Origin of the sequence: Sporosarcina newyorkensis (genome assembly GCF_900167515.1) — a bacterium.
In the GTDB taxonomy this organism is placed as follows: domain Bacteria; phylum Bacillota; class Bacilli; order Bacillales_A; family Planococcaceae; genus Sporosarcina; species Sporosarcina newyorkensis.
On record NZ_FUYJ01000001.1, the window covers coordinates 403405 to 842639 of the forward strand.

General features: G+C 41.3%; 422 protein-coding genes, 2 tRNA genes, 1 other RNA gene, 7 pseudogenes, 2 riboswitches and 6 other annotated features (1 of these 440 running past the window's edge). Of the genes and pseudogenes, 75 read left to right on the forward strand and 357 right to left on the reverse strand.

All coding sequences use genetic code 11. The annotated features are described in order from the left end of the window. From B5D59_RS02180 to B5D59_RS02215, 6 genes are all read right to left on the reverse strand, one after another. A protein-coding gene (locus tag B5D59_RS02180) for a hypothetical protein (protein WP_078816681.1) crosses the window boundary here: on the reverse strand, positions 1-582 show its 5' portion. Its footprint begins 3 nt before the window's first position; only the first 582 of its 585 coding nucleotides appear in the window; the start codon lies at positions 580-582; its stop codon lies off the left edge, out of view. Between the two features lie 78 nt (positions 583-660). Then, positions 661-1299, reverse strand: coding sequence for a hypothetical protein (locus B5D59_RS02185; RefSeq protein ID WP_245799419.1), 639 nt, complete (start codon positions 1297-1299; stop codon positions 661-663). A gap of 800 nt (positions 1300-2099) precedes the next feature. Continuing rightward, positions 2100-2450: a hypothetical protein gene (locus B5D59_RS02200; protein ID WP_078816684.1), complete on the reverse strand. Its 351-nt coding sequence runs from the start codon at positions 2448-2450 to the stop codon at positions 2100-2102. A 186-nt stretch (positions 2451-2636) separates the two neighbouring features. Further along, positions 2637-3032, reverse strand: coding sequence for a hypothetical protein (locus tag B5D59_RS02205; protein ID WP_078816685.1), 396 nt, complete (start codon positions 3030-3032; stop codon positions 2637-2639). Positions 3033-3137: 105 nt separating this feature from the next. Continuing rightward, a complete protein-coding gene (locus B5D59_RS02210; RefSeq protein WP_245799420.1) occupies positions 3138-4052 on the reverse strand; it encodes a M23 family metallopeptidase in 915 nt (304 codons plus the stop codon). 693 nt (positions 4053-4745) lie between these two features. Next, the gene (locus B5D59_RS02215; protein ID WP_078816687.1) at positions 4746-6041 is read right to left on the reverse strand and encodes an NCS2 family permease; all 1296 of its coding nucleotides are present in this window, start codon (positions 6039-6041) and stop codon (positions 4746-4748) included. A 150-nt stretch (positions 6042-6191) separates the two neighbouring features. Then, a riboswitch (purine riboswitch) is annotated at positions 6192-6291 on the reverse strand. A gap of 1032 nt (positions 6292-7323) precedes the next feature. On the opposite strand from B5D59_RS02215, the gene murJ reads away from it, so the two are divergent. Further along, positions 7324-8607 carry a murein biosynthesis integral membrane protein MurJ gene (gene murJ, locus B5D59_RS02220; protein WP_078816688.1) on the forward strand — a complete coding sequence of 428 codons (1284 nt, stop codon included), beginning with the start codon at positions 7324-7326 and terminating at the stop codon, positions 8605-8607. A 284-nt stretch (positions 8608-8891) separates the two neighbouring features. Here the strand turns inward: murJ and B5D59_RS02230 are convergent, their stop codons facing one another. Then, on the reverse strand, positions 8892-9113 hold the full coding sequence (locus tag B5D59_RS02230) for a hypothetical protein (RefSeq protein ID WP_078816690.1): 222 nt from the start codon (positions 9111-9113) through the stop codon (positions 8892-8894). Positions 9114-9353: 240 nt separating this feature from the next. On the opposite strand from B5D59_RS02230, the gene B5D59_RS02235 reads away from it, so the two are divergent. Next, positions 9354-9617 carry a hypothetical protein gene (locus tag B5D59_RS02235; RefSeq protein ID WP_078816691.1) on the forward strand — a complete coding sequence of 88 codons (264 nt, stop codon included), beginning with the start codon at positions 9354-9356 and terminating at the stop codon, positions 9615-9617. 319 nt (positions 9618-9936) lie between these two features. Here B5D59_RS02235 and B5D59_RS02240 read toward each other — a convergent pair whose 3' ends face one another. The 4 genes from B5D59_RS02240 to B5D59_RS02255 all read right to left on the reverse strand — a co-directional run bounded on the left by B5D59_RS02240 (position 9937) and on the right by B5D59_RS02255 (position 13081). Further along, positions 9937-10731 carry a MerR family transcriptional regulator gene (locus B5D59_RS02240; RefSeq protein ID WP_078816692.1) on the reverse strand — a complete coding sequence of 265 codons (795 nt, stop codon included), beginning with the start codon at positions 10729-10731 and terminating at the stop codon, positions 9937-9939. Between the two features lie 244 nt (positions 10732-10975). Further along, positions 10976-11371 (reverse strand): VOC family protein, encoded by a 396-nt coding sequence (locus B5D59_RS02245; RefSeq protein WP_078816693.1) that lies wholly within the window; start codon positions 11369-11371, stop codon positions 10976-10978. A gap of 226 nt (positions 11372-11597) precedes the next feature. After that, a complete protein-coding gene (locus tag B5D59_RS02250; protein ID WP_078816694.1) occupies positions 11598-11813 on the reverse strand; it encodes a hypothetical protein in 216 nt (71 codons plus the stop codon). Positions 11814-11920: 107 nt separating this feature from the next. Next, entirely contained in the window at positions 11921-13081 is a 1161-nt protein-coding gene (locus B5D59_RS02255) for a VanZ family protein (protein ID WP_078816695.1), read from the reverse strand. Positions 13082-13857: 776 nt separating this feature from the next. Between B5D59_RS02255 and B5D59_RS02260 the strand changes: the two genes are divergently transcribed. Continuing rightward, on the forward strand, positions 13858-14283 hold the full coding sequence (locus B5D59_RS02260) for a hypothetical protein (RefSeq protein ID WP_139365927.1): 426 nt from the start codon (positions 13858-13860) through the stop codon (positions 14281-14283). Positions 14284-14710: 427 nt separating this feature from the next. Here the strand turns inward: B5D59_RS02260 and B5D59_RS02265 are convergent, their stop codons facing one another. From B5D59_RS02265 to B5D59_RS02310, 9 genes are all read right to left on the reverse strand, one after another. After that, on the reverse strand, positions 14711-15115 hold the full coding sequence (locus tag B5D59_RS02265) for a DUF5412 domain-containing protein (protein WP_425441322.1): 405 nt from the start codon (positions 15113-15115) through the stop codon (positions 14711-14713). A gap of 751 nt (positions 15116-15866) precedes the next feature. Further along, complete coding sequence (locus B5D59_RS02270; protein ID WP_078816697.1) at positions 15867-16790, reverse strand: hypothetical protein; 924 nt, start codon at positions 16788-16790, stop codon at positions 15867-15869. 758 nt (positions 16791-17548) lie between these two features. Beyond that, positions 17549-17659 (reverse strand): putative holin-like toxin, encoded by a 111-nt coding sequence (locus B5D59_RS18410; protein ID WP_245799421.1) that lies wholly within the window; start codon positions 17657-17659, stop codon positions 17549-17551. 469 nt (positions 17660-18128) lie between these two features. Beyond that, a complete protein-coding gene (locus B5D59_RS02285; RefSeq protein ID WP_009496547.1) occupies positions 18129-18320 on the reverse strand; it encodes a DUF6366 family protein in 192 nt (63 codons plus the stop codon). Between the two features lie 90 nt (positions 18321-18410). Further along, positions 18411-18758, reverse strand: coding sequence for a DUF4260 domain-containing protein (locus B5D59_RS02290; RefSeq protein ID WP_245799422.1), 348 nt, complete (start codon positions 18756-18758; stop codon positions 18411-18413). Positions 18759-18875: 117 nt separating this feature from the next. Continuing rightward, positions 18876-19310 (reverse strand): hypothetical protein, encoded by a 435-nt coding sequence (locus B5D59_RS02295; RefSeq protein WP_078816700.1) that lies wholly within the window; start codon positions 19308-19310, stop codon positions 18876-18878. 83 nt (positions 19311-19393) lie between these two features. After that, positions 19394-20443, reverse strand: a complete 1050-nt coding sequence (locus tag B5D59_RS02300; RefSeq protein ID WP_078816701.1) for an alpha/beta fold hydrolase — start codon at positions 20441-20443, stop codon at positions 19394-19396. A gap of 264 nt (positions 20444-20707) precedes the next feature. Next, positions 20708-21163: a hypothetical protein gene (locus B5D59_RS02305; RefSeq protein WP_245799423.1), complete on the reverse strand. Its 456-nt coding sequence runs from the start codon at positions 21161-21163 to the stop codon at positions 20708-20710. Positions 21164-21632: 469 nt separating this feature from the next. Further along, positions 21633-22094 carry a DUF6843 domain-containing protein gene (locus B5D59_RS02310; RefSeq protein ID WP_078816702.1) on the reverse strand — a complete coding sequence of 154 codons (462 nt, stop codon included), beginning with the start codon at positions 22092-22094 and terminating at the stop codon, positions 21633-21635. A 469-nt stretch (positions 22095-22563) separates the two neighbouring features. On the opposite strand from B5D59_RS02310, the gene B5D59_RS02315 reads away from it, so the two are divergent. After that, positions 22564-24465, forward strand: a complete 1902-nt coding sequence (locus B5D59_RS02315; RefSeq protein ID WP_078816703.1) for an endonuclease MutS2 — start codon at positions 22564-22566, stop codon at positions 24463-24465. 222 nt (positions 24466-24687) lie between these two features. Here the strand turns inward: B5D59_RS02315 and B5D59_RS02320 are convergent. The 9 genes and pseudogenes from B5D59_RS02320 to B5D59_RS02365 form a co-directional block, all read right to left on the reverse strand. Then, positions 24688-25684, reverse strand: a pseudogene (locus tag B5D59_RS02320) (zinc-dependent alcohol dehydrogenase family protein). A gap of 328 nt (positions 25685-26012) precedes the next feature. Continuing rightward, positions 26013-27062, reverse strand: coding sequence for an alpha/beta fold hydrolase (locus B5D59_RS02325; protein ID WP_078816704.1), 1050 nt, complete (start codon positions 27060-27062; stop codon positions 26013-26015). 93 nt (positions 27063-27155) lie between these two features. Continuing rightward, the gene (locus tag B5D59_RS02330; RefSeq protein ID WP_009496534.1) at positions 27156-27737 is read right to left on the reverse strand and encodes a nucleoside/nucleotide kinase family protein; all 582 of its coding nucleotides are present in this window, start codon (positions 27735-27737) and stop codon (positions 27156-27158) included. Between the two features lie 491 nt (positions 27738-28228). Beyond that, positions 28229-29029, reverse strand: coding sequence for an alpha/beta fold hydrolase (locus tag B5D59_RS02335; RefSeq protein WP_245799425.1), 801 nt, complete (start codon positions 29027-29029; stop codon positions 28229-28231). Between the two features lie 295 nt (positions 29030-29324). Continuing rightward, positions 29325-29738, reverse strand: a complete 414-nt coding sequence (locus tag B5D59_RS02340) for a carboxymuconolactone decarboxylase family protein (protein ID WP_078816706.1) — start codon at positions 29736-29738, stop codon at positions 29325-29327. A gap of 238 nt (positions 29739-29976) precedes the next feature. Further along, positions 29977-30414 carry a VOC family protein gene (locus tag B5D59_RS02345; RefSeq protein ID WP_078816707.1) on the reverse strand — a complete coding sequence of 146 codons (438 nt, stop codon included), beginning with the start codon at positions 30412-30414 and terminating at the stop codon, positions 29977-29979. 536 nt (positions 30415-30950) lie between these two features. Continuing rightward, positions 30951-33215 (reverse strand): S-layer homology domain-containing protein, encoded by a 2265-nt coding sequence (locus B5D59_RS02355; RefSeq protein WP_078816709.1) that lies wholly within the window; start codon positions 33213-33215, stop codon positions 30951-30953. A gap of 378 nt (positions 33216-33593) precedes the next feature. Beyond that, on the reverse strand, positions 33594-34568 hold the full coding sequence (locus B5D59_RS02360; RefSeq protein WP_078816710.1) for a proline dehydrogenase family protein: 975 nt from the start codon (positions 34566-34568) through the stop codon (positions 33594-33596). 88 nt (positions 34569-34656) lie between these two features. Next, the gene (locus B5D59_RS02365) at positions 34657-35274 is read right to left on the reverse strand and encodes a DUF3298 and DUF4163 domain-containing protein (RefSeq protein WP_009496524.1); all 618 of its coding nucleotides are present in this window, start codon (positions 35272-35274) and stop codon (positions 34657-34659) included. Positions 35275-35394: 120 nt separating this feature from the next. Here B5D59_RS02365 and B5D59_RS02370 point away from each other — a divergent pair, with 120 nt between their 5' ends. Next, positions 35395-35772, forward strand: coding sequence for a nucleotide excision repair endonuclease (locus B5D59_RS02370; RefSeq protein ID WP_009496523.1), 378 nt, complete (start codon positions 35395-35397; stop codon positions 35770-35772). A 34-nt stretch (positions 35773-35806) separates the two neighbouring features. On the opposite strand, the gene B5D59_RS02375 is transcribed toward B5D59_RS02370, so the two are convergent. The 5 genes from B5D59_RS02375 to B5D59_RS02395 all read right to left on the reverse strand — a co-directional run bounded on the left by B5D59_RS02375 (position 35807) and on the right by B5D59_RS02395 (position 40359). Continuing rightward, positions 35807-36157, reverse strand: a complete 351-nt coding sequence (locus tag B5D59_RS02375) for a YolD-like family protein (RefSeq protein ID WP_078816711.1) — start codon at positions 36155-36157, stop codon at positions 35807-35809. Positions 36158-36338: 181 nt separating this feature from the next. Continuing rightward, positions 36339-36623, reverse strand: coding sequence for a hypothetical protein (locus B5D59_RS02380; protein WP_078816712.1), 285 nt, complete (start codon positions 36621-36623; stop codon positions 36339-36341). A 300-nt stretch (positions 36624-36923) separates the two neighbouring features. Further along, positions 36924-37937 carry an LCP family protein gene (locus tag B5D59_RS02385; RefSeq protein ID WP_078816713.1) on the reverse strand — a complete coding sequence of 338 codons (1014 nt, stop codon included), beginning with the start codon at positions 37935-37937 and terminating at the stop codon, positions 36924-36926. Then, entirely contained in the window at positions 37927-38454 is a 528-nt protein-coding gene (locus B5D59_RS02390; protein ID WP_040758077.1) for a sigma-70 family RNA polymerase sigma factor, read from the reverse strand. Before B5D59_RS02390 ends, B5D59_RS02385 begins: the two co-directional genes overlap by 11 nt. 186 nt (positions 38455-38640) lie before the next feature. After that, the gene (locus B5D59_RS02395) at positions 38641-40359 is read right to left on the reverse strand and encodes a methyl-accepting chemotaxis protein (RefSeq protein ID WP_009496518.1); all 1719 of its coding nucleotides are present in this window, start codon (positions 40357-40359) and stop codon (positions 38641-38643) included. A 389-nt stretch (positions 40360-40748) separates the two neighbouring features. On the opposite strand from B5D59_RS02395, the gene B5D59_RS02405 reads away from it, so the two are divergent. Continuing rightward, positions 40749-41174 carry a MarR family winged helix-turn-helix transcriptional regulator gene (locus B5D59_RS02405; RefSeq protein WP_009496516.1) on the forward strand — a complete coding sequence of 142 codons (426 nt, stop codon included), beginning with the start codon at positions 40749-40751 and terminating at the stop codon, positions 41172-41174. A 69-nt stretch (positions 41175-41243) separates the two neighbouring features. On the opposite strand, the gene B5D59_RS02410 is transcribed toward B5D59_RS02405, so the two are convergent. Then, positions 41244-41996: an SDR family NAD(P)-dependent oxidoreductase gene (locus B5D59_RS02410; protein ID WP_078816715.1), complete on the reverse strand. Its 753-nt coding sequence runs from the start codon at positions 41994-41996 to the stop codon at positions 41244-41246. 321 nt (positions 41997-42317) lie between these two features. Here B5D59_RS02410 and B5D59_RS02415 point away from each other — a divergent pair, with 321 nt between their 5' ends. Further along, complete coding sequence (locus B5D59_RS02415; RefSeq protein ID WP_245799445.1) at positions 42318-42731, forward strand: DUF948 domain-containing protein; 414 nt, start codon at positions 42318-42320, stop codon at positions 42729-42731. Between the two features lie 5 nt (positions 42732-42736). Then, a complete protein-coding gene (locus B5D59_RS02420; protein WP_009496513.1) occupies positions 42737-43177 on the forward strand; it encodes a DUF948 domain-containing protein in 441 nt (146 codons plus the stop codon). Positions 43178-43282: 105 nt separating this feature from the next. Here B5D59_RS02420 and B5D59_RS02425 read toward each other — a convergent pair whose 3' ends face one another. From B5D59_RS02425 to yhfH, 8 genes are all read right to left on the reverse strand, one after another. Then, the gene (locus tag B5D59_RS02425; protein WP_078816716.1) at positions 43283-43789 is read right to left on the reverse strand and encodes a GNAT family N-acetyltransferase; all 507 of its coding nucleotides are present in this window, start codon (positions 43787-43789) and stop codon (positions 43283-43285) included. A gap of 155 nt (positions 43790-43944) precedes the next feature. Further along, positions 43945-44442 (reverse strand): P-loop nucleotide/nucleoside kinase family protein, encoded by a 498-nt coding sequence (locus B5D59_RS02430; RefSeq protein ID WP_078816717.1) that lies wholly within the window; start codon positions 44440-44442, stop codon positions 43945-43947. A gap of 117 nt (positions 44443-44559) precedes the next feature. Further along, the gene (locus tag B5D59_RS02435) at positions 44560-44991 is read right to left on the reverse strand and encodes a WapI family immunity protein (RefSeq protein ID WP_078816718.1); all 432 of its coding nucleotides are present in this window, start codon (positions 44989-44991) and stop codon (positions 44560-44562) included. A 327-nt stretch (positions 44992-45318) separates the two neighbouring features. Next, complete coding sequence (locus B5D59_RS02440) at positions 45319-45717, reverse strand: hypothetical protein (protein WP_078816719.1); 399 nt, start codon at positions 45715-45717, stop codon at positions 45319-45321. Between the two features lie 29 nt (positions 45718-45746). Next, positions 45747-45959 (reverse strand): helix-turn-helix transcriptional regulator, encoded by a 213-nt coding sequence (locus tag B5D59_RS02445; RefSeq protein ID WP_009496508.1) that lies wholly within the window; start codon positions 45957-45959, stop codon positions 45747-45749. Between the two features lie 264 nt (positions 45960-46223). Continuing rightward, complete coding sequence (locus B5D59_RS02450) at positions 46224-46721, reverse strand: DUF948 domain-containing protein (protein WP_078816720.1); 498 nt, start codon at positions 46719-46721, stop codon at positions 46224-46226. A 15-nt stretch (positions 46722-46736) separates the two neighbouring features. After that, positions 46737-47162 (reverse strand): DUF948 domain-containing protein, encoded by a 426-nt coding sequence (locus B5D59_RS02455; RefSeq protein WP_176132475.1) that lies wholly within the window; start codon positions 47160-47162, stop codon positions 46737-46739. A gap of 116 nt (positions 47163-47278) precedes the next feature. After that, positions 47279-47407, reverse strand: a complete 129-nt coding sequence (yhfH, locus tag B5D59_RS17980) for a protein YhfH (protein ID WP_139365929.1) — start codon at positions 47405-47407, stop codon at positions 47279-47281. A gap of 626 nt (positions 47408-48033) precedes the next feature. Here yhfH and ilvA point away from each other — a divergent pair. Both ilvA and B5D59_RS02465 read left to right on the forward strand, forming a co-directional pair. Next, positions 48034-49302: a threonine ammonia-lyase IlvA gene (gene ilvA, locus B5D59_RS02460; protein WP_009496504.1), complete on the forward strand. Its 1269-nt coding sequence runs from the start codon at positions 48034-48036 to the stop codon at positions 49300-49302. A 187-nt stretch (positions 49303-49489) separates the two neighbouring features. Continuing rightward, the gene (locus tag B5D59_RS02465; protein WP_078816722.1) at positions 49490-50032 is read left to right on the forward strand and encodes a GDYXXLXY domain-containing protein; all 543 of its coding nucleotides are present in this window, start codon (positions 49490-49492) and stop codon (positions 50030-50032) included. Between the two features lie 414 nt (positions 50033-50446). On the opposite strand, the gene B5D59_RS02470 is transcribed toward B5D59_RS02465, so the two are convergent. From B5D59_RS02470 to hisS, 20 genes are all read right to left on the reverse strand, one after another. Further along, entirely contained in the window at positions 50447-51088 is a 642-nt protein-coding gene (locus tag B5D59_RS02470) for an HD domain-containing protein (RefSeq protein ID WP_040758071.1), read from the reverse strand. Positions 51089-51493: 405 nt separating this feature from the next. Further along, complete coding sequence (locus B5D59_RS02475; RefSeq protein ID WP_078816723.1) at positions 51494-51952, reverse strand: hypothetical protein; 459 nt, start codon at positions 51950-51952, stop codon at positions 51494-51496. A 385-nt stretch (positions 51953-52337) separates the two neighbouring features. Beyond that, the gene (locus tag B5D59_RS02485; protein WP_078816725.1) at positions 52338-52601 is read right to left on the reverse strand and encodes a hypothetical protein; all 264 of its coding nucleotides are present in this window, start codon (positions 52599-52601) and stop codon (positions 52338-52340) included. 74 nt (positions 52602-52675) lie between these two features. Beyond that, a complete protein-coding gene (locus B5D59_RS18510; RefSeq protein WP_281250637.1) occupies positions 52676-52804 on the reverse strand; it encodes a hypothetical protein in 129 nt (42 codons plus the stop codon). Between the two features lie 87 nt (positions 52805-52891). Then, positions 52892-53131, reverse strand: coding sequence for a hypothetical protein (locus tag B5D59_RS18415; protein WP_245799426.1), 240 nt, complete (start codon positions 53129-53131; stop codon positions 52892-52894). A 256-nt stretch (positions 53132-53387) separates the two neighbouring features. Then, positions 53388-53996: a hypothetical protein gene (locus B5D59_RS02495; protein ID WP_078816726.1), complete on the reverse strand. Its 609-nt coding sequence runs from the start codon at positions 53994-53996 to the stop codon at positions 53388-53390. 278 nt (positions 53997-54274) lie between these two features. Then, the gene (locus B5D59_RS02500) at positions 54275-54925 is read right to left on the reverse strand and encodes a DUF3888 domain-containing protein (RefSeq protein WP_245799427.1); all 651 of its coding nucleotides are present in this window, start codon (positions 54923-54925) and stop codon (positions 54275-54277) included. A 4-nt stretch (positions 54926-54929) separates the two neighbouring features. Beyond that, positions 54930-55154, reverse strand: coding sequence for a hypothetical protein (locus B5D59_RS02505; RefSeq protein WP_078816728.1), 225 nt, complete (start codon positions 55152-55154; stop codon positions 54930-54932). 339 nt (positions 55155-55493) lie between these two features. Continuing rightward, positions 55494-55796 carry a hypothetical protein gene (locus B5D59_RS02510; RefSeq protein ID WP_078816729.1) on the reverse strand — a complete coding sequence of 101 codons (303 nt, stop codon included), beginning with the start codon at positions 55794-55796 and terminating at the stop codon, positions 55494-55496. Positions 55797-55943: 147 nt separating this feature from the next. Continuing rightward, positions 55944-56603 carry a hypothetical protein gene (locus B5D59_RS02515; RefSeq protein ID WP_245799428.1) on the reverse strand — a complete coding sequence of 220 codons (660 nt, stop codon included), beginning with the start codon at positions 56601-56603 and terminating at the stop codon, positions 55944-55946. A gap of 1141 nt (positions 56604-57744) precedes the next feature. Continuing rightward, positions 57745-57969, reverse strand: a complete 225-nt coding sequence (locus tag B5D59_RS02530) for a hypothetical protein (RefSeq protein WP_078816733.1) — start codon at positions 57967-57969, stop codon at positions 57745-57747. Positions 57970-58665: 696 nt separating this feature from the next. After that, entirely contained in the window at positions 58666-58965 is a 300-nt protein-coding gene (locus tag B5D59_RS02535) for a 3-isopropylmalate dehydrogenase (RefSeq protein ID WP_078816734.1), read from the reverse strand. Positions 58966-59164: 199 nt separating this feature from the next. After that, the gene (locus B5D59_RS02540) at positions 59165-59365 is read right to left on the reverse strand and encodes a hypothetical protein (RefSeq protein WP_078816735.1); all 201 of its coding nucleotides are present in this window, start codon (positions 59363-59365) and stop codon (positions 59165-59167) included. Between the two features lie 566 nt (positions 59366-59931). Beyond that, positions 59932-60228, reverse strand: coding sequence for a hypothetical protein (locus B5D59_RS02545; RefSeq protein WP_078816736.1), 297 nt, complete (start codon positions 60226-60228; stop codon positions 59932-59934). Between the two features lie 78 nt (positions 60229-60306). After that, the gene (locus B5D59_RS02550; RefSeq protein ID WP_078816737.1) at positions 60307-60978 is read right to left on the reverse strand and encodes a hypothetical protein; all 672 of its coding nucleotides are present in this window, start codon (positions 60976-60978) and stop codon (positions 60307-60309) included. 642 nt (positions 60979-61620) lie between these two features. After that, a complete protein-coding gene (locus tag B5D59_RS02555; protein ID WP_078816738.1) occupies positions 61621-63039 on the reverse strand; it encodes an NAD-dependent succinate-semialdehyde dehydrogenase in 1419 nt (472 codons plus the stop codon). A gap of 14 nt (positions 63040-63053) precedes the next feature. After that, positions 63054-63821: a tRNA threonylcarbamoyladenosine dehydratase gene (locus tag B5D59_RS02560; RefSeq protein ID WP_078816739.1), complete on the reverse strand. Its 768-nt coding sequence runs from the start codon at positions 63819-63821 to the stop codon at positions 63054-63056. Between the two features lie 131 nt (positions 63822-63952). After that, a non-coding RNA gene (gene ssrS / locus B5D59_RS02565) (6S RNA) lies at positions 63953-64133 on the reverse strand. A 76-nt stretch (positions 64134-64209) separates the two neighbouring features. Further along, the gene (aspS, locus tag B5D59_RS02570) at positions 64210-65979 is read right to left on the reverse strand and encodes an aspartate--tRNA ligase (protein ID WP_078816740.1); all 1770 of its coding nucleotides are present in this window, start codon (positions 65977-65979) and stop codon (positions 64210-64212) included. A 259-nt stretch (positions 65980-66238) separates the two neighbouring features. Continuing rightward, entirely contained in the window at positions 66239-67501 is a 1263-nt protein-coding gene (gene hisS / locus B5D59_RS02575; RefSeq protein WP_040759183.1) for a histidine--tRNA ligase, read from the reverse strand. Positions 67502-67579: 78 nt separating this feature from the next. Beyond that, positions 67580-67799 (reverse strand) — a binding site (T-box leader). Positions 67800-67915: 116 nt separating this feature from the next. On the opposite strand from hisS, the gene B5D59_RS02580 reads away from it, so the two are divergent. After that, on the forward strand, positions 67916-69460 hold the full coding sequence (locus B5D59_RS02580) for an N-acetylmuramoyl-L-alanine amidase family protein (protein ID WP_078816741.1): 1545 nt from the start codon (positions 67916-67918) through the stop codon (positions 69458-69460). A 229-nt stretch (positions 69461-69689) separates the two neighbouring features. On the opposite strand, the gene B5D59_RS02585 is transcribed toward B5D59_RS02580, so the two are convergent. The 17 genes and pseudogenes from B5D59_RS02585 to B5D59_RS02665 form a co-directional block, all read right to left on the reverse strand. Further along, positions 69690-69911 (reverse strand): helix-turn-helix domain-containing protein, encoded by a 222-nt coding sequence (locus B5D59_RS02585; RefSeq protein ID WP_009497437.1) that lies wholly within the window; start codon positions 69909-69911, stop codon positions 69690-69692. Positions 69912-69921: 10 nt separating this feature from the next. Next, a complete protein-coding gene (locus B5D59_RS02590) occupies positions 69922-70413 on the reverse strand; it encodes a DUF2975 domain-containing protein (RefSeq protein ID WP_078816742.1) in 492 nt (163 codons plus the stop codon). Between the two features lie 244 nt (positions 70414-70657). Next, on the reverse strand, positions 70658-71269 hold the full coding sequence (gene wrbA, locus B5D59_RS02595; RefSeq protein WP_040759591.1) for an NAD(P)H:quinone oxidoreductase: 612 nt from the start codon (positions 71267-71269) through the stop codon (positions 70658-70660). 261 nt (positions 71270-71530) lie between these two features. Further along, positions 71531-72508 (reverse strand): ring-cleaving dioxygenase, encoded by a 978-nt coding sequence (locus tag B5D59_RS02600; protein WP_139365930.1) that lies wholly within the window; start codon positions 72506-72508, stop codon positions 71531-71533. A 408-nt stretch (positions 72509-72916) separates the two neighbouring features. Beyond that, on the reverse strand, positions 72917-73483 hold the full coding sequence (locus B5D59_RS02605) for an NADPH-dependent FMN reductase (RefSeq protein ID WP_078816744.1): 567 nt from the start codon (positions 73481-73483) through the stop codon (positions 72917-72919). Positions 73484-73497: 14 nt separating this feature from the next. Next, positions 73498-74553: an LLM class flavin-dependent oxidoreductase gene (locus B5D59_RS02610; RefSeq protein ID WP_078816745.1), complete on the reverse strand. Its 1056-nt coding sequence runs from the start codon at positions 74551-74553 to the stop codon at positions 73498-73500. 2 nt (positions 74554-74555) lie between these two features. Beyond that, positions 74556-75500, reverse strand: coding sequence for a ring-cleaving dioxygenase (locus B5D59_RS02615; RefSeq protein ID WP_078816746.1), 945 nt, complete (start codon positions 75498-75500; stop codon positions 74556-74558). Positions 75501-75551: 51 nt separating this feature from the next. Next, positions 75552-75995: a MarR family winged helix-turn-helix transcriptional regulator gene (locus B5D59_RS02620; RefSeq protein ID WP_009497449.1), complete on the reverse strand. Its 444-nt coding sequence runs from the start codon at positions 75993-75995 to the stop codon at positions 75552-75554. A gap of 564 nt (positions 75996-76559) precedes the next feature. Next, positions 76560-77375, reverse strand: a complete 816-nt coding sequence (locus B5D59_RS02625) for a lipid II flippase Amj family protein (protein WP_078817013.1) — start codon at positions 77373-77375, stop codon at positions 76560-76562. Positions 77376-77419: 44 nt separating this feature from the next. Then, positions 77420-77689, reverse strand: a pseudogene (locus B5D59_RS02630) (DUF4260 domain-containing protein); the annotation flags it as partial. Positions 77690-78194: 505 nt separating this feature from the next. Further along, on the reverse strand, positions 78195-78641 hold the full coding sequence (dtd, locus tag B5D59_RS02635; RefSeq protein WP_078816748.1) for a D-aminoacyl-tRNA deacylase: 447 nt from the start codon (positions 78639-78641) through the stop codon (positions 78195-78197). Positions 78642-78658: 17 nt separating this feature from the next. Beyond that, entirely contained in the window at positions 78659-80857 is a 2199-nt protein-coding gene (locus B5D59_RS02640) for a RelA/SpoT family protein (protein WP_078816749.1), read from the reverse strand. Positions 80858-80994: 137 nt separating this feature from the next. Continuing rightward, positions 80995-81507: an adenine phosphoribosyltransferase gene (locus tag B5D59_RS02645; RefSeq protein ID WP_009497457.1), complete on the reverse strand. Its 513-nt coding sequence runs from the start codon at positions 81505-81507 to the stop codon at positions 80995-80997. Continuing rightward, a complete protein-coding gene (gene recJ / locus B5D59_RS02650) occupies positions 81498-83843 on the reverse strand; it encodes a single-stranded-DNA-specific exonuclease RecJ (RefSeq protein ID WP_078816750.1) in 2346 nt (781 codons plus the stop codon). The genes B5D59_RS02645 and recJ overlap by 10 nt, the downstream gene beginning before the upstream one ends. A gap of 107 nt (positions 83844-83950) precedes the next feature. Then, positions 83951-84328, reverse strand: coding sequence for a LapA family protein (locus B5D59_RS02655; protein ID WP_078816751.1), 378 nt, complete (start codon positions 84326-84328; stop codon positions 83951-83953). 71 nt (positions 84329-84399) lie between these two features. Next, positions 84400-86667: a protein translocase subunit SecDF gene (gene secDF, locus B5D59_RS02660; protein ID WP_078816752.1), complete on the reverse strand. Its 2268-nt coding sequence runs from the start codon at positions 86665-86667 to the stop codon at positions 84400-84402. A 130-nt stretch (positions 86668-86797) separates the two neighbouring features. Further along, entirely contained in the window at positions 86798-87109 is a 312-nt protein-coding gene (locus B5D59_RS02665; RefSeq protein ID WP_078816753.1) for a post-transcriptional regulator, read from the reverse strand. A 430-nt stretch (positions 87110-87539) separates the two neighbouring features. Here B5D59_RS02665 and B5D59_RS02670 point away from each other — a divergent pair, with 430 nt between their 5' ends. Next, positions 87540-89057, forward strand: coding sequence for a putative polysaccharide biosynthesis protein (locus tag B5D59_RS02670; protein ID WP_040759189.1), 1518 nt, complete (start codon positions 87540-87542; stop codon positions 89055-89057). A gap of 100 nt (positions 89058-89157) precedes the next feature. On the opposite strand, the gene B5D59_RS02675 is transcribed toward B5D59_RS02670, so the two are convergent. The 7 genes from B5D59_RS02675 to B5D59_RS02705 all read right to left on the reverse strand — a co-directional run bounded on the left by B5D59_RS02675 (position 89158) and on the right by B5D59_RS02705 (position 94751). Further along, the gene (locus B5D59_RS02675; protein WP_009497464.1) at positions 89158-89793 is read right to left on the reverse strand and encodes a DUF421 domain-containing protein; all 636 of its coding nucleotides are present in this window, start codon (positions 89791-89793) and stop codon (positions 89158-89160) included. Positions 89794-89902: 109 nt separating this feature from the next. Next, positions 89903-90172, reverse strand: a complete 270-nt coding sequence (gene yajC / locus B5D59_RS02680; RefSeq protein ID WP_009497465.1) for a preprotein translocase subunit YajC — start codon at positions 90170-90172, stop codon at positions 89903-89905. 46 nt (positions 90173-90218) lie between these two features. Next, complete coding sequence (gene tgt, locus B5D59_RS02685; protein WP_009497466.1) at positions 90219-91358, reverse strand: tRNA guanosine(34) transglycosylase Tgt; 1140 nt, start codon at positions 91356-91358, stop codon at positions 90219-90221. Then, a complete protein-coding gene (queA, locus tag B5D59_RS02690; protein ID WP_040759190.1) occupies positions 91359-92411 on the reverse strand; it encodes a tRNA preQ1(34) S-adenosylmethionine ribosyltransferase-isomerase QueA in 1053 nt (350 codons plus the stop codon). 18 nt (positions 92412-92429) lie between these two features. Beyond that, positions 92430-93428: a Holliday junction branch migration DNA helicase RuvB gene (gene ruvB / locus B5D59_RS02695; RefSeq protein ID WP_009497469.1), complete on the reverse strand. Its 999-nt coding sequence runs from the start codon at positions 93426-93428 to the stop codon at positions 92430-92432. 19 nt (positions 93429-93447) lie between these two features. After that, positions 93448-94053 (reverse strand): Holliday junction branch migration protein RuvA, encoded by a 606-nt coding sequence (gene ruvA, locus B5D59_RS02700; protein ID WP_009497470.1) that lies wholly within the window; start codon positions 94051-94053, stop codon positions 93448-93450. A 131-nt stretch (positions 94054-94184) separates the two neighbouring features. Further along, positions 94185-94751, reverse strand: coding sequence for an NADPH-dependent FMN reductase (locus tag B5D59_RS02705; protein WP_078816754.1), 567 nt, complete (start codon positions 94749-94751; stop codon positions 94185-94187). Between the two features lie 153 nt (positions 94752-94904). On the opposite strand from B5D59_RS02705, the gene B5D59_RS02710 reads away from it, so the two are divergent. Beyond that, positions 94905-95522, forward strand: a complete 618-nt coding sequence (locus tag B5D59_RS02710; protein WP_009497472.1) for a hypothetical protein — start codon at positions 94905-94907, stop codon at positions 95520-95522. Between the two features lie 45 nt (positions 95523-95567). Here the strand turns inward: B5D59_RS02710 and B5D59_RS02715 are convergent, their stop codons facing one another. From B5D59_RS02715 to B5D59_RS02880, 34 genes are all read right to left on the reverse strand, one after another. Further along, entirely contained in the window at positions 95568-96290 is a 723-nt protein-coding gene (locus tag B5D59_RS02715; protein ID WP_078816755.1) for a YebC/PmpR family DNA-binding transcriptional regulator, read from the reverse strand. 12 nt (positions 96291-96302) lie between these two features. After that, positions 96303-97172: a phosphotransferase gene (locus B5D59_RS02720; RefSeq protein WP_078816756.1), complete on the reverse strand. Its 870-nt coding sequence runs from the start codon at positions 97170-97172 to the stop codon at positions 96303-96305. Between the two features lie 6 nt (positions 97173-97178). Then, a complete protein-coding gene (locus tag B5D59_RS02725) occupies positions 97179-98381 on the reverse strand; it encodes a LysM peptidoglycan-binding domain-containing protein (protein ID WP_176132476.1) in 1203 nt (400 codons plus the stop codon). 788 nt (positions 98382-99169) lie between these two features. Next, positions 99170-100054: a prephenate dehydratase gene (gene pheA / locus B5D59_RS02730; protein ID WP_078816758.1), complete on the reverse strand. Its 885-nt coding sequence runs from the start codon at positions 100052-100054 to the stop codon at positions 99170-99172. 38 nt (positions 100055-100092) lie between these two features. Continuing rightward, a complete protein-coding gene (locus B5D59_RS02735) occupies positions 100093-100548 on the reverse strand; it encodes an ACT domain-containing protein (protein WP_009497478.1) in 456 nt (151 codons plus the stop codon). Between the two features lie 37 nt (positions 100549-100585). Then, entirely contained in the window at positions 100586-101875 is a 1290-nt protein-coding gene (obgE, locus tag B5D59_RS02740) for a GTPase ObgE (RefSeq protein WP_009497479.1), read from the reverse strand. Positions 101876-101878: 3 nt separating this feature from the next. Continuing rightward, positions 101879-102412 (reverse strand): Spo0B domain-containing protein, encoded by a 534-nt coding sequence (locus B5D59_RS02745; protein WP_078816759.1) that lies wholly within the window; start codon positions 102410-102412, stop codon positions 101879-101881. A 134-nt stretch (positions 102413-102546) separates the two neighbouring features. Then, positions 102547-102837 (reverse strand): 50S ribosomal protein L27, encoded by a 291-nt coding sequence (rpmA, locus tag B5D59_RS02750; RefSeq protein ID WP_009497481.1) that lies wholly within the window; start codon positions 102835-102837, stop codon positions 102547-102549. Between the two features lie 12 nt (positions 102838-102849). Then, entirely contained in the window at positions 102850-103176 is a 327-nt protein-coding gene (locus tag B5D59_RS02755; protein ID WP_078816760.1) for a ribosomal-processing cysteine protease Prp, read from the reverse strand. 6 nt (positions 103177-103182) lie between these two features. Next, on the reverse strand, positions 103183-103491 hold the full coding sequence (rplU, locus tag B5D59_RS02760) for a 50S ribosomal protein L21 (protein WP_009497483.1): 309 nt from the start codon (positions 103489-103491) through the stop codon (positions 103183-103185). 13 nt (positions 103492-103504) lie between these two features. After that, positions 103505-103580 (reverse strand) — a sequence feature (ribosomal protein L21 leader region). A gap of 292 nt (positions 103581-103872) precedes the next feature. After that, the gene (locus B5D59_RS02765; RefSeq protein ID WP_078816761.1) at positions 103873-104487 is read right to left on the reverse strand and encodes a M50 family metallopeptidase; all 615 of its coding nucleotides are present in this window, start codon (positions 104485-104487) and stop codon (positions 103873-103875) included. Further along, positions 104484-105026 (reverse strand): peptidoglycan DD-metalloendopeptidase family protein, encoded by a 543-nt coding sequence (locus tag B5D59_RS02770; protein WP_078816762.1) that lies wholly within the window; start codon positions 105024-105026, stop codon positions 104484-104486. Before B5D59_RS02770 ends, B5D59_RS02765 begins: the two co-directional genes overlap by 4 nt. 108 nt (positions 105027-105134) lie before the next feature. Beyond that, positions 105135-105935, reverse strand: a complete 801-nt coding sequence (minD, locus tag B5D59_RS02775; protein ID WP_040759193.1) for a septum site-determining protein MinD — start codon at positions 105933-105935, stop codon at positions 105135-105137. 1 nt (position 105936) lies between these two features. After that, positions 105937-106614, reverse strand: coding sequence for a septum site-determining protein MinC (minC, locus tag B5D59_RS02780; protein ID WP_078816763.1), 678 nt, complete (start codon positions 106612-106614; stop codon positions 105937-105939). 13 nt (positions 106615-106627) lie between these two features. Further along, positions 106628-107149: a rod shape-determining protein MreD gene (gene mreD / locus B5D59_RS02785; protein WP_078816764.1), complete on the reverse strand. Its 522-nt coding sequence runs from the start codon at positions 107147-107149 to the stop codon at positions 106628-106630. After that, the gene (gene mreC, locus B5D59_RS02790) at positions 107146-108039 is read right to left on the reverse strand and encodes a rod shape-determining protein MreC (protein ID WP_078816765.1); all 894 of its coding nucleotides are present in this window, start codon (positions 108037-108039) and stop codon (positions 107146-107148) included. The genes mreD and mreC overlap by 4 nt, the downstream gene beginning before the upstream one ends. An 18-nt stretch (positions 108040-108057) precedes the next feature. Beyond that, a complete protein-coding gene (locus B5D59_RS02795) occupies positions 108058-109074 on the reverse strand; it encodes a rod shape-determining protein (RefSeq protein WP_040759197.1) in 1017 nt (338 codons plus the stop codon). Between the two features lie 171 nt (positions 109075-109245). After that, the gene (radC, locus tag B5D59_RS02800) at positions 109246-109944 is read right to left on the reverse strand and encodes a RadC family protein (protein ID WP_009497491.1); all 699 of its coding nucleotides are present in this window, start codon (positions 109942-109944) and stop codon (positions 109246-109248) included. Between the two features lies 1 nt (position 109945). Next, positions 109946-110548, reverse strand: a complete 603-nt coding sequence (locus B5D59_RS02805) for a Maf family protein (protein ID WP_176132477.1) — start codon at positions 110546-110548, stop codon at positions 109946-109948. Positions 110549-110632: 84 nt separating this feature from the next. Next, on the reverse strand, positions 110633-111265 hold the full coding sequence (locus tag B5D59_RS02810; RefSeq protein ID WP_078816767.1) for a hypothetical protein: 633 nt from the start codon (positions 111263-111265) through the stop codon (positions 110633-110635). Positions 111266-111357: 92 nt separating this feature from the next. After that, positions 111358-112113: a prepilin peptidase gene (locus B5D59_RS02815; protein WP_078816768.1), complete on the reverse strand. Its 756-nt coding sequence runs from the start codon at positions 112111-112113 to the stop codon at positions 111358-111360. Positions 112114-112123: 10 nt separating this feature from the next. Continuing rightward, entirely contained in the window at positions 112124-112810 is a 687-nt protein-coding gene (locus tag B5D59_RS02820; protein ID WP_078816769.1) for a hypothetical protein, read from the reverse strand. Next, entirely contained in the window at positions 112803-113483 is a 681-nt protein-coding gene (locus B5D59_RS02825) for a PilN domain-containing protein (protein ID WP_078816770.1), read from the reverse strand. The genes B5D59_RS02820 and B5D59_RS02825 overlap by 8 nt, the downstream gene beginning before the upstream one ends. A 7-nt stretch (positions 113484-113490) precedes the next feature. Further along, positions 113491-114471, reverse strand: a complete 981-nt coding sequence (pilM, locus tag B5D59_RS02830) for a type IV pilus biogenesis protein PilM (protein ID WP_078816771.1) — start codon at positions 114469-114471, stop codon at positions 113491-113493. 153 nt (positions 114472-114624) lie between these two features. Then, entirely contained in the window at positions 114625-115056 is a 432-nt protein-coding gene (locus B5D59_RS02835) for a type II secretion system protein (protein WP_245799431.1), read from the reverse strand. A gap of 335 nt (positions 115057-115391) precedes the next feature. Next, complete coding sequence (locus tag B5D59_RS02840; protein ID WP_078816773.1) at positions 115392-115841, reverse strand: type II secretion system protein; 450 nt, start codon at positions 115839-115841, stop codon at positions 115392-115394. A gap of 116 nt (positions 115842-115957) precedes the next feature. Beyond that, entirely contained in the window at positions 115958-117169 is a 1212-nt protein-coding gene (locus tag B5D59_RS02845; protein ID WP_078816774.1) for a type II secretion system F family protein, read from the reverse strand. A 2-nt stretch (positions 117170-117171) separates the two neighbouring features. Further along, a complete protein-coding gene (locus B5D59_RS02850) occupies positions 117172-118209 on the reverse strand; it encodes a type IV pilus twitching motility protein PilT (protein WP_078816775.1) in 1038 nt (345 codons plus the stop codon). Positions 118210-118220: 11 nt separating this feature from the next. After that, positions 118221-119885 carry a GspE/PulE family protein gene (locus tag B5D59_RS02855; protein ID WP_078816776.1) on the reverse strand — a complete coding sequence of 555 codons (1665 nt, stop codon included), beginning with the start codon at positions 119883-119885 and terminating at the stop codon, positions 118221-118223. A 15-nt stretch (positions 119886-119900) separates the two neighbouring features. Next, on the reverse strand, positions 119901-121316 hold the full coding sequence (locus tag B5D59_RS02860; RefSeq protein ID WP_078816777.1) for a VanW family protein: 1416 nt from the start codon (positions 121314-121316) through the stop codon (positions 119901-119903). A 43-nt stretch (positions 121317-121359) separates the two neighbouring features. Then, positions 121360-123120, reverse strand: a complete 1761-nt coding sequence (locus tag B5D59_RS02865) for a hypothetical protein (RefSeq protein ID WP_078816778.1) — start codon at positions 123118-123120, stop codon at positions 121360-121362. A gap of 37 nt (positions 123121-123157) precedes the next feature. Then, complete coding sequence (locus tag B5D59_RS02870) at positions 123158-123607, reverse strand: PilW family protein (protein ID WP_078816779.1); 450 nt, start codon at positions 123605-123607, stop codon at positions 123158-123160. A gap of 13 nt (positions 123608-123620) precedes the next feature. Continuing rightward, on the reverse strand, positions 123621-124064 hold the full coding sequence (locus tag B5D59_RS02875; protein WP_078816780.1) for a type II secretion system protein: 444 nt from the start codon (positions 124062-124064) through the stop codon (positions 123621-123623). A 103-nt stretch (positions 124065-124167) separates the two neighbouring features. Further along, positions 124168-125379, reverse strand: coding sequence for a bifunctional folylpolyglutamate synthase/dihydrofolate synthase (locus B5D59_RS02880; RefSeq protein WP_176132478.1), 1212 nt, complete (start codon positions 125377-125379; stop codon positions 124168-124170). A gap of 61 nt (positions 125380-125440) precedes the next feature. On the opposite strand from B5D59_RS02880, the gene B5D59_RS02885 reads away from it, so the two are divergent. After that, positions 125441-126307 (forward strand): ATP-grasp domain-containing protein, encoded by an 867-nt coding sequence (locus tag B5D59_RS02885; protein WP_078816782.1) that lies wholly within the window; start codon positions 125441-125443, stop codon positions 126305-126307. Further along, complete coding sequence (locus B5D59_RS02890; RefSeq protein ID WP_078816783.1) at positions 126304-127089, forward strand: ATP-grasp domain-containing protein; 786 nt, start codon at positions 126304-126306, stop codon at positions 127087-127089. The genes B5D59_RS02885 and B5D59_RS02890 overlap by 4 nt, the downstream gene beginning before the upstream one ends. 220 nt (positions 127090-127309) lie before the next feature. Here the strand turns inward: B5D59_RS02890 and B5D59_RS02895 are convergent, their stop codons facing one another. The 27 genes from B5D59_RS02895 to B5D59_RS03025 form a co-directional block, all read right to left on the reverse strand. Beyond that, complete coding sequence (locus tag B5D59_RS02895) at positions 127310-129955, reverse strand: valine--tRNA ligase (RefSeq protein WP_078816784.1); 2646 nt, start codon at positions 129953-129955, stop codon at positions 127310-127312. 54 nt (positions 129956-130009) lie between these two features. Beyond that, positions 130010-130230 (reverse strand) — a binding site (T-box leader). A gap of 220 nt (positions 130231-130450) precedes the next feature. After that, positions 130451-131092, reverse strand: a complete 642-nt coding sequence (locus B5D59_RS02905) for a hypothetical protein (protein WP_078816786.1) — start codon at positions 131090-131092, stop codon at positions 130451-130453. Positions 131093-131376: 284 nt separating this feature from the next. Beyond that, entirely contained in the window at positions 131377-132669 is a 1293-nt protein-coding gene (gene hemL / locus B5D59_RS02910; protein ID WP_078816787.1) for a glutamate-1-semialdehyde 2,1-aminomutase, read from the reverse strand. Beyond that, a complete protein-coding gene (gene hemB / locus B5D59_RS02915; RefSeq protein ID WP_009497514.1) occupies positions 132670-133650 on the reverse strand; it encodes a porphobilinogen synthase in 981 nt (326 codons plus the stop codon). Next, positions 133647-134411: a uroporphyrinogen-III synthase gene (locus B5D59_RS02920; RefSeq protein WP_078816788.1), complete on the reverse strand. Its 765-nt coding sequence runs from the start codon at positions 134409-134411 to the stop codon at positions 133647-133649. The genes hemB and B5D59_RS02920 overlap by 4 nt, the downstream gene beginning before the upstream one ends. Beyond that, the gene (hemC, locus tag B5D59_RS02925; protein ID WP_078816789.1) at positions 134404-135333 is read right to left on the reverse strand and encodes a hydroxymethylbilane synthase; all 930 of its coding nucleotides are present in this window, start codon (positions 135331-135333) and stop codon (positions 134404-134406) included. Before hemC ends, B5D59_RS02920 begins: the two co-directional genes overlap by 8 nt. 15 nt (positions 135334-135348) lie before the next feature. Further along, a complete protein-coding gene (locus tag B5D59_RS02930) occupies positions 135349-136179 on the reverse strand; it encodes a cytochrome c biogenesis protein (protein WP_009497517.1) in 831 nt (276 codons plus the stop codon). 410 nt (positions 136180-136589) lie between these two features. Continuing rightward, positions 136590-137966: a glutamyl-tRNA reductase gene (gene hemA / locus B5D59_RS02935; RefSeq protein ID WP_078816790.1), complete on the reverse strand. Its 1377-nt coding sequence runs from the start codon at positions 137964-137966 to the stop codon at positions 136590-136592. 129 nt (positions 137967-138095) lie between these two features. Further along, positions 138096-138677, reverse strand: a complete 582-nt coding sequence (gene yihA, locus B5D59_RS02940; RefSeq protein ID WP_009497519.1) for a ribosome biogenesis GTP-binding protein YihA/YsxC — start codon at positions 138675-138677, stop codon at positions 138096-138098. After that, complete coding sequence (lon, locus tag B5D59_RS02945; RefSeq protein WP_078816791.1) at positions 138674-140995, reverse strand: endopeptidase La; 2322 nt, start codon at positions 140993-140995, stop codon at positions 138674-138676. The genes yihA and lon overlap by 4 nt, the downstream gene beginning before the upstream one ends. A 125-nt stretch (positions 140996-141120) precedes the next feature. After that, positions 141121-142389, reverse strand: coding sequence for an ATP-dependent protease ATP-binding subunit ClpX (clpX, locus tag B5D59_RS02950; protein WP_078816792.1), 1269 nt, complete (start codon positions 142387-142389; stop codon positions 141121-141123). A 192-nt stretch (positions 142390-142581) separates the two neighbouring features. Next, entirely contained in the window at positions 142582-143868 is a 1287-nt protein-coding gene (tig, locus tag B5D59_RS02955) for a trigger factor (protein ID WP_078816793.1), read from the reverse strand. Positions 143869-144125: 257 nt separating this feature from the next. Next, on the reverse strand, positions 144126-145094 hold the full coding sequence (locus tag B5D59_RS02960; protein WP_078816794.1) for a tetratricopeptide repeat protein: 969 nt from the start codon (positions 145092-145094) through the stop codon (positions 144126-144128). 159 nt (positions 145095-145253) lie between these two features. Beyond that, on the reverse strand, positions 145254-146090 hold the full coding sequence (locus B5D59_RS02965) for an SDR family oxidoreductase (protein WP_078816795.1): 837 nt from the start codon (positions 146088-146090) through the stop codon (positions 145254-145256). 2 nt (positions 146091-146092) lie between these two features. Beyond that, positions 146093-147163, reverse strand: coding sequence for a mannonate dehydratase (gene uxuA, locus B5D59_RS02970; RefSeq protein ID WP_078817014.1), 1071 nt, complete (start codon positions 147161-147163; stop codon positions 146093-146095). A 6-nt stretch (positions 147164-147169) separates the two neighbouring features. Then, positions 147170-147796 carry a bifunctional 2-keto-4-hydroxyglutarate aldolase/2-keto-3-deoxy-6-phosphogluconate aldolase gene (locus B5D59_RS02975; protein WP_078816796.1) on the reverse strand — a complete coding sequence of 209 codons (627 nt, stop codon included), beginning with the start codon at positions 147794-147796 and terminating at the stop codon, positions 147170-147172. A gap of 12 nt (positions 147797-147808) precedes the next feature. Beyond that, positions 147809-148828, reverse strand: coding sequence for a zinc-binding alcohol dehydrogenase family protein (locus B5D59_RS02980; protein WP_078817015.1), 1020 nt, complete (start codon positions 148826-148828; stop codon positions 147809-147811). Between the two features lie 15 nt (positions 148829-148843). Beyond that, positions 148844-150118, reverse strand: a complete 1275-nt coding sequence (locus B5D59_RS02985) for a TRAP transporter large permease (RefSeq protein WP_078816797.1) — start codon at positions 150116-150118, stop codon at positions 148844-148846. After that, the gene (locus B5D59_RS02990) at positions 150115-150597 is read right to left on the reverse strand and encodes a TRAP transporter small permease (RefSeq protein ID WP_078816798.1); all 483 of its coding nucleotides are present in this window, start codon (positions 150595-150597) and stop codon (positions 150115-150117) included. Before B5D59_RS02990 ends, B5D59_RS02985 begins: the two co-directional genes overlap by 4 nt. A 72-nt stretch (positions 150598-150669) precedes the next feature. After that, the gene (locus tag B5D59_RS02995; protein WP_078816799.1) at positions 150670-151674 is read right to left on the reverse strand and encodes a TRAP transporter substrate-binding protein; all 1005 of its coding nucleotides are present in this window, start codon (positions 151672-151674) and stop codon (positions 150670-150672) included. Positions 151675-151752: 78 nt separating this feature from the next. Beyond that, positions 151753-152709, reverse strand: coding sequence for a sugar kinase (locus B5D59_RS03000; protein ID WP_078816800.1), 957 nt, complete (start codon positions 152707-152709; stop codon positions 151753-151755). A gap of 18 nt (positions 152710-152727) precedes the next feature. Continuing rightward, positions 152728-153729: a LacI family DNA-binding transcriptional regulator gene (locus B5D59_RS03005; RefSeq protein WP_078816801.1), complete on the reverse strand. Its 1002-nt coding sequence runs from the start codon at positions 153727-153729 to the stop codon at positions 152728-152730. Positions 153730-153967: 238 nt separating this feature from the next. After that, positions 153968-154609: an SIMPL domain-containing protein gene (locus tag B5D59_RS03010; protein WP_176132479.1), complete on the reverse strand. Its 642-nt coding sequence runs from the start codon at positions 154607-154609 to the stop codon at positions 153968-153970. 135 nt (positions 154610-154744) lie between these two features. Beyond that, complete coding sequence (locus B5D59_RS03015) at positions 154745-156742, reverse strand: acetoacetate--CoA ligase (protein ID WP_078816803.1); 1998 nt, start codon at positions 156740-156742, stop codon at positions 154745-154747. 161 nt (positions 156743-156903) lie between these two features. Further along, complete coding sequence (locus B5D59_RS03020; protein ID WP_078816804.1) at positions 156904-157749, reverse strand: MBL fold metallo-hydrolase; 846 nt, start codon at positions 157747-157749, stop codon at positions 156904-156906. Between the two features lie 19 nt (positions 157750-157768). Then, on the reverse strand, positions 157769-157945 hold the full coding sequence (locus tag B5D59_RS18120; protein ID WP_009497528.1) for a hypothetical protein: 177 nt from the start codon (positions 157943-157945) through the stop codon (positions 157769-157771). Between the two features lie 21 nt (positions 157946-157966). Continuing rightward, positions 157967-159925: an aconitate hydratase gene (locus B5D59_RS03025; RefSeq protein WP_078816805.1), complete on the reverse strand. Its 1959-nt coding sequence runs from the start codon at positions 159923-159925 to the stop codon at positions 157967-157969. 214 nt (positions 159926-160139) lie between these two features. Between B5D59_RS03025 and B5D59_RS03030 the strand changes: the two genes are divergently transcribed. Further along, a complete protein-coding gene (locus B5D59_RS03030) occupies positions 160140-160379 on the forward strand; it encodes a hypothetical protein (protein WP_009497530.1) in 240 nt (79 codons plus the stop codon). A 100-nt stretch (positions 160380-160479) separates the two neighbouring features. Here the strand turns inward: B5D59_RS03030 and B5D59_RS03035 are convergent, their stop codons facing one another. Then, positions 160480-161208 (reverse strand): MOSC domain-containing protein, encoded by a 729-nt coding sequence (locus B5D59_RS03035; RefSeq protein WP_245799433.1) that lies wholly within the window; start codon positions 161206-161208, stop codon positions 160480-160482. A gap of 316 nt (positions 161209-161524) precedes the next feature. Further along, positions 161525-162160, reverse strand: a complete 636-nt coding sequence (locus tag B5D59_RS03040; RefSeq protein WP_009497532.1) for an HD domain-containing protein — start codon at positions 162158-162160, stop codon at positions 161525-161527. 238 nt (positions 162161-162398) lie between these two features. On the opposite strand from B5D59_RS03040, the gene B5D59_RS03045 reads away from it, so the two are divergent. The 3 genes from B5D59_RS03045 to B5D59_RS03055 are packed head-to-tail and all read left to right on the forward strand — an operon-like array spanning position 162399 to position 164668. Continuing rightward, positions 162399-163031, forward strand: a complete 633-nt coding sequence (locus B5D59_RS03045; RefSeq protein WP_078816807.1) for a DUF1232 domain-containing protein — start codon at positions 162399-162401, stop codon at positions 163029-163031. A 24-nt stretch (positions 163032-163055) separates the two neighbouring features. After that, positions 163056-164057 carry an LCP family protein gene (locus B5D59_RS03050; RefSeq protein ID WP_078816808.1) on the forward strand — a complete coding sequence of 334 codons (1002 nt, stop codon included), beginning with the start codon at positions 163056-163058 and terminating at the stop codon, positions 164055-164057. A gap of 35 nt (positions 164058-164092) precedes the next feature. After that, positions 164093-164668 carry a phosphatase PAP2 family protein gene (locus B5D59_RS03055; protein WP_078816809.1) on the forward strand — a complete coding sequence of 192 codons (576 nt, stop codon included), beginning with the start codon at positions 164093-164095 and terminating at the stop codon, positions 164666-164668. A gap of 341 nt (positions 164669-165009) precedes the next feature. On the opposite strand, the gene B5D59_RS18125 is transcribed toward B5D59_RS03055, so the two are convergent. The 13 genes and pseudogenes from B5D59_RS18125 to B5D59_RS03115 all read right to left on the reverse strand — a co-directional run. Then, positions 165010-165159, reverse strand: coding sequence for a hypothetical protein (locus tag B5D59_RS18125; protein ID WP_176132480.1), 150 nt, complete (start codon positions 165157-165159; stop codon positions 165010-165012). A gap of 72 nt (positions 165160-165231) precedes the next feature. After that, positions 165232-165305 (reverse strand) — tRNA-Arg (locus B5D59_RS03060). Positions 165306-165361: 56 nt separating this feature from the next. After that, positions 165362-165760, reverse strand: coding sequence for an SET domain-containing protein (locus B5D59_RS03065; RefSeq protein ID WP_040759608.1), 399 nt, complete (start codon positions 165758-165760; stop codon positions 165362-165364). A gap of 230 nt (positions 165761-165990) precedes the next feature. After that, positions 165991-167526, reverse strand: a complete 1536-nt coding sequence (locus B5D59_RS03070; protein WP_245799434.1) for a class I adenylate-forming enzyme family protein — start codon at positions 167524-167526, stop codon at positions 165991-165993. A gap of 29 nt (positions 167527-167555) precedes the next feature. Further along, the gene (locus tag B5D59_RS03075; protein WP_078816811.1) at positions 167556-168701 is read right to left on the reverse strand and encodes a CaiB/BaiF CoA transferase family protein; all 1146 of its coding nucleotides are present in this window, start codon (positions 168699-168701) and stop codon (positions 167556-167558) included. Between the two features lie 92 nt (positions 168702-168793). Then, on the reverse strand, positions 168794-169945 hold the full coding sequence (locus B5D59_RS03080; RefSeq protein WP_040759217.1) for a thiolase family protein: 1152 nt from the start codon (positions 169943-169945) through the stop codon (positions 168794-168796). 42 nt (positions 169946-169987) lie between these two features. After that, on the reverse strand, positions 169988-170416 hold the full coding sequence (locus B5D59_RS03085; protein ID WP_078816812.1) for a MaoC/PaaZ C-terminal domain-containing protein: 429 nt from the start codon (positions 170414-170416) through the stop codon (positions 169988-169990). Positions 170417-170452: 36 nt separating this feature from the next. Continuing rightward, on the reverse strand, positions 170453-171598 hold the full coding sequence (locus tag B5D59_RS03090; RefSeq protein ID WP_078816813.1) for an acyl-CoA dehydrogenase family protein: 1146 nt from the start codon (positions 171596-171598) through the stop codon (positions 170453-170455). A 28-nt stretch (positions 171599-171626) separates the two neighbouring features. After that, entirely contained in the window at positions 171627-172394 is a 768-nt protein-coding gene (locus B5D59_RS03095) for a 3-hydroxyacyl-CoA dehydrogenase (protein WP_009497543.1), read from the reverse strand. 27 nt (positions 172395-172421) lie between these two features. Beyond that, on the reverse strand, positions 172422-173012 hold the full coding sequence (locus tag B5D59_RS03100; RefSeq protein ID WP_009497544.1) for a TetR/AcrR family transcriptional regulator: 591 nt from the start codon (positions 173010-173012) through the stop codon (positions 172422-172424). Between the two features lie 374 nt (positions 173013-173386). Beyond that, positions 173387-175420: a catalase gene (locus B5D59_RS03105; protein WP_078816814.1), complete on the reverse strand. Its 2034-nt coding sequence runs from the start codon at positions 175418-175420 to the stop codon at positions 173387-173389. Positions 175421-175617: 197 nt separating this feature from the next. Continuing rightward, positions 175618-176187 (reverse strand): DUF4256 domain-containing protein, encoded by a 570-nt coding sequence (locus B5D59_RS03110; protein WP_078816815.1) that lies wholly within the window; start codon positions 176185-176187, stop codon positions 175618-175620. A gap of 452 nt (positions 176188-176639) precedes the next feature. Then, positions 176640-177176 (reverse strand): annotated as a pseudogene (locus B5D59_RS03115) (tRNA methyl transferase PRC-barrel domain-containing protein); the annotation flags it as partial. A gap of 133 nt (positions 177177-177309) precedes the next feature. Here B5D59_RS03115 and B5D59_RS03120 point away from each other — a divergent pair. Together B5D59_RS03120 and B5D59_RS03125 are read left to right on the forward strand one after the other, a co-directional pair. Continuing rightward, positions 177310-177762 carry a MarR family winged helix-turn-helix transcriptional regulator gene (locus B5D59_RS03120; protein ID WP_078816817.1) on the forward strand — a complete coding sequence of 151 codons (453 nt, stop codon included), beginning with the start codon at positions 177310-177312 and terminating at the stop codon, positions 177760-177762. A gap of 40 nt (positions 177763-177802) precedes the next feature. Next, the gene (locus B5D59_RS03125; RefSeq protein ID WP_078816818.1) at positions 177803-178984 is read left to right on the forward strand and encodes an MFS transporter; all 1182 of its coding nucleotides are present in this window, start codon (positions 177803-177805) and stop codon (positions 178982-178984) included. Positions 178985-179061: 77 nt separating this feature from the next. Here B5D59_RS03125 and B5D59_RS03130 read toward each other — a convergent pair whose 3' ends face one another. Further along, positions 179062-179502, reverse strand: a complete 441-nt coding sequence (locus tag B5D59_RS03130) for an Lrp/AsnC family transcriptional regulator (RefSeq protein ID WP_078816819.1) — start codon at positions 179500-179502, stop codon at positions 179062-179064. Positions 179503-179623: 121 nt separating this feature from the next. On the opposite strand from B5D59_RS03130, the gene B5D59_RS03135 reads away from it, so the two are divergent. Next, positions 179624-180175 (forward strand): cysteine hydrolase family protein, encoded by a 552-nt coding sequence (locus tag B5D59_RS03135; protein WP_078816820.1) that lies wholly within the window; start codon positions 179624-179626, stop codon positions 180173-180175. 849 nt (positions 180176-181024) lie between these two features. On the opposite strand, the gene B5D59_RS03140 is transcribed toward B5D59_RS03135, so the two are convergent. Genes B5D59_RS03140 through B5D59_RS03150 form a run of 3 tightly spaced genes read right to left on the reverse strand, consistent with a single transcriptional unit; the run spans position 181025 to position 183845 of the window. Beyond that, positions 181025-181816 carry a putative hydro-lyase gene (locus tag B5D59_RS03140; RefSeq protein WP_078816821.1) on the reverse strand — a complete coding sequence of 264 codons (792 nt, stop codon included), beginning with the start codon at positions 181814-181816 and terminating at the stop codon, positions 181025-181027. Positions 181817-181852: 36 nt separating this feature from the next. Next, positions 181853-183070: an NRAMP family divalent metal transporter gene (locus B5D59_RS03145; RefSeq protein WP_009497548.1), complete on the reverse strand. Its 1218-nt coding sequence runs from the start codon at positions 183068-183070 to the stop codon at positions 181853-181855. A 16-nt stretch (positions 183071-183086) separates the two neighbouring features. Beyond that, positions 183087-183845 (reverse strand): LamB/YcsF family protein, encoded by a 759-nt coding sequence (locus B5D59_RS03150; protein WP_078816822.1) that lies wholly within the window; start codon positions 183843-183845, stop codon positions 183087-183089. Positions 183846-184121: 276 nt separating this feature from the next. Here B5D59_RS03150 and pxpB point away from each other — a divergent pair, with 276 nt between their 5' ends. Further along, positions 184122-184856 (forward strand): 5-oxoprolinase subunit PxpB, encoded by a 735-nt coding sequence (pxpB, locus tag B5D59_RS03155; RefSeq protein ID WP_078816823.1) that lies wholly within the window; start codon positions 184122-184124, stop codon positions 184854-184856. Beyond that, complete coding sequence (locus B5D59_RS03160; protein ID WP_078816824.1) at positions 184853-185839, forward strand: 5-oxoprolinase subunit C family protein; 987 nt, start codon at positions 184853-184855, stop codon at positions 185837-185839. Before pxpB ends, B5D59_RS03160 begins: the two co-directional genes overlap by 4 nt. Positions 185840-185952: 113 nt before the next feature. On the opposite strand, the gene B5D59_RS03165 is transcribed toward B5D59_RS03160, so the two are convergent. The 7 genes from B5D59_RS03165 to B5D59_RS03195 all read right to left on the reverse strand — a co-directional run bounded on the left by B5D59_RS03165 (position 185953) and on the right by B5D59_RS03195 (position 193555). Next, positions 185953-186708: an IclR family transcriptional regulator gene (locus B5D59_RS03165; protein ID WP_078816825.1), complete on the reverse strand. Its 756-nt coding sequence runs from the start codon at positions 186706-186708 to the stop codon at positions 185953-185955. Positions 186709-186980: 272 nt separating this feature from the next. After that, positions 186981-187601: a sporulation-specific diadenylate cyclase CdaS gene (gene cdaS / locus B5D59_RS03170; protein ID WP_078816826.1), complete on the reverse strand. Its 621-nt coding sequence runs from the start codon at positions 187599-187601 to the stop codon at positions 186981-186983. A gap of 401 nt (positions 187602-188002) precedes the next feature. Further along, on the reverse strand, positions 188003-188407 hold the full coding sequence (locus B5D59_RS03175; RefSeq protein ID WP_078816827.1) for a RidA family protein: 405 nt from the start codon (positions 188405-188407) through the stop codon (positions 188003-188005). A gap of 102 nt (positions 188408-188509) precedes the next feature. Then, positions 188510-190000 (reverse strand): aldehyde dehydrogenase family protein, encoded by a 1491-nt coding sequence (locus B5D59_RS03180; protein WP_245799435.1) that lies wholly within the window; start codon positions 189998-190000, stop codon positions 188510-188512. Between the two features lie 82 nt (positions 190001-190082). Next, positions 190083-190892: a cyclase family protein gene (locus tag B5D59_RS03185; RefSeq protein ID WP_009497558.1), complete on the reverse strand. Its 810-nt coding sequence runs from the start codon at positions 190890-190892 to the stop codon at positions 190083-190085. A 122-nt stretch (positions 190893-191014) separates the two neighbouring features. After that, complete coding sequence (locus tag B5D59_RS03190) at positions 191015-192787, reverse strand: thiamine pyrophosphate-requiring protein (RefSeq protein ID WP_078816829.1); 1773 nt, start codon at positions 192785-192787, stop codon at positions 191015-191017. Between the two features lie 165 nt (positions 192788-192952). Beyond that, entirely contained in the window at positions 192953-193555 is a 603-nt protein-coding gene (locus tag B5D59_RS03195) for a Crp/Fnr family transcriptional regulator (protein WP_009497560.1), read from the reverse strand. 218 nt (positions 193556-193773) lie between these two features. Here B5D59_RS03195 and B5D59_RS03200 point away from each other — a divergent pair, with 218 nt between their 5' ends. Continuing rightward, the gene (locus B5D59_RS03200) at positions 193774-194418 is read left to right on the forward strand and encodes a Crp/Fnr family transcriptional regulator (RefSeq protein ID WP_078816830.1); all 645 of its coding nucleotides are present in this window, start codon (positions 193774-193776) and stop codon (positions 194416-194418) included. Positions 194419-194627: 209 nt separating this feature from the next. Here the strand turns inward: B5D59_RS03200 and B5D59_RS03205 are convergent, their stop codons facing one another. The 13 genes from B5D59_RS03205 to B5D59_RS03265 all read right to left on the reverse strand — a co-directional run bounded on the left by B5D59_RS03205 (position 194628) and on the right by B5D59_RS03265 (position 204649). Beyond that, positions 194628-195632, reverse strand: a complete 1005-nt coding sequence (locus B5D59_RS03205) for an MBL fold metallo-hydrolase (RefSeq protein WP_078816831.1) — start codon at positions 195630-195632, stop codon at positions 194628-194630. Positions 195633-195893: 261 nt separating this feature from the next. After that, positions 195894-196634: an SDR family NAD(P)-dependent oxidoreductase gene (locus tag B5D59_RS03210; protein ID WP_078816832.1), complete on the reverse strand. Its 741-nt coding sequence runs from the start codon at positions 196632-196634 to the stop codon at positions 195894-195896. 378 nt (positions 196635-197012) lie between these two features. After that, positions 197013-197086, reverse strand: a tRNA-Arg gene (locus B5D59_RS03215). A 68-nt stretch (positions 197087-197154) separates the two neighbouring features. Further along, the gene (locus tag B5D59_RS03220) at positions 197155-197646 is read right to left on the reverse strand and encodes a metallophosphoesterase (protein ID WP_078816833.1); all 492 of its coding nucleotides are present in this window, start codon (positions 197644-197646) and stop codon (positions 197155-197157) included. After that, on the reverse strand, positions 197643-198257 hold the full coding sequence (locus tag B5D59_RS03225; protein ID WP_078816834.1) for an XTP/dITP diphosphatase: 615 nt from the start codon (positions 198255-198257) through the stop codon (positions 197643-197645). Before B5D59_RS03225 ends, B5D59_RS03220 begins: the two co-directional genes overlap by 4 nt. Next, positions 198254-199012, reverse strand: a complete 759-nt coding sequence (rph, locus tag B5D59_RS03230) for a ribonuclease PH (protein WP_040759228.1) — start codon at positions 199010-199012, stop codon at positions 198254-198256. The genes B5D59_RS03225 and rph overlap by 4 nt, the downstream gene beginning before the upstream one ends. A 126-nt stretch (positions 199013-199138) precedes the next feature. After that, positions 199139-199927 (reverse strand): glutamate racemase, encoded by a 789-nt coding sequence (racE, locus tag B5D59_RS03235; protein WP_078816835.1) that lies wholly within the window; start codon positions 199925-199927, stop codon positions 199139-199141. 9 nt (positions 199928-199936) lie between these two features. After that, the gene (locus B5D59_RS03240) at positions 199937-200344 is read right to left on the reverse strand and encodes a MarR family winged helix-turn-helix transcriptional regulator (RefSeq protein WP_050804706.1); all 408 of its coding nucleotides are present in this window, start codon (positions 200342-200344) and stop codon (positions 199937-199939) included. A gap of 193 nt (positions 200345-200537) precedes the next feature. Continuing rightward, positions 200538-200750 (reverse strand): helix-turn-helix domain-containing protein, encoded by a 213-nt coding sequence (locus B5D59_RS03245; protein WP_040759620.1) that lies wholly within the window; start codon positions 200748-200750, stop codon positions 200538-200540. A gap of 75 nt (positions 200751-200825) precedes the next feature. Next, positions 200826-201275 (reverse strand): acyl-CoA thioesterase, encoded by a 450-nt coding sequence (locus tag B5D59_RS03250; RefSeq protein ID WP_078816837.1) that lies wholly within the window; start codon positions 201273-201275, stop codon positions 200826-200828. Between the two features lie 174 nt (positions 201276-201449). Further along, positions 201450-202244, reverse strand: a complete 795-nt coding sequence (gene sdhB / locus B5D59_RS03255; RefSeq protein ID WP_009497573.1) for a succinate dehydrogenase iron-sulfur subunit — start codon at positions 202242-202244, stop codon at positions 201450-201452. Beyond that, positions 202241-203995: a succinate dehydrogenase flavoprotein subunit gene (sdhA, locus tag B5D59_RS03260; RefSeq protein WP_009497574.1), complete on the reverse strand. Its 1755-nt coding sequence runs from the start codon at positions 203993-203995 to the stop codon at positions 202241-202243. Before sdhA ends, sdhB begins: the two co-directional genes overlap by 4 nt. A gap of 45 nt (positions 203996-204040) precedes the next feature. Continuing rightward, positions 204041-204649 (reverse strand): succinate dehydrogenase cytochrome b558 subunit, encoded by a 609-nt coding sequence (locus tag B5D59_RS03265; protein WP_009497575.1) that lies wholly within the window; start codon positions 204647-204649, stop codon positions 204041-204043. A 228-nt stretch (positions 204650-204877) separates the two neighbouring features. On the opposite strand from B5D59_RS03265, the gene B5D59_RS03270 reads away from it, so the two are divergent. Beyond that, a complete protein-coding gene (locus B5D59_RS03270) occupies positions 204878-205285 on the forward strand; it encodes a YslB family protein (protein ID WP_078816838.1) in 408 nt (135 codons plus the stop codon). Between the two features lie 38 nt (positions 205286-205323). Here B5D59_RS03270 and uvrC read toward each other — a convergent pair whose 3' ends face one another. The 12 genes from uvrC to zapA form a co-directional block, all read right to left on the reverse strand. Next, positions 205324-207099: an excinuclease ABC subunit UvrC gene (gene uvrC, locus B5D59_RS03275; RefSeq protein ID WP_009497577.1), complete on the reverse strand. Its 1776-nt coding sequence runs from the start codon at positions 207097-207099 to the stop codon at positions 205324-205326. A 54-nt stretch (positions 207100-207153) separates the two neighbouring features. Then, positions 207154-207468 carry a thioredoxin gene (gene trxA, locus B5D59_RS03280; protein ID WP_009497578.1) on the reverse strand — a complete coding sequence of 105 codons (315 nt, stop codon included), beginning with the start codon at positions 207466-207468 and terminating at the stop codon, positions 207154-207156. 90 nt (positions 207469-207558) lie between these two features. Then, complete coding sequence (locus B5D59_RS03285) at positions 207559-208533, reverse strand: electron transfer flavoprotein subunit alpha/FixB family protein (protein ID WP_078816840.1); 975 nt, start codon at positions 208531-208533, stop codon at positions 207559-207561. Positions 208534-208566: 33 nt separating this feature from the next. After that, entirely contained in the window at positions 208567-209340 is a 774-nt protein-coding gene (locus tag B5D59_RS03290; RefSeq protein ID WP_009497580.1) for an electron transfer flavoprotein subunit beta/FixA family protein, read from the reverse strand. 23 nt (positions 209341-209363) lie between these two features. Beyond that, complete coding sequence (locus tag B5D59_RS03295; RefSeq protein ID WP_078816841.1) at positions 209364-210137, reverse strand: enoyl-CoA hydratase; 774 nt, start codon at positions 210135-210137, stop codon at positions 209364-209366. 29 nt (positions 210138-210166) lie between these two features. Then, complete coding sequence (locus B5D59_RS03300; RefSeq protein ID WP_040759231.1) at positions 210167-210751, reverse strand: fatty acid metabolism transcriptional regulator FadR; 585 nt, start codon at positions 210749-210751, stop codon at positions 210167-210169. Positions 210752-210840: 89 nt separating this feature from the next. Beyond that, positions 210841-212544 (reverse strand): long-chain-fatty-acid--CoA ligase, encoded by a 1704-nt coding sequence (locus B5D59_RS03305; RefSeq protein ID WP_078816842.1) that lies wholly within the window; start codon positions 212542-212544, stop codon positions 210841-210843. A gap of 688 nt (positions 212545-213232) precedes the next feature. Beyond that, positions 213233-213646, reverse strand: a complete 414-nt coding sequence (locus B5D59_RS03310; protein WP_009497584.1) for a DUF350 domain-containing protein — start codon at positions 213644-213646, stop codon at positions 213233-213235. Positions 213647-213711: 65 nt separating this feature from the next. After that, positions 213712-216069, reverse strand: coding sequence for an endonuclease MutS2 (locus tag B5D59_RS03315; protein ID WP_078816843.1), 2358 nt, complete (start codon positions 216067-216069; stop codon positions 213712-213714). Between the two features lie 16 nt (positions 216070-216085). After that, entirely contained in the window at positions 216086-217792 is a 1707-nt protein-coding gene (gene polX / locus B5D59_RS03320) for a DNA polymerase/3'-5' exonuclease PolX (RefSeq protein ID WP_009497586.1), read from the reverse strand. 85 nt (positions 217793-217877) lie between these two features. Further along, complete coding sequence (locus tag B5D59_RS03325; RefSeq protein WP_009497587.1) at positions 217878-218417, reverse strand: CvpA family protein; 540 nt, start codon at positions 218415-218417, stop codon at positions 217878-217880. 10 nt (positions 218418-218427) lie between these two features. Continuing rightward, the gene (gene zapA, locus B5D59_RS03330; RefSeq protein ID WP_009497588.1) at positions 218428-218688 is read right to left on the reverse strand and encodes a cell division protein ZapA; all 261 of its coding nucleotides are present in this window, start codon (positions 218686-218688) and stop codon (positions 218428-218430) included. A 180-nt stretch (positions 218689-218868) separates the two neighbouring features. Here zapA and rnhC point away from each other — a divergent pair, with 180 nt between their 5' ends. Continuing rightward, complete coding sequence (gene rnhC, locus B5D59_RS03335) at positions 218869-219807, forward strand: ribonuclease HIII (RefSeq protein ID WP_078817016.1); 939 nt, start codon at positions 218869-218871, stop codon at positions 219805-219807. Between the two features lie 47 nt (positions 219808-219854). On the opposite strand, the gene pheT is transcribed toward rnhC, so the two are convergent. From pheT to B5D59_RS03350, 3 genes are all read right to left on the reverse strand, one after another. Next, on the reverse strand, positions 219855-222266 hold the full coding sequence (gene pheT / locus B5D59_RS03340; protein WP_078816844.1) for a phenylalanine--tRNA ligase subunit beta: 2412 nt from the start codon (positions 222264-222266) through the stop codon (positions 219855-219857). 12 nt (positions 222267-222278) lie between these two features. Continuing rightward, entirely contained in the window at positions 222279-223316 is a 1038-nt protein-coding gene (gene pheS, locus B5D59_RS03345; protein WP_040759233.1) for a phenylalanine--tRNA ligase subunit alpha, read from the reverse strand. Between the two features lie 288 nt (positions 223317-223604). Then, positions 223605-223842 (reverse strand) — a binding site (T-box leader). 52 nt (positions 223843-223894) lie between these two features. Next, on the reverse strand, positions 223895-224665 hold the full coding sequence (locus tag B5D59_RS03350) for a TrmH family RNA methyltransferase (protein WP_009497592.1): 771 nt from the start codon (positions 224663-224665) through the stop codon (positions 223895-223897). A gap of 79 nt (positions 224666-224744) precedes the next feature. On the opposite strand from B5D59_RS03350, the gene sspI reads away from it, so the two are divergent. Beyond that, positions 224745-224960 carry a small acid-soluble spore protein SspI gene (gene sspI / locus B5D59_RS03355; RefSeq protein WP_009497593.1) on the forward strand — a complete coding sequence of 72 codons (216 nt, stop codon included), beginning with the start codon at positions 224745-224747 and terminating at the stop codon, positions 224958-224960. 62 nt (positions 224961-225022) lie between these two features. Here sspI and B5D59_RS03360 read toward each other — a convergent pair whose 3' ends face one another. The 5 genes from B5D59_RS03360 to B5D59_RS03380 form a co-directional block, all read right to left on the reverse strand. Then, entirely contained in the window at positions 225023-226645 is a 1623-nt protein-coding gene (locus tag B5D59_RS03360; RefSeq protein ID WP_040759623.1) for a long-chain fatty acid--CoA ligase, read from the reverse strand. A gap of 243 nt (positions 226646-226888) precedes the next feature. Continuing rightward, positions 226889-227347 carry a small multi-drug export protein gene (locus tag B5D59_RS03365; RefSeq protein WP_009497595.1) on the reverse strand — a complete coding sequence of 153 codons (459 nt, stop codon included), beginning with the start codon at positions 227345-227347 and terminating at the stop codon, positions 226889-226891. Positions 227348-227467: 120 nt separating this feature from the next. Beyond that, complete coding sequence (gene argF / locus B5D59_RS03370; RefSeq protein ID WP_078816845.1) at positions 227468-228433, reverse strand: ornithine carbamoyltransferase; 966 nt, start codon at positions 228431-228433, stop codon at positions 227468-227470. A gap of 128 nt (positions 228434-228561) precedes the next feature. Then, positions 228562-229647 carry a M42 family metallopeptidase gene (locus tag B5D59_RS03375; protein WP_078816846.1) on the reverse strand — a complete coding sequence of 362 codons (1086 nt, stop codon included), beginning with the start codon at positions 229645-229647 and terminating at the stop codon, positions 228562-228564. Between the two features lie 54 nt (positions 229648-229701). After that, positions 229702-230688, reverse strand: a complete 987-nt coding sequence (locus tag B5D59_RS03380) for a diaminopimelate dehydrogenase (protein ID WP_009497599.1) — start codon at positions 230686-230688, stop codon at positions 229702-229704. Positions 230689-230946: 258 nt separating this feature from the next. Here B5D59_RS03380 and B5D59_RS03385 point away from each other — a divergent pair, with 258 nt between their 5' ends. The 3 genes from B5D59_RS03385 (at position 230947) to B5D59_RS03395 (ending at position 233480) form a co-directional block, all read left to right on the forward strand. Next, positions 230947-232116 (forward strand): MFS transporter, encoded by a 1170-nt coding sequence (locus B5D59_RS03385; RefSeq protein ID WP_009497600.1) that lies wholly within the window; start codon positions 230947-230949, stop codon positions 232114-232116. A 26-nt stretch (positions 232117-232142) separates the two neighbouring features. Then, a riboswitch (PreQ1 riboswitch) is annotated at positions 232143-232186 on the forward strand. 123 nt (positions 232187-232309) lie between these two features. After that, the gene (gene queF / locus B5D59_RS03390; protein WP_078816847.1) at positions 232310-232807 is read left to right on the forward strand and encodes a preQ(1) synthase; all 498 of its coding nucleotides are present in this window, start codon (positions 232310-232312) and stop codon (positions 232805-232807) included. 7 nt (positions 232808-232814) lie between these two features. Beyond that, the gene (locus tag B5D59_RS03395; protein ID WP_009497602.1) at positions 232815-233480 is read left to right on the forward strand and encodes a queuosine precursor transporter; all 666 of its coding nucleotides are present in this window, start codon (positions 232815-232817) and stop codon (positions 233478-233480) included. Between the two features lie 227 nt (positions 233481-233707). On the opposite strand, the gene recQ is transcribed toward B5D59_RS03395, so the two are convergent. The 5 genes and pseudogenes from recQ to pssA form a co-directional block, all read right to left on the reverse strand. Then, on the reverse strand, positions 233708-235480 hold the full coding sequence (recQ, locus tag B5D59_RS03400; protein ID WP_176132493.1) for a DNA helicase RecQ: 1773 nt from the start codon (positions 235478-235480) through the stop codon (positions 233708-233710). Positions 235481-235511: 31 nt separating this feature from the next. Beyond that, complete coding sequence (locus B5D59_RS03405) at positions 235512-235928, reverse strand: hemerythrin domain-containing protein (RefSeq protein WP_078816849.1); 417 nt, start codon at positions 235926-235928, stop codon at positions 235512-235514. Between the two features lie 181 nt (positions 235929-236109). Further along, positions 236110-236678: pseudogene (locus B5D59_RS03410) on the reverse strand (RNA-guided endonuclease InsQ/TnpB family protein); the annotation flags it as partial. Beyond that, positions 236591-236913: pseudogene (gene tnpA / locus B5D59_RS03415) on the reverse strand (IS200/IS605 family transposase); the annotation flags it as partial. The pseudogenes B5D59_RS03410 and tnpA, both read right to left, overlap by 88 nt. A gap of 200 nt (positions 236914-237113) precedes the next feature. Beyond that, positions 237114-237647 carry a CDP-diacylglycerol--serine O-phosphatidyltransferase gene (gene pssA, locus B5D59_RS03420; RefSeq protein WP_009497608.1) on the reverse strand — a complete coding sequence of 178 codons (534 nt, stop codon included), beginning with the start codon at positions 237645-237647 and terminating at the stop codon, positions 237114-237116. Between the two features lie 56 nt (positions 237648-237703). Here pssA and asd point away from each other — a divergent pair, with 56 nt between their 5' ends. Both asd and B5D59_RS03430 read left to right on the forward strand, forming a co-directional pair. Next, on the forward strand, positions 237704-238483 hold the full coding sequence (gene asd, locus B5D59_RS03425; RefSeq protein ID WP_009497609.1) for an archaetidylserine decarboxylase: 780 nt from the start codon (positions 237704-237706) through the stop codon (positions 238481-238483). Positions 238484-238500: 17 nt separating this feature from the next. Beyond that, positions 238501-238989, forward strand: a complete 489-nt coding sequence (locus B5D59_RS03430; protein ID WP_078816850.1) for a DedA family protein — start codon at positions 238501-238503, stop codon at positions 238987-238989. Between the two features lie 69 nt (positions 238990-239058). Here the strand turns inward: B5D59_RS03430 and B5D59_RS03435 are convergent, their stop codons facing one another. The 6 genes from B5D59_RS03435 to B5D59_RS03460 form a co-directional block, all read right to left on the reverse strand. Further along, positions 239059-241047 (reverse strand): methyl-accepting chemotaxis protein, encoded by a 1989-nt coding sequence (locus B5D59_RS03435; protein WP_078816851.1) that lies wholly within the window; start codon positions 241045-241047, stop codon positions 239059-239061. A gap of 234 nt (positions 241048-241281) precedes the next feature. After that, positions 241282-243009 carry a thiol reductant ABC exporter subunit CydC gene (cydC, locus tag B5D59_RS03440; protein WP_078816852.1) on the reverse strand — a complete coding sequence of 576 codons (1728 nt, stop codon included), beginning with the start codon at positions 243007-243009 and terminating at the stop codon, positions 241282-241284. Then, on the reverse strand, positions 243006-244727 hold the full coding sequence (cydD, locus tag B5D59_RS03445; protein WP_078816853.1) for a thiol reductant ABC exporter subunit CydD: 1722 nt from the start codon (positions 244725-244727) through the stop codon (positions 243006-243008). Before cydD ends, cydC begins: the two co-directional genes overlap by 4 nt. Then, complete coding sequence (gene cydB / locus B5D59_RS03450; protein ID WP_009497613.1) at positions 244727-245743, reverse strand: cytochrome d ubiquinol oxidase subunit II; 1017 nt, start codon at positions 245741-245743, stop codon at positions 244727-244729. Before cydB ends, cydD begins: the two co-directional genes overlap by 1 nt. Continuing rightward, positions 245730-247133, reverse strand: a complete 1404-nt coding sequence (locus B5D59_RS03455; RefSeq protein ID WP_078816854.1) for a cytochrome ubiquinol oxidase subunit I — start codon at positions 247131-247133, stop codon at positions 245730-245732. Before B5D59_RS03455 ends, cydB begins: the two co-directional genes overlap by 14 nt. Positions 247134-247633: 500 nt before the next feature. Further along, positions 247634-248110, reverse strand: coding sequence for a hypothetical protein (locus tag B5D59_RS03460; protein WP_078816855.1), 477 nt, complete (start codon positions 248108-248110; stop codon positions 247634-247636). 253 nt (positions 248111-248363) lie between these two features. Here B5D59_RS03460 and B5D59_RS03465 point away from each other — a divergent pair, with 253 nt between their 5' ends. After that, positions 248364-249863 carry a catalase gene (locus B5D59_RS03465; protein WP_171805924.1) on the forward strand — a complete coding sequence of 500 codons (1500 nt, stop codon included), beginning with the start codon at positions 248364-248366 and terminating at the stop codon, positions 249861-249863. A 56-nt stretch (positions 249864-249919) separates the two neighbouring features. On the opposite strand, the gene B5D59_RS03470 is transcribed toward B5D59_RS03465, so the two are convergent. Together B5D59_RS03470 and B5D59_RS18425 are read right to left on the reverse strand one after the other, a co-directional pair. Further along, on the reverse strand, positions 249920-250732 hold the full coding sequence (locus tag B5D59_RS03470; protein ID WP_040759238.1) for a DUF368 domain-containing protein: 813 nt from the start codon (positions 250730-250732) through the stop codon (positions 249920-249922). A gap of 193 nt (positions 250733-250925) precedes the next feature. Next, entirely contained in the window at positions 250926-252296 is a 1371-nt protein-coding gene (locus tag B5D59_RS18425) for a polysaccharide deacetylase family protein (RefSeq protein WP_009497619.1), read from the reverse strand. A 378-nt stretch (positions 252297-252674) separates the two neighbouring features. Between B5D59_RS18425 and trhO the strand changes: the two genes are divergently transcribed. Continuing rightward, positions 252675-253649, forward strand: a complete 975-nt coding sequence (gene trhO / locus B5D59_RS03480; RefSeq protein WP_040759240.1) for an oxygen-dependent tRNA uridine(34) hydroxylase TrhO — start codon at positions 252675-252677, stop codon at positions 253647-253649. A gap of 462 nt (positions 253650-254111) precedes the next feature. On the opposite strand, the gene B5D59_RS18655 is transcribed toward trhO, so the two are convergent. From B5D59_RS18655 to B5D59_RS03520, 8 genes are all read right to left on the reverse strand, one after another. Next, entirely contained in the window at positions 254112-255617 is a 1506-nt protein-coding gene (locus B5D59_RS18655; RefSeq protein ID WP_078816856.1) for a bifunctional NAD(P)/FAD-dependent oxidoreductase/class I SAM-dependent methyltransferase, read from the reverse strand. 34 nt (positions 255618-255651) lie between these two features. After that, a complete protein-coding gene (locus B5D59_RS03490; protein ID WP_040759242.1) occupies positions 255652-256053 on the reverse strand; it encodes an RrF2 family transcriptional regulator in 402 nt (133 codons plus the stop codon). 589 nt (positions 256054-256642) lie between these two features. After that, positions 256643-257434 (reverse strand): ABC transporter ATP-binding protein, encoded by a 792-nt coding sequence (locus B5D59_RS03495; RefSeq protein WP_139365942.1) that lies wholly within the window; start codon positions 257432-257434, stop codon positions 256643-256645. A 10-nt stretch (positions 257435-257444) separates the two neighbouring features. Further along, positions 257445-258203, reverse strand: a complete 759-nt coding sequence (locus B5D59_RS03500; RefSeq protein WP_176132482.1) for an alpha/beta hydrolase — start codon at positions 258201-258203, stop codon at positions 257445-257447. Positions 258204-258227: 24 nt separating this feature from the next. Continuing rightward, positions 258228-259259 carry a FecCD family ABC transporter permease gene (locus tag B5D59_RS03505; RefSeq protein WP_078816858.1) on the reverse strand — a complete coding sequence of 344 codons (1032 nt, stop codon included), beginning with the start codon at positions 259257-259259 and terminating at the stop codon, positions 258228-258230. Continuing rightward, complete coding sequence (locus tag B5D59_RS03510) at positions 259252-260259, reverse strand: FecCD family ABC transporter permease (RefSeq protein WP_040759245.1); 1008 nt, start codon at positions 260257-260259, stop codon at positions 259252-259254. The genes B5D59_RS03505 and B5D59_RS03510 overlap by 8 nt, the downstream gene beginning before the upstream one ends. Positions 260260-260285: 26 nt before the next feature. Further along, positions 260286-261263: an ABC transporter substrate-binding protein gene (locus B5D59_RS03515; protein WP_078816859.1), complete on the reverse strand. Its 978-nt coding sequence runs from the start codon at positions 261261-261263 to the stop codon at positions 260286-260288. A gap of 73 nt (positions 261264-261336) precedes the next feature. Continuing rightward, positions 261337-262149 (reverse strand): helix-turn-helix transcriptional regulator, encoded by an 813-nt coding sequence (locus B5D59_RS03520; RefSeq protein WP_078816860.1) that lies wholly within the window; start codon positions 262147-262149, stop codon positions 261337-261339. A 632-nt stretch (positions 262150-262781) separates the two neighbouring features. On the opposite strand from B5D59_RS03520, the gene B5D59_RS03525 reads away from it, so the two are divergent. Next, positions 262782-263810 (forward strand): NADP-dependent oxidoreductase, encoded by a 1029-nt coding sequence (locus B5D59_RS03525; protein WP_078816861.1) that lies wholly within the window; start codon positions 262782-262784, stop codon positions 263808-263810. 83 nt (positions 263811-263893) lie between these two features. Here the strand turns inward: B5D59_RS03525 and B5D59_RS03530 are convergent, their stop codons facing one another. From B5D59_RS03530 to B5D59_RS03545, 4 genes are all read right to left on the reverse strand, one after another. After that, positions 263894-264256 (reverse strand): DUF488 domain-containing protein, encoded by a 363-nt coding sequence (locus B5D59_RS03530; protein WP_040759249.1) that lies wholly within the window; start codon positions 264254-264256, stop codon positions 263894-263896. A 74-nt stretch (positions 264257-264330) separates the two neighbouring features. Beyond that, a complete protein-coding gene (locus tag B5D59_RS03535; RefSeq protein WP_078816862.1) occupies positions 264331-264825 on the reverse strand; it encodes an LURP-one-related/scramblase family protein in 495 nt (164 codons plus the stop codon). A gap of 143 nt (positions 264826-264968) precedes the next feature. Beyond that, positions 264969-265952: an NAD(P)/FAD-dependent oxidoreductase gene (locus tag B5D59_RS03540; protein ID WP_009497634.1), complete on the reverse strand. Its 984-nt coding sequence runs from the start codon at positions 265950-265952 to the stop codon at positions 264969-264971. 107 nt (positions 265953-266059) lie between these two features. Continuing rightward, positions 266060-266347 carry a DUF6509 family protein gene (locus B5D59_RS03545; RefSeq protein ID WP_009497635.1) on the reverse strand — a complete coding sequence of 96 codons (288 nt, stop codon included), beginning with the start codon at positions 266345-266347 and terminating at the stop codon, positions 266060-266062. Between the two features lie 209 nt (positions 266348-266556). Between B5D59_RS03545 and B5D59_RS03550 the strand changes: the two genes are divergently transcribed. Next, a complete protein-coding gene (locus B5D59_RS03550; protein ID WP_078816863.1) occupies positions 266557-268248 on the forward strand; it encodes a M3 family oligoendopeptidase in 1692 nt (563 codons plus the stop codon). Positions 268249-268292: 44 nt separating this feature from the next. Here the strand turns inward: B5D59_RS03550 and B5D59_RS03555 are convergent, their stop codons facing one another. From B5D59_RS03555 to B5D59_RS03575, 5 genes are all read right to left on the reverse strand, one after another. Then, entirely contained in the window at positions 268293-269771 is a 1479-nt protein-coding gene (locus B5D59_RS03555; protein WP_176132483.1) for a GGDEF domain-containing protein, read from the reverse strand. Positions 269772-269945: 174 nt separating this feature from the next. Beyond that, on the reverse strand, positions 269946-271634 hold the full coding sequence (locus B5D59_RS03560) for a formate--tetrahydrofolate ligase (RefSeq protein WP_078816865.1): 1689 nt from the start codon (positions 271632-271634) through the stop codon (positions 269946-269948). Positions 271635-271658: 24 nt separating this feature from the next. After that, a complete protein-coding gene (locus B5D59_RS03565) occupies positions 271659-272642 on the reverse strand; it encodes a zinc-binding dehydrogenase (protein ID WP_078816866.1) in 984 nt (327 codons plus the stop codon). 124 nt (positions 272643-272766) lie between these two features. Then, positions 272767-273255, reverse strand: coding sequence for a helix-turn-helix domain-containing protein (locus B5D59_RS03570; RefSeq protein ID WP_050804681.1), 489 nt, complete (start codon positions 273253-273255; stop codon positions 272767-272769). A gap of 144 nt (positions 273256-273399) precedes the next feature. Further along, positions 273400-273885: a dUTP diphosphatase gene (locus B5D59_RS03575; protein WP_040759253.1), complete on the reverse strand. Its 486-nt coding sequence runs from the start codon at positions 273883-273885 to the stop codon at positions 273400-273402. A gap of 94 nt (positions 273886-273979) precedes the next feature. Here B5D59_RS03575 and B5D59_RS03580 point away from each other — a divergent pair, with 94 nt between their 5' ends. Beyond that, positions 273980-274360, forward strand: coding sequence for a hypothetical protein (locus B5D59_RS03580; RefSeq protein ID WP_009497642.1), 381 nt, complete (start codon positions 273980-273982; stop codon positions 274358-274360). Positions 274361-274397: 37 nt separating this feature from the next. Here the strand turns inward: B5D59_RS03580 and B5D59_RS03585 are convergent, their stop codons facing one another. From B5D59_RS03585 to citZ, 20 genes are all read right to left on the reverse strand, one after another. Beyond that, a complete protein-coding gene (locus tag B5D59_RS03585) occupies positions 274398-274688 on the reverse strand; it encodes a DUF1294 domain-containing protein (protein ID WP_245799437.1) in 291 nt (96 codons plus the stop codon). A 76-nt stretch (positions 274689-274764) separates the two neighbouring features. Beyond that, entirely contained in the window at positions 274765-275124 is a 360-nt protein-coding gene (rplT, locus tag B5D59_RS03590) for a 50S ribosomal protein L20 (RefSeq protein WP_009497644.1), read from the reverse strand. Positions 275125-275192: 68 nt separating this feature from the next. After that, complete coding sequence (gene rpmI / locus B5D59_RS03595; protein ID WP_009497645.1) at positions 275193-275393, reverse strand: 50S ribosomal protein L35; 201 nt, start codon at positions 275391-275393, stop codon at positions 275193-275195. Between the two features lie 26 nt (positions 275394-275419). Then, positions 275420-275926 carry a translation initiation factor IF-3 gene (infC, locus tag B5D59_RS03600; protein WP_040759255.1) on the reverse strand — a complete coding sequence of 169 codons (507 nt, stop codon included), beginning with the start codon at positions 275924-275926 and terminating at the stop codon, positions 275420-275422. 1231 nt (positions 275927-277157) lie between these two features. Then, on the reverse strand, positions 277158-279092 hold the full coding sequence (gene thrS / locus B5D59_RS03605; RefSeq protein WP_078816867.1) for a threonine--tRNA ligase: 1935 nt from the start codon (positions 279090-279092) through the stop codon (positions 277158-277160). Positions 279093-279139: 47 nt separating this feature from the next. Next, positions 279140-279366: a binding site (T-box leader), on the reverse strand. Between the two features lie 187 nt (positions 279367-279553). Further along, a complete protein-coding gene (gene dnaI / locus B5D59_RS03615; RefSeq protein WP_009497648.1) occupies positions 279554-280495 on the reverse strand; it encodes a primosomal protein DnaI in 942 nt (313 codons plus the stop codon). Further along, positions 280496-281857: a replication initiation and membrane attachment family protein gene (locus B5D59_RS03620; RefSeq protein ID WP_078816868.1), complete on the reverse strand. Its 1362-nt coding sequence runs from the start codon at positions 281855-281857 to the stop codon at positions 280496-280498. It lies immediately after the preceding gene. 33 nt (positions 281858-281890) lie between these two features. Then, complete coding sequence (nrdR, locus tag B5D59_RS03625) at positions 281891-282358, reverse strand: transcriptional regulator NrdR (RefSeq protein WP_009497650.1); 468 nt, start codon at positions 282356-282358, stop codon at positions 281891-281893. Between the two features lie 117 nt (positions 282359-282475). Next, a complete protein-coding gene (locus tag B5D59_RS03630) occupies positions 282476-283498 on the reverse strand; it encodes a glyceraldehyde-3-phosphate dehydrogenase (RefSeq protein ID WP_078816869.1) in 1023 nt (340 codons plus the stop codon). Positions 283499-283686: 188 nt separating this feature from the next. Continuing rightward, positions 283687-284286, reverse strand: a complete 600-nt coding sequence (gene coaE / locus B5D59_RS03635; RefSeq protein ID WP_078816870.1) for a dephospho-CoA kinase — start codon at positions 284284-284286, stop codon at positions 283687-283689. Positions 284287-284298: 12 nt separating this feature from the next. Continuing rightward, positions 284299-285171, reverse strand: coding sequence for a bifunctional DNA-formamidopyrimidine glycosylase/DNA-(apurinic or apyrimidinic site) lyase (mutM, locus tag B5D59_RS03640; RefSeq protein WP_078816871.1), 873 nt, complete (start codon positions 285169-285171; stop codon positions 284299-284301). Positions 285172-285181: 10 nt separating this feature from the next. Continuing rightward, positions 285182-287806 carry a DNA polymerase I gene (polA, locus tag B5D59_RS03645; RefSeq protein ID WP_078816872.1) on the reverse strand — a complete coding sequence of 875 codons (2625 nt, stop codon included), beginning with the start codon at positions 287804-287806 and terminating at the stop codon, positions 285182-285184. 224 nt (positions 287807-288030) lie between these two features. Continuing rightward, the gene (gene hflC, locus B5D59_RS03650) at positions 288031-289053 is read right to left on the reverse strand and encodes a protease modulator HflC (protein ID WP_009497655.1); all 1023 of its coding nucleotides are present in this window, start codon (positions 289051-289053) and stop codon (positions 288031-288033) included. Further along, a complete protein-coding gene (gene hflK / locus B5D59_RS03655; RefSeq protein WP_078816873.1) occupies positions 289050-290027 on the reverse strand; it encodes an FtsH protease activity modulator HflK in 978 nt (325 codons plus the stop codon). Before hflK ends, hflC begins: the two co-directional genes overlap by 4 nt. An 80-nt stretch (positions 290028-290107) precedes the next feature. Then, complete coding sequence (gene pnpS, locus B5D59_RS03660) at positions 290108-291526, reverse strand: two-component system histidine kinase PnpS (protein ID WP_078816874.1); 1419 nt, start codon at positions 291524-291526, stop codon at positions 290108-290110. Then, positions 291527-292234, reverse strand: a complete 708-nt coding sequence (locus tag B5D59_RS03665) for a response regulator transcription factor (protein ID WP_078816875.1) — start codon at positions 292232-292234, stop codon at positions 291527-291529. Beyond that, positions 292224-292709: a MaoC/PaaZ C-terminal domain-containing protein gene (locus tag B5D59_RS03670; RefSeq protein WP_009497659.1), complete on the reverse strand. Its 486-nt coding sequence runs from the start codon at positions 292707-292709 to the stop codon at positions 292224-292226. Before B5D59_RS03670 ends, B5D59_RS03665 begins: the two co-directional genes overlap by 11 nt. A gap of 149 nt (positions 292710-292858) precedes the next feature. After that, positions 292859-293797: a malate dehydrogenase gene (gene mdh, locus B5D59_RS03675; protein WP_009497660.1), complete on the reverse strand. Its 939-nt coding sequence runs from the start codon at positions 293795-293797 to the stop codon at positions 292859-292861. A gap of 256 nt (positions 293798-294053) precedes the next feature. Further along, complete coding sequence (gene icd, locus B5D59_RS03680) at positions 294054-295322, reverse strand: NADP-dependent isocitrate dehydrogenase (RefSeq protein WP_078816876.1); 1269 nt, start codon at positions 295320-295322, stop codon at positions 294054-294056. A gap of 72 nt (positions 295323-295394) precedes the next feature. Further along, positions 295395-296510: a citrate synthase gene (citZ, locus tag B5D59_RS03685; protein ID WP_040759263.1), complete on the reverse strand. Its 1116-nt coding sequence runs from the start codon at positions 296508-296510 to the stop codon at positions 295395-295397. A 182-nt stretch (positions 296511-296692) separates the two neighbouring features. Here citZ and B5D59_RS03690 point away from each other — a divergent pair, with 182 nt between their 5' ends. After that, positions 296693-297658: an AI-2E family transporter gene (locus B5D59_RS03690; protein WP_078816877.1), complete on the forward strand. Its 966-nt coding sequence runs from the start codon at positions 296693-296695 to the stop codon at positions 297656-297658. Here B5D59_RS03690 and B5D59_RS03695 read toward each other — a convergent pair. The 8 genes from B5D59_RS03695 to B5D59_RS03730 form a co-directional block, all read right to left on the reverse strand. Then, a complete protein-coding gene (locus B5D59_RS03695) occupies positions 297651-298034 on the reverse strand; it encodes an FxsA family protein (RefSeq protein ID WP_078816878.1) in 384 nt (127 codons plus the stop codon). The genes B5D59_RS03690 and B5D59_RS03695 overlap by 8 nt on opposite strands. Before the next feature lie 55 nt (positions 298035-298089). Then, a complete protein-coding gene (gene pyk / locus B5D59_RS03700; RefSeq protein WP_009497665.1) occupies positions 298090-299850 on the reverse strand; it encodes a pyruvate kinase in 1761 nt (586 codons plus the stop codon). Between the two features lie 43 nt (positions 299851-299893). After that, positions 299894-300853: a 6-phosphofructokinase gene (gene pfkA / locus B5D59_RS03705; protein ID WP_009497666.1), complete on the reverse strand. Its 960-nt coding sequence runs from the start codon at positions 300851-300853 to the stop codon at positions 299894-299896. A gap of 65 nt (positions 300854-300918) precedes the next feature. Next, positions 300919-301872 (reverse strand): acetyl-CoA carboxylase carboxyl transferase subunit alpha, encoded by a 954-nt coding sequence (accA, locus tag B5D59_RS03710; protein ID WP_078816879.1) that lies wholly within the window; start codon positions 301870-301872, stop codon positions 300919-300921. Next, complete coding sequence (gene accD / locus B5D59_RS03715) at positions 301869-302741, reverse strand: acetyl-CoA carboxylase, carboxyltransferase subunit beta (protein WP_078816880.1); 873 nt, start codon at positions 302739-302741, stop codon at positions 301869-301871. The genes accA and accD overlap by 4 nt, the downstream gene beginning before the upstream one ends. Continuing rightward, complete coding sequence (locus B5D59_RS03720; RefSeq protein ID WP_040759265.1) at positions 302738-303400, reverse strand: FadR/GntR family transcriptional regulator; 663 nt, start codon at positions 303398-303400, stop codon at positions 302738-302740. The genes accD and B5D59_RS03720 overlap by 4 nt, the downstream gene beginning before the upstream one ends. Before the next feature lie 223 nt (positions 303401-303623). After that, positions 303624-306695: a DNA polymerase III subunit alpha gene (locus B5D59_RS03725; protein ID WP_078816881.1), complete on the reverse strand. Its 3072-nt coding sequence runs from the start codon at positions 306693-306695 to the stop codon at positions 303624-303626. A gap of 19 nt (positions 306696-306714) precedes the next feature. Then, positions 306715-307656 carry a DHH family phosphoesterase gene (locus tag B5D59_RS03730; RefSeq protein WP_040759267.1) on the reverse strand — a complete coding sequence of 314 codons (942 nt, stop codon included), beginning with the start codon at positions 307654-307656 and terminating at the stop codon, positions 306715-306717. Between the two features lie 117 nt (positions 307657-307773). Here B5D59_RS03730 and B5D59_RS03735 point away from each other — a divergent pair, with 117 nt between their 5' ends. Then, complete coding sequence (locus B5D59_RS03735; RefSeq protein ID WP_009497672.1) at positions 307774-308094, forward strand: YtpI family protein; 321 nt, start codon at positions 307774-307776, stop codon at positions 308092-308094. Between the two features lie 53 nt (positions 308095-308147). On the opposite strand, the gene B5D59_RS03740 is transcribed toward B5D59_RS03735, so the two are convergent. Both B5D59_RS03740 and B5D59_RS03745 read right to left on the reverse strand, forming a co-directional pair. Further along, complete coding sequence (locus B5D59_RS03740) at positions 308148-309455, reverse strand: DRTGG domain-containing protein (RefSeq protein WP_078816882.1); 1308 nt, start codon at positions 309453-309455, stop codon at positions 308148-308150. A 129-nt stretch (positions 309456-309584) separates the two neighbouring features. Continuing rightward, positions 309585-310262, reverse strand: a complete 678-nt coding sequence (locus B5D59_RS03745) for a metal-dependent hydrolase (RefSeq protein ID WP_009497675.1) — start codon at positions 310260-310262, stop codon at positions 309585-309587. A 107-nt stretch (positions 310263-310369) separates the two neighbouring features. On the opposite strand from B5D59_RS03745, the gene B5D59_RS03750 reads away from it, so the two are divergent. Beyond that, a complete protein-coding gene (locus B5D59_RS03750) occupies positions 310370-311461 on the forward strand; it encodes a M24 family metallopeptidase (RefSeq protein ID WP_078816883.1) in 1092 nt (363 codons plus the stop codon). Positions 311462-311855: 394 nt separating this feature from the next. Here B5D59_RS03750 and ald read toward each other — a convergent pair whose 3' ends face one another. Then, the gene (gene ald / locus B5D59_RS03755; RefSeq protein ID WP_078816884.1) at positions 311856-312977 is read right to left on the reverse strand and encodes an alanine dehydrogenase; all 1122 of its coding nucleotides are present in this window, start codon (positions 312975-312977) and stop codon (positions 311856-311858) included. Positions 312978-313215: 238 nt separating this feature from the next. On the opposite strand from ald, the gene B5D59_RS03760 reads away from it, so the two are divergent. Beyond that, complete coding sequence (locus tag B5D59_RS03760; protein WP_009497678.1) at positions 313216-313668, forward strand: universal stress protein; 453 nt, start codon at positions 313216-313218, stop codon at positions 313666-313668. Positions 313669-313713: 45 nt separating this feature from the next. Here the strand turns inward: B5D59_RS03760 and B5D59_RS03765 are convergent, their stop codons facing one another. The 5 genes from B5D59_RS03765 to sppA all read right to left on the reverse strand — a co-directional run bounded on the left by B5D59_RS03765 (position 313714) and on the right by sppA (position 318153). Next, on the reverse strand, positions 313714-314931 hold the full coding sequence (locus tag B5D59_RS03765) for an acetate kinase (protein ID WP_009497679.1): 1218 nt from the start codon (positions 314929-314931) through the stop codon (positions 313714-313716). A 151-nt stretch (positions 314932-315082) separates the two neighbouring features. Continuing rightward, positions 315083-316003, reverse strand: coding sequence for a class I SAM-dependent methyltransferase (locus B5D59_RS03770; RefSeq protein ID WP_078816885.1), 921 nt, complete (start codon positions 316001-316003; stop codon positions 315083-315085). Between the two features lie 48 nt (positions 316004-316051). Further along, on the reverse strand, positions 316052-316555 hold the full coding sequence (tpx, locus tag B5D59_RS03775; protein WP_078816886.1) for a thiol peroxidase: 504 nt from the start codon (positions 316553-316555) through the stop codon (positions 316052-316054). Between the two features lie 27 nt (positions 316556-316582). Beyond that, on the reverse strand, positions 316583-317134 hold the full coding sequence (locus B5D59_RS03780) for an RDD family protein (RefSeq protein ID WP_078816887.1): 552 nt from the start codon (positions 317132-317134) through the stop codon (positions 316583-316585). 14 nt (positions 317135-317148) lie between these two features. Next, on the reverse strand, positions 317149-318153 hold the full coding sequence (gene sppA / locus B5D59_RS03785; protein WP_078816888.1) for a signal peptide peptidase SppA: 1005 nt from the start codon (positions 318151-318153) through the stop codon (positions 317149-317151). 105 nt (positions 318154-318258) lie between these two features. Here sppA and B5D59_RS03790 point away from each other — a divergent pair, with 105 nt between their 5' ends. After that, positions 318259-319059: an NAD kinase gene (locus B5D59_RS03790; RefSeq protein ID WP_078816889.1), complete on the forward strand. Its 801-nt coding sequence runs from the start codon at positions 318259-318261 to the stop codon at positions 319057-319059. Between the two features lie 60 nt (positions 319060-319119). Here the strand turns inward: B5D59_RS03790 and mbcS are convergent, their stop codons facing one another. The 6 genes from mbcS to B5D59_RS03820 form a co-directional block, all read right to left on the reverse strand. Continuing rightward, on the reverse strand, positions 319120-320700 hold the full coding sequence (gene mbcS / locus B5D59_RS03795) for an acyl-CoA synthetase MbcS (protein ID WP_078816890.1): 1581 nt from the start codon (positions 320698-320700) through the stop codon (positions 319120-319122). A 195-nt stretch (positions 320701-320895) separates the two neighbouring features. Continuing rightward, positions 320896-321108: an alpha/beta-type small acid-soluble spore protein gene (locus B5D59_RS03800; RefSeq protein WP_078816891.1), complete on the reverse strand. Its 213-nt coding sequence runs from the start codon at positions 321106-321108 to the stop codon at positions 320896-320898. 79 nt (positions 321109-321187) lie between these two features. Further along, positions 321188-322390 carry a tRNA uracil 4-sulfurtransferase ThiI gene (gene thiI / locus B5D59_RS03805; protein WP_078816892.1) on the reverse strand — a complete coding sequence of 401 codons (1203 nt, stop codon included), beginning with the start codon at positions 322388-322390 and terminating at the stop codon, positions 321188-321190. Then, positions 322387-323520 (reverse strand): cysteine desulfurase family protein, encoded by a 1134-nt coding sequence (locus B5D59_RS03810; protein WP_078816893.1) that lies wholly within the window; start codon positions 323518-323520, stop codon positions 322387-322389. The genes thiI and B5D59_RS03810 overlap by 4 nt, the downstream gene beginning before the upstream one ends. Positions 323521-323596: 76 nt before the next feature. Then, positions 323597-325288: a septation ring formation regulator EzrA gene (gene ezrA, locus B5D59_RS03815; protein WP_078816894.1), complete on the reverse strand. Its 1692-nt coding sequence runs from the start codon at positions 325286-325288 to the stop codon at positions 323597-323599. Between the two features lie 204 nt (positions 325289-325492). Beyond that, entirely contained in the window at positions 325493-327430 is a 1938-nt protein-coding gene (locus B5D59_RS03820; protein ID WP_078816895.1) for a flagellar assembly protein A, read from the reverse strand. Positions 327431-327650: 220 nt separating this feature from the next. On the opposite strand from B5D59_RS03820, the gene B5D59_RS03825 reads away from it, so the two are divergent. Next, positions 327651-328448, forward strand: coding sequence for a S1C family serine protease (locus B5D59_RS03825; RefSeq protein WP_078816896.1), 798 nt, complete (start codon positions 327651-327653; stop codon positions 328446-328448). Positions 328449-328498: 50 nt separating this feature from the next. Here B5D59_RS03825 and B5D59_RS03830 read toward each other — a convergent pair whose 3' ends face one another. Further along, on the reverse strand, positions 328499-328816 hold the full coding sequence (locus B5D59_RS03830; RefSeq protein ID WP_245799438.1) for a YflT domain-containing protein: 318 nt from the start codon (positions 328814-328816) through the stop codon (positions 328499-328501). Between the two features lie 236 nt (positions 328817-329052). Between B5D59_RS03830 and B5D59_RS03835 the strand changes: the two genes are divergently transcribed. After that, on the forward strand, positions 329053-329430 hold the full coding sequence (locus B5D59_RS03835) for a carboxymuconolactone decarboxylase family protein (protein WP_078816898.1): 378 nt from the start codon (positions 329053-329055) through the stop codon (positions 329428-329430). A gap of 45 nt (positions 329431-329475) precedes the next feature. Here the strand turns inward: B5D59_RS03835 and B5D59_RS03840 are convergent, their stop codons facing one another. Continuing rightward, complete coding sequence (locus tag B5D59_RS03840; protein WP_078816899.1) at positions 329476-330624, reverse strand: baeRF3 domain-containing protein; 1149 nt, start codon at positions 330622-330624, stop codon at positions 329476-329478. Positions 330625-331175: 551 nt separating this feature from the next. Then, a complete protein-coding gene (gene megL / locus B5D59_RS03845) occupies positions 331176-332366 on the reverse strand; it encodes a methionine gamma-lyase (RefSeq protein ID WP_078816900.1) in 1191 nt (396 codons plus the stop codon). Positions 332367-332715: 349 nt separating this feature from the next. On the opposite strand from megL, the gene rpsD reads away from it, so the two are divergent. The 3 genes and pseudogenes from rpsD (at position 332716) to B5D59_RS18135 (ending at position 335561) form a co-directional block, all read left to right on the forward strand. Next, a complete protein-coding gene (rpsD, locus tag B5D59_RS03850; RefSeq protein ID WP_078816901.1) occupies positions 332716-333318 on the forward strand; it encodes a 30S ribosomal protein S4 in 603 nt (200 codons plus the stop codon). 341 nt (positions 333319-333659) lie between these two features. Beyond that, a pseudogene (locus B5D59_RS03855) lies at positions 333660-335012 on the forward strand (IS3 family transposase). A 381-nt stretch (positions 335013-335393) separates the two neighbouring features. Next, positions 335394-335561, forward strand: a complete 168-nt coding sequence (locus B5D59_RS18135) for a hypothetical protein (protein WP_176132484.1) — start codon at positions 335394-335396, stop codon at positions 335559-335561. Between the two features lie 22 nt (positions 335562-335583). Here the strand turns inward: B5D59_RS18135 and B5D59_RS03865 are convergent, their stop codons facing one another. The 8 genes from B5D59_RS03865 to B5D59_RS03900 form a co-directional block, all read right to left on the reverse strand. Further along, a complete protein-coding gene (locus B5D59_RS03865; protein WP_078816902.1) occupies positions 335584-335769 on the reverse strand; it encodes a hypothetical protein in 186 nt (61 codons plus the stop codon). A 379-nt stretch (positions 335770-336148) separates the two neighbouring features. Further along, complete coding sequence (locus B5D59_RS03870) at positions 336149-336679, reverse strand: polymorphic toxin type 50 domain-containing protein (protein WP_078816903.1); 531 nt, start codon at positions 336677-336679, stop codon at positions 336149-336151. A gap of 374 nt (positions 336680-337053) precedes the next feature. Then, the gene (locus B5D59_RS03875) at positions 337054-337509 is read right to left on the reverse strand and encodes a hypothetical protein (RefSeq protein ID WP_078816904.1); all 456 of its coding nucleotides are present in this window, start codon (positions 337507-337509) and stop codon (positions 337054-337056) included. A 33-nt stretch (positions 337510-337542) separates the two neighbouring features. Then, complete coding sequence (locus B5D59_RS18140) at positions 337543-337719, reverse strand: hypothetical protein (RefSeq protein ID WP_176132457.1); 177 nt, start codon at positions 337717-337719, stop codon at positions 337543-337545. 709 nt (positions 337720-338428) lie between these two features. Then, a complete protein-coding gene (locus B5D59_RS18370; RefSeq protein WP_217698581.1) occupies positions 338429-338926 on the reverse strand; it encodes an alpha/beta fold hydrolase in 498 nt (165 codons plus the stop codon). A gap of 261 nt (positions 338927-339187) precedes the next feature. Continuing rightward, a complete protein-coding gene (locus B5D59_RS03890; protein WP_078816906.1) occupies positions 339188-339406 on the reverse strand; it encodes a glycosyltransferase in 219 nt (72 codons plus the stop codon). Between the two features lie 79 nt (positions 339407-339485). After that, positions 339486-340184, reverse strand: coding sequence for a DUF421 domain-containing protein (locus B5D59_RS03895; protein WP_078816907.1), 699 nt, complete (start codon positions 340182-340184; stop codon positions 339486-339488). 358 nt (positions 340185-340542) lie between these two features. Then, positions 340543-340731, reverse strand: coding sequence for a DUF6877 family protein (locus tag B5D59_RS03900; RefSeq protein WP_078816908.1), 189 nt, complete (start codon positions 340729-340731; stop codon positions 340543-340545). Between the two features lie 520 nt (positions 340732-341251). Between B5D59_RS03900 and B5D59_RS03905 the strand changes: the two genes are divergently transcribed. Beyond that, positions 341252-341908 (forward strand): CatB-related O-acetyltransferase, encoded by a 657-nt coding sequence (locus B5D59_RS03905; protein ID WP_078816909.1) that lies wholly within the window; start codon positions 341252-341254, stop codon positions 341906-341908. Positions 341909-342219: 311 nt separating this feature from the next. Here B5D59_RS03905 and B5D59_RS03910 read toward each other — a convergent pair whose 3' ends face one another. The 3 genes from B5D59_RS03910 to B5D59_RS03920 form a co-directional block, all read right to left on the reverse strand. After that, entirely contained in the window at positions 342220-342504 is a 285-nt protein-coding gene (locus B5D59_RS03910) for a DNA cytosine methyltransferase (RefSeq protein ID WP_078816910.1), read from the reverse strand. A 73-nt stretch (positions 342505-342577) separates the two neighbouring features. Beyond that, the gene (locus B5D59_RS03915) at positions 342578-342961 is read right to left on the reverse strand and encodes a DNA cytosine methyltransferase (protein ID WP_078816911.1); all 384 of its coding nucleotides are present in this window, start codon (positions 342959-342961) and stop codon (positions 342578-342580) included. Between the two features lie 256 nt (positions 342962-343217). After that, on the reverse strand, positions 343218-343487 hold the full coding sequence (locus tag B5D59_RS03920) for an AbrB/MazE/SpoVT family DNA-binding domain-containing protein (RefSeq protein WP_078816912.1): 270 nt from the start codon (positions 343485-343487) through the stop codon (positions 343218-343220). Between the two features lie 600 nt (positions 343488-344087). Here B5D59_RS03920 and B5D59_RS03930 point away from each other — a divergent pair. Continuing rightward, entirely contained in the window at positions 344088-344303 is a 216-nt protein-coding gene (locus B5D59_RS03930) for an ImmA/IrrE family metallo-endopeptidase (RefSeq protein ID WP_078816913.1), read from the forward strand. Positions 344304-344563: 260 nt separating this feature from the next. Here the strand turns inward: B5D59_RS03930 and B5D59_RS18145 are convergent, their stop codons facing one another. Next, positions 344564-344707 (reverse strand): hypothetical protein, encoded by a 144-nt coding sequence (locus tag B5D59_RS18145; protein ID WP_176132486.1) that lies wholly within the window; start codon positions 344705-344707, stop codon positions 344564-344566. Positions 344708-345162: 455 nt separating this feature from the next. Here B5D59_RS18145 and B5D59_RS03935 point away from each other — a divergent pair, with 455 nt between their 5' ends. After that, complete coding sequence (locus B5D59_RS03935; RefSeq protein WP_078816914.1) at positions 345163-346266, forward strand: nitric oxide synthase oxygenase; 1104 nt, start codon at positions 345163-345165, stop codon at positions 346264-346266. Positions 346267-346699: 433 nt separating this feature from the next. Then, positions 346700-346864, forward strand: coding sequence for an aspartyl-phosphate phosphatase Spo0E family protein (locus B5D59_RS03940; protein WP_078816915.1), 165 nt, complete (start codon positions 346700-346702; stop codon positions 346862-346864). Between the two features lie 208 nt (positions 346865-347072). Here B5D59_RS03940 and B5D59_RS03945 read toward each other — a convergent pair whose 3' ends face one another. Further along, on the reverse strand, positions 347073-347315 hold the full coding sequence (locus B5D59_RS03945; protein WP_078816916.1) for a hypothetical protein: 243 nt from the start codon (positions 347313-347315) through the stop codon (positions 347073-347075). A gap of 553 nt (positions 347316-347868) precedes the next feature. Between B5D59_RS03945 and B5D59_RS03950 the strand changes: the two genes are divergently transcribed. Beyond that, on the forward strand, positions 347869-348573 hold the full coding sequence (locus tag B5D59_RS03950; RefSeq protein WP_217698582.1) for an excalibur calcium-binding domain-containing protein: 705 nt from the start codon (positions 347869-347871) through the stop codon (positions 348571-348573). A gap of 109 nt (positions 348574-348682) precedes the next feature. On the opposite strand, the gene tyrS is transcribed toward B5D59_RS03950, so the two are convergent. Then, positions 348683-349948 carry a tyrosine--tRNA ligase gene (gene tyrS, locus B5D59_RS03955; protein ID WP_009497698.1) on the reverse strand — a complete coding sequence of 422 codons (1266 nt, stop codon included), beginning with the start codon at positions 349946-349948 and terminating at the stop codon, positions 348683-348685. 371 nt (positions 349949-350319) lie between these two features. Here tyrS and B5D59_RS03960 point away from each other — a divergent pair, with 371 nt between their 5' ends. The 4 genes from B5D59_RS03960 to B5D59_RS03975 all read left to right on the forward strand — a co-directional run bounded on the left by B5D59_RS03960 (position 350320) and on the right by B5D59_RS03975 (position 355900). Continuing rightward, a complete protein-coding gene (locus B5D59_RS03960; protein WP_078816917.1) occupies positions 350320-353253 on the forward strand; it encodes a transglycosylase domain-containing protein in 2934 nt (977 codons plus the stop codon). Positions 353254-353453: 200 nt separating this feature from the next. Next, positions 353454-354086 carry a GNAT family N-acetyltransferase gene (locus B5D59_RS03965; protein WP_078816918.1) on the forward strand — a complete coding sequence of 211 codons (633 nt, stop codon included), beginning with the start codon at positions 353454-353456 and terminating at the stop codon, positions 354084-354086. Positions 354087-354101: 15 nt separating this feature from the next. After that, a complete protein-coding gene (locus B5D59_RS03970) occupies positions 354102-354746 on the forward strand; it encodes an acetoin utilization AcuB family protein (protein WP_078816919.1) in 645 nt (214 codons plus the stop codon). Next, positions 354743-355900: an acetoin utilization protein AcuC gene (locus B5D59_RS03975; RefSeq protein ID WP_078816920.1), complete on the forward strand. Its 1158-nt coding sequence runs from the start codon at positions 354743-354745 to the stop codon at positions 355898-355900. Before B5D59_RS03970 ends, B5D59_RS03975 begins: the two co-directional genes overlap by 4 nt. A gap of 482 nt (positions 355901-356382) precedes the next feature. Here B5D59_RS03975 and ccpA read toward each other — a convergent pair whose 3' ends face one another. Together ccpA and B5D59_RS03985 are read right to left on the reverse strand one after the other, a co-directional pair. Continuing rightward, positions 356383-357381: a catabolite control protein A gene (ccpA, locus tag B5D59_RS03980; RefSeq protein WP_078816921.1), complete on the reverse strand. Its 999-nt coding sequence runs from the start codon at positions 357379-357381 to the stop codon at positions 356383-356385. A gap of 253 nt (positions 357382-357634) precedes the next feature. Then, complete coding sequence (locus tag B5D59_RS03985; RefSeq protein ID WP_040759645.1) at positions 357635-358717, reverse strand: bifunctional 3-deoxy-7-phosphoheptulonate synthase/chorismate mutase; 1083 nt, start codon at positions 358715-358717, stop codon at positions 357635-357637. A gap of 165 nt (positions 358718-358882) precedes the next feature. Between B5D59_RS03985 and B5D59_RS03990 the strand changes: the two genes are divergently transcribed. Beyond that, complete coding sequence (locus B5D59_RS03990) at positions 358883-361033, forward strand: cell division protein FtsA (RefSeq protein WP_245799440.1); 2151 nt, start codon at positions 358883-358885, stop codon at positions 361031-361033. Between the two features lie 58 nt (positions 361034-361091). On the opposite strand, the gene B5D59_RS03995 is transcribed toward B5D59_RS03990, so the two are convergent. From B5D59_RS03995 to B5D59_RS04035, 9 genes are all read right to left on the reverse strand, one after another. Next, positions 361092-361751, reverse strand: coding sequence for a YtxH domain-containing protein (locus B5D59_RS03995; protein ID WP_078816922.1), 660 nt, complete (start codon positions 361749-361751; stop codon positions 361092-361094). Between the two features lie 55 nt (positions 361752-361806). Further along, positions 361807-362259: a DUF948 domain-containing protein gene (locus B5D59_RS04000; RefSeq protein WP_078816923.1), complete on the reverse strand. Its 453-nt coding sequence runs from the start codon at positions 362257-362259 to the stop codon at positions 361807-361809. Between the two features lie 356 nt (positions 362260-362615). Next, the gene (murC, locus tag B5D59_RS04005; RefSeq protein WP_078816924.1) at positions 362616-363929 is read right to left on the reverse strand and encodes a UDP-N-acetylmuramate--L-alanine ligase; all 1314 of its coding nucleotides are present in this window, start codon (positions 363927-363929) and stop codon (positions 362616-362618) included. Between the two features lie 132 nt (positions 363930-364061). Then, positions 364062-366737, reverse strand: a complete 2676-nt coding sequence (locus B5D59_RS04010) for a DNA translocase FtsK (protein ID WP_078816925.1) — start codon at positions 366735-366737, stop codon at positions 364062-364064. Positions 366738-366965: 228 nt separating this feature from the next. Further along, complete coding sequence (ytpR, locus tag B5D59_RS04015; RefSeq protein ID WP_078816926.1) at positions 366966-367571, reverse strand: YtpR family tRNA-binding protein; 606 nt, start codon at positions 367569-367571, stop codon at positions 366966-366968. Then, positions 367568-368383, reverse strand: a complete 816-nt coding sequence (locus tag B5D59_RS04020) for a DUF1444 domain-containing protein (RefSeq protein WP_078816927.1) — start codon at positions 368381-368383, stop codon at positions 367568-367570. The genes ytpR and B5D59_RS04020 overlap by 4 nt, the downstream gene beginning before the upstream one ends. A 41-nt stretch (positions 368384-368424) precedes the next feature. Further along, positions 368425-368943, reverse strand: coding sequence for a hypothetical protein (locus B5D59_RS04025; RefSeq protein ID WP_078816930.1), 519 nt, complete (start codon positions 368941-368943; stop codon positions 368425-368427). A 77-nt stretch (positions 368944-369020) separates the two neighbouring features. After that, on the reverse strand, positions 369021-369542 hold the full coding sequence (locus B5D59_RS04030; protein ID WP_078816931.1) for a DUF84 family protein: 522 nt from the start codon (positions 369540-369542) through the stop codon (positions 369021-369023). Positions 369543-369573: 31 nt separating this feature from the next. Then, on the reverse strand, positions 369574-370647 hold the full coding sequence (locus B5D59_RS04035) for a M42 family metallopeptidase (RefSeq protein ID WP_009497714.1): 1074 nt from the start codon (positions 370645-370647) through the stop codon (positions 369574-369576). Positions 370648-370850: 203 nt separating this feature from the next. Here B5D59_RS04035 and B5D59_RS04040 point away from each other — a divergent pair, with 203 nt between their 5' ends. After that, positions 370851-371165, forward strand: a complete 315-nt coding sequence (locus B5D59_RS04040; RefSeq protein ID WP_009497715.1) for a PepSY domain-containing protein — start codon at positions 370851-370853, stop codon at positions 371163-371165. Between the two features lie 202 nt (positions 371166-371367). On the opposite strand, the gene B5D59_RS04045 is transcribed toward B5D59_RS04040, so the two are convergent. The 4 genes from B5D59_RS04045 to dat all read right to left on the reverse strand — a co-directional run bounded on the left by B5D59_RS04045 (position 371368) and on the right by dat (position 374818). Next, on the reverse strand, positions 371368-372213 hold the full coding sequence (locus B5D59_RS04045) for a YtnP family quorum-quenching lactonase (RefSeq protein WP_078816933.1): 846 nt from the start codon (positions 372211-372213) through the stop codon (positions 371368-371370). A 77-nt stretch (positions 372214-372290) separates the two neighbouring features. After that, positions 372291-372947: a tRNA (guanosine(46)-N7)-methyltransferase TrmB gene (trmB, locus tag B5D59_RS04050; RefSeq protein WP_078816934.1), complete on the reverse strand. Its 657-nt coding sequence runs from the start codon at positions 372945-372947 to the stop codon at positions 372291-372293. 34 nt (positions 372948-372981) lie between these two features. Continuing rightward, entirely contained in the window at positions 372982-373947 is a 966-nt protein-coding gene (locus B5D59_RS04055) for an NERD domain-containing protein (protein WP_078816935.1), read from the reverse strand. Further along, on the reverse strand, positions 373931-374818 hold the full coding sequence (gene dat, locus B5D59_RS04060) for a D-amino-acid transaminase (protein WP_078816936.1): 888 nt from the start codon (positions 374816-374818) through the stop codon (positions 373931-373933). The genes B5D59_RS04055 and dat overlap by 17 nt, the downstream gene beginning before the upstream one ends. Before the next feature lie 315 nt (positions 374819-375133). Between dat and B5D59_RS04065 the strand changes: the two genes are divergently transcribed. Beyond that, entirely contained in the window at positions 375134-375355 is a 222-nt protein-coding gene (locus B5D59_RS04065) for a DeoR family transcriptional regulator (RefSeq protein ID WP_009497720.1), read from the forward strand. Positions 375356-375411: 56 nt separating this feature from the next. Here the strand turns inward: B5D59_RS04065 and B5D59_RS04070 are convergent, their stop codons facing one another. Continuing rightward, positions 375412-376143, reverse strand: a complete 732-nt coding sequence (locus B5D59_RS04070; RefSeq protein WP_078816937.1) for a pseudouridine synthase — start codon at positions 376141-376143, stop codon at positions 375412-375414. Positions 376144-376146: 3 nt separating this feature from the next. Next, positions 376147-377763 carry a putative polysaccharide biosynthesis protein gene (locus B5D59_RS04075; protein ID WP_009497722.1) on the reverse strand — a complete coding sequence of 539 codons (1617 nt, stop codon included), beginning with the start codon at positions 377761-377763 and terminating at the stop codon, positions 376147-376149. A gap of 127 nt (positions 377764-377890) precedes the next feature. Between B5D59_RS04075 and B5D59_RS04080 the strand changes: the two genes are divergently transcribed. After that, a complete protein-coding gene (locus B5D59_RS04080) occupies positions 377891-379144 on the forward strand; it encodes a BaiN/RdsA family NAD(P)/FAD-dependent oxidoreductase (RefSeq protein ID WP_078816938.1) in 1254 nt (417 codons plus the stop codon). 194 nt (positions 379145-379338) lie between these two features. Here the strand turns inward: B5D59_RS04080 and leuS are convergent, their stop codons facing one another. Then, on the reverse strand, positions 379339-381753 hold the full coding sequence (gene leuS / locus B5D59_RS04085) for a leucine--tRNA ligase (RefSeq protein WP_078816939.1): 2415 nt from the start codon (positions 381751-381753) through the stop codon (positions 379339-379341). A 45-nt stretch (positions 381754-381798) separates the two neighbouring features. Then, positions 381799-382016, reverse strand: a binding site (T-box leader). Between the two features lie 136 nt (positions 382017-382152). Between leuS and mnmL the strand changes: the two genes are divergently transcribed. Continuing rightward, complete coding sequence (gene mnmL, locus B5D59_RS04090) at positions 382153-383112, forward strand: tRNA modification radical SAM protein MnmL/YtqA (RefSeq protein WP_078816940.1); 960 nt, start codon at positions 382153-382155, stop codon at positions 383110-383112. Next, positions 383109-383711 (forward strand): tRNA 5-(aminomethyl)-2-thiouridylate-methyltransferase MnmM, encoded by a 603-nt coding sequence (mnmM, locus tag B5D59_RS04095; protein ID WP_078816941.1) that lies wholly within the window; start codon positions 383109-383111, stop codon positions 383709-383711. The genes mnmL and mnmM overlap by 4 nt, the downstream gene beginning before the upstream one ends. Before the next feature lie 57 nt (positions 383712-383768). On the opposite strand, the gene B5D59_RS04100 is transcribed toward mnmM, so the two are convergent. The 5 genes from B5D59_RS04100 to B5D59_RS04120 form a co-directional block, all read right to left on the reverse strand. Continuing rightward, complete coding sequence (locus tag B5D59_RS04100) at positions 383769-384494, reverse strand: SDR family NAD(P)-dependent oxidoreductase (protein WP_078816942.1); 726 nt, start codon at positions 384492-384494, stop codon at positions 383769-383771. A 283-nt stretch (positions 384495-384777) separates the two neighbouring features. Further along, positions 384778-385443: a 3'-5' exonuclease gene (locus B5D59_RS04105; protein WP_245799441.1), complete on the reverse strand. Its 666-nt coding sequence runs from the start codon at positions 385441-385443 to the stop codon at positions 384778-384780. Positions 385444-385513: 70 nt separating this feature from the next. Next, positions 385514-387442 carry a DUF294 nucleotidyltransferase-like domain-containing protein gene (locus B5D59_RS04110; RefSeq protein WP_078816944.1) on the reverse strand — a complete coding sequence of 643 codons (1929 nt, stop codon included), beginning with the start codon at positions 387440-387442 and terminating at the stop codon, positions 385514-385516. A gap of 136 nt (positions 387443-387578) precedes the next feature. After that, a complete protein-coding gene (locus tag B5D59_RS04115; protein WP_176132496.1) occupies positions 387579-389126 on the reverse strand; it encodes a solute symporter family protein in 1548 nt (515 codons plus the stop codon). A gap of 19 nt (positions 389127-389145) precedes the next feature. Next, positions 389146-389463 (reverse strand): DUF485 domain-containing protein, encoded by a 318-nt coding sequence (locus B5D59_RS04120; protein ID WP_009497736.1) that lies wholly within the window; start codon positions 389461-389463, stop codon positions 389146-389148. 462 nt (positions 389464-389925) lie between these two features. Between B5D59_RS04120 and B5D59_RS04125 the strand changes: the two genes are divergently transcribed. Continuing rightward, positions 389926-390594, forward strand: coding sequence for a GntR family transcriptional regulator (locus B5D59_RS04125; protein WP_009497737.1), 669 nt, complete (start codon positions 389926-389928; stop codon positions 390592-390594). Between the two features lie 82 nt (positions 390595-390676). Here the strand turns inward: B5D59_RS04125 and brnQ are convergent, their stop codons facing one another. The 10 genes from brnQ to B5D59_RS04175 form a co-directional block, all read right to left on the reverse strand. Continuing rightward, positions 390677-392020: a branched-chain amino acid transport system II carrier protein gene (gene brnQ / locus B5D59_RS04130; protein WP_078816946.1), complete on the reverse strand. Its 1344-nt coding sequence runs from the start codon at positions 392018-392020 to the stop codon at positions 390677-390679. A 236-nt stretch (positions 392021-392256) separates the two neighbouring features. Beyond that, a complete protein-coding gene (locus B5D59_RS04135; RefSeq protein ID WP_078816947.1) occupies positions 392257-395331 on the reverse strand; it encodes an AAA family ATPase in 3075 nt (1024 codons plus the stop codon). Beyond that, positions 395328-396482 carry an exonuclease SbcCD subunit D gene (locus B5D59_RS04140; protein ID WP_078816948.1) on the reverse strand — a complete coding sequence of 385 codons (1155 nt, stop codon included), beginning with the start codon at positions 396480-396482 and terminating at the stop codon, positions 395328-395330. The genes B5D59_RS04135 and B5D59_RS04140 overlap by 4 nt, the downstream gene beginning before the upstream one ends. A gap of 43 nt (positions 396483-396525) precedes the next feature. Further along, positions 396526-397242: an NAD-dependent deacylase gene (locus B5D59_RS04145; protein WP_078816949.1), complete on the reverse strand. Its 717-nt coding sequence runs from the start codon at positions 397240-397242 to the stop codon at positions 396526-396528. A gap of 132 nt (positions 397243-397374) precedes the next feature. Next, positions 397375-398379: an aliphatic sulfonate ABC transporter substrate-binding protein gene (locus B5D59_RS04150; RefSeq protein ID WP_078816950.1), complete on the reverse strand. Its 1005-nt coding sequence runs from the start codon at positions 398377-398379 to the stop codon at positions 397375-397377. A gap of 29 nt (positions 398380-398408) precedes the next feature. Beyond that, complete coding sequence (locus B5D59_RS04155; RefSeq protein WP_078816951.1) at positions 398409-399164, reverse strand: ABC transporter permease; 756 nt, start codon at positions 399162-399164, stop codon at positions 398409-398411. Further along, positions 399097-399939, reverse strand: a complete 843-nt coding sequence (locus tag B5D59_RS04160; protein WP_078816952.1) for an ABC transporter ATP-binding protein — start codon at positions 399937-399939, stop codon at positions 399097-399099. The genes B5D59_RS04155 and B5D59_RS04160 overlap by 68 nt, the downstream gene beginning before the upstream one ends. Positions 399940-400178: 239 nt before the next feature. Then, the gene (gene cysK / locus B5D59_RS04165) at positions 400179-401105 is read right to left on the reverse strand and encodes a cysteine synthase A (RefSeq protein ID WP_078816953.1); all 927 of its coding nucleotides are present in this window, start codon (positions 401103-401105) and stop codon (positions 400179-400181) included. 89 nt (positions 401106-401194) lie between these two features. Continuing rightward, the gene (locus tag B5D59_RS04170) at positions 401195-402409 is read right to left on the reverse strand and encodes an MFS transporter (protein ID WP_078816954.1); all 1215 of its coding nucleotides are present in this window, start codon (positions 402407-402409) and stop codon (positions 401195-401197) included. A 30-nt stretch (positions 402410-402439) separates the two neighbouring features. Next, positions 402440-402919 (reverse strand): PaaI family thioesterase, encoded by a 480-nt coding sequence (locus tag B5D59_RS04175; RefSeq protein ID WP_078816955.1) that lies wholly within the window; start codon positions 402917-402919, stop codon positions 402440-402442. Positions 402920-403086: 167 nt separating this feature from the next. Between B5D59_RS04175 and B5D59_RS04180 the strand changes: the two genes are divergently transcribed. After that, complete coding sequence (locus tag B5D59_RS04180) at positions 403087-403533, forward strand: hypothetical protein (RefSeq protein WP_078816956.1); 447 nt, start codon at positions 403087-403089, stop codon at positions 403531-403533. An 82-nt stretch (positions 403534-403615) separates the two neighbouring features. Beyond that, the gene (gene pepF / locus B5D59_RS04185; protein ID WP_078816957.1) at positions 403616-405424 is read left to right on the forward strand and encodes an oligoendopeptidase F; all 1809 of its coding nucleotides are present in this window, start codon (positions 403616-403618) and stop codon (positions 405422-405424) included. Positions 405425-405486: 62 nt separating this feature from the next. On the opposite strand, the gene B5D59_RS04190 is transcribed toward pepF, so the two are convergent. The 5 genes from B5D59_RS04190 to B5D59_RS04210 form a co-directional block, all read right to left on the reverse strand. Then, positions 405487-406503, reverse strand: a complete 1017-nt coding sequence (locus B5D59_RS04190; protein WP_176132487.1) for an LLM class flavin-dependent oxidoreductase — start codon at positions 406501-406503, stop codon at positions 405487-405489. 5 nt (positions 406504-406508) lie between these two features. Beyond that, positions 406509-406865, reverse strand: a complete 357-nt coding sequence (locus B5D59_RS04195; RefSeq protein ID WP_078816959.1) for a winged helix-turn-helix transcriptional regulator — start codon at positions 406863-406865, stop codon at positions 406509-406511. 186 nt (positions 406866-407051) lie between these two features. Then, complete coding sequence (thiD, locus tag B5D59_RS04200) at positions 407052-407882, reverse strand: bifunctional hydroxymethylpyrimidine kinase/phosphomethylpyrimidine kinase (protein ID WP_078816960.1); 831 nt, start codon at positions 407880-407882, stop codon at positions 407052-407054. 178 nt (positions 407883-408060) lie between these two features. Next, a complete protein-coding gene (locus tag B5D59_RS04205; RefSeq protein WP_078816961.1) occupies positions 408061-409755 on the reverse strand; it encodes a methyl-accepting chemotaxis protein in 1695 nt (564 codons plus the stop codon). Between the two features lie 234 nt (positions 409756-409989). Beyond that, on the reverse strand, positions 409990-411336 hold the full coding sequence (locus tag B5D59_RS04210; RefSeq protein ID WP_078816962.1) for a dihydrolipoyl dehydrogenase family protein: 1347 nt from the start codon (positions 411334-411336) through the stop codon (positions 409990-409992). Between the two features lie 210 nt (positions 411337-411546). Between B5D59_RS04210 and B5D59_RS04215 the strand changes: the two genes are divergently transcribed. After that, positions 411547-412533 (forward strand): polysaccharide deacetylase family protein, encoded by a 987-nt coding sequence (locus B5D59_RS04215; protein WP_078816963.1) that lies wholly within the window; start codon positions 411547-411549, stop codon positions 412531-412533. Positions 412534-412621: 88 nt separating this feature from the next. Then, a pseudogene (locus B5D59_RS04220) lies at positions 412622-413122 on the forward strand (cupin domain-containing protein); the annotation flags it as partial. 57 nt (positions 413123-413179) lie between these two features. Here B5D59_RS04220 and B5D59_RS04225 read toward each other — a convergent pair. From B5D59_RS04225 to qoxA, 10 genes are all read right to left on the reverse strand, one after another. Further along, positions 413180-414745, reverse strand: a complete 1566-nt coding sequence (locus B5D59_RS04225; protein WP_176132488.1) for a YndJ family protein — start codon at positions 414743-414745, stop codon at positions 413180-413182. Then, positions 414738-415346, reverse strand: a complete 609-nt coding sequence (locus B5D59_RS04230; protein ID WP_245799442.1) for a DUF4166 domain-containing protein — start codon at positions 415344-415346, stop codon at positions 414738-414740. The genes B5D59_RS04225 and B5D59_RS04230 overlap by 8 nt, the downstream gene beginning before the upstream one ends. Before the next feature lie 10 nt (positions 415347-415356). Further along, on the reverse strand, positions 415357-416256 hold the full coding sequence (locus B5D59_RS04235; RefSeq protein WP_078816966.1) for a DoxX-like family protein: 900 nt from the start codon (positions 416254-416256) through the stop codon (positions 415357-415359). 142 nt (positions 416257-416398) lie between these two features. Next, complete coding sequence (locus B5D59_RS04240; RefSeq protein ID WP_078816967.1) at positions 416399-417109, reverse strand: hypothetical protein; 711 nt, start codon at positions 417107-417109, stop codon at positions 416399-416401. Positions 417110-417344: 235 nt separating this feature from the next. Further along, on the reverse strand, positions 417345-417713 hold the full coding sequence (locus tag B5D59_RS04245) for a hypothetical protein (RefSeq protein WP_078816968.1): 369 nt from the start codon (positions 417711-417713) through the stop codon (positions 417345-417347). A gap of 80 nt (positions 417714-417793) precedes the next feature. After that, positions 417794-418609 carry a hypothetical protein gene (locus B5D59_RS04250; protein WP_078816969.1) on the reverse strand — a complete coding sequence of 272 codons (816 nt, stop codon included), beginning with the start codon at positions 418607-418609 and terminating at the stop codon, positions 417794-417796. Positions 418610-418708: 99 nt separating this feature from the next. Continuing rightward, positions 418709-418999: a cytochrome aa3 quinol oxidase subunit IV gene (gene qoxD / locus B5D59_RS04255; protein WP_009497765.1), complete on the reverse strand. Its 291-nt coding sequence runs from the start codon at positions 418997-418999 to the stop codon at positions 418709-418711. 1 nt (position 419000) lies between these two features. After that, entirely contained in the window at positions 419001-419597 is a 597-nt protein-coding gene (gene qoxC / locus B5D59_RS04260) for a cytochrome aa3 quinol oxidase subunit III (RefSeq protein ID WP_078816970.1), read from the reverse strand. Next, positions 419594-421540: a cytochrome aa3 quinol oxidase subunit I gene (qoxB, locus tag B5D59_RS04265; RefSeq protein WP_009497767.1), complete on the reverse strand. Its 1947-nt coding sequence runs from the start codon at positions 421538-421540 to the stop codon at positions 419594-419596. Before qoxB ends, qoxC begins: the two co-directional genes overlap by 4 nt. 33 nt (positions 421541-421573) lie before the next feature. Further along, positions 421574-422491: a cytochrome aa3 quinol oxidase subunit II gene (qoxA, locus tag B5D59_RS04270; protein WP_078816971.1), complete on the reverse strand. Its 918-nt coding sequence runs from the start codon at positions 422489-422491 to the stop codon at positions 421574-421576. Between the two features lie 544 nt (positions 422492-423035). On the opposite strand from qoxA, the gene B5D59_RS04275 reads away from it, so the two are divergent. Then, positions 423036-423425 carry a hypothetical protein gene (locus tag B5D59_RS04275; protein ID WP_078816972.1) on the forward strand — a complete coding sequence of 130 codons (390 nt, stop codon included), beginning with the start codon at positions 423036-423038 and terminating at the stop codon, positions 423423-423425. Positions 423426-423472: 47 nt separating this feature from the next. Here B5D59_RS04275 and B5D59_RS04280 read toward each other — a convergent pair whose 3' ends face one another. Beyond that, positions 423473-423694, reverse strand: a complete 222-nt coding sequence (locus tag B5D59_RS04280; RefSeq protein ID WP_078816973.1) for a small, acid-soluble spore protein tlp — start codon at positions 423692-423694, stop codon at positions 423473-423475. A 148-nt stretch (positions 423695-423842) separates the two neighbouring features. Next, positions 423843-424760: an SDR family oxidoreductase gene (locus B5D59_RS04285; RefSeq protein WP_078816974.1), complete on the reverse strand. Its 918-nt coding sequence runs from the start codon at positions 424758-424760 to the stop codon at positions 423843-423845. Between the two features lie 126 nt (positions 424761-424886). Here B5D59_RS04285 and B5D59_RS18150 point away from each other — a divergent pair, with 126 nt between their 5' ends. Then, a complete protein-coding gene (locus B5D59_RS18150; RefSeq protein ID WP_176132489.1) occupies positions 424887-425057 on the forward strand; it encodes a hypothetical protein in 171 nt (56 codons plus the stop codon). Between the two features lie 277 nt (positions 425058-425334). On the opposite strand, the gene B5D59_RS04290 is transcribed toward B5D59_RS18150, so the two are convergent. From B5D59_RS04290 to B5D59_RS04300, 3 genes are all read right to left on the reverse strand, one after another. Next, on the reverse strand, positions 425335-426216 hold the full coding sequence (locus B5D59_RS04290) for a helix-turn-helix transcriptional regulator (RefSeq protein ID WP_009497775.1): 882 nt from the start codon (positions 426214-426216) through the stop codon (positions 425335-425337). Positions 426217-426349: 133 nt separating this feature from the next. Then, entirely contained in the window at positions 426350-426676 is a 327-nt protein-coding gene (gene ytxJ, locus B5D59_RS04295) for a bacillithiol system redox-active protein YtxJ (protein ID WP_078816975.1), read from the reverse strand. A gap of 266 nt (positions 426677-426942) precedes the next feature. Further along, entirely contained in the window at positions 426943-427473 is a 531-nt protein-coding gene (locus B5D59_RS04300; protein WP_078816976.1) for a D-glycero-alpha-D-manno-heptose-1,7-bisphosphate 7-phosphatase, read from the reverse strand. Between the two features lie 190 nt (positions 427474-427663). Here B5D59_RS04300 and B5D59_RS04305 point away from each other — a divergent pair, with 190 nt between their 5' ends. Both B5D59_RS04305 and B5D59_RS04310 read left to right on the forward strand, forming a co-directional pair. Further along, positions 427664-428548 (forward strand): fructose bisphosphate aldolase, encoded by an 885-nt coding sequence (locus B5D59_RS04305; protein WP_078816977.1) that lies wholly within the window; start codon positions 427664-427666, stop codon positions 428546-428548. Between the two features lie 227 nt (positions 428549-428775). After that, positions 428776-430182 carry an MDR family MFS transporter gene (locus B5D59_RS04310; protein ID WP_078816978.1) on the forward strand — a complete coding sequence of 469 codons (1407 nt, stop codon included), beginning with the start codon at positions 428776-428778 and terminating at the stop codon, positions 430180-430182. Positions 430183-430239: 57 nt separating this feature from the next. Here B5D59_RS04310 and B5D59_RS04315 read toward each other — a convergent pair whose 3' ends face one another. Then, positions 430240-430686, reverse strand: a complete 447-nt coding sequence (locus B5D59_RS04315) for a GNAT family N-acetyltransferase (RefSeq protein ID WP_078816979.1) — start codon at positions 430684-430686, stop codon at positions 430240-430242. A 167-nt stretch (positions 430687-430853) separates the two neighbouring features. Between B5D59_RS04315 and B5D59_RS04320 the strand changes: the two genes are divergently transcribed. From B5D59_RS04320 to B5D59_RS04330, 3 genes are read left to right on the forward strand one after another with little or no spacing between them, the layout of a single operon-like run. Then, entirely contained in the window at positions 430854-431063 is a 210-nt protein-coding gene (locus B5D59_RS04320) for a helix-turn-helix transcriptional regulator (protein ID WP_078816980.1), read from the forward strand. Further along, positions 431060-431545 (forward strand): hypothetical protein, encoded by a 486-nt coding sequence (locus B5D59_RS04325; RefSeq protein ID WP_078816981.1) that lies wholly within the window; start codon positions 431060-431062, stop codon positions 431543-431545. The genes B5D59_RS04320 and B5D59_RS04325 overlap by 4 nt, the downstream gene beginning before the upstream one ends. Before the next feature lie 16 nt (positions 431546-431561). Beyond that, positions 431562-432395: a hypothetical protein gene (locus B5D59_RS04330; protein ID WP_078816982.1), complete on the forward strand. Its 834-nt coding sequence runs from the start codon at positions 431562-431564 to the stop codon at positions 432393-432395. Between the two features lie 46 nt (positions 432396-432441). Here the strand turns inward: B5D59_RS04330 and B5D59_RS04335 are convergent, their stop codons facing one another. The 7 genes from B5D59_RS04335 to B5D59_RS04365 all read right to left on the reverse strand — a co-directional run bounded on the left by B5D59_RS04335 (position 432442) and on the right by B5D59_RS04365 (position 438877). Further along, positions 432442-432999 (reverse strand): GNAT family N-acetyltransferase, encoded by a 558-nt coding sequence (locus B5D59_RS04335; RefSeq protein WP_078816983.1) that lies wholly within the window; start codon positions 432997-432999, stop codon positions 432442-432444. An 84-nt stretch (positions 433000-433083) separates the two neighbouring features. Next, positions 433084-433998 (reverse strand): tetratricopeptide repeat protein, encoded by a 915-nt coding sequence (locus B5D59_RS04340; RefSeq protein ID WP_078816984.1) that lies wholly within the window; start codon positions 433996-433998, stop codon positions 433084-433086. A 327-nt stretch (positions 433999-434325) separates the two neighbouring features. After that, a complete protein-coding gene (locus B5D59_RS04345; RefSeq protein ID WP_078816985.1) occupies positions 434326-435513 on the reverse strand; it encodes a M20 family metallopeptidase in 1188 nt (395 codons plus the stop codon). A gap of 15 nt (positions 435514-435528) precedes the next feature. Next, positions 435529-436170, reverse strand: a complete 642-nt coding sequence (locus B5D59_RS04350) for an ABC transporter permease (protein ID WP_078816986.1) — start codon at positions 436168-436170, stop codon at positions 435529-435531. A gap of 11 nt (positions 436171-436181) precedes the next feature. Then, positions 436182-437099 carry an ABC transporter substrate-binding protein gene (locus B5D59_RS04355; protein WP_078816987.1) on the reverse strand — a complete coding sequence of 306 codons (918 nt, stop codon included), beginning with the start codon at positions 437097-437099 and terminating at the stop codon, positions 436182-436184. Then, positions 437099-437755, reverse strand: a complete 657-nt coding sequence (locus B5D59_RS04360) for an ABC transporter permease (RefSeq protein WP_078816988.1) — start codon at positions 437753-437755, stop codon at positions 437099-437101. The genes B5D59_RS04355 and B5D59_RS04360 overlap by 1 nt, the downstream gene beginning before the upstream one ends. Continuing rightward, positions 437756-438877 (reverse strand): ABC transporter ATP-binding protein, encoded by a 1122-nt coding sequence (locus B5D59_RS04365; protein ID WP_078816989.1) that lies wholly within the window; start codon positions 438875-438877, stop codon positions 437756-437758. Positions 438878-439235 lie beyond the last annotated feature (358 nt).

The window sequence follows — 439235 nt, forward strand, 5'->3', positions numbered from 1 at the left end:
GTGAATCAAGAATCCAGGAGACCTTTGGCCAACAAATGACCAGGAAAGAGCCCAATTCTTCATTCGATTCCGCCCTAATGAGCTTAAAGTAAATAGTGATAAACAACTAATGATCAACAATATCGTCCCAATATGTTGAATCGGCTTCGTTGCTGAAAAGATGCCAGAAAATAATAGCAGTAAAACTAAAACAGGTGTACATAAGCCAAATACAATAGTAGGATATTTTAACTCCACTCTAAATTTCTCTTGTTCTCCTTTTTCCACTTTTAGGTAGGCGCCAAACAAAAATACAAATACCATACGTACACCTACATTGTCGACAAACATGCTAACTGTCATAAATGTTAAAAAGAGGATAACCGTGAGCGCAAGAAACTTGTTCAAACGAATCCTAAAATCTGAGAATTTAGGTTCAATTTTACACTTCGATCTACCGAACAACAACAGACTTTCTTTTGGAAAAATATAGACTAAAATTAAAATGCCATATACAGTGACAAGAAAAAATCCATAAAGAATAGTCTCTCCCAGAAGGATTCCCCCTAGTTTAGTAATGAACATACTATTTTTGAATTTCAACAAATGCTCCAATGATAAAAACAGACACTTTTTAATGCTAATAAAAGGTCGGAATTTGGAAAAAAATCATCTTGTTTTCTAGGTCTTAATTTTTCTGATTTTAATATCAGAGCAATGTATAAGTATTTTCGTTTGTGAAAATAAAAATATTTCATGTTGTAATTTTTTTTTACTCAACGGTAGAATTTCATCATAACCCCAATCATCAAGTCCTTTTCTTCCGCCGAAGACAATTTCATTGGGCTTATTACCGTAAACATTTCGTGTTATACCAAAATCCATCAAAAACTTACGGACGTTTAACCATTGTATTTCAAATATCCCCGCACCCTCTTCATATTGCTCAATGACCATTTTAATGGTGGTAGGGTCCTTTGTTTGACCGTTTTCCTGATTTACAGCCGTAATGGAAACGACCTTTCCATCATGGAATGAGTGTTTTTTCAAAAAATTTGAGGTCTCTTTATTAAATCTAGGTAAGATCTTTTTTAATTCCTCTACGTAGCCCAATAGATCCCAATGGTCATCATCTACAAAATATTTCATTCCAAATCTTCTCCCTAAATTATTCAATTTGCCAATCGAATTTCTTCTTAGAAAATGGTCCGATCTAAGTATCAACTGACTAGTAATAGAAAATAATAATTTTTTTGTGACTAGCAACATAATACCTGCTACTGTGCCCATGATTGGTAGCACTATATTGGTTATTTTCAACATAGCCCTCCTGGTACTAGACATTTTCACAATCCGGTTAAAATGTAGCATTTATTTGTTCAGCTCTCATGCCCATTTGACACAAACACTTTTATGACTTTTTTTCTGATAATACAAGAAATAAAATGTAAACTGCTAATCCAATGAGAAGCCCATAATAAAGTAAAGGTAAGATAAACAATAGTGCAAAACTATAGCTTAATAGTAAGGACACTACGCCTCCCAATATATAACTAAGTTTTTTAGGAAACAGAAACTTATTGCTTAATTTATAAAAAATAAAACCGCCAACTGAACTCACAAATGCTGATAACGTAAATAAATACAATTGAGTGAAGTACATAGGAATGCCACCGATCTTTTTCTGTTTTATTAATTGGCATGATAATGAAAGTTATACCTCTTTGTTTTTCGCTCTAAATCTACTGATATACGTGACGAAAAGTATAATTAAAAATAATAATGCCACAGCAGACATGAGAACTCCCACGCCGGGTAAAATCCCTTTTTCAAAAATGTTCGTGATATTTCGCGGGTTGAAAATAAGAGCATTTAAAGACAATATTATACAAAAGATAACGGTATAAAACGCAGTCTGTTTATAAATCTTCAACCTCACCAATCCTTTCCTTCCAACTATTGGTACGGAAAACATCAAGTGAAAGTTTCATAATTTAATTTGATATTGAAAACCGTACGCTACTTAATCCTATAAAAATGCCCTTAGCGGGAGTTGCTTTGATAAATATCATGTGCGAGCAGTTATGTGTTTTGCATGCAAAATATAAAAAATCATGCGTTTATAACACATGATCTTTTTTGACTTTTTGTGTTTTTCTTGTGAAATTATAAATACTTACTATGGCCCCTATAACAAACACAATAATCGAATGTAATCCAAGGACTACTGCTATAAATCCTCCGGCAAAAGCTACCCCTTCACCTGTGTCATCCGGTTCAAGCCCAACGATGTTATTATAACTAACCCCAACAGACACAAAGGAAAAGACGATTACCGGAACTAAAAGTGCCATACCAATTGCAGAAAGCCATAAAGGGAATCTCTTTTGTTTGTATAAATACACTGCTACATAATCACAGATTACAATAGACAGAAATAAAACAATCCAAACCAGAGCATCTCCGTTCATTTTAATTTCACTCCTTTAATTTAATGGAGACATAACTTGAATTTCTGTGAGCTAAGGGTTTCAGTTGGGTTATCCGTTTCACGGTTTGACGTGAAAAGTTACAATGCATTGTTCCAGCAATATCGCCTTTATTTATAGCATTAACGCTAATCCCTATGTCAGATTAGCGCCCGAGAAGGACTATAGTTATTTTTTAAAACTGTCTAGCAACGTGTACCCGAAAACGATTCCTGCTACTGTTACGAGTGTTTGGCCGCCGATTAATAGTAAATGTACAACAGGCAAGATTGCTAAGTAAGATAAAATATGCAGAACTACTATTAATAGAGCCGGCAATGCAACTGCAAGAAATTTAGTCCAATCGAACGTCCATCTTTTATTTTCCTTTATTTCAATAAACAGCTGCGGTAATCGTAATAGCATCCCTAGTACAATAGGAAAAATTGCAGAAAACAGGACAACCGGAAGGATATTAAAATCCGTGCTTGCTGTTTCTTTTAACCGGAACTCCCATTTCATTCCTAAGTAAATGATTAGACCAATCCCAATGGTCCAAGCAGAATAGTAAAAGAAACGTTTCATTAAAATCGCCTCCCTTTGCTTTTAGAAAAGCTTAATTGATGGATCTCGTCACTTTTGATTCGAGAATAATTTCCTTCCAATCAAACTATCAACCAAGGTTGCTGTTCACGACTTGAAATAAGAAGCAATTAGGCGAGGTATGAATAGTAAAATATCCGACAAGGAGAAGGCCATCTCGGCTTTATCCAATCTGTCCAGCTTCTGTTCTTTTACAGCAGCCGAAAAATTCACGAGATCTCCTTGGATGGGTTCTTTGCCGTCATGAAATTTCATGCGAATCGACTGCCCCGTTGAAATAGAAGCATTGTTCATTAATTGGAAATGGATATGTGGTTCCGAAGAATTCCCCGAGTTGCCGCACAGTCCAATCAATTCACCGGTTTTAACATTTGCACCTTCTTGTACAGTAATACTATGCCTTTTCAAGTGCGCGATTAGGCTATATTCATTTACTTCATGCTTAATAATCACATAATTACCTAAAAAGTCCTCTTCGTTCATCTCTCCCGGAATATTTTCACGTATGTTATTCTCCGTTTTAATGACCTTTCCATCATCGGGAGCATACACATTCTTTGAAAAGGCATGGAAGTTTTCATTTTTCAGTCGATTGTTGCTGAAAGTGTCTCCATTGTGAGTAATAACCAAATCATAGGCATATCTTTGATTTTCATATACATAATGATAGTTCAAGAATTCATTGGCACCTCCCCAAAAGACCGTCCATTCTTCTTTAACCGGCATCGTATAAGTTTGCTTCGAATAAATTGCATCAGTTTGAGGATATTTTTCATAAGGTTTCATTAGCAATCTGTGGATTTGGTTTTCCTCATCAAAATATACAGATATAGCTTTACGTTCAGCAGCATCCACCCAAATATAATGTGTGAGCGGGCCAAATTGAGAAGTGAATTTCACTGAATAACTTGTCACATTTTCATTAAAGCTAGTGATTAGTTCCTCAAATTGATCGGCTGTAGTCAGTCTTTGAAAGTCTTTTATACATTGTTTGTAAATCAACTCGCTGTCACCATTAAGAAATAAAAGACCAAAATTAGTAGGCGTTACACAATCAACACTAGATTTCTCAACCAATAAACCCATTTCCTTCCTGGCATTTTTTTCTTAGACGATCCAATCATTTTAATGAAGCGTTTACATTTCAGTTAGTGTACTTGTTTACGGAATATAGATCATTGAATAACCTTCAATGATTCCCCAATTACTCCTTGATCGCTTTCATATCTTTTATTGAAATTCTGAAAATCGTCTCTTCCTTTTTCAATCTTAATTTACTGATATACGTAACTAAAAGTATAACCAAGAATAGCAAAGCCACGTGTTTTTTAAAACTTTTATCCTAACTGACCCATTCCTACCTACTAGTGATACGGGAAACACCGAGTAAAGGTTTCCTAATCTTATCCGTTAGTTGAACTATCACCACATTGGCCGTTAACTTAATTGAATCAAACTGATGCAAACGACAAGAAATATCCCTGTAAAAACTATTGAAATAAAATTATTTAATAATCTTACTTACAATAGGATTTCTAAGTTATCTATGAGGTAAAAAAGCCATAGATTAGCTGAACTAACCTATGTCTTCTATGGTTGAAATCCATTAATTTCGTTGCCTAAAAAGAATGGAGGTCATTATGTTCCTTCAGGCGTCGCTCTCTATCTCCCCGCAACTGCATTCTCCTTGTACTCCTACACGATAAAAGCAAAGTATAAAAGGAATAACAGGCAGAGCACATACATCATTGGATGCACTTGTTTAGAACGCTTTTGTGCGACTAAACAAATTGGATACAGAACAAAACCTAACCCAATTCCGATGACCACACTGGAAGTTAGCGGCATCATAATAATTGTTAAAAATGACGGGATCACGATTTCTAACTTTGTCCAGTTGATTCTACGGATTTCCATGGCCATTAGTGCACCTACAATAATTAATGCAGCTGATGTCACTTCCACTGAAATAACGTGAACAAGTGGTGAGAAGAATAAAGCAACGACAAAACAAGCAGCAATCACGACAGAGGTAAAGCCGGTTTTTCCTCCGACAGCAATACCAGCTGAAGATTCAACGCTGGTCGCAGGTGTTGATGTACCTAAAACAGCGCCAATTACACCCGCAGCCGAATCGGCAAGCAAGCCTTTACCGATATTCGGAATCCTATTGTCTTTCATCATGCCTGCTTGACTCGTTAAGCCAATTAATGCACCCGCTGTATCAAAAAAGGCTACAATTAAGAACGTGAAAATAACTGTCAGGAGCTCTGGCGTGAAAATCTCATCTAAATGGCCAAACACAACACCAAATGTTGGTTCCATGCTCGGGATACTGCCAACCATCGATGCAGGCACTTCGATTAATCCGAAAATCATACCAACAATCGTTGTAATAACCATACCGTAGAAAATACCGCCATTAATGCCGCGTACTAACATAATAATCGTCAGAATAAGACCTAGAACAGCTAGTAGTGTCATCGGTGACGTTAAATCGCCAATCGACACAATTGTATCTGGATTACCGACCACAATGCCACCATTTTTTAACCCGACAAATGTGATAAAGAATCCAATACCCGAAGCGATCGCATATTTCAAATCGATTGGGATGATATTAATAATCTTCTCACGGATTTTAAATAAACTTAATAGCATAAAAATAATGCCGGCAACAAAAACCCCCGTTAAAGTGACTTGCCAATCAATGCCCATTCCAATACATACTGAGAAAGTAAAGAATGAGTTTAATCCCATACTCGGTGCAATGGCGATCGGGAAGTTCGCAAGTACCCCCATCAGCAGTGTGCCGATAATTGCAGTAAGCGCAGTTGCGGTGAATACAGCCCCGTGATCCATTCCAGATTGACTAAGGATAATCGGATTGACGATCAAAATATAGGCAATCGATAAGAAGGTCGTAATCCCTGCGAGTGTTTCCGTTTTATAGGAAGTACCCCGTTCTGCAAATTTAAAAAAGTTTTTCATATTGGAATCTCCTATTTGCTAAATTAAAGATTGAACGGGAATGTGCCTACCTGTCATTTTAGAAATAATTCATTTATTTCCCTATAATGTAAAAAAAGCTTCGACCACTAGTTGGCCAAAGCTTTTCTACATAAAGGAAGTAAAATATACCAGTATTTTCCCATTCCTTGTAGTCAGCTAATATCGGTAGCTGGTAGAAACTTTCAAGCCATCTTCTTGAATTTATACAAGGTATATCTTTTGTTTTAAAAACAATAGGAAAATAATATCAAGTTTCATGCGAATCGTCAATGGCATAAATTGGAATTTATTTATGCCATTGACGAAGAAAAATATTCGAAACGAAACAAAAATTGATCAGATACTAGATCTACAAAAAAACTACAGTAAAACAACTGAGCACAAAAGCTGGGGAAATCTATATTACTACCCAAGCATCTAGTTATAACGTGGGTGCTTTAGCATCGGTAAGTTATTTAAAGCGATCGATTGCAGTATTATCTTCACCCTTTCTAAAACCAACATGCCATAAAAACGTATTTATGGAGTTAAATTCGATTGAGCATTTTTCATTTTCCTATACTGCCTGATATCTTCAACAACAGTAAACATAAGAACAATCCATAGAATAGGATTGGACAAAGATATTCCTACTTGGGAAACGCCCCCAAGCAATGTAAATACTATAATTAAAATGAACAAATACGATGTAAGTGTAACTTGCCATGCCAAATTGAATGGCAAGGAAGATTCATTTTAATACGATTTAAATAGAATCCAGAAAATAAGATCATTAGAAATAGTCCAATGAAAATTGGTGTTGATAGTCGTAAAAATTTGTTTAACTCAGGAAAGAAATCATAAATCAGTAACATTGTTATAGAAAGTAGAGTGAATACAGAAAATATCCAAGCTTTATTTATCATCTCAATACCCCCCTTTAGCTTATATACGAAGGCTTGGAAGCGCTGGTTTCAACTTCGGTTTACCCATTTACCAAAACTCTAATTCATATATATATTACCAGAAATAGTTCCCTTTCTCTCTCACTTATTGGAAATAAATAGATGGCTACCAGACTTAATAAAAATTCAGCTAACAACTTTCTGATGTCAACTACAAATTTCCCCAACTTTACGAAAGGAAAAAGATGGGCATGCAAGACAATTCTGATATAATCTATAGAACAGCTGTGTAAATGAAAGTCGCACAGTATTTGCATGACGATACATAGGAGACTTGCCGTTAATTTTGTCCCTTCAAGAAAGGCTAGGTTGTCTCAATGAGTAAAATAATGAAAGTTGTTGGGGCCGTTGCTATCATAAATATACTGGCCAGGTTGCTTGGTTTTTATAGGGAAATTGTGATAACGAATCAGTATGGAACGTCGAACACAGCGGATGCCATTGCAACAGCGTATACGATTCCAAATTTTATTTATCTTGTGGTGGGTGGTGGATTGACGACAGCATTTATATCTGTCTATCATTCAACGACATCTGATAAAGCCTTGTATGTTCGAAAGTCGCTTACAACTGTTCTTGCAACTGCAATTTCCGTAACTGCTGTATTAATCATCTTTGTAGATCCGACTTTGAAACTGTTCTTCAAAAACCGGGGTCCTGAAGAATATGCATTGTTACGCACCCTATATCTCTGGATGATGCCGTCCTCAATTATTTTAGTCCTATCCACGTGGATGAGCGGGGTACTGAACGTAAACGGGAAATACAGCCTGTCGAGTATTGCGGTTCTTCTATACAATACAGCCTTTGTCGGAATTGCTGTCTTATTAACCAGTTATTTCGGCCCTGAATCATTTGGGATTGGTGCATTATGTGGTGCACTGTTGATGGGCGGATTTCTTTATATAGGGCTTCGAAGATCGAGACTTTATTCATTGAAACCATCTTTTGGTATGACGGAAGATATGAAGAGGTTATGGGTGATCGCTTTGCCGATACTGTTTGGCGGAGCTTCGTTACAATTCTATATTCTCATTCATCGGATTGTATCTGAGCGTTTTGGAGAAGGAGTGATTACTTCAGTTAACATTGCTTCGAAGTCGACCGGTTTACCGCAGGCAATCTTGATGACCGCGGTGACAACCGTCATCTATCCTCTTCTTAGTAAAAAAGAGGGAGAAGGCAACATCGAGACAATCCGTGCACTTTATAAAAAAGGAATGATTTATCTATTTGCATTACTTGTTCCGGCAACAGTTGTCGCTTACGTCTTTGCAGAACCGCTAATAAGTCTCGTTTTTGAACGTAGAGAATTCACAAGAGAATCCGTCTTATTGACAGTACCTATATTTCGTGCATTTTCTCTGTCAATGTTTTTCCTTGCAGCCAATACCTTCATCACTCGATTCTACTATGCAAAAGCCAGTTCGATGGTGCCGGTACTATTTAGCGTGATTAGCGTCTTCGGCATTAATGTAGCAGTTATTTATTTGATGATGGACTCATTTGGTGCGTCGTCAATTGCTTATGGTACGGTTATTAGTGCTGCGGCAAACTTCGTGATGCTCGTTGTATATGCGAGGGTAAAGTGGAAATTATAATTGGAGAGATTCTTTTTTGTTTTCTAATAGATGAATAAAGTAATTTGCAGTGTACACTCATTTACTTGATAAGGGATACAATGGAACGACCCACAGGCTGTTCCATTGTGGTTTTCTCAAAGATACTCTTTAATTCTTCCCCCTTAATCTTCTGATATATGTAATTAAAAGTATAACTAAGAATAGAAATGCCACAGTAGACACGATCCCATGTCTGATATAATTTTTTTACAAAAACATCGAGTGAAGATTTCATAATCGTTGAACTGCCACCATTCTACTTGTTAACTCAATTGAGTTAATCTGTTACTGATCTTTTCCCATTCATGCACATCAGTGAAATGCCGTGCCATCTCATTTGTCTGAGTAGTTACACTTTCAGGATAATCTAGAACCTCCAGCAGTTTGATGGCATTCCTTGTTGTGGAAGGTCCTTCGTGAACTTTATAATCAAATAATACTTTACCGTCTTCAATCGATTCTCTGAAATGATAATTGCTATACAATTCCCCTGCAATTTCTGTTAACTCACTATCATGCGATGCGGAGATACTTTCAATCGTGTTTGTTCCTTTTAAAATCTCGTCGATAAATAAAATTATTGGTTTCTGTTCTTTACTAAGCTTATTGATTCTTTTAAGTGCTCAAAAAACAATCTCTCTAGTTTTCTTCTTTATCGCTGTTAGTGCACATCTGTTTGTGTTACGATTTTTATACGATAAAAAGATGAGAAAAAGGTGAATAGAGTGGGTATATTAGTTCCAATTGGGATTGGTTTTGGTAGTAACCTTATTATTTACCTTATAGTTTTGGGCATTTTAAAGGATAAAAAAAGAGCAACTAGTTCAACAGTCATGTCAACGATCTTATTAATTGTCGCTTCTTTTATAATTGGCAGATGGCTTGGAATGGGATTGCTTGTGATAAGTTTTGGAATGTTAATAGCCGCATTTTTTTTCCGCTTGATAAACTCACTAACGGATTCAGAAAATAACGCAAAGAAAAGTTAGAATGGTATAGGTATTAAAAATAAAAATAAAGCACAATATAAATTGCTTCACTTGTATCTACTGGTATGAATAGTTTATTCCATATCCAAGAACATAGGTTTGTGTATATTTGCTTGAATAAAGAAAGTATGTGCTCTATAATCTATTTTACCATTTAAGAAGTCAGAATAAATCCAATATTAGTATTTAATATACAGCTATCACAATTACATATACGGAAAGAGTAAATAGACGCTACTCTTTAGTAAAGAATATCGTCTATTTACTTTGGAAGGAATCAATTTAGATTTTCTTGAGTGAAGGATTGCACGTGTGCCTATTATTCTTGGTCAACATTTTCACCATATAACGCTTTAATCGACTTTGCTATTGCTTCCAAAAAGGCTTCCTCTTCCTGTGTCAGAATGGTAGGAAACGTAAAATTCACACTATCAGCTTTCATTGATTCTTGTGCTTTCTGCATTTGTTTTGCCAATTCCTCTTTGTCACCTACATGTTTCATTGCAATCTCGGATAATTTTACGGCCACTTCAAACGCTTCAGGTGAATGTGGAGATACCCCATCCCTCATCAATTGCTTGATTGTCGATAACCAATCTAGCATTTCAATATCCATTTGAGCTCGCTGCTCTTTCGGAAGGGAAACAAATTGTTCAGCCACGTCTTCTGGATAGTATTCTTTCACCCATTCTAGTTGATCTTGTTCATTTTCCATCTTAAAAAGAAGGGAACTTAACACTTTCCATGTAATGGGCTTTCCTTCTTTCAAAAGAAATTGTACATGCTCAACTGCTTCGATGGATCGATTTAACTCATCTCTCTTTTCCGTTAGGAGTGCATGCTGCCAGGGCAATGACTTTTCAAGTTGTTGAGATGTGTCTGAGTCGTTATCAATTAAGTTTTTGATTTCCTGTAACGAGTATCCTAAAAACTTCAAGGACTGGATTTGCTGCAGTTTCGTTAACTCTTTAAACCCATACAACTTGTGACCAGAGGCATTTTGCTTTGTTGGTATCAGTAATTCTAATTTCTCGTAAAATCTTAACGTTCTAACCGTTGTTGTGGTACGCTTTCCAAATTCACTAATTGTGAAAGCATATTCTTCAGTATCCATAAAACTATCCCTCCATTACTATTGGTGTAACTTTAGTTTAACGTGTGACGTAAGGGAAGGGGCAAGCTAAAAATAATTAGAATTAAAAAATCCCCCCTGTGATGTGAAGAGTTCAGGAGGGATTTCGTCATAATTAGATGAAAGATCTTTTAAATTTCGTTCTTTGACTTTATTTACATGTTGAAAATTTCTTAACAAACATCATGACTGATTGTCCAATGTATTTTAAACACAAGTAAATTGTCTACTTTGTAAAGTTAAGTTCCCACGTTATCCCATTTCTATCTGTGACAATAGCGTGTTTCGCCCCCCAGAATGTGTCTTGGAGCTCCATTTTAATTTCTCCATCCTTGGCCAACTCTTCATAGACGTTGGTAATTTCCTCTTCACTTTCAAGATCAGGACCAAGCAAAATGCTAGTACCTTGTACGGTTTCCTCACCAAAAACGTCAGCCATATACAAAATACAATTTTCGTTAATATGTAATTCAGCATGAATGTACTTACCTTCATACCCCTTGAACATTTCAATGCCATCCGATAACTGGGTGTTTTTTATTTCTCCGCCAAAAACTTCTTTATAGTACTCAATTTCTTCTTTACAATTTTTAATCCTTAAATGTGGTACAATTCTTTTCATTTTAATTCCTCCCTATTTTTGTTTGGTACCTATGCAAGTTTCGTTTATAACAATTCAACTACACTTGTGCTTGATGCTTAACTACAAGGTGTCATCTCTGTCGATTACACGCCTATGTCAAGTCTGTTTGCCCACGGCAAGAAAAATAACATGATCAAATTACTGTCTTAATTCAGGTAGCTGTAAAAAAACTCCTTCTATAAGTACTGTCGAACCAGGCAGAATTTCAATTTCTTTCCGTATAGCCATCCGTTTCCTTATTATGTAGCTCGATTATCCGCTTCAACTTTCCGCCTTTTCTTAGTAGTTCCTGTAGCTCGTTGATCAAATCAATATACACCTTTGGCAACTTCACTTTTAACTTCTGATCTGGAGCTATATTCTGACTAATACTTTTAGCTCCAGTTTCAATGGCAAAATCTTTTGCTTTCTGTAAGGGCAATTCCCCTAGTTTTGATACGCTATTCAGATCTTCAATTGTAGCATTAACATGTAGGATGTCTGTGCGTCAAACTATTATGTTTGTTTTTTACACAGGCACCCTATAAATTAGATGTATTTATTCCTTTCGCCATCCATTCTCTTCCCCATCCGCTCAACCATAACACCGGCATAGCGGTTATAAAACGGCATGTCATCTTTTTTCCCCCACCTGACGAGGAGATGCCCGATAAACACTAGCCAGACAAGCAAGGAAAATCCAGCCAGCCCAAAAGCAGCTAGGTTTAGAATGACGTCATCTTTCATTTCTGAAGTCAAGACTCTACTGGTTGCGGAAAATAAAAACGGCATATACAAAATCCAAAATCGTCGATTGTATCTCCTAAATTGACTTCCTTTTATTGCGATAAGCCGAGCACGAATGATTTTTCCGCCGATTGTCTGTCCCCTCCAAACTGCCGGAAGGATAACGATCAAGAAATAAAAGGCAACGGCAAAAATGAGGGCCTTGCCCAATGTACTCGTCGGCGCAAACAATGGACTTATGAGATTAGCGAGCAGTTTAGCTACCATCACATTTAACAGCACTTCAAACAGCTGCGCGCCAAATGTCGCCTGCTGCTGTCCATCGTAAAACTGTTCTTGCCTGTCCAAGGCATCTTTCGACGGAATGAACATCAGAAAAAGCGGGGCAATCAAGAAACCCAGAACGGCGCCGGCTGTATTCGCCAGTAAATCATCAACATCAAACACACGATAAGGGCAGGCAAACAGGTCGAATACAGCGGTTCGCTGAGTGATTTCAAAAAACAGCGAAACGCCTAACCCCATCAATGCAGCGTATTGCCACTTTTCCCTATTCTTAAAGAAGTACCGTATATAGACACCTAACGGAAATAGCAGAAGAACATTGAAAAATCGGACATAAAAAGAAGGTGCCGACAGCAAATTAGCATACGTAGAAGGAACAATCCAATGGAAATTAACTTCCCGTTGAATATCCCGGATAAATTGGAACGGACGCGTTTGGACAAGAATCTTGCCGGACGGAACTTCTCCGCAGTTTTGAAAACTGAAAGGCATCGGAAAAATGACTAAAAAGTACGCACTTAAGCTGTAAAAAATAAAACTGACAAGAAGTGCCGTTTTCCAAAAGCTGAAATACCCGTACTTGCGGTATTGAAAAATGGAAAATGGCAATGTCAGCAATACGGCAAGGAACACAAAAACGACGCCGGCAATGAAAATAGGCATTAGATAGGATTGCATTGTTTATCCCTCTTTTATTTGTAGTGTGAACGCCAAGAACAGCTTATTAAGTACATACCCTTTTTCATTTAAGAAACGCAATGGTTGGTAGAATGATTTTAAATTCATTGCAAGCCATATTATTATTGTCTGCATGTTTGAATTTACCATGCCTGACTAATGAAATCTCCATACTAAATCCTTCTTGCCATGCGAGCATTGTTCAATTAAATAGGCCGAGTGCGATCTATAGCTGTTAAACAATCTTCGCCCATTAATTGAAGTAGATTAATCTGTCTTATTTTCTCTTTTCGAACTTGTCTTAAGTCGAGATGGGGTTAATAGTGGTCGATAAAATAGTAACTTAAAAATTCTTTAAAACACACTACTGGTGGATTTTCTGTACAATGCGTATAACCAAGTGCACCAGTTAATTGGAACGGTGAAACTATTTATCAATAAAATGATGGGAAGGAGATATTGCAAATAGTAATTCTTCTCCAATTAAAACTTTTACCTATTTTCATTCGTATTCACTATTAAAATAGGTAAAAGTTTATTGGCAATAGACCATAGACCATACCTAAATGCAATAGGCGAACGAGAGGTTGATGTTTATGAGGAAGAAATCCTGAAAGTTACATAATGAAAAGAATGAAAAACGACTACGAATCATTCTTCTCTTTTTAATGGTCATGATTGTTTTGGTTATAATAGGGGGCAGTTTAATTACAACCAATAAGTTTGGGATGGATCTTTATAAAGCATTCGTCTATCATTTTATTGGAATGTCCTTTTTGTTTGCTGCTGGTTTGACATTCTGTTTACTTATTCTGTATCACGTCTTTTTGATTACTGTTTATAATCCTCAGAGGATCAAAAAATCATCAGTCATCAAATTTGCATGTGGTGGGATATTTACCTTAATCATTACCATAGTTTTATTAGTTTTCGGTGGAACTGCAGCTAAAAAGTCTATCCAGAGTATGAAAGATTATGAGAATGGCGAATGGCAAGTCGAAGACGTATTGGTTATGGATATATATAGGGGATCTCGTGGACATAAAGTGTCTTTTCGTTCTAATAGTGTACTAATTGAAATCGATAAAGGTGAAATGACACTCTATTTTGAGGATTCTCTAATATATAAAGGGGAGAAGTATCGTTTCACTTATTTAGATGCAACAGACACGATTATCAAGGTCGAAAATATCATAGAGTAAGTATTTCAATAGTCTATTTTTTCTCCATCATTAACTAAAAACCAAAGCTTTGGGTCATCGCCATATTCAATGATGTTGGCTTTAAATTCGTTTCCACCTTCAGTTTTAATACTTACTTCCTCTATTTGGAAAAACGTCCATCTTCTCAATTAGACTTAGACTAACCTTACTTATTGAGCCAATATGAAAAAGCCACCTTCTTAATCGAGTCGGTGGCTGTTTATTTATTGTAAGAGCTGTTCATTAACTCACTTTAAATTGGCGATGTGTTTTCCGGATTTCTTGTACAAACAACTGAAATCGTTCATGAGTACATCCTTAAAACATCGATTCAATTGCTGAACGGGCTTGATTACTCAATAAGAAAAAGCTGCGCTGTAAAGGCAGCTGATTGTTCAACTAAAGCGCCCGATAACAGTATAGTGAATTACTGATTTCTAAAATCAAACTTATCTTTCGGTACATCTAGCGAATGTCCATTAATCATTAAATTGTCATTATCAAGCCACTTTATATCTGCACTATCTTCCTTGTGATTCCAGTAAATATTCTTCGCTTTTCTATCTTTTTGATTAAAGACTAACTCGCCACGTACTGTATATGACGTTGTAGCCCCACCGTTAGCAACGTATGCCTTTAACGTATACTTACCATCAGGAGAACTTTCTTCCGTAAGATACTCACTTGTCGGCAACCTATTCATATTAAAGAATGCCCAATATACTCCATAACCAAGTAGCCCTACAAAAAGCAGCGCTACTACTCCAATTGTAAAGAAAATCGTTTTATAAACTTTCTTTTTTTCGTTTCTTGGTACCTTTTCAGTCCCCACTAAAATACACCCCTATCCAAGAATCTGGCCCGATAATGTAAAATGGGCGCTTCTTTATGCTGTTAAAGCCCCCGATTCTGGAATTGTAGTACTCAAATTTTAACACTTTTCTTAACCAATTTGTCTTTAACATTTAATATCAGTTCAAACAAGAAAAAAGCTAATAACCCACTCCAAAAATAAACGTTGGAGAGAACAAGCCACTTTCTTTAAATAAATAATAAAAATAGTTTACGGCAGAAACTAGCAAGTAAGCATAAAAACCAAAAATCATTCCTTTTTTAGAGTTGAATGATTCCTTTTCACTCATTTTCCTGAAGAACATTATTTGTCACTTCCCTTAACTTTACAAAATGCCCCGATTCAAGCACAGCGTTTATTCAGCATCTGTGCCCGATTGCTTTAAAGCTTATTGGTTAGAAGCTTACTCTTCCTTTCGTTCTCCTTTTGCTTGTTGCCAAAAGAAACCAAAGAAAATTAAAGTGGCTAAAATAACACCAAACAAAGTACATGGCCATCGAACCTCAGATTTGAAAACCCAATCCTTAATCAGAAAAATAACAAAGCACTGAACTACGAAAATAACGCTTTTTTGAGTATATTTTTACTAGTCATAGAACCTCCATTCAGAACAAAGTGGCCCGGTTGGTGAGAGGAAACAAAGCCTTGTAGTAGAATTGCGGATTTTTTCTATACTCGCCTATTAGTTTTATATAAAAATGAACCTTAAATCTTAGCCAGTTGCTTTTCATCACACGCCCGGTTTCGCTTCAAACATATACAACTCATCTCCGTCCAAAAACAGTATCCATTTCTCCCGGTTGCTCACCAATTCCGGTTCGACAGCCGTACCATTCGGCTTGATCAACTTAATTTCATGAACAACCTTACATTCATCACCTTCACGCTGCATCTCAAAAAGTGACCGACCCCATCTTTCCCGATACGCAATGATGGTATCCCCGTTCACCGCAAACGACTGGAAACCCAGACCTTCGGGCGAATAATACACTGTCCGTCCGTCTTTTCGTACTCCAATCTTCGAATCAATACTGAAGAAAAACCAAATCCTGTTTTCAGCATCACTGGTAAGCGCTAAACACTCAAAAATGGAATACTCCTTGTCCTCTTCCATTGAGTCGATCTTATGACCTGACGCATTCCAGCCAACAAGACCGCTACGACCGATTGGTTCCTCCCAGCCATAATTGCCGAAAACCCCTTCATCAAAGTACCCTGTCCAAATTTCCTGGTTCTTCGTAACGTACACATGCTCAATCCCATCGCCTAGGCAAAACGACCGGATCAAACGCCCATTTTTATCATACACCCTTGCGTTTTCCTCAATATTCTGCGCATCATGGTAATACGATCGCGCACCGACAAGCAATATATGTCCATTATCGATCGGCTGTATATAATGATAATTCCACTTCTCTTCCGGCAAATGCACAACTGTCTTCTGACCGTCTTTCACATGGACGACATGATAACTATAGCTTTCTTCCGTAACCGTTGCAGGAAAACAGCCATTAATTAAAGGTGGCCGCTCTTCCGCCAGCAGGACGAATAGATCGTTATCATGGCCGATGGCAATCGAAACAGGATTCGCAGATTTCAGCTCTTCGTTCAGGTTCACTATAGGACTTGAGTGTATTTCGATTGTTGAATTCATTTTTTCCCGTCCACCTTTCTTGGATATAAAAGAGTGTTTCTTAACTCTGGTAGAATGTCCTGTTCTGGCAGGTCTTTGCAGCAAACGTGCTCGATAGTTGCAAACCAATAAGCACGCACCCTTAATCATCGTGTATCTTGTCTGAATAACAATTTGAAAATGTAATCTATAATAATGCCATAGATTAACCACACGAAAAGATGCACCAATAAGCCTGGAAATAAGATTTTGGAATGTTCGCTATCATAAAGAAAATCGTGAATGTTAAGCGCCCAAAATGTTTTTCCTAGCAAGGGATCAAGGGCGAATATTATATCTTTAACTGGGTTATACAACAGTTCAATTATATAATGAATCACCGCCAATACAGGCAGCCAAAAAGAAAAACGTTTCAAAAATGACATGAATTCCCCCCTCGACTTCTTGCCAATTTCACTATTAAATAAACCAGTTATCTAAGAACCAGTACAATTCATTTCACACGACAACAACATGGCATCATTGCAACACAACATTATGAGGCAATAGTGCTCGATTCTCGATTATTGCTACTGATGGCAAGGCGCATTAATTTATAGTGGTTAAACAAGTGTATTTTCAGCATAATTGTGGTAAGGTGAAGATATAAAAAAAAAGACCGAGTGCTGTGAACACCCGGTCAGTGCAGCTGACATCCGCTTGAAGTGCGGTTGGCCAGTAATCAAGGTGTTTTCATAAAGAGTAACTACCCTGCTTTCTTGCACGTTAGCGGAGGGTGGTTACTTTTTTCTATTGATGAATAGAGCAATCATCGCTACAATCACTGTTGCCATTGCTGCGAGGAACATTCCAAATTGGAATAGCATGTTCATTGCTTCGTATGTCACCATGTAAACACCCCCTTTCACAAGGGAGTGCCAACCGCCCATCCGCTGTTATGTAGCTGCTCACTCTATTCTATCACTTTATCAGATAGAATAGAGTGAATTCTGCAAACATATAAACGCCCTTTTTAAGAAAATGGCTAATCATTGAATATCCGGCCCTTCTTTATGTCGTAAAAGCGCCCGATAATTTAATAAATTAATTCAACGCTTCTACTTGTTTTTGATAAGCCTTACTAAACAATATAATATTGCCCAAGGAAGAATAAACTGTGTAATCCACTCCATTACACTTGGGAGCATATACAAATACCGTATTTGTACACTAAACAACTCTAAAATAAACCAAATTATTAACACAAGTGCAATGATGTAAAAAGTCTTATCTAATCGTGTTTTCCCCATAAACACTTCCCCCTCTAAGCTCTTCAATCTTGCCCTTTTTTGGTAAACATTTATGCGACAACTGCGCCCATTAACCGAAGAATACAGAATAAACTACAAAAGCTACTACTAATACCAAAATCATGATCCCAGTACCCTTCCAACCTAATCCACCGACCAAATCGGAAAGATTGCTTCCGTGAATACTGCTCGCAGGATGTTTTAATTCCTTCTGCCTTAGCCTCTCTCTTTTCTCTTCAGGAGTTTCGTTATCTCTGTTCATTTCTTCGCCTCCTAAGAACTATAATCTGCAAAGTGGCTTAATTCAGGCACAACGTTTATTCAACATCTGCGCCCTTTTGTAGAAAGTCACTTAAACACGGTTTAAATGTGTTTCTTGAAATTTTGTTGGATATTTTAGCCCGTACCCAAACATCCGATCCATCCCAATATGAGCTATCCAAATTAAGCTAATCATCAAAGCAATATTGTTATGCGTCGTTAATCCAAAGATCAATAGTGCTGCTGGAATGGTGTACGTATGAAATAAGTTATACAGAATCGAACCAATCTTAACGTTTTTTAAATACCCAAGCGCTGCCAAGTCTGGTGCTAACAATAAAACTAGAAACACGATCCAGCTAAATTGTAGATGGAAGTAAAAATAAATGCTCAACGCCAGAACTGCAAACCCTTCAACATGCAGTAATATTTTATTCAAAAGCCATTCACCCTTCATATTCTTATTGTAAGCCCACTTTTCTCAGCTAAAGGCACTAACTGCCGAATGGGCGTAGATCTGCTCCACTGCAATCTGCGCCCGCTTGAGGAAGATTTATTAATGATATCTTCTGTTCAAGTTGTGACCTTTTCTATAACTCCAAAAAACGTAGCCACTAAGACATAGCTGCACCATGCCAATAATTAAAAAGGGGCCAGTTACCATATACATTTCACCAACGGCAATGTACTGAAAAGCCAAACCGAACAAGAAAATTGTTCCCATAACAGCAGATGCATACCAAGAACTCTTCTGTTCTTTTTTAAAACTTAACACTGCTGCTATAAGATTACCGAATCCAAATAGGACGATCGCTAAAATCCCAGGCATAATCCAACTGTTAAAAGGAAGATTGGACACCCAACTGTCGGGATACGGATCGGCAAAAAACGTTCCATTACTCGACGTTATCATTTGGACTCCCAGCCAAATTGCACCCATCGCCAAAAATACATCATAAATGCCCAACACGGTTGTACTAGTTTTACGCATTACCTTCCCCTCCCCAAATAATGACTTATAAACGTTTTAGCATAACTGTTAAACAATATGACTCATTAACAGAAGGGCGTATCTTATTTTCTTTCATTAATAAATGTATCCACCATCCATTCATTAAATTTTTCTTTCTCTTCAAACTGCGGATAATGAGCTGACTTCTCGAAAGTAATAAAATGCTTATCTTCGGCTGCAATCGTATCGAAATATTTTTTTGCTGCATTAGATGACGTCATGTAATCGTATTTACCCATAACAAAATATAAAGGACTGTCAAGAGTTGATACAATATCTGGTAACGGATTTTCCAGCATATGATTTACCAGCTTCTCTTGAGAGTACCCCATCCCATAGTTATAACGAATGACATCTAACAAATTATACTCGCTGCTTAATAATGTTCCTAAAATATCACCATCGGGGTTATCGATGATTCTAGTAGATCCGCCATATTTCATTACGTATTCCCTCGGGGTAACTATTTCACCGTTTCCAATCTGTTCAGTTAATCCTTGTAAATATTCTATATCATCAGGATTACCAGCCTTTTCAGCTTGGGTAATGCAGTAATTCAAACTTTCTTTCTCGCTTTCTATTGTATCGCTCATCTGACCAATCCCCACATACGCTTCATACTTCTCAGGAGATTTATTGGCCGCTTGCATGCCAATGTATGTACCAGATGAATGAGCCATAAGGATAACCTTTTCTTTCCCAAGGTGTTCAGATATATAGTCTGTCAATGCCAATAGGTCATCGACCAATAAATTCGTTGATAGATTGGAATAGTCTTCAAAAAAGTGATATGACTTCCCGCTTGCTCTCTGATCGTAATTAACAACCGTGAAATTAGATTCCAATAAATCTTGGTATTTAACAGCGTATGGTGTTTCTGGTGATCCCGGTCCTCCATGTACTACAATAATGACAGGGTTATCCTGATCCGTTCCACGTATCATGATTTCATGACCAGTGCCATTTATCTCCACTTGTTCTAATGTACTAATACTGTTATCTCCTTTTATATTTGATGTCCATGTGGGAAATACGAGTCCTATTGCGAGTAATGATAAAATAGCAATTGCAATGCCTAAAATGTATTTCATTGTTTTCTTTTTACGCTTCATGTAATTTTTGTTTCCTTCCTGATCCAATTAAATGACCCGTTTGCCTGATCCCGATTTTTATAACTTTCGATAGAACTTATGCATAGCGAAAAAACCATATACAGCTAAAACGAAACCTACAATGACAACCAAACTGACGAATGATAATCCAGACGTATCAGCTTACTCCTAAAGTAATCGACTTTCTCGTTATACGAGTAAAAATGGAAATAGTTTCAACAAATGGCTTAATTGAAGCACGATATACAGTAGCCATGCTTTTATTTACTTCTTAGTACGTCGTTTCAGTGTTATATATCCACCGCCCAAAAATAATGCCACAATTAATAGATAGATATATAGTTGATTAGTGTTTGTTGAATTTTCAGTCGTCAAGTCAATTGATATTTGTTCTGTCGATCCTTCTCCTTTCCCTAGATCCTGCTTCTCCTGATCAGCTGCTGACAAAAGAGTAGTCCTTGAACAAATACTTGCATTAAGGTTGCCGGCATTTTCATGTGCATAGACTAAATACTCGTTATGTAAGCTAAATTCAAAGCCGCAACTTTCCGAACTTCTTTCTGTGTAGACAACAACCTGTGTTTGATTGATTCCTTTCCATGATTCCTCCACTTCAAAAACTACAGCAATTGGATCAGCAGATGATTGAATTGAACTATTCTGATTCTTATCTGCTATCTCGATGACTTTCCCTGAGAAAACCGCTGAACTTTGTGTCATTTCTTCTTTGACAGTACCTAGCTCAACACAAGAGCAAGCATAACTTGTATTAGGTAAATAATTAAATACGAAACTAGTAGTATTATAAATAAAATTATAAACTTAACTCTAACGATTTTTGCATTTCCCTTTGCCAAAATAATCCCCCCGATTGATGAACTCCTTAATTACGAGTTATATCCGTAAGAAACTGCAAAAATTAATGCTGCTAAAAACAAACCAAATATAAATACACTTAAAAAAATAATCATCCCAACTATACTCCTGGTATATTGGAAATTATTCTCCAAGTCGCAAGCAATAGAATTACATTAAAATTGAAAGGTGAATAGAGCGTTCTTTGATTATGTACCACAAATACACTTTGTTCACCTCTACTTCCTTGCTTAATTAAATAATCTGCGCAGCCCTTATTCGGCAATTGCGCCCGATAATGGAACAGTGTACAATCCATTGATTTCCACGAAGATTATTTTATGTTTAATTTTTCATACTCATCTGTACATACTTTTTCTTTGTTTCCAATTGGAACAGTATACGTTGTTAATCGAACTCTTACATCTTTGCTGTACTCGCCAAATGTACTTTGGCCAATATTTTCTGCTGGTATTTCTGAAATTTCACCGTCTTTATTAACGTAATAGTACTCAATATTGTGGAAACCTGAGTTTATCTTACCTTTCCAACCAAAATCAGCAGGTGAATTAGTCAAAAGAATTCCGTCTTTATCAAGATGATACTGAATAGTGTGTTTCCTAACTTCGAGATCATGAACACCTCTAATGTTGTAAACAATACTGGCGCATCCTTCAAAGCCTTCAGGTATATAAAATGCTTCGTCAAATGGCCTTGATACCCACCAATCTTCGTTGTAAGGTTGAAATGTATTTAATAAATCTTCTGTGTTTTCATACCGAAAAGCATTTATCACAGAACTTGTCGCGCGCGCCCGTTTGTGTAAGAACGTTTACGAAATATTTGACATTCTTTACATATCCCTATCGACTAAGTATAATAGACCTGTAAAGTCGGTTTCAATGAGCATTTCAATTATATATAAGAGGTGAATTTTGTGAGTGCGGTAGTTTCTAAATAAGAAAACATTATAGGAAATAAGGAAGTATTAACAACAGGGGATTTCAGTTAGTTTCACGCCCCTTATTTTGTTGTGGACTTATTTCCACTTATGAAGATACCTACCATACTTTACAAAAAAGTGCATCACTTCATGATTAGAACTATCGTTATTGATGGTTTTATTTATGTATTTTATTTTTGCATTGTAAACGTAAGCTGCGGTGGATACTGCAGCTTTTTTATATTTATATTCAACTCATTGAAATTTCCTGCTAGGTTTCTTCATTGCTGATCTATTCATCACATGGAGGAGAATGAAAAACATGAATGAAAGTACTTTTGAAAAATTACAGTATAACGAACTAAAAGAGATCATAAAATCTTATTGTGTTAGCGGTCTAGGCAAACAACTATTTGATAAATTAATTCCAAGTTCTAACTTAAAAGTAGTCAAACATCGATTAACTGAAACATCTGAAGCACGTGCCATTCTGGATGCAGGTGGTAACGTACCTTTCATGGGTGTTTCCAACATTGAACATACAATTGACAAATTGGAAAAGGGCATAATTTTAACTCCATCAGAGCTTTTAAGTATTTCCGATTTTTTAAGAGGTTGCCGAAAAATAAAAGTTTTCATGTCCAGTAAAGAATTTTTTGCTCCGACATTATCGTCCTATGCCAATTCCATGACAGAATTCATGTCGGTAGAAGAGGATATTAACTTTTCTATAAAAAATAATCAGATTGACTCGGATGCCAGTAAAGAACTCAAACGTGTTCGTCATCATATCCAAACAACCGAACAAAAAATAAAGGAACGATTAAATAAATTTCTCAACAGTAGCACAAACAGAAATTATATTCAGGAATTTATAATAAGTATCAAGAATGGTCACTATACCATACCAATTAAATCCTCCTACAAAAATCAAATACAGGGAACTATCATTGAAATATCATCTAAAGGTTCGACAGTCTTTATGGAACCTAGTGTGGTGGGAAAATTAAGTGTTGAATTAGCAACATTAAAATCCGAAGAGGCCATGTTGGAATATCAAATACTAGCTACTTTAACAGGGTTAGTGACTGAAAACCTTCAAGCCATTCATATTAATATTGGGCTTATATCCCAGTATGATATGATTTTTGCTAAAGCTAAATACAGCAAACATGTGGATGGAATTGAGCCAAACATAAACGATTATGGGAATATAAAATTAATAAATTGCAAGCATCCATTACTATCGGGTCATGTTATACCGCTGCAGTTTCAGATTGGGAGCGATTATCGCAGCTTAATCATAACTGGACCTAATGCCGGTGGAAAAACAATCGTGCTGAAGACAATTGGCCTTGTTACTTTGGCAACTATGTCTGGGTTCCATATTACCGCTTCGAAAGAAACCGAAATTGCAGTATTTGAGCGTATGTTTGTCGATATCGGTGACAATCAGAGTTTAGAAAATGCACTTAGCACGTTCTCTTCTCACATGAAGAACTTATCAGAGATACTTCGATCAGTAAATAACAATACCCTGTTACTATTTGACGAGATCGGCAGCGGAACAGAACCAAATGAAGGAGCAGCATTAGCAATCTCCCTCTTAGAAGAGTTTTATCTTAAAGGATGTATTACCGTTGCAACAACGCATTATGGAGAAATAAAACGTTTTTCCGAAATGCATAGTGACTTTATGAACGCCGCTATGCAATTTAATAATGAAACATTGAATCCATTATTTAAACTTCTCATCGGGCAGTCTGGGGATAGTAATGCTTTATGGATCTCTAGAAAAATGAATGTTCCTGAAAATGTTCTAAAAAGAGCAGAGGATTATATGAAAAATAAAGAGTATCGCTTGGAACGATTAAATGAAAGCAAAATTCTAAGGTCAAAAACAGAGGTTGAGAAAGTTAAAAATAATATCGACTATCAAAAAGGAGACCGGGTAAAACTGCTTGACCACGATGACTTTGGAATAGTGTATAAAGAAAAGGACAACTATTCTAACGTTACTGTGTATTATCAAAATCAATTTATTGAAGTAAACGAAAAACGCTTGGTATTAGAATTAAAAGCTGAAGAGTTATATCCAGAGGGCTATGACTTAGACACTTTATTCATTGACTACATTACTAGAAAACTAAATCATGAAATAGAGCGAGGATCGAAAAAAGCACTTCGTAAAATCCAGAAAGAAATTCGAAATAATAATAAGTAAACAAAAGATTCCCACTTTCATACGAAGGTGGGAATCTTTTGTACGTTAACACGCCTGCCGATTAACCACATATTGGAAGCTCTCATCCCCATCTTTCTCTAAATGTTTTTTCTCAATACTTCCATTGGTATAGATACCATTACTGTTTCCCCTATCTTATTGTTCTTTTGGGTTTTATTTAGTTTTTTAAACTCTCTAAAAGTATCGTTGTTTTTTATAAAATTACGTCCTATTTGTTAAAAAGACCTTGCCTTTACCTTTTTCGGAAGTTTCTACGACACGAACCGCTTCTTTTACTTTTACTAAATCATAGTGAGAGTCCATTTCCGTCAGTTTTAATTGGTTATCATTTAGTAATGTCAGTAAATGATTGAATGTTTCTTGCCACGTATCCGTTGAAACATTTTTATTCCAATGCCGCAAGTGAAAAATGTTCGCGTGTACTTTTGCTTTTTTTTACAATATCTGCCCAGTTTACTTGGATTCCTGATAACAGGCCAATCGTTAAAAACTTTCCATTAGGACGTACACAAAAAGCCAATTCGTTTCCAGATGATCCGCCTACAGAGTCAACAGCAGCATCTGCACCGCATCCGTTGGTCAGCTCCATCACCATCTTTTGTAGAGGGGTTTCTGCTGCATTGATGACATCAGTAGCGCCCAGATCAAGTAGTTGTTCTGTATAGACGTTATTTCGCGTCACCGCAATCAAACGAAAACCCAAGACCTTCGATAATTGAGCAAAAATATGCCCGATGGAAGAACCGCATGCATTCACCAATAACGTATCATTCGGTTTTAATTGTAAAACTTCTGTACTCACAATCCACGCGGTAAGTGGATTGATGTACATCTGCGCAGCCGTAAAATTATCGATAGAATCAGGGATAGGCACTGCCCATTCCGCTGCTGTTTTGACGTATTCCTGCCAAGTACCTTCCCCGCGCAAAGGTAACACGCGCTTTCCAATAAGATGTTGAGAAACGGAAGCGCCTACATCTTCCACAATGCCGACACCTTCATACCCCGGTATATTAGGTAAAGAAATTCGATGAGCATACGCTCCTCTAATTGAGATTAAGTCAGATGGGTTAATAGGACGTGCTAACATCCGAACAAACACTTCATGATCCTTCGGCGGTTCGATCCTTTTATGTTCAATTTTCAATACGTCTAAAGGACTTCCAAACTCGTGAAATGTAATACATTTTGCATCCAATTCAATGAGACCTCCTTCATTTACGGTACTTAGCGCGCTGAAGATGATCTGAAAATTACCTACATTAGTTTCGATCAAGTCTCTCTTTTGTAGCTACTGAAATAAATTGAATAAGAAATCAGCTATGTATGTTTCCAGTAATGCGGCTAGCAGAATGATCGGTAAAACAAAATAAACATATGTTTTCCAGTGGTCAAGAGTCTTTTTTCTAAGCGATATACTGATCTTATCCTTACAGATCAGAATGATTCTCCTTCACATGTGCACAGATCATAGAACGATTCGATTGCGGCATGGATAATGATTTTGCTAAAGATAGTTAAGCTTTTTACTTGATTTCATTAATAAATGTATCAGACATCCATTCATGAAATTTCTCTTTTTCTTCAAGATGCGGGTAATGAGCTGATTTCTCAAAAGGGACAAAATACTTGGATTCGGCTTCTATCGTATCGAAATACTTTTTTGCTGCATTTGATGTGGTCATATAATCATCTGTACCCATGACGAAATAGAAAGGGATTTCAAGTTTTGTCACAATTTCCGGCAATGGATTTTCCAGCATATGGCCTACTAACTTCTCTTGAGAGTACCCCATTCCCATATTGTAGCGAATAACATCCAACAAATTATATTCATTGCTAAATAAAACTCCAATATTATTGCCATCAGGATGATCAATTTGTTTTGTGGATCCGCCATATTTCATCACGTATTCTCTCGGAGTGACCATTTTGCCATTTTCAATTTGCTCTGTTATCCCTTGTAAATACTCCACATCATCAAGATTTCCCACTTTTTCAGCTTGCGCGATACAGTAAGCCAAACTTTCTTTCTCACTTTCGAGTGTATCACCCATCTGCCCAATCCCAATATACGCTTTATATTTCTCAGGAGATTTATTGGCTGCTTGCATGCCAATGTATGTACCTGACGAATGAGCCGCAAGGATGACTTCTTCTTTCCCAAGACGTTCTGCTATATAGTCTGTCAACGCTATTAGGTCATTAACCAATAAATCCGTGGATAAATTGGAATAGTCCTCAAAAAAATGATACGACTTCCCGCTTGCTCTCTGGTCGTAATTCACCACAGTAAAATTTGTTTCCAATAAATCTTCATATTGAACAGCGTAGGGTGTTTCAGGTGATCCAGGTCCGCCATGTACAAGAATCATAACAGGGTTATCTTTATTCGCTCCACGTATCATAATTTCATGTTCCACCCCATTTATTTCCATTTGTTCTAGTGTACTTATACTCGCATCACCTTTTATAGTGGATGTCCAGGTGGGAAAGAAAAGCGCTATCGCGAGTAATGCTGCGCTGGTGAGGGCACTATACATAAGGTATTTCATAATTTTCCTTTTACGCTTCATATCATTTTTTATTCCTTCCCGATTCAATTAATAAGTTCGGTTCTGGTACAGCCTTGTATCATCAGTTCGCCAGCAGGCAGAAATCGCTCAACCTCATCTATCAATATAGTGAGCAGATGCCAGAGGATTACACAACTTCATATACATCTCCTCTGCTGGAAAATACCTGCGTTCGTACTTGCTAATAATCTCTTCCTTCGTGCCGATATAGACATCTCTGTCGATTACACGCTTGAGTCTCGTCTGTTTGTCGACTTCAAGAAAAATGACATGATCCACATACGGTCTTATCTCAGGACGCTGCAGAAAAACCCCTTCGATAAGTACGATCGAGCCAGACGGAATGTCAATTTCTTGTTCGATATAACCATCTGTTTCCTTGTCATAGAGCTCGATTGTCCGCCTCACTTTGCCCCCATTTTTTAAGGGGACTAACAGCTCGTTGATCAAATATTCATAGCGCCATTGCAAATAATAATAGCCATACCACTCTTCATACTCTTCGTTGTAACGGATCTTTTTAGGATGAATGAAATCATCCAGATGAAAAAGGTGCACGCCTTTTATCGCCTGCTGAAGATCCCGCGCATATGTCGATTTTCCTGAACCTCCCAAGCCGTCGATTCCGATCACGACGGTGTAGCCGGTATGTAAGTTGGGTAAATTTGCTGACACGTTGGAACTACCTCCTTGCAAATTCTTTTTACGACGTAGCCCTTAGTCTGCTGATATGCGTGACGAAAAGTAGAAGTAGAAATAACAAAGCCACAGCAGACAATAGTACTCCCATATCAGTTGAAATTCCTTTTTTAAAAATGAGAGTATTTAAAAACAAAATGCCAAAAAAGATCATGGCATGAAACACAGTATTCTTAGAAATTCTCATCTTCCCGTATCCTTCCCTTCCAACTAATGGTACGGAAAACACCAAGTGAAGGTTTCATTTTCAATCTGGTTGTGGAATTGCCATCATTCTGTTCATCAGCTTCCATTATGATCTTGGAATACTTTTGCGCGTTCTCTCAAAGAGCTGTAATATGAACCCCCCCGTGTGCGGTAAAGAATTCAGGAAGGATTACGTAGTACTTAGATAAAAGAGCTGATTTATAAATACCCCCTCGATAATGAATCGATTCAGCAAAAGTGCCTGTCCGTTGAATAGTCTTTTATAATATGGATTGAACAAAGTTATCCAGTAATTCATTAAATTCTTCATGGTTATCATAATTTGCATTGTGAGAAGCATTACGAATTACTTTTAATGGATACCCCCTTTTTTCCGCCCAGTTATTACAATACTTTTTTATATAGCCTGTTTTGTCGTACTCTCCATAGGTGATCAGGACTGGACAATTAAACTGGACTTCATCTTCTACTTTTAAAAATTCATCATAAACCGCCCAAGTTGCCGTTAGCATGTCTTGTTTGCCTAAATGAAGCAGCGTATTGTACATACTTTTCCTTGCTTCTTCTGTTAGCGTAATGGCTTTTGCTCCTGCTTTACAGTAGTAACTAAACGGGTACAGTCTAGCAATGGTAGAATAATGTTTAATCCAAAAGAGTTCTGAACTTCTGTAATAACCTTTACCAAAAGGCGTTGTTCCTATTCCTATAAATCCTGTTACTTTGTCTTCGTAATCCCGAATGAATGACTGGGCAATATACCCGCCTGCTGATTGTCCCACTAAGACGATTTTATTTATGTTTTCTTGTTCAAGTATAGTCAATAGCTCCTCGTTAACATTCGTGAAAGAAAAATTAGTATAAGGTCTTGATTTTCCATGCAGAGGCCAATCCCAAGTTATCAACTTATACTTATCAGATAAATACTGGACTTGCTTATCAAAAAGTGTGTGATTTGCTGTTAGTCCGTGGCAAAAAACAATTGCAAATTCATTGCGGACATCCAATTCATTTGTCCAGTAATAAACTGTTCCCTCTGATGATTGTATCTTTTTCTCAATCATTGGTGAGACCCCCATATTCATGTACAGCTCGTGTGCAATAGGCATATCTAAACAATTCAACATCTAGAAATTAGCTTCAATCTCTAATAAGTACCATAATTCCTTTAGTTGCTTCCTTCACATGTACTCCATACAACAACCCTTTTTTAGCATATACATTTAGAAGTGTGCTTACTGCCAAAATGGTTCTAACCCACCTGAAAAAATGCGGATTAGAACCATTTTATTTTTCGAACAGTTGCAAACCAATTATCCGTTTCTGTTGAACTTTCATTCAACTGTCTCATTAAAGAATCTAGTTATCGTCCGGCAATGTAACCGATACACCGCGTTCTGCAAAAACTTTCTTTGCAACGGTTAAAGCATTTAAAACACTCGGGAATCCCGTATACGGGATCAGGTGCATGATGCAGCCTACAATTTCATCCGGTGTCAAGCCAACGTTCAACCCGGTCTTGATATGCATCTCAATCTGCGGCTTTCCCTGTGCAACAAGCGCTGTAATGGTGGTAAGGACTTTCTGCTTGTTATCCAATCCCGGACGTGAGTAGATTTCTCCAAAAGCGAATTCCACAACGTATTTGCTTAAATCGGGCGCAATGTCTTTAAATCCTTCCCCAATGTCCATCTCGCCGGTTGGATTTTCATCACCTGATAACGTAAGCTCCTTTAATTTCTCTAAACCTCGCTGGTAACGATCTTCTGTCATTTACATAACCTCCCTGATACGATCATTCGCCATTTTTAAAGCGCTTCATGCCTCACACTTTCGTTGGTGTGGACCAGTGGCAATGGCTTTATCCATTGTAACAAAGATTGCGAAAAATCCAACTTTCATTTTTAGAAATCGATTGTATCTTTTTCACTTTGAGAACATGAAGATTAGATGAAAGAAAAAAGCATTAGAATCACGAGTGATTGATGGGGAGAAAACCGCCAACCAAAATTTAATTGATTTTCTCCGCCAATTCCAAAACAATCCCTTCCGGCCCACGAACGTAACATAATTTAAAAACATTTTCGTAGTTTTGTATCTCACCTAAAAGTTCTGAGCCACTTTTTTTCAACTTGGCAACAATGGCTTCAATATTTTCGACAGCTAATGCAATATGACATACACCCAAAATTAGCGGAAAATAGTGTTGAAAATCTTTACTATCTGAAAGTGTGTGGAATTTGACTAGCTCCAATTTTGTCTCACCGTCCGGCATACCTAACATTACAACCGTCTTTCTAAGGTCAGTTAACCCCATTTTCGGTTCAATCCACTCATCTTCTACTTCTGCTTCTCCCAGCACTTCAAGCCCGAAATCGAGAAAAAATTCTTTAGCAGCAGTGAGATCATTTACGATTATACCTACATGATCAATTTTACGAATCTTGATACCTGTACCTCCTCGTCCCTATTATTTTGCAATATCCTGCATTCATATTAAGTTTGTTTCAGCTCTACTAGTTTCCGCATCCCATAGCCGAAAGAGTTTATTGAGAAAAGAAGGTATCGAAATGAAGCCAAGCATAAATTTGAAACAAATATTTTGGTCATCTCCTTGCAGATTAATTTCAACATGTCCTGATCCAAAATCCATAACAAAGCGACTTGTATATTGATTTTCCATAAAACCAGTCCTTTAATTAATCTCTTAACTCATTTAGCCTCATTCTAAATTCTCCAATTTTGCTTTCCTAGTTAAATCCCTATTCATTAATTTTAAGTCATTCACAAAACCTCTAATTTAATCTGCTCTTAAACTTGCACTAAAATCAATATTTTTAGCGCAAAACCTCTTGTCCCCTTCTTTACCCCCTTCAACCAATTAAGGTATGTAATGTTCATTTCAACACATTTTTTCGCATGAGCAGTCTTATTTCAGAACGTATCCACTAATTTACTACAAAGGCATCTTCACACCATTTTACTTTACAAAGCATCTGTATGCTCGATTCCATTAGGTAATAAGTTAGACATATCGATCCGTTTCAGCCCCTCTTTAATTTTAGTTGTATACCCTTTCTTATTTTTATCTAAATAGCCTGCTTTTGACTCGATCATCCGCTTAAACACAGGCGTTTTTGCTTCGTCTACAGCAAGCCAGTTCTCATAGGAATCAATCAAATCTTCCAATGTCAGATGGGTATAGTCCCTTCCTGCAAACTCTCCATCGGGCGTCCGCTTATACCATATATCCCCATCATCCCGGATCCAGCTTTTTTCTTCCAGCGCGATCGCTTTTTCAATCGCACTTGCTGTTTCTAGATAAACAGTATCCCCAAACTCTCGATAGGCCAATAAAAGAATGTTCATCCCGCCAAGCTGATGATTCATAGATGTATGCGTAACCACCTTCTGCTTCACTGGGAAATAATCTGGAATATAATAAGCACCTGGCTTCAAACCACTGATATTCCCTTTTTCCTGCTGAGCGACAAGCAAATCAGCATAGTTGCGCAGGCCTTCACTCGCATCCGGATGTTCAAAAGCATCGCCGGCTTTATTCAAGAACAAGGCAATTTGTTCATTAAAACGCGTATCAATAAACGGAGCCGTAAAGCCGTACAAGTCTTTCAGGTAGGTACTGGTCACTTCTGTTTCCCAATACTGTTCCTCTCCTTTGAACAACTGTAAATTGACAAATGCATTATGCAGCAGGTCTTCATAGAACCGCTCTTGTGTCTGTTGGTACAGTTCCATGGCACGGTCTTCTTTCATCATCAGCAAATTACGGCCATACGCACGTCCGGAAGCAGCAATCGGTTCCACGGTCTCGGCCATTTTACTGTAAGCTCCTTTGGCAGTGTACCATTGATTGCGTTTTTTACTATGGAGGGCAAATTCATGCATCCAGTTATCCCTTTGTTCATCTGTAGAGAACAACTTGGTTCCGGATGAAAGAAGCCATTGATCTGTAACATCATCACCATGCGATTGCAATGCAAATACAGACACACGCGTGCCGCCCATCACTATGCTGCTGTATACATCTTCTTCTGCCAGAAATTCGCGGGTATGACTGCTCCCCTGCGCATAGTTTATTTCCAATTCACGGGAACGATACGATTTTCCGATCAGCTCCTGACTGATTTTGTCATCCGTCACCGTCTCCAGTAGACCAACAGGAAATGTCGTCACATCTTCGCCGACTAGTTTCTTCACTTCTTTTTTCGCAGAAAACTTGCTGAACGGTTCGAGTGCATTTGATTTAATTTCGTCTTCAGTCTGTACAAGATCTATACGGATCGGGGTCGTCTCGGGATTCCGTAACTCTGTAAATAAGAAATAGTCACTGTTTGGCAACTGGCGCTTGACCACGGTCATAGTTACAGAATCCTGCCCGTTCACACTGTACGTATACATTTGATCGGTTGCATGACCGTGAGCCTGCGTCCGTTTTTCAATCAACTGCAATTGCTGATCGGACCGCAGAAATACTTTACACTCCTCACCCAATGGTAATTCAATAAATTGCTCCGAATGAGGGACGGCTTCAAATGGTCCGATTGTTTCCGGTTCAGTGAGCTTTACAGCTGCCCGTTCTTTCAATGCGCCCGACTGAATCATCGTCCTATGTAAGAATACTGCGAAGTTCGCTCTTGTGACAGGTGATTTCGGATCAAACGAGCCGTCTTCTTTCCCTGTCGTAATACCATATTGTTTCAGCACGTTTACACTTTGTTTATGAGATATGCCGATTTCATTTTCATCCGTGAACCCACTTGCCGTCCCTGTGTTTTTTAAATTGAACGCGCTGACGATTGCGCTGGCCATCTGTTCTCTTGTTAAGGGGTCACTGACGCCGAACGCGCCGTCCGGTTTTCCGGCAAATATCTTTTCCTGGTATGTCGCCATCGCTCCACGTAAAAAGGATGACTCCTGACTGACATCTGTAAATATCGGTTCATATGGCGTATCGGGTAGTTGTAGTGCACTCGCCAAGATGTTGGCCGCCTGACCGCGTGTTATGACAGCATTCGGTCTGAATTGAAAATCCGGATACCCGGCAATAATCCCTTCATCCGCCAGCTGCATCACTTCATCCTTAGCCCAAAATGTATTGTCTATATCCGAAAATCGCTGATCCTGCAACGCAGCACCGAAATGGGAAAAAGACAGGCTGGCCAGGGTAATTAAAACAAATAACAAACTAATGAAAAGAACGACCTTTATTTTTCCTAACAATTTTCTCACTATATCTTCACTCCGCTATCTGTTATTTTATTTAGGACCCTACAGACGGAGATTTTCTATAAAAGTTTCAAATCATTTGATAAAATAATTGTATTTCTACTAAATGAAGCTTTATTTAGTCGAATCATAAGAAAAATAACACCTGGCAATTCGGCGTATGAGCGAGAATACTCCCTTTATGATCGCGGGGAGAAGACATATGAGCGAGTTTCGAGTCCGTATGAGCGGCAAACGGATGGATATGAGCGCCCGGTCGAAAATATGATCGCCGACGGGCATCTTATGAGCGTGAGGGTCCTAAAGAAACACTTGATATAAAAAAGGGCTATCCAAGAAATCGTCTAACGACTTCCCGGATAGCCCTATTCAATGATTTCGTCATTTCCCACGCTTCGACAACCGCCCAAGCAAAAATGCACCTGCCGCCAAACCTATTACTGTATTGGTCTTCTTATTAAACACTTGCTTCACCATCAAATTCATATTTTGCGGACGTTCCGCCAATCTGCGCATGAAGTACCCATACCAATCTTCACCGAATGGTACATATGTACAGAAACGGTAGCCTTCCTTCGCTAACGCCAGCTGCAAGTCTTTGCGGAATCCGTACAGCATCTGGAATTCGAATTGATCACGCTCGATGTCATGTTCTGCTGCAAAGCGTTTGACATGATCGATGATCCTATCATCATGCGTGGCAATTGAAGTGAACTTTCCATGAAGCAGATGCCACTCGATGATTCGGATGAAGTTCTCATCAATTTCTTGCTTTTTTTGATAGGCAACAGCAGGCGATTCTTTATATGCACCTTTCACCAGACGCATTCGCATGTCACGATAGGCACGCGTGTCTTTCAGTGCGCGATGAAAATATGCCTGAATGACGGTTCCAATGTTCGTATACCCTTCTTCTGATAATTCATTAACCAGACGGAAGGTAGGTTCAAGCCGCGGATAATTCTCCATATCCAAATTCACGAAGATGTCGTCGCGGCTTGCCTTTTCTGCTATCTCTTTTATTTGCTCTCTACAAAACTCATAATCGATGTCGAGGCCGAGCTGAGATGGTTTCAAGGAGATATGTGCATCCGCTTGCTGCTCGTGGATCGCCTTCACTACTGCTAAGATCTGTTCTTTCGCCCTGATAGCCTCGCTTTTGTCGTAAACAAATTCACCTAAATTATCAATGGTACACGCAATCCCTGCTTGATTCAGTTCTTTTACGCTGTCCATCATTTCTGTAATATTTGTTCCAGCCACTACCTGCTGTGCTCCAAGCTGTAAGCCATAGTTCCGAGCGGCGCGGTTCAACAATTGATTTTCGGATAAACCGATAAAGAGATCTCTTAGCATACGTTCCACCTCATTTGTAAAGTCTGTATATTCAAATTATAGCATTAATACTTCATATATTCCTACATATCTTCCACATGAAACTTTGTTAAACTCCGATAAATGGCAGCATTCTATCTGCAGGACTTCCTGGCTTGATGAGGTCTTCCAGGTCGAGTAGCGGAATCGGGAAATATGGGAAACCGGCTACGTAAGGTGAGATTTCATAGAGCTGGAAATAGACGACGAGGGAAGTATCTGCGATGTAGAAATCTTGGTCGGGTCGGATCTGTTTAAACGGCTCCAATACAGGCGTTTTCCATTTTTCAATATGTCGGCGGACATATTCAGAAATCCGCTGCACATATGGGCTGCCTGGCTTAAAGAGATCGGGCAAGCTATAGCTTCTGCCTGTACGTGTGTCGAACGTCAGTGACTTACAGACTGTCATCCCATGCGCCCCGCCAGTGAAGGAATAGACAATAAGATTTAAACTGAGGATCCCTCGTTGGTTGTTTTTTATTTCAAAATCAGCTACTAATTCGACCAAACTGGGTTCGTAATAATTTTGTTCCACAAGCAGTTTATTCATCTCCGTGAAAATCACTTGATTGAGCTGCTGCTGAATTTTCGGGTCCTCCAGCTGAATGATGACAGGATAATAAATATTCACTTTGGGTTTCGTATGCGACACATGATACGCTTGTATAACAGCAGGCAATTTCATGGATTCATCCTCTCCAAGGCATTTGTCTACCATATGCAAGGAACACACGGAAAGTTTCTCGCTTTTTCCCCTGCCATATGGTAGGATGGACACTTAATCATATGAGGATGTGAAGTAAAATTGATTACGATTCAATTACCAGAACCAGCTGTGACAATCGTTCGCAGAAAGCAGGAACTGACGCCGGATACGACGCCAATCAAGCCGATCTTCGGTTTTATTGATTTCCATGAAATTCCCCGGGATAAAGGCGGTCTGTTGTTGTTTTACAACCAAAGTGACGAGCTATTATTCGTAGGGAAAGCAAGAAAGTTGCGCCCGCGTCTAAAAAAGCATTTTGAAGACCAAGTATCTCCATTGCGCAATCACCGTGAAGAAGTAGCGAAAATAGCTGCTATTCTTGTGGATGATCCAATGGAGCGCGAGATTTATGAAACGTATGTGATCAATACGGAACGCGCAAAGTACAATACAGAAAAAGCATTTTACAGAGACTAAACTGTCTGCATTCGCAGACAGTTTTTATTTTCGTTTATGCGCCATCTGTACCTTTTGCCAGTTGTACGTCGATAATGTCGGCAACAGGGATTCTTTCCGTACCGAAAGGATCGCCAAGCAGAATTGCGGAATTAGCAGAATCAAGCGCTTCGATCTCTCCCTGATGATAACGCACTTCACCGTCATGCCATGTCTTGATCAACAGTTCACACTTGCTTCGCCAGCCATGTTCCAGCGTCAGCTGCATCGATTGCAGCTCCCAGTCCGTCAGCTCTGATCGTTCCGTGTACTGATCTTCCTGCTGCCAGTCGCGTAGACGTTCTAAATGTTCAGGAAGCATCAGAGAAGTCCATTTGATATTTCCTCGGTCACGATTTCGCTCCATATAATGCTCCTTCCAAAACCGTATATATGTTCGTGATTATACAGAACATATATTCTGAATGCAATGTAAAAAAAGACCATCACAATTGATGATCTCTTTTTGTTCAATTTCATGATTCGGTGACGCAATGTCCTTATCAACAATTGCGCCCTTTAATTGCACAAAAAAGTTAACGCAAGAGTTATTTTCTATTTTTTAACTCTAAAAGTGTGGGAGTTATATTTAATAAAATCGCTATACTCGTTAAAATCCAAAACGCTTTTTCCATCGTAGGCACTACGTCTGATAAAGCAGCCCAATCTTCCGCCTTTACCCAATTGGAGACCATACTATAATCTGCAACAAGGGTTAGAGCAGTAAAAGATAACCCCATGGCCATTGCCAATTTATAATCTTTGCCTGTTCCATACATATATAAATTTATAAAAGTTGCAGTTATTGCTAGGAGTCCGAATATTAGCCACAAAATTACACATCCTCCATTCATACTGAAAGTTCTTATTAATTAAGACGAAACGAGATAGTGAGCAGTTTCATAATTTCAGCATAATGACCCGATCCTGGTATATTGCTATGCCACAAACTCGTCTTGATACTTGAGGACCCAGTTTCATTTAATTTTTCATTAAATAGATAACGCTATCATTTCTTTCAACTTGATTGGATCAGTTCTTTTACTTATATAGTCAGACAAGCAATAGAACCATCGACGTGTTCCCCAAATCGAACTCAAATCAAAGATGTTTCCCTTATTTTAAAACTCTTATCAGTTAAATGTAGTTAACTCTTCTGAAACTGAATTTAAAAATTTCTTCTCAAATTTAATATAGTATGACTCATTCATCATGGAACCTATCATTCCATCGGTTAGAGATACTAATTGTATCGAGGGAAGTTCCAATGGATTCTCCAATAATTGTTCAATTGGAAAATCACCTTCTATTTCAGTTGCAAATTGTTCTAATTTCGTTTGTGGTAATACGTTTATTGTTTGATTTATAACCGCATTAATGAGGTTTAATTGGTCTTTTTCACCCAATTCATTTCCCACTGTAGCATCCATCAGTAATGCCAAAACTTCTTCTCCATTCAAACGATGCGTTCCCTTTTCGAATTCAAATGCTACTTTGGATATTGCTCGGACTCGAATATCTTCTTGCAAGTCGTAATCTATACCATTCACTGAATCAATCATCTTTGAAAAAGCTTCTACATCCATCACAGCATAATAATCAATTGGTAAATCAAATAAATTAGAAATGGTTGTTCGTACATCTTCAATCCCTCCCGAACCATTTACATAAGCGTGCGACAATTTATCATATGGAGTAGTTTTTTCATTATCCAATATCGGAGCATAGGTATCACGAGGAATCGATAGAATCTTCATCATATTTTTATCTTTACTATAAGTAAATAAAAGGTTAATTGGTATTCTATTATTTTCATCTTTCACCGTTAATAAAGTAGTTGAAACTTCATTTTCTTGTACCACTGATTTGCTTGTATTTGCATTACCGTCAATATTTCCGTTGCTTTGGTTGGCAATATCTCTAGGTAGGATTGATGGAATAAACAAAATTATACACAAGCCCGCTACTACTAAAGATGCTGCAAGTGGGGTGAACTTTTTTGAAGAAAAAATAATGGATTTCTTTTTTGTATTATGCTTCTCCAGTTTATGAATTTTTTCAAATACCTCATTACGGTCTTCTTTCGTAAATCGTAGTTCTTGGTCATCCGCATTATAAAATTTTTCTCTTAATCGTTTATCTCCCATTCAGCTCTGCCTCCCTTATCATTAACTCTAATCTTTGTTTCGCTCTTCTTAATCGGGTTTTCACTGTATTGACCGGTATATCCAACACTTCGGCAATTTCCTCCATGTTTAGTGAATCATAGTAATATAGATAAACTACTTCCCGATACACTTTTGGAAGAGAAAAGACAGTATCCTTTATTTTTTTATTCCTGTATTTCTCGATAACTGTTTTTTCTGTTGATGGCAATATGGATTTTGCTGTTTCATTTATAAAGCTTTTTACTTGTACCATTTTGTAATTCCAGCTTTTTAAATGATCTTTACATTCGTTGATTGTTATGCGATATAGCCAGGTTTTGATTTGTGAGTCATAACGAAATGAATCAAGGTTTTTATAGCATTTGATAAACGAATTTTGAACCATGTCCTTAGCAGTCTCTGTGTCTTTCACGTAAGAGAATGCAAGCCGCATCAACTCATTACCGTATTTAATCATCACTCTCTCTAGTTCGAAATCTTTTTCTTCTTTGTTCAATCGACTATCCTCCCCTTCAAACCACTTCAAATTCAGCAATTAGACGATTATCAAATCATATTAGGTTCAATTTTTATAAAAATTAATTTAAGCACAAGTATAGCTTAAATAAAAAAGCCTGTATCCTGATTACAAGGTAATCAAAGATACAGGCTTTTCAGTTATTATTCTTTCTCAATAGATCGTCTAATTTTGTTCTGGCAATCGGAAGGAACCGACAAACACTTCGAGATCCTGTGCCATTTGATTCGTCTGCGTTGAGCGATCAGCAATTTCCTCGATACTTGCAGTCGTCTGCTCTGCAGCTGCAGCAATATTATTCGTCATATCTTCAATATCTCGAACCGAATGCGTCAGATTCTCGATTAATTGCACGACTTCACCCGACTTTTCTGATTCTGAAGTCATCAGGCGTGAAATGTTTTTAATTTCTTCAACAGTTTCTGCCACAGCGGAAGAAATATTGCTCAATGACTGAGAGGTGAGTCGTACAGTTTCTGTACCTTTGGTAATATGCTTCGTATTTTCTGATGTGGAAGTGATGACTTGCTGAATTCGTTCTGAAATATCCTGAACCAATTTCTCCACTTCCAGCACTTCTTGATTGGACTGCTCCGCCAATTTTCGTACTTCTTCGGCAACTACCGCAAATCCTTTACCATGTTCGCCGGCACGAGCGGCTTCAATGGATGCGTTCAGGGCGAGCAAGTTCGTTTGTGCCGCAATTCCGGCAATCGACCCTGTAATATCTTGAATTTTCGTTGTGGATTCCACCAAGTTTTGAATGGTATCTCCAACTTCTTGTGACCCGGTTCGAATCAATTCCATGTCTCTGCTGATTTCGTTAGCCCGCTGTGCGCCTTCGAGCGCAATGTTCATCGTTTCATTGGAATTGACGAGCATAGCATCTGCATCTTCTTTCGTACTGCGTAAGTCGTTGGCCAAATTCGTTAAGATTTCCGTTGCACTTTCGGCGGTAGTTGTTCCATCTGTCACCGCTGTTGCCACTTCTTCAATGCTATTCGCAACCATAGAGACAGCTTCTCGCATTTCATTCAACGAACTAGAAGTTTCATTTGAATTCTCAGATAACTGATGCGATGTAGTGTTCATCGTCCCGATCATTTCTTGCAGGTTCACTGTCATGCGATTCAACGTGCGTGCCAAGTCCCCTACTTCATCGTTCGAGTGGACGGTTGTGGTTTCCACTGCCAAATCTCCATCCGCAATTTTCTTCGCTTGGACAATCAAGCTGGAAATCGGCTTCGTTTTTCGACGAATGAGGAAGCCTGTTACAATGGAAGCTAGCAGCATCGGAATAATGCTGATCAAAATGCCGTCGCGCACAACATCCCACGTACGATTTTTCACGATATCGGCATCAAAATCAATGACACTGACCGCAATAATTTCCTTGCTTGGATCATGGTCTTTATGGATAGGCGCATAACCGGATAATCTCTTCATGCCGCCAAACTCATAAGGTTCGGAATAGGAAGGATGGGCGTGTGCCAGCAAATCGTCCACTGCTTTCTTATCCATGTGGAACGCATCTCCAGGCTTAAACCCTTTACTTTTCAGATTGTCATCCAATGCAATCAAATTACCATCCAAATCCAAAATATATTGCGTTTCAAATATATCTTTGTGATCAGTTGTCCAATTCAATGTTTTTCCAATTTCATCCTGCGTCTGAAGATCACCAGCCATCGCCTTTTCCATTTCATCCGGACGAATCAGACCGGTTGTAATATTGGCACAGCCATATGCTTCAATTCCAGCTGCGTCATATAATTTATCATATGCTGTTTTGTACGTGGCAATCGATGTGATCGCTAGCATTACTACTAAGATCCCGGCAATAATCGTTCCTAGTTGAAATGTTAGTGAATCTCTAAATTTCATCAATCTTTTTGCCCACCTTTCTCTTTCTAATCATCTAGTTCATTCGTTGTCTTAATAATACGCTATCAATCTGTAATTAAAAAGTAGAAAATGTAAATCTCTTTATTTTCGATAGCAAAGTAAAGTAGTTCATGGCGAATTTGTCATAGAAATGTTGTAAATACTCAAATTGCTGTATAATGAATAGTATATGAACATAAGGTTTATCTTTATTCAGCAGAAAACCCCCGCCTTTATGGCTGGTGAGAGGAATACGGTTTTCTTTCCTGTTCAACGGATTTCCAGAACAAAGATAAAGCTTCCGGCAGAGGTCACAAATTTTAAATCCAAAATTTGGGCGCAATACCGCCGGGACATAATTGATCATAAAAGAAAGGCAGGTGTCCCATTTGAAAGATGAACAAACCTTCTTCAATTTGCTCCATACGATGGATCAAGTAACGAATAAAATGCTCATTCGCTTCCAGCGTGAGTCTGAGTTGTCACTTGGCATTTCTCACATCCTAGTGCTGTTAGAACTACATAACAACGGGGAACTGCGTCCATCCGATCTGGCAGAGACTCTCGGCTATACGCCGGCCTCTCTTACTCATTTATCGACCAAACTCATCAAAAATGAATATATTACGCTGCGAAATGATAAAGAAGATCGACGTACGAAGTATTGGAATATCACACCTCTTGGCTTGGAGGTCTTGAATGAAGCTAAACGATACGGTCAACAAGTACGAACCGAATTTTTTAGCCATCTATCTGCCGCCGAGCAGAGCCAATTGTTAAAGATTTATACGAAGTTGAATGAGACATTCATCTGATTTTTAATGCGTCAAAAAAGGCTGTCACTGAAAGAAAATTCTTTCAGTGACAGCCTTTTGCATGCGTTATTATCGAAGTTTGATGGAACCGCCGTCCACCATCAATGTCTGACCTGTTATATAATCCGAGTCTTCGCTAGCCAGAAAAACAGCAGTCCGACCAATGTCTTTTTCAGGATCTCCAAGTCGACCTAAAGGATTCTTGCTGAGCATGGCTTTATAGAAATCAGGATGTTCTTCTGCCCACTGTTCAATCCCCGGAGTTTTCGCAATCGGGGAAATCAAGTTGCATGTAATACCATATTGTCCCCATTCGTTTGCAGCTACCCGAGTAACCGCACGGATCGCTTCTTTTGCAGCTGCATAGGAAACTTGATTGACGTCCCCGTTAATTCCTGCGCCTGATGCAAAATTCACGACTTTTCCCTTTGTCTCTTTTAAATGTGGAAGCGCTGCCTGCATCAAATAAAAAGTAGGGTAGAATCCCGTGCCGAATGAAAGGTCTAGGTCTTCTTTAGTTGTTTCCTCGAATGGCTTCATACGTGAAGCGTGCGCATTGTTGACCAAGATATCCAATTTCCCAAAGGTCTGGACTACTTTTTCCACAATAGATGGTAAGGTCAAATGATCGGATAGATCCGCCTGAATGAATATGGACTGAGGAGAGATTTCTTTCAGTTTTTCTATCGCTACCTCACCTGCTTGTTGATTGAAGTCGACAATGGCAACGATTGCACCTTCTTTTACATAGGCTGTTGCAATTCCAAAGCCGATGCCGCCTGCTCCCCCGGTAATGATGGCAACTTTGTTTTCTAGTTTCATAATCAACAACTCCTTCATGCAGTTAGTTTAACATTAAACAATAAGCGCAGTAAATGATTTCAACTCACAAAAAGGGCAGAAAAGTATTCCCTTTTGGCGCAACGAAATTTTTTTCGAAAATGAGATAGATACAAAGTGGATAAATCCTGTTTTTATGATATGTTAAGCATATCAAATAGAAGCCACAAGCAAGCTGGGGTTTAGATTCTCTTCATTTGTGGAAAGACAAGGGTATGGAACGTCAACCCGCAATTGCATTTCGGCAGACGTTTTGTATAAAATAGTTCATGTTTTTATTATGTGGAGGTGACGAGATTGAAGGTGCTCTTGTATATTAGTGCCATAGTCGCCGTAGCGGCCTTAGTAGTCATTGCAATTGCTATTATCAAAACGGCCAAAACGGTCAAAGAAGCAATGAAAGACGTAACGGACACGATGAAACGCGTAGAATTAAAAGTGGGTGGCATTACAGATAAGACGGATCAGCTGATGAATCAGACGAATCGAATTGCGGAAGATGCGAATGCCAAATTACAATCTGTTGATGGATTGGCGGCTTCGGCAAAGGAACTTCGTGATTCTACAGAGTATGTACAGCATTCCTTAACGAAAATAGCCGATCAAGTAGCTGCGCCCCCAGGAAAATACGCAAAACTGATGCAACAAACAACTGTTTTATCTGAAGCAGCAGCGCGTATGTATTACAGCGCGAAGCAACAGAAAGGAAAGAGGTGAATTTGATGGATTGGGTACTAGGCATAGGCGTCTTACTAATTGGCATTGCACTTATTATAGTAGCCGTCATTCTGATCAAACCGCTTGGGAAGTTAACCGAGGTGTTGGAAAGCGTTAAAAAGACGACAGATACCCTGCCGTCAACGGTAGCGGATTTAACGGGACAGACACAGCAAATACTTCACACAAGCAATGAAACGATCAGCAATGTAAACAAGCAAATTACAGAAGTAACGCCTGTTTTCGAAATCGTCGGCGATGTTGGTGAAGCGTCACGTGAGGTAACAACAGCTGCGCTCGATCGTTCCGTACGATTGAAAGAGCGTGTCGGAAATGCAAGTGACTTTGTGAAAGAGAAAGAATACAAAGGATTATACGGGTTAGTGACAATCGTGTTTTATTTGTTGCAACAGCGTAAAGAACTGAAGAAACTTCAAAAACTATAAGACATGATTGCCCTCCTGTAGTATGTTGCAGGAGGGCATTTTGCATGCAAACTACATTTAACAGGGTGGATGCCCCATTTGTGGAACAACTTCATCTTGCGGAACTCAAGAAAGACCTTTATTTGTATTCATTTCAATATAAAAAGGAATAATATCGACATAATGACCGTTTTTCTGTCTAAATCCTCCTGGAATTAAACCTAGCGGGGTAAATCCTAGTTTTTTGTATAGGTGAATCGCCCCTTCGTTCGTAGCCAGCACCGCATTAAATTGCATGATTCGAAAACCCAGTGATTTTGCTCTTTCCAGTGAATCAACCACTAGCCTTTCGCCAATACGTTTACCTCTTTGTCCAGCTTTGACACCATAGGAAGCGTTGGCAATATGTCCGCAACGCCCTACATTATTCGGGTGTACAATATAAAGACCCACTATCTCACCGTTGTCGACGGCCACACCTGTATAGGATTGTTCTGCAAAAAAAGAACGTGCTTCCTCAATTGTCAATGGCTCCTCTTCTGGGAAAGCCATACCTTCTTCCACAATATCATTCCATATTGTGATCATGTGTGGTAAGTCCGCGTCTTCATATTTCCTAATAATTACTGCCACTCCAATTCCCCCTTTATAACAAATACTATTATTTCGCAAGCCATGATGCGTTAATGAAAAAAATGCCCTATGGCAGGCTCAATCAGAAATCATTTACCATTTAAGAAGAGCTCCCTTTTGTTGAAAGCTACCCCAATGTTGTGTTGAACTCCTTATTATTCTTTTCCACTAAACTCTAAAATATTTAAACCCTCGAATGCCTCTGGTGCTTCAAAAAAGTTAGTAACATGAGTAAACACCGCTTCCGTGTCAAAATCCGCTCTTTCAGGTTGTTCGTTACGCCTTTGTGCAATTTGACGTAAGCATTGCTCATTATTAAGATTAAGGAAAATTAATTGATGGCTTGCATTGACATCTAACACCATATCCAAAAACCATTTTCGTTGCTTTTGAGTGTTAGCTGGAAAATCCATCACTACATCTGTACCGACGCTTAATATATTTTGGACATGCTTTTTCACCAACGGCTTGATCTGCGCCGAAAATTTTAGATAATCCTCAAATGATCCGATTTGATTGGGATAAAGAGATGAAAGCCATTCATCCTCAGATAACAGTACCGCATGTTTATCTATTGCCATTTGTTTTGATTTAGTTGATTTTCCTGCGCCCATTTTTCCACAGAAAAAGTATAGCGTCCCTGATGGTTTCATATTTTTAAACCTCCAAGTTTATTTTAGTGGTGTTGCCCCACCTTGTAAAACATGTCATTCAACAATTGGGACCGATTATAGTATATGTTTTTAAACCGTCACGCCCATAATTGAAGACTACGGCTTACCTATTACTGGATATACATAGGTTATATCCTCTAACTCTTTAATAACCTCTTCTAAATAGGATTGATTTGATAAAAATTCAAAGGTTAGTACCGCACCGCTTCCTGCTGGATAACATGTCTCTCCAGACCAATCTATATGACCCCGCTTATCCATTTCACCTTCAAGATGTATATAGTTTTCTAAACTTGTCAATTTCGCTTTCCCAGATAAATTCCTATGCATTAACTTTACGTCATTCAAAAAATCTCTAATTTCATCTGCTCTTAAACTTGCACTAAAGTCAACTGTATACCCTGGAATTTCAATTTTCACATTTGAACTAAGCCAGTTTCCGTCCCAATAATCAGAACTGTTCGGATACATACGAGCTAAGACATCTATTTCTAATACAGTTTTCTCTCCTAACAGATGGAACTTCATTTTAACACCTCACTCTATCGCTTATTCCATTAAGCCCACCCGATTGCCGACACTATATATAGGCTACTCTCCAATGCTTTTAACCTTTTCAAAAAGATAAAGTAGCACAATCGCCCCTAAAATAACCATAGCTAAGATGTAAAAATTTGATTTGAAAGCATGACTTAGGGAATCCATGCTACTTATAGCTACACCTCCTACAATAAAAGATTATATTACCATGGACAATACCCTGTCCTTCATATTAATCCCTCCAAAATTTGGCCCGATAATAAAAAATCCACGTTTCTTTATGCCGTTAAAGCGCACAAAATCACAGCCCTTAAATTACTTTTGAATCGACTGTACAACTTGAGCTATGGCAAATACTACTACACTTGCAGTGACTGCAAGAATCATGTAAGCAACAGGATCTAAGGATAAATTCTCTGTGTAATAGGCAATAATACCAACGGTTAAGAAAAGCAGGATAAAAATAAAAGAGATGAAACATGATACGAGTCGAACATTCCAAGTCCGTTCATCCTCCACAATTTCAGTTGAAGACCAACCTTCCTTAACCCCCTTTACAAAAAGAGTAATAGTGGTAAATCCATATAGGATAGAGATTAGCCCCCATAACCACCAAATCATCGCCCCATTGGAATATGATGAAATACTTACATATGCAAATGCCGCACACAATAACATATTGAATATCAACAATCCCCACTTTGGTAAACGCATACTGAATTCTCCTTTCTTGTTAATAAGTTTTAATCGTCAATCCAAAAAAGCTCGTCTAATGGTTTTTCTAAAAACCGTGCGATTAGAAGACATATTCGAATGGAAGGATTATATTTTTGTGCTTCAATTAAATTCATCGTCTGTCGGGTAACTCCGACCAAGTTGGCTAATTCTATTTGGGTCATCTTTCCCTTTTCAATCCGAGTAATTTTTACTTTATTTTTAACTGAGATTTCTTTCAAAAACCTTCACCTCAATTCCCTACTTTGATTGTAATATATAGTATCCAAATGTCAATTATAAATTACAAGATACATAAAACAATTCTGCACCTTTATTTAGATGCAGGCAATACAGTTAAGTTGGTTATGAGTTCTACATTCGTGCAGTAAATGCCTTGAAACTGTGTACATCAATAAAAACGGGGATACCAATTCATATACGAATGGTGTCCCCGTTAAGCTGTTATATATTATTTTCTATCCAAGGACCGAATTCACCAGCTTTCAGTAACCGGTGTTTTCAGGTGATGGTAACTTTTTCAAGGGTTGATCTTGCGCTACTCTTGAATGGGTTGATCCTGTAGAAGATTCTTTACGCTTTTTCAAGAAATAGTAACCTAACATCGCCGAGCCGTAAATATTACCAAGTCGTTTATTTTGCTCGGATTTATTAGCATGCTCACCTTTTTGCTGTACCGATGAAGTTACATCCACTAGAGAAGAAGTCAAACCTTGTGTGGTTTCACCGAGATCTCCAACTACTTGAAACAGCGGAGTCAAATTTTCCAATTTCGTATTCATATCCGCTAACGTGTTATTACTGTTTTGAATCAAATTTCCCGTTTCATCTAAAATGCCATTCAGTTGGCGAGGTAACTCCCCTACCGTCTTATCTACGTCCTGCAAGATATTCCCTACCTGCTGCAAGACTTTAGAGAAATAAATGGCTAAAATTATAAAGGCGATACCAATCAATACGACGCCAATTCCTACGAGATCCATCTTCATACCTCATTTCTATCGACTATTTTCCGTACTTTGTTTTCCTCGTTTCCATGAACGTAAGAGTTCGGAGCCAAATTCCCCATATTGAATCGCTTGAACGAATGGTTTCGTTCCTGGAAGTGATCCATCTTCTTCAAATTGCTTCGTTCGTTTCGTCAATTCTTCACTCAAGTACTGACTAGAACGTCCGACGTTTTCAATTGACGAGAAAAGCGGCGTCGTCGCATCCAATTTCACTTGAGCATCTGTTGCCAACTCTTCCGTTTCGTTTAGTAAACCATTCACATATTCCAAGCTCTGATCCAAGTTCTCTTCCACTCGCTTCGCTGTTTTGGTGACCGTCAGTAACAAATGGGACGACTTCACAAGCAACATGGAGAGGTAGATGGCTACGATCAAAAACGCAATGGCTATAAATAGCACGCCAAGATACGCCATACATCCTTCCTCCTTTCCACAGACTGTATACATCTTATCATTCTATACCACTCAGGGTTTTTCTAAAACATTAAAAATCCTATGCTCCACAATGGAAGCATAGGATACAGTTGCTTTTACTCTTCATGACGGCCGATGCAGCGTTCGCACTCCATCAATACCGATTCGTGTTTTTCCGTGAACTTATCTCCACACTCCGGGCAAACCTTTTCAACCTTTTGTCTTTGCTCATTATTCATTTTCATCCTTAATTCCTCCATTCATTTTCTGTGATACACTGTACTGATACAGCGACTTTTATTGATACTAATATATAACAGGTTGAATAGATTTGTCACTGCTTTTGGATAAAAGCTAGTATTCCGCGATAGAATGCAAAAGAGCTGGATGAATGAATAAATATTTAGAATTGAATAAAAATTTAGAGCGCTGATTACTCGGCGCTCCGAATTTTTGACTCCTACATCATTAAGCCGTACACAATTACGGCTGCGATAATAACGAGAGTGACCACAAAAACTGTCCACTGCGCGTTATCCGGCTTCTCGGGCCTGCTGTCCCATTTTTGCATACAGTAACGCTCCCTTTCTTATTTAAGCTGGCTGCCTCTTCTCTGAGTAGTTTTCCCCTCGCTTTTTAAATTAAACACTAACTGTATTAGATCTAGCAATCGCCAACGAAGAATAGTACTAAAAATATTAAATTCTTGTCCCATTAATCTCCATTGAAACCCCTTCAAACCAAGTAAACGCTTACATATTGAGGTGTCGTTAAAATAAACGAACAATTTGGAACTTTCTTATGTTCATTCGGATTTTTTCATGTTATTATGAGTAAACGTTGAATTGTTACGGAGGTTAGATGATTAATTATGAAGGTGAAAACTATGGAGTCGAAAAGTATTCAAGTGGAAGATATCTTAATTGCCAACCAGCTGCTGAAAGATGTAGTAGCCCATACGCCGCTGCAAAAGAATGAGCGTCTATCGGAAAAATATGACTGTCATGTGTATATTAAACGTGAAGACTTGCAACATGTCCGTTCCTTTAAACTGCGCGGTGCGTACTACAAGATGAAACGTATAGAAACGGAAGCACGGAAGTCAGGTATCGTTTGTGCCAGCGCTGGAAATCATGCGCAAGGCGTTGCGTATGCGTGTGCTCACCTCGATATTGACGGCAAAATCTTCATGCCTCAGACAACACCTAAACAAAAAGTGAATATGGTGAAAATGTTTGGACGCGACCGTATCGAAATCATATTGGTCGGAGACACATTTGATGATTGCTTCGAACAGGCAATTGAATTGGTAGAGAAAGAGAAACGAATCTTCATTCATCCATTCAATGATCGGGACATCGTGGCCGGACAAGGAACCGTCGCGGTAGAAATTATGAACGATATTGAAGAACCCATTGATTATGTCTTTGCAAGCATCGGAGGCGGCGGTCTCATGTCGGGCATCAGCACATACATCAAAAACTTATCTCCACATACACGAATGATTGGAGCAGAACCTGCTGGTGCTTTAAGTATGAAAACTTCCATTGACGCACAGAAAGTGGTGCCGTTGCAAACGATCGATAAGTTTGTCGATGGAGCTGCTGTTAAATGTGTCGGTGACCTCAACTTTGATATTTGCATGAGTTACGTAGACAATATTGTCAGCGTGCCTGAAGGTAAAGTATGCACGGCCATTTTGGATTTATACAATGAACACGCCATCATCGCGGAACCAGCAGGCGCTTTGCCAATTGCCGCACTAGATTTCTATAAAAATGAAATCAAAGGAAAATGCGTCGTCTGTGTCATCAGCGGCGGTAATAATGACATTGGACGAATGCAGGAAATCAAAGAGAAGTCGATGATTTATGAAGGCTTGCTCTATTATTTCCTCGTCGACTTTCCACAGCGTGCAGGAGCTCTCCGTCAATTCCTTGACACCGTGCTCGGTCCTGACGATGATATCACGATGTTTGAATACACGAAGAAAAACAACAAAGAAAGCGGTCCTGGACTGGTTGGTATAGAGATTAAACGCAAAGAAGACTACAAAGGTCTAATTGCACGAATGGAACAGAATGGATTTCCTTATAAAGAAGTGAACAAAGACAGCTCTTTATTCGGACTGCTGATCTAATTTATATACACCGAAAAAGCCTGATGCTTACCACATTAGGCTTTTTTTGTGCTTGAAATTCCAATTTCAAAATGTTTCCTGGATAAAATTAATGGGTAAATTACTACTAAAACCATCCATTTATGCACATGCTCTACATACATAAGAAGTATTTTTATGAAATCTACCGAAAGGCGGCGACCCGGCTTTGAGCAATCGGCATAGAAAAATAAGTGTTGCACTTCTCTTTGTCATTCCTCTGCTTCTACTGGCAAGTCTCGCAGTTCCTCATTTTAAAACACTTCAAACGGGGGCTGATGTCTATTTGCAAACCGAACCGATCACGAAAGAGGACGCAAATGAAAACTACATCGTCCTACGTTATGAAATTGAAAAGGTCCTCAAAGAACAGATGACGGACAGCTTAGTGGAAACATTGAAACAACCGTCCGAATTGGGGATGACAAAAGTCTTCGGCGTATTGGAAAAGCAAGATGGAATAGATCAGCTGGTCACTTTAAGCGAGAAGGAACCCACAGACGGTGTCTATTTAGAGGGCTGGTTGCCTCAAACAACTGAACGGGAATACCGGGAAAGCGAACACTATATCGTGAACTTCGGCTTGGATCCTTTTTATGTCCCGAAAAAAGGACATCGTGTAGCAGCGCAAGGGCTTCAGGACGGAATCACTACTGCACATTTTAAAGTGCGAGATGGTCATGGCATTTTACGGGAGATTGAAACGAAGTAAAAAGAAGCAGAATCGGGAGAGTAAAAATATAAATAGCATCAAAAACCGATCAGAAATCTGAACGTTTTTTGATGCACTATCTTATTCCAAAGAGTGGCGTTCTCCGCTCAACACTCATGTCTGTTAATCGAACTTAGACTAGCTGTTCACTTGTCTGTAGGAGACGCCACCTTCCTTTTTAATCACCTAGGAGAACGTTTGGAGTTTTTATCCAGAAATCGCGTTCGATAATTGAATATCAAAGATCATTGATATAGATTATAGACCCATTTTGATATCAATAGAGATTTCTTCGTCATTCACTAAAATACGGATGTTATAGTACTTTCGATCCGTCGTTACATAATATATCTTGGACCGATTATAGGATCAAGTTAGTCACCTAAATCCAAACAAGACAGTGCTGGATGTCTTTTACTTCTTGCATTCGCCAATTATCCACATCGTAATGTCCGTCAGCTCATCATGCTCAGTAAATTGTTCACTAAGCATATCTGTAAGTATATTTTCCATGAAGTATTCCACACAGCTCATATCTTGAAACAGCAGGATGGTCCGCAATGCTTCTTCGTAGATTTCCAAAAATAACGGCTCCGGATTGCCCTTTTGAATCTCACCAAATGATTCGTAAAGCAAATCAATTTTATCAGCAATTGCCAAAATACGTCCTTCCAGTGTTTCATCTTTCCCTTCTTTGAACCGTTCCAAATAAATGTCCTGATACTCAGCCGGAATTTCTTTTTCCACAAAATTTCTTGTCATTTCTTCTTCTACTTCACTGAACAGCTGCTTCAACTCTTTTGAAGCATATTTTACGGGTGTCTTGATATCTCCTGTGAAAAGTTCCGCATAGTCATGGTTCAATGCCTTTTCATACAAGGTTTTCCAGTCTACTTCCTGTCCAGATCTTTCTTCGACCGTCCCAAGAAATTGAGCAATTTTTGCTACCTTAAATGAATGACTGGCCACTGAATGCTCTTGATATTTAAACTTTCCTGGACAACGGATAATTTGTTCCAAATCTGACAAGCTTTTAAAATAGTGATGCACGCCCATCTTATTCATCTCCTTTCTGTAGTTCCTGAAACTGTCATATGTATATTTCCCTGTTTTGACTAAAATATGCCGATGAAGGATACCTGTATACGAAACTATTTCGTTTGTTTAAACCGTCGAATCAATAATCATTGAGGGGTTTAATCTACTTTTTTAAATAAATCAATGACTGATACAACAAAAAAGGTATTATGCAGCGAGAAAGAAGAGAAGTGCAAATGATTTAGAAATCAAAATATCTCTCCTTAGAAATTCACCGAAAGAAATCCACATAGCTAACACAGATAATACTAAAGGAACCCAAGTTCTCATTAGGCACAATCCCTTTTTCGTAAATCACAATCTGGCCCAGTTTGCAAACTAAACGTAGACGCTATATACCAGAATCGAATCATTTAATTTGAGTCAGATAAAAAAAGGAGCAACTCTAATTTCATTCAAAAAGTTTTTTATTGGAGTATGCTTATGCAAATATTCACGTTGAGGAACTAATATTTCTTCTTTCAACCGTTTAAGCAACTGCTTGTCAATGTCAAAGGTTGAGAATGCATACTTTCCACCATTTTCTTCTTCAATGCTTATTAAAAATGAAATAATATATTCATACAGAACAGGGAAGTCTTTTTCAATTTGCTTATGATGCTCTAAAAATTCTTTAATGAACTCTTCCAAATCAGAGGTTGCGTCCAAAAATGGAAATAGGCTACCACTGTACCAATTCCCTAAGTTAACAGCGAAAACAGCAATAGCATATCGACGAGTTTCCTTATCCGGATCACCAAAATAATTAAAATAAGCGGCTTTTTCAAAAATCTGACCTGTTTCAAAATATCCTATTTCAATTCCTTCAAGTCCTCGTTTCACTTTTTCAATAATCTCGTTAGAAATTATAGTCCTCTCCCTTCAAAATTGGCGCATGCAAGACAATCTCTTGTTAAATAACACCTTTTTTATTGAATAGGAGCAGAACCTACAAACCAGAATAGCTCCTTATAATTGAAATGCGTAATGTGAATTTGGGTTTCTTTTGGAAATGAGTAAGAGATTAATAGTAAAATAATTGCTATCGTAAGCCCAGTCCAAACTATAGCCCAAATCGCGTGGTATGCCAGATACCGGCCAATTCCTGTGGCAAATAATATTAATCCCACAATAGTCCCCCGTATAATGGAAGGAGATAGTGGAATTTAATAGTATTTTTTTGCGATAACACATCTGTTAGTTGAAGTCAAAAAATGTCTGATTATTGCTACGATAATAAATGGAATATCGGAAGTAAAATTAATCCTATAAGAAAAAGCACAGGAAACAAGGAAACTATTAAAGCAAAAGTTCTTAACTTCCCCTTTTGGCTAAAAAATGCAGTAAGAAAAGAAGCTATTATTAATGAAATAATTACAATATCTCCTGTTTCCGAAGTTCCATTCACTGTAATCGGTGTAATATAAGCAAAAATAATAAACAAGGAAAACAATAATAATGAAACAATACTCAAATATCTTTTTAAAAGCATCACTTCACCTCATTTTTTAATAATTCACAATATGTAGCAAAAGAGATTTCTTTTTCAAATTGACTATTGCTAACTTACAGGATAAATTCAAAGCCAGTCGGTTTTTGAAAAGGTATTTTATATTCTTTAAACACTAATTTATACGCAGAATGATTTTCGGGTAAAGCAGGCGATACAATGTAAGCAAATGATTCATGACCCATTGAACCTCCGCCTCCCTCATTTCGACACTCATGCTGAACTTCATCTCCTTCTATGGAGAGTTCAAAATAAGCATGTTCTTGCTGATCTCATTCAGATATTTCATCGGTAATGTATCTATCGATATTCAAATGTATTACACTTGCATTTTTAAACTGACGTATAAAAGGTACGGAATAAAATACATCCTTTTTTTCAACTGACTTTAATATCGGTATATTTTTAAGGAATCCTTTTGGTTCTACTACAGGTTTGTAAAGTTCTTCGTTAAGAAATTCTGCAAAAACAGCATTCAGAAATCCAACTTGAAAATTATATTTTTTGACCATTTTTCTATTAGCTCACAGTCGGAAAACCGGGATTCTGATTTAAAATATCTATCCGCTGTTTTATTAAATGACATATTTGTTCGTCTATTATTTCAATTCGTTCATCATAATGTTATGTCGGTGGTTCAAAAGCCATTTGTCTCATGTTTATCGCCTCCAGATTCATTTCTTTGCCTTAACATAAATTAAAAAAATGATACATTTATTAAACCGGTCTGCCCTATTGCTGAACAAGCGCTTCGTATAATAAGGTGCTTCAACGCCGCTGCAAGCGGGAAGTTTCGTAAAAGGTCGTCGCAAATATATCAAAATTGCTTCTAAAGGAATTGCGTAAATTACCAAATAAATGATTCAGTTCGTTTCTAGAAAAATATTTTCCGTTTTTTATATACCAGATCTCTTCTTCCAACCTTAAAAAATTGTTTATCGTATCAACCAAGTACACTTTGACTTCACGTGAATAATCTTCCTTAGTAACCAAGCTCAATAAAGTTTTCCTGCTCTGTATTACATCGACAAGCATCTCGTCTAAACTTATTTTATCCATCGATACTGGATCTGTACCGATTAGCCACTCCTGTTCAAAAACCGGCAGAATATATTGGGTCTGCATTACGGTTAGATCCAGGTCACTGCCACTATATGTTTCCATTTCTTTTACCAAGTCCTTCTCATAGGACTCAGTGAATTTATTGAGAATATCTTCATACGTTTTATCGTTATGGTATAAAACTTCGGTTGGTTTGTATGTATAACTTTTAAATAGACTGAAGTGAGAAAATGGATAAAACCAAGTCATGAAAAGTATGAAGAGCACGGCGACTGCTCCCAATCCGCCCAAAATCTGAATGTTTTTTATAGCCATTTAATTCCTCCCATTGAGATAAGCATACTTTAAAATACTGCATATTTGAAGTATAAACTCCGTGCGAACAGGATAACTGAAAGTTAGGCATTGGAAAATACCGCACTGAATCAATGCTATTATCCCCTGATAAATGTGAGGTTGCAAAACACTACTTGTGCAATCCCAATGTTGTACTCGCACTCCATTAATTGAATGGAGACGGTAACAAACACGATATTTTTCTGGAACCAGACATACATTTTACATTATAAAAAAGCCTGACTGAATCAGTAGGCTTAATTTTCACCCCATGCATACCATGGTAATTTATAATCCATTTTCTTACCCTTTTTACTCGAATTATCTATTACGATCCAATTCCCATTGTTCTTTTGTACCGTATAAATTACATTTGTACCGTCAGACTTTTTAAAGAGCATATAACCTGTATTGTCTTTTATGAAATTTACAGGGTCAATAACATTTTTATTCGGGATTTTTCTCTCGGGAAGCAATATGTCGGTTACTATTTCTTCTGCAATATTAAAAAGGGATTTAAAATCATCATTAATTTCCGATTGGTATTGCAATTGATTGTATGTGTAAGAAGAAAAAGGTTTTAAATTAAAATTAAATGACTTTTTAATATCTGTAAGCGTTGATTTATAAAAATCATTTATCTCTTTTTCCAATTTATCTCCTTTATGTTGAAAGCTAATGGTTTTAACCCCAAATGGACTTATGTTGAAAGTCATTGTCTCTTCACCAAAAGGAGGGTCATGTGCATGGTCAAATGTTGTGACTTGGATTTTTGCAATAAAGCTAAACTCGCCTTCATTCTCCCTGACGATATTCAAAATCTTAGCGTCATATAAGCCATATTGTTTGGGATATCCATAGTAATGAATAATTTCCTTTTGTATTGACGTATCAAGGGATGTAATCAATGTATCATGTATCATATATAAGTGTATAATCAGGTTGCTCAGGAATAATTGTTTTCAGCGCATTTTTAAGACCTTCATCTGAGCCTGCACGTCCTAAATCTTGTGAATTCGGATAGTTATCATTGTGGGTTAAAAAGGCAACTTCTTCCTCTATTTCAGTAAATGACATTTGAGAGGGCAGAAATATTCCCAAAATACACATGTAAATAAAAACTCGAAAGTAATCCATATCATCAACCCTTTTATGTTTATTATCCGTAAAATAATGGGTCTTTATGCTAGTATTTATTTACCAATATAGCCCGATTCAGGCACAGTGCTTCCTCAACATCTGTATCCGATTGCAGAACAATAACAATTCAATTCTTAATACAGTCCTAGTAGTTGATACATTTCATTTCTCGAAAAATTCCACCATAAAGCAACAATTTGGCAATGATGCAGTCTACTCCACCAACAACTCATTCAAAAACGGTAATAATTCTTTTTCAAAATCGACCAATTCATCATTAGCTAGTTGACGTAAATAATGTGCAATTTCTAACTTTTGTTCAGTTGATAATTGCGCTTATAAATTAGGATCAACAAATTCCTTCACAATACGCGCTACTGTGTAAATCTCGGAGTTAGTCGTCATTTGCATGTATATATACTGCATTTCTGCATACCCATATAGTGTATATAACGGCTCCACATAATCTGTGTCGTACTCTTCATTTTCAAAAAAGAGAGCACTATCTCTTAGCATATCTTGAATGCCATTATTCATTCCTGCTTCACTAACATGGACTTTATTGTAATATATTAATGTCATACTACCAAATAGGATTACCAGTATGACCAATATAAAAAGGATCACTTTTACTTTCATAGGATTTCCCCCATCATCTCTACTTCGCATGAATCATACCCTACGGGGCTTCCGATATTTAAAACTATCTGTCCTTACTTTTCCAAACCTTCTGGGATGCAGTTTTTTTCACTACCAAATTATCTTTCCTACTTAAGTGGCTTTTCGTCACGCACCCGAATTCGCCTCAAACATATACAATTCATCGCCATCCAAAAACAGTAGCATGTTCTCCCGGTTGCTCACCAATTGTGGTGTGACAGGCGTACCATCCGGCTGGATCAGCTCAATTTCATGAACAACCTTAATATTCATCACCATCACGGTGCAGCTCAAAAAACGGAGGAAAAACCAAATTTCACCTTCAGCGTCCCCATTAGGCGCTAAACACTCAAAAATGGAATACTCCCTGTCCTCTTCCAGTGAATCCATCTTACGGCCCGGCGCATCCCAGCCAACGAGACCGCTGCGACTGATTGGTTCCTCCCATCCATAATTGCCGAAAACCCCTTCATCAAAGTACTCTGTCCAAATTTCCTGGTTCTTCGTAACGTACACATGCTCAATCCCATCGCCTAAACAAAACGACCGGATTAAACACCAATTTTTGTCATACACTCCTGTATTTTCTTCAATATTCTGCGCGTCATGGTAGTACGATCGCGCACCGACAAGCAAGATATGTCCGTCTTCTATAGGCTGGATATAATGATAATTCCACTTCTCTTCCGGCAAATGCACGACTGTCTTCTTCCCGTCCTTCATATGGACGACATGATAACTATAGTTTTCTTCCGTAACCGTTGCAGGGAAACAACCGTTGATCAAGGGAGGCCGCTCCTCCGCCAACAGGACGAAAATTTCGTTATGATGGCCAATTGCAATCGAAACTGGATCTGCAAATATTGATAATAAGAGGGTCTCCTTCCACTTGACATAATAAGATTATTCGGCATTCCACTATTTTTAAATGTAACTTTGTGCTTCCTGTTTTTAGCAGGATACTTTCCGACTGAGCCAAGACTTCTTGAAGCGGAATTCCCCTGCAAACGGATAGACATCTTGAAATAGATAAATGAAGCTCTTTAAATTCTTCTAAAGCGAAAAGGTCCTGTATAAAAATTCTTTGTTCCAAGTTTGTTGCACAAATATGGAGAAATTAATTAAAATTTATTCGGAATTAAATGACAATAGATAGTATGTTAATGCGAAGCTAGTGTGCAAAATACTATTTATCACCATATTATCCAGCCTAATGTTGTGTGGTTACATAAATGCTACTCGTAAATAGGTTACCAGATAATAAATGAATGGACTGAGAGTTATAACGACCCCTATAACCCTAAACCGCTCCGTGAACTGCAACAAAAAGCCGCTTACCCACACTACAAACCACAACATAAAATACCATCTGTAAGTTGGCGTGCCGGTTTCCGCAATACCTGGACCACTTAACCACAACGAGAATAATAAAACATATATTCCTGAAATAACATTCCAAATATGCCTGATTACTTTTCTGCCCATTTCGCCACCCCTTTTTTTGTTGATCATCCTATTTGCTAAAAGTCTAATTCGACCCTCTGAACCATTTAAAAGAATCGGTGCTGATCTTTCTTGTTTTTGCGGGTTGCGCACCACAAATTACACAGCGACTATTGGTTGCCATAGCTGATTCCGCACAGTTATGAAGTACTAGCTGTCCTTCACAACTGCGCCCGATTAAAGCAAGAGCCTTTTCGTTAATTATCCAAATCATCATTAAGGAAGGATTCCTTATTTACATTTAAGTCTGATCTTTTTCTGATAAATTGCCCTAACACAGAATTGTTAATACGTAGCACTTATTCCATAACTGGGCCGATTGAAGCACAAACCCTTTGCTTAAAATAAAATAATCCAAATTCCGTTTTTAATAGCAAACACCTTCCCATATATTACGATTGCCGAACTCTGAATTTCCAAATCTTTATCGCATCATCTGATTGTAAATATAAAAACCATATAAAACGGGCAACAACAATCCGAGCGCTAAACAAGTAACTGCAGCTAATTTTGACTGTTTAGCAAGACGTTCATTATTCGATCTTAAACTTTGGAAAAATGTAAGAGTAAAATAAAAACAAATAATGATTAAAATTGTTGAGAGCATACCAATCCAATTTCCTGCTCCCATAAAATTCATATCGTTCATCCTGTCTATCACCTCTTTCAGCAATCTGGTCTGAGTGATGAATGGGCGCAAATCCTTATTGCGGAAGAGCGCCCGATTCTGAATATATTTTTAAGAGTTGTATCCAAAGGAAACTGCAAATACCAATGCAAATATTGATAAAACGATTATAACTGTACAAATTGTAGTTATTATTAAAGTTAAGATTTTAGGTATGTCAGAGCGTCTTTTCCAAGTAGCTAAAAGTAAAAACAAACATACAAGAAGAATTATTAGAAGTACTGAAAGAAGCATATAACGATCTTTAATGATAAACCATAAGTCCATTTCATCTGCTCCCTTCCAGCAAATTAGTACTTAATAAAATGGCCGGTTTGAGGCACAATCCTTGTTAAGCAACTGCGGCCGTTAATTTAATAACTCTCCACGTCTTAATTATCCATTTCAGAATGACGATTAGCACTGATCTTTATTGAAGAAAAGTGCATGAGTACACAACAGTAAAATTCAATTATAAATTCCTTTCCGTTTCCTTGTGTATAATGCTCGAAATGAATTCAACTGCAAAGAAAACAAATAGGTAGGCATAAAAACCAAAAATCGTCCCTTTCTTTGCATTAAAAGAAGATACTATTCTATTAGTTTTTAATAAGGAACCCTCCTTGCTCGTTTGGCGCAATGCCTGTCAAGCAACCGCGCTGGGTTAGTTGAATATAATCATGAATTAGATTTTATCGTTGTAAACTTTTTTATTATAGTTACCAAAATTGCAATACTAAAAACGATTATACTATTTACTATTAAATACTGTCCCAGTTGCATGCCATAAAATATTGCAAAAGGATCACGAATAATAACTATTGCTAGCACGCTACCGATTGCACCAAATAACACTGCTAGTAGTAATATTGTAAACGCGGCAAAATATAGGTTTTTCTTTTTTTTGTAGTATATAAATCCAATAATATTTGCACTAACGATAAAGAAACCCATAAGTAATAAGAAAAAATCAGTCATTTAATTCCCTCATTCCAAATCCATCTTTAACCATTACACAAACAAATGTAAGTAAACAGTTTGATCTGTTTGTGAAAATTGAGTGCTAATCATCCTTCTAGAAAAGTGCCCAATCAAAGAATAAAATTTTCACCTTTTTCCGTCACAGTGTAATTCACGGAAACACCACCGTTTTCTTCATTTTTCATCGTTGAGGATATTACTTAACTGCTTCTGGTTCCTTCATAAACCAAGAAATATAAGAACATTGTCTGCAAATCAATATAGTCGCATCGCGGTTTTCCCACTCAAGACCAAAGAGCGTGGCCCCCTTTGTGTTGAGTTGTCGATAGTCTTTGTCGAACTTATCATTTTGACAGCAAGGGCAAACAAGATGAGTATTTCCTGCTCTATATTTCATAATTTCTCCTCCTCAAATTGATGCATCAATTTTCCACTTTAGCTATTAAACAATATGTTCCTTTTGTTAAACGGACTCTATTTCTTGTTCTAGAATTGCGCCTGTTAATTTACTCTTCCTCATTCTTTTACAAATCTAAAAGGGCAGAAATAATGCTAGCTAAAATAACAAAAATAATCATACCTGAGCTAATAACAGCAATACCCATCCCTAACCAAGAACCAATCATAAATGAAGCTATAAGGACAACCGCAAAAGCAAAAAAGCTAATCTGTAATGAATATATCCATTTTAATTCTCCCTTGTTCACTTCACAATGTACTATGTGACAAAATGATTCGATTTCGGTACAACATTGTACGAAAATTGCGTCCGTTTACTGAGCTATTTAGATGAAAGCTGTTCTACAGTTGACGTCGATATAGTTTGCTCTCTTTTTTCTTCGTTTACGCTGTAATGGATTTTCATCTGCCTATTATTATTTTGATTTACGTTGCTTAATTTCACTTTCAGAATAAGAGTTCCTTCGTCTTTGATCTCATATCCTTGGATATTTTGTTTTACACCTATAGTATTTCCGGGATAAACTCCAATAGGTTTATTTGGACGTCCACCATAAAACTCGTAAGAAATACCTCTGTCTCTTGTATCTCTGCGTCGCCAACCACTATCTTAATAGAGTCAATAACAGCAGGTTGGCTTCCAGACCATTCAATAGGCACGACCAAAAAGTAGGTGTTACCTGGAGGGAAATCGTCGGTAGACATACTGCCAACTGTAAACCTACCTTCATCTTTATCCGAACATCCACTTAACACGATTAATATACTAATTGATAGAACAACAATAACTTTTTTCAACATAACCCTTCCTCGTCTAAAAAGAAACTGACCTATTCCGGTATATTTCTATGCGACAAAAGCGCCTATGATTGAACAAGGTTAGACATTAAAACTACCGGTTTTAATAAGGATTCCTTCCTTATCAAGCCTTTTGTGATTGTAAGAAATATGGCTTAATTTCTTATGATTTTCCTTCCAAATTATATATATGAAATGAGATGGTTCTTTAAGAAAACTGTCAGGAGACAGGTTCTCATAACGATAACAATCGTTAGGGTATGATTCGCCGCACCTAAATAATTCAAGAACATCTTCTTCAATTGCAATGCCACCAATTTTAAATTCATAAACGGAATACAGTTCTTTGAGAAAACTTAAAAATCCTCCAAATTCTTCATTTTTTATACCAATTTGATCCCATTCAGGTTCATCAAATTTATCCCCATAAAACCAAAAATTAACCATTAGTGCATTTGTAGAAACCATTTCTATTTGTAATATCGCCTTTCGCTTCCTTGATAAATAAACATATAATCTTAATCTTAATGAGTGTAAGTTTGAGGATTTTAGATCTTCTTCATCATAAGGATGACCTCTACCAAAAAAATCAATAATTTCATCAACGTTTTTATCAACGATTTCAACTTTATTTGTGACTCTTGATAACTTATTAATAATTTCTTGTATTGTTTTCGTTTTATCTTCTTTAAGTTCCAACAAGAAACTAACTTCAAGGAAAGGACCACCTTGCAACCATTGAGACCATTCCATGCTATCACCCTTACACTTTTATTTTCCTAATAATCCTATTACCGAAAATCACAGGAATAAATTCTTACGTGCTAATTCAAATAAAATAAAACTAAAAACGCCACTATACATAGAACTACTATATTCACACGTTTTTGCTTTTGTTTTAACTTAATAGCTTTTTTCTTTCAACCAATCTGAATTGTAATCTCCAATAATAACTGGTTCCTTCACATTGTTTCCCTTATCACCTTACAAACTATATCCCCCATTATCACCCGATATCTTAATATCCTTATTCTGTCAAACGGTTAGTTTGTTTAAGAAAAAAATTCCCTCTTAATTCCCCGCACAGACTCTTTCCAATATTTTAACTTATTTTACCACAACTTTTCCTAAATCCTACAAGAAACCTATTTATTCTCATAGTAAGCAAACCGCTACCTAAGATATATACAATTTGTAATCATTTTCATCATACCAATTAACAAAACAGCATTAATTTAGGTGTGCAACGTCTCGTTGATTCGTATATTAATCACCAAAGAAATGACCTATCAATTAAAAAGGGAAACCAATTCATACGCGAATTAGTTCCCCAAAAATATTGTTGGATATTGTTTTCTTCTCATCGATCAAACCCGTACCTGCACTTTTATTTCATTAAAGCCCCAGTGAAATATACTTCACTTCCAAATATTCTTCGATTCCATGATGCCCGCCTTCTCGTCCAAGTCCACTTTGTTTAAACCCGCCAAACGGTGCTTGCGGGGCAGATGGCAGACCGTCATTCAGACCGACGATACCGTACTCCAAGGCTTCACAAATTCGGATTCCCTCTGAAATGTTTTCAGTGAAGACGTAGGCAGCCAATCCATAGATGGAGTCGTTGGCACGCTGAATCACTTCTTCTTCCGTTTCAAATAATGTGATCGGTAGAACCGGGCCGAATGTTTCTTCTTTCATGCAGAGCATTTCATCCTTTACATTATAAAGCACAGTAGGTGAATAGAATAATCCATCGATCTGCTCTCCTCCAGCCACGATAGTCGCTCCTTTGGTTTTTGCATCCGTAACGTGTTCCAACACCTTTTCAATCGCAGCCTCATCGATTAAAGGGCCGATGTCCACGCCTTCTTCTACTCCATTTCCAACCTTCAGAGCTTTCGTTTTCTCACCGATGCGCCGAGTAAATTCCTCAGCTACTGATGAATGAACGTAAATTCGGTTGGCACAGACACAAGTCTGGCCTGCATTACGGAATTTTGCGGCGATAATCCCTTCCACCGCTTTATCGAGGTCGCTATTAGCCATCACGATTGCCGGAGCATGTCCACCGAGTTCCAATGAAATTTTCTTCACTGTATCGGCAGCCCCTTTCATCAGCATTTTCCCCACTTCAGTGGAGCCAGTGAACGTCAGCTTGCGCACACGCTCATCCTCTTGCCAGGCACCCGCAATCTCACTGGCACTCCCGGTTACGATATTGACAACACCGTCAGGAATGCCTGCTTGGTGTGCTAGCTCGACTAAACGAAGAGCTGTCAAAGGAGTTTGAGAAGCCGGCTTCAACACGACTGTACAGCCTGCAGCAAGAGCAGGTCCGACTTTCCGTGTAATCATCGCCGCCGGAAAGTTCCATGGTGTGATGGCTGCAATCACGCCAACGGGCTGCTTATGAACAAAGAGCCGCTTTGTTGAGTGGGTTGCAGGGATCATTTCACCATAAATTCTCTTCCCTTCTTCCGCATACCAACTAATAAAACCATTCGCATAGCGCATTTCACCCAATGCTTCTGACAAGGGCTTTCCTTGTTCCGTCGTCATCGTCGTGGCTAAGCTCTCTTCATTTTCCGAGATCAATGCGTGCCATTTCATCAAAAACGCACTGCGTTCATATGCAGACAGTGCAGACCACTCTTTTAGCGCAGCAGAAGCTGCGTCCACTGCCTGCACCGCTTCCTTTGCTCCGCCACGCGGTACCATTGCAATCTTTTCGCCCGTCGCAGGATTGGTCACATTCATCTGCGGTAAATCTGAGCCGATTAGCTTTCCATTGATGATCATTTCAACTACGTCCATCGTACATCTCTCCTTTATTTCGAATCGTTTACACGTTCAACAGGAATATCTGCCACTATATCGTTTAATACCCAGCTGGCTAAAATCAAACCAGCGACAGAAGGGCAAAAGGCATTGGAAGCTGGGGGCATTTGCGCTTTTCGGATGGAGGCATCAGGATTTCCGACGGTCTCTACGACGTCTTCCCGAATAACGATTGGACTTTCATCAGAGAATACAACGGGCACGCCTTTTGCAATGCCTAGCTTTCTTAAACGAAGACGAATGACTTTCGCAAGTGGATCGGTATGTGTTTTTGAAATATCTGCAATTTGAAAGCGAGTTGGATCTGTTTTATTTGCGGCCCCCATGCTGGAGATCACTTTCACTCCACGTTTTAGACATTCTTGGATCAGATGAATTTTATAACTGATCGTATCCGATGCATCGATGACGTAATCCGGTTTATATGAGAAAAACTCGTCCGCCGTTTCTTCCGTGTAAAACATATGTAGCGAAATGACTTCACATTCTTTATTAATATCCTCAATCCGTTCTTTCATGACGCCAGCCTTCGATTTGCCGACAGTCGAGAGGTAAGCGACCAATTGTCGGTTAATATTCGTAATATCAACTGTATCCTTGTCCACCAAAATAATGCGTCCGACCCCTGTCCGGGCACATGCTTCAGCCGCAAAGGAACCTACGCCTCCTACACCGAGGATCGCAACGGTCTTCCCTTTCATCCGCTCGACGCCTTTCTTACCGATCGCTAATTCATTTCTCGAAAATTGATGTAACATAGATACCCATCCTTTAAAGTAATTTGTCTTATTCCCTATGTTAATGCAGTCATAGCCCACAGTGCAACTAACTTAATTGAGGCGCAAAAAAACCTCCTGCAGATGCAAGAGGTTGGAAGTTTACAAGAAAGTAAAATCCCGACTGTGCCGTCTTTGGATATCGCTTTGAACCCGCATGTAGCAGGTGGGTGTCTTATCCAGCTCTTTTGACGTCCCGATTAAAGGCGTGCCATCCAAGTTGGAACAACAGACTCCCGACGATAATATGTTGGGTCAAAACTGATTGGCAAATGACGAACACTTCAGGATTTTTACTATCTTTATCCTATCACACACTATTTCATAATTCAATCAATTTGAATACAGTCTTTCAAAAATAGTAGATTCCTCACTTTTTTGCTGGTTCAGCTACCACTTTAATCCCGAGTTCTTTTAATTGTGCATCATCTACAGAACTTGGTGCTTCCGTCAACAAATCACTTGCGCTTGCTGTTTTCGGGAATGCGATGGTGTCACGCAAGTTCGTAGAGCCGGCGAGCAACATGACAATCCGGTCTAGACCAAAAGCAATTCCGCCGTGTGGAGGTGTTCCATATTCAAATGCATCCATTAAGAAACCGAATTGTTCGCGAGCGGATTCCTCAGTGAAGCCAAGTGCCTTGAACATTTCTTCCTGTACTTCACGTTGGTAAATACGCAATGATCCTCCGCCGAGTTCGTAGCCGTTTAACACTAAGTCATATGCTTGCGCTTTTACCGACTCAGGATGAGTTTTTAACTGCTCAACATCAGCAGGCATAGTGAATGGATGGTGCGCTGCGTAGTAGCGGCCGTCTTCTTCATCGTACTCGAATAGTGGCCAGTCTGTAACCCATAGGAAATTATAAAGAGACTGATCGATCAAATCCAAGTCTTTTCCTAATTTCAAACGCAATGCTCCTAACGAATCTGCGACAACCGATTTCTTATCCGCACCGAAAAGGAATAAGTCACCCACTTCTCCTTCTCCAGCAGTTTTAAGAGCTTCGCCAATTTCTCCGTCAAAGAATTTCGCAATCGGTCCGTTAAAGCCGTCTTCTGTTACTTTCAACCAAGCTAGTCCTTTTGCTCCGTACACTTTCGCATACTCGCCAAGCGCATCAATATCTTTACGGGAATATTTCTCTGCTGCCCCTTTGACATTAATTAATTTTACCTGTCCACCCGATTCGACTGCTCCGGCAAATACTTTGAATGAAGAGTCTTTGACGATTTCCGATACATCCGTCAATTCCATTCCAAAACGAGTATCCGGCTTGTCTGAACCATAACGGCTCATCGCCTCATCATAAGGAAGTCGCTTGAATGGTGTTTCGATGTCGACCCCTTTTACGTCTTTCATGACCTTCTTCATTAAACGTTCATTCATCTCTAGAATATCTTCGATCGACATGAAGCTCATTTCCATATCGATTTGAGTGAATTCAGGTTGGCGGTCTGCACGTAAATCTTCGTCACGGAAGCAGCGTGCAATTTGGTAGTACCGGTCGAAACCGGATACCATCAATAATTGTTTGAATAGTTGCGGTGACTGCGGAAGTGCATAGAATTCCCCTTCATGCACACGGCTTGGAACCAAGTAATCACGCGCGCCTTCTGGTGTCGATTTCGTCAGGATTGGCGTCTCAACTTCCAAGAAGCCTTCATCGTCCAAGAAATTGCGGACTGTTTTCGTGATGTCTGAGCGCATTTTGAAAACGCGTGCCAGTTCAGGACGGCGAAGGTCTAAGTAACGATATTTCAACCGCGTTTCTTCCCCTACGTCGGTGTTGTCTTCAATTGTGAATGGCGGATTTTTTGCTTCGTTGACGACTTTGACGTCGCTTACTTGGACTTCGATCGCACCTGTTTTCAGGTTTGGATTTTTTGTTTTTTCCGCGCGTTCGATGACGTGTCCTTTGATTTCGACGACATATTCGTTACGCAGTGTTTCGGCAATCTCCAGTGCTTCTTTAGAGATGTCCGGGTTGAAGACAGTTTGGACGATTCCTGCACGGTCACGGACATCGATGAAGATGAGTCCTCCCAGGTCGCGGCGTTTTTGTACCCAGCCTTGGAGGGTGACTTCTTGTCCGATTTGTTGTTCTGTTAGGTTTCCACAATAATGTGTGCGTTGCATGACGACTACACTACCTTTCGATTCTTTGTTGTTGGTTTTAATTGCATTTGCATTAGCGTTTAAAACTGGTACATCATATCCACCTACCGTTGATTTCCGTTGCAGGCGGACGCTTTCCGCGGGGCGGGCGGTGAGCCTCCTCGGTCGCTACGCTCCCTGTGGGGTCTCACCTGTCCCGCTAATCCCGCAGGAGTCACCGCCTTCCACTACAATCAACTAAAGTCTTGGAAGATAAATAAAAACACCGATCCTAATTATATTACTTCTTCAGTTCTTCCAATAAATCATCCATGGATACTTTTTTCTGCTGTCCGTCTGCCATGTTTTTTAGTTGGACGGTGTTTTCGTTTACTTCGTCTTCGCCGATGACGATGACGTAGTTTGCATGCAGGCGGTCAGCGGATTTCATTTGGGCTTTCATTTTGCGGTCCATGTAATCCATTTCACTGCGAAGGCCGTTTTCTCTAAGTTTTCCGATGAGTTCGAAGCCTTTTGTTCGGGCTGCGTCGCCTAATGTGACGAGATAGACGTCTAGTGACGGTTCATCTGTCCAGGATTTTTCTTCTGCTTCTAGTGCGAGCAGGAGGCGTTCAATACTCATGGCAAAGCCGATACCAGGTGCTGGTGGTCCGCCGATTTCTTCTGCTAAGCCGTTGTAGCGACCGCCGCCGCAAAGCGTAGTGATGGCGCCGAAGCCTTTTGATGTGCTCATGATCTCAAATGCAGTGTGATTGTAATAATCGAGTCCGCGGACTAAGTTTGGATCATATTCGTACTCGATTCCTGCTATATCCAAATACTGTTTCACTTTTTCGAAATAAGCCGATGAGCTTTCATTCAAATAGTCTGCTAAAGATGGAGCAGTTTCCATCAACGGATGCTCTCTGTCCACTTTACAGTCTAGTATGCGCAGCGGGTTTTTCTCCAGACGGTTTTGGCAGTCTTGGCAGAATTCTCCGATGTGCGGAGTGAAGTGTGCGATGAGTGCTTCCCGGTGTGAGTTTCTGGATTCCTTATCACCGAGTGAGTTCAAGACGAGTTTGATATCAGATAAACCTGCACGCTTATAGACTGTCATCGCCAACTCAATCACTTCAGCATCAATAGCCGGATCATCACTCCCGATTGCTTCTACGCCAAATTGTACAAACTGACGATAGCGTCCCGCTTGTTGACGTTCGTAACGAAACATCGGTCCTGTATAAAATAATTTTACAGGTTGATCTGCATAGCCGAACATTTTATTCTCAACGAATGAACGAACGACTGCCGCTGTGCCTTCAGGACGCAATGTCATCGAGCGATTTCCTTTGTCTGTGAATGTGTACATTTCTTTTTGTACGATATCGGTCGTATCACCGACTGTGCGTTGGAATAATTCGGTTTGTTCAAAAATAGGTGTGCGAATTTCTTTGTAATTGTAAACATCACAAACAGATTGGATGATGTTTTCGACACGTTGCCATTTCCAAGAAACATCAGGCAAGATGTCCTGTGTACCCCGAGGAACTTTGAAATTCATGTTCATAACCCCTTTCAATGACCTAATAGTTGCGGGCGTCCTTTTCAGAAAACATAAAAAAGCTCCCATCCCTAAAAACATAGGGACGAGAGCTTGTAGCTTCCGCGGTTCCACCCAAATTGACACATACTGTGCCCACTCGAATCCGGATAACGGCCGGTTCCGTTCATGCCTACTAATTTCAGCACAAAACCTCCATGGTGTTGTTCGCCTTACTGTTCTGTCAAGGAATTTCAGCCAAGTTCCCTGTTCTCTTTCCAGCCGTTCGTAAAGTTACTTTCCATCTCATCGGTATGTAGTTCGATTCGATTATTTCCTATGTTAATCACTTCTACTCAAACTGTCAACTTTTTTATCTAATTGTGGCGTTTACTGCGGCTTGTTCGGTACAATACGAAGTAAGGAGGTGAAGACATGAGAAAATATCGCTTTGGTTTAATAATGTCTCTAGCACTCTTATTATTTTTCAGTAGTCTCCCAAGCGGCTTAGCGGAAACCGTTGAAGTAGATTCGCCGACCCTTAATGTACGCAGCGGGCCTGGGCTCACCTATCCTGTTGTCGGTCAATTAAAAGATCGAGATAGCTTAACTATTTTAGAGACCGATGGAGATTGGCTGAAAATCCAGTTTGGAGAGGAACAAGGATGGGTTGCAAAGTGGCTGACGCGCTCTGCTGAAACGAGCGAACAGTCAAAGGAAGTCGTATCGAAAGTCGATTCACTTAATATCCGTTCCAGTCCTTCCGTTCAATCTGCGGTCATCGGAAAAATGCGTGCAGGTGCGATTGCGACAGCTACCGGTCAAGAAGGTGATTGGATTTCAATCATACTGGACGGAAGAGAAGGCTGGGTTTCTGCTGAGTATGTGTCGGAAGCGAAGGAATCTTCATTCGCAGCGTCGGGTGAAGAGGAAGAAATCGAACAGCCTACCGTATCTAAAGAAGTAACTGATCCCGATGAATTTACAGTGGCGGTTGAAAAGCTCAATGTTCGTAAAAAAGCGACACTGCAGTCAAAAAAACTAACGCAGATTAACAAAGGCGATACGTTCCCTGTAGTGGCAACTGATGGCAATTGGGTGCAAGTCCAATTGGATAAGAAAAAGACAGGTTGGGTCTATTCATTCCACGGGCATCTTTCGTCGAATCAAACAAAAGTAGCATCGACTGATGAGACCGACCAAGGAATCGTTACCATCCTGACAGATGGAACGAATTTACGTGAAGAGCCTTCTACTTCATCGCCGGTCGTTTTCCGAGTGAACGCAGGTGAGAACTATCCAATTATCGACAAGCAGGACGATTGGTATAAAATTTCATTGCCAAACGGCCAGCAAGCATTTGTAGCGGAATGGGTAGTGACCACAACGGATTCTTCTTCCCCAACTGGGCAAAAGCAGACAAAACAAGCTCGGGTCAAAGGGACGCTGAAAGGGTTGACGATTGTGGTGGACCCGGGACATGGTGGACATGACCGAGGGACAACAGGCGCCCATGGTTCGATCGAGAAAGATTTGACGCTTATAACAGCAGAGCTGCTTGCAACGAAGCTTCAAAAAGCAGGGGCTGAAGTAGTATTAACACGGAATTCGGATACATATGTATTGCTTGGAGCGCGTGCTTCCATTGCACAGTACCATGATGCGGATGCGTTCGTCAGTATTCATTATGACGCGCATGTAGACCCATCGATTTCAGGATTCACGAGTTATTACACGCGATCTGAACAACAGCCGCTCGCAGAAGCTATCAATAAAGGGTTAGCTTCTACGATCACGTTACGAGACCGCGGTACGCAATTCGGAGATTTTCATGTGTTGCGCGAAAATAACCGAATTGGCGTGCTGGTAGAACTAGGATACTTATCGAATTACAATGAAGAACGCCAAATCACGACCAATCATTTCCGTGAACAGGCTACACACGGTATTTATCAAGGATTGCTTGATTATTTTAATTGAGTTGAATTGAAGATTACGAGATGTTGAACAGATAGTCCGCACATCCAACTTAAAACCCCAGCAAACTTCACATAGGAAGATTGCTGGGGTTTACATCTAGTAGATCCAGTTCGTAAAGTATTATTCGGATTTGCTAATTAAAAGGTGACAGCGCAGAATGTTAGACGAGAACCACCAAGTCAAAAGTGCCGTACTCTTAGTAGAAGGTTGCACTAAATATATACCTTCATCATTCTTGAGCGTTTTCATCACTTTTGTATTCTAAAATATCGCCTGGCTGACAATCCAAAGCCTTACAAATTGCCTCCAAAGTTGATAATCGAATCGCTTTTGCCTTGCCATTTTTCAATATAGAAAGATTGGCCATCGTGATACCAACTCTTTGTGAAAGCTCCGTTACGCTCATTTTCCTTTTAGCCAACATCACATCAATATTAATTATAATCGCCATATTATTCACCTCAGACCGTCAAATCATTTTCGGATTTAATATCGATCGCATCTTTTAAAAGCTTTTGAAGAACAGCAGCAAAGACCGCGATCACCATGGATGCACCGACCATGACCAGCCCAATTAATATGAGACCCGGTGCGTCATCCCACTCCGCGATGATATAAACCAATGGCAGCGCGATCACATACAAACCGCTGATTGAGAGGGCATAAGTTTTAATTTTTTTCAGTGCCCCTACTGACAATTCCGAAAAGGCTTGGTTCTTGTCAATATACGTTAATAGTCTAAATGCCTGATACAATGCAAAGTAAAACGGGAGCACCGATACATACATAACTACTAAAAGGCCTACTATCACATAACCCAACTTTGCACCTTTCAGGGCCTCTGCAATCGCCACACTCGCGAGTTGAGGCAGTGCAAAGATGCACAAAGCAAGAACAGGAAGACCAATAAAAATAACAGCTATCTTTAAAAATAATGTTGAACCATGTTTCACAAAAAGCACCTCGCATATTTAGTTTCTATTTGATAATAATACATTATTTATCGAATTACAATAAATATTTATCGGTTTCCATACATTTTTGTGAAGTTCTTTGAATTTCAGCCAAAGGTAAATAGCATTCCTCATTGCAAAAGAAATGCTGATCACTGTAAACAATTCAATTTGACCTTTACGATAAATCTTCACAACGTAAAAAAAGCTGACCGAATAAATATCGGTCAGCCTTTGTATTTTCTTATTGATTTCCTTTTTTAACCCATTCCGCAACTTGCACTGTACGCTTCGCTTGATGTTTGACAGCCGCTTGGACATCTTCAATCATTTTTCCATCCTGTCCTACAGTTACGCTAGTTCCATACGGGTTTCCACCTGCTCCAAATAGGACTTGGTCTGTATAACCAGGGGTTGCGATAATAGCTCCCCAGTGCATCATGGAAGTATATAATGATAAAAGAGTCGCTTCCTGACCACCGTGTGGGTTTTGCGCGGAAGTCATTGCGCTTACCACTTTATTCACTGTTTTTCCACCAGCCCAAAGCCCGCCTTGAATATCAAGGAACTGCTTCATTTGTGATGGCATGTTTCCAAATCGAGTCGGAGCGCTAAAGATGATTGCATCTGCCCATTCAAGATCTTCTGATGTTGCAACTGGAACGTCTTTCGTTGCTTCAACAGTAGCTTTCCATCCTTCGTTCCCATCGATAACGGATTGCGGTGCCAATTCTTGTACTTTTAGTAATTTTACTTCTGCTCCAGCTTCTTTGGCTCCTTCTTCTGCCCATTTTGATAGTTGATAATTTGTTCCACCCATGCTATAAAAAACTACTGCTAATTTGACGTTTGACATATCTTTATTCTCCTTTGTTCTCCCGAATATTTTATTTAAAATTCCCATATATGATTTCCTCTTTTCGTTTAGTTATAACCACCTCCTTTGAATATATTTGATATTTAATATTTTGCCCTGCAACATAATTCAAGTACAAAATAGTTGAGATGAGGTGTATTCTAAGTTGTTTTACTGTAAACCTTGCTAGAGCCGCAAAAATTCATCCATTCGTTTGAAAACCAAAATTACTAGTGAAAGTTTGTGTTCCAGCCTCTGGTTTTATTCTTTAATGAATTCCTTCGTGCTTCTTACTGTATCAATCGGACGAACCAATTTTTCTATTTCTTCACGTTTAGGCTCCAGGAATGGAGGTAAAGATAATTTTTCCCCAAGCGTTTCATAAGGTTCATCTCCCATAAAACCAGGACCATCTGTCGCGAACTCAAATAAGATTTGTGGTGCAACCCTTGAATACAATGACTCAAAGAAATGGCGATTTATATAACCAGATGTCTGAAATCCAAAACTATTCATCCGGTCAATCCATCCCTCAAGTACTGAACGATCCTCTACGCGGAAAGCCGTATGGTGTACTGTACCAAAGCCTTGGCGGCCTTCAGGAAGAAGCGTATTATGTTCCACGATGACTGAAGCACCATTTCCGCCTTCACCTACTTCAAATAAATGAAATGACTCTTCTTGAGCTGTCTCTTTAAATAATAAAACTTTTTCCAGCATTTCTTTAAAGTAATCAAAATTCGCAATCCGGATAAAAACAGGTCCTAAACCAGTAATTGCATATTCAAGTGGGATTGGACCCTTTTGCCAAGGCGTACCGGAATCAATCCCTTTGTTGATTTCATCTGAAATCAATTGATACTGTTGATCATCAAAATCAACGAAAGAGAGAATTTTCTTGCCAAACTGTTCTTTGATCCCTGTATGATTAACTTCTAAACGTTCAAAACGTTTTACCCAATAATCCAATGCAGCGTCACTCGGCACTCGGAATGATGTTTTTGAAATCTCGTTTGTACCATGCACTCCCTTTGGAATGCCGGGAAAGTCAAAGAAGGTCATGTCTGTGCCTGCACTGCCTTTATCATCGGCAAAGAATAAATGATACGTTTGAATATCGTCTTGATTCACCGTTTTTTTAACTAAACGCATGCCTAAAACATAAGTGAAAAACTCATAGTTTTTTTCTGCGCTGCTAGTGATCGCTGTAACGTGATGTATTCCTTTGATTTCCATTATATATCCCTCATTTTTCTCTTATCTAAATAAGTAATTTTTTCTTTTTCATCATGGGTTAGTTTGGGTTAGCTACAAGAAAAAACACGTGTATTTTCTTGAATTGATAAAGATCAGCTAAAAAAAGCGTCTTTTTCAATTTTTAATGCAGCCACTTCATATGTCTCGTATTAGAGATATTGGACAAAAAATAAAATCCATTCGTTAACTCTGTTTCACTTTACCAATCAATCGATTGGAAATCAAATTAAACGTCTCGAAAACGAGAATTACTTTTTAAATCTAATTATTACTGAGAAATAAGATTTCTATTATTAGTTTTTAATTTCAACCGAATAATCCATACCTATCCAAAAAATGATTAACAGAACAGCCCATATAAATTTTTGTTAATGATCATATGCGCTCCTTTTAAAAATCATATTCTTCGTCTTTTTTCCTACGAATGGCTTCGAATGCTTCTACTGTTAGTACTGTATCCTCAACCAATCGTTCTAAACGGAATAGGATATCATCATTCACAATTTCTTTACGTAAGAAGTCCTTTTCTTCTATGAATACATATGTTGGAACGATGTGTGCTTTCATATACGCCAAGATTGGCTTTAATTGCTGTTCCACCATTAAATAATGCTTCGCTGTACCAGCTGTCACGATACTACTAACGACTTTGTCTCGAAAAGCGTTAACAGGGAGTAAGTCGAAGATGTTTTTAAGTGTTGCGGGAATCGATGCCTGGAATGTCGGCGTTCCAATAATCATGGCATCTGCTGCCATGATGGTCTCTGTAATGTATTTCGTATCTCCTTCATATTCAAAGTAATTACGTCCATCACTAAACTCTACTGTATATTCTGCTAAATCTATGAGCATAACTTCATGCTGCGGGTAGTTTTGTTTAAGGATTTCCACTGTTTTCAGCATAGCGGTTTTTGTCTTTGAACCGACGATTGATCCAGCAAGTACTACGATTTTCATGTTATTACCTCCCGTTATTTTGCTGTATATTTTTTAATGGCTGGAATAATATCGTTCCCGATGATCTCGATGTTTTTCATAATCTTCTCAAAAGGTACGCCGCCAAAGTCAATCTGCGCCATAAAACGCTGCATATCATAGAGTTCATATTGGAACAGCATTTTTTCAATAATTTGTTGTGTACTGCCAACCATTAGTGCATCGCGTGTATCAGGTGCTTGTGCAAATTGCTGCTTAGGATAGCCGCCGCCGCGAATTGCCAGGAATCCGCCGTTGATATGAGGGTACATACCTTGCAAAGCCTCTTTTGTAGTCTCAGCTACATAGAACAAGCTGGTTGTCGCAATCGGTAATGTTTTTGGATCATATCCGCTTTGTTCAGCTGCCTCGCGATATGCATCAACAGAAGGTTTAAAGTTGCTTGCTGGTCCGCCTAATGTAGTCAGCATCATTGGAATTCCCATTACACCCGCTTTAATGGCACTTGCAGGCGGGCCACCGACCGCACGCCAAATTGGTAGTGAACCATTTTTGGGTTGAGGAAGTATATTTGCATTTTTTAATGGGGCACGGTATTCTCCTTGCCATGTCACATACTCTTCTTCATTTAGCTTTTTAAGGAGTTCCAACTTCTCTTCAAAGATTTCTTCATAATCCTGTAAATCGACGCCTAGTAATTGATAGGCCCCTACACGGGAGCCACGTCCAGCAACAATTTCTGCACGGCCGTCGGATATTAAATCGATTGTGGAAAAATCTTCATACACACGTACAGGGTCTGATACGCTTAATACGGTTGCAGAACTTGTGATTTTAATTTTACTTGTTGCTTGTGCGATCGCACCAAGGACAACGGTATGAGCTTGAGTGGTAAAATATGTTTGATGACTTTCACCAACGCCAAAGACATCAATTCCAGCTTGTTCCGCTAGTTTGCTTGCCTCAATTAATTCATTGATTCGTTGTTGGGCCGACATCCTCTCACCTGTTAGTGGGTTCGGCATATGATCTCCTAATGAGTACAGTCCAAATTCCATCCCTTTTGACGGGTCGATACGATAGTTTTTCATAATTAGTCCTCCTCAATAGGTTGTAGTTTTTCTTCAATTTCCGCACGTCGGCCTTCTAAAAACGGTGGCAAATCTAATTTTCCGCCCAGTGTTTCGATATCTCCATCGATTGTAAAACCTGGTCCGTCTGTTGCAATTTCAAATAAAACACCATTTGATTCGCGAAAGTATAAGCTCTTGAAGTAGAAACGGTCTACAATCCCCGATGAGTGAAAACCATTTGCTCGTACTTGTTCATCCCAGTAAGCAAGCTCTGCATCGTCTTTCACACGAATCGCTAAGTGATGGATACTGCCGCGCCCTGGTTTTTCACTAGGTCCATCTATAGATTTCACAACGATCTCACCGAATACTTGACCTTCTATCGATTGAAATATCGCTTCATCTTCTGTACGTGAAATTTGTGTATAGCCAAATATTTCCGTAAGCGTACGCGCTAGTTTATCGAGTCGGCGCACCGTAATTTCCACAGCGCCCATCCCTTGAATTTGATGTTCTTCAGGCACATTTGATCTTTCCCATGTTTCCCAGTGATCCACTTTCTCTCCATTCGACACAAGAAGCACCATGCGAAGGCCTTCGGAATCTTCAAAGTGAAGAGCAGTTTTATTGGCATAGGTTGTGATGTCACTGTGTTGTATGCCGAATTCCTCAAAACGTTCTTTCCAGTAAATTAAGCTCACTTCTGACGGTACAAGCAAGCCGATTCGAGTGATCGCATTTGTGCCTCGATGCGTCCGGCCAGCCATCGGTATCTCAAAAAATGATAACTCCGTACCAGGGCTTCCTGTTCTATCGCCGTAAAATAAGTGATACATTGATGGTTCGTCTTGATTTACCGTCTTTTTCACACGCCGTAAACCCAGTATGTCACGGTAAAAACGGTTATTTTGTTTTGCGTTTTTTGTAATCATTGAAATATGATGATGTCCTGGAATTGTATTCATAAGTTTTCCTCCTGTTTTTCATTTGATTAATCAAGTGATGTGGTAAAAAAATTATCTGTTTGACAATTTCTTTTTTTCGCTATTTTTTTGCACGCGTGATATGAGCGAATACAACGTCTTTTGTTCCTCTTCAGATAAAGACTCATCAAAGAATGAAGATTGAAACTCCAGCTGAGCTTCAAACGCATTGTCCAGTTTGTCCTGCCCTTTCTTTGTTAAGGAAATCGTTTTTGTTTTCCAATCTTGCTTACGTTCAATAAGCCCTTCTTTTTCAAGGCGAGCGAGCATACGCGAAATACCACCCTGCGTTACGGTTACTTTCTCAGCCAGTTCACTTTGTGTTAATGGTTGGTATGTTGAAATTTGCATTAACACATCAAATTGTGCAGTTGTTAAATCAAATTGCTTTAAAAAGTCATTTGAAAGTAAGTTACTTTGATGTGTAAATCGAGCGAGTCGCAGCCAGATTAATGATCCACGAGTATTCTTTTTCATATTGTCCAGCACTCCCTTGTGTCATCTTCACTTTACTACTCAATTGATAAATGTGCAAGAGAAACATCTCGGATTCGTGATGATGTTACTAAATTGAAGGATGTGTATTCATTCTGGCTTATTGCTTCAATTGAGAGGAGCATCCCCTACCGATTAGCAAGTATTTGTTAATAATTATCTTTGCCCCCTTCTGATAATGCTTTATTGATAATATCTGCTATTTCATCCTTTGTACCATAAGTGATTTTTTCTAGTATTTCTATACTATCTATATTTAAATCTTTCACATCGTAGTAGGCGTTCTAGTATTCATGAAATGCACTCGTTAAGAAAGTTTACAACAAAGAGAAAAAATTCTAAAATCTAGAATACTGTCTTAGTTTTTAGTGAAATATATTTGGTGAAACAAAAAAGCTACTCTCCCTATCGAAGAATAGCACACTATTTTAAATCAATAATTTAAAATCATTCAGTAATTTGCAATATAGCCTATTACGGCTGCAGTATTTCATATAAAAACAGGCGCTCCATAATGCGGTTAAAACGCCCGCTTGACGAAGAATGTTACACGATAAATTGAGTAAACCAAGCAATATATTTTGCTCCTGGAATAAAAAATAATTGTGCCAACAACGTTCCCAATAACCTTGACGAAACCATCATCAAGGAGAGATTTTTAAGCTTTTGATAACTCCCTCTTCCATTTACAACCTCATCAGCAACAACAGAAACTTTTGGGTCAACAAAAATAACTAGCAGTATGGTAGCCATTCCATTTATTAAGCCAGATGCCATAATAGCTGTCGATGCCCGTTCAGGTGCGAGCAGGGCTGCATACAACGCAGATAACACACCAATGGTATAGATCGCTGTTATTACCATATTGACGAAAAATAATCGTATTGGAATATCTTTCATTTTTGTATCTTTTAGATACGAAAATTTAGGCAAATTGAAATGAGTTACACCGCGTTTTATATACTGTAAGGAAAATAACCTTTTAACTAAAGATGGAACAGATCCCTTTTCTTCAGATAAATGAATAATCGCTCTTGAAAATAGGGCGATAAAAGTAGGTAGTAACAACATGCCAAAAATTGTTCCAACTGTTGATGCACCTATAAGAAATCGAAATTGCGTTGCTACGAACTCCTGTGCATGACTACCTGGTGCAGTGTCAATTAAACTTCCCGTAAAGGGTTGTTGCATCATATTTGCCAATCTTGAAAACATCACCATGATATTAAAAAGGGATAAAGCGGAAGCAATCATCTTTACCCTGGCACCTGATAATCTCACGGCATAAGCGAGTGTCTCGATTGAGTGAATGATAAAAATAAATATGGCAATATACATTAATTTTGCAGTAATTATATCCAACACATACTACCTTCTTACCTAAATAAATTTTGTTAGTATAGCGCTCAAACACGATTAAGATGAGAATCTTGAAATTTTGTTGGATATTTCAATCCATATCCAAACATTCTATCCATCCCGATATGAGCAATCCAGATTAAGCTAACCTTTAAAGCATGATGGTGGTCTATCAATAAACCGCAGATCATTTGTATAGCTGGAATGGTATAGGTATGAACTAAATTATACAGAACTGAAGCTATCTTAACGCTTTTTAAGTACCCAAGTGCTGACAAATCCGGCGCCAACAATAAAACCAGAAACACCACCCAACTAAATTGTAGATGTAATCATTAATACTTTTTCAAAATTTCTCGTTTTATATTGAATTATATGTAGTTAACTCTTCTGAAATTGAATTTAAAAGTCTTTCTCAAAGGTAATATAGTAAGCCGCATCTATCATTTCATCTTTCATTCCACCCCTAGTGTAATTTCACACTGTAGCAGCCCTCATTAATAATACAACGTCTTCGCCTTGCAAAGATTCATTCCCTTATTAAATACAAATGACACTCTATTTACCTCTTACTTGAATATCTTCTTGCAAGTTGTAACCAATTCCGGTTTTAGACGATTAGCAAATCACAATTTGTTCATTTTTAAAGTAATTGTCAAACTTAGAATGTTGATCATCCTTAACGGCAGCAATTCATCTCCATTAAATCTCTACATAAAAAAAGCATCATTTAAGATGCTTTCCTTTGCCAAGCTTCAATAACATTACTAGAACTAAAACTACTATGCCCGCAGATAATTAAATAAAAATCTTACGCCGAAGTTACGCTTTAGGCGATTCCACCAACAACGTCACAGGTCCATCATTGGTCAATTGAACATCCATCATGGCTCCGAATTGTCCGGTTTCAACATGAAGTCCTTCGTTGCGGAGCTGTTCGTTAAAGTACTCCCATAATGGTTCAGCTTGCTCTGGTCTTGCGGCGTCAATAAAACTCGGTCGTCTGCCTTTTTGAACATTGCCGTATAAAGTGAATTGAGATACCGATAAAATGGCACCTTCCACTTCTTCAATGGAGCGATTCATTTTACCTTCTTCATCCTCGTAAATACGCAATCCCGCTATTTTCTTAGCCAAGTAGGCCGCGTCCTTTTCGCTGTCTTCGTGCGTAATCCCGACCAGTAACACATAACCTTTAGCAATGGAGCCGACAATTTCTCCATCTACTGTCACAGACGCATCTTTCGCCCGCTGCAATAGCACGCGCATAAGTCAGCCCCTCCTTTTTAATTCATGACTCGTTCTACTGAGTAAACATCTTTAATCTGTTTAATTTTCTCGACGGTGCGTTGTAAATGAGTAATATTCTGAATCTTTATTGACATATGGATATGCGCAATACTGTCTTTATCCGCTTTGCCGCTGACTGCAATAATCGGTGTCGACATATCCGCTACAACCATCATCACTTCATTCAGCAAACCTTGTCGATCGAATGCGGAAATCTCTATGTCGACTTGGAATTCTTTGCGTGTTTTCTCGTCAGCCAGTGCCCATTTCACGTCAATCAATCGTTCACTTTGACCATCTTCCGATAAAATATTGGTACAATCCGTTCTATGCACAGAGACTCCCCGCCCCCTCGTAATGAAGCCGACGATGTCATCGCCAGGTACCGGATTGCAGCATTTTGAGATTCGGATCAACATATTGTCGACATCTTTGACGATGACTCCTGATTCTGTCTGTTTCTCAGGTTGCGGCGTTTTCATATCGGAAACGATTTTATCGATGGTCTCTTTTTGCTCGCGTTCTTTGCGCATACGTTCAGCTAACCGGTTGACGACTTGCTGAGCGGTAATGCCACCAGATCCAACTGCTGCGTACATATCTTCTTCGGAAGTGAAACTGAACTTATCGATCGTCCGCTGAATGTTCGCATGACTTAACGCCTCTTTAGCGTCATATTCTTGGGATTTCAATTCCTTTTCAACGAGTTCGCTGCCTTTAATAATATTTTCATCTCGCAATTGTTTCTTAAAGTATTGCCGGATTTTGTTTTTCGCCTGGGAAGTATGGGCGATCTTCAGCCAATCTCGGCTTGGACCGAATGATTGTTTCGATGTAAGGATTTCTACAATATCTCCGGTTTCAAGAGAAGAATCCAGCGGTACAATTTTGCCATTCACTTTAGCGCCAGTCGTCCGATTTCCAACTTCCGAATGTACTCGGTAAGCAAAGTCGATCGGCACAGATCCTTGCGGCAATTCGACGACATCCCCATTCGGCGTGAAAACGTAGACCATGTCGGAAAACAGGTCGAACTTTAACGACTCCATGAACTCCTGTGCATTGGAAGATTCGTTTTGGATCTCCAATATTTCACGAAACCAAGTTAATTTTGAATCAATATCATTGGAAGATTTTGCGACGGATTTGCCTTCTTTATATGCCCAGTGAGCAGCCACTCCAAATTCGGAAATACGGTGCATCTCTTCCGTACGGATCTGTACTTCGAGCGGATCTCCCGCTGGACCAACAACCGTCGTATGGAGAGATTGGTAAAGATTTTGTTTCGGCATGGCAATATAGTCTTTGAATCGGCCTGGCATTGGCTTCCATAAAGTATGGATAATACCGAGCGCTGCGTAACAATCTTTAATACTCTTGACCACGATTCGAACAGCCAATAGATCGTATATTTCATTGAATTCTTTCTTTTGAATGACCATTTTTTGATAGATCGAATATAAATGCTTCGGTCTTCCATGCATTTCGGAAGCGATTCCCATATTATCAAGCTCTACCCGCATTTGCTCCATAACATCCTGCAAATACTTTTCTCGTTCGACACGTTTTTGTTTCATTAAATTCACGATACGATAATATTGTTGGGGATTGGAATAACGTAATGCAATATCTTCGAGTTCCCATTTGATTGTGGAGATTCCTAGACGATGCGCTAGCGGAGAGAAGATTTCCAGTGTTTCCTCGGAGACTCGACGTTGTTTCGCAGCGGGCACATGTTTCAAAGTTCGCATATTGTGAAGGCGATCTGCCAACTTGATTAAAATGACTCGGATGTCTTGGGCCATTGCAATAAACATTTTACGATGGTTTTCCGCTTGCTTTTCTTCATTTGACTTAAACTTCAATTTATCAAGTTTCGTCACACCATCTACGAGCATCGCCACTTCATCCCCGAACTCGCGGATAATGTCTTCACGGCTGACTTCAGTATCTTCCACCACATCATGCAAGAAACCGGCTGCTACCGTTTCAGGGTCCATTTGAAGTTCTGCTAAAATCCCAGCCACTTGAATCGGATGGTTGATGTATGGCTCACCTGAACTTCTAAACTGCCCTTCATGTGCAGCTTTTGCCACGACGAACGCCTTCTTGATAAAGTCGACATGTTCTTCGTTCATGTATTTGGCGACAAGCTCAAAAATATCTTGTTCTGTCATGTCTTGATTCTTCGCCATTCTCTTACCCCTTTCAACCTATTCCGAAATTTAATTATATTATTATATGTATAGTATCACTTAAATGTAAAACGAATCAATTACAGCGCTTGGTAAATATAGTAAGAATCCTCCGCAATATGCGAAGGATTCTTAAATTAATACGTAATCAATGCCCGAATGTCATGATTGGTCAATTTTTCTCGACCATTCAAATAGGAAAGTTCGATTAAAAAGGCACAACCTGCTACAACGCCGCCAAGTTTTTCGACTAGTTCAACTGTAGCACCAACTGTTCCGCCTGTTGCGAGCAAATCATCTACGATCAACACACGCTGGCCGGGTTTAATGGCATCTTTATGAATGGTCAATTCATCTTGACCATATTCTAAATCGTAGAAAACGGAGATCGTTTCACGCGGCAGTTTTCCAGGTTTTCGAACAGGTGCGAAACCGACTTGCAGCGCATATGCCACGGGACAACCGATAATGAAGCCGCGAGCTTCCGGTCCGACGATGATATCAACGTCCAGATCCTGCGCATACTCCACGATTTGATCGGTAGCGTATTTGTATGCTTCGCCGTTGTCCATAATCGTTGTAATATCTTTAAAGCTTACTCCTGGTTTTGGATAGTCATCGACAATCGTTACAAACTTTTTTAAATCCACAGTTTTTCCTCCTCAACAGCTTCAATCTTGCGTAATGAGTTGAACACCTTCTTCAAATCCTGATACGGCGCATAAAGAAGTAACTCTTCCAATTTGATCTGCTGTTGGCGTTTTTTATAAGATGGCGCTTCTGCCAAATCACGTTTCTCGGCAGGTTCCATCATAGTGATTTCACCATTCTCTAGTGTAACAAATTCTAGCTCATAAAACACTTTTGTCATGAATTTAATCGTACTTTTTTTCCAACCCTTATGTTTCGAGAGCATATCCATCTGATCTCGCAGGTGAAAAGACCCTCTCTTCTTCAAAAAGCTGTAATACCAGCCAAATTGTTGGCGGTCAGGCATTTTCTCGAAATACATCGAATCATGGACATATAAATGCAAATAGATTCGATTGGCCTGCGATGATCCGATCGCTGATTTAAGCTGTTCTTCGTCCTGCGGTAAGTCGATTAACACGATTGAATCCACCGGTGAAAGTGTGTCTCTTCCGATTAACTGAATCGGCACATCCTTGAGAAACGGAGTGAAATGATGGATTGCCTCTTCCGTAAACGCCACAAATGCAGCCTGTTCCGGTATAAGCGGCAGCCATCTTGCCGGGTCCCGCACTCCCCGATAATCAAATAGTTGCCATTCGTCGCATTTAATATCTTCCACTAGCATTTGCGGTTTCTTTCGTCCGTTCCATTCATTGATCTGCAGATCGCCCGTTAGACTTAATTTGATGGTGGGCGCCATTTCATCCGCTAATGCGCCCGCACCAAAATGAATGGCATCCAATCGCTCGTCTCCGTCTGCCATCTCCAATTTCAGATGATCTTTTGACGCTCCAATTTTTCGAACGGAAGCCGTCTCCAGCTGTTCGAGCAGAAAGACAGGCTTCGGAAATCCAACACCAAACGGCCGAATCAATTCGAGCGCTTCGATGGCTGCAATATCAATTTCATGAAGTGAAAGTGGAACGTCAATCGACAACTTAGGTTGCAGCAATTCATCCGTCAATAGTTCTTTTGCCTGCTCATTTAAATTGCTCCGCAGCAATTCGACGTCTGCTATTTCTAACGACATGCCGGCAGCCATTGCGTGGCCTCCAAAATGCGGCAGAATGGAAGCATTCTTTGAAAGTTCCTTATACAGATCAAATCCTTCAATGCTTCGTGCAGACCCCTTTGCTAAACCTGTCTCATGATCGATTGATAACACAATAGCAGGACGATAGAATTTCTCTGTCAATCGGGATGCGACAATTCCGACCACCCCCGGGTTCCAACCTTCTCCTTCAATGACCAAGACGTACGGCACCTGATTACCGTAGCGAATTTGGATTTGCTCTTCTGCTTCTTTTGCAATTTCTTTCACCAAATGCTGTCGCTCTTTATTGAGTTCATTTAGTTCCTCGGCGATCCCCATCGCTTGCTGCTCGTCTTTTGATTTTAGTAAATGAACAGCAGGATCTGCATCTCCCAGACGTCCTGGTGCATTCAAACGAGGCCCAATCGTAAAGCCGATGGTCTCTTCCGATAAAGCCTCTTGTTCGTGCCCGCTCACTTGCATCAATGCTTTAATAGCAGGTCGCTTAGAACGCCGCAATCTGCGTATTCCCTCTTTGACGGCATAGCGATTTTCATCCTCTAACGGAACAAGATCAGCTACGGTGCCGATTGCAACAAACTCCAGCAGATCGAGTGGCGGCTCGCCTAATAATGCAGAAGCTAGTTTAAATGCTACCCCTACTCCAGCCAATTCGCCAAATGGATACTCGCCCTTCGGATGGCGCGGATGAATGACCGCGTCAGCTTCGGGTAATTGTTCGCCCATCTCATGGTGATCCGTGACGATGACGGTCATGCCGAGCGACTTAGCAAATGCGATCTCTTCGATCCCTGATATGCCATTGTCTACTGTAACGAGAACTTCGGTACCTTCTGTATGTAATTGCTCAAAATAGTCTTTATTCGGCCCATAGCCGTGCTCAAAACGATTCGGTATAGCGAAGTTTACATTTGCTCCGAGACGTTCTAGTGCAGTCGTGAGGACTGTTACGCTAGTCACTCCGTCGGCATCATAGTCGCCATATACCGTAATTTGCTTTTGTTCTTTGATTGCTTGCTTCAAACATTCGACCGTTTCTGTCATACCATATAATAAAAAAGGATCGTGCAAATTGGTTTCATCCATATGCAAGTACGCTGTTGCTTGCTCACTGGTCGTGACGCCCCGTGCAACAAGAATTTTCGCAAGCATCGTAGAGAGTTGCAGATCATTCGCTAACTGTTCAACGAGCTGTTCGTCTGGACGTTCAATTTGCCATCTTTTTTTGGATTGTATCATTACGTTCACATCCTCATCTCGTATTATATCGAATCTTGGCGGAGACGGAAAGGAAACCACATGAAAAAAGCGGTCAGGCGAGAAACACAGCCCATTCCGCTCTTGCATCAAATTTGTTTTGGCGGAAGAATTTCTGCTTCCACAACCGGCACTTCTGCCATCAGCGTATCGATCTGTTCTTCCATCTCTTGCATTTGTCGTTGTTGCCTTGTCAGTTCCTCTTCTTTCGCTTGCAGCTTCTTCTCTAGCTCCTTTATGCGTCGGCTGCCTATATACGATTTGAAGATGGCGAAAAATCCACTAAATAAGGCACCTAGCAATGCCGAGCCGAGGATGACCAGCACGAGAGGAATCATTTCCGTGCCGAATAGATAATTAACAGGTACCGAATCGACATTGAAAACTGCGAAAACTGCAATAATGACCGCAAACAATAAACTTAACAACACAGTCCACTGAAAATTTTTTCCACTTTCTCTACTCATTCCACTCATTCCTCCAATCAAAAAACAGGATATACCGGAGTATACCCTGTTTTTGATAGGCTGCAAACGTCTTAAACGACTGGTTCGTCGGAGCCCCATTGTTTTTTCTCTTTTTCTACTTTCAAACCGTTACCCTTGTTGATCTGCTTCTTCTTGAGATCAAACCAAAGTTGAGCGGAAATGAAGATGGAAGAATACGTACCCGCAATCAAACCGATCAGCAATGCAATCGAGAATGGACGGATGGATTCTGCACCTAACGCCATTAATGCAACAACTACGAAGATTACAGTCAAGACTGTATTGACTGAGCGTCCAAGTGTCTGACGTAAGGATTTATTGACAATCGTTGCCAATTCATCTTCACTGTCAATGTGCTTCATGTGATGAAGGTTTTCACGGATCCGGTCAAATGTAACGATCGTATCGTTGATGGAATACCCAACAATCGTCAGAACGGCCGCTATGAATGTGATATCGACTTCTAAACGTAGAATACTGAAGACCGCAATCATGAAGAATGCATCATGCAATAAACCGACGATTGAAGCCAATCCCATCCGCCATTCAAAACGGAAGGCAACATAGATAATGATACCGAGTGCAGCGACAGCCAATGCTTTGATCGCATTTTGCACGAGCTCTTTACCGACAGTATCGGAAACCGTTGAAACATTCGGTTCTGAGCCGTAGACACCATTCAGCTCTTTTTTAATCTTATTCACTTCTTCTTGCGCGAAGTCTTCCTTATATCGAGCAACGGCAATATTCTTCTCATCACCGGATATGACGACATCAGATGACGGATGACCGATCGCTTCTAGTTCTTTTTCAACTTCCGTTTGATCCAATGCCTGTTCAGCAAGGATTTCTACACGCGTACCGCCGGAGAAATCGATCCCTAGATTCAGCTTGAAGACTCCAAGCATAATGGCACCGACAATCAGCAGGACAATTGAGAGCGTATAGAAACGTTTTCTCGTGCCAACGAAATCAAAACGGTCAAATTTCGTTGTAAGGTCCAATGTTTCAAGTCCTTCATCCGCCGAATGGACTTGTTTCTTGGAAAGACCGAACCAACCGGTTTTTCCATCCAGGCTGCCACTGTGGACAAGCAGTCCAAGCAATAGGCGGGATCCCCAGACAGCGGTGATAAAGCTGACTAAAATACTGATGATCAGCATGGTCGCAAACCCTTTAACAGAGCTTGTCCCGAATATGAACAATACAACCGCTGCTAAAAGAGTGGTAATATTCGCATCCAATATTGCGGTGAATGATGACTTGGCACCAGCTGTAAAGGATGACTTAACAGATTTTCCGACACGTAATTCTTCTTTAACCCGCTCATAGGTAAGAATATTGGCATCTACTGCCATCCCGACCCCGAGCATCAATGCAGCGATCCCTGGAAGTGTCAGTACTCCATTGATCAGTGTAAACACCAATAAGATCAAGTAGATATAAACGGACAGAGTGATAACCGCAACAATCCCTGGCAAACGATAATAGAATGCCATAAAGATGAAGATTAAGCTAATACCAACTATTCCGGCAAATATCGTTTTATCAAGTGCCTGTTCACCAAATTGTGCGCCAACTGATGTGGAGTAAATTTCCTCAAGATCAACCGGTAACGCACCCGCGTTCAAAATACCCGCAAGGTTCTTCGTCTCTTCTACCGTAAAGTTCCCCGAAATTTCAACATTGGATGAGTTAATCGTCTGGGACACCATCGGAGCAGAGATGAATGCCGGTTTAGGCTTAGTGACTTCTTCTTTATAAGAATCCACGCCTTCTTCAAAATCCAACCAAATTACCAGCACATTGTCCGGCTTCTTCTGCAGGATTTGAGTTGTAACCTCTCCAAACTTATTTGGATCTTTCATTTCTAACGTGACGACTGGACTGTTGTTTTCATTGAAATTGGCTTTGGCTTTGCCTTCTTTCAAGTCATTCCCGTCAAGCATCAAATTATCATCCGCATCACGGAATGAAAGATTCGCCTGAGTGGACAACAATTTTCGGGCAGATTCCTGATCTTCTACCCCGGCAAGCTGTACACGAATACGGTTGTTCGACTCGATTTGGATGCTTGGTTCACTGACACCCAAAACGTCGACCCGATTCGTCAATGCCCGCGCGGTATCCGCTACCGTGGACTCCGTAATCTTCTGTCCATCTTTCAGCGGATTCACTTGGTACAGAACTTCAAAACCGCCTTGCAAGTCAAGGCCTAGCTTGACATTTTTTAAAATCGGATTTGTCGTTGAAAAGATCGTTGATGCAAATATCACAATCAGCAGCAAAAACGCGACAATCCTGCCTCTGTTTTTCATATTTCCTTTTCCCCCTCATATACTAGAGCGGCACAGCACTTGTTATGTACTTCGTTCTCTCATTGTACAACATACCAATTATGAAACAGTCGGAAGTCTGTGTCAAATAGTTCATGATGTCAAATGCCAATCAATTTGATTTCCTCGGGGAAAATAGAATGGCCCGCTCTTCTTCACTAAGCTCTGGAAACGCGCTGCTATTGCGCTGAGCCTCTGTCTGTGTATACGTCATAAATTGAGCAGGAGATAATTTGAATAAATCTTGAACAATTTCATAAGGGCGCATATTGGAGATATCTTTTCTACGCCACTTCTTTTGTACAAGATAGTCCCACAGTCCTTTTTCTGTAACTACGGTGTAACCATATAGATGAAATTCGTTCTTTTTGCTTTCTAGTGCCGGCAATACATGTGTGTACAGTTCGTCTAATTTCTGATTCATTGGCGCTTCCCCCTTCTGCTTTGCCTCGTCTGTTTTGCGGAATATTTCGGATGCTAGTACATACACTTAACTAGATAAACTGAAATAAATAACTTACACACAAAGTAAAACGTAGAAACCGGTGATTTCCGTTCCAAGCGGACGCTTTCCGGGGGGCGTGGCTTGAGCCTCCTCGTCCGCTTCGCTACCTGCGAGGTCTCAAGATGCACGTTGATCTCCCAGGAAAAGCCGTAACGAAGAACGGCTTTTGCGAGCACAAGCGAAGCGTTGGGAGCATATCTTTGCCTTTCGCCGCCTTTCACTTCAATCAACTAAGTGTCCATTACTGCATAAATTCATGTTTAAACTATAATTCAACATATATTTGGAATTTAAAATACGTATTCATAGTGTAACTGAAAAGTCTGGAATTGAGAAGGAGTTGTTTGAGGTGTCTTCATTTATCCGCGGGACAGTTTTTTTGATGGCCGCTGTATTTCTATCGAAGTTGCTTGGTTTCGTGTACCGAATTCAGTTCATGCGGGTAGCTGGAGAAGAAACAGTTGGAATTTATATGACAGCATATCCTGCTTTTGTATTTTTTCTTTCCCTTGTACAGTTGGGCGTGCCGATTGCGATGGCGAAAGTAATTGCTGAACTGAAGGCGCAAGGTGGAAATGTGCAGTTGCGTCAAGTGATGAAGACGTCGGCGTTCATTACGATTTTATCAGGAGCGGTTTTCATCCCGGCCTGTATTTTATTCGTGCCTTATTTGGCGGGAAATCTGCTTGGTAATGAAGCAACCTCATCCGCTCTCTATGTAGCCATTGCGATTGTGCCGATTGCGGCGATTGGAGGTTTAATAAGAGGTTATTTTCAAGGGATTGCACGGATAGAAGAAACGGCGTGGGCTCAGGTCATTGAACAAATCTTCCGAATCCTTCTTATTACATGGATGCTGCCTTATATTCTGGCGCCAAACGATCCGATGATCAATGCTGCCTATGCGATGGTCGTCACATTTTTGGCAGAAGTGTTGTCGGTACTCTATCTCCTTTACAAATACAAACAACATCAGCGCAAACAGCCGAAGAAACGTAAAAAAGAGCCGCGTTATCCGATGGGACCCATCCTTTCCGTCGCGCTTCCTTCGTCGGGTAGTCGACTATTCGGTACTTTCACTTGGTTTTTGGAGCCGATCATATTTTTACGTGCACTAAGTATGGCAGGTGTCGGAGCTGTAGCCGCCACCTCTTTGTACGGAGTCATATCAGGTGTATTGATTCCTTTGTTATTGTTTCCTGCATTCATTCCGTATGCATTATCTGTCGTGCTTGTACCGGCTGTCAGTGGGGCTGCCGCATCGAGCAATGTAAAGAAGCTGCAGGAACGCATTCATTTAGCACTCCGCTTATCTGCTTTAACTGGAGCTTTTGCAGCGACGGTATTTTATATTCATGGTCAAGAACTAGCCGAAAAGCTGTTCCATGTAGTAGAAGGGGCCAGTTATATGACAATTTTGGCACCCGTCTTTTTCTTTTATTATATTCAAAGTCCATTGTATTCCATCTTGCAGGCTACCGGTGACGCAAAAGCTGGTATGATGAATTCGGTGTACGGAGGAATTGCTAAACTCGCGGTCATGTTCATTCTTGCATCGCAACCTGGTCTACAGGAAACAGGGGCGGTCCTAGCGATCGGTTTCGGCGTATTGGTCACTTCGTTTTTACATATCGCGACAATCCGGCAAAACAAAGCCACGGCAACCGGCTTCTCAATGTTCGCCATGACCTATGCTGCTTTCCTTTTAACCGCGATCATGCGGCCTATCTTCATCCCGGTTGGTTCCTATCATTTATTTACAGAATGTGTCATCACATCCGCTGTATTATTAGCCCTTTTATTGCTGACAGGGCAAATAAAAAAGTCAGATTGGATTATGCTTCGTAATTTAGTCAAACGGTATTAATGAACGTGTGGATTAGCTAATTTGTGTGCCATTATGGATCCTCGAGATTTGCCCTCCAGGCGGGGACGCATTCTAGAGGTCGCGCTTTGAGCCTGCTGTATTAACTTTCTTTCATCTGAATCTTTAGATCGCCTTGTTCCCATGAGCAATAAAAAACAGTCGAGACATCCGAAATATTTTGGTCTTGCAACTGTTTCAATAACCACTCTTCTGTTTTTCCGACTAAGCGGAGATGTTCTTCTTGAATTTCTCCATCAAGAACAAGACCTACTATGGGAAGATCGCCATCTCGTGTAAACACTGATAAATTACCGGAAGGCTCTAGGTACGCATAGGTGACGTTATGGATCGAGCCGATTTGATTTTCACGCAGCTGTTGAAATAAATCATCTAAATTATACCGTTGTTTTCGCATTTCTTGTTCTTGAATCTGTCCATCTTTAATAATTAAGGTCGGATTGCCGTCTACGACATCCCTGAATTTCTTGCTTTTCAGAGAAATTAATGAAGAAATATATTGGATTACGAGCAACAGAAGAATAGGGAGAACCCCTACAATGATTGGTTTGTCAGGAGTTTCTACAATCATTGCCGCCACTTCAGCCATAATAATGAAGACCACAATATCGATGACACCCAGTTCTCCCACTTCTCTTTTGCCCATAATTCGTAAAATGACCAATAAAAAGACATATAAAAAAATCGTCCGCAATCCGATAATCACATACTCATGCATCCCAAATCTGCCTCCTTAAACAACTAGTGTTCCTTCAGGCATTTGTTCTATACGCATGCAAACAAAAAAGCGGCAATCTATGGACATTCCAGTAGATAACCGCTTTTTATTAAGCTGATGTGTTCGTTACAACTCTTCCAACTGCCTGCTTGTCGAAACGCAAGACTGTCGTGTCAGCTACACGCAAGAAGATAGATGTTTCATCCACCGCATCTACCGTTCCATGTAAACCGCCAATTGTTACTACTTCGTCTCCACGCTGCAAACTGTTTTGCATCTCTTTCGCTGCTTTTTGTCTTTTTTGTGCAGGTCGAATAAGTAAAAACCACATTATAGCGACCATAAGCACCATAGTCAAAATTCCACCATATTGTTCCATAATCTAATTCCCCCTTCCTGAAGCACCAAGATTTATTATACAAGATTTAAAAGTTTTTTGCATTCGGTTTGTTGAAGCCATATTGCTCAAAAAATTCTTCGCGGAAATCTCCGAGCCGGTCTTCACGAATGGCTTGTCGTACTTGCTCCATCAAATTCAATAAAAAGTGGAGATTATGATAAGACGTTAAACGAATACCAAAAGTTTCTCCTGCACGAATCAAGTGACGAATATAGGCACGACTATAATTTTTGCATGCATAACAATCACAATTCGGATCAAGCGGACCGAAATCTCGTTCGTATTTTGCATTTTTCACAACAAGACGTCCTTCACTTGTCATTAACGTACCGTTTCGTGCAATACGTGTTGGCAATACACAGTCGAACATATCGATTCCGCGGATTGCTCCATCGATTAAGGAGTCAGGAGATCCGACACCCATCAAATAACGCGGTTTATTTTCGGGCAATAAAGGCGTCGTGAATTCAAGCGCACGATTCATGACATCTTTCGGCTCCCCTACAGATAAGCCACCGATTGCATAGCCTGGGAAATCTAACGACACCAAATCTTTTGCGCTTTGTTTTCGGAGATCCTCATACTCTCCCCCTTGCACAATACCAAACAAGCCTTGGTCTCCCGAACGCTGGTGTGCTTCCAAACAACGTTCCGCCCATCTGGAAGTCCGCTCCACACTCGCTTTCATATACTCGTGTGTCGCCGGAAATGGAGGACACTCATCAAACGCCATCATAATATCCGAGCCGAGTGCATTTTGGATCTCCATCGCTTTCTCCGGACTCAAAAATAACTTATCGCCATTTATGTGATTACGGAAATGAACGCCTTCTTCTTTAATATCCCGAAATTTGCTCAATGAAAACACTTGGAAACCGCCAGAGTCTGTCAAAATCGGGCGATCCCAGTTCATAAACTTATGAAGTCCGCCAGCTTCTTTGACGATCTCGTGACCTGGACGCAGCCAAAGATGATACGTATTGCTTAAGATGATTCCTGCGCCCATTTCTTTCAGTTCTTCAGGAGCCATCGTTTTGACGGAGGCTTGCGTTCCGACCGGCATGAAAGCAGGCGTTTCAAAAGAACCGTGCGGTGTGTGGACGATTCCAAGGCGCGCGCCTGTTTGTTTACAAGTTTTTATATGTTCATACGTAATAGCTGCCAATTAATCTCGTTCCTTTCTTTTAGCGGGGCGAATAAACATCGCGTCCCCAAAACTGAAAAAGCGGTATTGCTCTTTCACGGCTTCTTCATATGCTGCGAGTATCGGTTCGCGTCCTGCAAAAGCCGACAATAGCATCAACAATGTCGATTTCGGCAAATGAAAATTCGTCACCAAACCGTCAATCGCCTTAAACGCATATCCTGGAAAGATAAAAATCGAAGTCCAACCACTTGCAGCTACAACGTTTCCGCCATTCTCTGAAGCAATCGTCTCCAACGTCCGTGTAGACGTCGTGCCGACCGCAATTACTCGGCCGCCAGTTGCTTTCGTCTTTCTCACTAGTGCTGCCGTTTCTTCCGTCATCACATAATACTCGGCATGCATCGTATGATCTTCAATCGAATCCACGCTCACCGGGCGGAATGTGCCGAGCCCGACATGCAGTGTAATGAATGCAATTTTCACACCTTTATCTCGCAATGCATCCAAGATTTCATCTGTAAAATGCAAACCTGCTGTCGGTGCGGCAGCCGATCCTCGTTCTTTCGCAAAGACCGTCTGATAACGTGATTGATCTTCAAGTGACTCCGTAATGTAAGGCGGCAACGGCATTTGACCTAGCTGATCGAGCAGTTCATAGAAAATACCGTCATACATAAACGCAAATTCTCGCCCGCCTTGTTCACCAATAGCGGTACATTTCGCCTGCAGGCGCCCGTCTCCAAACGTCACAACCGTTCCCACTTTCACACGCTTCGCTGGTTTGACCAAAGTCTCCCATCGATCCTCACCAATCTCTTTCAACAACAATACTTCTATCGTAGCTCCCGTGTCTTCCTTCGTTCCGATCAAACGAGCTGGAAGGACTTTCGTGTCGTTCAAAACGAGCAGGTCTCCGGCTTCCAGTTCATCGACCAAATCACGAAAATGTCGATGTGACACTTCCCCATTCTGACGATCCATCACAAGCAACCGACTAGCTGTGCGGTCGAGAAGCGGCGTCTGAGCAATCAAATGCTCGGGTAAGTCAAAATCAAAATCATGTACATCCATCATTGTAACTCCTATCTGTCACTGCGGGAGTGGATAACCGAAATGCGCGTACGCTTTTTCTGTCGCCATCCGTCCTCTCGCTGTGCGTTGAATAAATCCAATTTGCAATAAATATGGCTCATATACATCTTCTATCGTCACCGATTCTTCGCCTATACTAGCTGCGAGTGTATCAATACCGACGGGACCGCCGCGAAACCGCTCCATCATGCTTTGCAATAGCTGGTGGTCGATTTGATCGAGTCCATGATGGTCCACTTGCAGCATGTCGAGTGCTTCCTGCGCAATGGCGAGCGTAATCGTTCCATTGCCTCGTACTTGCGCATAATCCCGAACTCGACGCAACAGTCGATTGGCAATACGCGGTGTACCTCTCGATCGTTTCGCGAGTTCCACGGCAGCCTGCGGATCAATCTGTACTTCGAATAAGCCTGCACTTCGGATTACGATTTCAGTCAGCGGCTCCACTTCATAATATTCAAGCCGCAGCGGCACGCCGAATCGGTCACGCAACGGTGCAGACAATGAACCTGCCCGGGTTGTAGCACCGATCAAAGTGAAAGGCGGCAAATCTAGACGGACTGAACGTGCAGTCGGTCCTTTTCCTACCATGATATCCAAGCAAAAGTCTTCCATCGCCGGATATAGAACTTCTTCAATCGCACGGTTCAGCCTGTGGATTTCATCGATGAATAACACATCTCCCGGTTCCAAGGAAGAAACAACGGCGGCCAAATCACCTGGACGTTCAATAGCTGGGCCGCTCGTCATCCGAACATTCACACCCATCTCATTGCCGATGACGGTAGCTAATGTCGTTTTCCCGAGACCAGGCGGACCATACAATAAGACGTGATCCAGACTTTCCTCACGCCCTTTTGCCGCCTCAATAAAAATTGATAAATTGTCCTTCGCTTGCTGTTGACCGATGTATTGCTGCAGCAATTGAGGTCGTAATGATTGTTCGAAGCTATCGTCAAAATGGGTTGCTTCATTCGTTAATATGCGTTCTTCCATTGGAACCACCTCCGTCGTTTTAGCCTTGTTTCAATAATAACTGCAAAGCGAGACGCATATAGCCTTCTGTATCGAGATCAACATCCGCCAGTTTCGGCTTCACTTTCTTCAATTCACGCTCAGAATAGCCAAGCGCAGATAAAGCAAGCAGTGCCTCGTCCAGCGCATCACTTTCGGCAAGCGTCAACAGTGTATCTTCCGAATCCGGCATATCGATTTCCGTAAACAGATCATGCAGCTTGCCTTTTAAATCCAGGATCATTTGGCGGGCTGTTTTCTTGCCGACCCCCGGGAATTGCACGAGGAATCCTTCATCCTCACGTTCAATTGCGCTGACTACCTGAGAAGGCAGACCGTTCGCCAAAATAGCGAGCGCTCCTTTAGGACCAATTCCCGAGACGGTGATCAGCTTACGAAACAATTCGCGCTGTTCAAGTGTCTTAAAACCAATCAGTAATTGGGCGTCTTCCCTCACATGCAGATATGTATATACTTGCTGCAACTCTTCCGTGACATGAAAAGCAAACGGATTTGGCGTCATCACTTGCCAGCCGATTCCTTGCTGCTCCAAGACAATATATTCCGGTGTCACTCTTGTGACAAGTCCTTTTATGTAATCGTACAATACATTCTCCCCCTAAGTATACCTGTTATTATAGCATACGAACGAGTTTTCTACTTGTCAGACCTCTAAAATTCATCAGAAAAAATGGACACGTTAACATCGTGTCCATTCGGTCCGTTCGTTATAAGAATTTATGCTAATGAGACCGCTTTTTGCTTCTTATAAAATGCGATGAAATTTTGTACGACTGTATCTAAGAACTGAATCGTCGCTTCATCGGTCAAGTCGCCTTCTTCATTCATCTTTGTATGGACCGCCCCGATAAACACATCGTTTCCGGGCAATAAAGTAGGTGCCAACGCAGGGTTGGATAAGATTTCGCGCAAGTGTATTTGTGCTCTCACTGTACCAAGTACACCCATCGAGGCGCCGACGATGAAGCCGGTTTTTCCTTGCAACGTGAAATCTCCTCCACGAGATAGCCAATCTATTGCATTTTTCATTGCACCTGGAATTGAGTAGTTGTATTCCGGCGCTGCGAACAATACAGCATCGGAATCTTTGACGTCCTCTTTGAATGCGCGGACTGCAGGAGATGGATCGCTTTCGATATCAATAGAAAACATTTCCAAATCGTTAATGAGCACAGGAACAATCTCCAATTCGTCTTGATAGCGTTTTGCCATGTAGTTGACCAGCTTCAAATTATACGAAGTAGAACTTGTGCTGCCGATGATTGCTTTTACTTTAATTGTCATAAAGAATGGCCCCTTTTTTGTGTGTTTAAATTCTACTTATTATCATAGCGCTTGTAGTTTCAAATCACGAATCATTTGCTTATATTCTGTAACATTTCGGGTTTCTTATCCGTCTGATTGAATAGTTAGAATTTAAATTGAGGAGGAAAGTATATGCGCAAAGTTTTATATTCCGGCGTGATCGCATCCATCCTATTAGTCAGCTGTGATTCTACAAACCAAGCAGATCCGCCTAAAGAAACAATGGAAGAAACACCATCGGGTTCTTCTGCCACTGCTGCCCCAACAGAGCGCAAACCTACGAAAGACGTTGTGTTTTCAGTAGAAGGACAGGATGAGACGATTAAAATGGATTTAATGGAAGGCAGAGAATCGCTTTATTCCTTTTACGTGGATAAAGAGCGCTATCAATTTGAGAGGCTTGAAAATTTTGATGTGTTGACTCCTGTCGAGCCATTACCTGATTCATATCCCGAAGTGAAAATGGAAATTCGATACATTCACAATCAATCTCCAGATGAAGTAAAGGAAGAAGTAAAAAAGGATCTTAGTTTTACAGTAGAAGAAGAAACTGTTACATCCCCTGTCCAAGCCACTTCGCTTCACGGTACTTCTGGCATTGAGCCGGACAGTCAAGTTTTTATGGCTTATTTGATGGATGCTGGAGAAGCCGGCACTTTGCTCATTACTGAAGCCTATTCACTTGAAGCACAGGAAGGTCATGGTGCCCGATTTTTTCAAATGCTGGAAACGCTTGAAATCCAACAATGACAAATCAAAAAACCCGACAAAGACTTCTCCTGTCGGGTTGAGTTTTTAGTTGTCTGCATTATGATAAACATTTTGCACATCGTCGTCATCTTCAAGCGTATCGATCATTTTTTCGAATTGCTCTTCTTGTTCATCCGACAATTCAGCATACACAGATGGTACCATATCGACTTCCGCTGAAACAAACGTAAACGCCTCTGCTTCCAGTGCTTCTTTCACTGTCAGGAACTCAGACGGCTCCGTGAGGATTTCAAATCCGTCTTCAGTAGAGAGTATATCTTCCGCACCTGCTTCTAAAGCCAACAGCATGATCGCATCTTCATCAATCTCTGCTGTACGTTCGATAAAAAGTCGTCCCTTTCGTTCGAACAAATAATTGACAGAGCCGGATTCCCCTAAACTACCGCCATTTTTATTGAAAGCAACTCGGATATTCGGACCTGTACGATTACGATTTTCTGTCAGGCAATAGACGAGCACAGCTACTCCGCCCGGTCCATAGCCTTCATAAATAACTTCCTCGTAATTTTCATCCGCACCAGCCCCTGTTGCTTTATCAATCGCCCGCTGAATTACATCATTCGGGACGTTCGCGCTTTTCGATTTATCGATTGCTAGACGTAGAGCGGGATTCGTGTCTGGATCGTCTCCGCCAGACTTTGCCGCGACGTAAATCTCTCGTGACATCTTCTGAAAGATCTTTCCTCGTTTTGCATCCTGTGCGCCTTTTCTGTTCTGGATATTTTTCCATTTGGAATGGCCAGCCATGGATCAAACCTCCTACTTCATCATTCGCTCTACATCATACCATAATCTCGGCCATTGCGAGAGTGCGGTCTCCGTAAAGAGGAGGAGTTTGCTGACCATACGTTGTTGCTGAGCTGCCGGAAGCGACAGTAAATGCAGCCATTCACGCAGCATTTCATTGGGATACAGTAATTTTGCCAACGCTTGGTTGGACAAGTGCTGCAATGCGGGATGCTCGCCCATTAAAAAAGAAGGATTGTACGTAATCTGCGGTAACACACGATGCATCCACAATACAAGCTCATCTTCCTCAGCTCCGAGACACGCTAAATCAAAATCAATGAAACGAATTAGGCCGGATCCATCACGCAAAATATTATGATGGACGACATCACCATGTAACAAGGTCAATGAATTATTTGATGAAGGCTGTTTCTTGCTGATTTTCAAGGCTTCTTTGCCATAAACAAGCAACTCTTCATACATTTTCGGAGAGAGAAATTGCTGGCAAATTTCTCGAAGCTCCATGAACCTGGCCAGTCGGACCTCCCATTTCTCCAGCATATGATAATGAGGGAGAAATGACATCGACGGCCAATCAATATACGAATTTGTATCATGCAATGCCTGCAGCGCATTGAAAGAATCGATCCGGTCAATCCTTCGTTTGAAATTGACGGCTTTCGCTCCTTCAAGCCATGGCTGCATGATGAGTAATGGGTCCTTTTCTTCTAACACTGACACGATATGCGGGAAATGATGTACATTAAGTAATTGATGAAGTTGTCGAACTTTCACAGCTTGTGCAAGGGATGCATACTTCTTTACAGAATATACCCGTCCGCCGGCTTCCATTTTCCATACATTCTTTTTTATCTTTGTAAATCGTTGTTCAGCTGCCATATCCCATTATTGGTTTCTATACCAATCATCCTGAATGGGCATCGGATAATGCGATTCGTTCTGCTGTCCGAATGGCGGGTGCATCTGCTGTGGGTATGGACCTGGATACGGCAGCGGCATCATCGACGCTGGCGGGTAACACGCCATTGGATACCATTGCATTGGCGGCTGCGACGGCATGCATTCCGTATTCATCGGCCATTGCGGCTGAATCGGCCACTGCGGCGAGCAGTAATCCTGATTAGACGGACACCATGAGGCAGGTGTACAAGCTTTCGGCGGAATGGACGGCTGATTTGGCATCGGCATCGGCATTGGCTGCTCTACTTTTGGTGGAATTGGCTTAGGTTGCGTAACAGGTGGTTTGGGCTGCATGACGGGCGGTTTCGGTGTCGGAAGCGGCTTAATTGGCATGTGCAGAGAACTGGACTCGAGCAACTGCCAGCCGTCCGGCATAGGTGCAGGTTTATGATGATGCGGCGACTCATCATGACAATCTATCGGTGCTTTTGGCGGCAACGGCTTAATCGGCGCTTGCATAGGCGGATGTATCGGTTGTTGCGGCATATGTGGGTGGCAGTCTGCATCGAAAATCGGCATCCATCCACAAATCGGGAAAACTGCTTGCCACATTGGTACGCTCGGCATATTCGGCATCATCGGCATCTGAGGTGCCGGCGGTGTTTGTGGCTCCAATGGCTGTTGCGGATATTGCGGCGTTTGCGGTGTCTGTGGTGTCTGTGGCTTCTGCGGCAGTTGCGGCTTCTGTGGCGGCGGTGTATGCGGCTTCTGAGGTGTCTGTGGCATCTGCGGTGTCTGTGGCATCTGCGGTGTCTGTGGCATCTGCGGAATCTGTGGCATCTGCGGCATCTGTGGCATCTGCGGCATCTGTGGCAGTGGCGGTACCTGCTGTGCTGGAGGATGCGGTTTTTCAGGTTTTGGCGTTGGCTTCGGTGCCGGCGTCGGCGGTTTCATCTCTGGTTGACTTGGTTTTGCTGGCTTTTGTGGTGTCTTATCATGCGGTTTGGATGATTCACCTTTATGAGTCGGCTTTTTCTTATCCATCGGTAAAAATATTTTCATCCCAGGCACAATATAATCCGGATTGGCCAAATGCGCATTCACTCGCTTCAATTCTTCAAATGGAATATTGTATTGCCTCGCAATTTTCCATAATGTATCACCTTTAACGACAATATGAACTTCCACTAACATTTCCCCCTTCCATCAATCCATCGTATGAACGGACGCCTAGATTGGTGACTCTTATTTAGGCTTCCTCTCTTGTTATGTATATTCGGCAGGGAATTCTTTATTACAAAAAAAGATCCACCCTCACATGGAGGTGGATCGCAAAATGTAGATAACTATTAAAGTTATAAAGATAGAAATGCAAGAAAAGAATATGAGGCTTGTGGTCCGGGGATTTGCGCTCCAGATGGGACGCTTTCCGTGGGGCGCGGATGAGCCGCTTCCCTCGCTTCGCTCAGTCCAGGGTCTCATCATTCGCGCTAAGTCCCACAGGAAAAGTCGTCACGAAGAACGGCTTTTGCGAACATAAGCGAAGCGTTGAGAGCACATCTTTGCCTTTCGCCCATCTTCCGCTCCAATCCCTATAAAGTGAACTGTAGTACATAGCGAACTCACTGTATGTAGTGTAAGTTATCGCTTCCTTCGACAGAAAAACATCTGTACTTTCCCGGGCTATTACTTACTGCACTTCGTATTTTCCCGGGATAGACAGTCAACTCACTAATTTCAGTAAAATATGGTAGTTGATCGCAGTGGAAGGCAAAACAGACTTCTTGAGGGATCACCGTAAGCCTTGAGACCCCGCAGGTAGCGAAAGCCGTAACGCTTCGCTTTTGCGAGTAAAAGCGAAGCGTTAGGAGCGAGGTGGCTCAAGCCACGCCCCCGGAAAGCGCCCGCCTGAAACGAAGATCAACGTTACCATTAGCCACTTGTCAATTCTTTCGTCCAAAAGCACAGATCCTCCCTCACTCAGAGGATGGATCTGTTTCATAGACGTAATAGGAGCCGAATGATCGAGCGGTGCAACCGAGCGCAGCCAACTCTTCCATGGCGCCTTTCATCATCGGATGATCTTCAGATTCATTAACATCGATAATAAAGAAATAATGACCGAGTCCAGTCTTAAGTGGTCTCGATTCAATTTTGCTTAAGTTTAGGCGTCGCCATGAAAATACAGATAAAATCTGATGGAGCATACCTGCTTTGTCATCTTCCGGCAGCTTGACCATAAGCGTAGTCTTTTTTGATGCCGCATGATTTTTATGATCGAGTATTTCTTTCCTTAACGATAGCACGACAAACCGCGTATGATTGAAATGAAAGTCATGAATATTTTCTTCTACTATATGTAAGCCGTACGTTTCTGCCGCAAGCTGATTGCCGATTGCTGCGATATGCAGTGCGGGTTGCTCAGAAATATATTTTGCTGCTGCCGCTGTGGATGTCGTCTGAATCAAAGGAATCTTGCGATAACGATATTGCAAGAACTTATGACATTGCGCAAGCGCATGAGGATGCGATTGAATGGACTCCAATTGATCCGTAAAGTCTTTCTGTGCTTTATTCACCATTAGATGCTGTCCGATCGGCGTGGAAATTTCCGCTGTGATGAATAATTCTCCGCCATGGAATAAGTAATCAATTGTCAACGGCACCGAGCCTTCCAGCGCATTCTCTAAAGGTACGACAGCATAGGCTACATGACCTTCCGTCACTGCTTCGATACAATCTGGAATGGTCGGACGGGGCGTCAAGCCTTTGTGGCCGAATAACTCAGCTGCTGCAATATGAGTAAAAGATGCTTCCGGCCCTAAATATGCAACAGATGGTGTGTAATTAGTATCATTCAATGTATTTTCATCTCCTAACTAGTTCGTCTTGCCTTATTTCAGAAGACACCTGAACTGATTAAATCAACGGAATCAATGAATCGGGGAGCTTTCAGTCGTTGTAGAAAAGCTTCCACTTTAATTTCCATTTCCGTTACATCGAGCGATAGCGTGATATTGGCACGCCCCTGTACAGGAATCGTCTGGTGGATCGTCAACACATTGCATTTTGCCTCTGAAATAATTTCCAGCAGCACGGCCAATGACCCCTTTAAATCTTCCAATTGAATAAAAATCGTCAAGATGCGGTCCCGCGCGATCGATTCGAACGGGAACACGGCATCACGATATTTGTAAAAGGCGCTACGTGACAAACCGACCCGCTTCGTAGCTTCTTGGATCGTTGTCACTTCGCCTCTTGCCAACATTCTCTTTGCTTCCAGCATTTTTTGCATGGATTCTGTCAAAACATCTTCACGGACCAAGTAAAACTGGCCTTCCCCAATTTGTTCCATTTGGCTCCCCCCACAACGAGCGATTACATTTGACGACTTATTCTAAGAACTCGAACTCATAGTTCAAGATCCGTACGATATCGCCGTCTTGTGCACCTCGTTCACGCAATGCATCGTCGATACCCATACCGCGCATCTGTCGTGCAAACTTCCGCACAGATTGATCGAAATTGAAATCCGTCATCTTGAACAAGCGCTCCAATGTGTAACCGGACAATACATACGCACCGTCGTCATCTCTAGAAATAACAAAGTCAGGACCGGTTGCCTCATGTTTGTACAAGACAGAATTCGCTTCCTCTTCTTCCTCTTCCAACATTGGGAATTCAGGCGTTGTTTCCAATAAATCCAGAATTGCATACAGCAATGGATCCAATCCTGTTCTGGTCAATGCCGAAATCGGGAATATTTGTATATCTTCGTCTCCCAGCGCTTTTTTGAATTCCGCTAAATTCTCTTCCGCATCCGGCATGTCCATTTTATTGGCTACTACAATCTGCGGCCGTTCGGTCAGACGCATATTATATTGCTCAAGCTCCGCATTGATGGTCTGATAGTCTTCGAAAGGTTCGCGCCCTTCGAGTCCAGACATGTCAATGACGTGGACGATAACACGCGTTCGTTCAATATGTCGCAAAAACTGATGGCCGAGGCCGATTCCTTCATGCGCTCCTTCAATCAGGCCGGGCAAATCCGCCATAACAAATGTACGGTGATCATCCGTTTCCACCATCCCTAAGTTCGGTACAAGCGTAGTGAAGTGATAATCGGCGATCTTCGGCTTGGCTGCCGAAACGACAGATAACAAGGTGGATTTTCCGACACTCGGGAAACCTACTAATCCAACATCAGCCAATACTTTCAATTCCAGTATGATATCACGGCTGACACCTGGCTCACCTTTTTCCGATAGCTCAGGAGCTGTGTTCTGAGGTGTCGCAAAACGGCTATTGCCGCGTCCTCCACGTCCCCCGCGAGCGATGACAGCTTGCTGGCCGTCTTCTACAAGGTCTGCAATGACTGTGCCAGTTTCCGCATCTTTTACGACGGTGCCGGGCGGAACTTTCACGACTAAATTCGCGCCACCGCGTCCATGCATATTCTTACTTCCTCCGTGCTCTCCACGCGGTGCTTTGAAATGACGCTGATAACGGAAATCCATTAACGTACGTAGACCTTCGTCAACGACAAAGATTACATCCGCGCCTTTTCCGCCATCCCCTCCAGCAGGGCCGCCATATGCAATATACTTTTCTCGGCGAAACGCGACCATACCGTCGCCTCCGTCGCCACCTTTAACAAATACTTTTACGTGATCCACAAACATTATTTATAATCCTCCTAATTGTCCACTGATGATAAACGTCCATTGACCCTCTTCAGCGCAGACTTCAACCGTAAGCAGAGATGAATTCTCGCTTATGTTCATTTGCTTTGCATGTATTTCTGAAAACGTCATTTGAATACTCCACCCTGCTGCATCTGTCCTGACTGTGATTTCCACTTGACATTCTGCATATTGGTCGATCTTCGGTATGACGTCCTGTACAAGACGTTCCAAGTAATCCACAAGTACTTCGTCAATCTGTTGCACTTCTATTTTCGATGCGATGTCGCAATGCAGGTGGCTTTTAAAGACTGGGTATCTCCAGTCCAATGTAGTCAACCACTCTTCCGTTAGCGGCATACAAAGTTTCTGAAGCATTGCAAGTTGCTGCATTTCTGCTGTTTTGTCCAGGATGCATTTTCTGGCTTCCTTATACTTGCCCATGTCCAAATACATGAGCAATAATTGCAGGTCATTCATATGGTCATGCCGACTGTATCTCATGGTGTCGGACACATTTAATTCGATATTTCCCATTGTTTTCACCGCCAGCTGAATTCGTACTTCTTAGTATAGCATTTACGTACGGAAATCACTAAAATAATCAACAAAGAAATAGAAAAAGGACTGCATCAAGTGCAGTCCTTTTTCTATTTCGTCATGCTATCCAATTATGCTTCTTGCACTTCTGGGTAGACGCTGACTTTCTTTTTGTCGCGGCCAAGGCGTTCGAAACGAACGATGCCGTCAACTTTTGCGAAAAGAGTATCATCTCCACCGCGACCAACGTTTTCACCTGGGTGAATTTTTGTTCCGCGTTGGCGATAAAGGATTGAACCACCGGAAACGAATTGTCCGTCTGCACGCTTAGCGCCAAGACGTTTCGATTCGGAGTCACGACCGTTCTTTGTAGAACCTACTCCTTTTTTGGATGCGAAAAACTGAAGATCCAAACGTAACATAGCTGCCACCTCCTACTTGGTAAAGGATAATTGTATATATTGCCCATAGTCTAATTCAATCGTTTGTAAAGAAACGATCATTGCTTGCACGATCAGTTGGACTTCCGTGTCCCGCTCCGTTTCCGGAAACGACACTTGCAAGTATCCACCGTCCGCTCCTTGCTCGATCATAGGTGTAGTTCCAGTAAGTTCAGCGATTGCATTGACCGCCCCGAAGGATACGGCTGAAGCGCCTGCACATACTAAATCTTTACCGTGTTCTGCAAATTCAGCATGACCGTCCATCTCAAAAGCTGAGATGCGCCCAGAAGGCTCTTTTGTAATTCGGACATGTATCATACCGAATTATAGATTGATTCCGTCGATCACGATTTTCGTGTATGGCTGACGGTGACCTTGTTTTTTGTGGTAGTTCTTTTTCGGCTTGTATTTGAAAACCGTAATTTTCTTTCCACGGCCTTGCTTGACAACTTTACCTGTTACAGTAGCGCCTTCTACGAAAGGAGCACCTACTTTCAGGTCATCCCCACCTACTAAAAGGACTTTGTCAAATGTTACAACCTCGTCAGCTTCACCAGCAACTTTCTCGATGAAGATTTCTTGGCCCGCTTCAACTTTGATTTGTTTTCCACCAGTTTCAATAATTGCGTACATACTTGCACCTCCTCTATTTACTCAGACTCGCCTTCACAGGTGATTCGCTCTCGAATGCTTGTACCTGATCAGTGCGGTTGTAGCACGGGTGCTACAAACAATAACAGTAAAATATTATCACATAGAAATCTCTTGGTCAAGGGATATATTTATTGAGTGAAAGAATAATTTGAAAGTGATCCGGGATTTGCCCTCCAGGCAGGTACGCTTTCGGGAGGGCGCGCGGTGAGCCAGCCGTCGCGAGCTCCTTGGCTGTCTCACCTGTCAGAGCAAAGATGTGTTCCTTTTCACTCGCGCCCCGCGGAAAGCGTCCGCCTAGAACGGAAATCAACGGGTTCTACGTTTTACTTTGAGTGCAAGTCATCTATTTCAGTTTATATATTATGAACGCCGTCTTGCTGAAGAAATTTGTTCAAATACTTGCTCGTACTTTCGGAAACGATAGGAGATGATGTTTTGAACCGCTAGGAAAGCAGCTACAATTGTGTAAGGAAGGCTTTCTGGCAGATACATGCTTAAAAATAAAAACAAGGCAATTGACGCGATGATGGAATAGAGCGTGAATATCGAGCGTGAGGAGTATTTATCGTCTTTACTTTCCAGTAATACGGAGAGTGCTTGTCCACCGTCTAGAGGCAGGATGGGTAACAAATTGACGGCCAGCAATATGAGTTGAATTTGAATAAGCTGAGCGCTTCCCGGGAATGAGACGAGTAAAGCAATGAGTAACAGAACGGCTGTCGCGAGCGGTCCGCCAAGTGCTACGATCAGCCGTTGCTGTTTTGTTGCCAACTGACGATTGACGATTTGCAATTCTCCTCCGTACGGCAAGATTGTGCAGCTGCGAACATTCATCCCTGCTTGTTTGGCAGCCCATATGTGTCCAACCTCATGGAATAATAGTGAAAATAAGATCATGGCATACAATGAGACGCCTCCGACAATCATAAAAAATAAAAAAATCGGCAATAAAATTGGATGAATGCGAAATTTCATTCGAGGTCGCCTGTCATATAGGTTGCGAGTACTGTAGGCTCCAATGGAATACCATTGCGTTTCACACGTATATACACAGCGTCTTCATCCATCATGGCGATTTCATCCCCTCGTCTGACGGTTGTATAGGGCAACGTCGAAAAAGAACCGACAAATCCGTACGTCACCTCGTCTCCATTGTCATACTGTATCGTCACCGTTTTGCCTGACTGGCGGGTATAGCCTGTAAATACAACGAGTCCGTTTCCTTGTGACGTTATCGATAATGGTTGAGTGTACGAAATAATCGCACCATCTTGGTAAGGCTGAAACGATTCATATTTGGCGAATGGGTCGAATGCTGCTTCAGCTGATACTGTGATGGATTCATCATCCGCAATCCAGGAGGAAACCCATTTTTTCATGACTACAAAATCTTTACCTGTTGTGACGTATTGCGTTATAGGTATGTTGACGAGTTGGCGTTCTTCCATTTTTGACAAAGCGACTACAGACACAGTCAAAAGAAAAGCGATTATCCATTTGGTTTTCCACTTCACCACTTCCCCTCCCTTACCTGCAGTGTATGAAAGAACGGCTCTAGAAATGCGGGTGGAAAATAGACGCAAAAAAACTCAGTACCTTAATGGCACTGAGTTTCATTTCAATTATTTACTAAACAATGATTTCAATTTACCGAAAAATCCTGTTTTCCCTGTATCCATGGACATCAACGGCACAGATTCACCCAAAATGCGGCGTGCAATATTACGATAGCCTACAGCAGCCGGATTGGAAGGGTCCATCACGACAGGCTCGCCTTTATTGGAAGAAGAAATCACGTTTTCATCGTCTAAGACGATCCCTAGTAAGTCAATCGACAAATGTGTTGTGATTTCATTGACGTCAAGCGCGTCTCCGCTTTCCATCAAACGGCCTTTTATTCGGTTGATGATCAATTTTGGTGGTTCTATATCTTTTTCTGATTCTAGTAGTCCGATGATCCGATCTGCATCACGAACGGCAGAAATTTCCGGAGTCGTGACAACAATTGCCCGATCCGCTCCGGCAATGGCATTTTTATATCCTTGCTCGATGCCTGCAGGACAGTCGATCAAAATATAATCGTAATCCATTTTCAATTCTGTGATGAGTTTTTTCATCTGCTCTGGAGATACGGCGCTTTTATCCGTCGTCTGAGCAGCCGGCAATAAAAACAGACGATCATCAAAGCGCTTGTCTTTTACAAGGGCTTGATGTATCTTACAACGGCCTTCGACGACATCGACAAGGTCGTAAATAATCCGGTTTTCCAAGCCGAGAATAACGTCTAAATTTCGCAGACCGATATCTGTATCAATTAAACAAACTTTTTTTCCTTGTAATGCAAGGGCGGTGCCGAGATTGGCGGACGTAGTTGTTTTACCGACGCCACCCTTACCAGAAGTAATAACAATTGCTTCTCCCAAATTATATACCTCCTTTAAATGTAGCAAGGCCCGGACGTAAATGTCGGAGTTCTTGGAGGCGGTCAATCGCAATCTGCCCATTATCATGGATGTACGCACATTCCATTTCAGGATGTTCGGAAAGGATCGTCAATTCATCCGTCATCGTCTCCATTTTATCCGCAATTTTCAAATGCGTAGCCTCCAGCCAAGAAGCAGCTATCACGGCTTCCAAATTACCTTTGGCTCCCGCATGCGCTATGCCTTTCAGCCTACCCAAAATGTAAATACTCCCACCCGCAATAACTTGGGCATTTGGATTCACATCGCCAATAATGACTAAATCGCCAGCCGCCTTTACGATTTGTCCTGATCGAACAATCCCAATATAGGTTTCGGATTGCTTCTCGATCAGCTTTTGCTGACATTCTTCCAACGATATGACATCACTCTGAACCTTTGAAACTCGTAAATGAGGAGAATGATGAATGACCGAGAGAATGCTTTTCATGTCTTGTTCGTCACAATAACGGTGCCCTGTATGCAACTGCACTTCTGCAACGCCTTCGAGTCCGGTGCCCTGTACTTTTTCCTCCAGCTCTTCCAGCAGCTCGGAAAACGAACAATGGTCGTCCAGCCGAAGCACCAAGCCGTCTTTTGTTCCTTTTATGGTTACCATTTGTGATTTTGTCACCCACATCACCTCGCAATACTTAAAAACCAGCTTGTTTTTGAGAAAATCGTTTTAATGTAATTTGCTTAAACGTCCAGCCAAACATTACAATGAATATTGAATTGGCAATCACCGTCGGCACGAGTCGACTCGTCAAGAATTCATTGAAATCGATCGACGTGAGCGCGATCACGCTAGCAAAAAAGTACGAAAGAATTTCAAGCAAGACAATCATCACTAATGATAATACCATGACCGTCAATGTGTGCCGCTGAATTTGGCGGATCACCAACGTAGATAAATAACAAATGAGCGGGTACATAAAAGTGTATAGTCCAATAATATCAATGTGATACATATCATACAAGAGTCCAAGTATCAAACCATATAAAATGGCCCGCTGACGACTGTAATAAGCCGCAATGAAAATCAAGTAAACAATCAAAAATCTCGGAACGAATACAAATAATTCTCCGTTCTGTTCAATTGGCGAGAACAGACTAAAAATCGGCTCCAAGAAAAACAATACAACTGCAATGAGAGGGATGACGAACCGAGTCATGATTCATCGTCCCCCTCTGTGTCAGCAGAGCTGCCTCCATCCGTTCCATCCACGATAGTCGATGAACGTTTGGCAATCATCACGTGATCCAGCATGGAAAAATTAGCTGCTGGCCGAATGTACGCAAGCTTCGTAAGACCATAGTCATCCGTTGACACTTCCGTTATTTCGCCAATTAAAATACCTTTAGGGAAAATCCCGCCTAGACCAGAAGACGTGACCTGCATGCCTTTTTTCACGTCAAAGCTAGAGTCGATTCGCTTCATGATCAATTGACGTGATTGTCGGTCAAATCCTTCAATCAGACCGAAGATCTCTTCGTCTCCTGCAATCATTGCAGCTACGCGGAAATTGATATTTTCAGTTGATAGCAATTCCACTGTAGATGTGAATGGATTGGAAAGCACAACTTTCCCGATCAATCCTTGAGAAGTAATGACGGCCATATTGACTTCCACACCGTCCGTCGTTCCTTTATCGACAATCAGCTTATCTTCCCATTGATCTGGATTCCGTGAAATCACCGTTGATTGGATCGGCTCGTACGCTCGTAAATCATCCAGCTTATTGACGATCTCCCGCAATTTCACATTATCCGATTTCACATCGACCAGCTCGGCTTGCGTAGCCGCATACGCATCCAGTCGTTCCTTCAATCGTTTGTTTTCTTCGTATGTATTAAGCATCGTATCAATATTTTCAATAATCCCCGTAACAAAATGAGCCGGTTTCGTGAACATTGACTGCCCGAAACCGACAACATCCTTCACTACTTGCTCCGGTAAATTTGAATGATCCCGGTCACGAAGTGAGAATGCAATTAATGCCACAAGGACGATTACTCCTACTAATAAAATGATTAATCGTTTATTGGAAAAAAAACGTGGCATTGCCTACATCTCCTCCAATTATTTTACTTGCATTTTTTTGATAACTTCTAAGTTATCTAATGCTTTTCCGGTACCCATAGCCACACAGTCCAATGGATCTTCTGCGATAAACACAGGCATATTCGTTTCATCCGAAATAACCTTGTCCAAATTGCGAAGCATCGCGCCCCCGCCTGTCAAGACGATTCCGCGTTCCATCACGTCTGAAGATAATTCAGGCGGAGTAGTTTCCAGTGTCTTTTTCACACCTTCAATAATCTGCAAAATAGATTCGCGCAACGCTTCGACAATTTCTTCTGAAGAAATTTCCAATGTTTTCGGCAGACCCGTCAATAGGTCACGACCGCGAATATCCATCTTTTCCGCTTTTACTGCATCTTTAGCGGAACCGATCTCAATTTTGATCGCCTCTGCCGTACGCTCACCGATCGTTAAGTTGTACGTCTTGCGAATATAGCTGATAATCGCTAAATCCATCGTATCCCCACCGACGCGGATTGATTCGCTCGTTACAATACCGCCAAGTGAAATGACTGCGACTTCTGTCGTACCGCCACCTATATCGACGACCATACTGCCCGTTGGTTCCCAAACCGGCAAATTTGCTCCGATTGCTGCCGCAAAAGGCTCTTCAATCGTGAATGCATCTTTTGCTCCTGCTTGACGTGCCGCATCAATGACTGCACGTTGCTCGACGGAAGTAATTCCGTATGGCACACAAATCATGACATTCGGCTTCTTCCATGAACCGCCGGAAGCCTTTGTTGCCTCTTTCATATAATGCTCAATCATTGCAGTTGTTGTTTCAAAATCCGCAATGACCCCGTCTTTCATCGGGCGAGTCGCCACGATGGAGCCTGGCGTACGTCCAATCATATTTTTAGCAGCACTACCGACTGCTACGATTTCATTTGTCACAGTGTTTTTAGCTACTACGGAAGGTTCCCGCAGCACAATACCTTTTCCTTTGATAAAGACCAATGTATTGGCTGTACCCAGGTCGATTCCTACATCTTTAGTTCCGATTCCAAACAAATTAGTTCTTCCTTTCTGCATAACCGTCAACGGCCTTCTTAAAAGCATACACCACATTATAACGGAAAGGTAACTAAATTTACAGTGGGGTCTCACTAGAATGCAAAAAACACGAAAAAAGAGACCGATTTCCCCAGTCTCTTGCATGCATCTAACAGTCTATCATCCCTCTTAAATATATCCCTTATCCTTAAGGCTGATGAACTTTTGGTCGCCGATAATGATGTGATCAAGGACGTCTATTCCCATGATCGCCCCCGCTTCCATTAGTCGTTTCGTCACTTCGATATCCTCCCTGGATGGCGTCGTGTCGCCACTTGGGTGGTTATGGCTGATTATCATCGAAGCAGCCGAGCGTTTGAATGCTTCGCGGAACACCTCGCGCGGATGAACGATACTGGAGTTCAAACTGCCGATAAAAATCGTCTGCTTATGTAGCACTTCATTTTTGACATTTAAAAATAACGCGACAAAATGTTCCTGATTCAGTGAAGACATGTCCGTCATCAAATAATTGGCTGCATCCTCAGGTGAACGGATTTTATAACGGTCTTGCGGTGCTGTACGATATAAACGTTTGCCAAGTTCGGCCGCAGCCAAGAGCTGTACGGCCTTCGCCTCGCCAATCCCTTTTATCTCCGTCATTTCCTCCACCGTCAGCTCTTTCAAATCCTGTAGCCGGTCCAGTGTCGACAATACCCGATTAGCGAGCACTAAAACTGACTCAGAGCGCGTTCCGCTGCGTAATAAAATCGCCATGAGCTCTTGATTGGAAAGACTTCCTGCCCCTTCCCGGATCAAACGTTCACGAGGCCTGTCCGCTAAATGAACGTCACGGATCATCATTTGTGGTGCTAAATCAAGCGGCATTTCAGGCGTCACCTTCTTCTAAAAACAACCAATCTTCTTCTCGTAGACGCTCAACCAATTTTCCAATTGGCAGCCCGACGATATTTTGATAATCTCCGGCGATGATTTCCACAAACAGCATTCCTTCTGTTTGAATTCCGTAGGCGCCTGCTTTATCCGCAGCATCCCCTGACCGCACATATGCGTGAACCAGTTCCAAACCTAGCCGCCTGAACTTCACTTGTGACAAACTTGCGAACTGCAGCTTACGATTTTTCTCCAATACTGTTACGCCAGTAATTACTTCATGCGTCTGACCGGAAAGTTCCATCAGGAAATCGACCGCTTGCGCATCATTGGCGGGTTTCGGATACTGCCTGCCGTTCATCACGACAACCGTATCTGCTGCGATGATAATCGAGTCCGGTTCTTCTTCAAAAACTGCTTGCGCCTTTTGCTCAGATAAGCGAATCGCATAGAGATCCGGTTCTTCCGGGGTAAATGGTAAATCTTCTGCTACATGGCTCGGCTTCACCTCAAAATCGATTCCTGCAAGTTTTAACAGTTCTTTACGCCTTGGTGAAGAGGATGCGAGGATAATTGGTCTTGTACTTGTAAATTTCATTGGGAAAACCTCCTTTCCCATAGTGTACGCTATTGCACCCTTTTTGAAAAAGCAGCAAAATTGAATTTCGATCTGGATATTCGATCAAAATTGAATTTTGAAGCATGGGTCCTGACTCGAGTAGTGTGACAGCAAATGAAGTCGGGCAATGGAAGAATCCTTGGTGAATGCTGTGATAGCGGTCAATTTCTTCTCAAAATCCGACTCTTTTTTGGCATCGTCTTTCGCTTTGGATAATTTAATTTTCGATAAATCCTCCGCAAGTAACGCCTTTTTCACTTCATTGATGTCCGCCGTCTTGCACGTTCCGGGGGTAACTTGGATTTTCTTCTTAAATGCATCTTCTCCTTCTTTCAAGACCACTTGGCTTTCCTTCAGCCAGACCGCTCCCCAGATGTAGAACTGATCGCCTACTTGTATAATAGCCGTATTTGCCAAGGCGGGATTAGACGTGATAAATTCAGTCGCCGTCTCCTCACTTGAAAATACGCCATGCTGCTTAACGTACATTGGAATCGCCGTTCCATCCGCAGGTTTTTCTTCAGACTCCTCTGTATTCGGGCCGGATGTGGCAACAGTTTTAGACGGCTTTGCATCTTTCCCTCCAGTACTGAAAATTGTCAAACCAATGACTAAGACGGCCGCAAGACCAATTGCCACACCTTGCACCATCGCCCGAATCACTGTGAATTTTGAATAGGATTTGCGAAAATTCATTCTGCACTCACTCCACTTTTTTCTTCACTTTACCAAAGCAGACGCGAAAAAGGACAAGACTCTTGTCGTCTTGTCCTAGAACATTTTCTGATTCAGCTCAACAAACCCGTGTACCATCCGACAAGTTGCGTGCCGTAAAAATAGGCAATGAGTGCAGCAACTGCAATTGACGGCCCAAAAGGTACCGGCGTCTTGCGGCCCTGCTTGGTCTTTTTAAGAAAGATCATACCGACAATCGCGCCGATCAATGAAGCCAAAAAAAGCGTTAACAAGGTCTGCAACGTCCCTAGAACCAATCCAATCACTAGGAACAGTTTAATGTCCCCGCCTCCCATGCCGCCTTTCGACACGATCGCAATGAACAATAACAGACCAAAACCGACAATCGTGCCTAGCAAGCTATCCCACCAAGGTGTCAGCGGACTGAAAATGCGCATGATAAAAATCGCTACGCCGAAAGGCAAAAGGATTCTGTTCGGAATCAGCATGTATTTCAAATCAGATACCGTCAAAATGACCAGCAGCGAAATAAATAAAAGTGCCACGATCAGTTCGCGCTCAAAACCAAAGTGTAAATAGGCGAAGACGAACAATACCCCCGTCAGCAACTCCATGAGTGGATAAATCGCACTGATACGCTCTCCACAACCACGGCAATTGCCTTTAAGAAAGACGTAGGAAAATACCGGCACCAGGTCGGCAAGTGTCAAGCGGCGTTCACATGTCGTGCAATGAGAAGGCGGTGATACAATGGATTCCTTCATCGGCACACGCAAGCCAACCACGTTGAAAAATGAGCCGAACGTGATGCCGTAGAGGAAGAAAAACACGCTAATTAGTAGTTCCATAGACAGCCTCCTACTCCACGTTCTCGTCGCCGGTCATTTTATTGAGCGTTGTCGGATCTTCCTTTAATGCAGCAGGCGGAGCATCTATTTTCGGCGCTTCATTCTGTAGGTTGATTAGGTCTGGACGGAAGAAAGCATTAAAGGAGATAACCAACTCCATGGGTCCTGTTGCAACCTCTTCTTCAGTCTTTTCTGCTGTCGCTTTAAATTGAATGGATTCTACATTGAGAATCCTCTTCATCTCTTCGACTTCGTAAATGAACGTCTCCACTTGGTCGTATGTATCCGCAACCAATTCTACTTCCATTAGAACTCTCTCTACATTCTGCATTTCTTCCGGCATGTCTTGAAATTCCGGCACTTCTTTAGAAAATACGATTCCGTGTACTCTGCTTCCTGATTTCACTTCTGCTTTTTCAATTTGCAGAAGAAGAGCATCTTCCAGCGGTATGACGGGTACTTTCTGCTGAAGAGGCCGGGAAGTGAAGGTTTTATCTGGATCCTTATTCGCCAACTGTTTTCGCAAAGCAAACAATGTATCCCGCTCTGTAGATAATTGCAGCGCAGCTTGATCACGTTGTTCTTTTGTCGGCAAATAGAGCGTATATACGGAATAGAATGCGAGCGCGATAAAGAAAATGGAAGCTAAAACGACAAGCCCGATCTCCATCTGTCGTTTTGTAAAGTATTTACTCAACTACGCCGCCTCCTTCCTTTTCTTCGTTCTCCGAAGGCTCCGCTTCATCTAGAGGCAGTTCTTCCGACTGATCAATTGCATCATCCGGTTCAACTATGGCGTCCGTCTCCGTCTGAGCTCGTTCATCGAGGAATTGAACGAAATATCTAGCGACGTAGCGCGGCAGCACATCTGCGCTCAATTCTTCCTCTGTCAGCTCTACTGTCTCTACTAATTCAAAGGTCGCTCCATTGATCAATGAAGAAGCTTTCATTCTCGTCAAATAATGAGCAGCTTCCGACACATCATCGAACTGCACATCGAAGGTCGCTTCATTCGGTGAGGTGAACGTGAACTCCGAAAAGAATCCTCGCTCAGGTAATGCGTGTACAAGCTCCTGAAGAAGCGGAACTGTTTTATACTGATACCCTTCAAGCCACTCTACCGTTGCGGCGAGCTGAGCTTTCTCCTGGCCAAATGAAGAAGGCCGAAGCTGTGAGGTGACATCTTCTTGTTGTTTCTGCACTTCAAACGCTTGCTGTTGAAGTGATTGGGCTTCATCGTCATTTTTTTGCGCAAGCCAAAAAAGAACAGCCCAGCTGATAAGTGCGGCTGCGAGAATTGTTATCGCCACCCATAACCATGTGGACCGTTCTTTTAACTTCTCTGGCAGCAAATTTATATCGACTAACATACTTCACCTACACCTCTTCCTTCAGCGCAAGACCGATCGTCCGATGAAACTCTGCAGAAACCGCAGAACCGTCCACGCATGTAATCGGCTCCTTCACTAAAGGAAGCGTTTCGATCGCCAGACGCTCCCGCACCATCTGCAGCAACTCGTCCTGTTGTCCATATGATCCGTTCCACAGGAGATGCGTGATCGACACTTCATTTTCCGCCAAATTAAAACGATAGAAATTCGCCAGTTTTTCAAGTTCCATAACAATAGTTAACGGCTCCACGCGGTGTTCATTCATTTCTTCACCTGTTGTCATACTAAGCGGCACTTCCAATTCCATCGACCGGATGAACAAAGGGAAATGGCTGAAGAATATGGACACCGTCAAACTGCGGCCCCGTAAATCCGCAAGTAGAATATGCTCTTCACCTGAAAACCGATGCGAATGAAACGCCAGCCGATACAACGAAAGCGGCGCGATGTCCGACACTACCGGCACGAGTTTTACCGCTTCGAGAACATCCTCATAGGTTTGCATGACACTTTCCTTCGAGGCAATCAAAATGGCTTCATGCTGGGCAGTATTTGCTGTATAAGGCACAACATCGAATACCGGATCATCAAATGGTAAATAAATGGTGGAACCAATTTCGATGAAGAAATGTCCTTTCAATTCCTCGTCTTCTACTGTTTCAGGATAAGCCACTCGTCGGATGATGACGTATGCATCAGGCGCAAGGAACGCCACGTCTCGCTTTGTCAGGTTCCAATCTTTCACTGCCTCAGACAATATTTGTTCAAGCGCAGGCTGATCCGCAATCCGGCCTTCTTCCATGACATCCGGCGGCATAGGAAGTTCTTGTGCCATTTCCAGCACGAGCGGATCTCGAGACTTAATACGCACATGACGGATTGCGTCTTCATCAATTGTTAAAGATGCCGTACGTTTTTTACGACCGAATAAAGAAATGGGACGCGAAAGTTTTTCAAGAATAGACATAGGCGGCTCCTTTCGGACAAGCAATAGCAAGCATTCAACTATCAATGATTTTCACTGCTGTTTAGTTAGGCTAAGTATAGCAAATGGACTGCGAGAAGGAAAGATTCATAGCGAAATGTGCTTATTTATCGCACTTATTTATTAATTAGCATTTTACAATGGTTCCATATCTCTGCATTGTTCTTTTCCAACCTTTAATTCCGTATCGCTTTTCTCTATCATTTCACGTGTGGCTTTACGGAATTCTACTTTATTTTTTCCAGAGTACGCCATTCCGCAAATCCAAGATGGCTGAGCATCTGCAACATAAAGTGAATCATTCGCCAAGCCTTCATCGTCTAAATAGCCTTCTTCGATAAGTGTAGGGACACCGACAGACTTAATGTAGCCATCCGGACTTTCATAGTCGACAAAATATAGATTTGCAGCATCAATCAGCATAAGTGCATTCGCCTTTTCCGCTTTAATTCGAGATTTTTCCATGATGTTGGAGATTGCAGGAATAGCTACGGCTGCGATAATACCAAGAATCACTATGACCGCTAGTAATTCGATAAGCGTAAGACCTTTTTTGTCTTCCAACAATTTTTTCTTAGTTTCTCCTCCTAGCACACGAAGTGAATATATGTCTTCACTTTCAAGAAATACTGAGAGTTAACCCTTTTAGCGTTTTGGCTTCATTTTCCTAAGTTTGCGTTTAATTAAATACAAATTATTAAGTTTACAAAAAGACCCTAAAGAGAATAATATCTTTAGAGTCTGATTTCAATATGAAGTCTGGTTTTAATATAAAATTAGATTAACAAGTTATCTGACAAGGTTCTGAATTTTGTAGTGGACAGGTACCTTACCTATGAACAACGTCCTGGTTGTTCGGAGGTCTAGTAACTCTTTCTCCCTTGTAACAATAATCTACAGCTTTAACGAGTTATAGTTAATTTCCCGGAAGTTTTAGTACCTACCTCGTTAATTTCTTTGTTGGTTGCAGCCGCAAAAGCCACTGTCACACCTTTATTTGCCGCAGTCCCTGTAATAGTATTACCTGTTGCTGCCTTTGTAACTACTGCTGCTGTCGCTCCCTCTTTAGCTGCAAACCCGCCAGCATCTTCTAGGAAACCATCAGTGTTTAGGACTTCCTGTGTTACCGTCGTCCCATCCTTACTACCATTCTCAGTAAAATACATCTGCGCTGCAGCCAACACATTCTGTCCATCAGCTTTCAAGGCATTAACCTTTGAATTCGTAATAATATTCCCAATAGCCGGCACCGCAATCGCTGCAATAATCCCCAAAATAACAATTACCGCAAGTAACTCCACCAACGTCAAACCTTTTTCATTTTTCAATTTCTTTTGTAGAAACTTTTTCATGTAGTTTCCTCCTCTTTCTCACTTACTCTATGAATATAGTATAGCAGACGATTTAGGAAATTAACACTAGTAAACTCAAAAAAACACATATTCTACAAAAAATATTACAAAATGCATTACAAACTATCTATTTGTTCAAACATACTAAACATCGGGATCATAATTGCCAAGACGATAGTCCCTACTATTGCAGCCAGAATAACAATCATAATCGGCTCTATGAGCGCCTTTAATCGGTCTGTTGCTGCTTCTACTTCCTTCTCATAAAAGTCCGCAACTTTCGCTAACATAGAGTCTAAAGAACCAGTTTCTTCACCTATCGCAATCATATGCGGAATTAACGGAGGAAATGCCCAGTGATTCATCATCGGCTCTGTTAATGATCCTCCGCGTTCCATTGATTGTCTGGATTGACCAACCACTCTTGAGATCACTTCGTTTCCTATGACTCGCTCCGTCATGGTAAGCGCCTGTAGAATCGGTACCGAGCTCGAAAACATCGAACTGAGTGTACGTGTCATCATTGCCAGTGAGGATTTTTTGACGATATTTCCGAATATAGGCATCCTCAATAAAAAAGAATCTAACATATATTTTCCTTGCGGATTGTTTCGCAACAATAGAACACCCACTACACTAGCTGCCACCAGCAACACCAACAAATACCAATAATTTTGCATCCAATCACTCGCTGCAAGCACAAAAAGCGTCAACCAAGGCAATTCCCCTCCGATACTATCGAACATATCGACAAACATCGGAACAACGAATGACAATAGGAAAATCACAACGCCGAGCGCCAAAATGCCTACAACAACTGGATAAGCCATAGCAGACGTTACTTTCTGTCTAGTTCGGTAAGCTTTCTCGAAATGATCTGCCAACTGATCGAGCGATTCATCGACTGTCCCGGAAACCTCCCCTGCACCAACCATATTCAAAATCAATGGTTCAAACGCTTTCGGATGCTTTGCCAATGCGTCGGATAATGGTGTTCCGGTACGCAAGTCCTCCTGCACGGCGTTTAAAATCTTCCTAAATGCAGGCTGTTCAACTTGCATGGCCAAAATTCGAACAGCGTCCACAATCGTTACTCCAGCCTGCAATAAAGTGGAAAACTGACGCAAGAACATGATCAATTGTTCTCGTTTGACAGGACTACCGATTGTGATGTCTTTTGTCAAAACAGTTTCTTTCTGCTCCACAATACTTACGACACGAATGCCTTGATTCTTTAATTTTACCGCCGCATCTCGTTTATTCGTAGCTGTGATCGTGCCGCGACGGATCGATTTCGCGTCACGCCCTTCATATGTAAAACGCGTCACGGTCAATCATCTCCTTGCAAGTATGGTATCGCGACCTCATACGAGATGATGCCTTGCTCCATGAGGCTTTTGACCGAATGATCCATCATATGCATACCGAGCGCACGATTCGTTTGGATGACGTTCGGAATCTGATGTACTTTTTCAGAACGAATCAAATTTGAAACAGCTGGATTGTTGATCATAATTTCTGTAGCGGCACGTCGACCGTCTTTATCCATCGTTTGAAATAAACGCTGCGAAATAACCGCTGTCAACACACCCGCCAGCTGAACACGAATCTGTGCCTGTTGTCCATGCGGGAACACATCGATAATCCGGTCGATTGTAGAAGCTGCACTCCAAGTATGCAAGGTTGCAAGCACCAAGTGACCGGTCTCCGCCGCAGTAATCGCTGTGGAGATCGTCTCCAAATCTCGCATTTCACCAACTAGAATGACATCTGGATCTTGACGCAATGCTGCACGCAATCCATCCGCAAACGAAAGTGTATCAAAGCCAACTTCACGCTGGTCAATAATCGATGCACCGTGATCATGCATATACTCAATCGGATCTTCCAACGTAATAATATGCTTTCTCATCGTTTCATTCATATAACGTATCATTGCGGCAAGTGTTGTAGATTTCCCTGAACCTGTGGGACCTGTCACTAAAATAAGTCCTTGCGCTGTACCCGAAAGATTCTTTAACGTCTCTGGCATCTGCAGATCGTCGATAGTCGGAATTTTCGTCGGAATGGTCCGGAATGCCAATGATATCGCTCCGCGTTGCTGGAACGCATTGACCCTGAAACGTGATACATCTGAAATTTCATACGAGTAGTCGATCTGACCCGCCTCTTTAAAGTCTGGAACCACTTTTTCAGGAATTGTTTGATAAGCGATCTCTCGTGTATCTTCTTCCGTCAATGGAGTTTCACCATAACGTTTTAAATCTCCATGAACACGAAAGACTGGAGGTACGCCAACAGTCAAATGAATATCAGAAGCCTTCATTTGAAATGCTTCAGTTAATAATTGATCAATACGTATCGGCATCACACACACCCCTATTCAATCAAGGCCACTCGCAACACTTCCTCAGTAGTTGTAATGCCCTGCTTTACTTTATCTAAACCATCATCAATCAAGAAAATCGTATCGCCTTTTTCAGCAATATCCCGCAATACACTTGGCGAGGCATTGCGATTGATTGCATCGCGCATCTCGGCATTGATGATCAACACTTCATGAATCGCAATTCGTCCTCTGTATCCCGTCATATTACACGCCGCACAGCCAGCTCCTCGATTGATTTCCTCAATCTCCATGCCACGCCGAGCAAAAATCTCTTTCTCACGAGTTGTAGCTGGCTGACGTGTCCCACAATCTCGACACACTCTCCGAATCAAACGTTGTGCGACTATCGCATTTAATGAAGCCGTCAACAAGAATGGCTCTACCCCCATATCAAGCAACCTCGAAATGGAAGCCACAGAATCATTTGTATGAATCGTACTGAGCACTAAATGCCCTGTCAACGAAGCGCGAATCGCAATTTCTACAGTCTCTTTATCACGGATTTCACCAACCATGACGATATCCGGATCTTGCCGCAAAATGGAACGTAAGCCGGCCGCAAAAGACAAGCCCACTTTAGGATTCACTTGGATTTGATTGATGCCTTCGAGCTGATACTCAACCGGATCTTCTATCGTGATAATATTGACCTCTTCATTATTCAGACGATTCAGCGAAGCATACAATGTGGAAGACTTACCCGAACCCGTCGGACCTGAAATCAAAATAATGCCGTTAGGCTTTTCGATTTCTTCTAAAAAGCGCTGTAAATTCGTATGGCCAAAACCTAGCTTGGCCAAATCGTTCAGCGAGCTGCTTAAATCCAATATCCTCATAACAATTTTTTCACCAAAGACGGTAGGTAAAGTAGATAAACGGATGTCGATCGGTCTAAAATCGATGGTTACTTTAATACGGCCGTCTTGGGGAATACGTGATTCGGTAATATTCAAATTGCCCATGATCTTAATCCGCGCAATGAGTGTAGACTGCAAATGTTTCGGCAAGACGCGTTCTGTCTGCAATTTACCATCGATACGGAAACGAATGACCACTTGGTGTTCTTGTGGATCGATATGAATATCACTTGCTTTCATTGAAACAGCACTTGAAATGATTTGATTGACGAGACGGACTATTGGCGAGTCGTTGTCAACCAATTCTTCCTGCTGTTGTTGCTGTTGCTGATCTTCTGGTTCTTCAAAAGTCAGATCTTCGAATAGTTCATCATCATAGTATCGAGTGATCGTTCGAGTAATATCGTCTTTTGAAGCGATCGCTGTTTCGATATGGAAACCAGTCGAGAGACGTAAATCTTCAATTGTATTGTAATCCATTGGGTCCGCCATCGCGACGAATAATTTATCGCCATCTTTCTTTAGCGGCACAATCATTTTTTGCTTAGCCAATCCTTTTGGCACGATATTGAAGAGTTTCGGGTCAAACGGATACCTGTATAAATTGACGTGCGGGATTCCAAGCTGGAACTCCAACACTTCAATCAGCTGTTGCTCAGTAATGTAGCCACGCTGCAATAACGCATCACCAAGTCGTTGTTCTCGCGGTTTGTCTTTCAACGTACTCATTAGCTGTTCATCAGACAATAAACCCGATTCTATTAATAAATCCCCGAGACGTTTTCTAGTACCAGCCATCTAAATCCTCCTTCATCAATCGATCGGATTCCCATTTTCATCGAACTTCATAATATTTCCGCCTTTGTCGTAAATGATTTTATCGTCTTCTTTTCCGCCAGCGGAGCCTCCTGAAGCATTAGAGTTTAAAGAAGGATTTCCTGGAGGTGTCCCGGTTCCTGAAGTATTACTTTCAGAATTGCTTGGGTTCTTACTTGTATTGTCCGATCCCGAACTGTCTGGATTTGCGCTGTTTGATTCCGAGCTACTATTCCCATCCTGATTTGTGTTGTCAAAGGGATTCTCAGCCTGAACCAAATGATGGCGTTCAATTCTTGGTTGAGGCACGTAGAAATCAACAGACACGTCTTCATACTCTTCAAGCGAACCGTTCAGCAACACTTTTCGTTTTACTGTTGCTTCCAATCCCTTTTTTCCCACCTCCAACGTTTCCACACTACCTGGAGAAACAAATGCACTGTAGCGAATGACCGTTTTGGGCTCATATGTGGTCAATTTCTCCACTTCCGGTTCGTATGTACGGACAAAAGGTAGCCCTTCTATCGTCAACTCCAATTGAGAGTTTGTCCACTTCGTATGAATGGTAAAACTAGTTTGATTCGGATTCGAAAATATAAAATCCAAACCAAGCTGACGATTAATCGCCGCCTCAAACCCTGGCTGGACTTCAGCTGTCAGTTCACTGCTGATGTTACGTTCATCAATAATCCAGTTCGTTTGAAGGGCCGCCGTGTATAACATCGAGGCCATGATCGTCAACTGTTCATCACTCGCACTGGCCGATTCTTTTCCTTCCAAAATCTCCATAAAAGAAAAAGTGGTATTTGGTTGAATTTCAGTACCATTCAGATCTTCCATAATCAGGCGTAACCCTTTTGGTAATTCATTGATTGAATAGGTTGAAGAAGCCAAAGTTTGTGTTTGTGAATATAAATTCGGGACATACTCCGGCAAATGAATGCGCTGTGGCATAATCCCGCTGCGCACATATTCTTCTATTTTAGTAGCGACTGTATCTACTTCATCTTCAGAGAATGCCAGCGAATCAAAATTCTGCTTCAAGACCGTTCGCAAACCATCTCGCGATACACTCGCAATTAACGAATTATCCTGCCCTGAAGCAGCCTGACTTAACGTGGAATCGACATCAAACGTAACGACTTCTGAAGGTACCTCCACGGACTCATCCTGCACAAGCAATTCCACCGCGAGATTCTGTTCCAGATCGGAAAAATCCGCCGCGAGTTTTTCCTTTGCTTTCTTACGACTTAGTTTCGATATATCAAACGGTCCAACATATGTGTGCTTCCCGAAGCGTTTGATGTTTGAGAAAAAGCCATCGCCTGCGTAGGTGTCTTGGACAAATAGGGTGGAGAGTGCTAGGAGTGCGGCTGCCCATAGTAGGGTTATTGTGTATAGTTTTGGTTTCATGTAAGTTATCACCCTTTACCGCTTAATTTCGATGAAGTTTATTTTAATATGTTACATTCTCAAGGTTCGGTTTATAGTCCTCCCATTTAATGTCTGCGTCAGGCGCCTGAGGAACTTCCGGCTTCTGTAAACCATCAGTAGGCTGCTTGGGGTCATCAAGCTTTAAATAAAATTTACACGTCTCTTCGAAATCTTGTTTAGACAGTTTAATTATGTCCTTTCCGGTATGGCTTGAACTATTAACGTAATAAATTTTACTATTTTGCATATTTAAATCCCGAACTTTGAAAGTCTCCGCACAAAATTTGCTGTTCTGTAAATTCAATGCCCCAATATCCGCAACACTTGTACGTAACGATGAATCTTGAATTTCAATCTTAACCGGAGATCCAAACTTCCCACCTATCGATATATTTGCACCTCGAAATTTAGAAGGAGTGTTTATTTGTAAATAATCACCTATTGAAATTTCTGATTTTTTTATATCCAATACTTGAGGAGAATTTAAATATGAACCAATAATCATTTTAGTATCTTGAAAATCTGCTCCCGAATTTAATTGTAGATATCTTCCTATTGCCAACTGTGAATTCTTGGTATAAAGCTTTGAAGGGGCATTTAATTCTTCTCCTATTTTCAAATTGGAGTATTCTAGAATTCCGCCACTGTTAAATTTCATCATTCCTCCTACTGTCAGGTGGGTTCCCTGAATAGTAACCAAATTAGGTGAGTTAAAATCTAAACCTACTTTCATAACTGAATCTTGAATTTTATTATTTTGACTGCTTTGATATCCAAACATTCCTCCAATTGTAATATTCGATTTTTGAAAATCTATAGAACCTGATTCAGCAAAATTTCCACCGATGTAAGTTGTTGAATCTTGTAATTTTGTATTTCCATGCTTACTTAAATTTCCCTTCACATAAAAATTTGAATCTCGAATGTCAAAATAACTACCACTAGTCATATTAGCCATACGGAATGTAGAATCTTCAATTTTAACTGACTTCCAACCGCTGTAATCTCCATTTAAGTATACTAATGATTTTTTTGTAATATATTCCAAATCTGATGTTTTATTGGTAAGGAATAGGCAATTTTCATTTTCGATTTTCACTGTGTTTTTGCAAATGTCTTTTGGTATTAAAATATCATCAAATCCATTTGAATTATCATCTTCATCTAAATTACCATCTACTAACAATTCAATATTCGGGATATAGAAAGCTAGAACAAAAGCTAAATCTTTTTGATTATCCACATTCTTTTGCTTACCTAGCGCCTTTCCAGTCAAAGTAATTTTTGTCTGTCCATTCTCAAGATTCTGCTCAGAAATTAAAGGAGTAATAACATTTTCTCTACCCGGGACTGTAGATTCGATAAGTAAAATATGCTCATAATCATCAGACATGTCATAAGTGTTATTTTGTTGTTTCAGATCAATCCGACGAATAATATCTATCAAATTATCTATCACTCTATCAGCCAATTTTTCTTGGATTTCATTATAATCTATAGAAGTTTTCTTTTTATCAATCATATCCTGTACAGCATTTTTTAAAAGATTTGTTAACAAGCTATTTAATTCTTTTTCGTCATACGCTTTCTTTAATTCAAAAGAATAATAATCTATCCCAGACTCTGCTGCCACAATGGCTAAGTTGTTATTATCCATTGTTTTTTCTTGCGCAGCATTATTCAACGCTCCACGCATAAATACAGCTGTTATTATAGTAATAAAAACAATTGCAAATAAAACGATAATTAACGCATAACCCTTTTCATTTTTCTGATACACCATCACGTTAACCCCTTTCTTTCGTTTCATTTGTTTCAATTTAGTTTTCTGTTTTATAACGAGAAATTACAGTTGTTATCTCAACAAATCTTTTAACTCTTACAGGATCTGTTACTTTAAAGCTTGTAAGGATTAAATCTTTTGTCGTTGGCGTTTGTTCTTCATGGTCTATTTTGGGTAGATAATCAAATTGATTACTGACCACACCGTTATAAGATTCCTTTGGTATATCTTTATCTTCCATGCAATTATCAACTCTTACTTCATTCTGACTAATCGTTAAATCATACGTAAAACAATTTCTATGAACTTGCTGAAGTTGTGAGATGATATAGTTAGCTTCTTGTTGAAGTCGCAAATTTGAAGTCTCAGAGATATTAAATTGAGAGGCTATAGAAATAGTTGTCCAAATCACGGCAGCCACTAAAGAAAGAAGAACCAGCGTCGCTAACACTTCAACTAACGTCATTCCTTGCTCATTTTTTTTCATAGTGGTCTCTCCTCTAATCCAATACTATATATCCAAATGACTCACTAACTATTTTTTCTTCTTTTTTCACTTCTATATGAATTTTATATAAGTCCGTTTTACGATCGGGGTTATTCTCACTATTATTGCATTTTTGATTATTAAACTCGCTATCTTCTCTAGGAGAACAAATCACTTCTATGAAATAATCTTTATTACTTCGAGTATATCTCTCAGACACCTGATTTGCATTTGTTGGCATTAATTCATAATCGGTCGGTAAGGATGGTGACGCTTCTCTAAAATCAGCCAAAACCTTTTTTGCCAAATTCATCGTTTCCAACTTAGTTTCAGTTCGATTATTCATATTATTCATCTGAGGGAAAATCGTCATAAAGCCAATAAATACAATACCCAGGATCACCAAAGCAGCCAATATCTCAACCAATGTCATTCCTTTTTCATTGTTTGTTTTCATGACGCCCCTCCTTTTCTTTCCGGATCTATTGATTCCACATTATAACCTAGATCTAAATGCCTTATTACTCTAACTTAAGATTAATATTCAAAGTTTATTAAGTCTATTGTCTCATTAAACCACTCAATAAGTAAAGAGAGCCTACAACAACTTTTATGTACTTTTCGTTATTAATTAAAACCACATCTTCTGAAGAAATCAATTGGCCATGCTTAATCGGACACACCGCCTGCAAATCCTCCGCTCTCGCAGCTTGCGGGTGCGGAAAATCAACAAACGTAAAGTTATTAGCAAGTGGCGCTAAAATCTTTAAAGTCTCTTCATAATCCTTCGTCTTCAGCATCCCCACTACCCAGTCCACCTTCTCACCAGGGAACTCTTCCTCTATCGTTCGAACCAGCATACGAGCAGCTGCCGGGTTATGTGCGCCATCTATGAACACGCCTTCCCTAATTTCTTGGAAACGAAACGGCAACTGTACATTCTGAATGGCTGTGGCTACATTTTCCTGTTCTAAGGAAACTCCTGCTTGCAGTAAAGCTTCCAATGCCACTGCATGATTAATCGCCTGATGCGGCCCTTTCATTCTTCTAATCGGAAGATCAAAATTCTGCATACCTTTAAAAGTTTCAATTTCTTCGTTGGCCATTCTAAAATCTCGTCCATAGACAACTAACGGACTTCCTTTTTGATTGGCTTCAAATTCGACTATTTCTTTCGCGTCTTTCGGCAACTTGCCAATTACTACCGGCACACCCGGCTTAATGATACCCGCCTTATGCGAGGCGATTTCTGCTACTGTATTACCGAGAAACCCTGTATGGTCAAGCGCAATTGAAGTAATAACAGAGACTAATGGAGTTGCAACGTTCGTACTATCTAGCCTTCCACCCATTCCCGTCTCGAGCAATATATAGTCTGGTGCAGCATTTCGAAAAGCCAGAAACGCCGCCACTGTCAATAATTCAAAGTCCGTTAATGTCCCACTTAGACCGGCACTGTTCATTTCCTCAAACACAACGGACAGTTCCTCAGATGAAATCTGCACGCCATTCAACCGAATCTGATCATGCAAATCGACAATAGCAGGTGAAGAAAACACACCGGTCGTGAATCCATGCTCTTTCAACACGGCTTCCATCACCGCGATCGTCGAGCCTTTACCGTTCGTGCCTGCGACATGAATAATCTTCAAATCTTTTTCAGGATGACCAACTTTCGCAAGTGCCTCTTCCACTGCCTCAAGTCCCGGTTTAATCGCGTCATCGCTCTTTAATTCAAATTGTTTTTTATATTCATCAAGTTTTGGAATCAAAGGAATTCCTCCTGTGCTAATATTAAGATATAACTTTATTATAGCAAAGGTGGCGTAGGGATTGAAAAGTTGTTGGGTGATCTATAACGGCAGTTTGACGAGCGATAAATTTGCCGATCAAGCGCATTTGATACAAGAAGCGGCAGAACGCGCAGGGGTGCAGGCTACGATACTGAAAAACTATGAACTTCCAATGAATTTGCAAAAACCGATTCAAAATCCTCCTGACTTCGTCGTGTTTCTCGATAAAGATACGCTGCTCGCAAGTTACCTGAAGCAAGCGGGCATCCCAATATTTAACGATCCAGATGTGATCGAGACATGCGACAATAAAGCAAAGCAGTATTTAGAACTCGCAAACACGGGGATTCCAATGCCAAAGACCATCATCGCACCGAAAGTGTATGCGAACTTCACCATCCGTGACAGCGGCTATTATGAGCGAGTGCTTGACGAACTCGGCTTGCCGATGATCATCAAGGAAGGTCATGGTTCATTCGGCATGAAGGTTTATTTGATCGAGTCAGAAGAAAGTTTTTATGAAAAAGTCGATGAATTGCGCGGAGTGGATTACGTATTCCAAGAGTTCATTGAAACGAGCAGAGGAAGAGATTTGCGTGTTAATATCGTGGGAGATACGGTCGTCGCTGCGATGTATCGGTATTCAGAGACCGATTTCCGTGCGAATATCACGAATGGCGGGATAGCCGAAGTCGTGGATCTGACAGCCGAGCAGGAATCGCTGGCCTTACGCGCAGCAAAAGCTGTCGGCGCAGAATTTGCGGGCGTCGATTTACTGTATGGGGCGAATGATGAACCGCTCGTCTGTGAAGTGAATGCCGCAGCGCACATCCGTAATATCTATACGGTTACAGGCATCAATGTGGCAGATGCAATGATTGAATACATATTGGGGGAAATTCAATGAAAGGCGCAGTCTATTACAGCTTGGCTGAGGCTGAGCGAAATCATGCGTTTATTAAGGACTTACAAAAAGAAGCGGAAAATCTTGGAATCTGTCTTGAATTGCTGACAAAATATCCAGCCGAACCGCTTGATTTCATTTTATTCCGAGACCGCAATCCACTAGTGGCAAGCGAATTGGAACAGGCCGGCTATCGCCTATTCAACAGATCCACTGTACAAGAAATTGCAAATGATAAATTAAGAACATTCGAATTGGCTACCGTTCTCGGTATACCCGTAGTGCCGACTTTTCGGGCAGATCAACAACTTCCAAAAGTGCCGCTAGTACTTAAAACACGAGGGGGGCATGGTGGCAGCGAGGTATTCCTCTGCCATTCCCAAAAAGAAATAGCGGAGTTGTTTAGCCGCTTTGATCAGCAAAAACTAATCGCCCAGCCCTTTATCGATTCCGATGCACAAGACGTCCGTGTGTTTATGCTTGGTGAAGAAGTGCTTGGAGCTGTAAAACGAGCAGGTCCAGTAGATTCATTCAAATCCAATTTTACGCTCGGTGGGTCAGTGGAAAAGTATTCGCTCGACTCAGCACAGAAGAAACAAGTTCAGACCATCTCACGCGCTATTCGCAGCGATTATATTGGAATCGATTTCCTGCTGCCTGCTGAAGGCGGCTGGTTGCTCAATGAAATTGAAGATCCTGTTGGGGCACGTTCTCTGTATGCGACACATGATTTTTCAGTTGCAGAAAAGCTGTTGCATTACATAAAAGAGCGATTGGAAGTGTAAATGCTTTATGAGCGCCAGCCAGGTGGTTATGAGCGCGGTGACAGAGTTTATGATCGCAAACCGGGTGGCTATGAGCGCGACGACACGTTTTATGATCGCAAACAAGCGGCCTATGAGCGCAAAGACGTGCTCTATGAGCGTCCGCACATTATCCATGAAAAAAAGGCTGTCCTGAAAGTCATATTCAATGACCAACAGGACAGCCTAAGTTTATTCCAAATTAAATCTCTTTCAACTCCGCAATGCGTCGTTCAACCGCCGCGCGTTTCTCCAGGTAGTCCTGTTCTTTCGCACGTTCTTCTTCAACAACTGCTGCAGGAGCTTTCGCTGTAAAGCGTTCATTGGACAATTTCCCTTGAACTCTCTTTACTTCGCCTTCCCATTTGCCGAGTTCTTTCGTCAAACGAGCCAATTCCTCGTCGATGTCAATCAAACCTTCAAGCGGTAAGTAAAGCTCAGCGCCAGTCACAACAGCTGACATCGTTTTGCCTGGTACATTTACACCTACACCGATTGTCAATGTTTCTGGATTACAGAAGCGCTCGATATACGCACGGTTGTCTTCCAACACTGCGACCGTCGCTTCATCTTTCGCGGAAATATACAAATCGACTTTACGGCTCATCGGTGTATTTACTTCCGAGCGAATATTGCGCACTGCATGGATGATGTCCATCAACAACTTCATATGTGTTGCACGAGACGCGTCAGACAATGCCGTGTCTACTTCCGGCCATTTCGATACCGTGATCGACTCCCCTTCATGCGGAAGGTTCTGCCAGATTTCTTCTGTGATGAATGGCATCAATGGGTGCAATAGACGCATCGTGTTATCGAGAACATATGCGAGAACCGAACGTGTCGTTTTCTTCGCTGCTTCGTCTTCACCATACAATGGAAGCTTCGCCATTTCGATATACCAATCACAGAAATCATCCCAAATAAAGTTGTACAACGCACGACCCATCTCACCGAACTCATAACGATCTGCAAGGCTTGTCACTTGTTCGATTGTTTCATTCAGACGAGTTAAGATCCACGCATCTGCAACAGATTTTTCCCCTGTCAGGTCGATTTCTTCGTATTTCATTCCATCCATATTCATCAATGCAAATCGAGATGCGTTCCAAATCTTATTGGCAAAATTCCAGATTGCTTCGACTTTTTCAGTGGAGTAACGTAAATCCTGTCCTGGTGAAGAACCCGTCGCCAAGAAATAGCGCAATGCATCTGCACCGTATTGATCGATAACGTCCATTGGATCGACGCCGTTACCAAGGGATTTAGACATTTTCCGTCCATCTTCCGCACGTACGAGTCCATGGATCAAAACATCCTTGAATGGACGTTCTCCCGTGAATTCTAGAGCTTGGAAAATCATGCGAGACACCCAAAAGAAGATAATATCATATCCTGTAACTAGGGCAGCGTTCGGGTAATATTTCTTGAACTCTTCGCTGTCGACGTCCGGCCACCCCATTGTCGAGAACGGCCATAGAGCGGAAGAGAACCAAGTATCGAGCACATCGTTGTCCTGTGTCCAATTGTCCGCATCAGCCGGCGCTTCCTGACCAACGTATACTTCACCTGTCGTCTTATGATACCAAGCCGGAATTCGATGTCCCCACCAAAGCTGACGTGAAATACACCAGTCGTGGATGTTTTCCATCCAGTTCAAATAGGTCTTTTCAAAACGTTCCGGAACAAATTGAACTTTTTCTTCTTCATTTTTCTGTAATTTGACCGCTTCTTCTGCTAGCGGCTGCATCTTGACGAACCATTGTGTCGATAAATACGGCTCTACGACCGCTCCACTTCGCTCAGAATGTCCAACCGAATGCATATGATCTTCTATTTTGAATAAAACTTCCATCTCCTGCAAATCCTTGACGATTTGCTTGCGGCACTCAAAGCGATCCATGCCTTCATACTTACCCGCCAGTTTATTCATCGTACCGTCTTCGTTCATCACAAGCACTCTTGGCAAGTTATGACGATTCCCCACTTCGAAGTCGTTCGGATCATGGGCAGGTGTAATTTTCACCGCACCGCTTCCGAAGTCCATTTCGACATAGTCGTCCGCTACGATCGGAATTTCACGGTCAACAATTGGCAACTTGACCATTTTCCCGATCAAATGCTGATAACGCTCATCATCTGGATGGACCGCAACCGCCGTATCTCCAAGCATCGTTTCAGGACGCGTTGTTGCGATTTCGATATGTCCTGTGCCATCCGTCAATGGGTAACGCATATGATAGAATGCGCCCTGAACGTCTTTATGGATAACTTCAATATCAGATAACGCAGTTTTAGTGGCAGGATCCCAGTTGATAATATACTCACCGCGATAAATCAATCCTTTTTTATACAGCTTGACGAACACTTCACGAACAGCTTTAGAAAGCCCTTCATCTAATGTGAATCGCTCACGTGAATAATCCAGTGCCAGTCCTAGCTTTGCCCATTGTGCACGGATGTGGTCGGCGTATTCTTCCTTCCACTTCCATGTTTCCTGTACGAACTTTTCACGCCCTAGATCATAGCGCGATACACCTTCTGAACGAAGCTTTTCTTCTACTTTCGCTTGTGTCGCGATGCCTGCATGGTCCATTCCAGGCAACCATAATGCATCGTAACCTTGCATACGCTTCATTCGAATGAGCATATCCTGTAACGTCGTATCCCAAGCGTGCCCCAAATGAAGTCTGCCTGTAACATTCGGCGGCGGGATGACAATCGTGTACGGTTCTTTCTCACTTGTCACATCGGCTTCAAAGTAGTTTCCTTTCAACCACCAGTCGTAGCGTCCGTTTTCCACTGCTTGCGGATCGTATTTTGTCGGCATCGTTAGTTCATCTGTCATTTCAGTTCCTCCTTAAGGTAAAAAAAGGGATACAAAAAGCCCCGTCCATCCCGGTTAAAGGACGAAGGAGCTCGTGGTACCACCTTTATTTATGAACGCTAAAAAAAGCATGCATCTTAATGAATCAGTAACGGCTTTCACCGGTTCCTGCTACTCGTTTTTCACAGAAACTGCTCATAGGGGACTTTCCATCTGTAGTTTACAGGTACGTTCCACCTATCGTACCCTCTCTAGAGAAAACTTTGCACATGTACTTTCCTATTCTTCGCATCTTTATCCTTATCACCCATTATTATATGGGAAGGATGCCATAACCGTCAAGTTTTACTTTAGACAAACAAGAAAGGAGGGTGTGCATTGCGAAAAGGATATAATCCATATTTGCTGCCACCTTGGCTTCGGAAGACAAGGTTTTATTGCAAAGGAGTCATATTTCCGCTCACTGTGTTTCAATTAATCCGTTTGCTGATCGTGCCAACGACCGGGGATTTTTTACTATTCTGTCTCCTCGCTAGTCTGTCGTTCTGCTTCTACAAAAATATTATTTGAATGGAAGATCTTTCTCGTCACATCGTCATCCAATTCGGCGATGTATAAGAGAAAGTCTTCCATTTCTTTTTCGACGTTTTCAACTGCTTTATCCGCGTTGGCTAAAAACTCTAAATGGGAAGTTGATTCAATTGCTGTTTGTACAGGCTTCTTCGATTCAACCGCTATCTCTTCTACAATCTCCTCTTGTGCCTCAGCTATTTCCTGTAAATTTACAGACCATTCCAAACGCAGACCACCGTCTTCAAGCTGCGCAGCACGCACTCCTTCCACATTCAATTCAAGAGGACCCGCAATATCGCCGGGTAAGTCCACATTTAACGGCACCGCATATTCAAAGTAACCTGCACCGTTCTCCACTTCTACATCATCAATTACCAATCGATCCTCAGCAGACAATTCTACAAGCTTGTCTTGGTCAAATGTAACATTCGCTGCAATATGATAGATCCCTTGCAATCGGATCGCTTCCTCCGTACGGTCTTCCGTGTAGCCAGGTGTTACTTTCACTTCAACTGCTTCCGAAAAAGCACCATATTCAGTAGGAAAATAAAACGTTTCATTCAACGTCCATTGATGATTAGTCAATCCGCTTCACTCCTTTTCTTAACTCAGGCTACTATATGAAGCAAACGAAAAGAATAGAAGTACTACCAGCGAAAAAAGTAGTATAAATCATTGAGAACGCACCAAACCTAGTGAGAACCGAACCAATTCACCACCGTACCGCACCAAAGCCGCAGGCAACCGAACCAAAGCTCAATCAATCCGAGCGAAAACCCTATCACACCGCACCAATCCCACTTCGCCTCACGGAAAAAACGCTGAGCGGATGATCTCTCCTAAAACAGATCATCCCTCAGCGCTATCTTTTATCGTTTCAACTTAGCAAATACTGTGCGGAATGCCTCCACTGTCTTCGCAATATGCTCTTCTGTATGAGCAGCAGATAAGAACATTCCTTCAAACTGGGACGGCGGCAAGAAAATGCCTTCCTCCGCCATCAGACGATAATATTCCGCAAACAACTGCAAATCAGAAGTTTTAGCTTGATCATAATTATAGACACGTTCATTTGTAAAGAAGAATCCGATCATGGAACCTGCACGATTCACCGTATGCGGTATTCCATTTGCCGACGCAGCTTCACGGAAACCTTGCTCCAATTGATCCCCCAACTGAACGAAACGGTCATAAGATTGAGGTGTCAATTTCTTTAATGTTTCTGCACCCGCTGTCATCGCAAGTGGGTTCCCAGACAATGTACCTGCCTGATAAACCGTTCCTGCCGGCGCAATATGTTCCATGATTTCACGTTTACCACCGTATGCTCCGACCGGTAACCCACCGCCGATTACTTTGCCCAGGCAAGTCAGATCAGGAGTAATACCGAAATAACCTTGCGCACAATTATAACCGACACGGAAACCTGTCATAACTTCATCAAAAATTAACAATGTGCCATTGGCATCCGTCAACTCACGTAATCCTTCAAGGAAACCAGGCTCAGGTGGGACAACTCCCATATTCCCCGCAACCGGCTCTACGATGACTCCTGCCAAATCATCGCCATATTGTTCGAAAGCCGCTTTAACACTTTCCAAGTCATTGTAAGCAACTGTAATCGTATTTTTAGCAATCGATTCTGGTACTCCCGGGCTGTCTGGCAAGCCTAATGTCGCAACGCCTGATCCTGCTTTAATCAGCAAAGAGTCGCCGTGGCCATGATAGCAGCCTTCAAACTTCAAGATTTTATTGCGGCCTGTATAACCACGTGCCAGCCGCAATGCACTCATCGTCGCTTCTGTGCCTGAAGACACCATGCGCACCATTTCAATAGACGGCACTCGGTCGATAATGAGTTCAGCCACTTCATTTTCAATTAAAGAAGGAGCACCGAAGCTCGTCCCTGTCTCGGCTACTCTCTGAATCGCCGCGACCACATCCGGGTCTGTATGCCCTAAAATCAAGGGTCCCCATGATAGGACATAATCGATGTATTCATTGCCATCAATGTCTTTAATGATCGCGCCTTTTCCGCTTTCCATGAAAATCGGATCCATATTGACAGACTTAAATGCACGGACAGGAGAGTTCACTCCCCCTGGCAATAAATCTACAGCTTTTTTGAATGCTTGTTCAGACTTTGTATATGATCTACCCAATTATTTCTCCTCCAGCCAGCGAGCAGCGTCTTTTGCATGATACGTCATAATAATGTCTGCGCCTGCACGCTTCATACTTGTCAACGTTTCTAATACGATTTTTTTCTCATCTACCCAGCCGTTCTGAGCAGCTGCCTTCACCATTGCGTACTCACCACTGACGTTATACGCGACGACAGGCAATAACACATGGTTTTTCACATCTCGAATAATGTCTAAATAAGATAATGCCGGTTTGACAATCAAGAAGTCTGCTCCTTCAAGAATATCCGATTCCGCTTCACGCATTGCTTCCATACGGTTCGCCGGATCCATCTGATAGGTCTTACGGTCACCGAATTGCGGAGTTGATTGGGCCGCCTCACGAAACGGGCCATAATATGCGGAAGCATATTTCACTGCATACGACATAATCGGAATTTGCTTAAATCCAGCTTCATCCAGCGCTTGACGAATCACCGCAACGAAACCGTCCATCATATTCGAAGGTGCAATAATGTCTGCCCCCGCTTTCGCTTGGCTCACAGCTGTTTTCGCAAGCAATTCCAAGCTTGCGTCATTATCAACATCTGTTCCGTGAATCACACCGCAATGACCGTGATCGGTATACTCACATAAACACGTATCTGCAAGCACAACCAATTCCGGGTGACGTTCCTTCACTGCACGTGTTGCACGCTGAATGATGCCTTCATCGTCATATGCTTCCGAACCGACTGCATCCTTGCTGGAAGGAATTCCGAATAAAATGATCGATGAAATACCGAGTTCCACTACTTCATCTGTTTCTTTCAGCAATAAATCAATCGAAAACTGATCGACCCCAGGCATCGAGGCAATCGGATTGCGAACATTCTCACCTTCCGTTACAAATAGTGGATAAATGAAGTCCGCTGCTTTGATCGATGTCTCTCTAACCATTGCACGCACTGTCGGATGCGTGCGAAGTCGGCGATGACGCTTAAATTCTATTGGATTCATTTAAAATCTCCCTTTCGTTTAGCTAATGCATGAACTAACTCGGTTAACGTATACGTTTCGGGTTTGACATGAACACGTGCCCCTGCTTTCAGTAACGCACGTTCTGTAACATGCCCAATCGCACAAACTGTAAAACCGTTCCACGTTGTCTTCGGGACTACGCGTGAAGCAAAAACTTCTACCGCTGACGGACTAGCGAACAGTACAGAAACCTGATTTTTCTGCATAATCTGTTTACATAATTTATCTATGGAACTCGTAGCGCTTTTCGTTTCGTAAACTGTCCATTCTGTAACATGAAACGGCAATTCTTCACGAATTAAGTTGCCTGCGAGCGAACCTTTTAAGAATACAACACGTAATTGCTCGGACTCTTTTGGCTTAAATTGCTGAACGAAGACATCCGCACTGAAAACAGTTGGAATGAACGAAACCGTAAAACCAAGCTGGTCAAGTGCAGCTGCCGTTCGTGTTCCTACCGCGGCTACCTTTCCTGCATACGAATCTGCAGTCAAACGATGGCGTTCCATCTTCGAACGAAATGCTCCGACTGCGGATTGACTCGTGAAAATGAGCCAATCCGCTCGCAACGCTTCTTCTAACTTTTGCAGATCTTTTTTGTCCTTCATTTCTTCCACTTCAATAAGTGGAATTGAAATAGGTGTGCCGCCGTACTCTTTAACGAGTTCTGCTGCCTCTTTTGCTTTAGGGGTACCTGTGAAAATGACTGTTTCCCCTGTTAACGGTAACGCATTACGCATCCATGTCCGCCTTCACTTTCTCAATTACTTCGGCGGCACCTTGCTCGCGAAGAATTTTACTCACTTCTTTACCAACAGAGACAGGATCAGTTCCTTTCACCGTTTCACGGAAGACTTCAATCGCGTCAGGTGACGCAATAAAACCAGTCAGTTCCACTTCATTTCCATCATACTTCGCAAATCCAGCGATCGGAACTTGACAAGAGCCATCCATTTCGTTGAGGAATGTCCGTTCAGCTTGCAGTTCGATCCATGTTTTTTGGTCCGTCAGTTTTGCTAATTCATCCAAAAGTTCCGTATCGTCTTGTCGGCATTCAATAGCCAGTGCGCCTTGGCCAACCGCAGGGATGCAGTCGTCAAGTGCCAAGTATTCCGTGACAGTGCTATCATCCCAGCCCATACGCTTCATACCCGCTGCTGCAAGTATAATTGCGTCATATTCACCGTCTCGCAACTTGCGTATACGCGTATCGATATTGCCTCGAATCCACTTAATCTCAAGGTCAGGACGCAACATCAATAGTTGAGAACTGCGGCGTAAACTGGATGTCCCGACAATCGCGCCGATCGGCAAGTCCATGAAACGGACGTGGTCATTGGCAATATACGCATCACGCGGATCGACACGTTCAGGAATACAACCTACCGTTAAACCATTTGGAATGACAGCAGGCATATCTTTCATGCTATGTACCGCAAAGTCGATTTCCTTATCAAATAGCGCCTGTTGGATTTCTTTCACGAACAGACCTTTACCGCCGACTTTCGACAGCATGACATCTAGAATCTGATCGCCTTTTGTTACGATTTCCTTGATTTCGAATTCAAATGGTGCACCTGCTTGTTTCATTTGCTCAATGAACCATTTTGTTTGTGTTAATGCCAAATTACTTCTACGAGAACCTACAATGATTTTTCTCACAATACTCTTCCTTCCTTATATCCATAAATGAAACTCAGACAATGTACTGCCCAAAAAGAAATTTACAACCGTTAAGAGAAATGCAAAAACTGTCATCCAGGCAAATTCCATCGATTGAAGCTTACCTTTGTGTTGGAAATACATTACCCCTGTATAGATCAAGAGCACTGCAAACGAGCCCATGATCTTCACATCCCAAATCGACCAATCTACAAGCGCCACATATGCCCATTGCACTCCAAAGATTAGACTGACGAACAAAATCGGAATCCCTGTGTAAATCGACATCTTCATCCCCATCATCGTTTGATGCAGATTCGGAAGATTGGAAAATTGCTTCGACCACTTTTTCTTCTTCAATACTTTATAGACAATCAAATACAATACCGCAAAAACAAAAGCTAATGCAAACACGGCATACGAGAGGATCGCAGTCGTAATATGAATGAATAATACTTCCGAAATGAGCGAATCACCGACTGTAGACGCCGTATATTTCAAGTTGGAAAACACGTGAATCATTAAGAAAATAAATCCGATGATGTTTGTAAAAAAGACCATAAAATTCACTTTGTAAATCAATTGAAATACTATCGACAGGGTTACCAATAACCAGACGTAAAAATAAATTCCTTCGACAAGTGAGAGTACCGGAAACCGTTTCATCTCGATAATATACAGCAGCAGAATTGCGGTTTGTGTCACCCACACCGTAACAATCAGCCAGAAGGCAATTTGTTGCAATGTTTTTTGCTTTTTAAAGTAGTCAATTAAATAAAAGACAAGACCAAGGGCATATAGGACGATCATGAATTCCTGAAGTCTTGCCATAGTCAAATCCACCATATGCTATTCTCTGCCTTTCAAGCGAAGACCTCTCTTTGTATTCAGAAGTATTCTACCTTCATTCTCTCAAATGAGAGGGCATTTCTGCAAATGATTGCATCTGCATTACCTTCCTCGCACCGTTGATTTCCGTTGCGGACGGACGCTTTCCGGAGAGCGTGTCTTGAGCCGCTTCCCTCGCTTCACTCGGTCTAGAGTCTCAAGACACACGCCCGATCCTCCCGAAGTCGGTTTTGCCGCGGGCTCACACGATGTTAGTCATGCAGCCGTTGCCGCAGGACGCGGCGAACTTAGGCTGCCCTCCACTCCTATCAACTATTAAATGAAAAAGCATTATACCCACTAACCCGCATAAAAAAAGTGGCCTGTATCGTTCTTGTGAAAGAGCTAGATACAGAACCACCAGTGTATTAGTACAAATAATTTAATTTGGTTGAGTCGATTGTGTTACTTTTCTCGTTTGCACGTTTTTGCAGGCGTTCTTTCGCTTGAATAGCCTGTTGTTCTTTTTCTGCCACGACATCATCTGAAATTCCGAAGATCTGCTCAAATAAAGCCAGTTTCTCTTCAGCTTTTTTATCTATAGAAAGTTCCTTTGCCTGTAAAATCGGTTCTTTCAGAAGTTGGTTGATGATGGATTTTGTATGCTTGTTCAGCACTTTCTTTTCACGTTCTGTTAAATCAGGCATTTTATTTTCAATACTTTGCATCGTTTCACTTTGGATGCGGCTTGCTTTTTTACGCAATGCTGAAATCATTGGAACTACGCCGAGAGTCAAAAGCCATTCTTTAAATAAGACGACTTCACTTTCGATCATAATGCCAATTTCATCTGCAGCACGCTTACGTTCTGCGAGATTTGCTTCCACGATTCCTTGCAGGTCGTCAATATCATATAAGAACATATTCGCTAAATCGCCTATTTTCGGATCCAAGTCACGTGGAACTGCGATATCCACCAAGAATAACGGTTTTCCCTTACGTAATTTCTCAACGAACTCCATCAACTCATAATCAATTACATAATCGGTCGAGCCTGTGGAGCTGATCAGAATATCAGCTTCCAATAATAAACATTGTAACTCCTGCATGGACTTCGCTTCTCCATCGAACTTGGCAGCTAATAATTCTGCTTTTGAGAATGTACGGTTGATCACTGTGATCTTCCCGACACCGCTGCCCTGCAAGTTCTTGACAGCCAATTCGCCCATCTTACCTGCACCCAGAATTGCAATATGTTTATTTTTCAGTGAACCAAAAATTTTCTTTCCAAGTTCCACGGCAGCGTAAGAGACCGAAACAGCATTTTCGCCGATCGCTGTTTCAGAATGGGCTTTTTTCGCAGTTGTTAGAGCTTGTTTGAATAATTCATTAAAGATCGTTCCGGTAGTACCGATTTCCTGTGCAGAAAGAAAACTGCTTCGAACTTGCCCTAAAATTTGTGTTTCGCCGAGTACCATGGAGTCAATACCTGCTGCAACACGCAATAAATGTTCTACCGCGCCATCTTCTTCAAAGATGATTAAGTGGCTTGAGAATTCCTCAATCGGAATTGAAAACCAATCAGCGAGGAACCGTTTTATATAATATCGTCCAGTATGAAGCTGATCTACAACCGCATAGATTTCTGTACGGTTACAAGTGGAAATAATGATGTTTTCCAAGATGCTTTTTTGCTGTTGCAATGTTTGCATCGCTTGCGGCAGTTCAGCTTCAACGAATGATAATTTTTCCCTAATTTCGACAGGGGCAGTTCGGTGATTAACACCGACGACAACTGTATGCATTAGGTGCTCACACCTTTCGAGATCTTTTCGTAACTACATTATAACATACATAGTGTTCTGGTCGGAATGCGATTTGTGAACAACATTTGACGTCGATTTTTAGCAGTGTTCAGTTAAAATCGCTTATTTTCACATCCGACTTTCAATTTCGCGCCACGCTTCTTCAATTCCCATTCCCTTTTCGGATGAAAACAATAATAGTGGATGATGCTTCTCCATATTCAACGTTGTACGTACGACCTTTTTATGCTTTTCCCACTTACCTTTTGGAATTTTATCTGCTTTCGTCGCCACTACGATGGTCGGTACATTATAATGTGCCAAAAAGTCATACATCATGCAGTCGTCTTCAGTGGGCGGGTGACGCAAATCGACGATGAGCAAAACCGCACGCAATTCTTCACGCGCTGTAATATAGCGCTCAATCATCTTCCCCCATGCTTCTCGTTCCGTTTTAGAAACCTTTGCGTAACCGTAGCCAGGAACATCGACGAAAAATAATTGCTCTTCGATTTTATAAAAATTCAGAGTTTGGGTCTTCCCTGGCTTTGATGAAGTCCGGGCTAAGCTTTTACGTCCGATCATCTTATTGATAAACGAAGATTTACCTACATTTGACCGGCCTGCTAAAGCAAATTCCGGATAGCCTTCCGTAGGGTATTGTTCAGGTTTCACCGCACTCATGATCATTTCGACATTATGGACTTTCATTTCTTTTCCTCCAAAGCGATATCGAGTACTTCCTGAGCATCCGACACGAGTTTAAATGTTAATTCTTCACGTACACTTTCTGGTATATCATCAAGATCGCGTTCATTGTCTTTCGGTATAATAATTGTTCGCAAACCAGCGCGATGGGCACTTAACGATTTTTCCTTCAGCCCACCGATAGGCAGTACACGTCCGCGCAAAGTCACTTCTCCCGTCATGCCGACTTCACGGCGAACAGGATGTTCTGTCAAAGCGGAGACTAAAGCTGTCACAATCGTAATTCCAGCCGAAGGGCCGTCTTTCGGCGTAGCACCTTCAGGGACGTGAATATGAATATCCCATTTTTCATGGAACTCGGGATCAATCGCGAAATCGACTGCTTTTGAACGGACATAGGACAACGCTGTTTGAGCAGACTCTTTCATGACATCGCCAAGCTTCCCAGTTAACAATAGCTTACCTTTTCCGGGTGATAATGAAACTTCAATTTGAAGAGTATCGCCCCCAACAGTAGTATAAGCAAGGCCCGTAGCCATACCAACCTGATTGACTGTTTCCGCCTGTCCAAACCGAAATAGTTTTTTCCCTAGTAAGACTTGTAATGTTTTTGGGCTGATCGTCAAACTTTTCTTGTCACCTGCAAGTATTTGACGAGCGGCTTTACGGCAAATGCTCGCGATTTTCCTCTCCAATGAACGAACGCCGGCTTCTCGTGTATAATAGCGCACAAGCTCTAAAATCGCCTGACTTTGGAAACGGACCTGAGATTTCGTCAGTCCATGTTCTTGCAATTGTTTTGGAATCAAATAATTTACAGCAATTGATTGTTTTTCTTGTTCTGTATAACCAGGAATCGAAATGACTTCCATGCGGTCGCGTAAAGGTCCTGGAATCGCACCTAAATCATTTGACGTCGCAATGAATAAGACATTCGATAAATCATATGGTTCTTCGATATAATGATCGCTGAACGTACTATTTTGTTCTGGATCGAGTACTTCAAGCATTGCGGATGAGGGATCTCCACGAAAATCATTCGACATTTTATCGATCTCATCCAATAAAAAGACAGGGTTGATCGTTTCTGCTTTCTTCATACCTTGAATGATTCTGCCTGGCATCGCACCGACATACGTTCTGCGGTGACCCCGAATTTCAGACTCGTCCCGGACACCGCCGAGCGATAAACGGACAAATTTTCGGCCAAGGGACTCTGCAATCGAACGAGCCAATGACGTTTTCCCTACACCGGGAGGACCGTCGAGACAAAGAATCGGTCCGCGCAGCGAATTGGTCATTTGTCGCACTGCTAAATATTCCAATATACGTTCTTTGACATTTTCTAAACCTTCATGGTCTCTATTCAATATAGCTTCTGATTTAGCCAAATCAAGCTGGTCCACCGTTGCATGAGACCATGGCAGAGCGATCAGCCAATCGAGGTAATTGCGAATAATGCCACTTTCCGCGGAAACCGAAGGAATCTTTTCATACCGATCCAGTTCTCGTTCTGCCGCTTCTAGGACTCCTTCCGGCATATCGGCCTCTTTAATCTTCTGCCTGAGCTCCGCGATTTCGATGCCTTTGCCGTCTTTATCCCCAAGTTCTGTTTGAATTGCTCTAAGCTGTTCACGCAAATAGAACTCTTTTTGTGTCCGCTCCATCGCTTCTTTTACTCGCTCGTTTATTTTGCGTTCCAGCTCCATGATTTCCTGTTCGTTGTACATCCTGCTAATTAGCCATTCCAAACGATCTTGGACATCTGTCATTTCAAGTACTTCTTGCTTGGCAGACAACTTCAAAGGAAGGTTCGAGGCGATCATATCTGCTAATCTTCCTGCTTCTTGAATCCCTTCCACTGTTTCCACTGTCTCATCTGAAATCCGATTGCTATTTTTAGCATAACGCTTGAACTGTGCAATCAAAGTCCGCATAAGGGCTTCGGTTTCAGCGTCTTTCTCTTGCTCTTCTTCATAGCCTTGAACATTTACGACGGGATAAAGATCGGCTTCTTGATAAGCAGACCAGTGTGCGCGCTGCACCCCTTCGATTAACACCCGATATGTACCGTTCGGTAATTGAGTCATTGATTTAATGGTCGCAAGCGTACCTAATCTGTGTAAGTCTTCTTTTTCAGGGTTTTCCAGTCCTAAGTCCATCTGTGTTGCAAGAAAAACTTGATGATCATTAGCTAAAGCGTGTTCGATCGCAAAAACCGAACGCTCTCTGCCTACATCGATATGTAAAAGCATCGTTGGATAAACGATCACTCCGCGAAGTGGCAATAAAGGGATGTTCTTCTTTTGATTACTCGGCATTACAAGCCACCTCCATTAAGTTATGTATATGTAAGAAAGATAAACTGCAAAATCATATGTAAGAAAAAGCCGACTACCTAGCGTGAAAACGCATAGGTTGAGCCGGCTTTTTGCCAATATCGGCGTTATGCCGTATTTTTTTCTTGATCGATGTCAAATACGGTTCCATCAGCTTTATATAAAATTGGAGAAGCTTTTCCTAGGACGGAATCCTTTGTAATGAGACATTCCTTCACTTCATCAAGTGAAGGCAACTCATACATGACATCGAGCATGATATTCTCGATAATCGAACGCAATCCACGAGCACCTGTTTTACGTGCAATGGCTTCTTTAGCGATCTCACGTAAAGCTTCTTCTTCGAAACGAAGCTCTACTTCATCAAGTTCTACCATCTTTTGGTATTGTTTGACGATTGCATTTTTTGGAACAGTGAGGATTTGATAGAGCGTGTCTACATCCAGTGCGTCCAATGTAGCGATAACAGGCAAACGACCGATGAATTCCGGAATTAAGCCGTATTGCTGCAAGTCTTCTGGAATCAATCTAGACAACAAGCTCTCATCTTCACTAATTTCTTTGTTCGGGTTGGAACCAAAGCCAATGACTTTACGTCCAATTCTACGCTTGACGATATCTTCAATGCCGTCAAACGCACCGCCGACTACGAACAGAATATTCGTCGTATCGATTTGTAGGAACTCTTGGTGTGGATGCTTACGTCCGCCTTGTGGTGGCACGCTCGCGACAGTTCCTTCCAAGATTTTCAGCAATGCTTGTTGAACACCTTCACCCGATACATCACGTGTGATGGAAGCATTCTCAGACTTACGAGCTACTTTATCGATTTCATCGATATAAATAATTCCTTTTTCAGCTTTTTCAATATCGAAGTCCGCCGCTTGAATCAATTTCAAAAGGATATTCTCTACGTCTTCACCAACATAACCTGCTTCTGTCAGAGAAGTCGCATCCGCAATCGCGAATGGAACGTCCAAGATTCGAGCCAATGTTTGAGCAAGTAACGTTTTACCGCTACCCGTTGGTCCGATTAATACAATATTCGATTTTGCCAGTTCGACATCATCGATTTTACTTCCTGAATTTACACGTTTGTAGTGATTGTATACAGCTACAGCGAGTGATTTCTTTGCGCGATCTTGCCCGATGATATATTCATCGAGAATGCTTTGGATCTCTCTTGGTTTTGGAACGTCTTTCAGTTCGAAGTCTTCTTCAAGACCAACTTCCTCTTCCACGATTTCCGCACAAAGTTCAACGCATTCATCACAAATATAAACACCTTGACCTGCCACTAATTTACGGACTTGATCTTGTGATTTACCGCAAAAAGAACAGCTTAGGTTATCGTTTTCATCATTAAATTTGAACATTATGCTCACCCCTATTCAAGTGAATATACTACAAGATTACCATGACTTAATCAACTATTTAGAACTCCAAGACAAATATGTATTCGGTTTCCTTGATAGCTTATGGATATTTGTGAAGACTATGCATACCTACCTTTATTTACGAAAAACAAGGCACGGTAAACCGTACCTTGTTTTAGTTTTATGGCTGGATTAGTCAACGATTTTTGCGTTGTCTACAAGCAATTGAACTGTTTTGTTGAAACGAAGGTCATTTTCAAGTACAGAAGTGCCACCAAGAGTTGCCTTGATTTGTTCTACTTCCATGCCGAATTGCTCTGACATTTTATCAAGTTCTGCATTGACTTCTTCTTCTGTTACTTCCACTTTTTCTGCTTCACCAATTGCTTCAAGTGTCAATGAAACGCGAACGCGGCTTAATGCGTCGTCTTTCATTTGGTCGCGAAGAGTTTGCTCGTCTTGACCAGAGAATTGGAAGTAAAGCTCAAGATTCATGCCTTGCATTTGTAAACGTTGTTCGAAATCTTGCATCATACGATCTGTTTCAGAATCGATCATTGCTTGTGGAATTTCCATTTCTGCATTGCTTGCTGCCTGCTCAACTAGATCGTCGCGAAGCGCAGTTTCAGAATCGTTCTTTTTCACTTCTTCTGCTTCTTCTTTAAGCTTCGTGCGCAGTTCTTCTACTGAAGAAACGCTCTCGTCGATTTCTTTTGCTAGTTCATCGTCAAGCTCAGGAACTTCTTTCGCTTTGATTTCATGAACTTTCACTTTGAATGTAGCAGGTTGTCCAGCTAATTCAGCTGCATGGTACTCTTCAGGGAAAGTGATTTCGATATCTTTTTCTTCTCCTGCTTTCAAACCGACCACTTGCTCTTCAAATCCTGGAATGAAAGATCCAGATCCGATTTCAAGATCATAGTTCTCAGATTTTCCGCCTTCAAACGCTTCACCATTTGCAAAGCCTTCGAAATCGATTGTAGCCGTGTCGCCGTTTTCTGCAGCGCCATCTTCTTTAACTACCATTTCCGCAAGTCCTTCACGGCGTTGTTGTAGTTGAGCGTCTACCTCTTCATCTGTAACTTCAGTAGATTGACGAGTCACTTCAAGTCCTTTATATTCACCCAATTTCACTTCTGGTTTCAAAGCGATAACTGCTGTGAAAATAACCGGCTCGCCTTTTTCTAGCTTTTCAATATCAATTTCAGGAGCTGCGATTGGCTCAACGTCAGCTTCTTCAACTGCTTTTGAATATGCTTCAGGTAGCACGATATCAATTGCATCGTTGTAAAGTGCTTCTTCACCATACATTTTATCAAACATCTTACGTGGCATTTTTCCTTTACGGAAACCTGGTGCTTGTACTTTCTTTACTACTTTTTTAAACGCTTCGTCCATTCCTTGGTTGAAACGTTCGACAGAAACTTCAAACGTAAGTTTCCCTTCACTGCCTTCTGATTTTTCCCATTTAACTGTCATATGTCTGACCTCCAAATCATTTACACAACTTTTATTTCTTTTATTTTAATCAATTATACCTCCGCGTGATTGCGTCCGAAACTTTTTCAGTAGCACTTGAAAAAACTCTGTGACACCGTTCGAAGGCTTTATCTGGACACCACCAATAGATTGTTCCCCGCCATGCTATTTAGCGAGAATTACAGTGGAGACAGATAAGCAGTTGACAACCATTTTAGTATAACATAGTCTAATCATCTTTCAACAAAATTTCCTCATCAGCCGTCCATTTCTTCATCGACAGAGCGGATGAATTGGAGCAGGGAAGTTTCATCTACCGTTTTTCCATACAATAAATGTTTGGTGTAGGCGACATATGCCTCTGCCACTTCTTCTGCTGTATAAGGACCCCAATGAAAGGGATAAAGCATAATACCGTACTTCAATATTAAATTCATCGCCAACTCGCTGGCCGTCGGATCTTTTTCAAATCGTGATTTCGCAATAAACTGTACTTCATTGATAAATAAATCATCCTCAGGCGACACAAGCCTTGTCGGAATCGTCTCTGTCTCAAAATGATACTTCCTTATATATAGTCTTTCTTCCACACCATTTTGCTGCAGCAAAAGAAGCGCATAGGTCTTTACAACGGGAAGACCGTCTTCATACTGAACAAGTTCAACCAACAAAGGCACAAACGGTTTCAGTTGTTGATTCTGCAAGGACAAAAGAAAATCTTGCTGTTCATGAGCTGTCATTTGAAGAAAATCGTCAAGCTCCATGGCAGGTTCTTCAAGTGTAGAATCTTCTATATAACGATTAGCTAATCGATTATTTAATTCCCGCAAATATTGAAATTTCCTTATGCTGTCTTGTGGAATCATCTGTTTTTCCATTAAACCTTGTATCGTCAACTCAACTTCTTCATACTGCCGCAGTTGAATTGAAATCGATAAATACAATTCCAATATTTCTATGTAATCACCCGATTGATTTTGCATAGCAAGAAGCGCATATTCCTTAGCACGTTCAAAATCCTTCGTCTCGTATAACGAAATGGCCAGCAAGTCAAGAATGGAAGTTTCTTCGGGATCAATATCAAGGATCGCCTCAAAGTGCTCGATAGCTTCGTCATGAAGATCCCGCTCCATCGCTTCTTTTCCTTCTCTATGCAATCGTTCCAAGGTGCCTGGGAATACTACGACATTCCCCTTCTGGATTACTCGTTTAGGTTTTTTCCGCAATCCATTCACCTGCCTTTTAACTTTACTATAGCACAGGGGCAGATTAGGATTCCAGTTGGGGGCTGTCATATATGTCCTCTTGAATCCACCTGTTTAGTTCTAAACCCAAATAACGCAAAGAAGAACAATTCTCCTCTCTTTGCGTTATTTATCCTATATTTAGACACCTGAATACGCCATAAAGCCACCATCAACTGGTACTGTAATGCCTGTAACGAAGCTTGAATACGACTCGTCAACTAACCATAACATCGTGCCGAGAAGATCCTTTGGTATTCCGAAACGTTTCATCGGTGTGTTGTTTAATATTTTCTGGGATCGTGCTGTGTGATTTCCTTCTGCGTCAATCAATAAATCGTGATTCTGATTCGTCAAGAAGAATCCAGGTGCGATTGCATTAACACGTAAATTGGATTTAGCAAAATGCACTGCCATCCACATCGTGAAATTATTGATCGCTGACTTTGCTGCACTATAAGCGGGCACTTTCGTCATTGGAGAGAAAGCACTCATCGATGATACATTCAAAATTACTGGAGACTTCTGTTCCAACAAAGCCTTTCCAAATACTTGGCTGGTCAAAAAGGTGCCTGTAAAATTGCTTGCAAATACGTTAGAGAAACCCGACTCATCTAATTCAAAGAAAGACTGATCTACTTCTTTCCCGCTATATGTCTCTTCCGAAGTTATAGCATCAGGATGATTACCACCTGCTCCATTAATTAGTATGTCTACTTTAGAAAAGTGTGCAAGAATTTGCTCTCTCGCTTTTTCCAAAGAAGCTCGGTTTAGTACATCCCCTTCAACAGCTATAGCCTGTCCGCCTGCTTCTTGAATTTGGTCCGCAATGAGCTGACCGTTCTTAAGAGTCCGGTTGACAATCGCAATTTTCACGCCTTGTCTCGCGAGCTCAAATGCCATCGCTGAACAAAGCACTCCGCTTCCACCTGTCACTACCGCAACTTTATCGTGTAATTTGTGGTGAATATTGTGCACAGTTACTTCACCCCATTTTTCATATGATATGCATCCCACAGCCCAAGCAAATACATTATTCCGAGTGCACGGTCATATAATCCATATCCAGGTCGGCAATCCTCATTCCATAAATGCCTACCATGATCAGGACGTATATATCCTGTATACTGTTGATCAGCTAAAGTCTGGACCACGCCTGCAATATCGATTGAACCATCTTCTGTGAGATGAGAAGTCTCGATAAAATCACCATTTTCAAAGATTTTCACATTACGAACATGAGCAAATGGAGAATATTTTGCATACTTCTCTGCCAACTTCACCATATTGTTTTCTGGATTGGCTCCAAGAGAACCAGTACAGAAAGTAATACGATTTGAAGGAGAGTCTGAGATCGCCAACAGTTTTTCCAAGCTATCTCCGCCTGTCATAATACGTGGCAGACCGAAAATAGACCATGGCGGATCATCCGGATGAATTGCCATCTGAATATCACACTCTTCGGCAATCGGCAAAATTGCACGCAAAAAGTATGCTAGGTTTTTCCACAACTTATTGTCATCGACTTCTTTATAGGCTGCAAATAAATCGGTAATCTTCGCAAGTCGTTCCGGTTCCCAACCAGGCATTGTTAAAGTAGAAGATTCGGATATAGATTTCACAAGCTCTGCCGGATCGATCCCTTCTACTTTCGCTTTTTCATAAAACAGTGCAGTTGAACCGTCCGGAAGCGGATGGTGCAGGTCGGAACGCGTCCAGTCAAAAACTGGCATAAAATTATAACAGATTACTTTGACACCTACTTTTGATAAGTTCCGAATCGTTTGCTTGTAGATTTCTATGAATTGATCTCGTTCAGGCAATCCTAGTTTAATTGACTCATGAACATTAACGCTTTCTACTACATCTGCATGAAAACCATGTGAATGGATGTAAGCAACTTCATTTTGAATCTCTTCTTCTGTCCATAATTCGCCAGCTTGTTTATTGTGCAATGCCCAAACAATACCTTTGGTCCCAGGTATTTGCTTTATTTGTTCTAATGAAACGGTATCGTTATTGCGGCCATACCAACGAAAGGTGATATTCATCATGACTTACCCCCCCTTTGATTTTTCAATATATTTTTCAGCAAGCTTGCGTACTGCTTCTTCTCCACCAGTTGCATAAGCTTTTGTAAGATCACTTCCAATACCGACTGCTACAGCTCCTGCATCTAGCCATTCTTCTAAATTATTTAAAGAAATACCACCTGTAGGCATGAAGTTTGTATATGGCAACGGACCTTTAAACGCTGATATAATAGAAGGTTGGAATTGATTCGCCGGAAATAACTTCAGAATATCGCAACCGCCTTCCATTGCATTATTCATCTCCTTAATTGTCATGCATCCTGGTAAATAAGGAATGGCATAGCGATTACACATTTTCGCAATTTGTTCATCATAATGTGGGCTCACAACAAATTTAGCGCCCAACAAAATCGCGATACGAGCTGTTTCAGCATCTAAGACCGTTCCAGCTCCAATCACTGCCTGTTCAGCTGATAATCCCTTGAAAACATTCTCGACAGATGGTGTCGTAAAAGTTAATTCAATCGCTGTGATTCCTCCAGAAATGGCAGCTTTCGAAATTTCAATCGCTTCTTCAGCATGAGAAGCACGAATGACTGCCACTACTTTTTGTTCTAGTAAATGTTGGATCACTTGATGTTTTGGAAGCATTTTCTCATCTCCTCAGTCAAAAATAATACATGCTTTACGAACTTGATCTGGATTCTTCTCAATAAAGTCAAAGGCCTCTTGAACATCTGCCAAGTTGAACTTGTGTGTGATCAATCCATTATGTGTAAGTTTTCCTTCATTTAATAACGTAATGATTTTTTCAAATTGATTTGTCTGTAAACGCGAACCCACTACTGTTAATTCTTTTTTCGTAATTGGCAGCTGTGAAACTGAACTTGGTCGCTCATCAAAACCTAGAACGACAATAGTTCCTGCCGGTGAAGCAACCTGGATACCTAGTTCAAAAGTTGATGGTAAACATACTGCATCAATTACAACATTTACGCCTTCATCTTCAGTGATTCTCATGACTTCATCCTCAATTGAAACATTACCAGCGTTTAAAATATAGTCTGCACCATTTTCTTTCGCGAATTGCAGTCTCTTTTCATCTAAATCCGTCATCATGACAATGGCACCCGCTATTTTTGCTAACTTTAAGATGCAAATACCTATCGGGCCACAACCTTGGATTAAAACCGTATCACCCGCCTCAACTTTACCGCGCCAGACAGCCTGAGCACCAATCGTGTAAGGCTCAGCCAAAACAATTTCATCCCAATCTAAGTCTTTGCTAACTTGATGGACTTGACATTCAGGTAGCACAACTACTTCCTGCATTCCACCGTCTTCATGTACTCCGAAAACAGATAAATGTTTACATACGTTTTGACGACCTTTTCTACATGCATAACATTTCCCGCAAAATGAGATCGGCTCGATCACTACATGATCTCCTACCTGAACAGTTTTAACGGAGTCACCGATCGCCATCACTTCTCCAGCTACTTCATGACCTACCACGCGTGGATACGTTGCAAGAGGATTGGTGCCGTGGAAAATATGCATGTCCGATCCGCAAATTCCAACTCGCTTCACTTTCACTTGTACGTCAAAACTATCCTTAATTTTTGGACATTCTTTTTCGATAATCACTAATTTATGTGCTTCTGGTACTTGAACTGCTTTCACTTTCAATTCCTTCACCTACTTAAATAGACTTGGTAAATACAATGTAATCTGAGGCACAAATGACACTAATAATAAGATGACTAAACTGACCCCTAGGAATGGCAGCAACTCTTTCGTAGTTTTTCCAATAGAAACTTTTCCGATTTGTGAAGCGACGAACAAACATACCCCCACTGGTGGTGTAGTCAACCCGATTACTAAGTTCAATACCATCATGACACCGAATTGCACTGGATCCATTCCGACTTCCATAGCGACAGGAAGCAATACAGGGAAGAGAATTACGAGTGCGGCAATCGTCTCCATAAAAGTACCGACAAATAGAAGCAAAACATTGATTAAGATAATCACGACGATCGGATTGCTCGAGATCCCTAGAATCGTACTCGCAACCAATTGCGGGATTTGTTCACTAACCATAATCCAACCAAACAAGTTTGCAAACCCTACTAGTAACATAATAGATGCTGTGCTAGTCATAGAAGATAACATGATTTCTGGTATTTTCTTAATAGGAAGTTCTTTATAAACAAAGATTCCAATGACAAGTGCATATAAAACGGCAATGATAGAAGCTTCAGTTGGAGTGAAGAAACCGCCTAATATTCCAACTAAGATAATAACCGTCATAAATAACGCCCAAAAAGCACCCAAGAAACTATTCGTTATTTCTTTGAATGATTTCCGTTCACCTTTAGGATAATTTCTCTTGACCGAAATAATGTAGGTTGGAATCATCAAGCCCAGACCTAAGAGAATACCTGGCAGTGCACCTGCTAGAAAAAGGTCCCCAATCGAGACAGATGCAAGTGTACCTACAATAATCATAGGTAAGGATGGAGGAATAATTGGACCGACCGTTGAAGATGACGCAGTAACAGCTGCAGAGAAGCCTGCTCCATATCCCTCTTTTTTCATAGCCGGTATCATTACTGCACCAATACTTGCAGTATCCGCTAGAGCCGTTCCTGAGATACCCGCAAAGCCCATTGAAGACCCTACATTAGCAAGTCCAAGACCACCTCGGATATGACCAAAACAGTTATTCGCAAACTGAATGATCCGGTCTGTAATGCCACCCGCGTTCATCAAGTTCCCCGCTAAAATGAAGCCAGGAATACAAAGTAAGACGAATGAATTTAGTCCGCCAAACATTCTTTGAGGGATGATCGAAAATGACATATCATTAAGAAATAAATACAATAATGAAGATAAACCTAAACTAAAAGCAACAGGCACTCCTATAAATATCAAAACTAGGAAAGATAGGAATAAAACTAGTGCCATCATTCTTCTTCACTCCCATCTACGTAAGGCTCTTTATTCTGTATTAATTTAACAATTTTTATGACTGAAAATATTGAAATGAACAGACCCATGAAAAAGATTGACGCATGTACAACTGACATCTGAATTGGTAGTGTTGCTGCTTGTTGATTGTGTCCTAGTAACATAAATTTGTACCCTTCATTCGCAATCACAAGAGTTAAAATTAAAATAACGATATAGATTCCTATATCATAAAACTTTCTGACACTGCCTTTCATTTTATTAATCAACAAATCAACATTAATATATTCATTGCGCATCAAAGCTAAAGGTGTTCCGAAACTAATTGCAAATAAGAATAAGTAACGTGTCAATTCTTCTGTCCAGACATAAGAAAACGGCAGAAATCTTGACAAAATTTGAACTGTCACTACAATGATAACGCCAGTAAAGCTCAAAATTGAAAGTGTGCCTAATATGCGTTCCACTAACTTCAACATGGCTGTGATTCATTCCTTTCTTAAGGAAAGGCACAACTAGGTATGGACTAGTCGTACCTTTTGGTTTCTGTATTACTTCGCGTCAAGAATTTTGTCTAGTACTTCATTTTGCTCGTCAGATAATGACTTTTTAACTGCTGGTAACATCGCATCACTAAATTCCTGACGATCTACATCAACAAACTCCATTCCTTTTTCCTTTAAATCTTGCTCAATTGATTCAATTGATTCATCATATAATGAATCACCGAATTCTTGTGCTTCAGTTGCAGCGTCTTTTACGGCTTTTTGTTGTTCTTCAGTTAATGCATTAAATTGATCGTTTCCAACCAATACATAAATCCAAGAATACACGTGTTCAGTACGATTGACATATTTCTGTACTTCATATAGACCGCCACTTTGGATTAAGTCTACTGGATTTTCTTGACCCATGATGACACCTTGCTGCAAACCTGTAAATACTTCGTTAAAGTCGATAACTTGGGGTTTTGCTCCTGCTGCTTCCCACACTTTTAAGAATAGAGGGACATTTGGCACACGCATTGTGAAACCTTTTAGATCAGCTAATGATTCGATTTTTTTATCTGATGTTAGATTACGTGGCGCTCTCAGATGATTATAAAGAGGTGTTAATTTTGCCTTATCCATAATCTGCTCTTCAATTTCTTTTCCTATATCACCTTCAACCACTTTTTTCACATGATCAATACCGTCAAACGCATAAGGGACAGCCATTAAAGCAGCTTTTGGAGCCCAGTTTTGCAGTGTTTCCCCTGAAACAACCATATCGGCAGATCCAGCTTGAATCGAGTTGATCGTATCTGTTTCTCCACCCAAAGAGTTGTTCGGGTAAATTACAATTTCTATTTGTCCGTCTGTTTTTTCTTTTACGGACTCTGCAAATTTCTCTGCGGTTTTATGCCAAATATGATTTTCGTCTGCTAAGTGACCTAGTTTCCATTTAATAACCTTCTCACTTTTACCACCTGCTGTTTCTTCTGCATTATCTGATCCACAAGCCGCTAACATTAACATTGCGATCATTAAACCTGCAATCCATTTAAATTTTCTCATGTTTTTCTCTCCTTTAGAGTTGTAATCTATTTCCGACATACCTAGCATTATTTCCTCAATCACCCCTTTCAGTAGTCTCTATCTCTCAATTTCTTTTTCTCCTTGAATGAATGACTGCACTTCACTCAAATATGGAAGACCTTCATTATCTCCTGAAACGGTTACAACAAGTGCACCAACGCCATTAGCAAATCGCAAAGCCTGCTCTGGTTCAGTGTTATGCAAGTAGCTGTACACGTATCCTGCATCAAAACCATCTCCCGCACCCACTGTGTCGACAACGGGAACATTAAATGCTGGTGCTGAGAACCATTGACCACTTCGATACAACCTAGAACCAGAAGCTCCGTCTTTAATAACCAAGTCTGAAATTCCGTACTTTTCCGCAAATTTGGTCAATGATACTTCTGAACTTCCATCTAAAAGGGTGTCAATTTCATCTAAACCAGTTAATAAGATGTCTATATGCGGGAATAGTTCAAAATACACTTTTTTCGCTTCTTCTATTGTCCAAAGCTTCAAACGAATATTGGGATCAAAAGAAACCGGAATACTTTTTTTGTTCGCTAATGAGATAAGTTTTTTTGTAATTACTAGATTTTGTGGATCGATTGCTAGGAATACTCCTGTAATATGTACTAGATCAACAGAATCCAAGCATTCGTCATTAATATCTTCAGGCTTCAGTGTTAGAATAGGTGACTGATGACGATAATAAAATGTCTTTCCATCTCCACTTTCTCTAATCTCTTTAAAGTTAACGGACGTTGGATAACCTTCTACAAAATCAACTTCTGATACATCAATACCTTCACCTCGCGCAAAATTGTAAATCACTCGTCCAAATTCATCTTCTCCCAAACGGCTAATCCATTTACTCTTCATACCAAGTCTTGCACATCCAATAGCGAAGTTTAGTTCTGCGCCGCCGACTTTCCGCTCAAAAGTAGAGACGAATCGCATAGGGCCTGTGGTAAAAGGATTCATCGTTATCATTGAATCCCCTATCGTTAATACATTAAAATTTTTAGACATATTCCCAACTCCTTATTTCTAAACAGACTCCCTTTTTAATAAACGAGGTATGTGTCTCATAACCTCATAATCATCCTCAATATCTTTCGCCTGAATAATTTTTAGCAATAGTTGCGCTGCTTCTTTACCCATTTGAAAAGTCGGCTGCGTGATAACGGTAATGGGGGGTGTAAAAACTTCCAAGAAAGGAGAGTCATCCAAACCAATCACAGCAACATCCTGAGGAATAGTTAAGCTGTTTTTCTTAATGAATTTCATTAATTCCATGAGAGCTAAGTCGTTAATCGCATAAAAAGCATTTGGTCTTTCATCTGCCAACCATAGTCTGTCAAGATCTTCTACTATTTTTGTCCGTTCAGTTGCAACTATCCAGGATTCTTCATATGCCAAGTTAAGCTCTTTCATTCGTCGCTTATATCCTTCAATTCGTTCGATCCGAGGGACTACTTTTCGTTTAATAGAAGTTGAAACAATAGCTATTTTCATCTTGCCTGCTTTCACACATTGATTAATTGCAATTTCCGAAGCTTTGTGGTTGTCCAACATGATCGTAGGGTAATAAGCTCCTTCTGTCTTTCTATCCAAAAATACGATCGGAAAATTGGACTTACGTAAACTTGCGTAGACATCTTCATTTCCTACTGTTGGAAAAATGATTAGACCGTCTACTTGTTTCGCCTGTAGCATTTTAATATACGAACGTTCTTTCTTAGGATCATCATCCGCGTTGCAAACAAATACATGAACCCCTTGTTCTTCACATACATCCTCTATCGCACGAATGATTTCATTCGAAAACGTGTGCAAGATATTTGCAACAATGATACCAATAGTGTTAGATTCTTTCTTTTTCAAACTTCGCGCCATATTGTTCGGTATGTAACCCAGCTCTTCAATAGATTCCTCGATTTTTACTTTGGTCGCTTCCGCCATAAATTCAAATCTATTGTTAATAAATTGTGAAACAGTACTTTTGGAGACGCCTGCTTTTTTTGCGACATCAGCCATAGTCACTTTCATTTCACTTCACCTTTTTCTTTTTACTAAACCGGTTTAGTAAACCGATTTAGTAAAAGTATAAATGCAAACGTTTTCAAAATCAATAGTTATTATTCATATTATTAAAATATTTAAAAACGAATATTAACTTGCCTAACTAATACCGAAAGACAGACAAGTTTATATTCGTAAATATTGGCTTTTAACTTTTATTTATAAACAGTAGTTGTTATGCATGTATTGCTTCCTATTCCCATGATCAAACCATTTGATATCTAACCTTCAAACTAGCACTCACCGTAATCGTTCCCGACTCAATCGGCGTCCCCCCTGCTTCCGCCATCGTAACAGCACGAAAGGCAACCGGCTGTGCAACATGTTGTTCTTCAATTTTCACTGGAATTGGTCGATTGGGCAGCTTTAGCGAAGAACCGATCGTCACCATCTTTGTTTCGGCGTCTTGCAGTGCCTGCGCAAGAGCTTTTTGATAGTATTCGCTTTGATCTTGGATCGTAAATTGGATTGAGCCAATTTGGTTCACACCATTCGAAACAGCAGTGTCCACCACTTCACCTACACGTGAAATTTCACTGATTGTAACGCGTATTGTATTGACGACTTCATAACCTTTGAAGGTTTGTACGCCATCCACGTAATCATAGACAGGATGAATCTGATAATCGATCGTTTGGATAGAGGATTCCGGGACGCCCATAGCGACCAATGAGCTGATGACATTGTTCATCCGATCCGCATTTTCTTGCTGAATTTCATTTAATTCATTTCCTCTCGAATTGACCATCATAATAATATGAACGGTGTCGGGAGTTACCTTCACCGCCCCTTCCCCCCAAACAGTTATGGAACGGCTTTGCTGATCATGATAAGACGCATTATACATTTCCATCACTCTCCTTTTCTATTAATACATTGCTATGCGTCAGCTAGTCCCTTTCATACTAAGCAAATCGTGAAAACAGCTTTTAATCATATAGAAAAGAGCCGAAATCATAAAGACTTCAGCTCTTTTATCGGTTCATCCTTCAACAGGTGCGTTCAAGGTTTCAGAGAAGCGAACGAAATAATCAAGCGCCCCTGGATTCGCCATAGCATCCGGGTTTGCTGCTTGCTCTACTGGAATCCCCGTAATTATTTTTCGTATAGGCACTTCCATCTTTTTTCCGGTAAGTGTATAAGGTACTTGCTGGATTGGAAAAATAGCGTCCGGTACGTGCTTCGGCGAAACACCTTCTCTTATCTTTTTATTAATTCTCGACTTTAATTCTTCGTCGAATAAAACCCCTTCTTTTACCACGATAAATAATGGCATATACGATCGGCTATCCGGTAAATCTAAATTCACAATAATGCTATCTTGGATTCCTTCGAGTGATTCTACCGACGCGTAAATTTCACTTGTCCCCATCCTGACCCCGTTGCGGTTTAATACAGAGTCGGACCGACCGTAAATTACGCAAGTACCCCGCGAAGTTATCTTCAAATTATCTCCTTGCCGCCAAATTCCCTCATACGTGTCAAAGTAGCTTTCCAGAAGCCGCTCATTTTGTTCATCATTCCAAAAATAAATCGGCATGGACGGCATCGGCTGCAGTACAACTAATTCCCCAACTTCATCCACGACAGAAACTCCTGCTTCGGAGAATGCGTGGACATCTACGCCAAGGCCGCGGACTTGCATTTCTCCCGCGTATACCGGCTCTGTCGGTACACCCGACACGAACCCCGAACAAATATCGGTACCCCCACTTTGAGAGGAAAGCCATAAATCGTCTTTCACATTCTGATAAATCCACTCAAAGACATCTGGACTTGCCGGCGCGCCGCTTAATATAATGGAATCAATAGCCGAAATATCATATTGCTCTTTTGGCGTTAGGCCTGCTTTCTTCATTAAATTAATGTACATCGGGCTGGCACCAAAGACAGTAGCTTTCGTCTTTTCTGCTAACTCCCACAACTTTCCGATCGATGGATAAGCCGGATTCCCATCATACAGGATGATAGACGAACCTGTAAGCAATCCACTCGTTAATATATTGAACATCATCCACCCTGTCGTTGTATAAAAGAGCAAGCGGCTATCCGGAGTCAAGTTTGCATGGAAGGTTAAAATCTTATATGATTCCAATAAAATTCCGCCATGACTATGCACAATCGCTTTTGGAATTCCTGTCGTGCCGGATGAGTACATAATTTGCAGAGGGTGGTCAAATGGCACTTTTTCAAATGTAAATTGGGCTACCGAGACTGCTGCGGGCTCATTGATCACATCATTCCAGATTAACGCATCTTTCGTAGGTCCTACCTGTTCTTCTGCATATAAATATGGTACATGAATCACATGCTGAACACTTGGCAAACGCTTTACAATGTCACGAATCTCTTCACGCCGATCAAAGGTTTTACCAGCATACTGATACCCATCGATCGTCAACAATAGCTTCGGTTCGATTTGCTGAAGGCGATCCAGCACACTTCTGCTGCCAAAATCCGGTGAACAACTTGACCAGATCGCACCGATGCTCATTGTAGCCATCATTGCTACAACGGTTTCCGGTATATTCGGCAAGTAGGCAGCTACACAATCTCCAGGTTTGACCCCAATCTCTCGTAATTTCGTCGCTAAGGTCACGACTTGCTCTTTAAATGTCCCCCATGACATTTCTCCGAGCGGACGAATTTCAGATTCATGAAAAATCGCAGTTTTCTCATTAGCGCCCTGTCGGAAAATATGCTCCACGTAATTTAGTGTTGATCCCGAAAACCAGTTAGCGCCCGGCATTCTCTTCGTGTCTAGTACTTGTTTATAAGGAGAAGCTGAATCAATAGCGAAGTAGTTCCATATCGATTCCCAAAAATCCTCTAGTTCATTTACAGACCATTGCCATAGTGAGTTATAGTCAGAGACCTCTAATCCTCTCTCTTCCTGCAACCAATTCATATAGTGTGTAATGTTCGCTTGTTCTTTGTAGGATTCACTTGGTTTCCAAAGTATTGTTCCTTCTATCGCCATCCCGATTCCTCCCTCTGTAGCTTATCTATATACAAACTGAATGTATTCGCTTTCATTAACTATACTACTGTTGTTTTAATAGTTCGTCAATTCAAGGTTTTCTTGTTTTCAAACCAAAAAGCTTATCTGCAGTACATCCTGTCTGCAGATAAGCTTTTCAATTATTCATCAACAAATTTACCATAATCGGGCACAGCTACATTTTTAAACCGATTGGCTAAGTTGTCTAATTCTGTTTGCAGCCATGAAGCATCCGTAACCGGTACGCCATGACCTGTAATCGCAATTTCTGGTTTGAGAGCAGCCAATGACTTGACTGATTGTTCCGCACTTTCCCAATCGGGAGTCAAATAGCGTGGTGGACCGTTCATCTCCAGTTCTTGGGTAAACACTTTGTAAAGTGAATCCTGTTTCACTGTAACGAATGCATCTCCTGCAATCAGCGCATGATCTGATTCTCTAAATAGTGATACATGTCCTGTTGAGTGACCCGGCGTATGGATCCATTTCCATCCCGGCATGAACGGTACAGAATGATCAGTTGGTAAGACATGCACCCGTTCTCCAATATCTATAGCTTCGATTGGAAACATAAAAGACATTTTGGCTACCATGCCACCTTCTACCAAAGTATCAGGTTGTGGATAGTCTTGCATACCCGTAATATAAGGCATTTCAAGCTCGTGGGCGTAAACCGGGACGTCTTTCCATTCCTCCAATACATCAATCAATCCACCCACATGGTCGAAATGTGCATGTGTCATGATAATCGCTTTTGGAGGTCGGTGAGAACCAAACCTTGCAACTGCGGCTTCCACAATTTTTTTCCCGGATTTAGGCATTCCTGCGTCAATCAGGACCCAATCTCCCTCGTCAGGTTTACCATAAAAGATGATGTTCACAATTTGTATCGTATGACAATACAGGTCAGGCGTTACCTCTACACCTTGATTACTCTTTTCTGAAGTAACCGGTTGAAAACGCTCAGTTGATGAACTTCTTTCCATTATTGTAGCCTCCTGTCCATTAATCTAACAATCGGTTGTTGTGGTCTACTTCCATGACTTTTGCTTCCTCTGCAGAAACAGCAGAGTGAAGAATTCCTTTACCTCGGCAGACACTGCAGGCATATTGCCAACCTTCGTCGTCCGCTAACATTCCTGCACCTTCACATGCCTTACATGTACTTTCTCGATCAACCATTTTATAATACCCCCTCTTTAATTAAACATGCGTCTCATCTTGTCGAGCTTTTGCCCAATTAATCATACCACCTTCGAGCATGACATCAATTTGCCTCTCCGACATGCTATGTCGAACTAGAATTTGACGATTTTTCCCTTTTATAGAAATCGGAAATTCTTTTGCACTCTTCACCGCTTCACGTAAATTACTAAGTTGAAGAACGTCTCCATTTTCTAACAACTTATAATCATCTGGATCGACAAAGGTTAATGGAAGTACACCAAAATTAACTAGGTTTTGCCAATGTATGCGGGCAAAGTCTTTTACTAATGCTACCCGTAGACCAAGATATCTTGGTGCTAGAGCGGCATGTTCCCGACTCGAGCCCTGCCCATAGTTAGAACCTGCGACAATGGCATGTCCGCCTTCCAAAGTACTTGCTTTGGCTCGCGAGTAATAGGTACGGTCGATTATCTCAAATGCAAATTTACTGATTTCAGGAAGATTACTCCGATAAGGCAAGACACGCGCTCCTCCTGCGAGGATTTCATCGGTTGAAATATTATCATTCATCTTTAGCAATATTGGAATTTCAAGTTCGTCTTTTAATTCATCCATCTCCGGAATCAACGCGATATTCGGTCCCTTGTATAGTTCCACTTTTCGAGCTTCCTCATATGGCAATGGTTCTGTCAATAGTTTCGTATCCACGGTAGGCGTTTCCGGGTCTTTTACTAGCGGATACGGCATACCCAAAGTTCTTGGATCTGTAATTTTTCCATTCAGAACAGAGGCTGCAGCCGTTTCAGGACTACACAAAAACACGCTATCCTCGAGTGTGCCCGATCTGCCCGGGAAGTTCCGCGGTGTTGTCCGTAAGCTATTGCGCCCAGTCGCCGGGGCTTGTCCCATACCGATACAGCCATTACAGCCTGCTTGGTGCAACCGTGCGTCCGCTTGAAGAAGATTGGCGATATGCCCTTCTTTAACTAAATCAGTTAGGAGTTGTCTGGAAGTTGGGTTAACATCGAAAGAAACACCTTGTTTCGCCCTTTTCCCTTTAACAATTTCAGATACGATAGCAAAATCACGATAACCCGGATTTGCCGAGGAACCGAGATATGATTGATAAATGGGTGTACCGGCAACTTCAGATACAGGAACAACATTTCCGGGGCTTGAAGGCTTAGCGATTAAGGGAACGAGTTCTGATAAATTAATTTCTTCATTCAAGTCATAAGTTGCGCCTTTATCCGCTGTAAGTTCTGTCCAATCTTCTTCTCTCCCCTGAGTCTTTAGAAAATGTTTTATCTCTTCATCTGATGGGAAGACAGTCGTGGTGGCACCTAATTCAGCCCCCATATTGGCAATCACATGCCGATCCATGGCACTTAGATGGTTCAACCCCGGGCCATAATATTCAATGATCTTACCTACGCCGCCTTTGACATCATAACGCCTTAACATTTCCAGTATGACATCTTTGGCACTTACCCAATCAGGTAATTCACCAGTCAATCTCACACCCCATACTTGTGGCATTTTAATATAAATGGGTTTGCCGGCGATCGCCAGCGCGACATCCAAACCGCCTGCACCCATCGCCAGCATCCCCATACAACCGTTCGCGCAAGTGTGACTATCCGAACCCAGCAAGGTCTTCCCAGGTTTTGCAAGCCGTTGCATGTGTACAGGGTGGCTAACTCCATTGCCAGGTCGGCTATAATACAATCCAAATCGCTGTGTGGCGCTCTGCAAAAATAAGTGATCATCCGCATTCTTGTTGTCTACTTGAATGACATTGTGGTCTACATATTGGGCGGATGCTTCTGTCTGTGCACGCTTTACACCCATTGCCTCCAGCTCTAACATCACCATTGTACCGGTTGCATCTTGTGTAAGTGTCTGGTCAATCTTCAATCCAATCTCTTCTCCGTGTTTCATTTCCCCGGAAATTAAATGTGATTTAATTAGCTTTTGTGTAACATTTAAAGCCACTATACTCCGCCCTTTCAAAGAGTCATACTATTTAAAACGTATACCCAAAATCTGCTTTCTAAACACCCGAACAACGGACATGCAAAAAGCCTGCCCTTTCAAGTCGAGTTTTATGCAGTTTCAGCATAACTAGTATGTACTATAGCACTTCTATTTCGAACTCAATTAGCTGGCTTTTCATATAATAGATAAAAGGATAAGGGAGGTTGTTTGGGTGGATAATGACTTCTTTCAAAACGAGGGTGTTAGCGATAAACAAATTGCGGAAATCGCTTTTCTTGGTGAAGCTTTCGGGTTTCTTGGCGATGCACTGACCACGTTTTCCGCCTACTTAGCACTACAGCAAATTTCAAAAGGACCTGAATCAGCGAATGATCCGGATAAATTGGAGATGCAACAGCAAATTGAATATTTGATGAAAGAAGTAGAACGGTTAAAAAAACAGCAACGTTAAATCTATTGCAACAAAAAAAGCTGAACACAAAAAAGTTTTCAGCTTGGATTGCTTACTATATTGAACTGTTGTAGATTATGCAAAGTAAATACGAGGAATATCACTCGACATTAGGACCGAACACTCGATTATGAATATCCTCAGCCTTTCTCATTTCAATTCGATTCAGCAACGTCTTTTTCCAATTGGTCGCAAGCTCAGAAACTGCTGCAAGTGCAGCTGCTTTTTCGAAGTTTTCTCGCTCTATATGCATGACCTGATTACATTTTTCAATTGTCCATTCTGGGGCGACACGATCTCTCAGTTGAAATGTCTGACCCGCCTCGACAAAGCCCTCCTGAAGAACACGATAATACCAACCCGTGCGGCCTGAGTTTTGCAGAAGTATAGCCAGATTTTGTATTTGGAATCTACGGGCAGGCTTCCAGCATGGCTGACGCGGTTGGGACACCTGTATCACGGCTTCCCCAACTTCATAGATATCACCAATCGCAACGTCAGATTCCTGCAAATTAATAGTAGAGAAATTTTCTCCCATGCCGCCCGGCTTGATTTCCGAATTTCCGAGCTTATTTTGCCAATAATGATAATGCTCGGACGGATAGGAAAACACAGCTTTTTCAGGACCCCCGTGGTGTTTTAGATCCGCCTGCTCATCCCCTTCCAGATTGGTCATCCCTAAAAAGATCTGTCCGTCAAAAGGCTCTTTAAAGATGGAGGTTTTCCATTCACGTTCCATCGGATGATCTGCATTTTGCTGCCCTATCACTTTTGGTTTCCCAACAAAAATAGACGCTATTTCTGCAGGCTGTTTTTGATATATATTCATCTGATTCCCTCCTTCCTTCATTGAGTATTTCGTTTATATCTTTCATGATGTCAAAATAACTTGAAAAGCCCTTGGTCGATGAACTGACCATAGGACTCTAAAGAATGAAACAAGACACTTAAAATGTAATAAAACCTTTTTGCATTGCAAAACCACCCAATGTAAAGAGTACAATTGCAATTAATGTAATAATAAATAATCTATTATTTTTATCCAAGTACTCACCTTTTTCTTCACAGGATAGAACAAAATAAGCTGTTTTCTTTATTCTACCAAATGAAGACCAGAAAAGGAATTGAATTTCAAACTATTCTTTTTACTCAATCTCCTTCTTCAATTCATTTAAAAATAAAACCATAAAATCATGTCGTTCCTTCGCCAGTCGGATTCCTTCTTCTGTTACCATCAAATCCTTAAGCAATAGCAACTTTTCATGAAAATGCGTAACAGAAGCTGTTTCTTTTGAACGGTACTCAGAAGCCGACATACTCCTGCGAGCTTCTTCCTCTAAGTCGTATAACTTTCTGCCCCGCGCCCCTCCAAAAGCAAATGCCCTCGCAATGCCGATTGCTCCGATTGCATCCAGCCGGTCCGCATCTCTGACAATAGCCCCTTCAATAGAAGTAATCTCTTTCGAATGCCCTCCGTTAAATGACACACTTTCAATTGCAGACATTACGTTCGCAGATAAGTCCTCTGAAGCACCAATTTGCTTGAGCATCTCTACCGTTGTAGCCTCATGCAATGATTCATATTTCGCATCTTCTATGTCATGCAAAAGAACAGCTAAGCGAACGACGAGCTCATCAGCAGTTGGTTCAGTAAGCAAGATCTTCTCTGCATTTTTCATCACGCGATCAATATGATCTAGATCGTGACTCGCATCATATTTATTATAAATAATTTCAACCATCTGTCTGCATTTCGCTATCATTTCTTTCAAATTATCCATTCCTTTCTATACAGTTCTATATCCTATGTTGTAGCGTACCAGAAAAAACATTTGACATCTCATGAAAAGAAATCTTACTGCAAAGTAACAAGTGAATTTCATTTGCATTTTCAACAAACTGCAATATTTTTCTACACATGTTGACAAATTGTCAACACTACTTTAAAATTCTTTACAATGTAAGCCGTTAGGTGATCATTTAATTTCTTCCAGTTTTTCTGTAAAGGAGATTGGTTTTATGTCAAATGAATTTGAAACACTGTCGATCGGGCATTTATTACGAAATACTTTAAAAAAACATTCATTGTCCATGCGCAAACTAAGTGAACGTACGGACATTGACACAGCTACGATTTCTCGAATCATCAACAACAAACGTAAAGCGACTCTTGATCATCTAGAGAAGTTTTCATCTGTTTTGGATATCCCGTTGTCGAAATTATTGGAAGCTGCAGGCTATTCTATAGAAAACAAAAAAGAATCAACGTTTGCTGACGATAAAACCATACAACACCTCTTGGATATATCTGATCAACTCTCCGCCACTATTTCCATTTCTAATGTAGAAAAACAACTGGCAGAGTACAAAGACGATTCACAAACGACAGAAGGCAAGAATCGTATTCTGAATGATTTTGAGGAGAAACTCCAAAGCACCGGCGGAACGGGACCATTCATGGATCAGCTAAAATACTTATTCGGCAGGTTCAAAGCTCAAAATGGAAGTAAACGAGAAATTGCTATTATTGGCAGTGCATTATTATATTTCATTGCCCCGATCGATGCCATACCGGATTATTTATTCGCAATTGGCTATATCGATGATGCGATCGCTGTTCAGATTGCTTCTAGCACAGTAAATAAGAATTAATAACCAAGTTAGCAGGTGATAAGGATGGAGACGAGAAGCAAGAGAAGGAGGAAGAAAAGCAAGGGTCGGAGGAACTTTTTCCTGATTTTTGCGTTCATACTACTAGCAGGTGCTATCTACTTTGTGAATCAATATACTAGTGGAGTATCTTTGGCAAATGGGGATACGACGAGCAACGTCCACACTGAACTGAATAGCAATTCGAGCGGCAATGGGGATTTGAATACGAAGTTCGAACCGTTTGAAGGCGCGGATCCTCAGTTTGGTGAAATAAACGTACTGCTAATCGGTAACGATGCCAGAGCGGATGAGGAAGATGCACGATCAGATGCCCTGATGATCGGCCATTACGATCAACATACGAATAAAGTAAAGCTAGTCTCCCTTATGAGAGATACATATGTCGAGGTTCCTGAATATGGAATGCAGAAGATAAATGCAGCATTTTTCCTTGGTGGTCCTGAATTAGTCCGCAAAACCATCAAGCAAAATTTCGACATAGATGTTCAATATTATGCAATCGTCGATTTCGAGGGTTTTACGAAGATTGTAGATGTGATTGCACCTGACGGCATACATGTCGATATCCCCTATCCAATGTCGCACGGTATCGGTATGACACTGGAACCAGGCGAACAACATCTTAATGGTGAACAGCTGCTTGCGTATGTCCGTTTCCGACATGACATCCATAGCGATTTTGGCAGGGTAGAGCGTCAGCAAGAAGCGTTGTCTAAACTAAAAGAACAGGCCATCAGTGTCCACACCCTCTTAAATTTACCAAAACTACTTGGCGTGGTCGATTCCTATCTCAATACGAATATAGATAGTAAAATATTGTTTGCAATCGGCAAAGGTATGGTGACAGGTGGGAAATCCAAAGAAATGGAGACGTTGCGCATACCTGTAGAAGGCTCCTACACCGATAAACGTGTAAATGTAGGCGCTGTATTGGATATTAATCTCGAAGAAAATAAAGAAATCCTAAAAGACTTTTTAGCGTCAAATAAAAATGATGAAGAATGATGATTTATCGAAACAGAACGTGAGGATTAAAACAAATGAATTTAGACTTTAAGATTTTTGAAGCAATCAATCAATTTGCCGGTCACAATAATATACTGGATCAATCCGTTGTATTTTTCACGAAATACGGTCCGCTTTTATTCGGATTGTTTTTCGTCTGGCTATGGTTCACGAAACACGGAAACCGTGCAGAAAACCGAAAAATCGTGCTGTTTGCTTTTACGATTGCCGTGGTCACAATCGGGATTGATAAGGTCATTGAGATGTCGTTTTTCCGCTCACGACCTTTCGTCAACCATGATGTCACCATGTTAGTAGACAAATTAGATTCCGACCCTTCATTTCCAAGTAATCACACTGCCGGTTCCTTTGCCCTAGCCCTTGCCCTCTTCTGGAAACGCAGAAAAATGGGCGCTGTGCTTCTAGTGTTTGCAGGACTGATGGCATTGTCACGAATATTCGTTGGTGTCCATTATCCTACCGATGTATTGACGGGCGCTTTCATTGCACTTGTAGTTGCATTTTTGATTATTTGGCAACGTCGTTTGATCGAGCCTTTATTTAATTGGATTATTCGGTTGTTTACACGCAGGGGATCGCATGCTGTATAATGGTAAATGGTTTACAAAAAGAACGCTGAGTGGATCAGCGTTCTTTTTTGTATTATTTGACTTCTCAGAAGGGATTCGTTCAAATTTAGGAACGCTCAACGGATGTTCTCAAATGGCAATTTCAGTTTTGACAATACAAATAAAAAAACGAGATAAACACTTAGTTTACTCGCCTCATTGCTGCTCTTATTCTCTTGCTTTTCAACCGCATGAATCTGCTCTATACACTCTTTTAAATTATAATATATTAAATACTTAAACAAGTGTTATACCGTCACTAATTCTAAAATAGCCTTTTGCCGTTGGTCTATTTTTGATAATTTTGAAGATGTTTCTTCCTTTTATTTATCTGTTTGTTTTTGCTTCTTTTCCAAATACTCCGCACGTATTTTTTCAAGTTGTTGCTTTTTATCAAATTTGGCAGGCTTGTGTTTTTCATGATACTTTGTCACAGCTGCCTGACCTTTAGCATCCAATTGATATTTCCCCACTTTGTTCACCTACTCTCTTCTTTTAAAGAAAATTTATTCAACAACTAAAATGTTCGCGACTAATTTAAATTACGTCCCAGGAGGGATTTGAACCCCCGACCTACACCTTAGGAGGGTGTTGCTCTATCCAGCTGAGCTACTAGGACACAGTAATAAAAATGATTAACAACTTCGATTCAGGTATAGAATCGAAGTTCCAATATTAATCATTTGCAGTTCCATCGTAATCTTCATTAAACCATAGTTGTTCTTGATCATCCACATCACCGTTATAGTTGATCAGAATTTCTTCACCTGCTTTGATGTCTTTGTGTGCAAAGAAATCAAAGGTATGGTGATCAAAGTTAATGTCGTACGTTGCATTCGGTTCATATGAATGGTTGAATAACATTCCATAACCTAAAAGGATTGCCGTATGATTCATACCGTATTCGAAAGCGTAGTCGGCAAGTATTGTTTTTTCAATATGTTGGTGTTGTTCATTCGGGTACGCAATGACAGGCGCCTCGTGCAAGAGCTGGCCTTTTTTGATGTCGCATGTTGCGAATACTCCCCTGTTGAATTCTCCGTCACTGACAGGAGATCGTTTCACTTCTATTATATCGCTCACCTACTCGCTTGTAAATTATACTTAGTAAGTATAGCATTAATTCAGCCGTATTGCTCTTTTCTAATTTGAATTATTAGGTATAACTTTTCGACGGTTAGTTAACATAAATCAAGGCCGGTAAGAAACACGTAAAACCGGCTAAGGGGTATTCCCTTAACCGGTTCTAAAGACGCTAACGTTAGCCGCTTATTCATCATTTGAAATCCCTTTCTTAATCTGGTTCAATTAATGACCGGTTTACCATTGGAAAGTGCTTCCCGGATTCGATATTTCAATACCTTACCTGATGCATTACGTGGAATCTGTTTTTCCACAAAAATTTGGGTGGGAACTTTATACTTTGCGAGATGTTGCCCGCAAAAAGTTTTTATTTCCTCCTCATCCACTACTTCTCCTTCATTCGGAACAACGATTGCCACAACCTTTTCTCCCCACAACTCATCTGGCAAGCCAATAATTGCTGCATCCAATAATTTTGGATGTTTATATAGAATCTGTTCTACCTCAGTAGAATAAACATTTTCGCCACCAGAGATAATCATGTCTTTCTTACGGTCTACCAGTGTAATATAGCCTTCTTCATCTATTAACGCAAGATCTCCGGTATACAGCCAGCCATCACGAAGCGCTTTTCTTGTTTCCTCAGGGTTTTTATAATACCCCTTCATCACCATCTCACTTTTGATAATGAATTCTCCTACTTGACCCGGCAGTACATCATCACCTGTATCGCTTACTACCCTTACTTCTGTATTCAGCATGGCTTTTCCGCCTGCACCTATTTTATCCTTATGTTTTTCAGGCGGTAATATAATACCTCCCGGACCCGCCTCGGTTAAGCCGCACATGTTATGAAACTGATCATTCTTAAACATGGCAATAGACTTTTCCAACAGGGCAACCGGCATGGGTGCTGCACCATACCCGCATCTCTTTACGGATGTTAGGTCAAAACTCTCTCTATCAGGAACTAAAAGCAAATAATTGTACATGGTTGGAACGGCGAAGAAAATGTTAATTTTATATTTTTCGATTGATTGGAGTACGTGACGCGGGTCGAATTCCTGATGAATTACCTGAGTACTTCCTAAAAACGTCCCAGTAATCATAAATAAGTTGAGTTGAGCTGAGTGGAAAAGTGGCGCTACGTGCAGCAGATTATCATCCGGACTAATTTTCATCATAATCGCGGTAGAAAACGCTACATGAAGAACCCGATGATGATCGAATAAAGCTCCTTTTGGACGTCCGGTCGTGCCAGAGGTGTATAAAATTTCTGCATCGTCGGATTCATCCACTTCAATAGGCGGGTCCTCGTCATTTTTCGTCAGTATTTCTGCCATTTTGATTTGTTCACCTACTACTTTTTCTCCGACAGAAACCTGAAATATAACTTTTTGGTTATCCGCAGCAGCCTGATTGACTAACATCGCATACTCTTCATCAAAGAATACAGCGGACGCATCGGAGTCATCCAGAATATACCGAACTTCCTCTTGGGTCAATCGGAAATTAATTGGAACAGCTACACCTCCGACTTTCATAACTGCATAAAATGCAATTACGAACATGTCGGAATTTTTCATCAAAAGTGCAACTTTGTCTCCTTTTTCAATTCCTCTTGCAATCAATCCATGTGCAAGTTTATTTACTTCCCGATTCAATCGACCATATGTGTATACGTGATCCTTAAAATAAATTGCTTCTTTATCCGGCGTCCGACGTGCGTTCCTCGCTAAAGTAGTCCCAATATCCATGAACATTCCTCCAGAAAAATATAATGTACTTATACTTTTTTTCGAGCGGCATTTACTTCCTTCAAGATTTCTTCTGTATGTTCACCCAGTTTTGGTGCTATGAAACGAATTACACCAGGTGTCTCAGAAAGTTTAATGGGAATACCAATTTGTTTTATCGTTCCTAAAGTTTCGTGTTTCATGGATTGAATCATTTCACGCGCCATTATTTGAGGGTCGCTTGTCATTTCCTCCAGTGTTAACACTGGAGTGACACAGGCTTCTTTATTCTCAAATATCTCCATCCACTCAGCCAGTGTTTTTTGATAGATTATCGTTTGTATTTCGTATTTTAGGCGATGTTGTTCGTGGGGAGGTGCCAATATACGAGGGATAAAATCACTTCTTCCTATCCCATGACAAAACGCTTGCCAAAATTTTTCCTCGAGTGCCCCTACAGAAAGGAAGCGCGCGTCCTTTGTTTCATAAATGCTGTAAGCAGCAAGCCCGCCGGACAACATTTGTTCTCCTCGTTTGGTCGTCACAGAGTCGGCTAAATAGTTCGGGAGGATCGTCTGCAACCAGGAAATCACGCCATCCAACATGGAGATGTCGACAAACTGCCCTTTTCCTGATCTTTCTCTCTCAAATAAAGCTAATAAAATACCTACTGCTGCCGGCAGGGCCCCACCGCCAATATCGGCTATTTGCGTGGAAGGTACGATCGGTTTCCCATCCTTTTCTCCCATCAAATTGAGCAGGCCGGCAAAACTCAAATAATTAATATCATGTCCTGGAAAATCTTTATAGGGACCTGTTTGCCCGTAACCTGTCACCGCACAATAAATAAGGCGTGGGTTTACTAGTTTCAGCGTTTGATAACCCAAGCCGAGTCGTTCCATAACCCCCGGACGAAATGACTCTACCACTATATCTGCGTTCTCGACCATTTTTATAAAATTGTGTTTACCTTCTTCTGTTTTTAAATCAAGGCAAACACTTTTCTTATTTCTATTGAGCGAATGAAAAAGTGCACTGTCCTCGTCTAATTTAGGTTCGTACATTCTTGCATAATCACCGATTTTTGGGTCCTCTATTTTTATCACTTCCGCGCCGAAATCTGCAAGTAACATCGTACAATACGGTCCCGGCAACAGGCGGGTTAAATCGAGAACACGAATAGACGTTAATACCACACGAACACCTCCAGACAAAATTAATTGCGCAAATATTATAAGGTAACTGTCACTCTAGTAAAATGATAAAACGACAGGCAACTTACAATTTACTAATCAAGTCGCTCTACAATGGTCGCATTTGCCATCCCATGGCCTTCACACATGGTCTGCAGTCCATACCGTCCATTGCTTCTCTCCAATTCATGCAGCATGGTGGTCATCAGACGTCCGCCACTTGCACCAAGAGGGTGGCCTAACGCAATCGCACCGCCATTTGGATTCAGTTTTGCCGGATCGATATCAAATTCCTTAAGCCAGGCGAGCGGAACCGATGCAAACGCTTCATTGACTTCGAAAATGTCGATATCTCCAAGCGTCAATGCCGCTTTTTGCAGTACTTTTTCTGTTGCAGGAATGGGTCCTGTCAACATGAGTGTCGGATCGGATCCTACAACAGTTCGCGCAATTACACGAAATCTCGGCTTTAATCCAAGTTCAACGGCCTTCTCTCGCGACATCATTAATATCGCAACAGCGCCATCACTGATTTGACTGGAATTACCCGCTGTTACGCTGCCGTCCTCCCGAAAAGCCGGCTTAATCCCGCTAAGTTTCTCGAGATTTGTATTTTCTCTAGGACCTTCATCATCTTTCATCACAGTCATTGTCCCATCTGGAAGTGCTACCTCTAACGGCATGATTTCTTCTACAAAACGTCCTTCCTTACGAGCCTTAATTGCCTTTCTATGGCTTTCCAATGAGAATTCATCCATTTCTTCACGGCTTATATTCCATTTATCCGCGACTCGCTCGGCGGATATGCCTTGATTAATGATCTCGTACTTTGAAGTTAATGCTTCACTAAGCTGTACGCCTTGCATATTGGATCCCATTGGCACACGCGACATACTTTCAATTCCACCGGCAATCACAACATCCATATCACCGCTAATAATCGCTTGTGAAGCAAAATGAACCGCTTGCTGACTCGAACCACACTGCCGATCAATTGTTGTGCCCGGAACATCCACTGGAAAACCGGCAATCAACGCTGCTTGTCTAGCAATATCAAAAGCCTGCTCTCCAACTTGCGATACACAGCCGAAAATAACATCTTCCACCAATTCTGCAGAAATACCTGCCCGTTTCAATACTTCCTCTAAAGGCTTTGCAGCCAATTCCTCTGCCCGTATTCCGCTTAATAATCCGTTTCTTCTGCCAACAGGCGTCCTGACTGCCTCAATAATTACTGCTTCACGCATAGCTAACTCCCTTTCCATCAAGCATTCTGTAAGCCCTTATATTTAAGCCTGCACATATACATTTGTACTGCAAGTTAATACTTCCTCATCCCGCTGATTCTTAATAATGATTTTCAATGTCAGAAGTCCGCGTTTTCCATTGGAGTCTATCTTTTTAGCTGCTACAGTAAATCGGCCTGCCAGCCAATCGTTTGCTCTTACTGGTTTTTTCCACCTGATTTCATCCGCTCCCACACCGCCAAGGCAATCTTCAGAAAGGATATCCATTTTAATCCACTCTGACCAGACAACGGCAAGCGTATGAAATCCTGACGCAATCAATGAGCCAAACAGGCTGTTTGCAGCAGCTTGTTCATCAATATGGAAATATTGAGGATCATATTTCTCTCCGAACGCAATAATGTCCTCTTTTGTTATCATGACAGGTTCCGTGTGGAATTCCTGTCCGATAGAAAATGCATCAAATTTCAATATTATTCTCCTCTTTCAATTACATGCAGTCAGCCTCTATAATCCCATGTTTTTCGCAATGATCACTTTCATGATTTCATTGGAACCTGCATAAATAGTTGAAACTGCCACATCACGATATCTTCTCGCGATATCGTACTCTTCCATATACCCATAGCCGCCATGCAGCTGCATACATTCATTTGCCACTTTCTTTGCTAGATCAGTCGTCCACCATTTCGCCATCGATACTTCGGTCACGACATCTTTTCCTGCAACATGGTCAACAATCAGTCGGTCAATAAATGTCCTGCCGATCTGAATTTCAGTCTTCAGTTCCGCAAGCTTAAACTGCGTATTTTGGAACTGACTGATACTGCGGCCAAAAGCTTTTCGTTGTTTAACATAGTCAATGGTTGAATCCAGCATAATTTCCGATGCTGCTATACTTTGAATGGCAACCATCAAACGTTCCTGCTGCAGCTTTTCCATTAAATAATAAAAACCCTTCCCCTCTTCACCCAGTAAATTGCTGGCTGGAACACGTGCGTCTTCGAAAATTAATTCACATGTATCATTAGCATGCTGTCCGACTTTCCGCAGCTTTTTACCTTTTGTAAATCCTGGCGTCCCAGTTTCTACTACAATCAGACTGATGCCCTTGTGAGCAGGCTGAGCTTTAGGGTTTGTTTTACAAACGACGATAACTAAATCGGCACTGTGTCCATTCGTAATAAAAGATTTTTCCCCATTTAAGATATACACATCGCCATCTTTAATTGCAGTCGTTTTGACTGCGGCCAAGTCCGATCCAGTTCCCGGTTCCGTCATAGCTATAGCAGAAATTAAATCTCCGGTGATTGCGCCAGGCATCCAAGCTGCTTTTTGTGCAATTGTCCCATAAGACGCAATGTACGGCATTACAATATCATTATGGAGACCTACACCGATCATTCCGGTTCCTACACGTTCGAATTCCTCACTAAGGACAACAGTATAACCAAAATCAGTTTGAAACGCCCCGTGTTTTTCATCAGCCCAAGGACAAAGATAGCCTTGTGCCCCCGCCTTTTTCCAAAAAGATCTGGGAACTTGTTTCTCACTCTCCCATTGCTCATAGTATGGAAAAGCTTCCTTCTCAAGAAACTTTCGTAGTGAACGACGGAATATTTCATGTTCTCCATGTAAATAGGCTCTTTCCATATGATTTCCTCCTTATTTAAGGCTATCCTTATCGTGGTTGCATTCTGATCGCGCCATCAAGACGAATGGTTTCGCCGTTTAACATTGGATTTTCCATAATACTGCTTACCAGAAGTGCATACTCAGCAGGAAAACCTAGACGGGATGGAAACGGTGTCATTTTGCCCAATGCGGATTTTGCCTCTTCCGGCAATGAAGCAAATAATGGAGTATCGAATAAACCAGGTGCTACTGTCATTACCCGAATACCGAGCGGAGCAAGATCTCGTGCAATCGGTAATGTCATTCCTACAATCCCACCCTTCGAAGCACTGTAGGCAACCTGACCAATTTGCCCATCAAAGGCAGCAACAGATGCCGTATTAACGATTACCCCACGCTCACCATCCTCATTCGGTTCGTTTTTAGCCATTATTTCTGATGTCAGTCGAATGACATTAAATGTACCAATTAAATTCACTTGGACAACTTTTGCAAAACGAGATAAACTATGTACCCCTTTTTTGCCGATCGTCTTTTCCGCTACGCCAATACCTGCACAATTTACGAGCGCATTAATTTTCCCATACTTTTCAACTGTCTCATCCAAGGCCTGCTGTACGCTGATCTCATCGGTTACATCGGTTTGTACAAAATGCACACTTCCCCCTAATTCCTCTTTCAGAGGAAGAGCTTTTTCCTCAGACAGATCGAGGATAACAGCTTTGCCTCCCTTGGAAGCGATTTGCCTTACGGTAGCTTCTCCAAGACCTGAAGCCCCACCTGTAACTACTACGACGCCATTTTCAACTTTCATTTGTTTCCCTCCAATTATGATGGTAGTTTATTTTATTACCAGGATACGTGATAAATAGTCAGAAACCGTTTCAGCAATTTCTGTCGCATCTTTTTTTCCTTCTGGCGAGTACCATTGAGTTACCCAGTTCATGGCACCTAAAATCGTGTTCCTTACTATTGTAATTTCTACAGTCTCAAACACTTCATCATTTATACCCTCTAAGATTAGTTGGTCGAAACATTTCTCGTAATCATTTCGCAATTGAAAAATCTCTTCAAGTTGTTCAGTTGAAAAGATCTGTTCAAGCTTTACCATCATTTCAAACCCTGATTTTTCATCTAGTAAATAGGTGATATGAGCTACCATAGCCTTTTTAAATCTATCAACTACCGGTAAATTTTCCTGCTGTATTGTTTTAATATTTATCAGACTTTGCTGTAAGAGCATAAGCTGACTCTGATAAAGTAGATCCTGTTTGTCTTTAAAATAATAATAGACAGATCCTTTTGTCATCAATAAACTAGAGGCAATCTCTTCCATTGTCGTCCCCTGATAGCCCTTTTCTGCCAGAATACTAACTGCTGTCCGTAAAATATCTTCTTTTTTCTTAGCTATCTTCTTCTGCCGCAACGACACAGTGATTCACCTCCCTGTTAATTGATTAATTTTTATTCTACACATTCACTTTTTAAATATCAAGTTAATTTTCTGATAATTTGTTAATTATTTTTAAAACTACAAATACTCTGTTTATTTTGTAGTCATCATCCGTTTGCAGTATAAAATATAAATTCTCGTTATTCACACGTCTCGCTAGTTATTGTGTCACTTTATTTTTTTCAAGTTATTCTCTTCGAATACTAAACAAATATAAGAATAGGAAAAACAAAAATAGGCGCGGTACCTTCACCAGTACATGGTGGGAGTACGACGCCAATATTTTAATTTGTTGGTTTTATTGTCTCAACCTCTTATTATTCAGGGAACCTTGGACCGCCTCCCATTGAAAACTACCTATCCCAATGACGATGCTGTGCAACAGCTTCCACAAACCGATTTGCAAAATTAGGGATATTTTCATCTGTAATAACACCTGGTTTATTGATGAAATTATTGACATTTAACCATTGTACGCCTTGACCAGTAGCCCCAATTGTCTTTTTGTGACGAAAAGCCTCATCAAGGAAATTTGCGATTTTTTGGTTAAAAGCCATATCATCACTACTTCCCCGCACCATATAGACCGCATCGTATAACACTGAATCGGCAGTATATACATTTTGTGTCGCTTCTAACTGAACGTTCTTCGTACCTTGAACTTTTCCTTGGTCCTCACTTATGATTTCCGGAACAAGCCCTTTCGATTTCCAATAGTCAAGTACTGACTTTACTAAAGGACCATTAAACCCATCCGATACAATTATCGCTACTTTACGAGTTTTCGCAGACATAGGCATATTTAATTGACTCAATGCCGGGGAAGATTTTGTTACAGTCGATCCTCCACTCGTTGGTGGAGAAACCCCAATATTTCTTGCTATTGTTTCAGCCAGTTCAAGGTCAACATTTGCAAATAAATCTACATTTTGTTGTCGTACCGATTTATTTTTTACTTTTCCTAGTTCAAAACTAAATGCATCGATTATATGTTTCCTCTCGGGTCCACTCATGCTATTCCAAAACATAGTTGCTTGAGAAAAGAAATCCGTGAAACTTTTACTTCTTGCTCTTATTGTCCGACCCTCAACTTTTTCTTCATAATGCTTATAACCACCCTCTTCAGGCGGTACGGGAGCCGGTGTATTCCCTGCTAAGGAGTTGCGATGATAGTTCACACGACCAACATTGATCGTCATTCTATGATAACCTTCACGCTGGTTATTATAGAAGGGACAAATCGGACGGTTGATCGGTATCTCATGAAAGTTCGGTCCACCTAAACGTATTAATTGTGTGTCAATATAGGAGAATAATCTCGCCTGGAGCAATGGATCATTCGTAAAGTCAATACCTGGTACCACATTCCCCGGATGAAACGCCACTTGCTCAGTCTCAGCAAAGAAGTTATCAACGTTCTTAGTTAATGTCATCTTTCCCATGATTATCACCGGAACTTCTTCCTCGGGTATTAGCTTAGTTGCGTCTAATAAATCAAAATCAAACGTAAATTCATCTTTTTCATTTACAATTTGTACACCTAACTCAAACTCTGGATAATCCCCTCGTTCAATCGCATTCCATAAATCATTGCGATGGAAATCAGGGTCAACTCCCATTAGCTTCTGGGCCTCCTCCCAAGTTAAAGAGTGGGCGCCGAGTTTTGGTTTCCAATGAAATTTAACAAAGAATGCTTCCCCCGTAGCGTTAACAAAACGAAATGTATTTACACCAAATCCTTCCATCATTCGAAAACTTCTTGGAATCGCTCGATCGGACATAATCCACATCACCATATGCGCATTTTCCGGATTATTGGCAACAAAGTCCCAAAAGTTATCATGAGCTGTAGATGCTTGAGGAATGTCATTATGAGGTTCTGGTTTGAATGCGTGAACAACATCTGGAAATTTTATTCCATCTTGAATAAAGAAAACAGGGATGTTATTGGCTACGAGGTCATAGTTTCCTTGCTCCGTGTAAAACTTTGTTGCAAATCCGCGAGCATCTCTTGCCGTATCTCCTGAACCCCTTGCCCCATTAACAGTGGAGAACCGTACAAATACTGGTGTTTTTATAGATGTATCAGTAAATATTTTCGCTTTTGTATAACGCGACATATCTTGGTACAACTCAAATTCACCGTGAGCTGCAAAGCCCCTAGCATGGACAACCCGTTCTGGTATTCGTTCATTATCAAAATGTGTTAATTTCTCCCGGAAATGAAAGTCCTCCATTAAGGTTGGACCGCGGACACCGGCAGTCAAGGAAAGTTCATCCTCGGAAACCTTTAACCCTTGATTTGTTGTCATATATTTTCCCTTATCATTCACACGAAAACTCTCAAGTTGCTCATCTTTTTCGTTATCTTTCTGTTTATCTGTCATTTCATATACCTCCCCATTCATTGATATGAATTGTAAACGAAATTTATCCATCTGATAGGTATGTAAAAAAATAATGAACCACACATCTATTTTTCACAGATGTGTGGTTCATTATTTATGGTGTTGCCTTAATGATGTCTGAATTAGAATCCTAACAACTTAATTTAGATATCTCCTTAAATAACGACTTCCCCTGTTCAGACAAGGAGACATCCACGAAATCCTCTGCTGGCATAATAAGATTCCGCTCCATTATGATATATGAAGACATGTCCGAATCGCCGGTCGCAAAAAAGGGCTCCGCCGAGTTTCCTAATGTCAGAGGGGGTTTGGACCCAACTAGATGTCTTCAAATCGAAATCCCCAAGTTCCTGTAGTGCACGGAACTGATTTTCCGTTAACAGTTCAATGCCCATGGTAGTTGCCATCTCCATAGCGCTATTCTCTGGTTTATGTTTCTTCCTCGACTCCAGCGCTTCATGATCGTAACACACACTTCTGCGCCCTTTAGGACTTTCTGCTGAGCAATCATAAAAAGCATAACTATCTGCCTTTTCATCATACTCTACGACATCCGGTTCACCCCCAGTCAATTCCATTTCATTGAGTGACCAAAGTTTTTCGGGATTTGCTTCGAGCTTCGCTTGTATCACCGTCCATGCCAGTCCTTCATGACGGTTCATGTTTTTTTCGAAACGTGCTTTCAAAATTGATAGTAGTTCTTCTTGTTGTTCGGGTGATAACTCTTTTTTATTACTCATTGTCATAATCGTAATTCCTCCCAACTGTTAATGATTATGCTTGAAAAATGCAAGTCTTATCCTACAATGAATTAGGGATTCGCCAAAGTGTTATAAAGCAATCGCCCCCTCTTTAAATAGGAGGCAATGGAAAAACCACCTGCTAGTTGTTCCCGGATTATCAAAAAGCAAATTTGCTTTTCACCCTGCTCACCAATCTACGTTATAATTTGGTACTGTAATTGTACTATATCAATCACAAGAAACACACTATATGCATGGAACTATCCAAATGAAATTATAGTTACGGGATTATGTGTCTTGTATAGAGACTCAAAAAAGCAGAAATCTAATCATTTACGATTAGTCTCCTGCCATCTTGAGTTTCATTTTAGTACCATACAGTACAATGAATATGCAAATTCAAGTTTTTATAACGATTCCACTCCAACAAAACCCGCAACACAAGGACTGTCGTCTTATTCTACATACGTAAGTTGCCTTTCCTCGCGGTACACTTGGTCAATAGTTCCTCCACCAAGGCATTCTTGTCCTTGATAGAAGACAACCGCTTGTCCAGGAATTATGGCACGAATCGGTTCGTGAAAAATAACTTTAACTTTGGAATCATCCAAACGTTCTACGGTTACTTTATTATCCGATTGGCGATAGCGGAATTTAGCCGTACATTCAAATGTTTCAGGTATCGCTTCCTTTGAAATCCAACTTACATTTTCAGTAATAATGCTGTCTGAGTATAACATTTCATGGTGGAAACCTTGTCCGACATATAGCACATTTCTTTCAATATCTTTTCCAATTACAAACCATGGATCGCCGTTCCCGCCAATCCCTAACCCATGCCTCTGTCCGATCGTATAGTACACGATTCCATCATGCTGCCCAACAACTTTCCCCTCGATTGTTTCTATATTCCCCTTTTGAGCCGGCAAATACCCACTTAAGAACTCTTTGAAATTTCGTTCGCCAATAAAGCATTTTCCACGATTTTGCTTCATTGCTTTTTTGCAAAAGATCCTTTGCAAAGTCAACAAGCTGAAAAAATTGTTGACAAAAAATTCATTAACAGATAAGATACATTTCGTCAGTTAAGTTCAGTTTACTTAACCGAAGTATAAGGAGGATATTATGCATTTAAATCATCAAAAAATGTTTAAAGAACTGACTGTTGTTTTTAGTGAATACTACTTAAATTATCTTTTGTATAATAAAAACGCACAAAAGTTCAATGCTTATAATTTAACAGCACAGCAAGATACGATTTTATTTTTTTTGAAGGACAAACCACATATCACAGCAAATGAAATCGCCAAGAAATTCTTGATTTCTAAAAGTGCAGTGAGCCAAGTATTATCGAAGCTCGAAGCGCTAAATTTTATCAAACGTGAGTCCAATCCAAATAATCATCGCGAGTTTTTCGTTGAATTAGCAGAAAAAGGTCTCGCTTATCAGGCGTTAAGTGAAGAAGCAGATAAAGAATTTATGACGAAGCACTTCGCTGACATCGATTTAGAACAATTGCAAAATGTATTACAAACAATGAAGAAAGTAAATGCATCCATTTCATCCTCCGACGAATAGGACCGTGAATTGTTTGACAATTAATTAGAAGGAATCAATTATGAATCGAAAAGAGAAAGTGTCTATTGCACTTGCATTATTTAGTTTATTTATTGCTTATCTGGGGATCGGACTTGCCTCACCAGTTATGCCATCAATTGCGAAGGATCTGAATTTGAGTGGCGCTATTGTCGGTTATTTGTTCGCTGCTATGGCTTTTTCACAGTTTCTGGCTTCCCCTTTTACAGGTGTATGGGTCGATTCAATCGGCCGTAAAAAAATGATGGTCATCGGTCTTTTGATATTTTCATTTTCAGAGGCACTGTTTGGCTTTTCAAATGAAACGTGGCTATTATTTGTGAGCCGTCTACTTGGCGGTATAGGTGCCGCCTTCATTATGCCGGCTGTAGTTACGTATATTGCCGATAAAACGACGCTAGCAAATCGTGCAAAAGCGTTAGGCTACCAATCGGCTGCGATTAGTTTAGGATTTATAATCGGACCAGGAATTGGCGGATTTATTGCAGAGTTTGGGATACGTGCACCGTTCTTCTTTGCTACTGCCATATCATTGATTACTGCCATTGTTATTTTCCTAATATTAGACGATTCGATTTCAACAAAGCAGCTACAAAAAAATCGATCATCCGCTGTACGACCAGCGTTTATTCAGGAGTTTAAAAAATCTGTTCAGCCACAGTACTTCACACCCCTACTCGTTGTGTTCGTATTAGCGTTTGGACTGGCCGTTTATGAAATGATGTTTGCCTTATTCGTCGATGAAAAACTTGGCTTTACGATCCGTGATATTTCGGTCATTATTACAGTCGGCTCAATTGCTGGGGTTGTCGCTCAAATTTTATTCTTTGATAAGATGGTCAATGTAATTGGCGAACGAATGCTGATAAATCTAACCTTACTATCTTCCGCTATTTTTATCTTCATTTCGGTTTTAATAGACGGTTACTGGACGATGATTGTCATTACGAGTATTGTGTTTTTCTCTGGTGATATTTTACGCCCTGCTGTGACAACCTTTTTATCAAAAATCGCTGGGAAAAACCAGGGGTATATAGCGGATATGAACTCTGCTTACACTAGCCTGGGTATCATAATAGGACCGATTATTGGCGGTATTTTATTTGACGTCAACATCAATATGCCGTATGTATTTGCAGCAGTTGTGCTTGTCACCGCCTTTATTATTTCAAGTGCAAAATTAAAGACGCCTCACCTCAATTAAACCAACATAAAAATTCACTATCTCATTTGATAGTGAATTTTTATTTTATAATCAAATCACTGACCGTAATCATTTTTTCATGTAGCATTCAACGGATGTTGTTGTTTAATCTCTTTTATCGATAAATGTACAGCATAATTCCCATATTCGAGAATTTTATCAAGAAATAGATTCAATTGTTCTTGAGAGTTCACTTTGACTTTTATATGGTAACAGCCTTCTCCTGATACGCGGTGAACTTCCACTGCCTCCTTGCAATCATTCATTAATCGTATAAATGCATCATGGTTTGTTGTTTTCATATAAATAATGATAAACGCTGTATAAGTAAGCCCCAATTTCATTTCATCAACAATCATTGAGTAGGCTTTAATTATTCCGCTATCTTCCAGTTTTTTTATACGATTCCCTATCGCTTGTCCCGTCATATGAATCTGTACGCCTAAGTCTTTCCATTGAATACGCGAATTTTCCGATAATAACCGAAGGATCTGAAAATCAATGTTATCAAGTTCCATAATACATTCCTTTCACCGTGAATTTTTTTGTACTGAAAGTGTTTCACCAACCTATCGTTAAAAATCAATATACGAGTTATGATTATAGTGTACCAAAATACTTTCAACGAGGTGGAGAATAATGAGCACAGCGCTAATTATTGTAGATATTCAAAATGACTATTTTGCAAATGGAAATATGGAATTAGTCAATCCAGATAAAGCGGCTGCCAATGCAGCTAAAGTACTTGAATGGTTTAGAAAGAACAACAAAGAGAATATTTTTCATGTTCAGCATATCGCAGGTGATCCATCATTAGGATTCTTCCTTCCGGATACAGAGGGTGCCGAAATACTTGAAACTGTTCAACCTTTGGAGAATGAAAACATTATCGTCAAACACTTCCCCAACAGTTATTTGAAAACTGACTTGGAAAGCAAACTACGAGAAAATGGCGTAACCAAAGTAGTAGTTGTCGGCATGATGACTCATATGTGTATTGATGCGACAGTCAGAGCGTCCGTGGATCTAGGATTTGAGACGACACTTATTGAAGATGCATGCGCGACACGTGAGTTATCTTATCAAAATCAGGTCGTTCCAGCTAAACAAGTACATTATGCATTTGTCGGCGCACTTAACGGTATGTATGCCACTGTAACTTCGACCGAGGATTTCTTGCAACAAAACTAACACAATCTTAAAGTACAAATAAATACAAAAGGCATTTGGGAATGATCGTTTTCTCAAATGCCTTTTATTTTTCAGGAACAATCATTGGATCACTCAAAGTCTTTTTTAGTGTGGTTTATAGAGTAACAGTGTCCTTTTCTAAGTCAATCACTAAATCGTGAACAGGTGTACCAATTGGGAGAAGAGGATGTATCTTAATCACATTCACACTTTTACGGGCGCTATCTTCTATATTTTCAAAACCTGATAGCAATTTTTCGATATTAATTCTTGTGAATTTCAATGCATCAAATATTTGTTTAGAGATGCTCTTATTTTGTTATTACTATCAACACGTTGTACTTCGTTCCAGTATATCAAACCGCAAATGCTGTTATTTTTATTTTGTCATAGTTTTCATGACACTCATCAACACTTTAATGGCCGCTTCACCATCTTGCACTTTAATCGAGTTTATCGCACAATGATATTTTTACTCTCCGTTTTTTCTTAAGCTAGTGGCCCCCCTGCCTAGACAAGATTTAATGGTTGTGATGGCGTGAATTCGATGACAAGCTTTCTGTAATTGTATCATCCGCAACAGCAGTATCGGCCAGATATGTAAATCATGAAACATCAGTTACTTTCTGTTTTTATAATTGTAACGATCACACCATTTACGTTTTGCGGAGTAGCATCATAAGTACATGTAGATATGCCCTTCTAATATTCAAATTCTCTTCTACACCTCGCTACGCAACATAAACCATACCTACTATGAAAAACTTTGTCTAGCCATCATACTGCAAAAAAGATCGGACACACGTTCATGTCCAATCTTTCATGCATTTGAATTAGTTTTCTACAGTGTTAAAAAATACTAAGCGTTGTATCTTTAATATCGCCAATAAACATGCAGCCTGGGGCATGTGTAATCATGATAGAAGGTTTGCTTTGCATCGCAACTGCCTGTGGCGTAACACCACATGGCCAGAACACCGGAATTTCTCCATCCTTTATCGTGACTGAATCCCCAAAGTCTGGTTTGTCAATATCTTGAATGCCGATTTGGCTCGGGTCTCCGATATGAATAGGCGCCCCGTGGACAGCAGGTAAAGGAGTGGTGATTTGTACAGCTCGTATGGCATTTTCATAAGTCATAGGCCGCATACTCACTACCATTGGCCCTTCAAAGACGCCCGCTTTCTCACATGCAATCGACGTTTTGTACATAGGCACATTGCATTTTTCTTCGATATGACGTATCGGTATATCGGCTGCCAAGAGTGGCGTTTCAAATGTGAAACTGCAACCTATCAGAAAGCAGACCATGTCCTCATCCCAATAGTCAGAAGCGTCCAGCACTTCCTCCGTAAATACACCATCTTTATAAATCCGATATTTGGGTACATCAGTTAAAATGTTTGCATTCGTCGCTATTTTGTTGGGCTTGAACGAACCGACCTCCGTCACATCCAATAAAGGACATGACTTCGGGTTCCGCTGGCAAAATAATAAAAAATCGTACGCATGCTCTTTTTTTAGAATCACCAAATTCGCTTGTGCAAATCCTTTTGACATTCCTGCAGTAGGACCTGTAATCGTCTGTTCGCGGATCAGTTCCCTAACTTTTGCAGGAGACATCTCTTCATAGTTCGTCATTATGTATTCTCCTCTTCTATGCATACTTGCCATTCTTTAAAACAGTAATGGAATCTGCTCAATTAATGTCATAATACTTAACACAGCCATTGCCACCACGACGATTCCTCCTGTAATGGTTAACCAAAGCGGATGTTTATAATTCCCGATAATCTCTTTCTTATAAGCGGCTACTAAAATAGTACCGAGTCCAAGAGGCAAGATTAATGCATTTAAGGCACCAACAAGGATCAGAACATTTACAGGTTTACCGACGATGGCAAATGTCAGTGTTGAAATCAAAATAAATAAGATGATGACCCAGTTATGATACTTTTCGATAGCAGGATGAAAGGTTCGTATGAAAGAAACGGATGTGTATGCAGCTCCAACAACTGATGTAATGGCTGCTGCCCACATAATCACACCAAACATTCGGTATCCTACCTCTCCTGCTGCCAGCTTGAAAACCGAAGCAGGTGGATTGGCAGGATCGATCGCCAGTCCCATCGATACAACGCCCAAAACTGCCAAGAACAAAGCTACACGCATAACACCTGTTACCGCAATTCCCATAACAGAGCTTTTCGTAACGTCCGGTAATGAGTCAATCCCTTTCACACCAGCGTCTAATAAACGGTGACCTCCGGCAAATGTAATGTATCCGCCTACAGATCCCCCAACAATTGTGATAATCGCAAAGATGCTAAGCTGCTCAGGTTTAAAAGTATTCACAATCGCTTCTCCTACCGGTGGTGAAGTAGTAAATGCAACGTAAAGCATTAAGAGGATCATGACACCGCCTGCAGCTTGTGCAACTTTATCCATTGCCTTACCGGCTTCTTTAAAAAGAAAGATAAAGATTGCAAAAGCAGCGCTCAAAACTGCTCCATAAACGGGATCCATACCGAGCATGGCGTTAAGTCCAAGCCCAGCGCCAGCAACGTTCCCAATATTAAAGGCAAGTCCTCCAATGACAATTAAAACAGCCAGCACGACTCCGAGACCGGGAAGCACTTTATTCGCTATTTCTTGTCCTCTTAAACCAGATACTGCAATAATTCTCCAAATATTTATTTGTACAAAGACATCTAGCAGCAAGGAAATTAAAATCACAAACCCGAAACTTGCCGCTAATTGTTGCGTAAATACCGTCGTCTGCGTTAGGAATCCAGGACCGATCGAAGAAGTAGCCATTAAAAAGGCCGCTCCGAATAAAACACTTTTACTTACTTTCTCACTCTTCGGTGTATGCACCAAATTCTTGTCTTTCATACGAACCCTCCACTTCTTACGACATTGCCGCAACTTTTATCTTGTTTTGCAGTAGCTGTTCTTTTAAGTATTTTGCAAAATCCAACGCATGCTCTCCATCGCCATGGATGCAAATGGAATGCGCCTTGACAGGGACTTCTATTCCTTGCTGCGTTAACACTTTTCCTTCTGTCACCATTTTGATCACTTGTGCAGCAGATTGTTCTTTATCAACAATCATCGCGTCAGCCTGGGAGCGGGAAGTTAAGGAACCATCCGCCTGATAGGTCCGATCTGCAAATACTTCATGTACTGTTTGTAAACCGATTCGCTCACCAGCTTTTGTTAATTCACTTCCCGCCAGACCAAATAAGATAAGATCGGCAGAAATGTCATATACAGCTTGCGCAATAGCTTCTGCAAGTTTTTCATCTTGTGCAGCCATATTGTACAGCGCGCCATGTGGTTTCACATGTTGCATAGACGTTTGGCAAGCAGTTAAGAACCCTTGCAGTGCGCCTATTTGGTAAATGACCATATCATATGCTTCCTGTGGAGTGATTTTCATTTCGCGGCGGCCAAAACCATTCAAATCTGGTAGACCTGGATGGGCACCAATTTTCACATTATGATCTACAGCAAGTCTGACCGTCTCTCTCATCACACGCGGATCACCTGCATGAAACCCACATGCTATATTTGCAGATGTGACATATTTTAATATTTCTTTCTGTTCACCTAACATATAGCGTCCAAAACTTTCACCCAGATCACAGTTCAAATCAACTTGATACATCATAATCCCTCCAAAAATAAAATGAAATGCATTATCGTAAACGCTTACAAATCGTTTAGTTCCGATAATCGAAACTCTAGTTTTGAATTACAAATCCACTTTATCATAAAGTTTTGAAATTGAATAGATTTTATTTTAAAAAAGTTTGTGATAAGGTATCGAAACCTTTTTTATTGTTTAGACGACTTGAAATTTGTTTTCTGTCTATTATAATAACTATATGATCCAATATTTAAAACCAGCGTACCGAATTTCGGAACTTTAGGAGTTGTGATAATGAAGAAAGAAACGAATAACGCACTTATTAAACCATTGGGAGATTCGGCCCTGATTGTCCAGTTAGGTGAAGGGATCGACCCTTCCATTCACAAATTAGTAGGCGAGTTGACTAGATTGCTGGAGATCCATCCATTTAACGGCTATATCGAGTCCGTTCCTGCGTACACCAGTTTAACTGTTTACTATAATCCTTACATTGTGCATCAGTCGATTACTGATGGATTGCCAAAAAGTCCATTTCGATATGTTAGCGTTTACATGGAAAACTTAGTTCAGAAAATCGGTAAACAACCAGGTTCCGAAGAAAAACACGTCACGATTCCTGTTGTTTACGGCGGTGAGTATGGACCAGACTTAGAATATGTTGCGAGCCATCATGGGCTGAGTCCCGATGAAGTAATCGAAATTCACTCAAAAAATGAATATTTAGTATATATGATTGGATTTGCTCCTGGTTTTCCTTTCTTGGGCGGCATGGATGAGCGAATTGCCACTCCGCGCAAGGAAACACCCAGAACTTCTATTCCTGCGGGTTCTGTAGGAATCGCAGGGTTGCAAACAGGAGTTTATCCTTTAGAAACGCCTGGGGGTTGGCAAATTATCGGCCGGACTCCTGTCGATCTTTTCCTTCCCGATCAGCAACCTCCGACATATCTGCAGGCAGGATATAAAATACGCTTCAAGTCTATTTCCGTTAGGGAGTACACTAGAATAAAGGAGTTGAAATCATGAGTTTCCAAGTAGTTCACCCCGGTCTTTTGACGACTATACAAGACTTGGGAAGATACGGTTCACAAAAATACGGTGTCATCGTGGGCGGCGCAATGGACAGCTATTCGCTTCGCATCGCAAACTTACTCGTAGGAAATGATGAAGGTGAAGGCACTCTGGAAATGACATTGGTAGGCTGCACGCTTCTCTTCGAAAGGGATCTTCTAATAGCAATTACTGGCGGTGATTTAATGCCGGCTGTAGATGACAAAGAAGTACCAATGTGGCGTCCTGTATTAGTCCGAAAAGGCTCCTTACTCTCCTTTAAATCGGCAAGAAAAGGATGCCGTGCATATATTGCGTTTGCTGGTGGTTTAGTTGTCCCCAAAGTTATGGGAAGTAAAAGTACATATGTCCGAGCTGGGATTGGTGGCTTCTTAGGAAGGGCATTGAAAAAAGGGGACAGCCTATCCTGCGGTGAACTAAATGCAACAAGCCGATCATTTTTGCAACAATTATCTAAGTTGCAACGCCACTTTGCATGGAGCGTTAACCACGAACGAATCATTCGTCTTGGTCAAGCGCAAACCATTCGTATCACGGAAGGCGCAGAATATGATCAATTTGATGAACTGAGTAAACAAAGGCTAATCGAGGAACTATTTGTATTGACAAATTCATCCGATCGAATGGGATATCGCTTGGAAGGTCCGCCCCTTGCATTAAATGAAAAAACCGAGCTTTTGTCTGAAGGTGTCACTTATGGAACGATACAAATCCCTCCTAACGGACAGCCTATTATTTTAATGGCAGATCGGCAAACGACTGGTGGTTATCCGAAGATCGCACAAATTATTTCGGCCGATTTACCGAGTTTAGCGCAACTGCGGCCACCAGGGACCATCCAATTTGAAGTGGTTTCAATTGAGGAAGCAGAAAATGAACTATGGAAAAACGAACAAATTATCGCAAGCCTCAAAATAGGGATTCAGTTAAAGGTTTGACAGGGGCAAGTGCAGCTTTACTTTGGCTTGATTCACCGTTTCTCTCACCTTTCTTATGAGTAAAAGCTGCCATTGAAAGTTTTTCTAACATTCAAGGCAGCCCCTTCAAGGCACTATCCATCGTGGCCTAATTGCATTGATATTTTTTTTGCCGCTTCTAGCGTTTTTTCTGCAAAATATTGAATCTTTTCTCCTTGATAATTTGCTTCGATCCCTGCAACACTGATTCCCGCAATGACATCTCCTTGATGGTCAAAGATAGGAGCTGCGATCGCGGATGTATGGTTTTCCAATTCAGAATGACTGACAGTATACCCATCTATTCTTGCTTGATTAATCGTTTCTCGAAGTTGTGTTTCATCTGTAATAGAGCCCCTGCCAAAAGATGTCAGCTCAATCGAATCAAGATAGTCATCAATTTCCGTATCCGGTAAGAATGAAAGAATGGCACGAGAACAGGCTCCGGCGTATAAAGGACTTCTTCTTCCTATCGCTGTGTAAAGCCGAACTTTCTGGTGTGTATCAATTTTTTCTATGTAAATGGCTTCATCATTTTGTTTTATGATAAGATTCACTGCTTCATTCACTTCTTGATGAAGAGCCTGCATGATCGGATACGCGATGGCACGAATATTCATCCTTGAAGAGACCAAATGACCAAACTTCAGAAATATAAGTCCCAATCGATATTTTGAATCCTCCCCCTTCACGAGAAAACCCATTTCCTCAAGTGACCGAAGCATGCGGTAAACAGATGTTTTTGGGATACCCGAGTAATCTATGATTTCTTGAAATGTCAGTTCTGCATGGTTAATGAATAGATTTAAGACATCCATTGATCGAACCACTGTTTTGTTTTTATTATCCAATACAATTCCTCCGATGTGCTTACATAGTTTATTAGGTATTAGTTAATATCTTAATCTATAAGTATCTATTCTTTACTTTAATTTGTATTTTGCAAATGAGCAACAATGAAATTTGTCCGATAAGAAGGCTGAAGAGGTTTCACCTTGTTGGTGCACATGAAAAAACCCTTTTCTTCTAGATAGAAAGAAAGGGCTGGAAATTCTGTTTTATGATTTTTAAAAAATGTTAATTTTATTCCAACATACAAGAAATTGTGTCTTGCATGTTATGTTTATAGAGCTCCATGAGAAGTTATAGGATGGAGTTGCCCATTAATAGCAAATGAAACTCTTCCCGTTTCTTCAGATACTACAAGTACAAGCGCGTCGCTTCGTTCGGATAATCCTAAAGCAGCACGATGTCGGGTACCCAGCTTTTTGTCACCTGTATATCTGTCTGATAACGGCAGAACATTTGTCGCTGAAACGATGTGATTAAAGTTCACCATCACAGCTCCATCATGAAGTGGATTACCGGGGAAAAAAATTGATTCCAATAAAGTATGAGTTAATTCTGCGCCTATCGGTATTCCTGATGTCACCAAAGATTCAAGAGGATCTTCACGCTGAATTACAATTAATCCGCCATATCTTCGCTTAGACATATTTTGAATGCACTGTGATATCTCCGGATACTTTTCTGTAAACGGAGACAAATAACAGTTCAAATAAAAAGTAGCCGCTCTCATTTCAATGCTTAAAAAAGCCTCTTTAATTTCCTCGAAATCTCCAAGTACACAGAAATTTTCATCGTTCATTACTTCGACATTCTTTTGTAGTGCCGTAATAACTTGGCGAATATCTTCGGTTAATGTTCTCTTCATCGGTGTAAAATTACAATTCAAATTATCCATGGAGACACACCTCCCCTTTATTCCCAATAGCGTACGTAAAGTTTGTCCAGATAAAAAATTTTTATTCATTGAATCAGGTAAAGTCTTTACGAATAAAGGAATGGTTATTGTCGCCTACTTAAAAGCATTCTTTTTCTAGATCAAGCATGCCTTGCATCGTGTCGATCTAAATGGAAACAGTATTGGGGGTATCTATAATGTTAAATAGATAAAAGAATATAGTTTGTTTAATAATTCATACGAGTTTCAGCAAACATGAGTATGTAAGCTTTCTCACAGGCCCTCTTCGCGAGAAAGCACCACTTTGATACGTTGATCGTACCAAAGTGGTGTTGCGTTCGATTATGCGTTGTTTGATTGAGGGTTTACCTTTTCCCCTCATCATTGGCAGGGTACTATTTTTATTCCTCCATTACTACAGTCGCTTCGATCTCGATTAGGAACTCCGGAAGCGCCAGTCCCATCACACCAACTATTGTTTGGGAGGGTGGAGGGGTATCTCCAAAGTACCTTGCGGTTACGCTTCCTATTATTTCATATTCGTGCGGCTGGGTTGTAAAGATTGTAGTCTTCGCAATATGATCCCAAGTTGCTCCTATTTCAATTAAAGCTTGTTCAATATTTTGATAGACCATATCTGTTTGTTTAGCCAGATCGCCCACTTCTACTACTTGCAAATTTTTATCCCATGCTACTTGTCCAGCAATGAAAACAATCTTTTTCCCTTTAGGGATCGTGATGTGGGTATATCCGATCGGGTCGTGAATTGAACTTGGATTAATAATTTCGCGTTGCAAACTTTGCATTGGGCTCCCCCTCTGTCATTGGCGGATACTGGTACATGATATCATTATGAATGCTTAAACATTCAAAATTTCTTACACAAAGATCCTTCAAATACAAACGACTTATTTAAAAAAATCAGCCGGCGGTAAGTTGAAATTCGCCGCTATTGTCTTTGTTTGCGTATATTCACTTAAGGCTTCCTTGCCATATTCTCTTCCTACGCCACTGTCTTTGTAACCTCCAAAAGGGGCTCCTGTTTGGAAGTTAAAATATTGATTAATCCAGACACTTCCAGCCTGCATTTTTTGTGCAGTATCCAATGCGGCCTTAAAATCATTCGTCATAATACCCGCCGCCAAACCGTACTCCACATCATTTGCTTCTTTAATGACCGTATCCACATCATTCCAACGCATAACTGTAATCACGGGTCCGAAAATCTCTTCTTGTGCAATTCTCATCTCATTCGTTGCTTCAAAAATCGTCGGTTCTATGAAGTAACCGTGTTCATTATTAGGAACAGTTACGCGGTTGCCTCCTGCTAAAAGTTTTGCTCCTTCTTCTTTAGCGATATCAATATAGCCTAATACACGTTTTCCCTGCTTTTCATTAATAAGCGCACTGACTCGAGTAGATGGATCAGTTGGATCGCCCACTTTAACTTCTTTTGCTCTTGCAACTAACTTCTCAACAAATTCATCATAGATATCGTCATGGACGAATAAACGAGAACCAAGAATACAACTTTGTCCATTAAATAAGCAGTAACCTAGAGTAGTGTTTTCTACAGCATCATCAATATTGACGTCTGGGAAGACGATATGCGGAGACTTTCCACCCAATTCAAGAGTTACCGGCAGCAGTCTTTCACCAGCTATCTTACCAACTAACCGGCCTACGCCTACACTGCCCGTAAAAGAAAGTTTATGAACATCCTTATGGTTAATAAGCGCATCTCCGGCCTCAATACCGTAACCTGTAACAAAGTTCACGACGCCTTTCGGTAGAATATCTTTAAGGATTTTAGCAAATTCCAAAGTAGATAAACTCGCATCTTCAGCGGGCTTCATGACAATTGTGTTACCTGCTGCAAGAGCAGGTGCCAGTTTGAAAGAAACCATTATCATCGGAACATTCCATGGAATAATTTGTGCACAAACACCTAAAGGATCTTTCTGTACAATCAACTGACCATTAGGAAGTGGTCTTGAAGTACCTTCATAAGTTAAAATCGCAGAAGCGAAGTATCGGAATTGTTTTACTGCAATATCATAATCTAGCCCAAATTCATTTATAGGACGGCCTGTATCTAAGCATTCAATCATAGACAATCGTGCTGTGTTTTCTTCTAGTGCGTCCGCAACTTTGTGAAGATATGCTGCACGTTCTTCCACTGATAGAGTTGACCATGTTTTAAATGCTTCATTTGCAGCCTTTACTGCAAGGTCCACATCTTCTTTATTCCCTCTAGCTATTTTGGACAGTACGGCACCGGTTGCTGGATTAATTGCATCAATATAACCATTTGCCGACTCAACAAATTCACCATTAATAAAAGAACCGTATTGGCTATCTAATGTGATTTCGTTTGTGTTTGCTTTAATTGTTTGCATATAAATCTCCTCCATTAATATAAAATCAACAATTTATTCTGGGGTTTATCTATTTTTTATCGGGTTTAAATTTAGCACTGTATTAAACTAAAGCAATGGCTCTAATTGGGCTTCCACTCCCATTTTCTATTTTTAACGGGGCCGCAATTAGGACCGCTCCTTTAGGCGGAAGCTTATCAACGTTCGTCAACTGTGCTAAACCATATTTATTTGCTTGGTGCATAATATGATGGCTTGGAAATGGAGGATCGAAAGTATGGGCAATCCCCGCATCAGTGCCTACTGTCTCTACACCTACTCCTAAAATATCGCGTTCGACAAGAAAACGGGATGCTTCCGGTGTAAATCCAGGCGTATGTGACAAACCATCTCTATCTGTATTGAAATATTTTTCACTGTTTAGATACTCCGCCCAACCCGTATATAGCAATACCCAGGAATGCTTAGGTATTTGTCCGAATTCTGCTTCGTATTCTTCTATATCTTCAACTGTTAAACAATAATCCGGGTTCTCTATACACTTTTCTTTAATATTAATGACTCGTGCTTCTCCAATCAGATTTTTTACTGGGATCTTATCTACACTTGCATTTTCTCTGCCTGTTACCCAATGATTCGGTGCATCGAAATGTGTACCACAGTGCTCACCTGCGACAAAATCATTCCAATAGCATACAGGCCCTGTTTCATCGTATTTAGAAAGCTGTTTAAACTGAAAACCGCCCGTGTTCTTAAATGGTTCTGGAAGTTGAATTACTGGTGTATCTTCGTTCAATACTTGCGTCATATCTACGACTTCAATTGAATCATTTACAATACTTCCTAGTAATTGGCTTAATACGTGTGATTGATCATGCGATGTTTTGTGTAATACTTGCGACTGAACATCCATCCTATTACCCCCGTATCTTCCATTTAATATTTATTGCTTACTACATTTTATATCTTATTGACTTTAAAGATTGTTAACCTATTAACATTTTTTTAGTTTTCAGTCCGTTGGAAATTAAATAGTTAAACTGTCGGAATCTTTACATCTACTACAGCGGCACGACCTTCTTTTACCACTTTAAACGCCTCATCTAATGCAATTTTTAACTCTTCGGGTTTTGTCACTGTTAGCGCAAATGCGTTACCTGCAGCCTCCGCTATTTTAGCCAAGTCAGCGGGAGGATCAAAGTTTACTCCGAATTCATCCATAGCATTTGCAATGCCGTCGGGATGCACTCCTAATGTCGAAAGTTTCGGTGATTTCCATCCAGTATTGTTATAAATTACTGTTAGGAATGGAGTATTGTACTTTCGAGCCATCCAATGGACGACGGATGGAATGCTAAACAGGTAAGAACCGTCACCTATTAGGCTGACAACTGTTTTATCCGGATTAGCCAGCTTCATCCCAATCGCTGCGCCCCCGTTCCACCCTAACGAGCCTGCACCACTTCCATGGAGTGTACCGGGTTTTCTAGGGCCAATATGAGTACAAATCGTTTTATAATTTGAAATGCCCTCGTTCAACACAATCGTGTCTTCATCAATAATTTCACGAACACATGCGCTGAGGTATTCCGGTGTAATCACATTTTCTGTGGGTTCTTCTAAACGAAGATTCTCTGCTTTATTTTCCTCATGAATTGCAGTAATTTTCTCTCTGCGGCTCTGGATTGTTTCTTCACATATTTGCACACTGTTAAGCTGCTCATTTAATTGTTGAAGCGCTACTTTTGTGTCTGCTTTAAAAAAACGTTTGGAAGGGATATACCATAACGGCATTTCCTCCTTCAATGGATCCATGTCAATATAATAAATTATCGCTTCTTCTGATGGTTTATTTTTCATAGGAATCCACGGCACATCGCTATCTAATACAAGGACAAAATCAGCTTCCGCCAGCAGTTCATTTTGCTCTGCAGTATTCCATTGATGACCGCAATGCATCGGATGATCCGCTGGGAAATTCATCGCATTGGATACCGATTCGATTACAGGTATCGCCAAACGGTTACTCAATTGCACAAGATCTCCAACAGCTGCCGGATTTCTTCCTAAATAAGATGTAATGATAAGTGGTTTTTTGGACCTCGTTAAATCTTCGGCTATTTCCTCGATATCTTTTGGCGGGATTGCGCTAGGAGATATCGGTTCCCAAAGATCTGTATTAATCGTTATGGGTTCAGTTACTTCTTCCATTGCTTCACGCGGACCCATCAAATAAACAGGACCTCTTGGCTCGCTTTTAGCGAATTGCAAAGCACGGTGAACGAGTTGTTTAACATTTTTACCAGTGCGAATTTCGTTATCATACTTTGAATATCCTCGCATGATTCCGCGTTGATCAAATACGTCTTGAATCCAATGAATAAACTCATTTCTACTTCCTAACAATTCATTTTCTTGCGTATACGGAGAAGCACCTGCAAAGACAAGGACGGGGATTCTTCCTTTGAAGGCATTATGAATTGCCCCCCCAATGTTTTGCGTTCCACATTCCACGTGAACCAAGACGGCTTGCGGTTCACCTGTTAGCTGTGCATAGCCATGTGCAGCACTCATCGCAACCATTTCGTGGGGACAAGTAATCAACTTAGGCAGTTTTTTATTATCTTTTTTTGCTTGCGCTAAACTCTCAATTATTGCTGGATGGTCGCTTCCCAAGTTGGCAAAAATATATGAAACCCCAGCTTCTTGTAGTGATTCTAAAAACGCCGTACTCGTTGTATACTTGCTCGGCTGTCTCTCTTTCTGCTCGTCCAGGCTTTTTAAGATTGCTGCATCCTTTGTAGTCATCACATTAAACCCCTCTCTTTACCTTCATGACAATTGTTATGATCTCTTATATATTTATAGTAACGTCACTCACTTACTTTTTCCGTTAACCTATTAACATCTTTTATCTTTTCAGTTGCTGTCGATTACTATTAGTCCACTTAAATAGAAAACGCTCTCCATTTACTAGAGAGCGCTTACATATTCTAATAGCTTTTTCGGACACCGAATAAACAGCTTACCTTCTTTTTTTATTATAAGTTTCTTTTCATTCCATTCCTTTGTAATTTTATAAATTGTTATACGCGTCAAGCCCGTGTAATTCGTTAGTTGTTGTTGATTAAGAGGGATTTCATAATGATTATTTTCACGGCAAATGCCTATCAATAAATGTGCTAACTGTTCTTCTACAGAAAGAGATTTATACTGAATAATATCGCCAAGTTGTTTTAACTTATCGATTACTGAACTATAAAACATATTCCGAACACTTTTATCTTTCATAACTAGCTCTTGAATTTTATTATATTCCAAGTAGTAAATGACTGAGTTTTCCATTGTGATAGCAGATGAAACATAACATTTACGATCTATTGATAATTCACCGAATGTTTTTCCGCTATCAACAAGTTCAAGTATCCTTTCTTTTCCTTCGAACACTTTCATGCTCATTTTTACCATGCCGTCTGCAACATAATAAAATCCAGCGCCTTTTGTTCCTTGTTCATACACCACTGTATTCTTTTTTAAAAACATTCTCTTACCTTCTTTAAGATACGAATCAAACATAAAAACCCTCCTATACGATTGGTAGAAAAGTCATTTGTAAAACACTATACATACGCAAACGATGAGGACAACTATTTGACTGAAAGTTCTAGTATATTAAATTATATTCGATTTACATACAATATTGTAGTTATCAGTATTATCTGATAAAATAAAGTAAAATGTACCAATTCTTTATGCAGTGTTTTCTATCCATTTCTTAATAGAGGTGATAACTGTTGAATGAACAGCAATATACTTGGAAAAATATTATTAATAGTGGATACGGAAAAAGGATTGATGTTAATAAAAACACTGTATTATTTCGTCAAGGTGAAATTGGTCAAGGCTTCTACTATCTTGAAAAAGGCGAAGTGAGAATCAGTCTTTTATCCAACCAAGGAAGCGAGAGGGATATCGATTATGTAATGCCAGGGGATTTACTAGGAGAACAAGGCTTTAATCATAATCCCTACTTTACCACAGCATCAAGTACTATTCCTTCAACGCTTTATTTTTTTTCAAAAAAAGATTTTGATCTTCTTTGTGTAGATATTCCAGAAGCCGCCAATATGTTGATGAATTCTTTAATAGTAAAAGTCCGGTTGTTGGCAGAGACAACATCCATTCTAAATGCACCGGCTGACTATAGACTAGCTCATCTTCTGTATAAGCTTCACTTACGAGAAAATGATTTTAAAGTAAAATTAAGCCAAGTTTCTCTAGCTCGCTTTATCGGTACATCCCGGGTTACCGTCTATAAGATAATCAATCAATGGAAAGCAGAAGAAATGATTTATTATGACCAGGGCTACATTCATTTTCTAGATATTACTAAGCTTAAGTATTTTTTAGATAACGCTCTTTATAGTTCGTCGAAATAAAAATAATCAATATAACTTTTAGACTTTGTGTCAGTATAATTGATAGGTTCACCGCGTTACTGTCTTTATAGTTTTGCAATTTCGTGGATGAATAGTTTTCATAAGGTCTCCAAAAAGCATTCTACCTTCCATCCAAATCGCTAAATACTTGCTTTCCTCTACAAAAAAATCTTCCATTCAGCTGAATTGGAAGATAATTTCGTGTCTATTTATAGGTAAACATGCTGGGAAAGATTACGATCCCAAGTAGTTTTAGTTCTCGCATGGACTAATGTCTCTCCGTGCTGTAGCAATTGCAATCGATCACTAGGCAGTTTTTTTTGATCCCACTCTGCCAGCAGTCGATTCAGTGCTTCTTCTGTCGTATCGTCCGCTAAACGAAAAGCCCCGTAATGCATCGGTATAAAAATCTTTGCGTCTACATCAAGAAAAGCCTGCACTGCTTCTTCAGGCGTTACATGCTGTGTACCCATAAACCATTCTGGTTCGTACGCTCCAATCGGCATAAGGGCATAGGTGATATCTGGGAATCTCTCTCCAACTTCACGGAAGCCTTGAAAATATCCACTGTCTCCTGCAAAGTAGATCGCATCGTTCTCTTGCATCCCTTCGGCTAAAGCCGCTTCAGAACGTTTGATTACCCACCCTCCCCAATGGGACGAATTCGTGTCAGACAGCGTGCGACGATTCCAGTGCTGAGCAGGCACAAAGTGGAATTCAACGGAATCAATCTTGACATATCCCCACCACGGCAGCTCATGTACAATTTTTCCAGGCATTATCTTTTGCATTTTACGACCGAAACCTTCTGGTACGAGAACGGTTGGCGAGCCTTTGAGTTTTTTCAACGAGGGAACATGCAGATGATCATAATGCGCATGTGAAAGTAAAATAACATCTATGGACGGCATTTCTTCCAAAGCAATGCCCGGTTCTTCAAGTCTTGGACTGAACCCCATTTTTTTTGCCCATACAGGATCCGTTACAATCGTCAGCCCAGCGATTTGCAGTAGGAATGTCGAATGGCCAATCCATGTAAGCGTTGTTTCGTTTTTATTACTTCTCAAAAATTCCTGTTGTTTACATTCTGCCTGGCCGATCCGATAACTTTGATCTTTTTTCTTTCCCATTCGCTCTTTTTTCCAACTTATAACATCTTTCAGTGAACTGATTGTTGCTGTTGGATCTGAATTTTGATATTTTTTTCGAGCCACTAATAATCACTCCTTCTTATCCTTAATTTTGTAGGACAAGTGTTTAAACTATATATAAAAAAGAACGTCGATTTCTTAACGTTCTTTCATCGTTCGTATTACATCTCCGGTGGACCTACGCGAAACCTTATGTGTCAATATATACAGTATTGTTTGTATACCTAAATAAAAATCTTTAAAAAAATAATCTAAGTCCGTGTCTTCCCAGCTGCTTTATACATGTTTCAAATGGATCTTTATGGTTAATTAACAAGCATAATATTAAATATCTGTTCCTAGCGTCAAACCTCCATCAACAACAATTTCAGTTCCATTACAATAAGCGCTCTGATCGGAAGCAAGAAAAGCAATTACATTGGCAATATCATTCGCCTTTCCCATTCTCCCTAAAGGGATGGCATCACGATCTAAATTTAATGTATTGTTACTGACCATATCTGTCTCAATAACACCTGGATGGACTACATTTACTCTAATTCCCTTTCTGCCTAATTCTATTGCAGCTGATTTCGAAAGGTTGGAAACTGCTGCCTTTGTAGCGGCATAAGCTGCGGATTGATTAATTGGTGCAAAAGAAGATATGGAAACATTATTGATAATTGACCCATTTTGTTGTTTTTGCATAAATGGAGCAACTGCCTTTATTCCTCTAAAAACCCCCAACTGATTCACATTGATTAATTCTTGAAAGTCTTCAACGGTAGTATCTAATATTGGTTTTTTCATAAAAACTCCAGCATTATTAACAAGTACATCCACCTTTTTATAAGTAGAAATAATAGAGTTCACAGCAGATATCCAATCTTCTTCCTTCGTTACATCTAATTGTAGCGGAAGGCATTTATCCTCTCCAATTTCTAATGAGAGAGCCTTCACTTTTTCTATATCCCTTGCGCCTAAGGCAACTTTTGCTCCAAGTGATGCTAAATGTTTCGCTATGTCCCTTCCCTGCCCCCTATTTGCTCCAGTTACTAACACAACTTTTCCTGTTAAATCAGGCATAACTAATTCCCCTTTACAGTAAAATACATTTTAATTTTTCAAAAACTTATATTAATATTCGCAGCATCTTAACAAAGAGATTAACTATGTCCATACTAACATAAATTCATAGAATAAAAGGATACCGCACGTAAGATATTCATGATGACAATAATTCAGTATCTCATTACTACAACAGTAAACGAGTGGAAAAGTTCCTGTTGTTATACAGATGATATATACGATAATTTATCGGAACAAACAAGTGAGGATTTTAAAATATAACTATGTATTTACAGAAAGTATATCTAAAAAAAACAAAAATGACCACAAACGCTATTATATCAACGTTTGTGGTCTTCTTTGATTTTCTTATCGTATTCCATTTTTACTCAAAAACGTCCCAGGAGGGATTCGAACCCCCGACCGACGCCTTAGAAGGGCGTTGCTCTATCCAGCTGAGCTACTGAGACAAACACCTGAATAACTCAGGCACAAGAACTATTATAGGCATGACTTAAATAAAAGTCAACACTATATTTTATTTTTCTAAAACTATTTGATCTACTAGATGATTTTGCATAGTATAAAAGTTGACTGTGTACTTTTCTCCTGTCTCAATCACCGCATATGTTGCTTCCCTGCCGCCGCGTGGCTGTGTTGTGCTGCCAGGATTGACGAATAATATACCGTTGATCAGTTCCGCTCCATATAAATGAGAATGGCCGAATAACGCGACGGTCGCTTGCTGTTCGGCTGCCGCATAAGAAAGTGTCAGTAAAGAGCGCTTCACGTCATGTTCATGGCCGTGTACAGCAAATACTGATTCATCCCCTATTTTCACTAACAGAGAGGCTGGTAGACGGCTGTCGAGGTCGCAGTTGCCTCGAACACAATGTAAATCTGCAAGCAAGGGATGATCTGCTGCTAATTCGCTATCTCCACAATGAAACATAGCATCTGCAGGCAAAGCGGCAATCTGTTGAACAGTTGCCGTATCGCCATGTGAATCACTTAATACAATAATTTTCATTCATTATCACCTAAACTTTTAAGGAATTCTGGAAGTTGTTCTTTTAACTGGGCTAACGCCGCACCCCGATGAGAGATTGCGCTTTTTTCTTCGGCTGTCAACTGAGCCATCGTCTTCTCTTTTTTTGGCACATAAAATACAGGATCATAGCCGAAACCGTTTATGCCTTGTCTTTCTGCCGTAATAACCCCCTCACAGCTGCCAGAGAAAGTCGTTGTTTCTACACCAGGCCCAGCAATCGCCAACACACATCTAAAACGCGCCTGACGATCAGCTGCAGGCAGATCAGAAAGATTTTCCAGCAACTTATCGATATTCGCTTCATCGTTTGACGGTTCGCCCGCATAGCGTGCAGAGTAGACGCCTGGCTCTCCTTTTAGGGCGTCTACCTCCAATCCGCTGTCGTCTGCTATGACCACCTTATCGAGCATGTTCGCTACCGTTTCGGCCTTCAAGATCGCATTCTCCGCAAACGTCGTGCCCGTTTCTTCCACATCGATTGATTCGTCTAGATCCTGTAAAGTAAAAACCTTAATTCCAAGAGGGCTAAACAGCACCTCAAAATCCTTCGCTTTTCCGCGGTTATTTGTCGCAATCAATACTTCTTTCATTGTGCATCGCCTGCCCGCTGTCCGACTTTATTCGCTAGCTCCCCTAACGTTTCTTTTTGAATCTTGATCAACCGTTCGATTCCCTGTTCTGCAAGTGTTAATAGGTCATTCATCTCTGCTCGTGAGAACGTAGCTTCTTCCCCTGTACCTTGGAGTTCGACAAATTGTCCTTCTCCTGTCATTACGACATTCATATCGACGTCTGCCGATGAATCCTCTACATAGTCAAGATCCGTAATGAGTTGTCCGTCCGCAAGCTTACCAACGCTTGTAGCCGCTAGAAAATCACGAACCGGGAAAGTCGGCAATTGCTTTTCGACCTGCAATTTATTCGCAGCAATCACTAACGCAACAAACGCGCCGGTAATGGAAGAAGTCCGTGTGCCGCCATCAGCTTGGATCACGTCACAATCAATCCAAATCGTCCGTTCACCGATTGCATCCAAATCTACAACCGCACGTAAAGCACGGCCGATCAAACGTTGGATTTCCATTGTGCGGCCGCCTACCTTACCGCGAGAAGATTCACGGATTGTCCGCTGTCCTGTTGCCCGCGGAAGCATGGAATACTCCGCTGATATCCAGCCTTTTCCGCTGCCTCGTAGAAATGGTGGTACCCGATCTTCAATCGTAGCCGTACAAATCACTTTCGTATTTCCAACTGAGATCAACACCGAGCCTTCCGGGTGGATTAAATAATCTTTCTCTATCGTCACTGTACGAATATCTTCAGTTGTTCTGCCATCATGTCGCATGCTATTTCCTCCGTTATGTACCATTTTTATTATTTTGTCCATATAAATAAACATTCAACCTATCTTACCATAAGAACAGTAAAAACCCGAAAACGAGTAACTGTTTTCGGGTGAATTCCGCTATTCTCAAAACTGTATCGTGCGTACATCCGGTTTCTGAATGCTCAGCCAATCTTCAACGATTAACTGAAACTTTTCTTTTAAACCGGTCGTATAGAAAATCGGTTCTACTGCGGAGACAGACAACATCTGCTGCTTGCGTAAAATACTTTCAACGTCCGCAACGGTTTCCACAGCAGAAGAAATAATACGCTTCTGCTGTTGGAAATGCTCTTCGATATGTTCTTGCAGTAACGGGTAATGCGTACAGCCAAGTATGACCGTATCAAACGACTCTTTGTGCAATGGCTGTAAGGTTTGATCCACAATTACTTTGGCTGCTGGAGAGCGATACTCCCCATTTTCAACGATCGGAACAAACTCAGGACAAGCCAATGAATGGACCGTTGCGTCAGGCTGCTGCATATGAATTGCTTGATCATACGCCTTACTTTTCACTGTGCCAAGAGTACCTAATACTGCAATCTCGCTAGTTTGAGACGCCTTTAAAGCCGCTCTTGCTCCTGGCTGAATAACGCCGATCACCGGAAAGTCGAATTGATGTCGGACTTCCTCTAAAGCAATCGCAGTCGCTGTATTACATGCTATCACTAACATTTTAATGCCCATATCTGCCAAACTCTTCACCATATCCATGGTAAATTCCAACACTTCCTCTGATGGTCTTGGCCCATATGGACAACGTGCATCATCGCCAATGTAAATAATGGGTTCATTCGGTAAAAACTTTCGCAACTCTCGTACGACCGTTAAACCGCCGACACCCGAATCAATAACTCCAATAGGTGCATTCACTATAATCCCTCAATCTCTAGTCATCTCTTCATGTAATTTAGCTAGCAGAGCCGAAAATTGTTCAATTTCCTGCTTATCATGATTTTTGAGTACTTCCTGCAAATACTGCTGCCTTTTTTCTATGACTTCCTCAATGATTCGTTCTCCTTCTGGTAACAAATGAACCCGAACAACCCGTCGATCTTTGTCATCGCGTACTCGTTTCACCAACTGACTGCTTTCCATTCGGTCCACCAAGTCCGTTGTCGTACTGAATGCCAAAAACATTTTATTGGATAAGTCACCGATCGTCATATCTCCGTGCTCCAGCAGCCATTGAAGAGCGCTAAATTGAGGAGGCGTTATCGTATAATTTTTTAAGATTTTACGTCCTTGCTCTTTGATGATCGCTGCAACATGCCGCAGATCTTTTTCCATCAATGCGATCCCATGCAACAGGCTTTTCTGTTCGTTCGACAAAAAATCAGCTCCCTGAAATGATTCCTGTCTTTTCATTGTACCTTTTTCAATGATGAACGCAACAGTTTTTCATGCAATCTACCAGCAGAGAGGGATTTGTGGACACCTATTGATCAAAAATACGCCAAATTTCATACGCTTTCAATAAAAATTAGTTCAAACGCAATTCACCCAACCGAAGTAATTCTACAATTGCTTGCGCCCGGCCCGATACACCAAGCTTTTGAATTGTATTCGAAATGTGATTCCGGACAGTTTTTTCACTGATCGTCAACTGCCCTGCAATTTCTTTTGTGGTAAAGTCTTCAACGAGTAAAGTAAATATTTGTCGTTCTCGATTCGTCAATAAAGAACGGTTTTGCATTTCATCCAAGATGCGCCCCTCCTCTTTACGCTTTCCACATAAGATATGTGAGCGCGGGCGCGTCTGTGTAGGCTTTTACGAGTTTTGCAAGTATACTTCCAGTTCTTCTTCCGACCATGCCACAGGCTGTCCGGACTTTCGGTTGATTTGCACGACTGTCCCCCTGCCCGTAAAGACAATTTCATCGTGTTCATTTTTCCCCATATAATGCAGATCCATTGAGCTATTTCCCATCTTGTGGGTTTTCACAAAGACCCTTAGCTTTTCGTCAAAGAAGACTTGTTTCCTGTAATCACATTGCAAATCAGCGACGATCGGAATTGTCTCCCCTTTCGGATTCATCCACTTCTCCATACAGTTCAAAGACTTAAAATATTCTATGCGTGCGTATTCAAAGTACGTAAAAACAGACGTATTATTCAAATGTCCGTACATATCCGTCTCAGAGAAACGCACCGATACTTCTGAAAAGAACTGAAAATCCTCTTTCCATTTATCCAAATCCTCAATATAGTTTGCTTTCATATCAAAATACCCCCTTATAGAAGTGAATGAATATTCATTCTTTTATTATATCAAAAAAATGGTAGACGTCAACCAACTTGGCTACGAGTGGTTGGCACTGCCTTACCTTTAATCAATCATTTTAGGACAAATAAAAGACGACTTACCTATTAGGCAAGTCGTCTTGTTTTGATATTAGTCTACTTGATGGTCACTTCCGAAGAAGTTCTTGAACATCTGAATTGTTGTTGCTCTACCGATTGCACCGATAGATGTAGTCAATGGAATACCTTTAGGGCAAGCAACTACACAGTTTTGTGAGTTACCACACTCTGTGATTCCACCGTCTGACATGACTGTTGCCAAACGCTCGTCTTTGTTCATCGCACCTGTTGGGTGAGAGTTGAATAGACGAACCTGTGACATCAAAGCAGGTCCCATGAAATTCGTCTTGTCGTTTACGTTCGGACAAGCTTCCAGACATACACCGCATGTCATACACTTAGATAACTCATACGCCCATTGACGTTTACGCTCAGGCATACGTGGACCTTCACCTAAATCATACGTACCGTCGATTGGTACCCACGCTTTAATTCGCTTCAATGAATCAAACATGAATTCACGGTCCACGATCAAGTCACGGACAACTGGGAATGTACGCATTGGCTCTAGTTTAATTGGCTGTGTCAACTGATCGACTAGCGCTGTACAAGATTGACGCGGGCGACCGTTGATTACCATGGAACATGCACCACATACTTCTTCCAAACAGTTCATATCCCAGTTAACAGGTGTTGTTTTTTCACCTTTTGCGTTCACTGGATTCCGTCTGATTTCCATTAGCGCCGAAATAACGTTCATATTCGGACGGTAAGGAATCTCAAACTTTTCCATGTATGGCGTTGAAGTAGCAGTGTCCTGACGCTGAATCTCAAACACGACTGTCTTAGTTGCAGTTGCTGTTTGTTGTTCACTCACTTTGGTCAATCTCCTTTCTTCGCTGAATAATCGCGTTTACGTGGAGGAATTAGGGAAACATCTACATCTTCATACGTTATGATCGGTGCAGATACTCCGTCAAATTTCGCCATTGTTGTCTTCAAGAAGTTCTCGTCATCACGATTCGGGAACTCAGGCTTATAATGTGCACCACGGCTTTCATCACGGTTCAATGCGCCTAATGTGATAACACGAGCTAGGTATAGCATGTTTTTCAACTGACGAGTAAACATTGCGCCTTGGTTAGACCACTGTTGTGTATCCGTCATGCTGATATTTTCATAGCGCTTAAGCAACTCGACAATCTTCTCGTCAGTTTCTTTTAACTTATCATTAAAACGAACAACTGTAACATTATCAGTCATCAATTCGCCAAGCTCTCTGTGGATGACATACGCATTTTCCGTACCATCCATTTTGAGCAAGTCTTCCCATTTTTGCTGCTCTTCTTTAACTGCTTCATCATAAATAGTTTCAGGCAGTTCGTCAGCTGTACGCTTCAAGTGCTTCATATAATCGATAGCGTTTGGTCCTGCGACCATCCCGCCATAGATTGCAGATAGCAATGAGTTCGCACCTAGGCGGTTTGCTCCGTGCTGAGAATAATCACACTCCCCAGCAGCAAATAGTCCTGGAATGTTCGTCTGCTGATGATCGTCAACCCATAGTCCACCCATTGAATAGTGAACAGCCGGGAAGATTTTCATTGGCAATTTACGAGGGTCGTCCCCTGTGAATTTCTCATAAATCTCGATGATCCCACCAAGTTTGATATCCAATTCTTTAGGGTCCTTGTGAGAAAGGTCCAAATACACCATGTTCTCTCCATTGATACCTAATTTTTGGTTTACGCAGACATCAAAAATCTCACGTGTCGCGATATCACGTGGAACCAAGTTACCGTAATCGGGATACTTTTCCTCTAGGAAGTACCACGGCTTACCATCTTTATAAGTCCAAACTCGTCCACCTTCACCACGTGCGGATTCACTCATTAGACGAAGTTTGTCATCGCCAGGAATCGCAGTCGGGTGAATTTGGATGAATTCTCCGTTTGCATAATATGCACCTTGCTGATAGACGATTGAAGCTGCAGAACCTGTATTGATTACAGAGTTTGTTGATTTACCGAAAATAATTCCAGGTCCGCCTGTCGCCATGATAACAGCATCCGCTTTAAATGCTTGGATTTCCATGGTCTTTAAGTCTTGCGCTCTAATCCCACGGCAAATTCCCTCTTCGTCAGTGATGATTCCAAGGAATTCCCAGTGCTCATACTTTTTCACTAACCCTGCTACCTCGTGTGAACGAACTTGTTCATCAAGAGCATACAGTAATTGTTGTCCTGTTGTAGCACCTGCATAAGCTGTACGGTGGTGAAGTGTACCACCGAAACGACGGAAATCCAAAAGACCTTCTGGTGTACGGTTGAACATAACGCCCATACGGTCTAATAAATGGATGATCCCAGGAGCTGCTGCCGTCATTGCTTGCACTGGTTTTTGATTCGCTAGGAAGTCTCCGCCGTAAACCGTATCATCAAAGTGAATATCGACTGAGTCGCCTTCACCTTTCGTGTTAACAGCACCGTTAATGCCACCTTGGGCACATACGGAGTGGGAACGTTTCACTGGAACTAGCGAGAACAAGTCAACCGGTGTGCCAGCTTCTGCTGCTTTGATGGTAGCCATTAAACCAGCTAACCCTCCACCGACGACAATCAATCTGCCTTTTGCCATTATTGTTTCACTCCTCAATTATACATGTTTTCATAAGTTAGTTGATTAAACGAAAGCTAAAAGTGCTTGAATTCCGATTACTGAAAGTACTAAGAATACTATCATTGTAATATAAGAAACGATTTTTTGTGAATTTGGTGATTGAGCGATACCCCAAGTGACACAGAAAGACCAAAGTCCGTTTGCCAAGTGGAAAGTCGCAGATAGGATTCCAACAATATAGAATACAAGCATAAGTGGATTCGATAAGATATCCGCCATCATGTTATAGTCTACTGTTGCACCAAGAGCTTTTTGGATACGTGTTTCATACACGTGCCATGCGATGAAGATCACTAGGAATACGCCAGTAAAACGTTGCAGCGTAAACATCCAGTTACGGAATGTGCCGTAATGGTTCACGTTATATTTCGCAGAAAAAGCTATGTACACTCCATAAAAAGCGTGGAACATTAATGGAATATAGATGATGAACCATTCCAAGAATGTAACAAATGGCAAGTTGCCCATAAAGTTAGATGCAGTGTTGAATGCTTCTTCACCGCGCGTTGCAAAGTGGTTGATGACTAAGTGTTGGGCAACAAATAGTCCGACTGGAATAACACCTAACAACGAATGTAGTCGGCGCAAGAAAAAATCTGATTCTTTCGACAAGTCTTTTACCCTCCCTTATTTCTGAGATTTCCCTGACAAGAATTGCAGATTCTCTATTTAGCTGCACTTCCTCGGTATCTCTCTTCGTGGTACAATATGATAACATGTACATTGTACTCCTCTGTATGTGGCAGGTCAAGATGCTGTCTACTTTTTATAATTTATTGCGATTTTTCCGAAAACTGCTCTGATCCTGTTCATATCTATTTCCGAAAGGATTGTAAACTATTGAATACTCAACAAACACCAGCCACAAACTTTGGCTACAATCTGCTGCGGGATCATTTACTGCCCACGTTACTAGGCAAGCACGAAGACGACATATTGTATTGGCTTGGTAAAGACATGGCCAGAAAGTTTCCTATCTTGTCGCTCGATGAGTTACCCGCCTTTTTTGCAGAAGCCGGTTGGGGACAATTGGCAATTGAAAAGACTGTTAAGCAAGAAACACATTATACATTACATAATAGTAGCTTACTTGAACTTTCAGGTGGTTCTTGCTCGCTCGAGGCAGGTTTTCTGGCCGAACAGCATCAAAAGGTCAACGGCTATTTGACCGAATGTTACGGTCAGAAAATGCCCAAAGAAAATCATATTCATTTCATCGTGAAAGGTGATCCTAAATCACCCGTATAATAAGGAAGGGGCCACTTAGATTACGTGGCCACTTTTTATCATTGTTGTTGAAAATGCGCGATGAGTCCTTCTGCTACTTTTGCAGGGAGACCAGCTTCTTTTAACTGTTCAGCTGTTGCTTCGCGAATGGCTTTTACTGTTTTAAAGTGCTTAAGCAGCTGCTGTTTGCGTTTCGGTCCTACTCCCTCTATGCCATCCAACGAAGAGGTTAGTGAAGAAGCCCCTCTACGCTGTCGGTGGAAAGTAATCGCGAAACGGTGGACCTCATCTTGAATTCGTTGCAGCAGATAAAATGCCTCACTCGTTTTCTTCAGCGGTACAATCTCAGGCGGACTGCCATACAGCAATTGTGCCGTATTGTGCTTATCATCTTTCGCAAGACCTGCAATCGGAATAAACAAGCCAAGTTCATCCTCTAAAACTTCCCTAGCAATCTCCATTTGCCCTTTTCCGCCATCAATGACGATCAAGTCGGGAAGCGGGAGATGATCTTTCAGTACCCGGGTATAGCGTCTTCTAATTACTTCACGCATCGCACCGTAGTCGTCATGAGCGGCAGCTGTCTTCGTCTTATACTTTCTATAATCCTTGCGATTCGGTCTACCATCTATAAATGAAATCATTGCAGACACTGGTTCTACACCGTGAGTATGCGAGTTATCAAATGCTTCGATCCGCAATGGCGTGCTTATGGCCATAGCTTCACCTAATTCTTCACAAGCCCCGATTGTTCGTTCTTCCTGCCGTTCAATCAATTGAAACTTTGCACGCAATGCAATCGATGCATTTTTTTCAGCCAACTTCACAAGATCTTTCTTTTTCCCACGCTGCGGCACATAGACATTTGTGTTAAGCAATTGTTCAGCAAGCGTTATATCTACCGTTTCAGGCAGGAGAACTTCTTTTGGCAGCAAATGTTGTGTTTCCCCATAAAATCGGCCGAGGAACGTCAATAATTCATCTTCGGCGTCTTTATAAGCGGGAAAGATTGAAACATCGCGCTCGATCAATTTTCCTTGACGTACGAAAAATACTTGAACACACATCCACCCTTTATCCACTGCATAGCCGAAAATGTCACGGTCTGTGAAGTCATTTGTATTCACATTCTGTTTTTCCATGACGGCTTCGATATTCGTGATCTGATCGCGGTATTCTTTTGCCCGCTCAAATTCCAACTCTAAAGAAGCTTCATTCATCTTCTCCTGAAGTTCTTTTTTCATTTCTTTGTAGCCACCATTCAGGAAACGTGTAATGTCATTGACCATCTCATGATAGGCTTCTGCAGGAACTTCTTTGATGCACGGCGCCAAGCACTGGCCGATGTGGTAATATAGGCAAGCCCGAGTCGGGATATTTTGGCACTTTCGGTAGGGATAGAGGCGATCCAAGAGCTTTTTCGTCTCATGGGCTGCTGTTGCGTTTGGATAGGGACCGAAGTACTTGCCCGATTTCTTATTCACTTTGCGTGTGATGATAAGTTTCGGATGCCGTTCATTCGTTATCTTCAAATAAGGATAGGTCTTGTCATCTTTTAGCATGATATTGTACTTCGGGTCATGCTTTTTGATTAAGTTCAATTCAAGGACGAGTGCCTCGATTTCCGTATTGGTAATAATATATTCAAAGTCCTCTATTTCTCCGACCAGGCGCTGCGTTTTGCCGTCGTGTGAGCCCGTGAAGTAACTACGAACACGATTTTTCAGCACTTTGGCTTTTCCGACATAGATAATGGTCCCTTGCCGATCCTTCATTAAATAGCAGCCAGGGAGATCAGGGAGGATCGATAGTTTATGTTCAATTATTTCATTCATCATTTTCACCTACTAAAAGACCGGGTGGCTGAAGTAGCTCCCGGTCTCTTGTATTTACGCGTGTTTTTCAACTAGTTGTGCAAGTGCTTCCTTCGGTTGGAATCCTACAACCTTCTCCGCTACTTCTCCATCTTTAAATAGAAGGAGAGTTGGAATGGACATAATTCCAAACTGGCTTGCTGTTGCTTGGTTATCGTCCACGTTAACTTTAACGATATTCGCTTTACCTTCAACTTCACCTGAAAGTTCTTCTAGCACTGGAGCGATCATTTTACAAGGACCACACCAAGGTGCCCAAAAGTCTACAAGTACTACGCCTTCTTTAACATTTTCAGCAAAATTCGCATCTGTTGCATTAATAATTGCCATCTGTTATTGCCTCCTTTTAAATACGACTATATTCGCATTATATCATGGAGGTTTCATAGGGGCTAAACAAATGCTTATAACGCCTTTTGATTAGCTAGCTTTTAATTTCTTTATTTCTTCAATCATGATTGGAATGATTTCAAAAATATCTCCTACAATACCATAGTCTGCAATTTTGAAAATATTCGCTTCTGGATCTTTATTGATCGCGACAATAACTTTTGAGTTTGACATCCCGGCAACGTGCTGGATTGCACCTGAAATACCCGCTGCGATATATAGATCTGGAGTGACGACCTTACCTGTTTGACCAATTTGCAACGAATAATCACAGTAATCCGCATCACACGCACCACGTGAAGCACCAACTGCCCCTCCAAGGAGGTTAGCCAACTCTTTCAACGGCTCGAATCCTTCTGTTCCTTTTACGCCGCGTCCACCTGCTACAATGACTTTCGCTTCTGACAAATCCACACCTTCTGTAGACTTTCGAACAACGTCTTTGATCACTGAACGTAAATTGGTAATTTCGACACTTTTCGCAGATACGTCGATTGTACGGCTTGCATCGTGTTCAAGTGGCTCGATGTTGTTCGGACGTATGCTGATGAACAACAAACCTTCTTTAATTTCCACTTTTTCAAACGCTTTACCGGAGTAAATTGGGCGGATGAATTCTGCATCATCGCCTTCTCCTTCGATTTTTGTCACGTCTGAAATCAATCCAGATGCTAGTTTACTAGCGATTTTGGGAGATAAGTCTTTCCCCATTGCCGTGTGACCAAAGACAATCCCCTCTGGTGATTCATCTTCATATACAGCCATGAATGCCTGTCCGTATCCATCAGATGTATAATGCTTCAAATGTGGGTGCTCCACCGTAACCACACGGTCCGCTCCATAATGAATCATTTCTTCCCCTAATGACTGGACTTGGTCTCCTATTAAGACAGCGACAACTTCCCCGCCGCCTGATATTTTCTTTGCTGCAGCAACCGTCTCAAATGACACGTTACGCAGTTCGCCATCGCGTGCTTCACCTAAAACCAAAATTTTCTTTGACATAATGTAGTCCCTCCTAATACAGTTCTATGAGAATTAAATTACTTTCGCTTCAGAATGCAATAATTTCACGAGCTCAGCTGCTTGATCTGCTGGTTCACCTTCAAGGATACGTCCTGCCGCTTTTTCAGGTGGTAAGAAAACGTCTTTTGTTTCTGTCTTCGCTTCCACATCGTCTTCTTCCAAGTCTAAATCATCGAACTCCAACTCTTCTAATGGTTTCTTCTTTGCTTTCATAATTCCTGGCAGAGAAGGGTAACGAGGTTCGTTGAGTCCTTGCTGAGCTGTTACAAGAAGTGGCAAAGAAGTTTCAATTGTTTCAGAATCCCCTTCTACGTCACGTACAACTGTTACATTGGTGCCGTCCACCGTTAGTTCTGTAATTGTCGTTACATAATTAATACCTAATAATTCCGCTACACGAGGACCAACTTGTCCTGAACCGCCGTCAATTGCTACGTTACCTGCAAGAATGATATCTGCATCCTTATCTTTCAAGTAATCTGCAATTATTTTAGCAGAAGTAAATTCATCCACTTCATCGATGTCATCTTCAACGTTGATCAAGACCGCTTTGTCTGCGCCCATAGCTAATGCAGTACGCAATTGCTTCTCAGCATCTTCTTCACCGATTGAAATGACCGTTACTTCACCGCCATGTTCGTCGCGGAGTTGAATCGCTTCTTCCACAGCGTACTCATCGTATGGATTGATGATGAATTCTGCGCCGTCTTCTGAAATAGCACCGTTTGAAATCGAGATTTTTTCTTCCGTATCAAATGTTCTTTTTACTAATGCATAAATGTTCATTAATAGAACCTCCTATTCAATAATTACTTTCCAGTAAATGCAGGTTGACGCTTTTCAATAAATGCTTGAATACCTTCTTTTGCATCTTCTGATACAAACACTTCACCGAATGATTTAGCTTCTGCTTCCACTCCATCATAGAAGGACTGGTCTTTTGAATACTTTAGCATCTGCAAAGCATGCTTTACTGCAATCGGGCTTTTCAGTGAAATTTTCTTTGCCAATTTCAATGTCTTGCTTGAAAGTTCTTCATCGGAGTACGCATGATTGGCAAGCCCCCACTTAACAGCTTCTTCACCTGAAATAGGATCACTTGTCAGCATGATTTCTGCTGCTTTTGCGACACCGACCAATCGGGGCAGCCGTTGGGTCCCTGCGAAACCGGGAATAAGCCCTAACTGAAGCTCAGGCAAACCAAGCTTCGCACTTTTTGTAACCAACCGGATATGGCATGCCATAGCTAATTCTAAACCGCCGCCTAGAGCCGCTCCATGTATGGAAGCGATTACAGGTTTCGGAAAATTTTCTAAGCGTTCAAACACTTGCTGTCCTTTGCCAGCAAGCTTAGCGAACGCTTCGCCTGATTCCACTGTCGTAAACTCTTTAATGTCCGCACCTGCGGAGAAAAACCGACCTTCTCCGTAGAGAACGACCACTCGTACATCGGGGTCATTCTCTACTTCGGTTAACAGTTGATCCACTTCTTCAATTATTTTAGAAGATAGTGCATTCGCTGGTGGGTGGTCGATTTTTGCTAATGCAACATGTCCGTCTTTTTCCAATTTAATCAACGCCATCTAGTACATCTCCTTCAAAAAATGTTCTTTTACCGTTGTTGATAACCGCGCAATAACATATTACTCACTTTGGGTGCCAGACTGATCAAATCGTACTTTTGTTCATTCATTACCCAAGAAGTAATGGTCTCATCCATTGTACCGAAGAGCATTTGCCGAGCTAGACGTAAATCGAGTTCAGAAGACAACTCATTTTTCTCTACCCCTTCTTCCAGCAGCTGATCCAGCAAGATCATGTACTCTTTCAATACATTGTTGATCTGGAATCGTAGATCTTTGTTTGACTGTCTTAGTTCCAGCTGTGTGACAATCGCCAGATGAGGATCGTTTTGTAATACCCTAAAATGGTTTTCTACTACTTGAAGTAATTTTTCACTGATAGAAAGATCTTTTGTAAGTATCTCGTTGATGTTTTCTACAAAAATCGCCATTTTTTCTCTGAAGACAGAGATGAGGATATCTTCCTTATTTTTAAAATAAAGATAGATGGTTCCGTCTGCTACTCCGGCTTCCTTCGCAATTTTCGAGACTTGCGCTTGGTGGTATCCATTTTCTGCAATTACGATCACTGCAGCGTCTACAATTTGTTTATATTTAGGTTTTGTTCGTTTAATTTTGTTTCACCACCAAAAAAGAAAATATGAATGATGATTCATTCATATTTTCATAATAATAAACTTTTCAGTTAGAGTCAAGCTTTTTGTTATGAACTTTTTAAAGTGTCTTGGACTTCTGTTTGTTTTTTTCTTTCTTCTTCTACTAATGAACGACGTAAAATTTTGCCAACTGCAGTTTTCGGCAAATCATCCCGGAATTCATATTTCTTAGGAACTTTGAATGCGGCAAGTTGTTTCCTACAATACGTATCCAAATCTTTTTCTGTAACCGATTGACCATCCTTCAAGACAATATACGCCTTCACTGTTTCGCCACGATATGGATCTGGCACGCCAGCTACGATACATTCTTGAATGGCAGGGTGTTCATAGAGCACTTCTTCGATTTCACGTGGATAGATATTGAAACCACTTGCGATAATCATATCTTTTTTGCGGTCTACAATATAGAAGTATCCGTCCTCATCCATATACCCTAAATCACCTGTCAAAAACCAGCCGTCACGGAAAGCTTCAGCCGTATCATCCGGTCTATTCCAGTAACCAGTCATTACTTGTGGACCTTTTACCGCGATTTCTCCAATCTCTCCGACAGGCAATGATTCCGAAGAGCCAGGACCTAAAATGCAAGCATCGGTATCCGGCCAAGGCACACCAATGGAGCCTCTTTTCTCTAGCCCATCCCAAACAAAATTCGCTAAAGCAACCGGTGAAGTCTCCGTCAGTCCGTAACCTTCTACCAGCTTTCCGCCTGTCACCTGTTCGAATTTCTCTTTCACTTCGATAGGCAAGGAGGCTGAACCACTAATACATGCTTTGATTGATGACAAATCATATTTTGACAAATCCGGATGATTTAAAAGACCGATATAAATCGTCGGAGCGCCTGGGAAAAGTGTCGGCTTTTGTTTATCAATTTCTTTCAAAGCCGTTTTAAAATCGAATTTAGGTACCAATACCATCCGATGGCCCTTCATAACCGCAAAGATTAAGACGGTCGTCATACCATAGACATGGAAGAACGGCAAAATTCCCATGATCGTTTCTTTTCCTTCTTCTGTTTCATACAGCCAGGCGTTACACATCTCTGTATTACTGATCAAATTAGCATGCGTCAGCTCTACGCCTTTCGGTGGCCCTGTTGTTCCTCCAGTATATTGCAATAATGCAATATCATCTTTTTCAAAAGTAACATGAATCAGATCAGCTTTCGTCGATTTCATTATTTCTGTATAAAGATGATGGATCCCCCGATGTTCCACCTTAACGGAAAGACCATGTTCTTTCTTCTGAATGAATGGGTAGATGACATTTTTAGGGAAGGGTAAATAGTCTTTGATACCTGTCACGATGATGTGTTCTAAAGAAGTGTCTTTCCTGATTTTCGAGATTCTTGGAAACAAAATGTCAAGCGAGATAATAACCTTTGCTCCCGAATCTGCCATTTGGTAGGTTAATTCACGCTCAGTATACAACGGGTTTGTCTGAACGACAATACCACCTGCATAGAGTATACCATAATACGCCACGGCACCTTGCGGACAGTTAGGCAACATAATCGCCACCCGATCTCCTTTTGCAACCCCAAGCTTCTGCAAATACGTCGCAAACTTCAAAGCAGACTCATGAAACTCTTGAAATGAAACATCTTTCCCCATAAAGTGGATTGCCGTTTTATTGGGATATTTCTTACTGGACCTAGTAAGATAGTCTTGCAATGGAATTTGTTCATATTCCAAAGTCGTCGGAATTTCAGGGGGATAAGCGGACAACCAAGGTTTTTGTGTCATCTTCACAACTCCTCTACATGTAGTTAATTGTTTGAATATTCCTTGTTCATTAGTATATCGATAAATCTTTTAGTTTACAAGATAAATATGAAAGCGCTTTACTCTCCTGTTGAATTAAGAGCTATTTTAAATGGTTTGTCTACGTTAATTGCGAATTATGACTAGACAGACAAGAGCCCTTGCTTTTCATTCTATTAGGTGCAAGTGGTTTTTATGACTAACTTTACTACTTGGAGGGACTATCTGATAAGTTGATTAATTAATAGTTCACATGTTTTTTGTAATTTTTATTTTAAATGCAACAAAAATAAAACGAATGCAACCGATGGGTTCTTTTGGCCAAGTGAGTGCGGCATGAGTGTATCCATGGGGATTTGCCCGGAAGGCGGGGCGACTCTGGGAGGATCAGCGTAACAGGTGAGACCGCCAGGGAGCTTGCGACGGCGGGCTCACCGCGCGCCCTCCAGAACGCGTCCCCGTCTGGAGGGCAAATCCCGAGCAACACACCTTTTCCTCCACACTTTCGTTCTTTTTGCAAAACAGGACATGAATTATTTGGAGTGAAGCAAAAACACGCCAAGACAACTGTCAAGGCGTGTTTTTGAAGAGCCAATATACCCCTATTAGAACGAAAAGTATACAGACCGCGAATAAAATTTTAATCAATCTTTCCATAATACGCTATCTCCTAAGATATACTGGCTCCTATAACAAAGGACAGACCAACCGAAATACAAAGGGAAATGAAGCCGACCGAACGATTATCTGCTTGAATCTCTTCATCCACTTTGAATTTTGGCGTCAGGAACTCGAACAAAAGGTAGGCAAAGATGAGCAATGTAAAGCCATACAACCCCCAGCCCATCATTTGCGGCAAGCTATTATGCTGCTCAATGGAATAGCGAAAAATATTAGCCACTCCAAAGATTTTCCCGCCCGTTGCCATAGCAACCGACAGATTACCTTTTCGAATTTCTTCCCAGTTTTTATATTTTGTTACGATTTCAAATAAAACCATGGAGACGATCAGACATAGAACGACGACACTGAAGTAACCTGCAGTCTCTACTAATGGATGACCCCAAAAACCAGTATTATTCATGTATTCGGCACCTTCTTTATGTTCTCTTGCATGTCATACGGTTCAGGCAGCCGAAAAGTTTCATTTTATTTTAATTCTACGATTGTAACACCGTGACCGCCTTCTCCCGCCTCGCCAAAGCGATAGGAATTGACGCGGGAATGTTTTTTCAAATACTGTTGGACACCTTTTTGCAGTGCGCCTGTCCCTTTTCCATGAATGATTGAGACTTGATGATAATTGGACAACAATGCATCATCAATATATTTTTCCGTTCGCGCAATCGCATCTTCATAACGCTCCCCGCGCAGATCTAGTTCCAGTTTTACATGACCTGAACGCCCCCGGACGGCTGCAGAGGTCACTTGTTTCTTCTCTTTCTCAGGTTTTACATATTCCAAACCTAATTCCGGCAACTTCATTTTCAAGATTCCTATTTCGACGACCCATTCTTTATCCGAGACTTTCTCAACGAGCGTACCCTTTTGTCCGTATGCCAGCACTTTTACCTCATCGCCCTTTTGCAATGGACGAGGAGCTGCTTTTGCCTTGATGGCTTTCTTTTTCTTTTCAGCAGGCGTAGCACTTTCAAGCCGTTTTCTCGCTTCAATTAGTTCGTGTTCTTTCACACTTGCCCCTGCATTCATTCGTAACGCACGTAAGTCAGAAATAACGGCTTCAGATTCGGATTTTGCTTTTTCCACGATCTTTTTCGCCCGTTCTTTTGCAGCTTCCGTCAAGCGCTCTTTCTGTTCTTCAAATTCTGCCAGCTTCGCATTCAATTCCTTCTTTAATTGTTCTGTTTCAAGAAGTAAATCATGCGTGCGTTCAGCATCTTTTTCAGACTGCACCCGACTGGTCTCTAGAGAAGCAATCATCGAATCCACTTCGCCGCGATCCTCACCTGTAAACCCTTTTGCTCGATCAATAATATGATTATGCAAACCGAGTCGTTTCGATATTTCGAACGCATTGCTTCGACCGGGAACGCCGATCAGCAGACGATACGTAGGGCTTAATGTATCGATATCGAATTCCACGCTGGCATTTGCGACACCCGGACGATTATAGCCATACGCCTTTAGTTCAGGATAGTGAGTCGTTGCCATTACACGCGCGCCGCTGCCATGCACTTCATCCAAAATCGAAATGGCCAGTGCTGCTCCTTCTTGAGGATCTGTCCCTGAGCCTAGCTCGTCAAATAATAGTAATGACCGGTCATCGAACTTCTTCAAAATGTCTACGATATTGACCATATGAGAAGAAAATGTACTCAAACTTTGCTCGATAGACTGCTCGTCTCCAATATCGGCATAAATCGAATCAAAGACCGCAATTTCAGAACCGTCCAATACAGGGATTGGCAGTCCAGATTGGGCCATCAGTGTACATAAGCCCACGGTTTTTAGTGTAACTGTCTTACCTCCTGTATTCGGTCCTGTAATGACGATTGTCGTGATATCTTGGCCGAATTCAATCGTATTGGCAACCGCTTCTTCAATTGGCAACAGCGGATGACGCGCTTTTGTAAGACGCATATACCCGTCTGCGTTTACAGCAGGTTTGGTACATTTATTCGCCGTTCCATACTTCGCTTTCGCCAAGATCACATCAATTTCCGCCAATAGCTGCACTAACGTAAAGAGGTCATGTGCCACTTCCCGGACACTGGCGGATAATGCGAGCAAGATCTTCTCGATTTCTTCCTGCTCTTTCACTTTTAAACTGCGGATTTCATTATTCGCTTGAACGACAGCGTCCGGCTCGATAAATAAAGTCTGACCTGAAGAAGACATGTCGTGAATAACACCGCCATAATGCGAGCGATATTCTGCCTTGACAGGGATAACATACCGATCGTTACGGATTGTTACGATTGCATCGGACAGCATTTTCGCTGCATTCTTCCCTCTCGTATAACTTTCAAGCCGTTCGCGCACTCGACTTTCTTGCACGCGTAAGCTTTGACGAATCGATCGCAATGCCGAAGAAGCACTATCAACTACTCGTCCATTATCATCAATCGCGGCATTGATCTCATGCTCAACACCCGTCAAAATCGGCATTGCTTCTTTGCGGGCAATTAAATGAGGAATGTTAATTTCTCCTTCTGCAGTTACAGCCTCCAAGAACTGGCGTAAGATTCGGCTTGCACGTATAGTATCCGCAATTTCCACAAGCTCCATAGCACTCAGCATTCCGCCGATTTGCGCACGTTTCGCATGTGGTCGGATGTCATGAATTCCCCCCATCGGGACATTCCCTCGAATACGTAACAAAGCAAGTCCCTCATCCGTTTCTTCCAATAAACGCCGAACATCTTCCAGTTCACGTGAAGGCGTAAGTTGTTCTACGTGTGCTCTTCCCGCTACTGATGTACAGTGCGTCGCGACTTGCTGAATTATTTTATTAAATTCAAGTGTTTTTAAGACACGTTTTTCCAACGTCTCACACTTCCTTTCATCTGCGTATCACGTTCTTGATGAATGTTTCAAGCGGCCAAGTATTGATGACCATCTCAGCTGGAAGCCATGCCTTTTGAGCATACTCTACACCAATAGGCATATAGTCAAGCTGTTCGGTCGCATGTGCATCCGTATTGATCGCAATGTTCACACCCGCTTCTTTCGCTTGAATCAAATATTCTGTACGCAAATCCAAACGATAGGGACTCGCGTTCAATTCTAATATTTTACCGTACTCGCTCGCCCATTTGATCAATTGATCCATATCGGGATTATAACCTTCCCGCTGACCAATGATCCTGCCTGTCGGGTGCGCAATCATATGGACAAGGGGATTTTTGCAGGCAGAATGCAGGCGCTCCATAATTTGCTCTTGCGGCTGATTGAAACTCGAATGAATCGATGCAATGACGAAATCCAATTGCTCTAGAATTTCATCTTCAAAATCCAATGTTCCGTCTGGCAAAATATCCATTTCCGTTCCGCAAAAAACTTCAATATCATCATATTTCGCACTCACTTCACGGATTTCTTCTATCTGCTTCAGCAATCGTTCAGGTGTCAGACCATTTGCTACTTTTAAATAATGAGAATGATCGGTGATTACCATATGGGAATAGCCTTTTGCCCGACACGCCTCCACCATTTCTTCTATAGAATAGCCGCCGTCTGACCACGTCGTATGCATATGCAGATCCGAACGAATCTGATCAGGCATGACAATATTTGCGATTTCATCGGCGCGCTCAATCTCTGTACCGTCTTTTCGAATACTCGGCGGAATAAAAGGTAAGTCGAAATGTGCGAAAAATTCTTTCTCGCTTTTGAAAGTCTGAACATTTCCTGCCTCATCTTCTACTCCATATTCACTGATTTTCAGCTTTTTACTTTTCGCGAGCTGCCGCATCCGAACATTATGTGCTGCAGAACCAGTGAAATGATGGAGTGCAGTGGCAAATTGGGCTTCTGTAACAAAACGGAAATCCGCATCAATCGGTTTTTCTGTGTCGAGTGAAATAGAAAGCTTAGCATCACCTGCTGCGATGATCTTTTCAATCGGCAATACGGAAAGAATTTTTTCACGCACTGTTTCCGGTTTTTCCGTCACGATGATCCAATCCACGTCAGAACTTTCTTCTTCACGTCTGCGGTAACTGCCGGCAACTTGAAACTTATCGACTTCTTTAATCAGTTCCAATTCCGCTTCAACAATATTTACGACTTTTTCTACTTGCCAAATCGGCGTCTTTCCGGAGCGTTCCGCAAGCAATTCGATTTCACGTAATAGGTTTTCTTCTGTCTTCTTGCCAAAACCAGGCACTGTACTCACCTGTTTTTCTTCGCATGCTTTCCGAAGCGATTCCACCGAATCAATATTCAACGCCTCTCTTAATTTGGCGATCTTTTTCCCACCAAGTCCCGGTATGTTCAGCAAAGGAATTAACCCTTTTGGCACTTGGTCTTCCAATTCTTTTAGCACTTCGGATGTGCCGTTTTCCATCAAATCGGTAATGACCGCACCTGTTCCTTTTCCGATTCCTTTCAATGACAGGATATCGTCCATTTCGGATAAACTTCTTGTATCTAATTCAAGTACAGAAGCCGCCTTTCGGAAAGCCGCTACTTTAAAGTGGTTTTCTCCAAGCAACTCCATATAGAGTGCAATTTTTTCAAACGTGCGAATGATTGTCTTTTTATTCAAATCGTTACCCTCCCTACTCTGTTAAAAAAGCTTCCACGCTAACGGGAAGCTGTCAGTTCATATGTACACTGCTTACAGACGGGCGTTAACCCATATACACAAACCACCAATTTTTGATGGCCGATGAGATGACCGGCGTATGTTCGAACATCGCTTTTGCCAGCAAGGAATGGCGCAAGGAATTTTGAATGACCTCAATTGGTAAAATCGCCAAAACGGATAAAAAGAAAAAGATAATGAAATAAAATTCAATAAATCCGAGACCAGCGCCAAGTAAACGTGCACCGAAACCAAGAACAGGCAAATGCTTCAAAAAGTCCAACATCGAGCCAATTAACTGTAATACCAGCTTGACTGCGACAAAAATGAATATAAATGCGATGAGCCGATAAAACGTCATATCCAAGTCTAAGTGATCAAATGTCCAACTAAGTTTCGAATCAGCCGTAGCCCCAGGATACGGAATCCACAAGATGAGCTTCTCCGCTAATTGTTTGTAATACATATACGCAACGATAATCGACACGATCAGTCCAAGCATATGGATCAGCTGGACGATCAACCCACGTCTGAAGCCCGTGATCAAACCGCCGACTAACAAGAAAATTATCAGTAAATCAACCATTTTTCGCCTCTCAACCCTTCAACTTTTTCACTTCTTCTTCTAATTGCTGTACGGTTTCTTCCAGTTTTAAATAGTCATGCACACTATTAACAGCAGTCAAAACAGCTATTTTTGTACTGTCCAAGTAAGGATTGCGTTTACTGATTTCCCGCATTCTCTCATCAACGAGCGAGGCAACATGACGTACATGATTAGACGTTTCCGTGCCAACGATTGTATAGGTTTGTCCATAGATTCCAACTGCCACTCTTGTCTTTTCTTTGTCCGCCACTATTCCGCCCTCCTCTGAAAAACCCTGTTAATAATCATACCATGAATAACAATTGGTTGTGAATCAATTATGCCTCATATCTACATTCTCTCAACTATTTTAAATGGTTCTGTTCATTATGCACTAGCTTTTCAGGTATACTAAGTAGAAAATCCTTTCAGGAAGTGAGTGAACGATTTAGTGAGTAACCAAGTCATCGTCCTTAATGAAAATGAAATGCCTAAAGTTCTGAATTTCTACGAGCAAAATAAAATTACACGCAATGCACCAGGCGTGATTTTCGCTGCAAAGACAGCTGATACTTCCATCACAGCATATCGATCCGGCAAAGTGCTGTTTCAAGGGGCTGGTGCCGATCGAGAAGCTGCACGCTGGTCCCCTTCCCTAACTCCATCAACGGCTGCTAAAACAAAAAGTTCTGCAGCAAAAGGTGATGTCTTGCCCGAGAATTTCGCTACTTTGTCTGTAATAGGTTCAGACGAGACTGGAACAGGCGACTTTTTCGGTCCAATTACGGTAGCTGCCTGTTTTGTCAGCCGTGATAAAATAGAACTGGTCCGCGAACTAGGAGTGAAAGATTCGAAACAGCTGACGGATGTCTATATGCAACAAATCGCAGAGGACTTGAAACAGGTTGTCCCACATTGTGTGCTGACCCTCGATAATGACAAATACAATGAAATCCAAAAAAAAGGCTGGTCACAAGGAAAAATCAAAGCCGTACTACACAACCAAGCGATTCAACAAGTTCTCGAACAAATGCAGCCTGAGTTGCCCGAATATATTTTAATCGACCAATTTGCCGAACGAAGAATTTACTACAATCATTTAAAAAATGAGTCGACAATCATTCGTGACAAAGTGTTATTTTCGACAAAAGCAGAGAATTTGCATGTATCCGTAGCAACGGCATCCATTCTAGCACGTGTGGCTTTCTTGGAAGAAATGGATCGGCTGAGTGCCAAGGCAGGAGTTACGCTGCCAAAAGGTGCCGGTCCGAAAGTCGACCAAATCGCTTGTCAGATCATACGTAAAAAAGGCGAACCGTTTTTACATTCCATCACGAAAGTGCATTTCGCCAATACACAAAAAGCATTGAAACTTGCATATAAGAAATAAGGTAAAAACACCGCAGTCCTCGTAAGAGAACTGCGGTTCATTTTTTATTAAGATCTCAATTGCGCATTAGCTTGTACTGTCAGTGCATCCAGCACTTTCTTGTGCGCATTGACTACTTCTTCATCTGTCAAAGTACGTTCAGGATCAAAGTACGTTAACGAGAAGGCCAAGGATTTCTTGCCCTCTTCAACATTTTTTCCTTCGTACAGATCGAACAACTGAACGGTCTTCAGCAGCTTGCCGCCCGCCTGCAAAATAATAGCCTGCAAGTTCGCAGCAGATGTGTCGCGATCAACGACTAATGCGATATCACGGGAGATCGATGGATAGCGAGGTACTGGCTCGTAGAAGAGCTCCTCCGCCGCCGTTTCCATGATCACGCGTAAATTCATTTCCATTACGTACGTTTCCTGCAAATCGCGTTGATTTTGTACAGTCGGGTGTACTTGGCCCAGCATACCTACCGCTTGGTCACCTAGCCATACAGTTGCAGTTCGGCCAGGGTGCATGCCTTCTACCGTAGCTTTAGTAAATTGGATGCGCTCGAGCAATCCTAATTGTTCAAACAGCCCTTCCACAATCCCTTTCATGACGAAGAAATCTACTTTTTTCGTCTCACCTTGCCACGCATGGTGAACCCACTTGCCAGTTAATACGGCTGCCACATGCTCGACTTCTTTCGGCAATCCATCTTCTTCGATGCCAAGGAACACGGAACCTGTTTCATATAACGCAACCGATTCGTTGCGACGTGCCGTATTGTACGTAGCTGCATCGAGTAAATGGGGGATCAAACTTTGGCGAAGTACGCTGCGCTCTTCACTCATCGGCATAAGAAGCTCTGTGACGGGAGCTGTCTCCAGTGCAAAAGCTTGTGCATCTTTTGGTGAAGCCAATGAATATGTCAATGCCTGCGAAAGACCCGCTGCTTCTAAAAATCTGCGGACGATGCGCCGCTTTGCTTGATATGGAGTTAATCCACCTGGTGTACTTTCCACAACCGGCAAAGTTTTCGGTATCTCATCATAGCCGTAAAGACGAGCAATTTCCTCAATTATATCTTCTTTGATTCGCAAGTCTTGTCGTCTCGTCGGAATATCCATCACGAGCTGACCATTGATCGCTTCCGTAGGAATTTGCAGACGGTCCATGATCGACTTCATTTCGTCCATCGGAATCTTCATACCTAGACGATTGTTAACGTAATCTGGAGACAGAATGATTCTCTCGGCAGTTTTATCCAACTCATCAAATTGAACTGAACCTTCAAGGACTTCCCCGCCAGCAAGTTCAGCCATCAGTTGTGCTGCACGTTCTGCTGCTTCAGCCACCCGATTTGGATCTACACCCTTTTCAAATCGTGTACTCGCATCGCTACGCAGTCCAACTTCTTTTGAAGTCCGACGTACAGAACTTGGTGCGAAATAAGCCGATTCGATGACGACAGTCGCAGTTCCCTCATGCACTTCCGAGTTCGCTCCGCCCATCACACCTGCAAGTGCAACCGGCTCCACCCCGTTCGTGATAACGAGCTGATGGCCATTCAATGTACGTTCTGCCTGATCGAGCGTCACAATTTTTTCGCATTCACGGGCATGACGCACAACGATTTCTTTCGTTTCCAGACGATCGTAATCAAACGCATGCAACGGCTGACCATATTCCAACAGCACATAGTTCGTGATGTCGACGATATTATTATGCGGACGGATTCCTGCAGACATCAATGTATTTTGCAGCCACTGCGGGGATTCCGCCACTTTGACGTTCTTCACGACTTTCGCAATATACATCGGATTGTCCTCTTGAGCTTCTACCGCCAACTTTAAATAGTCCTGTGCTTTTTCTGAAGATTCTTCAAAAGAAATAGCCGGCAACTTGATGTCTTTTGACAGTATTGCCCCTACTTCATATGCAACCCCTAGCATACTGAGTGCATCCGAACGGTTCGGTGTCAAGTCAAATTCCATTACTTGATCGTATAATCCAAGATGAGTCAACGCACTTTCTCCAGCTTGCACATCATTCGGCAAAACATAAATTCCTTCTGCATAGGCTTTCGGAACTACTTTCCCTTCAATGCCCAGTTCTTGCAATGAACAAATCATACCATTTGACTCTTCGCCGCGAAGTTTCGCTTTTTTGATCTTCATTCCACCCGGCAACACAGCTCCCGGACGTGCAACGATGACTTTTTGACCTGCCGCAATATTCGGTGCGCCACAAATGATTTGAGTGATTTCTCCACCCACATCCACTTGACAAATATGTAATTTGTCCGCTTCTGGATGTTTTACGCAGTCTGTTACGTATCCGATCACTATATTGTCCATACCGAATGAACGATCAATGATACCGTCTACTTCAATTCCAGCACGAGTGATTTTTTCGGCTAGTTCTTCTACGCTGAGTTCATTCCAATCTACATACTTACTTAACCAATTTGTTGATACTAACATCAGTACGCCTCCTTACGCCTCTGCCCGGTGGAATTGTGAAATAAACCGAATGTCATTTGTATAGAAATGACGAATATCTTCCACTCCGTATTTTAACATCGCGATTCGTTCAGGCCCCATGCCGAACGCAAAGCCAGTCACTTCTTCCGGATTATAGCCCGCCATTTTCAGCACATTTGGATGCACCATGCCGGCTCCCAGAATTTCGATCCAACCTGTTTTCTTACAAACGTTACATCCAGATCCGCCACATTTAAAGCAAGAAATATCCATCTCTACAGATGGTTCAGTGAATGGGAAGAAGCTTGGGCGCAAACGGATTTCGCGATCTGCTCCAAATAATTTCTTCGCCAATAAATCAAGAGTACCTTTCAAGTCACTCATGCGAATGTTTTCGCCAACGACCAATCCTTCAATCTGAGTAAATTGGTGGGAGTGTGTTGCGTCATCTGAGTCACGTCGATACACTTTTCCTGGGCAGATGATCTTAATGGCAGCACCATCTTTCGCTTCCATCGTCCGTGCCTGCACGGGAGACGTGTGGGTACGCAGTAAAATATCTTCCGTAATATAGAAGGAGTCCTGCATGTCGCGAGCTGGGTGTCCTTTTGGAAGATTGAGTGCCTCGAAGTTGTAGTAGTCTTTTTCCACTTCAGGTCCTTCCGCGATTTCATATCCCATGCTGATAAAGAAGTCTTCGATTTCTTCTACAACGCGGGTTAGCGGATGGTGGTTGCCAAGCTCTACTGGGCGACCAGGCAATGTCACGTCAATGGACTCTTTTTCGAGTTGCTCTTGGATGGCTTGCTGTTCAAGTGTTTCTTTGCGCTCTTCCAGAATTCCAGTTACACTTTCGCGGATTTCGTTGACGAGCGCGCCCATTTTTGGTCGTTCTTCTGCAGGAAGTTTACCCATTCCTTTTAGCAGGTCTGTGATGGGTCCTTTTTTCCCCAGGTAGGCCACGCGTACGTCGTTGAGTTCTTTGATGGTTTGGGAATCTTTGATTTTTGCAATGACTTGTTCTTTCAGTTCATGCAGTTGTTCTTTCATGTTCATAGCTCCTCTCTTGAGTTCAATGGTGGTTTAAAACTATGTAAGATGGATTGGCTGCTAAGCACCGTTGATTTCCGTTCCAGACGGACGCTTTCCGCGGGGCGGGCGGTGAGCCTCCTCGGTCGCTCCGCTCCCTGTGGGGTCTCACCTGTCCCGCTAATCCCGCTGGAGTCGCCGTCTTCCACTACAATCAACTAGATATTCTTCAAATCAAGAAAAACTATCTAAAGAATAAAAAACAAATCAACTTGTATAGTTTCCGAAAAACAAAAAACTCGCCCCTGTAAAAGGGACGAGGTCGAGTTCGCGGTACCACCCTGATTAGTTTGCATCTTGAAGAATGTGATGCAAAATCACTTGATTTGGAATAACGGTCCTTTGCCGGCACGCTTTTACATTGCTGGTCCTAGCGTGCAGCTCGCAGGGTGAATTCGATGGGGCGACGTTTTTCACATTTTCAGTCGAGGTGTGAAATCCCTAAGAACGTGCTGTGCCATGTACTTTTCCCGGTCGTTGCTGTTTGTATGATTCATCTTGTAGTATACCGTAAAAGACAATCGCCTTCAACAGTCAACTCAATGATCGCGGAGCGTGTATAGCAAAATGCCTGTTGCGACGGCTACGTTCAATGATTCCGCCTGCCCATAGAGCGGGATTTTTACTACTTGATTGGCTTTTGAAAGAAGGTCCGGGTCTACGCCGCTACCTTCATTGCCAACAAGTAAGGCGAATTCTGATTGTGCAGTGATTTCATTAAGAGAGACTGCTTCCTGCAAACCGGTACCGATGATTGGAATATTATTCGATTTCAGACGTTCCAGCCATGGCATTAATTCACCACGCACGACAGGAATATGGAAGTGTGACCCTTGTGCAGAGCGCACAGTCTTCGGATTAAACGGATCGGCGCAGCCCTTGCCAAGAACTACGGCATCGAGGCCGGCTGCGTCTGCAGTGCGGATCATTGTTCCGATATTGCCAGGGTCTTGCACAGCGTCTATCAATAAAAGCCGTTTCCATTCATGATGGTCTGCTTCGTCATATTGCGGTTGTTTGCAATAGGCAAAGACACCTTGTGTTTGTTCGGTCTCCGAAATTTCCTTGGAGACTGCGGCCGTCAATTCGATGATCGGTACATCCCAATGAGCAGGAATATCAAGATCTTCTCTCACAAGCAATTGAATGACTAAATCCTTGTGTTTTATTGCTTCTTCGACGAGATGGAATCCCTCTACGAGAAACTCGTTTGTTTGATCTCGTTCTTTCCGTGTCGTCACTAATTTTTTCCAATGTTTCACTAATGAATTTTGTGTGGATTCTATACGTTTATTCAAGAGGCTGTACATCCTTTTTTCTTTTTAGTGTACCAAACGCGCGTATATTTAGCGACTGTTGTGGAAAAGATGAAGGTAGGAGGTTGATGAAATGAATTTTCAAATACGCGATGCAATTGCCGCAAATATGACGAATAATAGTTCACAGGATGTACGCAGTGTTATCGATGATGCAATTCAGCGGGGAGAAGAACATTTGTTACCAGGCCTCGGCGTTTTTTTCGAACAGCTTTGGCAGCGTGCCGATGATAAAGAAAAAGATGCGATGACAAATGAGTTGTCTCAAGCATTCGCTAAAGCGCAATAAATCGAACAACAGCTGAAAATCCTCCACTTTGTAAAAAAGCGGAGGATTTTTTACTGTGCTGTTTAATTGACTGAATACTGTTCTCGTAATTGAACGCGCAATGCTGCTTTCAGGAACTTCCCTACCGAAGTCTTCGGGATTTCTTTAACGAAGAGCACTTCATCCGGAACCCACCAGCTGGCGAATTGACCTTTTAAATAGTCTCTCAGTTCTTCTTTCTTGCTGTCATCTTCCGTGACACCTTCATTCAATACTACACAGGCAAGCGGGCGTTCCATCCATTTTTCATGAGGCACCGCGACGACGGCTGCTTCATAAACCGATTCATGTGTCATAAGGGCGTTCTCCAGATCTACAGAAGAAATCCATTCACCACCGCTCTTTATCAAGTCTTTTGTTCGATCCATTAACTTCAGATAGCCATCTTCGGTCATGATCGCAATATCCCCTGTGTAGAGCCAGCCGTTCTTAAATGCTTCCTCTGTTCGTTCATCTTTATAGTATTCACTTGCAATCCATGGTCCTTTCACCGTCAACTCGCCCATCGTTTTGCCATCCCACGGCACTTCGCCTTCTTCGTTGACTACTCGTATATCCAGTCCCGGCATGACCAATCCTTGTAAAGCACGGATTTCAATTCGCTCGTCCATCGTCAAATCCTTCATCGATGAAGTGAGGACAGATAAACTGACAAGCGGACTTGTCTCCGTCATTCCGTAACCAACTATAAACGGGATATTATATTTTTCCTCAAATGCACGGATTAGTCCCTTTGGTGAAGCCGAACCACCACAGACAATGACACGCAATGAAGAGAGGTCACGTGGATTTTGTTGCAATTCTTTCAGTGCAGCGAGCCAGATGGTCGGCACACCGGCAGTAATCGTTACTTTTTCTGCCTCAATCAGGTCTAAGAGAACCGCCGGATTAAAGCCTGGTCCCGGCAGCACTTGCGTTGTTCCAAAAAAGACGCCTGCGAATGGAAGGCCCCAGGCATTTGCATGAAACATCGGTACAACGGACATAGCGATATCGCGCTCGCAAAGCCCCATTGCATCCGCAAGGCCAAGCGCGTAACTATGCAACACCAATCCGCGATGCGTGTATATTACACCTTTTGGATTCCCTGTCGTCGCAGATGTATAGCATAATCCCGCAGGTGTATTTTCATCCAAGTCTTCAGGATAGTCGTATTCATCGGAAGCAGCTTCGAGCAGCGCTTCGTAAGAATGGACATTTTCAAGTGATGTTTCGGGCAAATCTTTGCTGTCACTCATTACGACAATATGTTTCACGGATTTCAACATGGGTGCCATTTTTTCAAAATGAGGGAGAAAATCTTCATCGACGAGAAGGATTTCATCTTCTGCATGATTGATGACGTAGACAATATGCTCGGGTGATAATCGAATATTGATCATATGAAGGATCGCACCTGTACAAGGCACGCCAAAATATGCCTCCAAATGACGGTGATGGTTCCACGCAAAGGTACCAACCCTTGTTCCTTTTTCCATTCCTAGCTGCGTTAAGGCATTCGATAATTTGCGTGTCCTCTTTGCCCATTCTCGGTATGTGAACCGCTGAATTGTTTGTTCTCCTGTACGTGAGATAACCATCTTTTCTGGAAAAAATCGTTCTGCCCTTTTAATAAATGATGACAAAATTAGTGGTGTCTGCATCATATCCATCCGCTCCTCTTAATTTAGAAGTGAAAATCATTATCCATCGCCTTACCAACTGAACATCTGCTTGTCCAATCGTCTAAAATGAAAAGCATCTATGCGCAATGGGATGGAGTTTGTTTCCCCGGATGTACTCTATGCGCCGATGAGGTCTACTATGAATTCCTGCAATGACACTTTAGGTTTACTTTATGGACATAGTATACACATTATCAAACTATTCTGTCTACCATTATTTGAATATTAAATGAATTTTTGCCTCATCCAAGAGAATATGTCTACACCAAGCACCGACAGGATCCCAAATATAATTGCCCAAACAGCTAGACTGATTAACATCCAGAAAGCAGTTTGTTTTTTTGTCGAGCCAAGTGCCAATGCCAAGAATGTAGCAAGATGAGAGCCGATTAAAATTGGACCAAGTAAGGAAAGACCCGGAATCCCGTAATGTCTCCAAATATTCTCAGCACGAACAGTACGTTTGGAAGGCATCGAAACATCTTTTTTCTTTTTGCTTTCCCACCATTCTTTCAACTTCTTGAATACAATGATCTCTAGTAAAATGGTTGCAGCATTACCAGCAAAACCAATGATTACAGCTAAAACTGGCGGGATACCGCGCAAGATACCTAACGGGACAGCCACCAACACTTCAAATCCAGGAACAGCTGCTATCAAAAATACGAGTAAATAGGTCAACAAAGCTTTTCCTCCTCGATTTCAATTGATCGTATTATAACAAAATAATGTTCATCTAAACATCACGACAAAAAAACCACTCTCCCGATCAACAGGGAAAGCAGTCCGGTTTTCTTTATATTCTTATAATAAAGAAGCTAAAATCGCTTTTTGTGCATGCAAACGATTGCCCGCTTGTTGGAAGACGTATGAGTTCGGTCCATCGATTACAGACGTTGCAACTTCTTCTTCTCGGTGTGCCGGCAGACAGTGCAAGAATACATAATCTTTGTGTGCATGGCCCACTAGCTGATCATTTATCTGGAAATCTTTAAAATCGATCAAACGTTTTGCAGCTTCTTCTTCTTGCCCCATACTCGTCCAGACGTCTGTATAGATCGCGTCTGACTCAGAAGCAGCTTCGACTGGATCATACGTTGAAATAACGCTGCCCCCATTCTTCTCTGCAATCTTTTTCGCCTTTTCCAGAAGGCCGGCATTGTATTCATAGCCTTCCGGCGTAGCAACTGCCACATGCATTCCCATATGCGCTCCTGCAATGACCAATGAATGCGCAACATTATTGCCATCACCGATGTAGGAAAGCTTTAAACCTTTCAAATCACCTTTCACTTCTTTAATTGTCAATAAATCCGCCATCGCTTGACAAGGATGGAATATATCTGTCAATCCATTGATTACTGGTACAGACGTATGCTCTGCCAACTCTTCCACCATTTTATGGGATTTCGCACGAATCATAACGCCGTCCAAAAATTCAGACAGCACATGCCCCGTATCATAAACAGACTCCCCACGGCCAATTTGCAAATCACGCGCGTTCATGAATATTCCATGTCCGCCTAAATGAATCATGCCGACTTCGAATGAAATACGAGTTCGTGTTGAATGTTTTTCGAAAATCATGCCGAGCGTCTTGCCTGCCAGGACAGGAGGCATAGTTCCAGCCAATGTGTCTTGCTTCATATCATACGCTTGTTGCAATAAATAGGCGATTTCTTCACTGGAATAATCCAATAATGTCAAGAAGTCGCGTCCCTTTAACGATTCTTTTTCTATCATCGCTTTTGTTTGATTATTAGTCGCCATTTTCCGATCCCCTACCATCCATTTAAAGTATTATGCATTAGTATACATATGTATAATTATGAAGTCAAATGAATTTTTATTAATAAAACAGCGATACCTGAAAAGGCATCGCTGTCGTCTAGAAAGTATTATTCAAATGTGATTTTTTGAACCGTTTCGGAGTCCAAGCGCTTCATTAATTCAACCAATAGTCTTACTGTATTTTCGAAGTCTGCTCGATGCAGCATAGCCGCATGTGAATGAATATAACGAGTTGGAATACAGATTGCCAGTGTCGGTATTCCAGTCCCGCTTACATGAATGGATCCAGCATCTGTTCCGCCGCCCGACATTGTCGCGAATTGGTATGGGACGCCGATTTCCTCTGCTGTCTCTACGACAAAATTACGTAAGCCTGTATGCGACACCATAGAAGCATCATATAACAGAATTTGAGGTCCTTCTCCCATATTTCCAACAGCTTCCTTATCAGAAACTCCAGGTGTATCACCAGCAATTCCTACATCGACTGCGAAACCGATGTCAGGCTGGATTTTATTGGTCGCGGTTTTAGCTCCGCGCAAGCCGACTTCTTCTTGAATAACGCCAACGCCATAGACTTGGTTTGGATGCTTTTCATCTTTTAATCGCTTCATTACTTCAATCGCGATTGCGCAGCCAATTCGATTGTCCCAGGCTTTTGCCAATAGGAAATTTTCGTTTTTCATGACTGTGAATTCGAAGTATGGCACTGCCATATCTCCAGGAAGGACGCCCCATGAAAGGACTTCTTCTTTCGATACAGCGCCAACATCAATGAACATGTCTTTAATGTCGACTGGCTTTTTGCGTGCTTCCGGTGTTAGGATGTGCGGCGGTTTTGAACCTATGATGCCCGTGATCGTTTCTCCTGACCGAGTTACGATGGATACACGTTGTGCAAGCATGACTTGTGACCACCAGCCACCTACTGTTTGGAAGTAAATGAAACCTTTGTCGTCAATCCGTGTAATCATGAAACCTACTTCATCTAAGTGACCCGCTATCATGATTTTCGGGCCGTTTACGTCACCTGTCTTACTCGCGATCAGCGATCCAAGTCCGTCATGATCGATTTCGTCTGCGTACGGTTCGATATGTTTTTTCATAGCGTCCCGTGCTTCCCGTTCGTTTCCTGGAATGCCTCGTGCATCCGTCAGGTCTTTCATCATTTCTAACGTTTCATCTAGTTTCATAAAAGGCTCTTCCTCCTAGTTCTTAAATTTCTAAAGTGTCCTGAATAGGTGTATTTACAGCAATTCCTTACGAATCTCCGCTGGCGACTTGGGAGAAAGAAGGCCCGGTGCTATGTCATAAACAGTTTTCGCGCCTGTGTCGCCTTTTTGCTGTAGTTTGTGAGCTGCGCGTGCGTAGGCTACTAATACGCTTGACGTGAATTCAGGGTTGCTGTCTAATTTCAGGGAAAATTCTATTACTTGGTCTGTACTTTCACCTGTTTTCCCGCTTCGGATGACAAATCCGCCGTGCGGCATTTTCGCGTGATCACGGCGCAATTCTTCCTCGGTAATGAAGTTGACCGTTGTATTATAGTCCGCGAAGTAATCCGGCATCGTGACGATCGTTTCGCGAACTTGTTCTTCGCTAGCCCCCTCTTCTAAGACCACATAACATTCGCGTGTGTGTTTTTCTTTTGTGGACAGTTCAGGAAGTTCACCATTGCGTACACGATTCATTGCGTCTTCAGCCGGTAATGTGTATTGAACGCCTGCTTTGACTCCGTCTACTCGTCTCACCGCATCCGAATGTCCTTGACTTAGCCCCTTGCCCCAGAACGTATACGTTTCGCCTTCTGGCAAAATCGCTTCGCCCATCATACGGTTAATCGAGAACAAGCCCGGGTCCCAGCCGACTGAAATGATGGCCGTTGTTCCTGCAGCTTGTGCGACTTCATCGACGGAAGCAAAATATTCTGGAATTTTGGCATGCGTGTCGTAACTATCGACTGTTGTGAAGTGTTTGGCCAATGCAGGTCCTTGTTCTGGCAAATCGTTTTTAGAGCCGCCACAAAGGATCAGCACATCGATATCGTCTTTGAATGATTCAATTTCGTCCAATTTATGAACAGGCACTTGATCAGACAGCAATTGCACGTCCACTGGCTCTCTCCGTGTAAATACACCAACCAACGTCATATCTTCATTTTGACTAATCGCGGACTCTACGCCGCGTCCCAGATTTCCGTATCCAGCGATTCCTACTCGTATTTTGTTATTCAAGAATACACATCCCCTTATACTTTCTTGTTTACCTTTCTCATTTTACCGTGAAGGTTGATAGATTGCGAATATTTTTCCGAATTAAGATAAGCGTATGTCGACAGCCGCAGTTTTCGAAAAAGGGATCGTGCTAGCGCAATTCAAAATCTGGACGCAATTACGCCAAGACGTCAGTGATTGTTGAGCTGTTTCGTTCATTTCATAGAGATTCATGGTAAAATAGGGGCAGTTGAATTATTTGAAAAGTAGGGGTTCATAATGCGCTTTTTTGTTTATTTAATTGTCTTCTTCTCGTTTTTCGATTTATTTTCACAGCTCCCTGTTATTAGTCCATTTGCGACTTCGCTGGGCGCTTCTTCATTTATTGTTGGTTTGTCAGTCGGAATCTATTCATTTTCGAATGTTTTCGGAAATATTATCTCGGGGATTTTGACCGATCGAAAGGGTCCATTCTACATATTGCTGTTTGGATTGCTCACTTCTGCCTTATCTTTATTTTCTTATGCGCTGATTGAAGGCTCCGCGACATTGATCGGTGTCCGTTTCCTGCATGGTTTGACAGAAGGTTTGATCGTTCCGGCAGCATTCACTTTTCTTGCGAACGGTTCTGAGCGCTCAAAAAGAGGACGCAATGCAGCGATTTCAGGTGCTTTTGTTGGGTTGGCAGCCATTTTCGGACCTGCTTACAGCGGTATCGTTTCTGTCCATACAAGTGTCGTGACGATCATGGCAATTAACGGGACCTTCATGGTTCTGTTGACGATAGGAGCTTTCCTATTTTTACGCTCGTTTACATATGTTAGGAAAGTGAAAACGGAAACACAAAAAGCAGTGAAGCCATTGGCATTCTTTCGCCACCCAGGAATTATCCGTGCATTTCTCGGTGCTTTCTTCTTGATGTTCTCTCAAGGCGTTTTAGCATTGGTCCTTCCGTTAAAAGTTGAGTTTCTACAGTATGATGCCAAAACGACCGGTATGCTGCTAAGCGTTTTCGGTTTTGTTGCCGTGCTGATTTTCCTTTTGCCGGTCAACCGAATTTTTGACTTTGCGCGACCGATGTTGACATTGGCGATCGGGTTATTTCTAATGAGCGCCAGTATGCTGTTTTTATCGCAAGTGGATCAATTGTCCCTAATGCTGACAGCCATGATTGTTTACGGCATGGGTTTTGCTTTATTATTCCCTTCCATCAATTCATTGCTGATTGATTCTACTAAACCTGAAACCAGAGGGAAGGCATATGGCTTTTTCTATGCATTCTTTTCATTTGGAGTCGTAGTAGGATCCAGTGCAATCGGTATTCTGGACTTAGGGTCTCAGCATGCGTTTATGCTCGCAAGTGGCATTTTGTTCCTAGCGGGAGTTTTTACGGTTATTGGTCTACGAAAAGATATACAGCCTGTTGACAAAACGACGACAATCCAGTAATGTCTTGATAGAAATGAATAACCCGTCTGGGAGAGGTTCATAGCGACCCTCTATAAAAAACTATGGATGATGAATTTTCGCCATGTCCATTGACATGGCTTTTTTTATTTTAGCAGCATTTTTGCAGAAATAAATAAGTAAATTCACCTCGTCTATGAACCTCCCTGACCACTTACACAGGAGGTTTTTTTAAATGGCAGGAAGAGATGAATCAACTTTGCATGACTTAACATTACTAGGAAATCAGAATACGGTCTATGATTATTCCTACAATCCAAATTTACTGGAATCCATCGATAATTTACACCAGGGACGTGATTACTTCGTAAAATTTAATTGCCCTGAATTCACTTCACTATGTCCTCAAACCGGTCAACCCGATTTTGCGACAATCTATATCAGCTTCATTCCCGATCGGAAACTTGTCGAAAGTAAGTCACTGAAACTCTATTTATTCAGTTTCCGAAATCACGGTGATTTCCATGAGGACTGCGTCAATTCAATCATGATGGATTTGGTCAACTTACTTGAACCTCGTTATATTGAAGTATGGGGTAAGTTCACACCGCGCGGTGGTTTATCGATCGATCCGTATTGTAATTACGGCAAGCCCGGCACAAAGTTCGAACAGATGGCGGAGCAGCGCTTGTTCCAACACGATTTGTATCCTGAGAAAGTGGATAATCGGTGATTGAGCGATGAGATACTATTTAAGCGGTACATTTGTCGGTCTACTCATTCTTTCAAATATTTTGGCGGTCAAATTAGTCAGTTTCGGAAGCTGGATCGTGTTGCCGGCAGCGGCCATTGTCTATGTTTGTACATATCCTATTTTGGATGTCTTAACAGAAACATATGGTAAGGAAGCCGCGCGTCAAACTGTGCTCACTGGTTTATTTGCCCAGCTTTTATCCAGTATGTTCATCTGGCTTGCGATCAATTTGCCTGCCGCGCCGGTATATCAGGACCAAGAAGCTTTCCAAACGATTTTTTCGGCAGGTTTTCGTGTAACGCTCGCGAGTTTGACTGCCTATATTGTCAGTCAAAATCTAGACGTCACGATTTTCCATAAACTTAAAGAAAAACACGGTGAGAAGAAATTATGGATCCGTAATAATGCGTCTACCATGGCTAGTCAATTGGTCGACACCGTAATCTTCATCACTATTGCATTCTACGGTATTATGCCGATTAGCGCTTTACTTGTACTGATTGGCACGCAATATATTTTCAAATTCGTTGTTGCTTTAGTCGATACACCGATTGTCTACTTATTGGTCGCTATATGTCGTCGAATCGAAGCGAGAAAAGAAAAAAACTCTCGCCTATTAACTAATTCGGACGCAGTGATTTCAAATCAATAATTTATCTTTATTCAGTAGAAACCTCTCGCCACTATAGGAGATGAAACGAATGTGGTGTTATTTCCTGTTCTTCGGGTATTCAAATGCTCGCTGAACAATAGGAGTACGCAGGCTAAGAACGCCACGTCCTGTGGCAACGCCAGCATGAGCTACATCATGCTGGCCAAAGCACAATTCAAAACTAAAAGAAACCGATCCAATCAAAAATTGATTGAATCGGCTCTTTTTTATGCTTGTTGAGCTGAAAAGGATAGGATGGCTTCTAGGAACACGTCGCCGTAGCGCTCTAACTTCGTTTCCCCGACACCTTGTACCGTCAGCAATTCATCGTCGGTTGCCGGCATTTTGGCCACCATATCACGCAGCGTCTTATCCGAGAAAATAACAAATGGCGGTACTCCTGCTTCCTGTGCCAATTTCAGGCGAAGCGCACGCAACTCATTGAATAATGGATCGTCTTTAGCCACAACGGTCGTGACCATCTCGCCTTTACGCCACACTTTCACTTTCCCGAGAAGTACATCCTTCCCTTCTTCACTCACAAAAATGATCGGAAAAGGACCACTTTCCACTTGCAAATAATTCTCCGAAATCAAAAACTCAATGAAATCCGCAACGTCTTTGGCACTTCGTTCTTTCATCAGGCCATACGTCGTCAGCTGATCAAAATTAAATTCCATCAGTTTTTTATTTTTCGAACCTGTCAATACTTGTGCGACCATAGTTTTTCCGAATCGCTGTCCCATCCGGATCACGCAAGAGAGAACTTTTTGCGTGTCGACTGTGACATCAAATTGCTCTCGCGTATCAGTACAATTTCCGCATCGTTTACAGTCTTCTGCATCGTTTTCACCAAAATATGTGATGATATGCTTTTGAAGACACCCTTCAGTATGGCAATAATCGACCATCACCTGCATCTTCTTGATTTCATTCGAAACACGTGTGGGATCAGGTGATTGTTCGATCAGGAAACGCTGCGTCTGCACATCTTGCGAAGAGAATAAGAGGTAACAATCACTATCGAGCCCATCCCGGCCTGCTCTTCCGGCTTCTTGATAATAACTTTCCATGTTCTTTGGCATTTGGTAATGAATAACGTATCTTATATTGGACTTATCAATACCCATTCCAAACGCATTTGTCGCCACCATGACGCGCGCTTCTTCCATTATGAAACGATCTTGTTGATGCTGTCGTTCCTGATCCGGCAAGCCTGCATGATATTTTGCAACCGCAATACCATTTTTCTCTAACGTCGAGTATACTTGCTCCACTGCTTTTCGCGTAGCTGCATAGATGATACCCGATTCACTTTTGTTCTTCTGCGTATAATCTTTGACAAATTGATCCCGGTTTTGTCCTTTGACTACTGAAAACACTAAGTTGCTCCGTTCGAATCCTGTTACGACGCGGCTGACAGGCGGGATGTGGAGTTGCTGGCAAATGTCATCCTGAACTTCCGGAGTCGCTGTTGCAGTCAAAGCAAGAATAATCGGCCGCCTGTTTAAATAGTCTAGAATACGGTGGATATTTCGATAGCTTGGACGAAAATCATGTCCCCATTGCGAAATACAATGCGCTTCATCGATCGCAATCAACGGAATATTCATTTTCTGCAATTGATTCAGGAACGATTCAGACTCCAAACGCTCAGGAGCAACGTATAAAAGCTTATACATGCCTGCTGTTGCATTATCCATCGTACCGAAATACTCTTCTGTCGATAATGTGCTGTTTATATAGGCCGCAGGGATACCTAATTGGTGCAGTGCATCGACTTGGTCCTTCATCAATGAAATGAGCGGCGAAATGACGAGCACTGTGCCCTCCATCGCAAGAGCAGGCACTTGGTAACAAATGGACTTTCCGCCGCCTGTAGGCATGACGCAAAGCGTATCATCGCCCTGTAACACTTGATCGATGACCCGCTGTTGGCCTTCCCGGAACTCTGAATATCCAAAATGCTTAGCTAATATGTCTAATGGATCGTGAATGATCGCCGCCTCCTTCCCGAATTGCTATTTTGTTTCATTGAAATAATAACCGTTCTTCTTCCCGACTATGTAATTCGTTGATTACCATCAAGCCATAAAACTTCTGCATGATTTCCGCTGTCACTTGCGGATCCTTCTCACGCAATGCTTCGATATCTTGTACTACTAAACGCATCAAATCATGATCACGTGTCAATTGGATAATTTCTCGTTCGAGCTCTGGATTCTCAGCTAAAATTTGCTTATAGAAACCTTCCTCTTCGGCATCTGCATGGCTGATCACTCTCGTTTTCCAGTAATCTATTAAATCATCGCACGCTTGATTGACCATTTCCTGCTCACCTTGCTCTAGAAAACCCACCAAATCTTCCGTCTTCATCACGGCACCTGATAGGCCGCCTTCATGGATTGCTCGATGTGAATGCAGCTGTCTTAAAGCGGGTCCTGACATATCAACCACTCCTTCATCGTTTCCCTAATCATAACAGAATTGCAGAGACACGTGAACTCCCCACCACTTAACACCCTTTCAGGTTGTTTGAAGTGGGGGCTTCTCGACTTATCGCTGCTTTTACTAGCCAACGAAAACTGACCGAGCTACCCCTCTTGTTCCAAGAGTTTTTGTTTTGATTTCACGGTAATGCTACCATCAATTTCCCTTCATTTCGACTGTTGATGGCGGCGTTCCAATCTCTATCAGATTCGAACCCGCACGCACAGGAGTAGAGTCGTTCAGAAAGGGCAACCTTTTTTACATGTCCGCAATTTGAGCAGGTTTTAGTTGAAGGAACCACTTGTTGATTTTGATAAGGTGCTTTCCTTGCTTCACCAACTTATAGTGCAGAAACGTGGTGAACATTCCCCATCCGTTGTCCGCAACACTTTTACCGAAGTGAAGGGATTGCGACATCCCTTTCATGTTGAGGGCTTCGATGACGACACAATCATATTTGTTTGCCAACTGACGAGATTTCTTGTGTAAGAAGTCCTTTCGTTGATTCGCCACCTGCTCATGTAGTGCAGCGACTTTGATTCGCTGTTTTTTGTATCAAGCGGAACCTTTCGTTCTGCGTGAAAGGACTTTCTGTTCCTTTGAAAGTTTTTCTTGTATCTGCCGATAGAAGCGAGAGTGATTGGACTTCTCGACCAAAGAAACTCTTTCCAAAGCCTCTTCTTCATTTCTGGAAATTCTTTTTTGATACGTCTCGAACTCGCACCCTTGTAAGCATTGATAAATTTCGAGGGTTCAGTGTTTGGGTGAGCCTTGAAAAATATGTGGACATGATTCTGATCATGATTCCATTCGACTAAAGAAATCATGTAATTTTTGCATAATCCGAGATCACATCGTCCATCGCTTTTCGGCGGTATTTGACGGCCATCATGAGATGATAATACAGTAAGAACAATGAATGATTGTTGCTATCCAAATTCATTGATACACCATTCCCTCTATCACCAGCCGAAATTCTTCCCCCCTTACCGTTGGGCTTAGCCTTGCACACGCTTGAAGAGGGAGACTTCTTTCGGGGAATGTTAAATAAAGACAGAAAGATGAGTGAAACATTGGTTAATCAACACACATAATATTACCAAATAAAAAAAGCCTTGCAGAAAACTCCCTGCAAGACGTATTTCAGACTTTCGCGACTCGGATTCGGCTCACCATCAGCCATGCGAGCAATCCCATGAAGATCACAAAATATGGCGGTTGAATATACGGTACTGCAAAATAACTCAAAGTCAGCAGCACACCGGCAGCCGTAATCGGTAAGCCGAAGAACGTGCCGTCAAACTCTTCGACATTATATCGAGCTAATCGCACAGCACCGGCTAAAATATAAAACAGCACTGCAGATAAACCAATCCATAATGTTTGTGACAAAGCAGCGTCATAGATGAGAATAGCCGGTGCTACCCCGAATGAAACTAAATCGCTTAGTGAATCAAGTTCTTTACCGAATAAAGACTCCATATTGTAGTGTCTTGCAACCATCCCATCGAATCGATCAAAAATAGCTGCAAAGAATATGAACATCAAACTCATATGCCCATGTCCTTTTAACACAAGTAATATTGCTATAATTCCTAAACTTAAATTGAAAAGTGTAATAATATTCGCCAATTGTGATTTGAGTTTAGTATAATCAAAATATCTGAATGAAAACATTTCATTGCCTCCTCACTGACTAATCCATTATAATCCTTTACAGAAGGGATGAAAAGATGAAAAAACATATTTTTAAAACATTTGTCGAGTTGACGGGGCATCCGATCAGTTCTTCAATTATAAAAAACTTCACTGCCTCCGCAATCAGTAAGCCATTGATCAAGCCATTTTCTTCATTCTATCGTATTCAGCAACAGGAAGCAGAATTCCCAATGAATGAATATAAAAGTTTGAATGCCTTTTTCACGAGGTCTCTGAAAGCCGGCAGCCGGCCAATTGATAACGATCCGAACACATTGATTTCACCAGTTGACGGGGTCTTGAGCTACTCAGGTCCTGTCAATGAACAACAGCAGTTTGTAGTGAAGGACAAAAACTACAGTATTACGGACCTTTTCGGCGATACAAGTAAAGCAGAACCTTATCAAAATGGTTATTATTATTTGTTTTACCTATCCCCTCAGCATTACCATCATTTCCACTACCCTGTTTCTGGAAAGTTGGTCAGTCGCTATGCATTAGGAACGACTTCCTATCCTGTAAACGATTTAGGAATTCGAATGAAAGATGAGCTGTTCTCCTCAAACTATCGGATTATTTCAGAGTTGGAAACTGCATGTGGCCGGGTTGCGATCGTTAAGGTCGGTGCGTTGAATGTCAATAGTATTCGTATTGCAGATTCTTCTAAGGACTGTGTGAAGGGTGAAGATTTTGGTCACTTTGCATTCGGTTCTACCGTGATTCTATTCATTGAAAACAAAAACTCTCTCGCTCCGCTAAATCTACCTTTTACAGAAGTGCAGGTCGGTGATAAAATCGGAGAGTGGCAATATTAAATAGATGAGGTTTTCTAATGGAACAGATTCAAGAATATATAGCGCAGTATGGATATCTCTCCATTTTTTTCTTTTTGGCGCTAGGTATTTTCGGTTTACCGCTGCCAGATGAATTGCTCGTAACATTTGCTGGTTATTTAGCATCTGCCGGGACATTTCATTTCGTATTTGCAATGATTTTCACGATTTCCGGTGTAATGGTCGGAACATTGTTCACATATATGATCGGAAGGAAGATTGGCAAGCCGCTCGTTCATCGTTTCGGCCGCTATTTATTTCTCTCGCCCCATCGTATGCAAAAGGTGGAGCAATGGTTTATGGCATACGGTTCTTGGGCAGTAACGATTGGTTATTTCTTACCGGGTATGCGCCATTTTGTTTGTTATGTTTCAGGAATGAGCGGGATGAGCGTAAGACGTTATATTTTATTCGCAATTCCAGGTGTGATCGTGTCGACAATGATTTGCATCCTTCTCGGCTATTTCATTCGACTGCCTTTTTTCTAAATCTTTACTGTAAAAAAATAAAGCGTATTCGAGAGTGGGGTCTCGAATACGCTTTTTCCAGCTGGAGTATTAAATTGTAAATCTATCGATAGAGGATCGTAAATCTTCCGCCAATGAAAGCAAGCGGTTCGTGTACTGATCCATCTCTTCAACTGTGACGAGCTGTCGATTGGCTGCATTCGTCACTTCGCCGATATAATCGGATGCATCTCTTGCAGTAGCCGCCATTTCTTCCATCGCCGCACTGACTTCTTCTGAACTTGCTGACATCTCCTCAGAAACGGCACTCATTTCCCCAATATCATTGCTGATTTGTGCAATGGAACGAACGATTTCCTCAAAGCGATCGCCTAGTTGGTTGATCACATCCAATCCTTTTATGACGTTAGCATCCCCTTGTTCAGCAGCTTTCACTGCGTCTCCCGTATGAGATTGTACGCTATCGATCAGACGATTAATTTGTGAAGCAGAATCTGCTGTCTGCTCGGACAGTTTACGTACTTCACTCGCAACGACCGCAAATCCTTTCCCGGCATCTCCAGCTCGTGCAGCTTCAATCGAAGCATTCAATGCAAGTAAATTGGTCTGTTCCGAAATATCCGTTATCATTTTAGATATTTGTCCGATCTCCAATGCTTCGTCTGCCAATTGTCGGATAGCGTTGGTGGATTGGGCAGTTGTCGCTTGTATACTATTCATTTGTTGTACGGAAGTTTGGACCGCTACATGCCCCTCACTCACACGCTCTGTAATATAATCGGAGTTGCCCGCAATACTAGCCGCAATTTCTGCCACATTTTGAATACCTGTAGACATTTCCTCCATCGCTCGTGCGCTATCTTCGGACATTTGCACTTGCATTTCGGAACCGTGATCCACTTGTTCGATCGCAGATGAAATGTCATTTGACATCTTGGTCACTTCCTCGGATTTTCGGTCGAGCAACTGTGAGGAGTCCGCTATATTTTCAGCCCCGTTGCGCACGTTATCGATCATATCTTTCATATTGTCCGTCATCCTCACTAGCGTATGAGACAGTGAGCCAATTTCATCATTTCTCCGTAAGTAACGTGCAGGTATTTCATAAGAAAAACTCCCTTCCGCAATTTGCTCGCCTATGCTTTTCACCACTTGAATTGGTTTACTGATCGATCTGGCCATGAAATAGGCAATTATAATCCCTAAAAGAATAATAACCACTACTACTATAAAGAAATCTTTTTTTAATTGCGTCATACCGCTTAGCATATCTTCCATTGGAGAAGCAATAACCACTTTCCACCCATTTTCCATTGTGTCAAATCCAACGTAGCGATCCTTCTCTTTATAATAGTAGTTGATCAAACCTTGATTTAGGGTCAGTATCTCTTTTATTCTGCTCCCTTTATCAGACTGTTTCTTTGACTCTTCTACTAAATTTAAAAAGTTGATTTCATCGTTCACCAATGTTCTATCCGGGTGACCAATGAATTTGCCGTTTTCATCTAAAATATAGGCATACCCATTCTTTCCGAATGTAACTCCTTCTACGATAGAGCTTAAATAATCTCCATCAATACGCCCTAATAAAAGTGCGGGTTCACTGTCCTCTGTTAAAATGGGTGTCGCCATCATGAAAACCGGTTCTTCTGTTACACGACTAATAATCGAGCTGGATAAAGTTGTTTTCCCGTTAAATGCCTCAATCACATATGGACGGTCACTTAAATCCGCTGTCGTTCCATCAAGATAATGCGAAATTCCATCGGCTGTTACGATTGCAAAAGTTAGATAATCTGATTGACTGTCCAATTGTTTTGCCAAATATTCTGATTGTATTTTAAAATCCATACTTCTTACTTCCTGACTCTTTGCAAGCGCTTCAATTTCTAAGTATTTTCTCTTGAAATGTTCATCGATATAATCTGAAGTGTCTTTGGATTTTTCAGTCAATGTAATTTCAGACTGATACAACAGAGCTTTCGAGCTGTTTTGCGCAGTAAAAAAGCCAAGCAACACACTTCCCCCAACTACTAGTAACACAATTGACAAAATAAGCTTAGAACCAATCGTTCTCATACAGCACCCCTAGATTCATTTTTCTTTTGTATGCTGATTGCACTAGTTGAATTAGTCAATTTATCCTACTTTCTATTATAGTTTTATTGGAAAGAAAAAACAATAACAAAATTTTTAGTAAACTACTACTATATATATTTGACCGTTATTTACGCTAGACATCCAACCACGTTATGATATGAGAAAAAACGCCTAGCATTATGCCAGACGTTTTGTTACCAATTTAGTTGTTCTTCATAATCCTTGATCCATTGTATACAGCTGGCGATACCGTTCATTCATACTGAGCAATTCTTCATGCGTTCCTTGCATGATGATTTCCCCGTCCTCCATGAAAAGGATTGTATCCATTTTCTCCATACCCATCAAATGATGGGTAATCCATACGACTGTCTTGTCTTGCAAAGATTGATGGAGCGTCTCAACCAAAGAATATTCTGTCACCGGATCTAACCCTACAGTCGGTTCATCCAAAATGACGACTGGTGTTTCCTTTAGGAGTATTCTTGCAAGCGCAATTCGCTGGCGTTCACCGCCAGAAAAACGCTGCCCTGTTTCCTCCATCTGAGTTTTCAATCCTGCAGGAAGAGACTGTAAATATTCGTGCAAACCTACTTGTTCAGCTACTCGGTTGACGTCTTCAAGGACAGCTTGGTAATCACCCAATTTCATATTATTTTCTACAGTCGTAGCGAATAGATACGGTTTTTGATTCAACACACTCATTACGTCATACACGGAATCTCCATACTGACTAACTGGTTGACCATTGACATGGACGTCGCCTTCTGTCGGCTCGAGTGTGCCAAGCAATAATTGGATCAGTGTAGATTTTCCAGCCCCGCTCTTACCTAGCACTGCAACTTTTTCACCAGGTCGAATGGAAAGGTTGATGTTCTTTACTGCATCCGCTGGTTGATTTTCATAACGATAACGAACATTTTGGAGTTCAATCGTAACATCAAGATGTTCATTCGGCATTTCAAGCAGCTGCACATATTCGGGACTCTGCCGATGTATGCGATCGATACGTTGTAAGGATGCATCATAGGCAGGCATGCGCTCAACTGCATGCGAAACTGGAATCAATCCTTCCAAAATTGGCAATGTCACCAAAGTGAAGGCTGCAATATACGTAGGGAGCAATAATCCATCCGCTGCTTGTTGACCAGCCCACACACCAACTACCAATACAAGAATACCTGAGAAAATCTGAAGTTGTACGGTTCGAGATTGTTGCCAATAAGCAATTTTCTTATCGATTTCGTGACTTGCATGGCTCTCTTTTTGGAAAGCTGATAAGAATTGTTCTTTGCGCCCACTGATAATCCAATCGCGCAGACCGAAGATTCCTTCGGTCATTGTGTTGTACAATTGACTATGCAGCTTTTTAGATTGTTGCTGGTTTTTCTTCATTAAATAAAGAGAAGCCATCGGATAGATGAAGACCACAACTGCAAGACAAAGTGCCATAACGAGTGCGAATTTCCAATCATATACCGCCAGCACGATCACCGAAAAGCTATAGAGGAATAAACCGATGACTGTCGGAAATAGCGTTCGAATATAGACGTCTTGCAAATGTTCGATGTCATCCGCAAGTGTACCGAGTAAATCACCGGTCTGAAAGCGTGAGCGAATGAACAATGCTTGCGGCTCCAACACATGGTAAAGACGAACACGCATATCAGCAATAATCTTCAAAACCGCATTGTGGCCAAGCAACCGTTCCACATAGCGAAGAGCAGCACGCGAAATTCCAAACGTCCGAACCGCTACGATTGGAATATAGACAAGCAAAATTGTTTCGGGACGTTCAGATGTCCTCGAAATCAAATAACCTGAAGTGAATGTTAACATCGCCGCAGACAAGATCGTCAATGCGCCTAAAATGATTGTGGACCACAATGTCTTCTTATATTTACGGACATACGGAAAAATATGATGTTGGTAAAGATTCATACTGCATGCCCCTTTCCGCGTGCTTCCAGCAGTCGACAATAGGCTCCGTCCGCGCCGATAAGCTCTTCATGAGAACCCGTCTCTACAACCTTGCCATTTTCCAGCACAATGATCGTATCCATATCTTGCATCCAATGTATTCGATGCGTCGCAAACACAACGAGTTTATCTTCAAGTAAGGGTAATAACATCTGCTTCAATTCATGCTCTGTCTCCACATCCAAATGTGCTGTCGGTTCGTCAAACAATAAAATTTGGCGACGTTGGAGCAAAGAACGCGCGACTGCAATCCGTTGCTCTTCTCCCCCGCTTAATGAACGTCCGCCTGCGCCAATCCGTTCATCGTAACCATTCGGTAAAGTCGTGATCAACTGATCAAGGCCAACTCTTTTCGCGGCTTCCGTCACTTCTTCTAACGATGCATCGGGCTCATAAAAGCGAATATTATTGATTACTGAATCTGGAAATATCGTTGGGTGTTGCGGAATATAGGCGACTTGATCTTGCCATTCCGCAGTCGACAAGTGAGGCAGCTCTTGCCCATCCAGCAAGCAAGCCCCACCGGTCGGCACTGTGAAACCCGATAATACATCGATCAATGTGGACTTTCCTGCGCCTGAATGGCCAATTACCCCCACTTTTCCGTAACCCTGCATTTTCATAGTAAGACCTTTAAATATAGTCTGTTCTTCCATCTTGACCTCTAGATTTTTCAGCTCTAATGAAGATTCAGCATTCCAGCGTCGAATTGTTTTTTCTAAAACAAGCGATTCTGGCTCAGCCTCTTCTAAAATAGCGTGAATTTGCATACTTGCATCTTTACCGTCAGCGGTTGCGTGAAAATCATTTCCAAGCTCCCGTACAGGAGAAAAATATTCAGGCGCTAAAATCAAAATTGCTAAAGATGGTTCAAGCAACATCTGGCCATTGATCAAACGCAATCCGAGCTCCACCGCTACAACAGCCACCGACAGGCTTGCAAAGAAATCCAATGAAAAAGACGATAGAAATGCGTAGCGCAACGAACGATTGGTCGCGATACGATACTTATTACTGACCGTTGCGATAGACTGCTCATGAGCACGGCTGTGGCCTAAATACTTTAACGTGACGATACCGCGCAATGAATCAACAAAATGTCGTGATAGCAATCGATACGTATCCATCTGGTCATCAATCTTTTTCTGAGAGACCATTCCAATCAGAATTAAAAAAATGATCAAGATCGGCAAAACGATAAGCAATGTGATCGCGGACATTTTATCAAGTGTAAAAACATAGACCAAAATCACAAATGGAACAATCGCCATTGAGAGAGAACGCGGTAAGAGCAACTCCAAATACTTACGGAACTTTGGAACCCCCTCTAGCCCAAGTGTCACCAGATGACCCGAACCATACTTTCCGACTGCTTGAGGACCGATCGTAAAAATCTTGCGCAGCAATTGCTGTTCGTAATCCTTCGCTGTTCGATCGGCAAATCTATATGCAATTCGCTCCTTCCCCCATTGAATGAGGTGGCGAATGCTGTTGGCAACGATAAAAATCACAAATGACCGAAGTGCAATACTTCCTTCGGCACCTTGGAACAATTGTGTAATGGCTTTCGCCAAGTAAATTGCTTGGAAAACGATGGCAATTGACTGAACTACAGTTAGTAGTCCAATCAACGCCAACACTTGTTTACTTCCTTTATATTGAAGCAAGTATTTATCCATTAGTATTCTAGATGCTCCTTATCACCTGTCAATCGTTTACGGAACACATAATAACTCCAGATTGTATACGCCAAAACGATTGGCACCATAGTAAATGCTACGATCGTCATGATTTTCAGTGAATACTCTCCTGAAGCCGCTTCTGCGATCGACATATTAAATGCCGGATCCATTGTACTGATCATGACGTTCGGGAACAAAGCAATGAAGAAGCTAGCCATGACAATCACTAAGATTAATCCTGTCATGGTGAAACTTAGGCCTTCCCGCTTTGTTTTCAGGAAGAAAAATAATAAACCATACAATACTAGGGCCACGCTGTACAACGGGACTAGAATCGTTCCCCGATCTGAAAATGCACCAGTATCTATATAGGTGAAAACCATGAACAGTACGACAACCACCCCTGTAAGCCCATACACCTTAAGAGCTGCGGAATTGGCTCGCTCCCGCAAGCTGCCTACTGTTTTCAAACCGATGAATAAAAGCCCGTGCAAGTACGACAACATAACAAAAGTGACACCGCCGATTACAGTATAGACATTAATGAAGTCAGTGAATCCTGCATACATATTCATTTCACTGTCAATCGGTAATCCTTGTATCAAACTCGTGAAAAATACACCGAATAGGAAAGGCGGCAGCAAACTTCCAAAGAAAATCGCCCAATCCCAAGTTTTGACCCAAGCTTCCGAGTCACCTTTTCCACGGAACTCAAATGCTACTCCCCTGACGATCAGCGCCAGCAATAGAACAACGAAAGGCAGATAGTATCCACTGAAGACTGTTGCATACCAATGAGGAAATGCCGCAAACATGGCGCCTCCAGCAGTGATCAGCCATACTTCATTGGCATCCCAGACAGGGCCGATCGTATTGATGATGATCCGTTTATCGGTATCATCTTTCGCCAAAAACTTCGTACTCATCCCGACACCGAAGTCAAAGCCTTCCAAGAATATGAACCCAATAAACAGGACAGCTATCAATATGAACCAAATATCACTTAACGGCATGTCCGGCACCTCCTGTATCAAACGGATCTGTTGCGGAAACATCCGCTTCTGGTCTCTCTTCCGGTCCTCGCTGGATAAACTTTACGAACAACACAACCATGATAATACCTAGGATTGTATAGATTGTAGAGAATGATATGAGCGAAAATAGAATCTGTCCGGCCGAAACGTTCGGTGAAATGCCATCTGCTGTTTTCATCAAGCCATTCACTACCCACGGCTGACGACCCATTTCCGACATAATCCATCCGAACGAGTTACCAATAAACGGCAGGAATATCCCCGCGATCAGTAAACGCAAGAACCAAACCGACTCGGCAATCTTTTTTCGATACATGAGAAACAGTCCTACTGTACCTAGTCCGAGGAGCACGCCGCCCATCACGACCATGATACGAAAACTCCAGAATGTCGTTTTTACAGGAGGAATATAACTGCCTTCTCCGTGCTTTTCAATCATTTTCGCTTCCAGTGCATTCATACCTTCGACTTTTCCTTTGAATTCACTGTACGTCAAGTAGCTCAACATGTATGGAATATCAATGCGGCTAGTCGTTTCACGATTTTCCACATCAATATTCGCAAACAATGTCCACGCAGCAGGGTCTCCACTATCTTCCCATAATCCTTCTGCAGCTGCCATTTTCATTGGCTGTGCATGCATTAGGTATTGTGCTTGAGAGTGTCCGGAGAATGCAATTCCCACGCCAGACAACATGCCGATGACCAATGAAATGGTCAGTGACTTTTTAAAGAAGTCCACTTTACGTTTCTTAATCAAATACCATGCGCTGACCCCTGCTACGAAAAATGCACCGGTTGCGAAACTGCCGAAAACCGTATGTGGAAATGCAACCCATAACTTCTCATTCAACAGAACGGCCATAATATCATTCATTTCCGCCCGCCCATTTTGCAATACATAGCCTGTTGGGTTTTGCATGAACGAGTTGGCCGCCAATATCCAAAACGCAGACATAACTGTGCCGATTGAAACAAGCCAAATACACGCTAAATGTAATTTTTTCGGTAACTTATTCCATCCGAAAATCCAAATTCCGATAAAGGTGGATTCCAGGAAAAATGCCAATAATGCTTCAACTGCCAGTGGGGCGCCAAATATATCCCCTACAAATCTAGAATAAGCAGACCAGTTCATGCCAAATTGAAATTCTTGAATGATCCCGGTCACCACTCCGATGGCGAAATTAATGAGAAAGAACACACTCCAAAATTTGGTCATTTTTAAATAGATTTCGTCTTTTTTCACCACATACATCGTTTGCATGATCGCAATAACCAATGCCAAGCCAATAGACAGTGGTACGAAAATAAAATGGAATAGTGTGGTGGATGCAAATTGTATTCTTGCTAATAGAACTTCCTCCATTTTCCATGATCTCCTTTCGATCTTTGTTTCTATTACCTACAATAACGTAGTTCGAAAAAGAGTTCGTGAACAATCTGCGTAGTTCCTGTTACAAAGCTGCAAACTTATGTCCGAATTGTACAGAAGTTATGGCGGCTTTGTAACAACAAGTTCAGACCTTGCGAATTCCTTAAAACGGCTACCTTTATCAGGAAATCAAGGCAAAAAAGTCATATGAATTCGAGTATTGCGTGGCTCTGGTTTTTGTATAACGAAAGAATGTTGTTCTTTGAGACAATTACTTAAGGGAAGGTAATTTGGATGTGCGGCTGGAGTGATTCTTTCGGTTGTGGTTTAGAACGGTATGTTTTTTGGTTCAGACTGGAGGCATTTTAGTACGATTCAACAAAACTCTGCTCCTTTCTCCAGCTTCCATTGCTCAATAACAAAAGAAAAGGCTGTCACTGAAAGACAATTGCAACTTTCAGTGACAGCCTTATGGGATAATATTTCTCTATAGATTACAACTCGTCCAACACTTCCATCACTTTCTCGTAATCCGGATGGCCTTTATGCAGATATATAATGAAGTGATCTTTTCGTTTGGCTGCTAGGCGTTCATGTTTTGTTTCAGTTGTCACCTCTAAATAGCCCGTTTTGTCGACTTCTGATAAACGTTCATCTGAAGGTGATAATTTGTAAAGATTAAGGGGCATCAAGGCTTCTTTATTCACTATAAGTGTCATGCCGCTTACTGCTCCGAATAGTTCCACATCTGCTTCCATCGGTTCGCTCACTTCAAAACCTGCTGTCTCTAATTTCTTATGTACCTGCTCAAAAAAAGCTTCATCTGTTAATGCTGGGATTACCACATTTTCCTCCTGCGGCTTATTCACTTCGGGTTTTTCTTCTGATTCATTCTTTTCATCATTGCATGCACTAAGCAATAAGCTGGTAAGTACGGTAAGCAAAACGAACAATCTACTCGTTGATTTCATCGATTAACATCCTTTCTTTCAAACTATTTCTTTTGTTATTATACCTCATTGCAACTTTTTTCGTTAGCCGATACCTTTTTCTAGACAAACAGCAAGCTAAAAATTAAGATATAATATATATCATTTAATAACTTATATCTAACAGTAATAGTTATCAGATGATAATTATTATAAATAACTCTTTTCTTTTAATAAATGCTCTGCTATAATGGTAATTGTAGATAAAAAAAGAACTGATTGGGAGGAATTTTATATGTCAATTAACGAGAACGATTCTCAAAGAAGAAAGCTTACTACAGCAGCTGGTGCTCCTGTAGTTGATAACCAAAACTCTATGTCTGCAGGTTCAAGAGGTCCGCTTTTGCTGCAGGACGTTTGGTTATTGGAAAAGTTAGCACATTTTGACCGCGAAGTTATTCCTGAGCGACGCATGCACGCGAAAGGTTCAGGAGCTTACGGTACATTTACTGTCACGCATGATATTACGCAATATACGAAAGCTAAGCTGTTTTCAGAGATTGGTAAACAGACTGAGATGTTCGCACGTTTTTCAACTGTTGCTGGTGAACGCGGAGCAGCGGATGCGGAGAGAGATATTCGAGGATTTGCATTAAAATTCTATACGGAGGAAGGTAACTGGGATTTAGTCGGCAATAATACACCGGTATTCTTTTTCCGTGACCCATTGCAATTCCCAGATTTGAACCACGCCGTTAAACGAGACCCGCGGACGAATCTAAGAAGCCCGAAAAACAACTGGGATTTCTGGACTTCCCTGCCTGAAGCGCTTCACCAAATCACTATCATCATGAGCGACCGTGGTATACCAAGATCGTATCGTGAAATGCATGGTTTCGGCAGCCACACATACAGCATGATTAATGCGAACAATGAACGTCATTGGGTGAAGTTTCATTTCCGTTCTCAACAAGGGATTGCAAACTTAACTGATGAAGAGTCTGCTGCAACAATTGCTACTGACCGTGAGAGTGCTCAGCGTGACTTACTGTCCAATATCGATAATGGAAACTTCCCGAAATGGAAAATGTATATCCAGGTCATGACGGAAGAGCAAGCGATGGAAATGCCCTACAACCCTTTCGATTTGACAAAAGTTTGGTATAAAAAGGACTTCCCTTTAATTGAAGTTGGAGAATTTGAGCTAAACCGTAACCCAGATAACTATTTTGCGGAAGTGGAACAAGCCGCGTTCACACCAGCTGCAATCGTCCCAGGCATCGGTTTCTCTCCTGACAAAATGTTGCAAGGCCGCCTATTCTCTTATGGTGACGCGCAGCGCTACCGTCTAGGCGTCAATCATCATCAAATTCCAGTCAACGCACCAAAATGTCCATTCCATAGTTTCCATCGCGACGGCGCAATGCGTGTTGACGGGAACCACGGTGCTACAATGCATTATGAACCAAACAGCTACGGCGAGTGGCAAGAACAACCTGATTTCAAAGAACCACCACTTAAAATTCATGGCGATGCAGATCATTGGAATTTCCGTGAGGATGACGATGACTACTTCACACAGCCAGGAAAATTATTCAATCTATTAAGCAGTGAAGAACAAGAACGCTTATTCAACAATACTGCTCGTAATATGGGAGATGCTCCTAAAGAAATCAAAATCAAGCATATCCGCCACTGTTATTTAGCAGATCCGAGATATGGTGAAGGTGTCGCAAAAGCATTGGACATTCCAATGGCAGATGTAGACATTGAAAATACTACAACACTCGTCTAAGAATAAAACATATAAAAGCGCTTGGAGTTCATTCTCCAAGCGCTTTTGTCTGAACATTATTTTTCTCCTACGCCATTCAAAATATTAGCGATGATTAATCCTGTAATAATGGCGACCACACTCATGACAAATGGCGTGCCACTTTCAGGGATTCCCGGGAAAATAACAAAAATGGAACCAATAATGAGACCTAGGATGACCGCAAACATTCCGGTATGGAAATGAGTCAACAACATGCGAATAAGTTTACTGCTCACCACAAATCCAACAGCGATTCCGACACCTGTAACTAAAATAATCGGAATATTAAAGTCTGAAATTGCTGTAATAACAGTCGTGTAGACGCCAAGCAGCAATAGCACAAAAGATCCGCTCACACCTGGCAACAACATGGCCATACTTCCTGCCCATCCGGAAAAAAATAATATAACCGCTGTCTTTCCTGTCAGATGTGTGATGAGACTAGGATCCGCCGGCTTAATAAATATGGTAGAGGCAAGTCCTGCTGCCACAACTAACATTAATATTATATGGTGAAACTTAAAACTTTTTCTCAATCCTGCCTGCTTGGAAACAAACGGAATTACGCCTACGATCAACCCTAAGAAGAAATATTGAGTAGGTTCATGATAATGCTTCAATAAATAAGAAATTACTTTACTGAATAAGATAATGGTCGCACCCATCCCAATGCCAAGTGGAAGCAAGAATCCAATATGTTTTTTCCACTCTCTGCTGAAAAATCCGCTTATCGAGATAAGCAATCGATCATATATTCCTAATATGAAAGCAATTGTTCCACCACTCACACCTGGGATCAAATCACTGATTCCCATTAAAAACCCTCGATATAAATTTTTCCACTCCATGCGTATTGTTCCTCCAATAAAATTCATTCCATACAGTATATCACGCAGTCAACTGTTAATAACATGACACCATTTTTCTTTAATGCTCATTTGGACTGATATTCTTACTGTATGTCCATCCTCTACTAAATAGGACTAGTACAAAACAAAAGTTGTTCCATTGTTAGAAGTAAAACAATGAAACAACTTTAAATTAGTAATTTTCTAATTCAGAAACGGTTACAAATGAATAACCTTGAGATTGCAAGTAAGCCATAACGGATTCCAAACCATCTGCTGTTGCTTTATGGATGTCGTGCATCAAAATAATGCTCCCATCACGCGTATGAGCTTTCACTATTGCTAATAGTTTTTGAGGATTGTGATGTTTCCAGTCCAAGGTGTCAACATCCCACATTACTACAGGTAAATTTGTAATAGCTCGCACACGATCATCGACTGCGCCATATGGTGGTCTGAAAACAGTTGCGGGTTGTCCGATTACTTCTTGAATGATATCCGTAGTCCCCTGTACTTCGTCATAGAGCTTTTTATCCGGTACTTTTGTTAACGAAGGATGGTTCCATGAATGGTTGCCTAGTTCGTGACCAGCTTCGGCAACCTGCTGTGCAATTTCCGGATAATATTCAACGCGGCTTCCTAACATGAAAAACGTCGCTTTTGCATCGTATTTCTTCAGTGTCTCAAGAATTCTTACAGTGGATTTCGGATCAGGACCGTCGTCAAATGTGAGTGCGACTTTTTTGCCCTCAGACTTTTCAGCGACCTCCACTTGATACTCTTCAGCTAAAAATGGATTTAACTTTTCTAAGGGGACTTCCACAATTGCCGGGCCTGCTGACTCTTCCGTAACAACGCCTGCATCATAATAAAAAATGATTTTGTCGTCAGTCAAAGAAAAATTACGATAATTTTTCCATAAAGGTTCCGTCGGCGTCCAGACATTTTCCGCTAGGAGTATGTCTTTGAATTCAGGATTTTGATAAATATGATCACGAACTACTTTAGCAATCCGTTTTAGTTTTTCAACGTCTCCACCAACCAAGTCCGTCATCTTAATTCCTTTACCTGTTTCTGGCTGGATATGGAATGTACGAATCTCTGTCTGGCTATCACTTTCACTCGTTGAAATTGTTGTCAGCATAACGAATGAGTAGTTCCCTGACTTATGCTGTACTGTTTCAAATGAAATATTCAATTCTTTTGGTGTTGTACTGTTTTTATCCGAATCAGATTTCAAATAACGTGTTTTCCATTGATCTATGTACTCCAATATCTCGTCATTAAAATCTGTAAACTCGGTTTGAGGGTACTGGATTGCAAACGGATTATTTGGATCATTGGTAGTTTCAGTGACAATTTTTACGCCTGGAAAATTTGAGTCGCTTGAGTCGACCAATATTTCCGGCTTCGTCTCTTTTTTTGATTTATTTGGAGATGCATTTGTCGACCGGTCAGATGTGTTAAATATTAACAGTAATGCAATGGCTGTCATTGCCATGATTGCACTTGAAAACGCAACATCGATCCATAGCGAACGGCGTTTTCTCTTTTTGAACTTCATAGAAAGACTCCTTTTTTCGATATTTCTTAATCTTTGAAACTACCTAAAATTGCTTTATTCAGTTTGATCGGACAAATCTCTTCTGTATGCAGTCAGCTATGGTAGATTTATAGCGAAAACTAAAAAAGTATGTCTATTTATTAGTATACAATAAATTTATAACTAAACAAGAATTTGATAGAATCTCTCAATATTTTTTCATTAAGTAGATTGGGCAATCCCCTGAAGATATACTTTTCCTGAAATCGGATTTATGGTATAATATCCAAGGCCCGAATCTTGCAAATCCGGGTGTAAGGGGAACTTACCATCTCCTTTGATACACACCGATCTCGGCTGTTATCTATTGCAAAGAGAAAACAGAAGGCGGTAATTAAAATGGAAAAGAATGAATATCGAGTATTGTTGTTTTACAAGTACGTCCACGTGGAAAATCCTGAGGAATTCGCTGCTGAACACCTGGCATTCTGTAAGGAAACTGGACTAAAGGGACGAATCCTAGTTGGTGAAGAAGGTATTAACGGAACATGTTCAGGGACAATTGAACAAACTGACGCGTACATGGAACATATGAAAGCTGATCCGCGTTTCGCTGATATTTGGTTCAAAATCGATGAAACAGACGGTCACGCATTCAAAAAAATGCACGTACGACACCGACCCGAAATTGTTAATCTCAGCTTACCTGAAGATGTCAATCCTTTAGAGTTAACTGGTGAGTATTTGGAGCCTGAACAATTTCTAGAGCAGATGCAAGACGAAAACACAGTTGTTCTGGATGCCCGTAACGATTACGAGTATGACTTAGGCCATTTTCGCGGAGCAATCCGTCCAGATATCGAAAACTTCCGTGATCTACCTGAGTGGGTTCTAGAAAATAAAGAGCAACTAGAAGGTAAGAAAATATTGGCTTATTGTACAGGCGGTATCCGATGCGAGAAATTTACTGGCTGGTTGAAACGAGAGGGCTTTGAGGACGTAGCGCATTTACATGGCGGTATTGTTTCGTATGGTAAGGATCCTGTTGCAAAAGGACAGCTTTGGGATGGTCAGTGTTATGTATTTGATGAGCGTATCGCAGTTCCGATCAATCAAGTGGAGCATGTAGTCGTTGGCCGTGATCATTTTGACGGCACACCATGCGAACGCTATGTGAATTGTGCGAACCCGGAGTGTAATGCGAAAATCTTATGTTCTGAAGAGAATGAACATGTCTATATGCGCAGCTGTTCAGATGAATGTCGTGTACATCCACGCAATCGTTATTTCGTGGAACACGATTTAACGGTTGAGGAGTTTAACGATCGCTTAGCTAAAATTGAAGCGTTACGTTTAGAAGAGACAGTTTCATGATTGATTGAATAGACAACAGCCAACTTCCTAAAGTGGAGTTGGCTGTTTTTCTATTGACAGCGACTTTTTTATTAACGGCTTCTCGGCTCTTCACCAAAACACCTGCTTAACTAGGAGCCATATTGGTTCATCACCCCGAAGTGTAGTCGACAGATAAGACGATGAAATGAAAACAAATGGCAAATCCGTTATTGTGAAAGTTGTCGAAACAAACACGAGGTTCTGCCACTTGCTACATCAGTTTATCAAAAAAATCATTGATTTGTCACACTATGAATGATTAGAAGGAACCACAAAAGAAAATGGGCATTGGACAACTACGTTAGCCTCAGTGCCTATATATCATTCCTGCCCTGTTTGCCTCGAAAAAGGAAACTAGCTCGTCAACTACATGTTATGTGAAGAATGAATTGAAGTCTTTAAAGATACCTAATATCTTTAATAAAACAAAAAAATAATCGATTAATCCCTTCTCTGTGCAACGAGCATGTATAGAGATTCCGATGGAAAATATTTCTCTGTTACCTGGAATCCTGCTTCCTTCATTTCTCGCTCCATTCCTTCCAAGGTAATTCTTGGTCCTTTATCGGAACTTCCTTTTGGTTCAAGTTCTAGACAGATTAGATGGCCTTCTTTTTTCAGTACATTTCTCATTTGCTGTAACAATGGTCCCAGCGGCTGAATTTCATGCAATATCAGAGAAGCAATAATCATATCGATAGTGCCTTCAGGTGAAGGTAGTTCCTCCATACTTCCTTGCACCGGGACAATATTCGAAAGCTGTTCCTTCAAGGATTTCTCTTTTATTATTGCCAGCATTGCAGCATCGATATCTAGTGCGTATACTTTTCCCGTGGTCCTCTTCGCCACCGGGATGGAAAAATAACCGGTTCCGGCGCCAAAGTCCAAGATGCTGTCCGTTTCTTTTAAAGGTATCATGTTCAGCAACTGTTCCGGGGAAAATTCCTTTCTTCGTTCTGGGCTTTCCAAGTATGATACTTTTTCTTTGCTATTCTTACCATGCGGGTGATGCATATATATTCTCCTTTTAAGCGGCTGTTTATCCTGGTTAAATTTTTCTTCTGTCAGTGCTGTAATCACAGATATGGCAGCCATACTACCTTCTGCCGCTCCAATAATTAATTGGGAGGGACCGGAAATTCGCGTATCTCCACAAGCAAACACCCCTTCCGTATTCGTGCGTTGCCAGCTGTCGGTTTCAATTCCACCATGCTCGTTTAATGTATATTTAAGTGTAGAATCAAAAGAAGCAGCCTGTTTCCATTCCGCAGATATAAACCCTCCTTCACGGAGCACTTTTGTACCATCTTCAAGTTGAATTTTTTTCAGCATCCGGTTTTCGCCAATGAAAGTGGCGATCTTCTTTTCATTAATACTGATTCCGTAGCGTTTGAGTAATTCTTGTTCTTCCAGCGATAGTATTTTATTGCCATTGGTAAAAATAATTAAATCGTTCGTCCAGTTGGACACCAGTTTCGCCATATGAAAAGCTTTTTGATCATTTGCAATCACTGCTAGCGGACGATCTCTTAATTCCCAGCCATCACAGAAAGGACAGCTGAACAGGCTTTTGCCATAGAACTCTTCCACCCTTGGGATATCTGGAAGGACTTCTTTAAAACCGGTTGCGAGAATGATCTTTTTCGCGCTGTATACTTCCCCATTTTCTGTCTCCACCTGGAAAAAAGTGTTTTCTTTATTTATACGATACACCCGTTGCTTTTCAATTCTCACGTCTGGATATCTGCTTAATTCTTCCTGGGCAACTCTTTTGAATTCCTGCGGATGTATACCGTCCCTTGTGATAAACCCGTGGGACTCGGAGGTTACCGCATTTCTTGGTTTATTGTCATCGAACAGAATCGTTTTACGTCTTGATCTTCCAAGAACTAATGCAGCATTCAGCCCAGCCGGTCCTCCGCCAATCACAGCGCAGTCTAATATCATTTTGTCCACTCCTTTAAATAAATTAACTTTTTCGTTATTCCTGTTTGGATTCTGCCTCTTTAGCAATATCAATCAAAAGCTTTGATTTCAATTCACTTTTCATATTTTCTTCTGCCTGCCACATGACTTTCTCAATCAGGCAGCCTTCATGATGAATGGAGCAGTCGAATAAGCTATTATCTCCTTCAGTCGCATTAATAACATCTAAAAAGGATATTTCATGTTTTGTTCTGGAGATTTTATAGCCTCCCTTCGCTCCTGGTGTCGACTCGACCAAACCAGCTTTCGTAAGTTTGGTTAATATCTTAGAAAGGTACGTCGGGGAAAGATGTTGCATTTCAGCTAATTCCTGCACTCCCACCAGGTTCTCCCTAGGCTGCAGCATTAAGTGGACCATTGTGTGCAGGGCGTAGTTTGTGGCGTTTGAATACCTCATACATATCCTCCTTATCCTAAAAGGGATATTAGAGACTCCTAATATCCCTAATATGGATTAGCTTATCACTATACGTAAAGGAAGTCAATTTGGAGATTTATAAATCTTTTTTTCAGATATTCGGCAAATTAGGCATGCGACTGTACATACTAATGATCAATTAAAACAGCGGCATTTTCCCAAAATAGAATATCTCGAAAAAAGTCAAAGATTAAATGCCCTAATTTTAACGTAGTTCAGTTTTCGATTACATTATCTGAGTTACCCCTCCAATTCGCAGTTAATATAACTGCGAATTGGCTGCTTCTTTTTATTAATATGGTTGTTATTAAAGCTAGCTTATGAAGAAATATACCTAAACTATATGGTGCTTTTAAATATATATTTTTATTTGCATTTTTGAGTGTAAATTCTAGTTTTGCGATAGGCAACGGAATCCATTATTAACATAAACACTTCCTTTTTTCTTATTCACAATCTTATCCAGACCTTATACTCTTCATAAATCGCTTAAACATTCTTTTCTTTAATTATGGTTATAACCGAACTGAATTGTTTGTAGCTTTCCCTCCATTTTAATCTTTGAAATTCAACCTACCTTTGTTTTTTCATAAGAAAGGCATATTGGATTTCCGCTAATAGGGCATTTCGCGAAAAATGGGTGAATATCAAAAATTTCATTTAAGTAGTGGGCAGTCATGACTTCTGAGACTTTTCCTTCTGTTACAACTTTTCCATCTCGCATAGCAATCAAAAACTGCGAAAACCTTGAGGCATGATTTACATCATGAAGGACCATCACAATCGTTTTATTTTCTTCGCTATTTAATTCTTTTAATAGCTCCAATACATCTAACTGATGCGCCATATCTAAATATGTGGTTGGTTCGTCTAAGATTAAGATATCTGTATCTTGTGCTAACGCCATCGCAATCCACACTCTTTGCCTTTGACCGCCAGACAATGCTTCAATCGGACGATCAGCAAGCTGCTCTAAATTAGTGCTTTTTAATGCCCATTCCACCATCTTTTTATCTTCTGACGTAGTCTTTGCAAAATAGTTTTGGTGCGGAAATCTCCCATATGTAATTAACTCCTGAACTGTCAAACCTCCTGGCGCTGCAGCTGTTTGTGGCAAAACCGCCAACTTCTTCGCTATTTCTTTGGAAGACGTTTCGTGTACCGATTTCCCATCGATATAAACCGCTCCTTGCTGTACTTTTAAAATCCGGGCAATCGTCTTAAGCAAGGTAGATTTCCCACAGCCATTTGGTCCAATAATTGTAGTGATTTCTCCACTGGGTATGTTGACACTAAGATCGCTGATGATTAATTGCTCGCCATACCCTACTCGAATGTGGTCGATCCCTATCATTTTTATCACCTCTATGTTATTTATAAAAAAAGCGCATTGCTTCGCTGAATATCGCGGGAACTATGGACATATGGTTTTCTCCAACTGGAGAGGTAAAAGAAACAAAATCAGGATGATGAGCTTTTAATCTCTGATAAAGCATTAGGCTATTTTCGAACATATCCCCTTTTTCTACCTTTTCCGCTGCAATGTACAATTTTTTATTTGGAAAAAGACAGGTTTTTCGTTCATGAATTAAAATTTCTCGATCATTCCACCAGATAGACGGACTGCAACATAAATAATTTCTAAACAGTTCAGGTCGTTCAAATAGCACATATAAAACAAACAACCCGCCTAATGAATGGCCGAATAAAATTTGTTTATTTAAATCAACAGGTACCTGCTTGGTAACAAATGGTTGAATCTCTTCTTCCAATAAATCTAAAAATTCTTTTGCTCCGCCATGTGCCGGCCATGAAGTACCATCTGGTTTATCAGGCAATGAACTAGCGGGATAAGAAGGAGTAAAATCGTATACACGCAAGGCGGGAAATACTTCGTCTAGCTCATATCCAATGCTCACGATAATCATTGGAGAAATATAGGTTTTTTCAGCCCTCCGCCACTGCAGCTTCAATATTTCTTCGCACATAGTTCCATAAGCATTGCCATCTAGAATATACAATACCGGAAAGCCTGTTGCAGGCACTTCTTCATTTGGAACCGACACAGTTATTTTATAAAAATGTCCCGCTAAAGGGTGCCGAAATATCTTTTGAATATTTCCTTGCATCCCCATCACCTCCTTATCAATTCACTACATCGATCTCGTTGAACGCATCAATAAATATACAAAGTATGGAACTCCGATTATGGAAATGACAATACCTACAGGCAACTCTGCAGGCGAGAAAATCGTTCGCCCTATCCAATCCCCAATTACTACTAACAGAACTCCGACCACCCCACTGATCGGCATGACATATTGATAATGGATGCCTACCAAGCGTCTTGATATATGAGGTGCAATCAAGCCAACAAAGCTAATACTCCCTGAAACGATGACACTGGAACTGATTAAACCTACTGCCCCCAAAAGAAAAAGGAGCCGAACTCTATTTGCCCGTAATCCAAGACCAACCATTGATACTTCATCTAATTGCAGCAAATTCAATGTACGCGAATTCCATATGAGAAAAGGTACCACGATGAGCAACCATGGGATGATTGAATAGATCTGTTCCCATGATGCGCTGTAAATACTTCCTGACAGCCAGACCGTAGCCATTTCAAAATCTTGTGGGTTCATCTTTAATGAAACGAAAAGTGTAAGCGCACCAAATCCAGCATTTATGGCAATTCCTACCAATATCAATCTTTTTGGATCGAGCTCTCCATGGTTTCTAGAGAACATAAAGAGGAATATAGCAGCGAGAACCCCGCCCAGCCAACCAAATAACGACATACTGAAGATAGACTGCCCGCTCATGCCGACTACATTACTTTGTACAATAAACATATAGCAAACTACTGAAAAACCGACAGCAGCTTGTATCCCTAAAATACCGGGATCCGCTAATTGATTTTTTGTAAGACCTTGCAAGACAGCACCGACTATACCTAAAGCGCAACCTACAAAGGCAGCAATAATAATACGCGGGATGCGAAATTCATAAATCACAAGTTGATCATCCAGATTTTCATTTAGTCCAAACAGAGTGCGGATGATCTCAAAATGAGTCAATTGAATAATTCCAGTTGCCAAGCTCATGTACATGACCAGTAGCACTAACACTAAACCAAGAAAGAAAACAGTGGTAAAACGTCTTGATGCCGCGCGTCTACGCATGTTGTTTCCCTCCCTTTATTCGTATTAGATAAAGGAAGAAAGGAACACCGACTAAAGCAGTCATCACACCTACAGGGGTTTCGAAAGGCGGGTTGATCAATCTGCTGGCAATATCTGCCCAAGCTAAGAAAAATGCGCCTAAAACTCCAGCGAAAAAAATAATTCGCTTATAATCTTCGCCGACTAAAAATCGAGCGATATGCGGAATGATTAAACCGATGAATGTAATTTTCCCAACCATCGCTACGGAGATTCCAGTTAAGAGCGCAACACTCAATATGGTCAGAAGTTTAATTTTAAGAAGGTCGATTCCCAATCCTTGTGCGACTTCATCTCCTAAGGAAATAGCAGTGATGGATTTACTGACAATCCATGCGATGATGAGTCCAATGAGTGCAAACGGTATTGACCATTTAATAATAATTGGATCGATTTCATGCAGGCGAGAATTGTACCAATAACTAATATTTTGTGAGACTTGAAAATATGTAGCGAGCGCTTGCGACACTCCGTTTAGGAACATGCCAAGAATTGTACCGATAATCGCTAAGGAAATCGGTGATAACCCATTTGGAATCAAATTAGCGACACCGAATACAAATAGAAGCCCTAGAATAGATCCGACAAATGAATAGAGGATCAATGTTAACGGCGTGGCATTCGGCATAAATATCATACTTAACGTAATCACGAAGATAGACCCATCTGAAACGCCCATAATGCTAGGAGATGCAAGAAAGTTCCTTGTCATCCCCTGCATTAACGCTCCCGAGATAGCAATAAATAACCCTACAAGAAGTGCACCCACCACTCTTGGAATTCGAGAATTTCGTATGATCAGATGATCCATGTTTGAAAAATCTGCATGAAACATAGCTCTCCAAACAGTTGATACGTCATAAGTTGTCGCCCCATACATAACAGAACAAATCATTGTAACGATTAAGGCTGGCGGTATGACGATCAGTAATAGGGTAGGTTTATTTCGTATCTTCGACATACAAATAGCTCCTATTTTCATTAGAATTAATAGTTTTTCTGTAATTCATTCACAAATGCACTCTTACTAAAAACAGTTCCTCCTTCAAGGAGCGAATCAACGACGTTTACGTAGACTTGATCTTCTTTAAACGCTTTGATATTTTGGATAATCGGATTTTTCTTCAAATGTTCGAAGGCTTGTTCATTCTCTTGCGTTCCAGTTTGTTGTACTTGCATGAAAATATGATCTGGATTCATTTCTGCAAGTTGTTCAACTGATAGTTCCTCTTGTGCTTTAGCTTTCTTAATCGTCTCAGGAATCTCCAATCCTAGTTCTTCATACAAAACAGGATTGAAAAAGACATCTTCTGGATAGACGAACATTTTGCCCCCGCGAACACGCATGGCCACAACTGTTTGGTCTTTAAAATCCTCAGCTAAAGAAGGCTTTATTGTTTTGACACTTTCCTTATAGTCACTTAATAGCGTTTGAGCTTTTTCCTCTTTTCCACTCAACTCCCCCATCAACATGAGATTGTCTTCCCAACTGGAGGAAATATGTGAAACTAAGATAGTCGGTGCAATTTGCTCTAACTTACTTACTACTTCTTCAGAAAATTTAGTTGACCCTAAAATAACATCTGGCTTTAATTGGACGATTTTTTCGAAATTGGGCTGCTGTTTTTCTCCAATTGACTCAGCTTGGCCCATTGCCGTTTTAAACATTCCCGGGAACTCACCAGCAATCGTTATGGCTCCAACAGGTTCTACTTCTAAAGCTGTAGCGTCTTCCATCGCTTCCATTGCACCCGTAATTACAAGACGCTCCACTTTACTGGGAACCGTATATGTTTCTCCTAAATATGTAATAGCACGCGTCTCCGATTCACTAGTATTCGCCTCACTTGTTGCTGTTTTTGCTTCCTTTTCTGTATCTGCCTCAACTTTCTCTTGGGTGCTACAAGCAGCTAACGCGAACAATGCTACTAGTGATAAGATAAATAGTTGTACTTTGGTTTTCATTTGGCAATTTCTCCTTTTTTCTATTTTTGATGTAAGACCTTCATATTTATCATTACTATTGTGAAATTTATCCTCAACCCATATGCTTTCTATAACCAGTTGGTGAAAAGCCCGTCTCTTTTTTAAAGACTCTACTGAAATAAAAATGGTCTTTATAGCCCGTATTCTCAGCAACTTCAGCTATTGGCAAATCAGAGGTACGCAATAATAATTTTGCTTGTTGAATTCTCAAATCTGTTAAATAACTTGTGGGACTCACCCCTATTTGTTTGAAAAATAAGGACGACAGCTTTCTTCTCTCTGTATTGAAATGATTTGCGATATCCAATGCGCTGATCCCACGCTCATAAAACTGATGCATATATTCGATGATGGCACTCATATCGTCGATCCTGTCTGAGCGTTTTTTTTCAGTTATTATGATGAGCTCTTCTAAGATCTTCAAAAACAACACTTTAGACTGTAAATAGGACAAAGCCCCTGGAATCAAAAAGTTTTGCTGAAGTTGTTGGACTATCTTAGCTAGTTTGATACTTTCACTCGTCTGGAGCAGGAAATGTTTATAAAAAAGTGGAAATTGATCTGATATGTCACATGAAAGTTTGAAGTGAATTACTGCATACTCAAAAGGACGATCGCTTGTTATTTGGCTTTCTATCGCTAAATCGGGTCCTACATGCAAGATTTTCCCTCTCTCCAACATGTACTCTACATTTTCAATCGTAAAAACAGCCGATCCATCTATAGGGAATAGCAGTCCCCCTGCCCCGACATTCGAAGTAAAGGATCGAATTGAATCTTTCTCCGCCATTTTTTGTGTAACAATATCTAAAAATGTGAGCGGAGCAGTTCCATATAGTTCTACCAAATGTTCAGAATTTGTCATCTAACCCCTTCTTATTAGAAAGGACGAATTCATATAGGATGCAAATAAATAATCTCGTCCTTTTTTCATTTTTCATACTATTACTCGACCTTCTAAAATAATGCTATTATCATTGTGTTGTTAATCCCTCCTTTTCACTTGATACTGATAATCATTATCAATTAATATAATAACAAATTTTGAATAAATGTAAATGGAATAATAAGAAGAGTTTTTGCATTATTTAATCCATCGTATGTAAAAAGTCCATTTATTTTAATAAACATAAAAAACAAGAGCCATCCGTAAAGTCAGGTGAAAATGACTCGGATGGCTCCTTATTTTCTTATTAAAAATCAGTAGATTAAAAAAAATATTATACACTATGAATGCAGACAACAAGACTACGATCAGCAGTATTTCGGCTTAATATTTCTCTTCTAGCTCCCCAATTTTCCTGTTAGTTAATCAAATGAAACACCTCCCTGTATTTCAACTGCTAACTTACAGCCGATATTCACAAAAAACGGCCTTATAATTGACATGATTACTTACTAATAGTAAGGTTGAATATAAACTTACTATTAGTAAGTTTATTAACAGGGTATAGCATGTTTAATACCTATAACCGAACATAATGGGAGGACTTATTAATGACTCAAGCAACACAACAAGAAATTTACTTAGCAAAACGTCCAACTGGTTTGCCTACTATGGAAGACTTTAATTTTGTAGAGCGTCCTATTCCTACACTTAAAGATAAAGAAGTACTGATCAGAACTTTATATGTATCGGTAGATCCATACATGCGAGGACGGATGCAAGATGCAAAATCTTATATCCCGCCTTTTAAGCTCGATGAGGTGATTGTTGGCGGTGTGGTAGGTGAAGTGTCGAAGTCAAATTCAGATGCTTTCCAGCCAGGTGATGTTGTTGTAGGCAATCTAAACTGGGCGGAGTACACTGCAGCAATGGAGAAAGATATACGAAAAATAGATCCATCCATTGCCCCAATCACTACACATTTGGGAATCCTTGGCATGCCTGGCCTTACAGCGTATTTTGGATTATTAGATATCGGAAAGCCGCAAAAAGGCGAAACCGTTGTTGTGTCAGGTGCTGCAGGAGCAGTTGGTTCCATCGTTGGTCAAATCGCCAAAATGAAAGGAGCCAAAGTAGTGGGCATCGCAGGTTCGGATGAGAAGGTTGATTATCTGAAAAGTGAACTTGGTTTCGACGAGGCAGTGAATTATAAAAATGACAGTTTTCAACAAGACTTGGAAAATGCTGCTTCCGATGGCGTAGATATTTATTTTGATAATGTAGGCGGCGAAGTAACAGACGCGGTATTTCGTTTGTTGAATAAACATGCGCGTATCCCTTTATGCGGAGCGATTTCGTCTTATAATAAAGAAGGTCAGGACGTCGGCCCTCGCCTTCAATCAGCTATGATCAAAACAAGTGCATTAATGAAAGGGTTCACTGTCGGGGATTATTCAGCAGACTTTGGAACTGCTGCTGCTGATTTAGGTAAATGGCTTGCGGAAGGAAAATTGAAATATAACGAAACGATCGTTGAGGGTTTTGAAAATATCCCAAATGCGTTCTTAGGTCTTTTCGAAGGAACAAACCTTGGGAAACAACTTGTAAAAGTTGCAGATCCTGAAATAACAAAGCTTTAATACTATATGGTTAACGAATACCCTGTATGGAGTTTTCTCCAAGCAGGGTATTCAGACTGCTTTTAACGTATTTTTCATGCATTTCATTGGTGGTCCAATAGTTCTTTAAGAACGATTGCCTGGTTATGTTTTTCATCCTTCGACCCAAATACAAGCGTCAATTGTTCATCATGCTCCTTGCTCCGGTTGATCAATTTGTTCAATTCTTCTGTTTGGACTTTATTATTTTTCAACTCTTCTTTGTATTTCCTTTTGAATTCATCAAACTTTTCAGGATCATGGCCAAACCACTCACGAAGTTCTTTGCTCGGTCCCACTTCTTTTAACCAGTCATCCAGCTTAGCATCCTCTTTGCTGACTCCCCGCGGCCATAGACGATCTACCAAAACCCGTATCCCATCCGCTTTTTCAGCCTTATCATATACTCGTTTTATCTGAACAGACATATTTTCTCCTCCCATTTTCCAATTTCCATGGTGGTCCGGAAATGCAACATCTGAGTATGAAGAATGCCTTGAACTCAAACACTCCCACTGGAAGCAGCTGCCTGATCAGCCTTAGCACAATCAATAGCTATGACAAGAGCAACGAGTAGGATTTCCATTTCTTCCTTCATAATTTCTATTTGATAGCTATCCCCCCACGTGAACCATTCCTTATCTACAGCACCAATAACTTCCCCATTTTGCAAAACCTCAAAATTCATATCCCACCAGTTTCCCCGCACTTCAAGTCCTGCCGCATCAATAGTATATTTTGCTTTCAAGAATGTGAATTGCTTCTTGATCGTTACCATTTCTCGATTCTCAGTCTCAACAAAAAAAGTCGGCATGAAACTGAATGTTTTTTTCGTAATCAGTGCTACCTCATTCATTTCAGAATTTTTGATTGAATAAGTCTTAGGGACCTTCATAAAACTGCCTTCTACATAATAGACATCTTTCTCGGTCTGATCCTTTACTGTAAACTTGCCGCTCATACTGAACACCTTTTGTTTAATGTATAGTTGTTTCATTTAACTCTCCCTCCTATTTAAATGCACCTTCACATACGCAAATTTTTCAAAAAAAGTTTCATTTGAATCTATGCACGAACAATAAAATACCCTATAGAAAGCCCGGCTGAGGCTTCCTATAGGGTATGAATTTTATTTTCAGATCAACCAAATACACTAGTACTGTGTAATGGCTGCAGCTTAGCTTTCGGATCGATAAAAGCTTTCGCGTGGCTGATAGCAACTGGTGCTTCACCCATACCGACAGCAATCAATTTCACTTTGCCGTCATACGTTGTAACATCTCCGGCTGCATAGATACCTTCAATATTTGTTTCCATTCGAGAGTTGACTACGATCGAGTTGCGCTCCATCTCCAAGCCCCACTCCTTCAATGGCCCAAGTGAAGAAATATTACCATAGTTGACGACCACATGATCCACTTCGAATTCTTTCGTGTCGCCGCCTTTTTCTGTTAAGGTCAACTTCTCGATTTTATCGCCATCACCATGAATTTCACTTACCGTATGGGATGTCAAAACATTCACCGTTGAATTGCGCAGCTGATTAACACTTGTTTCATGCGCCGTAAATCGCTCTCTTCGGTGAACGAGCGTGACTTGGCTTGCGATATTTTCCAGCATCAACGCCCAGTCAAGTGCAGAGTCTCCTCCCCCACATACAAGGATGTTCTGGTCCTTGAACATGGAAAGGTCCTTAATGCCGTAGTGCAATGTTTTGTTTTCAAAAAGAGCTTCTTCCTTTAAACCGATTTTACGCGGTTGGAATGCACCGATTCCGGCAGTTAATAAAATCGTACGTGTCAGATGCTGTCCTTTATCTGTAGTCAGAACAAAATGATCGTCTTTTTTCTCTACAGACAATGCAGCCTCACCTAATAAAACTTCCGGATTCGCATGATGCGCTTGTGTGACTAAGTTCGCCACTAAATCCTTTGCCAAGATTTTAGGGAAGCCGCCGACGTCGTAAATATATTTATCAGGATATAGCTCGATCAATTGTCCGCCCAGCTGCGGCAGGCTATCGATAATTTTCACAGACATTTCACGCATACCTGCATAGAACGATGAAAACAATCCAGTCGGTCCTCCGCCGATAATCGTAATATCTACTATTTCTTGATTCATGAAAAACACTCCTATAAACAATTCTTTAGTATAATACTCTTGAGATCTACAACACGTATTCCTACTATATTATCTACTATTTCTTAGAGAGTTACATCTATTTTGTTTTACATTTCAGGAAAATGAGCCAGGCAATACTGTTCTGCTGCTGCTTGTTCTTCTTCGTCCCATTCTACGTCAAATGGAATTTCGGTAGCCAGTTCATAAAATTGATATGTTAACATTTTGCGTTGATCGTCTTTTACAGAATATAGAATACGCAGTCCCGTGCCATTCTCATTGTATAGCTCATCTTCTTCATCCAATTTGACCGTCAAAAGGAACTCAAACCTCTGTCCTTCTATAATGCCTGTCGGATCCACCAATTCTTCTACCTTGCCGTTTACTATGTTCATACAACTTCTCCTTCTTCCCGCTCTTTAAAGTATCGCCAACCACTTGGGGCATTTCAGCGCTGTTCACTTTAGTGCTTCCTCTATCCTACATCATTTTACATGTAGGGGGCAATTTAAGACCATGAATTCTGATAAAAAGTTTGCTTTTCATGAATAGTTGCTCGAAAATGAATGGATAGACTGCGTTAAGACGAATTAGGAGGAATTATATGCTTACCTTTGAAGATTATAAGTATACCCGACCAGACATGAATGAACTTTCAAAGCAATTCCATGCACTTCTTGAAAATTTTCAACAAGCCTCTTCATTCGAAGATCAATCCGCCATTATTGAGCAGATTAATACGATCACAAGGAACTATAGTACACAGGAAAATATCATGTATATCCGCTCTTCCATCGATACGAACGACTCTTTTTATCAGCAAGAGCGAGATGTTTTTGATGAAATCGGACCTCAATTCCAAGCGTTGCAGAGCGAGTATTATAAAGCATTGCTCACTACACCATTCCGTGGAGATCTCGAGGCTAAATGGGGACCCCAATTGTTCGCTTTAGCAGAAAACGCAATCCGCTCATACTCCGATGAGGTACAGCCTTTCTTGCAACAAGAAAATAAACTGATCTCTGAGTACGCGAAGCTTGTCGCTTCAGCGCAAATAGAATTTCAAGGCGAGACGTTAACTCTCGCTCAGCTCGGACCTTATAAAGAGTCGCTTGATCGTTCGATAAGAAAAGACGCTATGCAAGCGTCAGCCGATTTCTTCGCTGCACATGCGGATCAATTCGATGACCTTTTCGATCAGCTCGTTGCAGTGCGTCATAAAATAGCAACGACGCTTGGTTACAAGAATTTCACAGAGCTTGGTTACGTCCGGATGGATCGGATAGGCTACGATGCAAAGATGGTAGAAGGTTTCAGAAAGCAAATTAGAGAGGCAATTGTTCCCTTAGCTGCAGAAATTCGTCATGGGCAGGCAAATCGAATCCATGTACCTAAATTAAAGTTCTATGATGAACCGTTACACTTTCCTGAAGGCAATCCGCAGCCAAGCGGGTCGCCGGAGTGGATTATTGAAAATGGGCAAAAGATGTATCAAGAACTTTCTCGCGAGACAGGACGCTTTTTTGATTATATGAAACGAAAAAATCTGCTGGATCTTGTGGCGAAGAAAGGAAAAGAGGCCGGCGGCTATTGTACCTTCATCGATAACTACGACTCTCCTTTTATCTTTTCCAACTTCAATGGTACTTCCGGTGATATCGACGTCTTAACTCATGAAGCAGGCCATGCATTCCAAGTTTATTCCAGTCGAAATATTGGAATCCCCGAATATATCTGGCCCACGAGTGAAGGCGCAGAGATACATTCGATGAGTATGGAGTTTTTCACTTGGTTTTGGATGGATCTTTTCTTTGAAAAGGACGCCGACCTCTATCGTTATACCCATTTACTTGAAGGTGTCTTATTTTTACCATACGGAGTAGCTGTGGATGAATTTCAGCACCGGATCTATGATCAGCCTGATCTGACGCCTGGTGAACGAAAATCCGTGTGGAAAGAGTTAGAAAATATCTATTTACCGACTCGTGACTATGATGGACATCCGTATTTAGAACAAGGAGGCTTCTGGCAGCGACAAGGTCATATTTATGAAGTGCCGTTTTATTATATCGATTATACGCTTGCTCAAATCTGCGCATTTCAATTCTGGCAGCGTTCCATCGAAGATTTCGATTCCGCGTGGAAAGATTATGTACATCTTTGCCAACTTGGTGGTTCAAAATCCTTTTTGGAGCTCATCAAAGAAGCACACTTGCAGTCTCCATTTGAAGAAGACACCGTACAATCTATTGCCGATTCAATCAGAAATTGGTTAGCTGTAAACGAACTTAATTGATTCCAATCAAACCGGTCATCCCACTTTGAGATGACCGGTTTTGATTATTCTGCGGAATTATATAGCGAATACTGATCCTTTCCTTTTTTCTTTGATTGGTATAAAGCGAGGTCCGCTTTATGATAGAGGGTATGCATGGTATCTTTCTCATCAGCGATTGCAATCCCAATACTGATTGACAAGGGTATTTCTTCTTTTTGCAAGTAACTAAACGATTGACGCATTGTCTTTAACATATTTTCCGCTCGCTCCCTCACTTGCTCTTCTGTTAGCCGAGAAAACAGTACGACAAATTCGTCGCCGCCAATCCGAGCTGCCAAGTGATCTTTCCCACTTTCTTTTCCAATAATTTCTGCAGCTTGAATTAGAATCTTGTCTCCTTCTCCGTGGCCAAGTGAATCATTCACCAATTTAAAGTTATCCAAATCGATAATCATAAATTGCAAAGGTCCCTTTTTTTGGCGTAACCATTCTACAGCCGTATCTTCGAACGCTGCGCGATTCTTTAATCCAGTCAACACATCATGGAAGGCTAAATATACTGGTCTTGAAATCATTCGAGCTAGTACAATCGAGAGAATAATGGTAATGATTGTAATCGCGATAATTTGAAAGATAAATTGATTTCTGTATGATGCGAGTACACTGGCGAAAGGGACGTCATAGTATGCTATTTCCACTACACGGTTAGTTGAAAGTCCTTTCGCTTTCTCTGCTTTATAGGGTATGTAACGATAAGTTAACGTCTGCCCATTTTCCTCGACAGTTAGTTCTCTTTTCTCGAACTTCTTAAAAGCTTCTTTGAAGACTTCTTCACGAGATGCAGCCACCCTTACATCCCTATCCGTTCTCCTGTCACCTAACAGTAAACCGAAAGATGTGTAGACGTTGATCGATTTAATTTGCTCATTTTCCTGCTCCAACCGCTCCGTGGTATCATTGAAATTAAATTCTTGGAATTCCAGTTTATCCTCTAAGTAATATGCCAGCTCAATTAAGAATTTTCCATCGGGAGTCGGCATATAGCTAAATTTCTTGAATTCGCCTGTTTTTTGTTGAATATCCAGAGCATCATGAGAAAAAACTCCAAGCTTACGCCGTTCTGTCAATAACGTACTAAAGTTTTTGCAGCATTCATTAAAGTTGAGACCGATATCTTCTATGTAACTGCTCTCAATCACTTCATTTGAAGAATTAATAATAAAAATATCCATTCCACTTTCTTTTTCCATTGCCTCAAGATCCCACGTTGAAAAATCCGAATTTTCTTCATACAGATCCAGCAGTTTAAGTGAATACGCTTCCATATTCGCAGCACGATCCACGTCTAGTATGTTATAGACTTTATCAATAGTGGAAAGACTTGTGATAATTTCATCTTCCGCCTTCTGAATTTTCGTCTCCAGATTTGCTTGCACATTCTTTTTCAGCTTCTGATAATCGGCCACAACGATAATGAGTGAAAGAAACAGCATGAATGAAAAGAGGATGACTGTTAATTTCCCGCGAAAATTCTTATCCAATCCATCACCTCTCATCCTCAACAATAGTTATAAACTTCTATAAATATTATATCATTAAAGTAGTCCATTGGGACCTTATTTTGGTTTTTTTTCAGTCTTTTGTCACAATGCATGCATTACTTTACAAAAAAAAGAGCAAAGAGCCTAATTAGACTCCTTGCATTCTAAGTATGTTCACATTAAGCCTTTTGCCTTGCCATCTTCATCTATATCCATTTTCAGCGCAGCTGGCTGTTTTGGAAGACCAGGCATTGTCATGATGTCACCTGTTAAACAAACGAGGAATCCAGCACCAAGCTTCGGCAAAATACTGCGTATTGTGATCATGAAATCAGTAGGCCGACCAAGTTTTTTGGGATCATCCGAAAAGGAATACTGTGTCTTCGCCATGCAGACAGGTAGTAAATCCCAGCCGTTTTTCTGAATTTCAGCCAAATCTTTTAGTGCTTGGTCGGTAAATAAAACACCTAATCCTCCATATACTTTCTGGACGATTGCGGTCACCTTCTCTTCGACCGATTGTTCCACATCATAAATCGGGGCAAATTCATTTGGCTCATCTAATGCTTTGAGAACTTCTTTCGCTAATTCCTCCCCACCAGCCCCGCCGTCTTTCCAGACATTAGTTAAAGCTATCTTTACGGCATTTGTCTTGCACCATTGTTGAACTTTTTGAAGTTCGCTTTCAGAATCTCCTATGAAATGATTCAACGCAACAACTGGCTGAACACCGAATGCACGAATCGTTTCCACATGCTTCTCTAAGTTGACTAAACCTAGCTCAACCGCAGAACTATTTTCCGATTTCAATTCCTGCTTGGCTACGCCGCCTTGCATTTTTAACGCACGGATTGTCGTCACCAAGACTACTGCATCCGGCTGAAAATTCCCTTTCCGCGCTTTGATATCCATGAACTTCTCCGCACCTAAGTCCGAACCGAACCCTGCTTCCGTCACCACAAAGTCTGCAAGATTACGGGCAGTGTTTGTCGCGATTAATGAATTACAACCGTGTGCAATATTTGCAAAAGGGCCTCCATGAATCAATGCTGGCGTACCTTCTATCGTTTGGACAAGATTGGGTTTAAATGCATCTTTCAATAATAAAGTAAGTGCGCCTTCTACCCCTAAGTCCCTTACTGTTATAGCTTCTTTTTCATACGTGTAGCCAATGACGATCTGTGCCAATCTCTCCTTGAGATCTGACAAATCTGTCGCCAAACAGAACACAGCCATAATTTCAGAAGCAACCGTAATATCAAACCCTTCTTCCCGTGGTACTCCTTGAGCGGGTCCGCCGAGTCCAATAGTTATATGGCGAAGAGCCCGGTCATTCATATCCATAACACGTTTCCATGTTATACGACGCGGATCAATATTTAACAAATTTCCTTGATGCAGATGATTATCAATCATCGCACTCAGTGCATTATTCACAGTTGTGATTGCATGAAGATCTCCCGTAAAATGAAGGTTGATGTCTTCCATCGGCACTACTTGTGAGAAGCCGCCACCAGTGGCACCTCCTTTGACACCCATTACAGGACCTAATGAAGGTTCACGTAAAGCAACCATCGTTTTCTTACCTAAGCGGGAAAGCGCATCACCAAGACCAACCGTCACTGTCGATTTCCCTTCTCCTGCCGGCGTAGGACTCGTGGCTGTGACTAAGACCACCTTTGCTTGATTTGTTTCTTTTGGTATTAAATCCACATTGATTTTCGCTTTGAACTTCCCATATAACTCAAGAGCATCTATAGGTATTCCTGCTTTTTCCGCTATTTTTTCAATTGGCTGCATTTTTGCTTTTGAAGCAATTTCTAAATCCGTCAGCGTTTTCACCTGTTCCGCCACTGCCCCCACTGCCTTTCTATTTCTCGGATAGTCTCATTGCATAATTTGTAAAACGATTTTACCGAATTGTACACTGTCGTCTAGCTTGGCAAATGCATCATTTGTTTCTGCGAGCGGAAGAACTGAATCAATAACTGGATGAATTTGATGCGTTTCAATAAATGATAACATCTCACGTAATTCCTCACGACTGCCCATCGTCGTTCCAAGCAATGTGTACTGACCATAAAAGAACTCCCGCAAATTAAGATCGACTGTATCCTCTGTCGTAGCTCCGAATACAACGATCCGGCCGCCTTGTTTCAAGACATCAAGGGAACGATTAAATGTCGCTCTTCCCACACTTTCTATTACTAAATCCACACATTCATCTTGCAGTTCAGCTTGCCAGTCACTATTTGTATTAATCGCCAGATCTGCACCTATTTCAGTTGCCTGACGTCTTTTCTCTTCGCTTCGAGAAGAGACAATTACACGCGCTCCAAGCTTCTTAGCGAACTGAATTAAAAATGTTGCGACGCCGCTCCCCGCGCCAGGAAAAAATACGGTCTGTCCCTTTTGTATTTGTCCTTTCGTCACCAGTGCGCGGTAACCTGTCAAGCCGGCAAGTGCGATAACAGCAGACTCCTCCCAAGTTAAATAAGAAGGTTTCTTTTCTAACTGGTCTGCTGGAAGACAAATTTTTTCAGCAAATGTACCGTGATCCGGCATACCTAGAATATCGAACTCCTTTGAAGGCGCATCACTTTTTTCAAACCAACGAAGCGATGGGTTGATGATTACTTTATCGCCGACACTCCAATTTGTTACACCTTCACCTATTGACTCAATGATACCCGCCCCATCAGAACCTAGCACTAGAGGTTCTTTGGCATCTCCCCGCCGAATTGGAATTTTCGTGTCGCGGCGGTTCAGACCAGCAGTTTTCAATGCGACTACCACTTCTCCTTTACCTGCCATAGGTTCTGCGATATTAGTAAACTGCAATTTGCCATTCTCATGTACAAAAGCTTTCATTCAACTCATCCTTCCCACATTTATATACGCTTCTATCATAACGTATTATTAAATGTTTTCATATACTTCACTCTATTCCATATTTCAGACACAAAAAAACACAATGAACAATCGAGTCATTGTGTTAGATGTTACGTCTTTTATATTTAGCTAATTCTAATAGTTCAAGTACATCTTTTTTAGGCAGTCTGATAACCAGTTCCATTAATTCTTTTTCGGCTAAGCGTCGGCCTTTCCCACTGCGGTATCGTTCTTTATTAGTTGAATCGATTTCCGCATACATCTCATCGCTTTCGGATGGCCATTTTCCAGAGGATTCTGCATTCATTGTTTCGCGAAGTCGATCATACAGCGATTCGACGGTGTTTCCTGTCGTTTTTATATAAGGAGTAAAGGTTACTTCACCCATGATCAATTCATCTGTAGACACCGAAAAACGTTCTGAAATTTTGGCAATCCAGGCAGCGGATGGGGCATTTTTCCCGCGCTCCCAATCTTTTATTCGACTAGCAGATGTTCCGATTGCGGCACCAAATGCCATCATCGAAAGCCCTCGTCGCTCTCTAAGTGCTTTCAAACGCAATCCAAAGTCATCTTTACTCCATTCGTTCAACGAAATACCCCCCATTTGAGCTCTACTCATTTATTTTATTGATAAAAAGGTCTTTTTGTCAATTGATTTTATATGAAATTCATATAAGGCTCGAAAGAATCGTATCATCTGAACCGCGATATATCAAATACATAGCAGTAGAGCTCAATAGCCATTTCTTTGACGTGCATAATTTTCTTCATTTTTGTCAATATAAGCTTGAATGATCTGCTGTTCTGTAAAGCCCAATGTTTTGGCCAATGCCCCATACCGCATCCAAACATCTTTGTAATTGTCAAACGTCAAGTCATCCAAAAACTTGTAGATGGACTGTCCTGTTTGTAAAAATAATTGAGTTAGATCCCGTTCTAGTTCATCACTCGTAGGCCATTCATCCAAGTCGTCAAACCCTTTTTCAATTCCTAACGAAAGAAGGAAGTGAATAGAGTCCACGTACTCTTCAAGAACGACTTCATCCGCGGAAGGACCTTTCGTGCTCCAAAATTTAAAACATCTCGTTTCATTCGCTAACTCCGACAATTCCACCAATAACGCCAATCCTCTTTCATTGAATGTTTCGGCTTGTTGGTGGTTTGCTTGTATGTATGCATCCAATGCTTTCTGCATTTCGAATAATTGGTGTAATTTCATTTCAAAATCCCCCCGAAAGTTTGCTGTAGAATGAAACCTTATATCCTGTTCATCCGTATAGTAAAGTATTATATAGTGTTCAGGAGTTGATTTCATGGTTTTATTGATTCGCGTGTTCATTATAGCTCTTGTCATTTACTTATTTTATGTAGGTATTCGCTATTTGACGGATGCTAAGCGGAAACTGGATGAAGCGCATGAAAAAGAGCAATACTATTTTTATGATGATGTGAAAAATATCCGAAAAAATTTCTTCATCACGTATAAAGGTGCATTATTTGAAGGCGAGAAGTATTTAGGCACGACAACAGATTCATTCGATGTCATATCCATTTTCATCTGGGTAAAGGACGAGTCTAAACTGCAAGGGATGACAAAGGAGGACTTCTATTTTTTAGAATCCGAGGTCAAAACTAATTATCCACACGCCGAGATCAATTGGAAGAATCCTATCGAGCAGTTAATGAAATCATAATTCTTTAAAGGAATAGCGCATATGGGCTATTCCTTTTTTAAAAGGTAATAGAAGTCGGCAATTTAACACCTGACGCGGCAAGCAGGATTACAACGTCTAACATTGCGAATAACAAAAAACCGATTCGAAAAGCAGTCTTTCTCGTTTTATGACGAAATATTTGCATGCCGAAGTAGGCACCGACACCGCCGCCTAGTAGTGCGAGTAACCAAAGATTCCTTTCTGGAATACGCTTTTTTTTCTTTTGTGCTTGTTTTTTATCAAATCCCATAGCTGCAAATGCCCATATAGAAAGGATTGCCATATAAATCATCAGGGTTTGTACCAACTTACCCACTCCTTCACATAGAAAAACCGCTCCGTTTCCATATAAGAATGAAAACGAAAGCGGCTTTTAGTTCATCTTATTTTGCAACCGATTTTTTTGCAGTTTCTGCAAGCTGTGCAAATGCTTGTGCATCTGTAACAGCAAGATCTGCAAGCATTTTACGGTTAACATCGATGCCAGCTACTTTCAAGCCGTGCATTAATGTGCTGTATGAAAGGCCATTCATACGTGCAGCCGCATTGATACGTGTGATCCATAGTTTACGGAAGTCACGTTTCTTTTGACGACGGTCACGGTATGCATAGTTATAAGATTTCATTACCTGTTGGTTAGCAACCTTATAAAGTCTATGTTTTGAACCAAAGTAGCCTTTTGCTAATTTCAATACTCGTTTATGACGCTTGCGCGTGACTGTTCCACCTTTTACGCGTGGCATAGTGCATTACCTCCTGCTTATCCTGTAAGTGTGTGTTGTTAGAATTCATCCAGCGAGTTCTACCTGTATTACTTCATGTTTGTTAGCATTTCACGAATTCGCTTGTAATCGCCTGAAGAAACTAGTGCAGATTTACGAAGGTGACGTTTTGCCTTCGTTGACTTGTTTGCAAAAAGGTGACTTGTATACGCACGGCCGCGTTTTAATTTACCAGATCCAGTTTTTTTGAAACGTTTCGCGGAACCGCGGTGAGTTTTCATTTTTGGCATGTTCTGTTCCTCCTAAATTGTTCGTGTTACTTTTTTTCGGCAAGCGGTGCAAGTATTAAGAACATGCTCCGGCCTTCCATTTTTGGTTTTACTTCAACAGTTGCGACTTCTTTGCAAGCTTCTGCAAAGCGATCGAGCACACGTTGGCCAATTTCTTTGTGCGTGATCGCACGGCCACGGAAACGAATCGAAGCTTTTACCTTGTCCCCATTTTCGAGGAACTTGATTCCGTTACGAAGTTTCGTTTGGAAATCATGCTCATCAATTGTCGGGCTTAGCCGAACTTCTTTCAAATTGATGATCTTTTGATTTTTACGAACTTCACGCTCTTTCTTTTGCTGTTCGAACTTGAACTTTCCATAGTCCATAACACGAGCTACTGGGGGCTTCGCTTGTGGAGCGACAAGAACAAGGTCCAGGTTCACTCGAGCAGCAATATCCAAAGCTTCATTACGTGTTTTGATACCGAGTTGCTCACCATTGTGATCAATTAAGCGTAGTTCACGTGCTCGGATACCGTCATTTACGTACATGTCTTTGCTAATAGTAATCCACCTCCGAATGTTGTCTCGTGAATACACGTATTGGGTATGTCGAATAATCCGATCCCACAGGTCCATTCATTTTACGAAATAAAAAAAGTAGACAAATGTTATTTGTCTACCCGCGTAAGTAATCTATGCAATGCATGCATAGAAATTCACTCATGTGCCAACCTGTCAACAACTTTATTGCGTCGATCAGGTGAGAAGCGGGTAGCCTCTTCTTATACCACAAACTGTATTCATTTAACCTTATTTACTTTATCATGTTTTGGATAACGTGTCAACCACTAGGTTTGAAACTTGTTATCGAATGCACATTTTAGATTCAAAAGAATTCAACTTTCATAGTATAGCTCACTCGTGAATATTTGGCAACTATTATTTTCTTAAGCAAAAAACAGCAAAAATAAGTAACGTTATTGAAATCACTTCGGCGCTTGCGGATGGCTCCCGCGATGAGCCAGTCAGGAAGTGCACCTGTCTGTCCCATCACTCCGCCTACCGCTTGTAAGGCGCCTTCGTTTAGTGAGTGAATGCCCTAGGTATATATTTTTGCACATTGGCTTCTGACTACTAAATCGGTTGCCGAAGTTTCCCCAACTTTAAACACTTTTCTCACTAGTTTTACCACACTAGCGAAGCCGCAACTGCGGGGTCAGCCGAAGCCAGGAGACAGCTAGCGCTTTTTGCTAGTTGGCTCTTGGCGGGAGGCAATCCCCCAGCGGCGTAGCGGTGCCAAAGCACCACATGTACTCTGTCTAGGACACACTGGTATTCGAGCAACGGAACAAAAAATGAGTAACGTCATTGAAACTACTTCGGCGCTTGCGGATGGCTCCCGCGACGAGCCAGTCAGGAAAAGCGCCTGTCTGTCTCATCACTCCGCCTACCGCTTGTAAGGCGCCTTCGTTGAGTAAGTGAAAGCCCCGGGTATATATTTTCGCTCATGGGCTTCTGACTACTAAACCAGGTGCCGGAGCTTTCTTAGTTTTAAACAATACGCTTATTAGCTTCATCAAACCAGCAAAGCCGCAACTGCGGGGTCGGCCGAAGCCAAGAGACAGCTAGCGTCCTTTGCTAGTTGGCTCTTAGCGGGAGGCAATCCCCAGCGGCGTAGCGGTGCCAAAGCACAACATGTACTTCGTCCCGGACACACTATAAGTCGAACGACGGCACAAAACTAATTGTCCAGTTAGAGAAAGCAAACCCCTAAAAAGATTTAGTCTTTCTTCACGTCTTCCTGAATTAATTCCAAGAACGCTTCGAAAGACATGCTTTCGGATTTTTGTTCACCATACTTCCGGACATTGACCTCACCGGACTCGACCTCTTTATCTCCAAGGACGAGCATATAAGGTACTTTTTGAACTTGCGCTTCACGGATTTTGTAACCGATCTTCTCATCACGGCTGTCTACATCGACGCGGAATCCAGCTGCTGTCAATTGCTCTTTCACTTGAATTGCATAGTCGAAATGCACTTCAGGCGAGACCGGGATCACTTCTACTTGAACAGGTGCAAGCCAAGTCGGGAAAGCTCCTTTATATTCTTCGATTAAGAATGCAACGAAACGTTCCATTGTGGATACGACACCACGGTGGATGACGACTGGACGATGTTGTTTCCCGTCTTCGCCAATGTACGTTAAGTCGAAGCGTTCAGGCTGAAGGAAATCGAGTTGTGCCGTAGAAAGTGTTTCTTCCATGCCGATAGCTGTTTTCACTTGAACATCCAGTTTCGGACCATAGAATGCGGCTTCGCCTTCTTCTTCTGTATAAGGAAGCTCTAACTCATCCATTGCTTCTTTCAGCATGGACTGTGCGCGTTCCCACATTTCATCATCATCAAAGTATTTCTTTGTATCCGCGGGATCACGATATGACAGACGGAACGTATAATCTTTAATATTAAAGTCTTTATACACTTCGATAATTAATAAAATTACATTTTTCAATTCTTCTTTAATTTGATCAGGACGAACAAAGATATGCGCATCGTTTAACGTCATTCCGCGTACCCTTTGCAAACCGGAAAGTGCCCCAGACATTTCATAACGATGCATGGTTCCAAGTTCAGCAATTCGAACAGGTAAGTTCCTGTAAGAGTGAATACCATTCTTATAGACCATCATATGATGAGGACAGTTCATCGGGCGCAGGATCAGGCTTTCATTATCCATTTCCATCACCGGGAAGATGCTGTCTTGATAGTGGTCCCAGTGTCCGGATGTCTTGTATAAATCTACACTTCCCAAAACAGGTGTATAGACGTGATCGTAACCCAGTCTTTCCTCTTTATCTACAATATACCGTTCGATGACTCGACGAATTGTAGCGCCTTTTGGCAGCCATAGCGGCAAACCTTGTCCTACTTTTTGAGAGTTCGTAAAAAGGTTCAGTTCTTTACCGATTTTACGGTGGTCACGCTCTTTCGCTTCTTCCAATAAACGCAAATGCTCTTTCAGTTCATCTTTTTTGAAGAAAGCTGTTCCGTAAATACGTTGAAGCATTTTATTGTCAGAGTTCCCTCTCCAATAAGCGCCCGCAATGCTGAGCAATTTGAACTCTTTTAGTTTACCGGTAGACGGTACGTGAATTCCACGGCAAAGGTCGAAAAACTCGCCTTGTTCATAGATTGAGACTTGTTCACCCTCGGGAATTGCTTCAAGAAGTTCCAATTTATATTCATCATCAATTTCTTTGAAACGTTTTTCTGCTTCTTCTCGTGAAACATCATGACGCACAATAGGAAGATTTTCACCAATGATCCGTTTCATTTCTTTTTCTAATTCTGGTAGATCCTCTGCTGTGATCGGCGTCGGTGAATCGATATCATAGTAAAATCCGTTTTCAATAACCGGACCGATTCCAAGCTTCGCGTCAGGAAACTTACGTTTGACAGCTTGTGCTAAAAGGTGAGCAGTACTATGACGTAAGATTTCCAATGCTTCGTCTGAAGTTGGTGTCACGATACTGATTTCCCCATCTTCATGGATCGGTGTTTTCAAATCGATTAGCTGATCTCCAATTTTCCCTGCCAATGCACTTTTTCGCAATCCAGGACTGATAGACCCCGCAACATCTTCTGTTGTTGTTCCATTTTCAAATTCCTTTACTGCTCCATCCGGAAAAGTTAAATGAATGTTTTCTGCCATTTTGCCATACTCCCTTTCTTTTTTTGAACACAAAAAAGCCTCATCCCTAAAGGGACGAGGCTTGAGCTCGTGGTTCCACCCTTCTTCCTTCTGTTCGCATTTGCGAATAGATGAAGCTTTCGATCGGCTAACGGGCCGTTACCGTCATCAGCTACTATATTCACTGATGCTGCTTGGAGGTGGTAAATTATTTTTCCTGCCTGCAAGGGTTTCAGCCATGCCCCTGCTCTCTGAAAGGTGAAAAAGTAACTGTTGTCCTCTTCGATGCATTTTGACAAATTATTTATATTGAACTGAGTAATAGTATAAAAAAGTCTGAGCGGAATTGCAAGTTTATTTTCTTATTTCCTTAATTTCATAACCAAAATCCGATGAAATGGCATAAGTAAAGTTTAGCGGCGACACGAGATTTATGCTGCAGACGGGACGCTTTAAGCCTTAATAAAAAACATTATATAACATCAATCCCGCCAGTTTTTACCGCCCAGTTTGAGCGGAGTGCTGACCATGCGAATTCTTTCCATGAGCCGGCCTGCTTTCATCGGTTCCTTTTCACCGCGCTGAGATGTGGTCAAATGATGTTCGAGCACATCGTAATCGAAATTGGATGTGAAGAAGACAGGCAATTTTTCGGCCATTCGATATTGCAAGATGGTACCGAGCACTTCATCTCTGGTCCAGCTTGACATCGTTTCAGCACCGATATCATCCAACATTAATATCGGAGCTTTTTTGACGAATTCCACTTTTTCATCCAATGTCTGGTTTTGGATAGATTGCTTCATTTCACGTAAAAACTCTGGGACGTATACAACAACTGTTTGAATTTTACGTGTTGCCAGTTCATTCGCCAAAGCGCCTAATATGAAGGACTTCCCAACTCCATAATCTCCATACAAATACAAACCGCGTTCAGGAATCTCACCTGTGGAGTCAATGGTGTTCAAAAAATTCTTCGCAGCCCGCATGATTTGGACACGGCTGTCTTCAGTTTTAAAATCGACATTTGACAGTCGAGCTTCCATCACATCTTTTGGCATATACATGCTATTGACCATTTTCGATACATTTCGACGTTCATCGTCAAGTTGCTTGGTCGGACAGACGACGTAGTCCAGGTCGATGAGACGCTGTGCGATTACCAGTTTGGGTTCGAATCCTTTCATGACATTGACGCAGCCTTCTAGGTTTGGACAGCGTTCACAAGCATGCGAGGCGGTTGAGAACTCATACAGTTTCCCTAAACTGCGATTCACTACTTCTGTATTGATTTCGTCTGAATGTTCACTGATGAATTGCTGGACAGCAATGTCTTCTAGCACTTCTTGCCGAAGTTCCTCGTATTTTGCAGCCAATGAAGGAGCATTGACCACCCGCTTCATAGCATCTCCGATTCGTTCCAATTATTTCACCTCTGTTTCTTGAATCCCCAGTTCCTTCATTAATTTCCGTCGTTCTTCCTCTACGTTAAAATCAGAAGGCGTTTCTGCTTTTTTCGATTTATTGGTACGTTTGGCAAACCATTCAGGCACTTTCTCTTCTCGAATTGGTTTTCGTGTACCTGTATTCGGCTGTTTTCCTTCTTTTAGCCACTTCATATATTTATCATGTTCTTTTCGTGCAAGCTCAAGCGCTGTCTTGACATCCTCTACTTTTTTACTTGCCCAATGAGAGGCAATGCGTTCTGCAAAGCCTTTCGTAATTTTCATATCGTTACGCAACATGATGTATTGGAACAACGCATTTACAACACCAATTGGAAACTCGTGAGTCAGAATAAGTTCTTCTGCTAAATTAATATCGACTGATAATGGTTCTTTGTCAGTAATCTGCCTTAGCATATCAATTGTAGAAATATTTTCTAAATAATAAACCAACTCTTCTTCCCGACTCAAGTCTTCTGGCATTGGCTCATCATTTACCGGTAAAGCGAATGCTTTCTTTAAACGAGGCGGCACTTTCGAGCGGTTCATCTTATAAAATTCAGCGGCGGCTTTTCGCGCCCGCTCCTCTGTAACTTGATGGTTTTCGTCCATTGCAATCATCACAACTTTTTGCATATCCAAAGGCGTCAATGTATATAAAAAAGAAAGTTTTGCTATCATTTCCTGGGAAATACTGCGAAGTGAAGACTTCGGAATCATTTGTTCAGACAGTCCGCTATAAAATAACTCGAAGTTGAAATCTGACATATAAAAAGGGATTCCAGGGGCAACTGTTTTCCCTTGAAACTCCAAGCCATATGTTAACTCCATAGCCTGATCCCCTCTTGCAGGCTGAAATACGTCTAAAAAAGTACGGGAAATGTCTTGATACATTTCTTCATTGATTGATTCTTGAAGAAACCGGCTGCGTAGTTGGCGATATGGCTGTTCACCTATTTTACTGAATAAAAAAGTGGATAATAACGGATCGTGAAAGAAAGAAGGCGCGTCTAGCGGCGGCAGTAACTCGTATAGAAAAGAGCGGTTCTCCATCTCATCTGTTTTTTTATAAGTCCGAAGCAATCCAATCGCCTCTAATGAAATTCTCGCTTCAAAAATTCTTTGAAGTGGGAATGATAAGATATTCATTAAATAGTAATGAGTATGCTCTTGGGCCTCCATATTTTCAGCATCCGTCCAAAGTGTCAAAAACAAACTGACAGCCTCTGAACCGATGAGTGGCTGATAAAACAAAGTGATCATCTGCCGGTCATAAAAGGAAAAAGGATGCGCTAGTTTTACTTGGAAGGAATCGACAGGCTGTAGTTCTGTATAAAGCATTATGACAATCTCCTCCTCCTCTGGTTAAACAATTTACTCTTGTTGGTCTTTCCTGCTTTGTAAATGCTGTAATTCATCTATGAACACGGTGATATCTTTGTATTGCCGATAAACAGAAGCAAAGCGGACGTATGCAACTTCGTCTACGTCAATCAACCGTTCCATCACCATTTCACCTACTTGATCGGAGTCTATTTCTACGATCCCTGCACTTCGCAGCTCTTTTTCAATCGAGATAACAATACCTTTCAATTTTTCTATAGGGACGGCTCGCTTTTCACAGGCACGAATTAAACCTCTAAGCAATTTTTCACTGCTGAACTCCTCGCGCGTTGCGTCTTTTTTGACGACAATGAGCGGGGTATGTTCTACTTTTTCAAAAGTCGTGAAACGATAACTACATTTTTCGCATTCACGTCTTCTACGAATTGAGCGATTTTCTTCTGCCGGACGCGAATCGATAACGCGTGTTCCATTGTAATGGCAAGCTGGACATAACATAGTCGGTTCCTCCGCATTTTTAATTGGTACCTTTCATTATAACAGAAACTGCCGGTACAACAACAGAAGGGTAATGAAAAACACTTCACCGATTATGGTGAAGTGTTCGCTCTGCCATTATAAAATTACTTTATTGTTCAAAGCAGCTGCTACTTTTTTAGTTAATTGGACTACGCGTGCTGAATAGCCCCACTCATTGTCATACCAAGCAAGTACTTTTATCTTACGATCCCCCATTACCATCGTGGAAAGACCGTCAATCGTTGCAGATTCTGTTGTCGTGTTGAAGTCGATAGAAACAAGCGGTTCCGTCGTGAAACGCATGATACCTTTCAATGGCCCATTTGCTGCTTTTAGAAATGCATTATTCACTTTCTCAACAGTCACATCTTTTTCTACGTCTACAACTAAGTCTACAAGTGATACGTTTGGTGTTGGAATACGTAATGCCAAGCCATGAATTTTCCCTTCAAGTTCAGGGAGGACTAAAGATAATGCTTTCGCTGCTCCAGTTGAAGTTGGGATAATTGACTCGCCGCAAGAACGAGCACGACGTAAATCTTTATGTGGATTATCCAAGTTTTTCTGGTCATTCGTGTAAGCATGTACCGTTGTCATTAAGCCATTCACAATACCAAACTCATCGTTCAATACTTTTGCTACTGGCGCCAAACAGTTGGTCGTACAGCTGGCATTCGAAATAACGCTGTGTTTTTCAACGTCCAGTTTATCATCATTAACACCAAGTACTACTGTGACATCTTCATTTTTACCAGGAGCCGTCAAGATTACTTTCTTTGCTCCGGATCCTAAGTGAAGTGCTGCTTTTTCACGTGAATTAAATACACCTGTTGATTCGATCACGATGTCAACACCGAGTTCTTTCCACGGCAGCTTTGATGGGTCGCGTTCAGATATGAGTTGTACACGTTTGCCGTCTACAATGATGGCATTTTCTTCAGTTTGAATGTCACCGTCAAACACACCGTGAGTGGAATCATATTTTAATAGGTGAGCAATCGTTTCTGCTGGATATGTCGCGTTTACGGCAACTAAATTAACATCTTCTTCCTTGATGATTTGACGGAATACCATCCGTCCAATACGGCCGAGTCCGTTAATTGCAATTGTAGTAGTCATGAAAGGGATCCTCCTGCATGTATGTTATACTTATTATCTTTTATCGTTAATTAGTATAACATATATTACGATTTAGCCAACACTATTAGATGTTTATTTTAAAAAATAAATTTTCTAAATATACGAAAGAAATACTACTTGCAAACATGAACTAACTACGGATATTATGCGGTACCGTCGGGTACTCCTTATAATGGCGTCGCTTGCCAGTCAGCTAGTATTTTTTCTAACTGTTTTTCAGTTTCTTCTATCGTGCCATTATTATGGATGACTGCGTCGGCACCTGATTCTTTGATATCCATGTCGAGCTGGGAGGCAATTCGTGCATCTGCCTCTTGTTCTGACAATTCATTACGTGCGATTAGACGCTGTTTTTGCAGTTCTTTAGTGACAGAGACGACTAGAATCTTTTCTACATAGGAATGCAATTTGCTTTCAAAAAGCAATGGGATGTCCATAATGACAGTTTGATAGCCTTGCTGCAGATATTGTTCCTTCTGGCTTACCATTTCCCCTCTAATTGCCGGGTGCATGAGTTCGTTTAACTGGACGCGTTTATTTTCATCATGAAAAATTAGTGCACCTAGTTCTTCGCGATTGAGTGATCCGTCTTTTTGAATAACATCACTGCCAAATGCATGTTGAATTTCATTCAAAAGAGGACTTCCTGGTTCAACTACTTGGCGGGCGATGACGTCTGCGTCGACAATAGGGTAACCTTTTTCACGCAGCATGTTGGCCACTGTGCTTTTACCGCTGGCGATACTACCTGTCAGTCCAATGATCACTTCTATCACTCCTCATTTTTGACAAGCAGGACAATAGACGGAAGTCCTTCCGGCAATCTGCTTGCTTTTCGTAGGCGTTTCGCACGTACTGCACACTTTCTTTCCGTACATATGCAAACGATTTTGCATTGTTCCCGCATTGCCGTTGACAGAACGATAATCCGAAATCGTGCTGCCCCCTGCATCTATGCTCTCTTGCAGCACGCGGACAATTTCATTGAACAGCAGAATTTTGCGTTTTCTGCTAATTCTTTCCGCGGCTCGCGCTGGATGAATATTCATATGAAACAATGCTTCTGTTGCATAAATATTGCCACAGCCTGAGATCACTTTGCCATCCATGATCACTTCTTTGATCGCTTTACTTTTATATTTTGTGAATTCCGCCATTTCGAGAAAATGATCTAGCGCTTCCTCTGAAAATGGCTCCGGTGCCATATCTAGGAGAGGCGGAAAATCTTCTTCTGATTGTAAAAGACGCATCTCTCCGAATCTGCGGATATCCGAATAAATAAGTAAACCGCCATCTTCCATCTCCAAAAAGATATGAGCATGTTTACGAAACTTCTCTTCTGCAATTCCATTTAAAGAGTCGACGACAAACCAAGCACCCGTCATCCCTAAATGGCTGACGAGTAGATACGACTGCTCTTGCTTCTTCAGATGAAAATAAATATATTTACTGCGCCGGACGATCTTCTGAATGTGCATAAGTTCCATATCTTGAAGAAAGTCCTCTACAGTTTTTCCTTTAATAATCGTTTCTTTACCAGCTAATTTTGAAGTTACGACCGTATCGGACACGGAAAGCCCTTTGATCGTCCGTCCTTCAACAAGCGGCGCGAGATCTCGCACCACTCCTTCTACTTCGGGTAGTTCCGGCATGTATATCCTCTCACTTCGTTTCGTACCAGGACTTGCCATGATTCCAATCGACTTTTAATGGAACATCAAGCTGAAGTGTTTGTTCCATGACTTCCGGTACGATTTCTTTTAGTCTTTCTAATTCTTCCACAGGGGCTTCAAAAATCAATTCATCATGTACTTGCAGCAGCATACGTGTTTGCAATTGTTCTTTTTCAAGTCGTGCGTCCATATCAATCATCGCTTTTTTAATGATATCCGCCGCAGTCCCTTGAATCGGTGTATTCATTGCAGTCCGTTCTGCAAAGCTGCGCAAATTAAAGTTAGAGCTCGTAATATCCGGCAAGTATCGGCGTCTATTAAGCAAAGTCGTCACATATCCCTTTTGCTTGGCATCGGCAATACTGTCATCCATATATTGTTTTACACCCGGGAAACTAGCCAAATACGTATCGATAAATTCCCCTGCCTCTTTACGCGTAATATTCAAGCTTTGCGACAATCCATAATCGCTTATGCCGTAGACAATTCCGAAATTGACAGCTTTGGCTGCACGGCGCATATTGCTGTCGACATCCTCTTCACTTACGCCGAATACATCCATCGCAGTTTTCGTATGAATATCCGCGCCTTGCTTGAAGGCCTCGATCAATTTCTCATCCTGCGAGATATGAGCTAATACACGTAACTCAATTTGTGAATAGTCTGCAGCAAACATAATCCATTCAGGTTCGGAAGGAATAAATGCTGCCCGTATTTTGCGGCCTTCTTCCAAACGAATCGGGATATTTTGCAAGTTCGGATTGATTGAGCTTAAGCGACCTGTCTGCGTCAGGGCTTGCTGGAAGCGCGTATGAATTTTTCCATCTTCGTGAATCTCTTTTGAAAGTCCATCAATATAAGTCGAATTCAACTTACCAAGCTGACGATACAGTAGGATATGCTGAATGATTTCATGCTCATTCTCTAGCTTCTCCAAAACATCGGCTGCTGTCGAGTAGCCTGTTTTCGTCTTCTTAATCGGTGTCAGGCCAATTTTCTCAAAAAGAATTACACCGAGTTGCTTTGGCGAATTAATATTGAATTTCTCTCCCGCCATTTCATAGATGTCCTTCTCAATCAATGCTAGGCGTTCGGACAATTGTTGACCAATTGTTTGGAGTACGTCCAAATCGGTCTTAACTCCAGTCACTTCCATCTTACCTAGAATTTTCGCTAATGGCAGTTCAAGCTCATGAAATAATTCTTGTTGCTCATTTTCTTCCAACTGCTTGGATACGACTGGGTACAGCTCCCACACAGCATGCGCTTTTCTTGCGACATGCTCTGCAAGTTGTTCTGCATCAGGAAGTGATCTTTTTGCACCTTTGCCAAAAACCGCTTCATCGCTTTTAACTCCGTGGTATCCGAATGAACGCGCAATCTCTGCTACTTCTCCTGTCGAAAAAGAAGGATTAACGATATATGCTGCCAGCATGAGATCAAAGTCCGTGCCGTTCAGCTCCATGCCAAGCCTCGCTATCGCCGCATAGGCTGACTTGGAATCAGAAGCATATTTCAATGTCGCATGGTCTTCCAGCCATTCTTTAAGCATAGCCGAAGATGCCGCTACATTAGTCGGAACGAAATAGGTATTGGTTTCATTCGACAGGCCAATCCCTAAAATAGACGCTGATAAATAATTGTCTCCATCGATTTCCACATGGATAGACATTGTATCCGTCAACATATCGGCAGTCACTTCATCGACAGTTTGAATTTCTATTTCTTCAAGGTGCTGCACTTCAACTGGCGCATCCAATTTTTCGAGAAGCGAATTAAATTGCAGCTCTTTGTAAAGCTGGATGACTTCCTCTTCATTTCGACCTGCGAAATCTAGATCTGCTAAAGATACTTCGATTGGCGCATGCACTTCGATCGTTGCCAATTCTTTACTCATGAACGCCTGCTCTTTATTCGTCACTAAGTTTTCTTTCATTTTTTTGGCGGTAATTTGATCGATTGATTGGTAAACATTCTCTACTGAACCATACTCTTTTAAAAGCTTTAGCGCAGTTTTCTCCCCAATTCCCGGAACACCTGGAATATTGTCGGACGCATCGCCCATCAAGCCTTTCATATCGATGATCTGCAATGGCTCAATGCCGTATTTTTCTTCAATATGCTGAGGAGTGTATTTTTCAAGATCCGTAATCCCTTTTCTCGTAATACACACCGTTGTCTGTTCGTTTGCCAGTTGGGTCAAGTCCTTGTCTCCAGAAATGATGACCACTTCTGCTTTCGCTTCACTACACTCCCTGCTCAATGTACCAATGATGTCATCCGCCTCATAAAGATCGAGTTCATATTGCTCGATGCCAAATGCCTCAATCAATTTACGGATATAGGGAAATTGTTCGGAAAGCTCGGGCGGCGTCTTTTGTCGGCCTCCTTTATATTCTGTAAAAGTGCTGTGCCGGAACGTTGTTTTACCCGCATCCCAGGCCACCAAGACATGTGTCGGCTTTTCATTGTCCAGAATCGTTTCGAGCATCATCGTGAAGCCATATACAGCATTCGTGTGGATCCCTTTATCATTCGTCAGTAAGGGTAAAGCAAAAAAAGCTCGATACGCCAAGCTGTTGCCGTCCAGTAAGACTATTTTCTTTTTCGTCAAAATCTATCCCACTCCTTTAAGTATCTTCACAATTAATCATCCAGCTGCAAGCGCCAGCCTCTCGGGACACTTCAGTCTTAAAGATAAAGGCAAAAAGCGCCTTTATTTTAAAGCTTCCAGTGCCTGTCGAGGCTAGACGGCGCTTTCCGCTTTTGAATTAAAAACACGTCATTTTCATTTAGTTTACCATTCAGCAACTGTAAATGAAAATGACGCACTTATTATTATTGTAAATATCCAGTTAATAGCTTCGCATATGGTGAATCGGATGGAAGGATGATTACCGTTTCGTCATTCACGACTTTCGAATAAGATTGAAGCGTTCGATAAAGCTTGTAGAATTCAGGATCTTTCGAGAAAGCTTGGTTATAGATTTTTGCAGCTTCTGCTTCCCCTTGTGCTGTCACAATGGCTGCTTCTTTTTTTGCTTTCGCCAACATTTCCTGTACTTCTCGATCCGTTTCTGCTTCGATTTTACGTTTTTCCGCGTCCCCTTCCGACAAATAGGATTGTGCGGTCGATTGACGTTCTGAAATCATGCGTGTGTATATGGATTGCTCGTTCTCTTCAGGTAAGTCGATGCGTTTCATTCGGACATCGACGACTTCGATTCCAAAGTTTCCTTCAGCTAGGAAGTCATTGACCTTCTCTGTAACGCGGTCGTTTAAACTTCCGCGTCCTGAGTTTTCGTCATTGACGACATCCACGTAATCCAGGCGCCCCATTTCATTTCGGACTACTGAATAAATGAATTCCTCCATCCGTGCTTCCGCGTTAACGATGTTCCGGGCGTTTGAAATCATCTTTGCAGGATCTGTGATGTGCCAGACTGCATAGTTGTCGATGATGATCCGCTTTTTATCCTTAGTAGTGATTTCTGCTTCCTGCACGTTATACGTCATTTGGTTTTTAGGCAAAGTCGAGACACTTTGAATAAATGGTATTTTCATATTAATACCCGGGTCTTTGACGATCCTGGTAATTTCACCGAACTGACGAACGACCCGGTATTCATTCTCTTTGACGATGAACAAATTGGAAAGCAGGATGACCAGCACAGCAAATGCGGCGGTCAGCATTACGATTAATTTCGTATAACGTTTGATATTGACTGTTTTTTTCGGTTTGATAACTTTTACTTTAGGATCAGTTGCCGGTCTTTTCTGATCGGTTTTATTTTTCTCATTTTCACTCATTTTCTTCATCGCTTCTTCTATTTTTTTGAAAGGATTTTGCTCGTTACTCATGATGCTTTCTCTCCTTTCTCAGCTTGCTGCTCCGACTCTTTAGTCTCTACAGGCGGGGCTTGCGGCAACTGTTGAATAGGCAAATACTTCATTGTTTCTCCGCTATCGTTCATGATATAAAGATTTGCTTTAGGTAAGACTTGTTCAAGCGTTTCGAGGATCAGACGCTCTCGCGTAATTGCTTTGCTTTTCGCATACTCGGTATATAGATCACTGAATACCGCTACATCCCCTCGTGCTTGTTCAATACGTGCGGTCTTCTTACCTTGTGCTTCGGATTTGATCGCGTCACGTTCACCGATCGCTTCTTTTGTTTTCTGGTTTTCATATTTCTTTGCTTCGTTAATTTTCGTATTCTTCGTTTCCCTTGCATCAGTCACGGCCGTAAATGCAGCACGTACTTCAGCATTTGGCAGTTCTACATCTTGCAGTTTTACGCCTTGAACGGCAATTCCAATGTCATAACTTTCCACCAGGTTCGTTAATAAATCGCGTGTTTTAGCCTCTATTTCTGCCTTTCCATCCGTTAATGCTGCATCGATAGTCGAACTGCCGATGACGGAGCGAATGGAAGCAGAAGCTGCATCCCGCAAAATTTCAATTGGCTCTTCAGCATTGAAAATATATTTTTTGGGATCGACAATTCGCCATTGAACGGTTAGATCGGTGAGTACTATGTATTCATCACCTGTAATCATTTTCGTTTCCTTATCGACAATCTCACCACTTTTGTCTTGTTTGTAGCCAAAGTGGATACTATACGTTTCTTTAGATAAAATTTCAGCCCGCTGAATCGGCCACGGTAGTTTGAAGTGCAAGCCAGACTCCACGACTGGTTCACCCGCTTGACCAAATGAAATCACGACGGCTTGTTCGGATTCGTCAACGGTATACCATGTCGTAAATACGATTAATAAAAGCAATAATCCGGTGATGACTAAGCCCAGTGTCACAAGGATTCGTTTTGTGCCCATAATTGTTCCTCCCTTTTCTCTGTATGTTTACTTTACGGAACAACCGGCAATTTAGTTTCAATGAAATAGAGAATTGTATATCATTGTTTAGATTCACTTACTGGAAGCTGTACTTTAAAGGTGGTGCCGATCCCTATTTCACTATCAACCGTAACAGATCCGTTATGTGCTTCTACTATGTGTTTGACAATTGCCAAACCAAGTCCCGTACCGCCCGATTCCCTGCTTCTCGCACGATCGATACGGTAGAAGCGCTCAAACAAGCGTGGCAGCTCAGAAGATGTGATGCCCATTCCTTCGTCACTGACATCAATATTGACAAAGTCAGATACTTCCTGAACCGATACAGTAATCGTAGTTTCCTCTCGTGAATAGGCAATAGCGTTATTCAGCAAATTGACCATCACTTGTACAAGACGGTCGTGATCCGCAGGGATTATTAATTGTTGCGGCATATTTAATACAACTTCCATATCTTTTTTCTGCAACTTGGTTTGAACAATTTGGATAGATTGCTTAATAACTTCAATCATATTTACAGGTTTACTCGTAATTTCAAAACTTCCGCGTTCCATACTCGACAAACGAAGTAAATCCTCAATTAGCAGTTGGAGCCGATTACTTTCTTTGTAGATGATTTCAAGAAATTCTTTTTTAAGCGCAGAGTCTTCAAGTTCCCCATCCAATAGCATCTCAGAAAATCCTTTAATTGATGTGACAGGGGTTTTCAATTCATGAGAGACATTTGCAACAAAATCTTTACGTATTTGTTCAAGGTGAATCAACTCCGTAATGTCATGCATGATGACAACGATCCCTAGCCAATTCCCATTTTCCCCAATAACTGGAGCGCCGTACACTTCCAAATGAACTATATCGCCTTCCAAACGAATTTTTGATTGGAATGAGCGAACTTCTTCCGTTAAAAAAATCGCTTCAATTTCCTTCTCAATATCTTCTGGTAATCCGATATCTTTATAAGTCTTCCCCATTAGATCTTCGCCAGTTCGATGAAATGTTTCTTCAAACACACGGTTTACAAGATTGACAGCGCCTTGCCGACCAAATACAAGAAGACTGCTGCCGATACTGCTGATCAATGTCTTAAGTCGTTCCTGTTCCATCGCACGCAGAATCGAATTCTCTTGCAGATTCCTGGCTATCTGATTGATTGTGATCGTCAACTGCTGATTCATATGACCATCCTCCACTTGAGCTCTCGCTAAGTAGTTACCTGAAGCCAGCTGATGAGCGATATCCGTAAAATGGTCGATGGGTTGAACGTATTGCTGGAGTAATTTTGCCATCACAAACATCATGACGATGAATACTAATACAAGTGTAAGTAAAAGAAAGACCCAATACGTTTGTTGAATGATTGGGTCGACATCTTCTGCGAATAAGTGAAAAAATTGACCTAGGATAATTCCAAGTACAATTAATAAGATGGATAAAATTATCGCAGACGCAGCGAGCAGGCTCGAATAATAGTTCTTCATTTAAATTTGCTCTCCGAATTTATAGCCTACCCCTCTCATCGTTTTGATGTAACGAGGCTTTCTTGTATTTTCTTCGATTTTATCGCGCAGATGGCTGACATGGACGTCCACGATTCTCGTATCGCCCGCAAAATCATAATTCCAGACAGCTTGAAGAAGCTGATCACGTGTGAGTACACGGTTGGTATGACGCATGAAATAGACGAGCAGCTCAAATTCCTTAGGTGTGAAATCTAATTGTTTTTTATCGAGATAGACTTCAAAACGCTCAGGATAGACGACTAATTGTCCTGCTTCTAGAATTTCTTCTTTTATTTTTTGGACCTTTTTTTCGCCGGTACGCCGAAGAACCGCCTTTACCCGAGCTGCCACTTCGCGTGGACTGAAAGGTTTTGTCATATAATCATCTGCCCCCATCTCAAGACCGATGATTTTGTCCATCTCTTCGCCTTTTGCGGTCAGCATTATGATCGGAGTTTCAATATCTTGCTTTCTCAGCATTCTGCACACTTCTATGCCCTCAATTTTAGGAAGCATCAAATCTAAAATAATCAAATCGGGCTCTTCATCTAAAACGAGTGATAGAGCTTGTTCACCGTCACTGGCCAAGATTGTGTGATAATTCGCTTGCTTAAGAGTAAATTCTAATAGTTTTTGAATCGATTGTTCATCTTCTACAATCAATACCTTCTGTTGTTTAGTTTCCATTAATAACTCCTTTTTTCGACAATTGTTCGGTGTTTGTTTTTTCAGGCGTCTTGACGACTACTTCCCCGCTCATGACACACTCTCCCTCGTCATCGATCGCATCTACTGAAATCGTTACTTGATTTGTTGCGAGCTCCAACTTAGTAATTTCCAAGAAAAACTCGACAATCGCATAGTGATATACCGGCTTTGGAAAATGTAGTTGTTGACGGATAATGTGCGCGCCTGGGCCAGGCAAGTGCTTTGAAACTGCAGCTGTCACGATACCCGTCAACATAATCGGCGGCACAATCGGCTGTCCATAAATGGTCTCAGCTGCATAGTCATGCTGAATATACAGCGGATTCGCATCATTTGTCAGCCCTAAATAGAGCATCAAGTCTTTATCCTCAATTTTCTCAGTAAGGCTTAGCCTCTCTCCAACTTCCAACTCGGCCATTTCTTTCCCAATCGTTATACGTTTACCTTTCAACAAAGAAATCCCCCCTAGTATACTTCCGGATTATCCAGTAAAGCGAACGAAGATCTATTCAATTAGTTAAAGTATAGCAATCTCTTTGCGAAAAATCGAGTTACATAAAAAAACGAGCAGCTTCATTCGCTGCTCGTTTCTTCAGACATTCATTATGCCAGAACATTCATTACCGCACGCACAGAGTCAGCTGATTTCTCAAGACCCGCTTTTTCATCGTCCGTTAATTCCAGTTCTATAATTTTTTCGATACCGCCTGCACCTAACACAGTCGGCACACCTAAGTATATACCGTCCATGCCATACTCTCCTTCAAGGAATGCAATAGATGGCAAGACACGTTTTTGATCTTTAAGGATTGCTTCTGTCATCTCCACTAATGAAGCGGCAGGTGCATAGTATGCAGAACCATTACCTAAAAGATTGACGATCTCAGCTCCACCTTTGCGCGTCCGATCTACGATTTCTTCCAGACGGCCTGCAGAAATCAAGTTTTCCAACGGTACACCACCTGCTGTTGAATAACGCACTAACGGAACCATATCATCCCCGTGACCGCCCAATACAAAACCAGTCACATCTTTTACGGAAAGATTTAATTCTTGTGCGACAAATGTACGGAAACGAGCAGTATCTAAAACTCCAGACTGACCGATTACGCGTTCTTTCGGAAAGCCAGATTCCCTATAAACGGTATACGTCATCGCATCAACTGGATTGGTTAACACTAGAATCGTCGTATTTGGTGAATATTTCACGATCTCAGCTGTTACTGATTTCATTACTTTTTGGTTGGTCTGAACTAAGTCGTCACGGCTCATTCCTGGTTTACGTGCAATACCTGCAGTGATGACAACGACATCTGAATCCTTTGTATCTTCATAATTAGAAGTCCCTATGATATTTGCGTCGAAACCTTGAACCGGACCAGCCTCCAACATGTCCAATGCTTTGCCCTTTGTTGGATTTTCCATCTGAGGAATATCCACAATTACGACATCACAAAGTTCTTTTTGAGCCAAAAGAAATGCAGTTGTTGCTCCGGTAAAACCAGATCCGATAACCGATACTTTTTTACGCTTCAATGACATGTAAAACTCCCCTTTTCAGAACAATTTTCTATCAATTACGCCTCGGTGTAATTGCGTCTAGATTTTGAATCGAGCAAGCTCGATTAACTCCTTTCAAAACCTGTGACATCCGCCGGAGGCTCCGTCTTTATTCAGCAGGCGTTTGAACACCGCTAAACAGTAAATATAAAGCTTTCATCCCGCCACCTATAGAGGTGAAAGTCTGTTGCTGAATGTAGATAAAGAGGGAGAATGAATTCCCCCTCTTAATTATTTCTTATAGATTTTTGATTAATTCATCAGCGAAACCAGATGTGCTGACTTCAGTTGCGTTGTCCATTAGACGTGCGAAATCATACGTCACGACTTTAGACGCAATTGTGCTTTCGATAGAAGCTGTGATTAAATTAGCTGCTTCATTCCAACCAAGGTGTTCTAGCATCATAACGCCTGAAAGAAGTACGGATGAAGGGTTAACTTTATCCAATCCAGCGTATTTAGGTGCAGTACCGTGAGTTGCTTCGAAGATTGCATGTCCAGTTACATAGTTGATGTTCGCTCCTGGAGCGATACCAATTCCGCCAACTTGTGCAGCTAGTGCATCTGAGATGTAGTCACCGTTCAAGTTCATTGTAGCAACTACGTCGAATTCTTTAGGACGAGTCAAGATTTGTTGCAAGAAGATATCTGCAATCGCATCTTTTACGATGATTTTACCAGCAGCTTCTGCGTCAGTTTGTGCTTTGTTCGCTGCTTCAGTGCCGTCAGCTTCTTTGATACGGTCATATTCTTTCCACGTGAATACTTTGTCGCCGAATTCTTCTTCAGCCACTTCATATCCCCAGCTTGCGAATGCGCCTTCTGTGAACTTCATGATGTTACCTTTGTGAACAAGTGTCAATGATTTACGGCCTTCATTGATCGTATAGTTCAACGCAGCACGGACAAGACGTTTCGTTCCTTCTTCAGAAATCGGCTTGATTCCAAGACCGGAAGTTTCAGGGAAACGGATCTTATCAACACCTAGCTCAGTTTGAAGGAAGTTAACTAATTTTTTCGCATCGTCAGAACCTTTTTGGTACTCGATCCCCGCGTAGATATCTTCTGTGTTCTCACGGAAAATAACCATGTCACAATCCTCAGGACGTTTCACGGGTGAAGGTACTCCTTCGAAATAACGAACTGGACGCAAGCAAGTGTAAAGATCAAGTTCTTGACGCAAAGCTACGTTCAATGAACGGAATCCTCCACCGATTGGTGTTGTAAGCGGTCCTTTAATCGCGATAAGATATTCGTCAATTGTGTCGAGAGTTTCTTTCGGAAGCCAATCACCAGTTTGATTAAATGCTTTTTCCCCTGCAAGAACTTCTAACCAATTAATCTTCTTTTTACCGTCATAAGCCTTCTCAACAGCCGCTTCAATTACGCGTGATGCTGCGTTCCAAATATCTGGACCCGTACCGTCGCCTATAATGAAAGGAATCGTTGCGTGATCTGGGACGTTTAAAACACCGTTAGTTACTGTAATCTTTCCATCATTAGCCATTATTGATATCCTCCTGAGTTCAAAATCAGTGGGCCGGTATACGAAATACCGCCCCACGAAATTTACTAGTTTTTATCGTTCATTGATTGGAACATATTTCTGCATGCCTGGTCCTACGTATTCTGCACGTGGGCGGATCAAGCGATTGTTTTCGTATTGCTCCAGGATATGTGCAATCCATCCTGAAAAACGAGAAACCGCAAAAATAGGTGTGAAAATATCATGATCGATGTCTAATGAATGATATACCGAAGCGGAGTAGAAATCAACATTTGGAGGCAAATTCTTTTCGCCTGTTACAATTGATTCGATTTTCTCAGACATGTTATACCATTTTTCTTCACCGCGAAGAGCAGTTAATTTCTTAGACATTTCACGTAAATGCTTCGCACGTGGATCACCTTTGCGGTAGACACGGTGACCGAAGCCCATGATTTTTTCCTTGTTTGCTAGCTTTTCACGAATATATGGCTCGACTTTTTCCTCATCGCCGATTTCCATTAGCATATTCATAACCGCTTCGTTAGCTCCGCCGTGTAGCGGCCCTTTAAGAGCGCCAATTGCAGCAGTTACACCAGAATACATATCAGAAAGAGTTGCGACACATACACGCGCTGTGAAAGTAGATGCGTTCAATTCATGATCTGCATGTAGTACAAGTGCTTTGTTGAATGCTTCTTCCGCGATATCAGCAGGCTCTTCCCCAGAAAGCATGTAAAGGAAGTTTGCCGCATAGCTAAGGCCCTTTTTAGGCGCTACTGGCTCTTGTCCTTTACGGATACGCGCGAAAGCAGTAACAACAGTTGCAACTTTTGCTTGAAGTTTAATCGCCTTTTTGTAATTTTCTTCAGGTGACATATCTTCAGCTTTATCATCGTATAATCCAAGAAGTGAGATTGCTGTGCGTAGTGCTGCCATCGGATGCACTTTGTCGATTGGATAAGTTTTAAAGTGGTCGATTACTCCTTGTGGTATTTCCGCATGCTCTTCTAGTTGCTGTTTTAACTCAGCAAGCTCGTCTGCACTTGGCAGGCGCTTATGCCAAAGGAGGTAAACTACTTCTTCAAAACTAGCGTTCTCTGCTAGATCGTCAATGCCATACCCTACATACGTAAGTGTGTCATCGATAATGGAGCTGATTTGAGTTTGTGCCGCAATGATACCTTCCAATCCTTTTGTTGCTGTCATGATATTCTCTCCTTCTTCCCAGTCTGGCCATCCCCCGGATGCGGAGTGCAGAATGACGGCCATCTGCTAATTATATTTTTATCTAAAACGCTTACAATGTCCATTATAAGCAACTTTTACAGTTTTGTGAATGGTAAAGATGTTTTTTGTTTATAATTATTCGAAAGGAGCGGGCAGAAATTATGATATCGATCGACTCTAAACGCCTACAAACGTACTCACGGCAATGGTTACCCGCTTTATTCATTGTCCTGTTTGTAGTGATCATCCCGCCTATTGGCTTCGCAATAATTTTAGCTTTTTTCACTGCCCCGCTTGTGAACTCTTTAATATCTTTAACTAAATTACCAGCTTTTTTAGCTACCTTAATCATTATGTTCATCCTTGCGCTTTTAATGTACGCATTTGTTTTCTTTTCGGTGAACGGCTTTATTTCAGTTCTTTGGACAGTTGAAGATCAGTTGGTCTTAGTCTTGGAGATGATTGACAGCAAAGGGCTGGATTTTCACGCAGTATCAGAGAGCTTTATACAGTCCAGTCATGAAGCAATGGAAGGAATTTTAAGTTTTTTCCAAAAGTTATTCCAACAATTGTTTAGCATCTTCATGTTCGTTATTGCTTATTTCTTTGCATTACGAGAAAGTGCGAAGAATCGCTTTTGGTTTTTAGTTTATTTCCCCAAAAAATTCCGCCCCGCTGCGACACGTATTTTTTCAAAAGCCAGCAGCCTGATGGGGCATTTCTTTTCTGTTCAAATCCGGCTTTTTTTCATTACCTTTTCACTCATGAGTATCGGTTTTTGGTTGCTCGGTTTCGACTCTTTTTTGACAAAAGCATTTTTAATTTCCATGGTCGACAGTATTCCTTTTTTAGGAATTGGATTAGTCTTTTTACCAATGATTGCATTTGCGTTTTACATAGATCACGTACAATTAGCAATCGGTTTGCTCATTCTATATATCGTTTTGCTCATCACAAGGCAGATGACTGAATCTTTTTTATGGGCTCATACTTTCAAATTAAAAACCGTTCATTCGTTTCTCATTACTGCATGTGCAGTCTATTTATTTGGCATTTACGGCATTATATTTTTACCATTCTTTTTATTTTTAGCTTTGAAAGTAAAAGAACATCCTACCTTCACATAACGCGAATTTGCCCATTTTTCATCTTATTGTAAATCCACTTCACAATAAATGGATATAAAATTTTACGCGGCCAGCTAAATAGCAATATAAATCCTAGGATGTCTGTCAAAAATCCAGGCATCAACAACAGTAGTCCGCCGAAAAATATACAAACACTATCTACCAAGGCTTTTCCAGGTGTTTCCCTATTCGCCAAGCGATATTGAAGATCTCGCCAAGCCCGAAAACCTTGTTTTTTCGCTAGATAGGCACCTCCGAACCCCGTCACAAGTATGATTAAGATTGTCGGAAGCACTCCTAGTGTTTTACCGGAAACTATCAATAAAGCCAACTCTGCAGTTGGAACAATGATGAACAGACCTACTAACCATTTCATATATTAACCTCCGAAAAGACCGCCTTCTCATAATGAGAACAGCGGTCTGAATGAATTACAATACTTTCGCGTGACCGTTGTAGATAACACCGCTCGCTGCATCCATTGTAATGTCGCTTCCATTTTTAATTATTGATGTTACATTTTCAACACCGACGATAACAGGAACACCTAGACTTAAACCAACTACTGCTGCATGACTCGTCAGCCCGCTAGTTTCTGTGATAATACCTGCACATCTCTCAAGCGCTGCATACATATCACGATCGGTTGATTTCGTCACGATGATGTCGCCTTCAGCTATTTGAGTCAGTGCTTCCCTTGCCGAATTGATGACTTTCGCTTTTCCAAACGCCACATTTTTACCGATACCTTGTCCGCGTGCGATTAAATCACCGATCACATGCAATTTCATTAGGTTAGTAGTACCTGCTTCTCCAACTGGAACACCTGCAGTGATGATGACCACATCCCCATGTGTGACGTATTGATGCTTGACACTTTCTTCAACAGATTCTTGGAGGATCCCATCAATATCCAACGCTTTTTTGCCGACGATAGGATATACCCCCCACACGAGTGTCAGTTTATTAGAAACAGATTCAGAACGTGTCACTGCGATAATCGGAACACCTGGGCGGTATTTCGCAATCATCTCAGCAGTTTGACCACTTTCTGTCGGTGCCAAAATTACTTTTACATTAAGATTTAGAGCTGTATAGGCAGCCGCTTGTCCAATCGCTTCTGTAAGGTTTCCTTCTTTTCCTCTTGTTCTGGAGGAAACAACCGAGTGGAAGTCCATGGAGTCTTCTGTAGAAACTGCAATCTTATCCATTATTTTAACAGACTCTACTGGATACATCCCTGCTGCCGTTTCGCCCGATAGCATGACCGCATCAGAGCCATCCAAGATGGCATTCGCCACGTCGCTTGCTTCCGCTCTCGTTGGGCGTGGATTTCTCTGCATGGAATCAAGCATTTGAGTCGCCGTAATAACCGGCTTTCCATACTGGTTACATTTCTTAATCATCATCTTCTGAACCAAAGGAACTTCTTCAGCCGGTATTTCGACGCCTAAGTCTCCGCGAGCTACCATTAATCCATCTGATAATTGAAGTATTGCATCCAAATTGTCGACGCCTTCTTGATTTTCGATCTTCGGCACAATATGGATCTGTCCGCCATTATTGTTTTCAAGCAATTCGCGAATCTCTATCACATCTGCTGCGCGTCGAACAAAGGAAGCTGCAATGAAATCGACTCCTTGCTCAATACCAAACAGAATATCTTCTTTGTCTTTATCCGTAATCCCCGGAAGCTGTACAGAAACATTTGGTACGTTAACACCTTTATTGTTTTTCAATGGACCTGCGTTGATCACTTTAGTATGAATCAACCCTTTGTCATTATCTTTGCCGGTAACTTCCAGCTCAATCAGTCCATCATCCAAAAGTACGAATGAACCGCGATCTACATCATTGATCAGCTCTTTATACGTGACTGAAAAAACTTCTTCAGTCCCAAGCACTTCCTCCATCGAAATATCGATTGCTTGTCCTCTGACTAGCTCGATTTGGTCGTCCTTCATTTTATGTGTTCTGATTTCAGGGCCCTTCGTATCCAGTAAAATCCCGACGACTTTTCCTCTTTCTTTAGCCGCCTTACGAATTCTTTCGATACGTACTTTATGTTCTTCTTGGGTGCCATGGGAGAAGTTCAGACGTGCCACGTTCATCCCTGCGTCAATCAGCTTATTCAGTGATTCATACGATTCACTTGCTGGACCGATTGTACACACAATTTTTGTCTTCCTCACTAACTATCGCTCCTCTGTGTCATGTAGACTCTGGTGATAACAATTAAATGGATAAAGTTTCAGCTAAATCCAATAATGAAAGATCTAACTTTTCTCGCTTCGTAAAGACTTCCTCTAAATTATAGTCTACCACTTTATGATTTCTCATACCAATGGCAGCACTTCTTTTTCCTTCCATCAGAGCTTCAACCGCACGTGCGCCATATTGGCTGGCAATGACGCGGTCTCTTGCAGACGGTGAACCACCCCGCTGAATATGCCCCAAAACAGAAACACGCGTATCGACATTAGCTTCTTTTTTTAGAACCTCCGCCAATTCATTTGCAGGCATCATCCCTTCAGCCAAAACGATAATACTGTGTTTTTTTCCACGATCAGCACTTTTCTTTATACGGTTGACGACTGATGTCACGTCAAACTCCTTTTCAGGAAGTAAAATGGACTCCGCTCCGCCGCCAAGGCCGGCCCATAACGCCAGGTCACCTGCATCCCGCCCCATGACCTCTATGATAAATGAACGTTCATGTGAGGTGGCAGTGTCTCGGATTTTATCAATCGCTTCAATTACCGTGTTGAGCGCAGTATCAAAACCGATCGTAAACTCTGTGCCGTTGATGTCATTGTCAATCGTAGCCGGCACACAAGCACACGGTATATTCAGCTTGACGAGTTCATTAGCTCCGCGGAAAGAACCGTCACCGCCGATGATCACGATACCTTCTATACCGTGAAGCTTAATCTGTCGCACTGCTTTTTGGCGGCCTTCTTCTGTCATGAATTCAGGACATCTGGCAGAACGTAATACAGTTCCGCCCCTTTGAATGATATCGCCTACCGACCCAAGTTGGAACTGTTCAATTTTCCCATCAATCAATCCTTGATAACCATTGAATACACCTGCGACTTCCAACCCTTCAAATATCGCCTTCCGGACAACCGAACGAATCGCCGCATTCATTCCAGGCGCGTCGCCTCCGCTCGTCAACACTGCAATTTTCCTCATTCTCCACACTCCTTTCACATCAAATTAGTATGTAAGGATGAAAAGATGCGGTTATTCCGCACCTTTCATTCAGAAAACACGCCGATATTACGGAATTTCTCATAGCGTGCATCGATTAACGCTTCCGATGACAACTCGCACAGCGTTTTCAGTGATCTGCGCAATACATCGCGAATCTCGATCGCTTGCTGATTTGCATCTCGATGGGCGCCGCCTAGAACTTCAGGAATGATTTCATCAATGATGTTCATTTCTTTAAGATCTGGAGCCGTTATTTTCATCGCTTCCGCTGCCTGCTTCGCAAGTTTTGGATCTTTCCATAGAATCGAAGCGGCCCCTTCTGGTGAAATGACAGAGTACGTAGAGTTCTCAAGCATATGGATATGATTGGCCACGCCTAATGCCAGCGCCCCGCCACTTCCGCCTTCACCGATGACAATCGAAATTACAGGCACTGTCAATCCTGCCATTTCCACCAAGTTCCGTGCAATTGCTTCACTTTGGCCACGCTCTTCAGCGGCTTTCCCGGGGTAAGCTCCTTTTGTGTCAATGAAGCATATAATTGGGCGATTGAATTTTTCGGCTTGCTTCATTAAACGAAGCGCTTTGCGATATCCTTCCGGGTGAGGCATGCCGAAGTTTCTTCTGACATTCTCTTTCGTATCCTTCCCTCGCTGATGGCCAATGACTGTGATCGGCATTTGGTCAAATGATGCAATGCCTCCTACAATCGCTTCGTCATCACCGAAGTTCCGATCGCCATGAAGCTCTATAAAGTCTTCGAAAAGATACTGGATATAGTCAGTAGTTGTCGGTCTCATAGGGTGTCGAGCGACTTGTACACGATCCCACGGCTCCATATTCTCATAAATATCTTTTTCCAATTTCGCCAAACGGCTTTTCAAATTCACGATTTCCGTTGAAAGGTCAACATCATTTACTGTCGTATACTCTTCTAATTCACTAATTTTTTCACGCAGTTTCACGATGGGTTCTTCAAAAGCTAATGTTTTACTCATGCACGATCCGTCTCCTTCCCTGCGTGAAGCTTAATAATTCTATCCATTACATCCACCATATCGCATCGATGAACGACAGCATCAACTTGTCCGTGACTAAGTAAGAACTCTGCCGTTTGGAAGTCTTCCGGCAATTTCTCCCTGACTGTCTGTTCAATGACACGACGTCCAGCAAAACCGATAAGTGCCTTTGGTTCCGCCAGATTGATATCTCCAACAGAAGCAAAGCTTGCTGAGACTCCGCCTGTTGTCGGATAGGTCATAATCGATACAAAAAGCAAGCCCTTGTTGGCATGACGTTTAAGAGCAACACTTACTTTCGCCATTTGCATCAAACTAAGGACTCCTTCTTGCATCCTCGCCCCACCGCTAGCGGAAAAGATCAACATTGGAATTCCTAGTTGCGTTGCTTTTTCTACAGTTCTTGTGATTTTCTCGCCTACGACAGAACCCATTGAACCCATTCTGAAATGCGCATCCATAATAGCAACCGCAACTTGCTTACCTTGAATAGTGCCGACTCCTGTTAACACTGCTTCATTTAACCCTGTCGCTTCTGAATCTGCCTGGACTTTCTCCGTATAGGAAGGAAAATCTAGAGGGTTTTCTGTTTTCAGGTGATCATCCATTGATTCAAAGCTCTCAGCATCCAATAAATGCTCGATTCTTTCCTGTGCAGTCATCTTGTAATGATGTTGACATTCCGGGCAAACTTTGGCGTTTTTCATCAGGTCTTTTGTCAATATTACAAACTTACATTCAGGACATTTAGTCATGATGCCTTCTGGTACGTCATTTTTGCTTTTCATTGATGGAATCGTGTGGTTTTTTTCTTTTGACTTCTTTTTAAATAACTCTCGGATACTCATTCCATTTCCCTTCTTTCTCCCTCGACTCGGTTCATCCATTGTGCATAATAGGCTATGGCCTGCTGTGTATTGCCTGCCATCATTTCTTCTAACAGAGCGCCCACTACCTCTATTTCTTCTGGGGCAATGATCGCCACATCAAAAGAGACTCCGCTATATTGTTTCAATAAAAACCAAATTTTTAAGGAAAGTCGATTTTCCGTCGCGATAATCGTTTCACGTATCACGTCTTCTCTTAAGAAAACAGCTTCTTCTTCATTTAATTTAACTTGCATGCCCTTCCAAACAGGCAATGCGCGCAGTTCCTCATTTTCAGTTACAGTGGTGATGGCTGCACGTTCGTGAATCATTCGAGTTTCCACAACGTCTTGGACAGATCGAGCTTGTTGCATGATAAACGTGGAGAGGACCTCAACCAATTGGTGTTTTTTAAAATCAGATAAAAAAGTTCCTTCTCCGCGTCTCGTTTCAATCAAGCCAAGCAATTCCATACTGCGCAACGCTTCTCGGACTGCTGTCCTGCTAACCTGCAACTGCTCGGCAAGATGTCGCTCAGAGGGCAATTTATCGCCATATTGGATACCTTGCTCTTTGATCAGCGATTGCAGCTCTCCGATAATATCCAAAAATCTCTTGGATGACGATTGTGAATTTTGCATAAAAGAACTCCTTTTTCGTTCTGCCGGCAAAGTGGTCAGACCACCTTGCTTACTAGCATACAAAAAAGATTCCTCTCCGTAAAGCATAAATGGGAAAGTTTCGATAGTTTTTTTCCGTCAAATTTCGCGCTGACTGAACGCTCGCTTTGTAATAGTACAGCGCACAGCCAGCAATGACGCGTCTCGTGTCATGTCTGGCTAACGCTTTTTTTTCTGTTCTATTTCATTCTTTTTCATGAGTCGACAAGGGAGTCATTTGGTCAATGATTACCTGAACAGCATGATTTCGATAATCAATCGTTCCTGCTAATTGAACAAATTGGTTTTCATTCAAGTGAACACTAATTTGCGCATAAAGCTTCGGAAATACTGTACAAGAAACTTCTTCCGTCTCATCTTGCAGAGTTAGAAAAGCCATTGCTTCTCCTTTTTTCGTTCGGATCCGCTTAATCGATAAAATAATGCCCATACATTTGACTTTGGCGCCTGGCCTTAAATCAAGCAGAGATGAAATCGGCTGAATAAGATCGGTGGCATTGCGTTTTAACTCTTCTATAGGATGTTCAGATAAATAAAATCCTAAGGTATCACGTTCAAAGGCCAGCACCGTTAAACGATCCATCGTTCCGCCTGGATTGTATTTCGGATGTGAATTGAATTTGAATTGTTCACTTAGCGCGTCATCCCCTATATACAATGCATGCGATTGTGCCGCATCGATAGAGGCCAATAGAACTGCTCGTGTCTCTCCGAACCCATCTAGGGCACCTGCTTTGATCAGTGGAATCAATGTCTTTTCAGTGAAATGATCAGCACCCAAAGCAATAGCCATATCAAACATCGACGACCATTGTTGATTCTCTCTAGCAATAGCTAATTGCTGATAGAAAGCAAAGGTCACTCCTTTAATCGCCCCAAGGCCTAAACGAATAGCGTTTCCTTCCACAGTATGCGAATAGCGGCTGTTCGTTACGGAAGGCGGATGAATCTCCATTCCTTTCGCTTTAATTTCTCGAATTAGTTCCATCATTTTATCTTTGCTGCCTGTCAGTGAAGATAGATAAGCCGCATAAAAATATGTCGGTTCATTTGCCTTAAAGAAAGCCAGGCGATAGGAAATTAACGTATACGCAACGGCATGACTTTTCGGAAAACCATAGTCCGCGAACTTGACGATTAGATTATAGACGTTATTCGCCTTGGCATGATCAAACCCTTTTTTTGTTGCACCTGCAATAAAATGCTGCCGTTCTTTTTCTAGTACTTGCTGATTCTTTTTACTGATGGCCCGTCGTAATAAATCCGCTTCAGCTAAAGTGAACCCAGCGATTTCAACAGCGATTTTCATGATTTGCTCTTGATAGATGATGATCCCGTATGTTTCTGCTAAAATCGGCTGTAATTCCGGTATCTCATATGTTGTCGGCTCCTGTCCGTTTTTACGGCGACTATAGAGAGGTATGAATTCCATCGGACCCGGGCGATACAAAGCATTTACTGAGTATAGATCATTGAAATTATCCGGATGAATGGTTTGCAATGCTCGCCGCATGCCAGGTGATTCAAATTGAAAAATCCCTGTCGTATCCCCTGTTTTGAACAAATTGTACGTTGCCCGATCATCCAGCGGAATACTTTCAAAATCAATCTCCAGTTTCTTATTGTACTGGACCATAGAACGAATCCTATCAAGTAACGTTAAATTTCTCAGACCTAAAAAGTCCATTTTCAACAAGCCGGCCTCTTCGACATCTTTCATAGCCCACTGCGTTAAAAACACTTCTTCTGTTCCAATTTGCAATGGCACAAAATTGACGAGTGGGTCGGTCGACAATACAACACCCGCCGCGTGCGTAGACGCGTTCCTAGGCAAGTCTTCCAGTCTTTCCGCAGATTGCTGCCAAAGGGCTCTGCGAGGATCAACCGAAATCCAATCCTGCAGTTTTCGGGACTGTTGGACCGTGTCTTTGAATGAACGTCCACTGCTTAATTCGTTGGTCATAAAACGAACTTCTTCCGGAGTGAAATCCAGAGCTCTCGCTATGTTCCTTGCGACAGCTTTCGTTGACAATGTTCCGAACGTGATGATTTGTGCCGCGTGTTGCTTGCCGTATGTATCGGCCACATAATTAACCACTTCCGTTCGGCGATTATCGGCGAAATCGATGTCGATATCCGGCATCGTCACACGTTCCGGATTCAAAAATCGTTCAAATAGCAGCCCATAATGAATTGGATCTACTTCTGTGATACCTAAAGCAAAGGCAACTAAAGATCCTGCAGATGAACCCCGGCCGGGACCAACGAGTATTTTCTCATTTTTTGCATAGCGGACATAATCTTCAACAATCAAGAAATAATCAGTGAACCCCATCTGCTCAATGATCTCCAATTCATAGTTCAAACGTTTTGCATACTCAGCAGGTAGTTGCTGAAAACGACGCTGGAGACCTTTCTGGCATTTTTCTGTTAGTACGGAAATAGCGGTTCGTCCCACAGGAACCGGAAATGTAGGAAGTTGAAAATCTTCATTTGATATGTTCACTTGGCATGCACTAAGAATTTCCGTAGTCAGTTGCAGCCATTCGGGATGATCATGGTACCATTCAGACAGTTCATGCGCCTGTGGTAAATACGCTTGGCGAAAACGATTCGGAGGTTTTTGAGGGTCATTTAATTTATAGCCTTTACGAATCGCGGTTGCCACTTCATAGGAAGGAAAATCTTCCGCATGCAGAAAACGAGTTTCATGGCATGCAACAATTTGCAGTTCACATTCTCCAGCCAGTTCGATCATGTGATCTTCTTCGGCGTGTTTTGCTCCGCCTGGTCGACCAATCCCAATAAACGTCGACTGATCCGCTTGTGCTTCCACTAAATGTTGCACCATCTCAGCGGTCCTGTGAGCAGCCCATGAAGAATCCGTTAACGCACAAATGACCCAGCAACCTTCCCGATATGCATGCAACCAAGAAAGCGGTAGGTTTTCCTCTTCACGTGTCGATATGGCACTGCTCATTTTCATTAGATTCGAAAAACCTAATTGATTTTTTGCATACACATATAGAAGAAGATCTTTGTCCTCAATCGACACTTTGACTGATAGACCGATCACTGGACGTATGCCGTATTTTGACAACATCTTACTGAACGATCGTACACCGTACAGTTTACTATTTACGATTGCAGCCGAACTAGCTCCCCTTTGTTGTAAAAGAGGAGCCAATTCATCTAACTTTACGATTCCGCGCAATAAGTCTGCACCAGTAACGATTTGCGGATACATCAGGTTCATTTCAATCCCTCAGCTCTGCTTAGTAATTTCTACAAATTTCTGCTAGCTTCACAATGACTTCATTTGCTTCATCCCACGAATAGACCGATGCTCCGGATGCAAGTGGATGCCCGCCTCCGTTATATTGCATCGCCAAGGTGTTAATCACAGGACCTTTTGAGCGTAAGCGAACACGGATTTGATCGTCTTCTTCAACGAAAATAATCCACGCACAGATCCCTTCGACATTCCCTAATGAACCGACCAGCTGTGAAGTTTCAGAAACTGTCACATCAAATTGATCAAGTATCTCACGGGTCAATTTAATATACGCGGCTCCATGTTCATCAATTGTGAAGTTTTGATAAATATAACCTTGGAGGTGCAAGATTTTACGCTCTACTTCATACATTCCTGCAAATAATTTCGTTCGATCAAAAGGCTGTTTGATAAGTGAACTCGCAATTTCAAATGTTTTTTCTGTAGTGCTTTGGAACATAAAACGTCCAGTATCTCCCACAATTCCAGCGAATAAAAAACGAGCTGCTTCTGTTGAAATTTCCCAGCCATACGATGCTTGACCTTCTTCAAAAAGAGTATAGATCATCTCCGAACAAGAGCTGGCTTCCGTATTCACCCATCGCTCATCACCGTATGGATCTTCGTTCGGATGGTGGTCAATCTTCAATAAAAAAGATCCTTGTTTGAAGAATTCGCCATCTATCCGATCTGTATTGGCTGTGTCTGTAACAATGACGAGTGCGCCTTCGTAATCTGCTTCAGTAACCTGATCGGGTTTCCCCAAATAAGTGAGAAGTTCATCATGTGTTCCTGCAGCCAGTACTTCTTTATCAGGATAATTTTTTTTGATTAATTCTTTAAGTCCCATTTGAGAGCCATATGCGTCCGGGTCTGGACGGACATGTCGATGGATAATGATTTTTTGATAGCGTTCAATTGTGTCAATGATTTGTCTTTTCATGCGGATTCCCCCAAGTTCTTGTTCTTGTATTCGCAATTCCTGTTAAAAGCCGCTACAATGTATTATGACCTAAAGGTTTAAACCTATAGATTATTTTCATGTAATGGAGGCTTTTTAATGGGAACGGTCAATTTTTTATTCGTTTTTGGTATCGTCGCTTCCGGCGTTTTTTATTTCGTTTTTAAGACTCGTCAATTTCGAACCAGCCATATGTTTCCGATCCGGAAAAAGATGTATGCAAGCATGGCAGGATCTGCTCTTGGTGCCCTTTTGATCTTTTTTGGGCTCAATCAAATACTGTTTTTCGAAGGTATTCTAACCTATGTGGTGGCAGGTATATTCATAGTATTTGGCGGCTATGTCGCGATCTTTAATCTTAAAGCGAAGAAACATTATAAGCAGTTTGTTGAAGAAGAGCGAGCATTGAACGAAAACTGATGTCCAAACGGCATCAGTTTTTTATTTTTAATCACGGTTAGAAGCCAGCCAAGTTACTTCTCAAAAAGTTGGAACATCCCCATTGCTTTTGCCACGATACTGTCATTCGAGAAGAGCTCTATTTCCAATTTGATGAATCTGCGACTCGTGTGCAAGATTTTCGGCACAACTGTGACTGCAGCACCTAGCTGAACTTGTTTAATGAAATAAATCGTGACGTTTTCAGGAACGCTCTCTCCGCGTTTTTGAAGACGAATCGCTCGGCTGCCTGCTTCGTTCAAGATTGTGAGCATAGCGCCATATGATAGAGAGCCGAATTGATTGGTCATTTGAGGGACAACAGAGAATTCTATTTTTTCAGGCGCGTTTGGAATGACCTTCATTTGATTCTTTACAATATCATCGATTGTTTCACCTTGTTGCGGTTGACGCTGGGTCATTTGCAGTGCCTTCAAGACATCTTGACGGCTGATGATCCCTTCGAGTATTCCCGCTTCGGAAACAACTGGCATTAAATCAATGCCTTCCCAAATCATGCTGTGACCTGCCGAAGCCACGCTCATTTTCCCATTGACGGTAATGGGATCCGGGGTCATGACTTTTCCGACAGTATCCATATCCGGTTTACTGACGACGTCACGAGACGTGATGATCCCAACCAACTTTCCATTGGACTCCACGACGGGATAAGCCGAGTGTGCCGTCTGATGATTAACTTCGAAAAACTGATCAACTGAGTCTTCCGGGGCCAAAGTTACCGTACGGGCGAGCGGAGTCAATATGTCTTCTACTAATAAAATTTCTTTTTCGATTAACTGATCATAAATGGCGCGATTGAGCATGGTAGCCACTGTGAATGTATCATAGCTCGTGGAAATGACAGGTAAGTTCATTTCATCCGCTAGATGCTTCACTTCTTCCGTCGCATCAAATCCGCCTGTTACAAGCACCGCCGCTCCCGCTTTTATAGCGATTTCATGGGCTTTCAAACGGTTTCCGACAATTAGCAGGCTGCCCGCATCGATGTATCGTATCATATCCTCAAGCTGCATAGCTCCAACGACAAATTTCGTTAATGTTTTATGTAATCCATCGCGACCACCTAATACCACGCCATCTACGATATTGATGACTTCAGCAAATGTCAGGCGTTCAATATTTTCTTTTTTCTTTTTTTCTATACGAATGGTACCTACACGTTCAATTGTATTGACGAGCTTCTGATTTTCAGCTTCTTTAATCGCACGGTATGCAGTACCATCACTTACTTCTAGCGCTTTAGCTACTTGGCGTACAGAAATCTTCTCCCCTACTGCCAAACTTTCAATGTAGCGCAAGATTTGTTCGTGTTTTGTTGACATGGATTCACCTTTTTCTCCGACCTAGTTTGAACGGTTTAGGCTTTTAGCTAATCATACCATAATTCAATCAAAAAAACGGTCTAAGACGATAACAAAGCGCCTCGACCGCCACTGCCCTATTTTGGATTGTTAGATCTCAATCACGTCTCCAGCCGCCATAATTTTCACTTCATGTGACGTTACAAGTGATTTGAAACCTTCAGGATTCTGTTCGATTGGCGGAAACGTATTGAAATGGACAGGCACAGTTAATTTCGGCTTCAGAATCTCAACAGCCTTCGCTGCGTCGCGCGGCCCCATTGTAAAGTTATCGCCAATCGGAAGGAAAGCAATATCAATCGGATCTTCGGCATACAATTTCATATCACTGAACAGCGCCGTGTCTCCCGCGTGATAAATGATTTTATCTTCAATGGTCAGTAACAGACCTGCTGGCATGCCTGTGTATATGATTTCATTATTTTCTGTTGTGTAAGAAGAACTGTGGAATGCTTGTGTATATTTGACTGTCCCAAAATCGAACTTTTTTGAACCGCCTATATTCATGCCGTGTGTCCGCAATCCTTGAAAACCTAAATAAACCGCCAATTCATTGGGCGCAACGACGAGAATATCTTCCCTTTTCGCAATTTCCATCGTATCTCCTACATGGTCGTTATGACCGTGCGTCAGTAAGATCACATCCGGTTTTTCATCTGCCGCTTTCAGATCTGTCAGCTTATTGCCCGTAATGAATGGGTCAATCAGTATGGTCTTTCCGCTTGTTTCAATTTTCACGATCGAATGGCCGTGATATGAGATTTTCACAAAAATCACTCTCCTAATTTTAATGAATCTGTACTCTATACCTTCTGCAAAACAGCGCAAAACCCTCTTTTTTTGTTATACTAACAAAAACAAAGGAGGCTACATAAATGTCTAATATTAAAAAAGTCCAAGATTTCCTCATCGAACACGCTATAGATGCTGCTCTTATTACGAATCCCGATAACATCTTCTATCTAACCAATTTTCGAAGTGAGCCACATGAACGTTTACTAGGTGTGGTTATTTTTAAAGAAGAAGAACCATTTATTATATGTCCAGCCATGGAAGTGGCGGATGTAAAAGCAATCGGCTGGTCCCATGGCGTTGTCGGCTATAAAGACACCGATAACGCATTTGAATTCTTGGATAACGCCATCCAAGAACGCATCTCTGAATTGACACTACTGGCAATAGAAAAAGAACATATAACAGTAGACCGGTTCGAAATTTTACAAGAACGGTTCCCCGCCCTCCAATTCGCTAAGCTGGATGGAGAAATCGCAAATTATCGGTTAATTAAAAATGAAACTGAATTGGACTGCTTGAGAAAAGCTGCTGAATTGGCAGACTACGCAATCGAAGTCGGTTGCAATGAAATTAAAGAAGGTAAAACTGAACTGGAGATTGTCCAAGCTGTTGAACAAGCAGTCAAACAGAAGGGTGCCGAAAAGATGTCCTTTGACACGATTGTCATTTCAGGTAAAAAAACCGCTTCCCCTCACGGTATCCCCGGAGACCGCGCTATTAAAAATGGAGATTTCATCCTTTTTGATCTAGGTGTCGTCTATAAAGGATATTGTTCAGATATTACCCGAACAATCGCACTTGGCGAGCCAACAGACGAACAACTAAAAATCTATGAAACAGTTAAAAAAGCACAGCAAGCATCAATTGATGTGGTTCGTCCCGGCACATTAGCAAAAGAAGTGGATCTGGCCGCTCGTTCTGTGATTGAAGAAGCGGGCTATGGTGAACTTTTCCCACACCGAATAGGTCATGGCCTCGGTATATCCGTACATGAGTACCCTTCTCTGACAGCAGCGAATGAACTCCCTTTAGAAGAAGGGATGGTTTTCACAATCGAGCCGGGTATTTACGATCCAACGATTACAGGCGTACGAATTGAAGACGATGTACTGGTAACGAAGGATGGCGTTGAGGTCTTGACGAAGTTCCCTAAAGACTTGAAGATTATTTAACTAGTTTATGAACTTAAAAAAGCAGTCCGCGAAATGTGCGGACTGCTTAGATTGTAGACAAAAGAATAGGCAAGTGGAATAACATCGTTGATCTCCGTTCCAGGCGGACGCTTTCCGCGGGGCGTGCGGTGAGCCTCCTCGTCGCTTCGCTCCTGTGAGGTCTCACCTGTCACGCTAATCCCGCTGGAGTCGCCGCCTTCCACTACGATCAACTAGCATATTTTTCTGATGATAGTGAGTTGATTGTGTATTTCGGGAAATATATAAAGTGTAAGTATCATCCAATCACCTTAACTTTAAGCCCTTTATTATTTTATTTCATTTCTCCCTTAATAAACTTAATGTTTATTTAAAGTTAAAGCAGTCCGCACAAAGCGCGGACTGCTTTTTTCAATTATATGCTTTGCAAAACGTCTTCCACGCGAGTATGCTCGAGCTCTTGAGCTTCTGCTACTGCTTGGTATGTTATGCTTCCAGCCATTGTATTAATACCTTTGCGGAGTGCTTCGTTATCCAAGCATGCCTGTTTTACACCTTTGTTTGCGATTTGAAGGGCGTATGGAATCGTTACGTTCGTTAATGCAACGGTAGATGTTTGAGGAACAGCACCCGGCATATTCGCTACCGCGTAATGAACGATATCATGTTTTACATAGGTTGGTTCATCATGAGTCGTTACACGATCGGATGTTTCAAAAATACCGCCTTGGTCAATTGCGATATCAATCAATACGGAGCCCGGCTTCATGGATTTAACCATTTCTTCCGTTACCAAAGTCGGTGCTTTTGCGCCCGGGATAAGCACACAGCCAATTACCAAGTCCGCATCTTTCACTGCATTCGCAATATTGTATGGGTTGGAAACTAGCGTTTGAATATCCTTTCCGAACAACTCGTCCAACTGGCGGACTCTCTCTACGGATAAATCTAAAATCGTCACATGTGCACCAATTCCGATCGCTACACGAGCCGCATTCGTACCCGCCTGACCACCACCGATGATTGTTATCTTACCGCGTGAAACGCCTGGAACTCCTGCTAACAGGATTCCTTTACCACCCTTTGTTTTTTCTAAATATTGCGCACCGATCTGAGTTGCCATTCGTCCAGCCACTTCACTCATCGGAGCCAATAAAGGCAATGCACCGTTTGGCAATTGGACTGTTTCATATGCAATCGCAGTAACTTTATGTTCAAGCAATGCTTGCGTCAGATTCAGTTCTGGAGCCAGATGCAAATAGGTGAATAAAATCAATCCTTCACGGAAGTATTGAAATTCTGAAGCAGCTGGTTCCTTTACTTTCAGCACCATATCTGCACCCCAGGCTTCAGCAGCAGTTGCCACAATCGTAGCTCCAGCTTCTTTATACTCTTCGTCTAAAAAGCTGGAGCCAAGTCCTGCCCCTGTTTCAATTAAAACTTCATGTCCAGCAGTTTTTAAAGTCAGTACACTTGCAGGGGCAATTGCCACTCGGTTTTCATTGTTTTTAACTTCTCTTGGAACACCTATACGCATGCGAAATCCTCCTAAATTGAAAGTTACGTTAATCGCCTATTTCATCTTGCCGATTAATATAAATTTAATCTTATCAGAAAATATAAGTTTTTTCCTCTGTTTTTTAAAACCTTTCCGTATACTTTTCAGTTTGCATTGCTTAGGGTAAATATTTCGACAAAAAAAGAAGGATATTCGCAAGCTATGAAGAATATAGTAGATGTAGATACAATCTAACTTTAAGGATGGAGTGGTAATTATGGCACTTAAGTACAAAGACATCATCGTAGCCGTAGATGGATCAGATGAGGCAAAATGGGCTTTCAAAAAAGCAATCGCTATTGCAGACCGTAACGAAGCAACTTTACACTTAATCAACATCATTGATACGCGTTCTTATGCAGCAGTCGAGGCATATGATCGTTCCATCGCAGAACGAGCTCAAAAGTATGCGGAAGATCTATTGACTGAATATCAGGCCGAGGCTGCCGCAGTGGGTATGAACAACGTACAGATCCACGTTGAATACGGTTCTCCCAAAACATTGATCCCTCGTGATATTGCTAAAAAATTAAATGCAGATCTCATTATTTGTGGAGCTACAGGGTTAAACCGTGTGGAGCGTTTCCTGATCGGCAGCGTTTCCGAGAACATCGTCCGTTCCGCGAAATGTGATGTGCTTGTAGTACGTACACCTGAAACTCAAGAATAACAAAAAAGCTCGTTCTCCCTAGGTATTCTAGGAAGAACGAGTTTTTTATTTCGATACTTGTAAAGATTCCACTGAAATACCGCCAACTCGCACCGTATCACGTGCCAACATGATCTCTTCGTTCGTTGGAATGATCAATACTTTTACAGGCGAATGAGGGAAACTAATATACGCTTCTTCTCCTCTGACATTATTCAAGCTCGGATCAAAATAGACCCCCATGAATTCTAGTCCTCGCATCACTTTTTCACGCACAATGGCGCTGTTTTCTCCGATTCCCGCTGTGAATATGATGGCATCGACTCCACCCATTCCAGCAGCATATTGACCAATATGCTGATGAATCCGATCTGTGAAAACATCCAAAGCTAATTGAGCACGTTCATTACCTTGTTCCGCAGCTTCTGTAATATCACGTAAATCACTAGAAAAACCACTCAGGCCAAGCAAGCCTGATTTTTTATTTAGTACATTCACTACCTCTTCAGCAGACTGCCCCGTGCGGTCCATCATGTAAGGAATAAGCGCCGGGTCGATATTTCCTGAACGAGTACCCATAATCACCCCTGCTAAAGGAGTGAAGCCCATGGACGTGTCTACTGATTTGCCGCCTTTGACAGCGGCAATACTTGCACCGTTACCTAAGTGACATGAAATGAGACGCGTATCTTCAAGCGGACGATTTAATATCTTCGCAGCCCGTTCTGTAACATATTTATGGCTCGTACCATGGAAACCGTACTTCCGTATACCATATTTTTCATAATACTCATACGGCAGTGCATATAAAAATGCTTTTTCAGGCATCGTTTGATGAAACGCAGTATCGAAAATTGCTACCGCTGGCAAGTTAGGCAGAGCTTCCTTAAAAGCTTTGATACCGACAATATTTGCGGGATTATGCAGCGGTGCAAATCCTGAAATTTCTTCGAGTTTTTCAATTACTTCTTCAGTGATCAGCACTGAATCACTAAATACCTCGCCTCCGTGGACGACCCGATGTCCGATTCCATCAATCTCATCGTAGGACGATACAACACCTTCGCTTAGCAAATGCTCAAGCAACATACTAACAGCCTGTGAGTGGTCCGCAATATCCAGTACTTTTTCGATCTTCTTGTCATTTGTTGTCATGGAGAAAATTGAATTATCCATTCCTACTCTTTCGAATAATCCTTTGGTAATCTCTTCTTCCGTTGCCATCTCAATCAACTGGAATTTCAAAGATGAACTTCCCGCATTCACTGATAAAATTTTTGGCAATTTATACTCAACCCCTTAGTAATCTTTTACGTTGGTAGACGTTCAAGTTATTATAATACCTAACTATTTGAAACGCAATTAATAAAATGATATTTGAGCTATTTTTCTGTAAAATTTTTCTTTAAAAGAAAAAGAGAGGAAGAGCGAGTGCTCAGTCACTCTCCCCTTCCTCCATCCAAAGACTTACTTTACCAAAAAAGTTTTGTAATGCCAAAGCGTTTCCAAGCTCTGGAATCTTCGCAAGCAATACCTCAGGCATGACAATCCGATCAGTTGGCGGTTGTTGCAGCAGCAAAATACTTTTCGCAAAACGTTGATCCTTGAATAAAGAAGCAGGTAGTTCAAACATTCCTCTTAACAGCTGATGTTCTTTCACAAATGATAAGATCGGCTCTGCTCCATCCGCCGTCAGTAATTTTGATGGGACGACGAAGAAACCATATCCACCCGGCTTTACATAGCGCATCGATTGCTCAATATAAAGATAATGCGAAAATGCATGTCCTTCTGAAGCCATGAGTTCATAATCCATCGCCACTTCGTCATCCGGATAGTAACCAACCGGAAGATCGCTGATCACCGCGTCTACCAAATCAATGGGCAGGGGCCGCAGAGCATCTTGTAAATAAAACGATACCGGCAGTTGCAGTAAATTTGCCGTAGCCGCTGCAATTTGAATAAGTACATCATCGATTTCCACCGCACTTGCAGATGCTTTGCCTTCAAATTGATTCAGCACTGTAAATAGCAGATTTCCTGTACCGGCAGCCGGATCCAAAAATATAACTGCTTGTTTAGGATTTATCAATTTATTGACTAAGTAGCCAATCAAATAGCCGATTGAATCGGGAGTCATTTGGTGATGAGCTTGTGCAGATTGCTTCATTCCTTTTAACAGAGCAAGTTGAACACCTTTACGGATTTCTTCTGGTTGGACAGGATCCTCCAACTCTACTGCTAAAGGTTTGTCCAGCCAATGTTCACTAGCCTCAAGCACTGCATCCAAATACAAACCATCTGTTGATTGTGCATATTCATCATAATAAGTAAACACTTTTTCCATATTGTTCATGCTATTTCCTCCATGAAGAAACCCACCTCTTAATAGGTGGGTTTTAGTTTAATTCAATTCTTTCACGGCTTTGATTGCCGCATCATAGTCCGGGTGATCTGTTGCTTCGCTGACATATTCCACATAGGACACGTTATCATTACGGTCGATAACGAAAATTGAACGAGTCAGCAAACGCAGTTCTTTAATGGCAGTTCCATATGCCGTACCAAATGAAAGATCTTTGTGATCGGAATATAGATTCAAATTCTCCACACCTTCAGCATCTTTCCATCTAGCTTGTGCGAAAGGTAAATCTACCGAAATTGTTAACACTTCCACGTCATCCCCAAGAGAAGTAGCTTCATCATTGAAACGTTTTGTCTGCAGAGAACAAACACCTGTATCTACAGAAGGTACGACACTGATCAAACGAACCTTACCTTTTGAATCTGCTAATGTAACAGGCTGCAAGTCATTAGATAGAACTGTAAAGTCTGGAGCACGTTCCCCTACTTTCACTTCTGTTCCCTCTAGATGTATTGGATTGTTTTTAAATGTAACATTTACCATGCCAATCACTCCTTTTAACATAGTGTACTAAACGGTAGGGCCTTCATGCAACTTATGTTGTTCGGTTGGACTCAACTCATGTACTTTCTTTTTCTCATATACCTGCTCATGAATCACGACCGTATCTGCGAATATATCATGCAGCGCGGACTTCTTGGGTGTAAACAGAACGAGTATATAAGGAATCCACAGCATTTGTGAAATGAATCGTCCAATTCCTTCTCTAAACAAAACTGTGCTCCAATCCAATTTCTGCCCATTTAATTTCACTACACGAATCCCCATGATCATTTTCCCTACTGTTTGCCCAGCCAATTTTGTCATTAAAATAAAATATAGAAGCAATAATAGTAATGCCGCTACTTTATATGGGCTGAATAAAAAGGCAAACGGTTTATTGATCGCCATATCCATCAGACGGAAAATCGGTTTGACAAAGATTCCACTAATGGACGAGATGAGCAGCAGGTCAATCAAAAAAGCCCACAGCCTGACCCAAAACCCTGCAAATTTCGGTTGGAAAAGTGAATGTTCCGTGGGTATGGATCGCTGTGTGTTCAGCAGTTCATTCGTCATCATCGATTTCCCCCTTCTCACTCACCATATAAATACATCATCCGAGGTGCTTGGTTATCTGTCAGTAACTTCTTCATGATTTGGGACTCCATATCTCCGCCAAATACATCGTGCGCTTTCATGGATAACAATGAAGTCAAATTGTCTGGCGCCCCATATTCAAAGACAGCAGCCTTTTCTAAATGGTAGTCTTCTTTCATTGCCGAAACGACTGTCGGTAATTTTCCGTAATCATCTGCAAGTCCAGCCTCGATCGCTTGTCGGCCATTCATTACACGACCATCCGCAACTTTGCGTACATCGCTTTCTGACATGCCGCGACCTTCTGCGATGATGTTTACAAATCGTTTATACGAATCATCGATCATTTCCTGTAGCATTTTGCGCTCTTCAGGTTTCATCTCTCTCGTACTGCTCATCATGTCCTTGTAAGGACCTGACTTGATGGTAGGAAAATCTACTCCATATTTTTCTGCCAGTTTGCCATAGTTGATCGACTGCATAATGACTCCAATCGATCCAGTTAATGTTTCAGGGTGAACGAAAATCTTTTCAGCAGGGGCAGAGATATAGTAACCGCCTGAAGCTGCCATTCCACCCATGGCCACATAGATCGGAATTTCCTTTGTCGCTTGAATTTCTGTAAACGCATCGTAAATATCCGATGATTCCAATACACCGCCACCTGGTGAATTGACAGATAATACGATTCCTTTTACTGTTGAGTCGTTCATGACTTCATTCAATTGTGCCATAAACTGCCGGTGATTGTACTCTTCCCCACTAAACAGAGAAGCTGCGCCCGTATCTTGGATGACACCATCCACTTTCAGTACGGCAATCCGTTCACTCAGACTCCCGTCTTCGACTATTGTTTCTTGCAGGTCTTGGTCGATAGCTGTGATTTCAGTGATTAGATCATTCCAATCTCTCGTGAAAAACCAGGACATCGTATTGATGCCGATCGACACGAACACCAATATCGCTGCGACTGCAATTGCAATCACTCTTTTTGCTGTCATTCTTAAAATTCCTCCTTTGTTTACATCTTACTGTACGTTACCAATCGTCCAAATGTTTCATTCATGCTACACTTAATCTATTAAATAGAGAAGGAGAGATTTCCGATGGTTAATCAGCACACTATTTATCTCTTTAGCCGGCTTGACGAAGATACCGTTCATAAAAAGACATTTGTTGAAGAACAATTGCTGAAAGAAGGATTCTCGCTTACTGATGACCATACAGAGGCGACCGTTGTCATAAGTATAGGAAGTGATGGCACATTTCTTCAAGCTGTCCGCAAAACAGATTTCCGCCAAGACTGTCTCTATCTTGGCATCTCCATAAAGGGCGCTCATGGAGTTTATTGCGACTTCAAATACGATGAAATTGGGACATTGGTATACGCATTGAACCAACCCAGCCTTGCAGAGCGTCACTATCCGATACTCGAAGTAACAATCAACCAACATAAACCATTCTATTGCTTAAATGAGTTCAGCATTCGTTCCACCATTATACGAACATTCGTCATGGATATTTCCATTGACGAATTATTATTTGAGACATTTTTAGGAGACGGTTTGATCATTTCCACACCTACTGGCAGCACAGCCTACAATAAATCGGTACGCGGCGCTGTCATTGATCCATTATTGCCTTGCTTCCAAGTGTCGGAACTTGCTTCCGTCAATAACAATCGCTACCGCACTTTGGGGACTTCATTTATTTTAAGCGGCAATAGGAAACTCACTTTGAATGTTCATCAAGAAGGCAATGAGTTCCCTTCGACTGCGGCAGACAATGAGGCGCTCGGAATCAAGCAGGTTGAAAAAGTCGAAGCTAAACTGAGTAACCGGGTCATTCGGACTGCCAAACTTTCGGATAATTCATTTTTCGAGAAAGTGCAACGTACTTTCTTTTAATTACAAAAATAAAGGCTGTTCAAAAGTCGGAGCAAACGACTTTGGACAGCCTTTTTTCTATTAACTTTCTAAACTATGTTCCTTTTTACGTAACTCAACGCGCATAATTTTACCCGATGCTGTCTTTGGCAATTCTTCCAAAAATTCAATTTTACGCGGATATTTATACGGCGCTGTCAATTGCTTGACATGTTCTTGCAACTCTTTAACCAAATCATCTGAGTGAGCGTTCGCTCTATCACGCAACACAACAAATGCTTTCACCACATTGCCGCGCTCTGCATCAGGACTTGCTACCACAGCACATTCCCGCACAGCTGGATGTTTAATCAACGCATCTTCCACTTCAAAAGGTCCGATCGTATAGCCGGAGCTTATAATAATGTCATCTCCGCGTCCTTCAAACCAGAAATAGCCATCTGCATCTTTTTTTGCACGATCTCCTGTAATGTAGTAATCGCCCCTGAATTGCATTTTAGTTCGCTCAGGATCATTCAAATACTCTCGGAACAGAGCCGGTGTCAATTTATGAACTGCAATATCTCCCACTTCATCCACTGCAGCAATTGTTCCTTCATCCGTAATGATCTCCACTTGATTTCCTGGTGTCGGTTTACCCATGGAGCCCGGCTTCGCTTCCATTCCGATCATCGTTCCAACCAGTAAAGTGTTTTCGGTCTGTCCATAACCATCTCGTACAGAGAGCGAGAATTGTTTTTCAAAAATATCAATGACTTCACGATTTAACGGTTCGCCCGCTGAAACAGCACTTCTAACAGAGGTAAGTGTATAGTCGCTGAGATTTTCTGCTTTTGCCATGAAGCGGTATTCTGTCGGTGTACAGCACAACACATTGATTTGGTACTCGTCTAAGAAATTGAGGTATTTATCAACATTAAATTTACCATTAAAAACAAATCCTGTGGCACCGCTTCCAAGAACCGATAAAAACGGCGTCCAAATCCATTTTTGCCAACCAGGCGCGGCGGTCGCCCAAACTATGTCTCCTTCTTTTATACCAAGCCAGTTCGGTGCTGTCGTACGTAAATGCGCATAACCCCAAGCATGCGTATGTACTGCACCTTTTGGTTTGCCTGTTGTGCCCGATGTGTAAGATAAAAATGCAGTGTCTGTGCTTGCCGTATCACAAGCTGTAAAATCAGAGGATGCGTTTTTTTCTTGTTCCGTTAAAGACACTTCACCTTCCCTTGCCTGACCGATAATACAAACTTTCACTTTGTCTATATTGCCAACGTGCTCTAATTGGTCGGTGAAGGCATCAAATGCAATGATCGCTTTAGCACCGCTATGCTCAATCCGGTATTCAATATCAGAGGAACGCAGCATTTCTGAACTCGGTATGACGACAAGCCCTGCCTTGAGCGCACCAATGTATGTAACATAGGCTTCGATCATGCGAGGTACCATGACCAATACGACATCACCTTTTCGCAGACCATTTGCAGTCAATACATTGGCCGTTCTGTTTGCCGCTTTCATAAGTTCATCATATGTCACTTCTTGCTGTTGGTTTTGTGAGTCTACGTAAATTAACGCTTTTTTGCCATCACCTGTTGCATACTTTTCGAATTCTGAGACGATGTTATACTTAGCCGGTGCTAACAATTCTTCACGGTTCATTTTCATTCCTCCTTTTACATAATAGTATAAGTATACAAATACAATGCGTATTTTTCAAAACTTTTTATATTAATCGTAATTTTAAGTTATGAAATTTAACTACAGCAGCCTGATCTCTATGTATAAATTCCACTTTTCCATACAAACTAAAAAGACCGTTCTGCATATGCAGAACGGTCCTCTTTGGACCAATGCTTATTTTTGGAAACCGTTCATTTGTTGTTGAGCCTGACGCACTAATCGCTTAGTAATTTCTCCGCCGACGGAACCGTTGGCACGCGATGAAGCATCTGGTCCAAGTTGTACTCCAAATTCAGAAGCAATTTCTTCTTTCATTTGGTTAAGTGCTTGTTGTACTCCTGGTACTAAAAGCTGGTTTGAGTTGTTGCCGTTGCTGTTGTTTGTCATGTCGTTGTCACCTCCTTGTGACTATAGAATGGTCACTTTTCGAAATTTCATGCAGGAGATTCGACAGGAAATATTTTCTTTAAAGCAAATCATTGAATTCCTCTTCGTTCTGTTCACTTGGAATGATCGTGATACGCTTGTTAACCGCTTCTTCCACCATAGCTTCAAAATTCTCGAAGCTTTCGTAATAACGTACTTTTTCTAATTGCGGTTTCGTTTTGGCGCTGGACGGCGCAAATATGGTACAGCAGTCTTCGTATGGACGGATTGATATCGGATACGTTCCGATTGTCTCTGCTATTTGAATAATCTCGAGCTTATCCATTGCAACGAGTGGACGCAACACCGGTGTAGACGTTACTTCATTAATAGCCGTTAAACTTTCTAATGTTTGACTGGCTACTTGACCAAGGCTTTCACCTGTAATCAGTCCAAGTGCATGTATTTCTTCGCGGACACGATCTGCAATTTGCATCATCATCCGTCTTGTCGTTGTCATCGATAAATTACTCGGTACTTGCTTAACAATCGCTTGCTGCAATTCTGTAAATGGAATAACATGCAAGCGGATAGTAGCTCCGAACTTCGTCAACTGACGTACAATATCTTCTACCTTTTGTTTTGCCAAGTCACTTGTGAATGGAGGGCTCGCAAAATGTATCGCGTCAAACGATACACCTCTTTTCATCATAAGATAGCCTGCAACCGGACTATCGATTCCGCCGGATAGCAATAAAAGCGAATGACCATTTGAACCGACCGGCATTCCTCCCGCTCCCTTATAAATATGAGAAGAGATATAAGCTGCACCGCGTTGTATTTCCACGTATAATAAAATTTCAGGTTTCTTCATTTTTACGATCAATTCAGGAAACGCGCGAAGTACATGTCCACCGAGTTCTTGTTGCAATTCTCCTGTGACGAGCGGGAAAGTTTTATCTGTTCGTTTCACTTCAACTTTAAACGTTTTACCCTCTGTTTCAGTATTGCCGATCACATCTAGTGATGTCTGCTTAATCGCTTCAAGTGTCGGTTCGCAAATCGCAATTGGACTGAAGGATTGGATTCCAAACACTGTTGGCAAAATCTCAATCGCTCGGATTAACTCCTCAGGACGCTCCGTATAAAGAAACATGCGATCTCGTTCTGCGCGCATTGTCAATGTCGTAAGTTCTTGCAAGGCAGCTTTAATATTTTCTTTTAATTTGCGGACGAATTTACTTTTATTCTTCCCTTTTAGAGACATTTCACCATATCTGATTAAAATGGTATTCCAATTCATTTTCCAATTCCCCTTTTCAGCAGCTGCATCAATTGACGTACAGCTTCCATTATCTGATGAATTTCATCTATTGTCTGATCTTTTCCGAAGCTGATACGGATTACACCCTTCTCGAAGCCTTTCGGCAAACGGATTGCCTCAATTACATGGCTCACGTCCGAATTTTTCGAAGAGCAGGCACTTGACGTTGAGACGATGATGTCTCGTTCTTGTAAAAAATTAACGACTACTTCTCCAGTAATATTTCTAAAAGCAACCGATAGTATATAGGGTACGCTCGAATTTGGCGCTAATACTTTGCAATCATCAAGCTCTGCAAAGAATTGTTGCAATTCATTTTTCCACCGTCTAAATTTTTCCAAATCCACTTCTTCCGCTTGCAAACGTGCGGCTTTTGCGAATGCGGCTGCATGCGGTACGGAAACTGTACCATTTCGCAAGGTCGCCTCCTGTCCACCACCAAATGAAATCGGCTGAAGCCTCAAATTTTTTCGAAAAGCTAAAAATCCACTGCCTTTAATTCCATAAATTTTATGAGCGGAAACTGTAATGAGATCTGGTCCATCCTGAAAATCAGCCGGCAATAACTTTCCGAAACTTTGGACACAGTCCGAATGAAAGACTGCACGCGATGTACTATGGATGATCCTAGCACTTTCCTCTATTGGTTGAATTGTACCAATTTCATTATTGACATGCATGATACTGACCATAATTGTATCATTTCGTAAAGTAGACTCGAGTTCTTTCAGTGAGATTCTTCCTTCTTCATCGACTTGTAAATAGTCGACAGTAAAGCCCTGTTCTTCTAAGTACTGAAATGTACGGAACACGGATGGGTGTTCTACTACTGTTGTGATCAAATGTCTGCCTTTATGCTGATTCGCTAAAACATATCCGACAATAGCAAGATTATTTGCTTCCGTTCCACCCGATGTAAAAACTCCTTCTGTGAGCCCTGTCCCAATGGTATCCAATAATTGTTTTCTTGCACGTTCCAGCAGCTTTTCTGTTTGTTTCCCTGCAGCGTGCAAAGATGCTGGGTTTGCAAAATAATTTGTAGAAACCTCTATAAATGTGCGCAGTACCCTTTCATCCGTTTTTGTCGTCGCACTGTGATCAAAATACACATTTCAAACCTTCCTTCTTAATCAGAATTAGCGAAACAAAGCCACCGGGCAAACCGGTGGCTTTGTCGGAATATAGTTACACTTTATGATGAAGCATTTCTTGAATTTTCTTCATGGCGCCCGGTTCGACGTCTTCAACAGCGGTAGCTGCCTCTTCCAAAGCTTTCATGTAGCGGAATTGCATAAAAGAATCTTCCGCTTGTACTAATTTCTGATGCACTTCTGGATGAGAAGCGCGATATCGATTGCCGTACTGAATAATTCGTTCGACTAACATCACATTTTCAATCAAATCTTCCGCTTTTTTGCATACATCATCGACAACAGTCGTTGCTTTTTGAATATACGACTCCACTAAAGCCATATTAAGCGGGACATCTTCCAAACTTTGTTTGACAAGAAAAATTTGTTCATCTGCTTCTTCCAACTGGATTTCCATTTCATCCGGAATACCAGGGATATTCGCACGATGCAAATTGCGATCCGCAGCCTGAAGTTGTTGCGACAATGCCAAAAGACGCGAACGTACTTGATTTTCATCGATTCTAAGATTTTTTATACGATTCGTAAATCTCTCTTGTTCTCCCGCCAACAGATCTAGTTCTTCTGCTATTTCCTGCAATTCTGTCTGTAGGCCGGAATAAGCGGATACATGATTATCCTGGCGTTCAATGAATACCTCGATACGTTTTGCCAACGCATTCAACTTTTTCATAGCATTTTGCGGAACTTGAGCTTCTTTTTCATCTAAACGATAACTTTGCTGTACAAAATTCACTTCACGTATCGTATCTTGAATCGTTCCTTGCAGCTCTTCAAATAAATCCAACACCGCTTCCCATCGGTCCTCAACATAATGTCGGGAACTCACTTCTTCCTCCAAGACATCATAGAAGGAGTCAATCCGATCGTGAAGCTCCGATACTTCTTGCCCAACTTCTTTCACTTGCAACTCAACAAGCTGTTGTCGAAGTTCGGTAAGGCGCTGTTCAATTTCGTCAAACTGCGAAGTTAGGTTGAGATGTCCCAAATAATAGGCTTGTTCTTCCATTTCTAAAATCCCGATGCGTAGTTCACGTAATGCAGCAGGTATTTTTGATTGTAACTCCGTCAGTAACGAAGGAATTTCATGGATAATATGAGATAGCCTATCTCCTTTAGATGCCAATGAAATAACGATTTCTCGGGCTTGTAGATAGTTCCCATTTGCGATCAAGGCATCGTATTCATCAAATCTCGGATTAAACGACTCCCATTCCTTCTCAAGTGGTTCAACGGCAGGCCCGTATGAGTGTTGATGTGCTAAGATTGCTTTTCTTGCCGCATAATGCTGCTCTTTAATCGTTTCCATTTCAATGCGATTTTTTTCTTCACTGCCAATCAACTCATTCAGTTCCTCAAGGATGGCATGCATTTCCTTTTCGCACTGAGACAAGATTTCTTGTATATGCTTTTCTGTTTCTGTTGCTTTTTTGAAATGGAATCGATCCACGTGATCTTCCACATCAAATAATAATGAATCCACTTTTGGAATACGATCATCAACGACTTCCGTCCAAGTGCTTCGCCAACGCTCGAACATCTCTTCCGTCTGGCCTGTCATATTCAATTGTTTCACTTTCGTCATTTCTTCAAATATCGGTTTATGTTGAATTTGTAATTTTTCTTGTTCCAATCTTCCAATTTCTTGTATATGCTTTCGCCTAAACAGAAATGCGATTACTGTCAGAACGATGACAATAATTAATGGAATGATGAAATATTTCATCGCATTATGATCCCCCTATCCCACACTTCGCGCATAAAGTCATTACTCTAGATATTATAGTATATCGTAACATGTTTAAAGCTTTTTCGTCTTGAATTAACATGTTTTTTGAGAAATAACAGATATTTTATCAATTAGACGCGGTTTTTAGAGGGAAATTCGGTAACTTTACTCTTCCTACTCTATGCATCTCGGTGTAATGGATCAGGTAATCGTCAAAAATCCTTCGGAGTTCAGCATTGCGGTAACATGATGCCTGAGAGCGAAAAACTCATATCGCTGATTCCCAATTTGAATGACAGTTCCTGGATGTGCTGTTCCAATCCGAATTTCTCCAACCTCATCAGTTTGGATATTCGTCTTCACGCCAGCAGCAGAACCTGTTTCATCTAGGTCAATATGTCTTCTGCCAATTACTTCGCCGCCACGACAAACACCTTTGATGGCAATGTCATGTAATGCAGTAATTGAACAGTTGTAGACACCTTTCGACATAATATGGATTTTCCCATTGCTATATAATATGCTATTCAGCGCAAAGGAGGCTTGCAATACCGATTCAGGCCGACTCTCTTCATTATATATTTGAAGCAACACGTCTGCATCGTCTATTAATTGTCGCAAATAAGAGATGGTTGTTTGTTCTTCTCTCAGCGGATCGGCAAATAATAGATACAGCCGCTCGGAAAGTTCCAGCCATTCTTTCTCCAATCGTCTCGAATGGTTCTTGACAACTTGAATAAACTGTTTGTTTAATTGCATGAAATCACTATATTTCTGTTCTAATAAAAGTTGAATCGCTTGTTTCAAAATAAATGGCGCTATTTCTTCCGCTTTCTCGCCACGTAATGTAAATATTTGAACAAGCGCCAATTCGATATTACATAAATAGGAAAGAACTTCTTCAAGATCTTTCAACAACATCGAAATCACTTTTTCCTGTATCCCAACCGTAACAGTGGAAGAAAAAATACTTCCTTTAATAAATACTGATTTTGTTCCTCGTATGGAAGCCTTCGTGCTGTTTTTTATGATCGTAATCGACCCAGACGCTGCGACAAACATTGAGGGATGTATACTGCCGCCAATCCAGACATCCCCATCAAAATAAATATTTCCGCTCTCCAAATTAACGTCAGCAGAATGTCTATATTCTCGATTAACATCTATTTTCACCAATTTCCCGCGCCATTCTATTACGGGTCTTCCATCAATTTTTGCATAAACTTTATTTTGAAAAACTTTCACATGCCGACCCGATCGCATTATGATTTCCTGCGGCGGTTTTACCGGCCTTTCTTCATCAAATAAACTCTTCCCCGCGATTCCTTCCACCGGTGGACTATATGTTGCGATCAACTGACCAGCTTGAACAGTAGGGATGGGATCTTGCTCCCGATAATCTACTCGTTCATGCTCCTCTGCTTGTTCTTTATCAAATTTTAAATGAATAACCAGCGCAGCATTTTTACTTTCAATTGGCGCAGTCCCTTTTGCCACGACGAATTCTTTAACTTCCAATGAATTTGCCGCTTCTTTTATAGCATCCATACATAAACCGTTCTCAATCCCCATTTTTCTCAGTTCATCCACAAAGCTCTCTGTTTTTAATTCGTTAAAGTTTTGCGTTTCTTCTGTTACTTGGATATTCAGAACCGTTTCCCACTGTGTATCCATCAATGTACGTGTAATCGTTTTTCCCGGTGTCACGATAGCCTTTGCGATCATGTCGTCATCCTTTAATTGAATGACGAACTGAGGATCTAGCTTTTCTGCTTTTGCTTTGCAAACGATTTGATCTGTGGGTAAAAGAATTGTACGCCGTGCCACAATATCATCGTTAATTCTTAATTCGGTCCCAGCGGACGGAATAATCATCGGATATTTCTGATCTTCAAAGTGCGCTTCCAGTTGTCCGTTGTGAATTCGTACGACAGATTGGTTTTCCATAATTTTTTCTTTCTTTTCTTCCACTTCTGTAACTGAGACTTCTGCTAAAACTTTTTTCAGTCTGAACATGGATGTTCCAGCAGGTCGATTTACTCGAACAGACACTTCATCCAATGTGAGCCCCAATACCTGAAGCGCTTGCTCCAACGCCTGCTCTACAGTCTCTGCTTGGATCGTAACAGACCTTTTCACACTCTCACCTCCAAATCAATAGTCCTTTATCTCCATTTCTATTATATCATAAAAAGAATCTTTTCTACTACTATTATCTCAAATTTCTGATTAATCGACTTTCAAAGACAAGAAATCAAACAGAATCACTCTTCCTCGTTCACATTATTAGGTCAGAGGTGCGGTACAGTATTTTTCATTCAGTTTCTGGTAAACTACTTAGTAGAAAGAGGTGGAATGAGTGGATTCTAAAGATCCTTTGCATGAAGACTTGGATGATGAAGAGCTACAAGAACTAGTGCTGGAAGCGCAACGTGAAGCGCTTGAAAAAGCAGCTACTGAAAAGAACGAACGCCGCGTATACCGCCCATTTCCAAAATGGATATTTTGGATCATGGCGACAACATTGGCAGTCAGCACATTCGCTATTGTATTTCAAATTTTTTCGATTCCAGCAATTGAATTTTTAAAGACCTCATCTGAACTCTCAAGAAACCCGCAAGTTGCTGCATATAAAGAAGCTGTTGTTGTCGTCTCAACCGGGGATGGTAAAGGGACTGGATTTTCTATTAGTGATAAAGGTACAATCCTTACAAATTATCACGTGATCGAAGGGAATGAATCGGTTATGGTCTTTTTCCCTGAGGGACAGCGATACTCTGCCACAGTCACTCGTACTTTCCCAGACATTGACCTCGCTATTTTAGAAGTGCGGGGAGAGGATCTTCCCTATTTAGTGTTGGCCGAACAAACCCATTTTGATGAACATGAAGCTATCACATTCATTGGCAACCCATTAAGTTTTTCAGGCATAGCCAATAAAGGGTATGTACTTGATTATATTCAATTGCCTGATTGGGACCGCCCTGTCGTGATGATCCGAGCACCAGTTTATCGCGGCAATAGCGGTAGTCCCGTGATCAATAATGAAGATGAAGTAATCGGTATTATTTTTGCTACTTTAAACGAAGACAACCATGGTAAAGTGGGGCTTTTCATTCCGATTGACGCCTACTATGAAGCATTGGATAATTTATGAGTATAAAAAAAGTCGGCAAAGGACTTGTCCTTCACCGACTTTTTATTTTTTTATCGTTTTGCTACGAGTAAAAGTCTGCCTTTATCAAGCTCGCTTTCGCCTTCTTGCGCTTCAGCTTCAGTCAATCCAACTGATTGCATTTCACTGCGTAATGTATCTCCACGAGAAGTAAACATATTCTTCATTTTATTAAGGAAGCCCATCTCCCCCATTCCCACTTGTTCAGAATCTAACGCATCTGCGATTTTGTCTTCGCGATCCTGATTGTGTGCGAATATATAAATATCGTCATGTGTGTAGCCTTGAGTCACTAGCTCTTCAATCTTCTTTTTTGCTTGTACTGCATTTTCTAAGAAAAACTTTTCCATTTGTAAAACCTCCAAATAATTGTTTTCCGCTCTATTCATCTATACCTATTCAGCCTGCCTTTCAAACTTCCTCTACACACTTCGCGACTTTGTACCCATTACCTTTTCACCTAACTAATATAAACTGCTCACTTCCTTTATAAGCAAAAAACCTCCATTTGTTTAGAGTACATTCGGACTATGCTATACTAACTCTATAATTTATTAGAAAATAATAGAAAAAGGATGGGAACATTATGTCGACAGATCGTTTGGAACAAGGTTTACGCAAAATCAAAGAATATGTTAGCGAGGAAGAAGCAGAACGGATGATGACGTCCGATACATTAAAAGATCTAGCACCTGATTTACGAAAGTACATCGTAGAGTTTGGTTATGGAGAAATCTATTCTAGGCCTGGATTAGATAGTAAACAGCGACAGTTGGTGACGCTTGCTTCTCTTGTGACGCAAGGTACAGAACCACAGATTAAGACACATGTAAAACGAGCATTGACGGTTGGTTTGACTAAAACAGAAATCGTCGAATGCATTATGCAACTAATACCTTACGTCGGCTTTCCGCGTGTTCAAAATGCTTTGTCTGCCGCAAAAGAACTTTTAGAAAATGAATAATTCTACAAAATGCCGGTCGAGAACATTTTCCCAACCGGCTTTTCATTACCATCTATAAATTGCCGCTATTCCGGTATCGACAGGCATTCGCTCTTCTGGCAAGACGACTACTTCCCCGCCGCTTTTAAAAACAATTTCAGCCAAGTCGTCCATCACATCATCAACAGCTGTATTCTTCAGGTTTTCTGTCTGAATTTCTCCTGTATCCAAATTAATTCTACCTGGGTACAAACGGCCGTCTTCTAACATAAGACGACTAATCCGATCTTCACTGGCGGCTTGAACAACTTGCTCTATTTTTTCAGAGCCTTGACCATTAGACCTTGCGTTCTCAAAACTATCTACTAGTTTCTTTGTTTTTTCTAAATAATTTGGTTCAATGCATTCCCATGCGGTTTTTCGTAATTGTTCTAAACTCAGTGCTTCAAAATCAGATTTGATTCCGATTTGCTGCAAGTGCGGGTTGTGGCTCAGTTCTTTAAAAGGCGTATGATACTCTGTCAACGTGACCAAATATAAAGGCAGTCCACTTGGTTTAGAGTAATGTTCTGCAATCGTTCGGTCGACATAGCGGAAGTAACGCTCAATATCTATATCGATTTCGTCTTTTTTACTTCCATGCCCATGCATCATTGCGGTTCCGGCAGCTCCGCTTGAATCACCTGCACCTAAGTATGATTCGGTCACTTGATCACCGATCGCTTCTGCTTTAGTTTTTGCCAATTCTTCAGGAATCTCCACTTCTTCTACACCATAGCGATTCCCTTCAAACAATTTAAACTGTTGTCGATTGACTCCTAACAAATGATAGCGATCCGCCGATTGGAATACTCGGATGAGCGGCTTGATATGAAAACTATTTGATACGATTGCCAATTCGGGAACAGGCCGCTGAAGTCTATAGGCAATACAGCGGTCTTTCGTTGCGAACAACGCTAGTCCATCCCCTGCATGTGCCCAGAACGGTCTCTCACCTTCAAGTTTTTCAAGTGGTGCAAGTAAGCTCTTCACCTCATTCACAGGATATTCTTTTACTAATTCTTCATGTACTTTTTGCAATAAATTTTTAAACCGTATTGGATCTTGCTGATTTTCAGGACGATAACGGTGGGTCGGTTGATAGATGGAGATACATAGCTCTGCTTGCTCCCTCAAAAATTCATGCGGAAATTCATTAACAATCTCTACGTTCATCCTAATCCCTCCAGTTCAAATTTTCCTACCTTTTAACAGCGCAGGCTCTAATTTATTTGTTCCCCTTTCATCTAAATGTAAACTCCGCTCATCTTGGCTATTTACAATTCAGTTGACATGTAATGGTACGTGGTATATAATAAGTATTTGGTATTGATAACTGATCTGACACAATAAATGGCGTTCTGCAGATGTTTTTCGGAACACTTATTCATCACTGGCGCGACTATAGGGTCGCAAGGACGCAAAAGTAGGTAGGGTTTGCGTTGCTTAAGTAAAACAACCAGTAGAACAACAACCGCGGCAAATACGGTTTATTCAGATTCTACATGATGTATAGAAACCAACACACTTATGATATAGAGAGATCCAACATAATAAACTGGTAAGTTATCAAAAGTAAGGGCTGCTTCCAAAAGAGGCAGCCCTTCCACAATTTTATACAGTAAACAGAACCGCCCGAAAAGTTTTTTTCACTTTGGGCGGTTTTTTGTGTAACGAAAAGGTTGCCACGGAAAGACCTTCCACGGCAACCTCTCTTCATTTCTTCATTAAATAGAGTGTAATGCTTGTTCGAGATCAGCTATCACATCATCCATATGTTCTAGTCCTACAGATAACCGAAGCAAGGAGTCCGTAACGCCCATTTTTTCTCGTTCTGCTTTTGGTATTCCTGAATGTGTCATTGTCGCGGGATGTTGCATCAATGTTTCCGCATCACCTAAACTAACGGCCAATTTCACAAGCTCCAGTTTATTCAGCAACTGCTGTGCTTCCTTTTTACCACCTTTAATCGTAAAGGAAATCAATCCTCCACCCATTTTCATTTGCTTCTTCGCAATCTCATACTGTGAATGTCGATCATCAAATGGATAAAAGACTTCTTCTACTTTCGGTTGTTTTTTCAGATAATCAAAGAGAATCTTGGCGTTGGCAGAATGTCTGTCCATACGCACAGGCAACGTTTTGATTCCCCGCAGCAATAACCAAGCATCAAATGGCGAAATCACGCCGCCATAATCTTTTTGAACAGTACTGCGAATAGTCGCTATTTCTTCTTGATCTTTCCCTACCAATAATCCTGCAATTACATCCCCATGACCATTCAAATATTTCGTTGCACTATGCAACACAAAGTCTACCCCGAATGTCAGAGGTGTTTGGATATAAGGCGAACAGAATGTATTGTCTACGATCACTTTCAAGCCATGACGTTTGGCAACATTGACGACAGCCTGCAAATCCACCAGCTCCATCGTCGGATTAATTGGAGTTTCTACATATATACATACCGTTTCAGGCTTTACCGCTTTTTCAATTTCTTCTTCTGTCGCCATGGAAATTAGATCATGTGTGATACTGTATTTTTCCTGCATTATTTTTAATAAACCAAAGGTACATCCATAAATTCCGCGAGAACAAAGCACATGATCATTCGCCTTTGTAACATGGACGAGCACTGCACTAACAGCTGCCATTCCCGATGTAAAAGCCAGTCCCGCTGAACCTTCTTCCATTCTGGCAATCCGTTCCTCCAGTACACCAACAGTCGGGTTTCCTAAACGTGAATAAATATTACCACTCTCTTCACCTGCAAATCGCCGCTCACCTTGCTCGGCCGAATCAAACACATAGGTTGCCGTTTGATATAAAGGTACAGCGAGACTACCTTGATGCTCTTTACTATTATACCCTTCATGAATCATTGCCGTTTCTTTATGCCAGTTGTTATTCTTTTGCATGTTGATTCCTCCTTCTACTACCTTATTCAATTAATCATATGAAAGCGTATTTTCGTTATACTATTTTCAGTGTAACGCGAATTCTCGAAAAGTAAAAGAATCGTTTCTCTAAACTTCCTCCATATGTATAAAGCTTGACCTAGGACTAATTAATTGGTATGCTATTTTTTGTGTAAAATAGTTGCAGCAGTTATGTGTTCCATTGTGTCCAGTCTATTCCTTTATAAAGGTGTATCGCGTAACCTCGGGGCTGCAGAGGCGAAGATGCAAGATAATAGAATGGCAAATGGATTGAACATATCTGGTCTTATTTTACAACAAAATAAAACCAACAGAGGAGGAGTCTCTCATGGCTCGATATACAGGTCCATCATGGAAACTGTCACGCCGTCTTGGTATCTCACTAACCGGCACAGGTAAAGAAATTGAAAAGCGTCCATACGCACCAGGACAACACGGTCCTAACCAACGTAAAAAACTTTCCGAATACGGAATGCAATTACAAGAAAAACAAAAACTACGTTTCATGTACGGTGTAAACGAACGTCAATTCCGCACGCTTTTCAACAAAGCAGGGAAAATGCAGGGAATTCACGGTGAAAACTTCATGATTCTTCTTGAAACTCGTTTAGATAACGTTGTATACCGCATGGGTCTTGCTCGCACTCGTCGCGCAGCTCGCCAATTGGTCAACCACGGTCACGTACTAGTAGACGGCAAACGCGTAGATATCCCATCTTTCGCTGTAAAACCAGGTTCTGAAATCTCTCTTCGCGAGAAATCTCAAAACTTAACTGCTGTTGAAGAAGCGCTAGAAGTGAGCAGCTTTGTTCCTGACTATGTGACTTTCGACAAAGATTCTAAAAAAGGCACGTTCGTTCGCCTTCCAGAGCGCAGCGAATTGGCTGCTGAAATCAACGAAGCATTGATCGTTGAATTCTACTCTCGTTAATTAGTTTGCATTGCAAACCATGGTATTAGAAGCCTTAGAAACCTTGTTAAATCAAGGTTCTGGGCTTCTTTTCATTTATTCATGTAAGTATTATAATGCACGTTAAAGTATATAGTTGGGGCTAATAAAAAACAGCATAGGCGGCTAATATACCGATTATTTATGGACCACTCAAAATAGAGTGGTCTTTTTATTCACCACAATAACCAATCCTCAATTATCGGTTTACTCTCGCTAATTAGAACGCTTAGTAAACGACAGTATTCAAAACCCCCGAAGCTGCTTATGAACTGCACCCCAATTGTTAGACACAATCTAACAATTGAAGGTGCAGTTTTTCTATGGCTAAATTTACTGCAGAAGATAAATTACAAGCAGTTAATCAGTACTTAAACGGAAGTGAGAGTTCTCGTGAAATAGCTAAATCTTTAGGAACTGATCATAAAGCGATTCTTAAATGGGTCAAACAATATGAGTACAATGGTGTCGAAGCATTCATAAAACGATGTACAAATTACACCCAACAGTTTAGACTGGACGTACTAAATTTTATGGTTGGAAATGGTACGTCCTTGAATGAAACTGCAGCTATTTTCAAAATAACTTCTCCTTCAACGATTCGTGTTTGGAAAAGACAATTTAAAACACAAGGAATTGATGCCCTTCAGCCAAAACAAAAGGGGCGTCCATCCATGAAAAAAGAGTCACATCCATCATCAAAACCATCCGCTACTGAAAGATCAACGGAAGTGCTTGAAGCGCGCATTAAACAGCTTGAGATGGAAAACGAGTATTCAAAAAAGTTGAGTATCTTAGTTCAAAACAAGGAAAAATCACCAAACAAGACAAGCACAAGTAGTCTATGAGTTAAGGCATAAATATCCGGTGAAAGCACTCGTGAAGCTTGCTGGCATTCCACGCTGCACATATTATGATTTAGTGAAACGAATGAATCAGCCTGATCCAGATGCTGATTTAAAAGTTGAAATCAAAGCGAGTTATGAAGAACATGAGGGACGTTACGGTTACCGTCGTATTCGTGATGAGCTAGCGAATCGTGGAAAGAAAGTTAATCATAAGAAGGTTCAACGCATCATGAAAGAGTTAGGTTAAAGTGCTTGGTACGTATGAAAAAGTATAAATCATATAAAGGTACGGTTGGTAAAATAGCGCCCAATATTTTAGACCGCAATTTTACCGCAGATACCCCAAATAAAAAATGGGTAACCGACATTACGGAATTTAAATTATTTGGCGAGGAACTCTATTTATCGCCTGTTTTAGACTTATTTAATGGAGAAATTATTACGTATACAATAGGCTCTAGACCTACGTATTCACTTGTTTCAGATATGTTGGAGAACGCTCTAGAACGCTTGCCAGAGGATCACCAGCTAATGATGCATCCGGATCAAGGTTGGCATTATCAAATGAAACAATATCGTCACACCCTTGAAGCAAGAGGTATCGTCCAAAGCATGTCTCGTAAGGGCAACTGTTACGACAACGCGATGATAGAGAATTTCTTTGGGATTATGAAGTCGGAATTCCTCTACTTAAAAGAATTTGAAAGTGTAGAACAATTTAAAATAGAACTAGAAAAATATATCAATTATTATAATACGAAACGGATGAAGGCAAAATTAAAAATGAGTCCGGTGCAATACCGAACTCATTTTACTCAAGTCGCCTGATGAAATTAATCAGATCACCAGGCTTTCTCTGTGGCATATGGGAACGGCTGCTAATATATATTATCAATCAGAAATATTCGTTTGGAATTTCGTAGAAAGCAATATGCGCGAAATGAGTTCTCTTCCACTTGTAACACGCGGATTCGTCTTTTACTGATCGAACCATCCTTGGCCATATACATAACCTCTAATATTTCTCCATACTTTACCTACTTCTCTAATATTTTACGCACACTCGTCCCCCCCTTTTTCTCATTATATCGAATGAATGTTCGTATGCCAATGGTATGTATTGTAATTATTAAAAGTGGACATAATGAGTATGAGGTGATGAATGATGCAAATCATATTGGTGAAACATAACGTTAAAGGGGTGTAATCATGCTTTCAGAGAGAGTTGAGTTTGGTGACAAGGGGTCAAGTAATGAATTGAAAATGTTAATGGAACTTTTAAAATCTGGATCTATAGATGAACAACGTATGCTTGCACAAACACTATTAGAATTGGGAGATAGGCATAATACAAAAAGAGAGCCGCTTTCTAATTAGCGGCTCAATAAATTAAAATTTATTATTCATTATCCATTTTAGGATTTTGTGCATGAAGCTTCCAGTATAGTTCTACAAGCTGTTTTTCATATTTAAAGTGCAACTCGTAAAAATACATATGCCATCGTGGATCGATATGTTCGTAGTATTTGGCTAAAGTACCGTACAAACTGGTCTTCTGAAGAAGGTCTGCTAAACGCGGGTCCATTTATTCTCTCCTTTTTCTTATCAATATGATAATGTATTCTCTAAACTGGGTACTGACCGGGCAAATAAAAAAAGCGACTCCGTCTGAATGGATAGAGTCGCTTATGTTATGGGTATTTTGCATTTTTCAGATATTCCGTCGTTTCTATTTCTGCGCCATTTTCATAAGCAGCACCGAAGAAACGTTCTTTTGAAAAATAATGGTATTCGTATGTTCTTTCCGGTTATTCCTTAAAAAATACACGCGTGTAAAATTTACCCATTTAAGCTTGTATAATTATTATCCCAAGTTATCTTTAATAAAGTTCCTGTTTTATATTTAAGAAGCTTTTTCACAATTTTATCTATATGGATCATTTATAATAACTTTCCTTAGTCTATTATGGCGCTGCTGGAACTATATAAGCACCTGTTTTACTGTAATGTATAATTCCTTGGTTTGTAGGATGGTAATGCTTTGTTGTTGGATTGTAATAATCTCCAATTGATTTTCCTAAATCTACTCTTTCTTTATTTTCATTAATCATTTTTCCTTTTCCAGCATATGATTTTAATAATGCATTAGCGTCAGCTCTTAAAACACTTCTTCCTGGTATGAAATTACTGTGACCTATTATGTGTTTACCTTGTTTTCCAGAATGAATAATAAGTTTATGAGTAGTGACTAATGAGTTGCCTCTAAAAACTTTTAATAATCTTGAACCACCTTGAATAACAACTCTTGCAATTAAGCCTAAAAACATAGGTTGTACTTCAAATCCATTTTCGTCATACTGTAGATTTTCGATAGGTTTTTGATCAGAAGCTGTTGTTTGTGCTAAAGCTATACTTGGAGAAATCATATTTAAAAATAGTGTGAAAGATAACAACAACACAAAAGGTTTTAGATATTTTTTACTTATTCTGATCATTTTAAATCCCTTCCAATATTTTGTATTCGAGGTTAATCAAAGCATAATAAAAGAATAAATAAACAAATAAATAAAAGTAAAAAAGAAAAGATGGAGAGTTAGACAGATTTAAAAGAAGAATGAAGATGAGTACACCCATTTGCTTCAGTCAGTTTAGAAAAGTTCAACCTACGGTAGTAAGCTGCGTGAACTCACACCTGAAGAATTAGAACTGTATAATGAGCGAGCAAAATTCATTGAAGAGGGTGAAGATATTTACTAAAGAATTGATATCAGTGCGGGAAAAAAGTAAAACATCCCCGTGAAAGGGGTAATATCACGGCTCCTTTAATGGTTCCCCTCAAGTATAGCAAGTTCGTATATCATAGCATATATCATGAATCTTTTTGAATACGATCAGAAATCTTCTTTTTGGCAAGGCGTATAGACTGTTGGACCATGCTTTTACTGACACCTAAACCCTCTCCTATGTCACTCATGCTTTTCTTCTGCCCCTTGTGCAACAGGCAGCACTGACGCTCTCTCAACGAAAAGGAGGAAAGTATGTCAGCGAGTATTATCTTTTCTTCCCTGGTCATGAATAAATGCTTTTTGTTTATGTCATTTTCTTCACGTAGTTGCGCTTCCAAATCAGGCAGCCAATCCATATTTTCGTAGGATCTTTTTTGATAAACATTACTTTCTTCCGCTCCCCGATAAGTCCCTGGTTGACGTCCTGTTTCCATCCATTCCAGAGAGTAAGACATGAATTTAATCATAGAGTTGAAATGCTTCAGATCCTCCATCTCAATCGGATTGTTTCTATCCAGCAGATCCGCCCAATCCAGCATGTTGTATCCCCCATCCTATCGTTGTCTAAATGTTCAGCCCTTTTTCCGTCCATACGTCGGCATGTTCGAACCCATCAATTTCCTCCAATCCCGCTCGCTCAACCGCTCGTTTCTCTTCTTGCTTGTCCTAGTATCCTTTTTCACTTTCGCTTGTTTGACCAGCTGCACGAGTCCTTTTTCAATGAGTTGTTCTTTTAAAGTTTTGTTCATTTCCCCACTCCTTTCATAAATGTTGCCAAAACTATCGTTTTTGGGTAAAAAAGTCCCAGAGAGCAGTTTCCCTTGTGCAACAAATAAAAAGGACACCAAACAACAGCGTTACGCCGTTCCTCAGTGTCCCTGGTTGTTCCAGTAGACTTATTTAGTTATGCATATCCTTTCATAGTCCTGCGTTTGTACCAACCAGATATGAAAAGCTTTGATATACTGCCGTCTAAAGCATTGCAAATTACATACTTCAAAGAAATCAATAGCTTGTAAAACTAATTTTGCTTTATATCACTTATCAAAGACTCACTAAACTTGACTGATTCTTCCCACTGGGGAAAATGACTTGAATTTTCGAACCAAATAAGTTTTTTTGTCGTTTTTATTGTGTGATAGTAATCCTCTACTAACGCGGAAGAAACATGCCTATCATGACGCCCCTCAAAAAACGTAACAGGGACATCGAAACTCTTGTATTCACTAAAATCTATTTTCATGAGCTCTTGCCACAAATATTGTATTGATTGTAGACTCCCTTTTTCACGATTAATTAAATCTTTAAATGTGTACTTTGATGAAAAAACGAAATCCCTTACCAGTTGGTTATAATTGCTTTTACCATATAAAGAACGTCTGTATCGTACCACTAATTTAGTAATAAATAATAAATCGTTTAACCAATCTTTTTGAGTTAATGAAAGGTCAATACTTTTCAATCGCTGAATAAGCTTTTTTTATTTTGTTCTTGAATTTCTTTCAGAACAAAATCATATTGACACTTCAACCCTTTTTTCATGTTAACTACTTGACCAGATCCAAAATAACTATATACTAGATGATGATATTTTTTAATAAAAATTAAGCCTAGTACACTACCCCACGAGTGCCCTAAAAGGTAAACTTTTTCTTGTTTAAACGTTTCTAACAAATAATGAATTAAACTGTATAAGTCTTCTATATAAGTTTCACTAGATATTTGTTCCTCATTAGAAAAAGTATAGTAGGATTTCCCAGCCCCTCTTTGTTCCCAAACTACAACATTAAACGTTTTTCCAAGTTCTGAGTTATATTTATAAATCAGTGGTAAAGCAGCATCACCTGGACCATCATGCAAATACACTAAAAGAGGCAGATTGTTATTTTCACCAATAATAGAAATAAATTGTTTTGAAGAGCCCGTTTTTATATACTTTGACAGTTGAGTTTTCATTTTCTTATCCTACCTTACTATCGTTTTTGTGATTCAAGATAACATCTTTATATTTGTGACTCTTCAACAAGTTGTGCGCTTGACTATATATTCTATTACTGGTGGATGCTTTCCGTAACCCTGAATTATATATATTGTATCATTTCCCCATTTTATTTTCTTGACGTATAATTTTTTTAATAGGGAACTTGAGAATTGAACGTCTAAGTAACCATCACGATAACTCATAGCGTTAACTATATCATTCATCTATTCACCCACCTACCTCTTCGTATAACTAACCTCATAAAACAACGGCTTATCATCCTGCCAGTTGAAGATTTGCTTCCCAAATCCCTCTCCATGCTTGTCCGTCTCATCTATAGACTTATCTATCACTCGATAAACCGCGTTTTTATCCAAACTCACCAGCGCCGCATTTTTCACTTTTACAAACTTGCCTGCTCTCTTAACGTATACTTCTTCTTGAATTACACCCACAGGATCCCTCCTTGTGTGTTACAATAACGTCAGCCATGACGGGAGAGATCCTGTCTTTTTTTATTTACAAACAACTTCATCAATAAAAATAAAATCTTAATTGTTCTTGATTATCCATAGTTGCCAATAAAATATCTTTTTCACTAACATTAGAAATTGACATTTTATGTTCTAACCAAGCAATGTCTTTACCTATCTGGCTTAATTCAGCGAGATCTATTTTCCCTTCTTTGATAATCGTCTTCGAAATAGAAAAAGGATCTTTCACTAATTGAATATCTTTTGGAGTTAATGCCTGGAGTTGTGGCGATAAGAAAAAAGAAATGGTTCCATCAGGTTCCCACATTGCAAGGGCGACTTGATTAATTTCTGCAACTTTTGCTTTTCTAGCTTCTGATAATAAATGGTCTATTGTGATCCTTGCTTTACCCAATTCTTTATACAGAATTTCTCCATTTTCTATTAAAGGGAAAGGAGATGGTTCTAACCATTTTCCAAATCCTCTCGACTTCAAAGAAACAAATACACTTAGCAAGTAAAGAGCAATTAGCACCCCTGTCGTAATAATTGAACCTTTTAATCCTAACTGCTCGTCTGATAAAGGGTGTGCAAGTATATTTCCAAGTATTAAGGCTATAGTAAAATCAAGAAGCCTTAACTGTGCAATTGAGCGGCGTCCCAATAATTTGGTTGCCAAAAGTAAAACGGAAAATGAAACTATTGCACGTAATATCCATTGAATACTTGTAAGATTTTCTTGACCATAAAAAAATTCCACTTATATTTCCACTCCGTTTCTCTTTCAACATTTCAAATTATTGTTGCCATAAAATTTAAAAACATGAGTGTTTCCCATAGGATACCTCTTTGTGTATTACAATGTTGTTAGCCATGCCGCGGAGGGATCCTCGTCTTTTTCAATTCCCAAACAACCCAAATCGCTGATGGTCAATAAACCCCTGCTCCGCCTGATCCATCACAACAAGTGCAATACTACGCCGATTAGTCTTAAACGCTTTTGTCAATTCGCTAATATCAGCGCCATCACCCACATCTGCCGGAAGCGGAACAACTCACTCTTTGACCACCGCCACTTGACTGGGGCATCTTCAAATAGCAAATAGATCGGTTCATATTTAGCGACCATTCACTTTCACCCTTTCTGCTACACTCTTCACATATCTCAACTGCCGCCAAACATACGGATCATCATGCTTGCCTCCGCCGGCTAACCAATCCGCTATGCGTTCGTGTATGTCTTGTAACGCTACGATCGGTAGCTGGTCCGATATCTTCGTTATTTCTGCTATTGGATTTTTGCTCATGCTCTTCACCTGTTGTCCAAAATATACTATGTTTATTTACAGCCCCACTCGCTGAAACTGTGATTACACCAAATGGTGAGTGTAGACCGCGCTTTGCGGTCTGTTTGTCATGAGAATTTAGCGTGAAGCTCTTTCTCACCTATCTGCATTCGTTCGCCTGTTTGAACATCCTCCAAGATATAGACCAGTTGCGACAGCGATATTGAGTCACCTCTAACCTTGCCGTTGCCTGCTACTCCTGTCACGACTTCGTTTAGCTTGCCGTCGATGTCATAGGTTCTCCTGGCTGGATAATCGGGCGACCTTTGTGAATTTTCGGTTTCATCTGACCCCTCTTGCGCTTTTCCTTCGACTTTGCAGTAAGATTTGACAGAAGTTGATTCATTTGTTACAATTCCCCCATCAATTAGGAATAGGATGAGGGCGATGGTTCGTCGTTTGAAACGGTTTAAGAATGTTGCTACGGCATTAAGCTTCTAAGTAAAAAATGATTTATACTACTTAGAAGCGAGGAAAAAAAATGAAAAAACATCGATTTAACCACTGGTCTGAAATTAAGTATTTAAAAGATATTGTCAACAATCCAATGATTGAAGTAGGGGAGTACTCCTACTATTCTGGTTATTACGATAATCAAGATTTTGAAGATGGGTGCGTTAGATACTTATGGGGAGACGAAAAATCAAGAAAGTTATTTAACCCCATCGAAGACTATGGTTGGCATTTAGATAAGTTAATTATTGGAAATTACGTATGCATTGCAAGTGGTGTAATTATTTTAATGGGCGGAAATAACAATCATCATCCCGAATGGATTACCGTGTATCCGTTTGTGGAACAAATTGAAACTTCTTACGAACCAAAAGGCGATACAATCATCGAAAATGATGCCTGGATTGGCATGAATGCGATGATTATGCCTGGTGTGACCATTGGTGAAGGTGCCATTGTTGCGGCTGGATCGGTCGTTGCAAAAAATGTCCCACCATATACGATAGTAGGTGGTAATCCTGCAAAAGAGATAAAGAAACGCTTTACAGAAAAAGAAATCGAAAAGTTGAAGGAAATGCGTTGGTTCGATTGGGAACGTGAGAAAATTGAACGGGCCAGCCATATCTTGTCTGGTTCTTCTATTAACCAGTTATACGACTTTTATAAAAAGGAAATTAAACCCTAACGTTTCTTTTTTAAATCTTCTCTTTAAATAAAAACGAATAAAATTAAGTAATAGTCTCTTCTTAATAGCTAATTAAGAAGGGACTATTTTTTAATGTGAAAACTCATTGTTGTGCAGCTTTTGTCAATTGTGTATCAAAACTTCCTACACCTTCCAAGCCTTTCGCCTTCCCGCTTACCATTTATCCAGCCGTGATCATAGCCAGCATTTACTCCTGCTATGTAACCGTTGCTACGACCGATCCAGTAAAACAGCATGGAAATGGTTAGAGCGGATACTATATAAAATATCGTGCATCGCTTTCACCCCACTTAACAAATCCACCTTAACTGCCCGTTTGTTTCTTGAATAAAATCATTTGGTTGTTCAGAACTTAATAGAACATCGAATATCGCTTCCAACACATCCACCACAATGCTATTGCCTGCTTGGTGATAAAGCGTGCCATTAAGAAAGTCGCGCCTGCGCGGATGCTCTTTCTCAGCGGCATTAAAGTCCTCATCATCAAAGCACATCAAATGCCAGCACTCCTTTCCTGTCAGCAACCGATAATTTTCTTTTCCGATTGGTATAATGCCGCTGTTCGGGCAACGCATTTGCTTCGTGGTTATTGTCCATGCATATTCTTTGATAAGAGTGAGCCTGCCACCAAAAGGGTTGGATCAACACCTATTTTGTTAAGCATGTTTGGCTGAGTGATAATGTACCGATCGTCCGCTTTGTCTTGGATGAAACTCCAAATATCTTGCATTGGCTTTTCTTAAGTCTCGCGAAATTGAAAACTGATCCACACAGTCTGCTTACGACAAATACTCTTTCCCTCGCTTGAGGAATCCCGAAGCCTCGAGCATTAAGCACATCGAAATTATTCGTATAATCCAATCTTTCCATATCTGATAAATAACGATCGAATGCCAGCTTCATTCTTTTCGACAAGACATTTTTCACATTTTTCCCAATAACCACTCTCGGCTTCCATGTACCCATGCTTTCAATAATCTTTAACGTTTCGAATATCAAACTACTTCGGGTTCCATCAGCCCTGGCTATTATAGTACCGGTTTGTCTTGTTCAACAGGTACTCAATGTACTGGATCTGGAGTATTACAAGGTAATTAACCTCAGTGCCTGCAGTAGACTTTACTAGTCTATTGTAGGCACTTTTAATACTCCTAACTATCCTTACTTACAACCTCGAATATTTGCAGGCTGTAAGAATATATAGTTTTGTATCTTCCAAATATCATTTCTACATCCAGCAATAATTTTAGTTATAATGTAAGCTAGCCGATAAATTAAATTAAATTTATTATTGTAATTTTGTATTTAAATACTCCATAGCCGCTTGGAGACTTTGAATGGTATCAACATCTTTGGCTTTTAGTTTCGCCTCTTCTAAGCCTACAATGACTTGGTGCACTTTCTCTGATTCTTGATACTTCCTCATAGTAATTCCATCGTCTGTCGCGAACATTTCAACCAAAGTCCCGTGTTCCCATTTCTGTGTTCTTCCGACTTCCATAGGAATAACAATTCTGCCTAACTGATCTATATTTCTTACAATTCCAAGTGCTTTCATTTGTATTTCGCCCCATTTCCTTTAGATAGTTTATTTACGATTATCAATTGATTAGTTTTAAATAACTAGTGGCAGCTAGACAAGTGTGCTATAAATTAAAGTTCAAGGATAATTAAGATATAATCCCATTAACCTTTGGCAAATGAATACTTTAACAGCTTAAACTCCCTCACGCCGTCATCCCCTCTCGCGCAGCTATCGCCACCTCTGCAATTTGCAACTTCGCTTCCAGTGCATCCATCTCCCCCTTGATCTGCTGCTAGTCCACTTTATCTGAGCGGGGAACCATGTAGATTCCGCCGTTGTTTGTCCAGTTAGGAATCAGCTACACCTCCAAACCTTCGATCCCCATTTCAATTTGCTTAGTCCAAACAACTTGACCATTAACTTTCTTTTTCACATTCCGCATTTGGAAGTAGACTTCGCGCGGATTGGCTGCTGAGTTAAGTTTTAAATAATGCAGCTCTTATCAAAGTAGGCATCGATAGAACTCAACCAACTGCGCGAGTCCATCCAGAACGCGCGACAGAATCAGAGTTGTGTAAATACTAAATTTCTCTACGTTGCAATCTCCTTTCGTTTAATTTAGAGGTCACGAATGTGATAGAGTATCCCTCCGTACCCAGAGATCGCGGCAAACTCGGAACCATCTACATTAAAAAAGGATTGGACGAGATCGAGAAAAAGCTACTGCTTGAAGAAGAGTTCTGTCATCTGTATGCACACCACGAAACACAGTTAAGCGTAGATCAATATGCTATTGCGAAGTGCGAGAACCAAGCAAAGCGCATGGCCGCACGTTTTGCTTTGCCGTGATAGCCGGATGTTGTTAATTTGCGCAGAGGACGCATCGATTTCTTTTTCAACTGTAGCAACTTCCGTAACTTCCGCTTCTATAGAAGAGACGTTGATTTTTACATCTGGCATAGAGTTGTTGGAGTGGTTAACAAAAATCTAAAGGATTATACATAGGAGGGGAAAATATCCACTATGAAGGGTTGAGTTTGAAAATGGAACTATTTCAGGATAGTTTGTTTAGGCATAGAAAAAGCACCGCCTAAACGGTGCCACATACTTTACTGGTTATTCTCATCTTGACGCTGTTCAGATGGTTCTTCTGTCGGATCCGGTTCGTTTTCATCTACTCCATTGCAGCCAAATAAAAATCCAGCAGATAAAATAACCGACATAAGTGGAATAATATACTTTTTCTCTTTCAAGTTAATCTCTCCAATCTAAGTATGCTTGTATCATTTTGCCCTTACTTTGATTTATTATTCGTAGTTTGTAAAATATATGGAGAAAAACATTCACATAAACACTCTAATAGTGGCCTGCTATATATTCTGTTACCTGCATTCTTACGCTCGTTTGCACATCCTCCAAGATGTAGACAGCGATATCATGCCACCTGATGCCCGCATCTCCTGTCACCATGCGGAAGAGCTTACCGTCAATGTCATAGGTTTCAACCCGATAGATGATCAGGCATCCCTTAGGGATTTTTGGTTCATTTCTTCGTCTACTCCGCTTTTCTTCGAAATGTGTATCAAATTCGTTTAACCCTCATGTTTCATTCACATCTTTCCAAATTGAACAATTCAATGAATCTACAAATTGTTTAGTCATCCCCCTCTTATATTCGTGTTAAGCTCAATGTAAGGAGTTGATGCTAATGGTTCAATCTACTAAAACAAATAAATTGCTAATGGAAGCAACACAATTTATTAATCATTGTTACGATGAACTCAATATATCTAAAGAAAATCAATTGAAGCGAATTGAAGAAATTAAAAATGAAATAAATACTACCGGAACATATTCACATAAGACTTTTGAGTTAACGCACGGAGCAAAAATGGCTTGGCGCAATAGCAATCGTTGTATAGGTCGATTACTCTGGAACACATTACATATTTTTGATGCACGAGATGCACTTACAGCAGAAGATGCATATGAAAAATTAGTTAATCATATTGATTTTGCTACAAACGGTGGGAAAATCCGATCTACCATTACGATTTTTGCACCTCGAAAAAATGGAGAAGATCCTATTAGAATTTGGAACCATCAATTACTACGTTATGCCGGATACAAAGAGGGCGATAAAGTAATTGGTGATTCAACATCTATCAAATTGACAAAAATGTGCCAAAGAATGGGATGGAAAGGGGATAATACCCACTTTGATATCCTCCCTCTAGTCATTCAGGAAACAGGAAAAAAACCTAAATTATTTGAAGTCCCCCATGAAATTATTAAAGAAGTGCCGATAACTCATCCGCAGCTTGATGATTTTAATAAGCTGGGTGTAAAATGGTATGCCGTTCCAATCATCTCAAACATGCGTTTGGAAATAGGCGGTATTGATTATCCTATGGCCCCATTTAATGGTTGGTATATGGGCACAGAAATTGGAGCAAGAAACTTAGCCGATCAAGACCGTTATAATTTACTGCCAAAAGTTGCCGAAATAATGGAATTAGACACTAAGTCAAACAGCTCGCTGTGGATCGACAAAGCTTTAATTGAATTAAATATCGCAGTAATACATTCTTATCAAAAAGAACACGTAACGCTTGTCGACCATCATACAGCTGCAAAACAATTTAAGATTTTTGAAGAAAATGAAAGAAAAAATGGTCGACCTATCACAGGTAATTGGGCATGGCTTATTCCACCACTATCACCAGCAACAACTGACATTTACCATAAACCATATAGCAATGACATTTTAACTCCTAACTACTTTATTCAAGCAGACCCTCCAGAAAATTAAATGGACAGTTCCAAATAGCTCATTATATTTTTTTTAATTTTTAGGCTAAAAAAATATTACAAAGAAGAGATCAATGAGATTGGTCTCTTCTTTCATATATAAAAGAGTTAATTCCACTACATGTTTTGTGTCACTTCCGTCGTTTTGTCTGCAAATTGCGTAACATTATTAGATGAAAGCCTATCCCCCAACTTAATCAAAAACCTTCATTCTCCATCTTCGAAATCAAAAACTAAAGGGTTGATAAAAGTCAAGACAAAATCGGTTTATTTTACACAAAACTCTTTGTTTATGACATTATTATGAAATCACTTTTTTACGCATAAATCGACACTCTTTACATTATGGGTAGGCTAATATAGAAAAGGTTGTTTCATCTCAATCAAACGCCCCAGATGAAGAAAGCTAAAAATATTGGATGAGAGGGATTATAATGATAAGTTTCTTGTTAAAGAAAATATTAAAACGTAAAATTGAAGTAAAAAGAAAGGACATGTATAAAAAAGCTGAAAATTTAGGGTTCACACATCCGCTAGTAGTAAAATGCAGTCAAGAATTAGATGTATTGCTTAATAGTTACTTTGATCAAGCTGCTTAATTAGAGGGAGGAATATTTATTAATCAAAATCTCAGATCTTTATAAAGCCAGTCAGAACAAATAAAAATTCGATTTGATTGGCTTTATTGTTTTGAAATCACTTCTTTAAGCAATAAACACTGTCCCCTACTACTATCCATCCCCGCCCACTTCTCTCTTTTTAAATAAAATAAAAAGAACGCCCAAGACGGACGCCCCTATTAATCGCTTATTTGCTCTTTACATATTCCATACCTTTCGGCGTTATGGACAAAACTAAATTATCCGACCCTTTCCCACTATCTACGGCATATTCATTTTCGATAAGATAGTCAATAGCCAGTTTACTATTCGCATCGGCATTCAGCATTGCTTTTGGCAAAGTGTAGCTTCCTCCATTATTCGCAAAATGATAATCATAAAGGCTTTGTAACAGCATATCTAATAGTTTAGTTACTTCTTCGTTTGTCATGATTAATCCCTCCCTCTTTATTTAATACGATAAGTGAAAGAAAAAACCTTCATTTAATACCTTCACCAAAATACACTTTTAAACGTTCTTTAGCAAACGTCGCTGTACCTCCCTCTGTAATTATCAATAATAATCCTTTTTTATAAGGCCCCAATGCTCGTCTCGTAAACTTCCGTCCTCATTTATAACACTGTCGTTCTTATGTTTGATGCATTATACTTTTTATTGATTACTCAGGGGAAATAGTTCTTCTCCTCACGAGTTTCTGCTTAATAATATTATTAACCCTCGATATACATTCTTTAAAGAACACCTACTACGTTAAATATAACTTCAGAAACTTTTCAGAAGTCACATAAAGAAACAGATAGGATAACGATATATAACAAGGATGGTGGATACATAGACAAGTTTCATATAAGTTTGAAAGAGTTTGGAGTGAAAAAGGGTCGCCAACAAATTTAATTTTTCGCTTAGAGTAATTCAATCTATGTTTGAGATAAATGTAATGACTTCATTAGTCCTCTATTAAATACTATATTGAGGTGGGAATATGCTGGCAATTGCAGCGGTAGGTTTACTTATATTTTTTGGTTCATTGATTTATCTGGCTTATCATTTCGTAAGGAAAATTAAGAATAGTAATCGTATATTACCGAAGAAGCCTTTCTACTCCGCTTTAATCGGAGGTCTTTTATTATTTATCGTTGGGGCTTTCAATATGGATACAAGCGTACAAGTTGCGTTCGAGAAAGCTCAGGAAGAGAATATCGAGTTGATTGCAAAGAACGAAGAGATGCAAACCTTACACAATAAACTTATAGAAGAAAATTCGAAGTTGCTAGAAGAGAACAAGAATGCGAATAAAGAAATTGACGAGTTAGTGGTGAAGCTAGATGATTCCAATAAATTAACAAAAGAGTTAACGGAAAAACAAACTGCTCACGAAGAGAACAACAAAACTTTTGAACAGGAAATTACTGATCTCACAGTGAAGAACACGGCTTTGACAAGTGAAGTTAGCAACCTAAAAGGCCAGGTAGCAAGCATGAATACAAACGCCACTGTAAATGCTGCTAGTAATAAATCAGATTCATCATCTGGCAGCAGTGTATCAAAGCCGAGCCAACAGAGCTCTACTGCTTATTATAAAAATTGTACTGCTGCAAGAGCTGCAGGGGCAGCGCCTGTATATCGAGGAGATCCGGGATACGGAAAGCACCTAGATCGTGATGGCGATGGAGTCGGATGTGAATAACCTGTTTCTGATCAAATGCTGAACACGCTTTCCAATCCACTTTAAAAATAAAACAAGTGACTGTAAACCAATTCGTTTACGGTCACTTGCTTTTCAATTCAGCTACCTATTACACAAACTTCACCATACTATATTTCTTCTTACCACGTCTCACAATCGTAAAGGCATCTTCTAAACGCTGATCTGCCCCCACTGTGAAATCTGTATCCGTAATGCGTTCCCCATTAAATGAAATCGCACCGTTTGTCACATCTTCACGCGCTTGGCGTTTCGACGGTGACACGCCTGCCTGAACGATGAAATCGACGATGTTCTGATCCGCCTTCTCCATTTCAACAGTCGGCACATCTTTAAAAGCATCTTTCATTTCAGAGGCAGTCAACGCTTTCAAGTCGCCGCTGAATAGAGCAGCTGAAATACGGATGGCTTGCTCGAGTGCCGCTTCTCCATGAATGAGGCGTGTCATTTCTTCTGCCAATGTTTTTTGTGCTTTACGTAAATGTGGCTCTTCTTGAACTGAAGTTTCGAGTGCTTCGATTTCTTCACGGCTCAAGAAAGTGAAGATTTTCAAGTATTTCACGACATCTGCATCCGCTGCGTTGATCCAAAATTGGTAGAACTCATAAGGAGAAGTTTTCTTAGCATCTAGCCAAACCGCGCCGCCCGCTGTTTTTCCGAATTTCGTTCCATCTGACTTTGTCACGAGCGGAATTGTAAATCCGTATGCCTTTACTTCTTCGTCATGCATTTTACGTATGACTTCAAGACCTGTCGTGATATTCCCCCACTGATCCGATCCACCAATTTGCACACGGCAGTTATGATGGTCATATAGATGATTGAAGTCCGCACCTTGCATGAGCATGTACGAGAATTCCGTATAGGAGATTCCTTGATCTAAACGAGATGCGACATTATCTTTCGCTAACATGTAATTGACACTCAATAATTTACCGTAATCACGCAGGAATTCGATCAATGACATTGAGCCGATCCAGTCATTGTTATTAACTAGCTTCGCACCATTATCTGATTGGAAATCAAAAATCATTTCCAATTGCTTTTTGATTCCGCGCACATTATCTTCCACTTGTTCCGTCGTTTGCAGCTGGCGTTCTTCAGAGCGTCCAGATGGATCTCCAATCATTCCTGTTGCCCCGCCGATCAATAAAATCGGCTGATGTCCGTGCAATTGGAAGCGTCGCAATGTCAATAACGGAACGATATGACCAATATGCATACTATTTGCGGTTGGATCCACACCACAGTATAGAGCAATCTTTTCATCCGTCAGTAATTTTTCCAAGCCCTCTTCATTCGTCTGTTGGTATAGCAGGCCTCTCCATCTCAAATCTTCCATTAATTCATTCGCCATTTTCCATTTCCTCCTCAGCTCAACACAAAAAGTCCCCACACAATCAATAATGATCATGCAGGGACGCTAGTTGAGTAAATTAAACATAACGCGGTACCACCCGGCTTGAGAGAAACTCTCCGGCTTTAAGGCGCTGATAACGTTGCGCAAAACGTACACTCCAAAACTGTAATTCATGTATAGCGCACCGAGCAGCTTGCACCAACCGCTGCCTCTCTAATACGGACCATCGCTAACATTACTTCGGTTTTTTCGACATGTAATTTCGTATGTCTTTCATTTTAACCAAGTTCCAATGAAAGTCAACATTAATTGCTTATTTAATGTTGAATCTATGATATAATGAGTAAGATTTTTAGGGGGAGAATGATTTGGATAAAGAGAAAAATAATCGGATCCAACAACTAGAAAGTAAATTCGAACAGCTCAAAAAAGAACCGTGGGCCAAAAAAGTTCGAATCGGTTCAGGTGTTGTTTGGAACTTATTCATATTGTTACTGATATTCGGTGTAATCGGCGCGGTTTTCGCCACATCTGTCGGTGCCGGATATTTCGCTTCACTAGTTGCGAAAGAACCTTTGCGTTCTAAAGAAGAACTGCGCAATGCGGTTTTCACCTATGAAGAAACATCGGAAATGTATTTTGCCGACAATGTATATTTAGGGAAAATCAACTCGGACATCGAGCGCAGGCAGATCACTTTGGACAAGGTGTCACAATATGCATTGGATGCTGTTCTCGCAACAGAGGATGAGTATTTTAATGAGCACACAGGGATTGTGCCGAAAGCGATTTTTCGCGGTGTATTCCAAGATGTCACCAATTCTGCAAGTCAAACGGGCGGCTCGACTTTGACCCAGCAGCTCGTGAAAAACCAAATTTTAACGAATGAAGTATCTTATGAACGTAAGGCGAAAGAGATTTTACTCGCTATGCGTTTAGAGCACTTCATGACTAAAGATGAAATATTAGAAGCGTACCTGAACATCATTCCATACGGCAGAGATGTCTTAGGTCAAAATATTGCGGGAATTGAAACAGCAGCACGCGGGATTTTCGGTATTAAGGCAAGCGAGCTGAATTTGCCACAAGCTGCATACATAGCAGGCATACCGCAAGCCCCCTTCTCTTACACACCTTTCTATAGTAAGAATCAGGGGATGAAAGAACCAGAAAAACTGCAACCCGGAATTAATCGAATGAAGACGGTATTATTCCGCATGAGGGATACTGGCTACATTACAGAAGCAGAATATCAGGAAGCGCTTGCCTATGATATCGTTAAAGATTTCAGACAGCCTGCAAGACGCGCAACTGACCGCTACCCTTACGTTACACAAGAAATCCAGAATCGGACAGTCGAAATACTTGCGAAGGTCTTAGCAGAAAAAGATGGTATTGAAGCTAGTCGATTTGAAGAAGATTCCAAAATACAGGAAAAGTATGAGATTATTGCAGATCGATCCATGCGCACAGACGGCTACCGAATTTATTCTACAATTGATAAAGATCTATATGACAAGATGAATGAAGTAGCGAAGAATTTCCAACACTACGGTTTTACTTATACTACTGAGAAAACGGATGAAGATTCCGGTAAAAGTTATATCGTAGAAAACCCAGTACAAGTCGGTGCTTCAATGATCGAAAACCATACGGGAAGAATTCTTTCATTTATCGGTGGACGCGATCACGAAATTGAAGCGTTGAATCACTCAACTCAAGCATTTAGACAGAACGGATCTTCCATCAAACCTTTACTTGTCTATGCGCCCGCCATTGAATATGGCGTTATCGGGGCAGGCAGTCCAGTTGTTGATGTGAAGTTCAACTGGCACGGTTGGAAACCTGCCAATTACTATGATCGCGAAATGGGCATCATCTCAGCCCGCGAGTCATTAGCACGGTCTCAAAACTTATCCACCGCACGTCTTTACAATCAAATTATCGATAGACAACCGATTGATTTTCTACGGAAAATGAATTTTTCTCAAATTATTGAAGAAGATGGCCATAACCCATCCGCTTCACTCGGAGGTTTAAAATACGGCGTCACAGTTGAGGAAAATACCAATGCCTTTGCAACATTCGCCAACGGCGGTCAATTCATTGAATCCTATATGATTGAGCGCATTGAAGATATGAAAGGCAATATTGTTTACGAACATAAAGCGGAGCCAGTCGAAGTATTCAGTCCAGAGACCGCATATATCGTCACCGATATGATGAGAGATGTATTAAAAGGCTTTGGTACTGGGGCGAGAGTTCCTGGATTCATGAATTTCCGTCCAGACTTAGCCGCCAAAACCGGTACATCTCAGCATTATGCTGATGCTTGGCTCGTTGGCTACAATCCGAATGTATCTCTCGGTGTTTGGCTTGGATATAAAAATCAGAAAACAACATTATACAATGGCAGTCCTAGTCAAATGCACCCTTCTGAACGGACTGCACGATTATTCGGTCAGCTGATGAATACAGCCAACAGCGTACGACCTGACATTGTCAAGGCGTACGACACATTTAAACGTCCAAGTGGCGTTGTAACTCGTTCATTCTGTTCGATTTCGGGCATGGCTCCTTCTGCTGCCTGCTCAGCTGCAGGGCTTGTGCGCGCTGATTTGTTTAATTCTAAAGTGATGGTCCCATCGAAAGCGGATGACAGCATCATTTCATCTGCCGGAGTACGAGTGAAAGGTCAAATGTATCAGGCATTGCCTTCCACACCACGTGAATTCGTGACATCTGGCGGCGTTGGCTTGAACTCTGAATTTATTAAACGTATGCTTGGCAGACTTGGTGGAGACGGATCGAAATTATTCTCCGGACAAAGCGGATATTCAAGCAGTGTAGTTTCCGGCTCCGTCTTCCCTGCAGACAATGTACCGCCAGCTTCAGTTTCAGCAAGTCAAAATGGTTCTGTCCTTACTTGGTCAGCTTCACCTTCTAATGATGTAATCGGCTATTACATTTATCAAAATGGCGTTCGCGTCGGTACAGTCCGAGATGGCGAATCACTTTCCTATCCGGCTGGCGCTGGGTCGTACTATGTAAGAGCTGTTGATATTACAGGATTATTATCAGGTGCTTCCAATACAGTGACTGCTGCGCCGGAGCCCGAGCCTGAACCAGAACCAACACCTGATCCGGATTCAACTACACCGGAAACCAAACCTGAAGAAAATGGTGGTTCACCCGCTCCTGAAACAGATGGAAACGTTAATGGCGGTTCTAACAACAATGAAAACAAAGATGATCCGAAAAAACCGGAACCTGAGAAACAGGAACCACCAAAGACAGATTGAATATGAAACCGAATTACAATTATTCTTTTGTAATTCGGTTTTTTCTGTGAAAAAATAACATTGACAATTTCATGATATTCTGAAAACTACACGCATTTTTCCAACATAAATTGTATACTTGAAGTAGAGTAGCACATATTGGGCTCACAGCGATTACCTGCCAACTTTAAGGGTAAATTGAAAAGGAAGGAGTGAACTGCGTGGAACATAAAAAAACGTATTTTTCAAGATCGTTTCCTCACGAAGAAGGTGAATTAATTATTGAAGGACCTATTTCATCTGAGCAATTGTCTGCGCTTAATTTCCATGAAGGACTGAAAGCATTTCGTCCACCTAAACAGCAACAAGAAGCATTAGTAAAAATTGCTTCATTTCCAGAAGGACGCATCAATATCGCGAGAATCGGAGACATGATCGTCGGCTACGTGACCTTTCTCTATCCTGATCCACTTGAAAGATGGTATGAAGCAGAATTATCCAACTTAATTGAGCTTGGTGCTGTCGAAGTAGCTGCAGCTTATCGGGGTGCTCATATCGGAAAGTCATTGCTGGAGTTATCGATGATCGACGATGCAATGGAAGATTATATCGTGATCACGACGGAGTATTATTGGCATTGGGATCTAAAAGGAACCGGATTGACAGTTTGGGAATACCGAAAAGTCATGGAAAAAATGATGCGTGCTGGTGGAATGGAGTTTTTCTCAACGGACGATCCGGAGGTATGCTCACACCCAGCCAATTGTTTGATGGCACGGATAGGAAAAAGAGTCGACGAAGAATCGATCCTACAATTTGATCGAGTTCGTTTCAAAAACCGGGTAAACTACTGAAAGTGAGGAATGACGATGCTCGTACAAGACATTATGAAGAATGACGTTATTACGTTGAATTCCACGCATACGATCGCAGAAGCTGTCCATTTGATGCAAAAGAAAAAGATCAGACATATACCGATCATAGAAAATGACCGCTTAATTGGATTGGTAACGGATCGTGATGTCAAAGAAGCCGCCCCTTCCAGCCTCTCCGATGAGTTAGAAACATTACTCTATGAAACACCTCTTTCTAAAATTATGAAAACTGATTTGATCATTGGTCATCCAAGAGATTTTATAGAAGAAGCTGCTTTGCTATTTTACACATATGAAATCGGTTGTTTACCTATCGTATCAAATTATCAACTCGTCGGTATACTGACCAAAACAGATCTGCTCTACAATTATATTGAATTGACAGGTGCGAACCAGCCAAGTTCTCATATTCAAATTAGAGTCCCAAATCAACCAGGCATTCTTTTTGAAGTATCAAAAGTATTTCATCACCATAATACCAATGTGCTGAGTGTTCTTGTCTATCCTTATCAAGATGACGAATCATATAAAATTCTAGCTGTCAGAATCAAACGGATGAATCCCCTTTCCATCATCGAAGATTTAAAAATGGAAGGGTTTCAGGTTCTTTGGCCGAGCGAACCGGAGATGAACTTATGAAAAAACAAGCAAGTTTTATATTTTCACCCGACCAATTAAATTATGAATTTTCGGAGACACACCCATTCAATCAAAAACGAATTATCTTAACTAAAGATTTACTGGAAGAAATCCATGCGATCCAGCCAGATGAAATTGTCGTGCCAAGATCGGCAACCGATGAAGAACTACTGTTGGCTCACGACGCGAAGTATATTGAAATTGTGAAAAAAGCAAGTAAAGGTGAAGTAAGTGAAAATATTGGCAGTATATATGGAATCGGAACAGAAGATACTCCCTTCTTCCCTAATATGCATGAAGCCAGTGCACTACTAGTCGGCGGAACGCTCACTGCGATTGAGGAAGTGATGGAAGGTCGTTCAAGATATGCTCTGAATCTAGGCGGCGGCTTACACCATGGTTTTCAGGGCAAAGCATCAGGGTTTTGTATCTATAATGACAGCTCTGTTGCAATAAAATATTTGCAGGAAAAGTACGGTGCCCGTGTGCTTTACGTCGATACGGATGCACATCATGGAGATGGTGTGCAATGGACATTCTATGACGATCCAAGTGTTTGTACATTTTCTATCCATGAAACCGGCCGTTATTTATTCCCAGGAACCGGGAACGTAACGGAGCGTGGGAACGGTAAAGGATATGGCACTTCGTTCAATTTCCCTGTGGATGCATTCACGGAAGACGAATCGTTCTTACACATTTATCGTACAGCATTGCGGGAAGTTGCAGAGTTTTTTAAACCTGATGTGATACTGACACAAAACGGTGCGGACGCACATTATTTTGATCCGCTAACCCATTTGTATGGAACGATGAAGATTTACGAAGAGATTCCAAAAGTTGCCAAAGAACTGGCAGAAGAATATTGTGATGGACGTTGGATTGCAATAGGCGGAGGTGGTTATGATATATGGCGCGTCGTTCCACGCGCTTGGTCTCACTTATGGTTAACTATGAAAGCGATTCCAGCTCCAACCGGCGCTCTGCCTGAAGAATGGTTGAAAAAATGGCAGCCGGAATCCCCTGTTTCCCTGATTGAAACATGGGAAGACCCCCCCAATTTGTACGAGCCTGTGCCACGTAAAAAGGATATCAATGAAAAGAATGAGCAAATGCTAACGAGAGCTCTCCATGTCATTCGCAATGGTTCGTAATCTATTTATAAAAAACAAGCAACTTATCTCAGTGATAAGTTGCTTGACTATGTAGCCTACATAGAATAAAGACGAATATATGATAGTGTAATTAAATGATGTAAGATCGTCTGTGCTTGCATACCGAAGATTTTATACATAGTGGAAACACTGTGGAAAGTTTGATATTTTCTTCCTTGAACAAAAAATATTTCTATTCTTTAACTCGAATGTTATTTCCTATATCCATCATCCTCAGGATATTACGCCAGTTGATCGTGGTGGAAGGCGGCGAAAGGCGAAAATATGCTCTCAACGCTACGCTTTTGTTCGCAAAAGCCGTTTTTCGTTCCGGCTTTTCCTGTGGGATTAGCCCGACAGGTGAAACCCCGCAGGAGCCACGCGGAAAGCAACCGCCCGGAATGCAGGTCAACGGTGCCTCACCCACTAGTTTCTTAATCTACACAAACAAGCAACTTATCCAAATGATAAGTTGCTCGTTTTTACTTTACAGACTGGCGCTCTTCTAGATGATACGGTAAGATAACCTCTGTTTCTTCTACCTCTTCTTCATTGATCAACTTTGTCAGCAAACGCATGGATACTGCACCGAGGTCATACAAAGGAACGACAATAGCCGACAGTTGTGGACGGACGATTCTTGCGAGAATGGAGTGTTGGAAACAAATGATTTCTACATCATCTGGTATACTCAGACCTTCATCACGTACGCCATTCATAATTCCAACCGCCACCTCATCGCTGCTAGTCATGACAGCTGTTGGATGATCTGCCAATTTCCCTAATACATTCCAACTTTCATAGGCATCATCATACGTATTATCTGTCTCGACAATCAATGATTCATCAATCGGCATACCGGCTTCTTCTAGAGCCCGGATATAACCTACCCGTTTACACACACGGTTAATATCACGTGTGAACGGGCCTGATACGAAGGCAATTCGCTTATGCCCATTATCAATTAATTTCTTAACGACATCATAAGCGGCTTGTTCATGATCAATATTCACCGAGGGTAAATTGGTTTCAAAATCCAATGTACCCGCCAAAACAATCGGTACATTGGCAGTCTTCATTTCTGCCCGCACTTCTGGAGAGATCGAATCACTCATGAAAATTAAGCCGTCCACTTGTTTTCCTAAATGATCTTCAAAAAGTTCGACTTCCCGTGAAGTGCTCTTGTCTGAGTTGGAGATGATGATATTGTATTCATACATCGTCGCCACATCTGCAATTCCTCTAGATAATTCTGCATAATAGCTTTTGGACATGTCAGGAACAATGACACCAATCGTTGTTGTCCTTTTGCTAGCCAACCCTCTAGCGACTGCGTTCGGTCTGTATCCTAACCTCTCAATACAATCCAATACTTTTTTTCGAGTAGCAGGCTTGACATTTTGATTTCCATTAACTACTCGTGAAACCGTTGCCATAGATACGTTTGCTTCTCTTGCTACATCGTAAATGGTGATAGCCATTTCCAATCCTCCCAACGATCCTTATTCTATACTAGTATACAGTGTTGCCCATCTTTATAGGGTTTTTTCTTTATTTTAAAATTTCTAATTATGTACATACGATGAATTAAAGAAATGAACGGTCTCAACCGTCACTTTCCGTTCCAGGAAGATGCCTTCCACTCCAAGCAACTTAGTGTGAATAAGTAAAAAATCAGTTGTTCAACTTATATAGAAGGCACCGATCCTCATTACTGGGATCGGTGCCTGATTGTCAGATTGTTTGGTGTGTCTTCATGAAGCGATTCATTTCTTCATAGAACGTATCAAACTGCTCTAGGTTCATTTGTTGTGCTGAATCCGACAGTGCTACTGCAGGATCCGGATGAACTTCTGCCATGACACCATCTGCTCCTACTGCAATCGCTGCTTTCGCCGTTGGAAGCAATAGGTCTTTGCGTCCTGTAGAGTGCGTCACGTCGACGAATACCGGCAAATGCGTTTCTTGCTTCAAAATTGGAACCGCTGAAATATCGAGTGTATTTCGTGTAGCCGTTTCGTATGTACGGATTCCACGCTCACATAGCATAATTTCAGTATTTCCTTTAGAGATAATATATTCAGCTGCGTTAACAAACTCAGAAATCGTAGCAGACATTCCGCGCTTCAGAAGTACCGGCTTATCAACCATGCCCGCTTCTTTCAGCAATTCGAAGTTCTGCATATTACGAGCACCAATTTGGATTACATCGATATACTCGAGTGCTTCCTCCAAATGTGCTGGTGTGATGATTTCAGTGACAATGGAAAGTCCTGTCTCATCCGCAACTCTTTTTAAAATTTTCAGTCCTTCCAGACCAAGCCCTTGGAAGTCATATGGAGATGTACGCGGCTTGTAAGCTCCACCACGAATCATCGTTAAGCCTTTTGCTTTGATAGATTGTGCAACAGCCAATACTTGCTCGTAAGATTCTACTGCGCAAGGACCATAAATGAAAGTAGGTTCCCCACCTCCGATTTTCTGGCCGTTCACATTTACAATTGTATCTTCAGCTTTCCGTGCACGGGATACGAGCAATGCGTTCTTCTGCTCATCTTGCTGCACCTCAAGCGCTGACATGAAAATCGATTTGAACACTTGCTCCAGGATTCCGTCTGGTAATGGACCGTTATTCGCATCCTTTAAGACGTTTAGCATCTCCCGTTCGCGGATTGGATCATATCTATTCACACCTTGCTTTTCCTTAAGTTTACCAATTTCTTGTACAATGGCGGTACGCTCATTGATCAAATCCAAAATATTATTGTTTAACTGATCAATGCGACCTCTTAACTCACCTAAATCTTGCTTGCTCATCATTCTGTCTCCTCCCCGCACATATCATCCTTTTCTAAGTCCGGAATCTATGTTACATTTTTATATAATAGACCAAGTATAATGACTTATCTTTGAAAAGTCACGCAATTTCACCGAATTAATACATTTTCACTATTTTCACATAGAATAAAGCTTGAAAAGAGGTTGAAAATCCTGGTTAACACATTATTTGCACTCGACATCGGAACGCGTTCTGTAGTCGGTATTGTGCTTGAAGAATATGATGATTCGTTTCATATCATCGATTTAATTTCGAAAGAACATAAGGAACGCTCGATGATTGACGGACAAATACATAATATTTTAAGCGTGGCGTCTATCATTCAAGAGATTAAACAAGAGCTAGAACAGCATCATGGTAAGTTGCAGCATGTCAGCGTGGCAGCGGCAGGTCGCTCTCTGAAGACAGCAGAAGGCTCCATAACGATTGATATCTCGGAACGACCATTGATTTCGACTGAGGATATTAACCGCTTGGAATTATCAGCGGTTCAGAATGCACAGCAAACTTTGCTCACTTCGGATGAACTGAAAGAGGACGATCATTATTACTGTGTTGGCTATTCCGTACTTCACTATAAATTAAATGGCGAGGAAATCGGCAGTCTGATCGACCAGAAAGGAAAAGAAGCAACAGTCGAAGTTATCGCTACATTCTTACCGCGTGTTGTCGTTGAATCATTACTCGCGGCGTTAAAACGGGCAGATTTAGAGATGGAAGCATTAACCCTTGAACCGATTGCCGCGATTAATGTCCTCATCCCGCCTTCCATGAGAAGGTTGAATATTGCATTAGTCGATATTGGCGCCGGTACATCGGATATTGCGATCGCGAATGAAAATACCGTAACAGCGTATGGCATGGTCCCGGTAGCAGGTGATGAAGTAACGGAAACTTTGAGCAGTCATTACTTGCTCGACTTCCCGCTTGCCGAACAAATGAAACGTCAAATAGCTTCGCAGGAAACGCTCACCGTTCACGATATTTTGGGGTTCGAACAAGAAATTCCAGCGGAGGAAGTTATTGACGTCATTCGTCCTGCTGTAAAACGCTTGGCTATTTCGATCAGCGAAGAGATTAGAAGATTAAATAACGGGACCTCTCCGCAGGCTGTTATGATTGTTGGAGGCGGAAGTTTGACGCCCACATTATCAAAAGAGTTAAGCGTCCAACTGGAGCTGCCTGAGAACCGGGTGGCGATTCGAAGCTTGGATGCATTGACAGGCGTCACTCTTAACGACACGATTGAAGCTTCCCCTGCACTCGTCACGCCGATTGGAATTGCCATTGCTGCGAAGAGAGCACCGATTCACTACATGTCCATCACAGTCAACGAGCAGGATATTCGTCTTTTCGAACTAAAAGAAATGACAGTCGGCGACGCATTACTTGCAGCGCATGTCACTGCTCGCCAATTATACGGAAAGCCCGGACTCGCTTTGACAGTGAAAGTAAACGGGCGCTGGGTAACAATTCCTGGCGAACATGGGTCTTCCACCACGATTTTATTAAATGGCAGAGAAGCCAGCACGAAAGATCGTATTCGTAATCAAGATGTAATTGAACTGGATTTCGGAATGGACGGCAAAGACGCGGAAGCTGCAGTTAAAGATTTAGTAGATGGTCCTGCATCGATCCATTTTCACTTAGATGGTTTGGCTGTAACAGTTGACAGCGAGGTATTACTGAACGGACAAGTTGCCTCTATAGACACTATGGTCTCAGATCGTGATGAATTGATTGTACGGCAAGCAAACACATTAGGTGCGGCTATTGAAAAAGTGTACAGCATACAACATCCGAAAGTATCTGCAGAATCGTTTTCCGTAAAGTGGAACGGGAGCAATCATATCCTGAAACATCGTCCGTCTAAATATCTCGTAGATGGTATAGAGATTACTCATCAATATATAATCCAAGACGGCGATATCATTGAGACCAGATCTCCTGAGCCTTTATCTATTAAAGAAATTGCGGACGAATTGGAGATTATCTTGGAAGCTCGTGCAGATGTTATGTTCAATACTGAACCTGTCAGTATCAAGAAACAACGCACTGCCGTATTCATCAACGGTCAGCTGGCGGACCATGCTTATCAGGTTCAGCCCGAAGATCAAGTAGAATTTAAGTCCGTCTCAGATGCACCTATCATTTTCAGCGATATTTTTTCATTCACCGATTTCTCGCTGCCTACTAACTCCGCTTCTGCTTATCTTTTGCTGCGTAACGGAGAGTCCATTCGTTTCAATGAACCTATTTTCGGCGGAGACCGACTGGAAATTCAATTTGAATAAAGCGTAAAGAGGCTGTCATTCTCATATAGAAAATGACAGCCTCTTAATTTATTGAGCATTATTTTTTGCTTGCACTCACGGTTTTATTCGGATTTACATTTTTATGCGGCTTCTCTTTTTCATTTTGGTCTACAGATTGATCCGCTTTCTTGATCTTGCCAGACTCTTCTTTGCTTTCCTTCATGCTTTTATATTCTGTTGCCTCTTCACCTTCTGAAGACACTGTTCCATCATCCATTGGAATATTTGTCTTGCCTGCAACGGATTTCACTTTATCCACTAACTGACCAGATTGCTCTTGGATTGTTTGAGAAAGTTCCGATGATTTGTCTTTTGCAGCGGAAGTGAATGCAGCTGTTTTCTCTTTGGCAACGTCCGTCCAATCCGCCGTTTTATCTTTTGCTGTACTTGATAATTCTATTGCTTTATCTTTTGCAGTTGAGCTAAGTTCAATGCTTTTATCTTTCAGTTGTGCTGCTTGTGTTGTGAAATCTTCACGCATCTCACGTCCTGTTTTCGGTGCCAAGAAAAGTGCAGTGGCTGCGCCGATGACACCTCCGATAATTGCTCCGGCCAGGAAGCTTCCTGTTCCGCTGTTATCTTCTTCATATAAATCGTTTGTAGAACGGTACGTGTAATTTGCCGGGTATTGTGGTTCACCGTACGTGTTTGCGTAGGTACCTTGGTTTGTATTGTAGTTCGGTTTGTTTTCTGTCATTTTACTTCCTCCTGTGTGTTGAATGTTTGGTATGCTGCTAAGGAAAATGCTTGAACTAGGAGCGGGCCTTATATAGTGTCCAGCCAGTGGACTTTGCCGGTTTCCGTTCTTTCACTTGATCGTAGAGACCAACTGCCACGGTTCCCCACTGCAAGACTTGGGCTATTTTTTCACTGTTTTGTTCAGCCTGTGTAGTAACAGAGCTGGAAATACGGTGCACGGATTGATTCAAGTTGTTTACCGAATCACCTACTCCTTTTACTGCATCCACTACAGTGGTCAGCTTTTCCGCCTTACTTTGTAAGTCCTCAGCCAGCTGATTAGTTTTGTGAAGGAGTTGTGTACTTTCTGTTGTGACTCCCTCCAGTTGTTTAGTCATGCCGTCCATTGTATGCGAGACGCTTTTTAAAGTAGTCTTTAAAGACCCGAGCGTCATGGCAAGACTGACACAAAGAATAAGAAATGCGATCGCAGCCACAACTGCTGCGACATAAAGTAAATTAACCACCGACGTTATCCCCCTAGAGCATATTCTTACGAAAACTTTACCCTTCTTAAAGAGCTTTTAAACTTTTCGCCTTATAGCTACTCTTCGACAAAACTAAGCGATATCCTTTTTCAATCTCCAATTAATTGTTTCATTTTATCGATTACTCCTCGGAATAATTGCGCCTGAAATTTGAATTGTGCTTAGTTCTGCGTGATGCAGGTCAGTAAACTTTGATGCAGGACAGGGGCATTAACCTGTGTTCTCCTGCCGTTCAGCGAGCGTTTGAACATCCCTCAAACACGCAATAAAAACTACTTCATCTCATCATTTAAGTCTCCCGTTGAATAAGATAAAAAAACAGCCTCCCCATATGGTTAGGCTGTCTCTTCTTTGGAAATATTGGATTTGAATTGTTCTAAGTATTGTTGGATATCTCCTGCACCCATGAATAGGATGACCGCGTTTTGATGTCGCGAAAGATCGGATGTATCATCTATTGTTAAATGGCGAGAACTCGGAATTTTATTGACTAAATCCTGAATTGTTAAGTTTCCTGCCTGTTCTCTAGCTGAACCAAAGATATCGCACAGGTACACTTGATCGGCATCGGACAAACTGTCTGCAAACTGATCTAGAAGCGCAGCCGTACGCGTGAAAGTGTGCGGCTGAAATACCGCCACTACTTCCCGATCCGGGTATTTTTGACGTGCAGAATCCAACGTTGCACGAATTTCAGTCGGATGATGCGCATAGTCGTCCACGATCACTCTGCCTTCGAATTCCATGACAGAAAAACGTCTTTTCACACCTGGAAACGTAGCGAACCGAGCATCGATTACTTCAGCCGGTATATTCTCATAATGGCATAGGGTGATGACACCAAGCGCATTTTTGATTGCGTGATCGCCAGTTAAAGGAATCGTGAATCGATGATAGAATTCATTGCGAATAAACACGTCGAAGGAACAGCCGACTCTGTCCTTTTCGATGTTGGTCGCATAGAAATCATTTGAGGAATCGAGTCCATAATAAACGATTGGCACTTGTGTCTGTAGACGCTGAAGATTTTCATCATCACCGCAAGCAATCAATGCTTTCTTCACCTGACTTGCCATTTGACTAAATGCATCCAAAATATCGTCCAAGCTCTTAAAATAATCCGGATGGTCAAAATCAATATTCGTCATAATGGCATAGTCTGGATGGTACGCCAAAAAATGCCGTTTATATTCGCACGCTTCGAATACAAAGTACTCGCTATTCTCTACGCCTTTACCAGTTCCATCGCCAATTAAGTACGATGTCGGTGCGAAACCGCCCAATACATGGGAAAGTAAGCCAGTCGTGGACGTCTTTCCATGAGTGCCAGTTACGCCAATTGAAGTGAATTGTTCCATATAAGATCCAAGGAAATCATGATAGCGAATCACTTCTACTCCAAGTTCGTCTGCTCTTTTTAATTCGGCATGATCGTCTTTAAAAGCATTGCCTGCGATAACTTTCATACCAGGTTGGATATTGCTTTCGTCAAATGGTAGGACTTTTATATTTCGTTCATGTAAAGGATCTTCCGTGAAAAAATATTTCTCTACGTCAGAACCTTGGATTTTATAAGAAGAATCATGCAGCAACTGGGCAAGCGAGCTCATTCCCGATCCTTTTATGCCTGTAAAGTGTAACAATGTCATATTGAAACCTCCCGGGAATTCTTTCATCCCACTTTTTATCTTCAGCTAAAAATATTTACGCTTGAAGATTATATCTTGTCATAGTATAGCATGTGTTTAAGAAAAAAATTAGCGACTGAATTACTGATTTCTTCAGTTTAGGAAGTTTTCTAATGCTTGATGTGTCAAAAATACATCTCTCGGTTTACTTCCTTTTTGCTCAGAAATAAACTGATTCGCTTCCATACGATCCATCAGTTTGGCCGCACGGTTATATCCGATGCTGAAATGTCTTTGTAGCATCGAGGTGGACGCACTCCCCTGCTCAATGATGAAGGAACATGCCTGTTGGAATAATGGATCCATTTCCTCTTCCTGAATAGCTGTGGCCAGCAAGTCTTCTTGACCGAAGAGATAGTCAGGTTCAGCTTCGTTACGAACGTGTTCTATTATACGCTCAATTTCATCATCCGTGACAAATGTCCCTTGTAGACGAATAGACGCTGACTGTCCATTGCCTAAGTACAGCATATCCCCTTTTCCGAGCAGCCTCTCTGCGCCAACCGAATCCAATATCGTCCGTGAATCGACTTGTGACGAGACCGCGAATGCAATTCGTGTCGGAATATTTGCTTTGATCGTTCCCGTAATCACATCGACGGATGGTCTTTGTGTCGCGATAATCAAGTGAATGCCGCAAGCTCTGGCTTTTTGGGTGATTCGGCTAATGGAAATTTCCACGTCTGCCGGCGCCATCATCATCAAATCCGCCAACTCATCAATAACGATCAGCATGTATGGCATCTTCAAGGAGAAGCGGCGCGATTCCATGACCATTTCATTATAGCGCTCAATATTTCGTACACCGGAATGGGCAAACAGCTCGTACCGTCTTTCCATTTCTTCAACAGCCCATTTTAGAGCAGCAGTAGCAGCTTTGACATCTGTAATGACCGGGCTCAATAAATGCGGAATGCCATTATAAGGAGCAAGCTCAACCATCTTCGGATCGATCAACAGTAGTTTCAGATCATGGTAGGATGCTTTATACAATAAACTGATCAGCAATGAATTTATACAGACTGATTTACCGGAGCCAGTTGCACCGGCAATCATTCCATGCGGCATTTTGCGCAGGTCGATCGTTTGCGGTTCACCTGTTAAACTGAGTCCAAGAACAGCTTCTAGAGGTGAGTCCGAGTTTTTAAAGGGCTCACTTTCTATCACCTCTGAAATACGGACTGCTCTCGTTTGACGATTCGGTATTTCTACTCCGATCAAACTGGTTCCTGGAATAGGAGCTTGAATACGAATATCCCGCGCTGCCAAAGCAAGTTTCAAGTCGTCCGTCAGATTGCGGATTTTACTTACTTTTACCCCTTGTTCCACCGTCAACTCAAACATCGTCACAGCAGGACCTTGAACAGCTTGCATGACGGTCGCTTGAATGGAGAAATATGACAGTGCCTCTTCTAACTTCGCTGACTGAGACTCGAGCCACTCCTCATCCTTCACCTCTTCTTCCGGCGGTGCCAAGAAATTCAGGGGTGGGAATGCATACGAAGGAAGTGGTTCTTCGTCCACTTCATCTTCCATGCTCTTAATAGGCTGTACTGCTTGCGCAACTGAGGGTTTAATGACCGTTTTCTCAACTAAAGGTTGTTTCTTTTGTACGGCTTCTTGCACGTTTTTATCTTCCAATGAAGATTGTGCATGTTTCATCGCCAATTTTTCTTTGTCCGATTGGAGCATCAACACATTAAAAGGTATGATTTTTTCTTTCTTTTGTGATTCAGCATTTTCTTCAATCGTCTGAACAAAATCAATTTCCTCGTTCACTTCTCCTAATTCAGCTTCTTCTGCATCAAACTCATCAGTTTCAGATTCTGCAACTTCCAATTGCTCGATTTCACGGACTGCCACCATTGGTGCTTCGGAAATTGCAGTCGTGTCTTCCTCTTCATCTGAAATGGCAGATATCGTCGATGTATCTGACATAGAAAGGGGCAATTCTGACTGTGAGTCTGTTTCTGTTTCTGTTTCTACTTCTTGTACTTCTTGTACTTCATCCTCTATTTCCTCAGTTTCTTGCTCTTCCATAACAAAAGATTCAGCTACAGCAACTTCATTGCTCCTACTCTCAAACTCCTCTACGGCTAAAGGCTGTGTGAGTTCTTCGATTGAACCACTATCAGAAGTCATTTCTGCAGGTACTTCTTCGATTTCTGTCACAACATCTACCGATTCAGCCTGTTGCAGGTCCAGATCATCTATAGCTTGGGTTTCCTCTAGTTCTTCCGTTTGCATTGCATCTTTTTGCTTTCTTCTTAACTTAGCTTCTTCCATAGCAGATAAGACAGGCGTGCTCTTAACATAGCCATAGATAGGAGACGGTACTTCAGATGGCGAGAACGGTCTTCTAGGTACCTTTGGCAGAGCTTCCTTAACAGGTGTGCTTTTCACTTGTGCTGCCTTGGGGCGAATCTTAGCAATCGTCGATGGCTTTGGAGATTCAGATTTTGGTTCGGATCTATAAACCTTACCTTCTTGTTCAAATCTGCCAGGCCAGCGTGCATTTTGATAAAGCGGAATCTTTTCATATTCTTCTTCTAGTTCTTGTTGTAAATAATCTTTTGTATATTCATTGTGCTCGATTTCTTTTTCCCATCCATAAATTTCATGATCTGAAACAATCGGAAATCTAAAGTTTACTTTTTTATTACCTTCCATATCATCATTGGTGATAGAATTTTCATAGGATTCATTTATTTTTTCTCCGTCTTCTTCCATTTGTTGAAGACGTCTTTTCATATTTCGTAACCAACTCAAATGTATCACTCTTTTCATGTCAATCAATCTATTTTAACAGGTTCACTATGTGGAAATCAAACAGATCTATGTATGTTGAAAATAAAAAGAATATTGCAAGAGTCAGCCTATCCAAATGCAACAAGATTCTCGGACCTCTTATACGACTGAAGTCATAAAAAAAGCTTTTGCAGCGAGCTGGACTTAGCCTCGTACAAAAGCTGATCGACTTAGATAATTATAATAACCTTAAAGTTGGAAAGCTTCTCCAGCTTCTCTTTGCTCGTCCAGCACAAGAATTCCCTTTTCTTCAGGAGAATCCTTCAGGTTAAGTTCTTTAGCAGAGCAGATCATTCCAGATGACGCTACGCCACGTAGTTCAGCATCACGAATAACCATCCCAGAAGGCATAACTGCACCGACTTTCGCTACGACTACTTTTTGTCCAGCTTCAACATTCGGTGCGCCGCAAACGATTTGCAATGTATCTTCGCCCACGTCAACTTGACAAATATTCAATTTATCTGCGTTTGGATGCTTCTCTTTTTCTTTCACATACCCTACAACGAATTTCGGACTGAAGTCGACATCAAGTTCAAATTCCACTTCATTCTTCCTAAGCGCTTCTTGAAGTTGTTCAGCAAGTTCTTCTGTTAATTCCACTTGTCCGTCTGCAGCAAGCGGGAAGTAACTCGACACGTCAAACAAATTGAATCCGATGATATCACCAGTTTTCGCTTCTTTGAGGATCGCTACATCATTTTTACGCTCGCATACTACTTCAGTTGGTCGTTCAGTTGTCAACTGGACGAATAAAACATCGCCTACACCTGCGGCATTATAAAATAAGTTCATTTTTTCTTGTCCCTTCTAGCCAATCGATTTTTTGCCATAATAAAAATAGGCTCTAGTTTGCCATCTTCATAAATAAACGACAGCGATGTAACAGGCACCGCGCCTGTTGTGAAAAATTGCATTGCCATTTGTGCAATGACATCATAGCCTGTGTCATTCCGGATATCTCCGATGATCAACACGTCTTGATGCGGTACCGACACAACCATATGACCTTCAATCTTCTGTTCCATTTCCTTCAAAAACGGCTGATTCAATATTCGGCTCGCATCATAGCCATCATTATTATTAATGAAATAAAATACATTATCGGATACTTCATCACGTTTCCAGGCAGTTGGCAATGTCTTCACTGTGAACATAGCAACTTCCTGTACTTCCTTAGCCGTCATTCCCATCTCAGTAAGCATGCCTTCATCAATCAAACGATAAGTCGTACCTAAATCCAGCGCATAAAAAATACGGGTTTCCGCTGTATGATCCTTCGTCAGAAACGGTTGCCCCGCTGCACTTTCAGTCGGGAACGATGTCGAACGAATAACAGGATAAATAGTTGTTTCACCAACAAATCCTTTTTCATGCTCCTGTTCCATCGCATGGAACGTTTCTTGGATTGTGTAGACTACTTCATCGATTGCTCGCTCTTTTTTTAACTCATACTTCGCCAAAATCTCCGGCAATGAAATATCCATCCCTCTATGAAGTGTATGATGGACGATTCGCAGCTTGTCAGCCTTACGATCGAACTGCCAATCAAACTTCTCTTTAGGTAAACGATTTTTCAGTTCTTCTACTAAATCTTTAGCTTCCATTCCAGACACTCTCCTTCTCAACAATCGTTCGTCCTATTTCATCACTTCTCGTCTTGCTGAACAGAACGCGCAATTTGCATCATTTTTCCCAAATGAGAGTCGATATTCTTTTCATCTGTTACGGTCTCCACTTTCACTCCACCTACACTAGCAATCAATTCCACTAACTTCTCACTTTTTTGTATGACCGCAACAAAGCCAAACACCTCGTCCTTTGCGAATGTCTGCGCTCCTACTAAGTTTTCAGGTTCATCTGTCATCAGCAAATCATAATAGACACGGCTATTTTTCTTTTCGTTTGGATTGACAGTCAAATAAAATGAATCATTTCGTTTCGTTAGGACAATTGTTTGAGAAGTGGATTGCTTGTCCACTTCCATCGTTGTCGGCTTGTAAAAATGGATGTCACCAGCCGCCTCATTGGTTTTTTTAGCATTTGCCTCAAATGCTTCCCTTGCAGCGACAAAGCCCTCATCAGTCAGTCCTTCGACTTTCTGGTTGCATCCTACGAGGACTACGGCCAGAAGCAGCAGCAAGACAACCTTTCCATTTCGGAACATCTAGGTTCCCCCCTTCTCCACTCCGTACAATTTTCTATCAGTCCTATTCTAATCGCATGCCGTCTCTATTGCAATATTCAACTGCTAGCCTTGCTGTATAGGAATTGGCCAATCAACAGCTGCATGATGTGTTCGAACAATACATCCCTCGGAACCGTTTGGGCTGTAAGCATTCCCATGGCTCCTTCTGAAAGGCGAATTTGTTGTTTCTTAAAATAGTAATCGACCGCATCTCCCAGTTCCTTACCGTTCTTAATTTCGGCAGCCAAGTCTTCCGGAAGCGGAATTTGCGCACCTGCAGCTGTAAACACCTGACCATCCGGTGTGGCAAGTGCGCCCCAATTGCATAAATACATCGTCCTTCCGATTATCCGGACGCCGCCTTCCAATCCGATTCCATATGTATCCTCTTGCAACGCACTCGCCGCGACCGCTCGATTAATCGCACCTTGTCTCGTTTCTTCGTCACTCATTGGCTGTGGACTCACACCAGAAGCGACGGATGCTGAAGATATGTCCCTGTTGCCAAGGTAGCGTTCAATCATCCGCGTCACCGCACGCATTTTCGCTTGATTTTCAGAACCTGTTATAAATTTCATTCAGCACCCTCCTTCCTCTCTCGATATCCGCTTAACTGTTTTGTTTAATCGTTTCGACAGTCGTTTTGTCGCAAGCTTTCACTAAATGAACGAGCAATTCTTTTGCTGCCGCATAATCGTCCGTATGAATAATCGAAGCCGCCGTGTGAATGTATCGAGAACAAATTCCGATGACGGCACTTGGCACGCCCTCATTGGATAAATGGACTTGCCCGGCATCCGTTCCGCCTTGGGAAACAAAATATTGATAGGGCACGTTGTGAGTTTCCGCCATATCCAAAATGAATTCACGCATTCCGCGATGTGTCACCATCGTACGGTCGAAAATACGCAACAACGTTCCCTTTCCCAACTGGCCAAATTCGTTTTTATTGCCACTCGCATCATTCGCAGGACTTGCATCCAACGCAAAGAACAAGTCTGGATTGATCATGCGGGCAGCGGTCTGTGCACCGCGCAAACCAACTTCTTCCATGACAGTTGCACCGGAATAAAGAGTATTCGGCAGCGTGTCGTTTTTCACTTCCTGCAGCAATTCCACCGCTAGCCCGCAGCCGTATCGATTATCCCAGGCTTTCGCCATAATTTTTTTCGGATTTGCCATTGGTGTGAACGGACAAATCGGCAAAATCTGCTGTCCAGGACGGATTCCAAAACTTTCTGCATCTGCCTTATCATCTGCACCGACATCGATTAGCATATTTTTAATATCCATTGGTTTTGCTCGTGCTTCATCACTCAATAAATGTGGAGGGATTGAACCAATGACACCTGTTACAGTATCTTTGGTCGTAATAATTTGCACTCGTTGCGCAAGCAGCACTTGATTCCACCAGCCGCCTAATGGCTGAAAACGAAGCATTCCGTTGTCCGTGATGCCTGTCACCATGAAGCCGACTTCATCCATATGTCCGGCTACCATGATTTTCGGCTGCCCCTCTTTACCGTTTCGGACACCAAACACGCCGCCCAGACCGTCTTGAATGATCTCGTCTGAATTTGTTTTAAGTTGTTCACGCATAAAAGCCCGGACACGATGTTCATTTCCTGGAGCACCGGGAAGTTCTGTCAATGTGCGAAATAAATCCAAAGTTTCTTTTTTCATGCAAATCCCTCACTTTTTTTACGATCTATCTGCATTATATCGAGATGGCAAACAGATGAAAACTATTTAGGTTCCTCATTTTCTTTAATTAGATGATTAAAAATATGCTGAATGGATAAAAAGGAAAGACATTTGAATCGCCATGCTCTTTTAATCTATGGTACACTATAAGAAAAGATTTGCGAAGGAGGCTGCAATTGGCCATGAGAGTAAAAGAATTTTTAGCTGGCATTTTAACTGGTGTTGCTGCAGGAGTAGTAGTAAATGAAGCATTCAACAAATTAAATGAAGAAGTACCTGCTGACAACGTTCTTAAAAAAGTGAAAGAAGCTTTTAAAGAGGAAGGTCCAATTGACGGTTCTTGGATCGTAATGAAACCAGAACCTTATACAAATCACGTAATTTCTATGGAGGTCTACCGTGGAGGAGTTTCTCGTATGAAAGACGGAAGACTGGAACAATATGAATTTGCTGCGGATGCGAAGACAGGTACTGTCGTGGAATTAGTTCGCCAATAATCTATATACAAATAACAGGTAAGGACACGGAGACTGAGTAACTCATCTTACGTGTCCTTTTTCATTTCTTGTTTTATGTCGATATTGTATGTTAGGTGCAGCGAGACTTTAGTGAGTTCCAATTCTTTTCTCGCTTGACCACACGAGAAAAAGCTGTCACCGAAAGTGATTTCTACTTTCAGGACAGCTTCATTTTTTCATTTTATCGAGTACGCGGAACGCTCTCTACGATTTGCTTTCCATCCTCGCTGAACTTTGCCATACGGAACACAGCATCGTGATAGAAAATAAATCCATAGTTATTTGGAAGCGCTTCCTTCATGAGGCGCTCTTTTGCGAAAATGGAGTCCATCGGGTAGTCATCATAAGCAAGTACCCACAGTGGATTAGAATGCGCATGTGTCGGCATGATATCCGCCATGTGAATAAGTGTTTCGCCTTGCTGTTCCAACTTGATCACACTATGGCCGTCACTATGACCGCCTGTATGGATCATTTTAATACCTGGCAATACTTCCAGCTCATCTTCAAATGTCTCCACTTGATCTTGGATCGGCTCCCAGTTCTCCGGCCAATACGTGTTGCGTGAACGAATATTCGGCTCTCTCATTTCGTCCCATTCCACTTTAGATGTGTAGATTGTAGCATTCGAAAACACAGAGACGAGTCGGTCGCCTTTCCATTGTGTCAGGCCTGCCGCATGGTCGTTGTGTAAATGCGTCATCAGCACGATGTCGATATCTTCTGGTGTCAAGCCGAGCTCTTCTAAACTTTCTTCTACTCTAGTTTCAGCACGGACACCCAAGTTTCTTTTCTTCTTTTCATCCAGTTTCCCCTTGCCGATCCCTGAATCAATCAATAAATTCTTGCCTCGGTACTGTATTAAGATCGGATCCGTCCGCAATTCGATTAAGTTGTTTTCATCGGGTTCGTAGCGTCTTGACCACAACGCTTTCGGTACGACACCGAACATCGCACCTCCATCCAAATAGTTCACTCCACCGTCTAACCATGTTAGTTTCATGTCATGAAAAGTTAATTGATCCATAATAATTCCTCCCTACCTTCCGAATTAACATCCCGCCCGCCATCATGGATTTCCGCGAGGAGACCTCGCGGAATAGCCTATATTTTCTTTCTGATTGGATACTCGGCTTCCAAGCGATAGATCGGTTGTCCTTTGCTTGAGAACTTTTCTTCGTACTCCGTTAATATATTGTCTTCCGGCATGTTCGCGTGTAAATCTAAGGAAACAGACAGTAATTTCATGCCGTAATCTGTCATGGACACTAAAGAGTATTCGAAGAGCGAACGATTATCTGTCTTAAAGTGAATTTCTCCACCCGGCTTCAGAATACCTTCATATTTTTGTAAAAACTTCGCATGAGTCAGCCGACGCTTCTCATGGCGTGTTTTCGGCCATGGATCGGAAAAATTTAAATACACTCGATCGATTTCAGCATCCGCAAAAATATTTTCTAAATCTTCACCATTGGCACGTAATAAACGCAGATTGGACGGTTTGCTTGCCTCGATTGCTTTCTCCAATGCCGAAACGATGACATTATCAAAATGTTCGATGCCGATATAGTTGATGGAAGGATTGGCAAGCGCCATGCCAATGATAAATTGACCTTTTCCTGTCCCTACTTCAATATGGATCGGCTGCGGGTTTCCGAACTCCTCCGCCCAATGACTTTTCTTGCCTTCAGAATCCATGATCAACATCTCAGGATGCTCTGCCATAAAATCTTTCGCCCATGGTTTGTTTCGTAAACGCATAATCAGTACACTCTCACTTTTTCTTTAAATTCTTTTATTCTTCGCCTGGCTCTTCCGGATCAAATAACCGGCTCATTGCAGTCGTTTGTGCATGTTCCAAAATCGCTTGTGCCGCCTTGAATTGTGTATGCTTCATCGGACTTGGGTTGTTACTGAGTCGCTCCAGCCACTCATCGTATGTTTTTTTATCTATTGACGTGATTTCATTCGGGTTTCCAGGATAATCGATATAGCCATTTCTCGTGAGGATTAATTTCTTGATAGGCAACTCCACATTCGCAGCCGTGAAAAATGATGAAACAACTTTCTCCATCCGATTCAGTGCAATGGTTGGATTCAACACTTTTACTTCATTCTCACCGAACTTCTTCAGCCAGAATCGATCACCGCTGCTGATATAAGCAGCCATCCGCTCATCTTCCAGTGCCGTGATGCAATAGCAGGCAGTTGGTGTCAGCAATAAAATATCCAGTTCAATTGGAGCTTTATTCACTTTGACGATCGGATAATAGAACAGCAAAAAACTATCAGGTAAGCGCTGCGTCAACTCTTTCAATAAGGGATCGGAGAAAAACCTCGGATCTACTCGTGAACGATCATACAGTGTGGAACTCGCCCATTTTAATTGGAACTGAAATAATTGATTCGTATACGATTTTTTCAGTTGTTCAATAGTAGAAGGCCGGTCGGAGATAGCGGCCTGGAATGCCAAATCCGTTTCCGTACCTTCTTCTTTCCCAACGTTCGGTTCTTCCTCTTCAAATTCCTCATCTCGCCGCTTCCGCCATTTCTTGAAGAGAAGAGAATACCATTTCGCATCTTCTCGTGGATCCTCTTCAATCGTAGCGGCCTGTTCTTCAAAAAGATTAAAACCATGTTCCCATTGGTTTTTAATCCGTTTCCATTGATAACGCTTTAGACGGATGAATTGTGTCGGATAGCGTGTCAAATCATTCTCATAGCGCGAAACATAGTCGACTAGCTTAACTAGTTGAGCCATTTGAATCCCTTTCCGAAGCATGTCCAGCAGCTACTAATGCAGGTATCTGCTCATCGAATAATTTCTGCAACTGTCGAGTGAGCGGGCCTGGTATACCTTCGCCGATTGGCTGACGATCAATGGTCACGACCGGTGTGATTTCTGCGTTCGTAGATGTAAAGAAAAATTCGTCCATTGCCAAAGCTTCAGCTAATGTAAATTCCTTCTCTTGGACAGGTATTGAAAGATCGGACGCTAACTGAAGAACAACACGACGAGTAATGCCATTCAGTATAAAGTTATTGGCCGGGTGCGTATGTAGGATACCGTCTTTAATGCCGAATACATTAGAAGCTGAACCTTCCCGGACAATTCCGTCGCGCACAAACAATGCTTCCTGACAACCTTGTTCCACCGCTTCTTGCTTAGCCAAAACATTACCGAGTAAATTCAAGCTCTTAATATCACAACGAAGCCAGCGCATGTCTTCCACTGACTTCATGGCAGCCCCCTTGTCCAGCTGTTCAAGCGGTCGTGGATTTTCAACTGTATAGCCTGTTAAGACAGGAGACACGCTATGATCTGGAAATTGATGGACGCGTGGAGCTACCCCGCGTGTCACTTGCAAATAAATATGACCTACCGATAACTCATTTTCTTGCAACAACCGTTCTGCAATTCCAACCAGCTGTTCCAAAGTGTACGGTAAGGTCAAACGAATTTTGGCAGCACTTTCAAGCAGTCGCTCCATATGTTCCTCTGCTGTATACAGTACGCCATCATACACTTTTATCACTTCGTAAACGCCGTCGCCAAAAACATAGCCACGATCATTCATTGATAGATTCATCTGTTCTTCCTGCAGGTATTCTCCATCTTTAAAGTAGATCATACGTCCGTCACCTCTTCTATTATAGAACCTAAAAACAACCATGATAGGCTGCCGTTTCCTCTGACTCTATTTTCCCACGTTTAGTGAATAAAATAAAGGGAAACTATCTTATTGGAGTTTGTTAAAGAATGAAGCAAAAATATGTGCGATTTATGAAAAAATAAGTTATAATCATATTGTCAGAACATTTCACATACTATTCTGGCATAACTACTCAAAAGGAGCGGATCAGGACAGGTAATTTCAGAGAATACCCAACAGTCTTCGTTTGCTATGTTGGTGTGAAAATATGAAGATGAAGGAGTGGTTTCTTCGATGAACCCAGCTACCGATCGCATGTTAATTCGTATCAAAGATGTCTATTTGTTCATTCGGGATAACGGTACAGTAACGACTGAAGATGTGGCGGAGGAATTCAATATTTCCTCACGTACGGCTCAGCGAGACCTTAACGTTTTGGAGTACAACGAATTGATCAAGAACTCAGTCCGCGGCGAATGGACGACGACGTCCAAGAAAGTGAAATTAACTTCCTGATTCAGCATCCTATATACAGTTGTCTATACAGCGGAAAAGGCTGACGCATTCTTGCATCAGCCTTTTCGCTTGGAACTATCCAATTTCAGCAATTCCTGCAGCTCCACGTCTGTCAGCTCCCGGTATTCCCCTAACTGCAAATTGCCGTCTAACTTTAAGGGACCCATCGTCAGCCGTTTGAGATAAACTACTTTTTTTCCTACCGACTCAAACATCCGCTTTACTTGATGAAACTTCCCTTCCGTAATCGTAAGTTCAATTTCGGAAATTTCGCCGGAATGAAGTATATTCAAAAATCCCGGCTTTGTTTCATACCCATCATCGAGCACGACACCTTTAGAAAATTCATTTACATCCTCTTCTGTTACACATCCCGATACTTTGGCAAAATACGTCTTCGGCACTTCTTTTTTTGGTGCCAATAAACTATGTGCCAACTGTCCGTCATTGGTCAGCAATAACAAACCTTCTGTGTCTTTATCCAATCGACCGACAGGAAACGGCTGAAAATGCCGTTCTTCAGCTCCTAGTAAATCCACTACAGTGCGATCACGGGAATCTTCCGTTGCAGATAGAACACCAGGCGGTTTATTCAACATAAGATAAATGAATTCCTTGTAAACAACTTCCTCGCCAAGTAATGAAACCGCATCTTTGTCGAGATCCACATGCTGGGCAGGATCTTTCATCACCGCCCCGTTCACGCGAATCATTCCTTTTTTCAATAACTGACGTACTTCTTTCCGAGAACCATACCCCGTATTCGATAATAATTTATCAAGCCTCATTCGTCACCCTCCAAATCCAATGCGCTGCGCAATCCGCGTCAGCCGATCACCGAATAATCGTTGTGCAAGTCCTGACTTGAATGACAGGAACCCGTAAATCGCCATACCGACCCCTGTTCCGATCAGTACATAAAGCAATGCCTGCCAGCGACCTACCGGCACATGCAATGCGTTCAGCCCTTTAGTAGTCAGCCATACGCCGGCAAACATGATCGCATTAAAGATTAAGATAAGAACCAATCTTCTGATGACCATCTGCGACTTATAATTCAACGCCTTCTTAATGACCAGTAAATTGATGCCAACCGCTACTGAATAACCAATTGCAGTAGCGAGAATCGCACCATTTGTTTCAAACAGTTTAATTAGCGGTATGTTGATGATCATTTTCACAAGTAAACCAAGTAAAGACGTAAAGACAATCCATTTATGATGATCGATACCTTGTAAAATCGCCGCTGTTACCGTGAACATTGCAAACAGGATGGCGACTGGAGCGTAAGACGCCAGTACACCTGCACCTGCTGCGTCCTGTTCATATAAAAACTGATAAACTTCATTGTTCAAAACGATCAGCCCGATAACCATCGGGATCGTTAGAAATAACATGATTTGATAGGTTTGGTCCAATGACCGGCTTACTCCTTGCTGATCATTCTTTGTGTAATAGCTCGTGATAATGGAAATGAGCGCCATCGAAAACCCAGTCGCCACCATGACAGGAATCATCACAACTTTATGCGTCAAGAAGTTCAGCTTCGTCAAATACAAATCTGACACGCTTGCCAGCCCAATCGATTTCATTGCATCATTGAACGTGACCATATCGACAAATTGATAAATCGGATTAATGGTGCCGACAAGAACAAACGGCAAAACGTAAGCGAATACTTCTGTATAGATTTGACGGAGTGATACAGAACTCGCCGGAGGACTGTTAGTCAATAAATAATTGAATTCATCACGATACTTTTTCCAGTAATGATACAAACTCCACAAACCCGCAAGCGCACCAATAAACGCGGCAAAGACCGCAAATTGGACAGCTATCCTAGGAGATAATCCCAGTACGTTCACAACAATAAAAGCACCTGCAAGTACAACAACAATCCGGACGATCTGTTCAATTAATTGAGATACAGAAGTTGGTTCGAACTTTTGATAGCCTTGCAAAAATCCGCGCCCAATACTGAGTAACGGAACGGCAAGCAATGCAAAGCTGACCCAGCGGATGACTGAGGCGATATCTTGCACCGTGAAAATTTGTTCATCATCTCTTATCACGAGGCCAGCGATAGGATTCGCTAAGGCGAACAAAGCGAGAAACGACAGTAAACCTGTCAAAGACATGACGAGCATGCCTGACTTCATCAACTTTCGCCCTGTCGCATAATCCCCGAGCGCGTTATATTTCGAAACGAACTTCGAGATTGCAAGCGGTGCCCCCGAAACTGCCACCGCAAGTGCTAGGTTATAAGGTATGTATGCATATTGATAGAGACCGACACTTTTTTCACCGACTATTGCATAAAATGGGATAACATAAAGCAGCCCAAGTGCCTTTGACAAAAATAAGCCAATCGTTAAAATGGCTGTGCCTTTAATTAAATTCGATGCCATGATTGATTCCTTCCATTTCTCAAGAGATACTTATATAGTTTACCCCTCGGCACGTGTTTGTACAATCTTTAACTGCAAGCGACATGGTGTATAATGAATTCAAAACGAATGAAAGCGTGGTTCTACTATGTATGATGTAATTGTGATCGGCGGCGGCCCTTCTGGCTTAATGGCTTCTATTGCAGCGGCCGAACAAAACAAACGTGTATTGTTGCTTGAAAAGGGGCGTAAGCTCGGTAATAAACTGGCCATTTCTGGAGGTGGCCGCTGCAACGTTACTAACCGCCTGTCTCAAGAAGATATAATCAAGCACATCCCGGGTAACGGAAAATTTCTCTACGGACCATTCTCCGTCTTTAATAACCAAGACATCATCCAGTATTTCGAAGGCTTAGGTGTGCCTTTGAAAGAAGAAGATCACGGTCGTATGTTCCCTGTTTCCAATAAAGCGAAAGATGTCGTCAATGCCTTATTGAATCAAATGGATAAATTTGAAGTGGAAGTGCGTTTGGAATGCCGTGTTCAAAAATTGCTGATGAATGACGAAAAGATTCTTGGTGTCCGATTGGATAACGGCGAAGAACTGCAGGCCAACGCAGTCGTCGTAGCAGTCGGTGGCAAAGCAGTTCCCCAAACAGGCAGTACAGGAGACGGCTATCCTTGGGCTGAACGCGCCGGACATACTGTAACAGAACTTTACCCGACAGAAGTTCCTTTATTGTCAAAAGAACCATTCATCGTCTCAAAGGAATTGCAAGGTCTCGCGCTGCGTGATGTCAATGTGTCGGTGCTGAATAAAAAAGGTAAAACGCTTGTTTCGCATCAAATGGACATGCTTTTCACCCATTTCGGATTGAGCGGGCCTGCGATATTGCGCTGTAGCCAATTTGTCGTCAAGGAACAAATGAAAAACGGCAAACAACCGGTGTTGCTACAAATTGACTCTATACCCGATCAGCATGAGGAACAGCTCATGCAATCCATTACAAAGGTTTTGAAGGATGAGTCTAAAAAGCAAGTGAAGACTTCTTTAAAAGGGCTTGTACCTGAGCGCTGGCTTTTATTTTTACTACAAAAAGCTGAGATCGCTGAAACTGAAATCGGCGCAGATATTCCCAAGGAAGCTATTCGCAAGCTCGCTCATTTGCTCAAGACATTTCCTGTTCACGTTACCGGGACACAACCTATCGAGAAAGCATTCGTCACAGGCGGCGGTGTGTCTGTGAAAGAAATCGAACCAAAGACGATGGCTTCACGAAAAAAGTCCGGTCTCTTTTTCTGCGGAGAGATTCTTGATATACACGGTTACACTGGCGGATATAATATTACCGCTGCGCTTGTTACAGGCAGATTAGCTGGTATAAATGCAGGGATGCTGTGAAAACATTGTGTTGTATGAGCGCGGAGTGAAGGTTTATGAGCGGTAAAAAACTTTTATGAGCGTGAATCGAAGAGGTATGATCATGTATCGATGCAGTATGAGCGCTTGCCCACAATTTATGATCGCGACCATCTTTTCAATCAAAATAAGCCGGTCAGAGAAAAATATTCTCTGACCGGCTTTTAAACATTTTATTAACCAGCGACTATATTTACTAGACGTCCAGGAATCGCAATAATTTTTTTCAATTCCTTACCTTCCATCCACTGTTTTACATCTTCGTTCGCTAGTGCAACTTGCTCTAGCTCTTCTTTCGTACTATCCTTCGACACATTGATTTTCGCACGGATTTTACCGTTGATCTGTACCGCTACTTCTACCGTGTCATCAGACAATTTCGTTTCATCATACGTCGGCCATTGTGCATAAGCTACTGTCTCCGTATGACCGAGTTTCACCCATAGCTCTTCTGCCAAATGCGGCGTAATCGGTGAAATCAATAAAACGAATCCTTCGATATACGCTTTCGGTAATTTATCCGCTTTATAGCACTCATTGATGAAGACCATCATCTGAGAAATCGCCGTATTATTGCGCATGCCTTCGAAATCTTCGGTTACTTTCTTGACTGTCTGATTGTATACTTTCTCAAGCGGTCCGCCTGTTTCTTCCGTAAGCTTATCCGTCAACGTATCATCTTCATTGACCAGTAAGCGCCAAATTCGGTCTAGGAAACGACGGGATCCGTCCAAACCGTTTGTCGACCATTCCTTCGAAGCATCAAGAGGTCCCATGAACATTTCATAAAGACGCAGCGTATCTGCACCGTGAGAATGAACGATATCATCCGGGTTGATGACGTTACCTAAAGACTTGGACATTTTCACATGACCTTCCCCTAGTATCATCCCTTGGTTGAAGAGTTTTTGGAACGGCTCTTTCGTCTGAACCACGCCGATATCATACAGCACTTTATGCCAGAAACGCGCGTACAATAAATGCAGAACCGCGTGCTCTGCTCCTCCTACGTAAATATCCACCGGCAGCCAGCGCTCTGCTAATTCCGGATCAATAATCATTTCATCATTGTTCGGATCGATATAACGCAAGTAGTACCAGCAGCTACCTGCCCATTGCGGCATCGTATTCGTTTCACGACGACCTTTCATACCTGTTTTTGGATCTACCACATTGACCCATTCTTCAATATTCGCTAGTGGCGACTCGCCAGTGCCGCTCGGCTTGATATTCTGTGTAACCGGAAGCATCAATGGCAATTCCGACTCATCCACTGTCGTCATCGTGCCGTCTTCCCAATGAATGACAGGGATCGGCTCGCCCCAGTAGCGTTGACGAGAGAACAACCAGTCACGCAGACGATACGTAATTTTGCGTTCGCCAGTTCCTTGTTCTTCGAACCATTCAATCGACTTTGCAATCGCTTCTTCTTTTCCTAAACCATTCAAGAAATCAGAATTGACATGCTCACCTTCACCTGCATAGGCTTCTTCGTCAATATTCCCGCCTGCTACAACTTCGACAATCGGTAAATCAAATGTTTTTGCGAATTCGTAATCCCGCTCGTCGTGCGCTGGAACCGCCATGATTGCACCTGTTCCGTACGTCGCCAAAACGTAATCCGCAATCCAGATTGGCATTTTCTCGCCACTTGCCGGATTAATCGCATACGCACCTGTGAAGACGCCTGTTTTATCTTTCGCTAAATCCGTACGCTCCAGATCACTCTTTGATTTCACATTGTCGATGTACTGTTCCACTGCCTCACGCTGCGCATCCGTCGTAATCTCTTGTACTAATTTATGCTCAGGTGCCAAAACTGCATACGTTGCACCAAAAATCGTATCTGGACGTGTTGTGAACGCATCAAATGAATGTTCCGTGTCGGCAATTTGGAATGTTAACTGTGCACCTTCTGAACGACCGATCCAGTTGCGCTGCATATCTTTCAGGCTTTCAGGCCAATCAAGGTCATCTAAATCTTCAAGAAGACGATCCGCATATTCAGTAATACGCAAAACCCACTGGCGCATCGGACGGCGTTCAACCGGGTGATTTCCTCGTTCGGACAGTCCATCGATGACTTCTTCATTTGCAAGCACAGTTCCTAAAGCAGGACACCAGTTGACCGGAACTTCATCGATATACGCAAGGCCTCGCTTATACAGCTGAATGAAAATCCATTGTGTCCATTTGTAATAGCTCGGGTCCGTTGTATTGATTTCACGGTCCCAGTCATAAGAAAATCCAAGTTCTTGCATTTGACGCTTGAATGTCGCAATATTTTTCGCAGTGAATTCCGCAGGGTCATTTCCTGTATCGATCGCATATTGCTCCGCAGGCAAACCGAACGCATCCCAGCCCATTGGGTGTAACACATTGTAGCCTTGCTTACGTTTAAATGCGCTCAAAATATCTGTCGCAATATAGCCTAGCGGATGCCCGACATGCAACCCCGCGCCGGACGGATACGGAAACATATCCAATGCGTAAAATTTCGGCTTGGATGGATCATTGATCATTTTATACGTCTTGTTGTCATCCCAATACTTCTGCCATTTTTCTTCGATTTGCACGTGATTATAACTCATCTGAAAATTCCTCCAATTCAAAAAGAAAAGGCTCTCGTCCCTTTGCACAGGGACGAGAGCCTATATAGCTTCCCGCGGTACCACCCAAATTAACGGATTTCTCCGTCCAACTTGATTCCTTAACGCGGATCACGGTATCAGTTACATCTCTTCACTAATACAGACTCCTAGGCGAGTTCGATCTACGTTACTACAGACTTGCACCTGCCGTCTGCTCTCTTAAAATAAGCGGTAGAACTACTATTCCTGATCAAAGCCATCATTATTTTCTTCAGTTTACCCGAAACCCTGATTGAATACAAGCCTTCCCTGTTGCTTTTTGTCGTATACATGCAGATTGTTGTATGATTTATTCGCTTGCTACGTGGTACAATGTCTGTTGTAAAGGAGCTGGATACGATGAACCAACCAACTTTTCCGTTCCCGAGTGAAGGGAAACGGTATCATACATGGTCTCGACATTTAAAAGATACATTTGGATGTAAAATTGCGAAAGTAGCACTGGATGCGGGTTTTGACTGTCCGAACCGCGATGGAACTGTCGCGCATGGAGGCTGTACATTTTGCAGCGTTGCAGGTTCTGGTGATTTCGCCGGAGACCGCGTCGATCCAATCGAAGTGCAATTTAAAGAAATCAAGGAACGCTCGCAAAGAAAATGGAAAGACGCAAAATATATGGCGTATTTCCAAGCGTATACGAACACCCACGCTCCCCTTCCTGTATTGAAAGAGAAATTTGAAGCTGCCCTCGCACAAGAAGGAGTCGTTGCGCTTTCCATCGCAACTCGTCCGGATTGCCTCCCCGATGACGTAGTTGAATATTTGGCGGAACTCAATCAGCGTACCTATTTATGGGTCGAACTCGGTTTACAGACGGTTCATGAATCCACTGCAAAACTAGTCAATCGAGCGCATGATTTCGAGTGCTATAAAGAAGGCGTCGATAAACTCCGGAAACATGGCATCCGCATTTGCAGCCATATTATTAACGGCTTGCCGGGTGAAACGGAAGAAATGATGATGGAAACTGCGCAGGCAGTTGCAAAGCTTGACGTTCAGGGAATTAAAATTCATTTGCTTCATTTGTTGAAAGGTACTCCTATGGTCAAACAATATGAAAAAGGCAAATTGGAATTCCTGACAAAAGAAGCGTATATAAACCTTGTCGCAGATCAGTTGGAAATCATGCCTCCTGAGATGATTGTACATCGGATTACTGGAGACGGACCGATTGATTTATTGATTGGACCGATGTGGAGCGTAACCAAATGGGAAGTGCTGAATGGCATTGACGCGGAATTGGAAAGACGGAACAGCTGGCAAGGGAAAAAGTATGTGCAAGAGGTGAACTTGAAGTGACGGACATTATTTTGCATCGTGTCCTGCCTGTAGCAAAGCGGCTCATTTCAGAACGCGTGCAACCGGGCGAAATGGTGGTCGACGCAACAGCAGGCAACGGAAACGATACACTGTTTCTGGCTGAGCTTGTCGGAGACTCCGGAAAGGTATTTGCGTTTGATATCCAACAGCAGGCACTGGATACGACGCGTCAACATCTTGGCGATTTAGCAGGCCGGACTTCTTTAGTTCTCGATAGTCACGAGAACGTCCGCCAGTATGTAAGCGGCGAAATCGGCGGTGCCATGTTTAATTTAGGCTATCTGCCTTATAGTGAAGACCAAAGCATCATTACAAAGCCTTCTTCAACCATTGCAGCGCTGGATGCTTTGCTTGGCTTACTAAAAAAAACGGGCATCATCACGATTACCGTGTATGACGGACATGAAGGTGGCAGCGAAGAACGCGATGCGCTGCTCGAATATGTCAAGACGCTGCATCAAGGAGATGTCCATGCCATCCGCTACGAATTGCTGAATCAACGCAGAAACCCACCTTTTTTGATTGCGCTGGAAAAAATGAAGGATTTTAAAGAGGTTCGCAATGTAGCTATAGAATGAAGTTGAAACCCCGCTGCAGCTTGGATTCTTCAAGTTGCCGTGGGGTTTCTTTTCTAATTAGCTGAAGTGACGAATATCTGCAATTGTTTCTGTTTCAATGAAATTCGTTTTGTTAATAAACTTCAATAATTTACTCGCAGTCTCTGCCGCAGAACTTAGTTGTCCTTGTTCTTTATACGCAATGAATTTCTCTAAATGAGGAAATTGTTCTTCTGAAGAAGATCGGATGGTCTCTTGCATGCCCGTATCAATAATTCCAGGCGCGATCGATACAATACCTACTGGGTTCTCTGACTGCTGTTGTTCTAATGCAACGACTCGCGAGAAGTGATCAAGCCCCGCTTTCGTTGTGCAATAAATGCTCCACCCTTCATAAGCATTGCGACCAGCGCCGGATGAAATATTCAAGACCTTTTTCTCTCCCGAAAAATCTACTAAAGTGGCGATAAATGTATTGATCAAATGAATAGGAGCAGTCAGATTTACTTTCACTGCTTTCTCAATTTCTTCCGAATCCAATGAACCAACCATATCAATCGGATCGATCACACCCGCGTTATTGATTAAGGTGAAAGATTTAGCCTCGTCCATATGGCGATGGATGATTGTTTTCACTATGTTTGACGTTTTCCCAAAATCCGTAATATCCACTTCCTCCATACGTTGCAAGCGGTCTGGATTCGTGCGTGCTAGACCGTAAACCATTGCACCGGATTCAGTAAATTGTTTATACAGTTCTTGTCCAATTCCTTTTGATGCACCCGTAATAATGATAATTTCCATTTTTTCTACCTCCTTCCAAATTGTTTCTCTGCAGATCAATGTGCGATACTCTTCAATTTGCCCTTATAAAGTTTTATCGGGCAGTTCAAAAAACAGAATCCAACAATAGAGTAAAACAGCTGCGATGATGAGGATTAGTAAAATCAGCTGACGTTTATTCATTCTGTCACGCCCCTTAATTAATTCAACTAACTAATTGTATGTTCACTATAGCACAATGAACTGACTGGCAAAAACAGCCCGTCATCCAAGGTTCACTTGAATGCGGGCTATTCGATAGGGATTAAGTATGTGATACAAACTTATGCGCTCCACCATTTTTAATGCGCAATAAATCAGCAAGTGTCTTAATTCCTTGACGGTCGAGTTTCTTTAGCAATTCAGTGAACACATGCGCTGTCGTTAAGGCATCGCCTAGTGCGCGATGCCGTTCAAAAATTTCCGTACCAAAAATCCGCGCATAATCTTCCAAATCTTGCTGCTCGCTTGCTGGATCTAAAAAGCGGATGAGATGCATCGTATCGAACGAAGTAGGCGTTTCAAAGGTACATTTCTGTCTGCTTAATTCTTTTTTTATGACCATTTCATCAAAACTAACATGGTGACCTACCCAGCCACCACTTTTATTCTTTTCGATGAATGTGAAATATTTTTCAATGGCCGGTAAAGGCAAAGGAGCTTCATCCACTTGTGCTTGCTGTATATTGGTTAATTTTTTGATTGCAGTCGGAATCTCTCTTGAAGGATTGACGAATGTTTGAAATACTCGATCCGTCACATGAAACCCCTCCACTTGAACCGCGCCGATTTCTATCATCCTGTCGTCTGCTCCTATCGCAAAGCCAGTTGTTTCGGTGTCGAATACTGTAAAGCTCATATCTTGTAAAGGCGTGTTTAAGTGAAGAGATTGCTGTAGCTCATAGGTTAATTTTTTCTTTTTCCAGAACATGATCTTGCCTCCCCTCCCTATATAGTACATTACGCACGTGTTTAGTACAGGGATCTTCATCTAAATCATCTTATAATTTTGATAATAAGTGCGATTGAAGAGCTCTTACAGTATCTAAGGTGGTTCGTAATTCATTCAGTTCCCAACGGCGTAACTTTCGCAAATCAATTTCTGTGGAGATTTTCTCATTTCGTAAATGTTTTTCCCATGACATCGAAATACGAATGCTCAATGAAATTTCATAAGCATGGCGCACTTCTTCTGCAAAATCTTTTGTGATTTTTTTCTTTTTATGCAAAGCTGAAATAATTTCTAAAGGCGTCGCGTTAATGATACCGTTGTTGACACCTAAAATCTGCAAACAATGATGCAGAGGAAACAACGCATGCTTTTTAATATCAATAATATCTGCCATGCTGCGCCCTTTAAAAATCGTCAGGAAATTCTGATGGAGCTGAGGAATCGGTTTTTCTCTCTCCTGCTGAGCCATGTAATAGATGAACGTGGAAGACTTCCTCAATTGTTCTTTCACCATTAGAACAAAACGGTCATTCACCGATGACTCTCCATATAGGAAACGGAATGATAGAAAGTTATAACCCAATAAAATTTGTTCAGGCGTCGACTGCAAAGCCCATTTTCGCAGACGCTCTCTCCAATCATTCATCGTACCGCGCCATTGAGTCTCGCTCGCCATCATAAACCCTTTACATCTAGTATACCCGGCTTGTTCCAAATGAACGACAATCTCATTCCCTAGAATTTCAAAATAACTTTCGACTCGCTGTGCTTCAGTTGAAGAAACATCTTCATATACTAAAAAATGATCCTGATCGGTGAGCATGAACTGTTCTCCCCGTGCCCCGCTCCCCATTTGATACCAAGCAAACGGCACTGGCGGTGAACCTTTCCCCTGGTCTTCCAGTGATTTAACAGCTAGCATTACACAATGTTTAGCTAAACGATCATAGAATTTCGTGATGATTTCTAAAGTATGAATGGTAGAAATTTCATCGTGAATCAAATTCGAAAGAACATCATAAATCGCCGCTTTCACGATTGGCAAATTTTCAAATGAAGATTCTTCAATCGTACGCAAAATATTCATGGAATTACGGTCACGTTTCATGATTAACGTAGCAAACGTAACGATTCCTACAGGCTTTCCAGCTTTCACAACCGGCAAATGCTTGATTCCGTGTTTGTAGAACTTTGTCAATGCCTCATAATAATAATCTGTCAAACGAACAGTGTGAGGTTTCTTCGTCATAATATCTTTGGCTGCTAGATCCATCGGAGAGCCTCCACCCGCTATTACCCGTTCCACTAGATCTTTTTCAGTAACGATGCCGATGAGTTTGCCTATTTGATCTACCACAATAATTGAGCTGATGGAGTTATTAATCATCAACTCCGCAATTTCCTTCGTTCTTGCATCAGCACCAATCGTAATGACAGGACTGCTCATGAAGTCCTGTACACGGCGCACATAAGGCTCACTTTCACCATACTCATCAGCTAAACGAACCTGCTCTCCTAGGGAGGTATATACGTTGGCTAGACGCAATGACATCTTACGCAGAACGAAATCACGTACGTTCTGATCATCCATTCGCTGCTTTATTACTTCATACGGAATCTGAAGACAAATTGCATTTTCCTTCACTTCCATATCAATATGATGTTTATCCAGCGGTCGAGCCATTTCACCTAAGTAGTAAGCAAAATTAGAAAAACCGATAATCTCGTCTTCTTGAATCACTTCCAACAGGACAGAGCTTCCATCTTGTCCTTCAATATGAACTTCTGCAGTTCCTTGCAAAATGATCAATAGTCCTTCTTGTGGTGTTTTAAAGTAGTTCTCTTTCTCGGCATTTTCATATATTTTTAGTTTACACTCTAGCAATAACTTGTCGAATTCTTCTTCTGTTGTGTTTTCAAATAATGGGCTCTGATGAATTTTTTCATATAACGCACGATCTTTTATCGTCTGCAGCACTCCAAAACCTCCTTCACAAATTAACGGTTCATGAACAATTTATTATTCGGGGTTCCCTGACAGTACATAAAAATAGCCTCCCCTTCTGAGTAACTAGTAGAAGGGGAAGCATTTCTTAAAACTATCTTACAAATAATTAATTATCAAGCTCTCTGTAGCCAGTTTCTGCTTTGAAGCGTACTTCGGCGTACGAAGTTTCGAGCTCTTCGTGACGCTTTGCACTTAGAACTGTACCTAGCCACGCACCAATGAAACCTGCTGGAACAGAGAAAATTGTAGGAAGTGGATACGGGAAGATTGGCTCTCCTGTAAACAATGCAGCTCCCTCAACCGGATTCCAAACACTCGGGCTCATTGCCACAAGTACCAATGCTACGATAAGCCCTGATAACATGGATACAACAGCACCCGTTGTATTAAAACGCTTCCAATAGATTGTCAAAAGAATTGTCGGCACGTTGGCAGAGGCCGCTATACAGAATGCCAGTGATACTAAGAATGCAACATTCAGTTTTTCAGCGCCTAGTGCTAGAATGATAGAGAATACACCGATCGCGATGGAAGCCCAACGCGCAGCGTTAACTTGCTCTTTCTCTGTCACTTTACCATTTTTGAAAATTTGACCATACAGATCATGAGCGATTGCAGATGCACCTGAAAGAACGAGACCTGCAACTACCGCTAGAATTGTTGCAAACGCAACTGCTGCAACAAAGGATTCAAGGGCATTACCACCAAGAACTCCGGCGAGCATAGGCGCTGCCATATTTCCGGCGGCATTTTCCGCGATGATCGCATCTGCCCCAACGAACTTGGCAGCTCCGAAGCCAAGGAAAATTGTAAGTATATAGAAAAGACCGATAATCCAAACTGAATAAATAACAGAAGAACGCGCTGTTTTCGCATCTTTAACTGTAAAGAAACGCATAAGGATATGCGGAAGACCCGCTGTACCTAAAACAAGGGCCATTAATACAGATATTAGACCGATTGTATCCTTATAGACAACCCCTGAGTGAAGGAATGCTTCCCCATGAGGCGTTGCATTTCTCATTGCATCAAACATACCAATGAAGTTGAAGTTGAACTTCATAAGTACAAGGAACGAGATAATAATTGTACCTGCCATTAGTAGCATCGCTTTAACAATCTGTACCCAGCTTGTTGCAGTCATTCCGCCGAATAAAACGTAAATCAACATCATCGTTCCAACAAGTAGAACTGATCCCGCATATGGGATACCAAAAAGTAATTTAATAAGAGCTCCAGCACCAACTAATTGTGCAAGCATGTAAAACATAACAATTGTAATTGTATTTAATGCAGCCGCTCCACGAACTTTTTTAGCACCGAAGCGAGCACCGATCATATCGGCCATTGTAAACTTACCTAAGTTTCGTAGTGGTTCTGCGATTAGAAATAGTACAACTAGGTAGGCTGTCAGCCAACCAATACTATAGTAGAAGCCATCGAAGCCGTTAAGTGAAATCGCACCCGCGATACCAAGGAAAGAGGCTGCTGATAAGTAGTCACCGGCAATTGCCATACCATTTTGCCAACCAGTCAATGATCCGCCGGCTGTGTAAAAGTCACTCGCTGTGGTCGTTTGCTTTGCCGCCCACCATGTAATAAAAAGTGTCAGTGCAATGACTGAGAAGAATATTAGTGCAGAAATAAAATCCATTTTCATCAACAGAACCCCCTTATTTTAAGACGTTTTTCTCTATTATCTTATCTACTTCAACGTCAAAGTGTTTCGCTTTTGTCATATAAATAGATGTGAATATCCATACCATGAAAAACATAGAAAACGCATACACCCATGTCCATGTCATATAGCCTATTGCTCTTGTTTCTAGGATCGTAGTATAACCAGTTAAGAGTGGAAGAAGGAAGGTCGCTGCAAAGAAGGCTACGACATAAGGAGTTGCAAAGTTCTTTTTCCTTCTCACCAAACCTTTAAAGTCTTCAGTTTGGACAAGTCGCTCATAGTCTAATGTAGTTTTCGATTGATTACTCATTTGTTAATCCCCTTTCTATTTTTCTATTTTATCTAGCAAAGTGAAGCGATTTAACCAATCTCCTCCGTTCCTCTGAAACCGCTTTCATCATTAGCCTGTCTAGTTAATATGTCACAGCGGAATAAACAGGTTATTTGTTATAGTACACATGTAAACAATACCAAACATTTACTTAATTTGCAATACCTTTTTTCGAAGATTTGTAAAATTAAATCTACTGAGATAAGCAAGTTAATATACTCATTAATCTATCAAATGCAAGTGAAAGTTACAAGAACATTTTTTATTACTCGCTATTTTTTAAGTTTTCTAAATAAACGTGCCCTTTTTTCGATTTTATTCAACCTTAACAAGTTTTCTCTGTTAAATAACAGCTAAAAGATGTAGTATATTGTATATCATCTCCATTTAGATTGCGATTCGTCAAAATAGACTGAAAAAAGAGAAAGATGGTGTGAGAAATTGCCTATACCAACTAATCATGAACAACCTATCCGTAAGACAGCAAAGGAAAACGCTTTTAGTCAATTACAAAAGTGGATTATCGATGGAACTCTCCAGCCCGGTGAAAAACTGAATGATGTTGAACTTGCAGAAGCACTCGGTGTCAGCCGTACGCCGATCCGTGAATCACTGCAACTTTTAGAGGTCCGGGGATTCGTACAAATGTTTCCTGGAAAAGCGACGCAAGTAACCGAGGTAGATCGCGAGACCATCTCAGACTTATTGCCTCCGCTCGCTGCTTTACAAGCTTTATCAGCTGAACTTTCGATACCGAATCTCACTGACAATATCATTAAGAAACTGCGGGATACGAATAAACGTTTTGCACGGGCAGTAGAAAAGGAAGATTATTTTCAGGCATTGAAAATCGATGAAAAATTCCATCAAATCATTGTGGATACGGCTGAAAACCCATATATTTCTTCAATGCTCGTCTCCTTACAGGCCCATGTACGAAGACTATTTTTCCATAACTCCATCATATTAACTTCCCAATCAATTACGGAACACGAACAAATAATAGATCTGATGAGTGCACGAGACGGAGAACAAGTAACAAAAGTTATGCGAGAAAATTGGCTACGCGCAATCGAAGAGTTTCATTCTGTTAAGAGAGTCAATTCATAAAGTAATACTATTTCCAATCAAATATTTTTTAGTTCTTCAAAAAACAGGACCCGAGGTAAGTTCGGATCCTGTTTTAATTTTATTATTTTTTGTTGGTAATAAAGACCATAGTCCCGGTAATGACCGCTACGATCAATACGGGCACTAGCCAACCAATCCCCTGCTCATAATATGGGATGTATTTTATATACGCATCATTAATTACTTCTAGCCACTTAGGCATCTGTTTCTCAACCAGTGAATAGAATTTCACGAGCGCTTCCACAAAGCTGACCAGAAAAGCTGTAACTGTGGCGATCCGGTATACTATCTTGGCTTGTCGGAATAAAGGCCCTGTAAAAGTCAGCAAGATCAGTACCATAGCCAGTGGGTAAAGCAATACGAGCACAGGTAGTGAGTAATTGATAATGTTTTCTAAACCAAAATTCGCAACGACTAAACAAAATGTCGAAAAGAAAATCACAAATGATTTATAGCTAATCGCCGGGATAATTGAATGAAAGTATTCACCACATGCTGTTATTAATCCGATCGCTGTAGTCAAACATGCAAGCATGATTACTACACCGAGCAACACCAGACCAATCGAACCGAAGAAATGAGACGCCGTCTGACTCAAGACCGGTCCTCCCCCATTCAGTTGGCCGAATAATTCGACCGACGTAGCACCAAGGTAAGCGATACCGAGATAAATAATAGCCAAAAATCCAGCTGCCACAAAGCCGGTCATCATAGTGGAAGTCAGAATTTGTTTTTTATTCGTTATACCCATCGCATGCAACGCTTTAATCACAATAATTCCAAAAACAAGCGACGCCAATGCATCCATCGTATTGTATCCTTCGAGGAAACCTTTAAAGAACGGAGACTCTATGTATGGATCTTGAGGAGCTTGGATTGTTCCCATCGGCTTGATGAGAGTCATCGCAATTAAACCAATCAACAATATAATGATAAGAGGTGATAGATATTTACCGACCCTATCAACGATTTTTGCAGGATTCATTGATAACCACATGCTAATGCCGAAAAATGCCAAAGTAAATAGCAATCTGGCCAAATCAATAGAAAATCCACCCAAAAACGGAGCAACTCCGATATCAAATGCTACTGCTCCAGTACGTGGTGCAGCAAAAAACGGACCGATGGTTAAGTACAATATTGAAGTGAATAGTACCGCGTAGATAGGGTGAATCCGGCTTGCCAAGTCCTGTAAATCTTTCTTCCCTGAAAAACCTATCGCTAATATTCCTAAAAAAGGTAAACCAACACCTGTAAATAAAAAGCCCAGCATTGCTTTCCATGTGTGAGTTCCTGAAAGCTGACCAAGTTCAGCGGGGAAAATTAAATTGCCTGCCCCAAAAAATAAAGCGAACAGCATAACCCCGATAACGAGACTTGATGAAAATGATAATTTTTTCTCCATTTGAATAAAAATCCTCCTACTAACGACAGTACTTTTCTGTATGCAATATATTACTCTTCCTAAACCAGAAAATCAACAGAGTGATAAATCGTTTAATTATTGAATTTATTGCTAACTCACTGACTATTTAATTGTATCCGTGATATACCTGCCTTCTTCTATTTAATATACTTTTTCAAAACAAAAAAACTGACCATATAAGCGGTCAGTTCTACCCTTTCCTTATCACCATCTATTTAGCTCAGCACAAACTTCGTCTTACTATATCCCTCTTTCAATTTTGTAACTTGCAATGTCGCTGGAATCGCTTCTTTCATTTCGTCAATATGTGAAATAACTCCAATCATTCTTCCGGATTGCTGCAAAGCGATCAATGTATCGATCGCTTTCTGAATGGCTTCCTCATCCAGTGCACCGAACCCTTCATCTATAAACATTGTCTCCATCCGTACAGCACCTTGGAAACTTTGGATAACATCCGCCATGCCAAGTGCCAGACAAAGAGACGCATTGAACTTCTCGCCGCCTGACAACGTCTTTACATCTCGCGTCTGGCCTGTATATGCGTCATGGACATCAATACCCAGCCCGCTTTGCTTCCCTCTCGTTTCCTGACGATCGCTGCGGACTAATTCATACTGCCCATTCGACAGATCTCGTAAACGGATATTCGCCGCTTGGATAATCCGTTCCAAATATTCAATTTGAATATATCGTTCGAATGAAATTTTTAACCGATTTTGACCACGTACAATATCGTAAAGGTCTGTGTACTTACCATGTGTTTTCTCTAATCCCACTTCACGTGATTTACTGCTTTCCAGCTGTTCACACAATTCTTCTGAAGACTTTCTCCATCCTTCTGACTGATTGAAATGTGCAAATGCCTTCTCATATTGTTCTTTCAAAGATTCTACTTGCTGTTCCAGTGTCTCGAGATCAATCAGTTTTTTGCCTTCAACCGATTGTTTCAGTTCATCGACAGAAGCTCTTAAAGTATGGAGCGTTTGATTGTACGATTGTAAACGATGTCTAATTTCTTGACGATCGCTCGAGGATAATTTTACTTTCAGATAACTTTCCTCCGACGTAAAACCTTCCTCTGCCAATCGCTTTTTAAATGCTAGCGTACTACGATTCAATTTCTCCTTCATTTCCGCCACAGATTGCTTTTCCATCTGTTCACGCGATTCCATTTGTGTTCGCAAGATATTCGCTTCTTGCAATTGCATTTGAATTTTTCCCCATGCATCTTCTAACTGCTGACTAACGGCTTCTTTCATTCGTATCTGTTCATTTAAAGCAGCAAACTCTCTTACATCTTCAGGGACAGATGCGATTGTATGGTCATACACGGCTCGCTTCGTTTCCAATTCACTTTTTGTTTCATTACGCTGCTGTTCCATTTTTTTGGTTTCAGCCATCTGTTTGTCCATAGCAATTTTAACTTGAGTTTCGGCATCTCTTTTCTGCTTTAAAACATCTCGATTCTTTCGAAGCACAGCCACTTTGTTTTCGAGATTCGTCTGTTCAGCTTTGTAATCACGCCCGAAATCGACGTCCTGTTCATCCAGTTCGTGTTTGATTGTTTCTAAATTTTGCTGAAGCTGCCGAGTTTCAGCAGATTTCGTATGAAAGACTTGCTCCTTCGATGCCAACTCTTGCTTTGCCTCGTCCAATTGCTGTTTTGTTACATTCTGTTCTTCTGAACCTGTTGCTTTTGCAGGATGGTGAGCGCTGCCGCAAACAGGACAGTCTTCTCCTTCTTTTAAGGAAGCTGCCAGCAGCACTGCTTGATTACCAATCCAACGATCTTCCAGCAAACGATAAGCCGAGGCATACTCTTCGTATTCTTCTTTAGCAGCTTCATATTGAAGATGAAGCTGCTGAAGTTCGTGAACTCTTTCTTGATAGAATTTCAATTGTTTCGCAATGGCAGTTAAAGCGGCTAGCTCGTCCAGATGCAGTTCGTAATCTTCCAATGTACCTTCCAGTTCCTCGATTTCTATTTTCCGGGAAATAATAGTGGCTTGCTGTTGCTCAACCGCTTGATAATTTTGCTGTAGTTGCGTCTCAAGCTGGTCCGTTTTCTTTTGAAGCTGATCAAGCTGCTGACGCTGAGCCGCCAGTCCAGTGACCGTCGGAAGAAGTCCGTTCAATCTTAGTAATTCTTCCTTCGCTGCTATCCGGTCTGATTCCTTCACTTTCTCCTGTTCATATGAAGCCTTAGTATTCGCAAGTTGTTCATTAGCATTCGCGAGCAAGTGAACCACTTCTTGATAACTGCGGTCTTTCTTGTCCTGTTCTAATTTATTCGATTTCACTTGTTGTTCCAGATCTTCCAAGCCGGCAGCGCGTTCGGCTGCTTGCAATTGTTGCTCCAGAGAAGTCATTTCATCTTGCTGCGCGTACAATCGCTGAAGATCTTCCTGACGCTTCTGCAGTTTCTCAAACAGTTCATTAGTAGTGCGAGCAGAGTACAATTCTTTTTGTTTATCATTATGGAAGGTATAAAAACGGGTATAGTCTTCATGTTTTTCCACGGATTGTGTTTGGTAATACTGTTGTTCTTCTTGCAACCCTAAAATTAGCTGATGAAAATTAGGGTACTCCGATTCCAGTTCAGTGAAGAGCAATGCATCACGCACAGGCAATTTCGCTGGAATTTGATGTAGAATAGCATCGCTAAGCTGTTTCTGTCGTAGATATTCCATTTTCGCTTCATCTTTTTTCGCCTTTAACCGGTCAACGATTTTCTGATAAGGTTCCGTTTTAAAGATCTTGCGCATGATTGCTTCCTTATTTCCTGTATCGGACGTAAGGAATTTACGGAACTCCCCTTGGGGAAGCATCATGATTTGACTAAATTGCGCGTGTGTAAATCCTAATAACTGCTCGATTTTCTCATTCACTTCAGTGACAATTTGCCGATCGACTACAGGAATGTTTTGCTCATCCTTCACCTCATACAGTTCACAGCGCGCAGATGTTTCGGATTTATTGCCTCGTTTTCTGTAAGGAATCTGCCGCAAAACACGGTATCTTCGTTGATGAATATCAAATAGTAATTCCACCGTCGTCTGAACAGAGTCATCTGCGAATTGACTGCGTAATGCTTTTGAATCTGTTCGGTCTTCCCCGCTCGCCAGCCCATAAAGTGCAAAACAAATGCCATCGAATATCGTCGTTTTTCCTGCACCTGTCTTACCTGAAATGACGAATAAGCGATGCTCTTTCAAATCACGAAAATCTACGGTCTCTGTATCTTTATACGGGCCGAATGCAGTCATGTTTAATGTGATTGGCTTCATGCTCTGTCCTCCTCATTCATGACATCCCATAAAACTTCTTCAAATAACTTCGCTGTTTCTGCATCAGCTTCTTCACCTTGCAGCTCTTTGTAGAACGATAAAAACATCGCACGATCGTCTTCCCGCTTTTTTACGTCTACTGCAGCACTTAATCCTTCAGACGACGATGTGAGGAGCTTTCTTTCGATGTGCATAGCATTCGGGTAGACAGAACGAATTTTTTCCATCGGCTGGATGATCGGCACAGTATCCGATAGCTTCACAAAAACATAGTCTTCATTCGGCTGGTGTGCAAGCAAGTCTTCCATAGTTCCTTCGACAGTCCGGACGTCATGACGCGGAGTCAGTGATCGTTTCTCCACATCCACTTTTCCGTCTTTTTGCAGATTAATGATGAGATAGCCTTTTTGATGATTCTCTTCTGAAATGGAATATTTCAAAGGCGAACCTGAATACCGAATCGTTTCATTCCCAACAAAATGAGCTCTATGCAAATGCCCAAGTGCTGTATAATGGAAAGGCTCGAACAAATTTGAGGAGACATATTCTGCTCCCCCGATTGATAAGGGTCTCTCTGCGTCGCTCGTATTCTCTTCTTTTTCACCAATTGGTGTGATGAATGCGTGCCCCACAAAAATATGTCTTGCGTTTGGTTCCATCGATAATCGTAAATGATCGATGACTTTTTGCATCGCTTGTTGGTGGCTGCTGATGGTGTCGTCTTCAAATAGGCTTCTAACAATAGATGGATCAGCGTATGGTATGAGGTGAAAATGTACGTCTCCAAATTCATCTTTCAAGACTACTGGCGGTAAATCGGCAGATAGTTCTCCTGTTATGTAGAGCCCTCGTTCTTTCATAAATGAACTGCCAAAGTGAAGTCGACTTGGGCTGTCATGGTTTCCGGCGATTGCGATGACCGGTGTTTGCAAGTCTATAACGATTTCCTGCAGGACTTCATTTAGCAGTCCGACAGCTTCGGTTGGCGGGATGGCACGGTCGTATAGGTCGCCTGCGATGATGACGACGTCCGGTCTTTCTTGTTTGATATCTTCGATAAAGGCTTGCAGGATGAAGCGCTGGTCTTCCGTCATGTAAACGCCTTGAACCAGTTTGCCAAGATGCCAGTCCGCTGTGTGGAATATTTTCAAATGTATTCTCCTCTCGGGGTATATAAAAATGGCCAGTAACCTTTTATCGCAACAATTCCTCATCCGCTTCCTTTAAAACTTCTCCAATTTTCCGCCCGTTGATGACCAAATCTGCGATGTCGTCCATTTCAGTTGCTTCCAAATTGACGATGACTACTTTTGCACCTTGTTCTTTTGCCATCGTCGGGAATTGATTGGCTGGGGAGACGGTTAATGAAGAGCCTAGGACGATAAATAAATCGGCTTTTTCACTTTCGAATATAGCCTGGAGAAAAGCTTCCTCAGGTAGCATTTCCCCGAAAAGAACAACGGATGGTCGAAGTTTGCCACCGCATTCGCAGTAGAATTCGTCCTGTGCGTAGCGTTCATTACTGTAGTCTTTTCCGCAGCTTTCACAATGAACCTTACGGAGCGTACCGTGCAGCTCCATCACGTTTTTCGACCCGGCCATTGTATGGAAACCGTCGACGTTCTGCGTAATGATACCGCTGATCAAGCCTTGCTGTTCCCACTTCGCCAAGATGCGGTGTCCGGCGTGCGGTCCAGTTTCCTTCGTGGCCAGTACGCGTTGTTTGTAGAATTGGAAAAATTGCTCGACCTGTTCGTTGAGAGCGGTCACACTCGCCACTTTTGATGGATCTTCCATTTCCCACATTCCTGTTTTGGCCGAACGAAAATCCGGCAATCCGCTTTCCGTCGACATTCCCGCCCCTGTATAGACGATTGTCCTCTTTGATTTCTTCAATAAATCTGCCAGCATACATTCTCATCCTTTCATAATAGCGAAATTACGTTCTCTCTTTATAGTAGCATATTTTGTTTTCATCCGGATTGACAAAACTCCAACGACATAGGAAAAGCGAGCATCCTATTTTGGACACTCGCTTTCATTTTATTTGGCGGTAATTTCCTTAATCACATTCAAATCAATCAAACCGTCAATATCATTCGTTTTAATATAATCTGCTTCCTGACTGATATCCGCCATTTCTTGTAAGACGTCTTCATTCACTTCCGTCGTCACTTCGATCCGGCTGAATGCCGCTTCAAGCTCTGCTTTGTCTAATTCTTTGCCTGTCAGCCCTTTAATATGCTTCACGACAAGTGCTTGTGCTTCTTCCGGCTCATCACGCACAAACTGCACCGCTCTGGCATGGGCTTTTAAATATGCTGTCACAAGCTCTTTATTTTGCAAAAATCCATCGCTTGTCGCTACAACAGTATTTGTTGACTCTTTGCCCCATGCAAAGTCTTCCCAATCCAATAACAGTTTTCCGCCTGCTTGGTTTTGCAAAATATAGCCCCATGGTTCTTGAGTCGCCGCGGCATCAACTGATTTTTGTATGAATAATGTAGCGGTATCTGCAGGAGCAGCTGCGAATAAGTCTACTGTTCCGCCATTTGTTTTTGCTTTCAAGTTTACGTCTTGCAATGCTTTACGCAACATGACGTCCTGCGTGCTGCCGATAACAGGAATCGCGACTTTTTTTCCATCTAAGTCCGCCAATTCATCGATGCCGCTATGACCACTTGCCACCAATACTGCGCCACCATTCACCGCACCTGAAACGATATGATATTTTGGGTCCTTGACAAAATAGTTGATGACCGGTCCCGGACCAACAGTTCCAATATCGATTGAATTTGTAGCCATTGCTTCCATGAAAAGACCGCCGTTGCTCACTGTCTTCGTAGAAATTTTGATATCTTCACCAAATTCTTCTGCAAAGTAGTTATTTTCCAGACCAATGATCGTTGCAATATGTGTTAAGTTCGGGAAATAGCCTATCTTCACTTCATTTTTATCAGCTTCTGCTGCATCTTTTTTACCGCACCCAGATAAAATCCCAACGAGTGCCACTATAGAAATCAACACACCCAGTAACTTTTTATTCATCTCATTCTCCCCTTTTCCAATTGGATTCGTTACGTCCGAATTCCCCATTTTCGTTCTACGTTTCGTTCCAAACGTAAGAATAATACATTATCCATAATCGTTCCGATCACTCCTATGATGATCATGACCGAAATTACGAGATCCATCTGACCGAGCGCACGGCCTGCTTCCAGCAATTGACCGAGCCCGACACCAGCACCAAGCAACTCACCTGCCATCAGGGCGCGCCATGAGAAAGCCCAGGCAATACGTAAACCGGAAATCAGCTGCGGAACGGACGCTGGCAAGATTACGGTCCTTAAAAAATGAATTCCACTGGATCCAAGAGACTTAGCAACTCGTTGGTAAAGTATGGGTACATTTTTGAACCCACTCGTCGCATTGACTATCATTGTCCAAGTAGCCCCTAATGTAACGATAAATAAAATAGCGAAGTCATTTAGACCAAACCAAATGATCGCCAATGGAAACCAGACGATACTGGGAATCGACTGCAAAGCCGTCACAAGAAAACCAAGCGTATCTTCCACCAATTTATAGCGCCATATCAAATAACCAAGCACAAGACCGAGAATCGATGCAATGGTGAAACCGATGAGCAGGCGACTTAGACTAGCTCCAATTGCGACTAGAATCTGGCCGGATATGAGCCCGGAAAATAACGTTGCCATCACTTGCGTAAAACTCGGAAACATGAAATCGGGTAAATCCGATAATCTAGATGTGACTTCCCATATCGCCACTAGCATCCCGAGAAACGCTATTCGTCTTAAAGCTGTAGTCATCGCCCATCTCCTCCTTCAGCACCTTCTCTATTTCGTCTTGCAGTTCTGCTAAAATTTGCTTTTCCAATTGCAGTGTCACGTCACTTGGTACAACGCCATCTTTTGAATCCTTAGATGTGAAGACCGCTTTAATTTTTCCAGGACGAGTAGCGAATACTACAATCTTTTGGGAAAGCAGCACTGCTTCTCGGATGTTATGGGTAATAAAGAAAATCGTGACTTTTGTTTTCCTCCAAATATCCAGTAACTCTTTATGCAACACCATGCGCGTCTGCTCATCCAGTGCTGCGAACGGTTCATCCATCAATAAAATATCAGGCTCCATCACGAGTGCACGTGCTATAGATACTCGCTGCTTCATCCCCCCCGACAACTGATGCGGATACGAATGAATATAATTTCCTAAATGAACCATTTTCAGCATCTCAATCGCTTTCTGTTCCGCTTCTTTTTTCGGTATCTTTTTCAGCAGCAAGCCATACGTCACATTATCCAGGACAGTCAGCCATGGAAATAATCCCGCTTCCTGAAAGACGACAACGCGGTCTGAACCCGATCCAGTCACTGTCTTTCCGTTAATGCTGATCGTTCCTTGATCCGCTTTTTCAAGTCCTGCAATTAAGTACAGCATGGTGGATTTTCCACATCCGGATGGACCGACAATCGAGACGAACTGACCTTTCTCCACCTCAAGGTCAATCTTATCCAATACTTTGACCGTTCCTCTTTCTTTATGGGGAAAGCTCTTTTCAATCCCTTTAATTGATAAATACATGTCGATTCCCCCTATTGCTCATTTTGTTTTCTATCTAAAACTTTTAATTCCTACTATCTTTATATGTTTAACCATGTATATAATCTACCATTCCTATAGGATTTGTCAACACTATTTTAAAAATTCTTTTTTAAAGTTGCAATTAATTTTTTAAACTGCAGGAAAACGGTGGAATCAAATTGTTCACAAATCAAAAAACCTCCTCTGCTATGCAGAAAGAGGTTAATAAATAGATTTTGTTAGTGAAACAAGTCACTTGATAGATATCGTTCACCGGAGTCAGGTGCAATACAGACAACCGTGTCCTCAGGTGTCAGCCGTTTGGCCACTTGCAAAGCAGCATAGAGTGAAGCACCGCCAGAAGGGCCAAGCAACACACCTTCTTGTTTCGCAAATTGCCGAACTGTCGTATAGGCATCATCATCTTCGATTCGGAAAATCTCATCATAGACATCGGTGTTCAATACTGGAGGAATAAAACCAGGACTCGTACCCACAAGCTTATGTTTTCCCGGCTGACCACCCGATAAGACCGGTGATCCGGCAGGCTCCACTACATGGACCGTAATTGTTGGATCGTGCTGTTTCAGTGCCTCTCCAGTACCTGTTACTGTTCCTCCAGTACCGGAAGTACAGACAAAGGCCGTCAGCTTACGGTCGATCGAAGCGATTGACTCAATAATTTCAATAGCAGTTGTATGCCGATGGCTGTCCGGGTTCGCTTCGTTCTCGAATTGCATCGGAATGAAACTGTGATCAATCGATGCAGCAATTTCATTCGCTTTTGCAATCGCACCCGGCATGCGCTCCGAACTTGGTGTAAGAACCACTTCTGCTCCATAAGCCTTCATCAAATTGATCCGCTCAATCGTCGAGTTGTCGGGCATGACGAAGATGGCACGATAACCTTTCGCCGCCGCATTCATCGCCAAGCCGATTCCAGTATTGCCGGAAGTCGGCTCAATGATCGTAGCGCCAGGCTTCAAGACTCCGCTTTTCTCTGCTTCCACAAGCATTTGATAAGCAGCTCGGTCTTTGACACTGCGGCTCGGATTGAAATACTCCAGCTTGACATAAACAGCAGCACCACTCGGGCTTCCTAGCGTACGTACTTTTACTAAAGGCGTTTCTCCAATCAACTCCGCCATATTATTTACAACTAACATTCTCGTTCACCTTCTTTTTTAATGGTGAACCTAGTATAACAAACTAAAAGCTTTAAATCATAGTAATTTGATATAAATTATAAGTTATTTCAATTCATCGCTTGAACTTTCTGGTCACGCGGCAATCCCAAGCCAACCAGACCAATGAAAGGTAAGAACGATGTAATAATCATTGTTTGATACACTCCTAACGAATCCATCAGACCACCAATCGCTACCGCGCCGATAGCACCCATTCCGAATGCCAATCCTACCGTAAGACCTGCCATCGTACCGATTTTGGACGGCACCAATTCCTGTGCGTAGATTACCGTCACCGAAAAGCTCAGCATAATGAAGAATCCGATGACAAGCAAAAGCAATATGACCGCCCATAACGGAGCGTACGGCAACAACAGGCAGAGCGGCAAAGGCACGACCAGAGACAAGACAATAACTTTCTTTCGTCCGATCCGATCTGCCGCTGGTCCGCCAAAAAACGTTCCGACTGCGCCCAGCGCTAAAAACAAGAAGATATAGAGCTGGCCATGCTGGATCGTCAATCCGTAGTTATCTATCAAATGAAAGATATAAAAACTCGTAATATTCGTCACGTAAAATGATCGGGCGAAAATAACGATCATTAAAAGAATTAATGCGATGGTAATTTGTTTTTTCGACAGATTCTCCATCGTGGACAAAATAGCCTTTTTTCTTTTGCCCAGACGTTCCTCATTTAACTGTTTCTTATACCAAACCGAAATACGGTACAACAGCGCAATTCCTGCCGCTGCCACCAAAACAAAAACTGCTGCTCCGATCTGTCCGAGCGGAACGAGAACAAATGCACTAATTAACGGGGCAAGCGCTTGGCCTGAGTTTCCGCCTACTTGAAAGATAGATTGCGAAAGTCCTCGTTTATTACCGGCAGATAAAAAAGAAACACGGGAACCTTCCGGATGAAATACCGCTGACCCAAAACCTAGAAATAGCACCGATACAATAATCAGCCAGTAACTAGGCGCTAGCGCAAGGCCTGCCATCCCGACTAACGAAAACGTCATACCAATCGGCAAAGCGAAAGGCTTCGGCTTGCGATCACTGAAATAACCGATGACCGGCTGTAGCAAAGAAGCCACGATATTCAGCGCAAATACAATGAAACCTAATTGCTTGAACGAAAACTGATGTTCTTTCTCAAGAATCGGCAACATGGCCGGGATCACCGCCTGCAACGTATCATTAAATAAATGACAGACACCGATTGCAATCATGATTGGAAATACAGGATTTGCAGCCGTTGCAGCCTGTGGAGAATTCTTCATTATCTGTTCACACCTTATCTAGTTGCCGTTTTATTCAGTAAATGTAGAGGGCATCACGACACCGACTACTTCTCCTTTGGCGCATAATTCCTCTCCCGCAAAGATTTTCACATCCACCTTCCACTTTTTCGGATGGATTTCCGTGACTTGCCCAACCGCCTTCAGCACTTGACCTTGAGGCGTCGGCTTGTTGTATGTAATTTGCAAGGAAGCCGTAACGAAACGAGGTGGAATTGCTCCGTCGCCGGGTTCGTGACCATTTTTACGATGCAACGCAAGCGAGCAAGAGCCCGTGCCATGACAGTCCAAGAACGACGCCAGAAATCCGCCATAGACAAATCCCGGGATCGCAGTATAGGTTTCTGACGGCAAAGTATACGTCACCGTTTCCTCACCTTCCCATCCAGTACGAAAATGATTACCTGCTTCATTTAATCGGCCACAGCCATAGCACCACGAAAAATCATCTGGATATTCATCTTGAATTGCATGGGTAATAAATTCTTTCACGACAGCTCCTCCTTCTAAATGAATTCTCTCTATTATACATTCCGAATATTGAAATATCGAGTGTAAATTAATATCGGTACAGCCGAGTCTATAATTCAGTGCGTATAGTAATAGAAGTATTCATATACTATGAAGAAACACAGAGTATGTAAAAGGAGTGAGTTTCAATGAAAATACGTGCTGTTTTACTGGCCTTATTAGTTTCAGCAGGTTTCTATGTGATGGTCCAGACAATCAAGGAAACTACTTTCCAGCCCACTGAATGGTTATATGCAGATCAGGATGGAACGCCCTATTCCTCTATCATCTTCCGACAACCCGGCTTACATGAACAACCGTCCGTCACATGGAAAGTAGATCAAGTGGATGAAGTCAATCGCCTGCTTCATTTTTTGCAAGCTTATGAGTTTGAACGGGTTGATCCGGATACTTTGCAATTATTTGACGATCAGCCTCTCTTCACTATCGACCTTCACGATGATTCAGGAAACCGTATGACAATCTTAATAGAAGAAGGGATTTTGATTCAAAACGATCAATTATACTACGAAGTCGTCAACGGACCTTTACAAGTTGACTGGTTGATGGAATTTATCATTTCCAATAAACCGTAATTTTGTACTCTCGCTAGTATCTGTACTATACTATTAAATAATTCGGAAATCGAATAATCGAAGCAAAGGAGCGATCCACATAGTGAAAAGCTTACCTAAACGTGAACAAGTTAAAGTAGAGGAAACATGGAACTTAAAAACTTTATTTGAAAATGACAGCGCTTATCAGCAGGCTCTACAAGAGGCTGAAGCAGATTCCACCACATTCGCAAAGCACTATCAGGGAACGATTAAAGACACAGCTTCAGCAATCAAGGCATTGGATGCATACCGCAGTTTGCAAGAGAAAATGACCAAGATTGGCAGTTATGCAGAGTTGTCTGCCAGCGTCGATTTGACAGATGATGAGGCACAAATGAGAGAAAGTCAATACGGATCGATCGCTGCTAAAATTGGCAGTCAAACTTCATTTGTCATGAGCGAACTATCGGAACTGCCTGAAGAAGTTTTACAGCAGGCAAGTGAGCAATCAGAAGATTATGCAGTGACATTCGAGAAGATCATACGCAAAAAGCCATATCAGCTGCACCCCGAAGTAGAGAAAACACTCGCTGCATTCTCTTCGACTTTCCAAGCGCCATATACTTTGTACAATACGACCAAGATGGCAGATATCAATTTTCCTAATTTCACTGTAAACGGAGTGGATTATCCACTTAGTTATGTTTCATTTGAAGGTGTTTGGGAATCCGAGCCGGATACTGCCAAAAGACGCGCCGCATTCCTGACTTTCTCGGGCAAGTTAAGAGAGTATCAGCATACAACAGCAAAAACGTATGACATGCATGTCCAAATGGAGAAAACTACAGCCGATTTACGTGGCTATAAATCCGTTATCGACTACTTGTTGATGGATCAGGACGTGGATCGTTCGATGTACAATCGACAGATCGATGTCATTATGGAAGAGTTGGCTCCGCATATGCGAAAATATGCGAAACTTCTTCAGAAAATCTATGGTTTGGAAGAGATGACATTTGCAGATCTCAAAATGCCAATCGACCCATTATACGAGCCTTCCATTACTGTTGAAGAATCAAAAACCTATATGAACGATGCACTCGCCGTCATGGGCGAAGACTATCTTGACATGGTAAACCGGGCTTTCTCGGAGCGCTGGATTGATTTTGCGCAAAACGAGGGGAAATCAACGGGTGCATTTTGTGCAAGCCCTTATCGCGGCGGTTCATTTATCCTGATCTCCTGGACGGGCAGCATGGAAGACGTCTTTGTGTTGGCACACGAACTCGGTCATGCGGGACACTTCTACCATGCCAACCAGGAGCAGAATTTATTTAACTACGAAGCATCCCTTTATTTCATCGAGGCACCTTCGACGATGAATGAAATGCTGATGGCCAACCATTTGCTTAAGAACTCAGAAGACCCGAAATTCAAACGATGGGTACTCTCTTCTATTGTTTCTCGGACATACTACCACAACTTCGTCACCCATTTATTGGAGGCGGCATTCCAGCGTAAAGTGTATGAACGGGTAGATGCTGGCGGCAATGTCAATGCAACCATATTGAATGAGTTAAAACGCGGTGTATTGGAAGAATTCTGGGGTGATACTGTCACGTTGAATGAAGGAGCCGAACTAACATGGATGCGCCAGCCTCATTATTATATGGGCTTATATCCTTACACATATAGTGCGGGGTTGACAGTCTCCACTGAAATGGCACAGCGCGTTCTAAAAGAAGGCGACCCAGCTGTCAAGGATTGGCTGAATGTCCTACGTGCAGGCGGATCCAAAAATCCAGCCGAACTTGCGAACATGGCAGGCATTGACATCACGACAGACAAACCGTTACGCGACACGATTACTTACATCGGCGACTTAATCGAACAGATAGAGAAGCTGACAGAAGAAATTGAAGCTCAATAAAACGAACGTAAAAAAGCATCGGCTGTTCAGGATTCCCCTGCACAGCTGATGCTTTTCATCTTTCAGTCCATCAATTCACTTAAGATTTCATACGAACGGAGTCGGTCCTCGTGATAGAATATACCGGAACTAATGATGAGTTCATCCGCTTTTGTCATTTCCGCAAATTCTTCAAGCTGACGGCGTACGGTTTCAGGTCCGCCTATAATGACGGACGGCGCATCCGCTTGCTGAGTGACCGCAGCCTGTTCATACGGTGACCATGTTGCATTGATGTCCTCAATCGGCGGTCTAAATTGTTTCGAGATACCTTGGCGAATATCCAAAAATTGCTGTTGCATCGAGGTCGCCAAGTACTGTGCTTTTTCATCTGTATCTGCCGCAATCAAGTTAACCCCTAACATTGCATGTGGCTTTTGAAGGTCTTTAGAAGGGCGGAAATTTTGATGATACAACTGTAATGCCTGCATCATATACGCCGGCGCAAAATGGCTAGCAAAAGAAAACGGCAATCCAAGTTGAGCTGCCAACTGTGCGCTGAAACCGCTTGAACCAAGCAACCAGATCGGAATGTCCTGCCCTGCTCCAGGAAATGCTCGAACTCGGGCAGTTGAGTCAGATGAGAAATAAGACCGCAATTCCTCCAATTGTTGAGGGAACTCTTCCCCACTGCTGTGCAATGTTCGACGAAGTGCATAAGCCGTCGCTTGGTCACTGCCCGGCGCACGCCCGAGGCCCAGATCGATTCGACCCGGATACATCGCATCGAGCGTTCCGAACTGCTCGGCAATAACAAGCGGCGCATGGTTAGGCAGCATAATACCACCCGAACCTACTCGAATCGTCTTCGTTTCCCCGGCAACATGTCCAATAATGACTGACGTTGCTGAACTCGCGACACCCGGCATATTATGGTGCTCTGCCAGCCAATAGCGGTTAAACCCCCAATCTTCCGCATGTTTGGCAAGGTCGACACTGTTCTTGAAAGACTGTCCCGCGTCGCTGCCTTCATTAATCATTGCTAAATCCAATATAGACAATGGTATTCCTTTGTATCTTTTAGCTTTTTCACTGATCACATCATTCACTCCTTATAACTACAGCCATTTTTCTTAACCCACTCAAAAATAGCATGAATTATTTTTTCTAATTCTTTACCTTTACCCGTTAGCTCATATTCAACTTTCCTGGCTGCTGGATCTGATTTCTTTTTAACGACCAATTTATGAGCTTCCAATTCACGCAACCGCTCGGTTAAAAGACGATCCGAAATCCCTTCGATTTCAGACACCAGCTCGTGATATCGTTTTGGTCCGTCCAATAACTGATAGATAATAATTCCCATCCATCGTTTGCCGATAAATTCGATCGTTCCATGGAAACTATCACATGTTTGTTGCCCTTTAGGGTTTACCGATTGAACGAACTCTTCATTAATCATGATTCGCACTACCCCAATCGTTTAGTACTATATTCGAGGTCTTCAGAAGCAACCAAATTAAGCTTACTAATAGTAACCTTAACAATTTTTTACCGATAAGTAAAACCATACGAACTCAATGAACATTCGAAAAAACCATCTTCCGCACTTCATTTACGGAAGATGGTGACTCACCCATTCTCATATTTACAGCTGTTCCACTGTCACACGACAGCTTGTTTCATCATATTTGCCATAAGCTGCATGGTATGTAGGTCCTACTCCTTGCTTAAATGTTAACGAATGACGAATAGCTGCCGTAATGAATTTTTTTGCCTCAATCACAGCTTCAGGTACAGTTTGCCCTTTTGCAAGTCCTGCCGTTATCGCTGCCGAATAACTACAGCCCGCTCCATTTGTATGAATCGTATCGATGCGCGGTGCCTCAATTAAATAAAATTGTTTTCCGTCGCATAATACGTCTACTGCCGGACCAGTTAATCGGCCGCCTTTTACGAGCACAAATTTCGGACCTAAATCAATTAGACGACGTGCTGCTTCCTTCAGATCCACAACTGAGTTTAGTTCCATTCCATTCAGTAAATATGTTGCTTCCGGCATATTCGGTGTGATAATCGTAGCGAGCGGCAGCAGTTCGTTTTTCATTACTTCCATGGCATCTTCTTTCAATAAAGCAGAGCCCATTTTACCGATCATGACCGGATCCACTACAATATTATCTGCCTCCGACTGTCGGATCCACTGTGCTACGTTGACAATAATATCTTTAGTGAACAGCATACCCGTCTTTAACGCATCGACTCCTATATCCTCTTCAATCGTCACCAATTGCGCTTCAATCGCTTCCCAAGATTGCGGGAATACTCCTGTTCCGGTTCTTGGATTCTTCGCAACAATCGCTGTAACTGCTGTCATGCCGAATACATCGAACTCTTGGAAAGTTTTTAAATCTGCCTGGATGCCTGCTCCACCCCGAGCTGCAGATCCAGCAATGGTTAGTGCTCGTTTTATGTTCATTGTGACATCTCCTTAGTAATGGATAACTGCGCTATTGTAACGAAACATATGACGTTATTTAAAGTGTCAATTTCCATCATTCCAACAAGTTCAATTGGCTCAAGCGCCTGCCGTTATGGAAAACAGGTACTCCTACCATTCCCGACGAAACGGTATATGCCAGAGTACCTGTCATGTATTATATTTTGAACTGTTGAATCATCTCTTGCAAATCAATTGCCTTATTGCTGAGATCGTTAGCCACTGCATTAATTTCTTGAACAGTTGCCATCTGTTCTTCCATCGCTGCAGATGTTTGTCCTGTTTGTTCCGAAGCTACCTCTGCCAGTGAAGCGATATCTGTGACAGACGCAGATACTTCTTCCGCACTTGCCGAAATCTCTTCAGTCGCAACAGATATTTCTTCAATTTCGTCATTCATTTTTTGAACCGCTTCTACGATTGTCATGAAAGAATGTGCAGCGTCCTCAATCACTTCTACACCTTGAGTCGCATTGGATAAGCTATCTTGTACCGACACTTCAACATTTCTCGTATCATGCTGAATAGCAGAGGTTAAGCTGGCAATCTGACTTGCCGATGCTTTCGATTCTTCCGCTAATTTTCGAACTTCATCCGCAACGACTGCGAATCCTTTGCCGTGCTCACCTGCACGCGCGGCTTCGATTGCTGCGTTAAGCGCCAGCAAATTGGTTTGTTCTGTGATATTCGTAATGACATTTGTAAATTTCTCTATTTCAGCGGATTGCTGGCTTAATCGTTTGATCATCTCATTCGTTTCTGAAGATGAAGTATGAATAAGCGCCATCTGTTCTTTGGCAAACTGCATCGTTCTTTCACTTTCCATACCCAGCTTCATGGCATTTTCTGCACGGTCATGCAAGCTGACTGTTGACTCTGCAATCCGTTGTACCCCTGTAGCCGTTTCTTCCATAGTTTTTGAACTCTCTCGAGCAGAGACAGCAGATCCCTGTGCGCCGTTTGAAATGCTTTCCACGGCCTTTGAGATGTCTTCAGAGGAATCCGCCACTTCATTTGTACTCGCTGAAAGTTCTTCGGCAGACGCTGTCAAATGAAGTGCATTGTCATGGACATCACCAATTACTTTGCGGAGATTATGCTTCATTTGATTGAATGAGTCCGCCAATTCGCGAAGTTCATCCTTGGAATTGAGTTCTACATCTTCACGAGTCAAATCTCCAGAAGCGATGATTGCTGACTCTGCAGTTACTCGCCGCAAAGGACGGGTGATAATTCGGGTGATATAGATGGAAATAACTAGCGCCAATATCAAGGCAATTATGCCCGCAAAAATCAATCCCCATTTTGCAGAGTTAGCAGCTTGTTCGACTTCACTCATCTGGGTTTCAAGATTTTCATATTGCACCGCAATCATTCCATCCATTGATTCACGTATTTGAGTATCGAGCGGGCGCATTGTCTCTTCTAATACAATGCCTGCCTGGCTCGTTTGGCCCGCCTTCTTCAAATCAATCACACGGGATGCAGCTTCCGAAAAGTCCTCTGACATTACCTTGATGCCATTAATAAAGTCTTTGGTCTCTTGAGAATTCCCACTCTCCACCATATTTTGCAATATACCTATACCTTGTCGTGCTTTTTCTTCATATTCGATAAACTTCTCTACATCCTCAGACTTTCCTCGCAGAATAAACGAACGGATGTATGATCCTGACAATGCGAGTTCAGTTTTTACGGCTTGTGCTTGCATCGTCAATGCGACACTGCCCTGCATCATCTCATCATAACTACTTTCAATTTCATTCAACTCATAATGATTCCAAGCCGAGGATAATAAAATCACTACTAAGATTGCCCCGAAACCCGTATATAGCTTTTTTCCGATTGACATTTTTGATTTCCCCCATCTACATGTTCATGCTAAAGATCATTCAATCTCTGCATAAAACTTTCCTTGCCCTTTGAATACTTTATGCATAGCCACCTACTTTATCGTCAACTTTTCTTTATTTATAACAACTATGACTAATGTTCATTTTTTCAAAAAAGAAAGACAAAGGGAATGTCCACCCTTTGTCTATTCGTTCAGATGATTAAAACCCTATGGAACTATTTCCACCTAATACTAGATCATATAAGAAATATCCGAAGCTGAAGTTGGATATGCAAACGGCATGTCTTTTAATTCCTGAAGAGAGAGTTTAAACCGGATAGCCAAAGCGAAAAGGTTTATAAGCTCATCTGCTTCTTCGCTAAGTAAATGAGCTCCCAGTACCACGCCTTCTTCCTGATCTGTAATCACTTTAAAAGCTGCGGCCGATTCGTTCGTCCTTTTATACGTGAACCAGTCAGTCGTGTTTTGATACTCCACGTGGAAGTCCAGTCCCGATTTTTTCGCCTGTTGTTCACTCATCCCTACCGATGCCAGCTTGGGGACTGTAAAAACGACTGATGGAATGACAGGATATTTTGCTTTCTCATAGTTCCCCTCCAATAAATTGGCCGCTACCAAGAGCGATTCGGCCTTAGCGATAGGCGTTAAGGGCGGCCCATCCGTTGAAGCTGCATCTCCCGCTGCGTAGACGTAAGGATTGCTGACACTCTGCATGTATTCATTCACACGTACCCCTTTCTTGTCGCGCTCCACATTCCCTCGGTCCAACTCCATATCGAGCGCCGCCGTCCGTCCTGCCCCATGCACAACCAAGTCGGTTTCCCACTCTAGTTCTTTCTCGTTTTGCTTTCCCTTTACAACAAATGAATCTCCACGCTTCTCAATCGCATCCACACTTACTTCCAAATGAACCTGAATACCAACTTCTTTTGATCGTTCCATCAGTAAATCAACTAAATCTGGATCAAAATGCTTCAGGACACGTTCACTCCTATGCACAATATGAACTTCCGAACCTGCTCTGGCTGCAATATGCGCAAACTCAAATGAAATAAACCCGCCCCCGACAAAAACGATGCGTTTTGGGAGTTCCTCCAATTCCAAAAATTCATCACTTGCCCTCAAATATTCTTCTCCCCCAATTCCCATCTCTATAGGTTCTGCTCCAGTCGCAATTAGGATATACTTCCCTTTCAAGAGCTCTGAACCGACTTTCAGTTCATTCTCACTATAAAAAATTGCTTTCCCATGATACGAACCCACACCCAACTTCTTAAATTTTTCTTCCGTATCTTGGGGAATTGTTGCCGTGAATGTGCGTTTGAATTCCATCAGATTTCGCCAATCAAACCGAGCCGCCGTCCGCACCCCTTTGCCATACATCCGCTCATTCCAATCGGTCAGCTCAGCAATTCCTACCAACACCTTCTTCGGGTCACAGCCGCGCTGAGAACATGTACCGCCAAATGGGCGGTCATCGATAATTGCCACACTCCAACCGGCTTCCTTACATTTACTAGCTGCAATTGATCCGCCAGTTCCCGTTCCAATTACAAGCAAATCATACTCCTTCACCATATCCAATCTCCTCCTTTAGCCACTACCTATTTAAAAATTTGCTTTCCTAATCTAGGAGCACGCAAATCGCTTATTATGTAATGAAATACCCTGAATTCAAATTGTCACACTTCTAATACTTTACAGTTCATTTATCAAAAGCATAGTTCCCTATGTTTAGGAAATACTTATTAGTAAAACCATTTACGTAACAAAAAGGAGTTGAAAACAGTGAAGAACTTAAGCATACTTTCTCTTCTCATATGTATCGGAATCTTGTGCTGGGGTGTTTCCACGAAGTATTTAGGCATCGATTCACGTCCAAATAGTAAGGCTTCTGCTTCGAAGCTCAACCAAGATGAGCTTTATAAGGAATTGGAAGCATTCAGTAAAGAACATAAGATACCTGCAGTTGATGCAAAAGTAGATCGAGTTTGGAAAGCAATCCCTGGATACAATGGTCTCGAAGTGAATATAAAAGCCAGCTACAAAAAAATGAAAGTCAGTGGCGAATTGAACCCCTCGGAAGTCATCTACCAAGAAATTTCTCCAAGCGTTCATTTGGAAGACTTGAATCCTCCACAACCCATATTCAGAGGTAATCCTGAAAAGCCAATGGTAACTTTTTTAATTAATGTTGCCTGGGGCAATGAATATATTCCAGACATTTTGGACGTGTTGAAAAAACATCAAACAAAGGTATCTTTTTTCTTTGATGGCAGCTGGGTAAGCAAAAACCCGGATATGGCGAAATTAATATTCGAGGAAGGCCATGAAATCGGAAACCATGCATACAGTCATCCAGATTTGCAGCAGAAATCCAAAACGGAAACGGTCGAAGAATTAAGGAAAACGAATGATATCATTTCAAAAACATTGGGAATTGATCCGCCAAAGTGGTTTGGACCGCCAAGCGGAAGTTTCAATCAGCAAACTGTCGAGGTCGCCGATCAGCTTGGAATGCATACAGTTTTATGGACAGTCGACACGGTGGATTGGAAAAAACCAGCGACGACAGTGATGGTGAACAGAGTAGTATCTCAGGTCGAAAACGGCTCCATGGTATTGATGCACCCTACATCGCCTGTTGCAGAAGGTTTAGAAGATATGATTATGCAGATTAAAGAACAAGGATATAGGCTCGGCACTGTCAGTGAGCTGATGAGTGAAAAACGCTTGAATGGTACGGTTAGGGATATTGAGAAGACAGTAAATTGAAGTCAATCATAGTTTAACGCAATTTCCTCTGTTGAGAAGCATACAGTAAAAAGATATGGTCAATAGTATAATTGAAAGGTTGATTTAACTGATTTCAAATCACGATCAGTACGCTGCAAATGTTAATAAAAGTACATTCTTCAAGAAAGACGAACAAAACTTCATTAATATTCTTAGCATTCAGCAATTGAATACACTAAACGATATTTCGATGCTCGATATCTTCCTAAGCAAAAATAGTATTATCGAGCCACATTATCATCCCAATGCATCGGAACTGACATATTGCGTATCCGGTTCCGTCACCATTTCATTAATGAATCCTAACACGAAAAAATTTCAACATTATCAGATCACCCCAGGACAGGTGGTCAATATTCCTCAAGGTTGGTGGCATTATCAAATCGCAAATACTGATGATACCCACTTACAAGGAATCTTTAATACCGATACACCCGAAGTGATTTTAGGTTCAGACATTCTAACAGCAACGCCAGCTGACGTTTTCGCCTATACGTATGGTCTGGATGAAAATCAATGGATAGCGGCGACTGCCAATATCCAGCCTTCGATTTTGATTGGTCCTCCAATGGATGAATAAAAGCAAAAAAGCGACAGCTGCTAAAAACTGTCGCTTTTTTCCTACTTAACATCGATTAATCGAATATTCAATCGTCAGGAATGGCAGCGCAAAAATCCTCATAGTATGCGTTGCTTTTAAATACCCATTCCCCACATCTTGAATTAAAAAGTCTTCTTGCAAAGGCAACTTGAATAACCCCTCACTGCCTATCGATACATACACACCTGCATCTGAAGATGGTTCGGACCGATTGCTCGTCAACCGCAAGTCTTCTCCTGCTGAACACAACTCCAGTATGCCCGTCATTGTTGTAAAAGGCAAAGGCAGCGCGATATTCATATACATCCGACCATTCGTTTGATGTTGCGAATAAAGAGCCGTGAATATTGTTTCATTGCCGACTTTCCGTTCCCACGCACGAACATTTTCTCTTCCATCCAACCCGTCATACAGAGTATAAATACTTCCAGTCATCTCAACTTCTTTATTGCTAAAAGGCAAATTTATTTGCTGTGTTCGCTTACTGATGAATGAATACAGAAATGCAAATGGCTTGAACCAAGCATGCCAATTGACGGAAGCTCTGAGTCTGTAATCCGTTGTATTTTCATAAAAGTCAATAATATGTGCAGAGAGATTCACTGACTCTAATTTATAAACGCTTAAATCATCAGAAAGACCGCGGTATCTCCCGACATCCCCGATTTTCTCTGCAAACTGCCTTCCACGGATCTGACTAATGGGAAAAGAATGCGGTTTGAAACGCGATGGCGGAATAGCTAAAGACCATCCGACAATACCTAGTAAAGCAAAGAAGACGCAGTTCAAAACACCATGAAAACGAAGCATAAAGTCGATCGTGACAGAAAACAGCCCAAATCCATTGCTAAGTACATAGAGCACGGAAAATGAAATCGTCACAGCGAGTGCAGTAAATGAAATCCGAATTAGCCATTTTTGCAGTGAATTCGAAAAAGGTAACTTCCAGGCAATCAAAATGATTCCAGCCAAGCCATAAACATATAAAAGAACCGAACCGACTTCAATCCATCGCGAAAACGTAATGCCGATCGCCACAACCATCGGTGCAACGAGTAATGCAGCAGTAGAGCTTCTATACAAACGCGAAGTATGAAGACGCCCTATCAATCCTGAAAAAACCGGTAAAAGGAACGCCGAGTAATGGAAATGAATAGCCGTCAACCAAGTCAGCAACGGACTGAAACCTAAATCAATTTCGGCAATAAAAGCAAAATACCAAACTCCACCCATCGCCAAGTAAATCAATCCTATATCGATCGCAAACTCTTCCAGGTTCGTAAACCCTCGATGAAGAAATCGGAATATTCCATAAAGAGCTATGTAAAGCGTAAACCAAAGGTAGATCGCCGCCAACAAAATATCCCAGTCAGACGAAGTAATTTGTTCAATTACAACCGCCGCATAAGCCGGTACCGCAAAATACGGATAGACTCGGAAAAACCAATCGCGTTCCTTACATAGAAGCCACAGCATAATCGGAATATAGACAAGTTGTGCAACGGACAGCAAGATATAGGGCCAAGGATTTACATTAAAAACAGCAGTGAAAAAGAATAGTAGCACATGAACCAAAATGAAATTAGGCATCGACTGTAAACTCTCCTTCATATGAGAACACATTTCCTATTAAAGGGTTCTTTACAACAACAGAAATTCGAAAGACTTCAGATTGATCATCATATGTTTCCACAATTGTCGCCAACCCCTGAAAAAATCGAGGCAATGGGATTTCTTTTTTGCCAAGCACCAGCCGCTGATCCATTGAATTGATCTCCAATGCGCCTTCATCCGAGACAGTGAATTGCAAGTCCGAGTAAAGTAAATGCGGCTCTCCCAAATAATCTTTCACAACCATTCGTTTTTCATCTAAACTCATCAACGCATTGAAATAGCGCGTTTTCTTCGGAAAGAAAAACTTGCGTTCCCAATGTATTTGCTGTTCTCCTTCTGAATTGACAAAGGATGAATTAATGATTGTGAAAGGGATATCTTGTCCTCGTTCGGGAAAAAGCAGTTTCCATCTCACGCCTAATTTAAAGAGTGGATAAAGCCATTTGGGTCCACCTTGTATAGAGTTCATTCTTCCTGAAGCTCTAAAGACAGAACCTTTTCCAAAATCATATCTTTTTTGAAGCTCAGGATGAAGACGTAAAAAATCTGCCTGTAAAACCTTTTGATATATGGTCATCCTTATCACCTCATTTCTTCCTTTTACAAGATGCAGCAGTCGGAATATCTTTGCTCATCAGCAACCCAATCCCAGTCAACATCATCAAGGACAGATTGAAAGTTACCGGATTAAACGGTTGGATCGCAGTTTCAGGAGAAGCGATCAGGGCGGCAATTGTTAGAAGAGGAAAAAAGACAATCTGCACTACAAAAAGATGCCGCTTCTTTTTATAAATCAACCAAAATAAACCAACTAAAACTTCCGCTATCCCGACAGCGATTACTGCGTAAGTCGCCTGCGCATCTGATAGAGACAAGCTGCTTGCGATCATGGATTTTTCCTGCGGATGCATCGCGACTAGTTTAGGCATCACCCCTTGATAAACCCATAGGAAAGCAAAGAATACAGTCAGGAGTTGCGTTGTAAAAAAACGTCTGTATTGTGATGCCGGCGCTTCACCTTTTTCCAACCATCTCTTTAACACATCAAAACTCAAAGCCGTTGCATACCCCATTAGCGATCTGAAAAACAAATCAAAGAAGCGACCGATTTCCCCGAAATTCGCAGTATAATCATACTGCGTTAAAAACCTAGTCCCATTCTCTATCGGCTCGTACTTCCAATAACCTCGTCCTTCCCGTATAGGCGATACTTTCTGATCCGTTCCGAAATGAAGTGCCGAGCTTCGTGACCCGTTCTTTAATTGCTGCGAACCACTGCTTTTCCCCCAACCTTCCACCGTCAAAAACGGACCTGCCTTTCGTGTGTAGGTGAAAAATTGAGGCTCTTCTTCATTTTTAGGAAGATAGCTAATCGAAGAAAAACGCAAATCCCATTGCGCATGCAAGTCAGGCTCTTGAGATGCATCCCATACTCGCTGAATAGGGACTTGAATCGGTATTTCTACGTAAATAGGTTTTGTCTTCATTTTAAACACCTCTAGAATGTCTGGAATGATTTACTAACTATATTCATATTAGTTTAGCATAGTTTAGTGCATGACAATAAAGGGCCCCTAGCCAATTTGGTCGAGGCCCTGCGTCAAATGTATATCCCTACTAACTACTCATTCATTTCTTCCTGATGAGATTATGATTCACAACCCAGCCCAACATCTTTTGTTCCATCCTTCTCATTAACTCTCTAAACCCTGTTGCCAGTGCATTGATTTTACTTTCATGTGTACGCACAATTTCATGAAGGTCTTCAGTTTCCTCCTGTAATGCCGTAAACTTCTGATCAATTCCATGTAAATGAAGTTTCTGTTGGCTAACTTCATTTCCGACTTCTTGCATAAGTTTTCCATTTTGGTCCACACGTCTTTTCACATCTTGTAGTATGGCTAGTTCATTCCCCAATTCCTTGAACTGCTGACGTTGATATTCTTCCCTTTGATTTTGCATTACAGCTGCTTCTGCCAATTGATTTTCAACATCATGAATTTTCATTTGTTGGTCATGAGCGGTGGCTCCCAACCTTTGGACTTCTTGATTTATTCGCAGTTTTTCGTTCAACAGCAATTGATCTCGATCGTCTTGTTTTTCAACCAAACTCTCTACATGCTTCAGCATTTTTTTCTGCTTATGAAGCATACTGGTGCGCTGATTTTGTAACTGTTTTCTTAGATCTCGATTTTGTTCTTTCATTATTTCGATTTTCTTTTCAAGTGCTTGTGTTTTCACTTGATTTTCCGCTATTCCTTCCTGCAGTTGCTGAGTCTCCTCACAATAAAGACTACGGGAGACCAATTGTTGATTCTCCGGTGGGGGAGGAAAAATCATATGGTAAACCTCCTCTAATTATCAATGCTCTATATTCGTACACTATGCATGTGTAACTTGAAGGGTGTTATTTTACTTCCTAATAGATACATATCCTTCTTCACCGCCAAAATATTTAACTACAGTTATGCCCTCTATATTAAGCATTACCGTCTAGAAAGCGCTAAATAAAATGGCCGCATATCGATTAAACAATCGACATGCGGCCGTTTTCAGTGAAACTAGAAAGTGATTCTCATCTTCCCTTTACAATAGATAACAACCCCAAAACTCCGCCTACTACAACTGTCAAAGCAGTAAGTCTTTTTACATCCAGTGTAGATTGAAACTTCACCTGATCCGGTGTGATGATGTATACCCCCACCGGTTTTACTTTAAAAGAGCCTCCACCACCTTCTCCACCGTTTCCGTCCCCACCGCCACCAACTGCATACTTGATTTTTGCTACAGGAACCACTTTTTGCAAGCCCAGTTCAATAGGTTCTCCATAGACTAAGGATACATCTCTTTGATTAGCAAACTTCTTGAAAATGGTCTTAACAGGTGTTTCAATATACCCTTTTGGCAAGGCATTCGTGTTTACTTGTTCAGCTCCACTACTCATGGTCATTCCTCCCTTATCCTACTCTTTCGCTCTGCATCTAAATTTCCCTTTTATCTATATGAAGCAATCTCTCTAGACAGTCATTCAAAACTCACAATTGTCTCCAATAAATTCTGCGCTGACGATACTTCAGTAACTTCAACGACCACTCTTCCTTTTGTCCAAATGGCATAATGACTGTCTCCTGTAGCATCCAAGCGAATTAGCCCATACATTTTTGGTATCGGCAATGTATGTTCTTCTAAGTACTTAACACTTTGTTTAGCTAAATCAACTCCTTGTTCAGGCTGCTGAATCGAAGTATGCGTAGCCAACGCCCATCTGCCTTCATTCCAACTCGTCCATAAATTGCCGACACCTGCATCTTGATAGCCTGTGATTTCAAATCCCAGGTCTACTTTCTGACCCCCTACTTTAGAATAGTCTTCAAACTCAATGGTCTCATCGGCTTCTTTTTCAGATGAATAGATTTCGACTTTGAGGTTTGCTATTTTCTTGATATCTGGACGTTCTTCTTTTAGTATTTCATTATTAATAGGAATCAGATCTTTGGTTGAATAAAAGTCGATGAAATATTCGTTCTGTCGGGATTCTGTTTTCGCCGTAAGATGCTGTCCTTTTTCCAGAGGCAGATGATTTGGCAATATTTTCTCCACATTTGTTTGCAATTCATCTGCAATTGCGCTCAGTACTTCTTGTTGCGTCAAAGGTTCCGCTTTTCTATCTTCTATTTTATCTCCAGTCGTTTTATCATCAGGTTTTGTCTTCACTTCTCCCTGATCTGCTGAAGTTTCTGCATCAATTTGAGACTCTTTGACTGGTTCATGATCCGCAGAACATGCACTCAATACTACTAGCAGAAAAATCAATAGGCTACCGTAAACTCGCTTTTTCATTCGCTTCATTCCTTTCAATTAATCTACTATATCATTTCCCTCTTACAACATGCGGTAAGCATAAAAAAGACATCATGCATTCGCATGATGCCCTTTCTTTCATAACATCTGATAGCCCCACATCATCGCAAATAATGTGCCGAAGATGGTGACCAGTCCTACAAATAATGCGTAGCCAATATTGGTCAACAGTGCAGTTTTGTTTTCATTCTCCCCGACATGCATGAAAAGAAACAACTGTAAGCACGCTTGAATGATAGCTGTCACTCCCAATATGGTCATACCCATGCCAAACGATAGATCAAACTTAATGACGACGAGTGCGATAAGTGAAAGGAGCAATGAAGAAACAAAACCGATCACATGCGGTACCGGAAACAGTTCTTTCAACTTACATCATCCCTTTCATATAGACAAAACTGAAAATAAAGATCCAGACAACGTCTAGGAAGTGCCAATACAAGGAGAAAATAAAGGATTTATTTGCCGTCTCCGGTGTAAAACCACGTTTTTTCACTTGCAACAAAATCGCACCGCCCCACAGCAAGCCGAATGTCACGTGAGCTCCATGGGTTCCAAGCAATGTAAAGAGCGCGGAAAGGAATGCACTCGTTTGCATTGTCGCACCTTCATGTACATACGTGAAAAACTCCATAATTTCCACGCCCAAGAATCCGAGGCCCAGAAATAACGTAATACCAAAGAAGGTCATCATCGCTTTTTTATTGCCTAATCTCATGGCGTGAATGCCAAGACCGATGGTGAAACTGCTCGACAGCAATACAATTGTTTCGATCATCACAGGCGTGAGTTCAAAAATATGACTGCCGCCCGGTCCATTCCCTATATTATTTTGCAATGTAAAATAGACAGCAAAAAGAGTCGAGAACAATACGATTTCCGCGCCAAGAAACACCCAAAATCCAAGTATTTTCAGCTTATTTTCCTCTGTACTATATTCCAATGGCAACGAGTGATCTATTTTCATTTTTTCTCACCTCTCAATGCATTTTCTGTCCGTTCAATTTCTTCGACAGTAACATAATGTCCATGATCTTGTTCAAATGTTCGATATGCCATCGTACCTAAGATAAACATTCCGGCAATAATCGCAGGAAGCCACCAGCTGAAGACCATGAAGAAACCGAAGAAGAAAAATGCCACGCCCATGATGAACGGCTGACCGTTGTTGTTCGGCATATGAATCGGTTCATAATCCCCTTCTTCAGTCAACGATTTGCCTTCTTTTTTCGCAAACCAGAAAGCATCCAATTTATCGACAACCGGTGTCTTCGCAAAGTTATACTCTGGAACAGGACTTGGTGTACTCCACTCCAATGAGCGCGCATCCCAAGGGTCTCCCGTTACTTCACGCGGCTGATAACGTGTACTCCAATAAATATTGTAGACTAGCAGGATGAAACCGATCGTCAAGCCCACAGCGCCAACCATGGAGAGCATATTTAACGGGCCGTATCCTGTGCTTTCAGAATAGGTATACATTCTACGCGTCATACCATTCAATCCCAGGATAAAGAGTGGGAAGAATGTAATGTTGAATGAAATCGCGATAAACCAGAACGCCCATTTCCCCAGTCTTTCATTCAATTTAAAACCGAACACTTTCGGGAACCAATAATGGAAGCCGGCGATGACGCCAAATACAGTACCCGGAATCAATACGTAGTGGAAGTGCGCAACCAAGAACATTGTATTGTGATATTGATAGTCGGCACTCGCCATCGCTAACATGACGCCTGTTACCCCTCCGATTGTAAAAATCGGAATGAACGCGAGTGCATAGAGCATCGGGGTCGTAAAACTTATTTTCCCTCGCCGCAAAGTAAAGAGCCAGTTAAATATTTTCACACCAGTCGGTACTGAAATGGCCATTGTTGTAATGGAGAAAACACTGTTGACCATGACACCATGCCCCATTGTATAGAAATGGTGGACCCATACTAGGAATGACAGCAAGGAAATGACGACCATACTATAGACCATTGATTTATAGCCATACAAGTTTTTCCGGGCAAACGTAGCAATGATCTCGCTGTAAATACCGAATGCCGGCAAGATAACAATGTATACTTCCGGATGACCCCATACCCAGAACAAGTTCGCCCAGAGCATGTCCATTCCGCCGTTTTGCATCGCAAAGAACTGCGTGCCGAATTGGCGGTCGAGCATCATTAACGCAAGTGCTACTGTCAATACAGGGAAAGCGAAAATAATAATGACACTTGTTATCAAAATGGACCATGTAAACATCGGCATTTTCATTAATTTCATACCAGGTGCCCGCATTTTAAGTATCGTCACGAGGAAATTGATCCCCGTCATAAGCGTCCCGATTCCTGCAATCTGCAATGCAAGGGAGTAGTAGTTATTTCCGACAGTCGGGCTGAACTCCAAACTGGCAAGCGGGAAATATGCAGACCAACCTGCATCAGGCGATCCTCCGATGACAAAGGAAATATTCAACAGCATCGCTCCGAAGAAAAAGAGCCAGAAGCTGACTGCGTTTAAACGCGGGAATGCTACGTCCCGTGCTCCAATTTGAAGCGGAACGACCACATTCATTAAACCAATAATGAAAGGCATTGCCATGAAGAGAATCATGATAATCCCGTGAGTTGTGAAAATTTCATTGTAATGCTGTCCGTCAAGCAAACCATTATTTGGTACAGCCGTTTGCGCTCTCATTAAAAGTGCATCGACTCCTCCGCGGAACAACATGAGTAAAGCGGCAATAATATACATGACACCAATCTTTTTATGGTCAACCGTGGTCAGCCATTCACGCCAAAGATATCCCCACTTTTTAAAATATGTAAGACCAGCCGGAATCGCGATGGAGACAAGCACAATACTGACCATCGCCGCGTAAATCATCGGTTCACCGGTGACAAAAAATTCATCCCATTTCATAGATGTAAACTCCTTTCGAGGTTTGGGTTGAAACTAGTTATTCTGATGTTCACCGTGTATAGTTGAATCATTTTCATGCATCGTTCCCATGTCCATGTCCGCATTTTTCTCGTGTTGATGGCCTGCATGCTCACCTTCAGGGGCCGGAATGAATCCTAAATGCGTAGACCTATAAGTTTTACGGCCCAAAATACCAGGCTCAAGCAAGTGATTGAACTCTGCTTCTGTTAACATAGGCGCTGTTTCTTTCACATCCTGCACCCATTCGTCATACTGTTTTGCAGTCAGGACTTGTGCTTCAAACTCCATATGTGCAAAGTCTTTCCCGCTAAAGTTGGAGTTTTTTCCTATATACGATCCTGGCGTATCAGCAGCCAAATGAATCGTCGTCACCATATCACTCATTGCATATTTTTGGCCTGCCAACTGAGGAATCCAAAAGCTTGTGATCGGACCGTATGAATAAAGTTTGAATTCAATCGGACGATCTTCGGGAATATTAACGTAATTCACTGTTTCAATGCCTTCTTCAGGATAACTGAAATGCCATTTCCAGTTGGATGAAGAGGCATAGACAATGAGTGGTTTTTCATTTGCATATGCTTTTGGTGTATTTTCCACGTCTACCGTAGAGCGTACAGTGACGACAGATAAAATCACTACTATGATGATCGGAATGGAGATCCACGTTATTTCCAACCATTTGCTTCCTTCTTCATGCGGCGGCTCATAATCAGCAGCCAATTTAGACGATCGATACTTCACTAACATAAAAGCAAAGAGAACATACACAACGAATAAAATTCCCGCCATCATTAGGATAGAAAAGAGAATTGTATCCGATATCGTTTGAGCCTGTGGACCTTTTGGGTCGAATATAAGCAACGGGTTATCACAACCGGATAAAATCATGAGTAGAAAACTCGAAATTAATAACCACTTTTTCTTCAATGGGGCTCCCCTCTTCCTTCTGTATTTAAAGCGCTCATATTCCATTAACTATATTTAAATATCAATAAAAGCTAATATTTATTACATTTAAAGTAAAATAGCACTTTTGTGAAATCTATATTATGCCTTTCATAAATGAAAAACAATAGATAACAATCGTTGTCACAAAAGGTTCTTATATATATTTTTATATATTTGCAACTCATTAAAATGTTAGAAGTTAATACAAATTAAAGGAAAATTGGATTGTGAAATTATTGTGAAAAACTATATATTATAAACCGTTTCACTTGACTATTTTACATAAAAAGTATTTTCCACTGCGAAAATGCAATACAAAAACCTCATGGAAAAGAGCCAATTACCTTGTGATTGGCTCTTTTCCATGAGGGGAACCCTGTACCTATTCTCAACCTATCTTGCATATAATAGAACAAACTTAACAGAAATGACGAAAAATCAACATGTTTATTATAAAGAATAGTTATGAAGTGAATGGTAGCACATATCTAAATTCTCCAAGATTGAAAGGAGGTGAATAAACATGGGAGCGAAATGGATTAAAGCGGCTGTTATTTATTTTTTAATCGGAGTAGGTTTTGGACTTTATATGCACGCGACAATCGAACTTCAGTGGGGGGCAACACACGCACATATAAATGTTGTTGGGTGGTTGACGACTGCTGCAATCGGTATTATTTATTCAGTATATCCGAAAGCCGGAAACAGTGCGTTAGGAAAAGCACAATTTTGGCTCTATAACATCGGATTGCCGATCTTATTGCTAGGTATGTTGATCATCCAGCCAGCTATCGGTGCCCCATTGATGCTCATACAAATTTGTGTTTGGGGCGGAGGTATCGCTTTAGCTTTCTCTATTCTTCTATTTATCGTAAATGTGTATAAAAATGTAGAGGCGCCGGCGAGAGTATAAACAAAGATAACTGGGCAACATAGAGTAAGTTCGTTGCCCAGTTATCTTTAAATATATCCATTAATTCGCGATTTGTCTTCTTCATGTATTTCACTCTTTAAGTCTTTAATGCTTTCTTCCCTACGGTCATTTTTTTCTTTGATTTTGGCACGTTCTTCACCTTCTGCGAAGTGCATTGCTTCCTTCGCGGCTTCCATATTGCTGATTGTTTTGTTCAATCTTTCCTTGTTATCAGCTGGATCATTCGGCTTGGGAAAGTTTTTATCCATTTTCCATCCTCCTTCCTTCGCTTTTCCTTCCAAATTAGCTTTCCCATATTTCTTAATATTATTTACACCGTTTTAGTCTAAGAATACAAAGAACTTTTTGAAACATTGTGCCATAATTGCCAAAAATAACTTCACGCTTATAAAATCTTCAAGCGAACACTTGACCACCGTTTACATGCAATACTTGCCCGGTTACGAAGCGAGAATCATCAGAGGCAAGGTAAACAAAAGTCGGTGCTACTTCAAATGGCTGCCCTTGCCGATCCATCGGGTTACCCGCCAAAACTACTTGGTCTGCTGAAAAGCTTGCAGGAATCAATGGAGTCCAAATTTTACCTGGTGCAATAGCGTTGACACGGATTCCTTTGCTGACCAAATTTCTAGCCAATGCCCGTGTCAAACCCACAATTGCCGCTTTTGTTGCTGTATAATCCATTAATTGCTCATTGCCTTCAAAAGCAACAACGGAAGCTGTATTAATAATGGAACTACCCTTTTTTAAATAGTTCATTGCGGCGCGTGTAGTATAAAAATGGGAATAAACATTTAGTTTAAACGTCTCATCAAATTGGTCATCGCTAATATCTACAATGCTCAATTGCTGGAACTGAATGCCGACATGGTTACAAAGGATATGAAGTGAACCGAATGTATTGACCGTTTTTTCGACGATCTCCACACATTGCTTTTTATGGCGCAGATCACCGGGCAACAGAAGGCAGCGCTGGCCAAGTTCTTCAATTCTGTCTTTAGTCCGTTTGGCATCCTCATGCTCATCTAGATAGGCAATGGCTACGTCGGCTCCCTCCTTTGCAAAAGCAATGGCAGTCGCAGCTCCTATACCGCTGTCACCTCCTGTAATAAGTGCTGTTTTTCCTTTCAACTTGCCACTTCCCAAATAATTTGGGTTTTCGATGATAGGCCGCGGCACCATTAATGCTTCCCTTCCCGGCTGATGGTATTGTCTTTGCTCTGGTACCGTCAGTGCCACTTCTTCATAACGGGTTATTTTCCCGTAATTCGGATAAAGAGGATAGTCTTCGCTCCCTGAATGATCATGTGTCAATTCTTTCTCCTCCTGACTTCATGCTAATCAGGCTACTTTATGTTTAAAAACAGTTTGTTATACTTCACATACTTGAAACTAGAAGAATATAGTGTATTGTAAAGTAAAATTTAGGAGGCACACTTTATGGAATCTTACTTTTCTCCTTATGTGCATTACTTGCTACTCCCGTACTCTGAGCAGACATCTGTTTTAATCTATGGAAATCAGTTTTTGCAAATGGAAGTTCCTCAAATCGGTCCCAGACCGCCCTTTTATTCTCATCCAGTCTATGATTCATATTTGCCAGTCATTTGAGAGATTAAAGAGCCCCCTGCCAACTGGTTGAGAAATAATAAACTATTTATGGAATTAATTAAGCCCACCTAATAACAAGGTGAGCTAAAATACTACATATCGATAAGAAGCCAATTTACCACAATCTATCCATCGCACACTTTAAAAAATCGAATTAAACATATCTCTAATTATAGGAAAAAGGAGATTGCCTGCAGCAAATTTCATAGCCATAATGCTTGCGATAATCAGAACAAAAATCATTATACTGATAAATTGTTTTTTAGTAGACATCTGATCATTCCTCAAACGACAAGTTCATTGGTTCATTTAGAAGTTCAAATGTAATATCCAGGTTGGTAGTCGCCACCCGGTGGTCTACCTCTTCAAAACGTAATTCATCAATCCATACTTGCCCTTTACCTGACAAAAGAACTCCAAAAGAAATAGTTGATCCGTTTTCAGGGACATCCAAGACTATAGAATAATAATTCCATTCGGTATCTCCCTTAATTTGTCGATTGCTCATATTATCAAATTGCAAAACGTCACCCAGTGTATTGTCGACTCTCATCCAAAAACCACAAAATCCTTCGACGCTCGATGCCTTTAAAAATCCTGAGAACTTCATTCTTTTCCCAAGGTATTTTTCGGCTTTAAATTGTTGCATCATTGTAGCAAATTCATCAGTAGACTGCACAAGTACAGATTGTAAAAAACCTGAAGACTTCCCTTTATGCACTGTTTCTTGATCAATACCCATCTGGTAAAGATTCGGATTACTTCCGCTTAAGATCCATCCTTTTACAGCATGTTCTTCATTCACAGTTGTTTCCTCCTTTTGCTTAGTTAAATTACCCATTAGTTTCCGATAGTGGCCTGGGGGCAAATGATAATACTTTTTGAAAGCTCGTGAAAATGCTTCTTGTGATTCAAAACCATAATTCATCGCAATATCAATGATTTTTGCATTGGTATAGATAAGCACCTGAGCAGACTCGGTAATTCTCCTGTATCTCACATACTCCGTAACAGAGACGCCGGTTTCATTCTGAAATATACGGTGAAAATGAAACTTAGAAAAACCAGCATTTGCTGATACGTCTTCAAGAGACAATTCCTCATTCAAATTTTTTTCAATAAAGTTAATAGTGCTTTGAATAACGGGACTATAGCTCATCTCCTCACCTCTCTAACGTTAATATACCAGAAGTATTTACGGTCTTTTTGACTTTAATTGCTTTCATTTAGCTCGTAGATGGAATTTTAAAAACCCCTAATTAAAATTAGAGGTTCATTACGAGAAATATTGCCTACACATACTCTTCAATCGCATCCAGAACAATTGATTGTTTTATATGATAATGCGTCGCTTGCCAAATTCCTCTTCCGTCTTTTAAAATCAACAGCTGCGGAGATTCATGTTTCACGCCAAGATCCTCTTCGACTGCCTTCGAAACTTTTCTGTCTAGCTGCACAATCACTACGTATATAGGAAGTTCTGTCTGCAACTTCTGCAATTCTTTTTTCGCCGCCACGCTACTTATACACGTCATACTCAATTTGAATAAAAGAAATGGCTGTTCGTCTGATTTCTTCAATAGCGTCTTCCATGCTTCTACCGATTTAATTCGTTTCATACTAGATTCTCCCCCTAATTTCCTTTCAATCCTATCGTATAGTGTACACAGCACGGGGTAAAGAAAGCTGTTTTACATGAAAAAGGAGTCAAAGCCTCGAATACCAGCTTCAACTCCTCTTTTTATTATGCTTATTGTTATGAACCCATTTTCAGCTCCTATTCCTTTATGCATAATAATAGGTATGTAACGTGCGCACGTATCCTACACTTGTTCCCTGGACATATAAATTCTCCATATAGCTTTATAGTCGTGCAGCTCACCTGTCAACTTCGATTTGCATCCTCAATAATCCACTCAGCCGCACTAAGAAGATCAGGAAACACAGCATCTGCAAGTGGGTCTGCTGTACCAAGAAAGACTCCTTTCGTCCCTGCATTTTTACCGGCGATAATATCCGTATCAGTATCCCCAACCATATACGACGAGGAAACGTCTACATGATACTTCCTCGCCAAATCTTCAATCATTTTGCTGTTCGGCTTTCGACAAGCGCATCCTGCCTTTGGTTTATGCGGACAGTACGCAACCTCTTGAATAAACGCGCCTTCCTTTGCCAGTTCGGCCATCATATGTTTATGAATCGCCTTCAACTGGGACTCCTTCATAAACCCAAGTCCGACACCACCTTGATTGGTCACAACGAAGATGTAATCAAACACCGTATTCAATTGCTTAATCGCTTTCGCAACACCCGGCAAAAAGAACAGCTGTTGAGGCTCATTTACAAATTTCACCCGGTCGGTGAGCACTTCATTTATCACACCATCGCGATCTAGAAACACTGCTTTTTTCAATAGTGACACACTCCTTGCCAGATTAACGTCTTATCGTAAGGATTTCCTGTATATAGGCTTTTATACAAAATCGGAAAGGACATGTCGCCTAAAGCTCTACATAATTACGAGCGAGCTGTTTCGCACACACCCGAACTCTATTCCATGTTAAACTATCAGATATATCACACACTTACAAGGAGTGAAGTAAATGAATGAAAAACAATTTGACAAAATTAAAAATGGTAAAGGATTTATTGCCGCACTGGATCAAAGTGGCGGAAGTACACCAAAAGCGTTGGCAGCTTATGGCGTACAAGAAGATGCTTACGCCAATGAAGACGAGATGTTCAATTTAGTGCACGACATGCGGACACGGATCATTACATCTCCTGCCTTTGATTCAAAATATATACTCGGAGCGATTCTCTTTGAACAGACAATGGATCGTGAAATTGAGGGCATGTACACTGCGGATTACTTAGCAGAAAAGAAAGAAATCGTACCTTTCCTAAAAGTGGATAAAGGGCTTGCGGAAGAAGCAAACGGGGTTCAATTGATGAAACCAATCACTAATTTGGATGAACTATTGAAGCGGGCAAACGAACGTCATATTTTCGGTACCAAAATGCGTTCCGTCATCAAAGAGCCAAACGAAGAAGGCATCCGGGCAATCGTCGATCAACAATTTGAGGTTGGTAAACAAATTATTGCGGCGGGTCTCATTCCGATCATCGAACCTGAAGTCGATATCAACAGTTCAGGTAAAAAAGAATGTGAACAGCTGCTGAAAAAAGAAATTCTAAAGCATCTAGATCAGTTGCAAGACACTGAGAACGTTATGCTGAAATTGACGATCCCGACAGAAGCGAACGTATATAAAGAGCTTATCGATCACCCTCGTGTAGTGAGAGTAGTCGCACTGTCAGGGGGATATTCAACAGTTATCGCGAATGAAAAGCTCAAAGAAAACGAAGGACTGATTGCAAGTTTTTCACGTGCACTGAGCCAAGACTTAAATGCCAATCAGACAGATGAAGAATTTAATGACACACTTGAAAAAGCCGTGCAATCCATTTATGAAGCGTCTATTTAAATTGATTCAGCCAGTACTCGAGACAGAATTGTTTCGAGTACTGGCTTTTTAGAATCCGAAGCGTTTCGTTAATAAGTGACGCCAGTTCAATTATCGAAAAACTGTATGTAGTTAGGCAATATAATTGAGGTCCAGTCAAATAACCACTAACATGTGAGATGTGTCCAATTCATGTCGTATTCTGATTTTTTCATGAATACGACTTTTAAAATGGGTGGTTATTATTTATGGTAAACTCGCAAACATTTGATTTTAAAAAGAATATTCCACTGATGGTCGTTTTATTATCAGGTGCATTTATCACGATCCTAAATCAAACCCTTCTCGCGACAGCATTGCCGCCGATCATGGTTGATCTACATATCACGGAGAGCACGGTGCAGTGGTTGCAATCGATTTTTATGCTCGTCAATGGGATCATGATTCCGATCACTGCCTTTTTAATCGGAAAATTTACTACGAGAAGACTATTCCTTACTGCTATGAGTATATTTGCTTTCGGTACACTAATCGCTGCCGTTGCTCCCAGCTTTTCTTTTTTATTGCTAGGAAGAGTTTTACAAGGAGCCGGTGCGGGGATTATGATGCCGCTCTTGCAAACTATTATGTTCCTTCTCTTCCCTATCGAAAAACGAGGAAAAGCAATGGGAATGTACGGGCTCGTTATTGCGTTTGCACCTGCCATCGGACCAAGTTTATCAGGATATCTCGTTGACCAATTCCCTTGGCGAAGTGTCTTTTATGTCGTACTGCCATTTGCTTTATTGAACATCATTGCGGCATATTTCTTACTGAAAAACGTGACGAAACAAACCAATCCTAAAATGGACAGTTTATCGATCATTCTTTCCACATTCGGATTCGGCGGACTTCTTTACGGATTCAGTATCGCGGGTACAGCGGATTGGCTCAGTGCGGAAGTCGGTCTATCCATTGCTATCGGAGCAATTTCGTTAATTTTATTCATACGAAGGCAATTGAAGCTGGTACAGCCGATTCTTGAATTCAGGGTATTTAAATACAAAATCTTCACCATTGCTACTGGACTCGGCATGATCGTGTTCTCATCCATGATCGCAACAACTGTGATTTTACCTCTCTTCATGCAGACGATGCTTGGATTCAATGCTTTCCATTCAGGCCTTATGCTATTACCAGGTGCGATTATTATGGGCATCATGAATCCGGTGACCGGTGCATTGTTCGATAAATACGGGGCAAGATGGCTGCTGCTAACCGGTTTCACCATCCTGACGATTACAACGTTCATGTTCGCGAATTTATCCGCAGGAACTAGCTTTACATATTTAGCTATCTTGAATGCAGTTCGGATGACAGGCATAGCCATGGTCATGATGCCCTCTACGACACTTGGCCTGAATCAATTACCGAACCACTTGATTTCGCATGGGACCGCCATGAACAACACCTTCCGCCAGATTTCCGGCTCGGTCGGGACCGCTGTTTTAGTGACGATTATGGTAACAGCTGAAATAGATGACGGTACGGTATCCGGTCAAATTCATGGAGTCAATATTGCATTTCTCGTTGCAGGATACATCTCAATTGTCGGGCTCGTCTTGTCTTTTCTGATTAAGGATTCGAAGCCGAAAAGAAGTCCTGTGAAAGCATAACGTGAAAAATCTCCCTTACACTGAGTGTGGGAGATTTTTCATATTCGGTTTCCGCAGTCATCTAACTGTTGCTGAAAGTTCTTTCTCCATCACAATATGCGGAATACCCTCCTCCATAAATACCTCTGAAGCCGTCTTATATCCAAGCTTATGATAGAATTTCTCGGCATGTGTCTGGCCATGTAACTTCACTCGACCAATTCCTTGTTCTTGTGCAATCTCTTCCAATGCACTGACAATCACTTTCCCCAAACCTAACTGCCGATGAGAAGGTAGGATACAGATCCGTTCCAACTTCCCTACACCATCAACATCTCTAATTCTACCTGTGCCGACAGCTTGTTCTTCATCTACTACTAAAATATGTTCACATATGCCTTTTTGAGCATCGAACTCATCAAATTCATTTTCTTCGGGCACGTTTTGTTCTTCTACGAATACTGCTTTACGAATATCAAATGCTTGTTTCAGATCCTCATCGTTAATTATTCTTCTGACTTGCATTGTTCCATCATCCTTTTTTATAAAATTAAATTATCTCTTATAGTATAACGTTTGGAACACCTTCACTGCACGCTTCATTTTAGTATGGCAGTAATTCATTTTAAATTTGTATGGTTGACTATACATAATGTATAGTTTAGTATACATTATGTATAAATGAGGTGAGGATGCGCGTGATTAAAAATCGAGTGAAGGAGCTGCGGGCACGATTTGATTTGACTCAAGGTGTGCTTGCAGAACGAGTAGGCGTAACACGGCAGACGATTGTCGCGTTGGAAAAAGGAAGCTATACGCCTTCCCTTTTGTTAGCAATGAATATTGCAGAAGTATTTAAGATGCCGATTGAGGATATTTTTTTCAAGGAGGATGCTAAATGAAGAATGTGTTTCTGGCTGTCAGTTTACGAATTTTATTATTTGTAGCGCTTGCAGTGATGGTGTTTGATTTTTTAAGAGTGGAACAATTATTTATCCAAATGGATAGAGGTCTTCTTGATGGATTCTCTGTAGACATTTCCAATTGGCCAGGATATATGCTTTTAGGGATTTTATTTTTTTTCATTATTGCCAATCTACTACATTTTTGGCGTTTGCGGAAACAGACGAATACAGATATACGGGACTTCTTTACTTTTGAGTATGATGCCACCGATGAACGAGCCATTGATCATACAAGAAAAGCAGTAAGTTACGCATTTTCCGGTCTACTTATTTATTCTTTTTTCGTAATTGGTTCATTTATGTTTATACCGAATTATTTTTTAGATCATATTTGGTTTCCAGTATTTGCTGTTGCTTCAATTCCTATCAGTGGTTTGCTCATTTACGCAGTGTCTTTTACGGTATTGCAACGTACATAGAGAAAGGATGATCCATATGGAACTGCAAGAGCTTTTGTATAAGAAGTACACTGGCTATGATACCCCCGCTGATTATGTGCGGTGGGCAGAGGAAATAATTTATTTAGATATGGATGAAGTGAAGATGTTGGCAAGTATGCGGCCGCCCCTCCAACCTTTTGAAATAAATGAGATGTTTGAGAAAGCAGTTCGCGCAATAGGTTGGGAGCTTCCTTCAGAAAGAGACTGCGCATTATTCCATATAAATCTGTTGCATCAACATTTACTTTTTAATTCTGATGAAGTGTTTGCTAACGTCAAAGAAATTTATAACTGTTCGATTCAATATGATTTAGAAGAAAAACAGCTTCAGTGGCATGAACCCAGTGAATGGGTTGATCAATTTCAATATGACAAAGCATTTGTTTTATCAAAAGAAGAAGTAATCGAAAAAATCATCGCATATGCACGCGAACTTTGGTATTCAGAAAAAAGCAAGTATACCTTTTCTACACTACTTGGCCAGCGGATATTGGATGTCGATGTGCAAGCAGCTCCTCGATTTATCGTGCAGTTTGAAAACGGCCGCCTAATGATTGAGTGCGCTTGGAGAATTCGCAACACAGAAACCATTTTATTCGGCCATGCTGATATGGATGTGAATGGTATGAGTTGGAAAGACCTTCAAGATTTATTGATCAACAAGACCATCCAAGATGTACAGCTTTGGGAAAACTGCCCTTTCCTCATGGTGCAGTTGGATGATTTATTTATCGATGTATTTCACAGTAGCACTCTTTTTGAGGGCTGGTCCATAACCGAGGATGGTGATCATTACTTGCTTTCGGATCACGGAGGGCAGATATATTAATTAATAAAAGGTGCTAGATTCTCTTTTCAGGGGTCCGGCACCACTTTTAAGCATTTAAAAACTCTTCCTTTAATAAAGAATACATATAAAGGTCATCAAACTTCCCTAACGTACACTCATAACTCCTTAACAAACCTTCTCGAACGAAACTGTGATTTTCAACTAAACGCTTGGATGATTCATTCGGTGGTTCAATCAATGCTTCAATCCGTTGCAGGTTCATCTGCTTGAACCCATAAGCCAGCACTATTTCGAGAGCTTCGTTCGCTATGCCTTTCCCCCAGAAACTTCTACTTAACTCAAAACCAATTTCCGAACGATAATGCTTTGGAATCCAATTCAGAAATCCGCAGCTACCTATGATGACATCGTCTTCCTTAAGGGCAATTCCCCATCTGATCCCGCTTCCCTCGTCAAATATGGAACGATACCAAGAAATTTCATTTATTGCGTCATCGATAGACAGAAAGGGTTCCAAACCCATGTGCTTAACTACAGTAGGATCAGATAAATAAGCTAGCAAGCTACCAGCGTCCTCTTCAGTCACTTGACGCAGTATCAATCTATCGGTTTCCAGTATGGGGAATTTATTATCATTTTGCATCAGTAACCACTCCTCCAACATGAACTTATTCTGTGAATCGATTTCCGATAACTTAATCGCGCAAGGGGCTAGAACTTACTCTTACTAATTATTATATTCTTCATGCATATGTTGCTGACAACCGAATAAGTAACAGCCGCCTGTCCGGTCCAATTCGATCTCTATGGGAGGACGATACCCTGATTGCAGTTTAGCAAACAATTGAAGAAGTTCATTTAATTCCTGATGAAGTTCTTCAATTCTCTCTTTTTTATCCAGCTCTGACCAATGTTCATCACATTCTTCTCGTTTCTCTTCTTCAATTTCAACACGCTTTTTTTCAATTTCTTGCTCTATCAGGTCATGACATGTTTGTACCTCATTTAACTGGAATAAAGTATAAGCATACCTGCTAATGATGTAAGACGTAACAGCATACTCGTCCCATTCCCTCTTGAACATGTCTCGAGCTTTTTCAAAACAGTCGATTTCTACATAAGCATCTGCCGCTTCAATCGCCCCTGCATAATCATCTGACTGAGCGTTCCATTGATCAAGAATAGACTGAGCGACATCATAGTCTTTATTTTGAATGCGTGCCAGTACTTCATACCAGCGAATGACATCAGAATCCTTGGCAATTTGATGAAAACTGGTCGCCGCCATTTCATAATCCTCTAGATTGTAATGAGCGACTGCCACATTATGTATTGCTTCTATAGAAGGATGAAAGTCGATGGATTTTTGCAGGTAATTCTTCGCATCAAGCCATTGTTTTTCTTGTATTGCAATTTCTCCAAGCATGCTAAAAGGGAAATGTGACTGCGGTTTTTTTAAAATAACTTCTTCAAGGAGTGGTTTTGCTCGATTTACATCCTCTTCTTCGTATAAATACATGAACGCCAAATTATTTAGCGACTGAACCGTTCGTTCTGCTTTCACCACATTTTCCAACAGTAAGATTGCTTCATCGTATTGATTGTTTTCAAACAATTGAAGTGCTTTTTTATTCAATGACATTTGTATCCTTCTTTCAAAAAATTCACTGATCCAGCTTTTTCTATACTTACTCACAATCTATTATTAGTTAATTATTGGATTGTAATTCACTGAATATGATAATCTAACTATATCAAATTTCAGGAGATGGTACAGTTGACCAATTTTCTTTTGTGTACTCAGCCAGGACTTCAATTTAAATCAGACGGATGATGATTTTAATGAATCATTAGAGATTGTTATGCAATCTATTTACAATGCATCAATTTAGTAGTAAACACCCCATAATGAAAAACACCTCTTCTAGCCATCTTAAAATGGTAAGAGGAGGTGTATATATACCAAGCATTAGCTCTTATTATAGGTTTTCCAATAGTCAACCATGCTAGAAGCAAGTACTTTTGCACCGTTTAGTAATGCTTTTTCATCAATGTCAAATTTGGGATGATGATAGGGATAGATCAAACCTTTTTCTTCATTGGCAGAACCTATGAAGAAGTAAGTTCCTGGTACTTGCTGTAGGAAGTACGAGAAATCTTCTGCACCCATGTTTGGCTTTACTTCTTGAATGTTTTCAGCCGGTAGCACTTCTTTCGCTGCGTTCACCATCAGCTTTGTAATCGTTGGATCGTTTTTTGTTGCTGGATAGCCAAACATATAGTCCATTTCATACGTTGCACCGAATGCCTGACAAGTATGAGAAGTGATTGTTTGCACCCACTTATGCATCTCTTGGCGAACTCCCTCGTCAAACGTACGGACCGTCCCTTTAAGTTGAGCCTTTTCCGGTATGACATTTGCCGCTTCACCCGCGCGGAAGGCACCTATCGATAACACAGCCGATTGTAGTGGATCTACTTTTCTGCTAGTAATTTGATGTAAGTTACTTATTAGCTGGGCACCTACTGCAATGACATCTACCGTGTCTTGCGGAAATGCACCGTGTCCGCCAAAACCTAGAATATCAATCGTAAAATCATCGCATGCACCTAATATATAGTTCTCATTGTACAGGAGATGATCTACCGGAATATAATTTTCCATATGTGTCGCAAAAATCACATCAACACCAGACAAGGCCCCTGATTCAATCATGGATTTTGCACCACCTGGATCTTCTTCCTCAGCGTGCTGGTGGATAAATACAACATTTCCAGTAAGCTGTTCTTTCATCGCAACCAGTGCTTTAGATAACCCCAATGCGATCGCCGTATGCGCGTCATGTCCGCATGCATGCATAACTCCAGGATTTTTCGATTTATAAGGTACGTCATTCTCTTCCCATATCGGAAGCGCATCAAAATCAGCACGGATGGCTATCGTCTTTCCTGGATGTTTTCCGCGCAGCGTGGCAACGACTCCATTCCCTCCGACACCTGTTTGCACTTCTAGTCCTAGCTTCCTTTGGTAGTCAGCGATTTTTTTTGCCGTATTCACCTCTTGAAAGGAGAGCTCGGGATACATATGAAACTCACGACGCAACTCGATCATTTCTTCGTAGCCATCCTCCAGGCGAGTAAATAATTCTTCCTTCAAACGAATCCCACCTTTTTAAGCCGTTCTTTTCTTCGTATATTTTTCCACAAATCCTAGGAGATAATCTGCGAGAATTGCTAATAAAGCTGCGGGTATCGCACCGGCTAGTATCTTGATATCAGAACGCTGTGCTATTCCTGAGACAATTTCCTTCCCTAATCCACCGCCACCGATATAAGGCGCGATCGAAGCTACTCCGACTGCAATAACTGCAGCAACCCGTAACCCCGCCACGATAAATGGTAAAGAAAGAGGGATTTGGACCTTTGTCAGCAACTGAAACGAATTCATGCCGACACCTTTGCCCGCATCTAGCAGGCTGCCACTCACTTCCTGCAATCCTACATACGTGTTACGAATGATTGGCAGTAATGAGTAAAAGAACAATCCGATAATCACTGCAGTATTCCCTAATCCGAAATACAGCATGAGAATCGCCAACATCGCAAGACTCGGGACATTTTGCAAAATGTTCGCGACCGACAAGATAACCGGTGCCAACCGCGGAATTTTAACCGCCACAATTGCCAATGGAACCCCGACAATAAACGCTAAGACCACTCCATAAATGACTAACAGGATATGCTCAACCGTTAAAGCTAGCAGCTCCGACTGGTTATTCATTATATACTGCATTAACTCTGTCAGTAACTCCATTTACATTCTCCTTATTTCAACAGACCTTTTTCAATTAAGAATTTTTTTGCTACATCTTTCGGTTCTTGCTTTTCAATATCTACTTCATAAATCATTTGCGTCATTTCTTCTTCATTAATTTGATCTGTCAATGAATTTATAATTTCTTCTAATTCAGGATAATCTTTCAGAGTATCTTCTCTCGCCACTAGGGAAGCAGTTGATGGTGGGAAGAAACCTTTATCATCCTCCAAGACTCTTAAGTTTAATTCTTTAATTTCCGGATCCACTGAATACGCAGTAATCGCATCCAACTCCCCTAATTTCAAGCCTTCATACATCAATGAAATTTCCAAACCATTTGCCTTCTTGAATGAATAGTCGTAGTGTTCCTGGAATGCACGGTATCCATCATCGCCGCGTTCAATCCAAGCGGAGTCCGTACCAATCGTCAAATCTTTCGCATACTTTCCAAGATCCGTCATCGTTTTGATGTTTTTCTCTTTCGCCAAGTCTTCAGTAATGGCAATCGTATATTTATTTTCAAAGCCTAGCGAGTCAAACCATTTCAAGTTGAATTTTTCATCGAATAATTTTTGAGCCTGTTCAAGAGTTTTGTCAGGATCTGTTGTATATTCTACTTGATCATCATCAAAATGATTGTTATATACTTCTCCGGAATAAAGAGTCGCCAAATCAAAGTCACCTTTATCCATCGCTGTGATGATTAATGGGCTCGCCTGGATATTTTCTGTGACATTCACTTCGTGGTCTGTTTGGTCTTCTACAAGCTCTTTCACCATATATGCGATAATTTTAGGGTCGGTGTAATCTTGTGTCCCCATTTCAAAAAAAGTTCCACCAGCAGCCGTTTCTTTGTCTTTCCCACCACACGCTGTTAAAACCACTAACAGCAATAAGGATGTACATAATAATGTAAGTTTCTTCATCAGATTGTCTTCCTCCTAGTTCGATTTCTTGATTTTTCAAAACGAGCAAAAAGCAAATCTGTTGCTACTGCCAACACAATCGCCAGAAGAGTACCCGTGAAAATCAAGTTTTTATCATTAAATCCAATGCCGGAAATGATCAAACCTCCCAGCCCCCCAGCTCCTATCACTGCAGCCATCGTGACCCAGCTAATGATGTACACAGAAGTCACGCGAATCCCCGACATAATATAAGGCATCGCTAAAGGAAGTTCGACTTTAATCAAACTTTGAAAAGAGTTATAGCCCATTCCTTTTGCTGCATCTACAATACCTGAATCGATAGACTGGATACCTGCATAGGTGTTTCGAAGTAAAGGTAGGAGTGAGTATAAAAACATTGCCGTAACCGCCGGCTTCATACCGATCCCGAGGATAGGAATCATCAGCGCTAACATTGCAATGGTAGGAACTGTCTGAAATACGTTTGCGATGTTAAAAACGAGGCTTTTTAGAAAGTTACGTTTCAAACGAGTTAATAATATAGCAAGGGGAATCGTCACAAGTATTCCGATCACCAAACTAAGGGCAGACATAATCAAATGTTGTACTGCATACTCCAAAATGGACGGATATCGATCCCTCCAAAATTCTAAATAGTTTCGTATAAACTCCATTTAATTTCCACCACGTTTCCCATAGACGGAACGAACCGATCGAAACAGTTCCTTCATGTCGATCATTCCTACGAACATATTCTCGTTGTCAACAACTGGTAGACTGTGAAGCTTATGTTTTTCTAAGTATTCTAAAACATCCTCAATATCTTGATCAGCTGTTAACGCTTGCACAGATGGATCGACAAAATCCTCTAAATGAACAGATGACTCATTCATAATCTTTTGCAATGAAAGCTGTCCAAGGAATTGATTAGTCTCATCAACTAGCGGGTATGTAAAACATTGTTGTTCCATCATTTTCTTAATTACCGATTCTTTGGATTCGGATAGATGGATTGCTTGTATCGTAGGATCGATGAAATTACTTAATGAAGGCAATGGTTCTGCAGTTTTCAATCGTTCCTCCCCGATAAACTCTCTGACAAAATCATTCGCTGGATTCGTCAATATTTCACGCGGTGTTCCTTTTTGGACCACCCTTCCATCTTTCATCAAAATAATCTGATCGGCAATTTTCAACGCTTCGTCCATATCATGTGTTACAAAGATAATCGTTTTCTGAATGTCCTCTTGCAGACGAACCAATTCATTTTGCAGCTGATCTCGACTGATCGGATCCAACGCACTGAACGGTTCATCCATCAGGATCGTTGCCGGTTCAGCTGCCAGCGCTCTAGCCACACCGATCCGTTGCTGTTGTCCGCCACTCAATTCTGACGGGTATCGTTTTTTATATTGCTCAGGGTTTAAATTAACCAGCTCCAGTAGTTCATTCACACGCTTGTCGATTTTAGACTTATCCCATTTCAATAAGCGCGGCACTGTTGCCACATTATCGTAGATCGTCATATGCGGAAACAGCCCAATACTTTGAATTACATACCCCATATGGCGACGTAACTCAATCGGATTAAAATCCGCAATATTCTTCTCATCAATGAAAATCTCGCCGCCTGTATGCTCAGTCAACCGATTCAGCAGTCGCATTGTGGTCGTCTTTCCGCATCCACTTGGTCCGATCAAAACATTAATTTTACCGCTTTCAAACAGGAGATCGATGTCTTTCAATACATGAGTACCGTCCTCATAAACTTTATTCACTTTTCGAAGTTCTATCATATTTCCTCTCACTTTCTTGAAGTTACGGGTGAAACGCCTAAGATTCATTTCAATTTATTTTTTGACACTCCATTATGTTAACAGATTTCTGATAGTGTTTACAATACTTTTTACGGTATAATCTTTTTGTACGGTAAAAACCGTTTGATTTGTAAATGATTCAATTAACAGAAAACCCTTTGAAATCTTTGATAGTGAGCTAGAGTCTCAAGCCTGAGCATTCGTTTAGTTAAACGCAAAAAAGCACACTCGCAACTAGCGAATGTAGTGACCCCTAAAAGTTAGAGTTTTATATTACGCAGCTAGTTGGCTGGTGTGAAGACGGTATTGTACCGGACTCATGCCAGCCAATTTCTGT

What these genes read in the sequence shown, in the direction of transcription:
- B5D59_RS02200 (WP_078816684.1), bottom strand. Translation starts at nt 2,450, where the DNA reads ATGAACGGAGATGCTCTGGTTTGGATTGTTTTATTTCTGTCTATTGTA.
- B5D59_RS02205 (WP_078816685.1), bottom strand. Translation starts at nt 3,032, where the DNA reads ATGAAACGTTTCTTTTACTATTCTGCTTGGACCATTGGGATTGGTCTA.
- B5D59_RS02215 (WP_078816687.1), bottom strand. Translation starts at nt 6,041, where the DNA reads ATGAAAAACTTTTTTAAATTTGCAGAACGGGGTACTTCCTATAAAACG.
- murJ (WP_078816688.1), top strand. Translation starts at nt 7,324, where the DNA reads ATGAGTAAAATAATGAAAGTTGTTGGGGCCGTTGCTATCATAAATATA.
- B5D59_RS02240 (WP_078816692.1), bottom strand. Translation starts at nt 10,731, where the DNA reads ATGGATACTGAAGAATATGCTTTCACAATTAGTGAATTTGGAAAGCGT.
- B5D59_RS02245 (WP_078816693.1), bottom strand. Translation starts at nt 11,371, where the DNA reads ATGAAAAGAATTGTACCACATTTAAGGATTAAAAATTGTAAAGAAGAA.
- B5D59_RS02255 (WP_078816695.1), bottom strand. Translation starts at nt 13,081, where the DNA reads ATGCAATCCTATCTAATGCCTATTTTCATTGCCGGCGTCGTTTTTGTG.
- B5D59_RS02270 (WP_078816697.1), bottom strand. Translation starts at nt 16,790, where the DNA reads ATGAATTCAACAATCGAAATACACTCAAGTCCTATAGTGAACCTGAAC.
- B5D59_RS18410 (WP_245799421.1), bottom strand. Translation starts at nt 17,659, where the DNA reads ATGGTGACATACGAAGCAATGAACATGCTATTCCAATTTGGAATGTTC.
- B5D59_RS02285 (WP_009496547.1), bottom strand. Translation starts at nt 18,320, where the DNA reads ATGAACAGAGATAACGAAACTCCTGAAGAGAAAAGAGAGAGGCTAAGG.
- B5D59_RS02295 (WP_078816700.1), bottom strand. Translation starts at nt 19,310, where the DNA reads ATGCGTAAAACTAGTACAACCGTGTTGGGCATTTATGATGTATTTTTG.
- B5D59_RS02300 (WP_078816701.1), bottom strand. Translation starts at nt 20,443, where the DNA reads ATGAAGCGTAAAAAGAAAACAATGAAATACATTTTAGGCATTGCAATT.
- B5D59_RS02305 (WP_245799423.1), bottom strand. Translation starts at nt 21,163, where the DNA reads ATGACACAAAGTTCAGCGGTTTTCTCAGGGAAAGTCATCGAGATAGCA.
- B5D59_RS02315 (WP_078816703.1), top strand. Translation starts at nt 22,564, where the DNA reads ATGAATGAAAGTACTTTTGAAAAATTACAGTATAACGAACTAAAAGAG.
- B5D59_RS02325 (WP_078816704.1), bottom strand. Translation starts at nt 27,062, where the DNA reads ATGAAGCGTAAAAGGAAAATTATGAAATACCTTATGTATAGTGCCCTC.
- B5D59_RS02335 (WP_245799425.1), bottom strand. Translation starts at nt 29,029, where the DNA reads ATGATTGAGAAAAAGATACAATCATCAGAGGGAACAGTTTATTACTGG.
- B5D59_RS02340 (WP_078816706.1), bottom strand. Translation starts at nt 29,738, where the DNA reads ATGACAGAAGATCGTTACCAGCGAGGTTTAGAGAAATTAAAGGAGCTT.
- B5D59_RS02360 (WP_078816710.1), bottom strand. Translation starts at nt 34,568, where the DNA reads ATGCTAAGAGATCTCTTTATCGGTTTATCCGAAAATCAATTGTTGAAC.
- B5D59_RS02365 (WP_009496524.1), bottom strand. Translation starts at nt 35,274, where the DNA reads ATGAAATTGCCTGCTGTTATACAAGCGTATCATGTGTCGCATACGAAA.
- B5D59_RS02375 (WP_078816711.1), bottom strand. Translation starts at nt 36,157, where the DNA reads ATGGAGCGAAATCGTGACCGAGGAAATATCAAATGGACTTCTCTGATG.
- B5D59_RS02385 (WP_078816713.1), bottom strand. Translation starts at nt 37,937, where the DNA reads ATGGGAGATAAACGATTAAGAGAAAAATTTTATAATGCGGATGACCAA.
- B5D59_RS02395 (WP_009496518.1), bottom strand. Translation starts at nt 40,359, where the DNA reads ATGAAATTTAGAGATTCACTAACATTTCAACTAGGAACGATTATTGCC.
- B5D59_RS02410 (WP_078816715.1), bottom strand. Translation starts at nt 41,996, where the DNA reads ATGAAACTAGAAAACAAAGTTGCCATCATTACCGGGGGAGCAGGCGGC.
- B5D59_RS02420 (WP_009496513.1), top strand. Translation starts at nt 42,737, where the DNA reads ATGGATTGGGTACTAGGCATAGGCGTCTTACTAATTGGCATTGCACTT.
- B5D59_RS02430 (WP_078816717.1), bottom strand. Translation starts at nt 44,442, where the DNA reads ATGAAACCATCAGGGACGCTATACTTTTTCTGTGGAAAAATGGGCGCA.
- B5D59_RS02435 (WP_078816718.1), bottom strand. Translation starts at nt 44,991, where the DNA reads ATGAAGTTCCATCTGTTAGGAGAGAAAACTGTATTAGAAATAGATGTC.
- B5D59_RS02440 (WP_078816719.1), bottom strand. Translation starts at nt 45,717, where the DNA reads ATGCGTTTACCAAAGTGGGGATTGTTGATATTCAATATGTTATTGTGT.
- B5D59_RS02450 (WP_078816720.1), bottom strand. Translation starts at nt 46,721, where the DNA reads ATGGATCTCGTAGGAATTGGCGTCGTATTGATTGGTATCGCCTTTATA.
- B5D59_RS02455 (WP_176132475.1), bottom strand. Translation starts at nt 47,162, where the DNA reads ATGGCGTATCTTGGCGTGCTATTTATAGCCATTGCGTTTTTGATCGTA.
- yhfH (WP_139365929.1), bottom strand. Translation starts at nt 47,407, where the DNA reads ATGAAAATGAATAATGAGCAAAGACAAAAGGTTGAAAAGGTTTGCCCG.
- ilvA (WP_009496504.1), top strand. Translation starts at nt 48,034, where the DNA reads ATGAAGGTGAAAACTATGGAGTCGAAAAGTATTCAAGTGGAAGATATC.
- B5D59_RS02470 (WP_040758071.1), bottom strand. Translation starts at nt 51,088, where the DNA reads ATGGGCGTGCATCACTATTTTAAAAGCTTGTCAGATTTGGAACAAATT.
- B5D59_RS02485 (WP_078816725.1), bottom strand. Translation starts at nt 52,601, where the DNA reads ATGCTTTTAAAAAGATATTTGAGTATTGTTTCATTATTATTGTTTTCC.
- B5D59_RS18510 (WP_281250637.1), bottom strand. Translation starts at nt 52,804, where the DNA reads ATGGGTCATGAATCATTTGCTTACATTGTATCGCCTGCTTTACCCGAA.
- B5D59_RS18415 (WP_245799426.1), bottom strand. Translation starts at nt 53,131, where the DNA reads ATGGTCAAAAAATATAATTTTCAAGTTGGATTTCTGAATGCTGTTTTT.
- B5D59_RS02495 (WP_078816726.1), bottom strand. Translation starts at nt 53,996, where the DNA reads ATGGCTATAAAAAACATTCAGATTTTGGGCGGATTGGGAGCAGTCGCC.
- B5D59_RS02505 (WP_078816728.1), bottom strand. Translation starts at nt 55,154, where the DNA reads ATGGATTACTTTCGAGTTTTTATTTACATGTGTATTTTGGGAATATTT.
- B5D59_RS02510 (WP_078816729.1), bottom strand. Translation starts at nt 55,796, where the DNA reads ATGAAAGTAAAAGTGATCCTTTTTATATTGGTCATACTGGTAATCCTA.
- B5D59_RS02530 (WP_078816733.1), bottom strand. Translation starts at nt 57,969, where the DNA reads ATGAACGATATGAATTTTATGGGAGCAGGAAATTGGATTGGTATGCTC.
- B5D59_RS02535 (WP_078816734.1), bottom strand. Translation starts at nt 58,965, where the DNA reads ATGACTGATTTTTTCTTATTACTTATGGGTTTCTTTATCGTTAGTGCA.
- B5D59_RS02540 (WP_078816735.1), bottom strand. Translation starts at nt 59,365, where the DNA reads ATGAAATATAGAGCAGGAAATACTCATCTTGTTTGCCCTTGCTGTCAA.
- B5D59_RS02545 (WP_078816736.1), bottom strand. Translation starts at nt 60,228, where the DNA reads ATGTTGAAAAAAGTTATTGTTGTTCTATCAATTAGTATATTAATCGTG.
- B5D59_RS02550 (WP_078816737.1), bottom strand. Translation starts at nt 60,978, where the DNA reads ATGGAATGGTCTCAATGGTTGCAAGGTGGTCCTTTCCTTGAAGTTAGT.
- B5D59_RS02555 (WP_078816738.1), bottom strand. Translation starts at nt 63,039, where the DNA reads ATGGACGTAGTTGAAATGATCATCAATGGAAAGCTAATCGGCTCAGAT.
- B5D59_RS02560 (WP_078816739.1), bottom strand. Translation starts at nt 63,821, where the DNA reads ATGTTACATCAATTTTCGAGAAATGAATTAGCGATCGGTAAGAAAGGC.
- aspS (WP_078816740.1), bottom strand. Translation starts at nt 65,979, where the DNA reads ATGCAACGCACACATTATTGTGGAAACCTAACAGAACAACAAATCGGA.
- hisS (WP_040759183.1), bottom strand. Translation starts at nt 67,501, where the DNA reads ATGAATTTCAAAGTTCCTCGGGGTACACAGGACATCTTGCCTGATGTT.
- B5D59_RS02580 (WP_078816741.1), top strand. Translation starts at nt 67,916, where the DNA reads ATGAGAAAATATCGCTTTGGTTTAATAATGTCTCTAGCACTCTTATTA.
- B5D59_RS02585 (WP_009497437.1), bottom strand. Translation starts at nt 69,911, where the DNA reads ATGGCGATTATAATTAATATTGATGTGATGTTGGCTAAAAGGAAAATG.
- wrbA (WP_040759591.1), bottom strand. Translation starts at nt 71,269, where the DNA reads ATGTCAAACGTCAAATTAGCAGTAGTTTTTTATAGCATGGGTGGAACA.
- B5D59_RS02605 (WP_078816744.1), bottom strand. Translation starts at nt 73,483, where the DNA reads ATGAAAATCGTAGTACTTGCTGGATCAATCGTCGGTTCAAAGACAAAA.
- B5D59_RS02610 (WP_078816745.1), bottom strand. Translation starts at nt 74,553, where the DNA reads ATGAAAAACTATCGTATCGACCCGTCAAAAGGGATGGAATTTGGACTG.
- B5D59_RS02615 (WP_078816746.1), bottom strand. Translation starts at nt 75,500, where the DNA reads ATGAATACAATTCCAGGACATCATCATATTTCAATGATTACAAAAAAC.
- B5D59_RS02620 (WP_009497449.1), bottom strand. Translation starts at nt 75,995, where the DNA reads ATGAAAAAGAATACTCGTGGATCATTAATCTGGCTGCGACTCGCTCGA.
- dtd (WP_078816748.1), bottom strand. Translation starts at nt 78,641, where the DNA reads ATGCGCGTGCTATTGCAGCGGGCGAAAGATGCGTCTGTGACAGTAGAT.
- B5D59_RS02640 (WP_078816749.1), bottom strand. Translation starts at nt 80,857, where the DNA reads ATGGCGAAGAATCAAGACATGACAGAACAAGATATTTTTGAGCTTGTC.
- recJ (WP_078816750.1), bottom strand. Translation starts at nt 83,843, where the DNA reads ATGATACAATCCAAAAAAAGATGGCAAATTGAACGTCCAGACGAACAG.
- B5D59_RS02655 (WP_078816751.1), bottom strand. Translation starts at nt 84,328, where the DNA reads ATGAGTAGAGAAAGTGGAAAAAATTTTCAGTGGACTGTGTTGTTAAGT.
- secDF (WP_078816752.1), bottom strand. Translation starts at nt 86,667, where the DNA reads ATGAAAAACAGAGGCAGGATTGTCGCGTTTTTGCTGCTGATTGTGATA.
- B5D59_RS02665 (WP_078816753.1), bottom strand. Translation starts at nt 87,109, where the DNA reads ATGAATCAGAAATTAGACGAACTGTACACACATGTATTGCCGGCACTA.
- B5D59_RS02675 (WP_009497464.1), bottom strand. Translation starts at nt 89,793, where the DNA reads ATGCATGAGTATGTGATTATCGGATTGCGGACGATTTTTTTATATGTC.
- yajC (WP_009497465.1), bottom strand. Translation starts at nt 90,172, where the DNA reads ATGGAACAATATGGTGGAATTTTGACTATGGTGCTTATGGTCGCTATA.
- queA (WP_040759190.1), bottom strand. Translation starts at nt 92,411, where the DNA reads ATGGATGTACATGATTTTGATTTTGACTTACCCGAGCATTTGATTGCT.
- ruvB (WP_009497469.1), bottom strand. Translation starts at nt 93,428, where the DNA reads ATGGAAGAACGCATATTAACGAATGAAGCAACCCATTTTGACGATAGC.
- B5D59_RS02705 (WP_078816754.1), bottom strand. Translation starts at nt 94,751, where the DNA reads ATGACAATTAAAGTAAAAGCAATCATCGGCAGCACAAGTTCTACTTCG.
- B5D59_RS02710 (WP_009497472.1), top strand. Translation starts at nt 94,905, where the DNA reads ATGCGCAAAGTTTTATATTCCGGCGTGATCGCATCCATCCTATTAGTC.
- B5D59_RS02715 (WP_078816755.1), bottom strand. Translation starts at nt 96,290, where the DNA reads ATGGCTGGCCATTCCAAATGGAAAAATATCCAGAACAGAAAAGGCGCA.
- B5D59_RS02720 (WP_078816756.1), bottom strand. Translation starts at nt 97,172, where the DNA reads ATGGCAGCTGAACAACGATTTACAAAGATAAAAAAGAATGTATGGAAA.
- B5D59_RS02735 (WP_009497478.1), bottom strand. Translation starts at nt 100,548, where the DNA reads ATGGAACAAATTGGGGAAGGCCAGTTTTACTTGGTCCGTGAAGATGTT.
- obgE (WP_009497479.1), bottom strand. Translation starts at nt 101,875, where the DNA reads ATGTTTGTGGATCACGTAAAAGTATTTGTTAAAGGTGGCGACGGAGGC.
- B5D59_RS02745 (WP_078816759.1), bottom strand. Translation starts at nt 102,412, where the DNA reads ATGGGAAATATCGAATTAAATGTGTCCGACACCATGAGATACAGTCGG.
- rpmA (WP_009497481.1), bottom strand. Translation starts at nt 102,837, where the DNA reads ATGTTACGTTTGGATCTTCAGTTTTTCGCATCCAAAAAAGGAGTAGGT.
- B5D59_RS02755 (WP_078816760.1), bottom strand. Translation starts at nt 103,176, where the DNA reads ATGATACATGTCCGAATTACAAAAGAGCCTTCTGGGCGCATCTCAGCT.
- rplU (WP_009497483.1), bottom strand. Translation starts at nt 103,491, where the DNA reads ATGTACGCAATTATTGAAACTGGTGGAAAACAAATCAAAGTTGAAGCG.
- B5D59_RS02765 (WP_078816761.1), bottom strand. Translation starts at nt 104,487, where the DNA reads ATGAAATTTCGCATTCATCCAATTTTATTGCCGATTTTTTTATTTTTT.
- minC (WP_078816763.1), bottom strand. Translation starts at nt 106,614, where the DNA reads ATGTGGGTGACAAAATCACAAATGGTAACCATAAAAGGAACAAAAGAC.
- mreD (WP_078816764.1), bottom strand. Translation starts at nt 107,149, where the DNA reads ATGACTCGGTTCGTCATCCCTCTCATTGCAGTTGTATTGTTTTTCTTG.
- mreC (WP_078816765.1), bottom strand. Translation starts at nt 108,039, where the DNA reads ATGCCACGTTTTTTTTCCAATAAACGATTAATCATTTTATTAGTAGGA.
- radC (WP_009497491.1), bottom strand. Translation starts at nt 109,944, where the DNA reads ATGCCGCTTGATTTAGCACCACAAATGATGATCCGTGACGTTCATTTA.
- B5D59_RS02805 (WP_176132477.1), bottom strand. Translation starts at nt 110,548, where the DNA reads ATGAAATTTACAAGTACAAGACCAATTATCCTCGCATCCTCTTCACCA.
- B5D59_RS02810 (WP_078816767.1), bottom strand. Translation starts at nt 111,265, where the DNA reads ATGAATTTTCGCAAATCCTATTCAAAATTCACAGTGATTCGGGCGATG.
- B5D59_RS02815 (WP_078816768.1), bottom strand. Translation starts at nt 112,113, where the DNA reads ATGGAACTACTAATTAGCGTGTTTTTCTTCCTCTACGGCATCACGTTC.
- B5D59_RS02825 (WP_078816770.1), bottom strand. Translation starts at nt 113,483, where the DNA reads ATGTTAGTCGATATAAATTTGCTGCCAGAGAAGTTAAAAGAACGGTCC.
- pilM (WP_078816771.1), bottom strand. Translation starts at nt 114,471, where the DNA reads ATGTCTATTCTTGAAAAACTTTCGCGTCCCATTTCTTTATTCGGTCGT.
- B5D59_RS02840 (WP_078816773.1), bottom strand. Translation starts at nt 115,841, where the DNA reads ATGAAAAAGTTTCTACAAAAGAAATTGAAAAATGAAAAAGGTTTGACG.
- B5D59_RS02850 (WP_078816775.1), bottom strand. Translation starts at nt 118,209, where the DNA reads ATGCCGATACGTATTGATCAATTATTAACTGAAGCATTTCAAATGAAG.
- B5D59_RS02855 (WP_078816776.1), bottom strand. Translation starts at nt 119,885, where the DNA reads ATGGCTGGTACTAGAAAACGTCTCGGGGATTTATTAATAGAATCGGGT.
- B5D59_RS02860 (WP_078816777.1), bottom strand. Translation starts at nt 121,316, where the DNA reads ATGAAACCAAAACTATACACAATAACCCTACTATGGGCAGCCGCACTC.
- B5D59_RS02865 (WP_078816778.1), bottom strand. Translation starts at nt 123,120, where the DNA reads ATGGTGTATCAGAAAAATGAAAAGGGTTATGCGTTAATTATCGTTTTA.
- B5D59_RS02870 (WP_078816779.1), bottom strand. Translation starts at nt 123,607, where the DNA reads ATGAAAAAAAATGAGCAAGGAATGACGTTAGTTGAAGTGTTAGCGACG.
- B5D59_RS02875 (WP_078816780.1), bottom strand. Translation starts at nt 124,064, where the DNA reads ATGAAAACAAACAATGAAAAAGGAATGACATTGGTTGAGATATTGGCT.
- B5D59_RS02890 (WP_078816783.1), top strand. Translation starts at nt 126,304, where the DNA reads ATGAAAGGCGCAGTCTATTACAGCTTGGCTGAGGCTGAGCGAAATCAT.
- B5D59_RS02895 (WP_078816784.1), bottom strand. Translation starts at nt 129,955, where the DNA reads ATGACAGATGAACTAACGATGCCGACAAAATACGATCCGCAAGCAGTG.
- hemB (WP_009497514.1), bottom strand. Translation starts at nt 133,650, where the DNA reads ATGAATCCAATAGAATTTAAGCGTCATCGCCGACTTCGCACGCATCCG.
- B5D59_RS02920 (WP_078816788.1), bottom strand. Translation starts at nt 134,411, where the DNA reads ATGCGTAATGCGTTACCGTTAACAGGGGAAACAGTCATTTTCACAGGT.
- B5D59_RS02930 (WP_009497517.1), bottom strand. Translation starts at nt 136,179, where the DNA reads ATGGTGGATTTGACTATGGCAAGACTTCAGGAATTCATGATCGTCCTA.
- hemA (WP_078816790.1), bottom strand. Translation starts at nt 137,966, where the DNA reads ATGCATACAGTTGTCGTCGGTGTTAATCACCGAACTGCCCCTGTCGAA.
- yihA (WP_009497519.1), bottom strand. Translation starts at nt 138,677, where the DNA reads ATGAAAGTCCATAATGTCGAAATGATCATGAGTGCGGTGAAACCTGAA.
- lon (WP_078816791.1), bottom strand. Translation starts at nt 140,995, where the DNA reads ATGCCGAGTAATCAAAAGAAGAACATCCCTTTATTGCCACTTCGCGGA.
- clpX (WP_078816792.1), bottom strand. Translation starts at nt 142,389, where the DNA reads ATGTTCAAATTTAATGATGAAAACGATAACCTAAGCTGTTCTTTTTGC.
- tig (WP_078816793.1), bottom strand. Translation starts at nt 143,868, where the DNA reads ATGACAGTTAAATGGGAAAAATCAGAAGGCAGTGAAGGGAAACTTACG.
- uxuA (WP_078817014.1), bottom strand. Translation starts at nt 147,163, where the DNA reads ATGAATATCACCTTTCGTTGGTATGGCCGCAATAACGATACCGTTTCA.
- B5D59_RS02975 (WP_078816796.1), bottom strand. Translation starts at nt 147,796, where the DNA reads ATGCTTCCAAAACATCAAGTGATCCAACATTTACTAGAACAAAAAGTA.
- B5D59_RS02985 (WP_078816797.1), bottom strand. Translation starts at nt 150,118, where the DNA reads ATGATGGCACTAGTTTTATTCCTATCTTTCCTAGTTTTGATATTTATA.
- B5D59_RS02990 (WP_078816798.1), bottom strand. Translation starts at nt 150,597, where the DNA reads ATGTTGAAGTTAGTGGAACGCATATTAGGCACACTTTCAATTTTGAGC.
- B5D59_RS02995 (WP_078816799.1), bottom strand. Translation starts at nt 151,674, where the DNA reads ATGAGAAAATTTAAATGGATTGCAGGTTTAATGATCGCAATGTTAATG.
- B5D59_RS03000 (WP_078816800.1), bottom strand. Translation starts at nt 152,709, where the DNA reads ATGTCTAAAAATTTTAATGTATTAACGATAGGGGATTCAATGATAACG.
- B5D59_RS03005 (WP_078816801.1), bottom strand. Translation starts at nt 153,729, where the DNA reads ATGAAAGTGACTATGGCTGATGTCGCAAAAAAAGCAGGCGTCTCCAAA.
- B5D59_RS03010 (WP_176132479.1), bottom strand. Translation starts at nt 154,609, where the DNA reads ATGTATAATGCGTCTTATCATGATCAGCAAAGCCGTTCCATAACTGTT.
- B5D59_RS03015 (WP_078816803.1), bottom strand. Translation starts at nt 156,742, where the DNA reads ATGGCGATAGAAGGAACAATACTTTGGAAACCAAGTGAATCCTACAAA.
- B5D59_RS03020 (WP_078816804.1), bottom strand. Translation starts at nt 157,749, where the DNA reads ATGGAAAGAAGTTCATCAACTGAGCGTTTTCAACCGGTTACTTCAGAA.
- B5D59_RS18120 (WP_009497528.1), bottom strand. Translation starts at nt 157,945, where the DNA reads ATGGTTGATCGAGAAAGTACATGTAAGGCATGTGAAGGTGCAGGAATG.
- B5D59_RS03035 (WP_245799433.1), bottom strand. Translation starts at nt 161,208, where the DNA reads ATGAATATATATCAAAAACAGCCTGCAGAAATAGCGTCTATTTTTGTT.
- B5D59_RS03040 (WP_009497532.1), bottom strand. Translation starts at nt 162,160, where the DNA reads ATGGATAATTTGAAAGAAATGATAGCGAAATGCAGACAGATGGTTGAA.
- B5D59_RS03045 (WP_078816807.1), top strand. Translation starts at nt 162,399, where the DNA reads ATGTCAAATGAATTTGAAACACTGTCGATCGGGCATTTATTACGAAAT.
- B5D59_RS03050 (WP_078816808.1), top strand. Translation starts at nt 163,056, where the DNA reads ATGGAGACGAGAAGCAAGAGAAGGAGGAAGAAAAGCAAGGGTCGGAGG.
- B5D59_RS03055 (WP_078816809.1), top strand. Translation starts at nt 164,093, where the DNA reads ATGAATTTAGACTTTAAGATTTTTGAAGCAATCAATCAATTTGCCGGT.
- B5D59_RS03070 (WP_245799434.1), bottom strand. Translation starts at nt 167,526, where the DNA reads ATGGATATTGGGACTACTTTAGCGAGGAACGCACGTCGGACGCCGGAT.
- B5D59_RS03080 (WP_040759217.1), bottom strand. Translation starts at nt 169,945, where the DNA reads ATGCGTGAAGCAGTAATTATTGAGGCAGTCAGGACGCCTGTTGGCAGA.
- B5D59_RS03090 (WP_078816813.1), bottom strand. Translation starts at nt 171,598, where the DNA reads ATGGAAAGAGCCTATTTACATGGAGAACATGAAATATTCCGTCGTTCA.
- B5D59_RS03095 (WP_009497543.1), bottom strand. Translation starts at nt 172,394, where the DNA reads ATGAAAGTTGAAAATGGCGTCGTAGTAGTTACAGGTGGGGCTTCAGGT.
- B5D59_RS03105 (WP_078816814.1), bottom strand. Translation starts at nt 175,420, where the DNA reads ATGACAGATAAACAGAAAGATAACGAAAAAGATGAGCAACTTGAGAGT.
- B5D59_RS03110 (WP_078816815.1), bottom strand. Translation starts at nt 176,187, where the DNA reads ATGACAATGAGTAATAAAAAAGAGTTATCACCCGAACAACAAGAAGAA.
- B5D59_RS03120 (WP_078816817.1), top strand. Translation starts at nt 177,310, where the DNA reads ATGCATTTAAATCATCAAAAAATGTTTAAAGAACTGACTGTTGTTTTT.
- B5D59_RS03125 (WP_078816818.1), top strand. Translation starts at nt 177,803, where the DNA reads ATGAATCGAAAAGAGAAAGTGTCTATTGCACTTGCATTATTTAGTTTA.
- B5D59_RS03130 (WP_078816819.1), bottom strand. Translation starts at nt 179,502, where the DNA reads ATGGAACTTGATAACATTGATTTTCAGATCCTTCGGTTATTATCGGAA.
- B5D59_RS03135 (WP_078816820.1), top strand. Translation starts at nt 179,624, where the DNA reads ATGAGCACAGCGCTAATTATTGTAGATATTCAAAATGACTATTTTGCA.
- B5D59_RS03140 (WP_078816821.1), bottom strand. Translation starts at nt 181,816, where the DNA reads ATGACGAACTATGAAGAGATGTCTCCTGCAAAAGTTAGGGAACTGATC.
- B5D59_RS03145 (WP_009497548.1), bottom strand. Translation starts at nt 183,070, where the DNA reads ATGAAAGACAAGAATTTGGTGCATACACCGAAGAGTGAGAAAGTAAGT.
- B5D59_RS03150 (WP_078816822.1), bottom strand. Translation starts at nt 183,845, where the DNA reads ATGTATCAAGTTGATTTGAACTGTGATCTGGGTGAAAGTTTTGGACGC.
- pxpB (WP_078816823.1), top strand. Translation starts at nt 184,122, where the DNA reads ATGAAGAAAGAAACGAATAACGCACTTATTAAACCATTGGGAGATTCG.
- B5D59_RS03160 (WP_078816824.1), top strand. Translation starts at nt 184,853, where the DNA reads ATGAGTTTCCAAGTAGTTCACCCCGGTCTTTTGACGACTATACAAGAC.
- cdaS (WP_078816826.1), bottom strand. Translation starts at nt 187,601, where the DNA reads ATGGATAATTTGAATTGTAATTTTACACCGATGAAGAGAACATTAACC.
- B5D59_RS03175 (WP_078816827.1), bottom strand. Translation starts at nt 188,407, where the DNA reads ATGCAAAGTTTGCAACGCGAAATTATTAATCCAAGTTCAATTCACGAC.
- B5D59_RS03180 (WP_245799435.1), bottom strand. Translation starts at nt 190,000, where the DNA reads ATGCAAACAATTAAAGCAAACACAAACGAAATCACATTAGATAGCCAA.
- B5D59_RS03185 (WP_009497558.1), bottom strand. Translation starts at nt 190,892, where the DNA reads ATGGATGTTCAGTCGCAAGTATTACACAAAACATCGCATGATCAATCA.
- B5D59_RS03190 (WP_078816829.1), bottom strand. Translation starts at nt 192,787, where the DNA reads ATGACTACAAAGGATGCAGCAATCTTAAAAAGCCTGGACGAGCAGAAA.
- B5D59_RS03195 (WP_009497560.1), bottom strand. Translation starts at nt 193,555, where the DNA reads ATGTTTGATTCGTATCTTAAAGAAGGTAAGAGAATGTTTTTAAAAAAG.
- B5D59_RS03210 (WP_078816832.1), bottom strand. Translation starts at nt 196,634, where the DNA reads ATGCCTGATTTAACAGGAAAAGTTGTGTTAGTAACTGGAGCAAATAGG.
- B5D59_RS03220 (WP_078816833.1), bottom strand. Translation starts at nt 197,646, where the DNA reads ATGAAAATTATTGTATTAAGTGATTCACATGGCGATACGGCAACTGTT.
- B5D59_RS03225 (WP_078816834.1), bottom strand. Translation starts at nt 198,257, where the DNA reads ATGAAAGAAGTATTGATTGCGACAAATAACCGCGGAAAAGCGAAGGAT.
- rph (WP_040759228.1), bottom strand. Translation starts at nt 199,012, where the DNA reads ATGCGACATGATGGCAGAACAACTGAAGATATTCGTACAGTGACGATA.
- B5D59_RS03240 (WP_050804706.1), bottom strand. Translation starts at nt 200,344, where the DNA reads ATGGAAAAAGATCTGCGGCATGTTGCAGCGATCATCAAAGAGCAAGGA.
- B5D59_RS03245 (WP_040759620.1), bottom strand. Translation starts at nt 200,750, where the DNA reads ATGCAAAACCGTTCTTTATTGACGAATCGAGAACGACAAATATTTACT.
- B5D59_RS03250 (WP_078816837.1), bottom strand. Translation starts at nt 201,275, where the DNA reads ATGAAAGCAAACTATATTGAGGATTTGGATAAATGGAAAGAGGATTTT.
- sdhA (WP_009497574.1), bottom strand. Translation starts at nt 203,995, where the DNA reads ATGGCAAAAGGCAGATTGATTGTCGTCGGTGGAGGGTTAGCTGGTTTA.
- uvrC (WP_009497577.1), bottom strand. Translation starts at nt 207,099, where the DNA reads ATGAATGAAATAATTGAACATAAACTATCGATCCTCCCTGATCTCCCT.
- trxA (WP_009497578.1), bottom strand. Translation starts at nt 207,468, where the DNA reads ATGGCAATTATTAATGCAACAGATGCGAATTTTGCTGAAAATGTTAAA.
- B5D59_RS03285 (WP_078816840.1), bottom strand. Translation starts at nt 208,533, where the DNA reads ATGTCAAAGAAAATTTTGGTTTTAGGTGAAGCACGCGATGGCGAACTG.
- B5D59_RS03290 (WP_009497580.1), bottom strand. Translation starts at nt 209,340, where the DNA reads ATGAACATTTATGCATTAGTAAAAAGAACATTTGATACGGAAGAAAAA.
- B5D59_RS03295 (WP_078816841.1), bottom strand. Translation starts at nt 210,137, where the DNA reads ATGGCGTTGATTAAATTGGAAAAAGACGGACATGTTGCATTAGCAAAA.
- B5D59_RS03305 (WP_078816842.1), bottom strand. Translation starts at nt 212,544, where the DNA reads ATGACACAAAAACCTTGGTTGTCCGCTTATCCCCCTGAAATTCCGACG.
- B5D59_RS03310 (WP_009497584.1), bottom strand. Translation starts at nt 213,646, where the DNA reads ATGAATAATACTGGTTTTTGGGGTCATCCATTAGTAGAGACTGCAGGT.
- B5D59_RS03325 (WP_009497587.1), bottom strand. Translation starts at nt 218,417, where the DNA reads ATGGTTGATTTACTGATAATTTTCTTGTTAGTCGGCGGTTTGATCACG.
- pheT (WP_078816844.1), bottom strand. Translation starts at nt 222,266, where the DNA reads ATGTTAGTATCAACAAATTGGTTAAGTAAGTATGTAGATTGGAATGAA.
- pheS (WP_040759233.1), bottom strand. Translation starts at nt 223,316, where the DNA reads ATGAAAGAACAACTGCATGAACTGAAAGAACAAGTCATTGCAAAAATC.
- B5D59_RS03350 (WP_009497592.1), bottom strand. Translation starts at nt 224,665, where the DNA reads ATGTACAGCCTCTTGAATAAACGTATAGAATCCACACAAAATTCATTA.
- sspI (WP_009497593.1), top strand. Translation starts at nt 224,745, where the DNA reads ATGAATTTTCAAATACGCGATGCAATTGCCGCAAATATGACGAATAAT.
- B5D59_RS03360 (WP_040759623.1), bottom strand. Translation starts at nt 226,645, where the DNA reads ATGATGCAGACACCACTAATTTTGTCATCATTTATTAAAAGGGCAGAA.
- argF (WP_078816845.1), bottom strand. Translation starts at nt 228,433, where the DNA reads ATGGCGACTAATAATCAAACAAAAGCGATGATAGAAAAAGAATCGTTA.
- B5D59_RS03375 (WP_078816846.1), bottom strand. Translation starts at nt 229,647, where the DNA reads ATGAAACTAGATGAAACGTTAGAAATGATGAAAGACCTGACGGATGCA.
- B5D59_RS03385 (WP_009497600.1), top strand. Translation starts at nt 230,947, where the DNA reads ATGCGCTTTTTTGTTTATTTAATTGTCTTCTTCTCGTTTTTCGATTTA.
- queF (WP_078816847.1), top strand. Translation starts at nt 232,310, where the DNA reads ATGGCAGGAAGAGATGAATCAACTTTGCATGACTTAACATTACTAGGA.
- B5D59_RS03395 (WP_009497602.1), top strand. Translation starts at nt 232,815, where the DNA reads ATGAGATACTATTTAAGCGGTACATTTGTCGGTCTACTCATTCTTTCA.
- B5D59_RS03405 (WP_078816849.1), bottom strand. Translation starts at nt 235,928, where the DNA reads ATGTCAGGACCCGCTTTAAGACAGCTGCATTCACATCGAGCAATCCAT.
- pssA (WP_009497608.1), bottom strand. Translation starts at nt 237,647, where the DNA reads ATGTTTTCATTCAGATATTTTGATTATACTAAACTCAAATCACAATTG.
- asd (WP_009497609.1), top strand. Translation starts at nt 237,704, where the DNA reads ATGAAAAAACATATTTTTAAAACATTTGTCGAGTTGACGGGGCATCCG.
- B5D59_RS03430 (WP_078816850.1), top strand. Translation starts at nt 238,501, where the DNA reads ATGGAACAGATTCAAGAATATATAGCGCAGTATGGATATCTCTCCATT.
- B5D59_RS03435 (WP_078816851.1), bottom strand. Translation starts at nt 241,047, where the DNA reads ATGAGAACGATTGGTTCTAAGCTTATTTTGTCAATTGTGTTACTAGTA.
- cydC (WP_078816852.1), bottom strand. Translation starts at nt 243,009, where the DNA reads ATGAATCTTTACCAACATCATATTTTTCCGTATGTCCGTAAATATAAG.
- cydD (WP_078816853.1), bottom strand. Translation starts at nt 244,727, where the DNA reads ATGGATAAATACTTGCTTCAATATAAAGGAAGTAAACAAGTGTTGGCG.
- cydB (WP_009497613.1), bottom strand. Translation starts at nt 245,743, where the DNA reads ATGCCGTTAAGTGATATTTGGTTCATATTGATAGCTGTCCTGTTTATT.
- B5D59_RS03455 (WP_078816854.1), bottom strand. Translation starts at nt 247,133, where the DNA reads ATGGAGGAAGTTCTATTAGCAAGAATACAATTTGCATCCACCACACTA.
- B5D59_RS03460 (WP_078816855.1), bottom strand. Translation starts at nt 248,110, where the DNA reads ATGAAATCAACGAGTAGATTGTTCGTTTTGCTTACCGTACTTACCAGC.
- B5D59_RS03465 (WP_171805924.1), top strand. Translation starts at nt 248,364, where the DNA reads ATGTCAATTAACGAGAACGATTCTCAAAGAAGAAAGCTTACTACAGCA.
- B5D59_RS03470 (WP_040759238.1), bottom strand. Translation starts at nt 250,732, where the DNA reads ATGGAGTGGAAAAATTTATATCGAGGGTTTTTAATGGGAATCAGTGAT.
- B5D59_RS18425 (WP_009497619.1), bottom strand. Translation starts at nt 252,296, where the DNA reads ATGAAGTTCAAAAAGAGAAAACGCCGTTCGCTATGGATCGATGTTGCG.
- trhO (WP_040759240.1), top strand. Translation starts at nt 252,675, where the DNA reads ATGGAAAAGAATGAATATCGAGTATTGTTGTTTTACAAGTACGTCCAC.
- B5D59_RS18655 (WP_078816856.1), bottom strand. Translation starts at nt 255,617, where the DNA reads ATGATATTAGACTGCGCTGTGATTGGCGGAGGACCGGCTGGGCTGAAT.
- B5D59_RS03490 (WP_040759242.1), bottom strand. Translation starts at nt 256,053, where the DNA reads ATGAGGTATTCAAACGCCACAAACTACGCCCTGCACACAATGGTCCAC.
- B5D59_RS03500 (WP_176132482.1), bottom strand. Translation starts at nt 258,203, where the DNA reads ATGCAAGGAAATATTCAAAAGATATTTCGGCACCCTTTAGCGGGACAT.
- B5D59_RS03505 (WP_078816858.1), bottom strand. Translation starts at nt 259,259, where the DNA reads ATGCGTAGACGCGCGGCATCAAGACGTTTTACCACTGTTTTCTTTCTT.
- B5D59_RS03510 (WP_040759245.1), bottom strand. Translation starts at nt 260,259, where the DNA reads ATGTCGAAGATACGAAATAAACCTACCCTATTACTGATCGTCATACCG.
- B5D59_RS03515 (WP_078816859.1), bottom strand. Translation starts at nt 261,263, where the DNA reads ATGAAAACCAAAGTACAACTATTTATCTTATCACTAGTAGCATTGTTC.
- B5D59_RS03520 (WP_078816860.1), bottom strand. Translation starts at nt 262,149, where the DNA reads ATGACAAATTCTGAACATTTGGTAGAACTATATGGAACTGCTCCGCTC.
- B5D59_RS03525 (WP_078816861.1), top strand. Translation starts at nt 262,782, where the DNA reads ATGACTCAAGCAACACAACAAGAAATTTACTTAGCAAAACGTCCAACT.
- B5D59_RS03530 (WP_040759249.1), bottom strand. Translation starts at nt 264,256, where the DNA reads ATGTCTGTTCAGATAAAACGAGTATATGATAAGGCTGAAAAAGCGGAT.
- B5D59_RS03535 (WP_078816862.1), bottom strand. Translation starts at nt 264,825, where the DNA reads ATGAAACAACTATACATTAAACAAAAGGTGTTCAGTATGAGCGGCAAG.
- B5D59_RS03540 (WP_009497634.1), bottom strand. Translation starts at nt 265,952, where the DNA reads ATGAATCAAGAAATAGTAGATATTACGATTATCGGCGGAGGACCGACT.
- B5D59_RS03545 (WP_009497635.1), bottom strand. Translation starts at nt 266,347, where the DNA reads ATGAACATAGTAAACGGCAAGGTAGAAGAATTGGTGGATCCGACAGGC.
- B5D59_RS03550 (WP_078816863.1), top strand. Translation starts at nt 266,557, where the DNA reads ATGCTTACCTTTGAAGATTATAAGTATACCCGACCAGACATGAATGAA.
- B5D59_RS03565 (WP_078816866.1), bottom strand. Translation starts at nt 272,642, where the DNA reads ATGAAAGCTTTTGTACATGAGAATGGCAAATTGCAGTTTACTAATATC.
- B5D59_RS03575 (WP_040759253.1), bottom strand. Translation starts at nt 273,885, where the DNA reads ATGAAATTACACCAATTATTCGAAATGCAGAAAGCATTGGATGCATAC.
- B5D59_RS03580 (WP_009497642.1), top strand. Translation starts at nt 273,980, where the DNA reads ATGGTTTTATTGATTCGCGTGTTCATTATAGCTCTTGTCATTTACTTA.
- rplT (WP_009497644.1), bottom strand. Translation starts at nt 275,124, where the DNA reads ATGCCACGCGTAAAAGGTGGAACAGTCACGCGCAAGCGTCATAAACGA.
- rpmI (WP_009497645.1), bottom strand. Translation starts at nt 275,393, where the DNA reads ATGCCAAAAATGAAAACTCACCGCGGTTCCGCGAAACGTTTCAAAAAA.
- infC (WP_040759255.1), bottom strand. Translation starts at nt 275,926, where the DNA reads ATGTACGTAAATGACGGTATCCGAGCACGTGAACTACGCTTAATTGAT.
- thrS (WP_078816867.1), bottom strand. Translation starts at nt 279,092, where the DNA reads ATGGCAGAAAACATTCATTTAACTTTTCCGGATGGAGCAGTAAAGGAA.
- B5D59_RS03620 (WP_078816868.1), bottom strand. Translation starts at nt 281,857, where the DNA reads ATGCTTTATACAGAACTACAGCCTGTCGATTCCTTCCAAGTAAAACTA.
- nrdR (WP_009497650.1), bottom strand. Translation starts at nt 282,358, where the DNA reads ATGTTATGTCCAGCTTGCCATTACAATGGAACACGCGTTATCGATTCG.
- B5D59_RS03630 (WP_078816869.1), bottom strand. Translation starts at nt 283,498, where the DNA reads ATGACTACTACAATTGCAATTAACGGACTCGGCCGTATTGGACGGATG.
- mutM (WP_078816871.1), bottom strand. Translation starts at nt 285,171, where the DNA reads ATGCCGGAACTACCCGAAGTAGAAGGAGTGGTGCGAGATCTCGCGCCG.
- hflC (WP_009497655.1), bottom strand. Translation starts at nt 289,053, where the DNA reads ATGAGTAACGAGCAAAATCCTTTCAAAAAAATAGAAGAAGCGATGAAG.
- hflK (WP_078816873.1), bottom strand. Translation starts at nt 290,027, where the DNA reads ATGGGCACAAAACGAATCCTTGTGACACTGGGCTTAGTCATCACCGGA.
- pnpS (WP_078816874.1), bottom strand. Translation starts at nt 291,526, where the DNA reads ATGAAGAACTATTATTCGAGCCTGCTCGCTGCGTCTGCGATAATTTTA.
- B5D59_RS03665 (WP_078816875.1), bottom strand. Translation starts at nt 292,234, where the DNA reads ATGGAAACTAAACAACAGAAGGTATTGATTGTAGAAGATGAACAATCG.
- mdh (WP_009497660.1), bottom strand. Translation starts at nt 293,797, where the DNA reads ATGTCATTGAAGCGTAAAAAAGTATCGGTTATCGGATCTGGTTTTACC.
- icd (WP_078816876.1), bottom strand. Translation starts at nt 295,322, where the DNA reads ATGGCTAATGATGGAAAGATTACAGTAACTAACGGTGTTTTAAACGTC.
- citZ (WP_040759263.1), bottom strand. Translation starts at nt 296,510, where the DNA reads ATGACAGCAACAAAAGGATTGGAAGGTATCATTGCGGCACAAACTCAA.
- B5D59_RS03690 (WP_078816877.1), top strand. Translation starts at nt 296,693, where the DNA reads ATGATATCGATCGACTCTAAACGCCTACAAACGTACTCACGGCAATGG.
- B5D59_RS03695 (WP_078816878.1), bottom strand. Translation starts at nt 298,034, where the DNA reads ATGAAATGGTTAGTAGGTCTGTTCATCATTGTTCCAACTGCAGAGTTG.
- pfkA (WP_009497666.1), bottom strand. Translation starts at nt 300,853, where the DNA reads ATGAGGAAAATTGCAGTGTTGACGAGCGGAGGCGACGCGCCTGGAATG.
- accA (WP_078816879.1), bottom strand. Translation starts at nt 301,872, where the DNA reads ATGAGTAAAACATTAGCTTTTGAAGAACCCATCGTGAAACTGCGTGAA.
- accD (WP_078816880.1), bottom strand. Translation starts at nt 302,741, where the DNA reads ATGAGTATCCGAGAGTTATTTAAAAAGAAGTCAAAAGAAAAAAACCAC.
- B5D59_RS03720 (WP_040759265.1), bottom strand. Translation starts at nt 303,400, where the DNA reads ATGCAAAATTCACAATCGTCATCCAAGAGATTTTTGGATATTATCGGA.
- B5D59_RS03725 (WP_078816881.1), bottom strand. Translation starts at nt 306,695, where the DNA reads ATGAACCTGATGTATCCGCAAATCGTTACTGGTGCAGACTTATTGCGC.
- B5D59_RS03730 (WP_040759267.1), bottom strand. Translation starts at nt 307,656, where the DNA reads ATGAAAAGACAAATCATTGACACAATTGAACGCTATCAAAAAATCATT.
- B5D59_RS03735 (WP_009497672.1), top strand. Translation starts at nt 307,774, where the DNA reads ATGGGAACGGTCAATTTTTTATTCGTTTTTGGTATCGTCGCTTCCGGC.
- B5D59_RS03740 (WP_078816882.1), bottom strand. Translation starts at nt 309,455, where the DNA reads ATGTCAACAAAACACGAACAAATCTTGCGCTACATTGAAAGTTTGGCA.
- B5D59_RS03750 (WP_078816883.1), top strand. Translation starts at nt 310,370, where the DNA reads ATGTCTAATATTAAAAAAGTCCAAGATTTCCTCATCGAACACGCTATA.
- ald (WP_078816884.1), bottom strand. Translation starts at nt 312,977, where the DNA reads ATGCGTATAGGTGTTCCAAGAGAAGTTAAAAACAATGAAAACCGAGTG.
- B5D59_RS03760 (WP_009497678.1), top strand. Translation starts at nt 313,216, where the DNA reads ATGGCACTTAAGTACAAAGACATCATCGTAGCCGTAGATGGATCAGAT.
- B5D59_RS03770 (WP_078816885.1), bottom strand. Translation starts at nt 316,003, where the DNA reads ATGAACAATATGGAAAAAGTGTTTACTTATTATGATGAATATGCACAA.
- tpx (WP_078816886.1), bottom strand. Translation starts at nt 316,555, where the DNA reads ATGGTAAATGTTACATTTAAAAACAATCCAATACATCTAGAGGGAACA.
- B5D59_RS03780 (WP_078816887.1), bottom strand. Translation starts at nt 317,134, where the DNA reads ATGATGACGAATGAACTGCTGAACACACAGCGATCCATACCCACGGAA.
- sppA (WP_078816888.1), bottom strand. Translation starts at nt 318,153, where the DNA reads ATGACAGCAAAAAGAGTGATTGCAATTGCAGTCGCAGCGATATTGGTG.
- B5D59_RS03790 (WP_078816889.1), top strand. Translation starts at nt 318,259, where the DNA reads ATGGTTAATCAGCACACTATTTATCTCTTTAGCCGGCTTGACGAAGAT.
- mbcS (WP_078816890.1), bottom strand. Translation starts at nt 320,700, where the DNA reads ATGAACCGTGAAGAATTGTTAGCACCGGCTAAGTATAACATCGTCTCA.
- B5D59_RS03800 (WP_078816891.1), bottom strand. Translation starts at nt 321,108, where the DNA reads ATGACAAACAACAGCAACGGCAACAACTCAAACCAGCTTTTAGTACCA.
- thiI (WP_078816892.1), bottom strand. Translation starts at nt 322,390, where the DNA reads ATGAATTGGAATACCATTTTAATCAGATATGGTGAAATGTCTCTAAAA.
- ezrA (WP_078816894.1), bottom strand. Translation starts at nt 325,288, where the DNA reads ATGAAATATTTCATCATTCCATTAATTATTGTCATCGTTCTGACAGTA.
- B5D59_RS03830 (WP_245799438.1), bottom strand. Translation starts at nt 328,816, where the DNA reads ATGGAAAAGTTTTTCTTAGAAAATGCAGTACAAGCAAAAAAGAAGATT.
- B5D59_RS03835 (WP_078816898.1), top strand. Translation starts at nt 329,053, where the DNA reads ATGTCGACAGATCGTTTGGAACAAGGTTTACGCAAAATCAAAGAATAT.
- B5D59_RS03840 (WP_078816899.1), bottom strand. Translation starts at nt 330,624, where the DNA reads ATGAACGTAGAGATTGTTAATGAATTTCCGCATGAATTTTTGAGGGAG.
- megL (WP_078816900.1), bottom strand. Translation starts at nt 332,366, where the DNA reads ATGCAAAAGAATAACAACTGGCATAAAGAAACGGCAATGATTCATGAA.
- rpsD (WP_078816901.1), top strand. Translation starts at nt 332,716, where the DNA reads ATGGCTCGATATACAGGTCCATCATGGAAACTGTCACGCCGTCTTGGT.
- B5D59_RS18135 (WP_176132484.1), top strand. Translation starts at nt 335,394, where the DNA reads ATGCTTTCAGAGAGAGTTGAGTTTGGTGACAAGGGGTCAAGTAATGAA.
- B5D59_RS03865 (WP_078816902.1), bottom strand. Translation starts at nt 335,769, where the DNA reads ATGGACCCGCGTTTAGCAGACCTTCTTCAGAAGACCAGTTTGTACGGT.
- B5D59_RS03870 (WP_078816903.1), bottom strand. Translation starts at nt 336,679, where the DNA reads ATGATCAGAATAAGTAAAAAATATCTAAAACCTTTTGTGTTGTTGTTA.
- B5D59_RS03875 (WP_078816904.1), bottom strand. Translation starts at nt 337,509, where the DNA reads ATGCTGGATTGGGCGGATCTGCTGGATAGAAACAATCCGATTGAGATG.
- B5D59_RS18140 (WP_176132457.1), bottom strand. Translation starts at nt 337,719, where the DNA reads ATGAACAAAACTTTAAAAGAACAACTCATTGAAAAAGGACTCGTGCAG.
- B5D59_RS18370 (WP_217698581.1), bottom strand. Translation starts at nt 338,926, where the DNA reads ATGAAAACTCAACTGTCAAAGTATATAAAAACGGGCTCTTCAAAACAA.
- B5D59_RS03900 (WP_078816908.1), bottom strand. Translation starts at nt 340,731, where the DNA reads ATGAGCAAAAATCCAATAGCAGAAATAACGAAGATATCGGACCAGCTA.
- B5D59_RS03905 (WP_078816909.1), top strand. Translation starts at nt 341,252, where the DNA reads ATGAAAAAACATCGATTTAACCACTGGTCTGAAATTAAGTATTTAAAA.
- B5D59_RS03910 (WP_078816910.1), bottom strand. Translation starts at nt 342,504, where the DNA reads ATGCGTTGCCCGAACAGCGGCATTATACCAATCGGAAAAGAAAATTAT.
- B5D59_RS03920 (WP_078816912.1), bottom strand. Translation starts at nt 343,487, where the DNA reads ATGAAAGCACTTGGAATTGTAAGAAATATAGATCAGTTAGGCAGAATT.
- B5D59_RS03935 (WP_078816914.1), top strand. Translation starts at nt 345,163, where the DNA reads ATGGTTCAATCTACTAAAACAAATAAATTGCTAATGGAAGCAACACAA.
- B5D59_RS03940 (WP_078816915.1), top strand. Translation starts at nt 346,700, where the DNA reads ATGATAAGTTTCTTGTTAAAGAAAATATTAAAACGTAAAATTGAAGTA.
- B5D59_RS03945 (WP_078816916.1), bottom strand. Translation starts at nt 347,315, where the DNA reads ATGACAAACGAAGAAGTAACTAAACTATTAGATATGCTGTTACAAAGC.
- B5D59_RS03950 (WP_217698582.1), top strand. Translation starts at nt 347,869, where the DNA reads ATGCTGGCAATTGCAGCGGTAGGTTTACTTATATTTTTTGGTTCATTG.
- tyrS (WP_009497698.1), bottom strand. Translation starts at nt 349,948, where the DNA reads ATGGCGAATGAATTAATGGAAGATTTGAGATGGAGAGGCCTGCTATAC.
- B5D59_RS03970 (WP_078816919.1), top strand. Translation starts at nt 354,102, where the DNA reads ATGCTCGTACAAGACATTATGAAGAATGACGTTATTACGTTGAATTCC.
- B5D59_RS03975 (WP_078816920.1), top strand. Translation starts at nt 354,743, where the DNA reads ATGAAAAAACAAGCAAGTTTTATATTTTCACCCGACCAATTAAATTAT.
- ccpA (WP_078816921.1), bottom strand. Translation starts at nt 357,381, where the DNA reads ATGGCTATCACCATTTACGATGTAGCAAGAGAAGCAAACGTATCTATG.
- B5D59_RS03985 (WP_040759645.1), bottom strand. Translation starts at nt 358,717, where the DNA reads ATGAGCAAGCAAGATTTAGGTGAGTTAAGAGGTCGCATTGATCAGTTA.
- B5D59_RS03995 (WP_078816922.1), bottom strand. Translation starts at nt 361,751, where the DNA reads ATGACAGAAAACAAACCGAACTACAATACAAACCAAGGTACCTACGCA.
- murC (WP_078816924.1), bottom strand. Translation starts at nt 363,929, where the DNA reads ATGACATTGTTACACTTTACAGGCATAAAAGGATCGGGAATGAGCTCG.
- ytpR (WP_078816926.1), bottom strand. Translation starts at nt 367,571, where the DNA reads ATGAACTTATTTTATAATGCCGCAGGTGTAGGCGATGTTTTATTCGTC.
- B5D59_RS04020 (WP_078816927.1), bottom strand. Translation starts at nt 368,383, where the DNA reads ATGGAAGCTAAAGATTTAGTAGAAGAACTGAAAAATCGTTTACCTAAA.
- B5D59_RS04025 (WP_078816930.1), bottom strand. Translation starts at nt 368,943, where the DNA reads ATGTTCCGAAATGGAAAGGTTGTCTTGCTGCTGCTTCTGGCCGTAGTC.
- B5D59_RS04030 (WP_078816931.1), bottom strand. Translation starts at nt 369,542, where the DNA reads ATGAAATTTATAACAGGTTCTGAAAATCAAGCGAAAATGCGTGCGGTG.
- B5D59_RS04035 (WP_009497714.1), bottom strand. Translation starts at nt 370,647, where the DNA reads ATGAAAAAAGAAACTTTGGATTTATTTCGCACATTGACAGAACTTCCC.
- B5D59_RS04040 (WP_009497715.1), top strand. Translation starts at nt 370,851, where the DNA reads ATGAGAGTAAAAGAATTTTTAGCTGGCATTTTAACTGGTGTTGCTGCA.
- B5D59_RS04045 (WP_078816933.1), bottom strand. Translation starts at nt 372,213, where the DNA reads ATGGATCAATTAACTTTTCATGACATGAAACTAACATGGTTAGACGGT.
- trmB (WP_078816934.1), bottom strand. Translation starts at nt 372,947, where the DNA reads ATGCGTTTACGAAACAAACCATGGGCGAAAGATTTTATGGCAGAGCAT.
- B5D59_RS04055 (WP_078816935.1), bottom strand. Translation starts at nt 373,947, where the DNA reads ATGGCTCAACTAGTTAAGCTAGTCGACTATGTTTCGCGCTATGAGAAT.
- dat (WP_078816936.1), bottom strand. Translation starts at nt 374,818, where the DNA reads ATGATCTACTTTAAAGATGGAGAATACCTGCAGGAAGAACAGATGAAT.
- B5D59_RS04065 (WP_009497720.1), top strand. Translation starts at nt 375,134, where the DNA reads ATGAACCCAGCTACCGATCGCATGTTAATTCGTATCAAAGATGTCTAT.
- B5D59_RS04070 (WP_078816937.1), bottom strand. Translation starts at nt 376,143, where the DNA reads ATGAGGCTTGATAAATTATTATCGAATACGGGGTATGGTTCTCGGAAA.
- B5D59_RS04075 (WP_009497722.1), bottom strand. Translation starts at nt 377,763, where the DNA reads ATGGCATCGAATTTAATTAAAGGCACAGCCATTTTAACGATTGGCTTA.
- B5D59_RS04080 (WP_078816938.1), top strand. Translation starts at nt 377,891, where the DNA reads ATGTATGATGTAATTGTGATCGGCGGCGGCCCTTCTGGCTTAATGGCT.
- leuS (WP_078816939.1), bottom strand. Translation starts at nt 381,753, where the DNA reads ATGAGTTATAATCACGTGCAAATCGAAGAAAAATGGCAGAAGTATTGG.
- mnmL (WP_078816940.1), top strand. Translation starts at nt 382,153, where the DNA reads ATGAACCAACCAACTTTTCCGTTCCCGAGTGAAGGGAAACGGTATCAT.
- B5D59_RS04100 (WP_078816942.1), bottom strand. Translation starts at nt 384,494, where the DNA reads ATGGAAATTATCATTATTACGGGTGCATCAAAAGGAATTGGACAAGAA.
- B5D59_RS04105 (WP_245799441.1), bottom strand. Translation starts at nt 385,443, where the DNA reads ATGTTCTGGAAAAAGAAAAAATTAACCTATGAGCTACAGCAATCTCTT.
- B5D59_RS04115 (WP_176132496.1), bottom strand. Translation starts at nt 389,126, where the DNA reads ATGGATTTTATTTCTGCACTAATATTCTTCTCAGTCATTGCACTGACA.
- B5D59_RS04120 (WP_009497736.1), bottom strand. Translation starts at nt 389,463, where the DNA reads ATGAGTAATCAATCGAAAACTACATTAGACTATGAGCGACTTGTCCAA.
- brnQ (WP_078816946.1), bottom strand. Translation starts at nt 392,020, where the DNA reads ATGGAGAAAAAATTATCATTTTCATCAAGTCTCGTTATCGGGGTTATG.
- B5D59_RS04135 (WP_078816947.1), bottom strand. Translation starts at nt 395,331, where the DNA reads ATGAAGCCAATCACATTAAACATGACTGCATTCGGCCCGTATAAAGAT.
- B5D59_RS04145 (WP_078816949.1), bottom strand. Translation starts at nt 397,242, where the DNA reads ATGCTGGCAGATTTATTGAAGAAATCAAAGAGGACAATCGTCTATACA.
- B5D59_RS04150 (WP_078816950.1), bottom strand. Translation starts at nt 398,379, where the DNA reads ATGAATAAAAAGTTACTGGGTGTGTTGATTTCTATAGTGGCACTCGTT.
- B5D59_RS04155 (WP_078816951.1), bottom strand. Translation starts at nt 399,164, where the DNA reads ATGACTACAGCTTTAAGACGAATAGCGTTTCTCGGGATGCTAGTGGCG.
- B5D59_RS04160 (WP_078816952.1), bottom strand. Translation starts at nt 399,939, where the DNA reads ATGTATTTATCAATTAAAGGGATTGAAAAGAGCTTTCCCCATAAAGAA.
- cysK (WP_078816953.1), bottom strand. Translation starts at nt 401,105, where the DNA reads ATGTTAGTTGTAAATAATATGGCGGAGTTGATTGGAGAAACGCCTTTA.
- B5D59_RS04170 (WP_078816954.1), bottom strand. Translation starts at nt 402,409, where the DNA reads ATGAAGAATTCTCCACAGGCTGCAACGGCTGCAAATCCTGTATTTCCA.
- B5D59_RS04180 (WP_078816956.1), top strand. Translation starts at nt 403,087, where the DNA reads ATGAAAATACGTGCTGTTTTACTGGCCTTATTAGTTTCAGCAGGTTTC.
- B5D59_RS04195 (WP_078816959.1), bottom strand. Translation starts at nt 406,865, where the DNA reads ATGATTAATGAAGAGTTCGTTCAATCGGTAAACCCTAAAGGGCAACAA.
- thiD (WP_078816960.1), bottom strand. Translation starts at nt 407,882, where the DNA reads ATGAACATAAAACGAGCACTAACCATTGCTGGATCTGCAGCTCGGGGT.
- B5D59_RS04205 (WP_078816961.1), bottom strand. Translation starts at nt 409,755, where the DNA reads ATGTCAATCGGAAAAAAGCTATATACGGGTTTCGGGGCAATCTTAGTA.
- B5D59_RS04210 (WP_078816962.1), bottom strand. Translation starts at nt 411,336, where the DNA reads ATGGTGAAGGAGTATGATTTGCTTGTAATTGGAACGGGAACTGGCGGA.
- B5D59_RS04225 (WP_176132488.1), bottom strand. Translation starts at nt 414,745, where the DNA reads ATGCCTAATTTCATTTTGGTTCATGTGCTACTATTCTTTTTCACTGCT.
- B5D59_RS04230 (WP_245799442.1), bottom strand. Translation starts at nt 415,346, where the DNA reads ATGACCATATATCAAAAGGTTTTACAGGCAGATTTTTTACGTCTTCAT.
- B5D59_RS04235 (WP_078816966.1), bottom strand. Translation starts at nt 416,256, where the DNA reads ATGAAGACAAAACCTATTTACGTAGAAATACCGATTCAAGTCCCTATT.
- B5D59_RS04240 (WP_078816967.1), bottom strand. Translation starts at nt 417,109, where the DNA reads ATGATTTTTCCTCCCCCACCGGAGAATCAACAATTGGTCTCCCGTAGT.
- B5D59_RS04245 (WP_078816968.1), bottom strand. Translation starts at nt 417,713, where the DNA reads ATGAGTAGTGGAGCTGAACAAGTAAACACGAATGCCTTGCCAAAAGGG.
- B5D59_RS04250 (WP_078816969.1), bottom strand. Translation starts at nt 418,609, where the DNA reads ATGAAAAAGCGAGTTTACGGTAGCCTATTGATTTTTCTGCTAGTAGTA.
- qoxC (WP_078816970.1), bottom strand. Translation starts at nt 419,597, where the DNA reads ATGAAAATAGATCACTCGTTGCCATTGGAATATAGTACAGAGGAAAAT.
- qoxB (WP_009497767.1), bottom strand. Translation starts at nt 421,540, where the DNA reads ATGAAATGGGATGAATTTTTTGTCACCGGTGAACCGATGATTTACGCG.
- B5D59_RS04275 (WP_078816972.1), top strand. Translation starts at nt 423,036, where the DNA reads ATGGGAGCGAAATGGATTAAAGCGGCTGTTATTTATTTTTTAATCGGA.
- B5D59_RS04280 (WP_078816973.1), bottom strand. Translation starts at nt 423,694, where the DNA reads ATGGATAAAAACTTTCCCAAGCCGAATGATCCAGCTGATAACAAGGAA.
- B5D59_RS18150 (WP_176132489.1), top strand. Translation starts at nt 424,887, where the DNA reads ATGGAATCTTACTTTTCTCCTTATGTGCATTACTTGCTACTCCCGTAC.
- B5D59_RS04290 (WP_009497775.1), bottom strand. Translation starts at nt 426,216, where the DNA reads ATGAGCTATAGTCCCGTTATTCAAAGCACTATTAACTTTATTGAAAAA.
- ytxJ (WP_078816975.1), bottom strand. Translation starts at nt 426,676, where the DNA reads ATGAAACGAATTAAATCGGTAGAAGCATGGAAGACGCTATTGAAGAAA.
- B5D59_RS04305 (WP_078816977.1), top strand. Translation starts at nt 427,664, where the DNA reads ATGAATGAAAAACAATTTGACAAAATTAAAAATGGTAAAGGATTTATT.
- B5D59_RS04310 (WP_078816978.1), top strand. Translation starts at nt 428,776, where the DNA reads ATGGTAAACTCGCAAACATTTGATTTTAAAAAGAATATTCCACTGATG.
- B5D59_RS04315 (WP_078816979.1), bottom strand. Translation starts at nt 430,686, where the DNA reads ATGCAAGTCAGAAGAATAATTAACGATGAGGATCTGAAACAAGCATTT.
- B5D59_RS04320 (WP_078816980.1), top strand. Translation starts at nt 430,854, where the DNA reads ATGCGCGTGATTAAAAATCGAGTGAAGGAGCTGCGGGCACGATTTGAT.
- B5D59_RS04325 (WP_078816981.1), top strand. Translation starts at nt 431,060, where the DNA reads ATGAAGAATGTGTTTCTGGCTGTCAGTTTACGAATTTTATTATTTGTA.
- B5D59_RS04330 (WP_078816982.1), top strand. Translation starts at nt 431,562, where the DNA reads ATGGAACTGCAAGAGCTTTTGTATAAGAAGTACACTGGCTATGATACC.
- B5D59_RS04335 (WP_078816983.1), bottom strand. Translation starts at nt 432,999, where the DNA reads ATGCAAAATGATAATAAATTCCCCATACTGGAAACCGATAGATTGATA.
- B5D59_RS04340 (WP_078816984.1), bottom strand. Translation starts at nt 433,998, where the DNA reads ATGTCATTGAATAAAAAAGCACTTCAATTGTTTGAAAACAATCAATAC.
- B5D59_RS04350 (WP_078816986.1), bottom strand. Translation starts at nt 436,170, where the DNA reads ATGGAGTTACTGACAGAGTTAATGCAGTATATAATGAATAACCAGTCG.
- B5D59_RS04355 (WP_078816987.1), bottom strand. Translation starts at nt 437,099, where the DNA reads ATGAAGAAACTTACATTATTATGTACATCCTTATTGCTGTTAGTGGTT.
- B5D59_RS04360 (WP_078816988.1), bottom strand. Translation starts at nt 437,755, where the DNA reads ATGGAGTTTATACGAAACTATTTAGAATTTTGGAGGGATCGATATCCG.
- B5D59_RS04365 (WP_078816989.1), bottom strand. Translation starts at nt 438,877, where the DNA reads ATGATAGAACTTCGAAAAGTGAATAAAGTTTATGAGGACGGTACTCAT.